Below are 447010 nucleotides of genomic sequence, written 5' to 3'. Positions count from 1 at the left end.
CGGCAACGACACCGAGTACGGGCTGGCCGGTTACGTCTCCGGCGCCGATCTGGAAAAGGCCCGCGGGGTGGCCCGCCGGATCCGCGCCGGGTCGGTCGCGATCAACCACGGTTTCGACCTGGCCGCACCGTTCGGCGGCTACAAGCGCAGCGGTAACGGCCGCGAGTGGGGCCGGTTCGGGTTCGACGAGTACCTGGAGACTAAGGCTGCCATCGGCTACGCGGCGGGGTGACCGCCGCTCGGGTGCGCACCGCGACGCCGCGGGTGCGCCGGTGCGTCCGACCATGTGGTTTGAAATTCCGCGAGGTCACGGCTATGCAGGTATTCGAAGCGGCATCGGCTCTTGGTGGAATAAAGCGCGAGACTGCGGGGTAATTCCGCGAAAGAAATTGTGAGGCACGGGGGAACCATGACCAAGTTTCCGGATGTGGTGGTCACCGGGATCGCCATGACGACGGCACTCGGCACCGACGTCGAGTCCACCTGGCAGGGTCTGCTGGAGGGCCGCAGCGGAATCCGCCGGCTCGAGGACTCGTTCATCGACGAATTCGATCTGCCGGTCCGCATCGGCGGGCATCTCCTGGAGACCTTCGACGAGCACCTGACGCCGGAGGAGAACTACAGCCTTTCCTACGTGCAGCGGATGGCGGTCGTCCTCGGCCGCCGGGTGTGGGAGAACGCCGGGTCACCCGAGGTCGATCCGAATCGACTGACGGTGTCGATCGGCACCGGCATGGGCGGGATCGAGGAGTTGGCCTTCGCCTACGACCACCTGCGGGAGCATCGGCTCGACGAGGTCAACCCGACCGTCGTCCAGCAGTACGCACCGAGCGGACCGTCGGCGGCCGTCGCGCTGGAACGCCACGCGCGCGCCGGCGTCCTGGCCCCGGTCTCGGCGTGTGCCTCCGGGTCTGAAGGCGTGGCCCAGGCGTGGCGCCACATTGTCTTCGGCGAGGCCGACATCGCGATCTGCGGTGGGGTGGAGGCCCGGATTGAGGCAGTGCCGATCGCGGGGTTCGCGCAGATGCGGATCGTGATGTCGACCAACAACGACGACCCCGCAGGAGCATGTCGTCCGTTCGACAAGGACCGCGACGGTTTCGTCTTCGGTGAGGGCGGGGCGCTGCTGGTGATCGAGACCGAGGAACACGCCAAGGCCCGCGGCGCCACCGTCATGGGCCGACTGATGGGCGCGAGCATCACCTCCGACGGCTTCCACATGGTGGCCCCCGACCCGAATGGCAAACGCGCCGGCTATGCGATGTCGCACGCCGTCGAGTTGGCCGGACTGTCGGCCACCGATATCGACCACGTCAACGCCCACGCCACCGGCACCAGCGTCGGCGACGTCGCCGAGGGGGTGGCCATCAACAATGCCCTGGGCGGACACCGTCCCGCCGTATACGCCCCCAAGGGTGCCCTCGGGCATTCGGTCGGCGCGGTCGGCGCGGTGGAGTCCATCCTGACGCTGCTGGCGCTCCGCGACGGTGTCATCCCGGCAACACGTAATCTGGTGAACCTCGACCCGGAGATCGACCTCGACGTGGTCGCCGGAGAGCCGCGGCGCGGACGCTACGAGTACGCGATCAACAACTCGTTCGGGTTCGGCGGGCACAACGTTTCGCTGGTATTCGGCCGGGCCTGAAACCTTTCAGGCCTGAAACCTCTCAGGGCTGACTGTCAGGGCTGACTGTCAGGCCTTGACGAGCGTGAACTGGCCGAGTTCGCTGATGCCGCGGTTGAAGAAGTCGCTGCACCCGGTCAGGTACTTCATATATCGCTGGTAGACCTCTTCCGACGTCGCCGCCACGGCCTCGTCATGGCGCGCCTGCAGGGCCTCGGCCCAGGTGTCGAGCGTGCGCACGTAGTCCTGATTGAGGAACTGGGTCTGCTCCAGGGTGAAACCGGCATCGGCGGAGAGCGCGACGATGTTCTCCTCGCCGGGTACCGAGCCGCCCGGGAAGATCTCCTTGGCAATGAACCGCATGAACTTCAGATCGGTCATCGTGATCGGGATGCCCATCTCGGGCCACTTCTTGAGCGGGTGGCCCAGGATCGCCTGCAACAGCATCCGTCCGCCTTCGGGCAGCACGCTGCTGCACATCTTGAAGAACGGCGCATAGCGTTCCTGCGGGAAGGCTTCGATCGCCTCGATGCTGATGATGCGGTCGACCGGTTCGTCGAACTGCTCCCAGCCGCGCAGCATGATCCGGCGGGACCGGTCGGTGTCGATGCCGTCGAGCAGGTCCTGGGCGAACTTGCACTGGTTGCGGCTCAGCGTCAATCCGACGACGTTGACGTCGTACTTCTCGATCGCGCGCTGCAGCACCGAGCCCCAGCCGCAACCGATGTCGAGCAGCGTCATGCCGGGTTCGAGGTTCAGCTTGCCCAGCGCCAGATCGATCTTGGCGACCTGCGCTTCGGCCAGCGTCATGTCGTCGCGCTCGTAATAGGCACAGCTGTAGGTCCGGGACGGATCCTGAAACAGCCCGAAGAAGTCGTCGGACAGGTCGTAGTGGGCCTGAACCTCTTCGAAGTGCGGTTTCATGTCGTCGCCTGCGGGTGGCTCCACAGTGCTCCCGGTCATCCCCGACCGACCTCCATCCCAGTGCGGACTTGCGTCCCGTTCGTCGCCTTAATCAGGTGACGCGTGTGCCCAAATTACTACAGTGCCGCCTCGATGACAGTGCCCGTCTTTCGACGAGGGCGCCGTGTTCAACGAAGGCGCTGCATGTCATCGCTTCTCCAACGTGAACTGCACGACGTCGGTGTATCCCTCGCGGAACAGGTCGGCGCAGCCGGTCAGGTACTTGTAGAACCGCTCGTAGATCTCCTCCGAGGTGATCGCGACGGCCTCGTCCTTCTTGTCTTTCAGGTTCGCGGCCCAGGTGTCGAGAGTCTTGACGTAATGCGGTTGCAGGTGCTGTTCACGGGTCACGGTGTAGCCGTTGGCCTTGGCCGCATCGGTGACCTGGGCTGCCAGCGGCAGACGCCCGCCGGGGTAGATCTCGTCCATGATGAATTTGATGAACCGCACCTTGGACATGGTCAGCGGCAGCTTCTTGGCTTTGATCTCTTCATCGCTGGGGATGATGATCGTGTGCAGCATCTGCACACCGTCCTCGGGCAGCCAGCTGTAGGTCTTCTTCATGTAGTCGTCGTACTTGTTGAAGCCGAAGTGCTCGAACGCGCCGATCGACACGATCCGGTCGACCTTGGTGTTCGAACCGTCGAAGTCCTCCCAGGGCTGCAGCCGCACTTCCATGCTGCGCTGGGTGTCGATGTGCGGGAAGCGGTTTTGCTCGATGTGTTGCTTCTGGTTCTCCGACAGCGTCAGTCCGATGACGTTGACGTCGTACTTCTCGACGGCCCGCTGGATGGTCGAACCCCATCCGCAGCCGATGTCGAGCAGTGTCATCCCGGGCTGCAGGCCCAACTTGCCCAGCGACAGGTCGACCTTCGCGAGCTGCGCCTGCTCCAGGGTGTAGTCGTCCTTCTCGAAGTAGGCACAGCTGTAGGTCTGCGACGGGTCCTGCCACAACTTGAAGAAGTCGTTGGAGATGTCGTAGTGGAACTGAACCTCTTTCTTGTCCGACCCGCGCGTCTGAGAGGCGGACTTGGACAGCCAGGCTGATTCGGCGGTCGGGTTCGCTTGGTCGGTTGAGCTGTTCGGCATGAGACGTCCTGTCGACACGGAGATATCACGCCCGGCGGGGCGCTGGTTCTCTACTACCCCGCCCGGGAAACGTGAAACGGTCCGCGTCTGAATGTACGCGGTCGCTGTGGGGTGCCGAGCGCCCCACGCCCACCGCCGCCAAGATGGTGGACATGTCGCGCAGCCCCGAAATCTATGTCAAGGCGTGCATCAACGGCGCCCGTACTCCTGACCAGCATCCGAACCTGCCGGTCACTCCCGAGCAACTCGCAGCCGAGGCGGCGGCCGCGCATCGCGCGGGGGCTCGGGCGGTACACCTCCATCCCAAAAACACCGATGGCACGGACTCGTTACGTGCCGGGGAAGTCGACGCCGCGGTCGCCGCGGTGCGGCGCGCTCTACCGGGGCTGCCCCTCGGCGTGACGACGGGTTTCTGGGCGCTGCCCGATGCCGAGCAACGCCTGAATGCTGTCGAGAGCTGGAACGTGCTGCCGGACTTCGCGTCGCTGAACTGGCATGAACCCGGTTCGCCGGAGCTGGGGAGGCTCCTGCTGAGCCGTGGACTGGGGGTCGAAGTCGGCATCTTCCACACCGACGCCGCGCGGTCCTGGGCCGCGTCGGATATCGCGCCGCATTGCCTGCGGGTGATGGTCGAACTCGGCGCCGACGGCGATGAGGCTGAGGCCGACGAGATCCTGGACCTCGTTGCCGCTGCCGGCTCTCCGGCTCCGGTGCTGCTGCACGGGCTCGACGAAAGTTGTTGGCCGCTATTGAGACACGCGGGCGTCCGCGGTGTGCAGACCCGTATCGGGCTGGAGGACACCCTGCGGATGCCGGACGGCTCGATCGCCGACGGCAACGCGGCTCTGGTCTCGGCCGCAGTGGAGCTGCTCAGTCGGTAGACGCGCCGAGGGCGAAATCGGCGAAATCGAACCCGGGTACCACGATGCAGCTCACCAGGCAGGGGCGATCGTCGCGGGGACGGGCGCGTTGCCAGTGCCCCGGCGGCACCACGATCTGGGGATGCTCGCCGGCGCTGAAATCGGCACCGAGCAGATGTGTGGCGGCCGACTCCTGGCTTTTACCGACCTCGAGCAGCAACGGCCCACCGGAGTGGTAGAGCCACAGTTCGGCGCTGCGAACCGTGTGCCAGGCGGACTGCTGATCGGGCATCAGCAGGAAGAGGATCGCGGTACCCGCATTGCGGCATCCGTTGTAGTCCGGTGGGAGGGCGGACTGCGGGATGGTCAGATCGCTGCGCCACGTCTCGGTGAACCAGCCACCCTCGGGATGCGGTGCGAAGTCAAGACGACGCGCCCATTCGGGGAGATCGCTCATCGGCTCACCCTAGTAGGCTTCGCGCATGGCTCGCGCGCTTCCGGGGTGGCTGGTCGCGCTGTGCGCGCTTCTGGTCGCGGTCAGCGCCTGGTTTCCCTGGCTGACATCGGCCGAGGGTCGGGGCCGGGCCAACGCGATCGGTGGGGTCGCCGGTGTGATGCCGGTGCCTCCTCCAGCCTTCGGGGTGGGGCAGCTGGTGGTGTTGTTGGCGTCGACGTTGGTCATCGCGGGCGCGATGGCAGCACGCGGTATCTCCGGGCGTCTGGCTTCGACGGCGGCCCTGGCGATTTCGGTTGTGCTGGTGGTGCTGGCGGTGTGGTTCTACCGGCTCTACGTCTACCCGCCGGTGTCGGCAGCCTATGGCCTCTACACGGGCGGAGCCCTGGCGCTGATGGCGGCGCTGCTGTCTGTCTGGGCGATGCTGTCGACGTGGCGATCCCCTGAGCCGGACCTGCTGTGATGACCGGACTCGTCGAGCCGGTGACGCTGACCGGTGACCGCTGGGTGACGTTGGAACCGCTGGGGCGCCAACATGTTCCAGAGATCGAGGCAGCCGCCGCCGACGGTGAGTTGGGGCGGCTGTGGTTCACCGCCGCGCCGAAGCCCGCAGCTGCCGAGGACTGGGTCGCGACGCGGTTGTCGCTGCAGCGGCCGGACACCGGGCTGACCTTCGTCGTGCGTGGCCGCGACGGAGCGCTGATCGGGTCTTCGAGCTACCTCAACGTCGACGGTGCGAACCGGCGGCTGGAAATCGGCAACACCTGGTACATCGACTCGGCGCGGCGCACCGGCGTCAACAGCGAGACCAAGCTGTTGATGCTGAGGCACGCGTTCGACGATCTGGGTTGTGTCGCGGTCGAGTTCCGCACGCATTTCTTCAACACCGAAAGCCGTGCGGCGATAGAACGTCTCGGTGCCAAACTCGACGGCATCCTGCGCAGTCACCAACTGCTGTCTGACGGCTCCCGCCGCGACACCGTGATCTACTCCATCCTCGACGTCGAGTGGCCCGCCGTGCGGTCCAACCTGCGATTCAGGTTGGACCGCAACGGCTGACGCGTCGGGTTACCCGGCCTCGACCGTGGTGGTTTGGATGGATTTCTGGTTTCCGGTGTGACTGACGTCGATCTTGCGGGGTTTGGCCTTCTCGGCGACCGGGATCGTCACCGTCAGCACGCCGTTCTCATAGGTGGCCGAAATCGCCGCGGTGTCGATGCCGTCGCCGAGCGAGAGCTGCCTGCGGTAGCTGCCGAAGAAGCGTTCGTTGGCCAGCCACTGCGCGGACTCCTCGGATCTGGCGGTGCGGTGCGCCGAGATCGTGAGCGTGCCGTTGTCGACGTTCACATCGACCGATCCGGGATCCACGCCGGGCAGGTCCGCGGTCAGGACGTAGTGGTCGTCGATCTTGCAGAGATCCATCGGCATGAATCGCGGAGCGCGGTTCGATCCGGTCTGGCTGGTCAACAGCCCTCGGGTCAACGCGTCAATGTCGCTGAACGGATCAAAGCGGAGCACAGTAATCCACCTCCTATGTCACTCAGAGCCCGCCACCCCGGCGGGCAGCCAAATCACTGTGCACCTGCGAGATTAGCACTCGAGGAGGGGGAGTGCCAGTCTCATTCGGGCCAGATTTTCTGGCCACCGGCGGTGTCGTGTGGCCGGCCTGACCCTGCCGGTGTCCTCAGGAAACCGGAAGTACCTGCACTGCGCTGAGGCGGTCTCCACACTGATCGCACACCAGGACCGGGGTGAACGGTCGGTCGCAGGCGGCGTGGGTCACCAGCACGGCGGGTCCCTCGGGCGACGGGAACCACCGCTGCGCCCAGGCCAGCGCGCACACCAGCACCGGGAAAAAGGCCAGCCCCTTGTCCGTGAGCTCGTAGCGGCCGCCGCGCTGTCCGAGGATTCCCTCCTCGGTGAACACCGACAACCGGCCTGCGATGGTGGCCGGCGGCGCGCCGAGCTGCGTCTGGAAGTCGGTGAAGCGGCCGACCCCGACGAATGCGGCGACCATCAGCGCGAAGGCCCACCGGTCGCCGATGACGCTCATGGTCTGCGGAAACAGCAGCGCGGCACCGGAGCGGCGACCGCTCGACCGTCGGCGATTGGTCCCCGACGGGATGGAGCGCTCCCACGAGCCACTCGGACCCCATTGCGCAGCAACGTCTTTACCGGTCGCCGGGCGATCGCACGCCGCGCACGTCACCACCGGCCGGAACGGTCTGCCGCAACTGGTGTGGTGCATCCGCGGCAGCGGTTCGTCGCGGTCGGGTACCCAGTGCCGTTCCCATTCCCAGATCGATGTCAGCATCGGCCACAGCGCCCGGCCCTTTGCCGTCAGCAGATACTCCGAGCGCGGGGGATTGTCCCGGTACTGCCGACGGGCCAACAAGTCATCGGTGCTCAGCGAGCGCAGCCTGGCCGACAGTACGGCGTCGGACACCGGCAGCGCGGCGGCGAAATCTCCGTAGCGTCGAGCCCCCAACAGCGCGCGCTGCACGATGAGCAGCGTCCACTCGTCGCCGAGCAGGCCGAGCATCCGGGCGACGGCATTGGGCGCGCCGGTCAACTAGAGGCCGATCGCACCGGCCGCCGTGTCGGCGTCGCGCCACCGCGGCAGCTCGGCACCAGGTGCCCAGGTTGAGTGGGTGCCGCTGGAGATCCGTTCGGGCAGAAGGAGTTTGCACAGCGGACCGTCTTCGACACGGGCGGCGTCGAACACCAGGCAGTACGATGCGTCGGCGGTCATGTCGGTGGTCAGGGTGATCAGGTAGCCGTCGTCTTCGGCGGGGGCAGCGCGACCCGACGCCGGCCCGGCGGCCTGCAACCTGGGTGCCATTGCGGTCTCGCTGCCGTAGACGCCGTCGGCGAACCCGTAGCGCTGTTCGGTCCCGGTGTGCAGGTCGTGGCGAACCAGCCCGTCGAACAGAAACCAGCCCGGCTTGCCGGTGGCGGCGTAGGTGTAGCGGTGCGGGCGTCCGGCGTATCCGGGGTTGATCATGCCGAATTCGGTGAAGCTGTCCGACAGTTGCTCCTCGCGGGCCTGGCCGGTGACGAGGTTGAACCGCCAGCGGTGTAACCGGGTCTGCATTCCGTCGAGCGAGAGGCTGCGGAAGATCTGCCGCCACTTGGCGCTCATGCCGTTGTCGACGCCATCGGTGGGCTCGGGGTCACCCTGGAAGAACCCGTCGAGGACGATCTCGTCGCCGTCCTCGTAGGCGTTCGGGAAGTGCAGGACGTAGGTGGGGTCGGTCTCGAACCACCTGATCTGGGATGTGTCACCGCGGCGGGGCAGAACGGCGAACCGGGACGGCAGGTGAGGGTGGAACCGCGGCAGATGGATGTTGTGCTCCAGCAGTCCGGCGTCCCAGAACAGCGGAAAATCGTTGAGTATCACGTAGTTCTCGGTGAATGCCATGTCGTGTGGCAGCCGCGGACCGGGTAGTGGGACATCGGCACGGTGCACCACCTCGCCGGTCGCGCCGACCACGCCGTAGCGCAGATACGGCGCCTGCTTGCTGTAGGAGAAGAACAGCAGCTCACCGGTGCGGTCGTCGACCTTCGGGTGCGCCGAGACCCCCCAATCGGACGGAAAGGTGCCGCGCCAGTTCTCCTTGCCGAGGTCGGTACCCGTGCAGGGATCGATGCGGTACAGGTCACCGCACTGATAGTGGCTGGTCAGTGCTACTCCGCGGTGCACGACGACGTCGGTGGACGACGCGTCCTTCATCAGGGTGCGCGCACCCCACCCGTGGTCACGGCGGGCCAGTTCGATCGGTTCGGCGATGCCCGGCCACAACGGTCCGCCGGCCTCGCACTCTTGCGCGAGCGCGTCGGTGCGGACGAACCTGTTGCGGTAGAACGCTTTTCCATCGCGGAAGCCGACGATGTGCAGCATGCCGTCACCGTCGAAGGGGTGGTAGTACTTGAGCGCGGGATGCAGCGGATTCTCGGTGTTGCGCAGGTACACGCCGTCGAGGTCGCCGGGGATCTCGCCCTCGACCACGCGCAGATCGTCGTCGTCCCATTCGGTGGTCTGCGGGCGCCAGGCGCCGGTGCGGTACGGGTGATCGTCATCCTCGGGCAGCGTCGAGAGGAACTTGCCGACGATCTCGGGGTGGGTGTGGATTGTCATGGTGGACTCCCGACGACGAAGCTGACAGTGGTGGCGGTGCTGCCGCCGAAGTTCAAGGTGGCGAACGTCTTTGCGCCCTCGACCTGGTAGTCGCCGGCGGTGCCGCTGACCTGTCGGGCCGCGTCGAGCAGCATCCGGACCCCGGTGGCGCCGACCGGGTGGCCACCGCCGATCAGGCCGCCGCTGGGGTTGATCGGCAACCTGCCACCGATTTCGATCTCACCGTGCTCGATCGCCTTCCAGCAGTCGCCGGGCGCAGTCAGACCGATGTGGTCGATCGCCAGGTATTCGCTGGGGGTGAAGCAGTCGTGTACCTCGAAGCCCGCGACGTCGCCGAGTGTGACCTCGGCGCGGCGGAATGCGTCGAGGACAGCAGCGCGGACGTGGGGAAGCACGTAGGGATCTGAGGCGGAGCGGACCAGCTTCTGTTGCAGGCCCAGGCCGACGGTGCGGTGGCCCCAGCCCTCGATACGGGCCAGGGGTCGGGCCGTCGGGTGGTCGCGCAGCCAGTCGTCGCTGACGAGGACCAGCGCCGCGCCGCCGTCGGTGAGTTGGCTGCAGTCCAGGCGGCGCAGTCTGCCCGCCACGGTCGGGTTGTCGATGTCGTCGGGCCTGATCGGGTCGGGGATGGTCCAGGTCCTGGTCTGTGCCCGCGGATTGCTTGTGGCGTTGCGGTAATTGAGCGCGGCGATGGCCCTGAGGTGAGTCTCGTCGAGCCCGTACCGGCGGTCATATTCTGTGGCCACGGTCTCAAACATGTGCGGCCACAGGTACTTCGCGTCCAGGCCTTCGTGACCGGTCCACGCCGCGGCGCCCAGGATCGACGTCGACGTATCCCCGGGGACTGTCTTTTCCAACTCGACGCCCACTACCAGTGCGGTCGAGTACGCCCCTGAGCGCAGGTCGGCGACCGCCGCCAGGGTCGCGACGCTGCCCGACGCGCAGGCGGCTTCATGACGTGTCGCCGGTGTACCCCACAACCCTTCGACCACCGTGGCGGGCATCGCCCCGAGGTGGCCCTGGCGGGCGAACAACTCGCCGAAAGCGTTGGCCATATGGACGACACCGACATCGACGGCGTCGACGCGCGCCACCTCGAGCGTGGACTCGACGATCTCGGCGGTGAGGTTCGAGAAGTCCAGACCCTCGCGGTCGTAGTTGCGCGCGAAGTCGCTCTGATAGCCGCCTAGAACCCACACGCCGGTGGAGTGCACGTAGGCACCGTACTACAACTAACAGAGTGACAGAAAGGGGCGGGCGGTCCCGCCGGCTCTCAGGCTGAACCGACGGAACCTCGACAGCGGTGACGTCTTACCGTCGCCGGTGCCTTCGGGCTGCATTGCCCGGCGCCGTACGACGCAAACCCCCCATCCGCGTGTACGACATGAGCCGGATGGGGAATTGTGTACCCATGCCCGAATCGTCTAGCCACGCGTTGGCCCAGCGGATGGCCGAGCTGGCCCGCTCGGTGGCGTCGCCTCGCCGTGTCGAGGATGTGCTCTCCGATGTCACGAGAGAAGCCCTGCAGCTGATTCCCGGTGTAGACGCCGCGGGGATCCTGCTGGTTGGCAAGGGAGGCAACTTCGAGTCGGTGGCGGGTACCTCCGATCTCCCGCATCACCTGGACGAACTTCAGATGCACTACCGCGAAGGGCCGTGCCTGGACGCGGCATTGGACGAGCTGATCGTGCGGACCGACAACTTCCGGACCGAACGGCGCTGGCCGCAGTACTCGGCCGCCGCCGCCGAGATCGGGGTGCTCAGCGGCCTGTCGTTCAAGCTGTATACGAGTGCGCAGACGGCCGGGGCGCTGAATTTGTTCGCACTGATGCCGGACGCCTTCGACGCGGAGGCCGAGACGGTCGGCGCGATACTGGCGGCCCACGCGGCGGCCGCGATCATGGCGAGCCGGGAGAGCGAGCAACTCGAATCCGCGCTGTCGACGCGGGACCGAATCGGTCAGGCTAAAGGCATCATCATGGAGCGCTACAACGTCGACGACATCGCGGCATTCGAGATGTTGCGCCGCCTGTCCCAAGACACCAACACCAAGTTGGTCGCGGTCGCCGACAGGGTCATCGAGACGCGCGGGACCTGACCGTGGCAGGTCAGGCGTCGGCCATGTTCGCCGGCGGTAGGCCGCAGCGGGCGCGGAAATCCGTCAACGGCTGCCGGATACCCTGCAACTCCGCGGCGGTGCGGGGGCTCGTCTGCAGGTAGTCGTCGACTTTGGCGCGGCGCTCCTCCGGCGGCATGCCCCGCAGGCTGGTGAAGAACCAGTTCACGTCGGGGTGGGTGAACATGTAGGCCGACAGCGAAGCCGAGACACCGGAAAGAATGCCGGCTTGGTCGGCGATCGAGCAGTTGGCCGCCGGCGGCGGCTGGGACGCGGCGACCGCGCTGGAGCCGAGCAACGCTGCCCCGGCAATAACCACTGCACCTGCGGATCGGACGAGAACAGACATACCCACTCCTCTACGTGGTCGAGTCAACATGTCAGGGACTGTGTGGCGGTCAATTGACATCGTCGTCTTCGCTGCCAAACGCCGAGCCGCCGCCGTACTCCACATCGCGGCGTTCCCGGTACGGGTTGAGGGCGATGTCGATGTCGTCGTCGTAGCAGAACATGTCGAATTCGCACCACGGATACTGGGCCGGCAGCGGCCCGGACAGAACTGGTGCGGCGCCGGCGACCGCCGCGGACGTCACCGCGGTGGCCACGGCTCCGGCCGCCAGAAACGGAATTGCGTAGTACGACTTGCGCATCACTACCTCCCGACCCGATCACGGACGTTTCGCGGGCCGGTGACCGGCTGCGCTGATGCCCAATGTGCCGTCGCGTCACCGCCTGGGCATCCCCCAGAACGGGGGAAATGAATCTGTCGCGGATGCCGCGCCGCGCCGCGGCGTGCGCGACTACGCACCCACGGGGAGTCTGCAGAGGCGGCGGACCGCCGCGAGACCCTCGGCAGTCCCCGGCCAGTGATCGGACAGCGCCGCCGGGCCGGCCCGGCGCGTCACCGACCGCAATGCGAGGGCAACCACGATGGCGTCATCGGCGTAGCCCAGGACCGGTATGAAATCCGGGATCAGGTCGAACGGCAGCGCGAGATAGCCCAGCAACAGCACCAGACGTATGCGCACACCCCGCGGCAATGTCGGATCGGCTGCCAATCGCTTCAGCAGCCGGATCAGGTCGGGAAGCAGACGGGCCGCGTCGCGCAGACCGATGTCGTCCGGCTTCGTCGCCCAAAGCACGGCCACGAGCGCCGCCCACAACAGCGCGAGACCTGCGACCCCGCCGAGCGGGATCGACCACCACCATTCAGACGACATCAATTCACCCGAAGCGATACATCACACGAGTGCCCCCGGCAGGATTCGAACCTGCGACACCGGCTTTAGGAGAGCCTGCAAGCTCACCTAGTCATCGTCTCGAAAGCGGTTCTGAACTGGCGATATGACGCCATTCGGTACCACCCGAAACCATGGCGTGTCGCAGATTAACCGACCAGGCACCGACCACAGATCAGCGTTGACTTCCGGGCTCAGAAACGAGCGAAGCCCCTCGGCTGCAACCAAGGGGCTCCACGGAGGCAACCATGGAAACCACCGTTTGCGCGCGCAGTCGAATCGTACCGCGGGCGCTGTACTACGTCATCGGTCTTTCGGCCCTCGGCGGCGCGAAATGACGCCCGCGGGTCAGTTCCCCGGAGACCCGGGGGAGGTGGCGGGAGAAGATCCGCTGAGCCATCTACTTGCAGGGCCTTCGGATGGGGATCGCACACATCTTCGCGCCGACTTGCTGGCTCAGGCCGCACTGGTCCGCGCGAACGGCTGGGAGTTGTATCGCGGGGTCTGGTCGACCGGGGGAGTGATCGGTGTGGCGGTGGTCCTGTCTGATCACGCCGAACTCGCCACGCTCGGCGAGTCAGAACAGTCAGCGTTGGAGCGGTGGGCGTTTGACCTCTGGGGCTTGCGGCGTGGGCCGGCTGACGTCGAGAACGGCTGTCGAAGCACGCGTGAGTGGTTCCAGCACGCAGCAGTCGCGTTCACTGATGCGCGCCTATCTTCGCGGAGGAACGGTTCTCAATCGCTCGGCGGTGAGGGATGAGTAGGAGAACAGTTCCGGGCTTTTCGGTCAGCGTGCGAAGAACTCAAGTCACCTTCATAACGCCGAGGTTCTCGTCAATCGGTCGTTACGCGGTTGCGTCCAGCAGAGTGGTGTACGAGTCGGGCCTGATCAGGGTTACCGGCGTGTCGTAGCCGAATGATTGAAGGTCATCGCGTGATTCTTCGAGAGACCGACCAAAGTCACTCGAGCAAAGGAATCGACGCGATGACCACCGCCCACAATATCGACCTGCCCGCCGTGCTGGCCGAACGACTCACCACCGCCCATCCCGACGTGCTGCGCGAGCTGCTGGCCACGTTCATCCACACCCTGATGGGCGCCGAGGCCGATGCCCTGTGCGGCGCCGGGTACGGCGAACGAACGTCTGAGCGCACCAACTCGCGCAACGGGTATCGGCATCGCCAGTTCGACACCCGCGCCGGTTCGTTGGATCTGGCGATCCCCAAGCTGCGCCACGGCTCGTACTTCCCGGACTGGCTGCTGGAACGCCGTAAACGCGCCGAGCGGGCGCTGACCACGGTGGTCGCGACGTGCTATCTGCTCGGGGTGTCCACGCGGCGGATGGACAAACTCGTCGAGACCCTCGGCATCACCAGCCTGTCGAAGTCGCAGGTCAGCGTGATGGCCAAAGAACTCGACGCCGCGGTCGAGGCGTTTCGCACCCGGCCGCTGGACGCCGGCCCATACACATTCATGGCCGCTGACGCCCTGGTCCTCAAGGCCCGTGAAGGTGGCCGCGTGGTCAACGTGCACGCCCTGATCGCGGTCGGGGTCAACGCCGACGGGTATCGGGAGATCCTGGGCGTCGAGGTCAGTACCGCCGAAGACGGGGCCGGCTGGTTGACGTTTATGCGGTCGCTGACCGCGCGTGGGCTGTCCGGGGTCAAGCTGGTCACCAGCGACGCGCACGCCGGGCTGGTCGCCGCGATCGGCGCCACTCTGCCTGGCGCGGCCTGGCAGCGCTGCCGAACCCACTACACGACCAACTTGATGGCCGTCACCCCGAAGGCGTCCTGGCCGTGGGTCAAGACGCTACTGCACTCGGTGTTCGACCAACCTGACTCTGAATCCGTTGCAGCCCAATATGACCGGATCATCGACGCCCTCGCCGACAAACTGCCCAAGACCACTGAACACCTCGAAGCGGCGCGGCCGGACCTGCTGGCCTTCACCGCGTTCCCCAAACAGATCTGGCGCCAAATCTGGTCCAACAATCCCCAGGAGCGTCTCAACAAGGAGATCCGCCGGCGCACCGACGTCGTCGGGATCTTCCCCGACCGCGACGCGCTGATCCGCCTCGTGGGCGCCGTCCTGGCCGAACAACACGACGAATGGGCCGAGTCGCGGCGCTACCTGGGACTTGACGTCCTGAGCAAATCACGCACCGTCAACGGCACCCCAACCGAACAGGAGGACACCCCCGCGGCACTAACCGCCTGAACCATCACGACGAAGAATCACACGACGACGTCGTACACCACGTCCCTGGACTTGACCCGTTACGCGCTGAGTGCCGATGAGGCTGACGCCCTGGCCAACAAGTTGCGGTCGGCGGCGTTCCTTGCTGGTCTTGCGGAGGGCCGGAGATCGCTGCTGCAGGCGTTTGTGCGGGGAAACTATGAGCTCGCCACGGAGTTAGATGGCGATGAATGGTGCGAAGCTGTTGGGGCCGCCGGTGGACTATCGGACAGAGTGCTGAATGAAGGCCCAATTCACCTGTCACAGGCGCGTCGTGATGCGGCGCTTGTTCGGGTTCTCAACGAGACCTCACGTGTTCTGGCGCGTCTGGCTCAGCTGGTTTCTGGTGACTCGGGTAGAGAACGATGATCGGCAGAGTCCCGGACGAGGAGGGCGGCGCGGCGGCCCGGAGCGCTTGCGCGGAGGGCCAGAGCGTCGACGGCGCGAGCGGAGCGAGCGCTCTTGGTAGTACTCAGAATTACTGCTTCACAACCGGTCTGGACGCTGGTGTCGTCGCGTCTGCAGAGAAGCGCCGAGACCGATGGAGCGCGAGAGCGATGCTGTGGCAGGCGTCGTCGCTGAAAGCTGTTCGCTGCTGCGGCCGGATGTTGCACAACGATGCGGTTGGCGACCCCGATGATGGTCAGGCGGTGGCCATCAAGAGGCGAGAAGTGAACGGACAGTCGATTGCGAGTTATCAAGGTCTGATGACGTGCGGCTCGGTGTGGTCATGTCCCCGGTGTTCGGCAGTGATCGCACATACCAGAGCTTCGGAAATTGCTGCGGCGGTTCGCGAATGCCACCGGCAAGGAGGAAGCGTGTACTTGTTGACGCTCACGATGCGTCACACTTCGAAAGATCGCCTCGCCCAGCTGTGGGATGGACTGAGCGCGGGCTGGAGATCAGCGTTCGGTACACGCAAGTGGACTGGGCAGCGTGCTCGGACCGTGGAGCGAGCGGGCAAGACGACCTATGTTAGGGCGCATGTCGGCGATGCAGAGCTCTTTGATGTCGCAGGCATGACTAGAGTCGTCGAAGCGACGTACGGCGCTCCGACTCGCGGAGGCAACGGGTGGCATCTCCACATCCATGCGCTCGTGTTCACTGCGTCAGGGATGGAGTCTGCGCTTCGGTCTGAGCTGCCAAGATGGTTCAATGGTCTCGACCGAGAGTGGTTTGCGCGCAACGCGTTTGCTGCAAGAATTCACGAACGATGGTCGAATGGTCTGAACAAGGCTGGGTTTCGGTCCCCTGGCTCAGTTGCAGTCGACGTACGCGATGTTGCGTCGGACGGGGCTGACTACGTTGGCCGTTACTTGTCCAAGGCAACATACGATGCTGCGACCAAGATGGGATTCGAGATCGTAGGCGGACAAATGGAAAAGTCTGCTCGGACAGAGCGAAATCGCACACCCTTCGAGATTCTCGCCGATCTGGCGTCTTCTGTAGACGCAAGAGGTTTCGGTGTCCGCACACCACGCCACTGGTCGGTCGTGGAGGCGGGTCAGGGCGACTGGGCGGTGATCGACTCGGACTCGGGAGAAGTGGTTTCGGTGACACCGCCAGGCGAGTGGGCCGTGTGGCACGAGTGGGAGCAGGCTTCGAAGGGACGTCGACAATTGCTCTGGTCTCGGAAGCGGAAGGAGCCTTCGTCGAAGCGAGAGGTGCTTTGGAACACATTGCTGTCGGCGCGTGGCTGCACCGCCGAGCAATCGGACGAAGCAGTGGCGGCCACTGACGCGGGCGGGGAAACGGTAGGGGAGATTAGCCGAGCGGATTGGTACAAGGTGGTCGTCTGGCGGCCGGAGTTGATGGCAGATCTGCTGCAGATGGCGGAGCGGGGGGACGTATCTGAACTGGCAGAAGCTCTAGAAGCTGTAGGAGCGACATTGAATCGACCGCCGCCCCCGAAAACCGCTTTGCGGCAACGTCTTTGTCTTCCCTAGGCCTGAGGTGCTCTGTTGCCGTGTCCCATGGGGCAGGGTTCGACGGCGTATGAAAGGAGGCGATTGGTCATGGCCACGTTTCGTGCAAGTGACATCGCGCGGTGGTTCATTGCGTGGGCGGAGAACGTCGATGCCGAGGTGTCGAACCTGAAGTTGCAACAGCTGCTCTACTACGCCCAGGGCCATCGGCTCGGTGAGAAAGAGCATCCGCTATTTGGCGACGCGATCAGGCTTGGGCTCAGGGCCCGGTGGTCGCTGAGGTGTACCGCTCGTATAAGGACTTCGGGAAGAATCCGATCGACCCCGACGTGGCGCTGGGTGAAGATTTCGATTGGGATGACTTCGCTGAGGTTTCGGATTTTGTCGTGGATGTGTGGGACCGCTATGGGTCGTTGGCGGCGTGGGCGCTGCGTGAGCGCACTCATCGTGAGGCTCCGTGGAGGGACGCGTTCGGCGGCGACGCGTCCCAAATCCGGATCTCTGAGGAGGCGCTGCTGTCCTACTTCAAGCCGCGGCCTCTCTGAGGTGCCACGGATTCCCTGCAACGTGGCAGGTTCGCTACGCCGGGCAACAGCATTCAAACCCGGCACTCCTACAAATGGGTTGCGTGTAGCTCTACATTCGTACGGGTGAGCTGGAATGAAGCGGCCGGTGTGGTGAGCCATGCCTTCGATGACTGGAAACAGACGGACGCAGAAATCAGGGCTTATCTGGAGACCTCACGCGTGTGGGTGGAGTCTGCGTACGCGGCGGCGGAGAAGGACGCCGACGAAGAGTTCTCGGCGTCCTTCGATCCCGATGTAGACGATCCTGGCTGGGGCCCTGTCGGGTTATACCTCGGGAAAGCGGGCGGGCTTTGGCCGAGTGAGTTCTTCTGGATGCTCCGGTCGGGCGTGCTGCGTGATGCGGTTACGGCCTACGAGGTCTACCTGGAGAAAGCGGCGGAGGAGGTGTTGAAGGGTAAGCGCTATGAGGCCAAAGGCGGTGAAACGCTTAGGCCGGTGGCGAAAGTGTCTCGTAACCACTTATCGCCATCGTGGACCACCTTGAAGCGGATTCACGAAGCCTTTGGCAGTACGGTTGATCCGGCCCCCGTCGAGTACGTGCGCGAATTGCGACATTTCCTGTCGCATCAGCGAGGCGAACTGCGCAGCCGTGAGTTGCGTGACCGGTACTCACACGAGGGGGATGCCGATGATTGGCACGTGGGAGAGGCTTCGGTCTACGGTGACGTTCCGCTCAGTCACAACCGATTACTGGCGATGATGGATGACCTCGGCGACGCGGTTCGGTCTGCAGATCCACCTATCTGGAGATACACATGGGGAAGACAGCCGCTCCCTCATGACTTCGCCAAACTGTGGACGGATAAGCCGAAAGCCATTGCATTCGTTCCCGCCGTGAGCCGATGAACACTGTAGTTGGGAGCACGATGAGCACTGGCATTGGCCTGCATGTTGGGCTTTAGGTCCGTAGTCGCCTTGGTCGCGGTCGGTCGGGGCAGTGCATCCCGGCTCGTGGAGCTACTGTCTGAGCTGACTCTGACGGCTTAGGACATCGGTGACACGAAAGCGGTCTACTGCAGCGGCTGACGGGCTGGCGCTCTGCTGCAAATCCGATGTCATTTGGGAGCGGAGTGGGACAAGATCCGTGATCTATCGCATTGCGCTTGGCGACGGTCGATTTCCCCGGACGATGGCAACAACAGCGCTGGATGTGATGGTTCCCGCGGCGTTGCGCCGATGCGTAACCCAAATCGACTCATTGATGTGCGGAGTGCCCGCTGTGTGGTCAGTCAAGTCAAGGACGAGGAGTTGCCCTAGGGGCTGATTGGTGGACTGATATTCAAGCGCTTGGGCAAGGTACGAATTCTCGACGTTCGATCTGGATGCGTCGGATAGTTCTCGCTTCACCTCAGTGACGAACCGTTGCGCCCCGTCAAACGTGGTAATGACGTCAGCTCTTCCGCCCGCGATGCTGGAATGTTCCATGCCTACGCGACCAGCCAGCTCACTTGCGCTGAGGAACTGGTGGAAATGCTTCTGGAGATCAGCTTCTGGCGGTGGGGTGGCTCCCGGCGCGATCGGTTCAGTATAGGTCTGCTTGGTGTCGCCGACGAAAGTCAAGAAGCGGACCGTGTTCAACACCAGTAATGAGAAGTTGGATTTCGCATTTCCCGTGAAAGTGGCATTGTCTCCAAGTTCCCTGATTAATTGAGCCGTTAGCCGGGATATAAGGTCATTGGTCGGCCGGTCTCCCGCGAAAGTGCCGATAAAAGTTTGCCGTGCAGATTCCTCGAGCGCGATTCGATCATCTCCCGAGAGATCCGCGAGTAGGGACACCGCTGGGCCGAGGAGCGCGCCGAGGTAGGTGGTTTCATGAGAAGGCTCCTGGGAGTCGGACGTGCGTTCACGCCCTGCCGACCGTGCACGGTGTACCAGGTCCAGCAGCGCGTAGACACCATGTGGTAGCTCCGGACTGCTTCGCCTTCGGTCGATCTCGACGGCGCGTTCCAGTTGGTGCGCCATCGCTTCCCGTTGAGCGATCTCATTCACGATTCGCGGTCGGATGAGTGAAGTGATCGTGCCGAGGTTCGCCAACTGACGGTCAGCTTCGTACACGTCGATAATCGCATCGACTGCTACCCATGTATCCAGAAAGGCGTCCTGTTCGAGCTCAACCGACGCGGTTTCCAGCCGCCACGCCAGTGAGGTCCAGGCGAGCTCAGCGACAACGCCAGCCGTGTCCCGTTCTCGGCTATGCATACCGTGAACCAGCAGTGCCCTCTGCTTAGCGATGTCGCGGGCTTCCGTTGCCGCAGTCGCCAGCGCCACCTTGTTGGCACTATGAAATGCAACGATGGCGTCGCACGTGCGTGCGAAAGCCTGAGCATCATCTCGACCGTCTGTTTGCTGAGCCAGGGCGGTAAACCGGTCGCGAGCAGTTTGAACTTGGGCGACCAGTTCATCCTTATCTCCGGAAGCAAGGGCGATGCGGAAATCGAGAACTGCACTCTCGTACCCTGCGTCTTCGCATCCACGGGCGGTCAATACGTCAAGCGACGTAGCGAACCGTTGTTGCTCCGCGGGGTTCGTCCATAAATCTGCTGCCACTCCAATCGCTCGCGCGAGAGGGTCGTTGAAATCCTCGGGAAAATCGCCCATCGGTCCAGTAAGCAGGTCGAGCACCTTGTATGGGGGAACCGTTGTACGGACGACAATTTCAAGAACGACGTCCAATCGAAGTCCAGCCAGCAACGGGGCTTCAGCGATTACATCAAGTCGCGGGAGCAACGCATCGTGCAACGCTGGCGCAACAAGGTCGAGGGCCTGTTGATCGGTCAGCAGGGGATCAACCGTCTCCCTTAACGATAGGTAGCTTCGTTGGAGGTCCAAGCCTTCGATAAAGGCCATGAGGGCTGATTGATATGCCGAGTCCCACGCGCCCTGCTTGATTTGGGCGCAGTACGGGTTGCGTCCAGCAGCGTGGTGTACGAGTCGGACCTGATCAGCGGTACCGGCGTGTCGTAGCCGAATGATTGAGGGTCATCGCGTGATTCTTCGAGGGACCGTCCAAAGTCACTCGAGCAAAGGAATCAACGCGATGACCACTGCCCACAATATCGACCTGCCTGCCGTGCTGGCCGAACGACTCACCACCGCCCATCCCGACGTGCTGCGTGAGCTGCTGGCCACGTTCATCCACACCCTGATGGGTGCCGAAGCCGACGCACTGTGCGGTGCCGGCTACGGCCAGCGCAGCTCCGACCGGACGAACTCGCGCAACGGGTATCGTCACCGCGAGTTCGACACCCGTGCAGGCACATTGGATCTGGCGATTCCCAAGCTTCGGCAGGGCTCGTACTTCCCGGATTGGCTGCTGGAACGCCGTAAACGCGCCGAGCGGGCCCTGACCACGGTGGTGGCGACGTGTTACTTGCTCGGGGTCTCGACGCGGCGGATGGACAAGCTGGTGGAGACCCTGGGCATCACCAGCTTGTCGAAGTCGCAGGTGTCGGTGATGGCCAAGGAACTCGACACCGCCGTCGAGGCCTTCCGGACCCGCCCGCTCGATGCCGGCCCGTACACGTTCGTCGCCGCTGACGCGCTGGTCCTCAAGGTCCGAGAAGGCGGCCGAGTGGTCAACGTGCACGCCCTGATCGCGACCGGCGTCAACGCCGAGGGCCACCGCGAGATCCTGGGCATCGACGTCACCACCGCCGAGGACGGGGCCGGCTGGCTGACGTTCTGGCGGTCGCTGACCGCCCGAGGCCTCTCCGGGGTCAAACTGGTCACCAGCGACGCTCATGCCGGGCTGGTGGCCGCGATCGGCGCCACGCTGCCCGGGGCAGCCTGGCAGCGCTGCCGCACCCACTACACGACGAACCTGATGGCGATCACCCCGAAATCGTCGTGGCCGTGGGTCCGCACCTTGTTGCACTCGGTGTTCGACCAGCCCGATGCGGAATCAGTTGCGGCGCAATATGATCGGATCGTCGATGCACTTTCCGATAAGCTACCCACGGTCGCCGATCACCTGGAGGAGGCGCGGCCAGATCTGTTGGCGTTCACCGCGTTCCCCAAGCAGATCTGGCGCCAAATCTGGTCGAACAACCCCCAGGAACGGCTCAATCGGGAAATCCGCCGCCGGACCGACGTCGTGGGCATCTTCCCCGACCGCAACGCCCTCATTCGCCTCGTCGGGGCCGTGCTGGCCGAACAACACGACGAATGGGCCGAATCCCGCCGCTACCTCGGCCTCGACGTTCTCAGCAAATCACGTACCGTCAACGACACCCCAAAAGAACAGGAGGCCAACCCGGCGGCACTGACCGCCTGAACCATCACCTCGAAGAATCACACGACGACGTCGTACACCACGTCCGTGGACTTGACCGCAGTACGCGGCTGCCACTGCGGGCGAGTACGGGCTGGAAGCAAGTTCAACTGCTTCGTCTTTGAGCTCGACTGGCGACCCTAGACGGTCCAAAGTCACGGGCTCTGATGCCGCCATAGTCGCAGCGAGCCGTTCGGCTACGGAAGTCGATGTTTCGTTGCTGTGAGGCACGCGTGTCCGCCTAAAAGAGTGTGCTCCGCCCGGGCTTCGGGGTGATTGTTGCAGCCACCCCGGACACTTCGGCCAATGTCTGGTCGGCTGTCGTGACGAGGATCTGAAGTCCGGGTTCGTCGACTGCCGCGGTTACGAGGCCATCAAGGAGGGTCTTTGCATGATCATCTTGGACTTCTTCGGCTTTCAAACTGTCCAGAAGGAGGAGTCCCGGATGACCGGCTATGCCGCGGACTCTGGCGGTGCGTAGAAGCGCAACTACCAGCGCATAACGGAGCCGCAGCCGCTCCCCAGGACTTTGATCACCAAAACCGGACTTGGCGCCGCCACCTTTGGTGATGTCCATGTGACCATTCGCCTTGACCTTGACGCCCTCCAACTCGCCGATGCCGAACGAGACCGCCAAATCGCGAACCGATTCGCTGAGATCTTGGTACATCTGGCGACTGGCCTGCACGATCTCCTCGCGCAAGATCTGCTCCAAGGCCGATAAGACCTCAAATGCAGCCGGCGGATTCGGATCCCCGGGGTCCATCGCCTCCAACGCCTGCACGACGGCGATGGCTGCAGCAAATTCCCTCTCAGCATCAGCTCGGTCGGCCAACTGCCGGGCGGCCTGTGCCTGCTCAATTCTCGAATCGACGTCTTCCAATTCCGATTGTGCCTGCGTCAGTTCGTCCTTCGCACTGGTCCAGGCGGCATCCAAAGACTTCTCGGCCGCCTTGCTGGCCGCAAGCGCATCGACCGCCTGTTGCTCACGCTCTTGGTAGTCGTCATCGGGCCTTGCCCCCGTGTAGTGGACACGGGATTTGTGGTTACGCGGCTTGTGGCAGCGTAGTGGATGTGTGGGTGTTTTCGTAGCTGGCCGGGCTGGAATAGGCGCAGCGGGAGTGCCTCCGTTTCAGGTTGTAGCGGACCAGCCAGCAGAACACTTCGCGGCGGCAGGTGGGCGCGTCGGGCCAGTTGCTGCGGTCCTGCAGGATCTCGCGTTTGAGGGAGGCGTTGAACGACTCAGCGAGTGCGTTGTCGGCACTTGACCCCACCCCGCCCATAGACTGGACGACGCCCAGATCTGCGCAGAGTTCGGCGAAATCGGTTGAGGTGTACTGACTTCCGTGATCGGAATGGAACACTGCACCGGCCAGCGAGCCGCGCAGCGCCTCGGCGGCTTTGAGTGCATCTTCGACCAGTTCGGTGCGCATATGCTCAGCGATCGCCCACCCGGCGACTCGGCCGGAGAAGCAGTCGATCACCGTCGCCAGATACAGATTCGACCCGGTCGCCAACGGTAGGTAGGTGATGTCTCCGACATACTTTTCATTCGGTGTCGCTGCGGTGAAATCCCGGCCGAGCAGGTCCGGAACCTTCTGGTTCGCCGGATCCGGCGTCGTGGTCTTCACCCGTCGTCGGCGGCGGTAGCCGGCAATCCCGGCGGTGCGCATCACCCGTGCCACCCGCTTGTGGTTGACCCGCTCCTGGTCGGGGACACCGTCGTTGAGCTCAGCGGTGATCCGCGGCGCACCATAGGTGCTATCCGCATCGTGCACAGTGCGGATACGCGCCTCGAGTGCCTCGTCCGCGGCCTGACGCGCAGCACGGCCGCCAGCGCCGGCCAACCAGGCATAAAACGAGGAACGCGCGACCTCGACGACCGCGCACAGCCACTTCACCGGATAGGCGTCGAGGTGGTCGGCGACGAACTGAAAGCGGCTCACCAGTTCGTCTCCCCGGCGAAATATTTGGCCGCCGACCGCAGAATGTCACGCTCGGTCGACAACCGAGTCTGTGTGGCACGCAGCTGCTGCACCTCGGCTCGGAGCCGGGCCAGCTCCTGATCAGGGGTTTCCGCACCCGGCGCCGGCTGTCCTGCCGGAGTCAGGTTGCGGTGCCGGATCGGCACCCCGGCCGCTTTGCACCACGCCGATAACGTCACCCCACTGATACCGAGCTCGGCGGCAATCTCGGTGACCGTCGCGCCCTCGGTATCCCGGTACAGCGCTACCGCGTCTCGTTTGAACTCTTCGGGATAATTTTTCCTTGCCATCGGTGTCGATCATCTCGCTTCCCCCGCCAATCTTGCGGGATTCAGCGTGTCCAACACCTGGGGTCAGGGCCCATCTTCGGACAACGCCACCGCCGTATCGCAGACCGCGCAGTGATGCGTTTCGTTCTCATGGAGCTTGCGTTCTGCTGCAATAGCCGTTTCGCACCGGGGGCAGTACCCAGGGTCAAATCCGTGGAAAAACGCACTTGCCACTGTGGATTCCCGCAGAGCGGTGAGTGCTCTCTCGTCCGCGATTCTTGCGGTTTGCGCTTCAGCCAGCAGCATTGCGGAAGCCTCCGCCGCTTGTCGTGCTCGGGTTAATCGAGTCCCCGCGGTGGCAGCTAGCTGAGCAAGCTCCTGCAAGCTTTCCGCCGGTGCCTCATGATCGAGGTGGCTCAGGTGCTCCTCCGCCGCCAGTCTGCGCGCCTCGGCAGCTTCAAGTTGTTTTGTTAGAGGGGCGTTGGTCGCTCCTCCGCGGCGCCGCAGTTCAGCCTTGAACTCGCTGTCTAATCGCTTCGTCAACGCCGAGATTCGCATTGACCGAGTTGCGTCTGGCATATCGAGAAACACCTGCATCAATCTGACCGGAAGGAAGTCGCCGGCCGTGCTTCCGAGCAAGACCCGATCAGCGGCTGCGGGTGGATAGATCACGCTGTAGTACGCAGGCCAGCCGTGCGACTTGATTGTTCCCGCTTCCTCGTCGGACCGGCTGCGGTTGAACACCTGGATCTCGTCTAGGCCGAGCTGGGTCATCATGTACGCACCAACTTGCGCCGCCCAATCGTCGCTGCTTTCCGCGTGATGCAGCGTTGCGGTTCCCTCAGCCGGCGCGTCGTCGCTCAGCGCAAGATCTGCAAGCGACCCAGCCAGAATCCTTCCTTGCGTAATCTCGGATTGTTGCAGCGAGATTCGGAACCCGATCGGCTGACCATTGATGTGGACGTCAAGCGAGACGTTGGTCAGCCAAGACAGAACGTCCGCCTGGAGGTCGCGGCGTTCTCCTCTGAGAACGAGCGTGACAAGTTCCAGAATCGAAGTCTTGCCCTTGAGGTTGTCCGCGGCGATAACGGTGACCCCTGTCTTGAATGCAAAGGTCTCGTCGAACTCGCCCGGTTCGATGTTGCCTGCTTTATGGCCGCGCACCCGCAGCCGGTCCAAACGGAGGCTTCGATGTCGACGCGCGGGGGCAAGAAGGTTCAACCCGTAGTCGTTCATTGTCTGCTCGACTACTTCGACCGTGCAGTTAGCCGTCTCGGCTACACGCTGTAGCAGCCCCGTGTCATCAACCATCCTGGCCCCCAATTTCTTGATGGTTCGCAAGCGCATCTCTAAGACGCTGACGTGCGCGGTCTGCAATGCCAGAGATGCGCGTACCGATCTCCGCGCCTGCGTACTCAGGCTGCAGATACTGGATATCTCGCAGGGCACTACCGCGGCGGCCGGCCGCTAGGTCAGTAACGAGCCTTGCCCGATCGACGTAATAACCCAGTTCAGGAACAGTTTCGATGATTGTTTGGACCGCTAGGCGTCCCGCTACAGTCAGGTAGTAATTGTGTTGGGTGGTGTGTCCAGGCCCGCCCTGTTTGCGCCGTACTACGAGGCCCGGCGTCCGGAGCACGGACAGGGCCTCATCCAAGGGCTCATAGGCTCCGAAAAGGTAGCGGAGCATCTGGTAAGTCCTAACCTCTGGCTCGTCACTGTCTAATATTTGACGGGCAAGATCGAGGTCCCCTTGGTTGCCTTCGGCCTCGTATCTCGAGATGAGCTCGTCAGCCAGGTAGTCCGGGTTGCGGAGCCAAAAATCCAGTTTCTGGAGCAAAACCTGCGAACGAAGGACAGCGACAGCGTCGGGTGGAGCCGTGTCCGGTAGTGGAGTCGGCAGTGGCTCGGCTGCCTCGGCGATGAGCAGCAGTAACCGGATAGCGTCTTGATAGACGCTGGTCGTACGTCCTTCCCCGACCCCACCCAGGAACGTCATAGGCAGAGGCTATCGGCGAACAAGCTCGACGAGGTGAAGACTCGTCGGTCTGAGCCGGTTGTACGAGTGAATCGGGGCGACGAAATGTCGACGTCGGTGGCCGGTCGTACGCTCGTTGTCCATGACGGCCGATGACCCCTACCTACCTTTGGCTTTCTCGCTAGCGTCTAGTCCCGGTGCGTACGCAGTCCTGGCCGGAGCAGGCGTCTCGAAGGGCGCAGGCCTGCCTTCTGCCTGGGATATTGAGGTGGATCTAGTCCGCCAGATCGCACAACGCGACAATTTTCCGATCCTCATCAATAACAGCAATGCCGAAGCGTGGTACTCGGATAACTACGGCAAGGCGCTCACCTACAGCAGTGTCATTGAGGAGCTCGCCCGCACGCCGCATGAACGGCAGGCGCTGCTGCGAGGCTACTTCGAACCTGACGACCCAGAAACTCGGGCGACCATCCCCCCGCCCTCCGCAGCCCATCGCGCGATAGCCCAACTCGTCGAGCAGGGCATCATCAACGTAATCGTGACGATGAACTTCGATCGGCTCTTCGAACAGGCGCTCGCCGAGCGGGGCATCCAACCAACCATCGTCGCCACTGAAGCCGACGCAGAAGGGCTCGGGCCTCTGCGGCTCATCAAGGCATGCGTTATCCATCTGCATGGCGACTACCTGAACGCGACATCGATGCTCAATACCGAGGCAGAGCTCGGGGGCTACTCCACACATATGGGGCAGCTGCTCACACACGTTCTGAGGGACTACGGGCTGCTCGTCGCAGGCTGGTCAGTCACCCACGACACGGCACTGCGAGAGGCCGCCACAGCCAACTGCACGAAACGCTTCAGTCTCGGCTGGATTGAGCCGGGACAAATCACGGGCGCCGCCGGCCAACTCATTGACATGCATTCGGCGATTGTCCTCAACACCACGGCAGACGATGCCTTCGCGCACCTCGTCGATCAGATCATCGCAATCCGAGAAAGGCAGGCCCGACATCCGTTGACCGTCCACGTCGCCGCCAACCGGATCAAACGTCAACTCGGCGGTCACCGACCCGCGATCAGTGCGCACGACATGTTGGCCGACGAATTGACGCGGCTCCGCGAGCTTCCGGCGTTTGCGCTGAGCAACTACAACGACAGCGACCGCGATCGTTTTTCGCAACTGCTCAGTCAGGTCGTCGAGGCCAGTCGAGTATCGGCTGCGGCCATCGCGGTGCTGGCCTATTGGGGCGAGGCGGAGACCGATCGGTGGTGGACGCCCGACTTGCAACGCCTAGCTCGCCCCGCCCCGCAGAGCGGGAGTCTGTGGCTGATCAACCTTTCGCTCGTCGCCGCGTCGATACTGTTCTACTCAGCTGGCGTGGCCAGCACCGCGGCGCAGGACTATACGCGCGTTGCGAGGTTGTTTGGCCTCGACGGCGAGCCCATCAGCAGCGTGGGTGGACCTGCGCCCATAAGAACAATGCTGGCTCCTGATCCCGGCGCGACGGGTTTGAGCACACAGCATCACCATGCAACGGTGACCGCGATACTGATCGAAGCGTTGGGAGTCGGGACCGACGTCATCGACGACGCGTGGCAACAGTTTGAGATCTTGCGACTGGCAACACAACTAATGGCTGAAGGTGAAGTGGCGACCGCTGCGGCGGCCGTAGTATCTGCAGACCGGCGCGCCGACGCGACGCGGGCACACGACCCTACTGCGGACGGCACCGCCGCGAAGGACAAGCGGGAAGTTGTCGACAACCTCGCGAAACGATGCCATCCTGCTGGCCTCCACTTACTCGCCGTTGATAAGTCCTACGCCGCGGGAACTGGCCGGCGGTGGGGATCTCCCGCTGCCGAACGACTCGCCGCCGAAATCATCCGCGAGGGGCGACTACACCCGGTGGTGAATGCGTTCGACACCGACGCCGTAAATATCGAAATCGCATTGCGCGCTGTAAGCCGCGCCGTAGGGCATGCAGCCGACAAGCATCCGGCCAACTGGGTCGGCGGCGTTCTTCCCAATGAGATCTGGCTCGACCGCCATCAGTGACGCGAGACTGCGATCCTCCGTCGTAGGGGCGGCGCTTCTTTTCAGGGCTGCGAGGTGGTCGGATAAAGATGCTGAGTCGAGGTTTGCTATTAATGTTTCGAGCTTGGTTGGGCCTCGCGTGGTGGCGGCCGATATCTGCTTCAGCGATCGCGATTCCCAGCGGGTTTGTGAGTCCAGTGACTTCATCTGCGCGGTAAGCGATCTCGGTGAGAATCATAGCCAGCTTCGGCGACGTGTAGTCTATCGAAAACCGCCCAATCGTGGCGCGGCAATCTGTCGGTACCAGTGCGGATAATTCAACCGTGAGTACGACCGCGAGGATCGACCAGTACACCTCCCGCATTCCCGAGAATCCCTCAGGGATTGGAGATCTGAATGAATCGCGACAAAAGTGGTGGATGTGGCGATACCTGTCGCGTTGGAGTCGGCAACATATCAGTGAGTACGTGGTGCACCTGGCGCAGTGCGACTCTCAGTGCCACTCAATGTGGTCGAATGAGGCCCGAAATCCGCTGCCGCGTAGGGGTATTCCGCTGTCGAGACTAGGTGACGACGGTCTTTACCACCTTGTGTCCGAAGCCGGGTTGTGGTGCGGTTGTCGGGAATCGACTAGGCCAGTTGTGCCAGAGCTAGACCACGATCTCGCACAGCACGAGTGCGTTCCGGCCTGGTGGGGGGACGGGCGCTCGGGACGATGGAATGTCACCTTGCTAGAAGAAACCCTGAGCCCAGAGATTGTCCCGTACGCGAAGAGGTGCCCGTTGCCTCCACGAATCGGAGCTTGGACTTCGTACTGCGGTCAACGATCGCCGGAGTCACGAATTCGTCGGGTGCTGATCGACTCGTTTGGTCGTGCGTGTGCGATCTGTGGAGTCGCACCGGGAACAGTCGTCGACCACGACCACTTCAGCGGCCTGGTCCGCGGGCTGATCTGTATCGATTGCAACGGCCGGGTCGACTGGTGTCCGCACGTGCAGAACTGCATGTTCGCCGATTACTTGAACAATCCTCCGGCCGCGGATCTGCAACTTAAGTACAAGGGAAAGCTCCGTGACTACGAGGACCTCGCTACTGCTGCGGCTATTGGAGTTAGAAGTATCCTTAAGACGCCGCCGGTTTCGGGCTGGCAGTGGCAACCGCCTGAGACTCCTTGCTCGCTCGTTGAGTGTCGGACAAGCGAAGGATGCTGCAAATAGATTGCAGGAGAACCTAGTTCGAGGATTCGTAGTTAAGAGTCCCAGCACACGAGCTGCATAGAGTCCTCACGTGTAGGCCATTTGCCTGATGGCAGAGTGAGGACTCTGCGCCACCGCAGCGTTCACATGTCACGGCAGACACTCGTTCAGCCTGTTCCGTGATCGATTCGAATGCATCCAGAGTGCTACGGGAAGGCTCGTCACCGCTCGGCCAGCAGTAGTAGCGGAGAGTGCCGAACTTCTGCTTGACCTGGTGAACGATGTAGTCGGGATCAAGGTTGCGCAGCTGGCGATCGACTTCGGTGATGAGCGGGTACCAGCCCGAGTCGACATCGATGTGGCGACCCCATCTCGGAGGAATGCGGGCGAGGATTTCAGCCAAGGCCTGCGTGTAAACGCCGGCATCGTCTGGAACGTCGGTCCTCATGTCGTTGGTTGGCGGCATTAGATGTCCGTGAGTCCGGCCTTCTGACGAAGTGTCTTGCGATCAGCGTCGATTGAACGCCGGAGCTCTGACATCGCTTCGTGGCATGCGCGAAACTTGGGCAGTAACTCCAAGAGCGTCGGACTGAACTTGAAGTCGAAATCCGTCTGTTTGGAAGCGGTTTCGTGTCGATGCACGCGGTAGACCGTGCTCTGGCTTCGCGTCACACCACCGAGCTCGATTACTTGCCTGACGGTGAGGCCGGTTCGAAGGAGGCCTCGGTCGCATAGATGAGTGCCGTCGACGAAGATTGCTGGGAAGTTGCCGAGGATTGAAACCATCTCGTCGTAGATGCTGCCGATCTCTGCAACTAGCTGGTCGTGCTGAGCGATGAACCGAGTCCGATTACCAATGCCTGCTCGTTCGATCTCGCGAATATGGCGATTGACTGACCGAAGCTCAGTGGCGAGCACCATGCGGCGGTCTTTAAGGGGCACCAGCTGGTCGAGATAAGTTTGCATTCTGCGACCGACGCGATCAGTTGCCTTGGCGATAGGGGCTTCCAGTTCGGAGCACCGAATGCGTTTGAGCTCGACAACCTGCTCGCTCGGGTCGAGTGTCGGGTCAACCTTCGTCGACGATCGGAGTTGTCGGAGACGCGGCGCAGTGCGTGCTCTTCCTTCGTTGGATAGGCACAGAGCGTCGAGCACATGCTGTAGCGGCGCGCCTGCACGGAAGCACTCGGCGGCAGCGTCCCAGCACTGGTTGGTCACGTCTGCTTTCGCGTGGATGCGCCTGGTTCGCATGCACAGAGGCTAGCGCGGGTGGACGACAGAGCGCGTTAAAACACTCTGAACTGCGGTTTTGTCAATATCCGGCATAGCATTGTCGGTTCTCGTCGCCGCTATCAACATTGCTAGTGACGTGGCAACCGATGTTGCGAGATAGCCAGAGCGAAAGGAACCGAACATGCCTGAACTGAGCAAGATGACTTTGGCCGTAGACCCCACGACGGTGTTGCTCATTGGAACCGGTGGGACAGCGCGGACCCGTGCACAATACGAGAACGGCGTCAAGACGGACACCAATGTGCAGCGTGGAGGGGTTGACGTTCACCGGCTGACGGGCGTCGCGGTGTCGGTCGGCGGAACCGGCCTGGATGGCGCCACTGTCGAGACTGCGACCCCTCTCGAAAATGTCCAGGCCGGAAGCATTTTCAAGGCCGAGGGCCTAACGGAGGTGTCGGTGCGAGCGGAGGGACGAGCAGGGTTTGGTAGCGGTTCACCGCGCGGCGTCCTGGCGGTGACTGTCTTCATTGAGCGCCTGGTCCCCGTTGGAAACGCGAACGATGTTATCCGGGCAGGAGCGCCCGCGCGCCGGTCGGCGAGTGGGGAGTGATTATGTCCCATGCGACTTGGATGATTCCGGCTGTGGTCTTGGTATGTGCAGCGCTGCTTGCGGCGAAGCCAGGACTGAATCGGCCTCACAGAATCTGGGTGGCTCTAGTCGCAATCACATTGATTGTGTTCGTGCTTGGAGTCCCTTGGTCGGGCAGCGGCCTGGTGGCTCTGTCTGCCTATGCCGCGGCCGGCTACTTCATCTTCAGGCGGCGGCAAGACAGCAGGCCGGTTTCACATCCGTCACCGTACCTCGCGGATGTGCAGTACGCGGTGAAGGTTCTTTCCGATGGGAAGAGGTGCGTTGAGTTACTTGACGTAGTGGGTCTGTACGTGCGGGGCAAGGACAAGCACGGCAGACCTAAACGCTACGTGCCCTCGCTGCAGTCCCTGGAGTCAACGGTGTTTGGCGCCAGGGCCCAGTTCCTAGCTATCGATGGTCAGGAGCTTTCCGACTGGCAGCGGGTTACTGGACGCCTGGCGACTGCATTGATGGTCCCGAGTGTGGTGGTGTCAGAACCTGAGCCGGGTGTATTCCAGCTCGACCTCAGGGTGCGGGATCCACTTGGCTCTCCCGTGACGCTCGACTCCGTAAAGCCACTGGCGGCTTGGGTATTGCAGCTGGGGACTGATGAACATGGCGACTCGAAGTCAATTCCGATCTCGAATGTCTCGGGCGTGGTGGTTGGCGGGTTGCCGGGTTCGGGCAAGACTGCCTGGCTCACACAGACCTTGGCTTCGTTCTCGGGGTGCGACTCGGCGCAGATGGTCGTGATCGACGGCAAGGGCGGAATGGACCTTTCGGCCCTGAAGCCTCGCAGCTACCGATTCGTTGACGACGACATGGATCTCGACGCCGTGATCGGTACGCTCCACGAGGTCAAGGAACTGGTCCGCGAGCGATCGCAAAATCTCCATGACCTTCTCGGTACATCGAACTTTTGGAATCATGGCCCGACGCCGGAGGTGCCGGTCGTCCTGGTCCTCATCGACGAGTGTCAGACCTTTCTGGACCCGCGGCAGCTCGTAGGCAAGGAGAGCAAGGCCAAGGGCACGGAGATCCACGCGCTCGTAAGCTTCCTTGTTCGAAAGGGGCGTTCGGCCGGAGTGGTGACGATTCTGACGACTCAAAAGCCAACGGCTGACTCCCTGCCGACCGATATCCGCGACAACTCCTCTGTCAGAGTATGTTTCGGTGTGCAGTCCCGGTACGCGGCAGAAGCGGTGCTTGGTGACGATTGGTCAGCGGACAGCGCTGCCAGTCCACTTGGCGCTCCTGTCGGTGTAGGCGTCGCCTCGGTCAACAGCGCGTTCGTGCGTTTCCGCGCGCCTTACATTCGAGAGGCGGCGGTTGCGGACTGGGTGAATCGCTTCGCTGGCTTGACCCGAGACCCATCACAACTTCTTCACAACCGACTAGCGCAGCTGTCATGACTCATCCATATGAGCGCGATACCGAACGTGCTGCGAATCTAATCTTCGCGACGCTCACGATTGCGGCCAGCGTCATCTGGTCGGTAGCCGACTACTCCGCGGGTCGTCAGGTAGATGCGGGGATTACGCGTCCGCCGGCGTCCTCGGGAGCATCCGGTCCAGCAGCTACTGCAGGTGCACTGTGCTCGCCTCCCGGCCCCAGTGCTCAGGCACAAGCCGCCGGAACGGCGGCGCGTGAGCCGCTCTTGCTCGTATCTCTGATGGAGGGGCCAGGTGGGAAGTCAGGCGGCTAGGCGGGCTGGAACGCAAACCGAGTATTTGACGATCCAGCAGTTGGCCGAGAAGTTCCAGGTCAGTGTTGGGTGTATCCGCTCGTGGCGTCTGCGTGGTGAAGGGCCGCCCGCAATAAAGCTGGGAAATTCGCTCCGCTGGGATTCAACGGAGGTGGACCGCTGGGTTGACGCGCAGCGGGAATCGCGCTGGGAAGAAGGGTGATTCAGATGAAGAAGGGTAGATTCGCTAACGGCCCGGCCGAGCCGCGGGGTTTCGATGGTCCTTGGGTAGATGTCCCCGATGGGCTTCTTATTGAACTTGAAGCCCGGTACGCGTCATTGTCGGACTTCGATATGTCGGAGGATGCTGTAGAGGTCGACGAGGGCGCTCGTGGCGAGATGCACACCGAGTGCGTGGGTGAGTGAATGATCGAAGGCCGTGAGGGTCCCGGGGGCTCGCGGGTGTACAGAGCCCGTGTCTACTACCGCGGTCGCTATGTCGCTTCGCGTACTTTCCCGCGTAAGCGGGATGCCCAGGAGTGGGAGCGTAAGCAGGTCGATGCGCTCAAGACCGGCGTGTGGGCGGACCCGAAGGCGGGGGAGAAGCCGGTACGAGAGTGGTGCGAGATCTGGTTCGCCGCTCAACCGCCCCGGCAACCCGCTACTGAGCGCAAGATTCGCGGTGTCATCAACAAGCAGATTTCTCGTGCGTTCGGACGCCAACCCTTGGTTTCTGTTCGCCCGTCAGAGGTTGAGGTCTGGGCGGCCGGGATCTCCCGACAACAGTCGCCGGCCACAGCCCGGCACGCGCTTGGTGTGTTGCGCAGGGTGTTCGACTACGCACTGAGGGACGGCGCAATCCATCGCAATCCTGCAGTCGGTATCAAGCTGCCGAAGGGTCAAGTCCAGGGACGTGGTGTACGACGTCGTCGTGTGATTCTTCGTCGTGATGGTTCAGGCGGTTAGTGCCGCGGGGGTGTCCTCCTGTTCGGTTGGGGTGCCGTTGACGGTGCGTGATTTGCTCAGGACGTCAAGTCCCAGGTAGCGCCGCGACTCGGCCCATTCGTCGTGTTGTTCGGCCAGGACGGCGCCCACGAGGCGGATCAGCGCGTCGCGGTCGGGGAAGATCCCGACGACGTCGGTGCGCCGGCGGATCTCCTTGTTGAGACGCTCCTGGGGATTGTTGGACCAGATTTGGCGCCAGATCTGTTTGGGGAACGCGGTGAAGGCCAGCAGGTCCGGCCGCGCCGCTTCGAGGTGTTCAGTGGTCTTGGGCAGTTTGTCGGCGAGGGCGTCGATGATCCGGTCATATTGGGCTGCAACGGATTCAGAGTCAGGTTGGTCGAACACCGAGTGCAGTAGCGTCTTGACCCACGGCCAGGACGCCTTCGGGGTGACGGCCATCAAGTTGGTCGTGTAGTGGGTTCGGCAGCGCTGCCAGGCCGCGCCAGGCAGAGTGGCGCCGATCGCGGCGACCAGCCCGGCGTGCGCGTCGCTGGTGACCAGCTTGACCCCGGACAGCCCACGCGCGGTCAGCGACCGCATAAACGTCAACCAGCCGGCCCCGTCTTCGGCGGTACTGACCTCGACGCCCAGGATCTCCCGATACCCGTCGGCGTTGACCCCGACCGCGATCAGGGCGTGCACGTTGACCACGCGGCCACCTTCACGGGCCTTGAGGACCAGGGCGTCAGCGGCCATGAATGTGTATGGGCCGGCGTCCAGCGGCCGGGTGCGAAACGCCTCGACCGCGGCGTCGAGTTCTTTGGCCATCACGCTGACCTGCGACTTCGACAGGCTGGTGATGCCGAGGGTCTCGACGAGTTTGTCCATCCGCCGCGTGGACACCCCGAGCAGATAGCACGTCGCGACCACCGTGGTCAGCGCCCGCTCGGCGCGTTTACGGCGTTCCAGCAGCCAGTCCGGGAAGTACGAGCCGTGGCGCAGCTTGGGGATCGCCAGATCCAACGAACCGGCGCGGGTGTCGAACTGGCGATGCCGATACCCGTTGCGCGAGTTGGTGCGCTCAGACGTTCGTTCGCCGTACCCGGCGCCGCACAGGGCATCGGCCTCGGCGCCCATCAGGGTGTGGATGAACGTGGCCAGCAGCTCGCGCAGCACGTCGGGATGGGCGGTGGTGAGTCGTTCGGCCAGCACGGCGGGCAGGTCGATATTGTGGGCGGTGGTCATCGCGTCGATTCCTTTGCTCGAGTGACTTTGGTCGGTCTCTCGAAGAATCACGCGATGACCTTCAATCATTCGGCTACGACACGCCGGTAACCCTGATCAGGCCCGACTCGTACACCACTCTGCTGGACGCAACCTGCCGAAGGTCCAGGGAAACGATCCACGCCCGCTGACGCATGATCAACTTTGGGCCCTGGTTGACCATCTGCCGTCACAGCGCGACCGCCTCATCGTCCTCGTTGGCGGGTATTGCGGCCTCAGGTGGGGTGAGCTGGCCGCGTTGCAGTGGTCCGATGTGGATTTCGTGTCCCGTAGGCTCCGCGTCCGTCGTGCGTATTCCGAGGAGGCTCCGCGCGGCGAGATGGCGCCGGTGAAAGATCATCAGGCTCGGACGGTGCCGATCCCTGCGACGGTCTCCAACATGCTCGCTGGCTTTGGCGTTGATCGTCGCCCTGGCGAACTGGTGTTTCCGTCAGCAAGCGGGACGCCCCTCCGAAACCGAAACTTCCGCCGGGACGTCTTTGACGATGCCGTGAGCTCCGCGCAGCTCGACATCACGCCACACAACCTCCGCGACACCGCGGCATCTCTCGCGATCCAGGCTGGTGCCTCGGTAGTCGCCGTTGCGCGTCTGCTCGGCCACGAATCCGCTGCTACCACCCTCAACCACTACGCCGGCCTCTTCCCGTCTGATCTCGACGACGTTGCGCAGCGGCTCGATGCTGCCGCTCGGCGCGTGCAACACGCGGACAACCAGGCGGACGATATGCCTGTGGATCAGAAGCGCCGCTGGATTCCGGCGGATGAGGTCGCCGAAATTCTGAATAGCTCGCCGGTCGACGACGGGCTCCATGAGGACATCTACGGTCCAGCGGAGCCGGGGGACGACGGTGAGCAGTCGGGCGAGACCAACTACCTGCTGCGGGCACCCGAGAATGCGCGACGCCTGCTGGAGGCCGTGGCGCGTGACAAAGCCAGTCAGCCAGCACCAACTGAAACCAGCGAAGCACCGACCAAGCACCGACCAGAGGGGAGCGACCAGCAGTAGGGCAACCGCCCGGAAACATGCGTTGATCTGCAAAAACACGTTGTGCCCCCGGCAGGATTCGAACCTGCGACACCGGCTTTAGGAGAGCCGTGCTCTATCCCCTGAGCTACGGGGGCAGCTACTGGGAAACGCCGGTGGGAGCTTACCCGCTCGACGCGACGAGCCCGCAAATGCGAAACTTGTTATGGCAAAAATGACAAAACTTGGTTCGGGTGGCGGTAGCCTCCCAGCGTGGAGCTGACACTGCAACGCATCGGCGCCTGGTCAGGCAGCATCATGATCCTTCTCTACGGCGCCAGCTTCTCCGGTATCGCCCAACTCTTTCCGCCGCTGTCACCGGCCGCCTCCGCCGACGAGATCGCCGCGTTCTTCGTCGACCACAAGCTTTGGATCCGCTTCGGCGTCTCCGGCGCGCTGCTCAGCGCTGTCCTCGCACTGCCGTTCCTGGCCGCCATCATCCTGCGTATCCGCCGGGTCGAGGGCCGCTTCGGCATGCTGTCGATGACACAGCTGATGGCGGCCACGGTGTTCGTGCCCGCGCTGCTGTTCCCGCAGTTCTTCCTCGGTGTGGCCGCCTACCGCCCCGAGGAGCGATCCGCCGAACTCACCCAGGCGCTCAACGACGTCTTCTGGCTGTGGTTCATCGGCATCGTGGGCACCATCATCGTGCAGAACATCACCCTGGCCGTCGCGGCGTTCATGGACAAAACCCAGCCCCCGACGTTCCCGCGCTGGTACGGCTACCTCAACCTGTGGGTGGCGACGCTGTCACTGCCCGGGTGCGTGGTCGTCGTCTTCAACGACGGACCGCTGGCCTGGAACGGTGTGTTCGCGTTCTACATCCCGGGGCTGGTGCTGGTGGTCTGGCTGTTCTCCACCACCGCGGTGATGCTGAAGTCCATCAAGGCCGAACAGCAGGCCGAGGCGGCGACGGTCCAGGTTCAACCCGCGTGACCGACACCGTGTCGCCGCCGCGCCCGGCGCGGCGGATTCCCGGTGAGAGCGGCACCTGGGTGTTCCTGTTCGGTGACATGCTCGTCTTCGGCGCGTTCTTCGCCACCTTCCTGGTGGAACGCGCCGGAGCGCCTGAGGTTTTCGACGCGGCCCGCACCACGCTGCACATCGGCGTCGGCGTGGTCAACACGTTGGTGTTGCTGACCAGCTCGCTGCTGGTGGTGCTGACCCTCAACGCGCTGCGCGCCGGGGCCGGGCCGATCGCCACCCGTGCGGTGGCCGCCGCCATGCTCTGTGGTCTGGTCTTCATCGCGTTGAAGGTGTTCGAGTATGTCGCGCTGGCCACGGCCGGCCACGGACCGGGCGCCAACGATTTCTACCTGTACTACTTCATCCTCACCGGGCTGCACCTGTTCCATGTGTGCCTGGGTCTGGGGGCACTGGCGTTCGTGTTCACCCAGACCCGGCGTGCCGAGCTCAGCGCGACGCGCACCGCGATGGTCGAAGGCGCCGCCTGCTTCTGGCATCTGGTCGACCTGCTGTGGATCGTCCTGTTCGCGCTGCTGTACCTGGTGAGCTGATGACCGCCCTGAACCTGCTGAAGAACCGGGCCGGCGCCAGCTGGCTGTTCCTGGTCGCCGCGACCGTGCTGTCGTGGGCGGTGGGTGCCGAGCACGGCACCGGTTCCCTGGTGGCTGTCCTCGTCCTCGGTATCGCCGCGGTCAAGATCAGGTTGGTCGGACTGGACTTCATGGAGTTGAGGCACGCTCCGTTCCCACTGCGGGTGGCTTTCGAGGCGTATTGCGTCGGCCTTTGGGCGCTGCTGTCCGGTCTGTACCTGTGGTTGTAGTTACGCCAGCAGTTCGATCACCGCGGCGAACGCCTCGGCGTGGCGCATCTGCACGATGACGTAGCCGATCCCGTAGACGTCCCGATATCCACGGATCCGCTCGGCGATCTCGTCGACCGAGCCCGACAACACCCCCGGGTGGCGCAGCAACTCCTCGTCGGACAATCCCGGCAGCGAGATTCGGGGGATGGTCAGGTCGGGGCGCCCGGAGCCATCGACCGGCATCGCCGTGATGGCGATGTTGAGCTCCAGGTCCTCGAACCGGTCCCCGGCGGCCTCCCGGACGAATTCGATGCGATCGGCCAGCGGATCCTCCTCGGCGCTGGCCGCGCGATCCCCTCCGGTGAGGCCGATGATGTCGGCCGAGCGTGCCGCGATCCGCAACACCCGGTCCCCGTTGCCGGCGATCATGATCGGCACGTCGGGGAGATGTTCGGCCATGTACTCAGTGGTCAACTTCAGATGGTCGACGCGCTCACCGGCACTGGGATAGGCAATCCCGGCCGCCTCGAACTCCTCTTTCACATACCCGGTACCCAACCCGAGCTCGAAGCGTCCCTCACTCACGTCGTGCAATGCCGCCACGTCACGCGCCAGCAGCGCGGGCCGGTAGAAGGCCGAGTTGATCACGAAGGTGCCCACCCGCAGCGTCGAGGTCGCCATCGCGACCGCCGTCAGCACCGGGAACGGCGCGGGCCCACCCAGGTGATCGGGCACGTGCAGCACGTCGAATCCGAGGTCCTCGGCACGGCGTGCGCTCTGCTCAAGCTTGATCCGTGAGTTGGCCCGCGTCACGCCGACACCGAACCGCAATCCCGTTGCCACATCGTGATGGTAGGCACAGGTTTGAATCCGAATCACTACGGGCATATACGCAATCGACTTTCATCACCCCGATCCGGCCCGTCGTCGAATAATCCGACGGGCCGGATCAAAATCTCGGGGTGCCGCAACCGGTGGAGCCATGGCTGACATTCCCAGTCTCGGGGTCGAGGAGGAGTTCCTCCTCGTCGACCCGGATTCCGGCGCGCCGGTGGCCCGCAACCGCGAGGTCGCCGATGCCGCCGCGGACAAGGGCGTCGACCTGCAGCTCGAACTCACCAGCTGCCAGGTGGAGACCGCCACCGGCGTGGTCGACAGCCCCGCCGATCTGCGCGACCAACTGATCCGGCTGCGCCACACCGCCGCCGATGCCGCCGGGCATTGCGGCGCGCGGCTGCTCGCGGTCGGCTTGCCGCCCACCCTGCCGCACGACTTCCCGGTCACCGACACGCCGCGCTACCGCGACATCGGCGACCGCTACGGCATGATCGCCCACGAACAGGGCATCTGCGGCTGCCACGTCCATGTCGCCGTTCCCGACCGCGACGCCGCCATCGCCGTCAGCAACCGGTTGCGGCCGTGGTTGCCGCTGCTGCTGGCGCTCACCGCGAACTCGGCGATCTACCGCAACGCCGACACCGGGCACGCCAGCTGGCGCAGCGTGCTGTGGGCACGCTGGCCCAGCGCCGGACCGCCGCCACACTTCGGCTCTGCCGACGAGTTCGACGCCGCGGTCCAGATGTTGTGTCACACCGGGGTGATCCGCGACGACGGCATGGTCTATTGGGATGTGCGGCCGTCGGCGAACTTTCCGACCGTGGAGGTGCGGGTGGCCGATGTCCCGGCCACCGTGGCCGAGACGGTGCTGTTCGCCGCGCTGGTGCGGGGCTGCGTGATGACCGCGCTGGCCGACGAACGCCGTGGCGAGCCGCTGCTGCCGCTGACGCCCTATGTGCTCAAGGCCGCGTACTGGAAGGCCGCCCGGGAAGGGCTCGACGGCGACGGCGTCGACCTGGAGCACCACACACCCTCACCGATGCCCGCACTGCTGGCCGGCCTCGTCGAACGGGTCCGGCCGGCGCTGCAGGCCGCAGGCGATCACGAGCTGGTGGTCGACGGACTGGCCCGGCTGAGTGAGTTGGGCAACGGCGCGGCGCGGCAGCGGCGCGCCTGGCACCGCAACCACGACGTCGGTGACGTGCTCACCGAGGCGGCCGCGGCCACGCTGGAGACCGATTAGCGACGTCGGGGGCGATCTCGGAGGTGCTGCGACCGATCAGACCAGTGGCAGCTGCGCGAACACCGGGCTGGTCGGGCGGGTCGAACCACCAGGGGGTTCGACGCTGAACGCCAGCGCCTGCGACGACCCGAGGTCGGGCAGCACCGCCGTGGTCGAAGGTGCCACCGCCTGGGCGTCCATCGTGCCCGCCGAATGCGGACCCTCGGCGTCGACCAGCCACATCTGGTACACGGTCCCCGGCTGCGGGGGCGGCACATTGTTCATCACCAGCACCCCGGAGTTCTGCTCACGGGAGAACACCACGGTGGCCGTGCCGCCGCCGGGGATCTCACCGGACACCGTGCGCACGTCCGGCGCCGCGAACACCTGCTCGGCGGTCGACGGTGCCGGCGCCGGGCGCAGTGCGTACCCGACGCCGAGGGCGCCCAGGCCGATGACGACCGCCGCGGCGGCGGTCAGCACCGCTGCGGCCCGACGGCTTGAACGCTGCTTGTGCGGCAGCACCCGCACCGGATCCTCGGCGATCTGGCGGAGCACGGCATCACGCAGCTGGGCAGGGGGTTCGACGGCCGTGGCGCTGGCCAGAACCGCCATCGTCTCGCGCACCTCCCGCACCTCGGCGAGGAAGGCTTCGGCGACGTCGGGCTCGGCCTCGGTCAGTCGCCGGTCGATGTCTGCCATGTCCGCGGCGCCGAGCGCGTGCAGCGCGTAGGGCGTCGCGAGCGAGAGCAGGTTGTCACCGGCCGGGCCGGCGGAGCTGGTCATGCCACCCCCAAACATCTGCGGAGACCCCGAATCGCGTCACGCATCCGGGACTTGATTGTCGCGAGGTTCGCCGCCAAGCGCTCGGACACCTGCACATAGGTCAGACCGTCGTAATACGCGAGCTGGATGCACTCCCGCTGGGTGTCGGTCAGCGAGTCCAGGCAGGCCGCCACCCGGCGGCGTTCGTCGTCGAGGATCACCTCATCGGCGACGTGGTCCAGCGGTGGATCGACGCTGGCCGCACCGTAACGGGACTCCCGGGTGCTGGCCGCCTGCTCGGAGCGCACCCGGTCCACCGCGCGCCGGTGAGCCAGGGTCAGCAGCCAGGCCAGCGGCGAGCCCACCGACGGATCGTAGCTCGCAGCATTACGCCATACCTGCAGGTAGATGTCCTGCGTGGTTTCTTCGCTGTATCCGGGATCGCGCAGCACCCGGGTGACCAGGCCGTAGACCCGGGCCCGTGTCTGGTCGTAGAACGCGGCGAAAGCGTCGGCGTCCCGGCGGGCCACCTGGCGCAGAAGTGCGTCGAGTTCGGCGGTCACGAGCGGTAGCCTAGCCGGACCTACCAGGACCGATGTCGTCATGGTGACCGTGTCTCCTGCCGATCCCTTTTCAAGATCGGCGCGGCCGGGCACTCGTGCGCCGCGTCGACCCGGCGCAGTGGTGCCGCACCGGCGGCGGCCGGCGCGTCCTGATCCGCCTCGGGGCGGGGACAGCCCCTGGGCACCCGGCGCAGCCACAGCAGGGTGCCCTGCACCCTCATGCTCAGCACGTTCATCAGCGGGGCCAGCGGTGCGACGAACTGCATGGTGACCACCTGCCGGATGCCGGCGGGCCGTCGGGAGCCGCGCATCGTCGCGACGAAGGCCGGTTGGTGGTCGCGGTGCAACGACACGGTCACGTCGAGGGCGTCGTCGGGCCGCGGTGCCCGAACCAGGTAGTGCCCGTCGAGGCCGTTGAACGGGGAGGCGTGAAACTTCTTGTCCACCATCACCGGTTGATCGTCGGACGGTGGAAGCAGGTAGGCGTGCCGCCTACCGGACATGTTGTGGACCTCCGCGATGACGCATCGCAGGACCCCCCGGCGGTCATGGCACCAGTACAGGGTCAACGGGTTGAATACCTGACCCAGCACTTTGGCGTGCAGCAACGCGGTGACCGTGCCCCCCGACAGGTCGATTCCCTTGCCGGCCAGGAATGCGTCCACCCGGCCGCGCAGGGTGTCCGCGGTCGTCTCCCACAGATGGTCACGTGCGTCGAACCGGGCGAACGGCCGTAGCCACCACGGCAGGCGGGGCAGTGCGTCGAGGTCCACATACCAGCTGTAGCTGCGATGCTCGAAGTAGTGGTGCACGGGTGCACGCCGCAGGTGGGTGATGCGCGTGCGGTACAGGGCCGCACTCGAACGGTCCCCGCCTCGGAAGTCGGGTTTCACATCTTGTATTCGGAGCAGCGCAATCGGCGGATGGGTGTTGCCGGGCGCGGGCCCGCCGGAGCCGTCAGTGTCGCGGCGGCGACGGAGCTGTCAGTGTCGCGGCGATGGAGCGCACGGCTACGACGGTGACGGCCACGTGCGTGCGGCCCGCGCCAACCCTTGGACCAGTGCGGAGGTCGCCGGCGTCAGGCCGTCGTCGCCGGGCAACGCGCTGCGAGGACTGGTGCCACGCACCCGGGCGGGCAGTTCCAGTTGCGCTCCGCCACCCCGGGCCCGGTTGACCGGATTGTCTGGATGCAGACCGCGGAGCTCGCGGGGGATGGCGTCCAGCTCGGTGACGATGCGGTAGCCCGGGACGGTCACGTGGTGGGCGAGGTGCTCGACCAGTCCGCGGTTCCGGCCACCGGCGAGCAGCTGGGTGCTGCGGCCCATCCGGCCATAGCCGTGCAGCGACACCACCACGTCGACGTGATCGAGGAACTCCGCCAGCCGAGTCGACTGCGCCGGGTCGTAGCGCGCCGACGGGAGATGATGCGGGTAGTGGTCGGGATGGCGCACCACGTACAGCGAGGCGTGCGCGGCGTCCGCCGCGCGTTCGGCGATGACATCGGTCATCTGTTCCAGCCCGCCGCCGTGGATCGCCAGGAACCCGAACCGGGAACGCAGCGTGCACTCCTCGATGATGGCCGGATCGCTGATGAGCTCCGAAAGGGACTGCGGTGCGCGCGAATCGGCGTGCTGTGGGCGCTGCGGCCACCGGGCGGGGTCCCACCGCTCGAGGAACTGGATCCAGGGTCGGGGCAGACCGTGGTGGTGGGCTCCGTCGAGGATGCGCTCCAGGTACCCGGGGCGCGGCGGGCCTGCTTCGACCCGATGGTCGATGTACACCCAGGCCGGCGACGGACCGTTGTCGGTCATCACCGTGAGCTCGTCGCGCCGGTAACGCACCGGCACGCCCTCGGCGCTGTCCAGGGTGGCCAGATCGCGGTCGGACACCTGCCACACCACGCCGTGCACCTCGCTGCCGGCGAACGGCTCGACCGTCGCGACGCCGCGCTCGTTGATCAGCCAATCGTGGTCGGCCAGCCTGGCACGGCGCGGATCGCACGCGTCAGGGCAGCGCTGCGCCATCTGTCGCACGCACAGGTTGGATCCGTACGCGAAGTAGAAGTGCCGGCCGGTCATTCAGCCGGTCGGCCTCGGATAGCTCAGCACCACGGTTCGTAGCGTAATCAGCCCGGCGACGACCCTGCCGGTTCGGGCCGGGATCGTCAGGGTCGGTCAGTCACCAGGGGCCGAGGCCGTAAGCACCGACCAGCGGCCACACCCCGACGCCCATCCAGCCGCCGTAGTTCCACGGCGGCGGGGTGGTGGTGATCTGGGTGCTCCCGTTCGTCTCGCAGAATGTCACCGTCTTGCCGACGTCTGTGCAGTCGGGGGCGGCGGCAGCGGTGGGCGCGGCGAGCACGGCCACGGCGCCGAGAGTCACGAAAAGCCCTGCGCCCCAACGTGACACGATGCTCACCGGGTCAGAAGACGTAGGGGCCGTAGCCCTCCCACGGGAACATGCCGCCGCCGTACCAGGGCTGCGCATACATTCCGGGGGTGGAGCTGATCTGGGCGTTACCGGGCGACTGGCACACCTCGGTACGGCCTCCGGCGCCCGCGGACGTCGTCGAGCAGTTCGGCTGGGCGAGCGCCGCGGGGGCTGCCGCGAGGGCCACGGCCACGGAAGCACCGCCGGCGACGAGGAGGGCAGCGAGGGTGCTCAGGCGAGCCTTCATTTTCAGCATCCTTCCAGGGAGGGTCATCGCTTAGCGTACAGACCTTTGCCAGTTATGGGAGGCAACTCCCGCGCCGTCACGATTCCCGGCGCCGCGTCGAGCACCGCGGGGATCGCATTGACGACGCGGGCCGCGGTGGCCACCAGTCCGGCATGGTTGTGGTCGCCGTTGGGGCTGCTCAGGCAGAGGTCGAGCGCATACGACGGTTCCCCGGTGATCTCGATCCGATAGGACCCGCCGTGTTGGGCCGGCTGCGGCCAATCCGGGCACAGATCGTCACGCAGCCGGGTGACGTGTTCGAGGACCACGGCGACCTCTCCGTCCTTGATTCCGCGGACCTCGAACCGGATTGCTGCAGTGGTGCCTTTTTCGATCCGGCCGGCCGCGATGTCGAACGCCTCGGGGGCCGGTACCCGTTCATGCGTTTCGGTGACCTCGTCGAGTTCGATGCCGAGTCCGGCGGCCAGCTGACGCACCACCGAACCCCAGGCCAGGCCTAGTACCCCGGGCTGCAGGAGCATGGGTGTCTCGTCGAGACTGCCGCCGAACCCCATGACGTCGAACATCACCGTGGCGCTGTCGTAGGTGTCGTAGTTGATGATCTCCATGCATCGGATCTGCTGGACGTTCTGGCAGGTGCCTGCCAGCGCCATGGGGAGCAGGTCGTTGGCGAAACCCGGGTCGATCCCGTTGACGAAAATGGTCGACGACCCCTTCGCCGCGGCGTCCTGGAGCGGGGTGATCATCTCGTCGGGGATCACCTGCCACGGGTGCTGCAGGAACACCGCACTGCTGCCCACGACGTTGACGCCTGCTTCCAGGAGCCGCCGGTAGTCTTCGAGCGCCTCGGTCAGCCGGTTGTCGGCCATCGCGGTGTAGACCGCGCATTGCGGTCCGGTCGCAAGGACCGAGTCGAGGTCGGTCGTGGCGCGGATCCCGGTCGAAACATCCAGTCCGGCAAGCTCACCGGCGTCCTTGCCGGCCTTGGACTCCGAAGACACCCAGACTGCGGTCAGTTCGAAGCGGGGATCGTTGATCAGCTGCGTCAGCGCATGTCTGCCGACGTTTCCGGTACCGATGGCAGCGACTTTGATGGCCATGCGCACTCCTCTACAGGTCAGGGATGGGAAGGTCGAGGTTCGGGAAGGTGATGCCGCCGTCGACTTCCAGGGTCTTGCCGGTCAGGTAACTGCCCGCCGGGGAGGCGAGATAGACCGCGGCGGCTGCGATGTCGAGCGGGTCGCCGAGTCGCTTGAGGGGCGTCGCCTTCTCCATCGGGTCGCGCAGCTCGTCGTTCTCGGCGACGATCTCCAGTGCGGAGGTCAGGATCGAACCCGGTGCGATGGCGTTCACCCGGATACGGGGTGCCAGATCGAGCGCCGACAGCCGGGTGTAATGCGCCAGTGCCGCTTTGGCGGTGCCGTAGGCGGCGAACCCCCGACCGGCGAGGCGCCCCATGGTGGACGTGATGTTGATGATGCTGCCGCCGCCGGAGCCGTCCAGCATCAGGGGAACAGCGGCGGTGGTCAGTGCATGTGCGGTGGCCACGTTGAACGCGAACGCGTCGCGCATGTCCTTGGCCGAGGTGTTCAGAAGGGCGTTGGGCATGCTGCCGCCGACGTTGTTGACGACGATGTCTAGTCTGCCGAACGCCTCGACTGCGTGTGCGGCGAGAGCCGCTGTGTCCTCGGATCGGGCGAGATCGGCGACGACGATGTGGGCGCGTCGCCCGGTGGCGGTGATCTGCGCGGCGACGTCCTCGAGCTGTGAGCGCGTCCGCGCCGCAATGAGCACGTCAGCACCGGCTTCGGCGAACGCCACCGCCATCGCCGCGCCGAGACCGCGGCCTGCGCCGGTCACCACCGCCACCTGATCGTCGAGTCGGAACCGGTCCAGAATCACGCGCGCCTCCCATTGTTCATCGGGCGTCACGCTAGCAAGGACATCGGGACTGCGGGTGCAGTTTCTGGAACACGTTCTAATTCATGGTGCGGGGGTGGCACCCGCCCTCGTCCCGGGCTTCGCCCGGACGAGGTGGGGCGTCCTAGCTCTTTTTCGCGGCGGCCTTCTTGGCCGCCTTCTTCGCCGGTGCCTTCTTGGCGGCGGTCTTCTTCGCCGACGCTTTCTTGGCGGCGGTCTTTTTCGCCGGCGCCTTCTTGGTCGGCGACGTCTCCGCGGACCCATCGTCGTCCTGGTCGGCCTCGTCGTCCTGGTCGGCCTCGTCGGCAGACTTGGTGGACGAGCCACCCTTGGAGCTCTGCTCCTTGCGCGCCTTCACGCTGGCTTCGAGCTTGGCCAACAGATCGGAGACGTCCTCGGTTTCGTCGAGTTCCTGCGGCTGCTCCTCGGTCGTGAAGGCCTCTCCACCTTCGAGTTTCGCCTGGATCAGCTCGTGCAGATGTTCCTGGTAATCGTCGTGATACCGATCCGGGTTGAAGTCGTCGGTCATGGAGTCGACCACCTGGCTGGCCATCTTGAGCTCAGCGGGTTTGACGTCGACCTCCTTGTCGAGCACCGGGAAGTCCGGGTCGCGGATCTCGTCGGGCCACAGCAGCGTGTGAATCATCATCACGTCACGCTTGCTGAAGTCCTTGACGCGCAGCGCGGCCAGCCGGGTCTTGTTGCGTAGCGCGAAGTTCACGATCGCGACGCGATCGCTTTCCATCAGAGTTCTGGCCAACAGCACGTACGACTTCGAGGACTTACCGTCCGGTTCCAGGAAGTACGAGCGGTCGTACATCAGCGGATCGAGATCGCCGGCGGGGACGAACTCCAGCACGTCGATCTCACGGCTGCGTTCCTCGGGCAACGTCGAGATGTCGTCGTCGGTGATGATCACCGTCTGGCCGTCATCGGACTCGTAGGCCTTGGCGATGTCGCGGTACTCGACCACCTCGCCGCAGACCTCGCAGACTCGCTTGTAGCGGATGCGGCCGTTGTCCTTCTCGTGCACCTGATGGAACTTGATGTCGTGGTCCTCGGTGGCGCTGTACACCTTGACCGGGACGTTCACCAGTCCGAACGCGATGGAGCCCTTCCAGATGGACCGCATCAGCCCAGTATGTCCGATGCGGCGGCCCGGTCGAGGGCGACACGATCGGGCAGATCGGCACCGGCGCGCGCTGCGGTCAACGCCGCCGCCACGGTCGCTCCGCGCACCGCGTCGGTCAGCGCGTCGGTTCCGATCGCGGCGAGCTGCGGGCGTCGGGCGGCGCCGAGCAGATCCATCGACCACAACGCATCGATCAGCCCGGTCATGAACGCGTCACCGGCGCCCACGGTGTCCACCACCTCGACATGTCCGGCAGGTACCCGCACGGTGCCGTCGGCACACATGGCCACCGCGCCTTCTCCGCCGAAGGTCACCACGATCACCGAGGGACCCAGCGCCATCCACGCCGACGCGGTCTGCTCCGGGCTGCGGGTGGGGTCGATCCACTGCAGATCCTCGTTGCTGGCCTTGACCACGTCCGCACGCTCGAGCAAGCGGTCGATGCGCGACCGAGCCGCGTCGGGGTCGGTGATCAGCGCTGCACGTACGTTGGGGTCGAAGGTGACCGTGGCCGACAGGCGGTAGGTGTCGACGAGCGCTTTCGTGGCCAGACACCCTGGCTCCAGTACCGCTGCGATGGAGCCGGTGTGCAGCACCAGCGGCGGTGCCACCTCGGGGGTTCCGGTCAGTTGCCAGTCGATGTCGAACGAGTATGACGCCGATCCCGATTCGTCGAGCAGCGCGTGCGCGGTGGCGGTCCGCTGCGCGCTCTGACTTCCGGAAACCAGCTGCACACCTGAGGATTCGAGATACTCGGTGATGCGCCGCCCGCGATCGTCGGTGCCGATGTGGGTCAGGAAATCGACGTCTCGCCCCAGTCGTGCCAGCCCGACGGCGACGTTGAGCGGGCTGCCACCGACGTGCTCACCGGTGATGCGCCCGTCGCGCTCCACGACGTCGATCAGCGCCTCACCGATGACCAATGCCCTCACCGTTGTGACGCTACCGTCTCCGCAGCGGGTAATACCGTGATGTGGTGGACCGATATGACCGGGTGAAGCTGACCAACCCGGACAAGGTGCTGTATCCGGCGACCGGGGATGGCGCGGAGGCTGTCACGAAAGCGGAGGTATTCGACTACTACGTCAACGTGGCCGCGGCGATGCTGCCGCATATTGCGGGCCGAGCCGTCACCCGGAAACGCTGGCCCAACGGCGTCAACGAAGAGTCGTTCTTCGAAAAGCAGCTGGCGTCCTCGGCGCCGGACTGGCTGAGTCGCGGCACCATCGTCCACAAGTCGGGTACCACCACCTATCCGGTCATCGACACCGTGGAGGGGTTGGCCTGGATCGCGCAGCAGGCGGCGTTGGAGGTGCACGTGCCGCAGTGGCGCTTCACGGGCGGGAGCAGCGGGGCGGGCCACGACGCGGAATTCACCCATGTCGGTCCGGCGACACGCATCGTGTTCGATCTGGACCCCGGGGAAGGCGTGACGTTCCGTCAGCTGTGCGAGGTCGCCCACGAGGTTCGCGATCTGATTGCCGACATCGGGCTGCGGACTTTCCCGCTGACCAGCGGTAGCAAGGGCCTGCACCTCTACGTCCCACTGGACGAACCCATCAGCTCACAGGGCGCCTCGGTGCTGGCCAAGCGAGTGGCGCAGCAGCTGGAACGGGCGATGCCCAAGCAGGTCACCGCCACCATGACCAAGAGGCTGCGTGCGGGCAAGGTTTTCGTCGACTGGAGCCAGAACAACGCCAACAAGACCACGATCGCGCCGTATTCGCTTCGCGGCCGGCCGCACCCTACCGTCGCGGCGCCGCGCACCTGGGACGAGATCGCCGATCCGGACCTGAGACACCTCAGGTTCGACGAGGTGCTCGACCGGCTCGACCGGGACGGGGATCTGCTCGCCGACCTCGATCCGCCGGTTCCGGTACCGGACCGGCTGACTCGGTACCGCAGCATGCGCGACACGACCAAGACGCCCGAACCGATTCCGGCCGAGGCCCCGGCCACCGGCAACAACGACAAGTTCGTCATCCAGGAGCACCATGCCCGGCGGCTGCACTACGACTTCCGGCTGGAACGAGACGGTGTGCTGGTGAGCTGGGCGGTACCGAAGAATCTCCCCGACACGCCGTCGGTGAATCACCTGGCCGTGCACACCGAAGACCATCCGATGGAGTACCTGACCTTCGCCGGGGAAATCCCCAAGGGCGAGTACGGCGGTGGCGAGGTCTACCTCTGGGACACCGGCACGTACGAGACCGAGAAGTTCCGCGACAATCCGCCGGATGGCCCGGCCAGGGGCGGCGAGGTCATCGTGACGTTGCACGGCGCGAAGATCGAAGGCCGATACGCGCTGATCCAGACCGACGGCAAGAACTGGCTCGCGCACCGGATGAAAGACCAGCAGCGGCCGACGGCGGCCGACCTGGCCCCGATGCTGACCACCGAGGGATCGGTCGAGCGATTCACCAAGAGCCAGTGGGCTTTCGAAGGAAAATGGGACGGGTACCGAATCATCGTCGAAGCCGATCACGGAAGGTTGGCGGTTCGGTCCCGCAACGGTCGCGACGTCACGGCCGAGTACCCGCTGCTGAAGTCGCTGGCCGCCGACCTTGCCGACCACCACGTCATCCTCGATGGCGAGGCGGTGGCGCTCGACGACTCGGGGGTGCCCAGTTTCCGCGAGATGCAGAACCGGGCGCGCTCGACGCGCGTGGAGTTCTGGGCGTTCGACATCTTGTTTCTCGACGGCAGATTGTTGACGCGTGCCAAGTACACCGACCGCCGCCGACTGCTCGAGGCACTTGCCGACGGGGAAAATCTCATCGTGCCGCCGCCGATCGACGCCGACGACGGACCTGCAGCGCTCGACGTAGCGAGATCACGGCGCTGGGAGGGTGTCATCGCCAAGAAGCGGGACTCCACCTATCAGCCGGGCAGGCGGTCCTCGTCGTGGATCAAGGCCAAGCTCTGGAACACCCAGGAGGTGGTGATCGGCGGGTGGCGACAGGGCGAAGGTGGACGCACCAGCGGGATCGGCGCGTTGGTGCTCGGAGTTCCCGGTCCAGGCGGTGTCGACGACGGCCTGCAGTTCGTCGGACGGGTCGGTACCGGTTTCACCGACAAGGAGTTGGCGTCGTTGAAGGAGACGCTGCAGCCTTTACGCACCGACGAATCACCTTTTGCGGCAGAACTTCCCAAGCCGGACGCGAAGGGGGTGACTTTCGTGCGTCCCGAACTCGTGGGCGAGGTGCGCTACAGCGAACGCACCTCTGACAATCGGCTACGGCAGCCGAGCTGGCGCGGTCTGCGCCCGGACAAGACGCCCGAGGAGGTTGTCTGGGAATAGCGTGAAGCCAAAGTCACTGTGGACGTTCACTTCTCAATTCGCGGCACGTGCCCCGTGCTGCGACTTCAGCTGTTGGGACTTGAGCTGTTGCGACTTCAGCCACGGATTTGCGGTGCCGAGCGCACGTGTCAGGGTTGCCGGGGTGGCCGATCGGTGACTGTCCGCAACGAGTGCACGATGTAGCGGTGCATCTCCTGCTCGGGCAGATAGGGGACTTTCCGCAGGGTCACCGTCCGTTCCTGGAAACGCTCGTCGGAGTCATCCAGCGCCCGCACGCCGTGAGTCGAATCGCTGACGCCGAACCCGCTCACCGAGATGGCGAGGTGGTCGAACGCCGCTTCGGTGTCCGCGTAGCGTCCGGGGCTTCGGTTGAGCCGCTCCAGCAAGTCCAGCGGTTCGAGACCGCGCAGCGCGAAGACATCCCTGCCGTCGAGGAACAGCGGATGTCGTGGGCCGGCGGGCATGATCTCGCAGAGGCGGTCGGCTTCGTACCGCAGCACGAGGTCGCCGCGGGTTTCGGTCACGCTGCCCGCGGGTGGGCCGTCGTCCGCGTACGCGGCGATGAGGGCCTGCTTCTCGTCGTTGCTCATCGCGTCGCCGAACATCTCCAGCGTCTCGCGCAGAAGGTCGTCGGGGATGCGATCAGCACCGCGACCGGTGACGGTGCCGTACGGCGCCGACAGCGAATTCACCTGTGCCGCGCACATGCCGAATTCGAGCCGACCTAAACCCTCGCGGGGACGTATGGTCCAGTCTGCGTCTGCCATCGTGGCTCCCAGGATGCCACGGCTCACTCTCTGTCGAGGCAGTCCGTGACGTCCAGCACGTCGGAAACGGATGGCTGCGCGGTGTCGACCCGCGCGATATTCTGCAGCCCTGCTCGTGTCGCTCTTACGGCGAGATTTTCCGGGGCCGGTCATCGAGAACGAGGTTCAAGGGTCGGATGGTCGCGGTGCGCTGCGCCTCCACCAGTTGTCTCGGAGTGGTTCAGCGCGAGAGGGAGTTCGCCATCTCCGCGAGTCCGTCGGCCAGGTTGACAAATGGAGCGTATCCGAGTTCGTTTCTCGCAGAACTGATGTCGTAACTGCGGTCACGGCCCATGAAGGTGGTGATCCAGTTTGTCAGCATCGGCGGTTCGGGCCGGCGCAACAGACGTGCCCCTGCTTCGAGGACCGCCCCGAGGGGGGCCGCCACCGCGAACGGCACACTGCGGGCCGCGCTCACGTCGACGCCTTGGGTGGCCAGTAGCGGAGTGAAGAAATCGCGGGTAGGCATCGGTGTGCCGTCGGTGACGTAGTACGCGCGACCGGCAGCGCCACGGGTGAGTGCGAGCCGGACTGCCTCGGCGAGGTTGTCCACGTGGACGAAGTCGACTGTGTGCGAACCGTTGTCGATCCAGCTGAACCGGCCGGCTTTCACCGTGCTGACGAATTCGTCCAGGGTGGACATTCCCGCACCCCAGATGAACGGAGGTCGAAGGGCCACCGTCGTCATCGTCGGAGTGACCGCGCTGAGCAGGGTGCGCTCGGTTTCGAGCTTGATGCGGCTGTAGGCGATGTTGGGCCGGCCTTCGTCGGTACGCTCGTCGACGATCGGCGCGCGCTGGGTACCGCTGGCCACGCTGGCGGCGCTGATCGCGACGAACCTCGACACTCCAGCAGACACGGCAACCTGGTGCAGGGCGACGCTGGGCGCCAGGTTGGCCCGACGGAAGACGTCGTCGGGACCCCAGAACGCCATATAGGCGGCACCGTGCACGACGGCATCGGCGCCGTGCAGTGCCGACGTCCATTGCGGCGGCGGGCCACTTGTGACCAGTTCCGCCAGATCGCCGAGAACCGGCTGCGCCCCGGCCAGGCTGACGAGGTCGGCGGCGCGGTCCGTGCGCGCGAGCGCGCGCACTTCGTGCCCAGCGCCGACCAGTCGCCTGATGACGTGCTGCCCGACGAATCCGCTGCCGCCTGTGACGAAGATCTTCATCTCACTCCCATTCATTCTGTGTCAAATCATTTGATACCAAACTATATGGGTGCTGATAGTATCTCGTCAACGTGAAAGAGGCGACGGGTGGACGCGCTGCGTCAGGTGCATCGGCGCAGCGCGCAGGGCGCCTGGCCGATGTGTTCGGCCGCGCAGCCAAATCGGTGGTGCGGGCCTTCGACGACCGCCTGGGGGAGCACGGCGTGTCGACCCCGAGATCCAAACTGCTCACCGAAGTGGCCCGGATGCAGCCGGTGCGGCTCGCGGATCTGGCCCGGGAAGTGGGGATCAGCCAGGGCACTGCGTCGACACTGGTGGAGGCACTTGTTCGCGATGGACTGGTCTCCCGCGGCGTCGATGACAACGACCGCCGCGCGATACGCCTGACGACCACCTCCGAAGGTGAGGCGCAGGCGCGTAACTGGCTCCGCGACTACGTCGTGGTCGCCGAGGAGATTTTCAGTTGCCTCAGCGCCGAGGAGCAGCGTCAGCTGACCCGGCTGCTCGATCGCATCGCCGAGTCCCTGAACCCGCCGGCGTAGCCGAGGGGGCCGAACTTGTCGGTGGTCGAATGTATGTTCGAACCATGTCGGGGAGCGCTGTGCAGGTCGCGGTGAGGGCGTTGTGTGCGGCCTTCGATGAGGTGGCCGCCGGTGAGGTCGACCTGTTGACCCGAGACGAGTTGGTCGATGTGCTCGATGATCTCGAAACGTTGGGATGTCGGCTGCCCGCGGTGGGTCACCGGTTGTTGGCCCGCCTGCAGGTCGAGGCGACCCCGCAGCAGATGGGCGCCAAATCGTGGAAAGAGGTGCTGTCGGTCCGGTGGCGGATCTCGACCCGCGAGGCCCACCGCCGGCTCACCGAGGCCGCGGTGTTGGCGCCGCGCCCCGCGGTGACCGGACCCGCGCTGCCACCACTGTTGCCCGCCACCGCCGCCGCCCAGGCCCACGGGTTGATCAACGCCGAACATGTCGAGGTGATCAGCAAAGCCCTGGCCAAGGTGCCCGGGTTCATCGACACCGCCACCCGCGACCAGTTCGAGGTCGACCTGGTCCGCACCGCGGTCGGGATCGGCCCCAAAGAACTCAAAGACGCCGCCGAGCGCACCCTGTTCCTGCTTGATCAGGACGGACCCGAACCCGATGACACCGAACGCGCCCGCAAACGCGCGCTCACCAAGCACAAACAGCGCACCGACGGCATGGTCGACCTGTCGGCGACGCTGACCCCACAAGCGTGGGCGGTGTGGGAAGCGATCTTCGCCAAATACGCCGCCCCCGGCATGTGCAATGCCGATGATGACCAGCCCTGCACCTCGGGCACACCGTCACAGGCCCAGATCGACAACGACCACCGCAGCCTGGCCCAACGTCAACACGACGCACTCCTGGCCATCGGGCGGATCGCGTTGATGAGCGGGCAACTCGGACACCTCAACGGGTTACCGGTCTCGGTCATCATCCGCACCACCCTCCAAGACCTGCAGTCGCGGGCCGGGATCGGTGTCACCGGCGGAGGCACCATGGTGCCGATCGCCGAGGTGATCCAGATGGCCCGCCACGCCCACCACTACCTGGCAGTGTTCGACCGCGCCACCGGATCAGCGCTGGACCTGCTCCGCACCAAACGCATCGCATCGCCGGCCCAGCGGATCATGCTGATCGCCCGCGACGGCGGCTGCACCAAACCCGGCTGCACCATCGGCGCCTACGGCTGCCAGGTCCACCACGCCACCGCCGACTGGACCGACGGCGGCAACACCAACATCGACGAACTCGGCCTGGCCTGCGGCCCCGACAACCGCAGCGTCACCACCCACAGCGGCTGGACCACCACCATCAACGACCGCTGCGAAGTCGAATGGACCCCACCCCCACAGCTGGACACCGGCCAACACCGCATCAACTACCACCACCAACCCGAACGACTCCTCCACCCACCCGAACCCCACCACAACGACACCGAACACGACGACACCGAACACGACGACACCGAACACGACGACACCGAACACGACGACACCAAACAGGACAACACCGAACCGGACGACACCAACAGCGACAACACCAGCACAGCCGACCCGGACACCCCCACCCCCGCCGACACCACCGACCAACCCGGCGGCCCCGCACCACCCGACCACCAAGCCGCCTGAGGGCCGAGCGGCCTGACGCTCATCTTCAAGATCGGCGTCAAGACCTCACCCGGCGCGATGTGAACCGCCCGCGGCCCGGAATCAGTGCGGTGGGGGTGGATCTCCGCGGAAGAAGGCGATCGAGTTGTCGGCTGCCCGACGGGCGGCGGCGGTGTCCTCACCGGACGCGACCTGAGCCGCATACCAGCCGTCGCCGGCGGCGCGGATGTAGTTTCTGCCGTCGCCGGTGGTCGCCCACTCTTCTTCCCTGAACTCGGCCGGTACGGCCTGCCCGGTGTCGAGATGGAGAGCCAGGCCCAGTAGCGCCAGATCCCACCCGATACCCACGGCGCCGGGGCCGTACTGCGGCCACATGGGGTCGTCCACCAGCGCGATGTGGTCGAGTTGCATGCGGGCCCGCTCCGGAGCCTCGTCGATGATGGTCAGCTCGATCCAGCTGACTAACCCGCCGAATTCCCAAGTGGCGGTGAAGGTCCGCGGGGGATCACAGCTGAGTACGGTTCCGGACGCATTGCCCTCGACCTGGTACTTGCCGTCCAGCCGCAGGTCGCCGTGCACCGGCGCGAACCACCGGGGCAGGCGTTCGGCGTTGGTGCAGGCATCCCACAGATCGGCCGCATCGGTGGGGTACGTGCGGCTCAATGTCACGACGCGGGCCTTCCCGGCCTCGATGGTCCGGCTCCCGACCGTTCGCTGCACGGCGTTGACGTGTTCGCTGACATCCATCAGTGCTGTCTCCTTTCATCGGTTCCCTGCGGGCGGAGCCGGCGTTGCCGCTTTCCGCGTGCGATCTCGGTGGACAGTGCATCCAGGCGTGGGGCCCAGAACTGGCGGAAATTGTTCAGCCAGTCGTCGACCTCGCGTAGTGCGGCGCCGTCCACGGCGTAGAGCCGCCGCTGCCCTACTGCGCGGACTACGGTGAAACCGCTGTCGCGCAGCACTTTCAGATGCTGTGATACTGCCGGCTGGGTGATCGAGAACTCGTCGCGGATCACTGCGGTGATGTCGCCTGCCGACTGCTCACCGGGCACGAGCAATTCGAGGATGCGGCGCCGCACCGGGTCGCCCAGAACGTCGAAAGCGTGCACCACCCGAAGATAAAGTAGCAACTTATATAAGTCAAAACTGATTTTTTGTCGAGCGGGTGCGGCGCGGGTGCCGCAGTGCTGTCTCGGCGCCGACCGGGGACGCCACCGGCGCCCACGACTCGAGCGGCTACAGCCAGTCGTGCTCCCGCGCATAGCGTGCGGCCTCGTGACGGGTGCGGGTCTGGGTCTTCTGCATGGCACTGGAAAGGTAGTTGCGCACGGTGCCCTGTGCCAGGTGCAATCGGGACGCGATCTCGGCGGCCGAATATCCCTGGGAGGTCACCCGCAGTACGTCGATCTCACGGTCGGTCAACGGGCAATCGTCGACGATGGCCGCGGCGGAGACCTCCTGGTCGATCCACCGCCGTCCCTGGTGCAGCGCGTCGATGACGGTGGCGATATGCGCCGGTTCGGCGGCCTTGCTGGCGAAGCCCTGCACGCCGAGTTTCAGTGCGCTGCGCAGCACGCCCGGGCGCGCATGCCGGGTGAGCATCAAGATCACCTGATCGGGGAGTGCGCGGCGGATCTCGGCGACGGCCTCGAGTCCGTCGACGCCGGGCATCTCCAGGTCGATCACCAGCACGTCGGGACGGTGGGTCAGCGTGGCACTGACAGCTTCGGTACCGTCGACCGCCTCGGCGACCACCGCGATATCGCCCTCCAACGGGAGAAGCGACGCCAGCGCCTTGCGCAGGAGCACCTCGTCGTCGGCGAGCACGATGGTGATCATTGCTGTGCCGCCGCGGTTTCCGGGGTCACGCGATCCGAGGAACGATCTGGAAACGTTGCAGCAGTGCGGAATCGGCCGTCCTCCAGCGTCACGGTGAGTTCGCCGTTCTGGTCGGACACCCGCGACGCCAGTGTGGCCAGCCCGCGCAGTTCCGGCATGACGCTGTCGGTCACGCCGTCGTTGGTCACCGAGATGCTGTTCGCGGTGAGCGAGATCTGCACGGACCGGGCGCGGGAATGCCGCAGGATGTTGGTCGTTGTTTCCCGAAGCACCTGTGCCAGCAATTCGTTGGCGCACACGGCGACACCGTCGCGGCGCGCGATACCGACCCGGATGCCCGCGGCCTCCAGAAGATTTCGGGCGTTCTCCAGCTCTGCGGTGAGGTTCAGCTTTCGCTGCCCGTAGACGAGTTCCCTGGTTTGGGCGATGGTGTCGCCGACCAGGTCGTGCACCTCACGGAGTTCCTGTTCGGCGCGATCGGGGTCGCTGTGCATCAGCTTCTGCGCCAGCGCGACTTTCAGCTTCACCACGTGCAGGGTGTGTCCCTGGATGTCGTGCAGATCGCCGGCGAAGCGGATCCGCTCACGGACCACCGCGAGCTCGGCGTCGCGGTCCCGGGATTCCTCCAGTTCGGCGACGACGTCATAGAACGTCTTGTTCGGGAACATCAACCCGATGACGACAGCGGTGAACCCGGTGGGCACGATGACATCGGCGATCAGGTCACCGACGTCGGGTGCGGGGATCGTGAGCACACCGGCGACGCCCACCGCCGCCACGAAGAGCACCACACCTGCCGCCGCGATCAGGCGGTGCCGCGGCAGTTGGGGAACAACCAAGCTGCCGACGATCGCGATCGAGTAGAAGGCGCCCTGGGACTGGCTGTCGAATGCGAACACCCCGTAGCACCAGATCGCCCCCGCGACCACCAGGCACGGTGCCGCCACCGCTGCCAGCCGGCCGGCGGACCAGCGCACGAACGCGACGAGTGCGGCGGCCAGCCCCAGCCCCAAGATGAGGCCCTGCGGCCAGGTCTGGGCCTGCCGGGCGATGAGGTAGGCGCCCACCGCGGTGAGCAACGGCAGAAACAGCGTCAGGTTGAGGTGACGGAAGCGACGCCGTGACACCTGTGGCACATCCTCGGGCCGCGGGGCCGCCGCCATGGAGTCACCGGCTGGAGTTACGCGCATGCCTGGCTTCATGAGAACGAGGGGCTGACTTATTCCTTGATTATCGGCGCCGACCGGATGTCGGCGACAGTGACACAGTGTCACCAGAGTAGGTCCGCAATGTCATGCCGGCACGTGACGCCGGCGCGCTGGTGGGATCCAGCGGGCGGCGCTGTGATGGACATATGTCAACGCCCCCGGTGATCGATGTCGACAGCCTGACCGTCAGCTACGGCGATCACACGGCCGTGGACGACCTTTCGTTCCAGGTGGAGCGCGGGGAACTCTACGCGCTGCTGGGTACCAACGGTGCCGGTAAGACGACGACGCTGGAGGTCGTCGAGGGACACCGGCGACCCACCTCGGGCGCGGTGCGGGTGTTCGGGAACAGCCCGACGGACCGGCGCTCGGTGCGACCCAGGATGGGCATCATGCTTCAGGACAGTGGATTCTCCGCCGACCTCACCGTCGCCGAGTCAGTCCGGCTGATCGGCCGCCTCACCGGGCGTTCCGACAGCGTCGAACGAGTCCTGGGCCTGGTCGACCTGGTCGGCAAGGCCGGGGCGAAGGTCTCGCAGCTGTCCGGAGGCCAGAAGCGTCGACTCGACTTCGCGACCGCCGTCTACGGTCGCCCGGAGCTGATCTTCCTCGACGAGCCCACGACCGGGCTGGACATCCAATCCCGCGACGCACTCTGGGAGGCGGTGACCCAACTGCGGACCGACGGCTCGACCGTGGTGCTGACCACCCACTACCTGGAAGAAGCTCAACAGCACGCCGACCGCATCGGTCTGATGCACCGCGGTGTCTTCCGGCACCAGGGTACGGTGTCGGAGCTGACGCGCACGCTGCCCGCAGCAATCCACTTCGGGCTGCCGCCGGACGCTCCGGCGCCTCCGCTGCCCGCGGCACCCGGCGCCGACGGCGGCTATGTGATCGAGACCTTCGAGCTGCAGCCCGACCTCAAGCGACTGCTCGACTGGGCCGACGTGCATGCCGTCGAACTTCGCGGATTGTCAGCCGCGCCGACCCGTCTGGACGACGTCTTCCGCGCGATCCGCACCGAGGCCCCCACGGGGTGACGATCCCCGAGCTCCCCGATCGTCCCGGCAACCTCCGCCCGCCCACTCCACCGCGAAGGATTTCCATGCTCACCATCGCGCGTTCCGAGCTGTTGCAGCTCGTTCGCAACCGCTCGGTACTGGTCACCAGCCTGCTCATGCCCGTCGCGGCGTGTGTGTTCTTCATCCGCTTTCGCGACGTGTTCGCCGAGATCGGCAGCTTGGGCTATGTCGCGGCCGTGATCGTGTTCACCATCGGGGCGTTCAGCCTCTACGCCACGACCGTGACGACGCTGGCCGCCCGCCGGCAGAGCCTGTTCCTCAAGCGGCTGCGATGCACCGCGGCCGGCGACGGCGCCATCCTGTCCGGACTGGTGCTTCCCATCAGCGTCATCGCCCTGCTCCAGGTGGTGGCGATTCTCGCAGTGCTCGCGGTGGTGAGCGATGCGCCCGGTGACCTTGCGATGCTGGCATTGGCGATCGTCGCGACGTTGGTCATGATGCTCGCGCTGGGAACGGCGACGGCGGGGGTGACCCGGTCTCCCGAGCACGCCCAGATCACTACACTGCCGGTCAGCCTGGGTGTGGTCGCGGTGGCGAGTTGGGTCGGTATCACCGGCACCGACACCATGACCGTGGTGAAGCGATTGGTTCCGGGGGGTTCGGCCGCCGAACTCGTCGTGGCCGCCTGGAACGGCGGGATTGCACTCGGTGACTCGTTGTTGCTGCTGGGTGCCACGATCGCTTGGGTGGTCATCGCAATCGTCTTGGCTGCCAACTCGTTTCGATGGGAGCCGAATCGGTGACGGGCCGCAGCGAGAACCGGGCTGCGCGCACCGCGCGGTTGCCGGCAGTCCTCACCGCGGCGGTGGCGCTGCTCGCCGGGTGCGTCGGCGCCGGCGCACCGACGGCGGGCACCGGACTTGAGCGGTTCTACACCCAGCACATCGTGTTCGGATCCTGCGACGACTACGGCAGCACGGCGACCGAGGCCGAGGTGCTCGCCGGTGACGAGGCACTGGAGTGCGCGTATATGGACGCGCCGTTGGATTACTCCGATCCGGGCGCAGAGACCGTGCAGATCGCGCTGCTGCGCGCACCGGCACGCGGCGACGATCCGATCGGGTCGCTGGTGTTGAACCCCGGCGGGCCGGGCGGCTCCGGTGTGATGGCCGCCGCTCTGACCAGCCGGGCCCTGGCCGGCAGCCGCATCACCGAGCGTTTCGATCTGGTCGGCTTCGACCCCCGCGGCGTGGGAGCCTCCCGGCCTGCGGTCGACTGCTTCACCGATGCCGAGGCCGACACCGGCGCGGTGCCGACTTCGGCGATCGGCACCGTCGCCGCGATCACCGAAGAGCACGCCCGCGCACTGCTCGACCGCTGTGCTGCGGGAAGCGGTGGAGCACATGTGCTGGAACACTTGGGAACTCGCGACGCCGCCCGGGACATGGACATCCTGCGTGCCGTGCTCGGCGACGAGCGGTTGAGCTATCTCGGTCAGAGCTACGGCACCAGGTTGGGCGCGGTCTACGCCGAGACCTTCCCGGACAAGGTGCGGGCCATGGTGCTCGACGGCGCCATCGACCCGCAGCAGGGCACCTTCGAACGCCGGGTCTACGCATTCAGCGGCTTCCAGCGATCATTCGATCAGCTGGCGGCGTTCTGTGCCGAACAGGCCGACTGCCCGCTGGGTCCCGACCCGGATCTGGCGACCCAGGTCCTGCACCAGACCCTGCGCCCGTTGCTTGACGAGCCACTGCCGGCGCTGGACGGTTTCGAGCTCACCTACGACGCCGCCACCGGGGGAATCATCTCCGGGCTGTACCACTTTGCGGCCTGGCCCGCCATCATCGACGGCATCGCCGAGGTTCAGCGCGGTCGCGGCGACACCCTCGTCGCGCTGGGTCACGCATTCGTCGGCCGTGGCCGCGACGGGCGGTGGCCCAACCTGGGTGAGGCCCTCTATGCCGTCAACTGCATGGACGAGCAGCGAATGACGCCCACCGAGACCGCCCAGCTGCGTGCCGCCGTCCTGGAGGCTGCCCCGTTCCTCGATCCCGGTATCGACCTGAGTCACGGCGCCCGCGACACGTGCGAGGCGTGGCCCGCGCCGCCGACCCTGGAGATCCCCTACGCCCAGAACGTCGACGACGGCCTGCCACCGCCGCTGGTCGTCTCGATCACCGGCGACCCCACCACCCCGTATGGCGGCGGCATGAGCCTCGCCGCCGCGCTCGGCGGCACCGTACTGAGGGTCGAAGGCGAACAGCACACCATCGTGACGGCCGGAACGGATCCCTGTGTCGATGAGATCGTCGCCGATTACCTGATCGAGCAGCGACTGCCGCCCGAGGGCGCCACATGCACGCTGTGAGCCGACGGCGGCGATGGGTGTGGACCACGACCGGCATGCTCGGGGTTCTGATCGCGTTCGCTGCCGTCGTGACCGCCGCACTGCAGTTCGGTCTGCCGTGGTGGATGGCCAGTGGGGACCGCAACCACGTCTACCGTGCGGGCGGCGCTGCTCAGTACTACCAGGTGCACCTGCCACCGCAGCACGACGGCCGCACTGCACTCCCGGTGCTGCTGGCCATCCACGGCTGCGCAATGACCGGATTCGGGTGGAATTCGATGAAGGCCACCACCGCTTTGAACGCCCTCGCGGACCGGGAAGGCTTCATCGTGGTCTACCCGACGCAGCGGATCGTTCGGAACGCGTACAACTGCTGGAACCCGGCAGATCCCAGGGAGCAGCATCGCCACACCGGAGAGCCGGCGCTGCTGGCCGGCGTGGCCAGATCGGTGGTCGCGCACTACAACGCCGACCCGACCCAGGTCCACACCGTCGGCGCCTCGTCCGGCGCGGGAACCGCGATCGTGCTCGCCGCCACGTATCCCGACGTCTTCGCGACGGCCACATCGGTGGCGGGCGGCGAATACGGGCTCAACCAGGTCGACCCGGACCGGCCCGACGCTACACCGCCGGAATTCACCGCGCGCCAGGCGTGGTCGCAGATGGGGGACCGGGCCCGACCGGTCCCGCTGTTGGTATCCAGGGCAGTTCGGACGACGTGGTTCCACCCTTGGTGGCGAAAAGACTTGTGGACCAATGGATCGCGGTCCACGATCTGGTCGACGACGGACTGCTCAACGACAGCGTCGAACGTGAGACCGCAATCGTCGGCGTGGCAGCGCGGCCGGGATCGCGCGGGTACACCCACACCGCCATCACCGGCCCGGACGGACGGTCACTGACCGAGTCGTACCTGATCTCGGGGATGGGCCACTCCTGGCCGGGACCACACGGACGGGGCCTGTTCAGCGACGGCGCCGGCCCGGACGCCGGCCCGATCATCTGGGAATTCGCCCGTCGGCACCCGATGCCGGGCCGGTGACCCGGAATCTCGGGGGCTGCGCTGCGTTGCACAGGGGAACACAATCTGTGCCGACAGGCGCAGCAGGACCACGTGAGGAGCGCACCTGTGCACCTGATGACCGTCTTTTCCCACCCTTTCGACGACAAGTACCCGGCCGCGGTGATGGATGCGTTTCACGAACCCTTCCGGCAAGCGGGGCATTCGATCGACGTACTCGATTTGCACGCCGAGGATTTCGATCCGCGCTTCACCCGGGAGGACCATGCCCATTTCTGGGGAGCCGGCCCGGTACCGGAAGGGATCGCGGCGATGCACCGCAGAGTGGAGCGTGCCGACCGGCTCGCCTTCGTCTTTCCGGTGTACTGGTGGGGCATGCCGGCCATGATGAAGGGCTGGATCGAGCGGGTCTTCACCGTCGGCTGGGCCTATCAGTACGGCAAGGGAGTCCAGGACCGGGGAAAGCGGCCGCTGAACTCGCTGCTGCGCAACACCCCGACAACTCTGATCGGTATCGGCGGATCGAGTCGACCCACCTATGACAGATACGGCTACGCAGAGGCCATGAAGACCCAACTCGACGTCGGAACCTTCGCCTACTGCGGGGTCACCGATGTGGAAAGCCACCTCATCGTCGACGTCGAAGGTGACCACAATGCGCCGCTGCGCGACGACGGATTGCGACTGGCCGGTGAGATCGGGCGGGCATTCGTCTCACCGGATCGAATCATCCGTGATGCCAGGGAGATACACCTGCGGAGCAGGAACGGCTGACGGACCGCGGCAGCGGTGCTTCAGCCGGCGGCGGTCGCGGCGATGGCCTGTTGCAGACCGCGGGTGGCCAACTGGTCGGCCAGCTCGTTGTCGGCCACACCCGAGTGGCCGCGCACCCAGAACCACTCGACCCGGTGCGGCGCGCAGGCAATCTGCAGCCGCTGCCACAGGTCGACGTTCTTGACCGGTTGCTTGGCGGCGGTCAGCCAGCCGTTGCGTTCCCAGCCGGCCACCCACGTGGTGATGCCGTTCCGCACGTAGGTGCTGTCGGTGTAGAGATGCACCGCCACGGGTCTGGTGAGTGCCTCCAGAGCCATGATCGGTGCGGTCAACTCCATCCGGTTGTTGCTCGTCGCCCCCGGCTCGCCACCGCACATCTCACGGACGTGGTCACGGTGGCGCAGCACCGCGCCCCAGCCGCCGGGGCCCGGGTTGGGCCGGCACCCGCCGTCGGTGTGGATGACAACTGTGTCCGGGGTGGACTCGCGCATGACGCCGAGAATAAGCAGTGCGCCGTCCCGCCGGCTCAGCGACGCGCGGGAGCCGAGATCATCGCCGTCGGGACCGACATGCCGAGGTCGCGATGGCGCAGCGTCGTGATCCGGCGGCCGGGCTGCACCGCATCCTTGACCGGTGCCGCGCGGTCACCGAAGTAGGCGGCGGTCGCGTCGATGTCTGCGACGACGTACGTGATGCCCCACAGCGTGGACGGACCGTGTCCGGTCGCCTCGGGGGAGCCGACCACCTCGACGACCACCTCTCCCATCCGGAAGAAGACCTGCCGGACCGGCCGGCCGCCGAGCTCGGTATCTCGCTCGCGGCGCGGTCGCACCCCGACCGCGTTCATTGCCTCGACCGTCCGGGACAGGTCCGGCGACAGCAGCACGACATGGTCGATCGCGGTGACACCGTTGGCGTGGCAGGCCGGTGATACCGCGGGTCGGGGATCAGCGCGATTGTCATCAGCGCGACGGTGAACAGACGGTGTCGCCGGGATACCGTCGATGTCTGCGTGCCCGGGCGCCAGATCGCGCAGCGACCATCCGAGGATGCCGGAGCCGCGGCCGTCGGGCCCGGTCAGTCGAATACACACCCCGCCCACCCGGCAGTTGCCGTCGGCATCGAGGGTGAACCCCGCCGCCGACCATGCGTGGGCCGGATCGGCGACGTCGAATCCGTCGATGTGCACCGCCATGTCAACGGACACGGGCAATCGGACGGGCGCAACAGGGTCTACTCATGAGAATGGCCTACTCGTTCAGAATGCAGAATACTCACCGACGAGGGGGCGAGATGACGGTGTCGAGAAGAAGTTTCGGCGGTATCGCGGCGGCGGCGGCCGGCGTCGCCACCGGCGCGCTCGTGCCGACCGCGTGGGCGCAGACCCCGTCGGCGGACCTCCCGGTCGCCGGGACGCGGGCCGCCGGCGTGGTCTTGGTGCACGGTCTGTACGCCGACGGTTCATCCTGGCTCGACGTGGTGCCGCGGCTGCAGCGGGCGGGTTTGACTGTCGCGGTCGTGCAGAACCCGTTGACGACACTCGCTGACGCCGCTGCGGAGACGCGGCGGGTTCTCGCCCTGCAACCGGGCCCCACGGTGCTCGCCGGTCATTCGTGGTCGGGGACCGTGGTCAGCGAGGTCGGCGGTGATCCGTCGGTCAGCTCACTGGTGTACGTCGCGGCGCGGGCTCCCGACGCCGGTGAGGACTTCCCTGCGCTGGCCAAGCGTTTCCCGACGCCTCCGGCGGCGGCGGGCGTGATCGTCGCCGCGGACGGTTATGCGCAGCTCAGTGAGTCCGCGTTCCTGGACGACTTCGCCGTAGGGGTGCCGTGGGATCGGGCCCGTGCGCTGTATGCGGTGCAGGGGCGCAATCTGGCGACCCTGCCCGCCGAGCGCACGACGATGGCTGCCTGGCGGGACAAGCCGTCCTGGTATCAGGTGTCGACCCAGGACCGCACCATCAACCCCGACCTGCAGCGCTTCCTGGCCCACCGAATGGGTGCACACACAGTCGAACTCGACACCTCGCACGTTTCATTGCTCACCAGGCCGCAGGAGGTGGCGGCGTTGATCCTGGCTGCCGCCGGATTCGGTTCCGGTTAGCGGTCTTTGGAGCCGGAGCCAGAATCCCCGTCGTCGTCGGAGTCGGAGTCCCTGTCTTTGGGGTCCCTGTCTTTGGGGTCCCTGTCTTTGGAGTCCCTGTCTTCGGGGTCCCCGCCATCGGACTTTTCGTCGGTCGAGTCACGTGCGCCGTCGACAAGTTCGATGACGGCCCAGTGGCTCGGCGACAACAGCACCGACCAGTGCCCCTTCTTGCGCCCCAGCTTCAGGACGCCATCGTCGATCTCCCACACGGTGTCGTCATCGTGTTGGGACTCTTGACCATCGGAGTATGTGAGTTTGAACGCCATGGTCCGGGATGCCCGAAAGTGTTCGGCGTTAATCGCTGTTTTGTGACGTGGCCCACGTTCCTGGTCCCGGCGGTGGGTGCCGTCGCCGCCGCTCACCGAGGGGAGGGGTGCCTCGGGTGTCAGTCCCGCTTCTGCAGCAGTACCGACACCGTCAGCACCGCGAGACCGGCGAGCGCCAGTAGCGCGCCCGCAGCGGCCGGGGCGGTGTAGCCGTAGCCGGCCGCGATGACCACGCCGCCGACCCAGGCCCCCGTGGCGTTGCCGATGTTGAGCGCCGAATGATTGAGTGCCGCAGCGAGAGTCTGGGCGTCGTGGGCGACGTCCATCAGCCGGGTCTGCAGGGCCGGGCCGACCGCCGAACCCGTGAGCCCGATACCGAACAGCACCAGCAGCGCCGTCCAGGGATTGTGCGACGCCACCACGAAAAGTGCGAGGACGACGGACAGCGCGCCCATCGACAGATAGAGCGCGCGGACCACCGATCCATCGGCCAGCCGGCCGCCGACGAGGTTGCCCAGCACCATGCCCAGACCGAATGTCATCAACGCCAGCGGGACCAGGCCGCGCGGCATCCCGGCGACATCGGTCATGGTGGTGGTGATGTAGGTGTAGACGGCGAACATGCCGCCGAATCCGATCATTCCGACCAGGAGCGCCAACCACACCTGGGGACGGCGCAGCGCGCCGAGCTCGGTGAGCGGGCTGGTCGCCTGCATGAATTTCAGTTGGAACGGCAGCCAGAACCACAGCGCGGTCACGGTGACGATCCCGACGGCGACCACCAGGCCGAAAGCCGCTCGCCAGCCCAGGGATTGGCCGAGCCAGGACGCGATCGGAACACCCAACACCGTCGCGACGGTCAGGCCGGTCAGCACGTGGGCGACCGCCTTGGCCCGATTCCGGGGGCCCATCAGGTGCGCGGCGACCAGGACGGCCACGCCGAAGTACGCCCCGTGTGGCAGACCGGCGAGGAACCGGGCCGCGATCAGCGTCCCGTACGTGGGCGCCAGCATGCTGGCCAGGTTCCCGATCGTGAACAGTGCCATCAGCGCCAGCAGCAGCCGGCGGCGCGACATCCGCGCCGTCACGGCCGCGATCACCGGGGCGCCGACCACGACGCCGAGTGCGTAGGCCGAGATGATATGCCCGGCAGTGGGCTCCGAGACGCCCATGCCCTGTGCGATGTCGGGGAGCAAGCCCATCGCCACAAACTCGGTGGTACCGATGCCGAAGCCGCCCAGCGCGAGTGCGATCACGGCAAGCCAGCGCACCACCGGATCGGGGGCGACCACCGATACGGGGCCGGACGGGCGGTCGAGGGTGGCGGTCACAGCGCACGCACCGCGGCGACGGTCGGCGTGCTCAGCTTCAGCGCGGCATCGGCGAGACGACGGATCCGGTCCCAGTCGCGCCGACGAACCGCATCGGCGGGGGCCAACCAGTCTGCGCCCACACATCCGACGTTGCGGGCCGCGAGGTAGCCGGTGAGGTCGGTGGCCGAGATGCCGCCGGACACCAGGAATCGTGCGTCGGGCACGAAGGACGCCAGCGCCCTGAGGAGGCGCAACCCGCCGGTGCCGGCCGCGAGAGGGAGCGCCAGGTCGGTATAGCCATCGTCGAGCAGCGCCGCTGCCTGCGCGGCAGAGGTGGCGCCCGGCAGATGGGGGAGTTCGGTGTCGCGCATCGCGGTGCACAGGTCCGCGCGCGCGGCGGTGGCGACGAGGAACTCGGCCCCGGCCGCGCGGGCCTGAGCGGGCTCGTCAGGGCGTGAGACCGCGCCGGCACCGACGATCACGTGGGGTGCCTCGTCGGCGATGTGGGCGATGGCATCCAATGCGGCCGGCGCGTCGAGGGCCACCTGGACAAGAGGTAGGCCGGCCGCGGCGACCGCACGCGCCACGGGGGCGGCGTCGGCAGCGCGGCGCACCCTGATGACAGGCATCACCGGCGCGACATCCAGCAGGGATCTCGGCTCTTTCACCGGACCTACGGTAATGGTGGATTATGGAGCATTCAACTTAACTTAAGTATTTGGAATACATAAGTAAGGCAGGTTAGGCTCGCTGTATGGCCTTGTTCAGGACCTCCTCAGCGACGTCGGTGGGTGATGTCTTCGCTTTGATCAGGGATAAGCGGGAGCTGACGCGGACCGAGATCGGCAGATTCACAGGTTTGTCGAGGACGGCGGTCAACGCGCGGGTGAGCGAACTCACGTCCCGCGCACTGGTCGTCGAACGGGAACAGGCGCCCTCGACCGGGGGCCGCCCGGCCGCGCTGTTGAGCCTCAACGTCGAGGCCGGGGTGGTGCTCACCGCTGCCGTCGGGGGCAGTCGCACCCGGCTGGCGGTGTGCAACCTGGCCGGGGAGGTGCTCACGGCCGCCGACATCGACTCCGAGCCGGGACTGGCTCCCCACGACCTCATGCCCAATGTGGTCGAACGCCTGGATCTGCTGCTGGCCGAGGCGGGTCGGCCCGCCACCGTGTTCGGCGTAGGGCTGAGCCTGCCGGGGACGGTCGACCCGCTGCGGGGAAGCAGCGTGGACACCCCGGTGCTGAGCGGTTGGGACGGTGCGCCGCTCACGCCGTACTTCCGAGAACTCACCGATGCGCCGGTGGTGCTGGGTAACGACGCCAACGTCATCGCCCTTGCGGAGTGGCGCGCCGGGGCCGGTCGAGGCATCGACGACCTGCTCGTCATCAAGGCCTCCACCGGGCTGGGAGCCGGCATCGTCGCAGGCGGGGCATTGCAGCGCGGAGCGACCCGGGCTGCCGGGGAGTTCGGTCACAACAAGACCCCGGCCGCAGGCGGGCGGGCCTGCCGCTGTGGTGACATCGGGTGCCTGGAGGCCGTCGCCGCGGGGTGGGCACTGGTGGCGGCACTGCGACAGGAGGGCAGGCCGGTGCGGAACCTACGCGACGTCATCGAGGCGGCACTCGCAGGAGATGCTCTGGCCCGCAGGCTGATCCGTGACAGTGGGCGCCACGTCGGAGAGGTCCTCGCGGCTGCGGTGAACCTGCTCAATCCGGCGGCGCTGGTGGTGGCCGGCGACGTGGCGGGAGCCTACGACATCTTCGTGGCAGGTCTGCGGGAAACCCTCTACGGCAACGCCACCGCGCTGGCCACCCGCGTCCTGGAGATCCTGCCCGCAGGCTGCGGCGACCGCGGCGGCAGCATCGGCAGCGCCCTGATGGTGCTCGACCAGGTGCTGGGCCCGGCAGCCGTGGATGTGCTGGTCGCGGCGTGACCGGCAGCTGAGCTGCCCGGGTTACCGGGGCGCCCAGCCGAGAAAGGTGTGCACGATGTTGTGCTGCCAACCGGGCACGCTCATACTCTGAACATCGACAAAACCGTTGCGCCGGAGGCGATCACGGAACGCCTCGGCGCCGTCGAACTCGTTGACGCTGCGGCGCAGGTAGCGGTAGAGCGCCGCGTCGCCCGAGCGGAATCTACCGGCCGGGATGATGATCGCGGTGCTGACCGCATTCCAGATGGCGGCGGCCACCCGCGAGTCACGCACCGAATACTCGTGGGCGGCTAACACCCCACCGGCTCGCAGCAGCGACCGCAGTGTGGTCAGCACAGCGTCCGGATCGTCGACGTTGCGGATCAGATACGCGGCCAGAATGCCGTCGAACTCCCCGATCACCCCGGCCTCGCGGAGTGTCTCGGCGCGACTGTGCACAAACGTCACCGAGGTGGGCCACGGTTTGGCTTGAGCCTGCGCCAGCATCCCGGCCGATCCGTCCACTGCCACGATTTCGGCGCGCGGGGCCGCGGCCAACAGCGCCGCAGTCGATATGCCTGTGCCGCAACCGATGTCGAGTAGCCGTAGGCCGCGTCCCTGATCGGGCAACTGCATGCGCTGCGCCGAGAGACGCAGATGCTCGTGATAGCCGGGGTTCGCGCCGACCAGGCCGTCATAGGCTGCCGCGCCCGCGTCGAATGCGTCGGGTACGTCGTAGTTCTTGGCGGTCATATCGGTCGACGCTAACCCCTTCGGGCCTGCTGCGGCGACAACCGGCCAGAAATGGTGCTCACCGCGCGCCGGGCGATCGTCACACCGCCTGACGCCGGGCACGTAGCGCCTGCGCCCAGCCGACGGAGGCCACCCGTAACCGGCGGGAGTTCGACACCGTCGCCCGTTGCGAGAACACGGCGAAGTCGATCGCCTCGATGCAGTCCAGGATCTCCGAGTACAGCGTCAGTGCGGCACGGACACAGGGCCGCGATCGCGGGTGCAGCATCGCGATTCCCTGCTCGGCGTGCCGATAGATCCGGCGGGTCAGGGCATGCTGTTCGACCAGCGCGGTACGCAGCCGCGGGTCGGTGCTGCGTTGTCGCTGACACCAGCTCAGCAGCTGGCGGTCCACGCCATGTGCGGCCAGTTCGTCGGCGGGGAGGTAGACCCGGCCACGGGTGAGATCCTCGTCGATGTCGCGCAGGAAGTTGGTCAGCTGAAACGCTTTTCCCAGCGCCGCCGCGTACGGCGCGGCCTCGGCTGTGGTGGTGACCGTGCCCAGCACCGGGAGCATCTGCAGACCGATCACCTCTGCCGATCCGTACATGTAGCGATCGAGCGCCGCCCGGTCGGGGTAGTCGGTGACGGTCAGGTCCATCCGCATGGAGGCCAGGAAACCGTCGAACAAATTCCAGTCCAGGCCGTAGGTGCGCGCCGTGTGCACCACGGCGTCGAGCACCGGATCGTCGCCGCCTGGCTGGTTTTCCACCAGACGGCGAAACAGCGCCGTGGACAGCTGGTGCAATTCCTCGGTTCGCCGGGCGGTGCTGCGGTCGTCGAAACCGTCGAGCACGTCGTCGGCGCGACGCGCAAAGCCGTACAGCGCGTGCACGGCAGGACGCTGGGCCGGCGACAACAGCCGGGTTGCCAGAAAGAAGGTCCGACCGTGCGCGGCGTTGATGGCGCGGCACCGCCGATAGGCCTGCCTCAGCGCCTGGTCGTGCACACCGGCTGCGTCCAGTTCCGACCCGATCACTGTTCCGACCCGATCACTGTTCCGACCCGATCATTGTGGCGCCCCGATCATTGCGTCACGGTCCGACGTTGCCCGCGCTCGACCGTTCCGGTGATCCGGTCGGCGGCGAGTCGACCGGACACGATCGCGGTGGGGATGCCGACGCCCGGAACGGTCGACGAACCGGCGAGCACCGCGTTGTCGATACCGCGGATGGTGTTACCCGGCCGGAACGGGCCGGTCTGGGCGAAGGTGTGCGACAGCGCGAACGGTGTGCCTGCGGCCATCCCCTGGCGGGCCCAGTCCTGGGGCGTGACGACATGCAGCAGTTCCATGTCCTGGCCCAACCAGGGCAGGCGCGCTGTCACGGTGTCGAGCATGTGGGTGGTGTAGCCGGGTCCTTCGGCCTCCCAATCGATCGTCCCCACTGCGATATTGGGGGCCGGGGCGAGAATGTAGAGCAGGTCGCGGTGCCGCGGCGCCAGTGTCGGGTCGCCGACCGTCGGTCGGGTCACCAGCAGCGACGGGTCGGTCATCGGACTGCCCCGGTCGATGATCTCGTCGAACGTGCGGTCCCACGCATCCCCGAACAGGATGGTGTGGTGGGCCCCGTCCCCTCGGACAGCGGCCTGACACCCCACATGTGCCACCACGGCCGACGGCGCGGGCCGCAGCGCCAGCAACCGGCGCGGCCTACGCCCGAGCAGCCGGTAGGTGTCCGGGAGCTCGGTGGTGAGCACCACCGCGTCAGCGGCAAACCGTGCGCCGTTTTCGGTGCACACCGCTGTCACCCGATCGCCGGAGCGTTCCAGCGCGCACACCGCCGAGTTGTAGGAGAACTCGACTCCGGCGTCACTGGCGGCGGCAGCCAGCGCGTCGGGCAGCGCCCGCATCCCGCCGCGCGGGAAGTAGACGCCCGACACCGTGTCCATATAGGCGATGACGGCGTAGGCGGCCAGCGCCTGCCTCGGTGGGACACCGACGTAGAGCGCCTGGAACGTGAACACCCGCAACAGTCGCTCGTCGGTGAGGAACCGGCGAATCATCGGTTCCCACCGGCGGAAACCGCCGACCGCGGCCAGCCGTGCCAGCTGTGGGGTGAGCAGCGCCAGCGGTGAGTCGAAATTGGCGTTGATGAATCCGTCGAACTCGAGCTGGTAGAGCCGGGTGAGCCAGCGGCGCAACCGCTCATAGCCTTCGGCTTCGCGTGACCCCGCGAATCGCTCGATCTCCGCCGCCATCGCCACGGCGTCGCCGTGAACGTCGAGACTGCTTCCGTCGGCGAATGAGGCGCGGTAGGCCGGTGACACCGGTGTCAGGGTCAGTCGGGCGGCGGTGGACTCACCGACCGCGGCGAAGGTCTCGTCGAGAATGTCGGGCATCGTCAACACCGTGGGGCCGGTGTCGATGCGGTAGCCGGACAGATCCGCCCGGCCCACCCGGCCGCCCGGGTGCGGACCTCGTTCGACGACGGTGACCTGGCGGCCCCGCCCGGCCAGATGCAGTGCAGCGGACAGACCGGCCAGACCGGCACCGACGACGACGACGCGGTCGGTGCGGCCGGTCACGGTGCGCATCAGGCCTTCCGATCGGCGCAGCTGGATGCCATACCGGCCAGGATGGTGCGCACGTCGCCGGTCAGCGGTGCGCCGTCGAGACGATCCAGAGCCCACGCGAGGCGACGGTCGATCAACTCCTCGACCCACTCCACGGTGCCGATGTCGGCGATCATGGCCTGCCAGGCGCTGATGTGATCGGCGGTCAGCTCTCGGGCCGTCATGAAACCGGTCAGCCGGCGACGCTGCGCGCCGTCGGCCAACTGGTGGGCGGCCACCACGACGGTCGTCGCCTTGCGCGCGGCGAGGTCGGCGGCCACCGGTTTGCCGGTGATCTCGGGAGCGCCGAACACGCCCAGCAGGTCATCGCGCAGCTGGAAGGCCTCGCCGACGGCGCCGCCGTAGTCCCCGAGGGCGCCGAGCAGTCCGTCATCGCAGCCGGCCAGCGCCGCGCCGATCTCCAACGGCCGGCGCACGGTGTAGTTGCCGGACTTGCGTCGCGCGACGTCGAGCACATCCTCCAACGACGGGAGCGCTGCGGCGTCGTTGACCAGATCGGCGAACTGCCCGACCGCGAGTTCGGTGCGCATCACGTCATACCGTGGCCACGCCCGGGCCAGCGCAGCCCCGGGCAACCCGCTCTCGCGCAGCATCTGCTCGGACCACACCAGGCACAGGTCGCCGAGCAGGACCGCGGCGGATTCGCCGAACCGGGCCGCAGAGCCCGGCAGCCGGCGATGACGATGCCATTCACCGAAGGCACGGTGGGCGCTCGGGTGGCCGCGGCGCATCGGCGATTGATCCATCACATCGTCCTGCATCAGCGCGAAAGCGTGCAGGAACTCCAGGCTGGCGGCGGCCCGGACCGCCGCACCGCCGGCGTCGGCGCCACACAGCCAGCCCAGGTACAGATACGTCGAGCGCAGGCACTTACCGTCGGTGACCAGCGTGCGTAACACGGGATCAGCGATATCCACGCCAGTGTCGGCGAGTGCGCGCGCACACCGGGCGTCGAGGAACTCGGCAACCGCCTCCAACACCGATCCGCGAACCGCCGCATGCCAGTGCGATGCGGGCCGCGACGCGTCCGCGGCGAGCTGGGTGGACGAACCGGTGGGATCGGCGTCGTAAGCGCCCCCGGTGTCATTCATCGCCACCGCCCCGAAGTGGTCGAATTTCTGCGCCGCATGTCATCGGCGCACTTCATACCCAGCTTTGTGGTGCTTATGCAGTCACGCCTGCCCGGTCTTCGCCCGGTCGTGCCACGCGCCGCCGACCGCGCATCGTGCCGCTTCGCGCAGTCTACGGGTGGGCGCCAGTCCCGCCCGGCCACATAGATATTCGAAGGACATTCGACGGACGATCGAGAGCAGTCCGAACAGTGCCCGCAGCGTCTTCGGTGGTGCGGGACGAAACGGGTAGCGTTGCTGCGCAGCAGGCCGGTGCTGCCGCCGCCCAGCGAACCGGCGACGGCCAGTAATGTCGCTGGACAAGAGCGTCGTGGGTGCCGTCGTCCCGGCCGGCCACGACAGGAGCTGCGGCTCCTCGACAACGAAGGATTCCGGCTTGGCCCACTATCTGCTCGCCGCCACCCCGCTGAGGGGACACGTGATGCCGATGATCGACGTCGGCGTCGGCCTGCAGATGCTCGGGCACGACGTCTCGGTGCTGACCGGTGTGGAGTTCGCCGAAGCGGCGCGCAGCGCCGGTTTGTCGACCATCACCCTGCCCGACACGGTCCGCATCGAACCTCCCGCGGCGGCGCCGCCGGTGTTGCGCAGAGTGCCGGCCGCCGCGCGGCGGTTCTGGCTGGGGCGAGCCGAGCTGGCTTCGGTGTTCACCGAACCGCTTGTCGCAGAAGCACAGTCGCTCGGTACGGTGCTGCGTGCGAGTCGCGTGGATGCCATCCTGGCCGATGTGACGTTCACCGGGGTGCTGCCGATGCTGTTGCGGGACTCGCCGCGGCCCCCGGTGATCGTGTGCGGAGTGAGTCCGGTGACGATCTCGAGCCGGGACACCCCGCCGTTCGGTATGGCCTGGCAGCCTGAACCCGATGCCGACTATCGGCGGATGACGGCCGTCGCGCATCGGGTCATCATGCGGTCGAGTCAGAGAAAGTTCAATCACGCTCTGCAGCGGGCGAATTCCCCTGCCTCTCCGGTCTTCATCAGTGATTGGTCCCGGCTGGCCGACGGTTTTGTGCAGCTGTCGGTGCCCGAGTTCGAGTATCCGCGCAGCGACCTGCCGGCCACGTTCGAGTTTGTCGGCCCGGTGCTGCAGGACTGCCCGGAGGATTTCACCCCGCCGCACTGGTGGGGGGACTTGGCCGGCGCCGAGGCGGTCGTGCACGTCACCCAGGGCACGTTCGACAACGCCGACCTGGATCAGCTGATCGCGCCCACCCTGCAGGCCCTGGCCGACCGCCCCGACACGGTCGTGGTCGCCACCACCGGAGGACGGCAGGGCCAGCGCTTCCACGGCTCGATCCCGGACAACGCGCGCGTCGCCGACTGGATCCCTTATTCGGCGCTGTTGCCGCACGTCGACGTGATGATCACCAACGGTGGCTACGGAGGAGTCCAGTACGCGCTCAGCCACGGTGTTCCGGTCGTCGTCGCGGGCGAGACCTCGGACAAAGCCGAGGTGGGTGCGCGGGTCGACTACACCGGGGTGGGCATCGATCTCAAGACACCCACCCCCTCACCCGAGGAGATCCGCGCCGCCGTGGACGCCATCCGGCGCGAGGGCCGCTACCGCGCCGCGGCGCAGCGGCTGCGCGGCGTCATCGAATCGTCGACACCGGTGGACGCGATCGCCAACACGCTCAAACGCTGTTGCGACGCCTGACCGGTCCTCACACCCCCCGGCACCTCACACCCGGGCGATGACGTTCTCGGCAAACATCTCCAGGTTCCGGATCTTGTCCTCCAGCGGCTCGGGGTCGGGCCCGTCGATGTAGGGGATCCGGAAGCCCACGATGACGTCGGTGACGCCCTTGTCCTCGAGCCGTTTGATCCCGTCGGGGGTGTACGCGTCGATGGAGATCACGTGGACCTGGTAATCGTCGGCGGATTCGGTGCCCGCTTCGGCGCGGAACCGGTTGAGCTTGGCGATGAGCACGTCCAGTTCCTCGGGCTCACCGCCGCCGTGCATCCAGCCGTCATTGCGGGCCGCCCGGCGCAGCGCGGCATCGGCATGTCCGCCGATCAGGATCGGAACCGGTTTCGACGGCGCCGGAGTCATCTTCGTCTTGGGGATGTCGTAGAACTCGCCGTGATACTCGAAATAGTCACCCGATGTCAGGCCCCTGATGATGTCGATGCACTCGTCCATCCGCTTCCCGCGCTTGCCGAAAGGGACGTTCATCAGCTCGTAGTCCTCGGGCCACGGACTGGTACCGACGCCGAGGCCGAGCCGGTTGTCGAACAGCGCCGCCAGGGAGCCGGCCTGCTTGGCGACCAGCGCCGGCGGGCGGATCGGCAGCTTGAGCACGAAGTGATTGAAGTGCAGCGTGGTCGTCACCGCGCACAACGCCGCAGTCAGGACGAACGACTCGATGAAGGATTTGCCGTCGAGGAACTCCCGGTTCCCGTCAGGGGTGTACGGGTACTTCGAATCCGATTCGAACGGGTAGGCGACGCTGTCCGGAATCGTCATCGCGTGATAGCCGGCGGCTTCGGCGGCCCGCGCCAGCGGGATGTAGAAGGTGGGGTCGGTCATCGCTTCGGCATAGGTGAAACGCACATCGCCTCCTGCTGGTCGGTGCATCGGCATGCTAGAACACGTTCTAGTATGCCGATGCCCGAATCGCTTACCGAAGCGGAACCTCGACCTCGACGTCGTCGAGCGCGAACGGTGGAGCGCCGACCCCGGTGACGGTGAACGTCGACCACGGGGTCCGCTCGGTCAGCCGCCCCAGGGCGGTGCGATCACCGACTCTCACCGTCACCTCCCGCGGCAGCCGGACGTCGAATCCGGGATCGAGAACCGTTCCCTGCCAGTGGTAGTGGCCGTCTATCGGATCGAGATGACCGGCCAGTCGCACCTGCACCCGGTGCAGCCGGTCATCGACCGCGAGCGTCGCGGGCCCGTCGTAGACGGTGTCCTCCGGTCCGTCCTCACCCCGCAGTGAACGGACATCGAAGGCGGACGGGATCCGCCTGCCGACCCGGCGCCAGTAGCGGCCGCCCCGGTGCGTCCTGCCGGACGAACGGTCGTTGTAGTACCGCTGGGCGCTGAGGCGCACCTCGATGCGGGTGGCGCCGGACCGGGCCATCAGGTCGAGACACCTGGCGATATAGCCCTTCTGGGCCGCGACGTCGGGTCCGGTGATCAGAAAGTAGTTCGGCACCCCGTGCACGGCGACGCCGAGGTAGGGCAGCCCAGCGTCGCCGGCGCTCGAGGCTGCCGGGAGGGTGCCGTCGGTCGAGACGATCACTCGGGCGCGGGCTCCGCCCATCGTCCAGGTGTGAGTTGTCTCGTCGAACTCGGCACCGGCGGTCGCGTCGGCGTCGAGATAGGCGACCGTGTCGGCATCGAGATAGGCGACCGCACCGGCACCGCTATCGGCATCGGCGCCGATCCCCGGCCAGGTGCCGGTCACAGAAAGCCACCGCGCTTCCACAGCCGCCGCGCGACGGGGCCCAGCAGGCCGACGTCCTCGAGAAAGGCAGCCAACGGTGCGAAGCCGCTCACCTGGACCTCCCGGCGGTGTGTGCTTGCCCGCGCCATACGACGGGCTTGTCGCGAATCCAGCCCGACCCGGGCGTACTGGACGCGGTTGGTGAACAGGTGCCGAAAGAACAACCCGCCCACCCCGTTGATGTTGCCCACCAGCATCCGTGGAATGCGGCCCAGGTGCGGCGCCCGCTTACGCAGACCGTCACGGGCGAATTGGATGTGCCGGGCCTCCTCGGTGACGTGGATGCGCATCAGACGCTGAACCATGGGCTGCAGCTCGGGGTCGTCCATCATCTGCCGCTGCAGCGAATCGAATATCTCCTCGCCGATCAGCGCTGCCATCCACAGCATTGAACCCTGGAACGCGAACGGCAGCGTGTTGATGATGACGCGTTGATATCGCTTGGGCCGCACCGGCTTCGCGCCGATCCGGTCGATGGCCTTGCCGAACATCACCATGTGACGGGTCTCGTCGCCGAGTTCGGTGAGTTCGTAGTGGGTGGCCCGCGCAGTCGGGTCCTGGTGCATAATTTTGCGCAACAGCGCCTGATTGAGAATGTTCTCGAACCAGATCCCCGCAGACAGCGTGTTGGCCAGTTCCTGGCGGGACAGCTCGATCTGCTGCTCGCGCGTCATCGCGTCCCACAGAGCGGTGCCGTACAACGAGACGGTTCTCGGCGGCAGAAAGAACTTGTCCGGATCCAGCGGTGCGTCCCAGTCGATGTCGACCACCGGCGCGTATGACTTCTTCACCGACCCTTTGAGCAGGCGCTCGGCGAACTCCTCGCGACTCGTCACCCGTGAACCCGCCGGAGCCGTCATCGCGATGTCCCTTCTTCGACGTGAGCGTGCCTCGACGGTAGGGAGTACCGGAACGGAAAGTCAATACCTCAGGTACCGGGTACTCGCGGTATCGCCATCGGACCGGTCCGGGCAGAGGATCATGAGCGGCATGGGTTTGTTTGTACTTCGGGCCGGCCTGACCGGGCTCGCGCTGTGGGTGGTTACGCTGCTGGTGCCCGGAATCGAATTCGTCGGCGGTGACACCACCGCGGCGCGGGTGGGCGTCATCTTCGTCGTCGCCGTCATCTTCGGACTGGTCAACGCGGTCATCAAACCGATCGTGCAGATCGTCTCGATCCCGCTGTACATCCTGACGCTGGGATTGATCCACGTGGTGATCAACGCCCTGATGTTGTGGATCACGTCGTGGATCACCGAACACACCACCCACTGGGGGCTCGCGATCGACCAGTTCTGGTGGACGGCGATCTGGGCGGCGATCGTGTTGTCGGTGGTGAGCTGGCTGCTCTCGCTGGTCGTCAGGGCAGACTGAAGGCATGCCTGAGCTCCCCGAGGTCGAAGCGCTCGCCGATCATCTTCGTAGGCACGCGGTGGGGCTGACCGTCGGCCGGGTGGATGTCGCGGCGCTGTCGGTGCTCAAGACGTTCGCCCCGCCGATCAGCGCGCTGCACGGACGAGAGGTGACCGGGGCCGAGCGGTGGGGCAAGTATCTCGGGCTGCGGGCCGGTGACCTGTACCTGATCACCCATCTGTCGCGCGCCGGCTGGTTGCGGTGGTCGGACAGGCTGGCCGCCGCGCCTCTGAAGCCGGGCAAGGGACCGATCGCGCTGCGGGTGCACCTGGGCACACCGGGCGAGGCGGCCGGTTTCGATCTCACCGAGGCCGGCACGCAGAAGCGGCTCGCGGTGTGGCTGGTCGACGATCCGATGGCCGTCCCGCAGCTCGCCGCGCTCGGGCCCGATGCGCTGTCGCTCAGCCCGCAGCGGCTGACCGAGGTGCTCAGCGGGCAGTCGGGACGGATCAAGACCGTCATCACCGACCAGAAGGTGATCGCCGGGATCGGTAACGCCTACAGCGACGAGATCCTGCACGTCGCCAAGCTCTCACCGTTCGCCACGGCCAACAAGCTGACCGAAGCCCAGCTGGCCGCGTTGCACGATGCCATGAGCACGGTGCTCACCGACGCGGTGACGCGGTCGGTGGGCCAGCAGGCGGCGACCCTCAAAGGGGAGAAGCGTTCCGGCCTGCGGGTGCATGCCCGCACCGGTCTTCCCTGTCCGGTGTGCGGGGACACGGTGCGTGAGGTTTCGTTCGCGGACAAGTCGTTCCAGTACTGCCCGACCTGTCAGACCGGCGGCAAGGTGCTGGCCGACCGGCGGATGTCCCGCCTGCTGAAGTAGTTCAGGCGATGCCCGCGATTATCCGCGACTTGTCTAACTCGGTTATCCTCCCGCCATGACGCGGCAGAAGATCTTGATCACCGGCGCAAGCTCGGGACTGGGGGCCGGCATGGCCCGGCAGTTCGCAGCCAAGGGGCGCGACCTCGCGCTGTGCGCGCGGCGCCTGGACAACCTCGATGAGCTCAGGTCCGAACTGCTGCAGCGGTATCCCGGCATCAAGGTCGCAGTGGCTGCCCTCGACGTCAACGACCACGAGCAGGTGCCGAAGATCTTCCATGAGCTCAGCGACGAGCTGGGCGGAATCGACTGTGTCATCGTGAACGCCGGCATCGGTAAGGGCTACCCGCTCGGCGGTGGCAAGCTGTGGGCGAACAAGGCCACCATCGAAACGAATCTCGTTGCTGCGCTGGTACAGATCGAGACCGCGCTGGAGATGTTCAAGGCCGCGGGCAGGGGTCATCTGGTGCTGGTGTCTTCGGTGCTGGGCAATGTGGGTGTGCCAGGATTCAAAGCCGCCTACGCCGCGAGCAAGGCCGGTGTCATCTCGCTCGGAGAGTCGTTGCGTGCCGAGTACCCGTCCGGGCCCATCAAGATCACCGTGCTCGAGCCCGGCTACATCGAGTCGGAGATGACCGCCAAGTCGAAAACCACGCTGCTCATGGTCGACAACGAGACCGGCGTTGGGGCCATGGTCGACGCGATCGAGAAGGAGAAGGGGCGCGCCGTCGTTCCGAGCTGGCCATGGTGGCCGCTGGTGGAGGTCATGAAGCTGCTGCCGCCGCGGATGACCAAGTACTTCGCGTAGGGACCGCGCTGTAGTCGGTCGAGCCGGCGTCGTCGAGGCGCTCCGCAAATGGCGGATCGTGTTTGCTCTGCCGCTCATGACGCTTTTCCGTCCGAAATCCCATACGGCGATGTTGCGGAACGGAAACGGTGCGTAACTGCGCGGCAACACTGGTCTTATAACTTACAACTGACCAGTTCCTCGATCTGACGGTTGAGGCTTCCGACGTAGAACGGGTGAAAGATGGCATTGCAGGGCAGAAAGCGGATGATCCGCGCGCTGGCAGTGACGACAGCGATCAGCGCGGTCGGAGCCACGCTGGTGGCCTGTTCTTCGAGCGGTGGCGGCGAGACGGTCGCAACAGAGGGCGGCACCGTCAAAGTCGACATGCTGCTGCCGGCCACCCTTGGTATCGACTGGGCGGCGTTCCTCGTCGCGTCCGACAAGTTCTGGCCGGAAATGGGCCTCGACGTCAGCGGAATCGGCACCGACGGATCGTCCAACGTAGTCCAGCAGATCGTCGCAGGCAACGGCGAATACGGTGCCGCCAGTGCGCAAGCGGTTTATGGTGGCGCGCTTGAGGGAGCCCCGGTCACCGCGATCGCCATGCTTACCCACGGCGACGTCGCGATGCTCAGTGTCCCCGAGGGCAGTGACATCGCCAGTGCAGCGGATCTACAAGGTAAGGCGATCGGCGTCACCTCGGCGACCGACGGCGCGATTCCGATCGTCGGGGCTGTGATGAAGTCTGTGGGCGTCACCGACTGGCAGGAGCCAATCGTCGGCGCAGGCGGGGCCGCCGTGGTGAATGCGTTCCAGACCAACCAAATTCAAGCATTCGCACACGGTGGCGGAGACATGGCCGCGATGGAGATGGGCGCCGGAATGCAACTGCGCTCGATCATGCCCGAAGACTTCGCGAATCTTCCCGGCAACATGATGATAGTGCCGGACGCGCTGCTCGAAGACCCCGCGAAGACAGAGATCGCGGTCAAACTCGCCAGCGGTTGGCTGCAAGCCGCAGACTGGATCATGACCAACAAGGCCGAAGCGGTGGAGATCGTCTGCAAGCTCGCGCCCGAAGGCTGCACCGACTCCGAAACGGCCTCGTACTCAGTAGATCTTGCTGCAGAGGGCACCGTTCCCCTCGGGGACAAATGGGGATACATCGACGAAAAATCCACGGAAACCTTGTTGAATGCCGTCTACGGACAAATGGATGTACCCTTCGGCGAGGTCTTCACCAACGATTACATCGACCAGATCGACAGCACGAAATAGTGCGGTCTTCGACACAGATGCCCGAGGCGCAGAGGCCTATCGAGTCGCCGGTGATAGTCAACGTGGCAGCGGCGTCGCAAACCTATCCGGCTCGCCACGGTGGTGATGTCATCGCCCTCGAGGAGGTCGATCTCGAGATCAGGCAAGGCGAGGTGGTGTCCCTGGTCGGGCCGAGCGGATGCGGAAAGTCAACCCTGTTGAAGATGATCGCCGGTCTGATCGAGCCCACCACCGGTGCCATCACCATCAACGGAATCCCGGCCAGGGCTGGACGTTCCGATTGCGGCATCATGCTGCAGTCCGCCGTATTGCTGCCGTGGCGCAGCACCCTGGACAACATCATGCTGCCGATCGAGGTGTTGGGGCTGAACCGGTCTGCGGCGCGAGCTCGCGCCCATGAACTCATCGACATCGTCGGATTGGGCGGTTTCGAAGACAGGAGGCCCTGGGAGCTCAGCGGAGGCATGCAACAGCGTGCCAGCCTGGCCCGACTGTTGATCTTCGAGCCCGACGTGCTGCTGATGGACGAGCCGTTCGCCGCGCTCGACGAATTTACCCGCGAGCGACTGGATCACGAAGTCGCTTCCCTGCAGCGCAGACTCAACCGCACTGTCATCTACGTCACACACAACATCGCGGAGGCCGTTGCTCTTTCTGATGAGGTGATGGTGATGACACCCCGCCCGGGACGCATCATCGACCGTGTCCGCATCGACCTACCCAAACCGCGAACCCCGGATGTGATGGAAACTCCGCGGGCGGTGAGCTTTATTTCACGGATCCGGAAGTCCTTGGCACGAAGCACATGCGGGGAGGTGCTGTGACCACACATGTGCCGGTCGGATCGCCGGCCATGCCAGCGGCGCCAGCCGGGACCAAGCGCGACTACGCCGCCTGGGCGTGGCCGTTGTTGACCCTGCTGGCGTTGCTGGTGCTCCTTGAGATTGCCGTTCGCGGTGGTGCGGTGAATCCGCTGATCATGCCCGCCCCGACGCGGGTCGGCGAAGCGCTCGTGTCCTTGATGCAGCAACAGTTCTTCTGGCGCAACTTTTACTGGACGGCGTTCGAGGCCACGGTAGGTTTCGCGCTCGGTGTGACACTCGGATTCACTTCGGGATTGGTCATCGGTATTAGCAAGTTCGCCAAGAAGTCAGTGTATCCGCTGGCGGTTGCAATCCAGAGCACGCCGCAAGTCGCTATAGCGCCGCTGTTTCTGATTTGGTTCGGATTCGGCATTGCGCCAAGGGTTTTCTTCGCCGCATTGTCCTGCTTCTTCCCGGTGCTGGTGGCGGTGGTGGTCGGTTTGAATGCCGCCGACCAGGATGCTCGCACGCTGCTACGTTCCCTCGGTGCCTCGCGCTGGACGATGTTCCGCAAGCTGCTGTTTCCTGCCTCCCTGCCCACGCTCTTCGCGGGTCTGCGGCTCGCGGTCCCAGCCGCGCTCGTCGGAGCGATCGTGGGCGAGTTCGTCGGTGGAAACGTTGGGTTGGGCGTGATGGTGACAACATTCAACTCTCAGCTGCGGATTGCGGAGTCGTTCGCGGTGATCGTCGTCTTGGCGGTGATGGGCTACAGCTCATACCTGACTATCGAGTGGCTGGACCGGCGTGTGGTCAGTTGGGGGCATCGTGACAGTTGATGAGGTCGAACCCGCCGCGGCTTCGGCCGAAACCGTGGAGAAACTGGCGATGCTTGTTCGTCGGCGCGGTCTCGACGGAGTGGTTCTGCTTTCTCCACAGGGCTTCACCTACGCGACCGGATTGCGGATCGTCTCCCATCCCTTGATGCGGTGGCGGCATGCCGCCGCGTTGATCGGGCCGGACCGCCTGGCCGGGGTTCTCGCAATAGACATGGAACGCAGCTTCGTCGCGGATGCGTTGCCGACGGTGCCGCTGAGGGTGTGGAGAGAATTCGTCGAAGAACCGATGGACGCTCTGGCCTCGCTGCTCGAAGAGTGCTGGGGGAGCGAACTCCTTACCATCGGCATCGAGACAGACTTCATACCAGCAGCCCGTCTTGACCGGTTGCGCGCGCGAATGCCCCACGTCACCTGGGTCAGTATCGATCACGATTTCGATAACGTGAGGTCGAGCAAGACTGCGGCAGAACTCGACACGCTGCGCGAACTGTCGTTGGCGGCCGACGCGGCTCTGCGGGTGGGGCTCGAGGGCGCGAAGGTCGGTCATAGTGAAGCCGAGCTCGGCGAGCGGATCGTCTCCGCGCTGTACGCGGGAGGGGTCACCGAGCATCGCTTCCTGATCGCTGCCACTGGGACCGGTAGTCAGTATCCCAATGCGGGCCCGACATCCCGCACCGTCGCATACGGCGATGTCGTGCGGGTGGAGATCTTCGGCGGACGCAACGGATATCAGGCTGGCGTGGCCAGGACGGCAGTCGTTGGTGCACCCACCGACGAGGTCAGCTGGCACTGGAATCTCGTGAGCAGGGCCAGGCAGGCCGGCCTGGAGTTGCTGCGTCCGGGCGCTGACCCGCGGGCGATCTACCGCGCCTATGTCGACGCGCTCGGTCCTCTCGGTAGACATGCTATCGCCTTCTTCGGTCACGGAATGGGTCTGGACATGCATGAGCTCCCCTACATCAGTGCGACGTCCTCCGACGTGATAGAGGCGGGGGCGATCATCGGCATCGAACCTTTCGCAATGATCCCCGGCCGGTTCGGCTTTCAAGTCAAAGACGTCGTTGCGGTGACCACCGACGGCTACGAGGTCATCTCCGATCTACTCGACGGAGGTGAACTGTTTGTCATCGACGCCTGAGCGCACCTACTTCACCCACCTCGACTGGGTGGTGACCGTGGACGCCCACAACACGGTGCTGCGCGACGCCACGATGATTGTCAGCGATGACCGGATCATCGCGATCGGCGCGCATGACGACATGCTTGAGCGGCACCCGATGACCGCCCACGATACGGTCCGAAACGGTCGCTCGTTCGGCCTGAGCCCTGGATTCGTCGACTCACACGTGCACTTATCCGAAACCCTCGCGCGTGGAGTCTTTCCCGACAATCTATCCACTCGGGCGTGGGTATTCCACTGGGCGAAGCCGTTCTACGCCCATGTCGGTGAAGATGACGAGAGAGTCAGCGTCAGTCTTGGGATAGCCGAAATGTTGCGCAGTGGCACGACGTGCTTCCTGGATATGGGCGCTCAGAATGATCCTGGCATCACGGCCAGGGCAGCGGCCGCGATGGGAATCAGAGGCATCGTCGGACGGCACGCGGCGGATCGGCCCCCGCGGGAGACCCCCCGCGGGTGGTCACAGGCCATGGTCAATCATCATTTCTTCGGAGACCACGTGGAAGCGCTCGACGTGCTCGGCGAAGCAGTACGCACCTGGAATGGATTCGCCGAAGGCCGGATTCGCTGCTGGGTCAACATCGAGGGCAAGGAGCCATGCTCACTGGAGTTGCACGTGGGCGCACGTGCACTCGCCGAAGACCTCGGCGTCGGCAGCACTTACCACCTGGCCAGCAGTGTTCAGGAAGCCGAAGTCAGTATGCACAAGTATGGACGTTGGCCCATCTCGCGAATCGGGGACCACGGCGGTCTCGGACCCAACCTGGTGCTTGCTCATGCGGTCGCCGTCGCCGACGACGAAGTCGGACTTCTGGCCAGAACCGGTACCAAGGTGGCGTTCTGTCCCTACTCGTCGATGAAACTGGGCAAGGGGGCCACTTCGCCGGTCGGACGCTATCCCGAGATGTTAGCCGCAGGCGTTACCGTCGGGCTCGGCACCGATGGTGTCGCGGCGTCGGGCAACATGAACCTTATGCGCCAAATTTCCTTAGTAGCAGGACTTTTCAAGGATGCACGGCTCGACACATCTCTGATTGGAGCGCAACAGGCATTGCGGATGGCGACGATCGACGGTGCCAGGGCGCTGAACTGGGATAACGAGATCGGATCGATCGAGGCGGGTAAGAAGGCCGATTTCGTCCTATGGGACCTCAACCATCCAGACTGGGTTCCGTTCGACGACCCGGTGCTGGCGATGGTGTGGTCGGCCAGTAGCGCCAGCATCAGTCAGACCTGGGTTGACGGGGTGCCGGTGTTCGCAGATGGACTGGTTTCGGCCATCGACGAGCAGACGCTCCGGGCAGAAGCTCGTGATCGTGCCCGCTCGATTGTGGCCCGCGCCGGACTGGGTTCGGACACACCGATCACCACGCGGCTGTATGACTGAACATATCGCCATGTGGCCAATCGCGACTCACCAAAGGAGAGCACATGCCATTCGTCACTGTTCACATGTGGGAGGGACGCACGGTCGAGCAGAAGCGACGACTCACTCGGGCGATCACCGAGGCGATGGTGGAACATGCCGGGGCCAACCCGGAACATCTCCATGTCGCCGTTAGTGATTATCCGACCGAATCCTGGTCACGTGCGGGAATATTGGGCATCGACACCGAACAGCACGGCATGCTAGGCAGTGAAAAGCCGCCGGTTGTCTACGGACTGGGTCATCTTCTGCTCCAGACCGCCGACCTGGCTGCGGCTGAGGAGTTCTACCTGAACTTTCTGGGACTCACCGTGCGGAAGCGGGAGGACTTCCGAGATGGAAGGCCGTTGATCGTCACCGACCAGGGGCTGGGCCTGACCACCGGGCGGCCCGCAGGTGAGGGACCGGTAGAGCACATCGCGTTTCGGGCACGCAACCTCTCAGAGATTGCCCGGCGTGCGAAGGAGCGTGGGGTGCCGATCCTCGACGGGCCGATACCCAGCGGATACGGTTTCAGCCTTTACATGCTGGACCCGGATGGAAACAAGATCGAGATGATCGGGGACGCGCCCGGCACCTGAGCGGGCGGGTACATCAAATCCTGGAAGGCGCAATGCATATCACCGGCGGTCAGATCTACCTCGTCACGCTGCCCCTTCGGCGCGTGCACTCATGGGCCGGGAACACGCATCGACGCATCGGCCATCACGCCATCATTCGCCTCGATACAGACCAGGGGATCAGCGGCTGGGGCGAAGCCCCCGCAATCCCCACCTGGGGCGGATCGCAGATGCGGTACGGCGGAGAGTCTCCCGAGACGGTGCTCGCATTGATCCGCGACTGTCTGATGGAAGCCATTCGAGGGCTCGACCCTAGGGAGATCGGGGTGCTGCACGCCGGGATGGACCGCGTCGCGAAGGGAGCATCGTACGCCAAGTCGGCCATTGACATCGCCTGCCACGATATCGCGGGCAAGGCCCTTGGAGTTCCAGTGAGCACACTGCTCGGCGGCAGACGTCGCGAGGGTGTGCGCGTTACACACTCCTTGGGGCTGATGCCGATCGAGGACGCTCTGACTGAAGCTGAGAATGCGGTGTCCGAAGGCATTACCGTCTTCAAGCTGAAGACCGGGATCGACGGGGACCGCGACGTCGAGCTGATGCGCAGGATGCGGCAGGTGGTGGGTCCGGGTATCGAACTTCGGGTGGACGCCAACGAAGGGTACGCCACCGTTGGGGAGGCTGTCCGGATCACGCTGCGCCAGCAGGAGTTCGACCTTTACCTTTGTGAGCAGCCGGTGGCAGGCGCCCACGGCCTGGCCCAGGTTGCTCAACGGATCGGGGTACCGGTGATGGCCGACGAGTCCGCGTGGACGACCCACGACATCCTTGAGTTACATCAGTACAGCGCCGCAGAGTGCTTCAGTTGCTATGTCACCAAACCTGGTGGGTTGTGGCGCGCGCGCCAACAGGCCGATATCGCAGCAGCGCTCGGCATGTACCACGACATCGGTGGGTCGATCGAGTTCGGCATCGGCACGGCGGCCAACCTGCATCTCGGCGTCGCGCTGGAGCGAGCGATCTTGCCCAGCGTATGTCCGGTGACCACCTTGGCAGGCGCGGGAGGCCCGCAGGTCGCCGGTGTCTATTATCTCGACGACATCACCACCGAGGCCTTCGAATTTCGGGATGGTGTCTTGATCTGTCCGGACGGACCCGGTCTGGGGATCGAGGTCGACGAGGCGAAATTGGTCAAGTACTGCGACGAAACGATAGTGGTGTGACGACTGTCGCGGTTCTCGGTGCCGGTGCGGGAGGTCTATCCGCCGCGGTCGAATTGACCGCGGCAGGGCACTGCGTCCGGTTGTGGAATCGTCGGGAAGCAACGTTAGCTCCCTACTGCGCTGCCGGAGGAGTGTATGTCAACGGTGTGCTGGGCGACGGCTTCACGCCGTTACCAGTGCTGACCACATCGCTGTCGGAGGCTCTCTCTGGCACGGACGTCGCAGTGGTGTGCTTGCCGGCGCTGGCTCATCGAGCGCTGGCCGACGACCTGGCCGATCTGGGCTGTCGTACCCCTTTGGTCCTCAACCCGGGGCACATGCTGGGCGCGGTGCACATGGCCTCCCGATTCGCTCGGCGGCGCATCGCCCGTCCGCCGATAGCCGAATTGTCGACTTTGACCTATGTTGCCCGGACCGGACCTAAAGCCTCGGTGGGTATCACCGGCACTGCGCGCCGGGTGCGGGCCTCCGCACTCGGGATCGATTCCGCGGCACTGGAAATAGCTGCGGATCTCTGGCCCGCCTGTCAGTTGGAAAAAGATGTCCTCGCGACGGGCTTGGCAAACGTCAATCTCGTGCTGCACCCGCCCACGGCGGTTATGGCGGCAGCCTGGGTGGAGGCGACCGGCGGGGAATTCGCCTACTACGCCGATGCCACGACACCGGCCGTAGCTGCCGTGATGTCAGCGCTGGACAACGAACGGCTCTGCCTCGCGGAGGCTTTTGGGCATCGACTGGATCCGCTGATCGAGGAGATGCTGGCCATCGGAACAGTTGACGAGATTCCCGCGGTGGGCGGTCCTGAGGAACGGCTTCGGCATGCTGTGTCCACCGGCAGCGTGAACGCCACGATTATGGCCCCCGATTCGCTTGAACATCGTTACTACCGCGAAGATTTCGCGTTTGCAGTGGTGCCGTTTCTCGAGCTGGCGCACGTGGCAGGAACGGCAGCTCCCGTTGCAGAATCCCTGCTGCGGTTGATCGACTGTGCACTACACGGGACCCCAACACGGGACGGTTTGAGGCTGCGCGAGCTGGGGCTTGATGTGGCAGATCCAAACACTCTGGTTGAACTGGTGACGAATGGAGCGATATGAGCTGGGCAGACCTGACCATCGCTGTGGTGGGAGGCGATGAGCGGGAGCAGGAAATAGCCCGGCTGGCCGCGCAGACGGGTGCAGCGGTGCGTGCATACGGGTTCATCGGTGCGGACGCGCCGATCGACGGAGTCTCGGCCGCCAGCAGTGTGGGGGAAGCGCTCGCCGCTGCAGATGTGTTGTTGCTGCCGATACCGGGCATCGCGGCCGACGGCTCCATCTTCGCACCAGGCCATGCGACGCCCATCGTCATCACACCTCAGCTGCTCGAGCTGATGTCCGCACCCGCGCATATCATCTTGGGCCAGGCGGATACTGGTTTGACTGCCGCGGCCGCTGCCGTGGGGGCAATGTTGGATGAGTACGAGGCTGACCAGGAACTGATGCTGTTGCGGGCTCCTGCCATTGTTGAGGGAGTGCTGAAAGTGGTTATCGAGAACACGAGGGTCACGATCAACGACGCGCACGTCGTTGTCGTGGGCTACGGCAACATCGGTGCCAGGCTGGCGGCGACGTTGCGGGCGCTCGGCGCGCAGGTGACCGTCGCCGCACGCAATCCCTTGCAGCGCGCTGCGGCGTACGCGGCGCACCTCCGTACCGTGCCGCTCACCGGTCTGGACGCAGAAATTGCACGCTTCGCGATGGTGTTCTCCACAGTGCCCGCGCCGGTGGTGACCCGCTCCCTGCTGGAACGACTGAGGCCGGGCGCGCTCGTGGTCGATATCGCCGCGCCGCCGGGTGGTGTCGATCTGCAGGCGGCGGCGGAACTCGGTCATCGTGCAGTGTGGGCGCGAGGTATGGGCCGACGGGCACCGGTGACCGTCGGGGCGAGTCAATGGCGCGGGGTCCGTGCCAGGATCGAACAGGCGGGGCTGGTGATGTCGAGGTGAGTTCGGAACACTTCACCCGGCTGCCGCCTGCGCGGTCCCGCGCCGATCATGTCCGCGACCAATTGGCCGAAGCTATTAAGAACGGTCTGTATCCGGTCGGCGCGAAGCTTCCGTCAGAGCGCGAGTTGACTGAGGCCCTCGGCGTCAGCAGAGTCAGCATCAGGGAAGGCCTGCGGTCGCTGGAGGCAGTGGGCCTGATCGAAGTCCGGCATGGAAACGGTTATTTCGTCACAGCCACGGTGCGGCCCAGCGTAGACGTGATCAAGTGGTTTGGTCAGCACCGTGCAGAGGTGATGGACATGATGCTAGTTCGCGGTGCACTCGACGAACTCGCTGCAGCGGAGGCTGCTGCGCGTGCCGACAATGATCATCGGGAGTCGATCCGCACTGCCCACGAGGCGTTTGTGGCCGCGGTCGCCGCCGACCGGTGGGAACTCGATGTGCTGGCCAGTTTGGACATCGCTTTTCACCTGGCCATCGCAGAGGCCAGCAAGAGTTCCCTGCTGATCGATCTGCTGGGTGAGCTGCACCAGCATCTGCGGGAAGCACGATCGGTGGGGTTCACGCCGGATGGCCGGCTGAATCAGTCCGTGGCCGAGCATCAGGCGATCTTCGACGCCATCGCAGCCGGCGACGTGCCGGCGGCACGCGCCGCGGCAGGAGTACACATCACCCATGTGCGCGAGCTGCTGAGTTCGATGGAGTCGGGGCCGCCCTGACGCCAGCAAGCCCACGCTCGAACTCCTTGACAGATTATTGGGTTTTCCCAACAATCAGTTAGGTGAGCCCGGTAAGGCGAGGGGAAACTCATCCCATCCACAACCGCATCGGCGTGCTGCGCGCCGAGCGGCGACTGACCCGAGCGCAGCTCGCCGAGCTGATCGACGTCAACCCCCAGACCGTCGGCGCGTTGGAACGAGGTGACCACTACCCGAGCCTCGACCTGGCCTTCCGTATCTGCGAGGTCTTCGATCTGCCTGTCGAAGCAGTGTTCGCCCGCGAGCCCTTCGCGCCGCTGTCGACCGAGCTCTACCGCAGAGACAGCCGACCGCAAAGAGGAGACGCCCATGCCTGAGGCAAACCTGATCGAGCGGTACCAGACGTATCGCACCCGGCAGTTCCTGAAAAATGAGCGCACATATTCGCATTCGCTGCCGAAATGGCGCAGCCGCCGGCGGCGTCGCGCGCTGGTCATCGCACTGGGCTTCACCTTCGCGTTCATGGCCGCGGTGAGCCTGTTGTGCGCGTTCGGGATTCAGTGGGCGCCACTGCTGTGGCTGCCGGCCTGCGCGGTCTTCTTCCCGGTGTGGGTGGTGCTGCAGATCGTGTCCGGCCGGCAGGGCGACGCACCCCATGCCACGCTCGACGAATACGAACTCGCCCAGCGCAACAGCGCCAGATCTATCGGACTGACCATCACCCAGTACCTGATGCTGCTCCCGGTCGGCTATCTCATCTTCGGCGCCGTCATCACCGGTGGCGCCGACGTCGACATGGCCTATGCAGGCGGGCTGATGGCCCTCACCGCGCTGCTCATCGGTGGCTGCGCGCCTGCGATGATCCTCGGCTGGACCCGCCCCGACCCCGACGCCTAGCGCCGTCGGCGCACAGTCCCGATGTCAGGCTCCGATACCGTTGCCCGGCAACGGCGTTACGCGGTGCGTCCGCGCTCGGTCCGGTAGCGCCGCACCAGCGCGTCGGTCGAAGAGTCGGACTGCGCCGCGGGGGCGTCGTCACCGGTGAGCACCGGCAGCAGTGCCATGGCCTGGGTCTTGCCCAGCTCGACACCCCACTGGTCGAACGAGTCGATGCCCCAGATGACGCCCTCGACGAACACCTGATGCTCGTAGAGCGCGATCAGCTGGCCCACCACCGACGGGGTCAGCTTGGTGGCGAGGATCGACGTAGTGGGCCGGTTTCCGGGCATCACCTTGTGCGGCACCACATCTGACGGCGTGCCCTCTGCTGAGATCTCGTCGGCGGTTTTGCCGAACGCCAACACCTGGGTCTGGGCGAAGAAGTTGCTCATCAGCAGATCGTGCATGCTGCCGGTGCCGTCAGCGGTGGGCAGGTCGTCGGTCGGCTCGCTGAACCCGATGAAATCCGCCGGAACCAACCGGGTGCCCTGGTGCAGCAGCTGATAGAACGCGTGCTGGCCGTTGGTGCCCGGCTCGCCCCAGAAGATCTCACCGGTGCTCGCGGTGACCGGGGTGCCGTCGGCCTGCACCGATTTTCCGTTCGACTCCATCGTCAGTTGCTGCAGGTAGGCGGCGAAACGGGCAAGGTCGTTGGAGTAGGGCAGCACAGCACGGGTTTCCGCGCCGAAGAAGTTGCTGTACCAGAGCCCGATCAGGCCGAGCAGCACCGGCGCGTTGGCTTCCAGTGGAGCGGTGCGGAAGTGCTCGTCGACCAGGTGGAAGCCGGCCAGGAACTCGGCGAAGCGCTCGCGGCCGATCACCGCCATCACCGAGAGCCCGATCGCCGAGTCCACCGAGTATCGTCCGCCGACCCAGTCCCAGAAGCCGAACATGTTGGCGGTGTCGATGCCGAACTCGGCGACGCGCTCCGCGTTGGTCGACACCGCGACGAAATGCCGAGACACCGCTGCGCCCCCGAGGGTCTCGGTGAGCCAACGGCGTGCCGCGGTGGCGTTGGTCAGCGTCTCCAACGTCGAGAAGGTCTTGGACGCGACGATGAAAAGCGTTGTGGCCGGGTCTAATCCGTTGAGCTTGGCAACCAGGTCGGCGGGGTCGACGTTGGACACGAAACGCGCGCTGATGCCGGCGTCGGCGTAGTGCCGCAGCGCCTGGTCCACCATCACCGGCCCCAGATCCGACCCGCCGATGCCGATGTTGACCACGGTGGCGATGCGTTCACCCGTCGCACCGCGCCACTCGCCGCTGCGCACCCGGTCGGTGAACTCACCCATCCGGTCCAGCACCTCGTGCACATCGGCGACCACATCCTGGCCGTCCACGCTCAGTGCCGCATCCCTGGGCAGTCGCAGCGCGGTGTGCAGCACCGCACGGTCCTCGGAGGTGTTGATGTGTTCACCGGAGAACATCGCGTCCCGCCTGGCCGGCAGGTCGGCGGCCCGGGCCAGATCGAGCAGCAGACCGATCGTCTCGCGGCTGACACGGTGCTTGCTGTAGTCGATGTAGAGGTCTCCCACCGTCAGCGCCAACTCGGTGCCGCGGTCGGGATCCTGGGCGAAGAGTTCACGCAGATCCGTCTTGCCGATGTCGTGGTGGTGTCGGGACAGAGCCTGCCAGGCGGGTGTGGCGGTGATGTCAGAACCCATGTGGAGAACCCTAGTGCGGGTGGGCGCAGGAAGGGGTAAATGATGGGGGTATGGATACCTCCGCGCTGCTGGCATCTGTTCCGACCGGACTGTGGATCGGTGGTGAGGAACGTGCGGGCACCTCGACGTTCAACGTGCTCGACCCCAGTGACGACGAAGTCCTGACCGCGGTGGCCGATGCCACTGCCGACGACGCGCGCGACGCGCTGAATGCCGCGTGCGCGGTACAGGCCGAGTGGGCCGCGACACCGCCGCGGCAGCGCGGCGAGATCCTGCGGTCGGTCTTCGAGACGATCACCGCGCGCGCCGACGACATCGCCGCGCTGATGACCCTCGAGATGGGCAAGGTGGTCGCCGAGAGCAAGGGCGAGGTCACCTACGGTGCCGAGTTCTTCCGTTGGTTCGCCGAGGAAGCCGTACGCATCGACGGCCGGTACACGCCGAGCCCGGCGGGTACCGGGCGCATCCTGGTGACCAAACAGGCCGTCGGGCCTTGCTATGCGATCACCCCCTGGAACTTCCCGCTGGCCATGGGAACTCGCAAGATGGGCCCGGCCTTCGCGGCCGGCTGCACGATGATCGTCAAGCCGGCGCAGGAGACGCCGCTGACCATGCTGCTGCTGGCCAAGCTGATGGCCGAGGCGGGGCTGCCCAAGGGCGTGTTGTCGGTGCTGCCGACCAGTAACCCGGGCGCGGTCACCGAGGCACTGATCAACGACGGTCGGCTGCGCAAGCTCACCTTCACCGGATCCACGGGCGTGGGTAAGGCGCTGGTGAAACAGTCCGCCGACAAACTGCTGCGCACCTCGATGGAGCTGGGCGGCAACGCACCGTTCATCGTGTTCGACGACGCCGACGTCGACGCCGCCGTCGACGGTGCCGTGCTGGCCAAGATGCGCAACGGCGGAGAGGCCTGCACCGCGGCCAACCGGTTCCACGTGGCCAACGCGGTGCGTGCGGAGTTCACCGACAAGTTCGTCAAGCGGATGAGCGAGTTCACCCTGGGCAAGGGCCTCGACGAGAAGTCCACCCTGGGTCCGCTGATCAACGCCAAGCAGGTCGCCACTGTCACCGAGCTGGTGTCCGATGCAGTATCGCGGGGTGCTGCCGTTGCCGTCGGCGGTGTCGCCCCGGGCGGTCCCGGCAATTTCTACCCGGCCACCGTGCTGACCGATGTCCCGGCCGATGCCCGCATCCTCAAGGAGGAGGTGTTCGGCCCGGTGGCGCCGATCGCCGGCTTCGACACCGAGGACGAGGGCATCGCTGCGGCCAACAACACCGAGTACGGCCTGGCCGCCTACGTGTACACCCGGTCGCTGGACCGGGCGCTGCGGGTGGCCGAGGGCATCGAGTCCGGCATGGTCGGTGTCAACCGCGGCGTGATCTCCGATGCGGCCGCGCCGTTCGGCGGAATCAAGGAGTCGGGCTTCGGCCGCGAGGGCGGGACCGAGGGTATCGAGGAATACCTCGACACCAAGTACATCGCTTTGACTCGCTAGTTAGCTGCTGACGACAGCGCGAACCCGCGCTGCGCACAGCCGCGGATGTTCGGTGGCTCGCCGAGTGCAGTCCGGGATGCGACGGGGGCACTTCGCGGCGCGGTGCCGGCCAACGTGGGGCCAATGCCAGGTGTAAATACTGTTGACCACGTTAATTATCTGGCGCCGATGTGCGAAACCTAGGTGAACTACCCATTTTTCTCGCTGTTTGCAAGCCTTTTCGGAACTAATCTTCGTTCCGCGCTGGCTTTCTTGGCCGGCGACATGCGGACCAGCCGGGCGGGGAGCAAACATGAACAGTGCGAGATATGTCGGTCGGATAGGCGGGCTGGCGGTAGCCCTCGGCATCGGTGCCGCGGTTGCCGGCTCCCCGACGGCGTGGGCGGACGACCCAGCGCGGGAGTCGGCGGGGTCGTCCGAATCCTCGGAAGCGCGTTCGCTGAGCCGGAATGAGCCCTCGGCCGACGGCGGGGGCGAGGCGGCGTCGGGCACGAACCGCGGTGGAGACCATGTCACCTCCGATGGTGCCGCCTCCGATGATGCCGCCTCCGACGATGCCGCCTCCGTTGATGGCGCCTCCGATGATGGCGCCTCGGATGCTGACGAGGACGCCGACGGGGATGCCGACGAGGTTGACGAGGGTGCCGCCGGGGAAGGCGGGGACGCACCGGTCTTGGAAGCGCCGGGCGGCCCGGTCGACGCAGTCGAGCCGGTCGACGCAGCTGAGCCGAACGTCGAGGCCGACCCGAGCGTTGCAGCCGAGCCGAAGGTCGAGGCCGACCCGGGTGTCGCCGACACGGCCTCCGGTGAGGGTCGTCCCAGCCGTCCGCCCGCCGACACGTCGTCTGAGGCCGTCGCCGAGGGCAACACGGTGTCCGAGCGCGAAGAGACCGCCGAGCAGGTGGACCTGACGGCGCCGGTGTCCGCGGAGGCCCCGGCCGACGAGGACGCCCCGGCAGTCGAGGACAGCGCCGCGGCGCCGCAGCCCGAGGCGGTGCTCCCTGCGCCTGTCACGACAGCCAAGTCTGCCGGCGGACTCGCCCACGCGGTCGGGCAGCTGTGGAAGATCGCCGACAACATCATCCAGGCCGTATTCCGTCCGTTCCTGACGCCGATCCCGACCTCGCCGGACTCTTCGCCGCTGCTGCTGATGCTGGAGTGGTGGCGGCGCACGACGGTCGGGGTGTTCTACAACCGCGCCCCGGACGCTTCCCCGCTGCAGATCGGCGAGGCCGCCGACGGCACGGTGGTGGGCACCGTCGGCGCGATCGATCCCGACGGTGATCCGTTGACCTACACCCTCGCTCAGGGACCCCGGTTCGGAACCGTCAAGCTCAACGCCGACGGCACCTATGTCTACACCCCAGGCACGCTGATGGTCAGTGGCGGTGGACAGGACACGTTCACTGTGACCGTGCGGGACAAGGGCTTCCGCCTGCTGAGCCCCGCCGCCGTCCGGACCGTTTCGGTTGCGGTCACGGTGGGCGCCGGCGACGCGCTCGGCATCGGCGGTATGCCCTACGGGGTGGCGATGAGCCCAGACCGTCGGCGCGCCTACGTCACCGACGTGGACAACCGGCGAGTGGTGGTGATCGACGTCGCCAGCGGGTCGGTCGTCGATTCCATCCGGGTCGGCGCTGCGCCTTATGGAATCACGGTCGCCAACGACGGGCGTGCCTACGTGGTCAACTCCGACGACGGCACGCTCTCCGTCATCGACACCGCGACCAATACGGTGCTGCCTCGCAAGCTCTACGTGGGCAACTCGCCGACCAGCGTCGCGGCCAACGCCGACGGGTCACGGGTGGTGGTGACCGCCGGCAACGACGACGCGGTATCCATCATCGACACAGCTACGTGGACCATCACCCGAGTTTCGGTGGGCGACGGCGCATTCGGCGTCGCGATCAGTCAGAACCGGGCGTTTGTCACCAACGAGTTCGACGACACCGTATCGGTGATCGACCTCGACATCGCCGAGGTCATCACGACGATCGCGGTCGGCAACGCTCCCACCGGCATCGCCGTGGGCGGGAACCGGTTGGTGGTCACGAACTCCGGCTCGCTGCGGGAAACCGGCGATGGCAGCGTGACGATCATCGATCTCGACACACTCACCACCATCGGCTCGCCGGTGCCGCTGGGAGAGATGCCGACCTCGGTGGTGGTCGATGCCGATGGCCGCCACGCCTATGTGACCGACGCCGGGTACGGCACCGTGACCGTCATCGACCTCACGACGGGGGCCATCGTCGGATCGGTGATGCACACCGTCAGTGGCGCCACCGGGGTCGACATCGGGTTCGACGGACGCCTCTACGTCGCGGGCAGTCATGCCGGAATCATCGACGTGATCACTCCCGCCACACCGGCCGTGGGAGCCGTTGTACCGGCGTGGGAGCCGGTCACCGAGACGCCGGTGACGGTGGCCGCCGCGCACGCCACGATGATGGCGGCCGCGACAGCACCCGTTTCGGGTGCGAGGTGGACGCGCGGGTTCGACATCTACAACCTGACCACGCAGACGGTGACGTTGATCGGCTATGAAGGGGACGCACGACCGGACGGCACCGTGGCGCTGGGCATGCCCATCCCGCCGGGCGGCATGGTGCACTTCGAGGTCCCGATGTACTTCTGGAGCTCGACCTCGGTGCGGCCGATCTTCAAGGGCACCGTCACCGAGGACACCTGGACGGTCCGGATGAACGCGTGGGTCGACGGGTTCGTGCCGACGAGCGCGATCTCGGTGCGCCACTCCGGTGGCGACGGGACAGCCTCACCCTCGCCGGACGACTGGATCTCGACGCGTGATGACCAGGCTTCCCTGCTGGACGCCCGGGACAAGACGATCACGCTGGACCCCTCAGATCCCAGGAGCAGCGATCTGGTCAACAAGCTGTGCAACGGGGGCGGGCGGACCACCTGCTATGCCGCCAACATCACGAAGGTCGAAAGGGGATGGTCGGCATATCAGTTGGGGGGTACGGCCACCGGCAGCCCCGCCGTGGACAACAACTTCACCAGCACACCGCGCGAGTACAGCAGCGAGATCACCGCGACCTGGACCAGCAAGGCGTCGTTCGAGGGCAGCGTGAAGCTCAGCCTGTCGCTGCAGAAGATCTTGGGAGCCGATGTGACCGCCAAGCTCGGTCAGGAGTTCACCAACAGCGCCAGCTACAAGGGGACCGTCAAGTTCACGACACCGGCGTGGAAGAAGATCACGGTGATGGTCCGGATGCCCATCGTCCGGGTGACCAGCGATCTCTACATGACCGTGGGGAACAGCACGGTGATCATCAGGGGTCTGACCTATGAGCTGCCCGACACCGTCGGCGGTATGGAGACCAACACCCTCGAGTCCGATGCCACGAACCCGCTGGCGGTTGCCTGACACCGCTGCGGACGACCCAGGAATCCGGCCGGGGTGGGCACGATGCCGCCCCGGCCGGTTCCTTGTCGTGCGGCGTTGCCCGCCGTCGATGAACAGGACCCTGGACCGCGCGCGCCTTCGCCGCGCAGCGACCTGCGGCTCATAGACTTCCTTGCTCGGACAGCGACGAGGAGGGCCCTGGAGTTGACTGCCGTGAGTGCGGCGCCCGTCCGGGTGGGCCCGCGTCGGTACGTCGGCCCGGGCCAGGCCATACCCGCTCTCGACGGGGTCAGGGCGATCGCTGTGGCGCTGGTGCTCGCCGACCACGGTGGGGTCCCGGGCCTCTCGGGCGGATTCCTCGGCGTCGACGTGTTCTTCGTTCTCAGCGGATTCCTGATCACCTCGCTGCTGCTCGACGAGGTGGGCCGTACCGGTCGGATCGGCTTGAGAGCCTTCTGGATTCGGCGCGCCCGCAGGCTGCTGCCGGCGCTGTTGGTGATGGTGCTTGCGGTGGTGGCCATGCGGGAGCTGTTCTCCACCGAATCCACGGCGAATCTGCGCGCCGATGCGGTCGCCGCGCTGTTCTGGATGTCCAACTGGGTGTTCGTCGCTCAGGACACCGACTACTTCTCCCAGGGTGCTCCGCCGTCACCGCTGCAGCACACCTGGTCGTTGGCGGTCGAGGAGCAGTATTACGTCGGCTGGCCGGTGCTGATCGCCGCGGTCATCGCTGTCCTGGGCGCCTTCGCCTACCGCCGCGGCGCGGCGTTGTCGCAGCGCGCGGTGCGCACCGCGGTGTTTGTCCTGGCCGCCGGGGGTGTCCTCGCGTCTGCGGGGGTGACGGCCATGGTCAGCTCGGAGGCGAACCTCAATCGCGTCTACTTCGGCACCGACACCCGTGTGCAGGCGCTGCTGGTAGGCGCGGCGGCTGCGGCGTTGGTGGTGCGGGACTGGCGCGGCCTGACAGCCGGCCTGGTGATCTTGCGGTCGCGCTGGACGCGCTGGGTGGCCTGGGCGCTTCCCGCGATCGGATTGGTGGTACTGATCAGCGCGGCCCGCATCGCCACCGGAAGTGCCGAGGAGTTCCGCGGCGGGCTGCTGATCATCGTCGCGGTGGCCGCGGTTCTCGTCATCGCGCCGGTGGCGCTCGCCCAGGACGGTCCGGTGGCGCGGCTGCTGTCGGCCGGCCCGCTGGTCGGACTCGGTGCGATCTCCTACGGGGTGTACCTGTGGCACTGGCCGATCTTCTTGGTGCTGAACGGGGAACGCACGGGTATTGACGGCTGGGAGTTGTTCGCGCTGCGCTGCGCGGCGACGCTCGCCGTGGCGTCGGTGTCCTGGTTGTTGATCGAACAGCCGATCCGGGAGTGGCGGCCGGCATTCGTGCCGATGCTGCCGCTGGCGGCGGCGACGGCGGCGACGGCGGCGATGGTGACGATGACGGTGCTGCCGGTGCGGGTCGAGGCCGTGACGCCGGAACCCGGACCCGAGGTCGACATCGCCGCTCTGGTCGGGGCCGAGGTACCCGTGGAGGTCACCCGACCGCAGCGGCCCCGAGCGCCCGGTGATCTGAGGGTGGCGGTGTTCGGCGATTCGATCGCGTGGACACTGATGCGCTACCTGCCCGACACCCCCGGCGTGGACTTCACCGACCACACCACGATCGGGTGCGGGATCGCGCGCGGCGGGCCCTACGAGTACGTCGGGCAACAACTGCCGCAGAAATCCGAATGTGACGCCTGGCCGGCCCGTTGGACGCAGCGCATCGGTCACGAGAAGCCCGATGTGGCGCTGCTGATCGTGGGGCGCTGGGAGGTCGTCGACCGGATGAACGAGGGTCGGTGGACCCACATCGGCGAACCGGGCTTCGACGCGTACCTGCGCGGGGAGCTCAATCGCGCCCTCGACATCCTGGGCTCGACGGGGGCACGGCTGGTCGTGACGACCGAGCCGTACAACCGGCGTGCTGAGAAGCCGGACGGCAGCCTCTATCCCGAGGATCAGCCGAAACGCGTCGAGCGGTGGAATGCGTTGCTCCGCAGCGTCGTCGACGGGCGGCCCAACGCCACGGTGCTGGATCTGAACCGGAAGCTCAGCCCGAACGGCTACTACCAGACCCGGCTCGACGGGATCCGGCTACGCAGTGACGGTGTGCACCCCACTCCCGAGGCCGTGGAGTGGTTGACGCCCTGGCTGGTCGACGCGCTCAAACCCGAGTGACCTCGGCGCGCGATGCGACTCCTCGGCTGCGTGCGCGCGCCGGCTGCACCGGGCGTCAGTGGCCGAGGCGGCCGCGGCCCAGCCGCAGCAGCAGCATGGCGAGATTCTTGCCTTCTTCGCCCAGCACGCTGTAGCGCTCGATGACCTTCATCTCGCGGCTGTGCACGAGGCGGGTGCCGCCAGAAGCCATGCGGGCCTTGCCGATCATCTGGGACACCTCGGTGCGGCGTTGCACCGCTTCGAGGATCGCCGCGTCGAGGCGATCGATTTCGGCGCGCAGATCGTCGATTTCAGGCACTTGGGTGGGTTCCGTCGTCGTCATGTCGTTCTCCGGGTTCTCGTCGTGCGAAGGGTCCGGTCCGGTCCGGTTCGGGCCTCACACAAGAGACGAGCCCCGGATCCGGAAGCGGACCGCGGGGCTCTGGGAAGCAGCTAAACCACGGGCACCGCAGGCCGGTACCCGTGGAAAAATCGCCACTGCGCGTTGAGCACCTCACGAGTGTGCCACCACCGGCCAACCCTGCGCAAAGGAGGCCCGGACAGCGGCGCCGCGGCGGGTTTGACGACATCTGCGCCGGCTCGGCATCGGACAGGGCCCGAGGCGGCATGCGACTTCGCTCCAGTCATGCAGCTCATGGCATATGAGCGATTGAGCAGTGAAGACGGGATGAACTTTCTGTCCGAAAAGTTAGCCGTTGACGCTGGCGTTGATATAGTCGTCCCACGCGAGGCGGCCGTCGTCGCCCGCGGAAAGGGGGGCGCGCTCGCGCGAGTGATCTGTGGGACGGGAATTCATCTGGGCAAACTCCGCGGCGGAGCCGAACAAAAGCCGTACCGAAACAGCGTTTTCTTGCTGCCGCAATTATCCAACGCGATGAATGGTCCTCCGCGCAGATTGCTGGATGTCTGCCTTCAGCGTTCAGCCATGCCCGTAATTGGTTGTCCGGAACTCCTGACCGTACGCCGGGCTATTCGGATGCATGGCCTCAGTGGGTTGCCCGAGAGTGCGTCTGATCGCCCCGGAACTTAGGGCACCCCGGCTTTGAACTGGTAGCTCTCGGCGACTGTAGTGACGGTCCGCGGATGCACTCGATGTGTCGGCGGTGCCGGCCGAGTGTGAATAGTCCATAGACCCGAGGTGTGAATTGGGCAGCGGGCGGCGAAGCATAAATTTTGATAGCGAGTCTTGACATGTTGCTGGGCTCGCTTTAATTTATTTCCGTCCGCATACATCATGGCTTTTGAGCAGGGGCAGTCGGGGATCGGGGCGCGCCGCCTGCAGGGGGGTCCGCAAAGTGGCTAAGCAGGTAGATGCTGGTTCGATCCGTCGCCGGATCGCAGTCGGGGTGCTCGGATCCGCCGCGGTAGGTGTCGGCGTGGCCTGGGGCGCGACATTGGAGGCGCCGGACTCGGCAGTGACCGAAGTGCGGTTGGTGTCCACGGAGTCGATGCTCCCGTTGGCCCCGCCGGACTGTCTCAACACCGACTCCGGTACGAGCGGCTGCGGAATCAACCTGCGTGCCGGCGGAGCGCCGACCCCGCCGGCGCTGGCGGCGGCTAATGCGCAGTGGTACCGACCGATGTTCGGCAACGGAGGTTGGCTGATCGGCAACGGTCTCACCGCCGCCGAGGATTGCGAGGCCGCAGCGTGCCGCGGTGGTAATGGCGGCCTGCTGTGGGGCAATGGTGGAGACGGCCGGTACGGCTGGGACGGTGGTGACGCCGGATTCCTGTTTGGTAACGGCGGACGAGGTGGCAACGGTCTCGACGCGGAGTATGACCTGATCGCCCAAGAGCGGACGAGTGAAGCAACCATCGGCGGCAACGGTGGCCGCGGCGGACTGCTCTTCGGCCGCGGCGGCGACGGCGGCGACGGTGGCCGCGACGAGAACAGGTTGGATACCGCGGGCGAGAACGACGCCAAGGGTGCGCAGGGCGGAAACGGCGGCCAGGGCGGCAGGTTGGGCGGAGACGGCGGCAGCGGCGGATGGGGTGGTGATGCCTTCTCTGCCAACGGCAACGCCGAAGCCGGAGGCGGCGGTGCCGGCGGTACCTCGACCGGGGGAAGTGGTGGAACGGGTGGCGACGGCGGCAATGCGGAGGCGCCGCTCGGCAATGCGACCGCCGGATCGGGCGGCGTAGGCGGCACCTCGGTTCGCGGCGACGGCGGTGCCGGGGGGGCCGGAGGGGACGCCTCGGCGTTCTTCCACCTCAACGGATTCGGGGTGGCCATCGGCGGGGACGGCGGGGATGGCGGCGCCAGTGTCTACGGCAACGGCGGGGACGGCGGCGCGGGCGGAAATGCGCTGCCGGCCGGAGAGGCAAACGCGGTCGGCGGCAACGGCGGCAACGGCGGTGACACGCGGATCGGCGACGGCGGGTCCGGGGGTGATGGCGGATGGGGCCGTGCCGTCAACGGTGCGGCCACCGGCGGAAACGGCGGCAGCGGTGGCAACGTCGAGCGGCGCGGCAGCGGCGGTAGTGGCGGCGCGGGAGGTGACGGCACCGTTCTCGGTGACGAGGACGGTGATTCGTCGCCGGACTCCAACGCCAGGGGTGGCCGTGGCGGTGTGGGCGGCGACGGCGGATCGAGGTCCGGTGATGGCGGTGACGGGGGTGACGGCGGCGACGCGGCGATTCCACCCACGCAGAGGAACGGGCAGGGTGGCCGCGGGACATTCACGGCGGGCTCGGGCGCCGAAGGTGGAAGCGCCCGCGGATCGGGTGACGACGGTGCGGACGGTAAGGACGGCTGGGCGGGGCGGACCAACTCGCCCGACAATCCTGCCAACCAGCCGCAGAATGACCGTCCCCGTCACCCGGGTGGATCCGAGCGGACCTCTGACGCGGCCTAGCGCCGAGCCGGTGGTGTCCGTGGCCCCACCGCACATGCGGGAACGTGCCCGAGACTGCGGGTGTCAGAAGTTTGCCATGCTCCGACGTGTGTCCCTGCTGGAGTTGCCGGGCGCGGCCACGATGCGATGCGCCTGAGCTGTCTGGGTGCGTGCTGAAAGTGTTGATTCAGAACGGTATAGATCAGCAGTTGTCGATATGCCGCGCCGTCAGCGTGAGTGGAATCGCCGCTGGTGCGCATTGCGGCAATCTTAGCGAAACTGTTTGCTATTCGCGGTATGCCGGGTAGTGTGTCGATTGAATGCAATGCTGGCGTGTCGTCGGGTTGGGGGTTTCGCGATGGGGTCGGATCGAGTCAGATCACGAACGGGCGTAGGCGTTTTCGTCCTCGGTATGGGATTGTTGGTCGCTGCCGGCCCCGGTGCCGCTGTGGCGGTGGCCTCGACGGGTGACGGCAGCGGATCCTCGTCGAACTCGTCGGGGTCGAACTCGTCGACTTCGAGTTCGTCTGGCAGGGACAAGGATCGGACATCGACGAGTCGTGACCGCGACCGCTCGTCGTCCTCGTCCTCGTCGCGCGAATCGGCCTCCGGGCCGCGCGATCGGTCGTCCGAGTCCTCCGGTGGTTCTTCGGACAAACCGTCCGACAAGCCTTCCGGCAAACCCTCGGACAATCCCTCCGGCAAGCCCGCGCGCGAGCCGAAGGCGAATGACCGTGACAGGACCCGTGACGGCCGCGGCGACGATGCGCAGCCGGTACGCTCCTCCCGGCCTTCCGGTGGTATTCGACAATCGCCGTCACACCCGGACGCGCCGGAAACCACCTCTCAAGAGTCAACGTCCCAGGTTGTCGGCGGGTCGGGCGGCGAGCCCGGCGCATCGGCGCCGGCTGCCGGGCCCGACTCGGCGGAATCGTCGGTGCCGGCTACGCCCGTCGCTGCGGTCGAACCCGACCTGGCTCAGGTCACCCAGGTACCGGCGTTCCGCCGTACCTCGGCGGCTGCAGACCGGAGCCGGTTGTTGCGGCTGCGTACGGTGACCGTGCAACCGACGGTGGTGCCGGTCGGTCCGGCCTCCCCGGTCGTGCCCGAGGCGGTGGGCTACGCGGGTGCGCTGACCTTGACGCGCCGAGACCTGGAACTGCAGCAGATCTACGGCGACCCGGCCAAGGCGGCGCGGTACTGGCAGCCGCAGAATTCCGGTGATTGTGTGCTCATGTCGGTGGCCGGCGTGGTCGGCTTGCTCACCGGTAGAGCGCCGACTGAAGCCCAGATCGTCTATCGCGCAATGAATCTGCTCAGCGTCCGCCAAGAGTACGCCGGCAAGGTGATGTACCGCGGGATGCGCGACAGCGCCAAAGGGGCCTACTACGAAGACGCGCGGGAATTGTTGAAGCAGTATGGAATTGACTCCAATGTGAGTTGGTACGGCACATACGGTTCGCACAACACGTACTACGAAGCCGAGGCGATGGAGAAGCTCAAATCAGCGCTCGCGGACCCGGACAAGGCGATGATCGCGGCCATCAACGCGCAGTTGCTCTGGTCGCAAGCCGTGCCGAACTATCGAGGTTCACTACCCGGGTCGAGTGACAACGCCAACCACGCTGTCATTGTCACGGGCTACAACTCCGACACCGATATGATCACGATCAATGACCATGCGCAGAGCAGGTTGGTGAACGGTAAGCCCCTCGGGCAGGCTTGGGAGATTCCGCGCACACTGTTCCTGGACGCCTGGAACAGGAGCAATTACCTGACCGTCATCGCCGTGCGTCCCACCGATCCGGTTGTTCCAGTGTCGGGGTGGAAGAATCTGCAACCGCGCCGCGACCAGGTCTCGCTGACCTCGCAGAAGAACACCAAGCAGACCCAGCACCGGGCCCGCTGAGACGCTGAACGCATTGCCCGGGTTGGTGTTTGATGGATAGCACCTTGCGCGTGGTCGGGGTGATCATCGGCAGGCTCACCGGCAAAGTGCCGCAGGACGCCCAACTCGTCTACGAGGCGATGAACACACCGAGCGTGAGCAAGCCGGGCAAGAAGATGTACCGCGGGCTCAAAAGTGATGACAGCGTGTCGGTTTCGGATGCGCTGGTCCTGCTGCAGAATCACGGCATCGGCACCGTCGTGACCAGGCACGCACCGGGTGCCGAGCAGGACGCGTACGGCGACCTACTCGCCGCGCTGACCGACCCGGCGAAGACCGCCGTCGCCGTATTGGCAAAAGGTCCGGTCGTGGTGACTGCGGTCGATACCGCCGTCTGGCTGGATGCCGGTGGGGGTGCGGCCCCGGAAGGCGCCTCCCCGTTCATCAGCAAGTGGGCGGCCGCCGGTCTCGGGTTGATCGTCGCCGAGGTCACCGGCCCGACGAAATCGCCGCCGGCCGACTGGTCCCGTCTGCGTCCGCGACGCGAGTCCGCAGGCCGGCGGGAATAGGCATCCGGGGGGAGTCCCTGACCCAAATCCTCCTTTGCTGATCGGCACGTTCACCAAATGTTTCCGTGGCGACGGGTACGGCCGATATGTCGGCGATCCCAGGGTGCACGCGCGCGGTGAATACCGTCCCCGCGGTGATCGTGGTGCTGCCGGAATGCGGTTTCTGACAAGGCATTAACCTTCGCTGGCGGTAGGGTGGACGCATTCGTCCCGCTTCGTCCGCCAGGGTTCTGCGCTACCCGAGGGTAAATCGGGGGCCAAGTCACACAGCCCGCCTACGGCAATTTGCGGAATCTGTTGACACGTTGCTGGCCGCAGCTTAGATTCAATTCGCCCGGGGGTATCGGGCGTTACGCGCATCGCCAGGGGCGGGCCGAAAATCGGAGGGGCAGCACAGTGGCCAAACATCGCAACGCGCACGTTTCACGCTCGGCGCAGAGCTCGGTCGGTCGGTATCTCGCGGCCGGCGTGTTCGGCTCGGCGATGGTCGGGGCGGGGGTCGCTTTCGCGGTCGCCACCGACGGTGAATCCCCGACGTGGGTGACCGCGGACGTGCGGCTGGCGTCGACGGAGTCCGCGGCACCGGATTGCCTCTCCGGCAGCCCGGCCGCCGACCAGTGCGCATCGTTACTGGGCGCGGGTGGAAACTCCACGCCCTTCGCGTTGTCCGCAAATCCGGTGTGGCGGCCCATGATAGGGCCCGGCGGGTGGTTGATCGGCAACGGCCTCGACGCCGCCGAGGACTGTGAGGGCAACGCGTGCCGCGGGGGCAGCGCAGGACTGCTCTGGGGTAACGGCGGAGACGGCCTCTACGGCTACGCCGGCGGCAACGCCGGTTTCCTGTTTGGTGACGGCGGTGACGGCGGCGCCGGCCTGAACGCCTTCTACGACCCGGTCACCGGCCAGAAGTACGCGGCGACCGCCGGCGGTCGGGGCGGTCGGGGCGGGTTCCTGTTCGGCAACGGCGGCAACGGCGGCGACGGGGGTGGTGACGAGAACCTGGTGGACTCCGAGGACGCGAATGCAACCCGCGCCGATGGTGCCCGCGGCGGCAACGGTGGTCGCGGTGGCTTGCTGGGCGGCGACGGTGGAGACGCCGGGTGGGGCGGGGACGCCTACTCGTTCAACGGAGACGCCGTCGCCGGGGACGGCGGCCGCGGCGGCTCGGCCACCATGGGCAGTGGTGGATGGGGCGGCGACGGCGGCAACGCGGAGTCCGAATACGGCAGCGCCTACGGCGGCACCGGGGGCACCGGCGGCGGCTCGTTCAACGGCAATGGCGGAAACGGCGGCTGGGGCGGTGATGCCGTGGCGTACGAGGACGGCACCGAAGCCGTCGGTGGAAACGGTGGCAACGGCGGCGCCACCACGATCGGCGACGGTGGTGACGGTGGTAACGGCGGTTACGGCAACCCCGACTTCGACGCCGACGCCACCGGTGGCGCCGGCGGCAACGGCGGCTACACCGTCGTGGGCAACGGCGGCGATGGCGGTGCCGGTGGTGACGCGACCCCGATGGACGGAACCGGCACTGCCGGGGCCGGCGGTAAGGGCGGCACCGCGGGCCTGGCCGGCACCGGCGGGCGTGGCGGGAACGGCGGCGAAGCCTACGTCTTCGGTGACGAAGAAGCAGAGTCTGACGGCGACGCGATCGGCGGGAACGGCGGCAGCGGCGGCCGCGGCGGATTGGTGGCCGGTCAGGGCGGTGACGGCGGCGACGGTGGCAACGCGACCGTCCCCGACGCGCCGGGCGGCACCGGGACGCCGAGCGCAGGTGTGGGCGGTGCCGGCGGCCCGGGTGGTCTGGCCGGCACGCGCGGTGACGACGGATCTGACGGTACTGCCGGACGGGCGGACGACGACTGACGCCGGACCGGTATCGCGGGCCGGCCTCCGGTGACCGGCTGATCGGCTCATCCGGCGGTCGCCGCCTCCGGGCGCGGGCGCGGTTGGGTGGGGGTGTCCGCCCGCGGCGGTAAGTTTGGGTGCGACATGAGTGTGAACGTGACCCTGAACGATGCCGCCACAGCTGCGGCCGGACCTGACGACCTGCTCGACGGGCTCAACCCCCAGCAACGCCAGGCGGTGCTGCACGAGGGCACCCCCCTGCTGATCGTCGCCGGCGCCGGATCGGGCAAGACCGCGGTGTTGACCCGTCGGATCGCCTACCTGCTGGCCGCCCGTGATGTCGGGGTCGGCCAGGTGCTTGCCATCACGTTCACCAACAAGGCCGCCGCCGAGATGCGGGAGCGGGTGGTCGGTTTAGTCGGCCCTCGGGCCAGGAACATGTGGATTTCCACCTTCCATTCCTCGTGTGTACGGATCCTGCGCAACCAGGCCTCGCTGCTCCCCGGTCTGAACTCGAACTTCTCCATCTACGACGCCGACGACTCACGACGCCTGCTGCTGATGATCGGCAAGGACATGGGTCTGGACACCAAGCGGCACTCGCCGCGGCTGCTGGCCAACGGAATCTCCAACCTCAAGAACGAGCTGATCGGTCCGGAGCAGGCCGCGGCCGAGGCGTCCGAGGCAGCCGACGACCTTGCCCGGATCATCGCCGAGGTGTACGCGGAGTACCAGCGCCGACTGCGTGCTGCCAACGCGCTGGACTTCGACGACCTGATCGGCGAGACAGTCGCTGTGTTACAGGCGTTTCCGCAGATCGCCCAGTATTATCGGCGCCGCTTCCGGCACATCCTGGTCGACGAGTACCAGGACACCAACCACGCGCAGTACGTACTGGTGCGCGAGCTCGTGGGCGGGTCCGCGACCGCATCCGACGATCCGGCCGGTGTCCCGCCCGCCGAGCTGTGCGTCGTCGGCGACGCCGACCAGTCGATCTACGCGTTCCGCGGCGCCACGATCCGCAACATCGAGGATTTCGAGCGCGACTATCCGAACGCCACCACGATTCTGCTGGAACAGAACTACCGCTCCACCCAGACCATCCTGAACGCGGCCAACTCGGTGATCGCCCGCAATGTCGGTCGCCGGGAGAAGCGGCTGTGGACCGACGCGGGTCAAGGGGAGTTGATCGTCGGCTATGTCGCCGACAACGAGCACGATGAGGCCCGCTTCGTCGCCCAGGAGATCGATGCGCTGTCGGACTCCGTCGGCGACTTCTCCTACAACGACGTCGCGGTGTTCTACCGCACCAACAACTCCTCACGCGCCATCGAAGAAGTGTTCATCCGGGCCGGCATCCCGTACAAGGTCGTCGGGGGCGTGCGCTTCTATGAACGCAAGGAGATCCGCGACATCGTCGCCTACCTGCGGGTGCTGGACAACCCGGGCGACGCGGTCAGCATGCGCCGCATCCTCAACACCCCGCGCCGGGGGATCGGCGACCGGGCCGAGGCTTGTGTGGCCGTGTACGCCGAGTCGACGGGAACCAACTTCAGCGACGCGCTGTTGGCCGCAGCCGAGGGCAACGTGCCCATGCTCAACACGCGCTCGGAGAAGGCCATCAAGGGTTTCGTGGAACTGCTCGACGAGCTGCGCGGCGGGCTCGACGGCGAGCTCGGGGATCTCGTCGAGACGGTGCTCGACCGTACCGGCTACCGCGCCGAACTGGAAGCCTCCAGCGACCCCCAGGACCTGGCCCGGCTCGACAACTTGAACGAATTGGTCAGCGTGGCACACGAATTCAGCATCGATCTGGCCAACGCCAGGGCGTTGGCCGATGAGCAGGGGGCTGAAGAGGGGCCGGGCCGGCAGGACGAGGATGTACCCGACACCGGTGTGTTGGCCGCCTTCTTGGAGCGGGTATCGCTGGTCGCCGACGCCGATGACATCCCCGAACACGGAGCCGGCGTGGTCACCATGATGACCTTGCACACCGCCAAAGGCCTGGAGTTCCCCGTGGTCTTCGTGACCGGCTGGGAGGACGGCATGTTCCCGCACATGCGGGCGCTCGGGGACCCGACCGAGCTCTCCGAGGAGCGCCGATTGGCCTACGTCGGAATCACCCGTGCCCGGCAGCGGCTCTACCTCAGCCGGGCCAAGGTGCGGTCCTCGTGGGGACAGCCGATGCTGAACCCGGAGTCGCGGTTCCTCCGGGAGATCCCGCAGGAACTCATCGACTGGCGACGCACCGAGCAGCCGGCGTCGCTCTCGGCGCCCGTCGGCAACGCGGGACGGTACGGCACCCCCCGTCCCTCGCCGACGCGTCCGGCGGCGGGAAAACGACCGTTGGTGGTGCTGGAACCCGGCGATCGCGTCACCCACGACAAGTACGGACTCGGGCGGGTCGAGGAGGTCTCCGGAGTCGGAGAGTCGGCGATGTCGTTGATCGATTTCGGCTCCGCCGGGCGGGTGAAGCTGATGCACAATCACGCACCCATCGCCAAGCTCTAGAGCTAGCCGCTCCTGCTCCATCGCGCGGTCGCGGGCAGCGCGGTCAGCACGATCGACGCCAAGGGCAGCAGCGGAATGGCGTACACCGCGGCAGGCAGCTTCGCCCCGGCCACGAACAGGCTGGCGAAGATCAGCAAGGCGATCACCGCCCCAACCACCACGAGCAGTCGCGCGGTGCGCCGGCGCAGCAGTAGGGCGATCACGCCGCTGATGGAGGCGGCGGCCGAGACCGCGGTCAGAAAGCCCATCGCGATGCAGAACAGCGGATCGGTGGCCCACCAGCCGGTGATCAGGTCGGTGGCGATGATGCCGGTGGCCCATCCGGAGACGATGCTCACCACCGCGGCGGCGATCGCCGACCGCGAGTCGACGCGCGGTGGGCGGATCGGACCGACAGCTGTCGGTTTGGCGCGCGGCACGATCTGGGTAATGGGATCTGAGACGGCGGTGGGCAGCTCTCCGGTGGGGTGACGGCGGAGGATGCCGGTTGCGGACTCAGCGGAGGACTCAGACGCAGAAAGGACGGACCGGGGGCCGGCGTATTGAGGGCTGGTGTGGCGCGGGGCACGCCGCAGGATCCGGGTTTCGGCCCCTGCATCTTCGGTCGAGTCGGCGTCTTCGGTCGAGTCGGTGTCTTGGGTGGAGTCGTCGGCCACCTGTCAAAGGTAGGCCCTCAGCCGACCTCTCAGCCGACGTAGCCGCCGGGGGACAGTCCGCGCTTGGCCAGCCATCCGACCGGGTCGACCCGGTCGGTGCCATTGAGATGGACCTCGAAGTGCAGGTGCGGGCCGGTGGAGTTACCGGTGTTGCCCATCTTGGCGATCTGATCGCCGGCCATCACCCGCTCCCCGACGTTGACCAGCAGCGAGCTGTTGTGCCCGTAGAGCGTCACCGTGCCGTCGGCGTGGCGCAACTTCACCGCGTTGCCGTAACCGCCTTCGGCCCCGGCGGCGATCACGATGCCGTCGGCGGCGGCCAGCACCGGCGTGCCGATGGCGTTGGCGATGTCGATGCCGGCGTGCAGCACGCCCCACCGATAGCCGAATCCCGATGTCCACACCCCGGTGGTGGGCATGACGAACTGGGGCTTGGTCAGCCGGGCCTCGCGCTCGGCGCGCTCCTGGGCGAACGCCGCCGCCTTGGTGATCTCTTCGGCATGGATGGCCGAGTTGACCGCGGGGGCGACCGACACGATCTGCATGCCGTCGACCGAGCCGGTGATGACGGTGCCGTCGCCGAGGGTGGTCTGGTCGGCGGCGAGGACGGTCTCGGCCGGGGCCTTGGCAGCGCCGTTGGTCATCGTGTACGCGCCGGCAGCGGTTGCTCCGACCGCCATGGCGGCGACGACGAGGCGGCCTCTGACCGGCACCTCGGTCTTACGGTGCAGGCCTTTGCGGCCGCGCATGTCGATGATGTCGGTCTTTGCTGTGCCGTCGCTGACATCGGTGTGGCTGTCGCGGTAGGCGCGGGCCGACGGCCGGCGATCGGAGCTCGGATCGGCGAGAAACTCGGTCGGCACCGCGAGGTGCAGCGGGGTGAGGTCGTCCGTGTCGTTCAGGTCGCAGAGCTCCGGAGCGTGGATGACCTGTGTGTCGCGGTCAAAAGCCGCGTGCGTCAAGAACTCCGGATTGTCCAGATCGCCGAGCTCCCCGAACTCGTTGAACGGGATGATGTCGGTGACTTCGGTGGGACCAGGTGCCGCGAGGGCCTCGGATGAGCGAGGCAGTCGATGCTGAGGCAACCTGAAATGTCCTTAATCCGTCGTGAGGCGTCGTGATCAGACCGTTATCTAGACCACAGGACGTTAACCAAAATCCAATACGAGTGGCAACCCGAGACTCTAATCCATCCAGGAATGTGACTTGAATCACGAACAGCGGTCCGGTGAGATCGACCACATGAGTGGTGGGCGATGCCAACGGTCGGCACTCGGGTCGATAAAGTTCCCCCGAGCCCGTCGGGCCCCACTTAAAGCCTCACAGACAGGGATGTTCCGGAGTCTATGGACCTCTTCGAGTATCAGGCGAAAGAGCTGTTCGCCAAGCACAACGTTCCCACCACTCCCGGCCGGGTGACCGAAACGGCCGAGGATGCCAAAGCCATCGCCGAGGAAATCGGCAAGCCGGTGATGGTCAAGGCGCAGGTCAAGGTCGGCGGCCGCGGTAAGGCGGGCGGCGTAAAGTACGCGGCCACCCCTGACGATGCGTTCACCCATGCCCAGAACATCCTGGGCCTGGACATCAAGGGCCACGTCGTCAAGAAGCTCCTGGTCGCCGAGGCCAGCGACATCGCCGAGGAGTACTACATTTCCTTCCTGCTCGACCGCGCCAACCGCACCTACCTGGCCATGTGCTCGGTCGAGGGCGGCGTCGAGATCGAAGAGGTCGCCGCCACCAAGCCCGACCGGCTGGCCAAGGTGCCCGTCGACGCGGTCAAGGGTGTCGACGAGGCGTTCGCCCGCGAGATCGCCGAGAAGGGCCACCTGCCCGCCGAGGTGCTCGACGCCGCGGCGGTCACGATCGCCAAGCTCTGGGAGGTCTTCGTCGAGGAGGACGCCACCCTGGTGGAGGTCAACCCTCTCGTCCGGACGCCGGATGATCAGATCCTGGCCCTGGACGGCAAGGTCACCCTCGACGCCAACGCCGATTTCCGGCAGCCGGGTCACGCCGAGTTCGAGGATCGCGACGCCACCGATCCGCTCGAGCTCAAGGCCAAGGAGAACGACCTCAACTACGTCAAGCTCGACGGCGCCGTGGGCATCATCGGCAACGGCGCCGGGCTGGTCATGTCCACGCTGGACGTCGTCGCCTACGCCGGTGAGAAGCACGGCGGCGTGAAGCCGGCCAACTTCCTCGACATCGGCGGCGGCGCCTCGGCCGAGGTGATGGCGGCCGGTCTGGACGTCATCCTGGGCGACAGCCAGGTCAAGAGCGTGTTCGTCAACGTGTTCGGCGGCATCACCGCCTGCGACGCGGTGGCCAACGGCATCGTCAAAGCGCTGCAGATCCTCGGCGACGAGGCCAACAAGCCGCTCGTGGTTCGTCTCGACGGCAACAATGTCGAAGAGGGCCGTCGCATCCTCGCCGAGGCCAACCATCCGCTGGTCATCCAGGCCGACACCATGGACTCCGGCGCCGACAAGGCCGCCGAGCTGGCCAACAAGTAAGGGAGCCAACGAAATATGTCCATCTTCCTGAACAAGGACAGCAAGGTCATCGTCCAGGGCATCACCGGCGGCGAGGGCACCAAGCACACCAAGCTGATGCTCAAGGCCGGCACCCAGATCGTGGGCGGGGTCAATGCGCGCAAAGCGGGCACTGAAGTAACGCACCAAGATAAGGACGGCAAGGACGTCAATCTGCCGGTGTTCGGCAGCGTCGCCGAGGCGATGAAGGAGACCGGTGCCGATGTGTCGATCGCCTTCGTGCCGCCGGCGTTCTCCAAGGACGCCATCATCGAGGCCATCGACGCCGAGATCCCCCTGCTGGTGGTCATCACCGAGGGAATCCCGGTGCAGGACACCGCCTATGCGTGGGCCTATAACGTCGACAAGGGTCAGAAGACCCGCATCATCGGCCCCAACTGCCCCGGCATCATCACCCCGGGTGAGTCGCTGGTCGGCATCACGCCCAACAACATCACCGGCAAGGGTCCGATCGGCCTGGTGTCGAAGTCGGGCACGCTGACCTACCAGATGATGTACGAGCTGCGCGATCTCGGCTTCTCCACCGCTATCGGCATCGGCGGCGACCCGGTGATCGGCACCACCCACATCGACGCCATCGAAGCGTTCGAAAAGGATCCCGAGACCAAGGTCATCGTGATGATCGGCGAGATCGGCGGCGACGCCGAGGAGCGCGCCGCCGACTACATCAAGGCCAACGTCACCAAACCGGTGGTCGGCTATGTCGCGGGCTTCACCGCCCCCGAGGGCAAGACCATGGGGCACGCCGGCGCCATCGTGTCGGGCTCGTCGGGAACCGCGGCGGCCAAGAAGGAGGCCCTGGAGGCCGCCGGAGTGAAGGTCGGCAAGACGCCGTCGGAGACCGCGAAACTGGCCCGGGAGATCTTCGAGAGCCTGTAAGACCGCGGGCGTGCGTGTCTGTACGCGACACACTGTCGCGATCCGTACAGACACGCACGCTCGCGCGGTATTTCAGCCGTCGCGGTGCTGCAGATAGCTGCGCAGCAGCGGGTCGGTGACGTCGTACCAGGACGTGCGCCGATCGCCCTCGGCCTTCGACGACGTCACCCAGCCCTCGGCGGCCAGCCGACCCAGTGCCGCCGATGCCGATTGATTCGAAACCCCTACGGTCTCGGCGAGTTCGGACACCGAACGGGGTACCGACCCCCGGGCCAGTTCGACGACCAGACGCTGTTCGCCGGCGGGTAACTGCCACAGCCGCTGCTGATACTGCGGTGCCAGACGGTCCAGCAGCGCGGCGAGGGCGGGGGTCACCGCGTCGAGGCTGGGCGTGTCGGCGCACTCGGCGAGCAGATGCCACATCCGTGGAGTCCCGCCGATGACCCTGTGCACGGCTGCGACCCGGGCCGGCCCGTCCGGGGACTGCAGGAACGTGTCGAAATCGGTATCGCCGCGTCGCTGCGCCGCACGGCGCAGCAGCTCAGCCGCGTCCTCGACCGTCAGCTCCGGCAGCGTCTCGATCATGAACGATCCGTACCACGGGTACTCCCGTGACGAGACGCCGCGAAACAGCGCCGGCGACGTCGCGAGAATCAGGACGGCCGTTGAGGTTTCGACCCACGCCCGCAGGCTGCCCTGTCCGGTCGCGCCGATGGCGTCGAACACCCGGTCCAGGTTCTCGATCGCCAGCAGGATCATCCGGCCCGCGGCCGCCGCGGCGATCACCGTCTCGATGCCCACCGGGTCCCGCGCCCGCCGCAGCGCCCGAGCCTGGTCGGCGGTCTCGGCCCCGATTGCGCGAGCCATCTCGACGAGCAGGTCGGCATAGGAGCCGATCGCCAGGGAGTCCTCGGGGATCATCACCGGAAGGACCATCTTCGCGCTCGCCGGGTCCGCGAGGGCGCGGTGCACGGCGACCAGCAGGGTGTGTGTCTTGCCTGCCCCGCGGGGCGCCACCAGCAGGGTGTGGGGCCGCGACCCGTCGCGCGCCGCGGACGTGATGCGCTGGGTCAGGGTGTCCAGCAGATCGGTGCGTCCGACGGTCAGGGCCTCCAGCGCGCCGGTGTCCGATGCCGACGGGGTGAACAGCGCCGGCCCGGTCACCGTCGCATCGCCTTCCAGGCCCGCTGCATCAGCGGCGAGGAGAACCCGTCGGCGTCGGCGCTGCGTACCAAATAGTGGTCCAGCGTGAGCCTTTCGATGAACGACACCAGCACGGCCCGGTCGCGGATCGGGCTGCCCTCGCTACGCAGACGCATCAGCACGGTGTCGACGGCCACCGGCCCTCCTGCATGGGCGTAGATGTCGAGCAGGCCGGCGATCGCGGGCGCATCGGCGCCGTAGTAGTGCGGCAGCCGGTCTCGGTAATGACGCAGATCCCAAGGGTCGTAGGGGCTCTCGATGGCATCCAGCACCAACAGGTCGATCAGTTCCGGGTACGGCGCCACCTGGGTGTCACGCCAGGACTTACCGGCGGCGGCCACCAGGTGCTGGATGTAGTAGGGCACATTCTCGGCGGCCGCCGCGATCGCCGACGCGACCTCGTGCCGGTCGGTGGTCGGGACGCCGCTGCCCAGCAGCAGGCACTCGGCGAGGTAGGTCGCATGGTCGAAGCGAATCGGCCCGACGGCGATCTTCGGGATGTCGTTGACAGTGCTGGGCGCGTCGGTCGACACGTGGTGGAAACCGATGGAGCCCGAGAGCACCGTGGCGACCCGGCCGGGGTTCTCCTGCCGGACCCTTCGCAGCAGGTGCAGGAACGTGTCCCCGGAACCGGCCGAGGCGCGCTCCAGATTGCGTGCCAACACACTGACCTCGTCGATGAACAGCGCCAGGATGCGACCGTCTGCCCGGCGGACGGCGCGGTCGAGCAGGTCGTCGAGGGTGGCCGCGGCTCGGCTGTCCCGTTCCAACCGGACGGGTCCTGCGGTCAGGGTGAGCCGGATCCTGGCGAGTTCCTGGGCCCATGCCGGGTCGAGCCGGGCCAGCTCGGAGATCAGCGCGGCGACGAACTCGGGGTAGGTCTCGCGTTCGGCACTGACCGAGACGACGACGGCGCCGCTGTCGGCCGCCATCCGCTGCACAAGCCGGGCCAGGGAGGTCTTGCCGTGTCTGCGGTCGCCGACCAGGACGGCCCCGGAGTGCGGCAGTGAGGCCAGGACCTCGTTGGATTCCCGCACCCGGCCGACCACGTCCTCGACGGGCACGACGCCGCCCACCACGAGGGACATCGGCCGCGGTTCCCAGGTCATCATCAGATTGTACGTCAGACTAGTTGTACATCGAGAGCGTTGTACGTCAGTAGCGTCGTGCGTGACCGAGTGGAAGTGCTGCAACGTGTTCTATTAGCCTCTCGAAGTATCTGAGAGGACGGACATATGGCAGTGGATCCACGGACGCCGGTCATCGTCGGCGTGGGGCAGTTCACCGAGCGCATCGACGACCCCGGATACCGCGGCATGTCGGCCGTGGATCTGGCAACGGCCGCAGTGCGGGCCGCGCTCGACGACACCGGTGGTGACGCCGCCGTGGTGGCCGCCGCGATCGACACGGTGTTCGGCCTGCGGCAGTTCGAGATCTCGGGTCCGATGCCCGCGACATTGGGCAAGTCGAACAACTATCCGCGGTCGGTGATGAAGCGGGTCGGCGGCGACCCGGCCCGGGTGGTGCTCGAGCCCGTCGGTGGTCAAAGCCCGCAGAAGCTGGTCACCGAGGCCGGCAACCTGATCGCCGCGGGCGACGCCGACGTCGTGATGATCGTGGGCTCCGAGCCCGGGTCGACAGCCAAGTACTTCGCCGGTCGAGACGACAAGCCGGACTTCACCGAGCACGTCGACGGACAGCTCGAGGACCGCGGCCACCAGATCTACAACTACATCGACGAATACACGGTGACCCACGGGCTCACCGGGGCACCGGTGCAGTACGGACTGCTGGACAACGCGAGGCGCTCCCGCCTCGGGTTCGGGGTTGCGCAGTATCGCCACCTGATGGCCGAGTTGTTCGCGCCGATGTCGAAAGTGGCCGCCAAGAACCCGTTCTCGGCTTCCCCGGTCGAGCGCTCGGTCGAAGAGGTGGAGACTGTCACCGACGAGAACCGGATGATCTGTGACCCGTACCCGCGGTTGCTGGTCGCCCGCGACACCGTCAACCAGGGTGCGGCCGCGGTTCTCACCTCCGTGGAAGCCGCACGCAGACTGGGGGTGCCCGAGGAGAAATGGGTGTATCTGCACGGGCACTCCGATCTCGCCGAGCAGGCCCTCCTGGACCGGATGGATCTCGGAGCGAGTCCTGCGGCGGTCGCGGCGGCCCACGAAGCGCTGCGGGTCGCCGGTCTCGGTGTCGACGACATCGCCACCTTCGACCTCTACAGCTGCTTCCCGTTCCCGGTGTTCGTGATCTGTGAGGCGCTCGGGTTGGCGGCTGACGACCCACGCGGTCTGACGCTGACCGGAGGGTTGCCCTATTTCGGCGGACCCGGCAACAGCTATTCACTGCACGGCATAGCCGAGACGGTCGCCCAGATGCGGGACCGGCCAGGGCAATTCGGCTTTGTCGGAGCCAACGGCGGCATCATGAGCAAGTACTCGGTCGGCATCTACTCGGCCGAGCCGGCCGAGTGGCGCAGGTCGCGCAGTGCGGAATTGACCGCGGAAGTGGCCGAGCGGCCCACGGTCGCGGTGACGAAGTCGCCCGAAGGGACGGCAACCATCGAAACCTACTCGGTGCGCCACGACTGGCCGGTGCGCACCGGGATCATCGTCGGGCGGCTGGATGCCGACGGTTCGCGATTCATGGCCACGAGCGAGGACCCCGAACTGGTGGCGCTCATGACCGAGGGAGAGCCGTTGGGCGCCGAGATCACGGTCACGCACACCGCTAACGGGAACCGGGCGGTGTTGCGCCGGCAGCACTGACCGTCGACGTTAGGTCAGGGCGCCGAGCTTTCCGGCGAGGCGTTCCACATAGGCGGCCACTTCGGCCTCGGGTTTGTCCGGCAGGCCGAAAAGCACTTCGGTGACGCCGAGCTCGCGCCAGTGTGCGAGCTTCTCGGGGTCGGGCTTGAAGTCCAGTGCCACGATCTGCGGGGCACCGTCGCGGCCCGCCGCGGCCCAGGTGTCCTGCAGCAGCTTGACCGGCTCGTCGATGGTGAAGTCGCGCGGGGTGGTGATCCAGCCGTCGGCGGAGCGGGCGATCCACGTGAAGTTCTTCTCGGTGCCGGCGGCGCCGACCAGAACGGGAATGTGGGCCTGCACCGGCTTGGGCCACGCCCAGGATGGGCCGAATTTGACGAACTCGCCGTCGAACTCGGCTTCCTCCTGGGTCCACAGCGCGCGCATGGCTTCCAGGTACTCGCGCAACATGGTGCGGCGCCGCCCCGGGGGGACGTTGTGGTCGGCCAGTTCGTCGGTGTTCCAGCCGAACCCGACGCCGACGGAGACACGACCGCCGGAGAGGTGGTCGAGGGTGGCGATGGACTTGGCCAGCGTGATCGGGTCGTGTTCCACGGGCAGCGCCACCGCGGTGGACAAGCGCACCCGCGAGGTGACGGCGGCTGCGGTCCCCAGCGAGACCCACGGATCGAGGGTGCGCATGTAGCGGTCGTCGGGCAGCGACTCGTCGCCGGTGGTGGGGTGGGCGGCCTGCCGCTTGATCGGGATGTGGGTGTGCTCGGGCACGTAAAAGGTCTCGAAACCGTGCTCATCGGCCAGTTTGGCGGCCGCCGCCGGAGTGATCCCGCGGTCCGAGGTGAACAGCACCAACCCATAGTTCATACCGAGAATTAGAACGTGTTCCAATCCGTGGCCGCAAGGGGGGCCCGGTGGAGGTGCCGGGCAGCGTCGACGTCGGCGTCCTGGTGCACGCCTCGTCCGATCGCCGGTGGCCGGACGTCAGCAGAACCGGGCGGGTGCGGGGGCGATCCGGCAGTTCGGTTCATCGCGATCCATACCGATGACCCCACCGTGTGGCGGCGGTTGCATGGCTGACCATGACGACCGAACGCATCGCCGACCATGTCAAGTTCGCCTACTGGGTGCCCAACGTCAGCGGGGGCCTGGTGACCAGCGACATCGAGCAGCGCACCGACTGGAACTACGAGTACAACCGGAAACTCGCCCGAACAGCGGAGAACAACGGCTTCGACTACGCGCTCAGCCAGGTCCGGTACGAGGCCAGCTACGGTGCCGAGTACCAGCATGAGTCGACCAGCTTCAGCCTCGCGCTGTTGCTGGCCACCGAGCGGCTCAAGGTCATCGCGGCCGTGCATCCCGGCTTGTGGCAGCCGGCCGTCCTGGCCAAGCTGGGGGCCACCGCCGATCAGCTCTCCGGCGGCCGGTTCGCCGTCAACGTGGTCAGCGGCTGGTTCAAAGACGAGTTCACCCACCTGGGCGAGCCGTGGCTCGAGCATGACGAGCGCTACCGGCGCAGCGCAGAGTTCCTGCAGGTGCTGCGCAAAATCTGGACCGAGGACGACGTGGACTTCCGCGGCGACTTCTACCGTATCCACGACTTCACTCTCAAGCCCAAGCCGGCCAACACGCCCGAGCGCCCGAACCCGGAGATCTTCCAGGGTGGCAACTCGACGGCGGCCCGCCGCAACGGCGGCTACTACTCCGACTGGTACTTCTCCAACGGCAAGGACTTCGACGGGGTCACCGAGCAGGTCGTCGAGGTCCGCGACCACGCGCGCGCCGCCGGTCGCGAGGTCAGGTTCGGACTCAACGGCTTCATCATCGCCAGGGACACCGAGAAAGAGGCGAAGGACACGCTCCGCGAGATCATCGCCAAGGCCAACGCGCCTGCGGTCGAGGGCTTCCGCGGCGCGGTCCGGCAGGCCGGCAACTCGACCAGCGACGGGAAGGGCATGTGGGCAGACTCCACGTTCGAGGATCTGGTCCAGTACAACGACGGTTTCCGTACCCAGTTGATCGGCACGCCCGAGCAGATCGCCGAACGTATCGCGGCGTACCGCGAGCGAGGCGTCGACCTGATCCTCGGCGGCTTCTTGCACTTCCAGGAGGAGATCGAATATTTCGGGGCGCGGGTGCTCCCCTTGGTCCGCGAGATCGAGGACTCCGGGCGGGTGTCGGCGGATTCGCCTGTGTCCGTGCCTGCGTAGCAGGAACCCGCTTCGGGGTTCGGGGTTCGGGGTTCGGGGCTCCCGCGGGAGTGACAGGCTCATCCCGGAGTGCGCTAGCGTGGTTCATCGAATCGCTCAGGCGGATAAATCGACGTCGACTGTCGTCATCAAGGGCGGCACCGTCGGTTCCGATGCCCGCACAGCACAGGAGAGGTCATGTCGTACCCACAAGGCGGGCCCGGGGGATACCCACCCGGCCAGCAGCCGACCACCCAGTTCACCGCGCCGACGCAGCAGTTCAGCCGAGTCCCCGACGCCGAACCCGCCGCCGAGGGGCCGAGCAGGCTGCCGGTCTACCTCAGCGCCGTCGTGGCCGGCCTCGGCTTGCTGGTCTACCTGTCGAGCTTCGGTCCGCAGTTCAGTGTCGCGGCGTCGGACTTCTCCGGCCTCGGTGAACTCACCGGGAGCTCGTTCGGCGTCCTGTTCGCGGTGATCGCCGCCCTGGTGGCCGGACTGCTCGCCGCGGTCGGGCTGCTGCCCCGGCAGCGTAATTTCATCGCCGTCACCGCCGTCGCGGCCGTGCTGGCCTTCCTGCTCGTCCTCGCCGAGGTCATCAACAAGCCCGCCGAGGCGTCGATCGACTGGGGGCTCTACCTGGTCATCGCGTTCATCCTGCTGCAGGCGGCCGTAGCCGTCGTCGTCCTGTTGTTCGATTCGGGTGTCATCACCCCACCGGTGCCGCGCCCGAAGTACGAACAACACCAGTCCTACGGGCAGTACCCGGGCTACTACGGCCAGCCGCCCAGCCAGGGCCCGCAGCACGGCGGACCGCAGCACCAGCAGGCGCCGCCGCAGCACCAGCGCCCCGGCTACCCGTCGCAGTACGGCGGTAGCGGTGCTTACCCGAGCACCGGACCGAGCACCGGCGGGTTTCCCGCCAGCTCTCCGTCAGGGGAGTCGGGGCCCCCGACCCCGCCCACCGGTTTTCCGACCTACGGCCAGCCCCCCGCGAGTAACACGCCGACCACCCAGGCGCCCGCGCCACACCAGTCGCCGTCATCCTCGCAGTCGGGTCAGTCGTCGTCGTAGTCTGAGCCGCGCGTGCGCGAACGTCCCGCGCCCGAGCGTCAACGAGGAGCGGCCCGACCTGTGAGCACCCCGCCGGTAGGTACACGCCAGGCGCGTGAACTGCTGCGGGTCGCCTTCGGGCCGTCACTGGTCGCTCTGGTGATCATCGCTGCTGTGGTGCTGCTGCAGCTGGTGATCGCCAACAGCGACATGACCGGCGCTCTCGGCGCCATTGCCAGCATGTGGCTGGGTGTGCACCTGGTTCCGGTGTCGATCGGTGGCAGTGCGCTCGGGGTGATGCCGTTGTTGCCGACCCTGGTGATGATCTACGGGACTGCCCGTACCACCGCGGCGGCGACCGGTGCATCCTGGTTCGTCACCCGCTGGGTGGTCGCGTCGGCTCTCGGCGGGCCGGTGCTGATCGCCGCGATCTGTCTGGCGGTCATCCACGACGCCGCATCGGTTCTCACCGAATTGCAGACCCCCGACGCCTTACACGCTTTCGGCTCGGTGTTCACCGTGCACATGATCGGGGCGGTGCTGGGTGTGGGGTCCCGGGTGGGCAGAAAGGTACTGATCGCCTCGCCGCTGCCCAACTGGCTGCCGGACGCGTTCCGGGCCGCCGCGGCCGGTGTGCTGGCGCTGATGGGTCTGTCCGGTGCGATCGTCGCGGGTTCGCTGGTCGTGCACTGGTCGACGATGCACGACCTGTACTCGATCACCGAGTCGATGTTCGGACAGTTCAGCCTCACCGTGCTTTCGGTGCTCTACCTGCCCAACGTGATGGTCGGCGCGGCCGCAGTCGCCGTCGGATCGAGTGCCCACGTCGGGTTGGCCACCTTCAGCGCGTTCACGGTGTTCGGCGGCGACATCCCGGCGCTGCCGGTGCTGGCTGCAGTGCCGACGCCGCCGCTGGGCCCGGTGTGGGTGGCTCTGCTGATCGTCGCGGCGGTGTCGGCGGTCGCGCTGGGCCAGCAGTGCGCCCGGCGTCCCCTGCCGGTGGGTGCCGCGCTGGCGAAGCTGGCCACCGCCGCCGCCGCTGCCGCCGCGGTGATGGCATTGCTGGCGTACGCCGGAGGGGGACCGCTGGGCAACTTCGGCAGGGTCGGGGTCGACCAGTCCACGTTCGCGCCGGCGGTGTTCCTGTGGCTGTTCGGCATCGGCGCGCTCACCGTCGTCATGTCCGGCGGCATCACGGCCCGGGTCCGCAGGCCCAAACCCACACCCGAGACCACCGACGACGAACCGGAGGCGCCGGCCGAGGACGCCGACGCGGTCACCGAGGAGTTCGTCCTCGACGAGCCGCAACCCGACCCGGCCGACGAACCCGACCCGGCCGACCCGGACCGGCCCGACTCGGCCGACCCGGACCCGGTCATCGGTCCGGAGGCCCCCGACGATCATCTCGACCCGGAGGACCACTTCGTCGTCGACGATGATGCGCCGACCGGCGCGGCCCGCGACGATGCGCGCGGTCACCGCGAATCCGGCGACCACTAGGCTCTCAGCGTGCAACCCCAGGCCCGCGGATGCGAGCAACGCGCTGTTCTCCACATCCCGCCGAGCGCTCCGGCGCGGCTGGTGGTGCTGGCTTCGGGCGCCGGTTCGCTGCTGGGGTCGCTGCTGAGATCGGCTGCCGGCGACTATCCGGCGCGGGTTGTCGCGGTCGGGACCGACCGCGACTGCGCGGCTCTGGACATCGCCGCCCAGGCGTCCGTACCGACCTTCACCGTCCCGCTGTCCGAATACCCGGACCGCCGCGCGTGGGACGCTGCGCTCACCGCCGCGACGGTGGCGCAACGGCCCGACCTGGTGGTGTCGGCCGGGTTCATGAGAATACTTGGAGCCGAGTTTCTTTCGGCCTTCCCCGGCCGGGTGCTCAACACCCACCCGGCGTTGTTGCCTGCGTTCCCCGGCGCGCACGCGGTTCGCGACGCACTGGCCTACGGCGTGCGGGTGACCGGGTGCACGGTGCATCTGGTCGACGCCGGGACCGACACCGGCCCCATCGTCGCCCAGCGGGCCGTGCCGGTGCTCGACGACGACGACGAGTCGACCCTGCACGAGCGGATCAAAGGAGTCGAACGGCAGATGCTGGCCGAGGTGGTGGCGGCGGTGGCGAACCGCGGCGTGACATGGACCGGACGAAAGGCAACCATAGGATGACTGACAACGAAGAACTGTTCCGGCGGCCGATCCGGCGCGCCCTGATCAGTGTCTACGACAAGACCGGCCTGGTCCCGTTGGCGCAGGGGCTCAATGCTGCCGGGGTCGACATCGTGTCCACCGGGTCGACGGCGAAAACCATTGCCGACGCCGGCATCCCGGTGACCCCGGTCGAGGACGTCACCGGCTTCCCCGAGGTGCTCGACGGTCGGGTCAAGACACTGCACCCCCACGTACACGCCGGTCTGCTCGCCGATCAGCGCCGTCCCGAACATGTTTCGGCGCTCACCCGGCTCGGCGTCGCGGCCTTCGAGCTGGTGGTGGTGAACCTGTACCCGTTCACCCAGACCGTCAACTCCGGTGCCGGGATCGACGAATGCGTGGAGCAGATCGACATCGGCGGACCGTCCATGGTGCGCGCCGCCGCCAAGAACCATCCCAGCGTCGCGGTGGTCGTCGACCCGCTCGGCTACGACGGGGTGCTGGCCGCGGTACGAGCCGGCGGCTTCACCTACCCCGAACGGAAGAAGCTGGCGGCGTTGGCTTTCCGGCACACCGCCGAGTACGACGTGGCGGTCGCGTCCTGGATGGAGTCGGTCCTGGCCCCCGAGAACGACGCCGCGCCCACCGAGGCCCAGTTGCCGCCCTGGCTCGGTGCGACCTTCCGGCGCGCGGATGTGCTGCGCTACGGCGAGAACCCGCATCAGCGCGCGGCGCTGTACCGCGACGACGGTGGCTGGCCGGGACTGGCACACGCAGACCAGCTGCACGGCAAAGAGATGTCCTACAACAACTACACCGACGCAGACGCGGCCTGGCGGGCCGCCTTCGACCACGAGGACATCTGCGTGGCGATCATCAAGCACGCCAACCCGTGCGGTATCGCGATCTCGGGGGTGTCGGTGGCCGACGCTCACCGCAAGGCCCATGAGTGTGACCCGCTGTCGGCGTTCGGTGGGGTGATCGCCGCCAACACCGAGGTCACCGTGGAGATGGCCGAGACCGTCTCGGGCATCTTCACCGAGGTGATCATCGCCCCGGCCTACGAGCCCGGCGCCGTCGAGGTGTTGTCGGGCAAGAAGAACATCCGCGTGCTGGTCGCCGCCGAACCTCAGCCGGGCGGCACCGAGTTCCGCCAGATCAGCGGCGGGCTGTTGCTGCAGCAGCGCGACGCCATCGACGCAGCCGGCGATGATCCGGGCATCTGGACGCTGGCCGCCGGTGCCCCCGCCGACGCCGACACCCTGGCCGATCTGGCGTTCGCGTGGCGGACCTGCCGGGCGGTCAAGTCGAACGCGATCGTGCTGGCCAAGGGTGGCGCCACGGTAGGGGTGGGGATGGGGCAGGTCAACCGGGTCGACGCGGCGCGCCTGGCCGTGGAACGAGCCGGGGAGCGCTCCCGCGGGTCGGTCGGCGCCTCCGACGCGTTCTTCCCGTTCCCCGACGGACTCGAGACGTTGACCCGGTCCGGTGTCAAGGCCGTGGTCCATCCTGGCGGCTCGGTGCGCGACGACGAGGTGACCGCGGCCGCCGAGGCCGCCGGGATCACGCTCTATCTGACCGGCGCGCGGCATTTCGCACACTAGGGGAGCAGCCGGTTGAAGAAATCACGCAGCGCGCGGCGGCTGGCCGCGATCACCATCGCGGCGGCGGCCGCCATCTCGTTGTCGGTGCCGTCGTGCACAAGGTTGGTCGACGCGCGGGCGGTGGCCGTCGATCCCGGCACGCCGTGGGGGTCGTACGCATCCGCACAGGCCTGCACGCCCGTGCAGGCCCCGCTCGCCGACGTCCCCCCGCCGCGCGGCCCCGCCTCCGATACCGAACCCGTGCTGCGCATCCCGCAGCCGGACGGCTGGAAGCGCATCACCGCGCTGGATTCCAGCATGATCCGGTTCGTCATGCGCAACGACGGCCTGGCGGCGGCCGGGATCGCCCCGACCGCGGTGGTCACGCTGGAAGCCCATCGCGGTGAGATTGCGCCGCAGGAGTTCTTCGCAGACCAACGGCGGCAGGTCAGCCAATTGGGGGTCAGCGACCTGACTCTGGACGACACCACGCTGTGCGGCCTGCCCGCGGTGCGCGGTCACTATCTGTCACCGCTGCTGCCAGGCATGCAGCCGCGCCGGGCCGATCTGCTCAGCGCCGTGATGTTCAGCGAGGGGATGACCTACGGTGTCGCGGTCACGGTGCAGAGTGCCGACGAACAGGATGCCGACTACCGGCGCGACGCCGAGCAGATCCTGGGTGGATTCCAGATGCTGCCGCCGGGCAGTCGCTGACGCCCGCTCCCGCAAGATCTTCGATCCCGATCAGGGGAGACCGGCGAGCAGTTGCTTGCGGACGGTCTGCAGATGCGAGCGCATCGCCTCCCGGCTTCTGGCGGCGTCACGGTCGAAGATCGCCTCTGCGATCTCGCGGTGCTCGCGCTGGCACACCGCGTAGTTCTCCGAGGTGTACGGGCGGCTGTCCAATGCACTGCCGGCCAGGCGACGCCTGCTCGACTCGACCATGTCGGCGAGAGCGGCAACAACAGAATTGTGTGTGGCCATGGCCAGCGCTCGGTGAAACGCGATGTCCCATTTCGCGAATTCCTCAGAGGTACGGGCGTGCTCACCACGTTGCAAGCACCGTCGGATCTCGGCGAAGTCCTCGTCGGTGGCTGCGACCGCCACCAGTGTCATCAGGTTGGGTTCCCACGCGGCGCGGGCGTCGCTGAGATCTAGCGGACTGATCGTCACCGGAGTCGCCACCGCGGAAGAGGCCGCGCCGTCGCGGGTCAGAAACGTGCCACGACCCACCTCTCGGGTGATCCGCCCCTGGCTCTCCAGGACGTCGAGCTGGCGACGCACGTCGTGACGACTACACCCGAGCAGATCGGCCAGCGCACGCTCGGTAGGGACTCGGCCGCCGGGCTTCAGTCCTCCGGCAAGGATCTGATCGTCCAGATACTGAGCGATCGAGCGTGTCTCCGCGTCGGTTCCGGTCATTGCCCTGTCACCACCGAGCGCACAAAGCGCAGGTGCTCGGTCATCGCTGCGGCGGCCCGGCGCCGGTCCCGCTGGATCAGTGCGTCGACGATTTCCTGATGCTCGCGTTCGATGGTGGCGCGGTTTTCTGGGGTGTACCCGTCACGCTTGAGTCGGCCCCACACCGGGCTGTTCCGGGTGGAGTTCAGCACGTCCACCATGGCCACGATCTGCGGATTGTGTGTGGCCACCGCGAAGGCGTGGTGCAAGGTGATGTCCCACTGCTCGAAAGATTCGTAATCGGTTGCCGCTTCACCTCGGGCAAGGCAACGACGTAACTCGGCGAAGTCCTGCTCGGTGGCAGCTAGCGCGGCCAACGCGACGACCTCGGGTTCGAACAGCAATGACGTCGTCATGATCGCCGCGGGCGCGAACGAGCCTCCGGGGGCCGAACTCTCCGAGGAATCGGCTGAGCCGCGATCAGGTGTCAGAAACGTGCCGCGCCCGACCTCGCGGACGACGCGGCCCTCCCTTTCGAGTTGGGCCATCACACGGCGTACCTGAGCACGGCTGCAACCGAGTCGATCGGCGATGTGCCGCTCGGCCGGTAACCGGCCGGCCTGCGATACATCTGTGGCCACGACCCACTCGCTGATGAGGCGTCGGATGTCGAGGTCGACGACGGGTGTGGGTCCGTCGCTCATCAGCCCCCCTTTCCGAAAGTCAGTGCGTTCACTCTAACCAATGCGGTTGAATTGGGCGAAGCCAATGACCCACACAATATAACTCGACCAATGTAGCCGATTGGTTCGAGTAACACGTGCGTAAAATATTCGCGAACTCGGCTCAGCTGAAATTGATTTAAGGAGGTGTCTCGTGGCCCCCGTGCTAGATCGACTGGCCCTGTGCGCGCTTGTCGGCGCGGTGCCTCCGGTGATGGTCGACGACGCGGTGCGGGCAGCCGGGGTGAAGGCCGAGCGGGTGCGCGCGCTGCCGCCGTGGGTCACCACCTATCACGTGCTTGGTTCAGCGATGTGCCCCCGCGCCGGATACGACGACGTCACCGACCTGCTGTGGACGGCGTTGTCGGCGGCCGCCGGGCGCGGCCTGTCGCGGCAACGGCCAACCAGGGGGGCGATCACCAGGGCCCGGTCGCGGTTGGGTGCTGCGCCCCTGAAATCGTTGCTGTCCCGGCTGGTACGGGCGGCATCGGGGCCAGCCATCCCGGAGTCGGTGTGTTTGTACCGATTTCGGGCACCGGGGACACCAGGGCTGTGGTGGATCACGAATGCGGACACTGGAATGCTGCGTGGCTGCGATGTGCGCGGTGACGGCATGGACACCGCGGTTGCGTTGCTACGCGACGCACAGGCGTCTCGCGCGGCGGTCGATCTGCCCACTGAGGTCGGCGTGGCGCTACAGCAGAGGATCGGGTCCGGCGTTCAGATCATCACTGCGCGCGCATCCGACGTCGACGACGCTCCGTGGCGCGATCTGCGGGCCCGCACCAGCGCCGGATGGCAACAGGAGGCGCTGGCACGGGCATGCGTCAACGTGGCGTTGGACAGAGCGTCGGCGCACGTTTGTGATCTCGCCTCCAGGCGTTACTAAATCAACAAACCCCTGTGGTGGCAACCGTCCAGTTTGCGTGATTGTGTTCCCGACACAACCCAACTCTTCTACCCTTATTGGGCGAGGAATGGTTGCAAATTGGTTGCCGATCCACTTGGGAGTGACATGAAGAAATCGACGAAGGCCTGGTCCGGCGTAGCGGCTGCGGCTGCTTTGCTCGCGGTGCCTGCATGCTCTGGTGGTGGCGGGACCGCTACCGGCGATCCCCTGGTGGTCGGAATGCTGATGGCCTTCAGCGGCCCCACCGCGGTGGAGGGGGCCGAGGCCGTCAACGGGTGTCTGCCGGCGGCCGCGGAGATCAACGAGGCCGGCGGTGTACTCGGGCGCGCCGTCGAATGCGAGGCGTTCGATACCAAAGGAACCGCCAGCGATTCGGTGCCCGCGGCTCGTCAGATGTTGAGCACCACCGCGAACCTGTTCACCGTGCTCGGCCCCAGCACCGCCGAGGCCGCCGCGGCGGCCCCGGTCCTGGAGGAGGCCGGTCAGGTGATGTTCTCCCCGGCCGGTGACGGTCGTTTCGACCGCACCGAACTCGACTACTACTACCGCCTGATCACCTCGGATTCGGTTGGCGCGCAGGCCATGGCGCTGCACTCGCAGCGGCAGAACTTCGACGAGGTCGCATTGGTGTTCGTCAGCGGTGCGTCGGCGCAGGCGAACATCCCCCCTCTGGAGGAGGCCTTGGGCGGTCTGGGAGTCGCTGTCACCGAAGCCATGACGATCCAGCCCGAGCAACCGTCCTACCGCACGGAAGTAGCCCGAATCCTGCAGAACACGCCCGCTGCCATTCTTCTTGAAGCCGATGCGGTCACCGCGGGCACTTTCCTCACCGAGCTCAACCAGGCCGGCGGCGGGGACATCCCGATCGTAACCAACACCCTCGCCACAACCGGTGACTGGCAGCGAGCCGCCTTGGGTGCCTACGGCGGTGACGAGGCTCTGGCCGAGTCGTTGCAAGTGGTCGTCCGGTACGCACAGGAAGGCGGCGCCGGGACTGAGACGTTCATCGAGACCCTGCAGTCGCTGGAGGGCGAGGGCGGCATCGACATCCCGTCCTTCAGGGACAGTGCATACTCTCGCGCGGCTTACGACGGTGTGATCGTCTCGGGTCTGGCCGCCACCAAGACCGACTCGGTGGAATCCGAGGATTACAACGCGGCCATCCCGGAGATCCTGGCCGCCGGTGAGGGCAAGACTGTTGTCGCCAATTACGCCGAGGGCGTGGAGGCACTCGGCAAGGGTGAAGACATCCAGTACGTGGGAGCCAACGGAGAGTACCGGCTCAACGAGTTCCACAACGTCATCGGTGCATTCGCGTTCTACGATTGGGATCCGGCGACCAAGCAGCTACGGTTGGTCAGCCAGCTTCCGGCCGAAGAGCTCGAGGCGCTGGCGAGCGGACAGCGCTGATCTCGTGAATCTCATTGCGTCTGCCTCGGTATTCGGGGTGGTAGTAGCTGCTGTGCTGGCTCTGGCCGCGGTCGGTTTCACTCTGCAGTACAGCGTCTCGAATGTCTTCAATCTCGCGTTCAGTGAAACGATGGTGGTGTCGGGGTTCGCGGCGCTGGGAGCCAGCCGTGTGGGACTGCCCATGGTCGGCGCGGCAATTGTCGGCGTCGCGACAGGCGTGCTCGTCTCATTGCTTCTGAACCACTATGTGTACCAACCGTTTGCGAGACGCGGCGTGTCGGTGTTCCAGATGCTGGTGATCAGCCTGGCGGTCAGCCTGGTGCTGGCCAACACGCTGCTGGCGCTGGTGGGTCCGATGTCGTTCCGCTACGACATCACCCCGACGGTAGTGTTCACCCTGGCCAGTGCCGCTGTCACGGATATGCAGTTGAGCGTGGTCGCGCTTGCACTCTCGGCGATGGTCGCGATGCACTTGCTGCTCAAGCGGTCCAGGTTGGGACTCGCCATGCGGGCGGCATCGGTGGACGGCGGGCTGGCGCAGTCGTGCGGTATCGCAACCCAGCGTGTGGTAGCCACCGCCTGGGCGATCTCCGGCGCGCTGTGCGGATTGGCGGGGGTGGCGCTGTTCGTAATCAGTTCGACGTTCTCGGCGACCTCGGGACGCACGTTCATCGTGCTGGTCATCGCTGCCGCTGTGCTCGGCGGTGTCGGAGACGCCTACGGTGCGATGCTCGGTGCGCTCGTCCTCGGGCTAGCGACGGAACTGACCGCCGTTTGGCTGGACCCCAGCTTCAAGATCGCCATCGCGTTGGTTGTCCTGATCGGGGTGCTCATGGCGCGGCCGCAGGGCATCCGCGCGGAATTCTCGGCAGGAAGGGCTTTGCAGGTATGAGTGCCGATCTGTCCTTCTACATCGTCACGCTCGTGGTCTACGCCGCGGTCGCCGTGATCGGCTGCTGGGGCTTGGAATTGCAGTACTCCGACACGGGTCTGCTCAACCTGAGCTACATCGTGTCGGTGGCGGTGGGCGGCTACACCGTGGCGCTGCTGTCGTTGGGGCCACCGGAAGCCGATGGTGGCACCGTCGTCCAGGAGTACTTTTGGGGCGCGTCGTTGCCGTTCCCGTTGCCGTTCGTCGGCGCGGCGCTGGCCGGCATGCTGATCTCGCTGCCGATCGGTCTGGTCGCGTTGCGACGGCTGCGGTCCGACTACCAGGCCGTCGCGATGCTGTCGGTGGCACTGATCGCCGGCGCGCTCGTGGTGGCGATGCCCGGTCTGCTCGGCGGCGGGCATGGGCTGTACCTGATCCCGGCTCCGCTCAAGAAGGAGTTGGGTCTGCGATCAGACGAATACTCATGGCTGTACGCCGGATTCGCGGTCCTGCTCACCGTCCTGGCGGCCTGGGTGGTGCTGCGGATCTCGCGGGCTCCGCTGTGGCGGGTGCTGCGTGCGGTGCGGGAGAACCCGGAGGCCGCCGACGCCCTTGGCATCAACGTGACTCCGGTGCGGTTGTCGGCGTTCGCCGTCGGCAACGGTCTCGGTGCGCTGTCCGGCGCGGTCTTGGCGGCCTTCATCGGCACCTATGCGCCGTCGGACTGGTCCTATCAGGAGACGCTGATCCTGATGGGGGCGGTGATCGTCGGTGGTGCGGGCAACCGCTTCGGGGTGCTGCTCGGTGCTTTGCTGCTGCCGGTGGGCCTGACCGAGGCGACGCGCTACCTGCCGCAGTTCGGCGCGCCCGGCACCGTCGACGCATTGCAGTACGTCGTGGTCGGACTGGTGATCATCGCGTTCCTGTGGTGGCGTCCGCAGGGTGTATTCCCCGAGCGCAAGCGCATTTTCGGCCTCGACGGGCAACCGGTGCCGTTCTGGGAGACGTTACGCCGGGGTTCGCAGAGCCGGGTCCCCATCGAAGCCGAGCAGGGAGTCGCGTGATGAGTGACGAGGAGATCCTGACCATTGAGGGACTCACGGTCACCTATGGCAGGAATCAGGTCCTAAATGATGTGTCGTTGCGTGTGCCCCGCTCGAAGATCACTGCCGTTGTAGGCCCCAACGGGGCGGGCAAGTCAACGTTGCTTCACGCGCTGGCCGGCACCGCCCCGGTGGTGGCGGGCAGGGTAGTGCATGACGCGCAGGACATCGCAAAATTACCGCCCTACAGGCGTTCTCGGCGGGGCATCGTGCGGACCTTCCAGATGCCTGCCGACTTCGGGCGCCTGACCGTGCTGGAGAACCTGCTGCTGGCCGACCGCTCCGTGGGTGGCACCGGTTTCCTGCAGGTGTTCACCCGGCCCAGGCGGAGCTGGCTGCCCGGCCAGCGGGCCGCGGTGGCGCGGGCCCGGGCGCTGCTCGCCGAATTCGGGCTCGACGCCAAGGAGAACGACTACATGCGTGACCTTTCCGGCGGTCAACGCCGGATTCTCGAACTGCTGCGTGCGGTCACCACCGAACCGGAGATGCTGCTGCTCGACGAGCCGTTCGCCGGTGTGCACGCGAGCATCATCGATCGCATCTCCGAGTTCTTAATACAGCTGCGGGACCGGGGCATCAGCATCCTGATGGTCGCCCACGAGCTCGACGCCGTGGAGCGCCTGACCGATGCCGTCGTGGTGATGGCCCGCGGTCAGGTGCTGTTCGAAGGATCCATGGCGCAGGCCCGCCGCGAACAGGAAGTGGTGGACGCATATGTCGCCGGATAACACCCGTAGCAACGCCGGCGAAGGCGTGCTCGGCGTTCACGATCTCACGGTCGGTTACAGCGGCGTACCGATCGTGCAAAACGTCAGCCTGGAACTGGTCGCCGGCAACACCGCATGTGTGGTCGGGCCCAACGGCTGCGGCAAGAGCACGCTGCTCAAGGGGTTGGCCGGACTGATCAAACCGATGGGCGGCATCGTCGATCTGGTCGGTCGCGGCGACATCACCGGCATGTCCACCGCCGAACGGGCCGCCAACGGCATGGGATACGTTCCGCAGATCGACGATGTCTTCAAGCCGCTGACGGTCGAGGAGAACATCGTCATCGGTGGGTACCGCCTGTCGCGGAACAAGGTTGCGGTTAACAAGGAGCGTGTGCTCGAGCTGTTCCCGCGGCTGAAAATTATGCTGAAACGCCACGCCGGTGTGCTCTCCGGCGGCGAGCGCAAGATGCTGGCGATGGCGCGGGTGCTGATGCTCGAACCCAAGGTGCTGCTGCTCGACGAGCCCACCGCCGGCCTGACCGAGGAGATGGCCTCCCGTCTGCTCGATGAGCAGCTCGCTGAACTCAAGGCCAGCGGCATCGCGGTGCTGCTGGTCGAACAGCGCGCCAATCTTGCCATGGCATCGGCTGATTGGGCCTACGTGCTGGCCACCGGCCGCGTGCGCCGGTCAGGGTCGGCGGCCGAGCTGCGAGCCGACCCCAGCTTCTCGCACATTTTCCTCGGCGGCACCGAAGAGGCCCTTCTGGTCGCCACCGAAACCACGAATACCGAAGGAGAAGTTCGTTGCAGTTAGTTCAATTCGTCCACCAGGGCGCCACGCGGTGCGGTTACCTCGACGGAAACGGCAACGATGCCAACGTCGTGGGAGTGGACTGGTCGCTGCGCGACGCACTGGTCCTGCTGGGGGCAGGGCAGGGTGAGCGCATCACCGAGGCCCGAGCCGGGCGGGTGAAGCTCAGCGAGGTGGTGCTGTTGCCTCCGGTGACCTCGTCGAGCCGCATCTTCTGCATCGGCATCAATTACCTGGACCATCAGCAGGAATCCATGGACGTCTTCCTGTCGACTGTGCCGAAGGCGCCGGTGGTCTTCATGAAGGATCTCTCCACGATCGCCGGTCCCTTCGATCAGCTCGACTTGCCGAGTTCGCTGTCGGTGGAATTCGACTGGGAGGCGGAACTCGGGGTGGTCATCGGTGCTCCCGCCCGCAATGTGTCCGAAGAGGTCTCCTGGGATGTGGTGGCCGGCTACACCGTCGTCAACGACGTGTCGGTGCGCGACCGTCAGCTCCGCCACGTGCAGTGGACGCTCGGCAAGAACGCGCCGGCCTCCACCCCGATCGGCCCGGGCATCGTCGACCGCGACACGATCGGTATCAAGCCCGACATCGAGGTAACCTGTCGGGTCAACGGCGTGGTCAAACAGAATGCGTTCACCCGGGACCTGATTTTCGACATTCCGCGGCTGATCGCCGAGATCTCGCAGGTGACACCGCTCTTGCCTGGAGACATCATCGTCAGCGGCACCGCCGCCGGCGTGGGCTTCAAACGTAACCCGCCGGAGTTCCTCCGTGACGGTGACCTCGTCGAGGTCGAGATCGCCGGTGTCGGGAAGATTTCCAACAGGGTCAGGACGGAGTGCTGACATGCCGGTAGTCGGAGGAATCTCTGCCTCGCACGCACCGGGGATTCTCGGCTGGCCCGACGACGTCACCGCTGAGGAGCACCAGGCGGTCTTCGCCGCTTACGAGGAGCTCAAGCGCACCGTGGCCGAAGCAAAGCCCGATGTGATCGTCGCGTTCCTAGACGATCACTTCGAGAACCACTTCCGCAACCTGATGCCTTCGGTCAGTGTCGGTGTGGCAGCACAGCACACCGGCCCCGGCGCGCACCTGCTCGAACTGCTCAAGTTCGAGCAGGTGCACACCTTCGGAGGGGAAATGGAGCTCGCCGAGCACATCTTGCGCACATTGGTGACTTCCGGCGTCGACGCGGCCCGAATGGGTCCTGCCGAGTTCGGTAACAACCTCATGGTGCCGATGAAGCTGCTCCGGCCCGAGAGCGACATCCCGATCATCCCGGTGTACATCAACGTGTTCACGCCGCCGCTGATCACGATGAAGCGTGCCTACGAGGTCGGCGCGGCCGTGCGCGCGGCGGTTCAGGACGTCGACAAGCGAATCATGTTCTGGGGCACCGGCGGTCTATCGCACTGGCCGCCGATCTGGGAACCGAGCCGCGGATCCGACGAGTTCCTGGCAAGGATGAAGACGTTTCAGAACGAAGGACGCGACTACCTGGAACGCGACCCTGACCTGTGGACGGACATCGGCCCCTACGAGATCAGGATGGCTCATGAGATGGGCGACGCATGCGTGAACCCCGAATGGGACGCGGAGTTCCTGGAACTGCTGTCCGCAGGCGACATGGAGACGCTGTTCCGCTGGAGCTACGACGACGTCGAGAAGCGCGGCGGCCATGGCGGTCACGAAATCCTCAACTGGATGGCCGTCGCCGGAGCCATGGGCGGCGGGCGCTGTGAGGTGCTCACCTACCGACCCACCTCGGCCTGGATCTGCGGTACCGGCGCGGTCCGCTACACCCTCTAGGCCACATAACTATCCGGATTCGAAACAAATAAGAGATAAAGGAATTCACGTGATCACCTACCAGGATGCGCCCCTGCCGAAGTTCGGCGACTACTCCACCCTCGCCCTCGGAACCCCCGGTGAGGTCGTCGTGGTGGCGGGGCAGATGGGTGCCGACTCCGACGGCAGGTTCCCTACATCCGACGGCGCCGAGCAGGTGAAAGCCACTTACGACAATCTCGGGGTGGCGCTGGCCGCGGCCGGACTGGGCTTTGACAACGTCATCGGGTTCCGCACCTACGTCGTCGGCCGGGAAATGATCCCGGAGTTCATGGCTGGCCGTAAGGAGAAGTTCGCCGAAATCTACCCCTCCGGCGTTTACCCGCCGAACACGCTGCTGATCATCGGCGGACTCGTCGAGGAAGCGGCCCGTGTCGAGATCGAGGCGCTGGCGGTGCGGCCGGCGGCAGCGTCGTGACGGTGCAGGAAGTCAGCGCTGGCTCCGTGGCGCAGCCGCGGCGCTACCCGTTCCACCACGGACGCGACACCGTGATCGCCTACCCGGTCACCGGGGCAGGCGTCACCACGCGGGTTGTCGAATCCGGTTCCGGTGACAACGTTCTGGTGTGCCTGCACGGTGCTGGGTCCCGGGCGGATCGCTTCGTGCCGGCGATGCCCGGTCTGGTCGCGGCCGGATACCGGGTGTTGGCCATCGACTTCCCCGGCCACGGATTTGCCGAGAAGCGGACCGACATCGAGTACAGCGCAGCAGGTTTTGCTGCTGTGGTCGCCGGTGTCCTCGACTCGCTGGGACTATCGGAGGTGACCGTCGTCGGCACCTCGCTCGGCGGTCACGTAGCCGCGCACCTGGCCGTACACCGCACCGACCTGGTGGCCGGTGTGGTGCTGATCGGTTCGGTCGGAGTCGGCGATTTCCCGCAGGAGTTTCACACCCCGCCGGAGGTGCTCTCCGACGGTAGCGCGGAGGGTGTGCGGCGCAAGCTTATGTTCCTGGTGTCGGATCCGGACATGGTGACCGACGCGTGGGTGCGTGAGGAGTCGATGATCAACTCCTCGGTCGGCGCCAAGCAGGCCCTGTTGGCGGTGTCGGAATGGTTGGACACCGAGTGCAACGACGCCAGGGTCGATGCCGAGTTGGCGAAGTTGCTGCCCGGCCTGCCCGTGCTGCTGGTGTGGGGCGCCGACGACAAGTGGACCCCGCCGTCGATGGGGGTGGAGGCCCAGCAGAACCTGGCCGGGGTGCCGCTCGAGCTGATGCCGGGGTGTGGACATGCGCCGTATTTCGAGGATCCCGACTCGTTCGTCGGGATCCTGTCCAAACACCGCGTCGGGCTCGCCTGAGATCCGACACACGAAGGAGTGAACATGGCCGACCGTTGGCTGCTGATCGAGAATGGCACTGTCGTCGACGGTGACGCCAACCCGCCCATCCCGAACTGCGCTGTGCTCGTGCACAATGCGCGGATCGTGAAGATGGGCACGGTGGATCGCAACGCCGACGTCCCGCGCGGAGCGCGGCTGGAGGTGATCGATGCCCGCGGTAAGACCGTGATGCCGGGGCTCATCGACATTCACTGCCACATGACCTATGGGCTGGCGCGCACCGAGGAAGAGATCTCGATGTACACGCCGCCGGAGATGCGGACGCTGATCGCGGCGGCGAACGTGGAAAAGGTCCTGGCGGCCGGCGTCACCAGCATCTCCCAGCCGGGCGGTTCGTACTACATCGGCGTGGGGCTGCGGGAAGGCATCAAGCGCGCCCTCGTGCACGGCCCTCGGATGACCTCGGCGGGACGGTATCTGACCACCAGCAACGGGTTGACCGATTGGTTCCCGGACGCCACCGGCAATCCCGAGTCCAGCACCGGCAAGCTGACCAACACCCCGGATGAAATGATCGCCGAGATCCGCCGTCAGAAGAAGGCCGGCGTCGACCTCATCAAGCTGGCCGACAGCCCGTTCGGTGACTACCAGGCGTTCACGAACGACGAACTGAAGCTGTGCGCGGACCTGGCCCATCAGCTCGGAATGCAGATCACCATCCATGCCCGCGGTGACGGTGAGATGAACGCGGCGGTGGAGGCAGGGTTCGACCACATCATGCACGGCAACCACATGTCGGACGCGACCATCGAGAAGCTGGCCAAGAGCGGGATTCCCCTCGCACCGACCCAGTTGCTGATGCACCACATTGTGGAGTTCGCTGAGACGCTGCGGGTGCGCCCGTCCATTTCGGAGGCCACCAAGCGGATGAATGACGCGACGATGGACAGCCTGCACCGGGCATACCAGGCCGGGGTGAAGTTCGCGATGGGCACCGACAGCGGGTTCTCATTGGTGCCGTACGGCCAGTGGCATGCCCGGGAACTGGAGATGCTGATGCTCTACACCGGTATGAGCTCTTTGGAAGCCATCCAGGCGGGTACCAAACACGGAGCCAACGCGATGGGTTTACCCGACGACCTCGGTGTGCTCACCGAGGGCAAGCTGGCTGACATCATCGTGGTCGACGGAGATCCGGTGGCCGACATCAGGGTGCTCTACCAGCCCGGCAAGGTCGAGACCGTGATCCTCAACGGCGAAGTCCAGAGGTTCCCGGAGGACATCCGGACGCGGTTCATTCGTAATGATTACCTGCCTCATGAGTACGGCTGGGATCTGCTGTCCTACGAGCGGGCCTTCGAGGGCGTCGAAACCCCGAAGACCCAGCTCGACTGGACCTCCGAGCAGCGTCTGGACGTCATCAACGACGTCAGCAAGTGCGAGAAGGCGGGCGCTGAGCCCGTTGCGGAATAGGTCGCGGGCACACCGCCGGGCCACATACCCCTCCCGGCCCGCGGTGTGCCGGTCCGATTCCCGTCGTCGGCGGACCCAGTTCTTACGCTCTCAGCAGGGAGAGCTGCCTGATGTCGGTGGCAGTCGTAGCGTGGAGTGGTGACTTCACCTAACGACCTGCCCCGGACCGTCGGCGAGCTGCGGGCCTCCGGGCATCGCGAACGCAGCGTCAAGGCCGAGATCCGGGAGAATCTGCTGGCTGCGCTCTCGGCCGGAGCGGGTGCCGACGCCATCTGGCCGGGCATCCTGGGCTTCGAGGACACGGTGATCCCGCAGCTTGAGCGGGCTCTGATCGCCGGGCACGACGTGGTGCTGCTCGGGGAACGCGGTCAGGGCAAGACCCGTCTGCTGCGCGCGCTGGCCGGCCTGCTCGACGAGTGGACACCGGTGATCGCCGGCGCGGAACTCGGTGAGCATCCGTTCAGCCCGATCACCCCGGAGTCCATCCGCCGCGCCGCCGACTCCGGCGACGACCTGCCGGTGGCGTGGCGGCACCGCAGCGAGCGGTACACCGAGAAGCTGGCCACCCCCGACACCAGTGTGGCCGACCTGGTCGGCGACATCGACCCGATCAAGGTCGCCGAGGGCCGCAGCCTCGGAGACCCCGAGACCATCGCCTACGGGTTGATCCCGCGGGCGCATCGCGGCATCGTCGCGGTCAACGAGCTGCCCGATCTGGCCGAACGCATTCAGGTCGCGATGCTCAACGTGATGGAGGAGCGCGACATCCAGGTCCGCGGTTACACCCTGCGGCTGCCGCTGGACGTGTTGGTGGTCGCCAGCGCCAACCCCGAGGACTACACCAACCGCGGGCGCATCATCACCCCGCTCAAGGACCGCTTCGGCGCCGAGATCCGCACGCACTACCCGCAGGAACTCGACGCCGAGGTCGGTGTCATCACCCAGGAGGCCCACCTGGCCGCCGAGGTGCCCGAATACCTGCTGCAGATCCTGGCCCGCTTCGCGCGCAGCCTGCGTGAGTCGAACTCGATCGACCAGCGTTCGGGCGTATCCGCCCGATTCGCGATCGCGGCCGCCGAGACCGTCGGCGCGTCGGCCCGTCACCGGGCGGCACTGCTGGGCGAGCAGGATCCGGTGGCCCGGGTGATCGATCTGCAGAACGTGATCGACGTATTGCGCGGCAAGCTGGAGTTCGAGTCCGGTGAGGAGGGGCGCGAGCAGGCAGTACTGGAGCACCTGCTGCGCCGCGCCACCGCCGAGACCGCCCAGCGACTGCTGGGTGGTATCGATGTCGGCCCGATCGTCACCGCGGTGGAGAACGGCTCACCCGTCACCACCGGAGAGCGGGTGTCGGCGCGCGAGGTGTTGGGCGCGCTACCCGAGGTCTCCGCGGTCGCGGAGATCCAGCAGCGTCTCGGTGCCTCGTCGGAGGGACAACGGGCCGCCGCGATCGAGCTGGCGCTCGAGGCGCTGTATCTGGCCAAACGCATCGACAAGGTATCCGGAGAGGGCGAAACAATCTATGGCTAAGCGGCTCTCGCGGTACTCCAGATACACCGGCGGTCCGGATCCGTTGGCGCCGCCGGTGGATCTGCGTGAGGCGCTGGAGGCGATCGGACAGGACGTCATGGAGGGCACCTCGCCGCGACGCGCGCTCTCCGAGCTGCTCCGGCGTGGCACCAGGAACATGCCCGGCGCCGACAGGCTGGCCGCCGAAGCCAACCGGCGCCGCCGGGAACTGTTGCAGCGCAACAATCTCGACGGCACCCTGGCCGACATCAAGAAGCTGCTCGACGAAGCGGTGCTGGCCGAACGCAAAGAGCTCGCGCGAGCGCTCGATGACGACGCCCGGTTCGGGGAGCTGCAACTCGATGCCCTGTCCCCGTCGCCGGCCAAGGCGGTCCAGGAGCTCTCCGAGTACGACTGGCGGTCACCGCAAGCACGCGAGAAATACGATCAGATCAAGGATCTGCTCGGCCGGGAGATGCTCGATCAACGCTTCGCGGGGATGAAGCAGGCGCTGGAGAACGCCACCGACGAAGACCGGCAGCGGGTCAACGACATGCTCGACGACCTCAACGATCTGCTCGACAAGCATGAAAAAGGGCAGGATTCGCAGCAGGATTTCGACGACTTCATGGCCAAGCACGGCGAGTTCTTCCCGGAGAACCCGAAGGACATCGACGAGCTGCTCGACTCGTTGGCCAAGCGGGCCGCGGCCGCCCAACGATTCCGCAACAGCCTCTCCGAGCAGCAGCGCGCCGAACTGGACGCGTTGGCGCAGCAGGCTTTCGGATCGCCCTCGCTGATGAACGCACTGAGCCGCCTGGACTCCCATCTGCAGTCAGCCCGGCCCGGTGAGGACTGGACAGGGTCGCAACGCTTCTCCGGTGAGGATCCGCTGGGCATGGGTGAAGGCGCCCAGGCGCTGGCCGACATCTCCGAGCTCGAGCAGCTCGCCGAACAGCTGTCCCAGAGCTACTCCGGAGCCACCATGGACGACGTCGACCTCGACATGCTGGCCCGTCAGCTCGGAGACGAGGCCGCCGTCGACGCGCGCACCCTGGCGGATCTGGAGCGCGCACTGATGAACCAGGGCTTTCTGGACCGCGGTTCCGACGGTCAGTGGCGACTTTCGCCCAAGGCGATGCGCCAACTCGGTCAGGCGGCGTTACGTGATGTGGCACAGCAACTTTCGGGACGCCACGGGGAACGCGACACCCGCCGCGCCGGTGCGGCGGGCGAACTGACCGGCGCCACCCGGCCATGGCAGTTCGGCGACACCGAACCCTGGAACGTGACCCGCACACTCACCAACACCGTGTTGCGCAGCGCGGGCACCGGCGCCATCGAGCGACCGATGAAGATCACCGTCGACGATGTGGAGATCTCCGAGACCGAGACCCGCACCCAGGCCGCGGTGGCCCTGCTGGTCGACACCTCGTTCTCGATGGTGATGGAGAACCGCTGGCTGCCGATGAAGCGGACCGCGCTGGCGCTCAACCATCTGGTCAGCACGAGGTTTCGCTCCGATGCGCTGCAGATCGTCGCGTTCGGCCGCTACGCCCGTACGGTGACCGCCGCCGAGCTGACCGGACTGGAAGGTGTGTACGAGCAGGGCACGAATCTTCACCACGCGTTGGCGCTGGCGACCCGGCATCTGCGACGCCATCCGAATGCGCAGCCGGTCGTCCTGATCGTCACGGACGGGGAGCCCACCGCCCACCTGGAGGACTTCGACGGCGACGGCCGTTCGGCGGTGTTCTTCGATTACCCGCCGCACCCGCGCACCATCGCCCACACCGTGAAGGGTTTCGACGAGGTGGCCCGGCTCGGGGCGCAGGTGACGATCTTTCGGCTGGGCAGCGACCCGGGACTGGCGCGCTTCATCGACCAGGTGGCCCGCCGGGTGGGAGGCCGGGTGGTGGAGCCCGATCTCGACGGTCTCGGCGCGGCGGTGGTCGGCGACTATCTGAGCGCCAAGCGGCGCCGCTAAGACCCGCTGGGGTCCACCGGCGGCTTGCGCTTCTTACGCTTGACGCCGACGCTGCCCCACAGCGAGAAACCCCTGATCCGCACCACCGGCGCGCCCGGGGCACCGTCGCCGTCGACGGCATGGTCGAAGCTGCCCATCACGGCCACACCGTGCACGTCGACATTGACCTCGGGCGGCACCAGGATGGTCTGTCCGCCCATGATCGAGTAGGAGCGGATCTCGACCTCCGGCGAGGTGAAATCGGCGTAGCGCATATCGACCACACCGCCACCCCAGAACGCGAACGTGGTGAGCCGGCGCGGAACATTCCAGCGCCCGCGTCGTTCGTAACCACTCAGGATCGCCAGCAGCACCGTCGACGGCGCCGGCCGGCACGGCCCGCGCCGCCCACGAGTGACCGCCCCCGGCAGGTCGGAGGCGAGCCGGTCCAGCTCGTCATAGGTCTGCGCGGCGTACGCCCGGTTCAGCCGATTCTCGTACTCCGAGAGGCCGAGCGCGCCCGACGCGGCGGCGTCGGTGAGCAGCTGCGCGACCTGAATGCGATCGGTGTCCGCTGCGCGCATCGACCCGTTCCGGGACGCAGGGGTGCTCATCGATGGCCCCTCATCGATGACTTCCGGTCCCGTGCTCGTCGCTGCGCACTGCGTACATCGCCCACGAGCCTACGACTAACCTCGGCACATGCAAGTGCCTTGACCAAACTGTAAGTTGCTCAACCCACCCAACGGGGCGGACGCTTCTCCAGGAACGCCGTCATACCTTCGCGCGCCTCATCGGAGACGAACAATTTGGCCGACTCCTGCGTCAATTTCTCTGCCCGGAGATCGAACTCGTCGATCAGGTGCGATGTCGTCAGTGCCTTCGAGGCCGCCAACCCCTGCGGGGAACCCTGCGCGATCGCCGACGCCAGGTCGGCGACCGTCGCCGGCACGTCTTCGGCGGCCATAGTGATCAGGCCCATGGCCGCGGCCTCGGCGGCGCCGAACTTCTCGCCGGTGACGAAGTAGCGGCCGGCCGCACGCGCGGTCATCTTCGGTAACAAGGTCAGCGAGATGATCGACGGCGCGACTCCGATGCGGGCCTCGGTGAGGGCGAATGTACTCGCGGTGCCGGCCACCGCGATGTCGCACGCCCCGACCAGCCCCAGACCCCCGGCGCGGACGTGTCCGTCGATCGAGGCGATCACCGGGAGACGGAGTTCGAGGATGCGCCGCAAGAGGCGCGTGAGCTCGCGGGCCCGGTCGACGGCCAGGTCGGAGGGATCGCGGCCCGCCGCCTCGCTGAGATCCGCGCCTGCGCAGAAGGTCGCACCGGTGTGCCCGATCACCACGGTGCGCACCGCGGGGTCCGAAGATGCGCGGGTCAGACCGTCGTGCAGTTGTTCGACCAGTGCGCTCGACAGCGCGTTGCGATTGGGTGGGGAGTCCAGCGTCAGCCGTGCGACCGCACCGTCGCGCTCATAGCCGACCAGCACGCCCGCCATCAGTAGGACCTGGGCAGACCCAGCGACGTCTGCGCAACGAAGTTCAGGATCATCTCGCGGCTCACCGGGGCGATGCGGGCCAACCGCGATGCGGTCAGCACCGAGGCGATCCCGTACTCCTTGGTCAGACCGTTTCCGCCCAGTGACTGCACCGCCTGGTCGACGGCCCGCACCGATGCCTCACCGGCGGCGTACTTGGCCATGTTGGCGGCTTCGGCGGCGCCCACATCATCTCCGGTGTCGTAGAGCGCCGCGGCCTTCTGCATCATCAGCTTGGCCAGTTCGATCTCGATGTGGTTCTGTGCCAACGGATGAGACAACCCCTGGTGGGCTCCGATCGGCGTCTTCCAGACCTGACGGCTCTTGACATAGTCGACGGCCTTGTCGATGGCGAAGCGGCCCATGCCGATCGCGCTCGCTGCACCCATGATCCGTTCCGGGTTCAGGCCCGCGAACAGTTGGGCGATCGCAGCGTCCTCGGAGCCGACGAGTGCGTCGGCGGGCAGGCGCACCTCGTCGAGAAAGACCTGGAACTGGAACTCGGGGCTGACGATCTCCATCGGGATCTTGGTGTAGGTGAAACCCGGTGTGTCGGTGGGCACCACGAACAGCGCGGGACGCAGGGATTCTGACTTGTGGGCCCCCTCCTTGTAGGTCCGGCCGACGACGAGCACTGCCTGCGCCTGATCCACCCCCGAGATGTACACCTTCTGCCCGGACAGGATCCAGTCGCTGCCGTCGCGACGTGCGGTGGTGGTGATCTTGTGCGAGTTCGAACCTGCGTCAGGTTCGGTGATCGCGAAAGCCATCGTCACAGAGCCGTCGGCGATGCCCGGAATCCAGCGCTGCTTCTGTTCCTCGGTGCCGAACTTGGAGATGATCGTGCCGTTGATCGCCGGTGAGACGACCATCATCAGCAGTGCCGAGCCGGCGGCTGCCATCTCCTCCATGACCAGGCTCAGCTCATACATGCCGGCCCCGCCGCCGCCGTACGCTTCGGGCAGGTTGACCCCGATGAAGCCCAAACGCCCTGCCTCGGACCACAATTCGTCGGTATGCTGGCCTGCGCGGGCCTTCTCCAGATAGTAATCCTGCCCGTAATTGGCGGCCATCGCAGCGACCGCCTTGCGTAGCGCCTGTTGTTCTTCGGTCTCGATGAATCCGGTACTCACTGTTCGCCCTCTCCTGATTCGACACGCGCCAGCACGGCGCCCACCTCCACCTGCTGTCCGGCGGTGACGTTGAGTTCGGCGAGCACGCCGTCGGCCGGTGCGGCGATGGTGTGTTCCATCTTCATGGCCTCCAACCAGATCAGCGGCTGGCCCTTGGTCACCGGGTCGCCGATGGCGGCGCCGATGCGTAGCACCGAACCGGGCATCGGTGCCAGCAGCGAGCCGTGGGCCGGTGCGGCGTCCGGGTCGGGGAAGCGGGGCAGCGCTGTGAGTCGAACCGCGCCGCCGGGGGAGTCGACGAACACCGCGTCGCCGTAGCGGGCGATGTCGAACGGCCGATCCACACCGGCGACGGTGAGCACCACCTGCCGCGGGCTCGCCGACACCAGGGCCACGTCGTCGTGGCCCACCACAGTCACGCCGTCGCGGGTGAAGCGGTACTGCACGTCGTGGCGCTCGCCGGCGTCATCGGCGAAGCCCTTGTGCTGATGACTCGAAGCCAGGTTGCGCCAGCCGCTGGGGATCGCCCCGAAGACGCCTGCGGTGTTGCGGTTGTGAGCCGCGTCGGCCAGCGCCGCCGCCACCGCCGACAGGGTGGCGGTGCGATCGTCGACCGAAGGGGCGGCCAGTTCCGGCAGCCCGTGTCGGTCGAAGAACGCGGTATCGGTGGCGCCGTCGCGGAACGCCCGGTGGCGCAGGACATTGACCAGCAGGTCCCGGTTGGTGCGCACTCCGTGGATACGGGCGCGCGCCAGCGCGTCGGCCAGCACCGCGGCCGCCTGGGTGCGGGTCGGTGCGTAGGAGATCACCTTCGCGATCATCGGATCGTAGAAGACCGACACCGCCGTACCGTCGGTGATCCCTGAGTCCAACCGCACCCCGGCTCGCTCGAGCAGATCGAATTCGGCTCGCACACCTGGGATCTGGAAATGGTGCACGGCACCTGCCTGTGGCTGCCAACCCTGGGCCGGATCCTCGGCGTAAAGTCTGGCCTCGATGGCGGCGCCCCGCGGTTCGGGGGCCGCGGGGTCCAACCGGGTGCCGTCGGCCACAGCCAGCTGCAACTCCACCAGATCCACGCCCGCGGTCAGCTCGGTGACCGGATGCTCGACCTGCAAACGGGTGTTCATCTCGAGGAAGAAGAATGATCCGGCATCCTCCGGATCGGAGGAGGCCATGAACTCGACGGTGCCCGCACCGGTGTAGCCGATGGCGGTCGCTGCCAGTCGGGCCGCCTCGAACAGCTTGTCCCGCATCCCCGTAACCTGTTCGACCAGCGGGGAAGGCGCCTCTTCGATGATCTTCTGATGGCGGCGCTGAATCGAGCACTCCCGCTCGCCGACCGCCCACACCGTGCCGTGGGCGTCGGCCATCACCTGCACCTCGATGTGCCGGCCGGCATCGAGATAGCGCTCGCAGAACACCGTCGGGTCTCCGAATGCCGATTGCGCCTCGCGCCGTGCCGCTTCCACCTGCGCGGGCAGGTCGGCCAGGTCCCGGACCACCCGCATGCCGCGCCCACCGCCACCTGCCGACGCCTTGATCAGCACCGGCAGCATGTCCGCGGTGACGGTGTCGGGGTCCAACTCGGCCAGCACGGGCACCCCGGCGGCAGCCATGATCTTCTTCGCCTCGATCTTCGACCCCATCGCGGCCACCGCCGCCACCGGCGGACCTATCCACGTCAGCTCGGCGCCCTGCACGGCGGCGGCGAAATCCGGGTTCTCGGAAAGGAATCCGTAGCCGGGGTGAATCGCGTCCGCGCCGGCGTCCTGCGCGGCGGCGATGAGTTGCGCAGAATCCAGATAGCCGCGGGTGCCGTCCAGTCGCACGCGGGCGTCGGCCTCGGCGACATGCGGGGATCCGGCATCGGGGTCGGTGTACACCGCCACGGTGCGGATACCGAGGCGACGGCAGGTGGCGAACACCCGGCGGGCGATCTCACCGCGGTTGGCGACCAGAACGTTGGTGATCATCGGATTCCTCTGCTCCTCACGCCGCCGCTCACATCCGGAAGACGCCGAAGTTCGACGTCCCCTCGATCGGCCCGCTGGCGATCGCGGACAGGCACATTCCCAGCACGGTCCGCGTGTCGCGGGGATCGATCACACCGTCGTCGTAGAGCCGGCCGGACAGGAACATCGGCAGCGACTCTGCTTCGATCTGAGCTTCGACCGCCGCCCGCAGCGCGGCATCGGCGGCCTCGTCGACCTGCTGGCCGCGCGCCTCGGTGGCGGCCCGGTTGACGATCGAGAGCACACCGGCCAGCTGGGTGCCGCCCATCACCGCGGATTTGGCGCTCGGCCAGGCGAACAGGAACCTCGGATCGTAGGCGCGTCCGCACATGCCGTAATGCCCGGCGCCGTAGGAGGCGCCGATCAGCAGCGAGAGGTGCGGCACGCTCGAATTCGAGACGGCGTTGATCATCATCGAGCCGTGCTTGATCATCCCGCCTTCCTCGTAGGCTTTGCCGACCATATAGCCGGTGGTGTTGTGCAGGAACAACAACGGCGTGTTCGACCGATTGGCGAGCTGGATGAACTGAGTGGCTTTCTGCGACTCGGCGCTGAACAGCACGCCGCGTGCGTTGGCCAGGATGCCCAACGGATAGCCGTGCAGAGTGGCCCACCCGGTCACCAGCGAGCCACCGTAGAGCGGCTTGAACTCGTCGAACTCCGAGCCGTCGACGATACGGGCGATCACCTCGCGCGGGTCGAACGGGATCCGCAGATCCGGCGGCACCAGGCCGATCAACTCGTTCTCGTCGTAGCGCGGCGCGGTGAACGGTGCCGGGGCCGGTCCTTGCTTACGCCAGTTCAGCCGGGCGACGATGCGCCGGCCGATGCGCAGCGCGTCGAGCTCGTCGACGGCGAAATAGTCCGCCAGACCCGAAGTGCGGGCGTGCATCTCAGCCCCGCCGAGGGATTCGTCGTCGGATTCCTCGCCGGTGGCCATCTTCACCAGCGGCGGACCGGCGAGGAAGACCTTCGAGCGTTCCTTGATCATCACCACGTGGTCGGACATGCCGGGGATGTAAGCTCCGCCGGCGGTCGAGTTGCCGAACACCAGTGCGATGGTCGGGATCCCGGCGGCCGAGAGCCGGGTCAGATCCCGGAACATCTGCCCACCCGGGATGAAGATCTCCTTCTGGGTGGGTAGATCGGCGCCCCCGGACTCCACCAGCGAGATCAGCGGGAGCCGGTTCTGCAGCGCGATCTGGTTGGCCCGAAGGATTTTTCGCAGAGTCCACGGATTGCTGGTGCCGCCCTTGACCGTCGGATCATTGGCGACCAGCAGACACTCGACCCCGCTGACCGCCCCGATACCCACCACGACGCTGGCCCCGACCGTGAAGTCGGTGCCCCACGCCGCCAGTGGGCTCAATTCCAGGAACGGCGCGTCGGGATCCAGCAGCGCCTCGATGCGCTCACGGGCGGTCATCTTGCCGCGGGCGTGGTGGCGGGCCACATACTTGTCTCCCCCGCCGGAGAGCGCCTTGGCGTGTTCGGCTTCGAGCTCGAGGATCTTGGCCGCCATCTCCTCGGCGGCCTCGGTGTAGGCCGGTGCCGAGACGTCGATTGCCGACTTCAGCGTCATGACTGGAAGCCCAGGGTTTTGGCGGCCAACGCGGTCAGGATCTCGGTGGTGCCGCCACCGATGCCGAGGATGCGCATGTCGCGGTACTGGCGCTCGATCTCGGACTCCGCCATGTATCCCATACCGCCGAACAGCTGCACCGCCTGGTGGGCCACCCATTCACCGGCCTCGACCGCGGTGTTCTTGGCGAAGCACACCTCGGTGATCAGATTGGTCTCGCCGTCGAGCTGACGCTCGACGACGTGGTGGGTGTAGACGCGGGCAACGTCGATCCGGCGGGCCATCTCGGCGAGCGTGTTCTGCACCGTCTGTCGGGCGATCAATGGCTTTCCGAACGTCTCCCGGTCCCGGCACCACTGCACGGTCAGGTCGAGACAGCGTTGCGCACTCGAATACGCCTGCGCGGCAAGGCCGACCCGCTCGGCGACGAAGGCCGCCGCGATCTGCAGGAAGCCGGTGTTCTCCGCGCCGATCACGTTCATGGCAGGCACTCGGACGTCGGTGTAGGACAGTTCGGCGGTGTCCGAGGACCGCCAGCCCATCTTGTCCAGCTTCCGGCTGACCTCAAATCCCGGGGTGCCCTTGTCGACGACGATCAGCGAGACACCCGCGGCACCCGCACCGCCGGTGCGGGCTGCGGTGACGACATAGTCGGCACGCACACCGGAGGTGATGTAGGTCTTGGCGCCGTTGAGCAGATAATCGGAGCCGTCCCGTACGGCGCGGGTGGTGAGGTGCCCGACATCGGAACCGCCACCGGGCTCGGTGATCGCCAGCGCGCCGATCTTCTCGCCACGCAGGGTGGGCCGCACGTAGGTCTCGATCAACCGTTCGTCGCCCGAGGAGATCATGTGCGGAACCGCGATGCCGCAGGTGAACAGCGACGCGAACACGCCTCCGGGGGCGCCGCAACGGTGCATCTCCTCGCAGATGACCACCGCATCGGCGCCGTCTCCGCCCTCGCCCCCGACCGCCTCGGGCAAGCCTGCACCCAGCAGACCCGCCGCAGCGGCTTTGCGGTGCAGTTCGCGGGGCAGCTCGCCGCGGCGCTCCCACTCGTCGACATGGGGCACCACCTCGCGTTCGACGAATGCCCGCACCGTCTTTCGCAAGTCTTCGCGCTCCGGTGTGGTCCAGATGCTCATCCCTGCCGCTCCTCAACTGTGTCGGTGCCTGATGCGACGTCTCCGTCGGTGCCCGATGCGACGTCTCCGTCGGTGAGCAGTTCGACCGGAACGTCGACATGCCTGCTGCGCAGCCACTCGCCGAGTCCCTTGGCCTGCGGATCGAACCGGGCCTGATAGGCCACACCCTCGCCGAGCAGACCCTCGATGACGAAGTTGAGGGCGCGCAGGTTGGGTAGCACGTGGCGGGTGATCGGTAGGTGGGCCGCCTCCGGCAGAAGCTCGCGCAGCCTCTCCACCGTCAACGAGTGCGCAAGCCACGACCACTGGCTGTCCGCCAGTGCCGTCGTTGGGCTGACCCACACCCCGACGTTGGCACTGCCGCCCTTGTCACCGCTGCGCGCCCCGACGACGGTGCCCAGCGGAACCCGGACCACCGGGCCGAACTCAGGGCACGCGGGCAGCGCAGGCTGGGGGAGTTCGGTCAACGCCATGGTTTCGGTGGCCGCGGGAACGTCGCTTCGGCGGCCGTCGGCGTGCACCGCGGTGTGCGCCACCTTGTCGGCGGGCACATGGGCGGCGGTGAACACCCCGTAGACCTGACCGTCTCCCGGCGGCGCGGTGCTGGTGAAACCGGGGTAGCTGGCCAGCGCCAGTTCCACCGCGGCGGCCGAGAACCGGCGTCCGACCTGCTCGGGGTCGCGATCGCGCACCACGCACGTCAGCAGGGCGCTCGCGGTCTGCTCGGTGTCGGCGTCGGGATGATCGGTGCGCGCCAGCGTCCATTCCAGTTCGGCGGGTGTGACGGTCAGGCTCGACTCGAGTTGGTGGCGCACCAGATCGGCCTTGGCGTCGATGTCGAGTCCGGTGAGGACGAACGTGACCTGATTGCGGAAACCGCCGAGACTGTTGAGCGAGACCTTCAGTGTCGGGGGCGGTGGTTCGCCCTTGGCGCCGCTGATCCGGACCCGGTCGCGCCCGTCACTCGTCAGCTGTACGTGATCGACCCTGAGGGTGGCATCGGGGTTGGCGTAGCGGGCGCCGCCGATCTCGTAGAGCAGCTGCGCGGTGACGGTGTCGACCGTGACGGCACCGCCGGTTCCGGGGTGCTTGGTGATCACCGACGAGCCGTCGGCGTGGATTTCGGCGATCGGGAAACCGGGGCGCGTCAACGCGGTCAGATCGGGGAAGTCGCGAACGAAGAACGCGTAGTTGCCGCCGGTGGCCTGGGTTCCGCATTCGATCACGTGTCCGGCCGCCACGGCCCCGGCGATGCGATCGTAATCCGTTGAGCGCCAATTGAAATGGCTTGCCGCGGGGCCGACGATGACGGAGGCGTCGGTGACCCGGCCGGTGACGACGATGTCGGCGCCGGAGTCGAGGCAGTCCACGATGCCCCAGGCGCCCAGGTAGGCGTTGGCGGTCAACGGACTGCCCAGCTCGAGCTGTTCTGCACGGTCGAGCAGGTCGTCACCCTCGACGTGGGCCACGGCCACGTCGAGGCCGAGCTTGTCGGCAAGGGCGCGTACTGCGGTCGCCAGGCCCGCCGGGTTCAGGCCGCCGGCGTTGGCGACGATGCGGACACCGTGGTCCTTCGCCAGGCCCATGCAGTCTTCGATCTGGCGCAGAAAGGTGCGCGCGTAGCCGCGGTCGGGGTGCTTGATCCGGTCGCGTCCCAAGATCAGCATGGTCAGCTCGGCGAGATAGTCCCCGGTGAGAAAGTCGAGGTCACCACCGGTGAGCATTTCGCGCATGGCGGACTGGCGGTCGCCGTAGAAACCCGAACAGTTGCCGATGCGAACGGGCGTGCCACGGCGCGCAATCGTCACGCACACACTCCTGACTGTCGTCGAGCAAGCGACCAACCAACCAACCGGTAGGTTACTGGGTACCGGCGGTATCACGTCAAGGGTCCTGTCGAAGGTCGACCCAGAATCAGTCTGCGGTGCGCGCACCCGCGGCTCACGCATTTCGGACAGAGTCGCGCCCGGGGTCTCAACCCCGGGTCGTAACCGGGGCCGCGGCCCGGGACCGGCACCGGGCCACCGGGCGCAGGTGCCGTATTTGGAGCACATCCAGCTCACCGGCTATCCTGAACCACAATTGCCGGCGTCCGGCCGGTCTGGGCCGGTGGGATTGCCGCCCTGAACCACCCCGATAGATGGAAGGCTCGATCATGGCTGTGCCGAAGCGCAGGATGTCGCGCGCGAACACCCGTAGCCGGCGCGCGCAGTGGAAGGCCACCCGCACCGAACTCGTGGGCGTGACCGTCGCGGGTCAGCAGCACAAGGTTCCGCGCCGCCTGCTCAAGGCCGCGCGGCTGGGCCTGATCGACCTCGACCGCCGCTGACGCTCAGGGAAGGCGCCCAATTGCCGGCGTACCTCTCAGCTCACTCTCAGACACTGGGTTGAGACTGTGGCAGTGCGCATTCTTGTCGTTGATGACGATCGCGCCGTGCGCGAATCCCTGCGCCGGTCGCTGTCCTTCAACGGATATTCAGTCGAACTGGCCCAGGACGGTCGTGAAGCCCTTGACCTGATCGCCAGCGATCGGCCCGACGCGCTGGTGCTGGACGTGATGATGCCGCGACTCGACGGTCTCGAGGTCTGCCGCCAACTCCGCAGCACCGGCGACGACCTGCCGATCCTGGTGTTGACCGCCCGCGATTCGGTGTCGGAACGGGTCGCCGGGCTCGATGCCGGCGCCGATGACTATCTGCCCAAGCCCTTCGCGCTCGAAGAACTGCTCGCTCGGATGCGTGCATTGCTGCGCCGCACCAACCCCGACGACGGCGACGCCGAATCGGCGGCGATGACGTTCTCGGACCTCTCGCTTGATCCCGTCACCCGGGAGGTGACCCGCGGGGACCGCCCGATCAGCCTGACCCGGACCGAGTTCTCCCTGCTGGAGATGCTGATTGCCAACCCGCGGCGGGTGTTGACCCGGAGCCGGATCCTGGAAGAGGTCTGGGGCTTCGACTTTCCGACGTCGGGCAACGCCCTGGAGGTGTACGTCGGCTATCTGCGCAGGAAAACCGAGGCCGAAGGGGAGCCCCGGCTGATCCACACCGTGCGCGGCGTGGGTTACGTGCTGCGCGAGACCCCGCCTTGATGGCGGCCGGCCGGCCGGGACCCTGGCCCGGGCAACCGCTCGTTCCTCCCCACCCGGCCAGCTCGGTCTCCCTGCGTTGGCGCGTGATGTTGCTGGCCATGTCGATGGTGGTCATCTCGGTCGTGTTGATGGCAGTGGCCGTGTACGCGGTGGTCTCGCGCGCGCTCTACGACGACATCGACGACCAATTGCGCAGCCGGGCCCAGATGCTCATCGAAAGCCGGTCGCTGGAGATCGACCCCGGCAAGGCGATCGAGGGCACCGCGTACTCGGACATGAACGCGATGTTCTACATCCCGGGCCGCAGCAAGTACACCGCCAACCAGCAGGGACAGACGCTGCCCGTCGGCCCGCCGGAACAGGACGTGATGGACGGGAAGCTGTTCCTGTCCCTGCGGACCGTCGAACATCAACGGGTCCTTGCGGTGCGTCTGGACAGCGGCAATTCGTTGTTGCTGTCCAAGAGCCTGGTGCCGACCGGGCAGGTGCTCAAACGGCTCGGCACTGTGCTGTTGATCGTCGGTGGGCTCGGGGTGGCGGTGGCGGCGATCGCCGGTGGCATGGTCGCCAGTGCGGGACTACGGCCGGTGGCCCGGCTGACCCAGGCCGCCGAGCGGGTCGCACGCACCGACGACCTGCGCCCGATCCCGGTGTCCGGCAACGACGAGCTCGCCCGGCTGACCGAGGCGTTCAACATGATGCTGCGCGCGCTGGCCGAATCGCGGGAACGGCAGGCGCGCCTGGTCGCCGATGCGGGCCACGAACTGCGCACCCCCCTGACCTCCATGCGGACCAACGTCGAGCTGCTGATGGAGTCGATGAAGCCGGGAGCACCACGCATTCCCGAAGAGGACATGGTGGAACTGCGCGCCGACGTCATCGCCCAGATCGAGGAGATGTCCACCCTGGTCGGCGATCTCGTCGACCTGACCCGCGACGATGCCGGCATTGCGGTGCACGAGACGGTCGAGATGGGCGAGGTGATCGACCGGTCTCTGGAACGCGTCCGCCGGCGCCGCAACGATATCGAATTCGAGGTGGCAGTGACGCCGTGGCAGGTCTACGGCGATGCGGCCGGGCTGGGCCGAGCGGTACTCAACCTGCTCGACAACGCCGCGAAATGGAGCCCGCCGGACGGAAAGGTCGGCATGCGGCTCGCCCAGATCGATGCGCAGCACGCCGAGCTGGTGGTGTCAGACCTCGGGCCGGGGATCCCGCCACAGGAGCGGGCGCTGGTCTTCGAGCGCTTCTTCAGGTCGACTTCGGCCAGGGCGATGCCCGGATCGGGGCTCGGCCTCGCGATCGTCAAGCAGGTGGTGCTCAAGCACGGCGGCACGTTGCGCGTCGGCGAAACGGTCCCCGGTGGGCAACCACCCGGCACCGCCATGCACGTCGTGCTGCCGGGACGGCCGTCACCGGTGAGCGTCGAACAGGAGCAGGCCGAGCCGGCCGTGCACTGACGACGCTCGACTCGGTGGCAAAGCGACACGCGGGCGCGCACCGCGGCCGATCGGAGCACTGTTGGCGATGATTGAGATCGACGTCACCGGGATCCGGCCAAATGTTGTCGGAATGGAAATCCTTCTCTAAGCCGATTCTCAGTACGTCTGGGCACGCTGAGCTAGCAACGTTCGTTGTTCTCACCGACGACACCGACTCCAGGAAGAGCACTGCGACGATATGACCAACCACCCGAGGTACTCGCCGACTCCGCAACAGGGTCGCCAGTCCGGCTATCCCGGGCAGGTACCCCCCGCCGGGCAGCGCACCGGGGCCTATGAGCAGCAGGGCACCAACGGTTGGGACTGGCGGTACGCCACCGAGCAGCAACGGCAAGCCGTCCGTGCGCAGTACGACCCGTACGCCGGCGCGCCGATGGGCACCGGGCAGTACCCCCGTCCCGGGACGCCCGGCCCGGCACCGTCGCAGCCGAAGAAGCGCTCCCGCGCGACGGCGCTGACCGCGGGTGCGGTCGCGCTCGCGCTGATGTCCGCCGGGGTGGGCGGCGGAGTCGCCATGCTGGTGCACCCCGACCACAGTGCCCCCGGGATCAACGCATCCGGTGCGGCGCCCAGCATGCCCGCCGCGAGTGTGCCGGCGGGGTCGGTGGAGGCGGTGGCTGCCAAGGTCGTGCCCAGCGTGGTGAAGCTGGAGGTCAACCAGGGCCGCTCCTCGGAGGAGGGTTCCGGGGTGATCCTGTCCACCGACGGGCTGATCCTGACCAACAACCACGTCGTCGCGGCGGCCGCGGCCGCCGCTGACGGGGCCGGCGCGGCGCCGCGGACCAAGGTCACCTTCGCCGACGGGACGAATGCGCCGTTCACGGTCGTCGGCACCGATCCCGGTAGCGACATCGCGGTCGTCCGGGCCCAGAACGTCTCGGACCTCACTCCGATCGCCATCGGCTCGTCGGCCGACCTGCGGGTAGGGCAGGACGTCGTGGCCATCGGTTCACCGCTGGGCCTGGAAGGCACCGTGACCACCGGCATCATCAGCGCGCTGAATCGTCCGGTCGCCGCTGGTGGTGATGCCCGGAACCAGAACACCGTGCTGGACGCCATCCAGACCGACGCGGCGATCAACCCCGGCAACTCGGGCGGGGCGCTGGTCAACATGAACGGCGAACTCGTCGGCGTGAACTCGGCGATCGCGACGCTGGGGGCCAATGCGGGAGGTCCGCAGGGTGGCTCCATCGGCCTGGGCTTCGCGATCCCGGTCGACCAGGCCAAGCGGATCGCCGACGAGATCATCCGGACCGGATCGGCGTCCCGTGCCTCACTGGGTGTTCAGGTAGGCAATGAGGCCGGCGTCGACGGCGCCAAGATCGTCGAGGTCACCGCGGGCGGCGCGGCGTCGGCCGCGGGGTTGCCCAGCGGTGTGCTGGTCACCAAGATCGACGACCGGGTGATCTCCAGCGCCGATGCCCTGGTGGCCGCGGTGCGCTCCAAAGCGCCGGGAGAAAAGGTCACGTTGACCTACCTGGACCCGGCGGGCAAGGCGCAGACGCTCGATGTCACCCTCGGCAAGGCCGGCCAGTGAGGCTCTCGACGGGACCGGCGCGCCCGGACCTTCGAGTGGCTGCACCCATGTCTGTGCCGAGATATACGGTTGAGCTCATGGAACAACCCCCTGCGTTGGTCGGTCGTGCGTTGGTCGTCGTCGTCGACGACCGCACCGCTCACGGAGACGAAGAGGATCACAGCGGACCGCTGGTCACCGAACTTCTCGGCGAGGCCGGATTCGTCGTCGACGGCGTCGTCGTGGTGTCCTCCGACGAGGTGGAGATCCGCAACGCGTTGAACACCGCAGTCATCGGTGGTGTTGACCTCGTCGTCTCGGTGGGCGGAACCGGGGTGACCCCGCGCGACGTCACTCCGGAGTCCACCCGAGATCTTCTCGACCGTGAACTTTTGGGGATCGCCGAAGCGCTGCGAGCTTCCGGTCTGTCGGCCGGGATCATCGACGCGGGCGTATCCCGCGGCCTGGCGGGCATCTCCGGCAGCACCCTGGTGGTGAACCTGGCCGGGTCCCGCGCAGCGGTCCGCGACGGGATGGCCACCCTCGGCCCGCTGGCCGGGCAGATCATCGCCCAGCTATCCAGTTTGGAGATCTAAGCGGGGTGTCCTCGCTGAGGTTTGTGCCATTCCGGGGCGTCGAGGCGCTGTCCGGGCGGTTGCTGCGGACGGCTGCCGGGCGTCCTCAGGAGAGCGCGCGACCTGCAGTGTTACGCGCAGGTGAACACTTGGTGCCGCAAAACTGTGATGTTAGTCACAACAAGATCAAGCGATGACCGAGTCTTCCAAGCGGCCGCGAGACCTAGTTAACAGGGTCTTCGGTGCCGACTTCTCCGAGGTATCCCCCGATGAGCGGGAACCCATCTCTCCGGACGACGCCGCCGCCCATGAGCGCTGGTTGCGCGACAACATTCCACCCCACCACGACTGACCTGTGATTTCGCAAGAGCACCAGCAGGTGTCTTGCGTAACGCCCGCCGCATCTGTGACGAATACCACGATGCGGGGTCACGATCCGCGACGTTCTCAAGGCCTCATCCCGTCGTCGCACGGGAGCGGGGCCGGTGCCGTCGGGGATCTCTCAGCAAACGGCGCGCTACGCGGCGTCCCGGACGACACCACCGGGGCTACGCGTTGCCGGTGTGATGCCTCCCCGTTATGTTCCTCGTGTCAACGATGAGCGAATCGTAAGAACGGACTGTGAGATTTTTAATTCGCCTCACATGAAAGTCTTGCGAGGTGTGTGGTGTAGCGATAGGCCAGGCACGGACACAGCAGAGCCCCGCCCCGGGGCTCTGTGCGGCAGAGCTAGGGAGAAGATGAAGGCAATCAGTCGGGTGCTGATCGCGATGGTCGCGTCCATCGCGGCGTTGTTCGTGAGCACTGGCACCTCTCACGCGGGGCTGGACAATGAGTTGAGCCTGGTCGATGGCCAGGGTCGGACGTTGACGATCCAGCAGTGGGATACGTTCCTCAACGGTGTTTTTCCGTTGGATCGCAACCGGTTGACCCGTGAGTGGTTCCATTCGGGTAAGGCGACCTACATCGTGGCCGGTGAGGGTGCCGATGATTTCGAGGGCACGCTGGAGCTGGGTTATCAGGTCGGCTTCCCGTGGTCGCTGGGTGTGGGCATCAACTTCAGCTACACCACCCCCAACATCGCGTTCGACGGCTGGGGCCTGGACGACAACCTGGCTGACAGCATCGTGACCCCGCCGCTGTTCCCGGGTGTGTCGATCTCGGCTGACCTGGGCAACGGTCCGGGTATCCAGGAAGTCGCCACCTTCTCGGTGGACGTGGCCGGCCCCGGTGGCTCGGTGGCGGTGTCCAATGCTCATGGCACGGTGACCGGTGCTGCCGGTGGCGTGCTGCTGCGTCCGTTCGCTCGGCTGATCTCGTCGACCGGTGACAGCGTCACCACCTACGGCGAGCCCTGGAACATGAACTGACCCAACGCACGACGTGATCGCCCCCGGCGCATGCCGGGGCCGGTCATCAACCAGCACTACCCATCTCGGTTTTCCAGGCGCACATCCACCACCCAACGAATCCGAAGGAAAAACATGAAGGTAATCAGTCGCGTGCTGATCGCGATGGTCGCGTCCATCGCGGCGTTGTTCGCCAGCACCGGTACGTCGCACGCGGGGCTGGACAATGAGTTGAGCCTGGTCGATGGCCAGGGTCGGACGTTGACGATCCAGCAGTGGGATACGTTCCTCAACGGTGTTTTTCCGTTGGATCGCAACCGGTTGACCCGTGAGTGGTTCCATTCGGGTAAGGCGACCTACATCGTGGCCGGTGAGGGTGCCGATGATTTCGAGGGCACGCTGGAGCTGGGTTATCAGGTCGGCTTCCCGTGGTCGCTGGGTGTGGGCATCAACTTCAGCTACACCACCCCCAACATCGCGTTCGACGGCTGGGGCCTGGACGACAACCTGGCTGACAGCATCGTGACCCCGCCGCTGTTCCCGGGTGTGTCGATCTCGGCTGACCTGGGCAACGGTCCGGGTATCCAGGAAGTCGCCACCTTCTCGGTGGACGTGGCCGGCCCCGGTGGCTCGGTGGCGGTGTCCAATGCTCATGGCACGGTGACCGGTGCTGCCGGTGGCGTGCTGCTGCGTCCGTTCGCTCGGCTGATCTCGTCGACCGGTGACAGCGTCACCACCTACGGCGAGCCCTGGAACATGAACTGACCCAACGCTCTACAGGAATGGCCCCCGGCAGTGCCGGGGGCCATTCCGCGTTCCGGGGACCGAGCCTCACTCCTCGGTGTGCGACGGGGTGCCCTTGCCGCCGTGCCTGCCTGCCGTACCGTCGGCCGCATTGTCGCGCAGCAGATCACGGATCTCGGTCAGCAGCGTCAACTCGGTCTCGGCTGCTTCCACCTTGTGGTCGCGTTCCTTGAGCTTCTTGAACGGCAGCACGATGACGAAGTAGATGACGGCCGCGACGATCAGGAAGTTGATCGCGGCCGACAACACCGCATTGAGGTCGACGAACTGATCACCGCCCAACGGAATGCGAAGGATGCCGTACTCGGTGTCGGGGCCGGCGCCGATCCGGTCGATCAGCGGCTGGATGACGTTGGACGTGAACGCGGTCACCAGTCCGGTGAAAGCGGCGCCGATGACGACCGCGACCGCGAGGTCGATGACGTTGCCTCGCGAGATGAACTCTTTGAACCCCTTCAACATGAAGGTCACACCCCTTTCTTCCTGCGCTGTGAGAGCCAGGTCATCGCGAACTTAACCCCTGTGCCGCCCCCGCGGGCGACCTCGCGGGAATGCCGGAGTCCCCGCTTTCCGGCGCCGACCCGGGTCGTCGACCAAACGCGAAGGCGCGAAAGGGATTTGGGTGTGTGCCCGGCCGCGGGCGGCGCGACACCGGCATCGCTGCGCGAAGCCCGCGGCGATGTCACAAAACCCTCCCGGACCTGCGCCGATGGCATCGATGACGAATCTCTGGCTCGGCACGCGCGAAGCGGTGACGACTGCTAATCTATGGAAGCCTGAATATGCAACGGGACACCTGTGTCCACTTATCAAAGGGGAATGCTGATGGCTAAGCACGCCAAAGCGGCCACCCGTAGTTCGATGAAGCTGGGTGTGTTAGGCCTGGGCTCGCTCGCCATGGCCACAGCTTTCGCCGGACTCGGCACCGGGACCGCCAGCGCCGACGTCGAGGAGATCGGCCCGGGTCCGACGGTCACCAGCCGGCAGGCCACCGAGTTCTCGGTGATCCGCATCAACGACTTCGGCGTGGCTCGCGGCATCTCGGAGGCCCGGGTGGCAGACGCCGGAATCGTCCATGCCTTCGGCGACGTCCGTGACAGCGTCAAAGCCGTCGTCGGAACCACCGCCTCGGCATTCGAGGGCGAGTACCCGGTCGGTCCCGGTATCGGCGACTGGTGATCTGAACTTCAAAAGCCGCCCCCGGGTTTCCCGGGGGCGGCTTTTGCGTGTGTCGGTGACCCGGCGCTAGTGCAACGTCACGGTCACCGCGTGCGCCAGCGCGGCGCCGGCAACGGTTCTCGCGGCAGTCGCGGGCAGCGCCACCAGGATCACCCGACCGTCACCGCGGCCGCCGATACCGTTGTGCGCCGGGGAGATCAGAACGACCACCGCGTCGGTGGCGATCAGGCGCGCGTCGCCGGTCTCATCGCCGGGGTCGCTGACGATGTCGACGATGTCGCCGGGGCGGATCAGATCGGTCAGCGCCGCGTCGGCCAGCGTGATCGGCACCATGCGCGCGTCGGGGCCGGCAGCGGACTCGGCGAGTCGCGGGCTCAGAAGCCGGACGTCGGTGAGGACTTCGCCGCGGCGGGCCGGACCGGCGAGGGTGGCGCCGACGACCTCATCGACGTCGGCATACGCACCGTCGGGGACGACCGGCTGCGGGCGCGTCTGAACCCGGACATCGGCGGCGGTGATCTCGCTGCCCGGGGCCAGATCGTGAACCGTCACGACCACGTCGGACTGATCGGCGCGCGGATCGCCCCGCCATGCTGCCACCGCCGCAAGAATCACCAATGCGCCGGCGACGACGCGCCGCGCGGTCGCCGTGTGCGCCCAGTCCGGACGCAGCACCCGGCTCAATCGGTCGAGCGCCGACCGGTCCAGCGGTTGCCCCATTGCCTCACGCTAGGCAGTGTGACAGTGCGAGTCAGCGGCGATTCCGGGGCCTGTGGACAACCCGGGACCACAAACCCGGACCTGTGGATCGGCCGGCCCGGAGATCGGTGGTCTAGCTCGACGCCGCTGCGGCGGGTGTCGCGGAACTGCTGCTCGACGAGGACGCGGACTTTTCCGAGGAGCCGGACTTCTCCGACTTCGACGAGGAGGACGAACCAGACGACGACGAACCAGACGACGACGACCCGGCCGACGAAGACGAGGACTCCGAACCGTTCGACGAGCTCGCCGACGCCGAGGTCTTCCCGGACTCACGGCTGTCGGTGCGGTAGAAGCCACTGCCCTTGAAGACCACGCCGACCTTGCCGAATACCTTGCGCAGCCGACCGTCGCACTGCGGGCAATCGGTCAGCGAATCGTCGCTGAACGCCTGCACCACGTCGAACTTGTTGCTGCATTCGGTGCACGCATAGGAATAGGTGGGCACACAAACCTCCGAGGTGGTCAAACTTCTTAGCACTCTACCGGCTCAAGTGCTAGAACCGCCAGCGGGCGTGGGTCATTCCCCGGCGGACCGGTCCAGCGCGATCAGCCCGTCCCGTGGTGTCAGCGCATGTGTCATCCGCACGTCGTGCGGCTCGGCCGGCAGGTGATCCACCACTTCCGCGTCGCGCACCACCGCGATCAGGGGGGTACCCGGGTGTGCCAGCGGCAGCGTCCGATCGTAGAACCCGGCGCCACGGCCCAGTCGGGTACCGCTGCGGTCCACGGCGAGTGCCGGCACCAGCACCATCGTTGCCCGAAGAATGGCCGCCGGTTCCGACCACGGGGGCGGTGGTTCGAGCAGCCCGAACGGCGCCGCCACCAGGGCGCCCGGAGTGTGACGGCCCCAGCGCAGCGGTTGCGGGACGCCGTCGGCGTCGTGGCGGGCCACCGGAAGCAGGACGGTGACCCCGCGGTTCGCCAGATCATCGACCATGGCGACCGATCCCGGCTCGGAGCCCACCGGTAGATACGCGCAGACGGTGCTGCCGCCGGTGATCAGCGCCGTCAGCCGATCGGCCAGCAATGCCGCTTCTCGGTCGCGTGTTTGCTGATTCAATGACCGCCGGGCGGTGAGGATTTGGGCTCGTACCTGTGTTTTCGTCAACGGCTCCGACTAGTCCTCGAAACGACGGGTAAGAAACGAACAACCGACTCAGAGAGGTTAGTGTGTGAACGATGAATCGGCCTGAAGTTTCCATTCCGCGGACCGCGGTCGTCCCCGCAGCGGGGTTGGGAACACGTTTTCTTCCCGCCACCAAGACGGTGCCCAAGGAGCTGCTGCCCGTCGTCGACACCCCGGGTATCGAACTGGTCGCCGCGGAAGCCGCCGAAGCCGGCGCCGAGCGGCTGATCATCATCACCTCCGAGGGCAAAGACGGTGTGGTCGCGCACTTCGTGGAGGACCTGGTGCTCGAAGGCACGCTGGAGGCGCGCGGCAAGAAGTCCATGCTGGAGAAAGTCCGGCGCGCCCCCGCCCTGATTAAGGTGGAGTCCGTCGTGCAGGCCGAACCGCTCGGTCTGGGACACGCGGTCGGCTGCGTCGAGGCCAGCCTGTCACCGGACGAGGACGCCGTCGCGGTGCTGCTGCCCGACGATCTGGTGTTGCCGACCGGTGTGCTGGAGACGATGTCGAAGGTCCGCGCCAAGCGCGGCGGCACCGTGCTGTGTGCGATCGAGGTGGACCGCGAGGACATCAGCGCCTACGGCGTCTTCGACGTCGAGGAGGTCCCCGACGCCACCAACCCGAATGTGCTCAAGGTCAAGGGCATGGTCGAGAAGCCCAAGGCCGAGGACGCGCCGTCGCTGTACGCCGCGGCCGGTCGTTACGTCCTGGACCGTGCGATCTTCGACGCGCTGCGCCGGATCCCGCGCGGAGCCGGTGGCGAACTGCAGCTCACCGATGCGATCGCGCTGCTCATCGAGGAGGGTCACCCGGTACACGTCGTCGTGCATCGCGGATCTCGACACGACCTGGGAAATCCCGGGGGCTACCTGAAGGCTGCGGTTGACTTTGCGTTGGAGCGGGACGACTACGGGCCTGAACTGCGCCGGTGGTTGGTCGAGCGGCTGGGCCTCGCTCCCGCGTCGTCTGACCAGTAGCGGCTACAGCCTGAGCGCAGCCGCGGTGGTTGGTCGGACGGCGCCAGCCCGTGCGAAGAAGAAAGGCGTGCCGTGCGTTCGGTTGAGGAGCAGCAAGCCCGGGTAGCCGCCGCCGCGGTGGCGCCGCGGCCGGTGCGGGTGGCGATCGCCGAGGCCCAGGGCTTGATGTGTGCCGAAGAGGTGGTCACCGAACGTCCGCTGCCCGGGTTCGACCAGGCCGCCATCGACGGGTACGCGGTGCGCAGCGTGGACGTTCTCGGTATCGGCACCTCTACCGACGATGAGGCCGACGACGTGGCCCGCGACGGTGGAGCCGAACGCGACGAAAGCCGGCCGCGGGAGATCAGCCTGCCGGTGATGGGCCTGATCGAGGCCGGCACCCGCACCCCGAGCCGGTTGCAGCCCCGGCAGGCCGCGCGGGTCCAGACCGGTGCGCCGATGCCGACCCTCGCCGACGCGGTGTTACCGCTGCGCTGGACCGACGGCGGGAACTCGCGGGTCCGGGTACTGCGGGGAGTGCGGTCGGGAGCCTATGTGCGTCGCACCGGTGACGACGTTCAGCCGGGCGACGTCGCGGTGCGCGCAGGCACCATCATCGGTGCCGCGCAGGTCGGGCTGCTGGCCGCGGTCGGTCGGGAGCGGGTGTTGGTTCATCCTCGCCCCCGGCTGTCGGTGCTGTCGGTCGGTGGCGAACTCGTCGACATCTCCCGCACGCCGGGCAACGGCCAGGTTTACGACGTCAACTCGTACGCGCTGGCCGCGGCCGGCCGCGACGCCGGTGCCGAGGTCAACCGTGTCGGCATCGTGTCCACCGATCCCAAACAGCTGCGCGAAGTCGTCGAAGGTCAGCTCGGCCGTGCCGAGGCCGTCGTGATCGCCGGGGCTGTCGGCGGGGCCGCGGCCGAGGGGGTGCGCTCGGTGCTGGCCGAACTCGGGGATATGGAGGTCACCCGGATCGCGATGCACCCCGGATCGGTCCAGGGCTTCGGACAACTCGGTGCCGACCGGGTCCCGGTCTTCCTGCTGCCGGCCAATCCGGTCAGCGCGCTCGTGGTGTTCGAGGTGATGGTGCGTCCGCTCATCCGCCTCTCACTCGGCAAGCGGCAGGCGATGCGGCGCATCGTGCCGGCCCGCACCCTGGCACCGATCGAATCCGTCGCCGGCCGCAAAGGCTTCCTGCGCGGTCAGTTGATGCGCGACCAGGACACCGGCGAGTATCTGGTGCAGGCACTCGGCGGCGGTCCGGGAGCGTCCTCGCATCTGCTTGCCACGCTGGCCGAGGCAAACTGTCTGGTGATCGTCCCCAGCGATGCCGAACAGGTCCGCACCGGGGAGATCGTCGATGTCGCCTTCCTGGCGCAACGCGGTTGACGACGAGATGGCGCCCGTGATGAACCTGTTGAGTTCGCGCTCGCAGCATCCGGGTTGGCCGTTGGCGGCCGGTCCGCTGCGGGTACCCGCCGGGTTGGTGCGGTTGCGTCCGGTCAGATTGCGCGATGCCGCGCAATGGAGCCGGATCCGGTTGGCCGACCGAAGTCACCTGGAGCCATGGGAGCCCTCGACCGATATGAATTGGGAACTGCGGCACTCGGTTTCGGCGTGGCCGTCGGTGTGCTCGGGGCTGCGGTCGGAGGCCCGCAAGGGGCGCATGCTGCCCTATGTGATCGAACTCGACGGCCAGCTCGCCGGGCAGCTGACGATCGGGAACGTGACCCATGGCGCGTTGCGATCGGCCTGGATCGGGTACTGGGTGGCCAGCGGTTCGACCGGGGGAGGTGTCGCGACCGCCGCGCTGGCGCTGGGTCTCGACCACTGCTTCGGGCCGGTCATGCTGCATCGGGTGGAGGCCACGGTGCGGCCCGAGAACGGCGCCAGCCGTGCGGTGCTGGCAAAGGCGGGATTCCGGGAGGAGGGCCTGTTGAAGCGCTACCTCGACGTCGACGGAGCCTGGCGGGATCATCTTCTGGTCGCGATCACGGTCGAGGAACTCAACGGAACGGTGGCCTCGGCCCTGGTGCGGGCCGGCCGAGCGTCCTGGGCCTGACCGATCGCCTCGCCTGGTGGTCCGCACGCGTCGGGAGAGTGCCCGCGCTGTTACTGATGTGACACGTGTGACTTGCGGTGCTTGTATCCAGCGAATTACAGGTGTGTAATTGGGTCGGCGCGCCGCCCATGGATGCGCTGGTCACAGACCTAGCCTGATGGGGAAAGGAGCAGGCGCCATGCCAAGCATCCCCCAATCTCTCCTCTGGATCTCGCTCGTCGTGCTCTGGCTGTTCGTGCTCGTCCCGATGCTGATCAGCAAGCGTGACGCGGTGCGGCGGACCAGCGACGTCGCGCTGGCCACCCGGGTGCTCAACAGCGGGGCGGGTGCCCGGCTGCGTCGGCGAGGCCCCGCGGCGGGACATCGCAGCGATCCGGATTGGCAACCCCCGGCCGACGACCACGACGATCTCGACGAGGCCGACGCGAAGGCCCCGGCTCGCACCGTGGTGATGGTGGCCAACGACGACGAGGACGACGAGCCCGACTACCTCGACGTGGACGTCGTCGAGGATTCCGGGGCGCTGACGGAAGGCGCGCGGGAGCAGGCAGAGCCGGTGTCCGAGCCGGTGGCGGTCGCCGAAGCCGATGAACTGCCCCTCGATTACGGCGACGACGACAGCGAGTCGCGCGGAGATCTGGACGAACCGGAGCAGGACCGGCGGGTCACCGCGTCTGCCGAGGACACCGGCGTCTACTCGGTGATCGACGACGAATACGAATACTACGACTCCACCGACTGGGAGGACGACTCCACGGACGCAGACGAGGCTGCAGATCCGGCCGAGTCCGAAAGAGATCTGCGCGTTGCGGATTCGATCAGCGAGTCGCGGCGGCGCCGCCGCGAGTCGACCACCGCGGCGGCGGTCTCGGCGCGCAAGTACCGGTTCCGTGCCCGCACCATCGCCGTGATGGCGGTGCTGCTGCTCACCAGTGCGGTCGCGGCGTTCACCTGGTCATCGTCGATGTGGTACGTGTGCGGTGCGGTCGGTGTGGTCACCGCCCTGTATCTGGCCTACCTGCGCCGCCAGACCCGCATCGAGGAACAACTGCGCCGCCGGCGTGCGCAGCGGCTGGCCAGGTCCCGTCTCGGGGTCGAGAACACCAGCGATGTGGAGTTCGACGTCACGCCGTCACGGCTGCGCCGGCCCGGTGCCGCGGTGCTGGAGATCGACGACGAAGACCCCGCCTTCGAACACCTCGACTATGTCCCGTTCTCGCGGCACTACGACCTCCCGCGAGCGGCGGGGCAGTAGCGAGCCGGCTACCCGCGGCGCTCGCAGGCGGGGTGGAGGACCGATTTCTGCCGGTGGCCGGTGGCTGATAGCCTGTACCGGCACCAGGGGCTATGGCGCAGTTGGTAGCGCGACTCGTTCGCATCGAGTAGGTCAGGGGTTCGATTCCCCTTAGCTCCACATCACCAGGGAAGCCCCGGCCGTCGGCCGGGGTTTTTGCTGTCTGTCGGGACTCTGAAACCGTTGCGGCCGCGGCATATTCGCGCGCAGCTCGGATGGGCGGCGGCCGCCCAGGCCGGTGCTGTGATCTCAACCGCGGTGGTCACCCCGGGCGACCGCCTCGCAGAGGACGCCCGGCGTAACCAAACCTCGTGATGGACCTCTGCTTGCGTCCAGGTACCCGGGTCTGTCCGGCACAAACCGGCACCGGGTCAGAACGGGCTGCTGTTGGACTGCGACTTGGAGTCCTCGGGGCGCGGCCCGTACTTGCGGATGTACTCATCGTGCATGTGAGCGTCCTTCTTGCGCTTGATCACGTCCACCAGGTTCGGGTCGAGACCGTGGCGCGCCAGCCGGTGCCGGCGCCACACCTTGTTCAGGGCCAGTGCCATCAGCAACGCCCAGATGTAGATGGGCGCCGTCATCTCCAGGCGCATGTAGATGGGGGCCGGCAGCAGCCACAGCGGCGCCAGGATCAGCAACGGCGGAATCGCGTAGCGGATCATGTGCCTGCGCACCGCGCCCTGTCCGGCGAGGTCCTCGGCGACCCAGCGGTTCATCGACGCCGGCAGCCGCCGCCCGTAGCAGTAGGTGAGGTACTGCCAGAAGCCGGGTGTGGCGGTGCCGGTTGGTTCGGCGCTGGTCATCGGCGCTCCTTCGGATGAGCGGGTTGTCAGGACTGTAGTGCCCCGGCCGCAAGGGCGGCCGTGTTGATTCGGGTCAGGACGTCATGCAGGTGTTCGAGTTCGGTCAGGTCGACACCGAGGCGTGCGATCACCGCCGGCGGAATGTCCAGCGCGCGCTGCCGCAACGCCTCACCGGCCTCGGTGAGGCGGACGTCGGTCGAACGCTCGTCGGCGGTGTTGCGGGTTCGGGTGATCATGCCGATCGATTCCAGCCGCTTCAACATCGGCGACAGCGTGGCCGAGTCCATCTGCAGGGTGCCGGCGATCTGTTTGACCGACATCGGCACGGGGCGTCCCGCGCAGCGCTTGTGGTGATCCCACAGCGCCAACATGACGAGGTACTGCGGGTGGGTCAGTCCGAGCGGCTCCAGCAAGGGCCGGTACACAGCCAGGACAGCCCGGTTGGTGACGGCCAGCGCAAAACACACCTGCCGCTCCAGAGCGAGCGGGTCGGGCGCAGGGGTGGTCTGCGTAGCCATGATTTCCATCGTTCCCTAACTATTAGGGTGCAAGCAATATCGCGTGCGTCACCACCGTGCGTCACCACGACGCCCGGGTCACCGCCGTCGCGACGCGCCTCACATCGGGCCTTTGCTGACGGACCCGCCGCATCCTTGCCCGACGTTCCCGCACGCCCGTAGCCTCGAGACTGTGTCCGGGCTGATCGCGGTGCGCGCCGACGAACTCGCGGCGCTGACCGTGTTTGACGGGATCAGCGTGCAGGCGCTGGTGCCGCTGGCAGCCCAGCTGCGTCCACTGACCGCCGCCGTCGGGCAGGTGCTGATGCAGCAGGACGAGCTGGCGGTGTCCTTCCTGTTGATCGGTACCGGCCGCGCCGAGGTCACCCACACCGGCCTGGACGGACATGACACCGTCGTGGAACTCACCCCTGGCCTCATCGTCGGCGAGATCGCCCTGCTGCGTGACGCTCCCAGGACCGCAACCGTGGTGGCCACCGAACCGCTGACCGGCTGGGTGGGCGGCCGGGAAGCCTTCGCCACCATGCTCGAAGTCCCGGGAATGATGGACCGCCTGGTGCGGACCGCACGGCAGCGCCTCGCCGCGTTCATCACCCCGATCCCGGTCCAGATGCGCGACGGCTCGGTGCTCTACCTGCGGCCGGTGCTGCCCGGCGATGTCGAGCGCACCGCCAACGGCCCCGTCGAGTTCTCCAACGAGACCCTCTACCGGCGCTTCCAATCGGTACGGACACCGTCGAAGTCGTTGTTGGCCTATTTGTTCGAGGTGGACTACCTGGACCACTTCGTTTTCGTGATGACCGAAGGGCCGGACGGGCCGGTGGTCGCCGACGTCCGGTTCGTCCGCGATATGAACAACCCGCAGGAGGCCGAGATCGCGTTCATCGTCGGAGACGCCTACCAGGGCCGGGGTATCGGCACGTTCATGATGAGCGCGATCTCGGTCGCCGCGGGATACGACGGCGTGCAGCGCTTCACCGCGAGGGTGCTCAGCGACAACTACGCCATGCGGTCGATCCTGGACCGCTACGGCGCGGCCTGGCATCGCGACGACCTCGGGGTGGTCGTCACCGACATCGCGGTGCCCAAGGCCGACGACCTGCCGCTGAGCGCTGAACTCGTCGCCCGCATCCGCGCAGTGGCACGCCAGGTGATCCGGGCTGCCGGATGACGCGGCCGCCGCTGAACAAGGACACCACGGTGTGCATCTCGCTGGCAGGACGGCCGAGCAACATCGGCACCCGATTCCACAACCACCTCTACGAGCTGCTCGGGCTCGACTTCATCTACAAGGCGTTCACCACCACCGACATCGTCGCGGCCATCGGCGGAGTGCGCGCCCTGGGCATCCGGGGCTGCTCGATCTCGATGCCGTTCAAAGAGGACGTGCTCGGTCTCGTCGACATCGTCGAACCGTCGGCGCAGGCCATCGAATCGGTCAACACCATCGTCAACGACGTGTCGGTGCCCGGCGGCCGGCTCACCGCGTCCAACACCGATTACCTGGCGGTGCAACAGCTCATCGCAGCGCACGGGCTCAAGCCGGGCCTGCCGGTGGCGATCCGCGGCAGCGGAGGTATGGCCAAGGCGGTCGGTGCCGCGTTCGTCGGAGCGGGCTTCGGCACCGGTGTCGTGGTGGCCCGCAACCCCGAAGCCGGTGGCGCGCTGGCCGAGCGACTCGGCTACACCTACACCGCCGACATCGACACCGTCGCGGCGCCGATCATCGTCAACGTCACGCCGATCGGCATGGCCGGCGGCGCCGAAGAGCACGACCTGTCGTTCGGTCCGACCGCGATCGCCGCGGCGGACACCGTCTTCGACGTGGTGGCGCTACCGTCGGAGACCCCGTTGGTCAAGGCGGCGCGGCAGGCCGGCACCCGGGTGATCACCGGCGCCGAGGTGATCGCACTGCAGGCCGCCGAACAGTTCGAGCGCTACACCGGGGTGCGCCCCAGCCCCGAGCAGATCGCCGAGGCCTCAGCGCTCTCACGCGCCTGAGCGCGGTGCTCAGGGTGTGATGGTGGTCTGCTCGTCGATGGCCGCCGTGGCCTCCATCAGCGGGTACGCGAGATCCTCGGTGCCGTCGGCGGTGAGCTTGAGCACGAACAGTCCGTCCTGTCCGGGTATCACCACGGTCTTCTGCGCCACCATGTGATTGAGGCCGTCCTTGGTGTAGAAGCCGCCGATCTGCGTGGCGTCGAAGCCGCCGAGGCTGCTGGGCTCACCGGAGTCCGGACCTTGGAAGCCGGGCAGGTTGCGCGTCTCGTTGGGGGCGTACTCGATGACCTTCGCCGGGTCCACGTCCCCGGTCAGCTTCGTGACGAAGGCCACGATGGTCGGCGGGGTCTGCGCCGCCGGGTCGGCGGTGAAGATCAGCGCGTCGTAGGCACCCTCGGGTCCGCGCGGTCCGGCGGCCTCCCACCCCTGGGGGAACGGCAGATTGATCGTCGGGGCGCCCGGATCGCCACGCAGCACCGGGGTTTCGGTGATGCCGTTCTCCTCGACGTACTGGGCGAGGGTGATTCCGGGGCCGGCAGCGGGTGTCGGGGAGGGGGCCGCGCCGGGGGTGTCGGCAGGCGCGTTCTGCGCGGTCGTCTCGGGCGAGGCGGCGTCGGCATCCTCACCCGAGTTGCCCGAACTGCAGGCGGACAATCCGATTCCGAGAGCGACGGCGGCGATGGCGGCGACGCCGGCCCGCATGGCGATGGTCATGTCGTCTCCTGTTCGCCGGCCCCCGGGTGCGACACGGTCTGTGAGCGGTGAAGGCCGATCGCAGCGCAGCATATCGAGCCGGAAGGGGGTTTTCAGGCACCAGGCTAGCGAATTTGCTGGATCGGGTGCGGTCGAGTTTGCCGAAATCGTCCGCCCGGATCGGGCGACGGTAGGTGTTGCCTGGACCGGCCCGACGATCGGGAGTCCGAACACCGCCGGTGTTCGTTCGCCGGTGCGCAGCGACCTTTTCCGGACTTCTCGCGTGGCGACGTCCCCGGTGTCGCGCAACCGTCACGGCGCATGGACACCGCCGTGCCCGATCCGAGCGTCGCGCATCGGCGCCGGTTCATCCGTGGTATCAACGGCGCGTGAGGCTGATCGCCCTCTGCGCGCTGGCCCTGACGGGCGCGGCGTGCGCCACGCCGCCGGAACCGCAGCCGACCCCGGTGACTCCGGACGTGGTCGCCCTCGCAATCGATCCCGCACGCATCGACCGGGCCCGGGACCAACTTCCGGACGGATACGAGGTGACGCCGTACGCGGGTGCACCGTCGCCGTTCGCAGCGTGGGGTTTCGGTGATCTGCCGGCCGCCGATCCGCCGCCGTGCGCGGCGCTGGGAGCGCCCGCGGTCGATCCGGCGAGTGCGCGGGGCTGGTCGGCCTCGGGGCCAGGCGGGATCGTCTACGCGGTGGTGGCAGCCGCAGCGGATCCGGTCGCGCCGGCACCCGAACTCGGCGCCGAATGTGTGCACTGGACGGTCGTGTCGGGGCACTCGACCGCCGCGGTCACCGCACTTCCCGGGCCGGACATACCCGCCGCCCAGACCGCCGGGATGAGCAGCGCGGCCACCACCGTCGTGGAAGGCGGCACCGAAACACATTCGCATTCCGAGACTTTCGTCGCCTACCTGGGTGACTACATCTGTTTCGTCGCGGTGGTCACCGACCCCGGGGCGCCGCACCCCGCGCTCGGGCCGGGTTTCGGATCCGATCTGCTCGCCACGACGGTGTCGACGCTGCGCGGATGAGCGGGCCGGCGCAGGTACATTGGCGGCGATGTCGAACCGAGCGAAACACCTGGCCGTCGCGGCGGCGATCTGCGCCGGGTTGACGGCGGCCTGTGGTTCCGGCCAGTCCGAGGACGTCGCGCGGGCCGACATCGCCAGGGTCGCCGACCTCAAGTCCAGCTTCCCTGCGCCGTTCACGGTGAATTCCGTCGGGCCGACCGGTATCGACCCGCGGTACCTCACGGCGCAGCAGCTGCCTCCCGGTCTGACCTTCGACCCTGCCGACTGCGCGGAGTCGGCAGGCCGGCAGACCCTTTCCGAAGGTGTCAAAGGGAATATGGCGGCGACCACCGCCGAGGGCGAGGGCGTGCGCTACATCGTCATCGCCGTCGAGACGTCCGAGCCGGTGCCCGTCAACTCGCCCACCGAGCAATGCGACAAGGTCACCTTCACCGGCGCGGGGATCCGGGGTCTGGTCGAGGTGGTGGAAGCCCCGCAGATCGACGGGGTACAGACCGTGGGCACCCACCGGGTGCTGCAGACGGTGACCGCGGAGGGCCCGCGCACCGGCGAGCTGTACAACTACGTCGCCCACTTCGGCACCTTCATCGTGATCGTCACCGCCAACCCGCTCGTCGTCCCCGACAAGCCGGTCGCCCACGTCGACACCCAACGCGCCCGTGACCTGGTCGCGCAGACGGTCGGACTGATCAAAGGCTAGAACCCCCGGGTCCCGGGGTCACCGCACGTCGTGGGGGCGGAACTGGATGCTGATCCGGGGCCCGGTCGGGCGGGCGGTCTTGGGCACCGCGTGTTCCCAGGTGCGCTGACAGGATCCGCCCATCACCAACAGATCACCGTGGCAGTGCCGCAGCCGCAGCGACGGCCCGCCGCCCCGGGGTCGCAACGCGAAAACCCTTGTGGCTCCCAGTCCCACGATCGCCACCATGGTGTCCTCGGTGCTGCTGCGGCCGATGTTGTCGCCGTGCCAGGCCACACTGTCGTTGCCGTCGCGGTACAGGCACAGGCCCGCCGAGACGAACGGTTCGCCGAGTTCCCCGGCGTACGCATCGTTGAGCCGGCGGCGCAATTGCTTGAGTCGGGGGTGCGGCGCGGATCCGTCGAGCAGATTGTGGAAGCTGACCAGGCGCGGCACATCCAGCACCCGGTCGTACATCTGCCGCCGCTCGGCGCGCCACGGAATCTGATCGCGCAGTTCCCGGAAGAGTGCGTCGTCGGCACAACCGTCCTGCCCCAACCACCCGGAACGCACCTCCAGCCACGCGCCGTGGCCGAGGTCACGACGCTCGGAGTGGTCGAACAGAGAGCTTTGCAGAGCCGGCTCCATGTCCGGAAGTCTATCGCACACGCGTTCGAAAGCCGCGCGGACGCGTGTCCCGAACTGTCAGAGCCGTACCGCGCCCGGTCCCTCGTCGGCGAGTACGTCCCCGGGGTTGGCCAGCGCGCACACCTTCAAACTCAGACAGCCGCAGCCGATGCACCCGGCGAGGTTGTCGCGCAGCCGCTGCAGGTGCAGGATGCGCTGGTCGAGGTCCTCCCGCCAGCCTTCGGACAGCTTGGCCCAGTCCTTGCTGGTGGGCACCCGATCGGACGGCAGGGTGGCCAGCGCCTCGCGGATCCGGGCCAGCGGGATGCCGAGACGCTGCGACATCCGGATGAACGCCACCCGGCGCAACGTGTCGCGGGGGTAGCGCCGCTGGTTGCCGCCGGTGCGCCTGCTGGCGATCAGGCCTTCGCGTTCATAGAAGTGCAGTGCCGACACCGCGACCCCGCTGCGCACCGACAGCTCACCTGGGGTGAGTTCGTGGGGCGACTCCATGACCTCAACCCTAGTTGAGGTGCTTTTCGGGTTACGGTGCTAACCGTGACTGATGCGGCACTCGGGTGTAATTCGGAGGTCGGCAGGCTGCGGGTCGTCATCCTGCACCGGCCGGGCCCAGAACTGCAGCGCCTGACACCACGCAACAACGACACCCTGCTCTTCGACGGGCTGCCCTGGGTGGCCAGGGCTCAGCAGGAGCACGACGCATTCGCCGACCTGTTGCGTTCCCGCGGGGTCGAGGTGCTGCTGCTCGGCGACCTGCTGACCGAGGCGCTGGCCAAGAGCGGGGCGGCCCGGATGCACGGTATCTCGGCGGCGGTCGATGCCCGCCGCCTCGGTGTGCCGCTGGCCCAGGAACTCTCGGCGTACCTGCGCACACTCGACGCGCCGGCGCTGGCGCGGATCCTGATGGCCGGGATGACCTTCGACGAGTTGCCGTTCGGCGAGAACGAGCTGTCGCTGGTGCGCCGCATGCATCACGGCGGTGACTTCGTCATCGACCCGCTGCCCAACCTGCTGTTCACCCGGGACTCGTCGTTCTGGATCGGGCCGCGGGTGGCCATCACCTCGCTGTCGATGCATGCTCGGGTGCGGGAAACATCGCTGACCGACTTGATCTACGCCCACCATCCCCGCTTCCTCGGTGCGCGACGGGCCTACGAATCACGGTCGGCGCCGATCGAGGGCGGCGACGTGTTGCTGCTGGCCCCCGGCGTGGTCGCGGTCGGAGTGGGGGAGCGCACCACGCCGGCCGGTGCAGAAGCGTTGGCGCGCAGCCTGTTCGACGACGACCTGGCCCACACCGTGCTGGCGGTGCCGATCGCTCAGGAGCGGGCCCAGATGCATCTGGACACGGTGTGCACGATGGTCGACACCGACGCCGTGGTGATGTATCCGAACATCCAGGACTCGCTGACGGCGTTCACGATCCGGCGCGAATCGGGCGGGGTGAAGATCGGCCGTGCCGCGCCGTTCGTCGACGCCGCGGCCGACGCGATGGGTATCGGCAAGTTGCGGGTGATCGACACCGGCCTCGACCCGGTCACCGCTGAGCGTGAACAGTGGGACGACGGCAACAACACGCTGGCACTTGCACCGGGTGTGGTGGTGGCCTACGAGCGCAACACCGAAACCAATGCCCGGCTGGTGGATTCGGGTATCGAGGTGCTGCCGATCGCGGCCTCGGAGCTGGGCACCGGGCGCGGCGGCCCGCGGTGCATGTCCTGTCCGGCCGGCCGCGAGCCACTCTGACACGCCCGCCGCGCTGCGGCCCGCTGCGCCGCGAGAGTGCACCCCCTGTAGCGAACCGGGCGTGGGCGCTACCGTGACTGCACCCTCGCGAGCGAGTCGCACCCTCGCGAGCGAGTCGCACCCTGCGCTAGCGCCAGGACGGTAGCCAGATCTGCATGTTCCACGTCTGCTGCGAGATCGGCAGACCGGTCAGGATCGGGTAGAGCCAGGCGAAGTTGGTGATGACCACCGCGACGTAGATGCACACCACCAACAGCCCCAGCGTCCTCCGCTCGGCGTTCTGCCCGGGTTTGTAGAGGATGTCGCCCAGGATCATCGCGATGATCATCACCAGGAACGGCGCCATGGTCGCGGCGTAGAAGAAATACATCTGCCGGTCGATGTCGGCGAACCACGGCAGGAACCCCGCGGTGTAGCCGGCCAGCAGCACCGCGTAGCGCCAGTCCCGCTTGACGAACGTGCGCCACACCGCCCAAGCCAGCACCGGCACCGCCAGGAACCACATCGCCGGGGTGCCCACCAGCATGACGACCTTCACGCACGATTGCGCGCCACACCCGGGGACGTTCTCGGTGTCGATCGCGTACAACACCGGTCGCAGCGACATCGGCCACGTCCACGGTTTCGACTCCCACGGGTGGTAATTGCCGTCGGCGTTGGTCAGCCCGGAATGGAAACGGTAGGCCGCGTAGGTGTAGTGCCACAGCGATCGGAGGGCATCCGGGACCGGAAGCACGCTGTCCGGGCCGATCGAGCGACCCACTTCGTGGCGGTTCACGCCGGTCTCCGACGCGAACCACGGCGTATAGGACGCCAGGTACACCCCGAACGGGATCAGCACCAAGGCGTACAGCGACGGGCCGACATCGCGGCGAATGGTTCCCAGCCAGGGGCGCGGCACGTGGTATTGCTTGCGCACCGCGACGTCGAAGGCCACCGTCATGACGCCGAAGAACAGCACGAAGTACAGCCCCGACCACTTCGTGGCGCAGGCCAGGCCCAGCAGCACCCCGGCCCCGAACCGCCACCACCGCACGCCCAGGCGCGGCCCCCATGCCGTCTCGGCGATCCGGCCTGCCAGGTACGCCAGGTGCATGCGTTCGCGCATCTGGTCGCGGTCGACGATCAGGCAGCCGAACGCGGCCACCACGAACACGGTGAGGAACCCGTCGAGCAGCGCCGTGCGGGCGGTCACGAAGCTGACTCCGTCGGCGATCAGCAACAGGCCGGCGATCCCGCCCACCAGGGTGGACCGGCTGATCCGCCGCGCGATGCGGGCCACCAGCAGGACCAGCACCACGCCACACACCGCGATCGAGAAGCGCCAGCCCACACCGTTGTAGCCGAAGATCGCTTCACCGATCGCGATCAACTGTTTGCCCACCGGCGGATGCACCACCAGCCCGTAGCCGGGATTGTCCTCGACCCCGCCGTTGTGCACCATCTGCCAGGCCTGCGGGGCGTAGTGCTTCTCATCGAAGATCGGGGTGCCGGCATCGGTGGGGGAGCCGAGGTTCAGGAACCGGCTCAGCGCGGCGAGCGCGGTGATGACCGCGGTCATCATCCAGCCCTGCAGCCGGTCCAGCGGTCCGAAGTCGGCGACGGGCACCAGTGGGCCGGGGCTGATCAGCGGGACCGAGCGGCCGTCTCGGTCGACCTGCTCCGCGCCGGTGTTCGTGCTCCTCGAGCCCTCGGCGGCGTTCTCGCTCCTCACGTCGGCGGCGGCGCTCACGGTTGCGATCGTAGGCTGTGGGGCATGACGGCCGGACGACTGCTGGTGGGCGCGACGCCGCTGGGACAGCCGTCGGACGCGTCGACGCGCCTGGTACGCGCGCTGCGCAGCGCCGATGTCATCGCCGCCGAGGACACCCGTCGGATTCGCACCCTGGCACAGGCCCTCGAGGTCAAACCGTCAGGCCGAATCGTCAGCCTCTACGACCAGAACGAGGCGTCCCGGGTGCCCGCGCTGCTCGATGACATCAAGGGCGGGGCGACCGTGCTGCTGGTCAGTGACGCCGGCATGCCGCTGATCAGCGACCCCGGCTACCGGTTGGTGGCCGCCTGCGTCGACAACGACCTCACCGTCGCCTGTCTGCCCGGCCCGTCCGCGGTGACCACCGCGCTCGCCGTCGCCGGCCTGCCGTCCGAGCGGTTCTGTTTCGAGGGGTTCGCCCCGCGCCGACAGGCGGCGCGACGCAACTGGCTGCAGAGCCTGGCCGCCGAACCGCGCACCTGTGTGTTCTTCGAGTCACCGCGCCGGCTGGCCGAACTGCTCGGCGACGCCGTGGAGGTCCTCGGCCCCGGGCGCCGGGCGGTGGTGTGCCGGGAACTGACCAAGACCCACGAGGAGATCGTGCGCGGACCGCTGGGTGAACTGGCCGACTGGGCCGCCGACGGGGTGCTCGGCGAGATCACCGTGGTGCTGGCGGGGGCGACGCCGTCGGTGGACCCCGACGAGCTGGTGGCGCAGGTGAACCGACTGGTCGACGACGGCATGCGGGTCAAGGACGCGTGCGCGCAGGTGGTCACCGCGAACCCCGGGTCGCCGTCCAAGCGCGAGCTCTACGACGCGGTGCTACGAGCGCGTCAGTGACCCGGCGCCGCGACGAACGATCGAGGCCGCCTTGTCCAGGCACTCCTGCCACTCGCGGTCCGGATCCGAATCGGCGGTGATGCCGCCGCCCACCCCGAGCACCGCGCCCCCGTCTGCGGCGAACTCCACGGTCCGGATCGCCACGTTGAGTTCGCACCCGGCCGCCGGCGAGGCCAGACCGACTGTGCCGCAATAGACACCGCGGCGCGCGGGTTCCCACCCGATCAGCAGTTCGCGTGCCCGGCCCTTCGGCGTGCCGGTCACCGAGGCCGGCGGAAACGTCGCGTCCAGCAACGCGGCCATCGGCAGTTGGGCAGGCACCTGCGCGGCCACCGTCGACACCAGATGCCACACTCCCGGTGCGGGACGGATCGTCAGCAGCTCGGGCACCGACACCGAACCGGTGCGGGCAACCCGGCCCAGGTCGTTGCGCACCAGGTCCACGATCATGATGTTCTCGGCGACGTCCTTGACCGATGCGCGCAATGCGGCCGGGTCGGCATGGTCGGGCAGGGTTCCCTTGATGGGACTGGAGATGACGTCCTCGCCGCGACGGCGCAGGAACAGTTCCGGAGACAGCGACGCCACCGCACCCCAGGTGCCGGCCACGAAGGCGGCGCGGGCCGGCACCGTGCGCGCGGCGGCCTCGACGAAGAAGTCCACCGGTTCTCCGTCCAGCACCCCGGCGAACTGGGTGCACACACACGCCTGGTACACCTCGCCGGCCGCGATCGCCGCCAGGCACGCCTGGACCCCACGGCGGTGGGCGTGCCGGTCGGCCTCACCCCAGCGGATGACGGCGGTTCCCGGGGTTGGACGCATGCTCAAGGCATCCGTCACCCAATCGGAAAGTGCTGCACCGCTCAGGCTTTCATGCCACCAGTGGCCGTGGCGATCGCATCGGAGCACCGAATCCGACCATCCGCCCGCGGCCTGCGGGATACGGGATGGCCGGCCGTCGGCGCCACCGTCGGGATAGGACAGGTACCCGAACCAGCCGCCGCCCACCGGCCCGTCGCACCGGCTGCCGGGGCTGACGTCGAAGACGTCCCGAGGGTCGGCCGGGGTGGCGTCGACGGTCGGTGCGATCACCGCCCGCGATCCGAACCAGTCTCCGATCAGCGCGGCCGGTGGTGGCAGGGCCAGCCGTGCCGCGGCCGCGGCCAGCGTGCTGAGCACCGCCGGGGCACTGCCCAGATCGCCGAGCCGCTCGATGCGCACCGGCCCATTATCGGCTGATCTGTCGCGGCACCAGCACGCCCGCCAGCTTCTCGGGATTGCGCATCGCATAGAAATTGGTGATCCGGCCGTCGGCCACCTCGAAGGTCACCACCCCCTCGAGGTGCTCGCCCAGGTAGAGCACCAGCGCAGGGGCGCTGTTGTAGACCGCCGGTTCGACCCGCCCGTCGACCCCGCCGAGCCGGACGAAACCCAGGATCAGCCGGGCCACCCGGTCGGCACCGGCCACCGGCCGTCTGGCCGCGCTGACCTTGCCGTCGCTGTCGGCCGTCCACACCACGTCGGGGGCCAGCATGGCCATCAGCCCGTCCAGGTCGCCGGTGGCGGCGGCGGCGAAGAACTTCGTGGTGATCTCGGTGGACAGCTTCGCATCGACCGGCTCGAAGCGCCTGCGCCGGGCCTGGACGTGCGCGCGGGCGCGGTGCGCCAGCTGGCGCACCGACGCGGCGGATTTGTCCAGCGCCGCGGCGATCTCGTCGTGGCCGAAGCCGAACACCTCCCGCAGCACGAACACCGCCCGCTCGTCGGGGCTCAGGGTCTCCAGCACCACCAGCATGGCCATCGACACCGACTCCGCGAGCACCACATCGGCGGATGGATCCGGGGCGGTCAGCAGCGGTTCGGGCAGCCAGGGCCCCACGTAGTCCTCGCGGCGGCGGGACTGCGACCGCAGCGAGTTGAGCGCCTGACGGGTGACCAGCCGGGCCAGGTAGGCCTTGGTGTCGCTCACCGCGTCCAGGTCCACCTCGGCCCAGCGTAGGTAACTCTCCTGCAGGACGTCGTCGGATTCCGTTGCGCTGCCCAGGATTTCGTAGGCGATGGTGAACAGCAACGGTCGCAGATGGGTGAACCGTTCGGCGTGTTCGGCGCCGGCGGCCGTGCTCATCGCAGGGGCACCGCCGCCGCGGCGATTGCCGCCGACCGGTCCGGGCCTTTGAAGGACGTGTAGGAGCCGGGTTCGGCGGCCTCCGAGCCGAGCCACTTCAGGGTGAAGCGGCATACCTGTTCCTTGACGAAAGCGCCTGTGCGCCCGCCGATGTAGAGGTTCACCGGGGTGTCGTCCCGGCGCTGCAACTGCACGGTGCCCGCACCCCGGCCCAGGCTGATGCACTGACCGGTCATCGGCACCCTCGCGTCCGCGGGAGCGGTGCCGGCGATGCGGGCCAGCACGGTGTCGGCGGCCTGCGCGCCCAACGGCAGACCGGCCTGACAGCTCATCCGGTAGGGCAGCCCGGACGGGGCGGCGCAGTCCCCGGCAGCCACGATGCGGTCGTCGTCGATGCTGGTCAGGGTCTCGTCGGTGCAGACCCTGCCCAGACCGTCGGTGCGCAGGCCGCTGGCCGCCGCCAGCCCGGGGACCCCGAAGCCGGCAGTCCACACCGTCACCGCGCTGGGCCGGGATCGGCCATCGGCCAGCGTGACCCGGTCGGCGGTCACACCGGCGACCACCGCGCCCGGACCGTCGACGATGGTGACGCCGAGCTTGCGCAGCCGTTTGATCACCGAGCGGCGTCCGGGTGCGCTCAGTGACGGGCCGACGACGGGGCTGACCACCGCCACGCTGCGTCCGGCCTCGGCGAACTCCGATGCCGCCTCGATCCCGGTCAGACCGCCGCCCACCACCACCACCGGTGCCGGCGTGGCGAGATCGTTCAGCCGCTCGCGCAGCCGCCTCGCCTGTTCCAGTTCACTCAGCGGGTAAGCGAATTCGGCCGCGCCGGGGACTGCTGCCGGCACGTCGCCGGTGCTGCCGACGGCATAGACGAGGTAGTCGTAGTCCAGCGCGGCGCCGGTGGCCAGCGCCACCCGGCGGGCGGTGGCGTCGATGCGTTCGGCGGTGTCGACGACCAACCGCACACCGGCGTTGAGGACGCGGGCGTAGTCCTCGACCGCGTCGTCGTTGTCGGCCGCGAGCTGGTGCAGCCGGATGCGTTCGACGAACTCGGGTCGGGGGTTGACCAGGGTGACCCGCACCCCGGTGCGCGACATCAACCGGTTGGCCGCCATCACGCCGGCGTAGCCGCCGCCGATCACGACGACGTGGGTGTCCGGTGTGGTCTCGGGTGTGGTCTCCGGTGTGGTCATGGTGTCTCCTCTCGAAGGGTTGTGCCCTCAAGACACCGCGCGCCGTCGCAGTGTGACAGCAGGGGCGCGACTGTGGCTCAGATCACCCATGAGCCTGTCACACCAGCCCGGTCACACCAGCCCTGTCACACCAGACCGAGCGCGAGCATCGCGTCGGCGACCCGGATGAAACCGGCGATGTTGGCTCCCGCCACGTAACTGCCGGGTTGGCCGTACTCGTCGGCCGTCGTCAGGCAGCGGTCGTGCACCCGGCGCATGATGCCGGCCAGCCGGGCCTCGGTGTCCTCGAACGTCCACGAGTCGCGAGAGGCGTTCTGCTGCATCTCCAGTGCGCTGGTGGCCACGCCACCGGCATTGACCGCCTTACCGGGGGCGAAGGTGACACCGGCGGCGTCGAAACGCTTGACGGCTTCCGGGGTGCAGGGCATGTTGGCGCCCTCGGCGACGATGCGGCACCCGGAGTCGATCAGTAGCGCGGCGTGCTCGCCGGAGAGCTCGTTCTGGGTGGCGCACGGGAGCGCGATCTCGCACGGCACCTCCCACACGCTGCCGGCCGTCACCAACTGTGCCGCTCCGGCCCGCGCCTCGACGTAGTCGGCGATGCGGCCGCGCTTGCGTTCCTTGATCTCCTTGAGCAGGTCGAGGTCGATGCCTTTCTCGTCGCGGACATAGCCGGTCGAATCCGAGCACGCCACCACGGTGCCGCCCAGCGCGGCCACTTTCTCGATGGCATAGATCGCGACGTTGCCGGACCCCGAGACCACGACCTGCTTGCCGTCGAAGGACTCACCCCGCGAGCGCAGAATCTCGTCGACGAAGAACACCGTTCCGTATCCGGTGGCCTCGGTGCGTACCTGGGATCCACCCCAGGTCAGACCCTTGCCGGTGAACACGCCGGATTCGTAGCGGTTGGTGATCCGCTTGTACTGCCCGAACAGGTAGCCGATCTCGCGCATACCGACACCGATGTCGCCGGCCGGCACGTCGGTGTATTCGCCGATGTGCCGGTACAACTCGGTCATGAAGGACTGGCAGAACCGCATCACCTCGTTATCGGAGCGGCCCTTCGGGTCGAAGTCCGAACCGCCTTTCCCGCCTCCGATCGGCATTCCGGTGAGCGAGTTCTTGAAGATCTGCTCGAAGCCGAGAAACTTCACGATGCCGAGATAGACCGAGGGATGGAACCGCAGGCCACCTTTGAAAGGCCCGAGCGCGGAGTTGAACTCGACCCGGAAGCCGCGGTTGATCTGCACCGTGCCGGCGTCATCGAGCCAGGGCACCCGGAAGATGATCTGCCGCTCGGGTTCGCAGAGACGCCGGATCACCGCGGTGTCGACGTAGTCGGGGTGTTTGTCGACGACCGGGCCCAGGCTGTTGAGCACCTCGTAGACGGCCTGATGGAACTCGTCCTCGCCGGGGTTACGCCGGGCGACCTCGTCGTAGATGTCGTGCAGTTCGGCGTGTAACGCGGCCATGTCAGTCCGCCTGGTAGCGGGGGAAGACCCCGGTCGGCGCGGGCAGCGGGGTGCCCGGCGCCAGGCGGGTGGCGATGGCGTCGAAACCGCGCCGCTCGGCCGGCTGGCCGAGCAGGTCGAGCAGCGTGGCCATCGAGCCGGGCATCACCGGCTGGCTGAGCAGCGCGGCGATCCGGACCACCTCCAGCGTCGTGTAGAGCACGGTGGCGAAGCGCTGCGCGTCGGTTTTGCGCAACACCCATGGCTCCTGGGCCGAGAAGTACCGGTTGGCCGCGCCGAGCACGCCCCAGATCGCTTCCAGCGCAAGGTGCATCGCCGTCGCGTCATAGTGGGCGCGCACCCGGTCCAGCAGGCCGTCGGCGGCGGCGAGCAGCTGCGAATCGTCGGCGGTGAACTCACCGGGCGCGGGGACCTCGCCGTCGAGGTTCTTGGCGACCATCGACAGCGAGCGCTGGGCGAGATTGCCGAACTCATTGGCCAGGTCGGCGTTGATGCGCGCGACGATCCCCTCCGCGCTGTAGCTGCCGTCCTGGCCGAACGGGATCTCCCGCAGCAGGAAGAACCGCACCGGGTCGACACCGAATTCGTCGACGAGCGCCAACGGGTCGATCACGTTGCCCACCGACTTGCTCATCTTCTCGCCCTTGACGTTGATGAAGCCGTGGGCGAAGACCTGCCTGGGCAGGTCGATGCCGGCCGACATCAGGAACGCCGGCCAGTACACCGTGTGGAACCGGATGATGTCCTTGCCGATCATGTGCAGGTCGGCCGGCCAGTAGCGGGTGAACAGCTCGGAGTCGGTGTCCGGGAAGCCGACGCCGGTCAGGTAGTTGGTCAGCGCGTCCACCCAGACGTACATGACGTGGTCGGGGTGCCCGGGGACGGGGACACCCCAGTCGAATGTGGTCCGAGAGATCGACAGGTCACGCAGCCCGCCCGAGACGAAGCTGACCACCTCGTTGCGCCGCACGTCGGGGGCGATGAATTCGGGATGGTTCCGGTAGTGGTCCAGCAACCTGTCGGCGTAGGCCGACAGCCGGAAGAAGTAGGTCTGCTCCTCGGTCCACGTCACCGGGGTGCCGGTCTCGATCGCGACGCGACTGCCGTCGTCGCGTTCTTCGATCTCGTCCTCGGCGAAGAAGCGTTCGTCGCGCACCGAGTACCAACCCGCGTAGGTGCCCAGATAGATGTCGCCAGCGTCGTTCATGCGCCGCCAGATGTCCTCGGAGGCGCGGAAGTGGTCGGCGTCGCTGGTGCGGATGAACCGGTCGAAGGAGACGTCGAGACGTTCCTGCATGCGCTGGAACACCTCGGAGTTGGTGCGGGCCAGCTCGGCGGTGGGCACACCCAGTTTGGCGGCGGTTTCGGACATCTTGAGACCGTGCACGTCCGTCCCGGTCAGGAACCGCACGTCGAAACCGTCGAGGCGCTTGAACCGGGCGATGGCGTCGGTGGCGATCTTCTCGTAGGCGTGGCCGATGTGCGGCGCTCCGTTGGGATAGTCGATCGCCGTCGTGATGTAGTAGGGCTGACTCATTTGAGCTTCACCCTAGAGTGTGGGCCGTGAGTGCAAAGCGCGAGGCGCCGCCGGTCCCGGAGTCGCTCGGCCCGCTGATCGACGCGCACACCCACCTCGACGCCTGTGGTGCCCGTGACGCCGACGACGTACGCGAAATCCTCGACCGCGCCGCCGGCGCGGGGGTGCAGGCCGTCGTCACGATCGCCGACGACCTGGACTCCGCGCGCTGGGCGGCCAGCGCCGCCGACTGGGACGCGCGGGTGTATGCGGCCGTGGCGCTGCACCCGACCCGTGCCGGCGCCCTCACCCCGGAGGCGCAGACCGTGATCGAGCGGCTCGCCGCGCACCCCCGCGTGGTCGCGGTCGGTGAGACCGGGTTGGATCTGTACTGGCCGGGCCGGTTGGAGGGCTGCGCCGAGCCGGCGGTGCAGCGGGACGCGTTCGCGTGGCACATCGACCTGGCCAAACGCACCGGCAAGCCGCTGATGATCCACAACCGCGACGCCGACGCCGCGGTTCTGGACGTGCTGCGCGCGGAGGGGGCCCCCGAGACTGTGATCTTCCACTGTTTCTCCTCCGGGACGCAGATGGCGCGGGCGTGCGTCGCCGAGGGCTGGGTCCTGAGCCTGTCCGGCACGGTGAGCTTCAAGAATGCCCGCGACCTGCGTGAAGCCGCGCCTCTGATCCCCGAAGAGCAGCTGCTGGTGGAGACCGACGCACCCTTTCTGACCCCGCACCCGTTCCGCGGTGCGCCCAATGAGCCCTACTGCCTGCCCTACACTGTGCGGGCGCTGGCCGACGTTCTCGGCCGGCCTGCAGAGGCGGTCGCGGAGCAGACTTTCGCGACAGCGAAGCGGGTGTACGGGTTGGCGAGTTGCTGGACCTAGACCTTTTCGTTACCGTCTTGTGACAAACGCGGGGTGGCCGAAGGTGTCACCCGTTATGCCAAAGTCGGGGATAGACGACATTTTGAATGCATTGACCACACTTCATCGGACCCGCTCGCCGTTGCTGCGGTTGCTCGTCGCCGCGACTTTGCTGGCTCTGATCTTCGCTGGAGCGACGGCGGTGTCTTCGCACAAGACGGTGACGTTGACCGTCGACGGCGTCTCGATGTCGGTGCCGACGATGAAGTCGCGGGTGATCGACATCGTCACCGAGAACGGTTTCGAGGTCGGCGAGCGTGACGACCTCTATCCCGCCGCGGAGAGCACCGTCGGCCAGTCCGACACCATCGTGCTGCGCCGCAGCCGCCCGCTGGACATCTCCACCGACGGCGGCGGCACCGAGCAGGTATGGACGACGGCGTCGACGGTGGATGAGGCGCTGGCTCAGCTGCAGATGACCGACAAGGCGCCGGTGGCGGCCTCGCGTGGCAGCCGACTTCCCCTCGACGGCATGGCACTTCCGGTCGTGAGCCCGAAGAACGTGCAAATTGACGACGGCGGCGAGCTGCGCTCGGTGCGCCTCGCGGCGCCGAATGTCGCGGGCCTGCTGGACGCCGCCGGTGCGCCGCTCCAGCAAAGGGACACCGTCGTTCCGGCACCGTCGGCTCCCGTCACCGATGGCATGGTCGTCAAGGTCACCCGCGTCCGCGTCGCCAAGCTCACCGAGCGTCTGCCGCTGGAGCCGAACAACCAGCGCATCGAGGATGTGACGCTGAACATGAGCCGGCAGATCGTCGAGGATCCGGGGAATCCCGGTGTCCAGGACGTGACTTTCGCCGTCGCCACCGTGAACGGTGTCGAAACGGGCAGGTTGCCAGTAGCCAATGTCGTGATTGCTCCGGCCCGCGATGGTGTGCTGAGAGTGGGTGCCAAACCGGGCACCGAGGTCCCTCCGGTCTCCAACGGAGGCACCTGGGACGCGCTGGCGCGCTGCGAAGCTGGAGGTAATTGGGCCATCAATACCGGCAATGGCTATTTTGGTGGCGTTCAATTTGATCAAAACACCTGGGAGCGCAGTGGTGGTCTGAGGTATGCTCAGCGAGCGGATCTGGCAACAAGAGAAGAGCAGATCGCGATTGCTGAGGTAACTCGGGCGCGCCAGGGTTGGGGGGCGTGGCCGACCTGTAGTGGGAGGATCGGTGCGTCGTGACCATACGGCTGCTCGGGCGAACTGAGATTCGGCATCTGGCTAAGTCGATTGACTTCCGGCCACGGAAATCATTCGGTCAGAACTTCGTGCACGACGCCAACACCGTGCGCAGAATCGTGTCCGCGTCCAGTGTGAACCGGTCCGACCACGTGCTCGAGGTCGGGCCCGGGCTGGGCTCGCTGACGCTCGCCCTGCTCGACCGCGGCGCCAAGGTGACTGCCGTGGAGATCGACCCCGTGCTCGCCGAGCAGCTTCCGACGACGGTCGCGGCGCACTCGCACAGCGAGGCGAGCCGGCTGACCGTGCTGAACCGGGACATCCTCACGTTCAAGCAGTCGGATATGACCGAGATGCCGACCGCGCTGGTGGCCAACCTGCCGTACAACGTCGCGGTGCCGGCGCTGCTGCACCTGCTGGCCGAGTTCCCGTCGATCCGCACGGTGATGGTGATGGTCCAGGCCGAGGTCGCCGAGCGGTTGGCCGCCGAGCCGGGCGGCAAGGAATACGGCGTCCCCAGCGCCAAGGTGCGGTTCTTCGGAAACGTCCGGCGATACGGAATGGTGTCGCCGACGGTGTTCTGGCCGATCCCGCGGGTGTACTCGGGTCTGGTGCGCATCGACCGCTACGAGACGTCGCCATGGCCGACCGATGCCAAGTTCCGCGAGCAGGTCTTCGAGCTCATCGATGTGGCGTTCGCGCAGCGCCGCAAGACCTCGCGCAACGCGTTCGCCGAATGGGCGGGCTCGGGTAACGAGTCGGCCAGTCGGCTGCTCGCCGCCAGTATCGACCCCTCGCGCCGGGGCGAGACGTTGAGCATCAACGACTTCGTCCGGCTGCTGCAGCGCTCGGCGGACTGGCACGTCGTTCCCAAGACGGCACCGGCGGACGTCAGCGAGACCGCCGACGCCGCGGTCGCCACCGACGATCAGGTTCCCACGAGCTGACGTCGTCGGCACTTCGTTCCGAGCCGTCACCGGCGCGCCCGAACCGTACCCGACGCGATATCGGCATCCTTCGAGCCGACCGACGACCCCGGCTGTGCGCCGGGGTCGTTCCTTTTGGTTAGTGTCGTGCGGTGTCCGCGCGCGACGGTAATACGGCATCCGAGTGGGTCCCCACGGGCTCGGTCACGGTTCGGGTGCCGGGAAAAGTCAACCTGTACCTCGATGTGGGCGATCGCCGCGACGATGGCTACCACGAGTTGACCACCGTGTTCCATGCGGTGTCCCTGCTCGACGAGGTGACCGTGCGCACCGCCGACGTGTTGTCGCTGGAGGTGGCCGGCGAAGGTGCCGATTCGCTGCCGACCGACGACCGGAACCTGGCGTGGCGGGCGGCCGAGCTGATGGCCGCTCATGTGGGTCGCGCCCCGGACGTCGCGATCTCGATCGAGAAGACCATCCCGGTGGCCGGCGGTATGGCCGGAGGCAGCGCCGACGCCGCCGCGGTGCTGGTGGCGATGAACGAGCTGTGGGAGCTCGGCGTGCCCCGGCGCGATCTGCACGTCCTGGCCGCGCAACTCGGCAGCGACGTCCCCTTCGCGCTGCACGGCGGCACCGCGCTGGGCACCGGCCGCGGTGAGGAACTGGCGACGGTGCTGACGCGCAACACATTTCACTGGGTGCTGGCATTCGCGCCGCGCGGGTTGTCGACCGCGGACGTGTTCGCCGAGATCGACCGGCTGCGGGTGGAGGAGGGCCGCGCCCTGCCGCCCCGGCTGGAGTCGCCCGAGCCGGTGGTCGCCGCGCTGGCGTCCGGCGATCCGGCCCAGCTGGCTCCGCTGCTCGGCAACGACCTGCAGCCGGCCGCCCTCAGCCTGGACTCGACACTGCGCCGCACCCTGCGCGTCGGCGTGGAGGCCGGCGCGTTGGCGGGGGTGGTGTCCGGTTCCGGTCCGACCTGTGCCTTTCTGTGCACGTCGGCGGGCGCCGCGGTGGATGTCGGCACCGAACTGGCCGGCGCGGGGGTGTGCCGCACCGTGCGGGTGGCCAGCGGCCCGGTGCAGGGCGCGCGGGTGGTCCCCAGCTCGTCGACCACGGGCTGACCGCCGGATGAGGACATCAACGAGTGGTCACGATCCGGTGTGACACATGCCTCAATACGCGCGCTCGTTTGGCAGTTACTTAAGAGTTGCTTAAGATGATCGACGGTGAGAGCTAGCGGTCGAGCAGTGGACGCGTCGAGTTCCCCCACCGGTATGACCGGCGGGTCGCGGACTGGTACCCGGACCTGCATCGGCGGTGCTCGCGCAACATCACCGATTCGAGACACAACCGCTCCTCAAATGTTTGCGCGCCTCCGTCACAACGGCGCTCATCAGGCGGAGCATGGCAAACGGGCATGTGCACCGGGGCAGATGTCGGCGAGGAGGTCGTCGTGAGCAGATTCACCGAGAAGATGTACCGCAGTGCCCATACCACCGGCAGGGGCATGGTCACCGGGGAACCCTACGAACCGGTCCGGCACACCTGGGGTGAGGTGCACGAGCGGGCCAAACGCATCGCCGGTGGTCTGGCCGCGGCCGGAGTGGGGCGCGGCGACGCCGTCGGGGTGCTCGCGGGTTTCCCGGTCGAGATCGCGCCCACCGCACAGGGCCTGTGGATGCGCGGCGCCAGCCTGACGATGCTGCACCAGCCGACGCCCCGGACCGATCTGGTGGTGTGGGCCGAGGACACCATGAACGTGATCGGCATGATCGAGGCGAAGGCGGTCATCGTCTCCGAACCGTTCATGGTCGCGATCCCGGTGCTCGAGGAAAAGGGCATCAAGGTCCTCACCGTGACCGAGCTGCTGGCCTCCGAACCCGTCGAACCGATCGAGGTCGGCGAGGACGATCTGGCGCTGATGCAGCTGACCTCCGGATCGACCGGATCGCCCAAGGCGGTCCAGATCACCCACCGCAACATCTACTCCAACGCCGAGGCGATGTTCATCGGCGCACAGTACGACGTCGACAAAGACGTGATGGTCAGCTGGCTGCCCTGCTTCCACGACATGGGCATGGTCGGATTCCTGACCATCCCGATGTATTTCGGCGCCGAACTGGTCAAGGTCACGCCGATGGACTTCATGCGCGACACCCTGCTGTGGGCCAAGTTGATCGACAAGTACAAGGGCACCATGACCGCCGCGCCGAACTTCGCCTACGCGCTGTTTGCCAAGCGGCTGCGCCGGCAGGCCAAGCCGGGCGAGTTCGACCTGTCCACGCTGCGGTTCGCCCTGTCGGGTGCCGAGCCGGTGGAGCCCGCCGACGTCGAGGACCTGCTCGACGCGGGTAAGCCGTTCGGGCTGGACCCGGGTGCGATCCTGCCCGCTTACGGGATGGCCGAGACGACGCTGGCGGTGTCGTTCTCGCCGTGCGGCGCCGGTCTGGTCGTCGACGAGGTCGACGCCGACCTGCTCGCGGCGCTGCGCCGCGCGGTCCCGGCGGCCAAGGGACACACCAAGCGCCTGGCCGAACTCGGCCCGCTGTTGACCGATCTCGAAGCCCGCGTGATCGACGATCACGGCAATGTGATGCCGCCGCGCGGGGTGGGCGTGATCGAGCTGCGCGGCGAGTGTGTGACGCCGGGCTACATGACCATGGGCGGCTTCATCCCGGCCCAGGACGAGCAGGGCTGGTATGACACCGGCGACCTGGGTTACCTCACCGAGGACGGCAACGTCGTGGTCTGCGGCCGCGTCAAGGACGTCATCATCATGGCCGGGCGCAACATCTATCCGACCGACATCGAGCGGGCCGCGGGCCGGGTCGAGGGAGTGCGCCCGGGTTGTGCGGTGGCGGTGCGCCTGGACGCGGGTCACTCCCGTGAGACGTTCGCCGTCGCCGTCGAGTCCAACAACTGGCAGGACCCGGCCGAGGTGCGTCGCATCGAGCATCAGGTGGCCCACGAGGTGGTCGCCGAGGTCGATGTCCGGCCGCGCAACGTCGTGGTTCTGGGCCCGGGCAGCATTCCCAAGACCTCGTCGGGCAAGCTGCGCCGCTCGAACTCCGTCTCGCTGGTCACCTAACCTCCCGCACCCCCCGCAAACGGCGCGAGCGCGCGTGTCTAAGACCGACACGCCGTGCCGAGGCGCTACTTTGCGCACGCTCACCATCGGGGGAGCGGCACGCGGGAACCCTCGGGGGCCGGCGAACCCGCGGTCGGCGTTAATGGTTGGCTCGATGTCGGTCCACGCCTATACCGTCGGGGTCATGGAATCGGCGATCGAGGCCATCAACCTGGTCAAGCGGTTCGGCACCGAGACGGCCGTGGCCGGTGTCAGCTTCTCGGTGCCGCCCGGTACGGTGCTGGGGCTGCTGGGCCCCAACGGCGCGGGTAAGACCACCACCGTGCGGATGATGACGACGCTGACCGAGCCGACCAGCGGCACCGCGCGGGTGGCCGGGTACGACGTGCGCACCCACCCCGACGACGTCCGCCGCAACATGGGTCTCACCGGCCAGGTGGCCACCGTCGACGAGTTGCTCACCGGCCGGGAGAACATCCGGATGATCGGCGGCCTCTACGGCATCCGGCGCAGGGATCTCGACAGGCTCGGTGATCAACTGCTGCATCAGTTCTCGCTGACCGATGCGGCCAACAGAGTGGTGAAGTCCTATTCCGGAGGGATGCGGCGCCGGTTGGACCTCGCGGTCAGCCTGCTCGCCTCACCGCCGGTACTCTTCCTCGACGAACCGACTACCGGCTTGGACCCACGCAGCCGTAGCGAACTGTGGGATGTGCTGCGCGGCCTGGTCGCCCACGGCACCACACTGTTGCTGACCACCCAGTACCTCGAAGAGGCCGATCAGCTTGCGGACAACATCGTGGTCATCGATCGCGGCCATGTCATCGCCGAGGGTTCACCGTGGGAACTCAAGCAGCGCGCCGGTCAGGCCAGCCTGGTGGTGACCGTCGCCGACGGGACCGATCTGGAGCGCGCCCGCACCATGTTGGCCCAGACCGGGGCCGAGGTGTTCGTCGACGCCGGTGCCCGCCGGGTGACCGCCTCGGCGGACGGACTCGACGACATGATCCGGGTGGCAGGGTGGTTGCGTGACGGTGGCATCACCGTCGACGACATCGGACTCACCCGGCCCAGCCTCGACGATGTGTTCCTGAAGCTCACCGGTCACCGCACCGAAGAGGAGGAGATCGACGCATGACGGCGCTCGACATCGAGGCGAAGGCGCCGGTCCGGCCGGACCCGGTGCCGATCCGCCCCACCAACCTGGCGCAGCAGTCATGGATCATGGTGAAACGCAACATGATCCACACCAAACGGATGCCCGAGATGCTCAGCGACGTCACCGCGCAGCCGATCATGTTCGTGCTGTTGTTCGCGTTCGTGTTCGGCGCATCGATCACCAACACCGGCGGGGCGTCCTACCGCGAGTTCCTGTTACCCGGTATCCAGGCCCAGACGATCGTCTTCTCGGCGTTCGTGGTGGCCGCCGGGATCACCGCCGACGTGGAGAAAGGAATCATCGACCGCTTCCGGTCGCTGCCGATCTCGCGGTCGTCGGTGTTGATCGGTCGCAGCATCGCCAGCGTCATCCACTCCTCGCTGGGCGTTCTGGTGATGGCGCTGACCGGGCTGGCGATCGGCTGGCGGATCCGTAACAGCTTCGGCGAGGCGGTGCTGGCGTTTGCGTTGCTGCTGTTGTTCGGCTTCGCGATCATCTGGTTCGGCATCCTCATCGGTTCGCTGATGCGCACCGTAGAAGCCGTCAACGGGGTGATGTTCACCGCGCTGTTCCCGATGACGTTCCTGGCCAACACGTTCGTGCCGACCGAGCCCATGCCACGTTGGCTGCGGGTGATCGCCGAATGGAATCCGGTCTCGTCGCTGGCTCAGGCCATGCGCGAGCTGTGGGGCAATGGCGGGCCGGCGCCCGCGAGCGCACAGTTGCCGCTGCACCATCCGGTGCTGGCGACGATCTTGTGGTCACTGGCGTTGACCGCCGTCTTCGCCCCGTTCGCGTTGTACGCCTATAAGCGCCGCACCGCAGCCTGATGCGATAGCGCACGCACCGCCGGACCGGCCGGGTCGACCAGATCTTTCTGACCGATTCCGCGGTCCGGCCGCCCCACCACCCGGGCTGACCTATGCTCCAATCCTCTGGCAGTCCCCGGGTTGGAGGAAACATGCCGATTCTTCGCGCAGCCGCGGCTGTGGTGGTCCCGCTGGCCGGCCTCATCACCGCGACGGTCTGCTCTGCACCCGCGTGGGCCGGCGGCCCCGGCGGTGTGGTGGAGACCGGCGTCGTGTCGAGGGCTGTCGGTTCCGGAGTGCGGGACGGCACGCTGATGGGGTTCTCGGCGACAGGTCCCACCAACGAAGCCGCGTCGGCGGCCGTGATTTCGGTCTGCCAGAACGCCGGCGCCGAGCAGTGCAGCAGCGACGAGGTGACCAACGACGTCTTCTGCGTGGTATCGGTCGGCGCCGACGACGGCAGCGGCATCGTGTCCGGTGGTGCCGGACCCACCGTCGAAGCGGCCCGTGCGGATGCGTTCGGCAACGTCGGACGGGCCAACCTCACGCTGGATCCGGGTGCCCGAGTCCTCGCTTCGTCCTGCCCGTGACCGGTTCCAGCGGGGTCCAGCAAGGAAGGTGACCATGACCAGTCGCGCGAACTATCCGACCGTGGTGCTGATGACGAGTGTGCTTGCGGCGCTGGTTGTCTCGGCTCCGCCAGCTTCGGCGCAGGCGACCTGCCAGGAAGCCGGCAGCCTGGTCAGGTGTGAGACCAACGGCAGCGTGTCGATCAAGGCGGTACCGGGAACGCGCGCGCCCAACGTGGCCGACACCATTCCCCGCAACAATCGGACCGGAGTCATCCTGTCCTGGTAGTCGGGTTTGGGCGGCCGGTGACGGACCGGTCACGATCCTGACCTGACGAGATCGTTGCGGGGACGGTGTCCGCCCAGCTGGGTATGGTGTACTGTACTCAGCATGACGGAGAAGCTGCCGCCCCGATTGGCCCAGCATCCGACGGTGCGTGCGGTGCGGTCACGCACTCGCACCGAGTCCGGGGTCATCGACGCCGACTGGCTGCGCCAGGCCTGCCTGGACGCCGGGGTCGACGACGTCGCCTTTGTCGGCGTCGACAACCCCGATCTGGTCTCCGAACGCGAGTATGTGGAGGCGGCGCTACCCGGCGCGCACAGCTACATCTCGCTGGTGGTGAAGATGAACCGCGACAATGTGCGCTCGACCGCGCGCAGCGTGGCCAATCAGGAATTCCACCGAGGTGGCGAGCTGATGAACGAAGCCGCCCACCGCATCACCCGCGTGCTGCAGGACTCCGGATACCGGGCGATCAACCCGGCGATGGCGTTCCCGATGGAGATGGACCGGTTCCCGGGCCGGATCTGGGTGGTCGCGCACAAACCCGTCGCGGTGGCCGGCGGACTCGGCGTCATGGGCATCCACCGCAACGTCATCCATCCCAAGTTCGGCAACTTCATCCTGCTGGGCACCGTCATCGTCGCGGCGCCGATCAGCAGTTACGGTCGGCCGCTTGATTATTCGCCGTGCCTGGAGTGCAAACTCTGTGTCGCAGCCTGCCCCGTCGGGGCGATCAAGAAGACCGGCGACTTCGACTTCTTCGCCTGCTCCACGCACAACTACCGCGAGTTCATGGGGGGTTTCACCGATTGGGTGCAGACCGTCGCCGACAGTTCCGACGCTGCCGAGTTCCGTTCCCGGGTCAGCGATTCGGAGAACGCGTCGATGTGGCAGAGCTTGTCGTACAAGGCGAACTACAAGGCGGCCTACTGCCTTGCGGTGTGCCCGGCGGGGGAGGAGGTCATCGAGCCCTACCTCGATGACCGCAAAGGCTTCATGGACCTGGTCCTCAAGCCGCTCCAGGACAAGCGGGAGACCCTGTACGTGCTGCCCGGCTCGGATGCCGAGGCGTACGCCACCAAGCGCTACCCGCACAAGCCGGTGAAGCGGGTCGGCAGCGGCATCACCGGCATCTGAAGCCGGCGCCGGTCAACTCCAGGCGTGGACGGTGTTCTGCGCGGGCTCCAGGCCGTTCGCGATCAACAACTCGGTCGCATCGGCGGCCTGTTCGACGATGGTGGGAACCTCTTTGCGCTCGACGCTGTTGAAGTTCTCCAGCACGAAGGCGGCACCGGACTTGTGGCCGGGAGGCCGACCGATACCCACCCGGACACGGTGAAAATCGTTGCTGCCCAACGCCGAAGACACCGAACGAAGCCCGTTGTGGCCGGCCACCCCGCCGCCACCCTTGAGGCGGATGCGGCCGAAATCGATGTCGAGTTCGTCGTGGACGACCACCACGTCTGCCGGTGCGACCGAGTAGAACTTGGCCAATGGACCCACCTGGCGCCCGGATTCGTTCATGTACACCCGCGGTTTTGCCAGCACCACCGAGCGGCTGGCAAGCCGCCCGGTGGCCACTTCGGCACCGGACTTCTTGTGCACCTTAAACGACTCGCCCATCCGGTCGGCCAGGACATCGACGACCATGAAGCCGAGATTGTGCCGGGTCGTCGCATAGTTCGGTCCCGGGTTGCCCAGGCCGACCACGAGCACCGGTTCGGCCATGAAGCGGTCTGCCTACTCGGACTCGGACTCGGAGGTGCCTTCGCCCTCGGCGGGCTCCGCCTCGGCCTCGGCCGTGGCACCGCCACCCTCGGACTCCAACTCCTCAGCCGACGGGGCCTCGACGACGTTGACGACCAGGGTCTCCGGATCGGAGATCAGCGTCACACCGGAGGGCAGCTCGACATCGCGGGCCAGGATCTGGGTGCCTTCCCCGGCGCCCTCCACCGAGACGGTGAACTGCTCGGGGATGGACTGGACGTCGGCCTCGATCTCGAGGGTGTTGGCGTCCTGGGTGACCAGCGTGCCGGGAGCGGCGTCACCCTCGACGACGATGGTGACATCCACGGTCACCTTCTCGCCGCGGCGCACCACGAGCAGATCGGCATGCTGGATGTTCCGGCGGATCGGGTGGATCTCGATGGCCTTGGTCAGCGCCAGCGCTTCGGTGCCGTCGATGTCGAGGGTCAGCACGGCGTTGGTGCCGACATTGCGCAGCACCGCGGCGAAATCGTGGCCGTTGAGCTCCAGGTGCTGCGGGTCGGTCCCGTGGCCGTAGAGCACGACGGGCACCAAGCCTTCACGGCGTGCGCGCCGCGACGCGCCCTTGCCGGTGGCGGTGCGGACCTGCGCGACGAGGTTGTTGGGGGCGTTCTTGGCCATGATGTGTGCTCCTGTGCCGGTGGTCGGTGTCGGGCACGGCCAGGGTCGCAACCATTCGAATGCGGGTTCCCGTCGATAACGGCGGCCCTGCGCACTATGCGCAATACGGGCCACCCTCGCCGTGACGCGACACCGAGGGTAGCGCAAGCCATGGTCAGAGCGGAAATTCGGTCCCGGTGAGCTGTTCGGACAGCGTCCACAGCCCGGCGGCCTTCGCCTGGTTGCGGGCCAGCGGGCTGCGCCAGTGCTGCGTGGTCGGCCCCCACATCGAGAACTTGGGCCCGATGAAACTGTCACCGGGCAGATCCTGCGACGCCGCGTACAGCGTCTGGCGGGCGCCGAAGTCCGAGTCGGAGGCCACCAGGCGGTTGCCGGTGTCCCAGATCCGGGTGCCGACGCGGTTGCCGGTGTTGCCCTGCAGATTGGTGGCGGAGTACCCGGGGTGCGCCGCCAGTGCCCGCACCGGTGATCCGGCGGCCCGCAGCTTGACCTGCAGTGCGCTGGTGAACAGCAGATTCGCCAGTTTGGACTGACCGTAGGCGGGCCACGCCAGGTACGGACGGGACTTCCAGTTCAGGTCTTTGAGGCTGACGTACCCGAGCAGGTGCATCATCGACGACACGGTGACCACCCGGTCGGTCAGTTTGGGCAGCAGCAGGTTCGTCAGCGCGAAGTGACCGAGGTGGTTGGTGCCGATCTGACTTTCGAACCCGTCGACGGTCAGCGCATAGGGCACCGCCATGATCCCCGCGTTGTTCACCAGTACGTCGACACGGTCGATACCGTCGGCGAACGCCCGCACCGAGGCGAGGTCCTGCAGGTCGAGCCGGCGCACCTGCACGTCACCGGCCATGTCCGCCGCCGCAGCGGTGCCTTTGCCCAGATCGCGCACGGCGAGGATGGTGGTGGCGCCCACCCGGGCCAGTTCACGTGCGGTCACCAGACCCAAGCCGCTGTTGGCGCCGGTCACGATGACGGTGCGCCCGGCGAAGGAGGGCAGGTCGGCAGCGGTCCAGTCACTCATGGCTCCCCACCCTAGTTTCGGTGGGTTTGCCGACCGCTCAGCGGGGCAGCGCGACCGTCAGACCCCGGATGACCGCTTCCACATCGGGTCCGTCCTGGGCGGCCTGGTCGGCGAAACCGGTGACGGTGAACTGCACCAGGTAGCGCTGTCGAGCCGGCGCCGCTCCGGTGGCGATGACGATGCGGTTGTAGCTGTGCATCCGGGTCCCGTTGAGGTCGTAGCTGCCTTCGATCATCGACGACGGGAAATTGTTGAAGTTCTCGGTCGAGGAGTTGAGTTCCCGGAATCCCTCCGACATCCGGGCGTCCACATCGGCGTGCGTGAGGGCCTGGGCGACGTCGAAGTCTCCCTCGAGTTCGAACACCATCAGCATCGCGGTCGGATAGGTGTCGCCCTTGGCGATCATCCGGGTGCCCGGCGCCAGGTTCGAGTTCTGGTAGGGCTGCCAGCCGGGAGGTGTCGGCATCGAGACCGTCAGGTCGGTCAACATGTCGGGGGCCACGGGCTGCCCGACCACACCGGACTGTTCGAGGTATGCCGCGATCGTCATCGGTGCGGTGTCCGGTTCGGCGGTGGGTGCCGCCGAGGTGGCGCTGGTCGTCGACCAGATCGCCTGATAGTCAGGGGTTTCGGTGGCACACCCGGCTACCGTCAGCGCAGTCACGGCCGCCAGAGCCGGAGCTGCCCGTCGGCGCCGGACCCTCACAGAATCTCTCGGACGGCGTCGATCGGCCGTGCCAGCCGGGTGCCCTTCGCGGTGACGACGAACGGGCGCTCGATCAGAATCGGATGCTCGGCCATCGCGTCGAGCAGCTCGTCGTCGGATGCCGAGGCCAGCCCGAGCTCGGCGTAGAGCGACTCACGCTTGCGCACGGCCGCGCGGACGTCGATCCCCGCGTCGTGGATCATCTCGACCAGTTCAGCCCGCGACGGCGGGTTTTTGAGGTAGAGCACGACCTCTGGCTCGGCGCCGTTGTCGCGCAACAGTTCCAGCGTCTTGCGCGACGTCGTGCATCTCGGGTTGTGATAGATCCGCGCCACTGTCTGCTCTCCTCGCTCAAGGGCCGGACGGCGTCAGGCAGATCCGTCGAACAGTCCTGTCACGGAACCGTTCTCGAACACCGCGCGAATGGTGTTGGCCAGCAGCGGGGCGATCGAGAGCACGGTCAGCTGCGGGAACATCTTGTCCTCGCCGATCGGCAGCGTGTTGGTGACGATGACCTCGCGGGCTCCGGAATCGGCCAACCTCTCGCGAGCCGGGTCGGAGAGCACGCCGTGGGTCGCGGCGATGACGACGTCGGCGGCACCGTCCTCTTTGAGCAGCCGGACTGCCCCGGCGATGGTGCCACCGGTGTCGATCATGTCGTCGGTCAGGATGCAGGTCCTGCCCTTGACGTCACCGACGACACGGTTCGACTTGACCTGGTTGGGCACCAGCGGATCACGCGTCTTGTGGATGAAGGCCAGCGGCACACCGCCGAGGGAGTCGGCCCACTTCTCGGCGACGCGCACCCGGCCCGAGTCGGGGGAGACGACCACCATGTCGTGGTCGGCATAGTTGTCGGCGATGTAACCGGTCAGCAGTTTCTGCGCCCGCATATGGTCGACCGGGCCGTCGAAGAAGCCCTGGATCTGATCGGTGTGCAGGTCGACGGTCACGATCCGGTCGGCGCCCGCGGTCTTGAGCAGGTCGGCGACCAGGCGGGCGGAGATCGGTTCGCGGCCGCGGTGCTTCTTGTCCTGGCGGGCGTAGGGGTAGAACGGCACGATCGCGGTGATCCGCTTGGCGCTGCCGCGCTTGAGCGCATCGATCATGAGCAGCTGCTCCATCAGCCATTTGTTCAGCGGCCACGGATGGCTCTGCAGCACGAATGCATCGCAACCCCGCACGGATTCGTCGAAGCGGACGAAGATCTCTCCGTTGGCGAAGTCCCTGGCGGTCTGCGCGGTGACCGCGACGTCGAGTTCCTTGGCGACCTGTTCGGCCAATTCAGGATGCGCGCGACCCGAGAAGAGCATCAGGTTCTTGCGGTTGTCGGTCCAGTCGTGGCTCACGGGGCTGCCCTCGGCGTCGGCGGTCGATACGGGGCCATCGTACGGAGCGCAAAAGCGCCTGCGCTGGCGGGTTACCAGAATGCCAACAAACGGCGACCGGACGCTACCGGTCGGTAGCTTCGGTGCCGTGGGGTCCCGAGCGCTCGGCGGCGGCCTCGGCGGCTTTGGCGGCCGCGCTACCCGGCCGCTTGCGTGCCACCCATCCTTCGATGTTGCGCTGCGGGCCGGCCGAGACGGCCAGCGCGCCGGGCGGGACGTCGTCACGCACGACGGTGCCCGCGCCGGTGTAGGCGCCGTCCCCGACGGTCACCGGTGCAACGAACATGGTGTCCGACCCGGTGCGCACATGTGAGCCGATCGTGGTGCGGCTCTTGGTTTCTCCGTCGTAGTTCACGAACACACTGGAGGCGCCGATGTTGCTGTGCGCACCGATGTCGGCGTCGCCGACATACGTCAGGTGGGGCACCTTGGTGCCGGCGCCGATGGTGGCGTTCTTGGTCTCGACGAACGCGCCGAGTTTGCCGACCGCACCGAGCACGGTGCCGGGACGCAGGTAGGTGAACGGGCCGACGACGGCGTCGTCGCCGATCACCGACGAAGAGCCGTGGGTGCGCACCACTTGAGCGCCGTCGCCGACGGTGACCGAGGTGAGCGTGGTGTCCGGGCCGACGTCGCAGCGGGTGCCGATGGCGGTCGTCCCGAGCAGTTGGGTTCCGGGCCGGATGACGGTGTCGCGGCCGATGGTGACGTCGAGGTCGATCCACGTCGATGCGGGGTCGACGATCGTGACGCCGTTGCGCTGGTGTGCAGCCACGATGCGCCGGTTGAGCACCGCCGCCAGTTCGGCGAGCTGGACCCGGTCATTGATGCCCGCGACCAGCGCGGTGTCTTCGACGTGGGCGGCACGCACCCGTGCGCCGCCGGAGCGCGCGATGGCGATGACGTCGGTCAGGTACAGCTCGCCCTGGGCGTTGTCGGTCGAGAGTCGGCTCAGCGCCGCGCGCAGCGTCGTGGCGTCGAACGCGTAGACGCCGGCGTTCACCTCGGTGATGGCGTGCTGCTGCGGGCTGGCGTCGGCCTGCTCGACGATCCCCGTCACCTCCCCGGTCTCCGAGCGCAGAATCCGCCCGTATCCGGTGGGGTCGGCCGGCGTGGTGGTCAACACGGTGGCCGCTGCCGCCCCGGCGGTGTGGACGGCAATGAGCTCGGCCAGCGTGGCGCCGTCCAGCAGCGGCACGTCCCCCGCGGTCACCACCACGACACCGTCGAAGTCCTCGGGCAGTGCGGTCAACCCGCAGACCACGGCATCGCCGGTCCCGCGCTGCTCCTCCTGGACGGCGATGAGGATGTCGCGGTCGAGCGCCTTTCCGATCTCCAGCGCCGCCGGCGCCACCCGGTCGCGGTCGCTGCCCACCACGACCACCAGATGTCGGGGTTCGATGGCCGATACCGAGCGCACCGCGTGCGCCAGCATGCTGCGGCCGGCCAAGGTGTGCAGCACCTTCGGGGTGTCGGACTTCATCCGGGTACCGGCACCTGCCGCCAGGATCAGGACCGCGGCGTCACGCATGGATGTCCTTCCGCTCGCTGCGCGAAGAGCGTCGCGCTGCCCGGTCTGGTGCGGGCCGTTCCGAGCGCCCGATCGGCAAGCCTCGTGTGCTGCCCCGACGGTGCTGCCCCGACTGTGCTGCCCCGACTGTGCTGCTCCGTCGCCAGGACTCGAACCTGAACTATCTGAACCAAAATCAGAGGTGCTGCCGATTACACCACGACGGACCGATCACCCAGAGACTCTAGTGCACCCACCGGGGCGGGTTCACTGGCGCGCGAGCCTGCCGGACCGGTGCGTACCGAACGGTGTGGCCGCCAGCAACGTCACCTGCTGGGAGCTGCCGTCGGGCAACCGGAAGCTGCGCCGATCACCGGGCACGGCGCCCAGCAGCGCGCTGCCCAGCGGCGAGTGCACGGTGTAGACCTGCAGCTCCTCGTCGGCGGTGCCACGGGTGCCCAGCAGGAATGTCTCGGTGTCATCGTCATTGTCGAAGTCATCGTCGAACCGCACGGTGAGCACCATGCCCGGCTCGGCGATCCCGTCGTCGGCGGGGTTGGCCGAGAGATCTGCTCTGCTGAGCAGTTCGTGGATCTGCCGGATGCGTTCCTTGCGTGCCACCCAGGCGTCCACCACCTGGTCGGCACGTTCGGTGTCGTCGGCGCCCGCGGGGGGTGGGAGGGCCAGCAGCGCTGCCAGCTCCTGCTCCAGGCCTGCGCGCGTCTGCGGGGTCATCCAGATGTGTTCGGCGGTGTACATGGTCGGTTCCTTACTGATGGCGGCGATCACCCGGAGTTCGGGGTCCACCGGTGTGCGGTGATCGTCGTCAGGGGCGGGACACATCGCGCCGCCCCTGACGACCGGGGAACCCTCGTCAGAGGGGAAGGGTCAGCTGCTCGGAGCGCGCTGCGCGTCCTCGCCCGCGCAACGGGTCGAATGGCCGGCTGGCTTCGGGCTGCTTGCCGGTGACGATCTGTTCGGCGAGCAGGCGACCCGTCGCGGGGCCGTGCGCCAGGCCCCACATGCCGTGTCCGCCGGCGGCGTACACACCGGCGGCGAGCTGACCGATCAGGGGCATCCCGTCGTCGGTGACCGGCCGCGGACCGACCCAGGCATCGGTGCGTTGCTCCCAGCGCACGGCGTCCAGCAGCGGGGTGGCCGATGCGACGATCGCCTCGACTCGGCGCTCGGCCAGGGGCTCGGAGGGGCGGCGGAACTCCATGGTGCCGGCCACCCGCAGGCCATTCCGGTACGGCGTGCACGCGACCCGGGCTTCCGGCAGGTAGATCGGGCCCGGCACCGGACGATCGACCGGCACGGTGAACGAGTACCCGCGCCCGGCCTGCAGGCCGACCCGGACCCTGCCGCCGGTGAGTGCCGGCAGCCAGGCCCCGGTGGCCAGTACCACGGCCCCGGCGCGGACAGCTTCTCCGGTCCGCAGCTCGACCGTCGCATCCGCGCCGGTGCCCGACACCGTGCACACCTTGCCGGTGCGCAGGGTGGCGCCGCGTTCGGTGACCGACTGCGCCAACGCATGGGTGAAACGTCCGGGATCGACGAAGCGCTGATCAGAGACATTGACGATCGCTGCCACCTGCGCCGACGCCAGCGGCACCTGCAGGCGCAACGCCCGGCCGGTGAGTACTTCGACATGGGGCGGCCGACTTCCCGGCGGCAGCTGGTCGAGTTCGGTGCGGAACCGGTCGGCCCGGCCGCCGTCGCGGAAGGCGACGGCCAGCGAGGTGTCGGTCACCGGGGCGTCGACGCCGTTGGCGACCAGCACGTCGAACGTTTCGATGGCCTCCTCGTTGAGTGCCGCGTTCGCCTGGACCGCTTGTCGCCACGCGCCCGGGCGGCAGTGCGCGGCGAAGCGCAGCAGAAACCGGGCCAGCGCGGCGTCGGCGCGGACCGGGATGTGCAGCGGCGCCGCGGGGTCGGCCATCGCGCGCAACCCCTCGCGCAGCACCGATGGTGAGTTCAGCGGGGCGGTCAGAGCCGGCGACACCCAGCCGGCATTACCCCACGAGGCACCCGCCGCGACGCCGCTGCGGTCGATGACGGTGACGTCGACACCGCGTTCCTGCAGGAACCAGGCGGTGGACAGACCGACGATGCCGGCGCCGACGACGATGACAGACCGGGGACCGCCGTCCATCCCTGAGCCGCCGGACATCGCATGACCTCCCGTTTCGGTGCTGACGACTCCATGGTCGGGCACCGGCGCACCGGAGGCGTTGTTGTCGCCCGACAACTCGCGCGGGGCTGATTGTCGGGAAAACACAAGGTTGGGGCGTGTGTGGGCGAGGTTCAGTCGAGGACGGCGAGTTCGATCATCAGCGCGAAACGCTTACGGGCGTCGTCGAGGTCCAGCTCGGTGAGCTCGGCCATCCGCCGCATCCGGTACCGCACGGTGTTCTCGTGCACGCCGAGTCGCGCGGCGGTGCGGCCCGGATCGCCGTGTTCCTGGAGCCACGCCTGCAGCGTCGGCACGTATGCGCTGCGGTGGATGGCGTCGTGGTCGCGCAGCGCGGCGACGGCACCGCGGTGCGGGGTACGGCCGGAGGCGGCGGCAGTCTTCAGCCGCCGCAACAGCAGGTCGTCCCACGACTCGTCATAGGCCGGCGGGGTGGCGACCGCGGTGCCCTCCTGCAGTGCCAGACACTCGTCGGCTTCCGCGCGGGCCGCGGCGAGCTCGGTCGCGGCGGCGGGTGCGCTGATGCCGGCCTGCACCGCAAGCTGTGCGGGCAGTGCGGCGATCAGCGCGTCGACCCAGTCCCGCGCGACGGCCGCCGCCTCGGCCGCCAGCACCGTGTAGACGGTGGTGTCGGCCAGCGCGCTGCGCGACGGACGGGACCAGCCGAAGCCGGCCGTCGCGCGTTCGAACATCTGCAGCAGCGCCGAATGCCTGCCGCCCCCACTGCTGGTGACACCGCTGGTGACATTGCTGGTGACACCGCCGGTGACATTGCCGGCGCCGGCACGGGCGCGCAGTGCGATGACCCGCAGCGCGGCGGGCGGAAGTCCGAGCCGGCTGGCCACGGTCGCCGCGTCGGCCGGACTCTCCAGCAGCCGGATCACCAGCTCGGACTCCACTTGCCGTTCCAGGTCGGCGCTGGCCCGCGAGCGCAACAGGTGCAGGGCGACGGTGTGCGCCCCGTCGGCCAGCGCCCGGCGGCGGTCGCCGGTCAACGGATCGGACACCGCGACCCACACCGATCCCAGCAGTTCCCGGCCGGCGCGGGCCGCCACCACCATGCGGCCGGTGAGACCGATGTCCGGGTCGCCCGGCACGAAGACCGGATCGTCGGACACCGCCAGGTGGGCGAACACCCCGTGCTCCTGGAACGCCGCCCGTAGTTGCGGTGGTGCCTGGCGGGCCAGGATCGTCGCCGCTCGCCCCGGGTCGGCGTCCTGTTGTCCGCGGGAGAATGCCAATACCTGCGACGCCCGGTCCTCGATGACCACCGCGCCGCCCACCGCCCCGGACAGGCTGTCGGCGAGCGCGAACAGATCGGTGGGGCCGCGACCCGACTCGGTTTCGCGCCCCTCCATGACCAGGCCGTAGACGATGGCGGCGAACTCGCTCCACGGCATCGCCGAATCGATGACGACAACGGCGACCCCGTCGGTATCCGGCTCGGCGGTCGTGCCGTCACCGCGGGTGAGCACGACGACGGCGTGTGCGGCACGTGCCCATTGCACGGCCTGGCCCTGGGAGGTGGCGCCCACGGCGAGCAGCACGTCGCCCGACACCGTGCGGCCGTCGACGACCTCGGGCAGCACGACGCTGCGCAGTTCGGTCCGCCGCTCCGCCGAACCGCCGAGCCAGCGCGCGCCGTAGCCGCCGAGGACGTTGATCAGCCGATCCAGCGTGATCACGACGTCGACGCTACGCCGGGAGCGGGGCCGGGCACGGTCTACCCTGAGACCGTGGCTGTGCCCGACAAGCTCGCCGGTGCCGATGTGCACGCGCGGGCCCCGCGCGCGCGGATGACCGGCACCGAGCGGCGTCAGCAACTGATCGAGATCGCCAAGTCGCTGTTCGCCGAGCGGGGTTTCGACGGGACCTCGATCGAGGAGATCGCGCTGCGCGCCAATGTGTCCAAACCCGTCGTCTACGAACACTTCGGCGGTAAGGAAGGGTTGTACGCGGTTGTCGTCGACCGGGAGATGTCGGCGCTGCTGGACGGCATCACGTCGTCGCTGGCCGTCAACCGGTCCCGGGTGCGGGTGGAACGGGTCGCGCTGGCTCTGCTGACCTATGTCGAGGAGCACACCGACGGCTTCCGCATCCTGATCCGCGACTCACCGGCCAGCATCACCTCGGGCACCTACTCGACGTTGCTCAACGACGCCGTCAGTCAGGTCGCCTCCATCCTCGCCGGTGATTTCTCCCGCCGCGGGCTCGACCCCGATCTGGCGCCGCTGTATGCCCAGGCGCTGGTCGGGTCGGTCTCGATGGCGGCGCAGTGGTGGCTCGACGTGCGCGAGCCCAAGAAGGAAGTGGTCGCCGCGCATCTGGTGAACCTGTGCTGGAACGGCCTGACGCACCTGGAATCGGACCCGGTGCTGCACGAAGAATAGCTGCCCGTACTTCGGCGGCAGGTTGCCGGGAATGCGCGGCACCGTGGTGGGGGTTCGTTTCGCGGCGCCGCTTAGGATGGAGCGATCATGACCGTATCGGGGACCCTCCATGTCCACACCCCGATCGCGGGCCTCGTCGACCTCGCGTTGCGTGATCCTTCGTTGCAGGAGATTGCGCGCCGCGCCGGTGACCGGTCCGCTGATCTCCAGCTCGTCGGCCCGGCCAGCGCCCGGGTCTTCGTGGCGTCCGCGCTGGCGCAGACCGGTCAGCTGCTGGTGGTCACCGCCACCGGCCGGGAGGCCGATGATCTGACCGCCGAGCTCCAGGGTGTCTTCGGCGCTGCGGTGGCTCTGTTCCCGTCCTGGGAGACGTTGCCGCACGAGCGGCTCTCGCCCGGCGTCGACACCGTCGGGGCGCGCATGATGCTGCTCCGTCGGCTCGCCCACCCCGATGACGCCCGCCTGGGTCCGCCGCTGCGGATCGTGGTGACGACCGCACGCTCGCTGTTGCAGCCGATGGCTCCGGATCTGGCCGAGGTGGAACCGCTGACGCTGACGGTGGGCGGCGAGGCGGATTTCGATTCGGTGATCGCGCGGTTGGTCGACCTGGCGTACACCCGGGTGGACATGGTCGGCAAGCGCGGTGAATTCGCGGTCCGCGGAGGCATTCTCGATGTCTTCCCGCCGACCGCCGAGCACCCGGTGCGTGTCGAGTTCTGGGGTGACGAGGTCTCCGAGATGCGGATGTTCTCGGTGGCCGATCAGCGCTCGATCCCCGAGATCGATATCGACACGCTGATCGCGGTGCCGTGCCGTGAGCTGCTGCTGACCGACGAGGTGCGCGAGCGTGCCGCTGCGCTGTCGGCCGAGCATCCCGTCAAGGAGAACAGCGTGCCGGGCAGCGTGCCCGACATGCTGGCCCGGCTCGCCGAAGGAATCCCGGTCGACGGCATGGAGGCACTGCTGCCGCTGCTCAAACCCGAGGGCGGGCCCGGGGCTTTCGCCACCCTGCCCGACCATCTGCCCCCGGGTATGTCGATCCTGTTGTGCGATCCGGAGAAGATCCGCACCCGGGCGGCGGATCTGATCAAGACCGGTCGCGAGTTCCTGGAGGCGTCGTGGTCGACGGCGGCGGTCGGCGGGGACGTGCCCATCGACATCGAGGCGCTGGGCGCCTCCGGTTACGTGGGCTTCGACGATGCGCACGCCGCGGCCCGCGATTCAGACCACCCGTGGTGGACGTTGAGTCAGCTCGACAGCGGTTCGGGCGAATCCACCGCCCTCGACATCCGCCCCGCCCCGTCGGCGCGTAGGGCGCAGCCCAACCCGGACTTCCACGACGAGATCTTCGCGATGCTGCGCGCCCACGTCGCCACCGGCGGCTTCGGTGTGGTGGTCACCCCCGGATCGGGCACCTGTAAGCGCGTTGTCGAGCAGCTCTCCGAATCAGACACGCCGGCAACGGTTCTCGAGCCCGGTGAGGTGCCCGGCGCGGGGGTGGTCGGGGTCATCAAGGGTCCGCTGCACGACGGCGTGGTGATCGCGGGCGCCAACCTGGTGGTGATCACCGAGACCGATCTGACCGGTAACCGCGCCGCCGCCACCGAAGGCAAGCGGCTGGCGGCCAAGCGCCGCAACGTCGTCGACCCGCTGGCGCTGACCGCAGGCGATCTGGTGGTCCACGATCAGCACGGCATCGGCCGTTTCGTCGAGATGACCGAGCGGGTGGTCGGCGGTGCCCGCCGGGAGTACCTGGTGCTCGAGTACGCCTCAAGCAAGCGTGGGCAAGCGTCAGACCGCCTCTATGTGCCGATGGACTCACTGGATCAGCTGTCGCGCTACGTCGGCGGGGAGGCGCCGACGCTGAGCCGGCTCGGTGGCAGCGACTGGGCGAACACGAAAACCAAGGCGCGCAGGGCCGTTCGCGAGATCGCCGCCGAACTCGTCACGTTGTACGCCAAAAGACAGGCCTCGCCCGGTCATGCGTTCGGCCCGGACACCCCGTGGCAGACCGAGATGGAGGACGCGTTCGGTTTCACCGAGACCGTCGATCAGCTGACGGCGATCACCGAGGTCAAATCCGATATGGAGAAGCCCGTGCCGATGGACCGGGTCATCTGTGGCGACGTCGGGTACGGCAAGACCGAGATCGCGGTGCGGGCGGCGTTCAAGGCGGTCCAGGACGGCAAGCAGGTCGCGGTGCTGGTGCCCACGACGCTGCTGGCCGATCAGCACCTGCAGACGTTCACCGCGCGGATGACGGGCTTCCCGGTCACGGTCAAGGGGTTGTCCCGGTTCACCGATCCGGCCGAATCCAGGGCCACGCTGGAGGGGATGAAGGACGGCTCGGTCGACATCGTGATCGGCACCCACCGCCTCATCCAGACCGGGGTGACCTGGAAGGACCTGGGGCTGGTCATCGTCGACGAGGAGCAGCGGTTCGGTGTCGAACACAAGGAGCACATCAAGTCGATGCGCACCCACGTCGACGTGCTCACGATGAGTGCCACCCCGATTCCGCGCACCCTGGAGATGAGCCTGGCCGGCATCCGCGAGATGTCGACGATCCTGACCCCGCCCGAAGAGCGTTATCCGGTCCTGACCTATGTCGGACCCCACGACGACAAGCAGGTCGCCGCCGCGCTGCGCCGCGAGATGCTGCGCGACGGGCAGGCGTTCTACATCCACAACCGGGTGCGCACCATCGACTCCGCCGCGGCCAAGGTGCGGCAGCTGGTGCCCGAGGCCCGGGTGGTGGTCGCGCACGGGCAGATGCCCGAAGAGCAGCTGGAGAAGACCGTCGAGGGCTTCTGGAACCGGGAATACGACATCCTGGTCTGCACCACGATCGTCGAAACCGGCCTGGACATCTCGAACGCCAACACGCTGATCGTGGAGCGTGCCGACACCTTCGGACTGTCGCAGCTGCACCAGCTGCGCGGCCGGGTGGGCCGGTCCCGGGAGCGGGGCTACGCCTACTTCCTGTACCCCCCCGAGATTCCGCTGACCGAGACGGCCTACGACCGGCTGGCGACCATCGCGCAGAACAACGAACTCGGCGCGGGCATGGCGGTGGCGATGAAGGACCTGGAGATCCGCGGCGCCGGAAACGTTCTGGGCGCCGAGCAGTCCGGACACGTCGCCGGCGTCGGCTTCGACCTGTACGTGCGGCTGGTGGGCGAGGCGGTGGAGGCCTATCGTGCCGCCGCCGACGGCAAGACCGTCGCGACCGCCGAGGAGCCCAAGGATGTGCGCATCGACCTGCCCGTCGACGCGCATCTGCCACCGGATTACATCGGCAGCGACCGGCTCCGGCTGGAGGCCTACCGCCGCTTGGCCGCCGCCCCCGACGACGCCGCCGTCGATGCGGTGATCGATGAGCTCGTCGACCGGTACGGGCCGCTGCCCGAGCCGGCGCAGCGACTGGTCGCGGTCGCACGGTTGCGGCTGCTGGCACGCGCCCACGGCATCACCGAGATCGGTGCCACCTCCGCGACCACGCTGCGGGTGTCGCCGCTGACCCTGCCGGATTCGGCGCAGCTGCGGCTCAAGCGGCTCTACTCGGGGGCGAATTACCGGGCCACCACCTCCACCGTGCAGGTTCCGGTCCCGCGGGCGGGCAGCGGTGTGGGCGCCCCGAGGATCCGCGACCTGGAGCTAGTCGCGTTCGTGGCGGGATTGTTGCTGGCCATCGTCGGGAATCCGGGCGAGGAAGTTGATATAACCAAGTTCGGAGGTGGCTCATGACGGTCGTCCTGGTCGACCCGCGCCGCCCCTCGCTGGTCCCCGTCGAGGCGATCAGATTGCTGACCGGTGACGTGCAGTACACCGAGGAGATGCCGATCAAGGTGCCGTGGTCGCTGCCGGCGGCGCGGCCGGTCCACAACGGCGAGCAGGCCGAGGTCCTGCTGTCCTCCGATCCCGCGCATCCCGCCGTGGCTGCGCGGATTGCCGCGGGGGAGCGAGTCATCGCCGCGCCCGCCGCACAGTCCGGCGAACGTCTGGTCGACGCGGTCGCGATGATGGACAAGCTGCGCACGGCGGGGCCGTGGGAGAGCCAGCAGACGCACGATTCATTGCGGCGTTACCTGCTGGAGGAGACCTACGAGCTGTTCGATGCCGTACACGGTGGTGATCTGACCGAGCTGCGCGACGAACTCGGCGATGTGCTGCTGCAGGTGCTGTTCCACGCCCGCATCGCCGAAGATGCGCCGGAGAACGCGTTCGACATCGACGACGTCGCCGATGCGCTGGTCCGCAAGCTCGGTAACCGGGTGCCGGCAGTGCTTGCGGGGGAGTCGATCTCGTTGGAGGACCAGCTCGAGCAGTGGGAGCAGCGCAAGGCGCTGGAGCGAACGGCCCGGGAGTCGATCATGGACGACATTCCGACCGCACAGCCCGCACTGGCGCTGGCGCAGAAGGTGCTGGCTCGGGCCGAGGCCGGCGGGGTGCCGCCGGATCTGGTCCCGGACTCGATCACCACCGTGGTGGTGTCAGCCGACGTCGACGCCGAGAATGCCCTGCGCACAGCGGTGCTGGAGTTCATGGACGAGGTGCGGGTCGCCGAGCGGGCCGTGACCGCCGCGCGTCGCAGCGCCGACGTGGCCGAGGAGCTCGACGACCGACCGCACGGGGTGATCCCGCCCGAGGAGTGGCGCGGGCACTGGCCCGGCCCCTGACGCCGAACGGCAGCGGGCGCTGCTCAGTCGAACAGTGTCGAACCCCAGAAGCTCGAGGTGTCGCCTTCCGGAATTCCCGGTGGGCAGGCGAATACCGCCGAACTGGTGGGCATGACGTATTCGTTCATCGCGTCCTGGCGGGAGATCGCGTTCTGCATCGGCACGAACTGCGTGACCGGGTTGCGCACGAACGCGATGAAGAACAGGCCCGCGTCGAGGTGGCCGAAGCCGTCCGAGCCGTCGGTGAAGTTGTATCCGCGCCGCAGGATCTCGATGCCGCCGAGATTCTCCGGGGAGGCCAGCCGGACGTGGGCCACCGGATCGATCAGCGGCTCGCCTTTGTCGTCGGTCAGATCGAAGTCGAGTTCGTCGAACTCGTCGGTCAGGCCCATCGGGGCGCCACTGCCCTTCTGCCTGCCGGTGACCCGTTCCTGCTCCAGCAGCGTGGTGCGATCCCACTGCTCGATGAGCATGCGGATCCGCCGGGCCACCAGATACGTGCCGCCGGTCATCCAGTCGGGGCCGTCACCGTCGCCGACCCAGACGAACTTGTCGAGTTTCTCGGTCTCGTCGGAGCGCATGTTGGCCGTTCCGTCCTTGAACCCGAACAGGTTTCGCGGCGTGGCCTGGTCCCGGGTGGTCGACGAGGTGCGGCCGAACCCGAGCTGGGAATAGCGCACCGCGACGGTGCCGAACCCGATGCGTGCCAGGTTACGGATCGCGTGGACGGCCACCTGGGGGTCGTTCGCGCAGGCCTGCACCACGATGTCGCCGCCGCTGCGGGCCGGGTCGATCTTCTCGTTGGGGAACTTGGGCAGGTCGACGAGCTCGGCCGGCGACTTGTCGGCGATGCCGAACCGGTCCACCCCGTCCTTGCGGAAGAACGACGGTCCGAACCCGATGGTCAGCGTCAACTGGGAGGGCGGCAGGCCCAGGGCCTCCCCGGTATCCGACGGTGGCGAGTACGGGTTCTGTCCGGTGGCGCCGTTGGGGAACGCCTCCTTGCCCTGCGTCATCCGTTCGGCCATCTCGGTCCAGTCGGCCAACATCGTGACGACGTCGTCGCGGCTTTTGGTGGTCACGTCGAACGTGGCGAAGTGCATCCGGTCCTGCGCCTCGGTGACGATGCCGGCCTGATGCTCGCCGCGAAACGGCACCGCGGTCTGTAGGTGGTCGGGAACCTTGGCTGCCGACGCGCGGCCGGCGAACGCACCCGCGCCGGCCGCGCCCACCACCGCCGCGGTCACCCCGGCGGCGCCGAACAGCTTGCGCCGGCTCAGCCCGGGTCGCTCCTGTTCGGCGTCACTGTTGGGCGATGACACCTTGCACCTGGCTGACCTCTTTGCTCAGCGCGTCGATCGCGCGTGAGAGTTCTTGCCGCTCCGGTTCGGTCACCGTGTCGTAGCTGACGAAACCGTCGCCCTCCCGGTACTTTTCGAGCAGCGCCTCGACCTCTTCGAAGCGCTGATCGACCCGGGTGCCGAGATCGGGGTTGCGCTCGTCGAGGATCGGGCGCACCGATGCGACCGCGGTCTGGGATCCCTGCAGGTTGGCGTTGAAGTCCCACAGGTCGGTGTGGCTGAAGATGTCCTCTTCGCCGGTGATCTTGCTGGTGGCGATCTCGTCGAGCAGACCCTGTGCGCCGCCGGCGATCTGGGTGGAGTCCACGGTGAAGTCCGGTGCGCTCACCCCGGCCTGCAGCTCCTTGACGTCGGCGACCAGCTGGTCGGCGATCTCGTTGGTGTCGGGCTGCAGACCGCTTACCCACAGGTCTTTCTCCAGCCGGTGGAAGCCGGTCCACTTCTGGCCGGGCTCCAGGTCGGCCTCCCGCAGGTCGATGCGCGGATCGAGATCGTCGGGGAACGACTCGGCGACGGGCTCGATGCGCTCGTAGTAGACGCGTGAGGTCGGGTACTGGGCCTTGGCGGCCTCGACGTCGCCGGACTTGATGGCGGCGGCGAACGCTTCGACGGCCGGAACGAGGGCTTCGACCTGGCTGTTGACGTAGCGCTTGTAGTTGTCGGCGGCTTCCTTGAACTTGCCCTCGGTGTCGATCTGCACTTCCTCGCCGGTGACGGTGTATTCACCGCGGATTCCGTCGCCGATCATCCCGGGCTTGCATGCGGTCTGGTAGGTGCCGGGCTGGCTGAGCTGCACGATCAGTTTTCGCTGCAGCCCGGGGGAGATGTTCTCGACCTCGCCCATCACGCGCTCGCCCTCGCCGTAGACGTAGAACTCGGTCACCTTGGTGCCGTTGTTGGTGATGACGAAGGTGTTCGCCCCGGTGCTGCCCTCGGTGCCCGACAGCGTGCAGGAGGTGTCGGAGGCCTCGACGGTGATCTCGGAGGCGGCGGTGCTCCCGCCGTCCTCGGAGGCTGCGGGCGCCTCTTCCTTGGCTTGGCAGCTGGTCAGCGCGAACGCTGCCAGTGCCGCTGTCAGCACTGCCGCGCTGGATTGAACCTTCACGTGGTGGACCTTTCGGGGGAGGGATCGGGTTGTGTCGAGGTTTTGGCCGCCGGCGTCGGGGTGGGGCGCAGGAACAGCGCCAGCACCACGACGAGGTAGGTCAGATAGCCACCGAGCTGAAGCACGGTGGGGGTCGGGGTGACATTGAAGATCCCCTGGACGATCTCGCCGTACCAGGACGACCAGTTGAACCAGGTGCTGATGTCGAACGCGCGGTCGGCCAGGCCGGGCAGCCAGCCGACGGTCTGTAGCGCTCCCACGCCGTAGGACAGGATGCCTGCGGCGATGAAGATGAGGAACACGCCGGTGTAGGTGAAGAACTTGCCGAGGTTGAGGCTCAGCGCGCCGCGATAGATCGCGTAGGCGATGGCGCCGGCGATCGCCACCCCGGTGATCAGGCCGATCAGTGGCCAGGGAGTCTGCGCCTCGGCGTAGCCGACCATGAACAGCGCGGTCTCCACCCCTTCGCGGCCCACCGCCAGGAAAGCCAGCAGGGCGACCGCCAGCGGGCCGGTCTCCAGTGCGCGCGCCATCTCGTTGCGCAGTTCACCGGACATGGTTGCGGCGGCCTTTTTCATCCACAGCACCATGGTGGTGACGATCGCCACGGCGATCAGCGACGCGACACCGGCGATCGCCTCGGCGGCCAGGCCGGTGATGGTGTTCTCTCCGAACTGGATGGTCAGGAACACCGCGATGGTCATCGCGATCGCGGCGCCGACGCCGAGCCACACCCATTTGAGGGCGTCGCGGCGGTCGGATTTGGTGAGGAACGCCACCAGGACGGAGATCACGATGGCCGCTTCCAGCCCCTCGCGCAAACCTATGAGTCCGCTGCCGAAAAGCTGTGAACCGGTGTTCGGAGCCGCGTAGTAGGTGGTGACCAATGGGTCGAGACCAGCAACCATCGAATAGTCCTCGCTACGCCGTGCGCCATCAGCTCAGCCTTGCCAAAGCAAGGTGTGGCTCACCTCAGTTTCAGGGGCGCAGAGAGAATGTACACCCGGGTCCGTCGGCCCGGGATGGGTCGTCAGTACCACATCGCGTGGGAACATGGGCTACGAACCAGAGCGGGTTGAGGAGTCCGGTGACGCGGGTGCGTTGGCTACAGGCGGTGGCCGTGATGGGCGCGACAGCGCTGTTGCTGGCTGCCAGCTGCTCGTGGCAGATCGGTACCCCGATTCCCGAGGGCGTGCCGCCACCGGCCGGCGACCCGGTCCCGCAGATCGACACCTACGTCCAGGGGCGACCGGCCGACCAGTTGCACGAATGGGCCGCCGAGCGGGCGCCGGCGCTGGGCATCCCGGTGACGGCACTGGAGGCCTACGCCTACGCCGCGCGGGTCGCCGAGGTGGAGAACCCCGGCTGCAACCTGAAATGGACGACGCTGGCCGGCATCGGTCAGGTGGAAAGCCACCATGGCACCTACCGGGGCGCGACCGTATCCGCCGACGGTGAGGTGCGGCCGCCGATCCGCGGGGTGCTGCTCGACGGGACCGCGGGTAACCTGGCGATCCTGGACCACGACGCGGTCAGCCACGACCCGGCCATCGAGAACAAGGGTGACGAGCCGTACGCCCGGGCGATGGGGCCGATGCAGTTCATCCCGGAGACGTGGCGGCTCTACGGGGTCGACGCCAACAACGACGGCGTGATCAGCGTCGACAACATCGACGACGCGGCGCTGTCGGCCGCCGGCTACCTGTGCTGGCGCGGCAAGGATCTGTCCAGGCCGCGGGGCTGGATGGAAGCCCTGCGCGCCTACAACTATTCCGATCAGTACGCCCGCACGGTCCGGGACTGGGCGACCGCCTATGCGGCGGGACATCCGCTCTGAGGGCGCCCCCGACCCGGCCACGCTCTAGGCTCAACGTGCAGACATGTCCGTGCAGAGACCAGGAGGCAAGAAAGTGCCCATCATCGAGCAGGTCGGTGCCCGCGAGATCCTCGATTCCCGGGGGAATCCGACAATCGAGGTCGAGGTGGGGCTTCTGGACGGCACGGTGTCGCGTGCCGCAGTGCCCTCGGGCGCCTCGACCGGCGAACACGAGGCCGTCGAGCTGCGCGACGGTGGGTCCCGCTACCTGGGTAAGGGCGTCGAGAAAGCGGTCGAAGCGGTGCTCGACGAGATCGCGCCCGCGGTGATCGGCCTGGGCGCCGACGAGCAGCGGCTGGTCGATCAGGCGCTGGTCGACCTGGACGGCACCCCCGACAAGTCGCGGCTGGGCGCCAACGCGATCCTCGGAGTGTCGCTGGCGGTGGCCAAGGCCGCGGCGCAGTCGGCGGAGCTGCCGCTGTTCCGCTACCTGGGCGGACCCAACGCACACATCCTTCCGGTGCCGATGATGAACATCATCAACGGCGGCGCGCACGCCGACACCGGCGTCGACGTCCAGGAGTTCATGATCGCCCCGATCGGCGCCCCGTCGTTCAAGGAAGCGCTGCGGTGGGGGGCGGAGGTGTACCACTCGCTGAAGTCCGTGCTCAAGAAGCAGGGCCTGGGCACCGGGCTCGGCGACGAGGGCGGCTTCGCGCCCGACCTGCCGGGCACGAAGGCGGCGCTGGACCTGATCGGCACCGCGATCGAAGCCGCCGGCCTGAAGGTCGGCAGCGATGTGGCGCTTGCCCTCGATGTCGCCGCGACCGAGTTCCACACCGACGGCGCCGGCTATGCCTTCGAGAAGCAGACCCGCAGCGCCGATGAGATGGCCACCTTCTACGCCGAACTCCTCGGCGCCTACCCGCTGGTGTCGATCGAGGATCCGCTGTCCGAGGACGACTGGGACGGCTGGGTGGCTCTGACCACGGCGATCGGGGACAAGGTGCAGATCGTCGGCGACGACCTGTTCGTCACCAACCCCGAGCGGCTGGAGGACGGCATCGAGCGGGGTGCGGCGAACGCGCTGCTGGTGAAGGTGAATCAGATCGGCACGCTGACCGAGACCCTCGATGCGGTGTCGCTGGCGCACAACGCCGGCTACAAGACGATGATGAGCCACCGCAGCGGCGAGACCGAGGACACCACCATCGCCGATCTCGCGGTGGCGGTCGGCAGCGGACAGATCAAGACCGGCGCACCGGCCCGCAGCGAGCGGGTGGCCAAGTACAACCAGCTGCTGCGCATCGAGGAGGAACTCGGCGACGCGGCCCGCTATGCCGGCGACCTGGCCTTCCCGCGATTCAGTGTGGAGACCAAATAACCCGTGCCCGACGCGAATCGGCCAGATCCTCGCCGGCGGTCCGCTGCGGACGGCAGGGGCAAGAAGGCCCCTGCGTCCCGGCCGGGCAAGTCCGGTGACGCGGCGCGGGGAAAGCCTCGCGGCGCCGGGGGGCGCCGCGACGCGACCCGCGCGCCCAAGGCGATCACCGGCGCCCGCGCCGAACCCGAGTCCGTCGACGACGCCGAGGGCGACGGTCCGGGTTCGATCCGGCAGTCGATCATCGCGTCCGCCGAACAGGCCGCCGAGCAGCGGTTCGGCTCGGCCGCGCGCCGGGCGGCGATTCTGGCCGCGGTGGTGTGCGTGTTGACGCTGACGATCGCCGGGCCGGTGCGGACATACTTCTCGCAGCGCACCGAGATGAAACAACTGCAGGCCAGTGAGGCGCAGCTGCGTGAGCAGATCGCCGAACTCGAAGAGCAGAAGGCCAAGTACGCCGATCCGGTGTTCATCGCCGCGCAGGCCAGGGAACGGCTCGGTTTCGTCATGCCCGGCGAGATCCCCTACCAGGTGCAGCTGCCCCCTGGCGCGGCGGAGCCGGAGGCCTCACCGGAGGAACTCGCCGAGGCCAAGAGCAACGATCCCTGGTACACCGCGCTGTGGGGCACCATCGCCGACACTCCGCACGGCGCGTTGCCGACGGCGCCGCCCACCCCGCCCGGGGCGCCGGGAGCGCCCGAACCGGTCGCCCCCGATGCGCCGCCGCCCGGTGGTTGAGCCCTCGGATCTCGAAGCAGTCGCGCGGCAGTTGGGCCGGGAACCGCGCGGCGTGCTCGAGGTCGCCTACCGCTGTCCCAACGGGGAGCCCGGGGTGGTGAAGACCGCGCCGAAACTGCCTGACGGCACTCCGTTTCCGACGCTGTTCTACCTGACCCACCCCGCCCTGACCGCCGCCGCCAGCAGGCTGGAGTCCTCGGGCATGATGCGGGACATGACGCAACGGCTGGCCGAGGATCCCGATCTGGCCGCGGCGTACCGGCGGGCGCACGAATCGTATCTGGCAGAACGGGATGCGATCGAACCTCTGGGCACCACGTTCTCCGGTGGCGGTATGCCCGACCGGGTCAAGTGCCTGCACGTGGTGATCGCTCATTCTCTGGCGAAAGGACCGGGTGTGAACCCGTTCGGTGACCAAGCGCTGGCGGTGCTCGCCGCCGAACCCGGCATGGCCGGGATCCTGGACCGCGAGGTGTGGACGCCGTGACCCGGGTCGGGGCGGTCGACTGCGGGACGAACTCGATTCGGCTCCTGATCGCCGACGTCGCCGACGGCGTGGTGCGCGACGTGCACCGGGAGATGCGGATCGTGCGGCTGGGCCAGGGTGTCGACGCGACCGGGCAGTTCGCACCGGACGCATTGGCCCGCACCCATGTCGCGCTGTCCGATTACACCGAGTTGATGCGGCGCAGCGAGGTCGCGGCGGTGCGGATGGTGGCGACGTCGGCGGCGCGCGATGCGTCCAATCGCGATGAGTTCTTCGCGATGACCTCGCAACTGCTGGGCGCCGTGGTGCCCGGTGCTTCGGCCGAGGTGATCACCGGCACCGAGGAGGCAGCGCTGTCGTTCCGCGGTGCGGTTGGTGAACTCGACACCACCACAGCACCTTTCGTGGTTGTCGACCTCGGCGGCGGTTCGACCGAGGTGGTCCTCGGGACCGGTGACGTGGACGCCGCCTACTCCGCCGACATCGGCTGTGTGCGGCTGACCGAACGCTGTCTGCGGTCGGATCCGCCGACGGCCGAGGAGATCGAGGCGGCGCGTGCGGTGGTGCGCGACGCTCTGGCCGAGGTGATGCAGGTGGTTCCGGTCGAGCGGGCCCGCACCTGGGTGGGCGTGGCCGGGACGATGACGACGCTGGCCGCCCTGGCGCGCCGGCTGAGCACCTATGACTCCGACGCCATCCATTTGTCCCGCGTCGGTTTCGACGAGTTGCTGCCGGTGTGCGACGAGCTGCTGGCGATGACGCGACAACAGCGGGCCGCGCTGGGGCCCATGCACGAGGGTCGCGTCGACGTCATCGGCGGCGGGGCGCTGATCGTGCAGGAATTGGCGGCGGTGCTGGGGGAGCGGGCCGGCATCGCCGAACTGGTGGTCAGCGAACACGACATCCTCGACGGTATCGCGCTCTCGATCGCCTGATCTAGTGCGATGGGGCCCGCCGAATCCGGGGGCGCCGCTTCGTCGGATCGTGCTGGCCGGCCAACGTGACCGCGAGCAGAACCATCACCCCGCCGAGCCCCAGATGCAGCAGATTGGTGGCGGTGTTGAGCGGGATGACGTGTGCCTCGCTGCCGAATTCGATGAGCGCGCCGTACAGCCACAGCCCGAGATAGAGCACACCACCGCCCAACAGGTAGGCTCGCGAGCCGGCATAGCTGCGCGCGAAACGGAATCCGGCCACGCCCAACAGGATATGGACGATGTTGACCACAGCGCAGACCGCGAAGGTGCCGAAGAGGCTGGCGCCGGAATGCCTGCCGACCCAACCGAGCTGATCGAGGTCGGCGGTGACACCGGGGATGAAACCCAGGATGCCGACCGCTGTCAGCACGATCGCCATCAGCACCGCCGCGCCCTGCACCGCCATGTATTTCGGCTTCGACGCCACGGCCCGCCTCCCTCCCGAACGCATATTGACGTGCGTGCTGGGGAGATACCCATGTTGGCCGGTGCGTAACACCGCGGTGCGTCGGCCGTGGTGCGTCGGCCGTGTGCGTCGGCCGGCGTGCGTCAGCCGCGCAGGATCGGCGCGAGCGCGTCGAGCACGCCCGGATCCTCGATGGTCGACGGCACCGGCTCGTCGCGGCCGGCGGCGATACCGCGCATGGTTTTGCGCAGGATCTTGCCCGACCGGGTCTTGGGCAGCGCCGGGACGACGTCGACGAGCTTGAACGCCGCGACCGCGCCGATCTCGTCGCGCACCAGCTGGACCAGCTCGTCGGCCAGACCGTCGGTCGACGCTCCGGCCTTGACGACGACCAGCCCGCGTGGCGCCTGCCCCTTGATCTCGTCGGCCACCCCGATCACGGCGCACTCGGCGACCGCGGGATGGGTCGCAAGCACCTCTTCGATCGCGCCGGTCGACAACCGGTGTCCGGCCACGTTGATGACGTCGTCGATGCGGCCCATCACGAACAGGTAGCCGTCCTCGTCGAACCGGCCACCGTCGCCGGTCAGGTAGTAGCCGGGATGCTCGGTCAGATAGGACGCCTGGTAGCGGTCGTCGGCGTTCCACAGCGTGGGGAGCGTGCCGGGCGGCAGGGGCAGCCGGATGCAGATCGCCCCGTCCTGGCCCCGCTCGCACTCGTGCCCGTGGTCATGCAGGATGCGCACGTCGTAGCCCGGCATCGGCACCGTGGGTGAGCCCGCTTTGATCGGAAGTGCTTCTGTGCCCATCGGATTGGCCGCGATGGCCCACCCGGTCTCGGTCTGCCACCAGTGGTCGACGACGGGGATGCCGAGTTTGTCTGTCGCCCAGTGATAGGTGTCGGGGTCGAGACGTTCACCGGCCAGGAACAGGTATTTCAGGCCCGACAGGTCGTAGTCGCCGACATACTTGCCCTCCGGGTCCTCCTTGCGGATCGCGCGGATCGCCGTCGGCGCGGTGAACAGCGCCTTGACGCCGTGCTCGGCGGCCACCCGCCAGAACGCGCCGGGGTTGGGGGTGCCGACCGGCTTGCCCTCGTAGAGCACGGTGGTGGCACCGACCAGCAGCGGCGCGTAGACGATGTAGGAGTGGCCCACCACCCAGCCGACGTCGGAGGCCGCCCAGAAGACGTCGCCGGGTGCGATGTCGTAGATGTGGCGCATGCTCCACGACAGCGCCACCGCATGGCCGCCGTTGTCGCGGACGATGCCCTTGGGTTTGCCCGTGGTGCCGGAGGTGTAGAGCACGTACAGCGGGTCGGTGGCGGCGACGGGAACCGGGTCGACGGGCTCGGCATCCGCCATCACATCGGCCCAGGCCAGGTCGCGGCCTTCGACGAGGTCGCAACGATGCCGATCTCGTTGCACCACTACGCAATGCCGCGGGGGATAGCGGGTCATGCCGATCGCCGCGTCGAGCATCGGCTTGTACTCCACGATCCGGCCGGGTTCGATTCCGCACGACGCCGAGACCACCACGGTCGGGCGGACGTCGTCGATGCGGACCGCGAGTTCGTGCGGTGCGAAGCCGCCGAACACCACCGAGTGCACGGCCCCCAGGCGGGCGCAGGCCAGCATCGCGATGACCGCCTCGGGGATCATCGGCATGTAGATCACCACGCGGTCGCCCTTGCCGACGCCGAGCGTGCGCAGCGCGCCGGCGAAGCGGGCGGTCTGATCGAGCAGTTCGGCGTAGGTGTAGGTGCGCTTGGTGTCGGTGACGGCCGAGTCGTAGATCAGGGCCGGCCGGCCGGCCTGCCCGCCGTCGACATGCCGGTCCAGCGCGTTGGCGCAGGTGTTCAGCTCGGCGTCGGGGAACCACCGGTAGAAGGGCGGGTTGTCGTCGTCGAGGATCCGCTGCGGGGCTCGTGTCCAGGTCACAGCCTCGGCGGCGGCGCCCCAGAAGGCGACGGGGTCGTTGATGCTGGCGTCGAAGAGGTCTCGGTACCCGGGCATATCAGCACCGTAGACCCTTCCGATTACTCTCAGGGTCATGACGAACCAACCCCCGCCGATCGGAGGGGTGCGCCGCCACCGCGTCACCGTCCGAGGGGTCGATTTCCACGTGACCGAGGCCGGACCCGAGGACGGCAGGCCGGTGCTGGCGCTGCACGGCTGGCCGCAGCACCACTGGGTGTACCGGGATCTGCTCGCCGATCCGCCGGCCGGCCTGCGCATCATCGCCCCGGATCTGCCCGGCTACGGATGGTCCGGGCCGCCGCCGCACCGGTGGGCCAAGGAGGACGTGGTCACCGATCTGGTGGCGCTGATGGATGCCATGGGCCTGGAGCGGGTACTGCTGGTGGGCCACGATTGGGGTGGCTTCCTGGGACATCTGCTGACACTGCGGGTGCCCGAGCGCATCGACGGCTATCTGGCGCTCAACATCGCCCATCCCTGGGTGCCGCCCAAGGTCATGGCGCGACACGCGTGGCGGTTCCTGATGTATCAGCCGCTGATCGCGATCGCCGGGGTGCCGGTGCAGCGGCACACCGGCTTCCTGGACCGCGCCTACCGGCAGGTCTCCGAGGTGGACGCACAGACGGCGCGGGTGTACACCGAGCGGTTCCGCGACCCGGTGGTGGCCCGCACCGCCCGCGACACGTACCGCACGTTCCTGGTCCGGGAGATCCCGCGATTGACCCGCTCCGGTGAGCGGCGACGCTCCACGGTGCCGACCCGGGTGTTGTTCGGCCGCAACGACGCCGCGATCGCCCCGGAGCTGGCCGCGGCGGAGACCGCGCGAGCCGACGACTACACCCTGGAGTTGATCGACGGCGGGCACTTCATCGTCGACGAACGCCCGGACCTGGTGCGTGACCGGTTGATCACGCTGGCCGCCGAGGTCCCGGCCGGACCTCGCGCGGAATAGCGGCTCACTGCTGGAAGCGGTAGCCCATACCCGCCTCGGTGAGCAGGTGCACCGGATGCGCCGGGTCGTCTTCGAGCTTGCGCCGCAACTGCGCCAGATAGACCCGCAGATAGTGGGTTTCCTTGGCGTAGGCGGGGCCCCACACCTCCTTGAGCAGTTCCTCGCGCCCGACCAGTTTGCCGCGGTGTCGGACCAGCATCTCCAGCATGCCCCACTCGGTGGGTGTCAGATGTACTTCGGCGCCGTTCTTGGTCACCCGCTTCGCGCCGAGGTCGACGGTGAACGACGGCGTCTCGACGACCGGCTCGTCGGTGTCCGCCGCGGTGGCGCCGCGCCGTACGGCCGCCCGTAACCGGGCCAGGAACTCGTCCATACCAAAGGGTTTGGTGACGTAGTCATCGGCGCCGGCATCGAGTGCCTCGACCTTGTCCGAGGAGTCGCTGCGAGCGGAGAGCACGATGACCGGGGCCGACAGCCAGCCGCGCAAGCCGCCCAGCACCTCGATTCCCGACATGTCGGGCAGGCCGAGGTCGAGGATCACCACATCCGGTTTGTGGTCGGCTGCGGTGGTCAGCGCCTCGGCGCCGGTGGCCGCGGTGCGCACGTCGTAGCCGCGCACCGACAGGTTGATCCGCAGCGCCCGCAGGATCTGCGGTTCGTCGTCGACGACGAGCACCCTGGTCTTGGCCGGGGTCATCGTGGAGCCGCCAGCTCGATCTCGACGGTAAGCCCCCCACCCGGGGTGTCGGTGGCCCAGATCGTGCCTCCCATCGCCTCGACGAAGCCCCGGGCCACCGAGAGACCCAGGCCGACACCGCTGCTGGTGTCCTGATCTCCGAGCCGCTGAAACGGTGCGAACAGCCGGGTCTCGGCGCCGCGGGCGATCCCGGGGCCCTCGTCGGCGATCGCGACCAGTATCCGATCGCCGACGCGACCGGCCGACACACGGACCGGGCTGTCGGGGGCGTAGCGCAGGGCGTTGTCGATCAGGTTGGCCAGCACCCGCTCCAGCAGGCCGCTGTCGGCCAGTGCGACGGTGCCGCCGACCTCCACCTTCACCCGGTCCAGTGGGGTCCGCAATCCGGTACTGCCGCGGCTGATTCCGAGCAGTGCCCGTGGTACCGCCTCCTCCAGGTACACCGGTCGCAGATCGGGCCGCACCACGCCTGCGGCCAGCCGCGACGAGTCCAGCAGGTTGCCGACCAGACCCGAAAGCGCATCGATGGACTCCTCGACGGTCGCCAGGAGTTCGGCGGTGTCCTCCGGCGAGAAGCCGACGTCCTCGCTGCGCAGGCTCGATACGGCGGCCTTGGCCGCGGCCAGCGGGGTGCGCAGGTCATGGCTGACCGCCGACAGCAGCGAGCGGCGCAGTTCGTCGGCGCGCGCGATGGCCTCCGCTTTGCCTGCCTCTGCCGCGAGCTCGCGCTGCCTGGCCAGTCCTGCGGCCTGGTTGGCCACCGCGCTGAGCACCCGGCGATCGCGGGCGTCGAGACGTCGCCCGGCCATCAGCAGCCAGAACTCCTCGGGTTCGTCCTTGGATCCGACTTCGAGCGCGGTGTCTGCGTCCTCCACCGTCACGCACGGTTCGCGGCCGGCACAACCGACCACCCCGCCGCCGTGCGCCTGCCCGCGCAGCAGGCTCACCGATCGCTGGGAGTACACCTCGCGGACCCGCTCGAGCAAGGCGTTCAGGTCGGCTCCGCGCAGCACCGCGCCGGCGAACAACGCGAGCAGTTCGGCGTCCTGCGCGGCTCGGCGGGACTCGCGCGCCCGGTTCGCGGCGCCGTCGACGAGCGCGGCGACCGCGACGGCGACGACCAACAGCACCACGATCGTGATCGCGCTGTCGGGCTCGGAGATGGTGAAGGTGTATCTGGGCTCGGTGAGGAAGTAGTTGAGCAGCATGCCCGACAGCACGGCCGAAAGTGCCGCGGGCGCAACGCCGCCGAGGAGGGCGACAACCAGAACCCCGATGAAGAAGATTGCGCTTTCCCCGCCGATGCCCAGGAAGCGGTCCAGCACCAGGGCGGTGGCCGCGCAGATGGCGCCCGGCACTGCCAGGGCGGCCAGCCACGAGACGGCATGACGTTGCCGCGGAGACACCCGGGCCCAGAGTGATTCCCCGCCCGCCTGCTCGTGGGTCACCATGTGGACGTCGATCCGACCCGACTTCTGCACCACGGTGGCGCCGATGCCCTCGTCAAAGATTCGCGCCCATCGGGACCGCCGGGATGTTCCGAGCACCAACTGGGTGGCGTTCATCTCTCGCGCGAAATCGAGCAGCGCCGCCGGCACGTCGTCGCCGACGACGGTGTGCAGGGTGGCGCCGAGGCTGGCGGTGAGTTCGCGAACCCGGCCCATCTGGGGAGCGGAGATTCCGGACAAGCCGTCGCCCCGCGCCACGTGGAGGACCATCAGCTCGGCGCTGGATTTCGACGCGATGCGAGAAGCCCTGCGCACCAGGGTTTCGGACTCCGGCCCGCCGGTGACCGCGACGACCACGCGTTCGCGCGCCTCCCAGGTGTCGGTGATGCGGTTGTCGGCGCGGTACTTCTCCAGCGCCGCATCGACCTGGTCGGCCAGCCACAACAATGCCAGCTCGCGCAACGCGGTGAGGTTGCCGCGGCGAAAGTAGTTCGACAGCGCTGCGTCGACCCGCTCGGGCGCATAGACATTTCCGTGGGCGAGCCTGCGCCGCAACGCTTCCGGGGTGATGTCCACCAGCTCGACCTGATCGGCGGCACGCACCACTTCGTCGGGCACCGTCTCCTGCTGCTCGATCCCGGTGATCTGGGTGACGACGTCATTGAGGCTCTCCAGGTGCTGCACGTTGACGGTGGTGATCACCGTGATACCGGCGGCGAGCAGTTCCTCGATGTCCTGCCAGCGTTTGGCGTTGCGGCTTCCAGGGGTGTTGGTGTGGGCGAGCTCGTCGACGAGCACCACCGCGGGGTTGCGGCGCTTTACCGCCTCGACGTCGAGTTCGGCGAACTCGCGCCCGCGGTAGGGGATCATCGCGGCGGGGACGGTCTCGATGCCTGCGAACAGTTCGGCGGTCTTCTTGCGGCCGTGGGTTTCGACAACGGCGGCGACCACGTCGGTGCCGCGCTCGAGGCGTCGGTGTGCCTCGCCGAGCATGGCGTAGGTCTTGCCGACCCCGGGTGCCGCACCCAGGTAGATGCGCAGCTCTCCGCGTTTGGGCTGCTGCGATGGTGGTTCCGCCACGGGTTCATCATCCACTGTGTGATCAGCCCCCGTCCGGGATCGTCCCGTCCAGGGCAAGGTTGAGCTCAAGCACATTGACCCGGGGCTCGCCGAGGAATCCGAGGGTGCGTCCGTCGGTGTGCCGGTCGACGAGCGCACGCACCAGTTCGGGGTCCAGGCCGCGGGCTCGGGCCACGCGGTCTACCTGGAGGGCGGCGTAGCCGGGGGAGATGTGCGGGTCCAATCCGCTGCCACTGGCGGTGACGGCGTCGGCGGGCACCGCCGGGTGGGCCGATGCGGAACCCCGGATCGGCACCAGCTGTCCGAGGCGGTGATCCTCGCCGGGGGTCGCGCATTCCACCCGAACACCCAGGTACGTCTCGACGAACGGCGTCGGCGTGTCGCTGCACGGCTCGTTGACGCTGACGACGCGGGTCGGGTGTGCAACGCCGCCCCCGGCGTCGCGCGGTCCGAGCACCGACAGCACCGCCCCCACCCCGGTCTCGGTGCAGAACGGCCGCGCACCGTCCACCTCGTCGAGTTCGCCGACCGCGCGGCTGCGGGCACACACCTGCGTCAGCAGGCTCGGCTGCCCGGGCCGGTCGACGATGTCTTCCGGTCCGAGGTTGCTCGCGCCGGTCGAGAGTGGATCGTATCCGTCCCCGGCCTGTGAGGGTCGGCCCTGGAAGTACTGCGGCAGCGGGACGCCGTCGGCATCGGTGTACAGCTGGCCGATGAGGCGGCTGCCGACTGGTGCCCCGGCGGCGTCGAGGACCGAGCCGTCGGCCTTGTCGGACAGCACAGGAAGCTGGGCGATGACCCAGATCAGCAGCGGATAGGCCAGTCCGAGCATGACCGTGAAGAGCAGCAGCGCGCGAAGTGCCGCCCAGTGCCGGCGGACGATGGTGGAGGTTCTCATGCTCACATTCCCGGGAAGAGTGCGACGAACAGGTCGATGACTTTGATGCCGAGGAACGGCGCGACGAGCCCGCCGAGCCCGAATACGGCGAGGTTGCGGCTCAGCAGCTTCGATGCGCTGCCGGGGGTGTAGCGAACACCGCGCAGCGACAACGGGATCAGCGCGACGATGACGATGGCGTTGAAGATGACCGCAGACAGGATGGCCGACTGCGGGCTGTGCAGCCGCATGACGTTGAGCAGATCCAGGCCGGGGAACAGCCCGACGAACAGCGCGGGGATGATCGCGAAGTACTTCGCGATGTCGTTGGCGATGGAGAAGGTGGTCAACGCGCCCCGGGTGATCAGCAGCTGCTTGCCGATCTCGACGATCTCGATCAGCTTGGTCGGGTCCGAATCGAGGTCGACCATGTTGCCGGCCTCTTTGGCCGCCGACGTGCCGCTGTTCATCGCGACACCGACGTCGGCCTGGGCGAGTGCGGGGGCATCGTTGGTGCCGTCCCCGGTCATCGCGACGAGTCGGCCGTCGGCCTGCTCCTTCTTGATCAGGGCCATCTTGTCTTCGGGGGTGGCTTCGGCGAGGAAGTCGTCCACCCCGGCCTCCTCGGCGATCGCCTTGGCGGTCAACGGGTTGTCACCGGTGATCATCACGGTGCGGATGCCCATCCGGCGCATCTCGTCGAAGCGCTCCCGCATGCCCTGTTTGACGACGTCCTTGAGATGGATCACACCGAGCGCGCGAGCCCGGCCGTCCTTGATCTCACCGACCGCCAGCGGCGTCCCGCCCGATGCCGAGACGCGGTCCACGATGTCGGCGAGTTCCGTTGGCACGGTGCCGCCTTCGGACCGGACCCAGTCGGCTACCGCGGTTGCCGCGCCTTTGCGCAGTTGGTGGTCGTCGAGATCGACGCCCGACATCCTGGTGGTCGCCGAGAACTCGATCCAGGTGGCGTGGGTGAGCTCACCGGCTGTGCGGGCCCGCAAGCCGAACTCTTGTTTGGCGAAGACGACGATGGAACGTCCCTCCGGTGTTTCGTCGGCGAGGCTGGACAACTGCGCGGCGTCGGCGAGCGCATCAGCGGCGACCGTGGTGAGCGGGATGAATTCGGCGGCTTGCCGGTTGCCGAGCGTGATGGTTCCGGTCTTGTCCAGCAAGAGGGTGTTGACGTCTCCGGCGGCTTCTACGGCGCGACCCGACATGGCGAGCACGTTGCGCTGGACGAGTCGGTCCATGCCGGCGATGCCGATGGCGCTCAACAGGGCGCCGATGGTGGTGGGTATCAGGCAGATGAGCAGCGCCACCAGGACGATGCCGGTGACACCGTTTTCGTTGAGCGCCAGGCTGTCCGGCACGCCGGGGTTGTTGGTCTGCGAGTAGATCGCCGGCGGTTGCAGGGTCACCACGGCGAACACGAAGATGATGGTCAGCGAGGCGAGCAGGATGTTCAGCGCGATCTCGTTCGGGGTCTTCTGCCGTTCGGCGCCTTCGACGAGCGCGATCATCCGGTCGATGAAGCTGTCCCCGGGCTTCTGCGTGATCTTCACGACGATGCGGTCGGACAGCACGGTGGTGCCGCCGGTGACGGCCGAGCGGTCACCGCCGGATTCCCGGATGACGGGCGCCGACTCGCCCGTGATCGCCGATTCATCCACCGACGCAATGCCTTCCACCACGTCGCCGTCACCGGGGATGGTCTGTCCAGCCTCGACGACCACGATGTCGCCCTGCTGGAGCAGAGCTGCCGCGATCTGTTCCTCGGTCACGTCCGGCGGGGTCGTCCCGGTGTTGCCGGGCGACCAGCCGGTGAGCCGGCGCGCCATCGTCGCGGTCTGGGTCTTGCGTAGGGTTTCGGCCTGGGCCTTCCCGCGGCCTTCGGCGACGGCCTCGGCGAGGTTGGCGAAGAGTACGGTGAGCCAGAGCCAACCGACGATCAGCCACGCGAACAAGCTCGGGTCGCCGAGGGCCAGCACCGTGCTCCACAGCGCCCCGATCTCGACGATGAACATCACCGGGTTACGCCACAGTGTGCGCGGGTCGAGTTTGCGCACCGCGTCCGGCATCGACCTCAACACCAGCGTCGGATTCAGCAGTCCGCCGCGGGTCTTGGTGCGTCCGCGGGTGACGGTGGCTTCACGCTCGGTCTCGAAGGCGCCGCCACCTTCACGCTCGTGCGAGTGCGGGGAATCGGTGACGGTCATACGTGGATCCCTTCGGCGAGTGGCCCGAGTGCGAGCATGGGCAGGAAGGTCAGGGCGACCAGGATCAGCGTCACGCCGGTGACCATGCCGACGAACTGCGGACGGTGGGTGGGCAACGTGCCCACCGACTCCGGGGTCCTGCCCTGCCTGGCCAGGGCGCCGGCGAGGGCGAGGGCGACGATGATGGGCAGGAACCGGCCGACCAGCATGGCCAGCCCGAGCGCGATGTTGTACCAGGTGGTGTCCACGCTCAGCCCGGCGAACGCCGACCCATTGTTGTTCGCCGCGGAGGTGAACGCATACAGCACCTCGGACAGGCCGTGCGGGCCGGTGTTGAGCATCGCGTCGCGTTGGCCGGGCATCGCCGACGCCACCGCGGTCCCGGTCAGCACGATCAGCGGGGTGATCAGGAAATATGTTGCAGCCAGCTTGATCTCGCGCGGGGTGATCTTCTTACCGAGGTATTCCGGGGTTCGCCCGACCATCAGGCCGGCGACGAACACCGTGATGATCGCCAGGATCAGCATGCCGTACAGACCGGATCCGACACCGCCGGGCGCCACTTCGCCGAGTTGCATGTTGAACAGCAACATCAGCCCGCCGAGGCTGGTGTAGGAGTCGTGGAACGAGTTCACCGCACCTGTCGAGGTCAGCGTGGTGCTCGCGGCGAACACCGCCGAATTGGCCACGCCGAAGCGCTGTTCCACGCCTTCGAGGGAACCGCCGGCCGCCGTCGGGACGGTGCCGTGGTGTTGCAGTTGGAAGAACATGGTCAGGCCGACGCTGATGACCGCGATGACCGACATCACGGCCACGATTGCCAGTCCCTGCCGGGTGCTGCCCACCATCCGGCCGAACATCCGTGGCATCGAGAAGGCGATGACCAGCAGCAGGAAGTTCTCGATCCAGTTGGTCCACGGGGTGGGGTTTTCGAACGGATGCGAGGAGTTGGCGTTGAAGAAGCCACCGCCGTTGGTGCCGAGTTCCTTGATGACCTCCTGGCTGGCGACCGGACCGCCGGGGATGGTCTGTTGCGCACCGGCCAGCGTCGTGACGATCTGGTCGTGCGGTGCGAAGTTCTGGATGACACCGCCGGCGATCAGGATGATCGCCCCGACGATCGAGATCGGCAGCAGGATCCGGCACGCTCCCCGCACCAGGTCGACCCAGAAGTTGCCGAGGTCGGCGGTGCTGCGGCGGGCCAGACCACGCACGAACGCCACCGCCACGGCCATGCCGACGGCGGCCGAGACGAAGTTCTGCACCGACAGCCCGGCCATCTGCACCAGATGGCTCTGGGTGGACTCGCCGGAGTACGCCTGCCAGTTGGTGTTGGTGACGAAGCTGACCGCGGTGTTCCACGCCAGGGCGGGGGTCATCTCGGTGGCCGGATCGAGGGCGAGCGGAAGTCTGCCCTGCACCAGCTGGAGCGCGAACAGCAGCAGCACACCGACTGCGGAGAACGCGAGCACGCTGCGCGCGTAGGCGCCCCAGGTCTGCTCGGCGTCCGGGTCCGCGCCGATGAGGCGGTAGATGAGACGTTCTGCGCGGGAGTCCGCGGTGGTGTTGTAGACGCGGTACATGTAGTCGCCCAGCGGTACGTGCACCGCAGCGAGCGCCATCAGCAGCGAGACCGGGAACAGGATTCCCGCGAGGGTGCCGCTCATCAGAACCGCTCCGGGAACAGCAGCGCCGCGAACAGGTACACCACGAGGAGCGCGGCGATGGCCAGGCCGACCAGGTTCTGGGTCACAGGGTTTCGACCCACTTCTGGATCAGGCCGAGCGCGGTGAAGACCGCGACGGTCAGCAGCACGTAGACGAGGACGGACAGCACGGGTATCGGCACTCCTGCACTTGTTGAGCAACCCCCGCCGGTGGTGGCGGGAAACGGAGACCAACGTATGCCCGACAGCTGCCCGCTGAGCTGGGCATTGACGGTTTCTTGACGGTGCGGTGCGGCGCTTTTACGGAGTTTTTGCGGGCGTCAAGAGGGCGTCAAATTCTGGGAATGCGCCGTCAGGGATCTGCATGGATCAGGGCGGACTGCCAGGTTGTGGGCGTACACCGAATTCATGACTGTTCTCGGCGCGCGCTCGGTTCCGCATCGGTTGCCCACCGCCATCCGCACCGCGCGGCGGGCGCTGCCGCTGGTCGGGTGCGGGCTGCCGGCCTCGGCACTGGGGAATCCGGCGGTGGCCGGCTGGGTGCGTGGGCACGGGCTGGTGGTCACCGTGGCTGACGGCGGCGACCTGGACCTGGTGCGGGCCAGTGGGGTGTGTCCGACGCACGTGGTGCTGCGTTGCGGGGACGCCGGCACGATCCGGCGTGCGGCGGCATCGGGGGTGCAGCGTTTCGTGGTGTCCGAGGACCGCCACGTCGACGTCTTGGCGGGATGCCCGGCGTCGAGCAAGCACATCTACGTAGACGACCGCGGCCCCGCCGTGATCGGAGAGCGCCGGCTCGACATCGTCGGAATGCACTGCGACGTCGCCGATTCGGATGGGAGCGCCGAGTGGGGCGCGGCGGCGGAGCGTCTGCTGTCGCGGCTGGCATTGATGAGGCGCTGCGGTATGGCGCCGGCCCGCATCAGTTTGGGCGGTGGCCCGGTGGGCATGTGGCTGGCCGGGGGAGGGCGCCAACTGGTCGCGATCGCGTCGGCGGTCGACGACGCCCTCGAAGAGGGGTGTGCGCGCTGGCGGCTACCGCGGCCGGCGGTGACGCTGATGCCGCTGGGGCGGTGAGTCGGTCAGTTCCCGACCAGCCCGGCCGCCCGGGCACTCACCAGCATCCGGTCCCAGGCGTGCCCGCCGGCGACGAAAACCACCAGCGCAGTCGTCAGCGCGATCGACGACACCGCCCAGTAGGCGACCGGGGAGACCGCCCCGGGCGTCGCGAGCAACATCACACCGAGGCTCGCGGCGAGGGCGAACAGGGCGGTGAGCCAGGTGCGCCGTGTCTCGTCGGCCAGAGAGCGTCGTGCGTGCGGACCTTCGATGATGGCAGCCATGGTTCCACGGTGAGGCCGCTGGCTAAGAAGCTGCTCACCGATAACTGTGAAACAGCTATGAACTCGGCGCCGCAGCTACGCTGGCGGAGCCTCGTGGGTCACAGCGTGGTAACCGTGGGCGCTGGCCCGCTGAATCGAGGCCCGGACCAAGCCCATGATCAGACCCTGGATCGCGGCGGCGACCATGACGGTGGCGGTCGAGTGGCTGAGATCTTTCGGATCGGGCGGTTCGGGATCGTTGTCACCGATCCGCTTCCAGACCTGACCGAAGATCGACCCGGCCAGCAATCCGCCGCCGACTCCGGCGGCCACCGACAGCGGCGTGTACAGCGATCTCGCGATTCTGCTCATCGTCACTCCAATGTGTATGCGGCACAAGGACACCTGCACGCAGCACCAGGGCGATGCGCGTGCAGAACTGTCATACGTCCCTGACCGTCTACCCCGGCAGTGGCCGTCCAAACTCGGTGCGTCACGCCGCCGAAAATGGAAGGATCGGTCGAATGGAGGTAGACGGCGCGGACCGCGATGCGGATTGGGATCCCAGTCGGCGCAGCGAGACCGAGACCGAGCGGCTGGACCGGAACTGGGCCAGTCTGCTGCAGGAGCTGCGCGTGGTGCAGACCGGTGTCCAGCTGCTGACGGGATTCCTGTTGACGCTGCCGTTCCAGCAGCGGTTCGACATCTTGGACGGTCCGATGCAGCTGGTGTTCCTGGCCACCGTGTGTGCCGCGGTCGCCTCGACCGCGCTGCTGATCGCCCCGGTGGGCATGCACCGATTGCTGTTTCGTCGGCACCGTCTCGACTCGCTGGTGCGCGCGGCGCACCGGTGCGCGTACGCAGGGCTGGTGCTGCTGGCCCTCGCGGTGACCGGGGTCACCGTCATCATCTTCGACGCCGTCGCGGGACTGACCCCGGCCCTGGTGTCCGGGGCCTGCGCGCTGGCGTTGTTCACGGTGTTCTGGTTGGTGCTGCCGCTGATCATGCGCGACGGCCGCCGTGAACCCCGGACGCCGTAGATTCACCCGGCGGGTTTGTTTCGCCCGGCCGGCGCCGGGTACGCCTCCGCCGTGACCGACGATGTGACTCCCGATGCAGTGATTCCCTACCCCGGCGAAACCGCCGACATGGCACCCCGGCCCCGCGACGAGATGCGCGACTACACCGGTACCGGGCTGCTTGCCGGCAAACGCGCGCTGATCACCGGAGGAGATTCCGGCATCGGCAGAGCGGTGGCGATCGCGTTCGCCAAAGAGGGCGCCGATGTGGCCATCGCATACCTGGAGGAGGACGCCGACGCCAAACACACGGTGTCGTTGATCGAAGCGGCCGGACAGCGCGGGGTGCCCCTGCCCGGTGACCTCGCCGATGCCGCGCACTGCCGCGCCGTGGTCGAAGACACGGTCAAACAGCTTGGCGGACTGGACATCGTCGTCAACAACGTCGCCTTTCAGTCTCCGATGGACGATCTTGCCGAGATCAGCGACGAGCAGTGGCGGCGTACCTTCGCGGTGAACATCGACAGCTTCTTCCACGTCACCAAGGCGGCGCTGCAGCATCTGCCGGACGGGTCGGCGATCATCAACACCAGCTCGATCAACGGGCTGCGCGGCAACAAGTCCCTGATCGACTACTCGGCGACCAAGGGCGCGGTGATCGCGTTGACGTACTCGCTGGCACAGTCGCTGGCAGAGCGCAACATCCGCGTCAACTGTGTCGCACCGGGGCCGGTGTGGACGCCGTTGATCCCGGCGACCATGGACGCCGAGAAGACCGAGTCGTTCGGCGAGCAGGTGCCGATGGGCCGGGCCGCCCAACCGGACGAGATCGCGCCGTCCTACGTGTTCTTCGCGGCATCGCGGATGTCGTCGTACTACAGCGGTGAGGTGCTCGCCCCGATCGGTGGCGAAACCCTGCCGGGCTGAGCCGGTTTCACTGACGCTGGTACCGCAGATAGAGATAGTCGTCCGCGCCGACCAGCAGGTGCCCGAGCCGTAACCCCCTCGGCGCGGGCAAACCCGCCGGTGCGCCGCGGCCGATCTGCTGGTGCCCCGCCAGCCGTGGTGCCAGCGTCACGCACAGTTCGTCGACGAGGTCGGCAACCACCAGTTCGTCGAGCAGCGTGGGCCCGCCCTCGCACAGAATCCGGTGCATCCCCCGGTCGCGGAGCTGGCCGACGGCGTGGCTTATGTCCACGGTCTCATCCCCGGAGACGATGACGTCGAGATCGCGGCGGGCGTCGCGCGCCCCACGGGCGCAGGTCACCAGGATCGGCCGCGCGGTCAACAGTTTCTCGGGGAGCCGCCCGCTCGCCGACACCACGGCGATGGGGGGCGGATCGGCGCTGAGCCCCAACTGCTTTCGCTGGGCGGCGTGGTCGGCACGAAGCCGGACCGGTCCGTAATCCTCTGCGCGGGCGGTGCCGGCCCCGACCAGCACCACATCGGCGTAGGCGCGCAAGGCCAGTAGCAGCTGGTAGTCCGTCGGGCAGGAGAGCGGGCCTGCGCGGCCCGCAAAGCCTGCGGCGCCGTCGGCACTGAAGATCATGTTCGCGCGCAGACCCGGCGGCGCCGGTCGGTAACCGTGGTCCTCGGCGGCGCCGCCGGGGGCGAGCGTGTCGACGAGGGTCATGCCTGGTGCCCGGGCTCGATGTCGCGGACGTCGGAGAACGAGATCAGTTCGCCGAGTTCGTCCGGGGCGCAGCCGTCCACGGGCTCCAGCAGGTGCCCGACATGGTCGCCGAGATCGAAGCGCCGGAGCACCCGTCCGACGAACCACGCCGACGCCGCGTCGAGCACCGGCACACCGTGGGGGCCGTGATGCCAGGCGCACTGCGCGAATTTGTCGGTGGTGTCGCCGGTGGTGCCGCCGAACAGTTCGGCGACCTTGCGCTGCTCGCGGGGCAACAGGTGCACGGCGAGGTGTTCGGCGTCGCGGGCTACGGTGAACGTGTGGTTCTTCCGGGACAGCCCGACCAGGAACCGTGGCGGGTTGATGCTGGTCTGCGAGGTGAAGCCGACCAGGCAGCCGGATAGGCGGTCACCGGCTGCGGTGGTCACGACGAACATCGGATAGTCGAGCAGCGACACCATGCTGTTGAAGGCGGCGTCGGGGCTCTGATCAGTCACGATGGCGGTCAGGTGCGGCTGGTGCCGAACACCGGGCCCAGCGCGTCGCGGGCGCGGTCGAGCACCGAGGCGAACGGGCCGACGGCGAAGTTGGCCGCCGCGGATTCCACACCCGGGTGCGGGTGGGTGGGGGCGATGCGCTCGGCCACCGCGACGGCATCGGCGAGCTTGGCCAGCTCGTCGTCGCTCACGGCTGCCTCCAGCGCGGTGAACTCGAGTTCCTCTTCGTGCTTGGCGTGTTCGAGCACGGCAGCCTGCAGATGGATCAATGCCTTACTGAACTCGGCGCCGTCGATCGGCAGTGCCTCGATGTCGCGCAGCAACACCTTGGCCTCGTGCTCTTCGGCGAGCCGGTCGTCGACGATCTGGCGGCCGTCCTCTGCCTTGCGGCGCACTCGGGGGTGCACCACCATTTCCTCGGCCGTCTCGTGCACCGCGAGCATGGTCCGGAGCCGGGTGAACGCCTCCTGGCGAGTCGCCGCATCGGCGGCGTCGAGAGTTTCGACGAACAGCGCCCTGATGGACTCGTGTTGGGCTTTCAGGTAGTCGACAACGTCGCGGGCCGATCCGATTGTGGGTGCGGTCACTGTGGAACTCCTTGCTGCGGTGAACCTTTGGGCTGGCTGTCGCGGACGTCTGGGTGCGACGTCGCTCAGCGCTGCGATACCCGGGACGGCCGCGCGGAAAACCCGCCGCTCGGTGGCGACGCGGCCGCGGAAGCGTTTGGATCGGGTGTCACCGGGTAGTGACGGGCCCATGAAAGCAGTCACCTGGCACGGCAAGCGGGACGTCCGAGTCGACACCGTCCCGGATCCCACAATCGAAGAACCCACCGACGCGATCATCGAGGTGACGTCGACCAACATCTGTGGCTCTGATCTGCACCTTTATGAGGTGCTGGGCGCGTTCATGAACGAGGGCGACATCCTCGGCCACGAGCCGATGGGGGTGGTGCGCGAGGTGGGCACCGCGGTGTCCAATCTGTCGGTGGGGGACCGGGTGGTCATCCCGTTCCAGATCTCCTGCGGCCACTGCTTCATGTGTGATCAGAGCCTTTACACCCAGTGCGAGACCACCCAGGTGCGAGACCAGGGCATGGGCGCGGCGCTGTTCGGCTACTCCGAACTCTACGGATCGGTGCCCGGCGGCCAGGCCGAGTACCTGCGCGTGCCGCAGGCGCAGTTCACCCACATCAAGGTGCCCGACGGTCCACCCGATTCCCGGTTCGTGTACCTGTCCGACGTGCTGCCCACCGCCTGGCAGGCAGTGGCCTACGCCGGGGTGCCCGACGGCGGGACCGTGACGGTTCTCGGACTGGGCCCGATCGGCGACATGGCGGCGCGGATCGCCCAGCACCTGGGCTATCAGGTGTTCGCGGTGGACCTGGTGCCCGAGCGGCTGGCGCGCGCCACCGCGCGGGGCATCCAGGCCATCGACGCGTCCAACGTGGACGGATCCGTCGGTGATGAGGTGCGCCGGCTCACCGCCGGGCGCGGCAGCGACGCGGTGATCGACGCGGTCGGGATGGAGGCGCACGGTTCGCCGGTGGCCAAGGCCGCCCAGCAGGCGACCGCCCTGCTGCCTGACGCGATCGCCAAGCCGATGATGGAGAACGCCGGGGTGGACCGCCTGGACGCGCTCTACACCGCGATCGACTGTGTGCGACGCGGTGGGACCCTGTCGCTGATCGGCGTGTACGGCGGAATGGCCGACCCGTTGCCGATGCTGACGCTGTTCGACAAGCAGCTTCAGGTGCGGATGGGCCAGGCCAACGTCAAGAAGTGGGTCGACGACATCATGCCGCTTCTCACCGACGCCGATCCGCTGGGTGTGGATTCCTTTGCCACGCATGTGCTTCCGCTGGATCAAGCGCCGCACGCCTACGAGATCTTCCAGCAGAAGCAGGACGGCGCGGTGAAGGTGATCCTGCAGCCGTGAGCCGGCGGGGTTTATCGGTGGGGCGCCCGGGAAACCCGTGACGAAGCACTCGTTGAGGAGTAGGAGGCCGAGATCATGCCGAACTCATCGATCAAGAACGAGAAGATGTACGAGGAACTGCGCGACGAAGGCAACTCCAAAGAGAAGGCCGCGCGGATCGCCAATGCCGCTGCCGCACGCGGTAAATCCGACGTGGGGCGCAAAGGCGGCCAGTCCGGGTCCTATGACGACTGGACCGTCGGCGACCTCAAGAAGCGAGCCAAGGAGCTTGGTATCTCCGGGTATTCACACCTGACCAAGGACAAACTGATCTCGACGCTGCGCAATCACTGATCGGACCGTGTGGGCCGGCAGCGACACCGGACATCAGGTGTCGCTGCTGCGGGCCTCGGCCCCGGATTCGCCGGCGTCGAAGTCGTCGTCAGAACCCGAGCGCCCCACATAGGGACCGCTCGGAGTGTCCTGCTCGCCTTCATCGTCGGACGCCCGCGAACCGGCCACCTTGGGATCCGGCTCGATGTCAGATTCGGCTTTGTCGCCACGGGGGTTGCTCATGGGCTCTCCATGCCCGCGTGCAGGGGGTTCGAAACGTCTGACGCAACCGGTGACGTGAACCCTGGAACCGTTTCGGGCCGGGGGCGCCGGGTATGCCACTGACATGGCCGACACCGCGACACCCATTCGCGCGTTGGGACTGATCTGCAGCCTGAAGCCCAGTCCCGCGCAGTCCAGTAGCGCGCTGATCGCCGAGCACGTCTTTGCGACGCTGCGCGAACAGGGTGCGCACTGTGAGGCGGTGCGGTGCGTGGACTTCAACATCGCCCCCGGGGTCGAAGCCGATATGGGCGACAGCGATCAGTGGCCGCAGATCCGCCGGCAGGTGCTCGCCGCCGACATCCTGCTGATCAGCACGCCGGTGTGGCTGGGGCATCCGTCGTCGGTGACCCAGCGGGTGCTGGAGCGGCTGGATGCCGAGCTGTCCAACGAGGACGAGGACGGACGACCCGCGATGGCCGGAAAGGTCGGCATCGTCAGTGTTGTTGGCAACGAGGACGGCGCGCACAAGGTGGTGGCGGACGTCTTTCAGGGGCTCAACGACATTGGCTACAGCATTCCGGCGCAAGGCTGCACCTACTGGAACGGACCGGCGATGGAGTCCGGTGATTGCACGGACCTCGATGAGGTGCCCGAACAGGTCGCCTCCACGACTGCGGCTGCGGCTCGCAACGCCGTCCATTTGGCGCGTGTGTTGAAGCAGTCGCGATATCCGGCCTACCAGTGATCGACACAGAAGCAACGAAGGGAGCGGTCAAGTCCACGGACGTGGTGTACGACGTCGTCGTGTGATTCTTCGAGGTGATGGTTCAGGCGGTCAGTGCCGCCGGGTTGGCCTCCTGTTCTTTTGGGGTGTCGTTGACGGTACGTGATTTGCTGAGAACGTCGAGGCCGAGGTAGCGGCGGGATTCGGCCCATTCGTCGTGTTGTTCGGCCAGCACGGCCCCGACGAGGCGAATGAGGGCGTTGCGGTCGGGGAAGATGCCCACGACGTCGGTCCGGCGGCGGATTTCCCGATTGAGCCGTTCCTGGGGGTTGTTCGACCAGATTTGGCGCCAGATCTGCTTGGGGAACGCGGTGAACGCCAACAGATCTGGCCGCGCCTCCTCCAGGTGATCGGCGACCGTGGGTAGCTTATCGGAAAGTGCATCGACGATCCGATCATATTGCGCCGCAACTGATTCCGCATCGGGCTGGTCGAACACCGAGTGCAACAAGGTGCGGACCCACGGCCACGACGATTTCGGGGTGATCGCCATCAGGTTCGTCGTGTAGTGGGTGCGGCAGCGCTGCCAGGCTGCCCCGGGCAGCGTGGCGCCGATCGCGGCCACCAGCCCGGCATGAGCGTCGCTGGTGACCAGTTTGACCCCGGAGAGGCCTCGGGCGGTCAGCGACCGCCAGAACGTCAGCCAGCCGGCCCCGTCCTCGGCGGTGGTGACGTCGATGCCCAGGATCTCGCGGTGGCCCTCGGCGTTGACGCCGGTCGCGATCAGGGCGTGCACGTTGACCACTCGGCCGCCTTCTCGGACCTTGAGGACCAGCGCGTCAGCGGCGACGAACGTGTACGGGCCGGCATCGAGCGGGCGGGTCCGGAAGGCCTCGACGGCGGTGTCGAGTTCCTTGGCCATCACCGACACCTGCGACTTCGACAAGCTGGTGATGCCCAGGGTCTCCACCAGCTTGTCCATCCGCCGCGTCGAGACCCCGAGCAAGTAACACGTCGCCACCACCGTGGTCAGGGCCCGCTCGGCGCGTTTACGGCGTTCCAGCAGCCAATCCGGGAAGTACGAGCCCTGCCGAAGCTTGGGAATCGCCAGATCCAATGTGCCTGCACGGGTGTCGAACTCGCGGTGACGATACCCGTTGCGCGAGTTCGTCCGGTCGGAGCTGCGCTGGCCGTAGCCGGCACCGCACAGTGCGTCGGCTTCGGCACCCATCAGGGTGTGGATGAACGTGGCCAGCAGCTCACGCAGCACGTCGGGATGGGCGGTGGTGAGTCGTTCGGCCAGCACGGCAGGCAGGTCGATATTGTGGGCAGTGGTCATCGCGTTGATTCCTTTGCTCGAGTGACTTTGGACGGTCCCTCGAAGAATCACGCGATGACCCTCAATCATTCGGCTACGACACGCCGGTACCGCTGATCAGGTCCGACTCGTACACCACGCTGCTGGACGCAACCAAGGGAGCGTCATGCCCGATACCTCGCACGACCCCGTAGACCACGCCCGGACCTACCGACAGCACGCCGGCGAGACGATGAAGGCCGGGGTCAACGCCCCCGGTCTGGTCGCCGTCGGCATCGGTGTTCTGAGCATGGTGATCGGCCTGTTCTCATTCGCCAACGGCAGCCCCACCGCGGGCACCGTCGGCGTGGTGCTGGCCGTGCTGTTCATCGCGGGCGGCCTGGCCTGGCTGGCCCGCACCCACCACCAGGTGCAGAAGAAGCAGCAGGATTGGCACCGCGACAATCCTGAGGCGCCCTACGAGCCGCCGACAAGCTAGACGGGACACCTCACAAGGCGGCGACGGACACTTCCGTCGCCGCCTTTTCGTGTGCGCGTGGATCGATCCCCTTCCGCCTGCGACGGAACCGCGCCGGTGCGCAGATCCCAACGGCCGGCGTCCGCCACGGTGACATGGGCGTCGTCGCGTGTCGGCTCTGGTATGTGGTCTGAAGGGGCCTTCGGCGGCAACACCGCGGATCACCATTGCCGATTTCTGCGGTAGCGTCGAAGCGTGATCACCCGGCACGAACGGGCGGGTATCGACGACCCGGTCATGTCCGAGGCTTCCTTCGCTCCTATCAGTTCCATTTGATTCCTCCTCAATCAAGGTCGGTTGGGTTGAGCCAACAGTGACGGCGGACAGGCCGATGTGTCCACCACGACAGCCACATTGGCTAGAAACTCGTGCCTTCTCGGTGCGATACGGAGGGCCTACTTGCTTCGAGGAACCGTGGGAAGCGTCAGTGCTGCGTCCCCGATAAGCACGCTCGGTCGCACGGCGCAAGGTCGACGGGGCGAGCTTGGTTTTGCCGCATTGGGGTGCCGAATGCTGCTGTAGCCTCAATTGGTTACGGGGGTGACATGGGAAAAGACTTGGATGTCGATGCCGGCGGGTTGACGTCGGCTGCAGCTGACAGCGTCGCTGTCGCCGCTGGTGTGCTCGTTGATGGCTTTGACGGCCCGGTGAGTGATCGCCCGAGTGGTGCGGGAATCGCCGCATTCGAAGCGGCAAGTGCCACGGCACGCACGCGTGTTTCTGTCCGCATCGCAGGTCAGGCCGGTGATGTCGCTGCGGCAGGCGATCGCTATGACGCGACGGACGGGGGCAATGCCGACGCTATCGCGGTGACCATGTGAGCCCTGCGGCCGCACCGATGGGTCTACCCGGCAGGTCGGACGTCGAGGCCTGGGACACTTCAGAGCTCGATGCTGCCGCTACCCGCTGGCGGACGGTAGCAGGTGCACTGGAATCCGCGTTCGAGCAGCACAGGCGGAACATCCTGGCCCCGGTGGCACCTCATGGGAAGGTGACGCCAAGGATGCCGCTCTGGACCGTGTAACCGCGGATACTGCGGTCGTACGGCGTCAGGGCGATATGCATCGTGAGGTTGCCGATATCGCCACGCGCGGCAGCGAGGACATCCGGGGTGCTCGCAGCCGAGTGCTCGAAGCAATCGCCGAAGCCGAACAGGACGCCTTCACTGTAGGTGAGGACCTCTCGGTCACCGACAACCGTGGCTACGACGTGGAGACTGCTGCCGCCCGCATGAGGGCTGCAATCGAGCACGCTGAGTTCATCCGATGGCGCGCTGAGCAGCTCGTCGCCACCGATGCCCTTATCGGGCAGCAGCTTCAAGCGAACGCCGCTGAACTGGAGGGAATTCGGTTCGAGGGTGATCGAGATGGTAGTGAGACCGATCCGACGATCCGACTCGTGGACAACAAGACTGAGGACCCGGGTTCTCAAGCCGAGTCGTCAGGGCATGAGGGCGCGGGTTCGCTGCCGACGGAATCTGCGGGCAGCTGGCAGGACACGCTCGTGCCCGAAGGGACGGCTGAAAAATCTGCAAACCCCGATGCCGCCTCTCGGTCACCGTTGGAAGCGATGCTTGGCGAGGGCAAGTCCGCAGAGGACCAAAAGCCGTCCAGCCTGGACGAGGCGTTGACCGAAGTCGCAGGGAAACCCGTCGAAGCACCGCCCACGGCGCTGGAGCGCATCGTCAATCAGCACGCCGGAAATGGCAAGGGCGAGGAACGCCGGTACACACAGCATCCGTTGGAGGCCCCCGTCGTTGGTGCCGATCCATCGGTGATCGGCGATCAGCAGGCCCGGGTGGACGCTGCACATGAGAGCGTGGCGTCGGCTCAAGCCGCACTCGATGATGCGTTAGCTCAGTCGACGGTCGCTGGTGCGGGAGCCGGCCCGACCCGAGACCAGCTCGACGCCCTGGGGCATGCCTTGTTCGATGCGCGCGGTGAGGTAACGAGCCAGACCGAGATCCTGGAGAATCTCAATGCGGCGGCCGGTGAGGTCGGGCAGGGGCGGGTGCCGATCCCTTCACTTCCCGAGAATGCCGATGTACAAGCTTTTCCTGCGGAGCCTTCGGCATTTGCCGAAGGCAGCCGAGCTTTGAGTGAGGGCAGTTTTGGTTTGATCCCCGATGTCGCCCACGACATCGACGTCTTTCAGAATTGGAGCGAAGCCTCAGTCGAGGATCGGGTGGGTGCCGTGCTCGACGTGGCTGGGGCGGCACCCATCCCCGGTGGCAAGTTCGTCACAGAGGGCCTCGAACACGCTGTTGACGCCTTCAACGCTGGCCGTCACGTCGATGACGCCCTGGATGCCGGCAGTGCGGCGACGCATCATTTGCCCTATGTGCCATCGGCTCCACATATTGACGTAGGGGCCAACCAGGGAGTGGATGTGCCACTCGGCTCATCGCATTTCTCGGATGTCTTTGCTCCTGTCGAACTGGACATAGCCCATGCCGCACAAGACGTTTACTCATCGCCGGTGATGGATGACATTCGCCAAGCTGCGCAGAACGGAGTGGCGGCGGAAGTCGAGATCGACGGGTACAAGGTTCTCTATGAACCAGATATTCCGGGAAGCGGATTCAGTTTGGCTTCCTTCGGCGAGCGTGGCTTCGCTATCGGCCCTGAGGCGATGGCGTCGGAGGCGGAACTTGCACGTACGGTCGCACATGAGCTGTACCGAGTAAGCATGACCGAAATACCCGAACTGGGCATCGATGCGACGCGTGCTGCGAGCGAGACCGAGGCGGCATTTGATTTCGCTCAACGGTTCGGGAACGCGATTCAGGGTGGAGGCTGACAGCATGTCCGAATACGCAGGACTCGCGAAGAAGTGGGTCGAGGTTACTAAGAGGGTCGCCGCAGGTACGTGGGATGGCATCGTTTGCCCCAAAAACGCTGATGCCGATGTGTTGATCGAGGTCCGTGAACAGGGAAGTGGCACCGGCGATGCACGGTTTGAGTACTGGATCCACTGCCCGCGATGCGGTGCTGAGATCTACTTCCACAGCAAGGATCATTACAGCCCGGTTCCGCATTCAGACGGTTGAAATTCGCCATGTTCTAGCAGGCCTCCGACGGTGCAGATAGCGCCCGGGCTAATCCTCCAAAGTTCCGGAGAGCCAAGTGAAGCCAAGGCGGATGAATGCCACGGATTACTGCGGTATGTTCGAGACGTGACCACCCGGAACGAGCGGGTATTGACGACCGATGGCACAAGCGCGTCAAAGATCCGGACGGACCGATGCGCACCGAGAGATCCGCGGTGTACGGCAAGGTTTCGCGCTGGCGCGTCAGGTGGGTTGACGCCACCGGAGCCGAGCGCACCCAAGAGTTTCCAGCGCAAGCCGGATGCGCAGGCATACCTGAACGGACTCACTGCGGACGTTCAGCGTGGTGAGTATGTCGATCCCCGCAAGAGTGCCGAGACGTTCGGCTCGGTTTCCGAGCAGTGGTGCACCACCAATTAGCAGCGGAAGCCGAAAACCGTTGCAGGGTATCGATCATTACTCGACACGGTGGTGTTGCCCAAGTGGGAACACGTCCCGCCGAAACGGCTCGACTACGAGTCCTACTCGACCTGGCTGGGCGCTCTGTCTGTCGCGACCAGCTGATGGGCCTGGGTGATCCGGCTCGCCGACAGACCCGCGCCTCGTTGCCCACCGTGCCGGTACCCGAACCTGCGTGGAAGCGGCTTCACGCTGCCTCTCGGCGAATACCGCTGGGCATTCGACAACGCGTGCGCAGACGTCGGCATCGAGGGGCTGGTGCCTCACGGCCTGAGACACACCACGGCGTCACTGGCGATCAGTGCAAGCGCTAACGTCAAGGTCGTGCAGAGACTCCTGGAGCATGCCACGCCGGCGATGACGCTCGACCGCTACGGTCACTTGCTGAACGATGATCTGAGCGGAGTGGCCGATGCGCTGGGCAAGGCCATCGACAGCACTGCGGTATCACTGCGGTATTCAGGCCGTCGCGACAAGGCGGAGACGGCCTAAAGTACCCTCTGACCCGCAGAGCCCCCATAGCCCAATTGGCAGAGGCAGCGGACTTAAAATCCGCACAGTGTCGGTTCGAGTCCGACTGGGGGCACTCTGGCGTGCCCACTGCGTCGTCGAGGAACGACAACCGGCACTTAGACTTCGACCATGCGCGTGCCGCGCCGAGTCGCACAGTTCAACAAGCGCGTTACCAATCCGGTGGCTCGTACGATTACTCCGTGGCTTCCGTACCTCGGGACGCTCGAGCACGTCGGTCGGAAGTCGGGCAGGCGATATCGCACGCCCCTCCTGGTATTCGCGACCCGTGATGGCTACGCCATCCTCATCGGCTACGGCCCACAGTCGGACTGGTTGAAGAACGTGCTGGCCGGTGGACCGACGGTGCTGCACAAGCGTGGACGGTCTGTCACGCTCGTCAACCCACGGGTCATGAGCAAGGCCGAGGCCGCCTCCCTCGTCATACGGCCTGCTCGGCTGCTGTTTCGAGCGTTTCCCTACAACGAGGCCGCCGTGCTCCTGACGAATTCGGGCTCGGCGGGTTGACCTGTGATGCCGCCGTGGACTCACGGCCACGAAAGTAACGATCCGCCAAGTGTCGGTTCAGTCGACTGAGGGCACACGAGATCGTCGCCGCCCGCCGAACCGGTCTCCGAATCAGTCGATGACGGCGGTGGCTTCCACTTCCACCAGCATGTCCGCTTCGGCGAGGGCTGCGACGCCGATTCCCGTCAGCGGGGGCGGTGCGGTGATGCCGAGCGCGGCGACGGCGCGGGCGACGCCGTCAGCGAACGCTGCCATCTTGTCGGGAGTCCAATCCACCAGGTAGACGGTCAGCTTGGCGACGTCATCGAAGGTGGCGCCCGCGGCTGCCAGCGCCACGCCGACGTTGCGGTAGCACTGCTCGACCTGGGCGGCCAGGTCACCGGTGCCGACCACGGCGCCGTCGGCGTCGCGGGCGACCTGGCCGGCGATGAAGACGAGCTTGGACCCGGTGGCCACGGAGACCTGGCGGTAGAGGTCCACAGCGGGAAGACCGTCGGGGTTGAGCAGCGTGATCGGCATGTGCACTCCAGTGCGGGTTGAGTCCTACGATGGCGCCGAGGGGCGACGCCGTAACCCCATCGTGCCAACTGTGTCTGACGCAGGCGCCCACGACCGATCCAGACATGACATTCGGGCCCGCGGTTGCGGTCAGCCTCGATGGTCGGCGTCGTCGATGAGGGCCAGTAGATTGTCGGTGAGTTCTTCGGGCGTGGTTTGCCACTTGTCGGTGCGCAGAAGGCCACTCATCTCCAGGCCTACGGCACCGTGCACGCCGGTCAGCAGTGTGGCGGCGTAGCGCTCCGCGCGATCGTTGCCGGCGACGCCGGCGACGATGGCGAGGAACTCGTCGCACATGCGTTGCGCGACGCGGACCACTGCTGCCGGGTCTCCCGCTGGGGGGCTGAACATAAGCCGGTACAGGTGGGGCTGTTGTCGACTCACCGTGATGACGTGGATCAGCGCCGCGCGCAGCTTGCCGGCCGACGAAACCCCCGCTTCGCCCCGTAACTCATGCATGTGATCACCCAGGCGCTCCCAGCCCTCCGCGGCCACGGCGGTCAGGAGACCCTCTTTGTCCGCGAAGTGCCGGTACGGGGCACCGCGAGTCACGCCCGCGCGCGCACCGACTTCGCGCAAGGTCACCGCGTCGGGGCCGCCGGCGTCCAGCAGCAGGGCGGCCTGCTCGAGCAGGCTGCGGCGGGTGGCGGCCGCTGATTCCTCGCGACTCATAGCGGGACATCGTAGTTGACACCGTCATCTGGCTCCGGAAGACTGCATGAGATGACGATGTCAACTGAAAATGGGTTGGTGGTGATCACCGGTGCCTCCACCGGTATCGGGGCGGCCACGGCCCACGAGATGGCCCGCCGCGGGTTCCATGTGCTCGCTGGTGTTCGGCGTGAACGCGATGCAGATTCCATCCGGGCGGCGAACATCGAGCCGCTGATTCTGGACATCACCAAACCCGACCACATCCGGGCGCTTGCTCGTCGGGTAGGTGAGGACCCGCAGCGCCGGCCACTGCGGGCATTGGTGAACAACGCCGCGGTGCAGGCCAACGTTCCGATCGAGGTCTTCGGGATCGATCAGTGGCGAGACATGTTCGAGGTCAACCTGTTCGGGCACGTTGCGGTGATCCAGGCGCTGCTGCCCGCGCTGATCGACAGCGGCGGTCGGGTGGTCAACATCAGTTCGGTGGGAGGCAGAGTTGCGATGGCCACCTACGGTCCGTACGCGGGTACGAAGTTCGCTCTCGAAGCGGTGAGCGACTCGCTGCGACGTGAGGTCGCCCCCCATGGGGTCCGGGTGATCGTGATCGAACCGGGCGCTGTACGTACCGAGATGCTGGGCAGAGCGGTCGTCGGCGCCCGCGATCTACTCACCGCGATGACGCCGGAGCAGCGCCACCGATACGGCGGGCTGGTGCACGCGATCAACGCCCAGGCTGAGGCATCGACCGAAAAGGGTCTGCCGGCCGCGGCCGCTGCCGCCGTGATTGCCAAGGCCATCACCACGCGCCGGCCACGCACGCGGTACACCGTCGGTCGCGAGGCCGCACTGCTGCCGGTGCTGCGGCTACTGCCCGACCGCCTGCTCGATCGCATCCTCGTCGCCGCGCTGCGGCCTCACCAACCCAAGGGCAATGCCCAACTCGACGCCACCGTCACTCACCGCTGAGCCTGCCCCAGATATCTCCGACCGCTGATCCGAAGAGGAAATCGCATGCGAGTCAATGCCTTCGCCGCCCTCGCCCCAGGTGCCGACCTCACGCTCTACGAGTACGAGGCCGGCGAACTGGGACCGCTGGAAGTCGATGTGGACGTTACCCACTGCGGGATATGCCACACCGATCTGATGGTGATCGACAACGACTGGGGCGCAGGGGTTCCTGTTGTCGCGGGCCATGAGGTGGCGGGCATCGTCAGTGCCGTCGGGGCGCTGGTCGACACCGGGCGCCTCGCGGTCGGCCAACGCGTCGTCGTCGGCGGGCCGGGTGCGCTCGGGAGACGTCCGTTATCGGGCTGTCGTCGTGACACCGTAGAGCGACCCCGGCGTCGGCGTTGGGCACCGGTGATGGCGCTCGGCGGTCGTGTAATGGTCCAATAGCGGGGCCCGCGGTCGTCGTCCGCGGCACCGGTGCCGAGTGACGGAGGCCAATCCCATGGACGTCGTTGAGTTGTGGCGCTTCCCGGTGAAGTCGATGGGGGGCACTCGGGTCGACCGATTGCGGATCGATCGCCGCGGCGTGCACGCAGACCGGCTGTGGGCGGTACGCGACGTGGAGAAGGGCGTTACCGCCTCGGCCCGCAGAGTCCCTGTGCTGCTCCAGTGTTCGGCGCGCTACCGCTGCGAGCCCGGCCCGGACGCCGGTCCCGGGAACGCGCCCGCCGTCGTCATCACCCTGCCCGACGGCCGCGAGTTCGACGGTGACGACCCCGCGGTCAGCGCCGCGCTCAGCGATCTGGTGGGACGCGAGGTGCGCCTGGTGGCTCTGCCGCCGTCCAAGGACACCAGGGAGCACCGGATGTCGCTGCAGACCTCGTTGTCCAACTTCTCCGCCGATCAGGTCCGCCGCGACTTCGGCCTTGGCGGCACCGAGGAACTACCCGACACCTCGGTCTTCTCGACGCGTCAAATGGTCACGCTGGCACGGTATTCCACCCCGCCCGGCACCTTCGTCGACCTCAGCCCGGTCCATCTGCTGAGCACTGCGAGTCTGCGTAACCTGTCCACCGACGGGACACCGTACGACGTGCGGCGGTTTCGGCCCAATGTGTTGGTCGACATCGACGGCGCCGGTTTCCCCGAGTCCGACTGGGTCGGTGGCGAGGTCCGCGTGGGCACGGTCGTGCTGGCGGTGACCAATCCGACTATCCGATGCGTGGTACCCACCCGTGCGCAACCGGATATCGAGCGTGACACCTCGCTCACCCGTGCGCTGGCCCAACGGACCAACCGCTTCCTGGGCATCTACGCCGACGTCGCAACCCCGGGCACGGTGCAGGTGGGTGACCAGGTGAGCGCCCGCCCGCCCTCGCCCCCCGGCGCCGTCGAGCGGGCTGTCGCCGCCCTCGGCACGTCGGCCACCCGCGGTGTGCAGCGATTGCTGGAGGCGACCGTGCTGAGAAACAAGAGCTGAGGCCGCGAACGTCGCGTGCGTGAGCTGCCGGGGTGCATACGGGCGAGGCGCGCTACAACAGCCAGGGCGGTATCGGTGCCGGCAACTGGATCGGCGGGACGTCAGCGGGCAAGGGCACCGTCGGAACTTCGGCCGGCAGCGGCACCGGCGGTACCGCATCGGGGAATTCGACGGTGGGGATGTCGGCGGGCAGCTGCACGACGGGGACGTCGGCGGGGTAGGGGAACGGCGGCAACCCGGCCGGAATCGGCAGCACCGGCAGCGGTAGCGCGGGAAAAGCGGGCGGCGCAAAACGCGGTGGCGCCTGGTTGGTCTGGTCGGGCTGGTCGGCCCCTGCCACGGCCGACCCGGCGCCGAGAGCCGGGAGACACAACCCCAGAACGGCGACGCCCGTTGCGGCCAGACGGCGGAGAAACGCCATCTGCCAACCGTAGCCCGTTTGCGGGCAGTGAGGCGATCCTCAGGCGACCGTGAGCACGATCTTGCCGCGGATGTGCCCGCGTTCGGCGCGTTCGTGGGCGGCGCGGGCGTGGGGGAGCGGGAAGGAACTGTCGATCTCGACGCGCACGGTACCGTCGTCGAGCAGCCGTCCCACCTTCGCCAGCTGTGCTCCGTCCGAGCGAACTTGGGTCATCGAGACTGTCACCTCACGGCGTGCGGCCTCCTCGGGGTCGGAGAATCCGGGGAATACCGGGAACAGCGCACCACCGCGCGTGATCGTGCGCAGAAAGCGCCCCGTGCTCGGGCCGCCGAGCGTGTCGAGGACCAGATCGACGTCGCGCGCGACCTCTTCGGGGCGACTGGCCGTGTAGTCGATGACATCGTCGGCGCCGATACCCCGCAGAAACTCCTGGTGCCGACCGGATGCCACCGCGATCACTTGTGCGCCTTGCTGTTTCGCCAGCTGTAGGGCCAGGTGGCCGACGCCGCCGGCGGCCCCGTTGACCAACACCGTCGCGCCGTGCAGCGGTACCGGTCGGTGTGCGCGCGGTTGCAGCGGGTTCGGGTGGTCGTGACCTACGTCGATCAGGAATTGCCATGCGGTCAGTGCGGACATCGGTGCGCCGGCGGCGTGGACATGATCGACACCGATCGGCTTGTGCGCAAGATCGGCTGCAGGCGCCGTCACGTACTCGGCGTAGGCGGCGCTGTCGCCGAAGCTGGGAAATCGGATCATGCCGAAGACCTCGTCGCCGACGGAGAAGTCGGCCACCTCAGGCCCGACGGCCTCGACGACACCGGAGATGTCCGAACCCGGAATCGCGGGCAGCGGTATCGACGGCGCCATCCCGGCCGGCAGTCGTTGCTGCCGGTAACCGTCGCGCAGGTACCAGTCCGGGGGGTTGACCCCCACCGCGTGCACACGCACCAGCACCTCGTCGGGGGCCGGGATCGGGACCGGCACCGGCTCGTAATGCAGCGCCTCCGGGCCACCGAATTCGTGCACGCGGACCGCGTTCATCGTTGTCGGCATGTCGGTCCTCATTCCCGTCGGCCACGACTCACCGCGTGCGTTATCGCCGCAGCGAGTTGCTTTAAGCTCAGCCTGCACGGATCGACCAATAAAAGCAACTTCATGGGGCGATAAATGGAGAATCGGCAGGCCACGCAGGGCGTCAGGACAGGTGGGCGCAGCGCCCGGGTCCGCCGTGCGATCCTCGATGCCGCGTTCGCCGAACTGACCGGCAGCGGCTACCCATCGCTGAACGTGGAAGCGGTGGCCGCCCGGGCCGGGGTGAACAAGACGACCGTCTACCGCCGGTGGCCGACGCTCGACGATCTGCTGGTCGACGCACTCACCCAATGGTCGACGCAGGTGTTGCCGGCACCCGACACCGGTGCCATTGACACCGATCTGCGGGCGCTCGGCAGCGAACTGGCCGACGTCCTCAACGGTGGCGTCGGACGCCAGGTCGCCGCCATGGTCCTGACCGCGGGCCTGCGGTCACCTCAGCTGGGCGAAGCGACCCGCCGGTACTTCGACCATCAGGCGCAGCGTGCGCTACCCATCGTCGAGCGCGCAATCGGTCGCGGCGAACTCCCGGCGGACTGCGATGCCAACGCATTGCTGGCCACCTTCCGCGCCCCGCTGTTCTACCGGATGGTCACCACCGGTGACGCCATCGACGACGAGCTGGTCACCCTGGCCGCCGGGGTCGCCCTCACCGCGGCACGCGCCGGACTGCTGTCAGCCTGAGTCAGCCGTGCCGGCGCCGGTATTCGGCGGCGGCTCCAGGATGCAGTGCGACCGGGCCGGTCTGGATCAGCGATTGCGCATCGAGGAACTGGCTTCCGATCGCCTGCGCCGGCACCAGCGACGCCGGGTCGTCGAGAAGCAGATCGACGATGCCGGCGACGGTGTCGTCGGCGACATCGCGGCGGGCCAGCAGCAGGTTGGCGACCCCCACCGTGGTCACCGCGGGATGGCGACCGTACACGTCGGCCGGTACCGACACCGGTTCGTAGGTGGACCCATACCGCTGCCGCAGGGCGGCCACCACCGACGTCAGGTCGAGCAGCCGGATCCCGGCCGTCACCTCCCCGAACGCCGGAGTGGGCAGTCCGCCGGCCCACATCACCGCGTCCACCTCGCCGGCGGTCAATGCGGCTGCTGCTGCGCGCATCGATTGGCGCACTTGACGAACCGCGCCCGGGTCGGACAGCCCGGCGGCGTCGAGCACCCGCTCCGACAGTGACGTCGCCCCCGAACCGGGCGCCCCCACGCAGACCACGTGGCCGCGCAGATCCGCCGGGGACGCGATGGGGGAGTCTTCGCGCACCGCGACCTGGAAGTAGTTCTCGTACACCCGGCCGACCGCGCTCAGCGCCCCGGAGTCGGGACTGTCCTGCGCGGTGTCGAGCAGGCTCATCGCCAACTCGGCCCGCCCGGAGCGCAGCGCCGCGACGTTGTCGGCCGAGCCGCCGGTCTGCAGCGGTTCGATCCGCGCCGCTGCGGCTCGGCCGGCGGCCGCGGCGAGCAGGCCGGAGAACTCCCAGAAGAAGCCGCCCGGTTCACCCGCAGCCAGCCGCACCGCGGGACCTTCTGCGGTGCGGCAGGACGCGATGGGGAGTCCGGCCGACAGCGCCGCGATGCTTCGCAGGACGGACCTTCGGCTGACCGCCGGCGACATCGACGACACAGTCGGCCAGCTTAGTGGCGATCCGCGCGGGGGGTGACGAGAAGGTCGAGCCGAACGAGGCGGCGCACGAGCAGGCTCGGCAGCCACCGACCGACGTCGGCGGCAGTGATCGCCGAACTGCGTTCGAGAAGTGCCGTCAGGACGACCTTGGCCTCCATCCGAGCGAGGGCTGCGCCTACACAGAAATGCGCGCCCTTCCCAAAACTCAGATGAGACTTCGTGTTGCGGCCCAGTATGAAGTCGTTCGGTTCGGCGAAGTGGGAGGCATCGCGATTGGCAGCCCCCCAAAGCAGCAGCAGTCGCGAATGCGCAGGCAAGTCCACGCCGGCCAGGGTGGTGTCCCGTAGCACGTGTCGGTAGTGCCCCCGGAAGGGTGGTTCGTACCGCAGTACCTCTTCGAGAAATGCGTTGAGCAGCCCAGGATCAGCGCGAAGCGCGCTCTGAACGTCGGGCTTGGTCGCCAGAATGTAGGCGGCGGAACCGATGAGCGACGCCGTCGATTCACCGCCCGCGCTGAACAACGTGATCATGATGACGCGCGCTGGGATCTCGCCGACCTCACCGTGGGCGCACGCTTGCGCCAAGTCGCCCAAGAGAGTGTCCCTCGGGTGCTCGGCGGCATCGATGAAATGCTCGTCGATGTACTTGCTCAGCTCCATGACAGCGACACCGGCGGCGTCGAGTTGCGCCGGGCTCCCGATACCCTCGAGCAATTGGGTGCTCGAGTATCCCCACCTCATGAGCTGATCGATGTCGTCGTCAGGTACCCCGATGAGTCGACCCACGATCATCATCGGAAGTCGGTTGGCGACCACACTCATCCACTCGACGCGACCCTTGTCGGCGAACCCGCCCCACAGCCGGTGGGTGGTCTCATCGATGAACGCTTCCAACTGCCGAACGCGGCGTGCTGCCAGCTGCGGAAGCAGCAGCTTCCGGTGGGCAGCGTGAAACGGTTCATCAGCGGTGGCGAGGGCGTGGGTCTGGCCACCGAGGGCCTCCAGCTCGAACGGCGTGACCGTGCCATCGGCGTCGAGCGTCATCGTCGCGGTGAGGTTGGAGGAAAAGTCCTCGGGACGCGAGACGGCGTCGATGACGGCGTCTCGGCCGCACACGGCGAAGAAGCCGGACTCGCCGATGGCGTGGACCGGTCCCGTGTTCAGCATCCGGGCATACAGCGGATAGGGATCCTGAATGAACTCGTCGGCGAACAACTCCATGCCGAGCTGGCCGTCCTTGACCGTCATCTCTCTAATGTGGTGCCTGGCTTGAGATATCGTCAATGAAACGGACCAAGTCGAGATGGAGAGCAACTCATCACAGGGTGCTGGTGTCTCACTTCTGACGCCTGACGTGCACGAACCCACGGCGTCAGCGTCCCGCCTGTCTCAACCTGAGACTGATGCGGCATACCTGAGACTGATGCGGCATACCTGAGACGATGCGGCACAACGGAAGGAAGCCGATCTGATGTCCAGCGATGATTGGCTTGTCGGCGACCGACACTCGGCGGCGCGCGCACGCATTCTCGACGCTGCGTCGGTGCTCATCGCCCGGCACGGTTGGCATGGACTTGACCTCGACGTCCTCGCTGCCGAGGCGCATTGCTCGCGGGCGACGATCTACCGCCACGTCGGCGGGAAAACCGAAATCCGCAACGGTGTGCTCACAGCTGCAATCGACCGCGTCGCTGACGCCGTTCGGCTCCGTGTGGACGGCTTGACCGGTGGCGAGCGCGCGGTAGAGGCGGTACTGACCGCCCTTGACGAAGTCCGCGCCGATCTCGTGGGGGACCTGGCCATCAGAGCCTTGGCGCGGCCCAGCGTAGCGACATGGCTGATCGGATCGCCACTACTGGCCACGTATGCCAGCGAGTTCACTGGATCCAGTCCAGACGATGCTGAAGCGGCCCAGTGGACGGTACGGGTGTTCCTCTCCTTGCTCACCGTGCCCGTCGGGACGGCCGCCGGCGAACGTGCCCTGGTCAAACGATTCCTGAGGCCGGCGTATGACGGCTGACCACAATGGCCGGCGCTGCGTACAGGACGGCGTCGGACCACTCCACGAAAGGCAATGTGATGGCGCAAGCGGTACTCGTCACCGGTGGCTTCGGTCTCGTCGGTTCTGCCACCGTCGAACGGTTGATCCAGCTTGGCAGAACAGTGGTGATCGCCGACCTCGAAACTCCTGCCAACAGAGCTGCCGCAGCTGGACTCCCCGCCGAGGTGAGCGTTCGGTGGACCGACTTGACCGACGAAAATCAATGCGCCCGGCTCATTTTCGAGGTCTCACCGGCAGTGATCATCCACCTCGCCGCAATCATCCCGCCCGGGATCTACCAGAACCGCGCGGCGGCCAGGCGTGTCAATGTCGACGCGACTGCGAACCTCGTCCGGATTGCCGAAAGTCAACCGGTGCCACCCCGATGGGTCCAGGCATCAAGCAATGCAGTGTTCGGCCCGCGGAACCCGCACAACAACGACGGCCCGGTCACGGCTGACATGCCGATGCGGCCCACGGATCTGTACAGTGCGCATAAGGCCGAGGCCGAGACGATTGTGCGGGAGTCCTCCCTGGAATGGGTGGTACTGCGCCTCGGCGGGGTGCTGAGCGTGGACCCGAAAGCCATACCTTTCAGCGCCGACGCGCTCTTCTTCGGGAGCGCTCTACCCACTGACGGTCGACTGCACAGTGTCGACGTCCGCGACGCAGCATGGGCGTTCGCCGCGGCAACGACGGCCGATGTCGCCCACGAGATCCTGCTGATTGCCGGCGACGACTCCCACCGCCAACTCCAAGGCGACGTCGGCGAGGCGTTGGCGGAGTGTCGGGGCCTGGCCGGAGGCGTCATCACAGGCCGCAAGGGCGATCCGCGTAGTGACGAAAACTGGTTTGTCACAGATTGGATGGACACGGCGCGGGCTCAAGAAGCTCTCCAATTCCAACACCACTCGTGGCCCGACATGCTGGCCGAAGCACGTCGGCGTGCGGGTGGCTCTCGTCATCTACTCCGAGTGGCGGCACCACTGATCAGAGCGGCACTGAAGCGGCGCTCGGCCTACTGGAAGCAACCAGGCCACTACGCGGACCCGTGGGGCGCAATCACCCGGAAGTTCGGGGATTGGTCGCCCGATCGTTAGGGTGCAGGTCCATTTCTCGGCGCATCACACGAATGCACGGCCCTGTTCGCGGTCGAGTGCGGTCTCGGACTTGTTCTTCAGGATGAACAGGTACACGAACAGCGACACCGCGATCACGACGGTGACGTAGCCGATGAACAAGGGCACATGACCGCCGCCCTTGGCGGCCTGGTAGATCAGCGGTGCGGTGCCGCCGAAGGCCGAATTGGCCAGCGCGTAGCCCAGACCCACGCCGAGTGCGCGCACGTGCGACGGGAACAGCTCGGCCTTCACGATCGCGTTGATCGACGTGTACCCGGTCAGGATCACGTAGCCGACGCAGACCAGTGTCAGAGAGGCTGCCACCGAGGTAGTTTGGGGCAGGAAGGTGATCAGCACCCAGGTGTAGATCAGCGCGCCGAACCCGAAGAACACCAGCACGGGTTTGCGGCCCACCTTGTCGCTGATCAGCCCGCCGATCGGCTGGATGACCATCAGGAAGGTCAACCCGATGAGGTTGATCCAGGTCGCCGTCATGCCGTGGTCCTCGTAGGTCGTCTTGACGATGGCCGGCGCGTTGACGCTGTAGGTGTAGAACGCGATGGTGCCACCGATGGTGACGGCGAAGCAGATGAGCAGCGCCCGCCAGTGCCGGGTCACCAGCTCGCGGATGGATCCCGACCCGTGGTCCTCACCGCGGCGCACCGCATCGAGTTGTTCTGCGGTCAACGATTCGTCCATGCTGCGCCGCAGCCAGAACACCACCACCGCGGCCACGCCGCCGATCAAAAAGGCGATGCGCCAACCGAACTCCTGAATCTGCTCACGGTCGAGGAACACCTGCATCACCAGCAGGGTCAACTGTGCCAGCACATGGCCGCCGACGAGGGTCACGTACTGGAAGGACGAGAAGAATCCGCGTCGTTCACGGGTGGCGGCCTCGGACATGTACGTCGCCGAGGCCCCGTACTCGCCGCCGGTGGCGAAACCTTGAACCAGGCGGCACAGCACCAGGATGACCGCCGCCCATACGCCGATGCTCTCCCGGCCCGGCGTCAAGGCGATCACCAGTGAGCAGGCGGCCATCATCGACACGCTGAACGTCAGTGCCGCACGCCGTCCCCGCCGGTCGGCGAAACGGCCGAAGAACCAGGACCCCACCGGTCGCATCAGGAAGGTGACCGCGAAGATCGCGTAGACGTAGATGGTCGAGTTCTTGTCCGCCGAATCGAAGAACTGGCTTTCGAAATAGGTGGCGAACACTGTGTAGACGTAGACGTCGTACCACTCGACGAGATTGCCCGATGATCCGCGCAACGTGTTGAACACGGCGCGGCGGGTGGCTGCCGGCGAGGAGACGGCCGTCGCGGAACCGCTTCCGCCGCCTACCGGTTCCCGGATGGCCGAACTGGTCATGATTGTTCCCTCCTTGTCCGCGGCGGGCCCGGGTGGGACCTGGCGGGACCAGGGTCACCGACGTCGCCGTCGCCCACCCACTGTGAAGGCAGTCACACGGTCTTCGGAAGGCGCGGGCGCGATCCCTAACACTCCCTTAGGACGAATCCTGTTCTGCGCGGTCGGCAGCGGGCAGGCGGAGGCTGACGCGCAGTCCGCCGCTGCTGCTCGCGCCCACGTCGAACGCCCCGCCGGAGCGTTCGGCCAGGGCCCGCGCGATGGACAGTCCCAGGCCGGTGCCCTGGCCGACGGTGTTGGCGGCGCGGAAGAACCGGGTGGCGATCATCGGTAGGTCCGCATCGGAAACCCCGCGGCCGTCGTCCTGCACCCACACCGCGACGTCCGGACCGCTGCGTCGCGCACCGAGGTCGACCCGGCTGCCGGCGCCGGCATAGTGCAGCGCGTTGCTCAACACGATGTCGAGAATCTGGGTGAGGTCGCTTTCCGGGATCGCCGCGCAGAGCGCACCGTCGTGGCTGGTCTGGTTACCGGATGCGATTCCTGCCTCGGTCAATGCGGCCGCCCAGAACTCGTGCCGATCGGCGATCACCGCGCCCACATCGGTGACCGGGCTCTCGCTGTCACGGTCGGGCCTGGTCTCGGCGGTGGCCAACGCGAGCAGGTCGGCGACGATGCCCTCAAGTCGATCGACCTCCACGGTCGCTTTGTGGTGCGCGGCCGCCGACGACTCCGGCAGTGCCATGCCCAGGGTGTCGAGGCGAATCCGCAATGCCGCAAGCGGATTTCGGAGCGCATGGGCGGAATCGGCGACCAGCCGCCGCTGCGCGACCGCGGCGGTCTCTACGTCACGGGCCATGGCGTCGAACACCGCGGAGAGCCTGCGCACCTCTTGCGGCCCCGCGTATCGACCGCCGGTGCCGGTGCTTCTGTCGGCGTCGGCAGCGCCTGCGGGGGTGTGGTCGAGAACGCGGTGGCCCAGCGAGGACACCCGGGCAGACAGTTCGGTCAGTGGGCGAACTGTCCAGCGCGACAGCGTGAATGCGATCGACGACGCCACGGCCAGCAGGGCGACCGCACCGGCCACGATCAACAGCCACGCTCGGGTGACGTCGCCTTTGGCGGCTGCGGTGGACGCGGCCAGCACCACGGCGCCGTCCACCTGCGTGCCGGTCCCGACAGGAACGGCGATCAGCACCTGTGCCGGTGACCACGGCGTCAGAGTGTCCGGGACGCGGCTACGCTGATTGCGCAACGCTTCGGAGACGGCGTTGTCGACATCGTCAGAGCTCATGCCGGCCCCCGCCGATGCCCGTGGTGCGCCGGTCCGATCGACGATGACGACGGGTTCGCCGTAGAGGGCGTAGTAGCGGTCGAGTGCCTGTTGCAGATCGGTGTCGTGGAAGTAGTCCTGGCGCGCGGCCAGACTCGCGAAATGCGATGCCGCGGCGAACCTGTTCTCGCCGAACCGCTGCAGCCGCTCGCGGCTCAACGTGACCGCGAGAGGCACCGCCAAACCGATGACGGCAATCGTGGAGTAGATGACCAGGACCAGCAGGACGCGCCGCCACATGTCAGGAACTCCACCGGTAGCCGTATCCGCGGATGGTCGCGATGGCTTCCGGTCGGCCCAGCTTGGCGCGCAACGAGGTCATGTGCACATCGAGACTGCGCGAGATCGCCACGTAGGCGTCACCCCAGATGGCGTCCATCAACTCCTGGCGGCTGACCGCCTCGCCGCGGCGGGCCACCAGATAGGCGAGGACCTCGAACTCTTTGGGAGCCAGCGGGATCTCCTCGCCGGCGACCTCGACCCGGCGGGCGTTGAGTTCGACCACGATGTCGCCGGACTCGACGGTGTCGGGTTCGGCGTCGGCTGCCGCGCCGCGCCGGCGGGCGGCGACCTCGATACGGGCCCGCAGCTCACCGAGGCGTGCGGGCTTGACCACGTAGTCATCGGCACCGCCACGCAGGGCGCGCACCACCGAACGCTCGTCGTCGCGGGCGGTCAGCACCACGACGGGGATCTGGCTGACCACCCGCAGCTGGCGCAGCACGGTCATCCCGTCGGTGTCGGGCAGGCCGAGGTCGAGCAGCACCAGGTCCACGTCGCGGTGTCCGAGCAGCAGATCAGCGCCGCGGCGCATCCGTACCGGGGAATGGCCGACTTCGGCCAGGGCATCGACCAATGCCTCACCGACGCCGTCGTCGTCCTCCACCACCGCGATACGCATCGGGACAAAGGTAGCCCCCGGTTACCCCCGCGAACATGGCATCACCACGCGTTGCTGCCCTCGGGGCGGGACTCGCGGGCGCGGCCTGCACCCCGGCGAACAGCGTCAGGCCCCTCACCACCGGTAATCGAGGAACTTCCCGTCGAAGGTCACCACCACCCGGTCCCCGTCGGGATGCGCCCGCCGCGCGATGTCGACCTTGAAGTTGATCGCGCTCATGATGCCGTCACCGAACTCCTCGTGGATGAGCTCCTTGAGCGCCGGCCCGTACACCGCCAGCGCCTCCTGGAAGCGGTAGATGGTGGGATCAGACAGCAGTGCCGGGTCGATACCGCGCGCCGGCTGCAGCTGCAGGCTCTCGGCGACAGCGGAGTCCAGGTCCAGCATGGCGCACACCGCATCGGCCTGGACCGCCGTCATCGGATGCTGGCCGAGGAGTGCGGCGACACACCACACCAGCGGGGCGTCGACCGTGTCGGCGATGTCGGCCCAGGTGAGTTCCTTACGGATGCGGGCCGCGGTGATCAGTTGGGCGGCTTCGGATTTGGACATGATCGGGGTCATACGTTGGCTCCTTCACGCTTCGGGGTGGCATCCAGGCCATCAGGCACAGCCAGCCGGGACGCGCCGGTGCGGGCGTGGGTGGCGAACAACGTCAAACCCACAAAGGCCAGGCCACCGACGAGATTTCCTATCACAGTCGGTATTTCGTTCCAGATCAGGTAGTCGCCGATGGAGAAGTCACCGCCGAGCATCAAACCCGACGGGAACAGGAACATGTTGACGATCGAGTGCTCGAAGCCCATGTAGAAGAACAACATGATCGGCATCCACATCGCGATCACCTTGCCCGACACGCTGGTCGACATCATCGCCGCGACCACTCCGGTGGACACCATCCAGTTGCACAACACGCCGCGGATGAACAGGGTCAGCATGCCGGCGGCACCGTGCTCGGCGTAACCGACGGTGCGGCTGTGCCCGATCTCGCCCAACCGCACGCCGACTTCGTTGGGATCGACGCTGAACCCGTAGGTGAAGACGATCGCCATCATCACCGCGACGGTGATCGCGCCGGCGAAGTTGCCGAGGAACACCCAGCCCCAGTTGCGCAGCATCGACCGGACTGTCACACCGCGGCGCTTGTCCAGCAGCGCCAGGGGCACCAGGGTGAACACGCCGGTCAGCAGGTCGAAACCGAGCAGATACAGCAGGCAGAAGCCCACCGGGAACAGCACCGCGCCGAGCAACGCATTACCGGTCTGCACCGTGACCGTGACCGCGAACGCCGCGGCCAGCGCGAGGATCGCGCCGGCCATGAAAGCGCGGATCAGCGTGTCGCGGGTGGACATCGTGGCTTTGGCCGCGCCGGCGTCGATCATCTTGCCGACGAAGTCCGTGGGACTCACATAGGACATCAGGGCACCTTCCGGAAGTGTGGTCTTCCCAGGTATCCCTGGCCAATATTGCCGATCGGCGACGACGCCTATGCATCGGTGTTGCCTGGTTATCACCGCGGCCACACTCCGGCTGTGAGGTTGTACGTTTTTCTGTGAACTTCCTGGGTACGGGTGTGTCGTCCGCCGGAAACCGGCGCGGCGACGGCCGCCGCGCGCTCGATACCCCAGGGGAACGTCCTGCATGCAGCCCGATCACCGCGTTCGTGAGGACACCACGCTGCGTCTGGACGGTTATGTCGCGCTGCGCTCCTATGCCGCCATCGGCGATGGCCGGTCGGTGGCGTTGGTGGCGCGGGACGGCTCAATCGACTGGTATCCGGTGCCGCGGATCGACTCGCCGCCGGTGTTCGCCCGTCTGCTGGATGCGCAGCACGGTGGAGCCGTCGAGCTGTGCCCGACCGACCCGTTCACGGTGTCGCGCGCGTACCTGCCCGGCACCAACATCTTGACCAGCACCTACACCACCTCGTCGGGTCGGGTTCGGATCACCGATTCGCTGAACACCGGCGTCGGCGGCCGGCTGCCCTGGGGTGAGCTCGCTCGCCGTGTCGAGGGTCTGGAGGGCTCGGTGCCGATGTGCTGGCGGGTGGCGCCCGGCGACCGGTTCGGATCGGCATCTCCGTGGATACAGCAGACTCCGTTCGGGCCGGTGATCCGGGTGGGCGAGGTGACCCTGGGTCTGCGATTGATCGACGCCGGTGACTGTGTGGTCGCCGATCGCGACATCTCCGGTAGCTTCACCGCGCGGCCCGGCGCGGCACAGCTGATTGCGGTGCTGTCGAGCGAGGGGGAGCCGCTGCCGCTGCCGGACCCCGACGACGTCAACCGCGGTATCGACCGGACCGCGGAGTACTGGCGGACCTGGACCGACGAGCTGGACTACACGGGACCGTGGGCGGACGCGGTGTTCCGCAGCGCTCTGACGCTGCGGCTGCTGACCCATGTCGACACCGGTGCGATCAGCGCCGCCGCCACCACGTCGCTGCCGGAGAGCCGAAGCGGCAACAAGAACTGGGATTACCGGTTCGCCTGGATCCGCGATGCCGCCTACACGCTGCACACCTTGATCCGCTTCGGCGAGAGCGAAGAGGTGCACGGCGCCGTCAGCTGGTTGCTGCGGACCATTTCGGCACAGGGTCCCGACCCGGAGGTGTTCACCCATCTCGACGGTCGCCGGCCCAGCGAGGAACGGCGTGTCGACGCTCTCGGCTGGTGCGGCATCGGCCCGGTCGTCGTCGGTAACGATGCCGCGGGCCAGTTGCAGCTCGGGGTGTTCGGGGACCTGTTCGACATGGTCGCTCTGTACGTCGAAGGCGGCAACGTGCTCGACGTCCCCACCGCTCGGGTGCTCGCCGCGATCGCCGACCACACCTGCGACGTGTGGCGGTCCCGCGACGCCGGAATCTGGGAGCTGCCCACCGAACGTCACTACACCAGCTCGAAGATGGGCTGTGGGCATGCGCTGGACTGCGCGGTGAAACTGGCTGAGGGCGGACACATCAAGGGTGAGGACGACCGGTGGCGCAGCGAAGCCCAGCTGATCCGTCGCTGGGTGGCGGAGAACTGCTGGTCCGACGAAAAGCAAAGCTACGTATGGTATCCCGGCACCGAGAAACTGGATGCGTCGGTGATCCTGCATGCCGTCGGCGGTTTCGATCGGGGGCCGCGGATGTCCGCGACGATCGACGCGGTGCGCCGGGAACTCGGCGCGGGCGACCTTCTGTACCGCTACAGCGGCGCGGAGAAGGAGGAGGGCACCTTCGTCGCGTGCGCGTTCTGGGCAGCGGCCGCCCTCGCCGAGGTGGGCCGCCGTGACGAAGCGTGGGAACTGATGGACCGACTGGTGCCGCTGTCCAACGACGTCGGGCTGTTCACCGAGATGATCGACGCCGACGACATGTCGTTTCTCGGTAACGCACCCCAGGCGCTCAGTCATCTGGCCCTGATGACCGCCGCCCTGTCGATCATCGGCAAGTACTGAGTGCAGAGAGGAAACACAGTGACGGTCATCGGATTTCACGCCTCCCACGAGCAGATCGACCCGCGGCGACTGCTCTTGGACGTCCAGCACGCCGAGCAGGCCGGGTTCGACGCGGCGATGTGCTCGGACCACATCGAGCCGTGGTCACATGCCCAGGGTCACTCCGGGTTCGCGTGGTCGTGGCTCGGGGCGGCACTGGCCACCACGCGGCTGCGGTTCGGTCTGGTGACCAGCGCCGGATATCGCTACCACCCGGCCGTCATCGCGCAGGCGTTGGGGACGCTGGGTGTCATGTTTCCCGACCGGGTGTGGGCCGCGCTCGGCAGCGGTGAGCACGTCAACGAACGCATCACCGGAAAGCCCTGGCCGGACAAGGAGACTCGCCAGCAGATTCTGGCCGAGAGCTTCGACATGGTCGCCGAGATGCTCGACGGAGGTGTCGTGACCCGGGACGGGCCGGTACCGGCGGACAAGGCCAGGGTCTGGGACCGGCCGCCGCAACGGCCGCCGCTGTACCTACCGGCGCTCACCCCCGAAACGGCCGGGCGGTTCGCCGGCCGCTACGACGGGCTCATCACCATCAACCAGCCCATCGGCGAGACCCGTGCGGTGCTTCAGGCATACCGGGACAACGGCGGCCGCGGTCCGGCGATGTTGCAGGTGCACCTGAGCTGGGCGCCGAACCGCGACGAGGCGGCGGCCCTGGCTCGAGAACAATGGGGGACCAACGTTTTCGATCCTCCCGTGATGGGCGGGTTGGGCGCACCGGAGGACTTCGAGGACCGCGCCGCATCTCTGGGTGACGACCTGGCGGCCGCCGTGGAGGACGCGGTGCTGATCTCCTCGGACACCGGGTCCCACGCCGAGAGACTGCACAATTACATCGACCTCGGGTTCGACGAGGTGTATCTGCATCACGTCGGTACCGAACAGGGTCGGTTCATCGACACCTTCGGTGCGCAGGTACTTCCCCAACTGCGAACGGCAGCGACCAATGCGCGCTGAACAGCTCACCGACCCGTTGGCCTATCACGCCGAGGGCCCGGTGTGGTCGCCCCGGTGGGGTGGTCTGCGCTGGCTGGACATGCTGGCCGGCGACATCCTTTCCCTGGACGGTCAATCCCAGGTGGGCCGCACGCACGTCGGCGACATCGTCGCCGCGGTTCGGCCGCGCCGGGACGGCGGCGCGGTGATCGGCGTCGAGCGTGGGTTCGTCCTGGAGGGGCCCGAAGGCGAGTTGACCCGTCTGCCGCCGCTCTGGCAATCCGGCGACACACGGATGAACGAGGGGTCCTGTGACCCGGACGGCCGCTTCTACTGCGGGTCGATGTCCTACGACCAGGAAACGCCGCTCGGGAGACTGTTCCGGCTCGACCCGGACGGGTCGAGCAGCGAAGTCCTCGACGGCATCACGGTTTCCAACGGACTGGACTGGAGCCCCGACGGCAGCCGTGCCTACTACAACGACACGCCCAACCGGCGCATCGACGTGTTCGACTATGACCCGGATACCGGGCTGCACAACCGGCGATGCTTCGCGCGGATCCCCGATGGGGGGATGCCGGACGGGCTGACCGTGGACGCCGACGGGGGTGTGTGGAGCGCGGTCTTCAATCACGGTGTGGTGCAGCGCTTCAGTGCTGACGGTGAGTTGGACGACATCGTCGAGGTGCCGGTGCGGCAGGTGACGGCCTGCTGTTTCGGCGGGCACGACCTCGGCGAGCTGTACATCACCACGTCCCGGGAAGGGCTCGGCGACGGGGAGGATCCGCCGGCGGGATCGGTGTTCGTGGCCAGGCCCGGGGTGGCCGGTCTGCCGGCGCGCGAGTTCGCCGGATAGCGGACACCGACCGGCGCTCTTCTACGCTCGAAGTAATGCCACCGCAACCCGAGGACCCCACACCGCGGGCGCGGCTGGCGACATTCGCGGCGGAGATCCGCGCCTCGTCACAGCGGCAGCTCGAGGAGAAGTTCCGCCGCCTGCCGACGCCCGCCCAGCAGGGCGGCCGTCTGATCTACCGGACCGGGCGCGCGACATACCAGGACCGGGTGCCGGGCCTGGCCGCCGAAGCCGCGCTGTTCACCCTGATCTCGCTGCCGGCCCTGTTGCTGGCGATCGTCGGGTCCCTCGGTTTCGTCGCGGCCCGGCTCAGCCCCGAGGGCACCGATCGGCTCCGTACGCTGATCCTCGAGATTCCGAGGTCGTTCCTCGCCGATCCGACCTACGCGTCCTACGAGCAGACTGTGGACACCGTGCTGGCGACCAGCCGGGGAGGAGTGGTGTCCGCGGGCATCGTCGTGGCCATCTGGACCGGATCGCGGGCGGTGAACCGGTACCTGGAGACGATCACCATCGCCTACGGGCTCCGACCGCGGCCGGGCTGGCGGCAGCGACTGATGGCGCTGGGCCTGACCCTCGGCTTGCTCGTCGGTGCGGTGTCGGTGCTGCCTCCTCTGGTGTTCGGTCCCCAGATCCTGGATTGGCTGTTGCCCGATACGCTCGCCGACGCGACGCTGCACATCGTCGAGCTGATGTTCTGGCCCGGTGTCGTCGTGGTGGTGTTCGTCGGCCTGGCCACCCTCTACCACCTCGGTGTCCCGTGGCGGACGCCGTGGCGACGTGACGTCCCGGGGGCGCTGTTGGCGATGGCGCTGTGGCTTGTCGCCTCGGCAGCCCTGCGGGCCTATCTGGCGCTGAGCATCCAGAACGACGCGGTCTTCGCACAGTTTGCGGTGCCGATCGCGGTCGTCCTCTGGCTTTACCTCACGGCGTTCGCGGTGCTGCTGGGCGCGGAGTTCAACGCCGAGATCGAGAAGATGTGGCCGCATCAGGACCATCCCTGGCGCCTCGGTCGACGTCGGCGTAGGCGCGGAGGGACGCCTCCTGACTCGTCGTGACTCGGCGGGGTGGGCATCGGCGCGCCAGGGTGACCATCCGCGGTCAGTGCGCGATGATACGAAAGTGACTGCTGATGCGAATGTGACTAATGAGGCCACGCCGCTGTCGCCGGCGGCTCCCGCAACCGGGTCCGCCCCGGCGCCGCAGCAGCGGGTGTGGTCGATGCCCACGTCGCCGGTCACCCGCAAACATGTCGACGACCTGGGCCGGACCGCGGTCAAGGTGGCCGCGTCCGTCGGCGCTTTCGTGGCGCGTTCCGCGCGCTACGGTGCGGGCGTCGTCCGCAGGATGTGGCGTCAAGCCCAAGCGGTGCCCCCGGCGGTCAGGTTGTTCTCCGGGGCCGGTCTGTTGATGCTGCTCGGGATCGCAGGTGCCATAGCGCTCGACAATTCGCTCGGCCTGCTGTGCACGGTCGTCGTCGTGCCGGTGTGCTCGGCCGTTCTCGGCGCGCTCGGGTACCGCTGGTACAGCGGACTCGGCATCGAGCAGTCGGAGCAGTCGGAGCAGTCGGAGCGGGCGGAGCCCGGGCGCGATTCCGGGCGCGATTCCGGGCGCACGGACTCCCGCCCGGTGCGGCCGGCCGACTCGGACCTGCAGCGATCGGTGCAGTACGTGGACCGCAAGCTCGCGGTGGCCCTCACGTCCTTCGGAACCGAACACCACCAACAGGCGGTGATAGCGCTGTTCCAGGCCAAGACCGCCGTCGAACTCACGCTCGGGACCGAACAGGATCTGGCGAGCTACGCCGACATGACGCTCCGGCCGGACGACTACGGTCTGCGACCGCGAATCCGCTCCGGCAGTGGATCGGGATCGGCCCCGCGGGAAGGTAATTCACTGGCAGCATCATGACCGCGCGACCAGCCGCCCTGAGATGTCGGACGGGCGGGGTAGCGTCCATCTCATGTTCGAAAGTGTGTTCGATATCGACTTCGATGTCAGTGTCGACGCGTCGGAGAGTGAGCTGCGCGCCGCGGTAGAGCGCTGTGAACTGCTGAAATCGGCGGCAGCGGCCACCCAGGCCCGCGCGACCGCCCTGTGGGCGGCCAGGCGTCACGCGGCCGAACAGGCGGCCGGGGTGCCGAAAGCCCGACGCGGAAAAGGGTTGAGCACCGAGGTCGCGCTGGCCCGCCACGACGCCCCCGTTCTCGGCGGCCGCCATCTCGGGCTGGCCACGGCGCTGGTCCACGAGATGCCCCACACCTTGGCTGCACTGCAAGCCGGAGTGCTCTCGGAATGGCGGGCGACCCTGATCGTGCAGGCCTCGGCCTGTCTGTCCGTCGAGCACCGCCGCGAACTGGACGCCGAACTGTGTGCCGATCAAACCCGGCTGCGCGGGTGGGGTAACAACCGCGTCGCCGCCGAGGCCAAGCAGATCACCGCTCGCCTGGACGCCGCCGCGGTGGTCGAGCGGGCGCGCGCCGCGGTCGCCGACAGTGCCGTGAGCGTGCGACCGGCCTCGGACACCATGGTGTACCTGACCGTGCGGCTACCGCTGCACAAGGGCGTGGCTGTCTACGCCGCGTGTAAGCGGGCGGCCGACACTCACGGAGGCGGTGACGGGCGATCGCGCGGCCAGGTCATGGCCGACACCGTCTACGAACGGGTGACCGGCCGGGCGGCGGATGCCCCGGTGCCGGTGGCGCTGAACCTCGTCATGTCCGACACCACGCTGGCCGGTGACGATGACGAGTTGGGCTGGCTCGACGGTTACGGTCCGGTTCCGGCCGGCTTTTGCCGGGCGCTGACCGCCGACGAGGCCTCCCACGCTGACGGGGCAGAAGTCCGGTCCACCCTGCGCCGGCTGTACCGGCACCCGAGCAGTGGGCAACTGGTGGCGATGGAATCGAAAGCCCGGATCTTCCCGAAGGGGCTGGCGGTCCTCATCGAACGTCGCGACCGCACGTGTCGCACCCCGTTCTGCAACGCTCGGATCCGTCATCACGATCACGCCAACCCCGACCGGCGGGGCGGGCCTACCAACGCGGTCAACGGTCTTGGGCTCTGCGAAGCCTGCAACTACGCCAAGGAAGCGTCCGGCTGGACTGTCACCACCGGCGAGGCCGGCGGTGAACACCATGCCGAGTTTCACACCCCGACCGGCGCGGTGTACCGGTCGGTGGCACCGCCCCTGCCGGGGCCGCCGGTGCGCCGAAAACTCAGCCTGTTGGAGGGGCGACTCAGCGTCGACCTCATCACCTTCGACGCAGCCTGAGAGTTCAGTACATCGCTGCCGATCCGATGTCGGGATGCGCCTGCATGAAAGCGACCAGCCGGTCGACGTAGCTCGGAAACGACGGCGGCTCGATCCCGCTGCCGGCGAGATCGGTGAGCAGATGCTGCGTCGAGTAGAAGGTGGGATGGGCGAAGTAGTCCACCGCTTCGGCGGGCATGCGCAGCAGTCGGTAGACGCCGGGCACGTGGCGGATCGACGCCTTGGCCAGTCGGCGGGGCAACGGTATCGAGACCACGTCGCGTCCGGTGGCCTCGGCGAGAACCGCGACGAGTTCGGCGACGGTCAGCGGCCGTGGATCAGCCACCTGGTATGTCCGGCCCTCCGAGATCGGCAAACCGCTCAGATGAGCGACGGCATCGATGACGAAGTCGCGGGGGACCAGGTTGACCCGGATGGTTGTCGGATCGCCCACGACCGGCAGAACTGCCTTCAGCCTTTGGCGCAACAGCCATTGCATCACGAAGTAAGGTCCGTCGAACTTCTGCGTCTCGCCCGTGCGACTGTCGCCGACCACGATCGACGGCCGATAGATGGTGGCCGGCATGCCGGACGACATCCGTTGTCTCACTTCCACTTCGGCAAGATGTTTGGTCTCCTCGTAGAAGTTGTTGAACGGCGCGCCCACTTCCAGGTCGTCCTCGCTGAACGGCCCGGCGTAGCGACCGCTGACATAGCAGGTGCTGAAATAGTGCAAACGGCGCAAGGCGGGGCAACTGTTCAGCGCATCGAGAACGTTGACCGTGCCGGTGACGTTCACCCGGTACGCGACATCGCGATCGATCGTCAGGTCGTACACCGCGGCGAGGTGCCATGCCTCGGTCACCCCGGTGAGAATCTGCGGATCGATACCGAGCCCCGGTGTGGTGATATCACCTTCGATGACCCGAACTCGCTCCCGCAGCCCAGGATCCCCGGCCAACCGCCGATTCGCGGCTTCGACGAAGCGCTGCTGGACGACGCAGATCGCCGGATGTTCGGTGCGCTGCAGAATGCGCGGCAGCAACGAGGTGCCCAGAAACCCGGGAAACCCGGTCATCAATACAGACATATGTGCTCACCTTCCGCTGGGGTGTTGATGTTCGACCCTCCGGCCCGGCTTGGACAGGGCCGAAGGAAACCCGTCCGTCGACCTTTGGCACTGGCGGCGCGCCCGCGGGTTGCGCGTCGCCGGGCGTCAAGTCTTTTGGTCCGCGAATCCATGGACTTTCGTCCATAGCCGCATTTCCTCCCAGGCCATAGCGTCGGTGCTGTCGATAGAAACTCTCGAAAGGACCTGACATGTCAGATGTGGTCGAGAAGCAGGCGGAATCATCTCCGGCCGCCGAACTGCTGGATGAAGTGCGTGACTCGGCCAAGGTGGGGCAGCACGCCGCCGCCGAGGCGCTGCGGGTCTTCCGGCACACGGTCAACGAAGCTGTACCGGAGGCGATGCAGCCCCTGCGCAGCAAGCTGGTCGACGCGGCGATCGAACTGGCCGACAAGCTGGTCGCGGCCCAATATCAGTTCAACCGCAACCTGATTCGGACCGCCGACCGCGCACTGAGCAAGTCCGAGGAAGGCTGAATCGCTGATCCGCTGCGATGTGAGGCGAGTGATGCGACGAAGCGTGCGGTCGTCGGTGTCGGCGGTCGTCGTCGCTGTGCTGGCGGCCGTGCTGGCACTCGCCTCCGCAGCGGTCGGCCACGCTGCGAGCGCGCTACTGATGGGCGGCACGTCACATCCGCTCAGCGTTCCACAGGACACCCCGGGATTCATCGGCCACTATGTCGGCAGCGCCGATTCCGACTACATCGCCCCGAGTGGGCTGTGCAGCGACCCGTGCCCGCTGATCGCGGTGTACACCCCCGAGCAGTTCCGGTTCGTCACCGGACTTTTCGACATGACGTTCGACAAATCGGTCGCAGTCGGCCGGGCCAACCTCAACGACTGCGTCCGCGGTGCAGCGTGCACGGTGACTGACTTCCCCTACACCGTGACGGCGTCGCGGGTAGTGGCCGATGCGCAGTACCTGATCTACGCGTACTCCGAAAGCGCGACGATTGCGTCGCAGCAGAAACTGGACCTGATCGCCCACCCGGTCGACGCCGCCGTGAACTTCATGTTGCTGGCCAACCCGAACCGGCCCAACGGCGGAATTCTGGAACGCTTTGTCGGCGCCTATATTCCGGTGCTTGGGGTCACCTTCAGCGGCGCCACCGCGACGTACTCGCCGATGCCGAAGCCGCTGACCACCGTCGACATCGCCCGCCAGTACGACGGATGGTCCGACTTCCCGACCAATCCGTTGAACCTGCTCTCCGTCGCCAACGCAATGCTCGGCACGATTCTGGTGCACGGCAACTACTTCGGTGTCGGTACCCCGCGGCTGCAGGGCCAGTACCAGGACACCACGTATTACCTGATCCCGACTCCGATCGCGCCGCTGCTGACCCCGTTGACGTGGATACCCGTGGTCGGTCGGCCGCTGGCCATCGCGCTCGACGCACCACTGCGGGTGCTCGTCGAGACCGGCTACGACCGCACCACCAACCCCGGGCAGCCCACCCCGGCCAGGTACCTGTATCTGCCGGATCTGATCTGCGCGGCGATTGCGTTCGCCGTCGCGATCCCGACCGGTTGGGATGACGCGATCAGCTACCTCGCCGGCAATCCCGCTCTCCGACCGTTCCACACCGTGAAACCAACCAGTCCTTACGGGGTCGGCGGGCCGCCGGTCTATGCAGGAGCCATCGACCCTTACGGTCCGCCGACGCCGTCAGCCATACCGCCGGTGGACGCAGGCCACGATGCCACCGCTTCGGCCGTCTTGGTGGAGACTGCCGCAGCGCCGGAGGAGACGCTGCCGGTGTTGGATGAGACTGCCGCAGCGCCGGAGGAGACTGCCGCAGCGCCGGAGGAGACCCTGCCGGTGCTGGAGGAGACTGCCGCGGTGCTGGAGGAGACTGCCGCGGCGCCGGAAGAGACCGCCGAACCGGCGGAGGAGACCGCCGAAGCGGCGGAGGAGACCGCGCTGGAATCGGAGGTCACACCCACCGGCGATCAGGGAGAGGCGGAGTCTGATCCGGCTCCTGCCGATGCTGAATCGGGAACCCCGACAGCGGCCGAGAACGCAACCGGCTGACAGTCACCGGGGTCAGCTCGGATCATCCGCATCGTCGCGGTTGGTGACGGCCGACTCCGAGTCCCCGGTGCCCCCGGATTCGTGCGTGTGGTCGGCCTCGACGGAGGCTTCCTCATCGGATTCCGTTCCGTTGCTGCCGATCTCGGCGTCATCCGATGGCGCAGGGTCCGCGTCACTGTCCTCGCCGGCAGTGCTGTCCTCGCCGGCATCCTCACCGCGGTCGCTGTCGGCCGGCGGCGCAGGGCTGTCCTCGGTCCCGGTCGTGGCCGAATCCGTGGCCGAAGGTGTCACCGAATCCGACGGATCGGGTTCCGGATCGATCGCCGGTGTGTCTGGCGGGTCGGAGCGTGCAGGCTCGACGAGATCTGCGACGCTCGACGTCGGTGTCACATCGGAATCGGCCATCGCCACCGTGGTGGCTGCAGTTCTCCTCCAGAACCGCCAGTACCCGGAGTCGACCATCGGCCGCAGGATGCTGTCGAGGAACTCGATCATCTTCGGGGACACTCCGTGATCGGCCATCGGCCGGAGCAGCGGCAGTATCGGTGTCGGGATCAGGATGGACGTGGTGGTGCCGCCCAGCGAGTTCGTCGTCTTGGTGATGTACTGCGGCGGGATCTCGGAGATGTCGAAGAACGCACTCGCCACGTGCAACTGCTGGGCTCCCATGAGGGCATTCACCACCGCCAGCGGATTGAACCAGTTGTCCGGCCAGTCGGCGATGCCGTCGTATTCGGCTCTGACGGTGATCACGTCGTACACCGTCTCAGGAATCTCCTGGCGCTTGACTCCGCTGAACATGTACCAGATCGGGCTCATGGCCCCGTGCATGGCGGCGTTGAGCTCTCCGGCGGCCGGCGCGTTCGGATCGTCTTTCAACCGACGCAGCACCTCGATGACCACCGGCGCACCCAGCGAGACGCCTCCGATGGTCTTCGGGCCGGGAGTGGAGTACACGGCGGCGTAGAGATTGTCCGCGCCGACCTGCAGGGTGTACTCGAACTCGTCGGGCAGGCCGGGAAACGGCACGTTGACCCGGGTGTAGTCCTTGAAGTAGCCGCCGAGTGCGGTGGCCATCTGTTCGTCGGTCAGCACCGCGTACTCCCCGGCGCCGCCGACGAGCAAAGCCGTGGTCGCGTGCGCGAAGCCGGCCGACATCGCCACCACACATAAAACGAACACCGCGAACACACGACGTATCCGGCCTGCGAAGCGCACCGCTGCGCTCGACAACTGAGCACGCATGAATACAGCCTGACGCAGGCAAACGGGCTCGTTTAGAGTCCAAGGTCCTTTCGGTCAGCTCTCGGCGAGTTCCAGTACTTCGTCGAAGCCGGCGCGCAAACAGTCCAGGAACAGTCCGGAGTCCGGGATGGCCCCGCTGTCGACATCGACGCCGAGCGCGCAGGTGCCGACGTAGGTCAGCAATGTCACGTTGACGGCCGAACCGATCGTCGGCCCGAATGCGTACTGCATCCGAACGTGCGCACCGCCAAGTGACACCGGGACCGGAATGCCCGGCACGTCGCTTGCGACGAAATCGACGTGCCGCAGGATCGATCCGATGTACCAACGCGGCATCCGATTGAGGAATCCCGCGATCAGTTGGGTGTGCGGCAGTGACTTCTCGTGGCGCACCCGCTCGGTGCGCTCGTGGATCAGCCGAATACGCTCTGCCGGATCGGCAACCCCGGCCGGAATGTCGAATCGCATCAACGTGATTCGGTTCCCGCCGGGAGCGTCCCCGCTGGTCCGCAGACTGATCGGCATCGACAGATGCAGCGCTCCGACATCAGCGTCGTGCTTCTCGTGATAGCGGCGCAGGCCGCCGGCCACACCGGCGACGAAGGCATCGTTGAGGGCGCCACCACTGCGATGTGCCGCCTCGCGCAACCGCGGCATCGGCACTTCCAATACGTCGAGTCGGCGAATCAGGGTGCGCTTGGTCATCAGCGGGGAGCCTGTCGAGTTCACCGGACGCACCGTGCGGTACACCGAGGCCGCCAGCCCGGCCGCCGAGCCCAATGCCCGCACCGGGCTTCGCGCACTGTCGACGACCAGGCGGGGAACCGTCGACAGTGCGCCGGTGACGGCGGCGCCGACCAGGCCGGCACTGTAACGTGCCGCATCCAGGTAGCCGCCCCACGAGGACGGTGGCGACGCCTGCGTCGTCTGGCCTTCTGTCGGCGGCGGTTCCGGTGCGAGCCCGAACAGAGTCATTGCGATCTGAACCCCGCCCACACCGTCGGACAACGCGTGGTGGAATGTGCACAGCACCGCGGCCTCACCGTCCGGCAACCCCTCGACCAGGGTCATCTTCCACAGCGGCCGGGCCCGGTCGAAGTCCTCCATCTGCGCCAGCCGGGCCAGCTCGAGCACACTGTCGAAGCCGCCGCCGGACGGGGCGGCCACCCTGCGCATGTGAAAGTCGAGATCGAAATCACGGCACTCCTGCCACCGGGGCGGTGCCGGGGGCGGCGAGTCGACGACGGTCTGCCGCAGCATCGGCAGCTCGAGGCTGAGCCGGTCTATCCGCTCGCGGACCTCATCCCAGTTCGGTGTCCGGTCCAACATCATCACCGTCACGACCGTCGACCTCAGTCGCGGATCGCTTTCCATCGACCAGGTAAATGCGTCGCTGCTGCGCATGAATTCGTTCATCGTGTGCTCCCGCTCTCACGGTAGGGGTGCGAGGTGCGACGCCACACCGTGCCACGATGGTTCGGGGACTTTGTGCCCTAAGAATGGCGACCGAGGTCCCACCCCGTTGAGCTTGAGCCGCGATGTCCGCGGCGAGATGGCCGGTGCCGGTGCTCCGGGAGGGGACGCGAACGGTGCAGCCGACACCGGCCATCAGACCCGGCGATCGAGGGTGCCGCGGGGCCGTCCTGACCCGCTCGAAACCTAGCACAGCAAAGGCGCACTGAAGACGGGTAGAAACATGACATTCTGAATTAGTTTTCGCCGCAATTATATTCGTTGACGTGGCAAGATGTTCGGCGAGTTGCGGCCGGCCGCAGGAAACGTCTGCGAGCGTAGCTGCGATGTGGGTCCCCGGGCACGCGGGCCTGATCCGGGGCCGGAAACTAAGGTGGTCGTATGAGCTCCGAGACGCCGCCCGACCGCACCGGCGCACCCACCACCGTCACCCGCCAGAGCGGACGTTTCGTGATCGAGATCGACGGGCGGGCGGTCGGGCTCGCCGACTACCGCGACCGCGACGGCCGACGGGTGTTCCCGCACACCGAGGTGTTACCCGATTATCAAGGACGGGGTCTGGCAACCATTCTCGTTGCCGAGGCGCTGAGTCAGACGCGTGCCGAAGGCCTGCGGATCGTGCCGACGTGCTGGATGGTCGCCGAATACATCGACAAACATCCCGAGTACGCCGACATCACCGACCGTGGCTGACCCCCCGAACACCGCCTTGCCGCCGCCGGGGAGCTGTCGCGCGTGAGCAGAACCGGGGACCCGCCCGCAGGACTTCACCGGATCGCCGCGCTCAGCGCGGCGGCGATTGCCGGAGGACTGATCATCGGTCTGGCCGGCGGGGCGTTCCGCTGGTGCCTGCAGACGGCAGAAACTCTTCGGGTCGATCTGATCGAGTGGGCGCAGCGTCTGCCCGGACCGGGGTGGCTCATCCCGATCGCCGTCGTGGCGGCGTGCGCGGCGGGCGCTGCGCTGATGGTCCGCTGGGAACCCTTGGCGATCGGCAGCGGGATACCCCATGTCGAGGCGGTCTTTCTGGGGCAGGCCACGCTGCCCAGACTTCGGGTGCTGCCCGCGAGGTTCGTCGGGGGCGTGCTGGCCATCGGATCGGGCCTCGTGCTGGGCAGGGAAGGGCCCACCGTGCACATGGGGGCCGCGGTGGGAGCCGAAGCCGCCCGACGCATCCGCCTGTCCGACCCGGAGGCGAGGACGATGCAGGCGGCGATGGGCGGCGCCGGCCTGGCCGTCGCGTTCAACGCTCCACTGGCCGGGGTGCTGTTCACCCTCGAAGAAGTGACGAAATCGTGGCGCGCACAGGCCGTGCTGGTGTCGGTGCTCGCGGCCGCGACGGCTATCGGCAGTTCCCGGTTGTTGCTGGGCGACCAACCCGACTTCCAGGTGGGGCCGGTCGCGGCGCCCGAGGTTGGATGGCTACCGCTTTTCCTCGTATTCGGCGCCTGCACAGGTGTTCTCGGCGCTGCCTACAACGCCGCCGTGTTGTGGGCGCTCGACCATGTCGGCAGGATTCGCCGCATGCCCACAGTGGCGACTGCCGGCGCGATCGGCGCCGGCGTGGGGCTGCTGCTGTGGGTGGCGCCACTGACGGTCGGCGACGGCGACACCGTTACCCAGATGCTCTTGGATGGCCACGAACTCTTCCTGCTCGCTGCGGCCGGACTGCTCGCCGCGAGGTTTGTCACCGGGCCGCTGTGCTATTCGGCGGCGGTGCCCGGCGGGTTGTTCGCACCGCTGTTGGCCGTCGGGGCGCTCTGGGGAACCCTGTTCCTCGGCGGCTTCGCCGCAATCTGGCCGAATGACACCGCTTTCCTTGCACTTCCGATGGTGCTGGCCGGTATGACAGCCTTCTTCGGCGCGAGTGTGCGAGCGCCGTTGACCGGCATCGTCATCGTCATCGAGATGACCGCAACCACCACAGCGGCGGTGCCGATGCTCATCGCCACCGCCGCCGCCGTGGTCACCGCCAACGCCGTCGGGTCTCGTCCGATCTACGACAGTCTGCGCGATCGCATGTCTGCGGCGCCCGGTCCGGCGCAGCCGTGAACACTGTTGTCCGTGTGGCTGGTTGGGATCAAAACCGCGCTGATTTGCCGCTCCAGATCTGATCTTGTCGGCTACTCTTAGCAGGCTTTTCTGAGCTAGTTCCTGGCCTTTCGAGGAGTCGACATGACGCAACCACCGCCCGGCAACTATCCGCCCCCACCGCCTGCGGGCGGCGCGGCCTTTCCGCCTCAACAACCGCAGGGGACGCCCCCGAGTTCGAACTTGGTGTGGGGGATTCTCACCACACTGTTCTGCTGCCTGCCATTCGGCATCGTGTCGATCGTCAAGGCCAGTCAGGTCAATGGTCTTTGGGCACAAGGCCGTTTCGCCGAGGCGCAGGCTTCGTCGGACGCCGCCAAGAAGTGGGCGATATGGGCCGCGCTGGGCGCGGTGGCGGTCTGGGTCATCTACGCGATCCTGATCGCCGTCGGCGCTGTCAGCATGGACTTCGACACCTCCTCGACCTACTGACGGGTGCCTGCGGCGAATTCGACACCTGTGCGCCTCGGCGGCCCGCTGCTGGCGGTCGCCGGGGCGGCGGGGGTCTGCGCCCTGGTCTGGGTCGGTGACCCGACCACGCCCGGTGGGTTCCTGCCGGTGTGTCCGACCAAAGCCCTGTTCGGCGTCGACTGCCCCGGATGTGGCAGCCTGCGGATGATCTATGCGCTGCTGCACGGGGACCTGGCAGACGCGGTCAGGTTCAACGCCGTCGCCGTACTGGCGCTGGCGTTCCTGACGGTCGCCTTCGGCGGGTGGACTTACGGGCGCATCGTCAATCGTCGCATCGTGTCGTGGCACCACCACCGGTGGGCCGCCCCGGTGACGCTCGTCGTGGTCGGAACATGGTTTGTGTTGCGAATACTTCCGTTCGCTCCTTTCACCGCGCTGCGCCCTGGTTAGGACGGGCAATAGGACTGCGTGGCCGCCCCGACGAAGAATCCGCTCTGTTCTGCCGTCCAGCCGGCGGGCTCCATGATTTCCAGCGCGATCTGGGTGGGATCCTGGCCCGCCGCGGCGTACTCGCACACCGCGCCGGCGAGCTGGATCGCGTTGTCGGCGGTCGAGAACGGGATGCCCTGACTTTCCAGAGCGGAAATGAAGATGTCGTCGGTCTCGTCCGCCACAGCCGGCGCCGCCAGCGCGACGGTGAGCCCGGTGGCGGCCGCCGCGGCGAACAACAATCTGCCGTGCATGCGCGTCCCTCCTTACTGGGTTTGCTGATGGGGTCACGCTACGCCGCGGTGGGCGCGGATGACGTTCTTTTGAAAGACGTCGGTTCTGCTATTTCGCTGCGGAAACGAATATCGTTGCTTTCCGACAGCTGAACTGGTGTTATCGGCTCCCGAAATGGAAGAGTTCAGTCCGTCCGGCGAATGCCGATCGAGAAAAGCGAGCCCGCTTCTCAGGTAGTTGCTTTAACAAACTCAGGCAGCGGCGTGCACACGCCGAGAAATTTGCTGCTCGGCGCGTAGGTCAGTTTTCGTCGGGAATCTGACGGTGGCTCTGGGTGCGGGCCGGTGCCTCGGGGTCGTCGTCCTGGTGATCGAGCTTCTGTTGCAGCACACGCTGCTCCTCGGTGGCCTCGGTGGCGTCCTTCGGGGTCGGGGCATCATGTGGGACACCGTGCCGTTCCACGTCATTCCTCCAAGCGTCGGCGGGTCTGTCCCCGACGGTGTTCTCCGATCTGCGGGTGCTGAAACACCGATCTCCCCGGTCACTCGGCGACGACGGCGCAGAACAGCCACGCCGTGAGCCACACCGCGGCGCCGGCGACCGCCAGCGACCCCGGAATGTGCAGGGCGAGGGTCGTTCCCTCGCCGAGATAGGCCTGCACGAAGGTGTAGGCGAAGAGCAGGCCGGCCAGGGCGGCCGACCACCAACCGCGGCCCCGACTGTGCGCCAGGCCGGCGAGCGTGGTGGCGAGCGCGCCGGTGACGACGTGCAGCACGATCGCCGCGGCACCGTGCACATCCTCAAGGGCGTGATTCTGCACCAGTTCACCCGCGGTGACGAAGAGGACGAGGACAACGCCGACGCTCGTCACCGCGGCGGCCCGGGCGGCGAGCAGCCACGGGCGTGATGAGTGACCCAACTCGGCAGTCGGCATCGGGTGACCTCCGGGGTTGTCTCACACAGGCTGCCTCAGCGTAGCTCCGGGATGCGGCCGAAACGAGGTCAGCGGCAACACGGACTTAGCACGGATTTTTCCACGCGGAAATACCGTGCGGGAACCCGTCGGGGGTCGATTTTCCATCCGCCGAGCGCTCGAAAGGTGCCGCCCATGACCGAATTCGCACGACACGCTGCCGAGACGCTGTGGACCGGTCTGGGTAGGCGAGAGTTCCTCCGCGTGGTCGCTGCGGTGGGCGCGGGCGCGGGGGTGGCGGGTGTGGCGGGCGCATGCTCGCCGGGATCGTCGGCCCCGCAGGACAGTTCTGCCCCGGCGGGTGCCGCGTTCACCATCTTGCAACCGGGCCAGGGCGATCCGTCCGGCGATCACTATCTGCAGTCCGTCCCGGACGAGGTGTTGTGGGGATATGTACCCACCGTGCACGCCGAGCCGGTCACGCGGATGGCATCGGGTCAGACCGTGACGATCGACGCGGTCAGCCATGAGGGCATCCTCGAGGATCAGGGGCGTGACCCGGTGGAGTACTTCGGCGCGCAGGGCGTTGCCGAATCAGATGTCCTGCAGGATGCGATCGACATCGCCGCGGAGTACGCCCGCACCCCTAGGGACTTCGACAAGGACGGTCCGCATGTGGTCACCGGCCCGGTGTTCGTCGACGGTGCACAACCCGGAGATGTGCTGAAGATCGAGATCCTGCAAGCGATCCCGCGGGTGCCGTACGGGGTCGTGTCCAGCCGCCACGGCAAGGGTGCGCTGGGGCGCACTGCCGACGCGCAAGCACCGGCCGGCATCACGCTGGCAGAGGTGATGCCGCCGGTCGGCACCGACGGCAGGCCCAGCCCCGACCCCGCACGCTACGGCAACGTCTCGACGTTCACCGCGGTCGAGGACGGCCAGGGTGTGATGACCTACGGTGCCGCGCAGGTGCGATTTCCGCTGCGGCCGTTCATGGGAATGATGGGGGTCGCCTACTCGCAGGACACCGACCCGACCGCCGCATCGGCCAATTCCATTCCCCCGACGCTGGGTGGCGGGAACATCGACATCCGGTTGCTCGGCGAGGGCGCGACGTTCTATCTGCCGGTGTTCGCCGAAGGTGCGCTGTTCTATGTCGGTGATCCCCATATGGCGATGGGGGACGGTGAGGTCGCGCTGACGGCGATGGAGGGCTCGCTACGCGGCACCTACCGGCTGTCGGTGTGCAAACCGGGGTCCGGTGACGCCCCGTCGGTCGCCTACCGTTATCCGTTCGCCGAGACCGCCGACGCGTGGGTGCCGATCGGTCTGTCGGATCCCGACGGTTCGGTCGGTGGTCAGAACAGCGATCTCGACATCGCGATGCGGCGCGCGGTCGTCAATGCGCTTGACTTCCTGGAAACCGACCTCGGCATGGACCGCGCCACCGCCTATGCGTATCTGTCTGCGGCGTCTGACTTTTCGATATCACAGGTGGTCGATCGGACCGTCGGTGTGCACGGTCAGGTTTACAAGTCGCACTTCCCGGAAGGCTGACGCGCCGGTTCGAGGACGTCGCCGTCCCGCACGGCGGAGAGGGTGATCCGGGTGATCAGCCCACCCTGGACCTGAATGTCGATGGTGGCCAACGGATGGCCGCCGGGCGCGATGACGTGAACGTTGCGGCCGTTCACCCGCATCGGTGTGCTGCACCGGATGCGCTCGACGAACAGCCGTGTCTCCTGCGCGACCGCGGTGGCGCCGGTGACCAGCGCCGGCGTCGCGGCGGGGAGCAGTTCGGGATCGGCGGCGCGGACACACCCCGGCGCCAGCATCGCGATCATGCGGTGCATGTCGCCGCCGGCGGCTGCGCGCAGAAACGCGTCGACGAGGTCATCCTCGGCGGGGTCGGCGGAGCCGACGGGACTGGTGCGGTCGGCGGGCCGAAGTCGTGCCCTGGCCCGACTCGCCAGTTTCTTCGCGCTTGTCGGGGTCACGTCCAGGACGACGGCGACCTGGTCGAACGGCACGGCGAACAAGTCGTGCAGCACATAGGCCACCCGTTGGGTCGGGGACAGTCGGCTCAGCAGCACCATCAATGCGCGGCCGACGTCCTCGCGGCGCAGGAAGTCCTCGTCGGCGGCGCGTTCGACGAACTGGGCCGGGTCGGCCCGGTGGTCGAGCAGGTGGCGGCGTTGGCGTTGCCGCAGCTGGTCCAGGCACACGCTGGTCACCGCGGTCGTCAGCCACGCCGGGTAGCTGACGATGTCGTCGCCGGCATGCGACGACACTCGAATCCAGGTGTTCTGGACCGCGTCCTCGGCGTCGTGCAGCGAACCGAGGAGCCGGTGCGCCAGGGACAGCAATCGGGGGCGGGCCTCGACGAAGGCTGTGTGCAGTTCTGCGGACGGGGCGGGACAGGAATTCACCACCGGTCACCTTTCGGATGTGCGGATCGTCATCAGAAGTGAATAGGCAATCTGATCCGACCCAGGAGGCGACATGGCGAGCATACCGAGGGAACCGCGGACGCGAGCGGCCCGACAGTGACGATCTTGGCTGTCACGACGCTGCTGTGCGCCGTCGCCAACGGTGCGATCGCCGTGGCGGACCTGTTCCGCGCGCCGTTCGTGCTGGCCAACTCTGCCGAGGTCGGGGTGGCGACGAGATGGATTCCGTACCTGGCCGGCCTGAAGCTGGCGGGTGCGCTCGGTCTTGTTCTCGGCTTCGTGGCCGCGCCCTGGTTTGGGTTGGCCGCGGCGCTGGGTCTCGTCGGCTTCTTCGTCGGTGCGGTGGGTGTGCACGTCCACACCAGGGTGTTCCACAACATCGCGTTCCCGGCTGTCTTTCTGCTGCTGGCAACGGGGTCGACACTGTACTTCGCCGATGCGGTGGTGTGAATCAGGGGGCACCCTCCGCCGGGATGCGGGACCCCGAACTTTTTCAGTGGAGTGATCCAAACTTATTGTGCGAGAGATGAATTGGAGACCGCCGAGTTGCGTGCTGTGGCGCCGGGCGGGTATCGTCGGGACAGCGAAGGGGAGTAGCCCCCAAATCGGCAATCGACATACTGGTATCGCGAGTACTCTGCGCTACCCGGTTGTCCGGACCGGTCCTGCACCGGTGGGCGAGACCTTCGGCCGTACAGACCTTTCGGGTTGTCGGCCGGAGGCATTGTCTGTCCGGGCGGCACACCCCGACACCGAGGAGTAGTCGTGCTCGCCGCCCTGCTGTTGAGCTTCGCCGTCATCTTCATCGCCGAGTTGGGCGACAAGACCCAGCTGGTCGCCATGATGTTCGCCTTGCGCTACCGGTGGTGGGTGGTGCTGTCGGCCATCACTGTCGCCACCACCGCCGTGCACGTGCTCTCGGTCGCTATCGGTCACTATCTCGGCGCCGCGCTGCCCACCCACCTACTGGGGCTCATCGCCGGGGCGATGTTCATCTTCTTCGGCCTGTGGACTTTGCGCGGAGACTCCCTCACCGACGAGGAGACCTCCCGCGCCGCCAAGGCCACCGCGCCGGCGTTCTTCGTGGTCACCTCGGCGTTCGTGCTGGCCGAACTCGGCGACAAGACGATGCTCGCGACCGTCACCCTCGCCGCCGACAACGACTGGCTGGGGGTGTGGATCGGTTCCACTCTGGGCATGGTCGCCGCGGACGGGCTGGCGATCCTGGTCGGCGCTGTCGCGGGAAAGCACCTGCCGGAGAGGTTGATTCAGATCACTGCGGCGGCGCTGTTCCTGCTGTTCGGCTTCTACATGGTGTTCGAGAATCTGTTGCCGACGCTACCGATGGCGGTCGTCGCCGGCGCTGCACTGGCCCTCGTGTTGGTCCTCGGCGGGATTCTGAGGGCACTTCCCGAGCGGTTGCGCCCGACCGTGTTGCGTCCGACCGTGTTACGTCCGGCCGGACCGGCAATGCTCGACCGGCCCGCCGAGGCGACCGACACCCCGATCGGTGCCGCGACACCGGGCTCAGATGGGCGAGACTGAGCGGATCGCGATCTGGTCGGTCTCGCACAACCGGCAGGTCAGCGCACGCACTTTCAAGCGCAGATTGGCGATCCGCAGTGCGCGCTGACACATCGGGTACGGGCAACCGCACGACAACGTGACCCACCACTGGGCCGGGTGAGCGAGCGGGCCGCAGAATTTTCGGCAGGTGCACAGGATCTCGGGGTCGAAATCCAGGTCTGCCAGCGACGGCTCGAGCAGTGTGGTCACGGCCACCAAGGCTAAAGTGATGGTCGAGACTTTCGTGGGAGGCGCGCGCGAAGCGCCGATCGGGTCCGGTCAGCGCGCGTCGCTGACGTGCCTGCCCGCGTCCCCGGGCAGTCGCAGCGTCTCGATGAGCGTGACCGCGAGCAGCGCGCCGAGCGTGACGAAGGTCCAGGCGAACGAGGTCAGCACTGTCAGCAGCAGCGCGGCGACGGCGATTCCGACGCCCGCGGCCAACTCCTGCACCGTCGCATTGAGCGTGTTGGCGTGGGTGAGTTCGTCACCGTCGACGTCGGCGAACGCCAGGCTGTTGTAGGCGGTGAAGCCGACCGACCGCAGGGCGCCACTGATATAGAGCGCCACCGCGATGAGCACGATCGGTGTCTCGGGCTGCAGCGCGGCCAGCACGCCGAACCAGGCCACCGACGCGACACCATTGACCAGCAGCACGCGCTTGATGCCGAACCGGCGCATCAGTGGTGTCGTGATCGGTTTGATCGTCAGGTTCCCGACGAACAACGCCGCGACCATCAGGCCGGCGGTGAACGCCGACCAGCCGAAGTCGATCTGGAACAGCAGCGGCAGCAGAAACGGAACGGCCGTGATCACCAGGCGGTACAGCGAACCGCCGGAAACCGTGATGCGCAGCGTGCGCACCCGCAGCACCGACAACCGCATCAGCGGCGCCGGCGCGCGGTACAGGTGCCATCCGGCGGCGGCCAGCAAGACGATCGCGACCGCGCCGCCCGCACCGACCAGCGTCCAGGAGGTGCCGCTGATCCTGATGTGTTCCAACGCGATCAGACCGATGGCGATGCCGGCGCCCAGTAACAGCAGCCCGCACCAATCGAACGGTCTGACGACCGCTGCGGGCTTGCCCCGGACCAAGCGAAACGCCAGTGCCAAGCCGATGATCCCGATCGGGATGTTGACGAAGAAGATCCAGCGCCATGACCCGAAAGTCACCATCGCGCCGCCCAGGACGGGCGCCACCACGGGCGCGACGAGCGCCGGCCAGGTCAATACGGCGATGGCCCGCACCAGATCCGACTTCGCGCTCGAACGCAGCACAGCGAGCCTTCCGACCGGAACCATCATCGCGCCGCCGACGCCCTGCAGCACCCGCATCCCCACCAGCATCGGAAGCGAGGTGCTCACCGCGCAGCCCACCGACGCCAGCGTGAACATCGCGATCGCGGCCAGGAACACCGGCCGGATACCGAACCTGTCGGCAACCCAGCCACTGGCCGGGATCAGGATCGCCACGGTCAGCAGATAGGCCGAGATGGCCACGTTGACGTCGATCGCGTCGACATCGAACGACGCCGCGATGGCCGGGATCGCCGGCGCGATGATCGTCGCGTCGAGGATTTCCATGAACAGTGCGCCGGCCACCAGCAGCGCCATACCGCGGGGGAAGGACGGCGACGACCCCGATGCGGGGCCGTCGGTCCGGGACGTGGACTCCAGAGATCAGCCCGCGCAGTTCAGCGTCACGTTGACTTTCTGCTTGGGCTTCACGGTGAACACATTGGTGTCATCGTCGTCGATACCCGGGAAATTCTGGGACACCACCGGCAGGCTGCGCACACTGGCGACGGTGCACTCGGTCAGCGGCGCGCTGCCGACCCGGCTGATCCGCACGTCGTAACCTTGGGCCCGCAACTGGTTGATGGTGGATGCGGCGTTATCGGCCTGGGCCGGGGCTGCGACGGCCAGCGCGGCCGCCAGGGGCAGCAGACCGGCGGCGAGAAATTTCAACATGGTGCATCTCCTTGGGTAAGTGCGTCACTGGCCTGACCAGTAAGGCGAGTGACACCATCGTCGCGACGTGCCAGCTGCAACGCTTGGAGCTTGCCTGGAGATTCCATGGAGATCCCGGGGTGATCGCGGGTGCTTCTCCGAGCACCTTCGCCTACCACGCTAACGCCGGTGGACGCTCCCCGTCGGGTATCGCCGAAGCTGGACGATCAGCCGGCGACGACACCGTTGTAGACGGGGCAGTACGCGTTGACCGCCCCCAGCATCAACTGGGTCGCCCGGTACTCGTCGAGTCCTTCGCCGGCCAGTGATCTGAGCACGCTGCCGCGGATCTCGGCGGGGGTATCGGGCACGCATCAGCCTCCTGAGGGACGTCTGTGCGGGATGGTAGCGCCCGCCGCCGATCACGCCCGGGATCTGCCAGAGTCGGCCGACACGCGTTGCCGCCGGGCCTACCTGCTTACCCCCGAACTCCATCCGTCCCTGTTGACATGACCGCGTCATGCCGCCACCGGGCGGGGTTCGATAATCTAGTGCAGAGGTGTCGCGCTCCGGACACCGCACCGGGTTCAGACTGCAGCCTCCCGACATCATCGGCGACCCCCAGAGCGGTCGCTCCGTGAAAGACGAGGCTCAAGACGTGCAGCAATTCAGCGAACACCAGGTTGACGATGTGGTCGTCGTCGCCGCGCTCGGCGCCGTCGACATGCTCACCGCGCCCGCGCTGCAGGATGTCATCACCGCCGCGCTGGATCGCAAACCCTCCGGACTGATCGTCGACCTGACCGAGGTGGACTTCCTCGGCTCGGCGGGGATGCAGGTCCTGATGACCACCCGCAAGCAGCTCGACGGGTCGGTGCAGTTCGCCGTCGTCGCCGACGGCCCGGCGACCAGTCGACCCCTCAAGATCACCGGGGTGGCCGACTACATCGATCTGTTCTCGACGCTGGAGGTCGCGTTGCGGAATCTGGCCGGGTGACCGGCCCGGTTCGGTCGATGACCTCCAGGTTTGGTAAATCGACGGGCGGGGAACAGACGCTTCGCCAAGCGGTATCCCCGCAGAAAAGGAGCGTCTCGTGAGCGACAACAATTCGGGTCCCGAAGAAGCCGTCAAGGGTGTCGTCGAGGGTGTCAAGGGTAAGGCCAAAGAGGTCGTCGGGGTCGTGACCGGCCGTGACGACCTGCAGCGTGAAGGCGAGGCCCAACAGGACAAGGCCGATGCCCAGCGCGAGGCCGCCAAGAAGGAAGCCGAGGCCGAGAGCGCACGGGCCGCGGCCAAGGCGAACGAGGAGCGGCAAAAAGCCGAACAGGCTTGACCGTTGCGCAGGTATGTTGTCCTGCAATGACCGTCACATCCATTCGCAGTAGGTCGGCCGACAATCGGAGCTTCTCGATAGCGTCGACAGCGCTGGCCTTCACCTGCCGCATGGAAGGCACCGGGACCGCGGCGCGCGCCACGGTCTCGGTGCGTGGCGAGGTCGACGCCGGCAACGCCAAACATTTCGCACACACCGTGCGTGAGGCCTGCGTGGGTTGTTCCGCGCTGGTCCTCGACCTCACCCAGGTGAATTTTCTGGCTTTCGACGGCGCCTCGGCGCTGTATGCGATCAGTGCCCACCTTGCCCGTGAGGACGTGACCTGGTGCGTCGTCGCCAGTCCGGCGGTGGCCAGGGTGCTGGAACTCTGTGACCCCGAAGGTCTGATCCCGGCAGCGACGATCACGTCCGTATGCCGCGCCAAACCCGCCTGACCCTCACCGCCATGCCCGGTTGTACAGCCCGGTTGTGCAGCTCGGCTGTGCGGTGGCGGTCCATTCCAGCGAAGCAGATATCTGGGACCGTCCCAGGCCGTGGGGGCGGGTCTGCTGCCTGGGGTGGACGGACTCCGACGCAGTGGTGCGTTTGCTGCCGTGTCGCGCTGTGATCTAGCGCTCATTTCGAACAACAAAGCTAAGAAATCGTTACGAACTTGTTTTGGTCACACGCGCAACACGACATTGCCGGCATCGGCACACTCCCAGTTCAGGGGTTGTTCAGCTAATTGCCATGTGAACATAACAAAGGCATAACGATGCGCTTCTTAAGTGTGCGCTGAGAGCATTCGCCGCGCAGCTCCGGTTCGGGGAATTCCTCGGTCCGGCCGTCGAATTTCCGTCGCTACACTCGGTTCAGGCGACGTCCGGACGGGCGTCAGGAAATCGGAATCTAGAGCCGGGCAGAGGTTCGTGCCGGCGGAGGTACCAGGCGCATGGCTAACTTTTCGGTGCCCAAGGGGCGCATGTTCCGCAATGGCAGCAGTGACACCGCTGAGACGCAGGTGGCCGGCGAGTCGTCTGTGGACCGGGTGGCGAGCGATCCCGCCGGCGGTGTTGCGCTGGAACGTCGTCTCACCGTGGGCCGCGGGGCGATCGGCGACATCGCCGCGGGCGCGACGGCTGTGGTGATGGCCAATGCCGGCGACGACAGTGTCTCGATCGTCGACAACACCACGCTGACGGTCGTCGCAACCGTCGCCGTCGGTGGTCAACCAACCGCGGTGACCGTGTCCGACGACCGCGCCTACGTCAGCGTCGCAGCGGAGAACGTCGACGCTGTGACGGTCATCGACCTCGATACCCGCGCAGTCATCACGACCTATCCGGTTGCTGTCGGCGTCAGCGCGCTGGCCGTCGGCCCGGCCGGCAAGCGGGTGTACGCCGGACGCGCCACCCACGACCGCGTCGACATCACCGTCATCGACGTCACCGCCGAACGGGTCGGCACCATCGGAATCGGATCTGGTCCGGCAGCCAATGTCGACGCGCTCAGCGCCGACCCGAGCGGCAAGCGGCTGTACGCGGCTATCACCGACGCGGTGGGCAGCCGACTGGTCATCGTGGACACCGAGACGGCACAGGTCCAGCGGGTGGTGCCGGTCGGCTCGCCGATCCGCGACATCGCCTACGCCGGCGGGGCGGTGTATGTGCTGACCTCGGACCGCGCCGACGGTGGTGCCGTGCTCGTCGTCGACCTGACCACGATGCGGGTCACCGACCGGGTCACCGTCGGAGGCGCACCCACCCAGCTGACCATGAGCGCCGACCAGACGCGCGCCTACATCGTCGACTACGACCGGGTGGCGGTGCTGTGCACGCTGAGCCTCGACATCGTCGACTCGCTGACCGTGGATGCGCGGCCGTCGTGCGTCACCCAGGGCGCCGACAGCGCGCGGCTGTACCTCGCCGACTACGCAGGCACCGTCACCGTGTTCTCGGTCGAATCGTCGATCGAGGCGCTGTACTCGGAGTTCATCGCGACCGATCCGATCGCCATGGGCGTCCCGCGCAGGCTGCAGCCGACCCCGGCCTGACCGCGTGTGCGGTCAGCGCCAGCGATAGCGGGTCTTGGGCCGTCCGGCCTTGCCGTAGTCGGTGTGCCGGCGAACAGTGCCCTCGTCGGCCAGGCGCTCCAGGTAGCGCCACGCCGTCACCCTGGAGACCCCCACCTGCTTGGCCACCTCATCGGCAGTGACGCCGTCCGGGTTGTCCGTGAAATCGCGCACCACCCGGGCGATCTCGTCATTGGTGCCGGGAGCCGATCCTTTCGGGGTGGCCGCCCGGTCCGGGCCGATGCGGAGCTCGGCCAGTGCCCGGTCGACCTCGGCCTGACTGGCGGCGTCGGTCCCGGCGGGGAGCGCCTGGCGGTAACGCCGGTAGCGTTCCAGCCGTTCGCGAAAAGCGGCGAAAGTGAAGGGCTTCAACAGATATGCCAGCGCTCCGTGCCCTACCGCGGCGCGCACCATCTCCAGATCGCGCTCGGAGGTGATGGCGATGATGTCGGGCGCCGGCCGCAGTCCCGACAGCGCCGACGCCAGCCCGATCCCGCTGGCATCGGGTAATCCGATATCGAGCAGTACCAGGTCGACGGGTGCGCCGTCGGCCGCGGACTCGGAGGCGATCCGCATCGCGTCGCGGGCCGTGTGCGCCACCGCTGCCACCGAAAAGCCGTCGATGCGTTGCAGATACGTCTGATGCGCGTCGGCGATGAGCATCTCGTCCTCGACGATCAACACGCTGATCATGGGCGCGCCACCGTCACCGTCACCACCGAACCATAGGTCACGTCGGCGCTGAGCCGTCCTCCGTGCCGCTTCACCACCTGCGCTACCAGGGCCAGCCCGAGCCCGTGCCCTTCGGCGCCGTGCGCGGACTTCGTCGAGTAGCCCCGCCGCATGGCCTTTTCGAAGGTGCCGGGATCCATCCCTTCACCGCTGTCGGCGACCCTGATCAACAGCCGACCGTCATGCTGATTCACCGTCACCTCCACCCACGGGTTCTCCGGGTCGCAGGCCTCCATCGCGTTGTCGATCAGATTCCCCACCACCGTGACCAGTTCCTGTCCGGTCAGCAGCAGATCGTCGGTGCCGACCGGAAGCTCGGTGTCCTCGGTGACGGTCAGTTCGATACCGCGTTCGTCGGCCTGCGCGGTCTTACCCAGCAGCAGCGCAGCCAGTGCCGGCTCGCCGACCGCGGTGGAGAGCCTGTCGACGAGTTGTTGGGACAGTTCGAGTTCGGCCGTGGCGAACCTGACCGCCTCCTCGGCACGACCCATCTCCACCATCGTCACGATGGTATGCAGCTTGTTGGCCGCCTCGTGTGCCTGGGCCCGCAGCGAATCGGTCAGTACCTTGAGCGAATTGAGTTCACCCATCGCACCCTGTAATTCGGTGCGGTCGCGGATGGTGACCACTTCCGAACCGTTGTCGTCCTGGCCGGCAGGGTTCCCGACCCTCGACCGGTTGACCACCAGCACGCGGTCGTCGGTCACGTGCAGTTCGTCGCGCGCGCCGGGGTTGTAGGTGCGCAGGAACTCCGGCAGATCCGACGGCGCGACCTCGCCCGCCGGCAGTGACAGCAACCGGCGGGCCTCGTCGTTGACCAGCGCGACGCCGTTGCGGTCCAGCACGATCAACCCCTCGGACACCGAATGCAGGATCGCGTCGTGGTGGTCATACATGACGCGGAGTTCGTCGGGACGCAGCCCATGGGTCTGACGCAGCAGCCGGCGCCGGATGCCCCATACGCCGAGTAGCGAAATAGCAAGAGCGCCAACGCCTACCGCGGCGATGATGGGCCACTGCGCGCGCCAGCGGTCGGCCAGGCTCTGCTGCAGGATTCCTGCGGCGACCAGTCCGATGACACGCCGGTCGGAGTCGTACACCGGTGCCACCGCGCGGATCGAGGGTCCCAGCGTTCCGGTGTAGAACTCGCTGAACGATTCCCCGCGCAGCGCGGGTTCGATGGTGCCGAGATAGTCGCCACCGATCTGGGAGGGGTCGGTGTGGGTGAACCGGGTGCGGTCCGGGGCCATGATCGTGATGAAGGCGATGTCAGTCTGCCTGCGCACCAGCTCGGTGACGGGCTGCAGAACCTCGGTGGCCCGGCCGGATTCGATCGCCTGGGCGGTGGACGGCGAGTCTGCCAGCGCGGTCGCGATGCCCAGCACCTGAGCCTCGGCTGCCGCGTCACCGTCCTGCCGGGCGTCGACGAGCGCCAACACGCTACCGGCCACCACGATCACCGCGATCACCGCGATCTGCAGCGCGATCGCCTGACCGGCCAATGACTGCGGCCACGGGCGGCGGCCCCGTCCCGCCGACGCGACACCGTCCGGGGCGGCCGTCATGCGCGCACTAATTCGTCCATCTCGGAGAACTCGCGTTGGACATCCTCGTCGTGGCGGGCGGTGATCAGCGAGACGGCAACGGCGACAACGGCACAGGCGAAGAAGGCCGGGACGATCTCGTACAGTGTGCTCGCCAACGCGTCGTTGAGACCCCAGACCCCGACGACCGCGGCACCGGTGATCATTCCGGCGATCGCCCCGGCCGAAGTGAGTTTGCGCCAGAACAGCGACAAGATGATCAGTGGCCCGAACGCGGCCCCGAAGCCGGCCCAGGCGAAGCCGACGAGATCGAGGATGGTGCCCCGCGGGTTCAGGGCGAGCAGGATCGCCACCACGGCGACCGTCAGCACCCCGAGACGGCCGTAGGTGACCAGCTTCGTCGGGCTGGACTCTTTGCCGAACGCGCGGTAGATGTCCTCGACCAGCGCCGACGAGCAGACGATGAGCTGCGATGAGATCGTCGACATGACGGCAGCCAGCACGGCGGCGAGCACGATCCCGGCCACAAAGGGGTGGAACATGACCTGCGCAAGCTGCAGGAAGACGGTCTCGGCGTTGTCCAGGGTCTCCCCGCGGCCGTAGAAGTACGCCAAACCGGCGAACCCGGTCGCGATCGCACCCGCGGAGGTGAGCACCATCCAGCTGATCCCGATGCGGCGACCGGCTTTCGCGTCGGCAGCAGAGCGCAGCGCCATGAACCGGATGATGATGTGCGGCTGGCCGAAGTAGCCCAGGCCCCAGGCGGCCGCGGAAACGATGGCCAACACGCTTCCTCCGAACAGCAGTGAGGTGCGGTGGATTTCGTCGGTGGCATTGGCGGCGTTGTGCGCAGCATCGGCCGCCTGGACCAGGTTCACCACTTCGCCCGGCCCGCCCGTGGCGATGACCGCGGCCACGGGAACCGCGATGAGGGCCGCGAGCATCAACAGCCCTTGTGCGACATCGGTGAGGGTCGCGCCGAGGAACCCGCCGAACAGGGTGTAGCTGAGCGTGATCCCGGCGACCAGCAGCATCCCCGTCAGGTAGGACGCGCCGAACGTGGCTTCGAAGAACACGCCACCGGCGACCATTCCCGAGGACACGTAGAAGGTGAAGAACACCAGCACGATGGTGCCCGCGGAGATCCGCAGCACGTGCGACCGGTCGCGCAACCTGTTCTCGAAGAAGCTCGGTACCGTGATCGAGTTGTTCGCGATCTCGGTGTAGACCCGCAGCCGGGGCGCCACGAACCGCCAGTTCAGGTAGGCGCCCACGACCAAGCCGATCACGATCCACGCCTCCACCAGGCCCGACGCATAGATGGCGCCCGGCAACCCGAGGATCAGCCAACCGGACATGTCGGAAGCACCCGCTGACAGCGCCGCGACGCCCGGCCTGAGTCTGCGACCGCCGAGCATGTAGTCGTCGAGATCGCTGGTCTGACGGTAGGCGTAATAGCCGATGGCCAGCATCAGCGCGAAGTACAGCCCGATCGCCAGCGTCTGCGCCGTGGGGCCGGTCATTTCGGAGTCCTCATCGCGCAACCGCCTCTCGTCTGAACGTAATGAACTAAAACGTGACCTGGCTCACGATGTCCAACAGCATCTTCTCAGACCCCAACACCGAGCTGAGTCTGAAGGAGAGCACGATGACCGCCACGATGGACAGGCCGGCCGCAGAGCCGGCGCCCGAGGAGCCGAAGAAGAAGCGCGACCGCACGCACTGGTTGTTCATCGCCGTCATCATCTCGGTCATCGCCGGCATCGGTGTCGGCATCTTCGCGCCGGAGGTGGGAAAGAGCGTCGGCGTGCTGGGCACCATGTTCGTCGCGTTGATCAAGATGATGATCGCACCGGTGATCTTCTGCACGATCGTGCTCGGCATCGGGTCCGTCCGCAAAGCCGCCACCATCGGCAAGGTCGGCGGCCTGGCTTTCGTGTACTTCCTCGCCATGTCGACGTTCGCGCTGGGCATCGGCCTGCTCGTGGGCAACATCCTGCACCCGGGCAGTGGTCTGCGGCTCACCGACAGCGCCGCGGGCAAGGGCGCCGAACTCGCCGAGAAGGCCCACGAGTCCGGCGGCCTGCTCGAATTCGTGCAGGGCATCATCCCGACCTCGTTGTTCTCCGCGCTGACCGAGGGCAGCGTGCTGCAGGCACTGTTCATCGCGCTGCTGGTCGGCTTCGCGCTGCAAGGTCTCGGCACCGCGGGCGAGCCGATCCTGCGCGGTATCGAGCATCTGCAGAAGCTGGTCTTCAAGGTGCTCGTGATGATCCTCTGGCTGGCCCCGATCGGGGCCTTCGGTGCGATCGCCAACGTCGTTGGTCAGACCGGCTGGGCCGCGGTCGGACAACTCGCGGCGCTGATGCTCGGCTTCTACCTGACCTGCGTGATCTTCGTCTTCGGCGTGCTGGGCACGCTGCTGCGCGCGGTCTCGGGTGTGTCGATCTTCAAGCTGGTGCGCTACCTGGCCCGCGAGTACCTGCTGATCGTGTCGACCTCCTCGTCGGAATCGGCGCTGCCGCGCCTGATCGCCAAGATGGAGCACCTCGGTGTCGAACGCTCCACCGTCGGCGTCGTCGTGCCGACCGGCTACTCGTTCAACCTCGACGGCACCGCGATCTACCTGACGATGGCGTCGCTGTTCATCGCCAGCGCCCTGGGTGACCCGCTGACCGTCGCCGAGCAGATCGGTCTGCTGGTGTTCATGATCGTCGCGTCCAAGGGCGCCGCGGGGGTCACCGGTGCGGGCCTGGCCACGCTGGCCGGCGGCCTGCAGGCGCACCGCCCCGACCTGCTCGACGGCGTCGGCCTGATCGTCGGAATCGACCGGTTCATGTCCGAGGCGCGGGCGTTGACCAACTTCTCGGGCAACGCGGTCGCCACCCTGCTGGTTGGTTCGTGGACGCGCACCATCGACAAGGACAAGGTGAATGCCGTTCTCGCCGGCAAGGATCCGTTCGACGAGCTCACCATGCTCGACGCCGATCATGGTTCACGTGCCGACGAGCCGGCGCGGGAGAAAGTCCCCGCCTCGGTGTAGGGCACGGTCAGGGAAGGCCCGGTCGGTCCCCTCCGGCCGGGCCTTTCCGCGTGCGGCGGAGTTACCGCTCGGCGCGTTGGTAGGCCGTGACGACCGCCGCGCCACCGAGCCCGATGTTGTGCTGCAGCGCCGCGGTGACACCGTCGACCTGACGCTTGTCGGCGGTTCCGCGCAACTGCCAGGTCAATTCGCTGCACTGTGCCAGACCCGTCGCGCCCAGCGGGTGCCCCTTGGAGATCAGGCCGCCGGAGGGGTTGACCACCCAGCGGCCTCCGTAGGTGGTGTCGTCATCGTCGATCAGCTTGGGTGCTTCGCCGGGTCCGCACAGGCCGAGGGCTTCGTAGAGCAGCAACTCGTTGGCCGAGAAGCAGTCGTGCAGTTCGATGACCTGGAAGTCCTCGGGCCCCAATCCGGACTGCTGGTAAACCTGTTGGGCGGCTTTGACATTCATGTCATATCCGATGATATTGGCGGCGCTGCCGTCGAACGTGGAGGCGAAATCGGTGGTCATCGCCTGGCCGACGATCTCGACCGCCTGGCCGGCCAGGTCGTGCTTGGCGACGTAGTCCTCGCTGGCGAGGACCACCGCGGCCGACCCGTCGGAGGTCGGTGAGCACTGCAGCTTGGTCAACGGGTCGGAGATCATCTTCGCCGCCAGGATGTCCTCCAGCGAGTACTCCTGCTGGAACTGCGCGTAGGGATTGTTCACCGAGTGCTTGTGGTTCTTGTAGCCGATCTTGGCGAAATGCTCGGCGGTGCTGCCGTACTTCTTCATGTGTTCGCGGCCGGCTGCGCCGAACATCCACGGCGCGACCGGGAACTGCATGGCGTCGATGTCGTTGAGCGCCAGAATATGCCTCTTGAGCGGTGATTCGCGATCCTCAGCGCCGCCACCGAGCGAACCGGGCTGCATCTTCTCGAAGCCGAGGGCGAGCACACAGTCGGCCAAACCGCCGCGGATCGACTGAGCGCCCAGATACAGCGCGGTCGACCCGGTGGAACAGTTGTTGTTGACGTTGACGATCGGGATGCCCGTCATGCCCAGTTCGTAGAGCGCCCGCTGACCGGACGTGGAGTCACCCGAGCAGTAGCCGACGAAACCTTGCTGAACCTCGGCGTAGGCGATCCCGGCGTCGGCGAGGGCGTTGGTCCCTGCTTCGTCGGCCATCGCGGGATAATCCCACCCTTCGCGCCGGCCCGGCTTCTCGAACTTCGTCATACCGACACCGATGACAAAAACCCGGCTCATATCCGTCGTCCCTTCGCTTCGTTGCGTCCTGTGAGCACGTTAGCGCGGGCTATCCGAACTCCAGCCACCAGTTGTGCAGATCCTCCAGGTCGGGTCCCTGGGCATCGGCGAGCAGCAGGTCCGCATCCTTGGTCCACACCACGTCGGCATTGTCGTTATAGGTGCCGCACGCAATCTGGCCGGCTTCGTCGTCGGGTGTCTCGGTGTAGTGCCAGGTGGACGGCGAGTCGACACCGCTGCCCGGGCACTGCAGTAGCTCCGAGTTCACCTCGACCGCCGCGTCGAATGCGGCGTCGAGCGACTGGCTGTCCTCGAACAACGAGTAGCGGGTGAACGCCGGACCGCCCGGGGTGATCGCCTGCGTGCAGTCCACCGTCGCCACCGCCGTGGCGGCCGGCGGACTGACCGGCCGGCAGTTCGAGGCGTCGTGGCCTCCGGAGAGCAGGGCCATCAGCTGCTGGTCGTAGGACTGAGCCGGCGGCGGCGCAGTGGTGGTTCGGCTGCGCCGCGTGGGTTCCCGCGCGGGTGTGGTCTGCGCGGCGGACGTGCCGGTGGGCGAGGCCGTCGGTCCGGGAGTCGGATCGGGCCGGACCACCAGCCAGATGCCAAGCCCGGCCAGCACCAGGACGATCGCCGCCGAGCCGGCGAGCAGCGCGATCATCGGTCCCTTCGAACCGCCGGCCAACGACCGGGGCTGCTGAGGCGACCACCCCGGCGGCGGGCCGTTGGGCGGGGGAGGGATCGGGCCGCCGGGCGGCGGCGGCATGGGCGGCGGCGGCATGGACGGAGGCGACATGGACGGGGGCGGCGACATGGGCGGGGGCGACATGGGCGGGGGCGGCGGAAGCGGCGCCGGCATGGTCGCGGCCTGGCTGCGGTGCACTATCGAATCCGCCTGATCCTGTTGTGCACCGGTCAGAGCCGCGGTGGCGGCTCGGGCCAACTCCCCGGCCGAGGCATAGCGATCCTCGGGGCGCTTGGCCATACCGACGGCGATGACCTCGTCGAGGCCGGCCGGAATGTCCGGACGCGCCCGGCTCGGGCGGGGCGCCGGTTCGTTGAGGTGCGCGGCGATCACCACACTGACGCTGTCGCCTTGAAACGGTGGTGCGCCGGTGAGGCATTCGTGCAGCACGCAGGCCAGCGCGTAGACGTCAGCCCGGGCGGTGACCTCACCATTGCCGAAGCGCTCCGGGGCCATGTAGGCGTAGGTCCCGACCGCGGTGCCGAGCTCGGTGAGCGCTTCGTCGGTGGTGGCGTTGGCGATACCGAAGTCGACCAGGTAGGCGAAGTCGTCGCGGTTGATCAGGATGTTCTCGGGCTTCACATCTCGGTGCAGGATGCCGCTGCGGTGCGCCGCGTCCAGCGCCGAGGCGATCTGACGCACGATGGCGGTTGCGCGGGCGGGCGGCATCGGCCCCTGCTCCCGGAGAATCCTGCGCAGGTCGATGCCGTCGATCAACCGCATGTCGACGAACAACAGCCCGTCGATCTCGCCGTAGTCGTGGATGGGCACGACGTGCGGCTCCTGCAGCCGACCTGCGGCGTTCGCCTCGCGCTGCAACCGTTGCCGGAACACCGGATCGTGGGACACCGCCTCGGGCAACAACTTCAACGCGACGACGCGACCCTTACCGGTGTCCTCGGCCTCGTACACCTCGCCCATGCCGCCCTTACCGATCAGGCGGCGCAGCCGGTACGGGCCGATCTGAGTACCGACGCGGGAACCCTGCTGCGGATCGGTCATCGTGGCTCCTCAGCTCGTTCGTCCGGCGAACACACCCTAATGCGGTCGAGACCGCCGCAGCATGCCAACGGCGGGTTCTCGATTTCCGGTGCGTGTGCCCGGGCATCTGGTGTAGTTGTCGATAGAACGTGTTCTAGTTTTTGGTGCCGGAGGAGGCGACATGGCGTTGCGGGTCGTGCAGTGGGCAACAGGTGGTGTGGGCGTCGCCGCGATCAAAGGGGTGCTCGAGCATCCCGACCTGGAGCTGGTCGGCTGCTGGGTGCACTCGCCGGACAAAGCCGGCCGCGACGTCGGAGACATCGTCGGAACCGACCCGCTCGGCGTGACAGCCACCGGCAGTCTCGAGGAGATCCTGGCGCTGGACGCGGACGCCGTCATCTACTCGCCGCTGATCGCCAACCCCGACGAGGTCGCGGCGCTGCTGGGGTCGGGAAAGAACGTCGTCACCCCCGTCGGGTGGCTGTATCCCAGCGAGCGCAGCGGGGCGTCGATGCGCGCGGCCGCCGTCGCCGGTGGTGTGACCCTGCACGGCACCGGTATCGCCCCGGGCGGCATCAGCGAGAAATTCCCCTTGATGCTCTCGGCCATGTCGACAGGGGTGACATTTGTCCGGGCCGAGGAATTCTCGGATCTGCGCACCTACGAGGCGCCCGACGTGTTACGCCACGTGATGGGCTTCGGCGAAACGCCGGACAAAGCGCTGACCGGGCCGATGCAGAAGATGCTCGACACCGGGTTCATCCAGGCCGTCCGCATGTGCGTCGACCAGCTCGGATTCGCTGCCGACCCGAAAGTGCGTGCGACACAGGAGATCGCGGTGGCCACCGCGCCTATCGACTCGCCGATGGGAATCATCGAACCCGGTCAGGTCGCGGCCCGCAAGTTCCACTGGGAAGCCCTCGTCGACGGTGAGCCGGTCGTGCGGGTGACGGTGAATTGGCTGATGGGCGAGGACAATCTCGACCCGGCCTGGTCGTTCGGGCCAGAGGGGCAGCGCTACGAGATGGAGGTGCGGGGCAACCCCGATTTCACGGTGTCGGTCAAGGGTTTCCAGTCCGAGGTCGGCGGAGAGGGCCCGGAATACGGGGTGGTCGGGACCGCTGCGCACTGTGTGAACTCGGTGCCCGCGGTGTGTGCGGCGCCGCCTGGCATCGCCACGTATCTCGACCTGCCGCTGATCAGTGGCAAGGCGGGCCCGGGCAGGGCCCGCGTGGCGGCGGCGCACTGATCAGTCCGGCCGCGGCGAGGTCGAGGTAGCCGCGGAAGGTGGGACATTCCCTGTGATTTGGCGCTGGACACGCTGCAGCGTGCTTGAGTTCCCATGCCGCCCGGAAGCGCGCGCGTGAGAGGAATCTGCCGGTCGAGTTCATTCTCGGTGACGCTCAGTCGTTCGCCTCGCCGCCACACACGTTCGACGTCCAGGTATCCCGCTTCGGGGTGATGTTCTTCGACGACCCCACGACGGCGTTTGCAAACTTGCATCGCGCGATACGGCCAGGTGGCCGACTCACGTTCGTGTGTTGGCGTGACCCCAAGGAGAACCCGTTCATGAGCACCGCAGAACAAGCTGCGGCGCGGTTGCTCACCGACCTCACACCCGGAACCGTGGGCAGCCCTGGGCCGTTCGCATTCGCCGATGCGCGTCGGACGAAATCCGTTCTGTGCGCCGGCGGGTGCTGGATGGTTACCGCCCGGTCCTGAGGTTGTTCCCCGGACAGCCGGCGGCACAGCTCGCCACGGTGCCACCGGCGTCGTGGCCTCCTCCATCTAGCATTCGGGATATGCCGAAAGCCCATCCGATGGAGCAGTCGCGGGCAGTTCCCGTCGACGCCGAGACCGACGTCAACCGGGCGCTCGTGCTCGCCGGCGGCGGACTGGCCGGTATCGCCTGGGAAACCGGTGTCCTGCTGGGAATCTGTGACGAACACCCTGACGCCGGGCGCGCACTGCTCGACGCCGACGTGCTGCTGGGCACCTCGGCCGGTTCGACCGTCGCCGCACAGATCGCCGGCGGCCTGCCTCTGGAGGAGCTGTTCGCCCGGCAGGTGTCCGGGCAGCACGGCGTCCACGAGATCCATCCGGGCGTCTCGATCGACGCGATCGCAGGCCTGTTCCTCGACGCGATGCTGACCCCGGGGGCGACCAGGGCACAGAAACTGCAGCGCATCGGCGCCATCGCCCTGGAGACCGATACCGTCACACAAGCAGTGCGGCGCCGCGTGATCGAGCATCGGCTGCCCTCGCACAGCTGGCCGTCCCGGGTGCTGCGGGTGACGGCGATCGACATCGCAACCGGGGACCTGACAGTATTCGACGGCGCGTCGGGGGTGGGGCTGGTGGACGCGGTGGCCGCGAGCTGCGCGGTGCCCGGGGTCTGGCCGCCGGTCACGATCGGCGGTCGCCGGTGCATCGACGGCGGGGTCGCGAGCACGGTGAACATGTCCGCGGTCGGCGACTGCGGTACCGCCGTCGTGCTCGTGCCGTCCGGTGCGGACAGCCCGCCACCCTGGGGTGTGAGCGCCGCGGCCGAGATCGAGGGCTTCCCGGGGTCCACGCTGGCGGTCTTCGCCGATGCCCGCTCACTCGCCGCGTTCGGCGCCAATCCGCTCGACCCGGTCTGCCGGGAGCCCGCTGCGCGGGCAGGTCGGGAACAGGGCCGGCGTGAGGCGCACCGGGTCGCCGAGTTCCTAGGTCCCTGAGGTCTTTTCGTCCAGGGTGTCCAGCGCCGCGACGGCGAGCTCCTGGCCGATCTCGATCACCTCGGTGGCTCGGTGGAAGTCCAGGCTGCGGCACACGGTGCGGGGCACCTCGATCAGCAGATCAGGCGGATAGGCGGCCAGCGTGTGGCGGGCCAGGGCCGCTTGGGCGATGTCGATGACACGGTTCATCACCTCGAACCCGCCGAGCCGGGGCAGCTCCGGGGCCTCGGGAGCGGTGATCTTCTCGTCGGCAACCTCCAGAGGTTCGTCGTCGCCGGCCACGAAGCGGCCCAGCACCGCGCGCCCGGTCGGGGTCTCCAGCAGCGAGCGTGCGGCCTTGGTGTCCAGCAGGGACGACGAGCTGCGCCACATCCGGTTCAGCCAGTCGGCCGACGGCGTGCGCGGGTCCCGTTGCCGCCGTTTGGCGTCCGGGTCGTCACCGGAGAGGCTGACCGCGATCGTCACGTCCGCGTTCACCGCGGCCACCGGTGCCATCGGCAGGGGATCGAGGATTCCGCCGTCGGCGAGTAGGCGTCCGTCGAGCACATGCGGGGTGATCACGCCCGGGATCGCGATCGACGCCCGGATGGCGTCGTCGACCGGGCCGCGCTGCATCCACACCGACTTCCCGGTGATCAGATCGGTGGCGACCGAGGTATACGGGATCGGTAGTTCCTCGATCGTCACATCGCCCAGGATCTCCCGGACGGCATCGAGGATCTTCTCGGCGCGCAGCACACCGGCCGCGGTGATCGACGGGTCCAGCAACCGCAGCACCGCACGCTGTGTCAACGAACTCGCCCACTCTGCGAACTCGTCGAGCTCTCCGGCGGCCTGCAGGCCCCCGACCAGGGCGCCCATCGACGAGCCGGCGATTCCGACGATCTCGTGGCCCCGCTCGCTCAGCTCGTTGATGACGCCGATATGGGCGTAGCCGCGCGCGCCGCCGCTGCCCAGAGCCAGTGCGACTCGCATGCAGACATTCTGCGCCGGAAGGGAACCGAATGCGCAACCTTGACATGCAGCCATATGGCTGCATATCCTCGCAAAGGTAGCCGCAAGGCTGCATATTGTGGGAGAACTGATTCATGGATGAGGTGTTCCGGGCGCTCGCCGACCCCAATCGGCGGCGTCTGCTCGACAGCCTGAACGCCCGCAACGGGCAGAGTCTGACCGAGCTGTGCGGCGGGCTGGACATGGCCCGGCAATCGGTGAGCAAGCACCTCAAGGTGCTTGAGGACGCCAATCTGGTCAGCACCGTCTGGCGGGGCAGGCAGAAGTTGCACTACCTCAACGCCGAACCGATCAACGCGATCGCCGATCGATGGATCACCCACTACGACCGACTGCGGGCACAGACGCTCGCAGACCTGAAAACAGCATTGGAGCGGGATTCCATGGAGCATGGCAACAGAGGCAAGGGTGGCAATGACAAGGGTGGCGACGACAAGGGTGGCAACGACAAGGGTGGCAATGACTTCGTCTACACCACCTACATCAGGACCACACCGGAACGGCTGTGGCAGGCCGTCACCGACCCGGCCTTCTCCGAGCGTTACATGGGGCACGGGTTGGTCACGGACTGGAAGGTCGGGTCGAACTTCGACTGGCGCGACGGCGATCTGAACATCAGCAGCCCCGAACAGGTGATCCTGGAGGCGGACCCGTACCGGCGGCTGGCGTTCACCTTCCACACATTCACGTCGCAACTGACGGCGGTGGGACTGTCCACCGACGTCATCGAGCGGGCCGCCACCGAACCGCGGTCCACGGTGACGTTCGACATCGAGGAGGTCGGCGACGGTCGCGTCAAGCTGACCGTCATCCAGACCGGTTTCCCGCAGGGGAGCATCGTGCGGGAACTCGTTTCAGGTGGCTGGCCCTCGAAGCTCTCCGACCTCAAGAGCAACCTGGAGCTGGAGTCGGTCGCCGCGGGCGCGTGAGCGCTTCGCGGGCAGTTAAAGACACCCGTGATTCGAAATCGACGGCGGCCGTCAACCGCACAGCGCGTCGGCGGCCGCCTCGACTGCGACGATCACGGCGGACTGCTGTCCCGGTGTGAGCTCCGACCACCGTTTGTCGAATGTCGCAGGCCCCGCTGACTGCGACTGCTGCACGGTCTGGAGGAACGGCTCGATCTGCGCTTGCGGATCGCCACCCTGCTGCTCCATCCACGTTCGCGCAGCTCGGCAGGCATGGAAGTAGTCGTCCTCGGTGGATTCTGCCGGGGCCCCGACTGCGGTCGTCACCCCGCCGGGGGACACCCCCACCGCCCCGGGCGGCACCGGCGCGGCAGGCGCTGACGGATCGGCCGCGGCTGTCGCAGCCGACGTCGCGTCAGGCGGGCCGGGGGATTCGGTGCCGGCCGAACAACCCGGCAGGAGTGCGCAAGCGCACAGAGCGGCGCCGGTGGCGCGGAGAGGGTACCTGCGCATGCGGCCAATCTATGCAACACTGGCCGCCGTGATGGACGTGACCCGGGTTCAGGAGTGTTGTCAGGCCTAGCTGCCTGCCCCAACCTGTCCGTCCTTCCCGGAGTTCCCTGATGATCCTGGCACCCACCCGGCTGCGCCTTGCCGACCTTCTGCACGTCACCGACCGCTTCGCCGACGACGTTCTCGGCGGCGACTACGACCATCTACTGCCTGCCGGCGGGCCGCCGGCCACCGATCGCTGGTTCACCCGCCTGCACGGCACCGACGAGCTCGACGTCTGGCTGATCAGCTGGGTTCCCGACCGCTCCACCGAACTGCACGATCATGGCGGCTCGCTCGGCGCTCTCACCGTGGTGTCGGGAGCGCTTCGCGAAACCCGTTGGGATGGAGCGGCATTACGCGACCGCCGGCTGGTCGCCGGTGACCAGGCGGCATTCCCGCTGGGGTGGGTGCACGACGTCGAATGGGCGCGAGAGACCGTGACCGGCGGCGGGGGCACACCGACGTTGAGCGTGCATGCCTACTCGCCACCGTTGACCGCGATGTCGTACTACGACGTCACCGAACGCAACACGTTGCGCCGCAACCGTACCGAACTGACCGACAAACCGGAGAACGACTGATGCCGAGCCGGATCGAGGCGATCCTCGACAACGCGCGCGCCACCCTCACCAGGCTGCCCGCCGAGGAGGTGCCCGCCGCCCTGGCCAGAGGTGCCGTGCTGGTCGACATCCGACCGGCCGCGCAGCGGGCCGCCGAAGGCGAGGTCGCGCAGGCACTCGTCATCGAACGCAACGTGCTGGAATGGCGGTGCGACCCCACCAGTGACGCGCGGATTCCCGAGGCCGTCGACGACGACGTCGAATGGGTGGTGCTGTGCTCGCAGGGTTACACCTCCAGCCTCGCCGCGGCGGCGCTCAAAGATCTCGGCCTGCACCGCGCCACCGACGTCATCGGCGGCTACCAGGCGTTGAAACAGGTGCTGGCACCCGAACAGCCTGCGGACTAAGTGTTCTCGTCGCTGCGCAACAGCCCGCGCAGCTTCTCGGTCTTGGCCTGGGTCCAGCCCGGGGGCAGCATGATCGAGGCCCAAGCGTCGGCGACGTTGCGGACGTAGACGTGGCCGTGCCCGTCGGGGACGTTGACCGCAACCGCCATGTCGGCGCTCACCTGAAGAAACGTCACCACGGGAATCCACTCCATGTCCGGCGATACGTCGTATCCGCGAGCCTCGTGTAGCCAGTCCGGTCGGGAGAACAACAGTTCGGGATTCCACCACGCGATCGGATCCGACGCGTGCTGCAGATACACCACCCGGGGCTGATCCCACGGGTCGTGCGGGCGCTGCAGATCGCGCGCTTCCGCGACGAAGCGGACGTTGGCGCCCTTGTCGTAGATCGGCAGCCACTCCGGGGAGCCGGCGTCGCGGTTGCGGGTCAGGTCGGTCCAGATCGTGTTGTTGAAGGTCGGTCCGCTGAACAGCGCGCCGTCAGTGCGCGCGATCAGGTTGTTCAACGCCAGAAACGGTGCCTCGCCGCCGAAGGAACCCAGGCTCTCGCCGAACACCACGAGCTTGGGTCGCTGCGCCTCCGGCATCTCGCGGATCAGCTCGTCGACCGCCTCGAACAGGGCCTGCCCGGCCTGGCGGGCGTTCTCCTTGTCCACCAGGAAGGACAGCCAACTCGGCAGGAACGAGTACTGCATCGACACGATCGCGGTGTCACCGTTGTACATGTACTCCAGCGCCGAGGCCTCGGCCTCGTTGATCCAGCCGGTGCCCGTCGTGGTCGCGACCGCGACCACGGCGCGATCCAGGCCGCCGGTCCGCTGCAACTCGCGAGCGGCCAACTGCGCGGTCTCCCTGATGCCCTCGGCGGAGTTGAGCCCGGCGTACGCGCGGATGGGTTCGGTCGCGGCGCTGCCGTTGAACTCGGTCAGTTCGTCCACCGACGGGCCGCCCGAGATGAAGATCCGACCCTGATGGCCCAGTGATTCCCAGCTCACCAGCGACTGCGGCCCGCCCGATCGCAGAACCGATTCCGGCGCAGCGAAATCGGGGTCGGTCTCGTCGTTGACCGCCGCGAAGGTCTTGTTGATGGTGCTCATCGCAAACCGGACGACCACACCGTTGAGCAGCGCGATCGTCAACGCCAACAGCAACGCCACCACGACGACGGCAGCCACCCGCGGCGGCGCCACCCGCCCGGCCTGGCGCACCAGAAAGCGCACGAGCCGGCCCACGAACTGGCCGACCTCCACGAGCACGAACATCGTCACCACCGAGATGGCCGCCGCCAGCGGGTAATCCCAGAACACCAGGCGCGGCACACCCATCAAGTCCCGCACATCGTCCTGCCAATCGTGGAACTGCACGACCATGATGGCCATGCCGATCACACCGATCACGACGAGTGCCGGCCAGGCGAATCGCGGTGGCGGCGGACTGCTTTGCCGGGACCGCATGAAGCGCACCAGCCAGACCGCGAAAACGCCGATGCTGTAACCGATCGCCGCGGCGCCGCCACTGACCAGACCCTGGAACAGCGGACCGCGCGGCAGCAGCGACGGCGTCAGCGACAACCACAGGAACACGAAACCGACCGCGGTTCCGGTGAACGTGTAGTGCCGGACCCACCATGCGCGCCTGGGTGTGGACGTATCTGCGCGCGCCGGCGTCTTCTCGGCTACCGCGGCGGGGGCTTCACCGGTATCGGTCACGCATGAACTTTAGCGATGTGTGAAGTTCGGCGACCGCTTCTCGGTGAACGCGTTCATACCCTCGGTCTGATCGTCGGTGGCGAACGCGGAATGGAACAATCTGCGCTCGTAGAGCAGACCTTCGGTCAGCGTCGTCTCGAAGGCGCGGTTGACGGCCTCCTTGGCCATCCGCGATGCGGACAGCGACATACCGGCGACGGTGACGGCGACCGACCTGGCTTCCTGCAGCAGATCGTCGGCCGGGACCACCCGCGAGACCAATCCGGCGCGTTCGGCTTCCTCGGCGCCCATGTTGCGACCGGTCAGGATCAGGTCCATCGCCTTGGCCTTGCCGATCGCGCGGGTCAGGCGCTGCGAGCCCCCCATGCCCGGCAGCACGCCGAGCTTGATCTCGGGTTGCCCGAATTTCGCCGAGTCGGCCGCGATCAGGATGTCGCACATCATCGCCAGTTCGCAGCCGCCGCCCAGCGCGTAACCGGCTACCGCGGCGATGGTGGGGGTGCGGGTTGCGGCGAACTTCCCCCAGGCGGCGAAGAAGTCGGACGAGAACACCTCGGCGAACGACAGGCCGGCCATCTCCTTGATGTCTGCACCCGCGGCGAAGGCCTTCTCGTTGCCGGTCACGATGATCGCCCCGACGCCGGGGTCGGCGTCGAGTTCGGCTGCGGCGGTGGTCACTTCGTGCATCACCTGGCTGTTGAGCGCATTGAGTGCCTTGGGCCGGTTCAGCGTGATCGTCGCGACGCGGTCGTCACGATCGACGATGATCGTCTCGAATGTCGGTGAGCTCATGATTACTCCTCGTCGAATTGCAGGTCGGGATCCGCGGCGGCGAAGTAGGCCTCGACGTCTGCGGGTGTCACCGCGGCCAGCGACGCCGGCTTCCATTGCGGGTTCTTGTCCTTGTCGATGAGCAACGCCCGGATGCCCTCGACGAGGTCGTGCGACTGCAGCGCTGCGCAGGAGGTCCGGAACTCTTGGCGCAGCACGTCTTCCAGTGTGGCGAGCTTCGCCGCGCGGCGCACCGCCTCCAGCGTGACGCTGGCCGCCAAGGGGGAACGCGAGGCGATCAGGTCAGCGGCATCTCCGGCGGGTCCGGTGCCGTGACCACGCAGCGCGGCGACGATGCCGGCAACCGTCCCGGCGGCATAGCAGTCGTCGATCCAGTCACGCTGGGCGAGCAGCCCGCTGTCCGGCGGTTCCTCGCTGTGAGCGGCCAGGGCTGCGTCGAGCCCGTCGGCGGTGATCGCGTCGACGAATGCGGCCAGTCGCGCCTGCGGGACGAAATGGTCGGCGAAACCCATCGCGATGGCGTCGGGGCCGGAGAACGGCGCACCGGTCAGCGCCGCGTGGATGCCGAGCAGTCCGGGGGTGCGGGCCAGCAGGTAGGTGCCACCGACGTCGGGGATGAACCCGATGCCCACCTCGGGCATGGCCATCTTCGTCGTCTCGCTGACCACGCGGACGCTGCCGTGCGCGCTGATCCCGACGCCGCCGCCCATCGTGATGCCGTTCATGATGGCGACGTAAGGCTTCGGGTAGCGGCCGATGTAGGCGTTGAGCCCATATTCGTCATGCCAGAACCGGCGGGACGCGGTTCCCCCGGCCCGGGCGTCGTGATAGATCGCGACCACGTCACCGCCGGCGCACAGGCCACGGTCCCCGGCGCCGGACACCACGACGGCGTCGACGGCGTCGTCGGTCTCCCAGGTCTTCAGGGTGCGCGTGATGGTGTCGACCATCGGATGGGTCAGCGAGTTGATCGCCTTGGGCCGATTGAGTGTGATGCGACCGATCCCGCGCTCGGCGGTCACCCCGTCGTCTCCGGTTGCTCCCTTGTCAACAGTCACCTTGTCAACAGTTACTAGGACATCCTCGTTTTCGACCACGGAATGCAATCTAGATCGTCTCCCTCGTCGAAGTAAGCCCGGGTAAGGTTTCCTGTGAACGACCTGGGAGGGTGTCGGCCGATCATGTGGGATCTCGGCCGGGAACTGCCCGGGAACCTCGAACGTTGACCATGTGATCGTCACAGGTCGAACCATTGTGGACATCGAAAACAGGAAGGATCCGACGGTGCGCGAGAGCAGCAACCCGGTATTCCGCACACTGCCCAAGGGGCAGCAGGGCGGCTATGCCCAATTCGGTACCGGAGCCGCCGGCTACGGCGCCCAGGCGGTACACGCCGACCCGTACACCACCCAGCAGTACCCGGATCAGCAGCAGCGTGGGGTGTCCCGCGCGCTGACGATCGACGACGTCGTGATGAAGACCGGTATGACGCTGGCGGTGCTCTCTGCCGTCGCGGTGGTCTCCTACTTCCTGGTGGCGGGCAACCCGGGCCTGGCGATGCCGTTCACCCTCGTCGGCGCACTGGGCGGCCTCGGGCTCGTGCTGGTCGCGACGTTCGGTCGCAAGCAGGACAACCCGGCCATCGTGCTCAGCTACGGTGCCCTCGAAGGTCTGTTCCTCGGCGCGATCTCGTTCGTCTTCGCCAACCTGGTGTCCACCGGCGGCGCCTCGATGATCTTCCAGGCCATCGTCGGCACCCTGGGTGTGTTCTTCGGCATGCTGGTCGTCTACAAGACCGGCGCCATCCGCGTCACCCCGAAGTTCACCCGGATGATCATCGCCGGCCTGTTCGGTGTCGTCGCGTTGATGCTGCTCAACCTGGTACTGGCGCTGTTCGGTGTCGGCGGCGGAGCCGGCCTCGGCCTGCGTGACGGTGGCGCTCTCGCCATCGGCTTCTCGCTGCTGTGCATCGGCTTGGCCGCGTTCAGCTTCCTGATCGACTTCGACGCCGCCGACCAGATGGTTCGTGCCGGCGCGCCGGAGAAGGCGGCCTGGGGCATCGCGCTCGGCCTGACCGTGACCCTGGTCTGGCTGTACCTGGAGATCCTGCGTCTGCTGAGTTACTTCAACAACGACTAGCAGCCTCGCCTCGAAGAACGACAAAGGCGTCCGCCCCCGGCGGGCGCCTTTTTCGTGCCCCGTGCGCCCCGCTTGTGCCCGCGCGGTGCGCCGGCGAGAGGGCGCTCAGCGCGGAATCTGCTACTGGATCGCGGTCTGAGCGCACTGCCGGTGCAGGTCCACCGCCGGTCTACGGGACCCGCGCGGTGACGCGGCCGGCAGCCTCGACGGCGTTGCGGCGTGCGGTGTCGACGTCGTCGGCGTAAGCCAGCGCCACGCCCATCCGGCGCCTGGCGAAGCTCTCGGGTTTCCCGAAGAGCCGAATGTCGGTGCGCGGCACCCGCAATGCGGCATCGACGCCGTCGAACACGACGCCTTCGGCGTCCACCCCGCCGTAGATCACCGCGCTGGCGCCGGGGGATTTCAGTGTCGTGTCGACCGGCAGGCCGAGGATTGCCCGAGCGTGCAGCTCGAACTCGTTCTGCCACTGCGTCACCATCGTCACCATGCCGGTGTCGTGCGGGCGCGGGCTGACCTCGCTGAACCAGACGTCGTCCCCCTTGACGAACAGCTCGACACCGAAGATGCCCTGCCCGCCGAGGTCCGTGGTGACCGCACCCGCGATCTCGCGGGCCCGCTCCAGCGCGGCCGCCGACATCGGATGCGGCTGCCAGCTCTCGACATAGTCGCCGCTGACCTGCCGGTGCCCGATGGGTTCGCAGAACTGGGTGTGGACCTCGCCCGAGGCGCCGCGGGCCCGCACGGTCAGCAGCGTGATCTCGTAATCGAAATCGATGAAGCCCTCGACGATGATGCGGGTGTTGGTCACCCGGCTGCCCGACATCGCGTACTGCCAGGCCGCTTCGACGTCGTCAGGCCCGTCGATCTTCGACTGACCTTTCCCGGAGCTGCTCATCACCGGCTTGACCACGCACGGGTAGCCGATGTCGTCGACGGCGGACTGCAGCTCCTCCAGCGAGTCGCAGAATCGGTACGGGCTGGTCTGCAGCCCAAGGGTTTCGGCCGCCAGCCGGCGGATCCCCTCGCGGTCCATCGTCAGCCGCGCAGCCCGGGCAGTGGGGATCACCCGCACGACTCCCTCGGCTTCGAGCGCTTCGAGAGCCGGGGTCGCGATGGCCTCGATCTCGGGCACCACCAGATCGGGCCGTTCGGCCTCGATCAGCGCACGCAGCTGATCGGGATCGGTCATCGTGATGGTGCGCGCGTGGTGAGCCACCTGTTGACCCGGAGCGTTCGGGTAGCGGTCGACCGCGATGGTCTCGACGCCGAGGCGCTGCAGCGCGATCAGCACTTCGCGGCCGAGCTCACCAGAGCCGAGCAGCATCACCCGTGTGGCGTTCGGGGACAGGGGCGTTCCGATGGTGGTCATCGGGACGCGATTCTAGGGCTCAGCTGAGCCGCTCCACGACCATCGCCATGCCCTGACCGCCGCCGACGCACATCGTCTCGATGCCGAACGTCTTGTCCTGGGTGGCCAGATTGTTCAGCAGCGTGGCGGTGATCCGGGCGCCGGTCATGCCGAACGGATGTCCGAGCGCGATCGCACCGCCGGACACGTTGAGCTTGTCCTCGTCCATGCCGAGCTCGCGCGCAGATCCCAGGACCTGAACCGCGAATGCCTCGTTGATCTCGTACAGGTCGATGTCGCCGATCGTCATTTTGGCGTTGGCCAGCGCCTTCTTGACCGCCTCGATCGGGCCCAGGCCCATGATCTCCGGGGAAAGACCCGACACCCCGGTCGACACGATCCGGGCCAGTGGCGTGAGCCCCAGCTCCTTGGCCTTCGTGTCGCTCATGATCACCACCGCGGCGGCGCCGTCGTTGAGCGGGCACGCATTGCCCGCAGTGATCGTGCCGTTGGGCCGGAACACCGGCTTGAGCTGGCTGATCTTCTCGTAGGTGGTGCCGGCGCGTGGTCCGTCGTCGGTCGAGACGACCGTTCCGTCGGGCAGCGTCACCGGCGAGATCTCCCGGGCGAAGAACCCGCTCTTGATCGCCTCCTCGGCCCGGTTCTGCGAGCGCACCCCCCAGTGGTCCTGATCCTCGCGGCTGATGCCGGTGAACGCCGCGACGTTCTCGGCGGTCTGACCCATCGCGATGTACACGTCGGGCAGCAGTCCGTCCTCGCGGGGGTCGTGCCACTCGGTCGCCCCGGCGGCGGCGTCCTCCGAACGGGCCTGCGCGTCGGCGAAAACGGGATTCTTCGAATCCGGGTAGCCGTCCGGTGTGCCCTTGCCGAAGCGCGACACCGTCTCCACGCCCGCGGAGATGAACGCGTCACCCTCACCGGCCTTGATCGCGTGGAACGCCATCCGGGTGGTCTGCAGAGACGACGAACAGTAGCGGTTGACCGTGGTTCCGGGCAGGAAGTCGTATCCCAGCTCGACGGCGACGGCGCGGCCGATGTTGAAGCCGGCCTCCCCGCCGGGCTGCCCGCAGCCCATCATCAGGTCATCGATATCGCGCGGATCCAAAGCCGGCACCTTGTCCAGCGCGGCCCGCACCATCTGGGCGGCGAGATCATCGGGTCGCATCGAGACCAGCGAACCCTTGCCGGCGCGGCCGATCGGAGAACGGGCGGTGGCGACGATGACGGCTTCGGGCATGAGGACTCCTCAGGTTCAGAACGTGTTGCAAGAAACGTGTTGCAAGAAACCTAGCCCGCCGACACCACGATCGGCGCGGGCACCCCGGTGGAGCGCCGCCACAGCCGGCTGAGCCCGCCGAGCCGCGACAACACCGAACCGTCGTCGCCGGCGCGGGACTCCAGAGCGTCGTCGGGGTGTGCGTCGGTGGCGAACTCGCCCAACGCGTGGCACAGCGCGGGCAGCAGCTGTTTGGCAGCAAGCTCGTAGCCGGCCGCCGAGGGATGGAACATGTCGGGGGAGAACAACAACTCCGGAGCCTGGTAGAAGTGCGGCGCGAGCAGGTCCGAGAACGGCACCGGCACGCCCCCGGCGGCGCGCACCGCCGCGGCCTGCGCGCGTGCCAGCCGTAGCCCGCGGCTGCGTGTCACCCACCGCAGGGGCTGCGGGATGGCGGTGATGACGCCGAAATCAGGGCACGTGCCGACGACCACGACCGCCTCACTACCGCGCAGCCGGGCCACCGCACGGCCCAACCGGCGCGCCGACGGGCCGATGCCGTTGGGTTTGGTGATGTCGTTGGCGCCGATCATGATCACCGCGGCGTCGGGCGGCGGCCCCGCGACATACATGGCGTCGATCTGCCCGGACAGCCCCTTGGAGGTGGCGCCGACGATGGCCTTGGTGCTGAGCCGGATCCGTTTGCCCGACTCGGCGGCCAAACCGCGCGCCAACAGCACCCCGGGCACCTCGTCGGCGACGGTGCAGCCGTAACCGGTGGCTGTCGAGTCACCGAAGATCATCAGGTGCAGGTCGAACGGAACGCCGCGGTGGTACCGCTCGACCGGCCCGCCGCCCGGCGGGTAGACGCCATCGGCACGCGGAGGCACATCCCAGGACTTGGGGATCACGCGGCGAGCCCGATCCGCCTGTCCGGTGAGCAGGTTGCGGGCGCCGATGTAAGCGGTGCCGGTGGAGGCAAGCGTGGCCGCAGCCGCCACGGCAACTGTCGTTTTGCTCGGGGCGCTGATCTGCACCCGTGGAGTGCCCACGACGAAAAGTTTAGTGGGCATTTCGGCGGCCACGCGGGTCGTAGCGCCGAACAGCGATCACAGTGCGGTATCAACTCCGGTACCAAAAGCGTTTAACCAATTGTGATAATGGTTACAAGTGCGAAGCTAAGTTACGAGGTTGTCTGACTAACTCGGCTTATCCCGGCTCTACATCGGCGTAGGAAGTGGTGGCGATGACGGCACCCAGCAAGGCCCCGACGACTCCTCGTGCGGCAATAATTGCAGGTCGAGCGCGGAAACACCGGCGGTTCCCGGTCAGTGACGGGGCTCCCGTCGAGGTGGTCGAAGACGGCCCCAGCATTGCCGGCCGGCTCATGGGCCTCGCGGCCATGGCGACCATCCGCCCGTTCCTGACGGTCGGCAGCTACGCCCCCAAGCTCCCGTGGCCCTGGGGATTGGTCGACTTCGCCGCTCGGGTCCTGCGGCCCGCCCCCGGCACCGTGCGGGCGACCATCGGATTGCCACACTGCAACGCCCAACTGGTCCGGGCCGCGGGCGTCCTGCCCGCCGACGGTAACCGTAGCGTGGTGCTCTACCTGCACGGCGGAGCCTTTCTGACCTGCGGGGTCAACACCCACGGCCGGCTGGTCACCGCCTTGTCGAAGTTCGCCGACGCGCCCGTGCTCGTCGTGAACTACCGGATGATCCCCAAACACTCCGTCGGTACCGCGCTCGACGACTGCTACGACGGCTACACATGGCTGCGCGAGCTCGGCTACGAGCCCGATCAGATCGTGCTGGCCGGCGACTCTGCCGGCGGCTACCTGGCCCTCTCGCTGGCCGAGCGGCTGCACGCCGAGGGCACCAACGGCTACGTCGGCGAGACCCCGGCCGCCGTGGTGACGATGTCACCGCTGTTCGAGATCGACAACGAGGCCCGTGCCGACCATCCGAATGCCCGTACCGACGCGATGTTCCCGCCCAAGGCGTTCCATGCGCTCGTCGAGCTCATCGAATCGGCGGCGGCACGTCGCATGGTCGACGGTCGGCCCGAGGAGATCTACGAGCCGCTCGACCACATCGACAGCGGACTGCCGCGCACCCTCATCCATGTGTCCGGGTCCGAGGTTCTGCTCAGCGACGCGCGTAAAGCGGCGCGTCTGCTCGCGGCGGCAGGAGTGCCGGTAGAGGTGCGCGTCTGGCCTGGTCAGATGCATGTTTTCCAGCTCGGCGCCCCCGCGGTGCCGGAGGCCACCCGATCGATCAAGCAGATCGGCGAATACATTCGAGAGGCGACCTGGTAGGCGTTCGCCGGGCCTGAGACCATGGACTCATGCGGATCGCCCGGCACGTCAGTGAGCTCATCGGCAACACCCCTTTGGTGCAGTTGAATTCGGTGGTTCCGCCCGGGGCCGGGACCGTGGCCGCCAAGCTCGAATACCTCAACCCCGGCGGCAGTTCCAAGGACCGCATCGCGGTCAAGATGATCGACGCGGCCGAGGCCAGCGGCGAGCTCAAGCCCGGTGGCACCATCGTGGAGCCGACCTCGGGCAACACCGGCGTCGGACTGGCCCTGGTCGCCCAGCAGCGCGGCTACAAGTGCGTCTTCGTCTGCCCCGACAAGGTCAGCGAGGACAAGCGCAACGTCCTGCGCGCCTACGGCGCCGACGTGGTGGTGTGCCCGACCGCGGTCGCCCCCGACGATCCGACCAGCTACTACAGCGTCTCCAACCGGCTCGTGGAGGAGATCGAGGGCGCGTGGAAACCCGACCAGTACTCCAATCCGATGGGTCCGGAAAGCCACTACGAGACCACCGGCCCGGAGATCTGGACCGACACCGACGGCAAGATCACCCACTTCGTCGCAGGTGTGGGCACCGGCGGCACGATCACCGGCGCCGGCCGCTACCTCAAGGAGGTGTCCGGCGGCCGCGTCAAGGTGATCGGGGTGGACCCCGAAGGATCGGTGTACTCCGGCGGCACCGGGCGTCCCTACCTGGTGGAAGGTGTGGGTGAGGATTTCTGGCCGTCGGCCTACGACCCCTCGGTCCCCGACGAGATCATCGCGGTCTCCGATGCGGACTCCTTCGACATGACCAGGAGGCTGGCTCGGGAGGAGGCGCTGCTGGTCGGCGGCTCCTGCGGCATGGCCGCCGTCGCGGCGATCAAGATCGCCGAGCGGGAGGGCCCCGACGCACTGGTCGTGGTGCTGTTGCCCGACGGTGGCCGCGGCTACCTGTCGAAGATCTTCAACGACGACTGGATGTCGTCCTACGGATTCCTGCGCAGCAGGCTCGACGGTTCGGTCGAGGAATCCACCGTGGGGGAGGTGCTGCGCGGAAAGTCCGGAGCCCTGCCCGATCTCGTCCACACCCACCCGTCCGAGACGGTGCGCGACGCCATCGGCATCCTGCGTGAATACGGGGTCTCCCAGATGCCGGTGGTCGGCGCCGAACCGCCGGTGATGGCCGGTGAGGTGGCGGGCAGTGTGTCCGAGCGGGAGCTGTTGTCCGCCGTGTTCGAGGGTCGTGCCAAGCTCGCCGACGCCGTCGCCGAGCACATGAGCCCGGCCCTGCCGTTGATCGGCACCGGAGAGCTGGTCAGCACCGCGGCGAAGACACTGCGGGAGTGCGACGCCGTGATGGTGGTCGAAGAGGGCAAGCCGGTGGGAGTGCTGACCCGCCACGACCTGCTCGGCTATCTCTCGGAGGGCAATACCCATCGCTGACCCATCGCTGACCCGCCGCTGACCCATCGCTGCCGGGTTCCGGGCGCCCGCCGAGGGGAGAATCGGGCCGCGCGAATGCGTTGCCCGAAGCGCTGCCTCGGGTAGTGTGAGCAGGCTTGTCGAGGCGGTGCGAGCGGAGGGGCGTCCATGATCGTTCGAAGGTCCGGAAGCCACGGTGACCGCCCTCGCGTGTGTACACCCGCGGTACGGCGGCCTGGCTGACAGGTCGGCGCCGCCGCTGTCGGACACCCAGCGGCAGGCCATCGCACACAAGATAATGGGGACGGTTCGCGCACCGCTTCGATCGCAACCGAGATCAGGAGAAACCGATGACAGATAATCCGCCGCCTGGCGGTTACCCGCCTCCGCCGCCGGGAGGCTATCCGCCGCCACCTCCGCCCGGGGGTTACCAGCCACCCCCACCGCCGCCAGGTGGCGGTTACGGACCCCCCAGTGGCGGCTTTCCTCCTCCTCAGGACGCAGGCGGGTACCCGCCGCCCCCACCGCCGGGGATGCCGGCCGGCGGGTTCGGACCGCCCCAGGGTGGATTTCCGCCACCCCCGTCGGGTTACCCGCCCGTCGGTGGCCCACCGGCGTTCAGCGTCGGCACCGCGTTCGGTTGGGCGTGGAACAAGTTCAGCAAGAACGCCGTACCCCTGATCGTGGCGTCGCTGGTGTTCGGCATCGTCATCATCGCCCTGCAGGCCATCGTCAACATCGTGCAGGCGCTGGTCTCGCCCGGTGACACCAGCTACATCGCTGACGACAGCGGCTTCTCCTTCACGTACTCGGCCACCGGTGTCGCGGGCACCATCGTCGCGATCGTCGGCTGGTTCCTGTCGCTTCTCGTCAGCGCCGCGATCCAATCGGCGTTCCTCGGCGGCATCTTCGACATCGCCAACGGTCAGCAGGTCAGCGTCGGTTCGTTCTTCCGGCCCCGTAACGTCGGCAACGTGGTCATCGCCGGTCTGATCGTCGGCGTGATCACCACCATCGGTTTCATCCTGTGCATCGTTCCGGGTCTGATCGCCAGCATCCTGCTGATGTTCACCACGATCGCGGTGCTCGACCGCAATCTGTCGCCGATCGACGCCATCAAGTCCAGCTTCGAGACGGCCAAGAACAACATCGGCCCGGTGCTGCTGGTGTGGCTCGTCAGTGTCGCGGTCGTGCTCGTCGGCGCGCTGCTGTGCGGCGTCGGCCTGCTGGTGGCCATCCCGGTGGCGGCGTTGCTGCTGGTGTTCACCTACCGGACCCTCAACGGCGGGTTCGTCGCACCCGCCGTCCCGTAGCGTTCCGATCCCATCGATGTCGGCGTGCCCGGACACCGGGCACGCCGACATCGCTGTGTGGGGCAGCATCACGGCAGGGGAGGGAACGTGACAGGGCAACCGCCGTCCCACAACCCGGTGCCGCCGAGGCGGGTGTACGCGTCGTGGTGGGTGCGGGTGGCGGCAGGTTCGGTCGACGCGGTCCCGCTGGTCGTGGGGTGGGGGATATGGGAAGCCTGGGCGATCAGCAGCGCCTCGCTGCACTGCACCACCCACGACAACGGCGGCGTGTCATGCAGTGCCCTCCCGTCGCCGGTCGCAGACCTGACGTTCGCGCTGATGGTGACACTGACCTGTGGCTATGTGCTGTGGAATCACGGATACCGCCAAGGCGTCCGGGGCAGCAGCATCGGGAAGTCTTTGCTGCGCGTGCGAGTTGTCGACGAACGTCACTGGCAGCCCTTGGGTTTCAGTGCATCGGTACTGCGTCAGGTCCTGCATCTGATCGACGTCGTGGTCTGTTTCGTCGGGTTCCTGTTCCCGCTGTGGGACACCCGGCGCCAGACACTGGCCGACAAGCTCATGGGGACCGTCTGCGTCCCGCAGGTGCACAGCTAGCCTTGGTGATCATGAGTGAGCAGCGCAGCGCCTCGGATCACTACCGCGCCTACGGTCCCGCGACCAGGGCGATCCACGCCGGGTACCGGCCCGATCCGGCCACCGGCGTCGTCAACCCGCCGATCTACGCCAGCTCGACGTTCGCCCAGGACGGCGTCGGCGGGCTGCGCGGTGGATTCGAGTACGCGCGTACCGGCAACCCCACCCGATCGGTGCTGGAGGGGGCGCTGGCGGCGATGGAGGGCGCGACCCACGGACGCGCGTTCAGCTCCGGCATGGCCGCCACCGACTGCGCGTTGCGGGCTGTGCTGCGCCCCGGCGACCACCTCGTGATCCCCGACGACGCCTACGGCGGCACCTTCCGGTTGATCGACAGGGTGTTCAGCCTGTGGGGAATCAGCTACACCGCAGTGGCGCTCTCGGATCTCGACAAGGTCCGTGCTGCCGTCACCGACCGGACCAGGCTGATCTGGGTGGAGACCCCGACCAACCCGCTGTTGTCGATCGCCGACATCGCGGCCATCGCCGAGCTGGTATCGGGGACAGCAGCGAAAGTTCTGGTGGACAACACCTTCGCGTCACCGGCGCTGCAGCAACCGCTGGCGCTGGGTGCCGATATCGTGCTGCATTCGACCACCAAGTACATCGGCGGGCACTCCGACGTCGTCGGGGGAGCGCTGCTGACCGACGACGAAGAACTCGACGCCGCTTTCGGATTCCTGCAGAACGGCGCCGGCGCGGTGCCCGGTCCGTTCGACGCGTATCTGACGATCCGCGGACTCAAGACGCTGCCGCTGCGGATGCAGCGGCACAGCGAGAATGCGGCCGCAATCGCCGAGTTCCTGGACGGGCATCCGGCGATCGGGGCCGTGCTCTACCCGGGTCTGCCTTCGCATCCGGGCCACGACGTCGCCGCCCGTCAGATGAGCGGCTTCGGTGGCATGGTGTCGGTCCGGCTGCGTGGTGGGCCGCAGGCTGCCCGCGAATTTTGTGCCGGCACAGAGATTTTCATTCTCGCTGAATCGCTGGGCGGGGTGGAGTCGCTGATCGAGTATCCGGGTGCGATGACCCACGCCTCGACCGCGGGTTCGCAACTGGAGGTGCCCGACGATCTGGTGCGGCTGTCGGTGGGCATCGAGGATGTCGCCGACCTGCTCGGTGATGTCGAGCAGGCACTGGGCGCGGTCGGCGACTAGGACAGCTGCGTCAGTGCTCGGCGCACCGCCGATGCGGTGACCGCGAGATTCACCTCGGCCAGACCCGTCGGTGACTCGTCGACCCAACTGCCGCTTGTGATTTCACCCGCGCGGGCGTGAACCCAGCGCCAGCCGCGGTCGTTGAGGCTGAGCAGCGCCCCCAGTCCGTCGACCGCGTGCAGCACGGTGATCACCGCTGCCGTCGACGGGGCGGGCGGTTTGCGGTCGAACAGAGCCGCCATCAACGCCGCGCGCGCCGGATCCACCCGGTCCCGGTTGGTCAGGGGGTAGGTCCGGGCGCGGCCGAACAGCTTGCCGGGTCGCGTCATTCGTCGTATCTGGCCCGTCCGTTCCAGGTGGTCGGTGAGCAGTGCCCCGATATCCTTACCCAGCTTCTTGATCGCCGTCTCCGGGCTCATCGGGCGGGACCGCAGCAACTGGAAGGCGTGGTTCACCACCGGATCCATCGGAACCAGCGCGTCGAGTGCCATCAGCCGGCCCACTGGTACCGGGTCGCCGACCACGGCCGGTCGGACACCACAGACGTACGCCAGGTCGAGCAGGGTGGCGGCCGCCAGTGCACGGTCACGGCGTGGGCTGTCCAGTCCGGGTTGGGCGGACGCGTTGTCGACGAGCAGCAGCAACAGGTCCTCCGCGATCTGCGCCATGCGTCGCAGACTAGTGGGGACGCTGAAGCAGGCCGAGCCGGTCCCGGCCGGTCGGTCGCCGGGCGCCGCCGGTCAGCCGTGGTAGGGCTCGGCGCTGACCAAGGTCACCTTGACGGTGTTGCCGCTGGGCACGGTGTACGAGCGCGACTCGCCGACCTTGGCGTCGATCAGTGCGCCACCCAACGGTGAGTTCGGGGAGTACACCTCGAGCTTGCCGTCGCTGACGCCCTGCTCCCGCGTACCGATCAGGAAGGTCTCGGTGTCGTTCTGGTCGTCGTCGTAGTACACCTTGACCACCGAGCCGGGCAGCGCGATACCGGACTGCTTGGGCGCCTCGCCGACCTTGGCGTTGTTCAGCAGCTCCTGCAGTTGGCGGATGCGCGCCTCTTCCTGGCCCTGCTGCTCCCGTGCGGCGTGGTAACCGCCGTTCTCGCGCAGGTCGCCTTCCTCCCGGCGATCGTTGATCTCGGCGGCGATGACGGGGCGGTTGGCGATCAGCTGATCGAGTTCGGCCTTGAGCCGGTCATAGGACTCTTCGGTCAGCCAGGTGACCTGCGTGTCGGTCATGTCGCGCTCCTGTCGTAGTTGCTTCCGCGCTTTCGGCTGTGGAAGGTGGTAATAGTCTCGACACGTCCTGCGTGTATTGCCGCCATCGTGAGCACTGGTCTGAGGCTCAAAATGCAGCAATACACGGCCCCAGCAGGAACCGTGTATCAGACCAGCATAGCACCGCCGGGCAACCGGGATTTCACGATTTCGCAGGCGAGCGTTGGTTGCGCCGGGATGGTTCAGGTGCCGACGAGGTAGTCGGGGACGTCGGTCCCGCAGCCGTAGACGTCGCCGACGGCTGCCTGTCGGCTTGACCTGACGGTGGTGGTGACCTGCACCGTCACCTCTGAGGACGGCGGTACCAGCACCTCGCGCCGACCCGTCTCGTCCCCGTCGTACGAGCGAGCCCGCACGATGCAGACCACCGGGCGCGACGGGTCGTCCCGGGTGACGCTGATGGTGACGTCCACCGTGCTGGGGTCCACCACCCGGTAGCCGGCCAGTTCACCCTTGACGTCGCCGGAGCCGAAGCGGTTGAAGGCCACGGTGGCGACGACCACGCCGATGACCACCACCAACGCCGTCAGGCCGGCGGCCAGCCAGCGGCGCGTGCCCCGGCTGAGTCGCCGCTCTCCGTAGCGTGCGGTGGGACGTTCGATCATCGTTTTGCATGCCCGTCGGTCGGATGGGTCTACTAGACCTGGAACTATAGGGCCACTCGCGTGGTTGAACTGATGCGTGAGTGTGCGAGCAGGAAACCAGCTACGAGGGACCAGGTTGAGCGAACTGCGGTTGATGGCGGTGCACGCGCACCCGGACGATGAGTCCAGCAAGGGTGCGGCGACCATGGCGCGCTACGTCGACGAGGGCGTTCGCGTCATGGTGGTGACGCTGACGGGTGGGGAACGCGGGGACATTCTCAACCCGGCGATGGACCTGCCCGAGGTACACGGCCGGATGCCCGACATCCGCCGTGACGAGATGGCCAGGGCCGCGGAGATCCTCGGTGTCGAGCACCACTGGCTGGGGTTCGTCGACTCCGGGCTGCCCGAGGGCGACCCGCCACCGCCCCTGCCCGAGGGGTGTTTCGCGCTGGAGCCGCTCCATGTGCCCACCGAGTCACTGGTCCGGGTCATCCGTGACTTCAAACCGCACGTGATCACCACCTACGACGAAAACGGCGGATATCCGCACCCCGACCACATCAAATGCCACCAGGTGTCGGTGGCGGCCTACGAGGCCGCGGCCGATCATCGGCTCTACCCGGACGCCGGGGAACCCTGGAGCGCGCTGAAGCTGTACTACAACCACGGCTTCCTGCGGCAGCGGATGCAGGTGCTCCAGGATGAATTCGCCAAACACGGCAAAGAGGGCCCGTTCGCCAAGTGGCTGGAAACCTGGGATCCCGACGAAGACCTGCTGGCCAAGCGGGTGACCACCCGGATCGAGTGCTCGAAGTACTTCCATCTGCGCGATGAGGCGCTGTTGGCGCACGCGACACAGATCGATCCCAACAGCTTCTTCTTCACCACACCGATGGAATGGCAACAGCGGTTGTGGCCGACCGAAGAGTTCGAGTTGGCCAGGTCTCGCGTGCCGGTGGCACTGCCCGAGACCGACCTGTTCACCGGGATCGAGGGACGCGAGTGACTGATGCGCTGATGGCGGGCCTGCAATGGGTGACACTCGCCCAGGACGGTCCGCGCCAGACCGGGCCGGATTTCGGTAAGGCCAGCCCGTTCGGGCTGATCGTGGTCGTGTTGTTGCTGATCGCGGTATTCCTGCTGGTGTGGTCGATGAACAAGCACCTGCGCCGCCTGCCGAAATCCTTCGACGAACCCGCCGACGGGTCGGGATTCGACGTGCAGCCCTCCGATCCGGGTCTGTCCGGCCGAGACGTCGTCGACGGTCCTGCCGACGGGACGAAACGTGAGCCCGGCTGACGCGAGGGCCAACACACTGGCGCAGTCGACGAGCCCTTACCTGAGGCAGCACGCCGACAATCCGGTGCACTGGCAGCAGTGGACGCCCGACGCGCTCGCTTGGGCAGCCGAACGCGATGTGCCCATCCTGCTGTCCATCGGGTACGCGGCCTGCCACTGGTGCCACGTCATGGCCCACGAGTCCTTCGCCGACGACGAGGTCGCCGCCGCGATGAACGCCGACTTCGTCTGCATCAAGGTAGACCGTGAGGAACGTCCCGACCTCGACGCCGTGTACATGAACGCCACCGTCGCGCTCACCGGTCAGGGCGGGTGGCCGATGACCTGCTTCCTGACCCCGGACGGCAGACCGTTCTTCTGCGGCACCTACTACCCGAAGGCCGGGTTCCTTCAACTGCTGGCCGCGGTCACCGAAACATGGCGCACCCGGCGCTCCGATGTCGAGGAGACGTCGGACAAGATCGCCGGCGAGTTGCGGGCGATGGCCGCCGGCCTCCCCGGTGGTGGGCCGCCGGTGACCGCCGAATTGTGCGACGACGCGGTCGCGGCGGTGATGCACGACGAGGACAGCCTGAACGGAGGATTCGGTGCGGCGCCGAAGTTTCCGCCGTCGGCCTTACTGGAGGCGCTGCTGCGCAATCACGAGCGGACCGGATCGCCGGCCCCGCTCGCGGTGGTCACGCGGGCGGGTGAGGCGATGGCGCGCGGCGGTATCTACGATCAGCTCGACGGCGGATTCGCGCGCTACAGCGTTGACGCCGGGTGGGTGGTGCCCCACTTCGAGAAGATGCTCTACGACAACGCCCAGCTGCTACGCCTGTACGCGCACTGGGCTCGTAGAACGGCAAACCCATTGGCGCGCAGGGTTGTCGACGAGACGGCCCGATTCCTCCTCGAAGACCTGCGCAGCGACGGAATGTTCGTGTCGTCGTTGGACGCCGATGCCGCAGGGGTCGAGGGGCGGACTTATGTGTGGACCCCGGCGGAGCTGCGCGCGGTGCTCGGTGAGAGCGACGGTTATTGGGCTGCAGAGCTTTTCGCAGTCACCGCGACCGGAACCTTCGAGGGCGGGGCGTCGGTGCTGCAGTTGCGCGCCGACCCTGACGATGCCGGGAGGTTCGACCGGGTCCGTACTGTCCTGCGTGCCGCGCGGCGCACCAGACCGCAACCGGCCCGCGACGACAAGGTGGTGGCGGCGTGGAACGGGCTGGCGATCGCCGCGCTGGTCGAAGCGTCCTCGGCCGTTGACCGTCCCGAATTCCTGAACGCCGCAATCGAATGCGCCGACAAACTGCTCTCGGTCCATGTTGTCGACGGCCGGCTGCGACGCTCGAGCCTGGGCGGTGTCGTCGGCGAGAGTATGGCGGTGTTGGAGGATCACGCGGCGCCGGCCACCGGTCTGCTGGCACTCCACCAGGCGACGGGCGAGCGGCGGTGGCTCGATGAGGCGGTCCGACTTCTGGATCTGGCGTTGGAGCATTTTGCCGACCCGAGCGCCGCGGGTCGATGGTTCGACATCGCCGACGACGCCGAACAATTGGTGTTGCGCCCGTCGGACCCGGCTGACGGCGCCACCCCCTCGGGTGCGTCACTGCTGGCCGAAGCGCTGCAGTGGGCCGCGCATCTGGCCCCCGAGACCCGCCGCCGCCCGGTACGCCGCGGCAGCGGATGCGACGCTGGCGGCGGCGACGGTGCTGCTGGCGCGGGCGCCCCGGGCGGCAGGCCATTGGTTGGCGGTCGCCGAGGCCGCCGTGCGTGGTCCGTTGCAGATCGCGGTTTCCGGCGACGCGGATTCGGAGCTGCTCGCTGCGGCACGCACGCTGGCACCCGGCGGTGCCGTCGTGATCGGCGGCGAGGCGGATTCTTCGGAGCTGTTGCGTGACCGTCGGCGAATCGCGGGTGCCCCGGCTGCCTACGTGTGTCGCGGTCGGGTGTGCGACCTGCCGGTCACCACGGTCGAGGATCTGGCGACTGCATTGGGATCGTCCGTGTAGCCTGCCGCACATGAGCTTCGAGCCCGATGTCCTCCAAGGTTTCGTCCAGCGCTATCTCGACACGGTCGCCGGCGGCGGCGCCGATGCCGTCGCCGCGCTCTACGCCGAGGACGCCACGCTGGAAGACCCGGTCGGCGGCGGCGAGGTGCACATCGGGCGCCAGGCGATCGCCGGGTTCTACAAGTCCATCGAGGGCGGCGAGATCACAACCGAGCTGTTGTCGTTCCGCGCCGGCGGGCATGAAGCGGCGTTCGTGTTCGCCATCACGGTCGGCGGCGCCATGCGCATCGAACCCATCGAGGTGATGAGCTTCGACGGTGAAGGTCAGATCACGTCGATGAAGGCCTACTGGGGTCCCCAGAACGTCACCCAGCTCTAGACCCATTGGCGCGAGCGTGCGTGTCTGCGGGCGACACGCCGCGCGATTTCCGAAGTTCGCGCACCCTCGCTGCGACAGCGCCGTCGCCGCGACAGCGCCGTCGGGGCTCGTGGCTTAGGGCACGCGGCACGCGGTCGGAGTGCGGGGGAGGCCTGTGGGTTCCGCGCAGCCCAAACGCGCCTCGGCGCCTCGGTGGCTGCGGTTTGGCGTGCCCCGTGAGTGTGCGTGACGTCGCTGTTGGTGCCCCGTGAGTGTGCGTGTTGTCGCTGGTTTCTGCGGCGTGTCGCCCGCAGACACGCACGCTCGCGCCGGAAAACGAGGATGGGCTCGGGGTCAGAAGACGGCGAACCACATCGCGATGTAGTGGCAGATCGCTGCGACCGCCGTGCAGGCGTGGAAGAACTCGTGGTGGCCGAACGTCGTCGGCCACGGGTTCGGCCACTTCAGCGCGTACAGCACTCCGCCGACGCTGTAGAGCGCGCCGCCCACGATCAACAAGACCACCGCGGCCACTCCGGCGCCGTGGGTGATCGGGCCGATGAACCACGCCGCGACCCAGCCGAGCAGGATGTACAGCGGCACCCCGAGCCAGCGCGGCGACGACGGCCACAACATCTTCAGCGCCACCCCGGCCAGCGCGCCACACCACACGATCCACAGCAGGACCATTCCGTCCCGCTCGGGCAATGCCAGCAGCCCGAACGGTGTGTAGCTGCCGGCGATGAACAGGAAGATCATCGAATGGTCGGCCCGCTTCATCCACTTGCGCGCGGTGACCGACGTCCAGTTCACCCTGTGGTAGACCCCGCTGACGGTGAACATCGCCACGATCGTCAGCGTGTAGATCAGTGTTGCGATCCCGGCCCGGGTGGACTCCACCGACCACGACACCGCGACGAGCGTGGCACCGCAGATGACCGCGATGACCGCCGAATAGACATGGATCCAGCCCCGCAGCCGCGGCTTGCCCAGAAACTGCGCGACGCCACCGGCGACCGCTTCCGGAAGATCCTCGGGTTCCCAGGGCTCCCGCGGTGAATCGGCGGTGTACCACGGTTCGAGAGAGGTCGGCATCTCACCTCCGTTGAGTGGCAATCGGCTTCCTCGCGTCACAGTAGTCTGGATGATCGTGGACCTCATTCCGCGGCGCCTCAAGGAGCCGATGTACCGGCTCTACGAGCTGCGTCTGCGTCAGGGGCTCACGGCGTCGCGCTCGGAGTTGCCCCGACATATCGCGGTGTTGTGTGACGGCAACCGGCGCTGGGCCCGGGAGTTGGGCCACGACGATGTCAGCTACGGCTACCGCGCGGGGGCGAGCAAGATCGCCGAGATGCTGCGCTGGTGCCAGGAGGCCGGCATCGAGTTGGCCACGGTGTATCTGCTGTCGACGGAGAACCTGCAGCGCGACGACGAGGAACTGTCGGCGCTGATCGAGATCATCACCGAAGTCGTCGAAGAGATCTGCGCACCGGCCAACCGCTGGAGTGTGCGGACCGTCGGTGACCTGGAGCTCATCGGCGAGGAACCCGCCCGACGCCTACGCGAGGCGGTGGCCTCCACCGGTGGCAACGGCGGTGCCTTCCATGTCAACGTCGCCGTCGGCTACGGCGGCCGACAGGAGATCGTCGACGCCGTGCGGGCGCTGCTGAGCAAGGAACTGGCCAACGGCGCCACCGGCGAGCAACTGGTCGAGGCCGTGACCGCCGACGCCATCTCGGAGAATCTGTACACCTCCGGCCAGCCGGATCCCGACCTGGTGATCCGCACCTCCGGCGAACAGCGGCTGTCCGGTTTTCTGTTGTGGCAGAGCGCGTATTCGGAGATGTGGTTCACCGAGGCGTACTGGCCGGAGTTCCGGCGGGTGGACTTTCTGCGCGCCCTGCGCGACTACAGCGCCCGGCACCGCCGCTACGGGAGGTAGCCATGCTGGCGCTGTCGGCAGTGGTGTTCGCGCTGAGCTGGTGGCTGGGGCTCTATCTGCTGGCGCGCGACCCCCGCAAGCTGGTGCTGGTGTTGGCCGCGGTCGGCCTGTCCAGCTTCGCGCTCGTGGTCGCACTGGACGCGGTCCGGGTGATCACCGGCTCGGAGGCGTTGAGCCGGGTGGAGATCTATCTCGTCGCGGTGCCGGGCATCGCGTGGTTCGCGGTGCTGCTCGAGCTGTCACGTCCCCGTGACACCTGGCGTGGCCGAGCCGGTGACGGCGGATTGGTCGCCGGTGTGGCCGCGGTTGCGTTCCTGGGCGCGGCGATGGCAGGTGACGTCGAGGGGCCACTGCGCTGGGGGCACTGGGTGATGTTCGCGGCGGTGTCGGTGCCGGCGATCGCCGCGATGATCCACGCGGTGATCCGGCGCACGCAACCGGGCCCGGTGGTGGTCTTCGTCGTCATCGCAACGCTGTTCTTCGCGCTGGGCAACGCGATCCTCGTGATCCCGCTCGGTCTGGTGCCCAGCTGGCTGGCCTTGGCGTCCACCGGATTCGACGTCGCACTGCTCGGCGTCGCGGTGGCGATCGGTGACGCGTTCGACGAAGGTCATGCGCTGCGCAAGGACATGCTGCGCTCGTTCGCCGGCACCGCCGTCGTCGCCGTGCTGTTCGGCGGGCAACTGCTCATCGCCCTGGCGGTGTCCGGAGTGCACACCACCTTGACGGTGCTGCTGTTCACCAGTCTGGGCGTCGCCATCGCGATCAACGTGCTGGCCGATCCGCTGGCCGGGCTGCTGGACCGGTTGGCGTTCTCCCGTTCCCCGGATCTGCTGGCCGACCGCGCCGCGCTGCGCGACACCGAGGCCGCGCTGCCGTTGCGCTCGACGAGTCCGCTCGACGGGATGGACGAGCCCACATTCGTGCGCGTCACCCGGCGTGCGCTCGGTCACTACGGTGATCTGTCAAAGCTCGTCGCCAGCCCACTGACCGCGCTGCCGGCGATCGACGAGCGTCTGGCCCGGCGCGGTGCGCCCGATCAACCGCTGGAGCGCGCCAACGAGCTACGGGCACTGCTGGCCGAGCGGATCGCCGCGCTCAAACCGCGCGACGGCAACGACTTCGGGACCACCGAGCAGTGGCGGCACTACAACGCCCTCTACTTCCCCTACGTCGTCGGCGTCCGCGCCTACGCCCAAAGCGCCACGGCCGCGGGCCTGGACCCGGTGGCCCGGCAGGCCTGGCAGTGGTTGGTCACCGAAGTGCCCCAACGCTCGCTGCACAACTGGCAGAACGCCGCCGCCCGCGTCATCGCCACCGACCTGCGCAGCAACCTCGTCTCGACCCGCTGACCCCGGTTGACCTGCGGTTGGCAGGACTTGGCAGCGGACGGTGTCGAGTTGGCAGCGGCCCCGGCGAACCATCGGTGACATGACCGCGTTGACCACCGGCGCCGACCCGGTCGTTCGCAATCCCCGTCCCGAAAGGAACCCGTCATGACCGTCACCACCAGCACTCGGCTGTCCACCGACTCGCTGCTGCGCTTCGCCATGCGTGCCGACGCCGTCATCAGTGGCGTGACCGGTATCGCGCTGCTGGCGCTCGCCCCACAGGTCGCCGAATGGTCGGGCACCACACCGACCGTCGAGTACGCGACCGGTGCATTCTTCGTCCTGTTCGGCATCGGTGTGCTGGTGCTCGCGGCCCGCCCGGCCATCCGCACCTCAGGGCTGGTGCTGGCGGTCGGCAACGCGCTGTTCAGCGTGCTGACGGTGGTCGTCGTGGTGGCCGGTGTCTGGCCGCTGACCACCACCGGGGTGGTGCTGGTGCTCGGCACCGGGGTGTACACGCTGGTGATGGCCGAGCTGCAGTACCAGGGCGTACGCCGGATCACCAAGAACCAGTAATGCGCTACTGAGGCCGTCGCCGACAGCGGCGCGCACGGTGACCTGATGGGTGACACGTGCGACGTCTGCATCGTCGGCGCCGGCCTCGCCGGCATGAACGCGCTGTTCGTCGCGAGCCGATATCTGGCCCGCGGCCAGAAGGTGATCCTGATCGACCGCAGGCCCGGGCCCGGCGGCATGTGGCTGGACGCGTACCGCTACGTCCGCCTGCACCAACCCCATCCGATGTTCACCGCCGGCAACATCGGATGGACGCTCGGCCGGGAGCGGGCCCACCTGGCGGACCGTCGCGAGATCCTCGAACACTTCCAGCACTGCGTCGCCGACATCGAGAGGCGCGTGACGGTCGACGAGCGGTACGGCTGGGCGCTGGAATCCGACGAGGAGACGTTCGACGGTGTGCGGGTCGTGTGCCGCGACCCCGCCGGCGAGACCCGCGTCATCCATGCCGGGAAGCTGATCAAGGCATATGGTTTCTCGATCCAGCCCAACGAGCCGCTCGCCCTCAGCAGTGAACGGGTGAGCTCGGTCTCGCCGGACTTCTGCGACATTCGCGACGGCGAGATCGGCCGCAGCGACGCGCCGGTGTGGGTGATCGGCGGCGGCAAGACCGCGATGGACACCGCTCATGCGCTGATCACCAACAGTGCGGGCCGTGAGGTGAACCTGCTGGCCGGGTCGGGAATGATCTTCACCAACCGGGACCGCTTCTTCCCCGCCGGCGCCCAGCGCTGGTGGGGCGGGACGTCATTGAACGGTCTGGCGCTGGCGCTGACCCGGCGCTTCGACGGGACCAATGAGGACGACGTCCGTGACTGGTTCCTGGCCCGGTACGGCCTCACCGTGACCCCGCAGGCGCGGCACCTGATGCTCGGCGTGCTCTCCGAGCGGGAACGGCAGACCATCGCCGACGGCCTCAACGACGTCCTCACCGATCACCTCGTCGACGTCGTCGATCGCAACGGCGCCACCGATCTGCTGCTGCGCAGCGGCGCCACCAAGTCGATCGAGCCGGGAAGCTGGATCGTCAACTGCACCGGTTACCTCGGCCGGCACGAGCGGCCTTACGAGCCCTACGTCTCGCCGTCGGGCGCGGTGCTGTCGGTCAACATGCGCTCGGCCGCCCTCCATTTCTCGTCCTACAGCGCCTATTTCCTAACCCACCTGTTGTTCCTGGACAAGCTGGGCGACATTCCGATCTACGCCCTCGACCTGCAGGACCTGATGATCAAAGCCAAACAGGTGTTGCCGTTCGCGATGTTCACGCTGGCCCAGCACAACCTGGGCCTGATCGCCGACGCGGTGCCGGGCAAGGTGTTCAGCGAATGCGGTCTTGACTTCAACCTGTGGTACCCGTGGCACCGCCGGACGGCGAGCAACGTGCAGTTCCTGTTGACCCATCGCCGGGAACGCGCGCACCTGCAGCGGACGCTGGACACCGTCGCCGAGCGGTTCGGGGTGCGCTGCGCGCCGCTAGAGCTTGCGCAGGCGTAACCGGTTGATCGAGTGGTCGGCGTCCTTGCGCAGCACCAGGGTTGCGCGGGGCCGCGTCGGCAGGATGTTCTCGATCAGGTTCGGCCGGTTGATCGAATGCCAGATGTCACGTGCGGCGAAGACGGCCTGTTCGTCGGTGAGCGTGGAGTAGTGATGGAAGTGCGAGGCGGGGTCGGCGAATGCGCCGTCGCGCATGGACAGGAAGCGCGAGATGTACCAGTTCTCGATGTCCTCGATGCGGGCGTCCACGTAGACCGAGAAGTCGAACAGGTCCGACACCATCAGCGCCGGTCCGGTCTGCAGCACGTTGAGACCTTCCAGGATCAGGATGTCGGGGTGCTCGATGATCTGCTTCTCCCCGGGCACGATGTCGTAGAGCAGATGCGAGTACACCGGGGCGCACGCCGCATCCGAGCCTGACTTGACCGTGGTGACGAACCGCATCAGCCCCCTGCGGTCGTAGCTCTCCGGGAATCCCTTGCGATGCATCAAGTTTCGGCGACCCAGTTCGGCGTTCGGATACAGGAAGCCGTCGGTGGTCACCAGGTCCACCCGGGGGTGATGCTCCCAACGCGCGAGCAACGCCTGCAGGACACGGGCTGTCGTCGACTTGCCCACCGCGACACTGCCCGCCACCCCGATGACGAACGGAACCGGCCGGTCCGGGTTCTGTTGCGGCTCACCGAGGAATTGGGCGGTGGTGGCGAACAGCGCCTGCCGGGCCGCCACCTGTAGATGGATCAGCCGCGCCAACGGCAGGTAGACCTCCTCGACTTCGAGCAGGTCGATCTTCTCGCCGAGGCCCCGCAGCCGGACCAACTCGTCCTCGGTGAGTTTGAGTGGCGTCGACATGCGAAGCGCACGCCACTGCGCTCGGTCGAACTCCACGTAGGGGCTGGGTTCGCTCAGCCGCGCCATGGGGTCAGTCTTGCAGTTAGGTTATTCAGACATGGACGTAGGTAGCGAATACGCGGCTTCGGCCTCCTCCGGTGACCGGTATGTCGACGAATACCTGATGCTGGGTCTGCGCTTCGACAGGGTCGAGGAAGGTTACGTCGATTCCTTCACCGGGAACCCCGCGCTGCGGCGCGCGGTGGATTCCGAGCCCCGGCCCGATCCTGCCGACCTGGCCCGTCAGGCCGAGCGTCTGATGGCCGAACTGCCCGCCGGGTTGGACGACGCGCGGGCGGCGTTCATCGGCTCCCATCTTCGGGCGCTGGCCTGCGCGGGACGCAAGTTCGCCGGCGAGCAGGTCGGGTTCGTCGACGAGGTGGAGGCGTATTTCGACGTTCGGATCAGCAAGGGCGATCCGGACAGGTACCGGCAGGCGCACGCCCGACTCGACGAGGTGCTGGAGGGCGCCGGTCCGCTCGCCGAGCGTATCCAGGCCCATCGGGCCGCAGAGGAGATTCCGCCGGACCGCCTCGAGGAAGCCATCCACGCGTTCTCCAGCGCGCTGCGCGACCGGGTCCGGTCCACGTTCCCGCTACCGGCTGGCGAGACCATCACCTACGAGGTCGTCACCGACAAGCCGTGGTCGGGCTTCAACTACTACAAGGGCAACTACCAGTCGACCGTCGCGGTCAACGCCGACCTCAAACAACAGATGTCCAATCTGCCCCGGCTGGTGGCCCACGAGTCCTATCCGGGTCATCACACCGAGCACTGCCGCAAGGAGGCGGGCCTGGTGGAGGCCAAGGGCCAGGCCGAGCAGACGATCTTCCTGGTCAACACACCGCAGTGTCTGATGGCCGAGGGGCTGGCCGATCTCGCGCTCTACGCCGCGGTTGGGCCGGACGGGGCGGGCGCAGCGACGGGGAACAAAGCCGGGTGGGGGAGTTGGGCCGCGGAGATCTACGCCGACCTCGGGCTGCGCTTCGACGGTGAACGGGCGGAGACGATCGCCGAGGCGACGGCCGCTCTGGCCGACGTCCGGCAGGACGCGGCGCTGATGCTGCACGACGAGCACCGCGACGTCGACGACGTGGTCGCCTTCCTGAAGCGGTGGCTGTTGGTCAACGACGAGCGGGCCCGCCAGATGCTGCGATTTCTGTCCTCGCCGCTGTGGCGCGCCTACACCAGCACCTACGTCGAGGGATACCGGCTGCTGCGGGGTTGGCTGGACGCCCGGCCGGACGGCGTCACGCTGACCGAACGGTTCGGCACTCTGCTCGACGAGCCGCTGATCCCGTCGTCGTTGCGGGCCGCCTGACCGCGGGCCCTGCCCGCGAACGTGCACTGCCGGTAGCGCCTCGGCCGGAACCAGTACCACCACAGCACTCTCGCGGTATGTACGCGGACTAGGCTCTCTGCCATGACTTCTTCGTCCCCGTCAGGTCAGGGTGCCGAGTACGCCGACACCGCCAGCGAGGCCTATCGCGCCGCGCTGCGGGTGATCGAATCCGTCGAGCCGCGAATCGCCGACGCGACCCGCAAAGAGCTTGCGGATCAGAGGGATTCGCTCAAGTTGATCGCCAGCGAGAACTACGCCTCGCCGGCGGTGCTGTTGACGATGGGCACCTGGTTCTCCGACAAGTATGCCGAGGGGACGATCGGGCACCGCTTCTACGCGGCTTGCCAGAACGTCGACACCGTCGAGGCGCTGGCCGCCGAGCATGCCCGTGAGTTGTTCGGGGCGCCGTACGCCTACGCCCAGCCACACTCGGGGATCGACGCCAACCTGGTCGCGTTCTGGGCCATCCTGGCGACCCGCGTCGAGGCTCCCGGACTGGCCGAGCTCGGCGCCAAGCACGTCAACGACCTGTCCGAAGCCGACTGGGAGAGCCTGCGGGCCGCAATGGGCAACCAGCGTCTGCTGGGTATGTCGCTGGACACCGGCGGTCACCTGACCCACGGCTTCCGGCCGAACATCTCCGGGAAGATGTTCCACCAGCGCCAGTACGGGACGGACCCGACCACCGGATTCATCGACTACGACGCCGTCGCCGCGGCGGCCCGGGAGTTCAAGCCGCTGATCCTGGTCGCCGGTTACTCGGCCTACCCGCGCCGGATCGACTTCGCCAAGATGCGCGAGATCGCCGACGAGGTCGGTGCGACGCTGATGGTGGACATGGCGCACTTCGCGGGCCTGGTCGCGGGCAAGGTGTTCACCGGCGACGAGGATCCGGTGCCGCACGCCCACGTGGTGACCACCACCACGCACAAGTCTCTGCGCGGCCCGCGCGGGGGTCTGGTGCTGGCCACCGAGGAATTCGCCCCGGCGGTCGACAAGGGTTGTCCGATGGTGCTCGGCGGCCCGCTCTCGCACGTGATGGCCGCCAAGGCCGTCGCGCTGGCCGAGGCGCGGCAGCCCGCGTTCCGGCAGTATGCGCAGGCCGTCGCGGACAACGCGCAGGCACTGGCGGACGGCTTCGTCAAACGGGACGCCGGGCTGGTCACCGGCGGCACCGACAACCATCTGGTGCTGCTCGACGTGACATCGTTCGGGCTGACCGGACGCCAGGCCGAGTCCGCACTGCTGGACGCCGGGATCGTCACCAACCGCAACGCCATCCCGGCGGACCCGAACGGCGCGTGGTACACCAGCGGCATCCGGTTCGGGTCTCCGGCGCTGACCACCCGTGGCTTCGGCGCCGACGAGTTCGACCGGGTGGCCGACCTGGTGGTGGAGGTGTTGAGCAACACCCAGCCCGCCGCCGGGCCCAGCGGCCCCTCGAAGGCCAAGTACACGATCGCCGATGGGGTTGCCGACCGCGTGCACTCCGCGGCCTCGGAACTGCTCGACGCCAACCCGCTCTATCCGGGCCTGACGCTCTGACCCGCGGTGAAGCCCGGAGTGTCGGGGTCTGAAATTTTACGATCCCCTCAGAATTGGGTTAATGTAACCGCATGGCACAGAAACCTGTCGCTAATGCGCTGACCCTCGAACTTGAGCCTGTGGTTCTTGCGGAGCTGCGGCGTCACCTCGACACCGAGGACATCTGGTTCGCCCACGACTACGTGCCGTTCGACCAGGGGGAGAACTTCGCGTTCCTCGGCGGCCGCGACTGGGAACCGTCGCAGGTGACGTTGCCGAAGTCGGTGACCGACGCGCTGGAGATCCTGCTGATCACCAAGGACAACCTCGCCGGATACCACCGTGAGCTCGTCGAGCACTTCATCCTCGAAGACAAGTGGGGCCGTTGGATGGGCCGCTGGACGGCCGAGGAGCATCTGCACGCCATCGCGCTGCGCAACTACCTCGTCGTCACCCGCGAGGTCGATCCGTCGGCCAACGAAGACGTCCGAGTCGAGCACGTGATGAAGGGCTACCGGGCCGACACCTACAGCCAGGTGGAGACGCTGGCGTTCATGGCGCTGTGGGAACGGGCGCACGCGGTGTTCTGTCGCAACCTCGAAGCCCAGATCGCCGAGCCGGTGCTCAAGGCGCTCGTCGGGCGGATCGCCAAGGACGAGGAACGCCACGAGGAGTTCTTCGCCAATCTGGTCGCCCACTGCCTGGGTTACACGCGAGCCGAGACCGTCGCCGCGATTGCGCGGCGCGCCGCCGGTCTCGACGTCGTCGGCGGCGACATCGAGGCCTACCAGGACAAGGTTGCCACGGTCGCCGAGGCGGGCATCTTCGACCGCGACCAGCTGCGCGCTGTCATCGCCGATCGGATCACCGCATGGGGATTGGCCGACGAGCCCGAACTCAAGCAGTTCATCAGCTCGTAACTCGCGCGACGCTCAGCCACGGCGCGCCTGCAGGGCGCGATCGCTTCTGCGGGAGTAGCGTCGATTCCGATGGCTAGCGACATGCTCTGCTGTCCGGGCGGTCCAGATTCGAAAGGACCGGCCCCGGTCCTGAGACCGCGTGTGTGTCCACCGAGAAGTTCGTGTGGGGCCGCAGGAACTCGCGCAGCCTCGAGGAGCGCTACGTGACTCAATCCCAGAGCCGGCAATCCGAGTTGATCCGGACCTACGTGCTCGACACCTCCGTGTTGCTGTCCGATCCCTGGGCCATCACGCGGTTCGCCGAACACGAAGTGGTGGTTCCGCTGGTTGTCATCAGCGAGTTGGAAGCCAAACGCCACCACCACGAGCTGGGTTGGTTCGCCCGACAGGCGTTGCGCTTGTTCGACGATCTGAGGCTCGAACACGGTCGGCTCGATCAACCGATTCCCGTTGGCGCAGACGGCGGTACGCTGCACGTCGAGCTCAATCACAGCGACCCCTCGGTGCTGCCTGCCGGTTTCCGCAACGACAGCAACGATGCGCGCATCCTGACGGTCGCGGCCAACCTCGCCGCGGAGGGAAAGCACGTCACCCTGGTCAGCAAGGACATCCCGCTGCGCGTCAAGGCCGGCGCCGTCGGTCTGCTCGCCGACGAGTACCACGCCCAGGACGTCATCACCTCCGGGTGGACCGGCATGGCCGAGCTGGAAGCCACCGCCGAGGACGTCGGCACGCTGTTCGCCGAGGGTGAGGTCGACCTGGAGGCCGCGCGTGACCTGCCGTGCCACACCGGTATCCGGTTGCTGGGCAGCAACTCTCATGCGCTCGGCCGGGTGAACGCCGACAAGCGGGTACAGCTGGTGCGAGGTGATCGCGAAGTGTTCGGCCTCCGGGGAAGGTCCGCCGAACAACGCGTCGCCCTCGACCTGCTGCTCGACGAATCGGTCGGCATCGTCTCGCTCGGCGGCAAGGCCGGCACCGGCAAATCGGCGCTGGCGTTGTGCGCCGGGCTGGAGGCGGTGCTGGAGCGACGCACCCAACGCAAGGTGGTGGTGTTCCGTCCGCTCTACGCGGTCGGCGGTCAGGACCTGGGGTATCTGCCAGGCAGCGAGAGCGAGAAGATGGGGCCCTGGGCCCAGGCGGTGTTCGACACCCTCGAGGGTCTGGCCAGCCCGGCGGTGCTGGAGGAGGTGCTCTCGCGCGGAATGCTCGAGGTGTTGCCGCTGACCCACATCCGGGGCCGCTCCCTGCACGACTCGTTCGTGATCGTCGACGAGGCGCAGTCGCTGGAGCGCAACGTGTTGCTGACCGTGCTGTCCCGCTTGGGCTCGGGTTCGCGGGTGGTCCTGACCCACGATGTGGCACAACGGGACAACCTGCGGGTCGGCCGGCACGACGGTGTCGCCGCGGTGATCGAGAAGCTCAAGGGGCACCCACTGTTCGCCCACATCACGCTGCTGCGCAGCGAGCGCTCCCCGATCGCGGCGCTGGTCACCGAGATGCTCGAAGAGATCAGCCCCGGCGCGCTGCCCTGATCCGCCTGTTCGCGGCGGTGCTCAGCGGCCTACTGCTGGGTCTCGTCGGTGTCGGCGCCCCGGCGGGCGCCGACACCGTGGACTGTGCGCGGGTCAAGTGTGTGGCGTTGACGTTCGACGACGGGCCGGGCCCGCACACCGACCGGTTGCTCCAGATCCTGCGGGCCAACCACGCCGTGGCCACGTTCTTCCTGATCGGGGACAAGGTGGCCGCCGATCCCGCCGCGGCCCGGCGGATCGCCGACGCCGGTATGGAGATCGGCAACCACACCTGGCAGCACCGGGACATGACGATGTTGTCACCGCCGGAGATCGCCACCGAGTTCAGCAGGGCGGGGGACGCGATCGAGGCGGCGACGGGCCGGCGGCCGACACTGACCCGTACCGGTTTCGGCGCCATCGACGACGTCGTACTGGCAGAGGCCGGGCGTCAGGGCCTGGCCGCCGTCAACTGGGATGTCATCGCCTTCGACTGGCAGCACGACGCGAACGCCGCCGCGACCCGCGATGTGCTGATGTCCCAGGTCAGGCCGAATGCGGTGGTGCTGTTGCACGACACCTTCGCCTCGACGGTCGAGCTGATGGAGCGGTTCATCCCGGTGCTGACCGCCAACGGCTACCACCTGGTGAGCGTGTCGCAGCTGATCGGTCCGCGGGTGCCCGGCACCCTGTATGGCGGGCGTGACAACGGACCACCCGCCTACGATCTGGTCGACCCGCCCGGATGACCCGGATCAGCGGCGCCGGCGCCCTTCCACCAGGAACCACCCCGCCGCGGCGGCCCCGGAGACCGCCAGCATCCGATCCGCGGCCCAACCGCGTCTGGCCTTCGACAGGTCCACCAGCGACGCGAGCCCCAGCACGACGGCGCCGGTGCGCAGCGCGGGCGCGCTGGCGGCCGTCGTCACCAGCGCCTGCGAGGTGGACGTGATCGTGGGATCGGGGTAAGCGGACACCGCACCTCCTGATTCGTGCCTGGGGAGCGAACCGCCGTCGTCCGGCGGGTCGGATGCCCTCTAATCTTGTGCCCGGCTTGACGATTCGTCAGCGGTTTGGGCGATCTCCCAGGGGCGAATCTGGACTGCTAGTCCCCGTCGCGCACTTTCGCCATGGCCAGCACGTCGAGGCGCCTGTCCAGCTCTTCCTCGGAGAGCTTGTCGCCGATCAAGCCGCGGTCGACGACCGTCTGCCGGATCGTCTTCTTCTCCGCCAGCGCTTGTTTGGCGACCTTGGCGGCCTCCTCGTAGCCGATGGCCGAGTTCAGTGGTGTCACGATCGACGGCGAGGATTCCGCCATCTCCAGCAGATGCGCGTCGTTGGCGACCAGGCCGTCGATGCATTTGGTCGCGAACAGCTTCGAGGCGTTGGACAGCAGCGTGAACGATTCCAGCACGTTGCGGGCCATCATCGGGATGTAGACGTTGAGCTCGAAGGCACCGGACAGGCCGCCGACGGTGACGGCGGCGTCGTTGCCGATGACCTGGGCGGCGACCTGGGTCACCGCCTCGGGGATCACCGGGTTGACCTTGCCCGGCATGATCGAGCTGCCCGGCTGCAGATCGGGCAGCTGCAACTCGCCGAGACCGGTCAGCGGGCCCGAACCCATCCAGCGGATGTCGTTGGCGATCTTGGTCAGCGACACCGCGATCGTCTTGAGCGCACCGGAGGCCTCCACCAGCCCGTCGCGGGCGGCCTGGGCCTCGAAAGAATCCACCGCGGTGCGTAATTCGGCGATGCCGGTCTGGTCGACCAGCACCTCGACGACCTTGGCGCCGAAGCCCTCGGGTGCGTTCAGGCCGGTGCCGACGGCGGTGCCGCCGATCGCCAGCTCACCGAGGCGGGGCAGACACGCACGCACGCGTTCCATCCCGGCCTGGATCTGGCGGGCGTAGCCGCCGAACTCCTGTCCGAGCGTGACCGGCACCGCGTCCATCAGGTGGGTGCGGCCCGACTTCACCGTGGTCCGCCACTGGCGGGCCTTGCCCTCCAGGGACTCGTGCAGCACTTCGAGCGCCGGAATGAGATGGCGCACCGCGGCTTCGGTGGCCGCGATGTGCGTCGCGGTGGGGAAGGTGTCGTTGGAGCTCTGCGACATGTTGACGTCGTCGTTGGGGTGCACGGTGACCCCGTTGGCGGCCGCGATCGAGGCGATGACCTCGTTGGTGTTCATGTTGGAGCTGGTACCCGACCCGGTCTGGAAAACGTCGATCGGGAACTGCTCGTCATGTCGGCCGTCGGCGATCTCGGCGGCCGCGGCGATGATCGCGTCGGCCTTCTCCGCGGCCAGCAGGCCCAGGTCCTTGTTGACCTGGGCGCAGGCGCCCTTGAGCAGCCCGAGCGCGCGGATCTGGGTGCGTTCCAGCGGTCGGAACGAGATCGGAAAGTTCTCCACGGCCCGCTGGGTCTGAGCGCGCCACAGGGCGTTGACCGGCACCCGGACCTCGCCCATGGTGTCGTGCTCGATGCGGTATTCCGTGTTGTCGACCGCGTTGTCGGCCATGTGGCTCCCTATCGTCTTTCGGTGTGGGAAAACAGGTCAGGGCACTTCGAGTTCGGGGGGATCAGGGCAGCGGGTAGGCGGCGAACTTGTCGCCGGTGAAGTTCACCGCGGAGTACTCGTTCAATTTGGACAGCCGGTGGTAGGCGTCGATCATCCGGACGGTGCCCGACTTCGAGCGCATCACGATCGACTGCGTGGTGCACCCGCCGCCGAAGAACCGCACCCCTTTGAGCAGGTCGCCGTCGGTGACGCCGGTGGCGCAGAAGAAGACGTTTTCCCCGGACACCAGATCGGTGGTCGTGAGCACCCGATCCAGGTCGTAGCCGCGGTCGATCGCCTTCTGCCGCTCTTCGTCGTCGGTGGGAGCCAGGGTGGCCTGGATCTCACCGCCCATACAGCGGATCGCCGCCGCGGTGATGATGCCCTCGGGGGTACCGCCGATACCGACGAGCAGATCGGTGCCCGAATCGGGCCGGCAGGCCGAGATGGCACCCGCGACGTCACCGTCGGAGATCAGGCGGATGCGCGCACCGGCCTCCCGGACGTCGGCCATCAGCTTGGCGTGCCGCGGCCGGTCCAGGATGCACACCGTGATGTCGGAGACCGAGGCTTTGCGGACCTTGGCGATCCGCTGGATGTTCGCCGCGATCGGCGAGGTGATGTCGATGAAGTCGGCGACGTCGGGCCCACCGGCGATCTTGTTCATGTAGAACACCGCCGAGGGGTCGAACATCGCGCCGCGTTCGGCCACCGCGAGCACCGAGATCGCGTTCGGCATACCCTTGCTCATCAACGTGGTGCCGTCGACCGGGTCGACCGCGAAGTCGCATTCGGGCCCGTCGCCGTTGCCGACCTCCTCGCCGTTGTAGAGCATCGGCGCGTTGTCCTTCTCACCCTCGCCGATGACCACCACACCGCGCATCGACACGGAGTTGACCAGCTGGCGCATCGCGTCGACGGCCGCCCCGTCGCCGCCCTCCTTGTCGCCGCGCCCGACCCAGCGTCCCGCCGCCATCGCGCCCGCCTCGGTTACTCGCACCAGCTCGAGGGCCAGGTTGCGGTCCGGTGATTCACGTCTCGATGGCGTCATGGGCAGATTCTCCCATTACCGGGTGCACAATCGGGAGCTGGGATACTGGCTCTCATGACGACGCCGCCCGAGCCGGGCCACGAGGTCGCCGGGGACCCCGGGCGCGGACCCGACGCTGCAGGCCAGCGCCCTGTCGAGTATGTCGTGACGCCGGTCGCGCCGCCCGCCAAGTCGCGCCTGCTGCAGGACGGCCGCGATATGTTCTGGTCGATGGCCCCGCTGGTGCTGGCCTGCGTGGTGCTGGCCGGGCTGCTCGGGATGTGCTCGTTCGCGCCCACCGGCCCAGGGCCGGGGCCGACGCCCGAGTACGACGCTCCCGCCGCGCTGCAGGCCGACGCCGATGCGCTCAAGATCCCGATCCGGCTGCCTGCGCTCCCCGACAGCTGGCAGGCGAACTCCGGTAGCCGCAAGGGCATCGAGGGCGGACGTACCGATCCGGTGACCGGGCAGCCGGTACGTGCGATCGGCAGCGTCGTCGGGTACCTGACCCCGAGCGGGATGTATCTGAGCGTCACCCAGAGCAACGCCGATGAGGAGAAGCTGGTCTCGTCTTTCAGCCCGGAGCTGGTGCCGACCGGAGTGCAGGACGTCGACGGGGTCCGGTGGGTGGTGTACGAAGGCGGCGAGCGCGACGGCAGGGCCAACGAGCCGGTGTGGACCGCCCAGGTCCGGGGGCCGACCGGCCCCGCCCAGCTTGCCGTGACCGGCGCCGCGGGTACGGACGAGTACCGTACGCTGGCGGCGGCGACGCAATCCCAGCCGCCGCTGCCGGTCACGTAACCCAGGAGACGCCATGAGCGGGCCCACAGCAGATCTGCACGGATGGACCGCCGAGCCGTTCACCGCCGCCGGTTTCACCCACGACGTGTACCGCAAGGGCCAAGGCCCCGGCGTGGTCCTCATCCCGGAGATGCCCGGCCTGCACCCCGGTGTACTCGCACTCGGTAATCACCTGGTGGACAACGGGTTCACCGTGTGGGCTCCGTCGTTGTTCGGGACGCCGGGGGCGCCCGCCCTCGGCGCCGGCGCCCTGCCCGCGCTCGTGAAGGGGTGTATCGCCAAGGAGTTCGCGGCCTTCGCGACCAACGCCGATCGGCCGGTGGCGCACTATCTGCGGGCGCTCGCCCGCGCGCTCAACGCCGCCACGCCGGGTAAGGGTGTCGGTGTGATCGGGCAGTGCTTCACCGGCGGTTTCGCGCTGGCCGCCGCCGTCGACGACAGCGTGCTGGCGCCTGTGATGAGCCAGCCGTCGTTGCCGCTGCCGCTGACACCGCGGCAACGCCGCGACCCGGGACTGTCCGAGGCCGAACTGAAGGTCATCGAGCGCCGTGCCGCCGACGAAGGACTGTGCGCGATGGGATTGCGCTTCAGCGAAGACCCGATGGCTCCGCGGGCCCGGTTCACCACGCTCAAGGCCCGGCTCGGCGACGCGTTCGAGGTGATCGAGATCGACTCGAAGCCGGGAAACGTCGCCGGCATCGGTCGGGCTGCGCATTCGGTGCTGACCGACCAGGTCGTCGAGCGTGACGGACATCCCGCCTACGAGGCGCGCAAGCGGGTCGTCGAATTCCTCACGGCCCGGCTGGCTTAGCCTGCGCCGGCTCCTCGTCGCGGCCCGGGTCGGGCTGCGGTGTGGGTTTCGCCCGGCCCGGCAGCAGCCGCCGCCACCACGGGACCTTCCGCTCGGCGGCGTCCTCGTCGGGGTCGGCTCTGCTACCGGTGATCGACTCCAGCGGCGCGTCCTTGTACACCACCAGATACACGCTGACCGTCGTCACGATCACGATCATCAGCACCGGGCCCAGCACGATGCCGATGAATCCGAACATGTGCAGTCCGGCGAACACCGCCAGCAGCATCAACGCGGGATGCAGGTGCGCACTCTTGGGGACCAGGAACGGCCGCAGCACATTGTCGATGTTGGTGACCACGATGACGTGGAAGGCGATGACGAAGATGCCGCCGACCGGATTGCCGAACACGGCCATCCCGATACCCAGCGGGATGGTCACGATCCCGCTGCCCAGCGGGATGAACGACAACGCGGTCAGGAAGATCACGAACATGAAGAACGCATCGTGGATGCCGCCGACGTACACCGAGATCGCGCCGGCCACACCCTGGCAGACCGCGATGATGAACTGTCCCTTGACAGTTGCCGAGACCATCGCGCCGATCTTCGCCAGGTAGATGTCGGACACCTGCTCGCCCAACGGATTCAGGTCACGGAACAGGTCGAGCACCTTGTTCCCGTTGGTCAGCAGCGCCAGGAACACGTAGAGGAAGATGATCAGCCCGGTCACCGTCGAGATGATCCCGCCGACCGAATCGCGGGCGACGCCGAGCGCGAACTCGCCCGCGCGCTGGCCGATGCCGGCGAGCGTGTCACGCACCGATTCGGGTGTCAGCGTGGTGTCGATGAACGGAATCCGGGCCAGCACCTCGTTGGCCGAGTCCAGCAACCGTTGACCGAGCGCGGTGAAATCCGTCTGGTCGACCCAGGTGCTGATGCCGTCGACCAGCTGGCTGATCTGCAGAAACGCCAGGAAAATCACCCCGGACAGCGGCAGCGCGACCGTCGCGATGGCGGCCAGCAGCGTCAGGGTCGCCGCGCCGCCCGGGCCCATCTTGGTTCGCAGCCGCCCGAACAGCGGGCTGAACAGGTACGCCAGCACCGCGGCGACGGCGATCAGCAGCAGGTAGTTGCGCAGGAAGTAGGCGCCGAAACCGAGTGCGATGATTGTCAGCACCGCCAGCGCGCGCTTCTGGTTGAGGGTGAAATCGTCTCTCATGCGCACCCTTCCGGCCCCGCCCGTTCGGATGCCGTGGGCAACCTTATCCGGTGTCGGCGGTGCCGGACGGGTAAGTCAGGACGACTGCTCCACCAGTTTCATCACATGGCCGATGATGTCCGGGTAGCGCTTCAGATGGGCACCGCCGTTGATGTCGAGGACCTCGCCGGTCAGCCAGGACGATCCGTCAGCGCACAGGTACACGACGGCCTCGGCGATGTCCTCGGGGGTGCCGGCGCGTCCGAGCGCGGTGTTGTCGAGGTAGTCCTCGACCACGCCGGGCACCGCGGCGGCCGCTGCTGTCAGCGGGGTGTCGACGAAGCCCGGGGCGACCGCGTTGACCCGGATGCCGCGCGGCCCCAGCTCGAGCGCCGCGACCTGGGTGAGCATCGAGAGCCCGGCCTTGGCCGCGCAGTAGGCGCTCATACCGGCCGCGGGCTGTCTGCCGTTCAGTGAGCTGATCTGCACCAACGAACCGCCCACCCGCAGGTGCCGGCCCGCGTGTTTGGTGACGATGAAAGCGCCGTTGAGACAGACGTCGACCACGGCACGGAAATCTTCGGCGGGCATCTCGGTGATCAGACCGACGTTGCTGAATCCGGCGCAGTTGACCGCGATGTCGATCGGGCCGGTGCCGTCGAACAGGTGTCGCACCGAGTCCTCGTCGGTGACGTCGACATGGGCCGCGGCGTGCCCGGGACCCAGCTCGGCGGCCCGTTCGCCGGCGGCGTCGGTGTTCACATCGGCGATCGTGACCCGACAACCCTGCGCGGCCAGTGCTGTGGCGGTGGCCCACCCGATCCCGGAAGCCCCGCCGACGATGACGGCGACGCGTTCGTCGCGATGGTTCATGGTGTGGACCCTCCGGTGGGGAAACGACAATGGAACGAGAACGTGTTCCAACGTCACATCCGGAACCAGAAAGCGCAATAGTCGCCGCACCCCTCGGGCTGGCAGACTCGTCCCGGTGACCGAGCTGCAGATGTCCGAATCGATCGTCGTCGCCGTGCCGGCCGACCAGCTGTACGCGCTGGTCACCGACATCACCCGCACCGGTGAATGGAGCCCGATCTGCAAGGCCTGCTGGTGGGATGAGGGCGCCGGGCCCCGGGTCGGGGCGTGGTTCACCGGCCGGAACGAGACCCCGGAGCGAACCTGGGAAACCCGGTGCCAGGTCGTCGTGGCCGACCCCGGCCGTCGCTTCGCTTGGGAGGTCAACGACGGTTGGGTGTACTGGGGCTACGAGTTCACCGCGCAGCGCGACGGGACCCGCCTCACCGAATCCTGGGAGCTGCGGCCCAAGGGGGTTGCCGGATTCCGCGAACGCTACGGCGCGGCCGCCGACAGCGAGATCGCCGCACGCAGCGCGGCCGCGCGCAGCGGCATCCCGGCCACCCTGGCCGCCATCAAGAGGGTCGCCGAGGCGGGCTGACCGCGCGCGGCAACCCGTCGGGTCGACGGGGTCGCGCCGGGGACGCGATATTTGCAGCCGAGGTGTTCAGCAAACGCCGTGCGGTGCGCTTTTTTTGCGTTAGCGTCAGCGCCATCGGACGTTGCAGGGCATGGGGGTGCCGTGGGTGGTGAACGACTCCGGGCGGTAGGGCCATGGATGGCGGTGCCGATCGGGCTGACCGTCGCACTTGCCGGGTTGCTTGCTGTCGGCGACGGTGAGCCGGTGGCGGTCATCGACGATCTGATCGTGTTGGGGTTGTCCTCGTACGCCGCCTGGTGCGCGGTGCTGGCGGCCCGTGCGACCGAGGACCGGCTACGCCGGGCCTGGACGGTGATGGCGACCGCGCTGGTGTGCTGGGCGCTCGCCGACCTGATCTGGTTCCTGTGCGAGTACGTGCTGCGTATGGACCCGTTCCCGTCGCCGGCCGACTTCTTCTACCTGGCCTTCTGTGTGCTGGCGATCCCCGCCGTGCTGACCATGGCGCCGTTCGACGTCTGGTCCCGGAAACGGGCCGGTCTGCGGATCACGCTCGACGGTGTGACGATCGCCCTGTCGTCGTTTCTGCTGGCGTGGATCCTCGCCTTGCACAACGTCTACGACACCTACCGCGAGGACCTGCTCGAGGTGGGGCTCGCGCTGGTGTATCCGGTGATCGACGTCGTGATCCTGGCGGTGGCGGTCACGGTGCTGGCCCGGGTCGAGGTGCATCAGCGGGCGGTGCTCGGGCTGCTGGTGTTCGGGTTCGCGGTGATGGCGGTAACCGACAGTGCGTTCGCCTACGCCGTGGCGGTGGGCAGTTATGCGACCGGCAGCCTGATCGACACGGGCTGGGCGGTGACGCTGGTCGCGATCTGCGCCGCAGCCTTGATGAGCAGGGGGAGCCCGCCGCTGCGCACCCCGACGGTGTCGGTGCCGTCCAACACTGCGCTGTGGGCGCCCTACGTGCCGCTGCTGCTGGCCGGCACGGTGGGGCCGCCGCTGGTCATGACCGGCTTGGAGCGGTTCGTCGTTCCGGCGATCGTCGTCGCGGTGTGTCTGAGGCAGTCGGTGGCGGCATGGGAGAACCGGCAGTGGCTGCGCGCCGCGGCCGATCAGGCGCTGCAGGATCCGCTGACCGGACTGGCCAATCGGAAACTGTTCTGCGATCGGCTGACCCACGCGTTGACGCTGCGGTCGCGCGATGGCCGCGCGGTCACGGTGGTGGCACTCGATCTCCACGACTTCTCGTTCGTCAACGAGAGTCTGGGCCATCCGGCCGCCGACCGTCTGCTGGTCAGCGCCGGACAACGGATCGCCGACTGTGTGCGGCCGGGGGACACCGTCGGCCGCTTCGCCGGTGACGAGTTCTTCCTGCTGCTGGAAGGGGATCCCGAAGATTCTCGTGAGGTGCTGCAGCGCGTGGTGAAGACCTTCGACGAGCCGTTCAGTGTGGGCGGTCAGCCGGTGACCATCCGCTCCAGCGTCGGGGTCGCGGTGGCGTCCCCGGACGAGTCGCAGGTCGCTCCCGCGACCATGATGAAACGCGCCGATATCGCCGTCCGCGCCGCGAAGCGGTCCGGTTCGTCGCGGGTGCACACCTTCGATATGGCCACGGCGCCAACGGCTTCCGATGCCGATCTGTCCGACACCGATCGGGCGGCGGCCGCGGCGAAGGTCCGCCTGCTGGCCGAACTGCGCGACGCCGTGGACAACGGTGAGCTGAGTGTGGTGTATCAGGCCAAGGTCGATCTGCGCGCCGGCGGCGTCATCGGGGTGGAGGGGCTGCTGCGGTGGCCGCACCCCGAGTTGGGGCTGCTGCGTCCTGCGACGTTCATGCCGCTGGTGCGCGAGCACGGTCTGATGCAGCCCGTCACCGATCTGGTGGTCGAAAAGGTCCTCGACGACGCCGCGGGCTGGCTGGCCGCCGGTGTGCGAATGCCGGTGGCGGTGAACGTATTCGCCCCGTCGTTGCGCGACGAGCGGTTGCCCGCGGCGCTGCTGGCTGCGCTGCAGAGCCGCGGTCTGCCGGGGAACTTCCTGACCGTCGAGATCACCGAGGATCTGGTGATCAACGACCTCGAGCTGGCCGCCGAAACTCTCGGTCAACTCCGAGAGCGTGGAATCCGGGTATCCATCGACGATTTCGGCAGCGGCTACTCCGCGCTGTCGTATCTGCGGGACCTGCTCATCGACGAGATCAAACTCGACCGCCGATTCATCGCGTCGGTCACCTGCGACTCGCGGGCTGCGGCGGTGGTCCGCGCGGTCATCGACCTGACCCACGATCTGGGGATGACGGTCGTCGCCGAGGGTGTCGAGGATGCCGCGACGGCGGATTGGCTGCGCGACCGCGGCTGCGATGTCGGCCAGGGTTACCTCTTCGGGCGGCCGATCTGCGCCTCCGAGGTTCCCGACCTGGTTCGCCTGGTCAGTCACCCGCTGTGACCGGGGCGGGTCAGCGCGCCACGCAGCGGAATCCGATGTGGCTCATGCCGGTGTCGACCGGTTGCGGCCTCCTGGCTGCGGGGCGGTAGCGCAGGCAATAGTCGTCGGCGCAGAGATACGACCCGCCTTTGACCACTCGGCGCGGCACTGCGAATTGTGGTTGGCGCGGGTCCCGGCTCGCTGCCTCACCGCAGGGTGCGCCGGCGGGGTGATCGGAGTACCAGTCGGTCGTCCACTCCCACACGTTGCCGGCCATGTCGTACAACCCGTAGCCGTTCGGCGGGAAGCTGCCGACCGGGCGGGTGCGGCCGTAGCCGGTCTCGGGTCGCCACGGGAAGTCGCCGTGCCAGTAGTTCGCCAGTTGCTGACCGGACGCCTCGGGTTCGTCACCCCAGGTGTACGTCGCGCCGGCGAGCCCGCCCCGGGCCGCGGTCTCCCACTGGGCTTCGGTGGGCAGCGCCAGGCCTGCCCAGTCGGCGTAGGCGGCGGCGTCCTCGAAGGCGATGTGCACCACCGGGTGATCGGCCCGCCGGTCGATCGACGACGCCGGACCGGCCGGTCTGCGCCAGTGCGCACCGGGAGTCCATGCCCACCACAGGCTGAGGTGGCGCAGGTCCACCGGACCGGCGGTCCTGGTGAACACCATCGAGCCGGGCGCCAGGTTCTCCGCCGGCGCCCCGGGATAGGCGGCGGGGTCCAGCGGACGCTCAGCGACGGTGACATACCCTGTCGCAGCGACGAACTCGGCGAACTGCAGGTTCGTGACCTGCCGCGGTTGAATCCAGAATCCGTCCACGGTGACGGTGCGGGTGGGGGCTTCCTCGGGGTAGTGCGTGTCGGATCCGAGCACGGCGCTCTGACCCGGGATCCACACCATGTCCCAGTCGGTGCCGATACCGGCTCGATCAGGCACTGAACACCGTGGTCCAGTCGTCACGCATGCTGGTCACCCTCCAACCGCTGCGGCCGGCGAGATCGACGGCCTTCTCGGCGCCCGCGGTGTAGTCGAATTCGCGCTCGGCGTCGTCGTGGCGGACCAGCATGGCCATCGTCGGCCCGGTACCCGCCGCGGTGAACTGCAGCATCTCGATGTCCCCGTTGGAGTTCCCGGCGGCGAAGATCGGCCGCCGACCCGTTCTGCCCCAGATGCGGACCGGTTTGACCGGTCCGTCGTCGAAGAACTCCGGCGTCGAGGTGGTGTGCAGGTGACCGTCGGCGAACGTCAACCCCACCGAGCTGCCGATCACCCGTTCCGGCGCGATTCCGTACAACGCTTCGGCGACCGGCCGCATGAAGTCCCGGCCACCCCCTGAGGCGATGTAATTGGTGAAGCCGTGGGCCTCCAGGTATCGCAGCAGCTCGATCATCGGGTGGTAGCCGCATGCGGTGTAGGGGCGGTTGAGGGTGGGGTGGCGCGCTTCGGCGAAGAACGCCTGCACCCGTTCGGCGTGCTCCTCGACCGTCAGGCCCGCGTACGCGGACAGGATGCCGCCGACCAGGACTCGCAACTGCGTGTCGTCGCCGTTGTAGTGCATGGTGACCGCATCGCCGAACCACGCCAGGTCGTTGTCGACCGCGGCGCGGTACGGCTGGGTCCGGGCCAGCGACGGGTCGGCGGCTGCTTGTTCGGCCAGCCGGCGGACCAGGAAGTCGAGCTGGATGTACGCCGGTTTCTCGCACCACAGGGTGCCGTCGTTGTCGAACACCGCCACCCGCTCGTCGGGCGAGACTGTCTCGGCGGCGGCCTCGACGAACGCGATGATCGCCGCCTTGGTGGGACCGTCGGTCCAGGAATCCAGCACGCGATCGACCCTAGGACGGACCTCCGTCGCGGGCGGTCGTATCAGAAGATCGAGTCCTCGGTGTCAGCCTTTCGGTGGGACCGGGGCGGCGGCGTGCACCACAGGTTGGGCGGCCTCGGCTTTCATCCGGTGGAACAGCTCGACGTAGTAGGGCGTGCACTGTTGCAGCGCCTGTTCGGTGGTGAACAGGGGCCGGTAGCCCAGGTCGCGCTCGGCCTTGCCGATCGAGAAGTAGTTGTCCAGGTAGAGCCGCTCCACCGCCAAGGGTTCGAGCAGCGGTTTGGGCAGGCCGAAACGGAAGTGCAGGAACTGCCACATCGTCATGGCCAACCACACCAGCCGGCCCGGCACCCGCAGCCTCGGCCAGGGTTCGCCGCAGGCCTCGACCACCGGCCGGGAGAACTCGAACATGTTGATCGGTTCGCCGTCGTTGATGAAGTACGCCTGACCGGGGGCGGTGCCGCCTTCGACCAGATGTTGCGCGGCGAGGATGAAGCCGTGCACCAGGTTGTGTACGTAGGAGTTGTCGAGCTTGACGTTCTTGCTGCCGACGAGCACCTTGACGTGGCCGGCGAGCACACTCTCGAACACCTTGCGGAACATCGTCTGATCGCCGCGGCCCCAGATACCGCTGGGCCTGATCGAGCAGGTGAGCAGGCCCGACACCCCGTTCTGGGACAGTACGAACTTCTCGGCGGCCACCTTGGTCTCGGTGTAGAGATCGTTGAACCGCTCGGTGTAGGGCAGGGTTTCGTCGCCGCCGGCGATGCGCCGCCCCCCCATCACCACGCTGTTGGACGCCGTGTAGACGAAGCGTTGGACACCGGATTTCTGCGCGGCGTGTACGAGGTGCCGGGTACCGGTGACGTTCACCGCGAAACTGCGCTGCCGGTACTCCTCGGTCACCGATGCCCCACCCATCAGATCGATGATGGCGGCGGTGTGGATGACGGTGTCGATGCCGTCCACCGCGGCGGCGACATCGTCGACGGCGGTGATGTCGCCGCGGAGCACCTCGAGGCGTGGATGGTGTGGAAGCGGCGAGTCGACCCGGTCGAACGAGCGCACCTGGTGGCCGCGGTCGAGCAGTTCGGTGACCAGGTTGGCCCCGACGAAGCCGGACCCCCCGGTCACCAGCACCCGGCCGAGCTCAGTCTGCAGCGATGCATCACCCATGCGGGCAGAATAACTGAAACATGTTCCAATTTCGAGATCCCGGACGGTGGACCCCGGTCTGGTCAGTCTTCGCTCTGGTCCTGGGCGGCCAGTGCCCGCTCCACCCGATTCCGTGCGCCAGCTAAGTGCTCTTCGCACCGTTTAGCGAGCTGTTCGCCTCTTTCCCAGAGCTGCAGCGATGCATCCAGATCCAGGCCACCGTGCTCGAGACGCTCCACCACCGCGATCAGCTCATCGCGGGCCTCCTCGTACCCGAGCTCACTAATAGGCTTCATAACTGCTCTCCCTCGCTGATCGCGGTCACCGCCCCGTCGGCCACCCGGATCCGCAGCCGCGCACCGGCTGGGGCGTCGGCGACCGAGTGCAGCACATGAGCGGCGCCGTCCTCGGGTACTGCCTGGACGACCGCGTAGCCGCGGGCCAGGGTGGCTGCGGGGCCGAGGGTCGCCAACCGGGCCGCCAGGTGGCCGATCCGATCGGCTTCGGCGTTCAGGAGCCGCGTCACATCGCGCCGGGCGGTGGCCCGGGCACGGTGAATCTCCTCGGCGCGCGCGTCGATCGCGGCCAGCGGACGACACAGCACCGGCCTGCTGCGCAGCTGGGCGACGGTATGGGCCTCCCGGTTCACCCAGTTGCGCAGGGCGCGCGCACTGCGCCGGCGCAGGTCGGTGACCAGCGCGTGTTCGGCCGCGGTATCGGGGACGATCCGCTTGGCGGCATCGGTCGGCGTGGCCGCGCGCAGGTCGGCGACCAGGTCGCACAGCGGGGTGTCGGGCTCGTGGCCGATCGCGCTGACCACCGGTGTGGTGCATCGGGCGATCTCCCGGCACAGGGTCTCGTCGGAGAACGGCAACAGATCCTCGACGCTGCCGCCGCCACGGGCCAGCACGATGACCTCGACGGCGGGGTCGGCGTCGAGGGCGCGTAGCGCCTCGACGATCTGGGGGACCGCGTTGGGTCCCTGAACCACGGTGTTGCGCACCGCGAACCGCACCGCAGGCCAGCGTCCGGACGCCACGGCCATGATGTCGTGCTCGGCGGCCGACGCGCGCCCGGTGATCAATCCGATGGTGGCCGGAAGGAACGGGATCGGACGCTTCAGGTGTGGATCGAACAGGCCTTCGGCCTCGAGTAGGCGCCGCAACCGCTCGATCCGCGCCAGCAACTCGCCGATGCCCACCGCCCGAATGGCGCTGACCCGCAGCGAGAACGTGCCTCGTCCGGTGTAGAAGTTGGGTTTGCCGTAGACGATCACCTGGGTGCCGTCGGTCATCGGGACCGGCGCGTTGACCACCAGGTCACGGGGGCAGGTCAGCGACAGCGACATGTCGGCCGCCGGGTCGCGCAGCGTGATGAACGCGGTGTTGGAGTTCGGGCGCAGAGTCAACTGGGCGATCTGGCCCTCGACCCACACCGCCCCGAGTTTGTCGATCCACCCCGCCACCCGGATCGCGACGCCGCGGACGGGAAAAGGGTTGTCCGCCGACTGGCCGAGGGCGGCACCGTCTGCCCGGCTCGCCGGGGAACTAGCCGGCCCGTTCGCCGGGGTCACTTGGCCGACGCGCGGGTGATCCTGTTGGCCAGCAGCGTCTGATAGGGTGCGCGCGCCTTGGTGGACTCCTCGTAGGCGAGCAGCGCCTCGAGGTCCGGGACGCGCAGCGATGTCAGGCGGGCGCGCAGTTGGGCCAATGTCAACGACTCGTATTCGATCTCGGCCACGATCTGCGGAGTGTCGGCGGTGGACGTGCCGGTGGCGGCCTGTCCGGTCGTGGCGGCTGCGGCCTCGTCGGTCGCCGCCTTCGCGGCGGCCTCCGGATCGCCACTGAACAGCGCGAACCGGCCTTCGGTCAGCCGCTCACCGTCGCGGACCGGCACGTCGACCACATCGCCGTCCTCGGCCGGGCTCTGCAGATCTTCGTCGAAGGTCGCCCACTCGGGCTGCTCGTCCTTGGGCGGAAAGATCGACTCGATGGTCTCGTCACCCTTGATCACCAACACCGCGACGTCCTGCTGCACCTTCATGACCAACTGCGCAAGCTGACTGGCGATGGTCATCGGATACATGAGGATGGTCTGGGGGAGTTTGCGGGTTTCCTCGATGGCGGTCACCGCCGCGCCCACGAGCAGCCGGACCCCATACGGTGCAGTTGACATGGGCCCAGCCTACGGCTGGGCACGTACCGGGGAGGGTAAGTACCCTGGTGTCATGCCGCCGACCGTCAACATGGGGATTCCGGGCGCCGCCAGCTCGGTCGTCGAACCAACGGCAGGTAAACGTGTCCTGCTGGCCGAACCCCGCGGGTACTGCGCAGGTGTGGACCGGGCCGTCGAGACGGTCGAGCGGGCCCTGGAGAAACACGGCGCCCCGGTGTACGTGCGGCACGAGATCGTGCACAACCGCTACGTGGTCGACACGTTGGCCAAGGCCGGTGCGGTGTTCGTCGAGCAGACCGACGAGGTGCCCGAGGGCGCGATCGTGGTGTTCTCCGCGCACGGCGTCGCCCCGACGGTGCACGTCGAAGCCGCCGCCCGCAACCTGAAGACCATCGACGCCACCTGCCCGCTGGTGACCAAGGTGCACAACGAGGCCAAACGGTTCGCCCGCGACGACTACGACATCCTGCTGGTGGGCCACGAAGGCCACGAGGAGGTGGTCGGCACTGCCGGCGAGGCGCCCGACCACGTCCAGGTTGTGGACAATCCGGACGCGGTGGACAACGTCACCGTGCGCGATCCGGACAAGGTCATCTGGCTGTCCCAGACCACGCTGAGCGTCGACGAGACGATGGAGACGGTGCGACGGCTGCGGGAGAAGTTCCCGACACTGCAGGATCCGCCGAGCGACGACATCTGCTACGCCACGCAGAACCGCCAGGTCGCGGTCAAGGCGATGGCGCCGGAATGCGAGCTGGTGATCGTGGTCGGCTCGAAGAACTCGTCGAACTCGGTGCGCCTGGTCGAGGTGGCGCTGGGCGCCGGATCCGACGCCGCACATCTGGTCGACTACGCCGACGACATCGATCCGGCCTGGCTGGAGGGTGTGACCACAGTCGGCGTCACCTCCGGCGCGTCGGTTCCCGAGATCCTCGTCCGCGGTGTGCTGGACCGACTCGCCGAACTCGGATTCGGCACGGTGCAACCGGTGACCACAGCCAATGAGACGTTGGTGTTCGCGCTACCCCGCGAGATCCGGCCGGCCCGCACCTGACGGGTACGTTCGGCGAACGTGAAGCATCTTTACCGAAGCCTCTCGTGCGTGCTGGTGGCCGTCCTGCTGATGTTGACCGGCTGCAGCAACGCCGAGGACCGGCTGGAATCGACCGTGCGCAGCTTCGCCGAGGCGCTCAGCCGCGGTGACGCCCCGGCCGCGGCAGCACTGACCGATGACGAGGCCGCCGCCCGCGAGACCCTCGGCGCGCTGTATGCGAGCTTGGGCACCGACGTCGAGTTCGAGGTGGCATCGACGGGGCGCGACGAGAACGGGGCGACTTTCACGCTGGCGGCGGCATGGAAGTTCGGACCCGAGAAGAACAACGAGTGGACCTATACCGCCGAGGGCAGCGCCGCGGCGGACGGTGACGACTGGGCCGTCGAATGGAACCCGGCGACGGTGGCCCCCGGTCTCGACACCGGACCGCTCAGTTACGGCACGCTGGTCCCGCAGCCCGCGGCGCGCGTGCTGGACCGCACCGGCGCCGAACTGCTCACCCAACACATCGTCACCCTCGTCGACCTCGCACCCGGTGCAGATGTGAATACCGTTGCTGCGCTGCTCAATCCGATTGCATCCGGTATCACGCCGGAGTCGTTGGGCGCCGACCTCACCGCTGCTGCCGGTGCGCCGGTCACCGCCATCACCCTGCGCGACGAGGATCTGGCGCCCATCGAGGCGCAGCTGTCGGCGCTGCCGGGCGTGACCTTACGTCCGCAGACCCGGCTGCTGGCCACCGACCGGGCCCTGACCTCGCCGACGCTTTCGGGTCTGGCCGACCTCTGGCAGCAGCGCACCGACGCGGCGAGCGGATGGGCCGTCACCGCTGCCACCGCGGCGGGTGTCGACCGGGTCGGTGGCCGCGACGCCGAACCGGTCGGCGACATTGCCAGCACGCTCGACATCGGTATGCAACTCGCCGCGGAGGCCGCGCTGGAACCGCTGGCCACCCCGGCGGTGGTCGTGGCGATCCAGCCGTCCACCGGTGATCTGCTCACCGTCGCGCAGAACGCGCCGGCCGACGCGCAGGGCCCGATCGCGCTGACCGGGCTCTATCCGCCGGGATCGACATTCAAGACGGTGACGGTGTCGGCCGCCTTGCAGGCCGGGCAGGTCACCCCCGACAGTATCGTCGCCTGCCCCGGCACCGAGAACATCGAGGGCAGGCAGATCCCGAACGACGACAACTTCGCATTGGGAGATGTCCCGCTGCACACGGCCTTCGCGCGGTCCTGCAACACGACCATGGGCCGGCTCGCGGTCAACCTGCCCCCGGACGGCCTCACCACAGCCGCCGCCCAGTTGGGTCTGGGCATCGACTTCGTCGCGCCCGGGGTGACCACGGTGACCGGTTCGGTGCCGGTCGCCGACACCTCGGCGCAGCGCGTCGAGGCCGGGATCGGACAGGGGCAGGTCACCGCGTCACCGTTCGGGATGGCGCTGGTCGCCGCGACGCTGGCGCGCGGAACGGTGCCCGCGCCGGCCATCGTGTCGGGCGCACCGGGTGTGCCCGACCGTGCTCCGCAACCGCTGCCGGCCACGGTGGACGAACAGGTCCGGGCGATGATGCGCGAGACCATCACCGGGGGGACCGCCACGCAGCTACAGGACATCCCCGGCTTGCTCGGCAAGACCGGCACCGCCGAGTACATCAACGACACGCATGCCCACGGCTGGTTCGTCGGTATCCGCGGAGACCTTGCGCTGGCGGTATTCGTCAGCGACGCAGGAAGTTCGGGCCCCGCGGTGGATGCCGCGGGGCGCTTCCTACGCGCGATCCCCTGACGCGCCGCGATTCAGGAGCCGGGGATGCCTGCCTGAAGTTTGGCCATCACCTGTTCCAGGTTGAAGCTCGCCGAAGCCTGGCGCTGCGGGAACTCGACGAGGGTTTTGAGCTGCTCGGCCACGTAGGCCTGCGCCGGGGTGAAGACCCAGATCCGGTCGATCATCCAGTCGTAGTAGGTGTTCGAGGTGATGTCGGCGCGCTCGTACGGGTCGGTGCGCAGGTTGAACAGCTTGGGCGCGCGCAACACGGTGTAGGGCTCCAGCCAGATCGCCAGCGTGCCCTGCTGGCGTTGCTCCATGAAGACGATCTTCCAGTTGTCGTAGCGCAGGGCCGTCAGGTCACCGTCGTCGGAGACGTAGAAGAAATGCTGCCGCGCGCTCGTGTCGCTCGCCCCGGTGAGATAGTCCAGCTGGTTGTGGCCGTCGAGGTGCACCTTATAGCGGGTGCCGTTCAATTCGGTTCCTGCCCTGAGTCTTTCGGCGATATCCGGGTCTCCCGCGGCTGCCAGCAGGGTGACGAACCAGTCGTTGTGGGCGACGATTCCGTTCAGGACGGTGCCCGCCGGGATGCGTCCCGGCCAGCGCACCACGGCCGGTACCCGGTAGGCCCCCTCCCAGTTGGAGTTCTTCTCGTTGCGGAACGGTGTCATCCCCGCGTCGGGCCAGCTGTTCATGTGCGGACCGTTGTCGGTGGAGTACATGACGATGGTGTTCTCGGCGATGCCCAGTTCGTCGAGGGTGTTCAGCAGATCGCCGACGATGTCGTCGTGGTCGAGCATCGTGTCGTGGTACTCGGACTGCCAACGGCCCGATCGGCCGACGCTCGCCGGTTTGGGGTGGGTGCGGAAGTGCATGTGGGTGGAGTTGAACCATACGAAGAACGGGATGCCGGCGTCGTGCTGGCGTGTGATGAATTCGATTGCGGCATCCCGGAACTCGTCGTCGCAGGTTTCCATTCGCTTCCTGGTCAGCGGGCCGGTGTCCTCGATCCGCTGGGTGCCGTCACCGTTGGCCCAGGAATGGATGACGCCGCGGGGACCGAATTTCTCTCGAAACGCCGGATCCTTCGGGTAGTCGACGTTCTCGGGTTCCTCCTCGGCGTTGAGGTGGTACAGGTTGCCGAAGAACTCGTCGAAGCCGTGCATGGTCGGTAGAAACTCGTCGCGGTCGCCCAGATGGTTCTTGCCGAACTGTCCCGTGGCGTAGCCGCGCGCCTTGAGTGCGGTGGCGATCGTCGGATCCTGCGCCTGCAGGCCGATGGGCGCCCCCGGCAGACCCACTTTGGTCAATCCGGTCCGGTACGGGTTCTGCCCGGTGATGAAGGCAGCACGGCCCGCGGTGCAACTCTGCTCGCCGTAATAGTCGGTGAAACGCGCGCCTTCGGCGGCGATCCGGTCGATGTTCGTGGTGCGGTAACCCATCAGGCCGTCGCTGTAGCAACTGAGATTGCTCTGGCCGATGTCGTCGCCCCAGATGATGAGGATGTTGGGTGTGTCGCTCATTTTCCGCGCCTCTCGATGTCGAAGGCTTGCGGCGCCGTCGCGGTCGGCGCCGCCTTCTGGACGCCCACTGGCGCATAGTAATCTCGGCGCCTGACCGTGCAGTCAATATTTGTGAGGCCGTCACCGTTTCGAGGGGATGCCATGCCGAACGACCCCCTGGACGCGAACACGCGATTGGCGGCCGAGCGCACCCGCCTCGCTCAGGAGCGGACCCTGATGGCCTGGATCCGCACGGCGACGGCGCTGATCGCGTTCGGATTCACCATCTATCAGATCTTCCGGTACCTGTCGGCATCAGAGCGCCTGCGGGCACCGTTGGTCAGCCCGCAGATCGTCGGCGTGGCGATGATCGTCATCGGCCTCGTCGCGCTGATCCTGGCATGGGTCCAGCACCGTCAGGCGATGCGAGCGCTGCGCTCGGACTTCGGCCCCATGCCGGGCTCGCTGGCCGGAATCTTCGCGGCGCTGATCGCCGGCCTGGGCGTCATCGCTCTGCTCGGTGTGATGCTGAGGCTGTGACGGCATGGGCGCTGTCGACCGCGAACCTCGCCTCCGTCGGCTGACGACGCCGCGCTCGGCTGCGGTGGCCGGAGTCCTGTTCGCGGTGCTGTTCGCCACCAGCCTGGTATTGCTGCGCAGCGCCATCCCCGACGATCCGTTCGCCCAGACAGCGTGGGTCGGCAGCGGCCGGACCAGAATCGCGGCGGCGCTGGTGTTGGCGCCGATGGCCGCCGTGTCGTTCCTCTGGTTCATCGGGGTGATGCGCGATGTCCTGGGCGATCTCGAGGATCGCTTCTTCGCGTCGGTGTTCTTCGGCAGCGGGCTGCTGTTCCTGGCGATGACCGCGGTCTCGATGGCGATCGCGGGTGCGATCCTGACCATCGCAGAGGTCCCGGAATTGGCAGCCAACGGGCTGATCTACTTCGGCCGATCGCTGATGCTCCAGGTCAGCAATGTGTGGGGGGTCCGGCTGGCGGCGGTGTTCATGATCTCGTTGGCCACCATCTGGCTGCGCACCGGGCTGATGCCACGATGGACGGCAGTGGCCACCTATCTGGTCGCGGCGACGCTGATCGTCGTCGTCAGCTTGAACCTCTGGGTGACCCTGGTGTTTCCGGCGTGGGTCGGCGCGGTCAGCGTGATGGTGCTGCTCACCCGCCCCGGTCCGCGCCGCAACGGCACCGCCGTCGACAGTCGAGGCCCGAGCCGGTAGCCGGTCAGATGTCGTACTCCCACCGGTCGGCGTCGACATCTCGACCGGGACGTCGGCGCGGTCGGAACTCGCCGCCGTCGTCGGCGTCGTCACCGCGGTAGCGCACGCGCGAGATCGGATGGTGTGAGCCCGGGCCCTGGGAACCGTACGGGTCGAACGGTTCGTAATCGGCCGGTTCGTAATCGGCCGGTTCGTAATCGGCGTAGCGGGGCCGACGCTGGGAGCGCTCCTGCGGCGGGCTCGGGCGCTCACGGCGGTCGTCACGGGTGCGCCGCTCGCGGGCTTGGCGGGACGCCGGATCGCGCCGTTCCCGGGCGGCCGGGTCCCGTCGCGTTCGGGCTGCCGGATCGCGTGGCTGGCGTGTGCTGGGGTCGCGTCGCGGCCGGGAGTCGGGGTCGCGCCGCTCCCGGGAGTCGGGGTCGCGCCGGGCGGTCCGCTCGCGGGGGTCGGGGTCGCGCCGGGCGGTCCGCTCGCGGGGTTCGCGCCTGGCCGACGGGTCCGCGCGACGGCGCCGCTCGGGTGGCGCATCGTCGTCGGGTCGTGGCCGGCGGCGACGGGGCCGGTCGGAAACCGGGTCGAGGATCTCGGTCTCGGCGGCACGTGCGTGCCGGGATCGGGAGGCACTCCGCCGCCCTTCGCGCGTGGCCCGGGCTCCGGCTCTGGGTGCGGTGCGCCGGCGACCGCCGGCCGTCCCCGGCTGCGCCTCCTGCCCATCGGCGGAGACGGCGGCGCGGCCGCCCCACAACGACGCCAGCAGGGCGGACAGTCCAGCTGTCCGCGAGCCGGCGTGGATGGGCTCCTGCGATGCGACCGCTGGAGCGGACTTGGCGAAATACCATCGCGCGAGTCCGATCAACAGCACGGCCGCGGAGGTGAAGAACATCAGCGGGAACCGCTCGATCAGCGGGTAGCCGCAGTTGATCAGGACATCCTTGAGGCCCTGGATATCGCTGCGATGCATGATGAAGTAGGCCGCCGGAACTGTGACGAACAACACCAGCGGGGGCTGGATGACCGCGGTGAACAGGCCAGACTGCGCGACGGCGAGGACCGCGATCAGACATCCGGCGACATAGAGCGTGGCGAACGCGGCGGTGAGCCGGGCACCGTCGAAGGCGGCATCGAACGCGAAACCGATGAGACAGGCGATAACAGCCGTCAGAATGGCGCCCCACCACGGAATCCCGGCGATATTCGGGTGCGCGGAGCGGTGTTCGAGGGCCACCGCAGGCCGCGCGCGCTGTTCCGACACAGATCGACCGTACCGGCTTGGACTATCAGGTGCCGCCACCGTGAAGTGGCGTGGCGATCACAGCACCCACGCAGTGCCTAGACTGTGGTTCCCGTGGGCCTCAATCTGGGAATCGTCGGACTGCCGAACGTGGGTAAGTCGACTCTGTTCAACGCGCTGACTCGCAACGACGTGCTGGCGGCCAACTACCCGTTCGCGACGATCGAACCCAACGAGGGCGTGGTGGCACTCCCGGATCCCCGGCTCAACGAGCTGGCCGAGATGTTCGGCTCGGAGAAGATCGTGCCCGCTCCGGTCACCTTCGTCGACATCGCCGGCATCGTGAAGGGCGCCTCCGAGGGCGCGGGCCTGGGCAACAAGTTCCTGGCCAACATCCGCGAGAGCGACGCGATCTGTCAGGTGGTGCGCGTGTTCGCCGACGACGACGTCGTACATGTCGACGGCAGGGTCGACCCCAAGTCCGACATCGAGGTCATCGAGACCGAGCTGATCCTCGCCGACATGCAGACCTTGGAGCGGGCACTGCCCCGGCTGGAGAAAGAAGCCCGAACCCACAAGGACCGCCGGCCGGTCTACGAGGCCGCGGTCGCGGCCAACGAGGTGCTCGACAGCGGCAAGACGCTTTTCTCGGCCGGGACTGATGTCACGCTGCTGCGCGAGTTGAACCTGATGACCTCCAAGCCGTTCCTGTACGTGTTCAACGCCGACGAGTCCGTGCTCACCGACGAGAAACGGGTCGCCGAACTCCGGGAGATGGTGGCGCCGGCCGATGCGGTCTTCCTCGACGCCAAGATCGAGGCCGAACTGCAGGAACTCGACGAGGAGTCGGCAGCCGAACTCCTCGAATCCATCGGTCAGACCGAGCGCGGCCTGGATGCTTTGGCGCGAGCCGGTTTTCACACGTTGAAGCTGCAGACCTACTTGACCGCCGGACCCAAAGAGGCGCGGGCCTGGACGATCCACCAGGGCGATACCGCGCCCAAGGCAGCCGGCGTCATCCATTCGGATTTCGAAAAGGGCTTCATCAAGGCCGAGATCGTGTCTTTCGACGATCTGCGAGAGGCCGGATCGATGGCCGCGGCCAAGGCGGCCGGCAAGGTGCGTATGGAAGGCAAGGATTACGTGATGGCCGACGGCGACGTGGTGGAGTTCCGCTTCAACGTGTAGCCGGACCACTGCCCCCGTGGCATCATGGAGGGCATCAATGATGCGCATGGAGGTGTCGCCTTGAGGACCACCGTCACCATCGACGACGATCTGCTGGCCAAAGCTGCCGAGCTCACGGGAGTGCACGAAAATGTTGCGCTGCTCAAGCAAGGTCTGCAGACACTGATCCGGGTGGAAAGCGCTCGCCGTCTCGCCGCACTGGGCGGATCGGATTCCGAGGCGAAGGCCGCGCCGCGGCGACGTGGCGCGTTGGAATGATCCTGGTGGACACCGCGGTGTGGATCGATCATCTTCACGCCGGAGAGTCCAGGCTGGTCGAGCACTTGGAACTGGATGGAGTCGGCTGCCATCCACTGGTGGTCGAGGAGTTGGCGCTCGGATCCATCGCACGCCGGAACATCGTCCTTGACCTTCTTGCAAATCTGTGGCAGTTCCCAACCGCGCAGCATGAAGAGGTCCTGTATCTCGTCGAGCGACGGCAACTCTGGGGGCACGGACTGAGCGCAGTCGACGCCCATCTGATGGCGGCAGTCGCCATGGTCGAGGGTGCGCGACTATGGACTAGGGACAAACGATTGAAAGCTGCGTCGAGAGAAGTGGGCGTCGCGCTGTTCGATGAGTGACGTTGATCGGCTGCGAGATTCGGTCGAGTTCAGGTTCAACGTCTAGCCTGATTCCCGTTCAATGTCTCGATGTCATTGAGCGACGAGAGCGAGAGCGGCGTGCGGTCTGACCACATCCGTACCTGGTCGTCGTAACCGATCCACCTCCACGAACCCGGCCGCCGACAGCAACTTTGACATTTCGTCGACGGGCCACCGATAAGCGGTGGTGACCTTGTGTGCGAAGGGTTCCAAATCGTCGCCCTCGAAGAAGCCGATCACAAGAGTTCCGTTGTCGGACAATGCCGTGCGGAAATTGCGGAGAACTTCCCCGACGGCGTCAGGCTCGTAGTGGATCAGGGAGTACCAAGCGAGGATCCCACCTAGGGAACCGCCCGGCAGCTCGAGAGGGCACATCGAACCGACGGTGTACTCCACCTCGGGCCGGTTCGCTCGGGCGGTCTCGATGAACGCGGGCACTAGATCGATCCCCATTGCCTTAAGGCCGAGGTCAGTCAAATAGCCGGTCAGGTGGCCGGGTCCGCAGCCGGCATCAAGGATTGAGCCGACGCATCGCCTGAAGTTACGTTCGAGGAATCGGAGGTCCTCGGCATCGACATGGGCGACGGCACCGAACGTGCGTGTGTAGACGTCTGATACCTCGGCGTAGTGGCGCCTGATGAGGGATTGCGTCATGAAGGTGACTCTAGGCGGCCGCCGTTTCTCGATGCAGTGACGTTTATCGGCATGGGAACCCGGTGAAGTTCCGCTTCAACGTGTAGAGCGCCGATCGTCACCCCGACCAGCGGACAGGCCCCTCAAGTTCTACCATCGCGCTAGAATTCTGTACATGACTACGCTGCCGCTGGCCGAAGTCCGGGCCAACCTGTCCAAGCTGGTCGATGAAGCTGTCCGCACGCACGCGCGTATCGAGGTCACACGTCAGGGCCGTCGTGCGGCGGTGATCCTCAGCGCCGACGACTACGACTCGATCATGGAGACGCTGGCGATCCTCAGCGACCAGGAGTTGATGGGCAACATCCGCGCAGCCGAGGGGGAGGCCGAGCGGGGCGAGATCTTCACACTCGACGAGGTGACCGAGGAGATGCGCGCCGCCGGGCGGCTGCCTCGGTGACCTATCGCGTCGAGCTCACCAGCGCTGCCGCGAGGGCATTGACCGAGGTGCTTCCGGAGGCCGTGGCGGTCGCGTGTTGGGAGTTCATCCGGGGTCCATTGGCGGATAATCCGTACCGGGTGGGCAAGCCACTGCGCGACCGATTGGCAGGCCGGTACTCCGCGCGGCGCGGCGAATTTCGGGTTGTCTACCAAATTTTCGACGACCGGGTCGTCGTCCGCGTCATTCATATCGCCCACCGTCGTGATGTTTATCGATAAGGCAACAAAGAGGCAGAGTCCCGCGACGAGATATCCGGTCCGGCGGGTACTCTGCTCAGGGTGGCGACCATGTCTGCCACCCCTGCACTTCCAGGCGAATGATCGCCTGAATCATTGCGGAGAGGCCTGACCTGTTCAGGACATGTCCGGATGGGGTGCTGCACCTGAAGGTGCGCCAACTCCATTGCGCCGGTTGACGATCGCCGGCTGACGAAAGGACATCACCGTGGCTAACAAGGACGACAAGAACCTCCAGCAGGTCCTCGACAAGATCGCGGGAACCGCTGAACCCGCGCGCAGTGTCATGCGGCGCATGCACGATGTGATCGTCGCGGCGGCGCCCGAACTGAAGCCGCGGATCTGGTACGGCATGCCCGGCTACGCCAAATCTGCGAGCAGTCCCGTCCTGGTCTTCTTCCGTAACGACGAACTGATGAGCCTCGGGGTGACCGAAAAGGCGACGCTGCACCCCGCCGGAGGCAGGGACGGACTGTTGATTCCGGCGGCCTGGTACTTCCAGGACCTGGACGAGGTCACCGAGCGGCGTGTCGCCGAGATCGTCCGTGCCGCGATCGAGTGACATCCGGGTGTCCCGCGGAGTTAGGGTGGGACTGTGGTCGGTGAAGACAGCGCCGACGAGCAACGGCGCGCTGCTGAGTTGGATGACTGCGAGCGCACGCTGGTGCGACGCGAGAGCGAACTTGTGCGACGGGAACGGGTGGCCGACGAGCGTGACCGGGTCGCCGACGAGCGTGACCGGGTCGCCGACGACCGTGAGCTATCGGCAGACGAACGCGAGGTGCGCGCCGACGAGCGTGAGGGCGCGACCACACAGCGGGAGCGGGAACGACGTGGACGGCTCGCCGACCGAGCAGAACGTGAACGAGCCCACGACCGACGGGACAATGCCGAGATCGCCCGTGCGGTCGCCGAATCCCGACGGCAGGTCGACGACCGTTCGGACTGATCAGCGTCGCGTCAACCGGAAGATCGGAATCTGTCGGCCGGCGTCTGCTGTCTTCTCGCGGTAGTCCGCGTACCCGCCGTAGACCCCCTCCGCCAGTCCGTACAGCCGCCGGTACTCATCGGGATCGGTCACCAATGCCGCGGTGAACGGTTCCTGACCGAACTCGCAGTCCGGGTGAGCCTTCAGGTTGTGGTACCACTGCGGGTGCTTGGGTTGCCCGAAGTTGGAGGCCACCAGAATGACGTCGCAGCCGTCGTGAAAATAGGTGAGCTGAACTTCACGGGGTTTGCCTGATTTCGCTCCCCTGGTGCGCAGCGGTGCGTTGACGATCGGGCCCATGTTCACCCGCCCGCCGGTGAGGCGGAACAGCAGCGGATCGGTGCGCCGGGCAACGTGACGCGCCAGGAACTGCCCCACGCGGGAGCGCCCGAAGCGGACGCCTTGCTGGTACCGGCGCCCGCGTCGGCGATGCGGGTCGACGTAACGCAGTGGCATCCCCGCAACCTACCCGGCGCTGCCCGCGCTCACCCGGCAGGTGTCACCGCCCGATTAGCCAGGACACCCGCCGATGCGTCATCCGCCGCCGCACCTGACGCTCGAGCCGGCCGGCGGCCAGCAACACCAGCATCCCGGCCGCCTGCCGGCCCAGCGACAGTCGGCTGGTGCGTTGTCTCCAAGTCGGCTTGCGCGGCCCGGCTCGCCGTCCGAGCACGTACCCGATGCTCAGGGCCGCCGTCGACGATGCCGCCAGCAACGTCGCCGTGAGCGCGAGCGCAGTCATGGCGTCAAGCCTGCCCGGTCAGTGTCGCGACCGGGTCACGAGCCTGCGTCTGTTGGTCTCGACGGTCCGCCGCCGGCAGCACAAGGGCGCCGACCAGCTGTCCAGTCCGATTTGCGAAAAGCTGGGGGCCCGCTCGGCGAACACAATCGGTGCACGTTAACGTGCATGTAGTGCTACATCCGTGACCGAATGAATCCAAAAATCCGAGGTGGCGTGGGATGACAGAGGTTCTGGGCGATCCTGACGACGACTCCGTCGGCCGGGAGATACCCGGGGTTCGTTATCTTCATCGGCCGTCCAGGTTGTCCGGGTCGTACCAGTTCAATGCGCTGTTGTCCCGACTCGTCGGCTACCACCTGCAGACCGTCCAGTTCGTCGGCGGCTATGTCCAGTTGGGCTTCGATTCGCCTGATTCTGCGGACCTGCCGGTGCTCACCTGCGAGGTGATGCCCGTCGTCGAAACCCCCGCCGGTCCGATCGGAGACCGCCAACCCGGCTATGCCGACGCGCTACGGTCGCTGATCGGCGAGCATGTCGTCGGCACCGACGAAGCCCCGCACCAGGGGTTGCGTGTCGCCTTCGCGTTGTCTGCGGTCGTGCTTCGTCCCACCCCCTCTGAGCTACGCGGGCCGGCGATCGCGATGCTGTCCGATTTCGCCGACGGCAGCTCGGTAAGCTGGCGTCCCGGAGGTGCCGGCTTCGAGTACCTGGGCTGATCAGCCTGCGCGGTACTCCACGATCGCGTCGCGGCTCTGCAAGGACTCACCGGAGATCACCACGAGCTCGGTGGGGGAGAGTCGGTAGGTGGTGTCGCGGTTGCGGGCCTCGAAGCCGACCGCGAGCGGCCGCACGTCGTCGAGCTGCAGAGCCGCACCGTCCCGCAGGCGCATTCCCTGGTACTCATAGGAGCCGTCGGAGTCCTGGCAGACCACCACCGCCGCGTGTTCGGTGTGGGCGATCGCCGCGGCGCGCTGGTCGGCGGCGCAACGGGCCGCGGTGTTGACGAACCCCCGGGCATCCATGGTCAACTCGGAAGTCTGCGCCGCCTGCTGCGTCGGCTGCGCCTGCTGCGCCGGCTGCGCCTGCTGCGTCGGAGGTGCCGCTGGCGGTGCCGGCGGTACGGTTCTCGCCGGCTCGGCGACCCAGTTCGGCGTGCCGGCGGGTTCGGCCGGAATCGACTGCACCCGCAGCGGTTCGTCGGCGCCACCGACGAGCATCATGACGACGACCCCGAGCGTCGCCAGGGACGCCACGACGACCGCGACAGCCGGCATCCGCCCGCCGCGTGTCGGGGTCTGATTTTCTGACGAGGCCGGCATGCCTGCGCTCCCTTGTTGGGTGCCGAAAGGTGTCCGACATCAGCAAAGCACCGCCGGCGGTGCAAACGCGTGATCCGCCTCGGCGTTTCGCCGCCAGGGTCGGTCCGGCCGGCGGGCGGGGGTTCGTCGTATCTGTCAGACCGCTACCGAGATCTCGTCGCCGAGGCGGTATCCGTCTGCCAGCGGCAGCGCGTCCCCGCTCCAGAAAGACCCCGGGTCGAACCAGTTGAAGTGTTTCTCGGTGCGCAGCAGGCCCATCTCCTCGTAGGTGATGGCGACGGTCTCGGCGCAGTACGCGGTCTCCAGTCCCGCCTGGGATCGGGTGGACTTGCGGCGCTCGGCAGACTCCCGAACCTTCTTGTGCACGAACGGTATTCCGCGGGTGAAGTCACTCATGACCGGGATCCGTCCCCGCATCCAGCGGCCCGTCAACCGCGCCGTCGACGGGAACGGGGTGCCGTCCATGCGGGCGATCACGCGCAGCATGCGGTTCTCCTGCTCACCGGTGGCGCAGGGGATGAGTTGACGAAGCCAGCAGCGTTGGTCGTAGGTGTTCGACCAACGTTCGACCGCCTGCCGCAGATCGTTGAGCTGGACGCCCCGATGATGGGTGCCGGTCCACAGATCGAGCAGCTTGTCGCCCAGCTCGGCATGCCAGATCAGCGGCGGTAGGTCATCGACGGCGACGGTCATCCCCACGTGGTTGACGGGGCTGTTGGTCATCGACTGGATCGCCCGGTCCGGGCCCGACCGGCCCCGGAACAACCAGATGTCACCGGTGCGGGTCTCTTCCAGCGCGCGCTCCAATGACACCGTGCTTGGATTCACCCCCGGAGTTTATGCAGACTGAACGGCATGCGTGGGATCTGGAAGTGGGTCGGGCTCGCCGGTGTCGCCGGTGTCGTCGCAGGTGGAGTCCTGGTCGCGCGCGACCAGCGGCGCCGCCGTGCCTACACACCCGAGGACATCCGCGCCCGGCTGCATCAGCGACTCGCCGAGGCCGACCGCACCGCGTAGAGGGTGTGCGACCCGGAAAAACCCTTCAGCTCGGCGTCCCGCTCATCGTCGACGACGATGTCATCGCAGTCGAGAACGGCCTCCCGCACCGCGCCGCTGACCAGGACCTCCCCACCCTCGGCCTGGGCGGCTACCCGGGCGGCCATGGCCACGTTGCGACCGAACACATCGTCGCCGCGAAGCACCGATTTGCCGGTGTGGATGCCGATTCGGACACGGATGTCGCTGTGCCGTGGGTTATCGCGGCGCCGCTTGGCAAGAGAGTGCTGGATGTCCAGACCGCAGCGCACCGCCTGCTCGGGTCGGGCGAAGGCCACCATGAACCCGTCGCCCTGGCTCTTGACGACATAACCGTCGTGCGCCTCCACATGGCGGCGCACCGATGTGTCGTGTCGGCCGAGCAGCCGCACGAAAGCGCGGTCCCCGATCCGTTCGTTGAGCGCCGTCGACTCCTCGATATCGGAGAACATGATCGCCAGCCGGCCGCTGGGGGCCAGCCGCGCCAGATCCGGACGTTCCACCTCCGCCCAGTCGGCGAGTTCCTCGATGGACGACCGCACCGCGGCGCCCCAGCCGTCCCGGCGCAGGATGCCGGCAGTTTGCCATACCGTCTTGACGGCCTTGGTTCCACCGGAAACGAGCAGCTGACGGGTGTCGAGGCGGCGGCGCAGTTCGGCCGCCTCCTGCCGGGTCTGCCGGAGCCGCCGCGACTGCACCGTCAGCGCGACTGCCAACGCCGCGGCCACCACCGCGAGCACGCACAGCGCGATCACCGTCCCGGTCACCGGTCCAGTATTGGATGCTTGGTGATGTGACGACGGCGGAGGCCCCCTATTACGAGAGTCGCTTCATCCGCGCGAACGACCCCGACACGGCCCGCGCGCTGTGGCTGCGCGAGACGTTGCTGCACTCCACCGAGGGGGAACCGGTCGCCGATGTGTGGGTGATGGTGTTCGATGGGTCGGGGCACCGCGCGGTCAAGCAGCAATTTCCGATCACCCAGGCCGCTTTCGACGATGAGACGTGGACGGCGCGGATCGCCGCCACCGAACTCGACGACCGAGCCGCCTCCGGCGCCATCACCGACGCCAGATGGGACCTGCGGATCACCCCCAGTGGCTGCGAACCGGTCAGGGTGCTGTCCGACCGCGCCTATCGGTCGCGCGTGCCCACCGCCAAGACGATGGTCCGTGATCCGATGGCGCGGTTCGACGGCCACCTCGAGGTCGCGGACCTTCGTGTCGACGTCGACGGCTGGATCGGAAGTGTGAACCACAACTGGGGCAGCAGACACACCCCGGCCTATGCGTATGGACAGGTGTGCGGATTCGACAACGCTCCCGAATCGACGCTGGAAATCGTCACCGCGCGGGCCGCCCTCGGTCCGCTGCTGCTTCCCGGCGTGACGTTGTTCGTCTTCCGCCACCAGGGGCAGCAGTTCGCGGTGCGCTCGATCGCGGGCAGCCTGCAATCCCACGGACGCTACAGGCCGTTTTCGTGGACATTCGGGGCCCGGGTGGGGGAGCAGATGATCGAAGGACAGATCAGCGCGGCGCCCGATGAAGTGATCGGGCTGACCTATGCCGACACCCACGGCGGCGTGAAGTACTGCTACAACTGCGCGATCGCCGACTGCCGAATCCAGGTGGCGGGCAAAGCCTTCGACCGGGCAGAGTTGGTCAGCGGCCGGGCGATGTTCGAGATCCTCACCGATGACCGGCTCGACACCGTGCCACTGCTGGTCTAGGGCCGCCGGATTCCGGTCCGTTCGGCTACCAGCCTTCGGTGAGCACCCGGTCGAGGGTGTCGACGTAGAAGTCCGCCGCCTCGACGTCGATGCACAGCGGCGGCTTGGTCTTGAGAATGTTCTGGTGGTCGCCGGTCGGTTGGATGATCACTCCGAGCTCGAGCATGCGATCGCAGATGGCCGCGGTCTCCTCCGATGCCGGAGCCAGGGTCTGCGCATCGCGGATCATCTCGACGCCGAGATAGAGCCCGAATCCGTGCACGGTGCCGACGATCGGGTGGCGGTCCCGCAACGCCTCCAGCCGGGATTTCAGGTGTCTACCGACCTGGAGCGCATTGTCCTGCAGCTCTTCGTCGCGCAACACGTCGAGGACCGTCATCCCGATCGCGCAGGACAACGGGCTGCCCCCGGTGGAGGAGAAGAAGTAGCCCTGGCTGGAGAACGCGTCGGCGACGGCACGGCTGGTGATCACCGCTCCCACCGGGTACCCGTTGCCGACCGACTTCGCCACCGACACGATGTCGGGGACCGCGCCCTGCTGCTGGAATCCCCAGAACCATTCGCCGAGTCGTCCGTAGCCGACCTGTACCTCGTCGGAGATCGCCAGCCCGCCGCCGGCCCGAACCGCGGAATAGACCCCGTCGAGGTAGCCGTCCGGGAGGGCCATGCCGCCGGCATTGCCATAGACGCTCTCGCAGATGAAGGCCGCCGGCGGACGGCCCGCGGCGATCAGTGCCTCGATCTGGGCCACCGCCTCCTGGGTGTACCGGAACGCCTGCGCTCCACGGAACTTGCCGCGGAAGCTGTTCGGTGACTCCACGGTGTGCACCCAATCCGGTCTGGTGGCAAGCGCATTGGGGTTGTCTGCGGTCGATGTCGACACCGCGTCGGTGCCGTACGTCCAGCCGTGATAGGCCTCCCGGACGGCGACCACGTCGCGGCGGCCGGTCGCGGCGGTCGCCAGTCGAATCGCCAGATCGCTGGCTTCTGAACCCGAATTCACCAGGAACACCGTGTCGAGCGGGTCGGGCAGCAGCGCGGCCAGCCGCTCGCTGAACTCGACGACCGCCGCATAGTTGAATCGGGAGTTGGTGTTGAGCTTGCGCAGCTGACGATCGGCGGCGTCGGCGATCCGCGGATGGGCGTGACCGAGGACGGTGACGTTGTTGATCATGTCGAGATAGCTGCGGGCCGTGGTCGACATCAGGAAATGCCGTCGGCCGCGCTCGATCTGAGGTGGTGTGCGGTAGTAGAACTCCTGCACCGGAGCGAAACTCGCGTCCCGGCGGGAGAGCAGATCGGCGGTGTGGTGCCGGTCCTGCGGGACCAGGCCCAGCAGCGGCCGCGGGTCGCGTACCTGGGCGAGCCACCCTGCCGCGAGCTCCGCGCGGACGAACGGAGGCGCCACCGCGGCGTCGACAGGACGCACGCTCAGCTCGATCCGCTCGCCGGGCCCGGCGCCGGCCAGTACCTGACCGGCCGTCACCCGACCCTGAGCCGTCGGCGTCACGCCCCTCAGCGTGATCTCGAAGTCGCTGCCGCGCAGGGTGATCGAATTAGACGCCGGCTCGATGACCTCACCGTCCCACGGGGCGGCGAGTTCGGCGCCGGCAGCTGCCCACATGTCGATACCGGTGGCGACGACGTCGGGACTGTGCTGGCTCAGTCGCGGCGCCCGGTCCAGCCGCGCCTCCCCGAACCGGGTGACGACCACCTCGGCACCCTGTTGCAGCGCGGCAGAGGCGGCGCGGTCCTCGATATCGGAGGGCAACACGGCACAGGCATCGAACGCGTCGTCGTAGACATCGGAGGTGACCGACAGGTCCAGCGTCGTTGCCGCGGAGCGGTCCACCGCCACCAGTTGTGCCTGGGCGCGCATCGGCGACGGCTGCTGCGCCAAACCCAGATCGGAGCGGATGAGCGCACTCATCACGTCCATGGGAATCGACGTGGCCAGGTCGAACATCTGCCGTTCGGCGTCGGACTGCTCGGTGAGGTAGTCGTTGTCGGGATCCAGCACGGCCTGCTGAGCCCCACTGACGATCAGCACCGCGGTCCGCAGTACCAGCAGCGGCCAGATCGCGTCGGCTTCCGCGCCGGACAGCGGTCGCAGCGCATGGAAGGCCCGGATGGCCGGCAGCACCGACGCCACGTCCGCACCGACGTGTCCGAGCACCGACGAGGCGGTGACGGCCAACTCCGAGACCGCCCAGGTGTAGGAGAGATCGCCGAAATCGATGACTCCGTCCGGGTGCAGGTTGCTGCCGTCCCGGCGGACCACGACGTTGGCATCGGTCAGGTCGATGTGCGCGGCCTGTCTGGGCAACGCGGCGTCGAGTGGCAGTACCCGCCTCCAGGCGTCCCGCGCCGCGGTCTGCACCCGGTGCCGCATCTCCGGGTCGGCGACGTGGGGGCTCAAGGTGTCTACCACGTCCACACCGAAACGCAAGTCCCACTGCAGGACCCGGTCCAATCCGGGGTGGGTGAAATCAGCGAGTGCCCGGCTGACCCGGCCGGCGACCTCGCCCAGGCCGGCGACGGCCTGCGCACTCAGATAGCCGGTCTCGGAGAGCGTTCCGCCGGGCAGATACCGCAACAACCGGGCGTAGGCGGTTCCGTCGACCACACCGCTGACCGCGGTGCACGCCTCGCCGGCGGTGTTCGGTAACGGAACCGACACCCGTAACCCCGGTTCGGCGTCGGCGATCAGCTGCGCGGCGGCATCCTGCGCGGCCAGCTCCACAGGTGTGAACACCGGGTTGGCGATCTTGAGTACGCCGACGACAGCGCCGGTCTCGTCCTCGACGATGAAGTTGCGGTCCTGCTGACTGCCCAGGGACGTGACCCGCGATGCCATGCCGTAATGGGTGGACAGGATCTCGCGGGCCTGTTCCCCGCTGACCTGGGGCGCCGGGAGTTCGGGCTGCTCCAGGAAGTTGAAGCTCATCGCAGCACGAACTGGGTGACGACGTCGGAGAACGCGTCATTGTCGTCACCGGCGGCGGTGTGCCCGGCGTCGGACAACTCGACGAACTCGGTGTTGGGCACCTTGGCCAGGAAATCCCGTACCGCTTCCTCACTCACCACGTCGGACAGTCTGCCCCGGATCAACAGGATCGGGATGGTCAACTCGACGGCCGCCTGTTCCAGCATTTCCACCCTGACGAACGGATCCTCGTTCGGCTTGGTCAGAAAGGCCGGATCCCAGTGCCAGTACCAGCGGCCGTGCCGGTGGCGGAGGTTCTTCTTGAGCCCCTCTGGGCTACGCGGCCGCGACCGGTGCGGCAGGTAGGCCGCGACCGCGTCGGCGGCCTCCTCCAGGGTGTCGAAACCATGCACGTGGCTGAACATGAAGTCGCGGATGCGGGCGCTGCCGTCCTTCTCGAAGCGGGGCACCACATCGACGAGCACCAGCCGGGTGACCACCCCGGCGCCTGCTTGGCGGGCGGCCAGGATTCCGGTCAGACCACCCATGCTGGCCCCGATCAGCACGGTCGGACGGCCGATCTGATCCAGCACCTCGCAGGCGTCGGCGCACAAGGATTCGACGGTGTAGTTGGCGTCGGGGGAGCGGTCGCTGTCGCCGTGCCCGCGGCTGTCGAGCGCGACCACATGCAATCCCTGATCGGCCAGGATCTGCCCGGTCTTCTTCCACGAGTACCGGTTCTGGCCTCCGCCGTGCAGCATGAGCACCGACGGCCGGGTCGCGTCGAGATCGGGGATCAGGTCGGGGTGGTTCCACTCGTCGGCGACGAGGGTCAGGTCCTCGCTTCCGCGCAGGCGCACTGTTCTCGGTTCGCTGTGTGGGGTACTCAAAACGGCGTCCTCTCGGCTGTGTGCGGAAGGCTACTGCGCGACATCGGGCGCGGCGCGGGGGGCAGGCGCGGGGCAGGGTGAGGGCTGGTGCGGGGGCATTTGTGGCGATCTCGGGTCCGGGACCACACGCCTGACCCTAATATTTTCGTTCGTGACAGAAAGGGCGGCCCGCGTCGACGATCGCCAGACGATCATCGAAGCCGCATACCGCTGCCTGGCCGAACCGCACAGCGGTCCGATCCCGATGTCGGTGATCCTGCGCAGCGCCGGCCTGTCCAGTCGTGCGTTTTATCGCCACTTTCTATCCAAGGACGACCTGTTCCTGGCCCTACTCGAACACGAGTGCAAGGAAGTGGTCGACCAGGTGGACAGGATCGCCGAGACCGGGGCCGGCAATCCGACCGATCAACTCTCCGACTGGGTGGGCGCGATGTTCGACCTGGTGGTGGACCCGCGGCAACGGCTCCAGTTGACCGTGATCGATTCCGAGGAGGTTCGTGCAGCGAAGGGGTACCGGCAGATGCGGGAGCGATTCCACGCCGAGCGTGAACGATCGTTGGCCGAGATCCTGCGCCGCGGCAAGCAGGACGGTTCGTTCCCGCTGGCCGAACCCGAGACCGATGCTGTCGCGATCAATGCGATCGTCAGCCGGGTGCTCGCCGCCCAGACCACCGACGACGCGCTGATCCGCAAGCAGGCCAAAGTGGCAGTTCTGGACTTCGCGTTGCGCGCGGTCGGTGCCGCTCCGCAGAAATGAGTACAGCCCCACGGCGACGCCGATCCGGTTCGACCGATCTAGCTCGGCCGACGGGTCTCATGTTGCCCGGCCGGAATTTGTTGATATACGGTTCTCCGCGTCCTCACCTGTGTAACCTCAGCCACACCCAATCGGGGCCAGGCCGGTTGTCGGAGGATTCATGGCTGCGGTGAGGTGCACACGAGGAGGGACCCGTTAAATTGGTCGCTTCTGGCGTGATAGCCAAACCTGTGCGCGCGGTCGGCGGGTTCTTCTCGATGGCCCTCGACACCTTCGTGGTGATGTTCAAGCCGCCCTTCGCGTGGCGTGAATTCATCAGTCAGTCCTGGTTTGTCGCGCGGGTCTCCATCGTTCCGACACTGATGCTGACCATCCCCTACACGGTGCTGCTGACCTTCACGTTCAACATCCTGCTGCGTGAGTTCGGGGCGGCCGACTTCTCCGGCACCGGTGCTGCGCTGGGCACCGTGCGCCAGATCGGGCCCATCGTGACCGTGCTGGTGGTCGCCGGCGCCGGCGCCACCGCCATGTGCGCCGACCTTGGGGCGCGCACCATCCGCGAGGAGCTCGACGCGCTACGGGTGATGGGCGTCAATCCGATTCAGGCGCTGGTCGTTCCGCGGGTGCTGGCGGCGACGCTCGTATCGTTGGCGCTCTCGGCGACGGTGATCCTGGTGGGCTTGGCCGGTGCTTACTTCTTCACGGTGTACATCCAGAACGTCTCCCCGGGTGCATTCGCCGCCGGGCTGACGCTGATCATCGGCACCACCGATGTCGTGATCGCGCTGATCAAAGCGGCGCTGTTCGGGCTGTCGGCCGGCATGATCGCCTGCTACAAGGGCATTTCGGTAGGTGGCGGTCCGGCCGGTGTCGGCAATGCGGTCAACGAGACCGTGGTGTTCACCTTCATGGCGCTGTTCGCGATCAACATCGTGGCCACTGCCGTCGCGGTGAAGGTGACGATGTGACGGTATCGCGGCCCCACTCTCAGTTCCCGTGGCTCAAAGCCCGGTACCGGTCCGTGGCCGGGCCGTGGAACCAGATCGGCGTGCAGACCAAGTTCTACGGGCGCACGCTGCGCTCGGTGGTGGTCGCGGTCACCCGGTACCGCATCGAACTGATCCGCCAGATCGCCCAGATGGGCTTGGGCGCAGGTGCATTGATCGTCATCGGCGGCACCGTCGCCATCGTGGGATTCCTGACGGTGACGACCGGCGCGCTGGTCGCGGTCCAGGGCTACACCGACTTCTCCGAGATCGGCGTCGAGGCGCTGACCGGCTTCGCGTCGGCCTTCTTCAACGTCCGGTTGATCGCCCCGGCGACGACCGCGGTGGCACTGGCGGCGACCATCGGCGCGGGCGCGACCGCGCAGCTGGGTGCGATGCGGATCAACGAAGAGATCGACGCGCTCGAGGTGATGGGCATCCGCAGCATCGCCTACCTGGCGTCGACCCGCGTCATCGCCGGTCTGCTGGTGGTGATCCCGCTGTATTGCGTGGGTGTGCTGGCCTCGTTCTGGGCGGCGCGGTTCGGGACCACGGTGATCTACGGTCAGTCCACCGGCGTCTACGACCACTACTTCCGCACGTTCCTGAACCCGATAGACCTGGTCTGGTCGTTCATGCAGTGCGTGGCGCTGGCGGTGGTGATCATGTTGGTGCACACCTATTACGGCTTCAGCGCCCGCGGTGGGCCCGCCGGTGTCGGTGAGGCCGTGGGACGGGCCGTGCGCACGTCGTTGATCCTGTCCGCATTCGTGCTCGTCATGATCTCGCTTGCGGTGTACGGACAATCCGGCAACTTCAACCTGGCGGGCTGAGGTATGGACGACGACGGACTGAAACCGGGGTGGTGGACGCTGATCCTGGCCGTGTTCTTCGTGGCGGCCATCTGGCTGACCTATGTGCTGTTCACCGGATCATTGAAATCGACTGTGCCGGTGACGCTGACGTCGGACCGGGCCGGTCTGGTGATGGAGACCAACGCGAAGGTGAAGCTGCGCGGTGTGCAGGTGGGCCGCGTCGCCGATATCGGTGTCACCGGTCGGCAGGAACCCACCGTCGCGCTGAAGCTGGAGATCGATCCGGATCAGCTGCAATACATCCCGGCTAACGTCGAGGCGCAGATCCGCGCCACCACGATATTCGGTGCCAAGTTCGTCGACCTGGTCTATCCCGACGACCCCAGCAGCCAGCGGCTGGAAGCCGGACAGGTGCTGATGTCGCGCAACGTCACCACCGAGGTCAACACGGTGTTCCAGAACCTCGTCGCCGTGCTCGACCAGGTGGACGCGGCCAAACTCAACAGCACGCTCTCGGCGCTGGCCGACGGCGTGCGCGGTCAGGGTGAGCGGATCGGGCAGGCCACCACCGACGCCAACCAGGTTCTGCTGGCCCTCAACCCGCGCAACGAGACCATCACCGAGGACCTGCGGGCGCTGGACCAGTTCAACCAGACCTACAGCGCTGCGGCGCAAGACATCCTGACGACGTTGGACGCCGCATCGACCACCAGTACCACCGTGGTCAATCAGGCCGATGAACTGGACGCGCTGTTGTTGTCCACGATCGGGTTGTCCAACAGCGGGATCAACCTGCTGGCGCCCAACCAGGCCAACCTGATCAAGGCCATCAACACGCTGGCCCCGACCACCAACCTGCTCTACAAGTACAGTCCGTCCTACACCTGCCTGTTGCTGGGTGCCAAACACCTGCTCGACGAGGGCGGCTACGAAGCGCCGGGCGGCAACGGCCGCACCCTGGTGCTCGACACCGGGCTGTCGTTCGGCGACGACCCCTACAAGTACCCGCAGCATCTGCCGATCGTCGGCGCCAAGGGCGGCCCGGGCGGCAAGCCCGGGTGCGGCTCGCTGCCCGTGGTCGCCGACAACTGGCCGGTGCGCAACCTGGTCACCAACACCGGCTTCGGCAGCGGTCTGGACTGGCGCCCCAACCCGGGCATCGCGTTCCCGATGTATGCGAATTACCTGCCCACCACCCGTGCGGTGCCGGAGCCGCCCAGCGTCCGCAACATGTTCGGTGGACCGGCGATCGGGCCGATCCCGTATCCGGGCGCCCCGGCCTACGGTGCGCAGCTGTACGCACCCGACGGCACCCCGTTGTGGCCCGGCCTGCCGCCCGCACCGCCGCCGGGCGCACCGCGTGACCCCGGTCCGCGGCCGGGATCGGAGCCTTTCGTGGTGCCGCACCCCGCGCAGATGCAGCCCACCGCCGTGCCGTATCCGTTCGTTCCGCCCCCGGTCCCGGCCGCACCCGGACCGCCGAGCTGACGGCGCCGATCACCGTCCACCCGATGACCCGAAACGCACAGACCCGATACGCACAGAGAGGTAACCGATGTCAGTCAGTATCCGGCGAGACGCGACGCGCCTCGGGGTGTTCCTGGCTGTATGCCTGCTCGGCGTCTTCGGGCTGTTCGCGGTCTTCGGTCAGATGCGGTTCGGTGAGAAGACCCAGCAGTACCGTGCCGAGTTCATCAACGTGACCGGCCTGGAAACCAACGATTTCGTCCGCATCGCCGGTGTCGAGGTCGGCAAGGTCAGCCGGGTCGAGATCCAGCCGGACACCACCGCACTGGTCGAGTTCACCGCCGACGACTCGGTGGTGCTCACGCAGGGTAACCGGGCCGTGATCCGCTACGACGATCTGATCGGTGGGCGTTACCTGGCGCTCGAGGAGGGTGCCGGCGGCACCGAGAGGTTACAGCCCGGTGAGACGATCCCACTGGCCCGAACCTCGCCGGCACTGGATCTGGACGCGCTGATCGGGGGCTTCCGGCCGTTGTTCCGGGCGTTGGACCCCGACCAGATCAACGCGCTGTCAGGGCAGCTCATCTCCGCGCTGCAGGGCCAAGGCGGAACCATCAACTCGTTCCTGTCGCAGACGGCGGCGCTGACCAGCACGCTGGCCGACCGCGATCAGCTCATCGGCGAGGTCATCATCAACCTCAACACGGTGTTGGGCTCGCTGGGCGACCAGAGCGATCAGTTCGCCAAGGCCGTCGACGCGCTCAGCCAGCTCGTGGCGGGACTGCAGACGCGTGGGCAGGAGATCGCCGACGGATTGGCCTACACCAACGCCGCGGCAGGCAGCATCGCCGACATGCTCTCCGAGGCCCGTCCCCCGCTGAAGAAGACGATCGACGAGACCGATCGTGCAGCCGGCATCGTGGTGGCCGACCACGAGTACTTCGACAACCTGATCAACACCCTTCCCGACGCCTATCAGGCGTTGGCCCGCCAGGGCATCTACGGTGACTTCTTCAGCTTCTATCTGTGCGACATCGTGCTCAAGCTCAACGGCAAGGGCGGACAACCGGTGTACGTCAAGGTCGCCGGACAGTCCAGCGGGAGGTGCGCGCCGCGATGAAACCGTTCAGTGAGCGCAACCAATTCGTCGTCGGTGCCGTCGGCCTCGGCGTCACAGCGGCCGTCGTGCTGGGCGCGGTGAACTACGACAAGCTGCCGTTCGTCGATCCCGGACGCGAGTACACCGCGCACTTCGCCGAAGCCGGCGGACTGACCACCGATGCGGCGGTTCAGGTTTCGGGTTTCAGGGTGGGCCAGGTCAAGTCCATCGAACTGGACGGTCCGCAGGTGCTCGTCACGTTCACCGTCGACAAGAACATCCGCCTGGGCGACCGCACCGAGGCGGCTATCAAGACCAAAGGTCTGCTCGGAACCAAGATTTTGGAGGTCACCGCGCGCGGTGACGGTCAGCAGGACAACACCATCCCGTTGGATCGGACGACGTCGCCGTATCAGCTGCCCGACGCTCTCGGTGAGTTGTCCGCGACCATCAGCGGTCTGGACACCGATCAGCTCTCGGAGTCGCTGCGGGTGCTCTCGGCGACCTTTGCCGACACACCGCCGGAGCTCAGAATCGCCGTGGAGGGTGTCGCACGGTTCTCCGACACCCTCAACCAGCGCGACGCGGAGCTGCGAAGCCTGCTGGGCAATGCCAACCGGGCCACCACAGTGCTGGCCGAGCGCAGCGAGCAGGTGGTCAGCCTGGTCTCGAACACCAACGCACTTTTGGCCGAACTGCAAAGTCAGCGTGCGGCGCTCGATGAGATCTCGGGCAACATCTCGGCGTTGAGTGCGCAGCTGCAGGGCTTCATCGGTGAGAACCGCGCCACCATGAGGCCGGCGCTGGACAAGCTCAACGGCGTGCTGACGATCCTCGACAATCGCAAAGAGCGGTTGCAGAAGTCGCTGAACCTGCTCAACGCGTACTCGATGTCGCTGGGCGAATCGGTGTCGGCGGGCCCGTTCTTCAAGACCTATGTCGCCAACCTGCTGCCCGGGCAGTTCCTGCAGCCGTTCATCGACGTCGCATTCTCCGATCTGGGTCTGGACCCCAACGTCCTGCTGCCCTCGCAGCGCAACGACCCGCAGATCGGGCAGCCCGGCACCCCGGCGATGCCGGTGCCGTTCCCGCGGACCGGGCAGGGCGGCGAGCCGCGGATGACGATTCCCGACGCCATCACCGGCAATCCCGGCGACCAGGGATGCGGGCCACCGGGGATTCCGCTGCCCGGACCCACCGGTTGCTACCCGTACCGGGAACCGCTGCCCGCGCCACCGCCCGGCGGTCCGCCGCCCGGCCCGCCCGCGCCGGCGCCGCACGGTATCGCGTCGGTTCCGAGCCCGAACCCGGGTGCGCTGTTCGTCCCGGCGCCCGGCGAGGCACCTCCGCTCGTTCCCGTGGAGGGCACACCATGAAGAATCCCAGAACCTGGGTGGGCATCGTCCTCGTGCTGCTGCTGGTGGCGGGGGTGGCGATCCTGGTGCGCACCACCGACAAGGTCAACCGGGTCAACGTCGTGGCGTACTTCGAGAACAGCAACGGCATCTACGAGGGCGACGACGTGCGCATTCTCGGCGTGCCGGTCGGCAGCATCACCTCCATCGAACCGCAGCCGGAACGGGTGAAGATCTCCTTCTGGTACGACGACCGCTATGACGTGCCGGCCGACGCGAACGCCGCGATCCTGTCGCCGGCCCTGGTGACGGCCCGCGCGATCCAGCTCACCCCCGCCTACACCGGCGGACCGGTGATGGAGGACAACGCGGTGATCCCGCAGGAGCGCACCGTGGTTCCGGTCGAGTGGGATCAGGTGCGTGCCCAGCTGCAACGTCTCAGCGAGACCCTGCAGCCGACCGAGCCGGGGGGCGTCAGCCCGCTGGGTTCGGTCATCAACACCACCGCGGACAACCTGCGCGGTCAGGGTGCCAACATCCGCGAGACCGTCATCAAGCTGTCGCAGGCATTCTCGGCGCTCGGTGACCGCAGCACCGACATCTTCTCCACGATCAAGAACCTGGCCATCCTGGTCTCGGCGCTTCAGGACAGCACCAACCTGATGCGGCAACTCAATCAGAACCTGGCCTCGGTCACCGGGGTGTTGGCCGACGGCCCCGACGAAGTGGCCAACGCGGTGCGTGACCTCAACGACGCGGTCGGCGAGGTGCAGAGTTTCGTCGCCGAGAACCGGGAAGCGCTGGGCACCACCTCCGACAAGCTCGCCGGTGTCAGCACCGCGCTCAACGAGAGCCTGGAAGACATCAAGCAGTTCCTGCACGTGGCACCCACCACGTTCCAGAACTACATCAACATCTGGCAGCCCGCGCAGGGTGCGGTCAGCAGCGTTCCGCAGATCAACAACTTCGCCAACCCGATCCAGTTCCTGTGCGGCGCAGTGCAGGCGGCGTCCCGGCTGGGGGCCGAAGAGTCGGCCAAGCTGTGTGTGCAGTACCTGGCGCCGATCATCAAGAACCGCCAGTACAACTTCCCGCCGCTGGGCCTCAACCAGCTTGTCGGAGCCACCACGCGCCCCAATGAGCTGACCTACAGCGAGGATTGGCTGCGCCCGGACTACATCCCGCCCGCCGGTCCGCCGCCACCCGGGTTGCCTGCCCCGGTCGGCGCCGATCCGGCGACCTTGCCGCCCGGCCAGGGGCCGCTGCTGCTGGACTCCCCGCCGCTGGCGGCCGAGGCGCCGATGCCGACCAACCCGAATGACGGTCTGATGGGCATGATGATGCCGGGAGGTGGATCGTGACCGCGTTGCGTGTCCGTGCCGGCGTCCGGATATGCGTCGCGCTGCTCGCCACGGCTTTGGTGGCCACCGGATGTGGTTGGCGGGGCCTCAATTCCATCCCGCTGCCGGGTGTGCAAGGGGTGGGGCCGGGTTCGTTCACCGTGCAGGCGCAGATGCCGGACGTGGACAACATCGAGCAGAACTCCCGGGTCCGGGTCGGCGACGTCAACGTCGGTACGGTGCGCAGGATCGAGCGCCAGGGCTGGAACGCACTGCTGACGCTGGAGCTCAACGGCGATGTGGTGCTTCCGGCCAACGCCACCGCCAAACTCGGCCAGACCAGCCTGCTGGGCTCACCACACATCGAGCTGGCCGCGCCGACCGATGCCGCGCCCGAAGGCCGGCTGCAGGAGGGGTCGGTGATCCCGCTGGCGTCCTCCGGCGCCTATCCGACCACCGAGCGGGCGCTGGCGGCGGTTGCGTTGCTGCTCAACGGCGGTGGGCTGGGCAACATCCAGGACATCACCGAGGCGCTGTCGACGGCGTTCGCGGGCCGCGAAGGCGACCTGCGCAGCCTGATCGAGCAGCTCGACATCGCAGTGGGGCATCTCAACAACCAGACCGACGACATCATCGCCACGTCGGAGAGCCTCAACAATCTGGTCGGTCAGGTCGCCGAGCAGAAGCCGGTGGTGGACCGGGCGTTGCGCACCATCCCGGACGCGCTGGCGGTGCTGCGCGACCAGCGCGACAGCCTCTCCGAGGCGTTGGTGCAGCTCGGTAGGTTCAGCGCGCTCGCCGCGGACTCGGTGAACCAGACCAGAGAAGCGCTCGTGCAGGAGCTCAAGGACCTCGGGCCGGTGCTGCAGTCGTTGGCCGACGCCGGACCGGCGCTGACCCGTGCGCTCAGCTTCCTGCCCACCTTCCCGTTCCCCAAAGAGACACTGACCAATTGGATGCGCGGCGATTACGCCAACCTGACGCTGGTGGTGGACCTCACGTTGAGCCGTATCGACTCCGGCTTCTTCACCGGCACGCGCTGGGAATGCAACCTCACGTGGTTGGAACTGCAGTGGGGTCGCACGATCGGCCAGATGCCGAGCCCGTGCAACCACAACGTTCCACCGCCCGGCGGCAACCCGCTGGTCGCGCCGTATCGCTGGGATCAGGGGCGCTGACATGCGGTTGACACGACAGATCCTGATCCAGTTGACGATCTTCGCGCTGCTGGCCGCGGTGGCCCTGGGCATCATGGTCTTCGGCTACATGCGGCTGCCGGCGATGCTGGGCGTGGGCCAGTACAAGGTGACCCTGGAGCTGCCCGAAACCGGCGGACTCTACGAACGCAGCAACGTCACCTATCGCGGTTCGCAGGTCGGCATCGTCGAACGGGTCGGGTTGACCGACAGCGGGGTGGCCGCCGAACTGTCCCTGGATTCCGGTGTGCAGATCCCGGCCGATCTGATCGCCTCGGTGCGCAGCCAGTCGGCGGTCGGTGAGCAGTTCATCGAACTCGTGCCGCAGAGCGCGGAAGGACCCGAGCTGCGCAACGGAGATGTGATCCCGCGTGACCGGGCCCGGGTCCCCGCCGACGTCAACACCGTGTTGGAGCTGACCAACGAAGGCCTGCAAGCCATTCCGCAGGACAACCTCCGAACGGTGGTCGACGAGGCCTACGAGGCGGTCGGTGGTCTCGGGCCCGAACTACGCAGGCTCGTCAACGGGTCTTCCCAGCTGGCGATCGATGCCAGACAGAACCTGGATTCGCTGACCACGGTCATCGACGACTCCCGTCCCATCCTGGACTCGCAGATCGACACGTCGGACTCGATCCGGTCGTGGGCGTCCAATCTCGCGAACATCACCGGTCAGCTGCAGCGCGAGGACGGTTCGGTCTCGGGCCTGTTGAGCAGGGGGCCGGGCGCGGCAGAGGAGACCCGGGCGCTGTTCGACCGGCTGCAGCCGACGCTGCCGATCGTGCTGGCGAACCTGGTCAGCGTCGGCGAGGTGGCGGTGGCCTATCAGCCCAGCCTCGAACAACTGCTGGTCCTGCTGCCGCAGGGCACCGCGGTGACCCAGGCGGTGGGCGTCTCCAAGCACGGCACCAAGCAGGACTACATGGGCGACTACCTGGTGTTCAACCTGAACCTGAATGTGCCCCCTCCGTGCACCACCGGCTTCCTGCCGGCCCAGCAACAGCGGGCGCCGACCTTCGAGGATTACCCCGATCGCCCCCAGGGTGACATCTACTGCCGGGTGCCCCAGGACGGCGCGTTCAACGTGCGCGGTGCCCGCAACCTGCCGTGTATCACGGTGCCGGGCAAACGGGCTCCCAGCGCGGCGATGTGCGAGAGTGACGAGGTCTACGTGCCCTTGAACGAGGGGTACAACTGGAAGGGCGATCCGAACGCCACGTTGTCCGGGCAGTCGGTGCCTCAACTGCGGCCGGGTCAACAGCCTGTTGCGCCTACCGAAGACGCTCCACCGCCGGGCCCGGCTCCGCCTTCGATGGCGGCCGCCGAATATGATCCGGCGGACGGCACGTACGTTGGACCGGACGGACGTGTGCACACACAGTCCAACCTGGCCCAAGGTGCCGCAGAGGAGCGAACATGGCAGACGATGCTGCTGCCCCCGACGGGGAACTGAAGAAGTCGGCTGCGCCGACCGAGGACGCCTCGGACCCGGACGAGTCCGAAGTCGCGGCAGCGGAATCCGATGACGTTACTGAGCCCGCTGTGGAGGCCGAGCCCGAGGCCGGTGCCGACGACGCCGCCGAGGACACGGTGTCCGACGACGCCGCCGAGGACACGGTGTCGGACGACGCCGCCGAGGACGCGGCCCGCCAGCCTGTTTCGCATCTCACCGTCGCTCTGATCGCGGGCATCGTCGGAGTGGTCGCGCTGGCGGCGCTGACCGGCTGGCTCGGATTCCGCACCTATGAATCCCATCAGGCCGAGGAACAGCGGAATGTGTTTCTTCAGGTCGGTCGGCAGGGTGCGCTGAACCTGACCACGATCGACTGGGAGAACGCCGACGCCGACGTCCAGCGCATCCTCGACTCCGCGACCGGAACGTTCTACGACGACTTCCAGCAGCGGGCCGAACCGTTCGTCCAGGTGGTCAAGCAGGCCCAGTCGAAATCGGTCGGGACCATCGCCGAAGCGGGTCTGGAGTCGGCGAGCGAGGACCAGGCGCAGGTCCTGGTGGCGGTGACCGTGCAGACGACGAATGCCGGTGCACCCGAGCAGCAGCCGCGGGCGTGGCGGATGCGGATATCGGTGCAGGAGATCGACGGTGAGGCCAAGGTGTCGAAGGTGGAGTTCGTTCCGTGAGTGATGACGCGAAAGACGATGAGGCAAAGAAGATCGCCGACACCGACACTGCCGAAACCGACACCGCCGGAACCGACACCGCCGAAACCGACACTGCCGCCGACGTGAGCGTCCAAGCCGGCGCGGTCGAGGGCACTGACGCGGTCGAGGGCACTGACGCGGACGAGGACACCGACGCGACGGCGGCCAAGGCCGGGGTGGCGTGGAAGCGTCTGGTCGCTTTCGCGCTGCTGCCGGCATTGGCACTCGTTCTGGCGCTGGGCGCCGGCTTCTTGAAATGGCGCGACAACTCGGTGCGTAACAACGAACTCGCCGCGGTCACTTCGGTGCAGGCGGCGCGGGACAGCACGATCGCATTGCTGTCCTACCGGCCCGACACCGTCGAGGAGCAGCTCGGTGCCGCACGCGAGCTGCTGACCGGTGAGTTCCGGGACGCCTACACATCGCTGACCAACGATGTGGTGATTCCGGGTGCCAAGGAGAAGCAGATCTCGGCGGTCGCTTCGGTGCCTGCGGCGGCGTCGGTGTCGGCCACACCGAACGAGGCGGTGGTGCTGCTGTTCGTGAATCAGACGGTGTCGGTGGGAGCAGATGTGCCCACAGACACGGCGTCGAGTGTGCGGGTGACGTTGCAGAAGGACGGCGACCGCTGGCTGATCTCCCAGTTCGACCCGGTGTAGCGGCTCAGCGGTGCGCGCGGCCGGGGTGGCTGCGCGCCAGCACCGGCAGCAGAAGCCACCGGGGTGCCAGCCGGTTCACCACCGCTGCAACGCGGTTCGGGACGCCGGGTACGACGACACGGCGGCCTTGAGCCAGGCCGTCGACCGCGGTCCTGGCGACGGTGTCGGGCTGCTCCCAGAGGAACTTCGGTAGCAGTTTCTCCGCCTCTTCGTCAGGAATGCCCGCCGCCGCGCCGAAGCCGGTGCGCACCGGGCCGGGACACACCACGGTCGCGGTGACCCCGGTGCCCTTGAGTTCTTCGCTCATCGCCTCGGTGTAGGACAGCACAAACGCTTTCGCCGCACCGTAGGACGCCTGCCACGGCACCGGTCCGAACGCGCCGACCGACGCCACGTTGAGGACAGCGCCGCTGCCACGCGCCACCATGCCCGGCACGAACCGCGTGCACAGGTCGACGACCGCGGCGACGTCGACCTCGATCAGTCGAAGTTCGGCCGCCACGTCGACGCGCGCGACCGAGCCGAGATTGGACAATCCCGCGTTGTTGACCAGTATGTCCACCGTCAGTCCGAGGTCGGCGACCCGCGTGGGCAGCGCCGCCCGGTCTGCCGGCTGTGACAGGTCTGCGGAGAGCACATGGGCTTGCGGGCCGAGGGCGTCAGCGAGGTCGCGCAGACGCTCGCCGCGGCGAGCCACCAGAATTACCTGGTGACCACGGCGCACGAGCTCACGGGCGATGTGCTCGCCGATACCGGAGGACGCGCCGGTGACGATCGCCGCCCCGGTGTCGGAGGGGCCCGGCAGCATCGGCATGCCGGTCAGCCTAGCCTGGGGTCCATGACAGCGCGCCGGCTCACGGCGGTCGATGCCCAGATGTACTGGATGTCGGCGTCGATCCCCAACGACCAGTTCCTGCTGTACGCATTCGACGGAAGCCCCGAGCACCTCGGGCGTGCGCTGGACGAGGTCTGGACCCGAGCGCAGCGACGCCCGGAGTTCGGACTGCGCATCGCCGACAGCGGGGTGTGGACCTATCCGGTCTGGGAGCCGCGTGCGGTCGACGACGAGCAGTTCGTGGTGCACGAGTTGACCGACGCCACCTGGCAAGGATGCCTGGACGCGGTCGCGCGGTTGACCGACAGTCAGCTCGACGCCCGCCAGATCACCTGGCGACTGCACGTCTTCCCGGGCCTGGACGGGGTACCCGGCGCCGCCGAGGCCGCGGTGACGGTGCTGCAGCTCTCTCATGCGCTCGGCGACGGTGTCCGGGCTTCGGCGTTGGCGGCGTACCTGTTCGGCCGCGACGCCGGCATCCCCACGGTGTGCGCCGAACCGGCGGCCGCGACGATGCTGCCGGTGCTGGCCTGCCGCGCCGCGCGCGCACATCGTCGACTCGAACGTGATGTCCGTGCGGGACTGACTCCGCCCCAAGCGGTTTCGGTGCCCGCGCTGCGCAGCAACAGCCGGCCCGCCGGCACTCGTCACCTGCGCACCGTGGTGTGCGGACGCGATCAGTTCGGTGCCGCCACGGTCACGGCCGCGGCGCTGGCCGCAGTGTCGGCGGCGCTGGCCGGTCAGCTCCGTGAACTCGGCGACGACCCGGCCCGGTTGGGCGCCGAGGTACCCATGGCCAAAGCGGGAAACCGGCAGGCGTTCAACCATTTCGGCAACGTCGGCGTCGGCCTGTATCCCGGACTGGACCGATCTCGGCGGGTCGACTTCATCGCCGCTGATCTGCGGCAGCGACGGCGTCGGGCCGCCCACCCCGCGGCGCACGCCGAAGCTGCAGCGTTCGCTGCCGTTCCGGCGTCGTTGTTGCGTTGGGGCGTCGGTCAATTCGATCCCGAGGTGCGCTCTGCGACAGTCACGGGCAACACCGTCGTCTCCAGCGTCAACCGCGGTGCGAAGGACCTGAGGTTCGGCGCGGCCCCCGTGGCGCTCACCGCTGGATTTCCGGCGCTGTCACCGATGATGGCGGTGACGCACGGCGTACACGGTATCGGCGACACGGTGGTGGTCAGCGTGCACGCCGCCGACTCGGGGATCGGCGATATCGACACCTATGCCGCCAGGCTGGCGCGGGAGCTCCGCGGGTCCGCCGATGAGGTGCCGGTCGGGCGGGGTCCAAAATAGCCCTGCAGGTGCTATACAGGGCGTAGTGATCACGGTTGGGGATCACGCGGGCATAGGGAATCTGCCATGACCAATGAGTACCTCGAAGGCGCGTTCGCCCCGTTGTCGCGGGAGTACACCCTCACCGACCTTGAGGTGACCGGTGCCATCCCAGCCCATCTGGACGGACGTTATCTGCGCAACGGTCCCAATCCGGTGCAGCAGGTCGACCCGCAGGCGTATCACTGGTTCACCGGAGACGGCATGGTGCACGGCATCCGCCTCCGGGACGGAAAAGCCGAGTGGTACCGCAACCGATGGGTGCGCAGTCCGGTGGTGGCCGAGGCCTTGGGGCAGCCGGTGCCGCAGGGCAATTTCGGACTGACGCCGGTCGGTGCCAACACCAACGTGATCGGTCACGCGGGCAAGACGCTGGCGCTGATCGAGTCCGGGGTCGCCCAGTACGAGTTGACCGACGAACTGGACACCGTCGGTCTCTTCGATTTCGACGGCACGCTGGCCGGCGGGTACACCGCCCATCCCAAACGTGACCCGGCCACCGGCGAACTGCATGCCGTGTCCTACTGCCTGCTCAACGCGAACACCGTGCAGTACTCGGTGATCGGCGTCGACGGTCGGGCCCGGCGCTGCGTGGACATCGAGGTCACGGGCAGCCCGATGATGCACGACTTCTCGCTGACCGAACGGCATGTGGTGTTCTACGACCTGCCGGTCACCTTCGACGCGCGCCAGGCCGCCACCGTCGGTGTGCCCCGCTGGCTGCGCCTGCCTGCCCGGCTGGTGTTGTCCGCGCTGATCGGCCGGATCCGCATCCCCGATCCGATCGCGGCCCGCCGCCCGGGGCGGGATTCGGCCGGCAGCGCCTTCCCGTACTCGTGGAATCCGCGATACCCGGCGCGCGTCGGCGTCATGCCGCGCGAGGGCGGCAACCGCGACGTGCGCTGGTTCGAGGTCGAGCCGTGCTACGTCTTCCACCCGATGAACGCGTTCGACGACGGTGACACCGTCGTGCTCGACGTGGTCCGGCACGAGAAGATGTTCGCCACCGATCGTCTCGGACCCAACGAGGGGCCGCCGACGCTGGACCGATGGACCGTCGACCTCGCCGACGCCAAGGTGCGGGAAACCCGCATCGACGACCGGGGCCAGGAGTTTCCCCGCGTCGACGAACGTGTCGTCGGTAGGCGGCATCGGTACGGCTACGCGCCGGCCGTCACCGGCGGCGGTTCCTGCGCGGACACCCTGCTCAAACACGACTTCGTCGGGCAAGGATCCGGCGCGCGATCATTTGGTGCAGGGAAAACTTTGGGCGAGTTCGTATTTCATCCGCGGACGGCTGATGCCGCGGAGGACGACGGAGTGTTGATGGGTTATGTGTACGACCGCGCGACTGATCGCAGCGAACTGGCGATCCTGGATGCGGGCACCCTCGACGATGTCGCGGCCATCAAACTGCCGCACCGCGTGCCCGCGGGATTTCACGGGAACTGGGTCCCGGCAGGTTAGGGCAGGGCGAGTGGGCGCCCGACGGATGTTCTAAGTTCGCTCTCATGAGTGCCTACGATGTCGGCGTCCTGATCCTGCGGGTCGTCCTCGGACTGACCATGGCCGCGCACGGTTACAACAAGTTTTTCGGCAAAGGCGGACTCAAGGGCACCGCGGGCTGGTTCGACAGCATGGGCATGCGGCCCGGCATGTTCCACGCCCGGGTCGCCGCCGGCACCGAGATGGCTGCCGGACTCGGTCTGGCGGCCGGCCTGCTCACTCCGGTCCCGGCGGCCGGCTTCGTCGCGCTGATGCTGGTCGCCGCCTGGACGGTACACAAGGACAACGGGTTCTTCATCGTCAAGGAGGGCTGGGAGTACAACCTCGTGCTGGCCGCATCGGCGGTGGCTGTCGCGACCATCGGGGCGGGCACGCTGAGCCTGGACCACCTGTTGTTCGCCGGCAGTGGATTCTACGACTACCTGCGCGGCTGGTGGGGGCTCGCGATAGCGACCGTGCTGGGCCTGGCCGGCGGAATCGGCCAGGTGGTCATCTTCTACCGTCCCCCCGCCCAGCAGAGCCCGTAGTTCTCCATCGTCGTTCTCCACTGCGGCTCTCGGCGTCCCGAACGCGCACGGTCACGCCCCGCCGACCGCGATTTGTGACTGTTCGCCACAGCTGAACTGGAACACGTTCTAGTCTGACCGTCATGGGTTTTCTCAAGCAGGACGCGCCCGTCGTCGACTACGCGGAATGGAGCAAGGGCACCCGGGCGCAACGCATCGTCCCGATGGCGCGGCACTGGGCCGAGGTGGGCTTCGGCACCCCCGTGGTGCTGCACCTGTTCTACGTGGTGAAGATCCTGCTCTACGCGCTGGTGGCGTGGCTGATCGTGCTGAGCACCTCGGGGATCGACGGGTTCACCGACGTCGCTGCCTGGTATCACGAGCCGATCGTGTACCAGAAGGTCGTCTTCTACACGATGCTCTTCGAGATCGTCGGTTTCGGCTGCGGCTTCGGACCGCTCAACAACCGGTTCTTCCCGCCGATGGGGTCGATCCTGTACTGGTTGCGCCCCAAGACCATCCGGCTTCCGCCATGGCCGTCCCGGATCCCGCTGACCTCGGGTGACTCCCGCACGCCGTTCGACGTGCTCGTCTACGCGGCGCTGCTGGTGATGCTGGTGATCGCACTGTTCTCCGACGGCACCGGCCCGATCCCCGAGATCGGGTCCGAGGTCGGGGTGCTGCCGGTCTGGCAGACCGCCACGATCATCGCGCTGCTCGCCGTGGCAGGTCTACGCGACAAGGTGCTCTTCCTGGCCGCCCGCGGTGAGGTGTACGGATCGCTGGCGGTGTGTTTCCTGTTCAGCGGGGCCGACATCATCATCGCCGCGAAGCTGGTGTGCCTGGTGATCTGGATCGGTGCGGCCACATCGAAACTCAACAAGCACTTCCCGTTCGTCATCTCCACGATGATGAGCAACAACCCGGTGATGCGGCCGCGGTGGATCAAGCGCAAGTTCTTCGAGAGCTTCCCGGATGACCTGCGGCCCGGGCGGGCGTCGCGGTGGCTGGCCCACTTCTCCACCGCGATCGAGATGCTGGTGCCGCTGGTGCTGTTCTTCTCTCACGGCGGGTGGGCCACCGCCATCGCGGCGTTCGTGATGCTGGTCTTCCACTTCGGGATCCTGTCGGCGATCCCGATGGGGGTGCCGTTGGAGTGGAACGTGTTCATGATGTTCAGCGTGCTGGCGCTGTTCGTCGGCAATGCCGGGGTGGGACTGGCAGACCTGCAGAGTCCGTGGCCGATCGTGTTGTTCCTCGCGGTCGCGGGCACCGTGGTGATCGGAAACCTGTTTCCGCGCAAGGTGTCGTTCCTGCCCGGCATGCGGTATTACGCAGGCAACTGGGACACCTCGCTGTGGTGCGTGAAACCCTCGGCGTCGGAGAAGATCACCAACGGCATCGTCGCGATCGCCAGCATGCCGGCCGCGCAGATGGAGAAGTTCTACGGCAGCAAGGAAACCGCGGAGATGTACCTCTACATGGGATACGCCTTCCGGTCCTTCAACACCCACGGGCGGGCCATGTTCACGCTGGCGCACCGTGCGATGGCCGGGCAGGACGAGTCCGAGTACGTGCTGACCGACGGGGAACGCATCTGCAGCACCGCGATCGGCTGGAACTTCGGCGACGGGCACATGCACAACGAACAGCTGATCGCGGCCCTGCAGAAGCGGTGTCACTTCGAACCGGGCGAGGTGCGGGTCTTGCTGCTCGACGCACAGCCGATTCACCGGCAGCGCCAGCAATACCGCCTCGTCGATGCCGCGACCGGCGAGTTCGAACGCGGCTACGTCATGGTGGCGGACATGGTCACCCGCCAGCCGTGGGACGACACCGTGCCGGTGCACGTGACATGGCAGCGCGACGGGGTGGACGCGTCCTGACGAGGTGGGCGCGGTACCGTCAGCCCATCACGTCGCGGACGGCCACGCTCTCCAAGCCCGCCAGCAGCAACTCCCGCGACTTGTCGAGATGCTTGCGCCAGTGCGCCTCGGCCCCGGCCGCATCGCCGGACCGGAGGAACTGCATCAGCTTGCGGTAGGACCGGATCAGCGTCTCGTAGTCGGCCTTGGATATCGGGCGACGCTCCTTGAACACGAATGCCGTGTGCCGGACCGTGATCTCGTGCAGCATGCCGGCGATGATGCTCAGTGTCGCATTGCCGCTGAGCTGGACCACCCGCAGATGGAACGCGCCGGTGGCCTCGGCCAACTGTGGCGTTTGATAGCCGGCGGCGACGAGCTCCTCCAGCAGCCGATCGAGTTCGTCGAAAGCGTCGTCGGTGCCGAATTCGGCGAGCAGCCGCGCGGCCATCGGTTCGATTCCCGACTTCGCGGTCAGCAGATCGGCGATCGTTGCGCCGGACAGTTCCAGCAGCAGTCCGGCCGGGCGAGCGACCACCTCGGGGCCGGGCACCCGTACGCGCGCCCCAGTGCGCGAGCCGCGCCGAACCTCGACGAGGCGCTCGGACTCCAGTACCCGCACGGCTTCCCGCAGCGTGGGCCGGCTGACACCGAAGTGGGCCATCAGTTCGGCCTCGTTGGGCAGAAAGTCGCCGTCCTTGAGCTGGCCCTCGACGACCATCCGGCGCAGGGTTCCCGCGACGAGTTCGGCTGTCTTGGGGGAGCGCACCGCGGCACGCGAGGCGACGGCATCCGCCCCGATCATCGGAGCGAGGGGAGTGCTGCGGGTCACGGCACCTCCTCGACGGGTCGACTGCAGACAGCTGTGCAACTCAGTAAACCATGTGGGGACGTGGTACCCCGGTTTACCGGCTGCTGATCAGCCTGCCACGCCCACCTACCAACCAGTAGGTTGACCTAGTAAACCTTGTTCGTTACTTTCGTGATAACCGCTGTCTCACCGAGCCAATCCACTGAAGGAGTATCTCCATGGCTGAAGCCGTCATCGTCGAGGCTGTCCGATCGCCGGTCGGCAAGCGCAACGGCGGCCTGTCCGGTGTGCACCCCGCCGAGTTGTCGGCCCAGGTGCTCAATGGTCTGGTTGAGCGGGCCGGAGTCGACCCCGCGCTCGTCGACGATGTGATCTGGGGCTGCGTCATGCAGGCGGGCGAACAGGCCCTCGACATCGCACGCACCGCGGTCCTCAGCGCCGGCTGGCCCGAGACCGTGCCGGGCGTGACCGTGGACCGCCAGTGCGGCTCCAGCCAGCAGTCGCTGCACTTCGCCGTGGCGGGCGTGGTGGCCGGTCATTACGACGTCGTCGTGGCCGGCGGCGTCGAGTCGATGTCGCGCACCCCGATGGGCTCCTCACTTGCCAACGGCGGCAACCCCTACGGCGAGTCGTTCAAGGCCCGCTACGACCAGACCCCCAACCAGGGCATCGGCGCCGAGATGATCGCCGAGCAGTGGGGCCTGTCCCGCACCCAGCTCGACGAGTTCTCGCTGCGCTCGCACGAGAAGGCCGCTGCTGCCCAGGATTCCGGCGCCTTCAAGGACCAGATCCTCGGCATCAAGACCAAGGACGCCGACGGCAACGACACCGTCGTGCTCGAGGACGGGGGCATCCGCCGCGGGGGCACCGTCGAGTCGATGGCCAACATCAAGCCCGCCTTCAAGGAGGACGGCGTGATCCACGCCGGCAACTCCAGCCAGATCTCCGACGGTTCGGCTGCGCTGTTGCTGATGTCGGCGGAGAAGGCGAAAGAACTCGGGCTCAAGCCACTTGCCAAGGTGCACACCGCGGTGCTCGCCGGCGCCGATCCGGTGATCATGCTGACCGCCCCTATTCCGGCCACCCAGAAGGCGCTCAAGAAGTCGGGGCTGAGCCTCGACCAGATCGGCGCCTTCGAGGTCAACGAGGCATTCGCGCCGGTGCCGATGGCATGGCTGAAGGACATCGGCGCCGACGAGGCCAAGCTCAACCCCAACGGCGGCGCCATCGCGCTCGGGCATCCGCTCGGAGGCTCCGGTGCGCGCATCCTGACCACCCTGCTTCACCACATGCGGGACAACAACATTCAGTACGGGCTGCAGACGATGTGCGAGGGTGGCGGCCAGGCCAACGCGACCATTCTGGAACTGCTGTGAGTGAAACCCAGGCCCCGGGTGCGGTGGCGGAACGCCGGGGCAGAAACGGTGACGTCCTGCTCATCACCATCAACCGGCCGGAGGCGCGTAACGCCGTCAACGCCGCGGTGTCCATCGGCGTCGGCGACGCGCTGCAGAGCGCGCAGGACGATCCCGAGATCCGCGCCGTCATCCTGACCGGTGCCGGGGACAAATCCTTCTGTGCCGGCGCGGATCTGAAGGCGATCTCACGCGGCGAGAACCTGTTCCACCCCGAGCACTCGGAATGGGGCTTCGCCGGGTACGTGCGGCACTTCATCGACAAGCCGACCATTGCGGCGGTCAACGGCACCGCGCTGGGCGGTGGCACCGAGCTGGCCTTGGCCAGCGATCTGGTGGTTGCCGAGGAACGCGCGAAATTCGGTCTGCCCGAAGTGAAGCGCGGCCTGATCGCCGGAGCCGGTGGGGTGTTCCGCATCGTCGAACAGCTGCCGCGCAAGGTGGCGCTTGAGCTGATCTACACCGGCGAACCGATCAGTTCGGCCGACGCGCTGCGCTGGGGACTGATCAACCAGGTCGTCCCCGACGGGACCGTCGTCGACGCGGCGCTGGCGCTGGCCGAGCGGATCACTTGCAACGCACCGTTGGCCGTGCAGGCCAGCAAGCGGGTGTCCCACGGCGCCATCGACGGGGTGGTGGGCAGCGACGAACCGTTCTGGAAGCAGACGTTCGCCGAGTTCACGACGCTGCTCAAGACCGAAGATGCGATGGAAGGCCCGCTGGCCTTTGCGCAGAAGCGCGAACCTGTCTGGAAAGCCAAGTAAGGAAACCGAACCCATGAAGCGCACCATCTACGACGCTGAGCACGAGGCGTTCCGCGAGACCGTCAAGGAGTACATCGAGCGTGAGCTCGTGCCGTACCACGAGAAGTGGGAGACCGAACGCCTCGTTGACCGCTCGGCCTACACCGCCGCGGGCAAGTACGGCCTCATCGGGTTCAACATGCCCGAGGAATACGGCGGCGGCGGCACCGACGACTTCCGGTTCAACGCGATCATCGACGAGGAGATCGCCCGGGCCGGGGTGCACGGCCCCGCGTTGAGCCTGCACAACGACGTCGTCGCGCCGTATTTCAAGGACCTGACCAACGACGAGCAGAAGAAGCGGTGGCTGCCGGGCATCACCAGCGGCGAGACGATCATCGCGGTGGCGATGACCGAACCCGGCGCCGGCAGCGATCTGGCCGGCATCCGCACCTCCGCGGTGCGCGACGGCGACGACTGGATCATCAACGGCTCCAAGACGTTCATCTCGTCGGGCATCAACTGCGACCTCGTCGTCGTGGTGGCCCGCACCGATCCGGAGGCCGGGCACAAGGGTTTCACGCTGTTCGTGGTGGAGCGCGACATGGAGGGGTTCACCCGGGGGCGCAAGCTCGACAAGATGGGCCTGCACAGCCAGGACACCTCCGAACTGCACTTCGAGAACGTCCGGGTACCCAATGCCAACCTGCTGGGCAAGGAAGGCCGCGGCTTCTACCACCTGATGACGAATCTGCCCTCGGAACGGCTTTCGATCGCCATCTCGGCGATCGCGGGCGCGCGGGCGGTGTTCGACGAGACCCTGCAGTACTGCAAGGACCGGAAGGCGTTCGGCCAGCCGATCGGCAGCTTCCAGCACAACCGATTCCTGCTCGCCGAAATGGAGACCGAACTCGAGGTCACCGAGAACTACATCGACCGCTGCCTGCAGGGCGTGGTCGACGGGGAGCTGACCGCGGTCGAGGCGGCCAAGGCCAAGTGGTGGGCCACCGAGGTCGCCAAGAAGGTCGTCGACCAGTGCGTGCAGCTGCACGGCGGGTACGGCTACATGCTGGAATACCGCGTCGCACGGGCGTACGTCGACGGGCGCATCCAGACGATCTTCGGGGGCACCACCGAGATCATGAAGGAGATCATCGGCCGCGAGCTGGGCGTTTGAGTCGGCTCGCCGACGTGGCGTTTGAGTCGGCTCGCCGACGTGGCGTTTGAGTCGGCTCGCCGACGTGCGCCGAGATTGCGGTGAGGGCTGTGACCCGCGTCTTGGATTCAAGCGGTGGCTGCAACGAATGTGGACGGGTCTGAGAGTAGTCGGTCGAGTTCTTCGGCGGGGGTGCGCCAGTTGTGGCGTTTGCGGGGTCGGGCGTTGAGTTCGGCGGCGACCTGGTCGAGCCATCCGGGACCGTAGAACGACAGGTCGGTGCCTTTGGGGAAGTACTGACGGAGCAAGCCGTTGGTGTTCTCGTTGGTGCCGCGTTGCCAGGGGCTGTGCGGGTCGCAGAAGTAGATCGGCAGCCCGGTGGCCTCGGTGATCTTGGTGTGCAGCGCCATTTCGCTGCCTTGGTCCCAGGTCAGGGAGCGGCGCAGGATCTCAGGTATCTCGGGGATCTTGGTGCTGATCGCCTCGGCCAGGGTGGCGGCGGTGTGGTCGCCGGGCAGGTGTAGCAGGACCACAAAACCGGTGGTGCGTTCGACCAAGGTGCCGATCGCCGAGGCCGAAGCGGTGCTGCCCAGGATCAGATCTCCTTCCCAATGGCCGGGGATCGCGCGGTCATCAGCTTCGGCGGGCCGCTCACTGATGTTGATCATGCCTTTGAGCTTTCCTGGCCCAGTTTCGTTGCGGCCCTGATGTTTCCGCCGGGTTCGGCCGGTACGCAGCGCGGCCTTGACCACTTTCGCCAGCTCGCCGCGGGGCTGGACATACAGCGCTTGGTAGATCGTCTCGTGTGACACCCACATCTCCGGTTTCTTGGGGAAATCCTCGCGCAGCCGGCCCGCGATCTGCTCGGGACTATGCCGCTTCTCCAAGCGTGCCACCACCTCGGCCAACAGCGCCGGGTTGTCCTCGAGCTTGCGCGGTTTGGGCCGTTTACGGCTGGCCTCGGCCACGTCCTGGCCGAGGCGGGCTCGATACCCCGACTCGGTCATTCCCTTGCCGATCTCACGGCTGATGGTGGCGGGGTGGCGACCCAGCACCTCGGCGGCCCGCCGCGGAGCGCATCCGGTCTCGAGCAGCTCTTCGAGACGGTAACGCTCGGTGAACGTCAACGGCGCTCGCGGCCGAGGCGCTCGCGCGGTTGACTCCTCGACAGGGACAGCTGTTCTGGGCACATAACCAGCCTGTTTGACCCAGATCGCGCCGGCGTTCTCCGACACGCCGGCCACCAGTGCGGCCTCGGTGATCGACGATCCGGCATTCATCGCTGACCAGAAAGCCTCCCGAGCGGCCACCGAATACCGGGTTCCGCGGTGTTTGAGATTGGCCGGGATACCGGCCGCCTTCGCCCACTTCGACCCCTGCTGGTGGGCCACCCCGGCGACCGTCGCGGCCGCCGACTGCGACAAACCCGACCTCAACGCCTCAAAGAACACCTCACGCGCCGACTCATGAACCTCGTTGCTGCCATGCCCGCCAAAACCCATCGAACAACACCTCCGGACAAATCAGGTGTTGCAGCGACCACTTGAGTCTGAGCGTGGATCAACGACCCTGCGCGCAATCTCGACGCCTGACGCCTGACGCCTGACGCCTGACGCCTGACGCCTGACGCCTGACGCCTGACGCTCGACGCCGGACGCGTCGGGTCAGCCGATGGGCGCCTCGGCGGCCGGGGACGGCGGCGCTTCGGCCGGGGCAGGTGCCGGCTCGGTGGTCTCGGCCGGCGCAGTGGTCGGCTCGGTGGTCGCGGCCGGCGCAGTCGGCGAGGTGGTGCCCGTCGTGGTGGGCGCGATCGGGGCCGGCGCGTCAGCAGGGTCGAGAACCTGATCGATGAGGTAGATCCGCGCGTTCTGCGCCGTGATGCCGCCACACACCACCTTGGCCGTCTCGTTGACCTGGATGTCGCCGCCCGAGCCGGTTACCTCGACCTCGGTGCCTTCCTGGGTGGGGCGTTGCCCCTTGACGTCGTCGGGGCCGAGCAGCCCGAGGAATGCGTGGTAGTACAGCAGACTGGTCAACGCCGCCGGGTCGGTGCGCAGCAGTTCCTGCTGCTCGGGGGGCAGTGCCGCGAATGCCTCGTTGGTCGGTGCGAACACGACGTAAGGCCCGTTGTCGAGCACGCCGGCGATGTTGACGGCCGGGTTCAGTTGCCCGGACACCGCGGAGCTGAAGGTTGTGATCTCCGGGATCGAGGACAGCGCAGTGCTGACCGGAAGATCGGCCAAGCCCTTCCAGTTCGGCAGCGACTCCTTGAACGCTCCGCAGTCAGGTCCCTGCGGATCGGGGATCTCGGTCACCGTGGTGGTCGGCTGGGCCTGGGCGTTGACGGCCAGCGGAACCGACAGGGCGACGGCCGCGGCACTGACAGCGACGCCGATGGCCTTGCTGGTGCGGGTCTTCACGTGGTCTCCTTACGCTTGTCAAGTCGCCTGGCATGGTATGTGCCCGTATTGGCAACGGCCAAGTCGAATGGGCGCCGCACCACCGGCGGCCAACCGGCAATCGGCGGGCTGAGCTGCGGTTTCGTCATCGGGACCGGTCGGGCGACAACGCCGCGACCCCCCCGGCCCGATCTCCCGGCGATGCCGGCAAAAACGGCGTTCGCAGTACGGCTCACGCGGTGGAGCCCAAAGGTGCCGCGCCGGGCGTGCAGAGTCGCTCGGAGAGGTCCCACAACGCCAGCGCCCGGGTCTCGTCGAGGGCGTAGGGTGCGGCCTCGCCCACCTGGCAGTCGGACAGATAGACCCCGCCTTTGCCGTCGAGCTCGTCGCTCACCGCGGCCCACACCTGGGTGCTCGCGCCGTGCTCGGGCGTCGTGAACTGGGTCCGGAAATCGGTGGGCGGCTTGTTCCGGTTCCGCGCGGCGCTCGCCCGGTTCAAGGTCGTGAAATCCTCGGCGCTCATATGTCGTGCCAGCGAGGTGGCCACGATGCCCGGGTGGACGGCGAACGCACGCACGTTGCTGTCGTGCAGACGACGGTCCAGTTCCACGGCGTGCAACAGGTTGGCCGTCTTGGAGGCGCCGTAGGCCGCGAACTTGTCGTAGTCGCGGTGCTCCCAGTTCGGATCCTCGAAGTCCACGTCGCTGATGCGGTGTCCTTCCGAGGAGAGGTTGACCACCCGCGCCCCGTCGGCGGCGACCAGTGCCGGGAACATCAGCCGGGTCAACTCGAAATGTCCCAGATGGTTTGTGCCGAACTGCATTTCGAAGCCCTCGGCGGTGCGGCCGAAGGGGGTGAACATCACCCCTGCGTTGTTCATCAGAATATGCACCGCGGGGGTGAGTTCACTGATCGCCGCCGCTGCGGCCGCGATGCTCGCCAGCGATGTGAGGTCCAACTCCACCGTGGTCAGCCCCGCCCCGGGCACGTGTTCGCGCACCCACCGCGCAGTCTCGGCGAGGGCTTCTGCGTTGCGTGCCGCCAGGATCACCTGTGCGCCGGTGCTTGCCAGCGCGCGGGCGGATTCACGGCCCAGCCCCGATGAAGCGCCGGTGATGACGCAGGTCTTGCCGGTGAGGTCGACCCCCTCGACGATGTCGCGGGCGGTCGGCGCTGACGTCGTTGTCACGTCGTGAGGATCGCACGCGGCGTCGCGACCGCCCGCACCCGGCCCCGTCCCGGTGCCCATACGATGGCGCCCATGCCTGAGCCGCTGATCCTGTCCGTCGCCGGATTCTCACCCGAACTGCATCCCGACAGCTGGTTGGCGCCCAACGCCACCGTGGTCGGGCGGGTCAGTCTGGCCGCGGGTGCCAGCGCCTGGTACGGCGCGATCCTGCGCGCCGAGGCCGAGGACATCGAGATCGGCGCCGGCACCAATCTTCAGGACGGGGTGACCATCCACGTCGACCCGGGCTTCCCGGCCCGCGTCGGCGCCGGTGTGAGCGTGGGGCACAACGCGGTGCTGCACGGTTGCACGATCGAAGACAACTCGTTGGTCGGCATGGGGGCGGTGGTGCTCAACGGCGCCGTCGTCGGTGCCGGTTCGCTGATCGCTGCCGGCGCGGTGGTCCCGCAGGGCGCGGTGATCCCGGCCGGTTCCATGGTCGCCGGCGTGCCCGGAAAGGTACGGCGCGAACTCGGCGAGGACGAGATCGCCGGTATCCGCCACAACGCGGTGCTCTACCAGGAGTTGGTCAAGCTGCACCGTAACCCGGCGTGACAGACCTAACGGCAGTCGGCGGGTTCTGATTCCGATGGTCGGGGTACAAGCCCTACCGTGAATTCCGTGCGCACACTGGTCACCGGCGCCACCGGCTACATCGGCTCGCGGCTGGTCAGCGCGCTGCTCGACGAAGGCCACCAGGTTGTCGCAGCCAGCCGAAACCCCGGTCGCCTGGCGGATTTCGGCTGGTATGAGGATGTTTCGACGGTCAGCCTGGACGCGCATGACGAGATATCGACCCAGCAGGCGTTCACCGACGCCGGACCGGTCGACGTCGTCTACTACCTGGTGCACGGCATCGGTCAACCCGGATTCCGGGAGGCCGACAATCGCGCTGCGGCCAACGTCGCCACCGCAGCCAAGGCCGCCGGCGTGCGTCGCATCGTCTACCTGGGCGGGTTCGTGCCGAACGGCAACACCCTCTCAGAGCATCTGACCAGCCGGGCCGAGGTGGCGGCCGCGCTGACCATCGAGGGCGGGCCCGACGTGGTGTGGCTCGGTGCCGCGATCATCATCGGCGCCGGTTCCACCTCGTTCGAGATGCTGCGCTATGTCGCGGACCGATTTCTGGTGCTGCCCATGCCGGAATGGTCGGCCAATCCCATCGACCCGATCTCGATCAGCGACGCGCTGCACTATCTCGTCGCGGCAGCCGACGCCGACGCGGTGCCCGTGGGCGCCTACGACATCTGTGGACCGGAGACCACCACCTACGGCGACCTGCTGCGGACCTACGCGCGTACGGCCGGGATCTGGCGGGCGCCGGTTGCGGTCTACGGTGTCGACACTGCGCTGGTATCGAAGCTGACCGGTGTGGTCCTGCCAGTTCCCGGTGGCCTCGCGGCCGATCTCGTTGAATCCCTTGACTATCCGATGATGGCATCGGCGCGGGGGCTGGCCGCCCTGGTGCCCGATCCGGCGGACGGGCTGGTCTCGGTCGGCGATGCGATCCGACGCGCCGTGACCAGCCCCGCGCGTCGACCCGTCAACGAGCTGACCGATCCGCACCACCTCGCCGACACCGATCCGGACTGGGCCGGTGGTGACGCCCGGCGGTTGCGGCAGTTGGCCAGTGTCGTCACGCCCCCGTTCGTGCGACCGTTTCTCGGACTGATCGGTTTCGTCCCCCGGCCTCTTGCGGCCGCGGTACGGACCGGGTTGGACACCGTGATCGGATTGGTGCCGAGGGTGATACCGGCGTGAGCACGCGCACGAGTTGGGCGGGAGAACTGCGCAATATCGTGCGCAGGAAAGCCCCGCCGTACAACGAACCGCCCGCAGTGATCGGTCGGCGCAAGTTCGTCGTCGGCGCGGTGCTGTTGGTCGGCGCGGCCTTGCTGGGCTACTCGCTGAGTCGGCCGCCGGGGGATGAGACGTTCGTCTGGCTCACGCTGGCACTGGCCGGGGTGTGGGCGGCCGGCGCGTTCGCCTCCGGTCCCTTGCACATGGGCCATGTCTGCTTTCGTGGCCGCAACCAGCGACCGGTCATCACCGGAACGGCGATCGGACTGGCGCTCGGCGCGGTCTTCATCGTCGGCGGTTTGGTGGTCCGCGAGATCCCCGGAGTCAGCGACTACATCCGTGAGGTGCTGCAGTACTCGACCGCCGGCCCGCTGTATCTGATCGTGTTCATCACGGTGATCAACGGCCTGGCCGAAGAGATGTTCTTCCGGGGGGCGCTGTACACGGCACTGCTGAAGTACCACCCGGTGATCGTCTCGACCGTGCTGTACGTCATCGCCACGGCGGCGACCACCGGCAACCCGATGCTGGGGTTCGCCGCCATCATTCTTGGTACGGTGTGCGCGTTGTTGCGTCGCGCCACCGGGGGAGTGCTCGCGCCGATGTTGACCCACTTCTTCTGGGGGCTGGCCATGGTGCTCGCGCTACCGCCGATGTTCGGTGTCTGACCGCCCGAGCCGTTCAGATCGCGATCTGTTGGTCGCCGTGGTCGTCGCCTGGTCTGCTGTCGCGCCCCTGCCAGACCTGCACCGCCGTCTGCAGCGGCAGCGAGAGGGCCTCACACAGACTCACCACGGTCCCGAAGCTGGGGCTGGGCATCCTGCCGACCTCGATCTTGCGCAGGGTTTCCGGTGAGATTCCCGCCTCCTGCGCGACGTCCTCGGGCGCGCGCCCGGCTCGTGCGGATCTGATCAGCGCGCCCAGACGCTGTCCGGCGCGGATCTGCTCGGGGCTCAGTGGCAGGCGGACCATGCGCCACAGCATAGCCGGTATTCAAATACCGCTGCTGGTACCGTGGCCGGTATAAAAATACCGATGCTGCGACGATGTCGCCGCGATGTACCGCCCACCGCGAGGGAGCCGCTGCCCATGATCGACCTCAAGACCCCCCGGGAAATCGACAAGATGGCCGTCACCGGCGACTTCGTCGCGCGCACGCTCGACACGCTGACTCGCGACGCGCGGCCGGGAGTGAACCTGATGGAGCTCGAGCTCCGCGCCAGGGCACTGATCGCCGACCGGGGCGCCGTCTCGTGCTACTGGGACTACGCGCCGTCCTTCGGGCGCGGCCCGTTCCGCAACGTCATCTGCCTGTCGGTCAACGATGCGGTGCTGCACGGCCTTCCGCACGACTATGTGCTGCAGGACGGTGATGTGCTCACCATGGACCTGGCGGTCTCCATCGACGGCTGGGTGGCCGACTCCGCCGTGACGATCGGCGTCGGCGAGACGGTGAGTGCGGTCGACAGCGCGCTCATCGACTCCACCCGTCGGGCGCTACGCGCGGGTATCGCTGCCGCGCTGCCCGGCGGGCACCTCGGGGACATCTCGGCGGCGATCGGTGCGGTCGCGGCCGCAGCGGGTCACGCCGTCAACACCGACTTCGGTGGTCACGGACTGGGGCGCACCATGCACGAGGATCCCCACGTGTCCAACCGCGGCACCCGGGGGCGCGGGCTGAAACTGCGACCGGGGATGACGCTGGCGCTGGAGCCCTGGTGGGCGCTGGGGACACCCCGTCTGACCGTCGATGCCGACGGCTGGACGCTGCGCTCGGCGGACGGTTCCCGCACCGCGCATTCCGAGCACACCATCGCCATCACCGAACAGGGTCCGCGAGTGCTCACCACGATGTCCTAGCGCAACGGGTGGGCCAGTTCGTCACTGCGCATCCGGGCAGCCACCACCGCGACCGCGGCCAGCAACACCGGCAGCGCGCCGGCCGCCATGAAGATCGTCTCCATCGACACCACCTTCGACAGCGGGCCGGCGATCGCGAACGAGACCGGCATGAATGCCAGCGAAACGAAGAAGTCCAGGCTTGAGACCCGGCCCAGCATCGCCGACGGGACCCGGCGCTGCAGCAGCGTGCCCCAGATGACCATGCCCGCACCGTCGGTGACGCCGACGATGAACGTGGCCGCGGCCATCAACGGGAACGACGACGTGATTCCCACGATCACCAAAGGGACCGAACCGAGGCCCCACATCGACATCATGACGCTCAGATAGCGGCGTGGCAGTCGGCGCGACGCCACCGCCAGGGCGCCCAGCGCGCTACCCATTCCGAAGAACGCCAGGATGAAGCCGTAGGTCTGGGCCCCGTGGGTGAACCGGTCGGCCACGATGAACGGCAGCAGCACCTCGATCGGTCCGAGGACCACGAGCACGAACAGGCTGGCGAACAGCAGAGTCCACAGCAGCCACGGTGTGCGCAGTACGAACACCCAACCGTCGCGCAGGTCCCGAAGCAGGTTCGGGCGCGGAACACCCTCAGCAGCAGGGTCTCTCGGCGCTGGTGCGCGGGTCATCAGGAGTAGCGCCAGTCCGAGGGCGAACAGTGTTGCGACCACGACGGCACCGGTGGCCGGTAGCGTCGCGCCCACCACCAGTCCGGCGGCCGCGGGACCCGCGGCGCGTTGGAACACCGGCCGCACCACACCCTCGACGCCGTTGGCTGCCAGTAACTGCTCCGCCGGCAGGATGCGCGGCAGGATCGCGCTGTAAGCCGGAAAGAAGAACGCGGCCGCGATGCCGAGCGCGGCGGCTGCCACCGCCATATGCCAGATTCGCAGTGCGCCAACGAGTCCGAGGGCGGCAACGGCCGTCACGACGGCAGTGTTGACAGCCTCGACGACGATGATGATCGCCCGCTGGCTGATCCGGTCGGCGGCCAGACCTCCCACCAGCACGAACGCCACCAGGCCGACGCCCATGCAGGTGGCGACGAGCGACAGCGACGTCGGATCGTTGTCGAGTGCGATGACCTGCAGTGCCATCACCACGGCCCACATGCCCTCGGCGAAGATGGACAGCGACACCGCGGCGATCAGCAGGCTGTACTCACGGGAGCGGAACGGCGCGAGCACCCGCCAGCCGGCGACGGGCTCCGGCTGCTCGGTCGTGCACTGGGTGTTCACCGCTCGATGGTCGCCGATGCGCCGGTGTCCGGTCGAGCGATTTTTCGGGGCCGACTGCGGTGTTGAGACTGCGGTGGCGGTGTGCGCTACTCGCACGAATGTGACGTCAGCGCAGTCTCAATCGTCGGTCCGGCACCGAGCTTCCTAAGAGTCGGTGAAGTTCGCTGCGCGGCGCTGCTGGAAGGCCCGGGTCCCCTCGCGGAAGTCGTGCGAGTCGAGCAGGTTCAACTGCCCCCGCTTCTCCAGTTCGAGCGCACCCTCGAGCTCGGTCAGGGTGGCGGCGTTGATCGCCTGCTTGGTCTTGCTCAGCGCCACTGCCGGGCCGCTGACCAGGGTGGCCACGATGCGGTCGACCTCGGCGTCGAACTCGTCGGCGCCGAACACCCCGCTTACCAGGCCCCAATCAAACGCCTCGGCCGCCGGGATCCGCTCGGCGAGCAAAGCCATTCGCAGTGCGCGGATCCGGCCCACCGCGGCGGCGATGAGCGCCGAGGCTCCACCGTCGGGCATCAGCCCGATCTTGGTGAATGCCAGCATGAAAAAGGCCTTCTCCGAAGCGAGTACGACATCGCAGGCCAGTGCCAACGAGACACCCACGCCGGCGGCGGCTCCCCCCACGACGGCGACCGCCGGCTGGGGTAGTGCGGCGATTGCGCGGATGCTGCGGTTGGCGGCGTCGAGCACGTCAGCGGGGGTGCCGGCCGCGCCCGGGTTTGCGTGGTCCTCTTCGCTGATGCCGGCACCTGAGCAGAATCCGCGTCCGGAACCGCCGATGCGCACCACGCGGACACGGGAATCGCCGGCGGCGTGTTCCAGCGTGGAGGCAAGGGTCTGCAGCATCGGCGCGGTCAATGAGTTGAGACTGTCCGGCCGGTTCAGCGTGATGGCCAATACCCCGTCCTGTAGGCGGACGAGCAGATCGTCGATGCCCTCGTAGACGTCGGTGCGCGGGTCGGTGGTGCTCATGTGCGTCCCCTCGATCGGGGGGCCTTCTCGACTGCTGAAGCCCCGTGGCCGGTGCGACTTGGTTATACAAGTAAGCTATGTCGCGGTCAACCGAGGCACTCTCACGAAGGGCGGTTACGCATGGCTGGACCACTGCAGGGACTACGCGTCGTGGAGCTGGCCGGAATCGGCCCCGGGCCGCACGCCGCGATGATCCTCGGCGACCTGGGCGCCGACGTCGTCCGCATCGAGCGGCCAGGAAAGGGCGCGGGACCGGCCACCGAACCGGGACGCGACTATCTGCTGCGTAACCGTCGTTCGGTCGCGGCGAACCTGAAGAGCGACGAGGACCGCGACATGGTGCTGCGGCTGATCGCCAAGGCCGATGTGCTCATCGAGGGCTTCCGGCCCGGCGTCACCGAGCGCCTGGGTTTGGGGCCGCAGGACTGTGCCCGGGTGAACGAGAAGTTGATCTATGCGCGCATGACCGGGTGGGGTCAGGACGGGCCGCGTGCCCAGCAGGCCGGCCACGACATCAACTACATCTCTCTCAACGGAACCCTGCACGCGATCGGCCGCGCGGGGGAGCGGCCGGTCCCGCCGCTGAACCTCGTCGGCGATTTCGGCGGCGGATCGATGTTCTTGCTGGTCGGCGTCCTCTCAGCACTCTACGAGCGGGAACGATCCGGTAAGGGGCAGGTCGTCGACGCCGCGATGGTCGACGGTTCCAGCGTGCTGTCGATGATGATGTGGGCGTTTCGCGGGATGGGGATGTGGAGCGACGAGCGCGGCGTCAACATGCTCGACACCGGCGCGCCCTACTACGACACTTACACCTGCGCCGACGGGCGTCACGTCGCGGTCGGTGCGATCGAGCCGCAGTTCTATGCCGAGATGCTCAAAGGCCTCGGACTCGACGGGGCCGACCTGCCCGACCAGAACGACATGAGCCGGTGGCCGGAGTTGCGCGCGCGGCTGACCGAGGCGTTCGCCGCGCACGATCGCGACCATTGGGCCGCCGTTTTCGCCGGCACGGATGCCTGCGTCACCCCGGTGTTGTCGTTCGCCGAGGTGGAGTCCGAGCCGCACAACACCGATCGGGACACCTTCTACCGCGAGAACGGATATCTCTATCCGGCGCCCGCGCCGCGGTTCTCGCGCACGTCGCCGTCAGCGCCGAAGGCTCCCGGGGTGCCCGGGTCCGACACCGAAGCTGTTCTGCGCGAATGGGTTTGATCCCACTCGGACTTTGTCCCGCTGTGAGTTCACAACAGAAAGGAACCGATCTGTGGAGATCAAGGACGCCGTAGCCATCGTGACCGGAGGAGCCTCCGGGTTGGGTCTGGCGACCACCAAGCGACTGCTCGACCGGGGAGCCTCGGTCGTCGTCATCGACCTCAAGGGCGCCGAGGCGGTGGCCGAACTCGGCCCGCGCGCCAAGTTCGTCGAAGCCGATGTGACCGACCCCGAGCAGGTGACCGCCGCGCTGGACGCCGCCGAGGAGATGGGCCCGGTCCGCATCGACGTCAACTGTGCCGGTATCGGCAACGCGATCAAGACTCTCGGCAAGGAGGGGCCGTTCCCGCTCGACGGGTTCCGAAAGGTGGTCGAGGTCAATCTGATCGGCACGTTCAACGTGATCCGGCTGGCGGCGGAACGGATCGCCAGGACCGAGCCGATCAACGGCGAGCGCGGCGTCATCATCAACACCGCGTCGGTGGCGGCGTTCGAGGGCCAGATCGGCCAGGCGGCTTATTCGGCGTCCAAGGGCGGTGTCGTCGGGATGACCCTGCCGATCGCGCGGGACCTGTCGCGCGAGTTCATCCGGGTGTGCACGATCGCGCCGGGTCTGTTCAAGACCCCGCTTCTGGGTTCGTTGCCCGAGGAGGCGCAGGCCTCGCTGGGCAAGCAGGTGCCGCACCCGGCCCGCCTGGGTGATCCCGACGAGTACGGCGCGCTGGCGGTGCACATCGTGGAGAACCCGATGCTCAACGGAGAGACGATCCGCCTCGACGGCGCGATCCGGATGGCACCCAGGTAGGACATCGGCATGGCTATCAACACGAAGTTCACCGAGACGTTCGGTGTCGAACATCCGATCGCCCAGGGCGGCATGCAGTGGGTGGGGCGCGCCGAACTCGTTGCCGCGGTGGCGAATGCGGGCTGCCTTGGTTTTATCACCGCGCTCACCCAGCCGACCCCGGCGGATCTGGCCAATGAGATCGCCAAGACTCGTGACCTGACCGACAAGCCGTTCGGGGTGAATCTGACGATCCTGCCGTCGATCAACCCGCCGCCGTATGACGAGTACCGCCAGGTGATCGTCGATGCCGGAATCAAGATCGTGGAGACGGCCGGTTCCAATCCGGCGCCGCACCTGCCGATGTTCCACGACAACGGGATCAAGGTGTTGCACAAGTGCACCTCGGTCCGGCACGCGGTCAAGGCTCAGTCGCTGGGTGTGGACGGCATCAGCATCGACGGTTTCGAGTGTGCCGGGCATCCGGGTGAGGACGACGTTCCGGGGCTGGTGCTGATCCCAGCCGCGGCGGACAAGATCGAGATCCCGATGATCGCTTCCGGTGGCTTCGCCGATGCGCGTGGTCTGGTCGCTGCGTTGGCGCTCGGTGCCGACGGCATCAACATGGGTTCGCGGTTCATGTGCACCGTGGAGTCGTGCATCCACCAGAACGTCAAGGAAGCGATCGTGGCCGGTGACGAGCGGGGCACGGAACTGATCTTCCGCTCATTGCGCAACACGGCGCGGGTGGCATCGAATGTGGTGTCGCGTGAGGTGGTCGACATCCTCAAGGGCGGCGGTCAGTTCGAGGACGTCAAGGATCTGGTCGCCGGCGTCCGGGGCCGCAAGGTGTTCGATGACGGTGACATCGACGCCGGTATCTGGACCGTGGGGACGGCCATGGGGCTGATCAACGATATTCCGACGGTGGCAGAGCTGGTCGCACGGATCGTCGATGAGGCCGAAGAGTTGATCGGGGCTCGGCTGGCGGGGATGGTCACGCCGGCCGCGCAGCGGGTCTGACAAAGGCGCGTCTGAAGAGGGCGGGTCTAAGACTAGGTCGAGAGGTATCCGAGAAGTGTCGGACGCCGGCGGGCGCACACGTGCCCGCCGGGTCGGACGAGCCGAACAGACGAACGCGCGCCCGATGGGCGCGCGTTCTTTCACACTGCCGTAGGCAGAATCTGCTCGTCGTCGAGCTGCTCGGAGGTCAGGCCCTCCACCAGGACATCGCCGTGGTAGAGCGCGTCGAAATCAACCTTGATGACATCAGCGTTGGTGTCGTCGATCCACATGTACTGAACAGTAACCATCACCTTTAAGAGTTCTTTGAGTCTCGTTTCGGAAAACTGTGGCAATCATTACTGTCGGGTAGGTTCATTCGCTACCGGCGAGTAGCGCTCACGGTCCCGACGGCGCGGTGAAGTGGATCGGGTTCACACCGTAGAGCGCCATCCAGGTGATCACCGCCACGGCGAAGGCCACGACGATCAGGCTCATCCGGACCCGTCCCGACCAGGTGATCCGGCGCAGTATGCGCCCGTCGACGGAGTGCTTTCCCGCGCCGGTGAACACCAGCGTGGCGGCGCCGAGGCCGAGCAGGAACGCGACGTTGAACGGTTCGGACCAGAAAGCGGTGCCGGACACGTTCACCGCCCACGCGCACAGCATCGCTCCCAGCGCGGCGCATCCCGCCAGTGGGGTCAGCACCCCGAGGAGTAGTGCGACCCCGCTCAGCGTCTCGGTCGCGGTGACCATGAACGCTGCCAGCGCAGGCAGGCGCCAGCCGGCGTCGCTCATGAACTGGACTGTCGTCGAGAAGTCGACGACCTTCATCAGCCCGGCCTGCAGGATCGCGGCGCCGATGCCCAGGCGCAGGACCAGGAGGCCGATGTCGGAACACGAGCCGGCGGGCGGATTCGGGCCGGTGGAGCCGGCGGTTGGATTCTGGCCGGCGGAATGGCTGTCGGTCATCGTGGCCGATGGTAGGCGACCGGCCTCGGGTGCGGAGTCGTTCATATCCGGACGGACCTCCGGCGGCCGCAGAACTCATCGCAGACACCGTTGACCCGCTCAACTTATCGCTGATAACTTAGCGGCGATATCTCAGGAGGTTCAGGTGCTGCACCGCATCGCTTGGCTGGCCATCGCAGCACCCCGCCGCGTCCTCGCCGTCGCCTTGTTGACGATGGTGGCCTGCGGGATCTTCGGAGCTCCGGTGGCGCAGCACCTGTCGGCGGGCGGGTTTCAGGATCCGAGCTCGGAGTCCGCGCGCGCCACCGCGCTGCTGGTCGACAAGTTCGATCAGGGCGACATGGAGTTGCTCCTCAGCATCACCGCGCAGGACGGCGTCGACAGCCCGTCCGCACGGGCAGTCGGAACCGATATCGCAGACCGGCTCAGCGCATCACCGCATGTGGCGTCCGTGACGTCGGCATGGACTGCCCCGGCCTCGGCCGCGCCGGCGTTGATCAGCGAAGACGGTAGGACCGGGCTGATCGTCGCAGGCATCACCGGTGGAGAGAACGAAGCGCAGAAACACACCAAAGCACTCACCGACGAGTTGGTGCGCGATCACGACGGTGTGACCGTGCGTGCCGGCGGGATGGCGATGACCTATGTCCAGATCGCCGCCCAGAGCGAAAAAGACCTACTGACGATGGAATCGATCGCGGTCCCGTTGAGCTTCGCGGTGCTGGTATGGGTCTTCGGTGGATTGGTCGCTGCGGCGCTGCCGCTGGCGGTGGGGGTGTTCGCCATCCTCGGGTCGATGGCGGTATTACGTGCTGTCACGGTGGTCACCGATGTATCGATCTTCGCGCTGAACCTCTCGATAGCGTTGGGTCTGGCCCTGGCCATCGACTACACGCTGCTCATCGTCAGCCGTTACCGCGACGAACTGGCCGATGGTCATGACCGCGAGAGCGCGTTGGTGCGGACCATGATGACCGCGGGCCGCACGGTGCTGTTCTCGGCCATGACGGTGGCGCTGTCGATGGTCGCGATGGTGCTGTTCCCGATGTACTACCTGAAATCCTTCGCCTACGCGGGCATCGCGGTCGTCGGCTTCGCCGCGGCGGCCGCGATCGTGGTCGCGCCCGCGGCGATAGCGCTGGCGGGCGACAGGCTCGACTCCCTGGACGTCCGGCGCCTGATCCGCAGGGTGCTGCGTCGACCCGAGCCGGTGGCCACACCGGTCGAGCGGATGTTCTGGTACCGGTCGACGAAATTCGTGATGCGCCGGTCGATTCCGATCGGGGCTGTCGTCGTCACATTGCTGCTGGTGCTGGGTGCGCCCTTCCTCGGTGCCACGTGGGGTTTCCCCGACGACCGGGTGCTTCCGCAGAGCGCCTCGGCGCGCCAGGTCGGTGACGAACTGCGAACGAACTTCGCCGTCGACAGCACCACCAACGTCGTGGTGGTGCTGCCCGACGCCGACTCCGTCAGCCCGGACGCGCTCGACGACTACGCCGCCGCACTGTCCCGCGTCGACGACGTGTCCGCGGTGTCCGCGCCCGGAGGCGCTTTCGTCGCCGGTGTGAACACCGGACCGCCGGCGGCCGCCACCGGGATCGCCGACGGCAGCGCCTTCATCACCGTCGAGAGCGCGGCGCCGCTGTTCAGCGACGCATCGCATGCCCAGCTCGACCGATTACGCGCCGTCGCACCTCCGCCCGGACAGGATGTTCTGCTGACCGGACTCGCGCAGATCAACCGGGACAGCGCCGAGGCGATCACCTCGCGGCTACCCGTCGTCCTGGCCGTGATCGCCGCCATCACCTTCGTGCTGCTGTTCCTGCTGACGGGCAGCGTGGTGTTGCCGCTCAAGGCGCTGGTCCTCAACGTGTTGTCACTGACTGCGGCCTTCGGCGCCCTGGTCTGGATCTTTCAGGACGGTCACCTGGGGGCGTTGGGCACCACGCCGACCGGGACGCTGGTCGCCAACATCCCGGTGCTGCTGTTCTGCATCGCCTTCGGGTTGTCGATGGACTACGAGGTCTTCCTCATCTCACGCATCCGCGAATACTGGCTCGCGTCCGGGCAGGCCGCCGAGGGCGCCGGCGCACCGACCCCGGGCGAGCGCAGCGACGAGAGCGTGGCGTTGGGCCTGGCCAGGACCGGCCGCGTGATCACGGCTGCGGCGCTGGTGATGTCGATCTCCTTCGCCGCGCTGATCGCGGCGAAGGTGGCGTTCATGCGCATGTTCGGGGTGGGCCTCACCATGGCGATCCTGGCCGACGCCACACTGGTGCGCATGCTGTTGGTACCCGCTTTCATGCATGTGCTGGGGCGCTGGAACTGGTGGGCGCCGGCCCCGCTGGTGAGGCTGCACGAACGCTTCGGTGTGAGCGAGACGCCCGCCGCCGCGCCCCCCGGTGGCGTCGCACCCTTGCGAGCAGAAGGTCGCCATCGGAAAAAGGCACCCGTAGCGTGAGCGGTCCGCGGCGGAGACGACACCGAGCCCCCCGCGGTGCCGGGGAGCTGCTGCGTGCGGAAATCCTCGACGCGGCAACCGATCTGCTGCTGGAAACCGGCGACGAGAAAGAGGTGTCGATCAGGTCCGTGGCGCACCGGGTCGGGGTGACCCCGCCATCGATCTATCTGCATTTCGCCGACAAGACCGCGTTACTGGACGCGGTGTGCGGGCACTACTTCGAAAAACTGGACGAGGAAATGCAGGCGGTCGCGAGCGCCTACACCTCGGCAATCGACGTCCTGCGCGCGCAGGGGATGGCCTACCTGCGGTTCGCGTTGAAGACGCCCGTTTTGTACCGCATCGCGATGCTCGGCCACGGCAGCCCGGGCAGCGATGTCGACGTCGCGTTGAACAGTTCGGCGTTCGGACATTTGCGCGCGACGGTCCAGGCGTTGATCGCCGACGGGACGTATCCGTCGGGAGATCCGACGCTACTGGCGCTGGAGCTGTGGACGGCGATGCACGGTATCGCCGCGATGCTGATCTCGCGCCCCTATCTGCCCTGGGGTGACGCCGAGCAGTTCGCCGATCGCTTGATGCGGGCCGTCTGTTGCGGTCAGATGGTAGCCGGGGCACTGCGGCCCGGTGATTCGCCGCAGCAGGTCATGACCTGGTTGAAGGAGGTCGTCGATGAGCAACAGCGTGGATAACCCGATCTTTTCGCGCCTGTGGAAGGTGATGTCGTCCCGTGAACCGGAATCGCTGCGCAGACTGCGTCGGGAAAACCTGGCCGGCCTGACCGGGCGGGTGCTGGAGGTCGGTGCGGGCACCGGAACCAACTTCGAGTTCTATCCCGACTCGGTCACCGAGGTGGTGGCCGTCGAGCCCGAACACCGCTTGGCCGACGTGGCGCAGGCGCAAGCGGCGCGCGCACGGGTGCCGATCACGGTGAGCACCGAAACCATCGAAGACTTCGCCGACGTCGAGCCGTTCGACGCCGTGGTCTGCTCTTTGGTGCTGTGCTCCGTCGAAGACCCCGAATCTGTTCTGTCCGAGTTGCTTTCGGCGCTCAGGCCGGGCGGCGAGCTGCGCTACCTGGAGCACGTTGCGGGCACGGGTGCCCGGGCCCGGCTGCAACGGTTCGCCGATGCCACCGTCTGGCCACGGCTGTTGGGGAACTGTCACACCCACCGGGACACCGAGCAGACCATCGTCGGCGCCGGATACCGGGTGACCGGCGCGCGCCGCGAGTGGGCATTGCCGGCCTGGGTCCCGCTGCCGGTCGCCGAGTTCGCGATCGGTGTGGCGGTCAAACCCTAGTTCAACAGTTCGGGCAAGCGCTGCAGCAGACCGGGCAGGGCGGTGGCCGCGGTTTCGCGCAGGCTGACCGTCGCGCTGGCCGACAGTGGCGTCGGCTCGGGATTGACCTCGATGACCGGTGTGCCGTTGGCAACCGCCAGTTCCGGCAGTCCGGCCGCGGGATACACGACCGATGACGTCCCGACCACGATGACCAGGTCGGCGCGCACGACGGCATCGACCGACTGCTGCCACGCGTCATCAGGCAGCGCCTCCCCGAACCACACCACGTTGGGGCGGATCAGCCCGCCGCACCCGCTGCAGATCGGTGGCTCGACGGACTCGACCGGCTCCGGCATGGTGGGCACAGCGTCTCGAAAGACCGATCGGCACCGGTCGCAGTGGAACTCGAACAGGCTGCCGTGCACGTGGTACACCTGGCTGCTTCCCGCGCGCTCATGCAGGTTGTCGACGTTCTGGGTGACCACATGGACGTCGGCGTAGTCCTCCCACGCCGCCACGGCCCGGTGTGCGTTGTTGGGTGCGACGGCGCTCATCATGTGGTGCCGCCACAGGTACCAAGCCCAAACCCGGTCCGGATGGGCGCGCCAGCCCTCAGCGCTGGAGATCTCGTACGGGTCGACCTTCGCCCACAAGCCGGTCTCGACGTCACGGAACGTCGGAACACCGCTCTCGGCGGAAATCCCCGCACCGCTGAATACCGTCACCTGCACTCCACCAAATTAGCGGCTGTGGGTGATACTGGGCACGTGGCCGAGTTGGGGGATTGGGTACGCGTAGATCCGCACGCGGCCAGGCCGCTGTTCGATCAGCTCAGAACACAGATCATCGCAGGCATCCGGGACGGCGAGCTCACCCCCGGTACCAGACTCCCGACGGTGCGTGAACTGGCCGGTCAGGTCAACCTGGCGGTGAACACCGTCGCGCGGGCGTACCGGGAGCTGGAAGCGGCCGGCATTCTCGAAACCAGGGGACGATTCGGCACCTACGTGGCCCGCTCCGATCCCGCCGACGTCGCGATGGCCTCCGCAGCCCACACGTATGTGTCGGCGGCGCGTGCGCTCGGCGTCGACAAGGCCGAGGCGTTGCGCTATGTGGAGATCGCCTTCGGCTGAGCCGGACGGACGACACCGTCGGCTGAGCCGGACGAGACGACGCGCTCTGCGGTGGCTCAGCCGAACTCGAGCAGCGTCAACGTCGGCCTGACCGGATCGAGCAGCGGCACCCGCTGCGCGGTCCATAGCAGCGCGTTGAGCAGCCGCCCGCGGGCGTGTTCGGCGGGTACGTCGTGCACCGCGCGGACGCCCGGCACCGTGTTGACCAGATCGGCGGCCTCGGCGACCGATAGCGTGAACGGCATCGGCGGAACCCGGTAGCGCCGGGACGCGCGAAATCCGCGACGCATCAACGGGGCAAACCCGGACGGCGGCAGATCGAACATCATCTGACCGCCCGGAAAGCGCGCGGCGCACTTGGAGATCAGCGACATCGCTTCGGCTGGTTGCAGGTACATGAGCAGCCCTTCGGCGGTGATGAACACCCCGTCGTCGGTCTTCACCCGGTCCATCCAGCTGAAGTCGAGCGCCGACTGCGCGAGCATCTGCACCCGCTCGGAGCCCGGAAGCAGCGTGCGGCGAAGCTCGACGATCGGGGGCAGATCGACGGTCAACCAGCGAAACTCGTGTCCGACGTCCGGGCCCTGGGCGTCGAGACGAAAGAAGCTGGTCTGCAACCCCTCGGCGAGAGCGACCACCGTCGCTTTCGGATGGTCGAGCAGATAGCGTCGCGTCCACGTGTCGAAAACCTTGGCGCGCAGCGCCATATCCTGGCGTCGCACGTAGCCGAACTTGGCGAAGTCGTAGTCGATCGAATCGACCAGGTGGATCGCCATCGGATCGTCGATGAGCGAGTCGGGGCGCCGGGCCTCGGTTGCGCGCACGAGTAGCGTCAGCAATGCCGTTTCCGAGACCCCGGTCAGGTCTGCGGGGTGCTTGCCGGTTTCGGTCATGGTTGTCCGTCCCGCCCGCGCTGACCGCGCAGGACCTTGTCGATCGTGCGCAGATTGCGCGTGGTGGTCGAGGATTTGTACCGCTTCTTACCCATCGTCTTGCCCATGGTGCTGGTGAGGGTGGCCGACCGGGGCACCTGCCAGTAGACCACTCCGGGACCCGCCTGGATCTTCTCTCCGGGACCGGGCTCGGCCCCCGTGGTCAACTGTGCCAGCACGTCGACGTCGCTGACGAAGGTCACATACGAGTGCTGGTCGTCGACCTCACGTTCGAACGGATACTGCCTGGAGATTGCGGCCAGGGTGTCCAGGTCGTAGACGAGAACCCAAGCGTCGTAATTGAATTCGGCACGTAAGGTTTCTTCGGTGCGTCGTCGCACGGTTTGGGCGTCGGCCGTGCTGTCCAGCAGCACGTTGCCGCTGGCCAGGATCGTCTGCACGGCGGTGAACCCGGCATCCTCCAGGGCCTGTGCGACGGCGGCCATCTTGAGGTTGACCCCGCCCACGTTCACGCCGCGAAGAAAGACGGCATAGCGCGTCATGACGCGAATCCTGTCGGTCGGCCCATCTGTTCGATCATCCCAGACCGCTGAGCGTCGTAGGCTCGGGTGATGACGCGCGACGTGTTCGACGACAAGCTGCTGGCACTGATCTCCGGCAACTCGCTGGGCGTGCTGGCCACCCTCAAACGCGACGGCCGGCCGCAGCTGTCGAACGTCGCCTACCATTTCGATCCCCGCGCGCTGACGATCTCGGTGTCGATCACCGAGCCGAGGGCCAAGACCCGCAACCTGCGCCGTGATCCGCGTGCGGCGATCCATGTCAGCTCCGACGACGGCTGGGCGTACGCGGTTGCCGAGGGAGACGCGCTGCTCAGCCCGCCGGCCGCCAACCCCGGGGACGAGACGGTGGACGGTCTGGTCGACCTGTACCGCCATATCTCGGGTGAACACCCGGATTGGGACGACTATCGGCGGGCCATGGTCGACGACCGCAGGGTGCTGATGCGGCTGCCGATTTCACATGTCTACGGCATGCCGCCGGGCCGACGCTGAACGACTACGCTGCTGGCATGGCAGCCAAGGAGTCTTCCGGGTCCTCCAGTACTCCCGAGGACGACAACAAGCGTAAGTTCCGCGAGGCGCTGGAGCGCAAGAAGGCGCAATCTGCCGGCGGTTCGGCGCACAAGGATGCCGGCTCCAAGCAGCCGCGTACCCACGGCCCGGTGGAGAACCGCCGTGAGTTCCGCCGCAAGAGCGGCTGATGTGCGCACCTGACACTGCGGCGGTCACGCATGCTCAGCGGGGGACTGATCGGCCAGAGCGCGGGCCGCGACCAGTGCCCCCAGCATGACGGCGATGAAGTACAGCCCCTGATCCTTCAGGCCCCAGCCCACTGACGCCAGCGTCGCCGCGCCGGCGACGCACAGCAGTATGCCCACGGCGGCGCTGCGAGGACCCGGTCCGGCGACGTATCCGCCGTCCCACAACGGAAGTGGGTCGTTCTCCAGCGGTCTCAGGAGGACGAAGGCCACCCCGACCGCCAGCACCATCACGATCGTCTGCAGCACGGACAGCGCGACGAAGTCCGGCGCGCCCGGATCGAACCGCGGGCGGCCGAGGTAGTCGAACACCAGGTGCACCGCCAGCAGCGGCGGGATGTGCCACAGGTACAGCGTCATCGCACCGCTGTTGCCGATCGCGGTGAGCCACCACACGCGGGGTCGTCGTGCCCACCGGGTGATCGCCGGAGCCGCCGCAATGGCCAACGCGCACAGCATGATTGCATGGCCGGCAAGCAACAGGGTGGGCGGGAACATGTTCGTCAGTTGTTGGCCCTCGATACCGACCAGGCTCAATTCGTACGGGCCGAGGGCGACCAGCGCGACGTTGACGGTCAGCGCCCCGACACCGACGAACAGTGCTGTTCGGGGCCTGAGCAGGCCGCGACGGTAGGCGATGCCGAACACGCCGGGGATGAGCCACATCGCCAGGTTCAGAAAGCCGACCACCGGCCACCCGTCGGCGTTGAGTCGGGCCACGTCGACGACGGCGACGAGCCCGTACAGCGCGGCGACGGCGGCGACGAACCTTGCCGTCGTCGTGATCCGTGTCAGCACCGGGACCGCGGCCAGCACCAGCACATACGCGCCCAGAAACCACAACAACTGCGTGGAGATGCCCGCGACCGGCTCATAGACGTGCACCGGTAGCAGCATCCGCAGCACGACCAGTGCCACCGCCCAGAACGCCAGGTAGTAGAACACCGGCCGGTACAGACGGGTGCACCGGCGCAGCACCCAGTTACCCCAGCTGTGCCCGGCCTGCCAGGACTGCGCCGATGCGGCGACCCCGACGAAGAAGAACAGCGGCATGATCTGGAACACCCAGGTCAGAGCCTGGAACAGCGGTGACGCGGTGAGCAGATTGCTCCAGATGAAGACCTCGTCGCGAATGATGCTGGTGGCCATCACGGTATGGCCGATGATCACGCCGACCAGCGCGGTGATCCGGATGACGTCGATGGCGCGGTCCCGGTCGGGAGGGGTCGCGGCTTCCACCTCTGCCGGTCCCGGAAACGACAAGACCTTGGTCATGCCACGAATCTATGCGCAGTGGCGGTGGGGTCGGTTGAGTGGAACCACTCAGACGGTCGGCGGCGCGACGCGACACCGGCGCCGAGCGGGCACGCCGTGGCCTGGCACTGAACGCCGAAAGTGCATCCCCTACGGTCTTCTCGCGAAGCCCGCGTGGAGATGCACTCTCGGCGGTGCAGGGTGCAGCGGTCTGCTTAGTGTGCGACCGCCTTCTCGGCGCCGATACCGGTCAGCGACCGGACCTCCATCTCGGCGGCAACCTTGGGATCCTCGTCGTCCGGCGAGGTCAGGGTTCCGACGATGCCGAGGACGAATGCCAGCGGAATCGACACGATGCCCGGATTGGCCAGTGGGAACCAGGCGAAGTCCGCGCCGGGGATCATCGAGGTCGGCGAACCCGAGACCGCCGGGGAGAACACGATCAGCACGATGGTCGAGATCAGACCGCCGTACATGCTCCACAGCGCGCCGCGGGTGTTGAATCGCTTCCAGTACAACGAGTAGATGATCGTCGGCAGGTTCGCCGCGGCCGCGACCGCGAACGCCAGAGCCACCAGGAACGCGATGTTCTGGCCGTTGGCCAGGATGCCCAGGCCGATCGCCAGCAGGCCCAGCACCACCGCGGTGATGCGCGACACCCGCACCTGTTCGGACTCGGTCACCTTGTGCGACTTCATCACGCTGGCGTAGATGTCATGGGCGAACGACGCCGACGCGGTGATCGTCAAGCCGGCCACCACGGCCAGGATCGTCGCGAAGGCCACCGCGGAGATGATCCCCAACAGGATCACACCGCCCAGTTCGAACGCCAGCAACGGGGCCGCAGAGTTGACGCCGCCGGCCGCGCCGAGGATGCGGTCCGGCCCGACCAGCGCCGCCGCGCCGTAGCCGAGCACCAGGGTGAACAGGTAGAAGGCGCCGATCAGCGCGATCGCCCACACGACGCTGCGTCGTGCCTCTTTGGCGGTCGGCACGGTGTAGAAGCGCATCAGCACGTGCGGCAGGCCCGCGGTACCGAGCACCAGCGCGATCGCCAGCGAGATGAAGTTGATCTGCGAGGTCAGCGAGCCGCCGTACTGCGCACCGGGAGCCAGCACGTCACGGTCGGCGACACCCGCGGTGGTGGCACCGCTGATCGCCGACTGGGCCGAGCCCAGGATCTCGGAGAAGTTCAGCCCGAATTTCGCAAGCACCATGACCGTCATGAACCCCGCGCCGGCGATCAGCAGCACGGCTTTGATGATCTGCACCCAGGTGGTGCCTTTCATGCCGCCCACCAGTACGTAGAGGATCATCAGCACGCCCACGACCGCGATGACGACCGACTGCCCGGCGCGGCTGTTGATGTCGAGTAGCAGCGCCACCAGGCCACCGGCACCGGCCATTTGCGCCAGCAGGTAGAACAGCGACACCGTCAAGGTGTTGGTGGCCGCCGCCAACCGCACCGGCCGTTGTTTGAGCCGGAAGCTCAGCACGTCGGCCATGGTGAACTTGCCGGTGTTGCGCAGCAGTTCGGCCACCAGCAGCAGCGCCACCAGCCACGCGACCAGGAAGCCGATCGAGTACAGGAATCCGTCGTACCCGTAGACGGCGATGGCGCCCGCGATGCCGAGGAAGCTCGCCGCCGACAGGTAGTCGCCGGCGATCGCGATCCCGTTCTGGGTGCCGGAGAATCCGCGCCCGCCGGTGAAGAACTCCGCCGCGGTCGCGTTCCTCTTGCTCGCGCGGATGACCACCACCATGGTGACGATCACGAAGAGACTGAAGATCCCGATGTTGGCCAGCGGGTTACCGACCGTCTCGGTCTGGGCCAGCAGTGTGGTCATTTGATCTCGCCCTCCAGTTCGGCGCGGATGGCGCTGGCGCGCGGGTCGAGTTCACGGTTGGCGAACACGACGTAGAGCCCGGTGATGAGGAACGTGGACAGGAACTGACCCAGGCCGATGATCAGCCCGACGTTGATGTCACCCCACACCTTGGTCGCCATGAAGTCGTGCGCGAATGCGCCCAACAGAACGTAGGTGGTGTACCAGATGAGGAACACCGCGGTCATCGGAAACACGAAGCGGCGCAGTCTGCTGCGCAGCTCCTGGAACTCGGGGCTGGCTTGAACTTGTAGATAGCGTTCGCCGCTGATGGCTTCCGGGCGAATTGGAAGATCTGTCTCGGACACCTTGTCTCACTCCTGACTGCTGTGAACCGGCTCTCGGGTGAACGTAGTTGAGATGTGAGTCACATACCCAGGGCGAAAGGAGGTCATACGCTGAGGTCGGGGGACCCTGCGGTGAACGGTCGATGCGCGGCGACGAGCGGTGGGCTCCCGTCCGCGTCATCCCGCGTCAGCTCGCTTCAGCGTGCGTCAGCGGTCTTCGCGCGGCACCCGTTCGATGCCCAACCCGAGATTCTCCGGAACGTGCATCCGCGCGAACGTCTGGGCAACATCGGCGGGCACTGTCGTGCGGGTGAGACGGCTAACGACGAGCATGGTCGCGAACGCCAACGGGACGCTCACCGCGGCCGGATAGCCGATCAGCACCGCGGGCCAGCCGCCGAGCGCGTTCTCGTCGATTCCGCCCGCGACCGCGACCGTGACTGCCCCGCCGGACAGCAGTCCGCCGACCGCCAGCCCCCACATCGCCCCGGCCGCGGTCAAACCCCGCCACCAGATGCCGAGCACCAACAGCGGGCACAGCGTCGACGCCGCGACGGCGAACGCCAGCCCGACGCTGCGCGACAGCTCCATCTCGCCGGAAGCCGCCAGCGCCAACGGGATCGGGATCAGCCCGCCCACCACCGCGGCGACCCGGAAGTCGCGCACCCGTCCCGGCAGCACGTCGGTCGCCAAGGCCCCGGCGACGCTGACGAGCAGACCCGATGAGGTCGCGAGGAATGCGGCGATCGCTCCGGCGGCCACCAGCGCCGCGAGCAACTGTCCGGCGGCCCCGGCGATCGCGGACCCCGGTGCCAGCAGTACCGCCGCGTCGGCGGTTCCGGTGATCAGTAGCTGCGGCACGTACAGTCGCGAGAACACTCCGAGCAGTGTCGGAAACAGGTAGAACAGCGACAGCAGCGCGATCACCGCCAGTGCGGTTCGGCGGGCCGCGCGACCGTCGGGGTTGGTGTAGAAGCGGACCAGCACGTGTGGCAGGCCCATGGTGCCCAGGAATGTCGCCACCATGATCGACACCACCTGGAAGAGCGGGTGATGACCGCCGAGCCCTCCACCGGAGGCGATCCAGTCCGCGCCCGCACTGGGTGTGCCCGCGACGACCGGTGTCGCCGCACCGGCGGCCAGGTTCAGCGTGGTGCCCGCCCCGAGTGTGTGCTCGCCCGCTGTCGGGATCGTCGCTGCGTCGACCTGCCGGCCGTCCAGCGCTCCGGTCACCGTGATCCCCGCGGGTTGGGCGACCTGCACGACGACGTCGGTTTCGATCTCGACGGTGGTGTTCTGTTGCACGGTCGGTGGTAGCGGCCCGCCGAGCTCGCCGCCGCGGTCGGTGAGGAAGAGCCCCGCCAGGGCCAGCGCAGGAATCGCCACCGCCGTCAGCTTGAGCCAGTACTGAAAGGCCTGAACGAACGTGATCGAGCGCATGCCGCCCGCGACGACGTTGGTGATCACGATGGCGCCCACGGTCAGCGGTCCGAGCCACACCGGTACGCCCAGCAGCGTCTTGAGCGCGAGGCCGGCGCCCTGATACTGCGGTACCAGATAGAAGACGCAGATGACGACGACCACCAGCATGGCCACCTTGCGCAAGCGGACCGAGCCGAGGCGGAACTCGGCGAAATCGGGGACGGTGTAGGCCCCGGAACGCCGCAGCGGCGCCGCCACGAACAACAGCAACCCGAGATAGCCGGCGGTGAAACCGACGGGGTACCACAGGGCGTCGGCTCCGTACTTGGCGATCAGCCCCGCGACTCCGAGAAACGAAGCTGCAGAAAGATACTCACCGGAGATCGCGGCGGCGTTCCATTGAGAGCCGACGGTGCGTGAGGCGACCAGGAAATCGGAGGTGGTGCGCGAGAACCGCACACCGTAGGCGCCGATCGCGACGGTTGCCACGGCCGCGGCCAACAACGCGGCCGCCGTCAGCGGCGACCCGGTCATGGTTCGGAGTCGACGACGCCGACGAAATCACGCTCGCCCTGTTCGGCCAACCGGACGTAGAACCAGCCGATCCCGTACATCAGCGGATACACCAGGCCGGCCAGGACGAGCCAGTTCAATCGGATCCCGAAGACGGTGATCTCGCCGAGGGCCGGAAAGAGCGTGTTGAGTAGCGGGATCGCGCCGATGAGGACGACCACGACAGCGGCCAGCCGCAGCGCCAGGCCCAGCTGGGCTCGCATCAGGCCACGCACCAGCGCGTCGCCGACCTGGGTCTGTTCCTGGACTTCCACCCGCGTGCGCACCATGCGGGCTCCGCGCCGGTGAGCGAGTACGACCCGCTGACGCTGCGGGCGTTCGCCGCTAGTCATCGGCGCTTCCGGCCGGTCGCAGACTGCGCATCGGGTTACGCACCAGCCGGTCCCGTAGTTCGCGGGCCTGTCGGCGGCTCACCGGCAGTTCGACGGCCGGCGACGCGCCGTTGGCCCGTAACCGCACCAGGACCGCGCCGTCGGTGGTCCGCAACCCCGTGACCAACCGCAGCGCCACCAGGTAGGACCGGTGCACGCGTTGGAATCCGTATTCACGCCAACGCGTTTCGAGCGTGCTCAACGGTATCCGGACCAGGTGCGAGCCCGATGCGGAGTGCAGCCGGGCGTAATCGCCTTCGGCTTCGACCCAGCCGATGCTGTCGCGGGGGACGAGGTGGGTGACGCCGGCGAGCTCGGCCGGGATGACGTCGGGTTCCGGTTCGGCGCCCTCTGTTTCGTCCCGGGGTGCGTTGCCGGGTGTGGGGTGCGCTGCGGTGACTCGGCGGACCGCCTCGTCGAGTCGGTCCTGGCGGATCGGCTTGAGCAGATAGTCGACGGCCCCGACGTCGAAAGCAGCCACGGCCTTGTCGTCGTGTGCGGTGACGAACACGATCGCCGGACGCTGGCTGTAATTCGCCAGCACGCCGGCCAGTTCGATACCCGAGAGCCCGGGCATGTTGATGTCGAGAAACACCGCATCGATGTTGCGCACGTTCAGTTCCCGCAGCGCCGACGTCGCGTCACCAGCTCGCCAGACCTCGCCGACGCACGGATGCCGGTCGAGCAGATAGGCCAGTTCGTCGAGGGCGGGCGCCTCGTCGTCCACGGCGAGCACGGTGAGTGGTCTGCTCACGTACTACTCACCCCGAATCCACCTCCGCTGGCCCGCACGCCGGACCGGAACTTCGGCACTCGCATGACGACCCTGGTGCCCGCGCCGATCGCGGTTTCGACCACCAGACCGTAGTCGTTGCCGAAGGCTGCCCGCAGCCGATGGTCCACATTGGTCAGCCCGACGTGCGCGCCGGTGCCTTCGGTGGCCACAGCGCCGTCGGAGAGCGCGTCGCTCGGACCGGAACGCAGATCGTCGGGGTCCATACCGACGCCGTCGTCCTCGACGGTGATGACGCAGTCCGAGCCTTCGTCGCGGGCCACCAGCTCGATCGATCCGCTGCCCCGGCCCGCGAATCCGTGCCGCACCGCGTTCTCCACCAAAGGTTGCAGCGCCAGGAACGGCACCACGACGTTGAGCACCTCGGGAGCGACCTGAAGGGTGACCTTCAGCGCCGTCCCGAACCTGGCCCGTTCCAGGGTGAGGTAACGGTCGATATTGCGCAGTTCCTCGGCCAGCGTGGTGAATTGGCCTGCGGCGCGGAACGAATAGCGGGTGAAGTCGGCGAACTCGAGGATCAGGTCGCGGGCCCGGTCGGGGTCGGTACGCACGAACGAGGCGATGGTGTTGAGCGCGTTGTAGATGAAATGCGGGCTGATCTGCGCGCGCAGCGCCAGCACCTCCGCGCGGGCGAGCCGGGCCCGGGATGCGTCCAGTTCGGCCAGCTCGACCTGGCTGGCCGCATAGCGGGCGACCTCTCCCACGGCGCCCAGCAGGCCGGGTCCGGGGGAGCGGGTCGTCACCACGACCAGCACGCCGAGGATGTCGCCGGATTCGGCGAGCAGCGGCTGGGCGATGACGGCCGAGACCTTCGCGTGTGTCATCACCCGCCGACCCCCCGAGATCGACTGGCGGGCGGCGCCTGCGCACGCGTTGCGCACGTCCTCGTCCCACAGCGCGTCGTCCGGCGCGTCTTCGGCAAGCAGCCGGCCGTCGCCGTCGAAAAGCGCCAGTCCTTCGGTGCCGGTGAGCCCGCGCAAGAACGGCGCTGCGGTCGCTGCCGAATCGGTGTCGAGTCCCTGGCGCAGCGCGCGGGCGGCCAGTGAGGCGGTGTGCAGCGCCGCATGCACGGCACGCTCGGTGGGGGTGGCCACCACCCGCCTGGTCCGCACGGCGAGCACCACGGCGGCGACGGCGAGCAGGATGAGTGCGGCCGTCAAGGCGATGGCGAGCTCGCCGGACATGTGTTCTTCGCTCCTCGCGTGCGGGGTGGATCAACCCTAGACCGGCCGAATCGCGCGCGACGGCAAGATCGGCACCCGCCGGCTGCCGGGTGCGCCGCGGGGCGTCACCGCCGGCGTCGCCCGGGCCGCTTCTGGCCTGGAGGGTGTTGTCGGTGGTCTCTGTCAGGATGTTGTCATGTGTTCGGCCGCAGCGTCTTTGGCACCTGGTGTGTCGTGTGGTGATCGGCTGGAGGTGTTGTTCGACGAGTTGGCGGAGTTGACCGGTCAGCGCAATGCGATCGATGGGCAGATCGTGCAGATCGCCGCTCAGATCGATCGGGAGGGGCTCTGGGGAGCGACCGGTGCACGCTCGCTGGCGGGGTTGATGGCCTGGAAAACCGGATCCGCCCCACGCCACGGTAAGACCATCGCAGCGATCGCGGCGCGGCTCGCGGAGTTCCCGCGCTGCACCGAAGAACTGGCGGCGGGCCGGTTGTCCCTCGATCAGGTCGGCGTGATCGCCGAAGGCGCGGGGGCCGGCTCCGATGAGCACTACGCCGAGCTGGCCAGCGTGGCCACCGTCGGGCAACTGCGCACCGCGATCAAACTCGAACCCCGCCCCGACACCCGGGAAGACCCCGACCCCGACCCCGACCTCGATGACGACCCGCGGCCAGCCCCGACACCGCCACCGAGACCCTCGATCAGCAAAACCTGCACCGGTGAATTCACCTGCTGGAAGATCACCCTCCCGACGATCGAAGCCGCACTGTTCGAGGCCGCGCTGCGCTCCCACCACGACGCCCTGATCACCCAATGGCGCCACGACCACCCCACCGAAGACCACCCCACCACCGACAGTCCCGACCCCGACAGTCCCGATCTGTACAGCCAAGAACCCACCGGCCACGGCGATGCCGGCGAAGACGGGCGGCGCCCCCCGATGCCCGACGCAGCCGCGGCGTTTATGGAACTGGTCACCGCCGGCTGGGACGCCGAGGCCACCCGCCGCCCGCACGGACACCACACCACCGTGGTCGTCCACGTCGACATCGCCGAGCGGGTCGCCGCGCTGCACCTGGGGCCCACCCTGACCACCGCCCAACGGCAATACCTGAGCTGCGACGCCACCTGCGAGGTGTGGTTCAACCGCGACGGACAACCACTGGGCGCCGCACGCACCACCCGCACCATCAGCCGCCGGCTGCGCCGCGCGCTCGAACACCGCGACCGCACCTGCGTGATCCCCGGCTGCGCAGCCACCCGCGGCCTACACGCCCACCACATCACCCACTGGGAAGACGGCGGCCCCACCGAACTGGACAACCTCGTACTGGTCTGCCCCTACCACCACCGATGCCACCACCGCGGCCTGATCACCATCACCGGCCCCGCCCCCACCCTCACCATCACCGACGCCACCGGCCGAGAAATCACCCCCCGATCACTGGCCCGACCACCCACCACCACACCACCAACCGCCGCGCCCTACCCCGGACCCACCGGCGAACGCGCCCACTGGTGGTGGTACCAACCCTTCCAACCCCCACCGGCAACCACCGGATGACCAACCCGCCCCGGGAACAGCTTTTGGGGCAGTGTCGCGGGGACTGTCGCGTCCTAGACTGGCCGCGTGGCGAAACTGCAGTTGGTTCAGGAACCCGCGGCCGATGCACTGCTGGAGGCCGATCCGTTCGCTCTGCTGGTTGGGATGCTGCTCGATCAGCAGATCCCGATGGAGGTGGCGTTCGGAGGCCCGAAGAAGATCGCCGATCGGATCGGCAGCTTCGATGCGCAGGTGATCGCTGACTACGACCCCGAGAAGTTCGTCGCGCTGTGCGCCCAAACTCCTGCGGTGCACCGCTTTCCGGGTTCGATGGCCAAGCGGGTGCAGGCGCTGGCGCAGGTGATCGTCGACGAGTACGGGGGCGATGCTGCGGCACTGTGGTCGGACGGAGCCAGTGGCGCCGACGTGCTGCGGCGGCTCAAGGCGCTGCCGGGCTTCGGTGAGCAGAAAGCGAAGATCTTCCTCGCCCTGCTGGGTAAGCAGTACGGCGTCACGCCCGTGGGCTGGCGGTCGGCGGCCGGCGACTACGGCAAGGCCGGTACGCACATGTCGGTGGCCGACGTCAGAGATCCCGGATCGCTGCAGAAGGTGCGTGCCTACAAGAAGGAAGCCAAAGCCAAGAGCCGGGAGGCCAAGAGCTCGGCCAAGACCTAACGGCCGGCCCTGCCGGGACCCACCGCGTCGAGTGCCGCCAGGCCGGTCAGCACCTCGGCGACGACCCGCCCCGTCGACGTGGCGGTGTCCAGGCCGTCGCGTAAGCAGCGCAGCGTGATTCCGCGCTCGGTGAGGTCGGCGACGGTTCGCGTCACCTCGGCTACCGATCGTCCCAGCCGTTCGAGCGCGACCACCACGACGACGTCGCCGGTGCGGGCGTAGCTGAGCAGGGCCAGCAGGCCGGACCTCATCTTGTCGGCGGGCCCTGCTGTCCTGTCGGTGAAGATGCGGCGCGGATCCACGCCTGCCGCGGCTAGCGCGGACAGCTGCTCGTCGAGATCGGCGCAGCCCGTGGCGGCCGCGGCATAACCCAACGTGGCGGTCACCTTTCCAAGGTCTCACGAGACCGGCGCGGCGTCACAGCGACTCGCCGTCGAAACGCTCCCGGGTGGCGAACTCCGACACCGGTCTCCGGGTCAGTCTGGTGACCTGACGTTGCGGCTTCCCCAGCGGCAGCACAGCGGCGACGGCGTGGTCGTCCGGGATGCCCAGCAGCGCCTTCACCCGCGGTTCCTCGGCGACGACCATCGTGGTGAGCACCCCACCGAATCCCTCGTTGCGGGCGGCGAGCAACACATTCCACACGAACGGATACACCGAAGCGCCGGCGATCAGTCCCACCCGATCGAGATCCTGATCGAAGGCCGCGACGACGGCGAGATCGACACACACCACCAGCACGACTGCCGCCGTGAGCAGCGGCGTCGACAGTTCGGCCGGCACCTCGGTCGCCTCGAGTTGTTCCTGACTCACCTGGCTGGGCCGCAACGGGTTCCACGGCCCCTCGCCGTTGCGGATCTGAGCGATGTAGCGGCGCGCACCGGGCTGGCTGAGTGCGCCGAGTGCGGCTCGGGTGTCGTGGTCGCGCACCGCGATCACCCGGACGCCCTGCCGGTTACCCCCGCTCGGCGCAAACCGCGCGTTGTCGAGGATGCGGTGCAGGGTGTCGTCGGGGAGTGGGTCGTCGGTGAACCGCCGGACTGCTGCGGTGGTGCGCATGACGTCGTACAGATCCATGTTGACGATCTTGTCTCATGGCCCGCCCAGGCTTGTGCCATTGTGAAGTCATGAAGACTCATCTCAACTGCCCCTGCGGCGAGGCCATCACCGGTAAGGACGAGGACGATCTGGTGGAGAAGGCTCAGACGCATCTGTCCGAGGTGCACCCGGGCCGGGACTACGACCGTGACGCGATCCTGTTCATGGCCTACTGATTCATCACGCGCTGATCAGCTCCGAACCCCCGCCCGCGAACGTGCCTTCCGGGTAGTCAAGTCTCGACTCTGACTACCCGGAAGGCACGTTCGCGGTTTTGCCGGCCCGGTCAGGGGACTGGCGAGCCCGGTCAGGGGACGACGGTGGAGCCGATCGTCGGCATGAACTGGCACTGCTTCTCGGTCGTGGTGACCTGACCGAAGATTGTCGACATGATGCTGCCGGAGCCGGTGTCGGCGATGGCCGTCAGCGTCGTCGGGCCTTCGGGGTTCATGTCCGGGCGCGGCTTGAGCGTGACACTTCCCGACTTGCCGGTGGTGAGATTCACCCAGGTCGCGTTGAGCGGCAGCTTCTGTTCGGCAGCGGGGCCCGGCGTGCCAATCGCGGTGAACACGTATGCGGTCTGGCCCGGGCCGGGTCCGGGCAGCGGGATCGTCGCCGGGCCTGCCACCGAGATGGCGGTCGCGAGCACGTTGCCGCCGTCGGCCAGGCAGCCGTTGCTGATCGAGGGATACAAGAAGTCCTGGGTCACCGGCGCGTTCGGGCCCAACCCGGGCGCGCCGCCCGGGGCCGCGGCGACGGGCGTCGCGGCCTCCGAACCCGGCGCAGGGGCCGGTTCGGGCGCCGGACCCGGTGCGGGAGCCGGGCCGGGCGGCGCCGGAACCGCGGCCGGGGCGTGCGCCACCTCAGGTAGCGCCTGGGGCAGCGCCTCCGGCGCGGGACCGACGACGTGCGCCGGGTTGACGCCGGCGGGCAGGTGCGCCTCGGTGCCGGGAACCGCGCCGGTCGCCGGGACGTGCGCGACGGGCTGTGCGACGAACTGGTTGACCGCCGACGCGACGTCACGGGAGGGCTGAGGTGCCGCCATGTCCCCGGCGAACACGGCGGCAGCGGCCATCAGCATCGATGCCGCATTGGTCGGATCTGAGGCGGCCTGCTGGATCACCGGGCCGATGCTCTCCACGGCGGGCAGGCCGGGAGCCTGGAGTCCGTCGATGGGTAGCGGCGCCGCCGGCTCGGCATGCGCGACCCCGGTCACGCCGACGGTCAGCAACACGGAAGACGAGCACACCGCAAGCGTGGTGGTGAGCGTCGCCCTCGAAGACTTGAGCCGGGTCGTTGACATGATCTCCCAATACGTCGGTAGTTGCGGGCGGTGGGGGTGTGTTCAGGCGGTCACGGCAGGGCCGCGAGCGGGGTAAACAGCGGCGGTACCGGGCCCGGCGCCGGAGCACCCGCCGGTGCGGCGGTCACCGGCGCCGGCGCGCCGGTCGGCAGCAAGCCGGCCAGCGGAGCCCCGGACGGAAGCAGCGAGGCCAGGCCGCCGGGCACACCCAGCGCATCGGTCAGACCCGACAGTGGCGAGGCCGGGGCCGCGGGCGCGGTGGCCGGCGCCGTCGTCGTGTTCCCGGCAGGCACGGTGGTGACGTTGCCGCCCGGCAGCGCGGTCGCACCCGGCAGCGCGGTCGCACCCGGCAGCACGGTCGCCGGCTGCGGCAGGTTGATCGACGCGGTCGCGCCGGGGCCCGAGACGGGGGTGGCCGGCGTCGTGGTCGCCGTCGCGGCCGGAGAGGTGCCCATCAGGTTGGCGAAGCCCTGCATGAGCTGCGTGGCTGCCTCCGGATTGGCCGCGAGCTGCTGCAGCAACGGCAGGCCGGGCACTTCCGGTGCCGGTGCCGGCGGCGGCGCAGGTTGAGCGGCCGCCGGGCTGCTCAACGCCAGTGCGGCGGTCACCGCTCCTGCCGCGGCGATCATCGTTGTTGCGAACAGTTTCCGGGTGCGGTGCATGAGAAGTCTCCCGTTTCGTCGGTGGCGCTGATGGGCCGTAAATGACATCGATGGCACGCCTGTTCCCCGAAGCTAGTCCGTTACTAGAGTTACTCAAGTGACATGTGTGGCATTTATGCAACCGTTACGGAGGTGAAGGCGGATGGTGACCGCTCGATAGAGTCGGCCCATCAACGCCACCGAATCCCTTCACCCGGCACCCCGGCGCAGCGCGGCACGTCTGACAGCGGCCGCGCCACTGCTGTTGATGCTCAGCGTTGCAGCGCGGTTTGCCTGGACCTACCTGGTGCCCAACGGTGCCAACTTCGTGGACCTGCACGTCTACGTCGGTGGAGCTGCCGAACTGGACGGGCCCGGCACCCTCTACAGCTACGTCTACGGAGAGCAGACTCCGGACTTTCCGCTGCCCTTCACCTATCCACCTTTTGCGGCGGTGGTGTTCTTCCCGCTGCATCTGCTGCCGTTCGGGTTGCTCGCCTTCTTCTGGCAGGTCGGGATCATCGTTGCGCTCTACGGCGTGGTGCGGTTGAGCCAGCGGCTGCTGTCGAGAGCCTCGGAGGACGGTGGGGCGAGCCCCGGCGATCGGCGGGTCGCGATGCTGTGGACGGCTGTCGGGATCTGGACCGAGCCGCTGCGCAGCACCTTCGACTATGGCCAGGTCAACGTGCTTCTCGTGCTGGTCGTCCTCTATGCGGTGTACTCGTCGAGGTGGTGGCTGTCGGGGCTGCTGGTCGGGTTGGCGGCAGGGGTCAAGCTCACGCCCGCGGTGGCCGGACTGTATTTCGTCGGGGCGCGCCGATGGGCGACGGTGGGGTTCTCGGCGGCCGTTTTCCTGCTCACCATCGGCGTATCGGCGCTGATCGTCAGCGGCCAGACCCGCTACTACTTCACCGAACTGCTCGGTGACGCCGACCGTGTCGGCCCGGTGGGTACGTCGTTCAACCAGTCCTGGCGGGGTGGAATTTCCAGAATACTGGGTCACGACGCGGGCTACGGTCCGGTTGTGCTGGCCGCTATCGCGGTGACGGCGCTGCTGGCGCTGCTGGCGTGGCGCGCCATCGGCGGCGCCGACGACCGGCTGGGAGCCATCGTCATCGTCGAGCTGTTCGGACTGCTGCTGTCCCCGATCTCCTGGACACACCACTGGGTGTGGCTGATACCGCTGATGATCTGGCTGCTGCACGGGCCGATGCGGGCAGAGCTGGGCGCCCGAGTGCTCGGCTGGGGGTGGCTCGGTCTCACGCTGGTCGGCGTGCCGTGGGTGCTGAGCTTCGCCCAGCCCACCATCTGGGTGATCTCCCGGCCCTGGTATCTGGCCTGGGCAGGATTGATCTACGTCGTCGCCACCGTGGCGACGTTGGCGTGGATCGCTATCCGAGGATCCCGTCGATGTCTCGTGCCATCTGCAGGTCCTTGTCCGTGATACCACCCTCGGAGTGTGTGACCAGTGCGAAAGTCACGGTCCGCCAACGAATATCGATATCGGGATGGTGATCTGCAGCCTCCGCGTGCTCGGCGACGCGCCGCACCGCCTCGATCCCGTCCAGAAATGCGCCGAACGTGACCGCTCGGCGCAGGGTGCCCTCGGCGCGTTCCCAGCCGGCGAGTTCGGGCAGTGCGGCGTCGACCTGTTCGTCCGTTAACACAGCCATGCGCTCGACGGTATACCGTCTGCCGCGATGCCGAACGTGATCGTGGTCGCCGGTGCGCTGATCGAGGACGGGGTACTGCTCGTTGCGCAGCGCAACCGCCCACCGGAGCTGGCCGGGCTGTGGGAGCTGCCCGGCGGCAAGGTCGGGCCGGGTGAGAGCGAACGAAGCGCACTCGCCCGGGAACTGCACGAGGAGCTCGGCGTACATGTGGCGGTGGGTGACCGGATCGGCGGCGAGGTCGCGCTGAGTCCGATGATCAGCCTGCGCGCCTACGTCGTCACCCGCACCGGCGGTGAGTTGATCGCCCACGACCACCGTGCATTGCGGTGGGTGCGGGCCGTCGAGCTGGACGGTCTGGACTGGGTGCCCGCCGACCGGACCTGGCTGCCCGACCTGGCGCGGGCGCTGGGTGCGGCGGGACATCGTGACGCTGCGACGAATTCGGACGGTATGACACCGCCGGCGCAGGGATAGGCATACCGCCACGAAGGGAACGACTTTCGTGCGTGGCCGATGAGGCTGATCAGCCCTCGGCCGTGGCGGTCGCCAGTCGGGTTCAACGTCTAGCGCAAACTATCAAGGCAGACTATTGTTGTGCACGCAAATTAATCTGTGTGTGCCCCACCGTCTGGGCCACGCATCGTGGGGGGACGGTGAACTTCATCGTGTACAGACGATTCCTGCCAATTCTGCTCGTGCCACTCATGATAACGGCGTGCGGTTCCGGGCAGCGTTCGCCTTCGGGCGCGGCCGGAGGTGATGCTGCGACGGCGCCGACCACTTCTCAGTCGGTGATGGAGGGACAATCCGGCGGGGCGGGGCAAATGATCTTCCGGTACGACGACGCGGCCAGCCCCGAGGCTGTCAGCGGCAAGCGGATCTATCAAGACCACCAGATGCTCGAAGACATGGCCGACGGGATCAATTACCTGTTCGACCTGCCCTATGACATTCCGGTGGTCGGTCTGCAATGCGATGAGTCCAACGCGTACTGGAACAGGACCGACCAGCAGATGGAGCTGTGCTACGAGTTCGTCGACGATCTGCAGTCGTTGTTCGGCGCAGCCGGCGAACCGGATCCGCTGGCCATGGCGATGGACGCGACCTATGCGACCTTCTTCCATGAGATGGGGCATATGGTCATCGACATCTACGATCTGCCGATCACGGGCCGGGAAGAGGATGTCGCCGATCAGGTCGCGGCGTTCATGCTGCTGCAGCCTGGCGAGGACGAGCAGCTCGACGGCGAGTCGGTCGATGTGATGTTGGCGATGGCCGAGCTGTTTGAGTTGTTCGCAGCCGAAGACGGTGAACCTGACGAGTCCGCCTTCGCCGACGAACACTCTCCCGACAAGGTTCGGGTGTACAACCTGCTCTGTTGGACCTTCGGCGCTGATCCGGACGGCAACAGCGGAATCGTCGACAACGGGCTGTTACCCGAGGAGCGGGCGGTCCAGTGTGAGGACGAGTTCGAGCAGATCAACAGATCCTGGATCACGTTGCTTGCACCGCACATGAAGGACTGAGGCGCGGCCGTCGGCATGGGCGTTTGCCGAGGGTTCACAGTGAGTTAAAGCCACGAAAATCGCGACTTTCGCAAATCCGTTTACCATCGCAGATTCGCTAATTTTATATTTGCTATCGATAGGGGTAGCTCGGTTGCGTCGTGCGGTCCAGATCTGCGGGTGGCGCTCGCCGCAGCACTATACTGTCCTTCTTGCTGCGAGGATCCCGCTTCTAGCGAAGACACTTGAGTGAACTTGTATGCAGCATCAAGATCAGGTGCTTTACTAACGCTCATGAAAATAAGTAGCTGGGCAGCTACCGCTCTTGCCACTCCGGCAATCGCCGCTGGGGTGTGTATGTGGACGGCCGGCGTCGCGCAGGCCGCACCTGATGACACCAGCGCGGGCACCACTGTCGGTGCGGCCGATAACCGGGACGCCAGCACTGTGGCCGACACTGGGTCGTCCCGCAGTGAATCCACGCTCACGCCGAAACGCACACGCGCACAGATGGATCCGGACGAATCCGTGGCGGACGACGAATCCGGCGATGGTGACGAAGTCGTCGGCGGGGACGAATCCATGGCGGACGATGAGTCCGTCGTTGGTGATGAAGTGATCGGCGGGGACGGCTGGGGCGGGACTGACCTCGACGTCACCGCGGAAGACGGCAACGACGACGCTGGTGGCCGCAGCGTCAAGGGGGCCGCGACCACCTTGATCGCCGAGCAGCCCGTCGCCGAGGAGCCCGGCGCCGATGACGGGCCCGGCGCCGACACCGTCGATCTGGCGATAGGGCAGATTGCGGATGCCCGCGAGGACCTCAACGGCGCCACCTGGGACAGCGGCAATGTCCTGGCCGGGCTGGCGGCGCTGCTGCCCCAGATGTGGCTGGGCGGCGCTCAGGTCTCGCTGGAGCGTTGGCAGGAGAACCACCTCCGCCTCCAGGAGCGCTTCGCCGCCACGGTCGGCAATCCGTTCGCGCACTGGATCGCCGGGCAGCGCATCGAGGCCAGCATCCAGCGGACGGTCCGCGTCCAGGAACAGTTGGAATCGGCGGCAAAGTTCCTTGACGTCGTCGGGTGGTTCGGTCCGCGCGACGCGATGCCCCAGATCGCAGAACTGATCCGTCAGGCCGCGACAAACGGCCTGGTCTACCAGATCATCGAACTCGACGTGGAAGTCTTCGACGGGGACCGAGCCAATCCCATCATGATGCTGTCGATCAACGGTGGAGCCCCCGTCCGCGTCCTCATCGACACCGGATCATTCGGCTTGGTGATCAACCCACAGGTCATCGGCCTCAAGGATCTCGGCTCGCCGGTCGGCGCAGGCAGCGGTTGCTACGCCAGTTGCACCGTCGTCTATGACTACAACATCTACAACATCCCCATTGCCACCGACGACAACATCATCAGTGCGCGCACCGAAATCAACGTGGTGACGCTGGAAACCTGGAACAACGTCGCCGAGAACAACACCGACTACCAAGGAATTCTCGGCATCGGTCCGAAAGCAGGCCCGGGAGACAGTAACCCGCTGACCGCACTGCCCGGTCTGCTGGGCCGTGGGATGCTGCTCCAGGAGCGTCGGGGCCGGGCGATTCTGGGCCCCAATCCCTATGCGGCACGGGTGACCATCGACGGCACCCCGAACGCCGAGCTGACGGTGAAGGTCGGCGACAACGACGCCCAGGTCATCGACACGTGGATCGATTCGGGCGGAATAATGGGGACTGTCCCGAAGTCCCTCATCGGTGGCGCCGAGAACGTCGCACCCGGAACGTTGATTTCGGTCTACACCAAAGACGGTCAGACTCTTCTGTTCTCGTACCGGACAACAAAGTCCAACTCGCCGCTGGTCACCGACGGTGATCGGGTGATCATGGGATTTCCGGCATTCGCCGGGGCCTCGGTCTACACCGACTTCAGCGGTGAGGGGAAGACCGTCTTCAACTACGTCTGAGCGTAACGGCCTGTGGCTCAGCGCTGTCCGGGCACGTCCGGTTTCCGGGGCCTCGGGTATGGACGTAGGGGGATGTCGGGACAGCGACCGATCAACCGACGCACGACGATCGAGAGCACCTGCAGCGCAAAAGCTGAGAAGCTAACACTGAGAAGGTGAGGAAATGAGGACAACAATCCACGGCTCGGTGATGCCGATTCTGGAGCTCACCCTCGACTCGGGCGAGGCGGTCGTCACCGAAGGTGGGGATGTGTCGTGGTATTCGCCAGGATTCGACATCGAGACGGCCACCCGCTTCGGCAGTGGTGGAAAGCGGGGGCTGCTCAGTGGTCTCAAGCGCATGTTCGGTGGCGGCAACCTGTTCCTGAGTCAGTACACGGCACGAAGTGACGGTCGATTGCTGGCCCTCACCGCGAACCTGCCCGGAGTGATCAAAGAGGTTCGGATCGATTCCGCCGATTCCTACCTGGTGCAGTCCGGCGCCTACCTGGCGAGCACGCCGAATGTCGAGGTGTCTGTGGGTCTCCAGCAGAAATTGGGCGCCGGTGTCTTCGGCGGCGCCGGGTTGATCTTCCAGAAGCTCAGTGGCAGCGGTACGGCCTGGACACAGATCGCGGGAGAGGTCAGAGAATACGAGCTGGCGCAGGGCCAGTCATTCCTCGTTCATCCCGGCCACCTGGCCATGTACCGGGCCGATATGCGGTTGACGTTTGCCAGCGTCAAAGGGGTCAAGAACAAGTTCTTCGGCGACTCGCTGTTCATGGCCGAACTCCACGGGCCCGGGCGTTTCTGGCTGCAGTCCATGACCGTCGCCAAGCTGGCCGCCGCGATCGCACCCCATTTGCCCGACCGGCCCGAGGACGACGACTGACGTCACCGCGCACGGGGGACGAACGAACCGACCACCGGTCTCCGGTTCAGTAGCGCAGCCGGTCCCCGGCCACGCGCACGTCGGTGCGACTGCCCGGGTGCGCCAGCGCGTGGATCGGGTGGGTCAGCACTGGGTGGCGGCACTGCGGGCAGGACGCCTGATTGCGGTTGGCCGAGCTGAATGTCAAGTGCCGACACTGGCTACATCGCACGACGTAGAACGCGCCGACCCAGTTGGCCAGGCCGAGAAAGATCGCCAGTGTCGTGAGCGTGGCGAGCACCGTGATGAGTGCAACGGTGAGAACCGCGTAAACCGTCATAGTCGACCTCCAGAAGACACCGTGACGGGTGCCTTCCACGGTACGCCCGACCGCGGTGACCCGGGGTGAAAAGGAGCCGGTGGCCGCACCCGTTCCCGCGGCCCGGGACCCATCACGCCTTGCGGGCGCGTTTGTAGACCTTCTCCAGCTCCTTGCCACGCAGACCGTTGAGTTCGGCCTTGCGCACCTTGTGCACCACCAGCGGACAGCGTTTACATCGGGGTTTGCTACGGCAGCACTTCTTCTTGGGTTTGATACCGGCGAGCTTGGTGTCTTTCACGTGACGGGAGTCTCTCGTTTTCGCGATCGGTGCACTGCACTGCGACAATCACCGGCGTGAATTCTCGTCCGGACTTTCGCAACGTCGCCATTGTGGCCCACGTCGACCACGGCAAGACCACGCTGGTCGACGCGATGCTGCGTCAGTCGGGCGCGTTGAGCCACCGCGGAGACGACGCGATCGAACGCCTGATGGACTCCGGTGACCTCGAAAAAGAAAAAGGCATCACCATCCTGGCGAAGAACACTGCGGTGCACCGCCGGCACGCCGACGGCGGAATGACCGTCATCAACGTGATCGACACCCCAGGCCACGCGGACTTCGGTGGTGAGGTCGAGCGCGGCCTTTCCATGGTCGACGGGGTGCTGCTGCTGGTGGACGCGTCAGAGGGGCCGCTGCCGCAGACCCGCTTCGTGCTGCGCAAAGCCCTCGCCGCGCACCTGCCCGTCATCCTCGTCGTCAACAAGACCGACCGGCCTGACGCCCGCATCGCCGAGGTTGTCGAAGAAAGCCACGACCTGCTGCTCGACGTCGCCTCCGATCTCGACGAGGAGGCCCAGGCGGCGGCCGAGAAGGCGCTGGACCTGCCGACGTTGTACGCCTCGGGACGCGCCGGTATCGCCAGTACCACCGCACCCGCCAACGGCGAAAACCCGGACGGGGAGAACCTCGACCCGCTGTTCGACGTGCTGCTCGAGCACATTCCGCCGCCGCAGGGTGACCCGGAGGCGCCGCTGCAGGCGCTGGTCACCAACCTCGACGCGTCGGCGTTCCTGGGCCGGCTCGCGCTGGTCCGGATTTACAAGGGCCGCATCAAAAAGGGGCAGCAGGTCGCGTGGATGCGCGACGTCGACGGTCACCCGGTGATCACCAACGCCAAGATCACCGAGCTGCTGGTCACCGAGGGCATCGAAAGGACTGCGGCGGACACCGCATACGCCGGTGACATCGTCGCGATCGCCGGTATCCCGGAGATCATGATCGGCGACACCCTGGCCGACCCCGACCACGCGCACGCCCTGCCCCGCATCACCGTCGACGAACCGGCGATCTCGGTGACCATCGGCACCAACACCTCGCCGTTGGCGGGCAAGGTGTCCGGGCACAAGCTGACCGCGCGGATGGTCAAGTCGCGCTTGGATTCCGAACTCATCGGCAACGTGTCCATCAAGGTCGTCGACATCGGCAGGCCCGACGCGTGGGAAGTCCAGGGTCGCGGCGAGCTCGCGCTGGCGGTGCTGGTCGAGCAGATGCGCCGCGAGGGCTTCGAACTGACGGTGGGCAAACCGCAGGTGGTCACCCGGACGGTCGACGGCAAATTGCACGAACCGTTCGAGGCGATGACGATCGACTGCCCCGAGGAGTTCGTCGGCGCCATCACCCAGCTGATGGCCGCCCGCAAGGGCCGCATGGAGGAAATGACCAACCACGCCGCCGGATGGGTGCGGATGGATTTCATCGTGCCCAGCCGCGGCCTCATCGGGTTCCGCACCGACTTCCTCACACTGACCCGCGGCACCGGCATCGCCAACGCGGTCTTCGACGGCTACCGGCCGTGGGCGGGGGAGATTCGGGCCCGCCACACCGGATCGCTGGTGTCGGACCGCAGCGGTCAGATCACACCGTTCGCGATGATCCAGCTGGCCGACCGCGGCCAGTTCTTCGTCGAGCCCGGCCAGGAGACCTACGAAGGCCAGGTGGTGGGGATCAACCCGCGTGCCGAGGACCTCGACATCAACATCACCCGGGAGAAGAAGCTCACCAACATGCGGTCCTCGACGGCCGATGTGATCGAGACGCTGGCGAGGCCGCTGGAGCTCGATCTGGAGAAGGCGATGGAGTTCTGCGCCGCCGACGAGTGTGTGGAGGTCACCCCCGAGATCGTGCGGGTGCGCAAGGTGGAACTGGCTGCCTCGCTGCGCGCCCGGGCCAAGTCACGCGCCAAACAACAGGCCAACAGCTGACCGGGGTCGGGGCCCGGGCCCTGGTTACCCTGTAGAGCGTGCCGACGACTCACCGCGGCGTCAGCGCCGGCCGCGGGTCGGCTCTCGCCGCCTTCGCGATGACGCTGGCCCTGCTCACCGGGTGCACCGTCAGCCCGCCGCCGGCGCCGCAGAGCACCGACACCACCGAGACGACCCCGCCGCCGCCGATGAAGGCCACGCAGATCATCGTGGCGATCGATTCGATCGGACCCGGATTCAACTCGCACCTGCTCAGCGACCAGTCACCGGTCAACGCGGCGATCAGCTCGCTGGTCCTGCCCAGCTCGTTCCGTCCGATCCCGGACTCCCGGACGCCGACCGGATCCCGCTGGGAACTCGACACGTCGCTACTGGTGTCGGCCGAGGTGACCAACGAGAACCCGTTCACCGTCACCTATCACATCCGGCCCGAGGCACAGTGGACCGACAACGCGCCGATCGGCGCCGACGATTACTGGTATCTGTGGCGGCAGATGGTGAGCCAGCCCGGAGCCGTCGACCCGGCCGGTTACGACCTCATCACCGGAGTGCAGTCGGTCGAGGGTGGCAAGACGGCGGTGGTGACCTTCGCGCAGCCCTACCCGGCGTGGCGGGAGTTGTTCAACGACATCCTGCCGGCGCACATCGTCAAGGACGTCCCGGGCGGATTCGCCGCGGGCCTGGCGCAGGCATTACCGGTGACCGGCGGTCAATTCCGGGTGGACACCATCGACCCGCAGCGCGACGAGATCCTGCTGGCCCGCAATGACCGGTATTGGGGGACACCCGCCACCCCCGATCTGGTGTTGTTCCGCCGCGGCGGGAGTCCTGCGGCGCTGGCCGACTCCATCCGCAACGGCGACACCCAGGTAGCCCAGGTGCACGGGGGCTCGGCGGTTTTCGCCCAGCTGTCCGCCATTCCCGACGTCCGGACCGCGCGCATCGTCACACCGCGCGTCATGCACCTGACGTTGCGCGCGCAACAGCCGACGCTGGCCGATCCGCTGGTCCGCAAGGCGGTCCTCGGCCTGCTCGACGTCGATCTGCTCGCCGCGGTCGGTGCCGGCGACGACAACACCGTCACCCTGGCCCAGGCTCAGGTACGTTCACCGTCGGACCCCGGATACGTCCCGACCGCCCCGGCCGCGATGACCCGCGAAGACGCGATGACGCTGCTGGGTGAGGCCGGATACCAGGTCGAGCCGGCGCCCACGCCGACCCCGCCGGCAGCGGGCTCACCCGAGAACAACCGCGGTCAGCTGACCAAGGACGGGGAACCGCTGCGGTTCGTCATCGGTGTCGCCAACAACGACCCGACATCGGTCGCGGTCGCCAACACCGCCGCCGACCAGTTGCGCACCGTGGGGATCGCCGCGTCGGTGGCGGCGCTCGACCCGGTGACGCTGTACGGCGAGGCGCTGACCAACAACCAGGTGGACGCGGTGGTCGGCTGGCATCAGGCCGGCGGCGATCTGGCGACGTCGCTGGCGTCCCGATACGGTTGCCCGGCACTTGAGGCCACCGCGGTCGAGACCACCCCGGCACCGTCACCGGACGGGGCCACCCCGTCACCGGACGGGGCGAGCCCCACCCAGACCCCGACGGCAACCCCGGCCCCGACAACAACCCCGTCCCCGACGACAACCCAGACCCCGTCCCCGACCCCGTCCCCGACCTCGCCGACCCAGCCCCCGAGCTCGCCGGCCCCGGAGGCCGGTCAGCTCGTGCAGGCACCGAGCAACCTCACCGGCACCTGCGATCACGCCATCCAGCCCCGCATCGACGCCGCGCTGAGCGGGACCGCGGATATCGCGGAGGTGATCAACGAGGTAGAACCCCGGTTGTGGGACATGGCCACGGTGCTTCCGATCCTGCAGGACACCACGATCGTGGCGGCCGGTCCGAGCGTGCAGAACGTCAGCCTGACCGGTGCGGTGCCGGTCGGCATCGTCGGCGATGCCGGCAGCTGGGTCAAACTTCCGCAGTGACCTCCGGGCCGCCCTGCTGCCGGAGCCGCCGGCGCAGCTGCGCGAGTCCGTAGGCGGCGTAGGCGCCGACGGCGAACACGATCAGCAGCCACAGCGGCGGTCGGGCGAGTTCCCAGACGAACAGCGCCGCGAACAACGGTGAACGCTGGGTGATCGCCAGCACGCCGGCCGCGCAACTGAGCGACACCGCAGCCACGTGCAGCTGTGTCCCGGCGAAGTGGTTGAGGGCCAGCGCGGCCAGCGATCCGGCCGCGGCGCCGGTGGCCAGGGCCGGGGTCAGCAAGCCGCCCGTCGCGCCGGCCCGCAGGAACAGCATCGTCAGCAGCGGTTTGAGCAGCAGGATCATCGCCGCCGACGTCAGCGTCAGCCCGCTGTTCATGCTGACCTGCAGGATGCTGCGGCCGTTGCCGGGCAGCTCCGGAAGCCAGATCGAGCAGACCCCGGTCAGCAGGCCGGCCGCCGCGATCCCCGGAATCACCATCCACGACCGCAACGTCAGCCGCGGCGCAGCGTGCATGATCCGATCGAACGCCAGACCCGTCGCGGCCGCCACCGGAGCAAGGGCCAGGGCCAGGAACACAAGCAGACCGGACAGCTGCAGGTCCGGCCAGGACAGCGAATGCTCGAGATGGGTGACCGGTGCCGCGACCATCACGGCGATGCTCGACGTGATCAGCGCGGTGCCCAACGCCCTGGGCTGCCAGGTGTCGAGCAGGATGCGAGTGGCGAACAGCGCTCCGCCCAACGGCACGCTGTACACCGCTCCCAGTCCGGCGCCGGCGGCGCAGGCCAGTAGGAGGCGGCGATCGGCTGCGGTCAACGCCAACCGCGAGACACCGACGTCGCCCCACGCCGCGGCGAGTTGTCGCGGAGCACCCTCCCGGCCCAGCGAGGCGCCCGCCCCGACCAGCAGCACCTGCAACCCGGCGTCGGCGGACGCGGTCAGCGGCGGTCGGTCCCGACGGCGCCGCAGCGCCCACCATCCCCAGCCGGCCAGCGCGCCACCGAGCATCGGACCCACCGCTCGTCGGACCGGATTGCTTGCCTCGACACCGCTGAGCAGCGTGCCGAATCGGTAATGGAAGGTCAGATGCTCGATGGCGTGCAGAAGCAGCGTGGTGGCCGCACCGGCGACACCGGCGAGCAGGCCGATGACGACGATGGCGCACCCGTACTGCACGGCGCGGCGTCTCACGTCGCGAATCTATGCCAGCCCGGACCCCGGCGCGCCGCAACCACCGGGCAAGCTGAGCGGTATGGAAACCCCGCGCCTGCTCTTCGTCCACGCCCACCCCGACGACGAGACCCTGACCACGGGTGCGACCATCGCGCATTACGCCTCCCGAGGAGCACAGGTGCAGGTCATCACCTGCACCCTGGGCGAGGAGGGCGAGGTGATCGGCGACCGCTGGGCGCAGCTGGCCGTCGACGGTGCCGATCAGCTCGGCGGTTACCGGATCGCCGAGTTGACCGCCGCGCTGGCCGAACTGGGGGTGGACGGTCCCCGCTTCCTCGGCGGTGCGGGCCGTTGGCGGGACTCCGGTATGGACGGCACGCCGGCCCGGCACCGGGAACGGTTCGTCGACGGCGACTTCGCCGAGCAGACCGCCGCACTGGCGGCCGCGATCGACGACCTGCGTCCGCATGTCGTGGTCACCTACGACCCCGACGGGGGTTACGGGCATCCCGACCACATCCACACCCACCGGGTCACCACCGCCGCCGTGGCGTCCGCGGCCTGGTCCGTGCCGAAGCTCTACTGGACGGTGACCTCGGCTTCGGCCTTGAGCGCCGGCCTGGCCGAGATGACCGAGGTGCCCGACGGGTGGATTCGGGTCTCCGCCGAGGATCTGCCGCTGTTCGGTTACGCCGACGACGCAATCGACGCGGCGCTGGAGTTGTCCGCACATCGCGCGGCCCGGGTGGCGGCGCTGCGGGCCCACCAGACCCAGGTCAGTGTTGCACCCGACGGGCGCACCTTCGCGCTGTCGAACAACATTGCGTTGCCGGTCGATTCGACCGAGTACTACGTGCTCGCCGGTGGGGCCGCCGGGGAACGCGACCACCGGGGCTGGGAAACCGATCTGCTGTCCGGGCTGTCTCTGGGGTGACCGCCTGTCGCGGAGGGTAAGCTGCCGGCAACCCACTGCGCACGGAAGGGAAACGCATGGACCCGGACCTGGATCCCAACCTGCAGCATTGGCAGGATCGCCTGGACAGTTACCAATGGGTGATCGGATCCCTGGTGTCGGTGCTCGACAGCATCCCGACCTGACGGCGACGGCTCCGCCGGCGTCGGACCGGCTGCGGTTCTTCCTGCTCGCCCTGCTCGCCGTCGACGGTGTGCTCTCGGCGGTGGCGGCCATCTTCTTCCTGCCGTTGCGTGTCGGCGCGGTCCCGCTGCCGATCAGCGCACTGCTCAGTGGTCTGCTCAACGCGGCGCTGGTCTGGGCGGGGCTGCAGTGCACCTCGATACCCCGTCTGGCGGCGTTACCGCTGTGGACCTGGCTGGCCACCGTGGTGCTGTTCTCGGTGATCGGTCCGGGCGAGGACATCGTCTTCGGCGGTGCCGGGATCATGGAGTTCGGCCCGGTGCTGCTGGTTGCTCTGGGTGCGCTACCCGCCGCGTGGCTGCTGACGCGCCACTCGCCGGCGGGGGGAGGCACCCGGCCCGGGCCCAGGTGACTACTGTGGCCTCTATGTCCCCCGGATCGCAGGCGCACTCCGTTTCAGATAGTGAGACGCGCGGATGATCCGCGACGACGCCGGGGTTACAGGGAAGTGGCTCTGAACACCCAACGCGGCGCTGATCTGCCCAGTCCGGTGGTTCCTCCGAAGTCCGCCGCCCCCAGTCCGGCCGCGCTGCGGCGGGTGCTGCGCCGGGCGCGTGACGGTGTCGCCCTCAATGTGGACGAGGCCGCGATCGCGATGACCGCACGCGGCGACGATCTGGCCGACCTGTGCGCGTCGGCGTCGCGGGTGCGTGACGCCGGGCTGGAGGCGGCCGGCCGCCGGGGTGGCACCGGCCGGTTGCCGGTCAGCTATTCGCGCAAGGTGTTCATCCCGGTGACACACCTGTGCCGCGACACCTGCCACTACTGCACGTTCGTCACGGTGCCGGGCAGATTGCGCGCCGAGGGCAAGGGCATGTTCATGGAGCCCGACGAGATCCTTGATGTCGCCCGGCGCGGGGCCGAGATGGGTTGCAAGGAGGCGCTTTTCACTCTCGGTGACCGTCCGGAAAGCCGTTGGGACGAGGCGCGGCAGTGGCTCGACGAGCGGGGTTATGACTCCACGCTGGACTATGTGCGTGCGATGGCGATCCGGGTGCTCGAGGAGACCGGTCTGCTGCCCCACCTCAACCCCGGTGTGATGTCCTGGTCGGAGCTGTCCCGGCTCAAGCCGGTGGCCCCGTCGATGGGCATGATGCTGGAGACCACCTCACGGCGGCTGTTCGAGACCAAGGGCCTGGCCCATTACGGCAGCCCCGACAAGGATCCCGCGGTGCGGCTGCGCACCCTCGACGACGCGGGTCGACTGTCGATCCCGTTCACCACCGGTCTGCTGGTGGGAATCGGGGAGACGCTGACCGAGCGGGCCGAGACCGTGCACGCGATCCGGCGTTCGCACAAGGAGTTCGGCCACGTCCAGGAAGTGATCGTGCAGAACTTCCGGGCCAAGGACCACACCGCGATGGCCGCAACGCCGGACGCCGGGATGGAAGACTTCTTGGCCACCATCGCGGTCACCCGGCTGGTGATGGGGCCCAAGGTGCGTATCCAGGCACCGCCGAACCTGGTGTCGCGTCAGGAATGTCTGGCGTTGATCGGCGCCGGCGTGGACGACTGGGGCGGGGTGTCACCGCTGACCCCTGATCATGTCAACCCGGAGCGGCCGTGGCCCGCGCTGGACGAATTGGCCGCCGTCACCGCCGAAGCCGGTTACGACCTGGTGCAGCGACTGACCGCGCAGCCGCAGTATGTGCAGGCCGGCGCGGCGTGGATCGACCCCCGCGTGCACGGGCACGTCGCGGCACTGGCCGACCCGGACACCGGGTACGCGCTGGACGTCAATCCGGTGGGCCGCCCGTGGCAGGAGCCCGACGAGGCGGCCGAATCGCTGGGCCGCACCGATCTGCACACCGCGATCGACACCGAGGGCCGGCGCACCGAGACCCGTAGCGATCTGGGTAGCGCGTTCGGCGACTGGGAGTCGATCCGGGCCAAGGTCGGGGAGCTCGCGGCCCGCGCACCGGAGCGGGTGGACACCGATGTGTTGGCCGCGCTGCGCTCGGCCGAACGGGATCCGGCCGGCTGCTCCGACGACGAGTACCTGGCGCTGGCCACCGCCGACGGGCCGGCGCTCGACGCGGTGACCGCACTTGCGGATGCGCTGCGCCGTGACGTCGTCGGCGACGACGTCACGTTCGTGGTGAACCGCAACATCAACTTCACCAACATCTGCTACACCGGTTGCCGGTTCTGCGCCTTCGCCCAGCGCAAGGGGGACGCCGACGCGTACTCGCTGTCGACCGACGAGGTCGCCGACCGCGCCTGGGAGGCGCACGTCGCCGGCGCCACCGAGGTGTGCATGCAGGGCGGCATCGATCCCGAACTCCCGGTCACCGGCTACGCCGATCTGGTGCGGGCGGTCAAGGCGCGGGTGCCGTCGATGCACGTACACGCGTTCTCTCCGATGGAGATCGCCAACGGGGCGACCCGCAGCGGCACCTCGATCCGGGAATGGCTGACCGCCCTGCGCGAGGCCGGGCTCGACACCATTCCGGGCACGGCCGCCGAGATCCTCGACGACGAGGTGCGCTGGGTGCTGACCAAGGGCAAGCTGCCGACGTCGATGTGGATCGAGGTCGTGACCACCGCCCACGAGGTCGGGTTGCGGTCGAGCTCGACGATGATGTACGGGCATGTCGACACCCCGCGGCACTGGGTCGGGCACCTCAACGTGCTGCGCGGAATCCAGGACAAGACAGGCGGATTCACCGAGTTCGTGCCGCTGCCGTTCGTGCACCAGTCCTCGCCGCTCTACCTGGCCGGTGGCGCCCGGCCCGGGCCGACGCACCGCGACAACCGTGCGGTGCACGCGCTGGCGCGGATCATGCTGCACGGCAGGATCCCCAGCATCCAGACCAGTTGGGTCAAACTCGGAACCGAGCGCACGCAGGTGATGCTGCGCGGCGGTGCCAACGATCTGGGCGGCACGCTGATGGAGGAGACCATCTCGCGGATGGCGGGCTCGGAGAACGGCTCGGCCAAGACCGTCGCCGATCTGGTCGCCATCGCCGAGGGGATCGGCAGGCCCGCCCGTCAACGCACCACCGACTACACCCCGCTCGCCGCCTGAAACCCGCGAGCGTCCCCCCACCCACCTGCCGCGAGCGTCCCCCCACCTGGCGCGAGCGTGCGTGTCTGCGGCCGACACGCCGCGAAAAAACCTGACATCACGCACGCTCGCGAACGTCGGTGCGGGGGTCGGGCGCGACCGGCGGAACCCCGACTGGCGGGACCCCCGACGGGTAGGGCCCCCGACGGGCAGGCCCCCGACTGGTAGGACGGAGGCATGAAACTGCGACGGATGATCGAGGACGGCAGGCTCGAAGTGCAGTCGCTGGGGGCCGACAGTTCCTGGGGTCGCGCCGAGGACCCGTCGCCGCTCGGCGGACGCGTGTTCGACGCCGAATGGGAGATGGCCGTCGCGCAGCGCCACCATGCGTCGGCCGGCTACGTCCTGCCCTTCGCGCCGGCCTCCTTCCGGGACTTCATGCTCTACGAAGATCACGCGACCGACGCCGCCCGCGGACTGGTGCGTCGCTTCCATCCGGGGCAGTCGCGCGCAGCCGAGACGATCGAGAAGCTGACCCGCACGCCGTTCCCGCTGTTCAAGCCCAAGCGGTTGTTCTACCGCCAGCCGATCTACTACATGTCCAACCATCTGAGCTTCGTGCCGACCGGTACCCCGGTGGCGTTTCCGTCCTACTCGACGGCGCTGGACTACGAACTCGAGCTCGGATTCGTCCTCAAGGCACCGCTCTACAACGCCACCGCCGAGGAGGCGCTGGCCGCGATCGGCGCCTTCGTCGTGGTCAACGACTTCAGTGCCCGCGATGTCCAGCGTGCCGAGATGGCCACCGGTCTGGGACCACAGAAGGCGAAGCACTTCCTGTCGTCGATGTCGGCTGTCGCGGTGACTGCCGACGAGATCCTGCCGCGCATCGATGCACTCACCGGCACGGTCGCCGTCAACGGAATCACGGTGAGCAGGGTCTGCAGTCGAGGTATGCGGTGGTCGGTCGGCGATGTGCTTGCCCATGCATCACGCGACGAACAGCTTTATCCCGGTGAGCTTTTCGCGACCGGGACCCTTCCAGGAGGATCGGGTATGGAGACCGGCAACTGGCTGCGTCCCGGGGATGACCTGACGTTGACCCTCGACCAGATCGGGGACATCACCCACACGATCACGCAGTGAAGCCGCTGCGGCGTCGGCCGCAGCGGCGCCACCCTTCTCTTGGGTCAGGCCTGCTTGAGGGCCTCGATCTCGAGGGTGATGGTCACCTTGTCTCCGACGACTGCGCCGCCGGTCTCCAGTGGTGCGTCGAAGTTGATGCCGAAGTCTTTGCGGTTCAACACCACCGAGGCCTCGAAGCCGGCGACCTCGCCGTGCCCCATGCCGGGGTTGACGCCGTTGAACTCCAGTGTCAGTGAGATCGCACGGGTGATGCCCTTGAGCGTGAAGTCACCGTCGACGACGTAGTTCTCGCCGTCGGGGCGGACGGCTGTCGAGACGAACGTGGCAACCGGGTACTGCTCGGTGTCGAAGAAGTCCGCCGACTTCAGGTGCCCGTCGCGCTGCTCGTTGCGGGTGTTGACCGAATCGACGGCGATCTGCGCGCGTACCGAAGGCACACCGTCGGCGCCCACGCCGATCTCACCGCTGAACGTGTCGAACACCCCCCGGACCTTGCTCACGACCAGGTGGCGCACGGTGAAACCGACAGACGAATGCACCGGGTCGATGGTCCAGGTTCCGGTGGGCAGGGCGGTGGTGGCGGTGGACATGGATGTCTCTTTTCTTCGATGTGGGAGTCGGCGGGTCCGACAGATACCCCAATCTAAACGGACTGTGGTCCGAATTCATTCCCGCTAGTCTCCGGACATGACGACGGACGGTTTCGACGAGCGGTTCACCGCACTGGACCCCACCATCTGGACGGCGTCCTACCTGCCCGCGTGGAGCTCGCGCGCGGCGGCTGCCGCGACCTTCGACACCGGTCCCCACGGCCTCGACCTGTCCATCCCGCCTGGACAACCGTTGTGGTGCCCGGACCTGCACGACGGGCCGCTGCGGGTGTCGGCGGTGCAGAGCGCGAACTGGTCGGGACCGGTGGGTTCGAGTGCTGCACCCCAACCCTTCCGCGACGGACTGGTCGTCGCCGAGCAACAGCCCACGGTCCTGGGCCGCACCCCGCATTTCGGCACCATCACCGTCACCTGTTCGGCACGTCTGAGCCCCCGTTCGATGTTCTCGGCATGGATGGTCGGGCTGGAGGACGATCCGAACCGGTGCGGTGAGATCTGCCTGATGGAGGTATTCGGTGACACGGTGTCGGGCGGACACGCCGCGATCGGACAGGGCATTCACCGGTTCCGTGACCCCGCGCTGCGGGAGGACTTCACGGTCGATCATCACGCCATCGACATCGAGAAGCCGCATACCTACGCCGCGCGATGGCAGCCGGGATCGGTCGAGTTTCTGATCGACGGCATCGTCACCCGGGTCCTGGATCAGGCTCCCGACTATCCGATGTTTCTGATTCTCGGGGTGTTCGACTTCCCGTCCCGTCCGGGTCCGGAGCGGCACACCCCGCACCTGCTCGTCAGCCGGGTGACGTATCAACCGCTGCCGCAGGGCCTCTGACCGGCGGCGCCTCGATTCGGCCGGTCACTCCCCGCGGCCGGCTACAGCCGCGCAGCCAGCTCGGTGCCGGCCCGGATCGCGCGTTTGGCGTCCAGCTCGGCGGCCAGCGAGGCGCCGCCGATGAGGTGCGGGGTGATGCCGCGCCCGGTCAGCGCACCCTCCAGATCTCGAACCGAGAGCTGTCCCGCGCAGATCACCACGTTGTCCACGGCCAGCACCCGTGCGTCGGCGTGGCCCGACCCGACGCTGATGTGCAGCCCCGCGTCGTCGATGCGCTCGTAGTTCACCCCACTGAGCTGCTGAACGCCCTTGGCGCGCAGCGACTTGCGGTGCACCCAACCGGTGGTCTTGCCCAACGAACGGCCCTGCGGCCCTTTGGTGCGCTGCAACAGGTAGACCTCGCGAACGGCGGGCGCCGGTCGCGGTGTGGCCAGCGCGCCCCGCACCCCGGGTGCCTGGTGGGGCGCCAGCGCCCCCCATTCGGCCTGCCAAACCTTGACGTCGAGCGTCGGGGAGTGCTCGGTGGTGAGAAATGCACTGACGTCGAAGCCGATTCCGCCCGCGCCGATCACCGCGACCCTGCGGCCGACAGGTGCGCCCGACAACACCTCGGCATAGGTCAGCACCATCGGATGCTCGATACCGGGGATGTCGGGTATCCGTGGAGTCACTCCGGTGGCCAGCACCACCTCGTCGAAGGCGGCGAGCTCGGCCGCCCCGGCCCGGATGCCGAGCCGGACGTCGACGCCGTGCTTGTCGAGCATGCGGGTGAAATACCGGATGGTCTCCCCGAACTCCTCCTTACCGGGAACCCGCCGGGCCAGCTCGAATTGACCGCCGATGTGGTCGTCGGACTCGAAGAGCGTCACCCGATGGCCGCGCTGCGCGGCGGTGACGGCGGCCGACAGGCCGGCCGGTCCCGCGCCGACGACGGCCACCCGCCGGGAATGCCGCGTCGGGGCCAGCGTCAACGTGGTCTCACGTCCGGCCCGCGGATTCAGCAGGCACGAGACCGTCTTGTGGACGAACACGTGGTCCAGGCACGCCTGATTGCACGCGATGCAGGTGTTGATCTCGTCGGCGGCGTCCGCGGTCGCCTTGGCGACCCAGTCCGAATCGGCCAGCAGCGGACGAGCCATCGAGATCAGGCCGATCTCCGTCTCGGCGAGGATCTGTTCCGCGGCTTCCGGCATGTTGATCCGATTCGACGCGATCACCGGAATGTCGACGTGCTGCGCGACGGAGGCGGCGATGTCGACGAACGCGCTGTTGGGTACCGAGGTCACGATCGTCGGAACCCGGGCCTCGTGCCACCCGATGCCGGTGTTGATCAATGTGGCCCCGGCGGCTTCGACTTCGGTTGCCAGCGCCAGTATTTCGTCCCACGTCTGGCCGTCCTCGACGTAGTCGGCCATGGACAACCGATAGCAGATCACGAAATCGGAGCCGACCGCGGCGCGCGTGCGCCGCACGATCTCGACGGGCATCCGGCGCCGCCGCTCGGCGCTGCCGCCCCAGCGGTCGGTGCGGTCGTTGGTGCGTGGGGCCAGAAACTGATTGAGCAGGTAACCTTCGCTGCCCATGATCTCGACGCCGTCGTATCCCGCGTCGCGGGCCAGCATCGCGCAGCGCACGAAGTCGTCGATCGTGCCATCGACATCCCGCAGGGCTCGTGGCCGAAAAGGATTGTTGGGGGCCTTGACCGACGATGCGCTGACCGAGAACGGATGGTACGCATAGCGGCCCGCATGCAGGATCTGGAGCAGGATCTTGGCGCCGGCCTGCTGCACCGGACCGGTGATGCGCCGGTGCCGGCGGGCCTGCGCCGACGATGTCAGCTGGGCGGCCAACGGCAGCAACCAGCCGGTGCGGTTGGGTGCGTATCCGCCGGTGATGATCAGACCAACGCCACCGCGGGCCCGTTCGGTGAAGTAGTCGGCCAGCCGGCCGGTGTCGCGGGCGCGATCTTCCAGGCCGGTGTGCATCGACCCCATCACGACCCGGTTGCGCAGTGTCGTGAACCCGAGATCCAACGGCGACAACAGGTGTGGATAGCTCACGGATCTCTCCCCAGGGTGGCGCTCACCTCGTCGAGCCAGTCGATCGCGCCCTCTTCGGCCCGGATACCGCCGCGCAGCACCAGGTACTGGTGCCGTGCGGTGCCGGTCAGACCGGCCGGATCGGGGAACTGGGTCTTCTCGAACCCGCGGTAGGTGTCCAACAACGCGGCGCGTTCGGCACGAAAGGCGGTGACCTGATCGAGCAGCGCGGCACGGTCGCCATGCTCGGCTCCGCGGATCTTGACCGCGAGATCGCGGGTCCGGTTGTCGGCCACCGTGGGACTCCTGCCGCCCTGTCCCGCCAGCGGCTCGGCAATCCAGCGTGCCAGCTCGGCCCGCCCGGCATCGGAGACCGTATAGACCTTCTTGTCCGGCCGCCCGCGCTGCGCCACCGGCGTCACGTGTACCCAGCCGGCGTCGCTCATCGTGCGCAGCGTGCGGTAGATCTGCTGGTGCGTCGCGGCCCAGAAGAACCCGATCGACCGGTCGAACCGGTGCGCGAGGTCGTACCCCGAGCTCGGCTGTTCGCAGAGCGAGACCAGCATGGCGTGTGGAAGGCCCACGTCCCGGAGCGTAGGACGGTGACGATCGCTATGCAACTAGTTGCACATCGGTCCCGCCGCACCCGGGCCACTAGGCGAGGGGTATGTGCGACGTTTAGTATCAGTAACCGCGCGGAACCCCTTGCAGGGTTTGGCGCGCAAGTTAGGGCACACTGAGACGCGCGTCCAAGTACCGGCAGGGATACTTGCTGGAACCGGACGCGCCGATCGCTGCGCCGACCCGGGAACAGCCCACCGGACAGGTAGTTCGAGAGGACTTAGGAGAAGTTCGTGACGTACACGATTGCCGAGCCCTGCGTCGACGTCAAAGACAAGGCATGCATCGAGGAATGCCCTGTCGACTGCATCTATGAGGGCGCCCGCATGCTGTACATCCACCCCGACGAGTGCGTCGACTGCGGCGCGTGCGAGCCGGTGTGCCCGGTCGAGGCGATCTACTACGAGGACGACGTTCCCGACCAGTGGAGCGCCTACACGCAGATCAACGCGGACTTCTTCGCTGAGCTTGGCTCTCCGGGTGGAGCGTCGAAGGTCGGACAGACCGACAACGACCCGCAGCCCGTCAAGGATCTGCCGCCCCAGGGTGAGGACTGAGCGACGTCTGAGTCCGCATCTCGGCCGCTGAAGTCGGCGTCACTTCCGGTCTTCCCGTGGGACACCCTCGCCGTCGTGACCGCGGTGGCGCGCGCCCACCCGGACGGCATCGTGGACCTGTCCGTCGGGACACCGGTCGACCCGGTGGCACCGCTCATCCAGGAGGCGTTGGCCGCGGCCGGTTCGGCGCCGGGATATCCGACCACCCACGGCACCTCGGTCCTGCGCGAAGCCGCCGTGGCGGCGCTGAGCCGTAGGTACGGGGTCACCGGGGTGACCCCGGCGGCGGTGCTGCCGGTGATCGGTACCAAAGAACTCATTGCGTGGTTGCCCACCCTGCTCGGCCTTGGCGCGGCGGACACCGTCGTGGTGCCCGAGTTGGCCTATCCCACCTACGAAGTCGGGGCTTTGCTGGCCGGTTCGGCGACAGTGCGCGCCGATTCCTTGACCCAGCTCGGTCCCGCGGTGCCGGCGCTGGTCTACCTCAATTCGCCCAGCAACCCGACCGGCCGGGTGCTCGGGGTCGACCATCTGCGCAAGGTCGTCGGCTGGGCCCGCGACCGCGGCGTGCTGATCGCCTCCGACGAGTGCTACCTCGGCCTCGGCTGGGACGCCGCGCCGGTGTCGGTGTTGCATCCCGATGTCTGCGACGGTGACCACACCGGCTTGCTGGCCGTGCATTCGCTGTCGAAGACGTCGTCGCTGGCCGGCTACCGGGCGGGCCTGGTCGCCGGTGACCCGGCGGTGGTCGCCGAGCTGCTGGCGGTCCGCAAACACGCAGGCATGATGGTGCCCACCCCGGTACAGTCCGCGATGGCCGCGGCCCTGGACGACGACGCCCACGAGCAGGAGCAGCGCGCGCGCTATGCGCGTCGGCGCGACGCATTGCTGCCCGCGCTCAAGGCCGCCGGGTTCACCATCGACGATTCCGAGGCCGGACTGTATCTGTGGGCGACACGCGACGAGCCCGGCCGGGACACCGTCGCCTGGCTGGCCGACCGCGGCATTCTGGTCGCGCCCGGTGAGTTCTACGGGCCGCGCGGCGCCCGGCACGTCCGGGTGGCGCTGACGGCCACCGATGAACGCATAGCGGCCGCCGTCGACCGCCTCGCGGCGTAGTCGGGATCAGGATCGATCCTCGCTCAGGGGCACCGTGAGGTCCCCGGGCACCACCGAGGCCAGCGCATCCCGGCAGGCGCGGATGGCCGGGGTCGCCCGCAACGCCGATCGGGTCGCGGTGAACACCGACCGGCGTCTCGGGTCGACATCGACGACACGCAGCGCCGGACGCCGACGCACCCGCATCAGATCCGGCAGGATCGCGACGGCGTTGCCGCTCTCGATGAGCGCGATCTGTGCCTCCAGATCGTCGGTCTCGAACCGGACATCGGGTTCGAAACCTGCCTGCCGACAGAGCTGTTCGGCCCAGTGCCGGGACGCGGTCCCGGCTGGTTCCATCGTCCAGGGCAGGTCGGCGGCGTCCCGGACCGAGGTGACGCGATCCCACCGGCCGCCTTGCGGGGGGACGGCCAACCGGAGCAGATCGGAGGTCAGCGGCTCCCGGTCCAGGTCGGGATAGGCGCGGGCAGCATGGCCTGGGTATTCCTCGGCGATCACCAGGTCGAACTCACGCATCCAGGTTTCGTAGAGCGCCTGCTCGGGTTCGCGCTGAGACATGGTCACCCGCAGCCGCGGGTGGCGTGCCGCCAACGCCGTGAGCATCTGTGGCATGAACGCCGAAGCAGCGGACTGGAAAACGGCCAGCCGCACGGTGCCCGACGCCTCGCCCGACGACTGCGTGCGCTCGGCGGCGACCTGCGCGGCGGCCAACTCGAGCCGCTCCAGAATTGCGGCGGTGTGTTCGACGAGCACCTCGGCCGCCGGGGTCAGACGCACCCGGCGTCCGACCTTCTCCAGCAGCGTGACGCCCACCTCGCGTTCCAGCTGACTCAGGGCTTGTGACACCGAGGACGGGCTCTGGTGTAGCGCCTCGGCCACCTCGGCCAGGGTGCCGCGCAGGCTCAGTTCGTGGAGCAACCGCAGGCGACGGATGTCGAGCAGGTCAGGCCGCTTATTCATCGATTCTGCTTATGTGTTTTCATCAGAATTCATCGCTTTATTCTAGGGTTCACCCGGGTCGATCATGGACAGATGACGGTGACGACCGGCGACTTCACCAACGACTTCATGAACGACGACGTACTGACCGAAGTCGAATCCCTGGTGCGGAGTTGGCTCGACGACGCCGCGGGCCGGCCTGTCGCGCCTGCGGCCCGGCGGCTCGCCGGCGTGCTGCGAGACCCCGCCGGGCTGGATTTCACCGTCGGATTCGTCGACCGGGTGATCAGACCCGAGGACAATCGCGTCGCCGCCGCCAACCTTCGCGACCTTGCCCGGCACACTCCCGGCTTCCTGCCCTGGCACCTACGCCTGATGATCACACTCGGAGCTGCGCTGTCGCTTGTCGCGCCCCATGTGGTCATCCCCATCGCCGCGCGGGCACTGCGCGAGATGGTCGGTCACCTCCTGGTCGACGCGACCGACGCCCGGCTCGGACGATCCGTGGCCCGCATTCGCCGCCGCGGTGTCGGGCTCAACATCAACCTGCTCGGCGAGGCGGTGCTGGGGCGGGGTGAAGCGCAGCGACGGCTGACCGGAACCGAGCGGCTACTCGCGCGTCCCGACGTCGACTATGTGTCCATCAAGGTGTCCGCCACCGTGCCGCCGCACTCGCCGTGGGCGTTCGACGAGGCGGTCGAGCACGTCGAAAGCAGCCTGTTGCCGCTGTTCCGGCAGGCGGCGACAGCGCCGACGAAGAAGTTCATCAACCTCGATATGGAGGAGTACCGCGATCTGGAACTGACGATCGCGGTGTTCACCCGGCTGCTCGATCGTCCCGAACTGCACGATTTCGAGGCCGGCATCGTGCTCCAGGCCTATCTGCCCGACGCGCTGGGCGCGATGATCCGGCTTCAGGACTGGGCCCGGGCCCGCAGGCAGCGTGGCGGGGCCGCGATCAAGGTCCGGCTGGTCAAGGGCGCCAACCTGCCCATGGAGCAGGTGGAGGCGGCGCTGCACGGTTGGCCCCTGGCGACCTGGCCGACCAAACAGGACACCGACACCAACTACAAGCGTGTGCTGGACTACGCGCTGCGCCCCGGCCGCACCGAGAACGTGCGGATCGGCGTCGCCGGTCACAACCTGTTCGACATCGCCTACGCGTGGATACTGGCCGGCCAGCGCGGCGTCCGCGACCGGGTCGACGTCGAGATGCTGTTGGGTATGGCCGAGGCGCAGGCCGAGGCGGTCCGCGCGACAGTGGGTGGCCTGCTGCTGTATGTGCCTGTGGTGCATCCCAAGGACTTCGACGCCGCCATCGCCTACCTGGTGCGCAGGCTGGAAGAAGGCGCCAGCCAGGACAACTTCATGTCCGCGGTGTTCGAATTACACAGCGACCATCGGCTTTTCCATCGCGAGAAACAACGGTTCGCCGCCTCACTGGCCGCCCTCGGCGGCGCCGCGGAAACCGATGTGCCGCAGCCCAATCGCCGGCAGGACCGGCGCACCGACGATCCGGCGGCGTCGGTGCGTGAGCCCTTCGCCAACGTTGCCGACACCGACCCGGCACTGCCGGGGAACCGGGCCTGGGGCCGGATGGTCACCGAGCGCATCCCCGTCTCGACGGCCGGGCGCGCGTTGGTCGGCGAGTGCACGGTGACCGGGGAAGCCGAGCTGGAATCGGTGATCGCCAAGGGTGTTTCGGCGGCCCGGAGCTGGTCGGCCCGGTCCGGCGCCGATCGCGCCGGCATTCTGCGTCGTGCCGCCGCGGCGTTGGAGGGCGCGCGTGCGGTACTGCTCGAGGTGATGGCCGCCGAGACCGGAAAGACCCTCGACCAGGGTGATCCCGAGGTCTCTGAGGCCATCGATTTCGCCAATTACTATGCCGCACTTGCCGAGGCGCTCGACGACGTGGACGGGGCCACCGCGGTCGCGGTGGGACTCACCGTGGTCACGCCCCCGTGGAACTTCCCGGTCGCCATCCCTGCCGGCTCGACGTTGGCTGCGTTGGCGGCGGGCAGTGCGGTCATCGTCAAACCCGCGACGCAGGCCCGGCGGTGCGGATCGGTGATGGTGCAGGCGCTGTGGGATGCCGGGGTGCCCCGCGACGTGCTGCAGCTGGTGCATCTCGACGAAGGCGACCTGGGGACGCAGTTGGTCTCCGATCCACGGGTGGGCCGGTTGATTCTCACCGGCGCATTCGACACCGCGGCACTGTTCCGCCGCTTCCGGCCGGACCTTGCGCTGCTGGCCGAGACCAGCGGGAAGAACGCCATGGTGATCACCCCGCACGCGGACATCGACCTCGCGGTCAAAGACCTGGTCTACTCGGCGTTCGGGCACGCCGGCCAGAAGTGCTCGGCGGCCTCGCTGGGGATCCTGGTCGGCTCCGTGGCCCGGTCCCGGCGGTTCCGCGATCAGCTCGTCGACGCCGTCACGTCGCTCATCGTCGGTTACCCGGCCGACCCCACCGCTCAGATGGGGCCGGTCATCGAACCGGCAGCGGGAAAGCTGCTGCGCGCGCTGACCGTACTGGATCCCGGTGAGCAGTGGCTGGTGCAACCGCGCAAGCTCGACGACACCGGCCGGCTCTGGTCCCCGGGGGTGAAGGTCGGTGTCCGGCGCGGATCGGAGTTTCACCTCACCGAGTATTTCGGCCCGGTGCTCGGGCTCATCGAGGCCGGCGACCTCGACGAGGCGATCGCGATTCAGAACCAGGTCGACTACGGCCTCACCGCAGGACTGCACACCCTCGACCGCGACGAGATGAGGCGGTGGATCGACCGGGTCGAGGCCGGCAACGCCTACGTCAACCGATCGACCGTCGGTGCGATCGTGGCCCGCCAGCCGTTCGGTGGCTGGAAGAAGTCCGCCGTCGGTGCCGGCACCAAGGCCGGCGGACCGAATTACCTGGTCGGCCTCAGTGACTGGCGCGCCGCTCCCGCGACCAGGGCGGGCCGGCTCACCCGGGCCCAGAGCCGATATCTCGATGCCACCGCGGCTTTGCCGCTGGAGCCCGCCGAGCGCGAGTTTCTGCGGCGCTCGCTGGGGTCCGACGCGCTTGCCTGGGAGCAGGAGTTCGGTCAGGTCCGCGACGTGTCGGCACTGACGGCCGAGAAGAATGTGCTGCGCTACCGGCCGGTGCCGGTGACCGTGCGCATCGAGGACGGCGACCTCGCCGCGCTGCTACGGGTGGTCGGCGCGGGCATCCTGGCCGGCTCGCAGGTGACCGTCTCGGCCCCGACGCCACCGGACCCCGCGATCGCCGACCTGCTGAGGTCATCGCGCGTGTCCTGGCGCACCGAGGATGCGGACTCCTGGCGGACCGTCCTGCGCGGGGACGCCCCCGCCCGGGTCCGGCTGCTGGGCGGCAGCCGCGCAGCGTTCGCCGAAGCCAGCGACGGCCGAGTCGACGTGGCGCTCTACGCACAACCGGTGGTCGAGGCCGGACGTATCGAACTGCTCACGTTCCTGCGCGAACAGGCGGTGTCGGTCACCGCACACCGATTCGGTTCGCCGACCGCACTCGTCGAAGGGCTGTGGTCGCGGGACTACGCAGGGTAGGCGGCGACCGGCATCACGACGGTGCCTCGGCAGACACCTTCAAGGATCTCGGTGCGCCACGTCCCGTACATCGAGCCGTCCACCGTCGGGGCGTAGAACACCAGGGACCGGGCGGCGGCGTACTCGCGCGGCACATCGTCGCCGCGGAAGCACTCCCATTGCCAGTTGTAGTTGAAGACCCACTGCCTGCCGTCCCAGGTGTACCTGGCGGGCTGTGGCACGGTCGGGTTCGACGGTGCCGGACCGTCGGAGGCGGTGGCCACGCAGGTGCCCGCACACGTCGTGCTGAAGGTGTACTGGCCACTGAAGTCCGGTTCTGGCTGCCGGGCGGCGACGCTGGTACCGAGTTTGTCGGAGGCGAACGTCACGACCGTGTAGCGCCCGCTCCAGTCCGGCAGCGCCGCCTGCGCGGTGCCTTCGGCGCACAGGCACGCGGCCGCAACGAAAGTCACGGATGCTAGTGCGCTACGCGCGCGTCGCGCCGGCATGATTCCCTCGCAGTTTCTCGGTGTGGCATGAACCTAATTGCCCTACCCGTCAAACTCCCTGATCGACACGGCCCGCCGGGGCACGGTTGGGTCACGGGTTGATATCGGCACGCGGGTGCCAATGATGTTCGTGCAGCCCGGGATTCGGGTGCTCAGTGCCCGGCCAGCAACATCAGGGTCCACGCCGCCAGCGTCTGCGCGTCGGTGATCGCCCCGTGCCGCATCATCTGCTCCACCTCGGCGCGGGTGAACCAGGAACTGCGCATGTCCTGTTCCTCGTGTTCGCGGTCGTGCGGTCCCTCGGTGATGCCGGTGGCGACAAACACCCGCCCGCGCTGGCTGCTCATCCCGGGCGCCACATCGAGCACGCCGATCTCGGTCATCATCGCGGCGATCAGGCCGGTCTCCTCCCGCAGCTCGCGGGCCGCGAGCTCATCGGCGTCCAGTTCGGCCCGATCGGGCGCGGTACCCTGCGGGAACTCCCAGCGCCGCATGCCGATCGGATAGCGGAACTGTTCGACCAGATGGAATCGCTCGCCGTCGCGCGGGATCACCAGCGCGTAGGTCGGTTTGTCCACGACCGCGTAGATCCCGGCACTGCCGTCAGGTCTGCGGATGTCGTCCTCGCGGACAGTGAGCCAGTTGTTGCGGTACACCTCGCGCGTGCCGACGGCCCGGATGGAATCCACCGCACCAGTATGGCCGGGCGTGGGGAGTAGCCTCATCTTCTGTGTTGCTGGCGTCCTTGAACCCCGCGGCCGTGGCGGCGGGGGCAGACCTGGGCGATGCGGTGCGCATCGACGGGGTGTCCCTGAGTCGAAGTGATCTCGTCGGGGCGGCGACGTCGGTCGCCGAACGCGTCGGCGGCGCGTCGCGGGTTGCGGTGCTGGCCACGCCGACGGCAGCCACCGTGCTCGCCGTGACCGGGTGCCTGATCGCCGGCGTGCCCGTCGTCCCGGTGCCCGCCGACGTCGGCGCCGCCGAGCGGCGTCACATCGTCGGCGACTCCGGCGCGCAGGCCTGGCTGGGTGAGGCGCCCGCGGAGACCGAGGGATTGCCGCACATCCCGGTCCGGTTGCACGCCCGCTCCTGGCACCGCTATGCCGAACCGGCGCCGGACTCTGCCGCGCTGATCATCTACACCTCGGGCACCACCGGGCTGCCCAAAGGCGTGGTGGTCAGTCGTCGCGCGATCGCCGCCGACATCGACATGCTGGCCCAGGCGTGGCAGTGGACCGCACAGGACACGCTCGCCCACGGCCTGCCGATGTACCACGTCCACGGCCTGGTCCTCGGGCTGTTGGGGTCGCTGCGGATCGGAAACCGGCTCGTACACACGGGTAAACCCGCGCCCGCGGCCTACGCCCGGGCGGTGGACCAACACGGCGCCACCCTGCTCTTCGGTGTCCCGACGGTGTGGTCGCGGATCGTCGAGGACGGTGACGCGGCGCGGGCACTGGCGCCGGCGCGGCTGCTGGTGTCGGGAAGCGCAGCGCTGCCGGTTCCGGTGTTCGAGGGGCTGACCGGTCTGAGCGGACACCGGCCGGTCGAGCGCTACGGCAGCACCGAGACGCTGATCACGCTCAGCACGCAGGTTGCCGGCGAGCGCCGACCGGGTTGGGTAGGGCTGCCACTGCAGGGGGTGACGACGCGGCTGGTGGCCGACGACGGCACGGCCGTGCCGCACGACGGCCAGTCCATCGGTCACCTGCACGTGCAGAGCCCGACCCTGTTCGACGGGTACCTCAACCGGGCCGACGCGACTGCCGAGGTGCTCGGCGAGGACGGTTGGTACCGCACCGGCGACGTCGCGGTGATCGACCCCGACGGGATGCACCGCATCGTCGGCCGCGAGTCGGTCGACCTGATCAAGAGCGGGGGCTTCCGCATCGGCGCCGGGGAGATCGAGACGGTCCTGCTGCAACATCGCGGTGTGCGGGAGGCAGCGGTGATCGGTGCGCCGGACCGGGATCTCGGGCAGCGCATCATCGCTTTCGTTGTCGGCGATGCGGCACCAGATGACCTGATCGAGCATGTCGCCCAACAGCTTTCGGTGCACAAGCGACCGTGTGAGGTCCGGGTGGTCGCAAGCCTGCCGCGCAATGCCATGGGCAAGGTGTTGAAGAAGGAACTGGCGCAATGGGTCTGAGGTTCAGCGAGATCTGCGTCGACGCCGGTGACATCCAGGCTTTGGCGGCTTGGTGGGCCCAGGTGCTGGGGTGGCCGGCCGAGGACACTGACGACGGCGACGTCGCGTTGCGGGCGCCGGCCGGGGCGGGTCCGGACTGGTTGTTTCTCGCGGTTCCCGAGGGTAAGGCGGTGAAGAACCGCATCCATTTCGACTTCACCCCCGATGACCAGGACGCCGAGGTGGCGCGGTTGATCGGCCTGGGCGCCCGCCGGGTCGACATCGGTCAGGGCGAGCAGAGCTGGGTGGTGCTGGCCGATCCGGAAGGCAATGAGTTCTGCGTCCTGGCGGCACAGGGGTGATGCATCGCCTGTCCCGGCGAGCGTGCGTGTCTGCGGGCAACACGCCGGCAAGATCTGCGATTACACGCACGCTCGCCGGGATCGGCGGCGTGCTGGGTGCCTCGCTGCTGTCCGCCTGCGGTCAGTCGGCCGAGGTGATGCTTGTCCAAACCAGCATCGTCGTGCCGCCGGCGCCGATGCCCGCACCTCCGCCCGGGGACGCTCTGGTCATCGGCTCGGCGGCTGTCGACACCACCGGCGGCTGGCTGCCCGACGGCACCATGCTCTCACCGTTCGACACCGCCAATCCGATACTGTCCCAACTTGATCCCGCACTGCTCACGGCGGTGCAGGACGCGGCCAGGGCGGCCGAAGCCGACGGTGTGCAGCTGTGGGTGACCTCGGGCTGGCGGTCGAAGGGTTTCCAACAGCGGCTGTTCGACGACGCGGTGCGCACCTACGGAAGTGTGCCGCAGGCCGCCGAATTCGTCGCCACCCCAGAGGTTTCCCAGCATGTCAGCGGTCAGGCCATCGACATCGGGCCGGCCGAGGCCGACCACTGGCTGATCGCCAACGGTTCCAGATTCGGTCTGTGCCAGATCTATGCCAACGAGATCTGGCATTTCGAACTGGCCACCGACGC

The 447010-nt window shown here is 67.3% G+C and carries 452 protein-coding genes, 4 tRNA genes and 3 pseudogenes (2 of these 459 running past the window's edge); 254 read left to right on the top strand and 205 right to left on the bottom strand.

Going from position 1 to position 447010, the window contains the following annotated elements; genetic code table 11:
- Positions 1-232 carry the final stretch of an aldehyde dehydrogenase family protein gene (locus tag ACNUDN_RS22485; protein WP_419123952.1) on the top strand. It extends 1193 nt beyond the left edge of the window, so only the last 232 of its 1425 coding nucleotides appear in the window; its start codon lies beyond the left edge, outside the window; its stop codon occupies positions 230-232.
- A gap of 177 nt (positions 233-409) precedes the next feature.
- Complete coding sequence (locus tag ACNUDN_RS22480) at positions 410-1645, top strand: KasA/KasB family beta-ketoacyl-ACP synthase (RefSeq protein WP_419123951.1); 1236 nt, start codon at positions 410-412, stop codon at positions 1643-1645.
- Positions 1646-1693: 48 nt separating this feature from the next.
- Here the strand turns inward: ACNUDN_RS22480 and ACNUDN_RS22475 are convergent, their stop codons facing one another.
- A complete protein-coding gene (locus tag ACNUDN_RS22475) occupies positions 1694-2587 on the bottom strand; it encodes a cyclopropane mycolic acid synthase family methyltransferase (protein WP_419123950.1) in 894 nt (297 codons plus the stop codon).
- A gap of 147 nt (positions 2588-2734) precedes the next feature.
- Positions 2735-3676: a cyclopropane mycolic acid synthase family methyltransferase gene (locus ACNUDN_RS22470; protein WP_419123949.1), complete on the bottom strand. Its 942-nt coding sequence runs from the start codon at positions 3674-3676 to the stop codon at positions 2735-2737.
- Between the two features lie 152 nt (positions 3677-3828).
- Between ACNUDN_RS22470 and ACNUDN_RS22465 the strand changes: the two genes are divergently transcribed.
- Positions 3829-4557: a 3-keto-5-aminohexanoate cleavage protein gene (locus tag ACNUDN_RS22465; protein ID WP_419123948.1), complete on the top strand. Its 729-nt coding sequence runs from the start codon at positions 3829-3831 to the stop codon at positions 4555-4557.
- On the opposite strand, the gene ACNUDN_RS22460 is transcribed toward ACNUDN_RS22465, so the two are convergent.
- Positions 4547-4993, bottom strand: coding sequence for a cupin domain-containing protein (locus tag ACNUDN_RS22460; protein WP_419123947.1), 447 nt, complete (start codon positions 4991-4993; stop codon positions 4547-4549). The genes ACNUDN_RS22465 and ACNUDN_RS22460 overlap by 11 nt on opposite strands.
- Positions 4994-5018: 25 nt before the next feature.
- On the opposite strand from ACNUDN_RS22460, the gene ACNUDN_RS22455 reads away from it, so the two are divergent.
- Together ACNUDN_RS22455 and ACNUDN_RS22450 are read left to right on the top strand one after the other, a co-directional pair.
- Entirely contained in the window at positions 5019-5453 is a 435-nt protein-coding gene (locus tag ACNUDN_RS22455) for a hypothetical protein (RefSeq protein ID WP_419123946.1), read from the top strand.
- Entirely contained in the window at positions 5453-6049 is a 597-nt protein-coding gene (locus tag ACNUDN_RS22450; protein WP_419123945.1) for a GNAT family N-acetyltransferase, read from the top strand. Before ACNUDN_RS22455 ends, ACNUDN_RS22450 begins: the two co-directional genes overlap by 1 nt.
- Positions 6050-6058: 9 nt before the next feature.
- On the opposite strand, the gene ACNUDN_RS22445 is transcribed toward ACNUDN_RS22450, so the two are convergent.
- The 4 genes from ACNUDN_RS22445 to ACNUDN_RS22430 all read right to left on the bottom strand — a co-directional run bounded on the left by ACNUDN_RS22445 (position 6059) and on the right by ACNUDN_RS22430 (position 10342).
- The gene (locus tag ACNUDN_RS22445; protein ID WP_419123944.1) at positions 6059-6508 is read right to left on the bottom strand and encodes an Hsp20/alpha crystallin family protein; all 450 of its coding nucleotides are present in this window, start codon (positions 6506-6508) and stop codon (positions 6059-6061) included.
- 166 nt (positions 6509-6674) lie between these two features.
- Positions 6675-7532 (bottom strand): winged helix-turn-helix transcriptional regulator, encoded by an 858-nt coding sequence (locus ACNUDN_RS22440; RefSeq protein WP_419125269.1) that lies wholly within the window; start codon positions 7530-7532, stop codon positions 6675-6677.
- 30 nt (positions 7533-7562) lie between these two features.
- Positions 7563-9128 (bottom strand): carotenoid oxygenase family protein, encoded by a 1566-nt coding sequence (locus ACNUDN_RS22435; RefSeq protein WP_419123943.1) that lies wholly within the window; start codon positions 9126-9128, stop codon positions 7563-7565.
- Positions 9125-10342 carry an acetyl-CoA acetyltransferase gene (locus ACNUDN_RS22430; RefSeq protein WP_419123942.1) on the bottom strand — a complete coding sequence of 406 codons (1218 nt, stop codon included), beginning with the start codon at positions 10340-10342 and terminating at the stop codon, positions 9125-9127. Before ACNUDN_RS22430 ends, ACNUDN_RS22435 begins: the two co-directional genes overlap by 4 nt.
- Before the next feature lie 197 nt (positions 10343-10539).
- Between ACNUDN_RS22430 and ACNUDN_RS22425 the strand changes: the two genes are divergently transcribed.
- A complete protein-coding gene (locus ACNUDN_RS22425; protein ID WP_419123941.1) occupies positions 10540-11226 on the top strand; it encodes a GAF and ANTAR domain-containing protein in 687 nt (228 codons plus the stop codon).
- Between the two features lie 10 nt (positions 11227-11236).
- Here ACNUDN_RS22425 and ACNUDN_RS22420 read toward each other — a convergent pair whose 3' ends face one another.
- The 3 genes from ACNUDN_RS22420 to ACNUDN_RS22410 form a co-directional block, all read right to left on the bottom strand.
- Positions 11237-11593, bottom strand: coding sequence for a heme-binding protein (locus ACNUDN_RS22420; RefSeq protein WP_419123940.1), 357 nt, complete (start codon positions 11591-11593; stop codon positions 11237-11239).
- A 49-nt stretch (positions 11594-11642) separates the two neighbouring features.
- Positions 11643-11894, bottom strand: coding sequence for a hypothetical protein (locus tag ACNUDN_RS22415; protein WP_419123939.1), 252 nt, complete (start codon positions 11892-11894; stop codon positions 11643-11645).
- A gap of 150 nt (positions 11895-12044) precedes the next feature.
- A complete protein-coding gene (locus ACNUDN_RS22410) occupies positions 12045-12464 on the bottom strand; it encodes a YkvA family protein (protein ID WP_419123938.1) in 420 nt (139 codons plus the stop codon).
- A gap of 1003 nt (positions 12465-13467) precedes the next feature.
- Between ACNUDN_RS22410 and ACNUDN_RS22405 the strand changes: the two genes are divergently transcribed.
- The 4 genes from ACNUDN_RS22405 (at position 13468) to ACNUDN_RS22390 (ending at position 18079) form a co-directional block, all read left to right on the top strand.
- Positions 13468-14703 (top strand): IS256 family transposase, encoded by a 1236-nt coding sequence (locus tag ACNUDN_RS22405; RefSeq protein WP_419120839.1) that lies wholly within the window; start codon positions 13468-13470, stop codon positions 14701-14703.
- A gap of 1367 nt (positions 14704-16070) precedes the next feature.
- The gene (locus ACNUDN_RS22400; protein WP_419123937.1) at positions 16071-16667 is read left to right on the top strand and encodes a hypothetical protein; all 597 of its coding nucleotides are present in this window, start codon (positions 16071-16073) and stop codon (positions 16665-16667) included.
- A gap of 260 nt (positions 16668-16927) precedes the next feature.
- A complete protein-coding gene (locus tag ACNUDN_RS22395; protein ID WP_419123936.1) occupies positions 16928-17191 on the top strand; it encodes a Panacea domain-containing protein in 264 nt (87 codons plus the stop codon).
- Between the two features lie 105 nt (positions 17192-17296).
- Positions 17297-18079 (top strand): hypothetical protein, encoded by a 783-nt coding sequence (locus ACNUDN_RS22390; RefSeq protein ID WP_419123935.1) that lies wholly within the window; start codon positions 17297-17299, stop codon positions 18077-18079.
- A 243-nt stretch (positions 18080-18322) separates the two neighbouring features.
- On the opposite strand, the gene ACNUDN_RS22385 is transcribed toward ACNUDN_RS22390, so the two are convergent.
- Positions 18323-20080, bottom strand: a complete 1758-nt coding sequence (locus ACNUDN_RS22385; RefSeq protein WP_419123934.1) for a hypothetical protein — start codon at positions 20078-20080, stop codon at positions 18323-18325.
- Between the two features lie 190 nt (positions 20081-20270).
- Between ACNUDN_RS22385 and ACNUDN_RS22380 the strand changes: the two genes are divergently transcribed.
- Complete coding sequence (locus tag ACNUDN_RS22380; RefSeq protein ID WP_419122949.1) at positions 20271-21506, top strand: IS256 family transposase; 1236 nt, start codon at positions 20271-20273, stop codon at positions 21504-21506.
- A gap of 238 nt (positions 21507-21744) precedes the next feature.
- Here ACNUDN_RS22380 and ACNUDN_RS22375 read toward each other — a convergent pair whose 3' ends face one another.
- The 4 genes from ACNUDN_RS22375 to ACNUDN_RS22360 all read right to left on the bottom strand — a co-directional run bounded on the left by ACNUDN_RS22375 (position 21745) and on the right by ACNUDN_RS22360 (position 25756).
- Positions 21745-22440 carry a hypothetical protein gene (locus ACNUDN_RS22375; protein WP_419123933.1) on the bottom strand — a complete coding sequence of 232 codons (696 nt, stop codon included), beginning with the start codon at positions 22438-22440 and terminating at the stop codon, positions 21745-21747.
- Between the two features lie 109 nt (positions 22441-22549).
- A protein-coding gene (locus ACNUDN_RS22370; RefSeq protein WP_419120833.1) for an IS3 family transposase occupies positions 22550-23778 on the bottom strand; the annotation gives its coding sequence in 2 pieces (ribosomal slippage) (positions 22550-23466 and positions 23466-23778; 1230 coding nt in all).
- Between the two features lie 63 nt (positions 23779-23841).
- A complete protein-coding gene (locus tag ACNUDN_RS22365; protein WP_419123932.1) occupies positions 23842-25104 on the bottom strand; it encodes a hypothetical protein in 1263 nt (420 codons plus the stop codon).
- Entirely contained in the window at positions 25061-25756 is a 696-nt protein-coding gene (locus tag ACNUDN_RS22360; RefSeq protein WP_419123931.1) for a hypothetical protein, read from the bottom strand. The genes ACNUDN_RS22365 and ACNUDN_RS22360 overlap by 44 nt, the downstream gene beginning before the upstream one ends.
- A gap of 121 nt (positions 25757-25877) precedes the next feature.
- On the opposite strand from ACNUDN_RS22360, the gene ACNUDN_RS22355 reads away from it, so the two are divergent.
- The 3 genes from ACNUDN_RS22355 to ACNUDN_RS22345 all read left to right on the top strand — a co-directional run bounded on the left by ACNUDN_RS22355 (position 25878) and on the right by ACNUDN_RS22345 (position 29438).
- On the top strand, positions 25878-27794 hold the full coding sequence (locus ACNUDN_RS22355; RefSeq protein WP_419123930.1) for an SIR2 family protein: 1917 nt from the start codon (positions 25878-25880) through the stop codon (positions 27792-27794).
- 398 nt (positions 27795-28192) lie between these two features.
- Positions 28193-28990: an endonuclease domain-containing protein gene (locus ACNUDN_RS22350; RefSeq protein ID WP_419125268.1), complete on the top strand. Its 798-nt coding sequence runs from the start codon at positions 28193-28195 to the stop codon at positions 28988-28990.
- A 253-nt stretch (positions 28991-29243) separates the two neighbouring features.
- A complete protein-coding gene (locus tag ACNUDN_RS22345) occupies positions 29244-29438 on the top strand; it encodes a hypothetical protein (RefSeq protein ID WP_419123929.1) in 195 nt (64 codons plus the stop codon).
- On the opposite strand, the gene ACNUDN_RS22340 is transcribed toward ACNUDN_RS22345, so the two are convergent.
- Positions 29435-30220, bottom strand: coding sequence for a hypothetical protein (locus ACNUDN_RS22340; RefSeq protein ID WP_419123928.1), 786 nt, complete (start codon positions 30218-30220; stop codon positions 29435-29437). The genes ACNUDN_RS22345 and ACNUDN_RS22340 overlap by 4 nt on opposite strands.
- Positions 30221-30383: 163 nt before the next feature.
- Here ACNUDN_RS22340 and ACNUDN_RS22335 point away from each other — a divergent pair, with 163 nt between their 5' ends.
- The 4 genes from ACNUDN_RS22335 to ACNUDN_RS22320 all read left to right on the top strand — a co-directional run bounded on the left by ACNUDN_RS22335 (position 30384) and on the right by ACNUDN_RS22320 (position 33483).
- Positions 30384-30812: a hypothetical protein gene (locus ACNUDN_RS22335; protein ID WP_208673988.1), complete on the top strand. Its 429-nt coding sequence runs from the start codon at positions 30384-30386 to the stop codon at positions 30810-30812.
- A 98-nt stretch (positions 30813-30910) separates the two neighbouring features.
- Positions 30911-32245: a cell division protein FtsK gene (locus ACNUDN_RS22330; protein ID WP_419123927.1), complete on the top strand. Its 1335-nt coding sequence runs from the start codon at positions 30911-30913 to the stop codon at positions 32243-32245.
- Positions 32246-32518: 273 nt separating this feature from the next.
- A complete protein-coding gene (locus ACNUDN_RS22325) occupies positions 32519-32740 on the top strand; it encodes a helix-turn-helix transcriptional regulator (RefSeq protein ID WP_419123926.1) in 222 nt (73 codons plus the stop codon).
- Between the two features lie 203 nt (positions 32741-32943).
- Positions 32944-33483: a phage integrase central domain-containing protein gene (locus ACNUDN_RS22320; protein WP_419123925.1), complete on the top strand. Its 540-nt coding sequence runs from the start codon at positions 32944-32946 to the stop codon at positions 33481-33483.
- On the opposite strand, the gene ACNUDN_RS22315 is transcribed toward ACNUDN_RS22320, so the two are convergent.
- On the bottom strand, positions 33472-34707 hold the full coding sequence (locus ACNUDN_RS22315; RefSeq protein ID WP_419120839.1) for an IS256 family transposase: 1236 nt from the start codon (positions 34705-34707) through the stop codon (positions 33472-33474). The two genes, ACNUDN_RS22320 and ACNUDN_RS22315, sit on opposite strands and share 12 nt — an antisense overlap.
- Positions 34708-34771: 64 nt before the next feature.
- On the opposite strand from ACNUDN_RS22315, the gene ACNUDN_RS22310 reads away from it, so the two are divergent.
- Positions 34772-35752, top strand: a complete 981-nt coding sequence (locus tag ACNUDN_RS22310) for a tyrosine-type recombinase/integrase (RefSeq protein ID WP_419125267.1) — start codon at positions 34772-34774, stop codon at positions 35750-35752.
- A gap of 43 nt (positions 35753-35795) precedes the next feature.
- On the opposite strand, the gene ACNUDN_RS22305 is transcribed toward ACNUDN_RS22310, so the two are convergent.
- Positions 35796-35868: transfer RNA gene (locus tag ACNUDN_RS22305), tRNA-Arg, on the bottom strand.
- A 160-nt stretch (positions 35869-36028) separates the two neighbouring features.
- On the opposite strand from ACNUDN_RS22305, the gene ACNUDN_RS22300 reads away from it, so the two are divergent.
- Genes ACNUDN_RS22300 through ACNUDN_RS22290 form a run of 3 tightly spaced genes read left to right on the top strand, consistent with a single transcriptional unit; the run spans position 36029 to position 37556 of the window.
- Positions 36029-36706: a hypothetical protein gene (locus tag ACNUDN_RS22300; protein WP_419125266.1), complete on the top strand. Its 678-nt coding sequence runs from the start codon at positions 36029-36031 to the stop codon at positions 36704-36706.
- Positions 36703-37287, top strand: coding sequence for a cytochrome c oxidase subunit 3 (locus tag ACNUDN_RS22295; RefSeq protein ID WP_419123924.1), 585 nt, complete (start codon positions 36703-36705; stop codon positions 37285-37287). The genes ACNUDN_RS22300 and ACNUDN_RS22295 overlap by 4 nt, the downstream gene beginning before the upstream one ends.
- Entirely contained in the window at positions 37287-37556 is a 270-nt protein-coding gene (locus tag ACNUDN_RS22290) for a cytochrome C oxidase subunit IV family protein (RefSeq protein WP_419123923.1), read from the top strand. Before ACNUDN_RS22295 ends, ACNUDN_RS22290 begins: the two co-directional genes overlap by 1 nt.
- Here the strand turns inward: ACNUDN_RS22290 and ACNUDN_RS22285 are convergent, their stop codons facing one another.
- A complete protein-coding gene (locus tag ACNUDN_RS22285) occupies positions 37557-38381 on the bottom strand; it encodes an LLM class F420-dependent oxidoreductase (protein ID WP_419123922.1) in 825 nt (274 codons plus the stop codon).
- Between the two features lie 139 nt (positions 38382-38520).
- Here ACNUDN_RS22285 and ACNUDN_RS22280 point away from each other — a divergent pair, with 139 nt between their 5' ends.
- Positions 38521-39618 carry a glutamate--cysteine ligase 2 gene (locus tag ACNUDN_RS22280; protein ID WP_419123921.1) on the top strand — a complete coding sequence of 366 codons (1098 nt, stop codon included), beginning with the start codon at positions 38521-38523 and terminating at the stop codon, positions 39616-39618.
- Positions 39619-39654: 36 nt separating this feature from the next.
- Here ACNUDN_RS22280 and ACNUDN_RS22275 read toward each other — a convergent pair whose 3' ends face one another.
- The 10 genes and pseudogenes from ACNUDN_RS22275 to ACNUDN_RS22230 all read right to left on the bottom strand — a co-directional run bounded on the left by ACNUDN_RS22275 (position 39655) and on the right by ACNUDN_RS22230 (position 47586).
- Positions 39655-40383 (bottom strand): anti-sigma factor, encoded by a 729-nt coding sequence (locus tag ACNUDN_RS22275; RefSeq protein ID WP_419123920.1) that lies wholly within the window; start codon positions 40381-40383, stop codon positions 39655-39657.
- Entirely contained in the window at positions 40380-40967 is a 588-nt protein-coding gene (locus ACNUDN_RS22270; protein WP_419123919.1) for a sigma-70 family RNA polymerase sigma factor, read from the bottom strand. Before ACNUDN_RS22270 ends, ACNUDN_RS22275 begins: the two co-directional genes overlap by 4 nt.
- Positions 40964-41827 (bottom strand): DUF1365 domain-containing protein, encoded by an 864-nt coding sequence (locus ACNUDN_RS22265; RefSeq protein WP_419125265.1) that lies wholly within the window; start codon positions 41825-41827, stop codon positions 40964-40966. The genes ACNUDN_RS22270 and ACNUDN_RS22265 overlap by 4 nt, the downstream gene beginning before the upstream one ends.
- Positions 41828-41935: 108 nt before the next feature.
- A complete protein-coding gene (locus ACNUDN_RS22260; RefSeq protein WP_419123918.1) occupies positions 41936-43003 on the bottom strand; it encodes a poly-gamma-glutamate hydrolase family protein in 1068 nt (355 codons plus the stop codon).
- A gap of 100 nt (positions 43004-43103) precedes the next feature.
- A complete protein-coding gene (locus ACNUDN_RS22255; protein WP_419123917.1) occupies positions 43104-43343 on the bottom strand; it encodes a hypothetical protein in 240 nt (79 codons plus the stop codon).
- Between the two features lie 4 nt (positions 43344-43347).
- The gene (locus ACNUDN_RS22250; protein ID WP_419123916.1) at positions 43348-43602 is read right to left on the bottom strand and encodes a hypothetical protein; all 255 of its coding nucleotides are present in this window, start codon (positions 43600-43602) and stop codon (positions 43348-43350) included.
- Between the two features lie 23 nt (positions 43603-43625).
- Positions 43626-44702, bottom strand: coding sequence for an NAD(P)H-dependent amine dehydrogenase family protein (locus tag ACNUDN_RS22245; RefSeq protein ID WP_419123915.1), 1077 nt, complete (start codon positions 44700-44702; stop codon positions 43626-43628).
- 10 nt (positions 44703-44712) lie between these two features.
- Positions 44713-45504 (bottom strand): SDR family oxidoreductase, encoded by a 792-nt coding sequence (locus ACNUDN_RS22240; RefSeq protein WP_419125264.1) that lies wholly within the window; start codon positions 45502-45504, stop codon positions 44713-44715.
- Between the two features lie 349 nt (positions 45505-45853).
- Positions 45854-46654 (bottom strand): annotated as a pseudogene (ku, locus tag ACNUDN_RS22235) (non-homologous end joining protein Ku); the annotation flags it as partial.
- On the bottom strand, positions 46654-47586 hold the full coding sequence (locus ACNUDN_RS22230) for a carbohydrate kinase family protein (protein ID WP_419123914.1): 933 nt from the start codon (positions 47584-47586) through the stop codon (positions 46654-46656). The pseudogene ku and the gene ACNUDN_RS22230, both read right to left, overlap by 1 nt.
- Before the next feature lie 41 nt (positions 47587-47627).
- Between ACNUDN_RS22230 and ACNUDN_RS22225 the strand changes: the two genes are divergently transcribed.
- The gene (locus tag ACNUDN_RS22225) at positions 47628-49955 is read left to right on the top strand and encodes an ATP-dependent DNA ligase (RefSeq protein WP_419123913.1); all 2328 of its coding nucleotides are present in this window, start codon (positions 47628-47630) and stop codon (positions 49953-49955) included.
- 128 nt (positions 49956-50083) lie between these two features.
- Here ACNUDN_RS22225 and ACNUDN_RS22220 read toward each other — a convergent pair whose 3' ends face one another.
- Positions 50084-50722 (bottom strand): hypothetical protein, encoded by a 639-nt coding sequence (locus ACNUDN_RS22220; RefSeq protein WP_419123912.1) that lies wholly within the window; start codon positions 50720-50722, stop codon positions 50084-50086.
- A gap of 220 nt (positions 50723-50942) precedes the next feature.
- A complete protein-coding gene (locus ACNUDN_RS22215; protein WP_419123911.1) occupies positions 50943-51935 on the bottom strand; it encodes an NAD-dependent epimerase/dehydratase family protein in 993 nt (330 codons plus the stop codon).
- Between the two features lie 71 nt (positions 51936-52006).
- On the opposite strand from ACNUDN_RS22215, the gene ACNUDN_RS22210 reads away from it, so the two are divergent.
- Complete coding sequence (locus ACNUDN_RS22210; RefSeq protein WP_419123910.1) at positions 52007-52477, top strand: MarR family winged helix-turn-helix transcriptional regulator; 471 nt, start codon at positions 52007-52009, stop codon at positions 52475-52477.
- Positions 52478-52506: 29 nt separating this feature from the next.
- The gene (locus ACNUDN_RS22205; RefSeq protein ID WP_419123909.1) at positions 52507-54090 is read left to right on the top strand and encodes an HNH endonuclease signature motif containing protein; all 1584 of its coding nucleotides are present in this window, start codon (positions 52507-52509) and stop codon (positions 54088-54090) included.
- Between the two features lie 81 nt (positions 54091-54171).
- Here the strand turns inward: ACNUDN_RS22205 and ACNUDN_RS22200 are convergent, their stop codons facing one another.
- The 4 genes from ACNUDN_RS22200 to ACNUDN_RS22185 all read right to left on the bottom strand — a co-directional run bounded on the left by ACNUDN_RS22200 (position 54172) and on the right by ACNUDN_RS22185 (position 57098).
- Positions 54172-54819, bottom strand: coding sequence for an SRPBCC family protein (locus ACNUDN_RS22200; RefSeq protein ID WP_419125263.1), 648 nt, complete (start codon positions 54817-54819; stop codon positions 54172-54174).
- Complete coding sequence (locus ACNUDN_RS22195; protein WP_419123908.1) at positions 54816-55178, bottom strand: ArsR/SmtB family transcription factor; 363 nt, start codon at positions 55176-55178, stop codon at positions 54816-54818. The genes ACNUDN_RS22200 and ACNUDN_RS22195 overlap by 4 nt, the downstream gene beginning before the upstream one ends.
- A gap of 127 nt (positions 55179-55305) precedes the next feature.
- Complete coding sequence (locus ACNUDN_RS22190; RefSeq protein WP_419123907.1) at positions 55306-55908, bottom strand: response regulator transcription factor; 603 nt, start codon at positions 55906-55908, stop codon at positions 55306-55308.
- Positions 55905-57098, bottom strand: coding sequence for a sensor histidine kinase (locus ACNUDN_RS22185; protein WP_419123906.1), 1194 nt, complete (start codon positions 57096-57098; stop codon positions 55905-55907). The genes ACNUDN_RS22190 and ACNUDN_RS22185 overlap by 4 nt, the downstream gene beginning before the upstream one ends.
- Before the next feature lie 164 nt (positions 57099-57262).
- Between ACNUDN_RS22185 and ACNUDN_RS22180 the strand changes: the two genes are divergently transcribed.
- The 5 genes from ACNUDN_RS22180 (at position 57263) to ACNUDN_RS22160 (ending at position 62286) form a co-directional block, all read left to right on the top strand.
- Entirely contained in the window at positions 57263-58159 is an 897-nt protein-coding gene (locus tag ACNUDN_RS22180; protein WP_419123905.1) for an ABC transporter ATP-binding protein, read from the top strand.
- Positions 58160-58224: 65 nt separating this feature from the next.
- On the top strand, positions 58225-58944 hold the full coding sequence (locus ACNUDN_RS22175; RefSeq protein WP_419123904.1) for an ABC transporter permease: 720 nt from the start codon (positions 58225-58227) through the stop codon (positions 58942-58944).
- A complete protein-coding gene (locus ACNUDN_RS22170; RefSeq protein WP_419123903.1) occupies positions 58941-60512 on the top strand; it encodes an alpha/beta hydrolase in 1572 nt (523 codons plus the stop codon). The genes ACNUDN_RS22175 and ACNUDN_RS22170 overlap by 4 nt, the downstream gene beginning before the upstream one ends.
- A 17-nt stretch (positions 60513-60529) precedes the next feature.
- The gene (locus ACNUDN_RS22165) at positions 60530-61393 is read left to right on the top strand and encodes a CE1 family esterase (protein WP_431960627.1); all 864 of its coding nucleotides are present in this window, start codon (positions 60530-60532) and stop codon (positions 61391-61393) included.
- 236 nt (positions 61394-61629) lie between these two features.
- Positions 61630-62286: an NAD(P)H-dependent oxidoreductase gene (locus ACNUDN_RS22160; protein WP_419123901.1), complete on the top strand. Its 657-nt coding sequence runs from the start codon at positions 61630-61632 to the stop codon at positions 62284-62286.
- A 20-nt stretch (positions 62287-62306) separates the two neighbouring features.
- Here ACNUDN_RS22160 and rnhA read toward each other — a convergent pair whose 3' ends face one another.
- Both rnhA and ACNUDN_RS22150 read right to left on the bottom strand, forming a co-directional pair.
- Complete coding sequence (rnhA, locus tag ACNUDN_RS22155) at positions 62307-62777, bottom strand: ribonuclease HI (protein ID WP_419123900.1); 471 nt, start codon at positions 62775-62777, stop codon at positions 62307-62309.
- A gap of 35 nt (positions 62778-62812) precedes the next feature.
- Positions 62813-63481 (bottom strand): VOC family protein, encoded by a 669-nt coding sequence (locus tag ACNUDN_RS22150; protein ID WP_419125262.1) that lies wholly within the window; start codon positions 63479-63481, stop codon positions 62813-62815.
- A 98-nt stretch (positions 63482-63579) separates the two neighbouring features.
- Here ACNUDN_RS22150 and ACNUDN_RS22145 point away from each other — a divergent pair, with 98 nt between their 5' ends.
- The gene (locus ACNUDN_RS22145; protein WP_419123899.1) at positions 63580-64389 is read left to right on the top strand and encodes an alpha/beta fold hydrolase; all 810 of its coding nucleotides are present in this window, start codon (positions 63580-63582) and stop codon (positions 64387-64389) included.
- On the opposite strand, the gene ACNUDN_RS22140 is transcribed toward ACNUDN_RS22145, so the two are convergent.
- The 3 genes from ACNUDN_RS22140 to eda form a co-directional block, all read right to left on the bottom strand.
- Complete coding sequence (locus tag ACNUDN_RS22140) at positions 64386-64697, bottom strand: hypothetical protein (protein ID WP_419123898.1); 312 nt, start codon at positions 64695-64697, stop codon at positions 64386-64388. The genes ACNUDN_RS22145 and ACNUDN_RS22140 overlap by 4 nt on opposite strands.
- Before the next feature lie 119 nt (positions 64698-64816).
- Positions 64817-66028, bottom strand: a complete 1212-nt coding sequence (locus tag ACNUDN_RS22135; RefSeq protein WP_419123897.1) for an MFS transporter — start codon at positions 66026-66028, stop codon at positions 64817-64819.
- Complete coding sequence (gene eda / locus ACNUDN_RS22130) at positions 66025-66678, bottom strand: bifunctional 4-hydroxy-2-oxoglutarate aldolase/2-dehydro-3-deoxy-phosphogluconate aldolase (protein WP_419123896.1); 654 nt, start codon at positions 66676-66678, stop codon at positions 66025-66027. Before eda ends, ACNUDN_RS22135 begins: the two co-directional genes overlap by 4 nt.
- Positions 66679-66764: 86 nt before the next feature.
- Here eda and ACNUDN_RS22125 point away from each other — a divergent pair, with 86 nt between their 5' ends.
- Entirely contained in the window at positions 66765-67943 is a 1179-nt protein-coding gene (locus tag ACNUDN_RS22125; RefSeq protein ID WP_419123895.1) for an ROK family protein, read from the top strand.
- Between the two features lie 21 nt (positions 67944-67964).
- Here ACNUDN_RS22125 and ACNUDN_RS22120 read toward each other — a convergent pair whose 3' ends face one another.
- The 4 genes from ACNUDN_RS22120 to ACNUDN_RS22105 all read right to left on the bottom strand — a co-directional run bounded on the left by ACNUDN_RS22120 (position 67965) and on the right by ACNUDN_RS22105 (position 72379).
- Positions 67965-68675 carry a class I SAM-dependent methyltransferase gene (locus tag ACNUDN_RS22120; RefSeq protein WP_419123894.1) on the bottom strand — a complete coding sequence of 237 codons (711 nt, stop codon included), beginning with the start codon at positions 68673-68675 and terminating at the stop codon, positions 67965-67967.
- A 79-nt stretch (positions 68676-68754) separates the two neighbouring features.
- Complete coding sequence (locus ACNUDN_RS22115) at positions 68755-69693, bottom strand: phytoene/squalene synthase family protein (protein WP_419123893.1); 939 nt, start codon at positions 69691-69693, stop codon at positions 68755-68757.
- 47 nt (positions 69694-69740) lie between these two features.
- Positions 69741-71249 carry a phytoene desaturase family protein gene (gene crtI, locus ACNUDN_RS22110; RefSeq protein WP_419123892.1) on the bottom strand — a complete coding sequence of 503 codons (1509 nt, stop codon included), beginning with the start codon at positions 71247-71249 and terminating at the stop codon, positions 69741-69743.
- On the bottom strand, positions 71249-72379 hold the full coding sequence (locus ACNUDN_RS22105) for a polyprenyl synthetase family protein (RefSeq protein WP_419123891.1): 1131 nt from the start codon (positions 72377-72379) through the stop codon (positions 71249-71251). The genes crtI and ACNUDN_RS22105 overlap by 1 nt, the downstream gene beginning before the upstream one ends.
- A gap of 328 nt (positions 72380-72707) precedes the next feature.
- Between ACNUDN_RS22105 and ACNUDN_RS22100 the strand changes: the two genes are divergently transcribed.
- Positions 72708-74075: a nucleotide disphospho-sugar-binding domain-containing protein gene (locus tag ACNUDN_RS22100; RefSeq protein ID WP_419123890.1), complete on the top strand. Its 1368-nt coding sequence runs from the start codon at positions 72708-72710 to the stop codon at positions 74073-74075.
- A gap of 24 nt (positions 74076-74099) precedes the next feature.
- Here ACNUDN_RS22100 and ACNUDN_RS22095 read toward each other — a convergent pair whose 3' ends face one another.
- The 3 genes from ACNUDN_RS22095 to ACNUDN_RS22085 form a co-directional block, all read right to left on the bottom strand.
- Positions 74100-74972, bottom strand: a complete 873-nt coding sequence (locus ACNUDN_RS22095; RefSeq protein WP_419123889.1) for an LLM class flavin-dependent oxidoreductase — start codon at positions 74970-74972, stop codon at positions 74100-74102.
- 67 nt (positions 74973-75039) lie between these two features.
- Complete coding sequence (locus tag ACNUDN_RS22090; RefSeq protein WP_419123888.1) at positions 75040-75831, bottom strand: DUF4873 domain-containing protein; 792 nt, start codon at positions 75829-75831, stop codon at positions 75040-75042.
- Positions 75828-76730, bottom strand: a complete 903-nt coding sequence (locus tag ACNUDN_RS22085) for an AurF N-oxygenase family protein (RefSeq protein WP_419123887.1) — start codon at positions 76728-76730, stop codon at positions 75828-75830. The genes ACNUDN_RS22090 and ACNUDN_RS22085 overlap by 4 nt, the downstream gene beginning before the upstream one ends.
- A 130-nt stretch (positions 76731-76860) precedes the next feature.
- Here ACNUDN_RS22085 and ACNUDN_RS22080 point away from each other — a divergent pair, with 130 nt between their 5' ends.
- From ACNUDN_RS22080 to ACNUDN_RS22005, 16 genes and pseudogenes are all read left to right on the top strand, one after another.
- Entirely contained in the window at positions 76861-77244 is a 384-nt protein-coding gene (locus ACNUDN_RS22080) for a phage holin family protein (RefSeq protein ID WP_419123886.1), read from the top strand.
- A 4-nt stretch (positions 77245-77248) separates the two neighbouring features.
- Positions 77249-77497, top strand: a pseudogene (locus tag ACNUDN_RS22075) (DNA-formamidopyrimidine glycosylase family protein); the annotation flags it as partial.
- Positions 77498-77638: 141 nt separating this feature from the next.
- On the top strand, positions 77639-78112 hold the full coding sequence (locus ACNUDN_RS22070; protein ID WP_419125261.1) for a zinc finger domain-containing protein: 474 nt from the start codon (positions 77639-77641) through the stop codon (positions 78110-78112).
- A gap of 55 nt (positions 78113-78167) precedes the next feature.
- Positions 78168-78917: an SDR family oxidoreductase gene (locus ACNUDN_RS22065; protein ID WP_431960620.1), complete on the top strand. Its 750-nt coding sequence runs from the start codon at positions 78168-78170 to the stop codon at positions 78915-78917.
- Positions 78918-79139: 222 nt separating this feature from the next.
- Entirely contained in the window at positions 79140-80177 is a 1038-nt protein-coding gene (locus ACNUDN_RS22060) for an ABC transporter substrate-binding protein (RefSeq protein ID WP_419123884.1), read from the top strand.
- Between the two features lie 50 nt (positions 80178-80227).
- Positions 80228-81001 (top strand): ABC transporter ATP-binding protein, encoded by a 774-nt coding sequence (locus ACNUDN_RS22055; protein ID WP_419123883.1) that lies wholly within the window; start codon positions 80228-80230, stop codon positions 80999-81001.
- Positions 80998-81816 carry an ABC transporter permease gene (locus tag ACNUDN_RS22050; RefSeq protein ID WP_419123882.1) on the top strand — a complete coding sequence of 273 codons (819 nt, stop codon included), beginning with the start codon at positions 80998-81000 and terminating at the stop codon, positions 81814-81816. Before ACNUDN_RS22055 ends, ACNUDN_RS22050 begins: the two co-directional genes overlap by 4 nt.
- On the top strand, positions 81806-82954 hold the full coding sequence (locus ACNUDN_RS22045) for a M24 family metallopeptidase (RefSeq protein WP_419123881.1): 1149 nt from the start codon (positions 81806-81808) through the stop codon (positions 82952-82954). The genes ACNUDN_RS22050 and ACNUDN_RS22045 overlap by 11 nt, the downstream gene beginning before the upstream one ends.
- A 31-nt stretch (positions 82955-82985) precedes the next feature.
- Positions 82986-84383: an amidohydrolase family protein gene (locus tag ACNUDN_RS22040; RefSeq protein ID WP_498450164.1), complete on the top strand. Its 1398-nt coding sequence runs from the start codon at positions 82986-82988 to the stop codon at positions 84381-84383.
- Positions 84380-85003, top strand: coding sequence for a tautomerase family protein (locus tag ACNUDN_RS22035; protein ID WP_419125260.1), 624 nt, complete (start codon positions 84380-84382; stop codon positions 85001-85003). The genes ACNUDN_RS22040 and ACNUDN_RS22035 overlap by 4 nt, the downstream gene beginning before the upstream one ends.
- A 32-nt stretch (positions 85004-85035) precedes the next feature.
- Entirely contained in the window at positions 85036-86205 is a 1170-nt protein-coding gene (locus ACNUDN_RS22030; protein WP_419123879.1) for a mandelate racemase/muconate lactonizing enzyme family protein, read from the top strand.
- Positions 86202-87302 (top strand): NAD/NADP octopine/nopaline dehydrogenase family protein, encoded by a 1101-nt coding sequence (locus ACNUDN_RS22025; protein ID WP_431960615.1) that lies wholly within the window; start codon positions 86202-86204, stop codon positions 87300-87302. Before ACNUDN_RS22030 ends, ACNUDN_RS22025 begins: the two co-directional genes overlap by 4 nt.
- Positions 87299-88192 (top strand): dipicolinate synthase subunit DpsA, encoded by an 894-nt coding sequence (locus tag ACNUDN_RS22020; protein ID WP_419123876.1) that lies wholly within the window; start codon positions 87299-87301, stop codon positions 88190-88192. Before ACNUDN_RS22025 ends, ACNUDN_RS22020 begins: the two co-directional genes overlap by 4 nt.
- Positions 88189-88911: a FadR/GntR family transcriptional regulator gene (locus ACNUDN_RS22015; RefSeq protein ID WP_419123875.1), complete on the top strand. Its 723-nt coding sequence runs from the start codon at positions 88189-88191 to the stop codon at positions 88909-88911. The genes ACNUDN_RS22020 and ACNUDN_RS22015 overlap by 4 nt, the downstream gene beginning before the upstream one ends.
- A gap of 62 nt (positions 88912-88973) precedes the next feature.
- A complete protein-coding gene (locus ACNUDN_RS22010) occupies positions 88974-89267 on the top strand; it encodes a helix-turn-helix transcriptional regulator (RefSeq protein ID WP_419123874.1) in 294 nt (97 codons plus the stop codon).
- Positions 89260-89787, top strand: coding sequence for a hypothetical protein (locus ACNUDN_RS22005; protein WP_419123873.1), 528 nt, complete (start codon positions 89260-89262; stop codon positions 89785-89787). The genes ACNUDN_RS22010 and ACNUDN_RS22005 overlap by 8 nt, the downstream gene beginning before the upstream one ends.
- A gap of 56 nt (positions 89788-89843) precedes the next feature.
- On the opposite strand, the gene pgi is transcribed toward ACNUDN_RS22005, so the two are convergent.
- Positions 89844-91493, bottom strand: a complete 1650-nt coding sequence (gene pgi, locus ACNUDN_RS22000; protein ID WP_419123872.1) for a glucose-6-phosphate isomerase — start codon at positions 91491-91493, stop codon at positions 89844-89846.
- A gap of 50 nt (positions 91494-91543) precedes the next feature.
- Here pgi and ACNUDN_RS21995 point away from each other — a divergent pair, with 50 nt between their 5' ends.
- From ACNUDN_RS21995 to ACNUDN_RS21985, 3 genes are all read left to right on the top strand, one after another.
- On the top strand, positions 91544-92992 hold the full coding sequence (locus ACNUDN_RS21995) for an NAD-dependent succinate-semialdehyde dehydrogenase (protein ID WP_419123871.1): 1449 nt from the start codon (positions 91544-91546) through the stop codon (positions 92990-92992).
- 292 nt (positions 92993-93284) lie between these two features.
- Positions 93285-96383: a cadherin-like domain-containing protein gene (locus ACNUDN_RS21990; protein ID WP_419123870.1), complete on the top strand. Its 3099-nt coding sequence runs from the start codon at positions 93285-93287 to the stop codon at positions 96381-96383.
- A gap of 183 nt (positions 96384-96566) precedes the next feature.
- A complete protein-coding gene (locus ACNUDN_RS21985) occupies positions 96567-98582 on the top strand; it encodes an acyltransferase family protein (protein ID WP_419123869.1) in 2016 nt (671 codons plus the stop codon).
- 55 nt (positions 98583-98637) lie between these two features.
- Here the strand turns inward: ACNUDN_RS21985 and ACNUDN_RS21980 are convergent, their stop codons facing one another.
- Positions 98638-98904 (bottom strand): chorismate mutase, encoded by a 267-nt coding sequence (locus ACNUDN_RS21980; protein WP_419123868.1) that lies wholly within the window; start codon positions 98902-98904, stop codon positions 98638-98640.
- Positions 98905-99877: 973 nt separating this feature from the next.
- Here ACNUDN_RS21980 and ACNUDN_RS21975 point away from each other — a divergent pair.
- The 5 genes from ACNUDN_RS21975 to ACNUDN_RS21955 all read left to right on the top strand — a co-directional run bounded on the left by ACNUDN_RS21975 (position 99878) and on the right by ACNUDN_RS21955 (position 108232).
- The gene (locus ACNUDN_RS21975) at positions 99878-101437 is read left to right on the top strand and encodes a hypothetical protein (RefSeq protein WP_419123867.1); all 1560 of its coding nucleotides are present in this window, start codon (positions 99878-99880) and stop codon (positions 101435-101437) included.
- A gap of 916 nt (positions 101438-102353) precedes the next feature.
- On the top strand, positions 102354-103325 hold the full coding sequence (locus ACNUDN_RS21970) for a hypothetical protein (protein WP_419123866.1): 972 nt from the start codon (positions 102354-102356) through the stop codon (positions 103323-103325).
- Positions 103326-103357: 32 nt separating this feature from the next.
- Positions 103358-103873: a hypothetical protein gene (locus ACNUDN_RS21965; RefSeq protein WP_419123865.1), complete on the top strand. Its 516-nt coding sequence runs from the start codon at positions 103358-103360 to the stop codon at positions 103871-103873.
- Positions 103874-104269: 396 nt separating this feature from the next.
- On the top strand, positions 104270-105739 hold the full coding sequence (locus tag ACNUDN_RS21960) for a hypothetical protein (protein WP_419123864.1): 1470 nt from the start codon (positions 104270-104272) through the stop codon (positions 105737-105739).
- Between the two features lie 126 nt (positions 105740-105865).
- On the top strand, positions 105866-108232 hold the full coding sequence (locus tag ACNUDN_RS21955) for a UvrD-helicase domain-containing protein (protein ID WP_419123863.1): 2367 nt from the start codon (positions 105866-105868) through the stop codon (positions 108230-108232).
- A 2-nt stretch (positions 108233-108234) separates the two neighbouring features.
- Here ACNUDN_RS21955 and ACNUDN_RS21950 read toward each other — a convergent pair whose 3' ends face one another.
- Together ACNUDN_RS21950 and ACNUDN_RS21945 are read right to left on the bottom strand one after the other, a co-directional pair.
- On the bottom strand, positions 108235-108888 hold the full coding sequence (locus ACNUDN_RS21950) for a hypothetical protein (protein ID WP_419123862.1): 654 nt from the start codon (positions 108886-108888) through the stop codon (positions 108235-108237).
- Between the two features lie 29 nt (positions 108889-108917).
- Positions 108918-109973, bottom strand: a complete 1056-nt coding sequence (locus ACNUDN_RS21945) for a M23 family metallopeptidase (protein WP_419123861.1) — start codon at positions 109971-109973, stop codon at positions 108918-108920.
- Between the two features lie 261 nt (positions 109974-110234).
- Between ACNUDN_RS21945 and sucC the strand changes: the two genes are divergently transcribed.
- Together sucC and sucD are read left to right on the top strand one after the other, a co-directional pair.
- Positions 110235-111398, top strand: a complete 1164-nt coding sequence (gene sucC / locus ACNUDN_RS21940; protein ID WP_419123860.1) for an ADP-forming succinate--CoA ligase subunit beta — start codon at positions 110235-110237, stop codon at positions 111396-111398.
- A 15-nt stretch (positions 111399-111413) separates the two neighbouring features.
- Positions 111414-112316, top strand: a complete 903-nt coding sequence (gene sucD, locus ACNUDN_RS21935; RefSeq protein WP_419123859.1) for a succinate--CoA ligase subunit alpha — start codon at positions 111414-111416, stop codon at positions 112314-112316.
- A gap of 72 nt (positions 112317-112388) precedes the next feature.
- Here sucD and ACNUDN_RS21930 read toward each other — a convergent pair whose 3' ends face one another.
- Both ACNUDN_RS21930 and ACNUDN_RS21925 read right to left on the bottom strand, forming a co-directional pair.
- Entirely contained in the window at positions 112389-113480 is a 1092-nt protein-coding gene (locus tag ACNUDN_RS21930; protein WP_419123858.1) for a MarR family transcriptional regulator, read from the bottom strand.
- The gene (locus ACNUDN_RS21925; RefSeq protein WP_419125259.1) at positions 113477-114607 is read right to left on the bottom strand and encodes an ATP-binding protein; all 1131 of its coding nucleotides are present in this window, start codon (positions 114605-114607) and stop codon (positions 113477-113479) included. The genes ACNUDN_RS21930 and ACNUDN_RS21925 overlap by 4 nt, the downstream gene beginning before the upstream one ends.
- 147 nt (positions 114608-114754) lie before the next feature.
- On the opposite strand from ACNUDN_RS21925, the gene ACNUDN_RS21920 reads away from it, so the two are divergent.
- Positions 114755-116293: an acetyl-CoA acetyltransferase gene (locus ACNUDN_RS21920; RefSeq protein WP_419123857.1), complete on the top strand. Its 1539-nt coding sequence runs from the start codon at positions 114755-114757 to the stop codon at positions 116291-116293.
- Positions 116294-116302: 9 nt separating this feature from the next.
- Here the strand turns inward: ACNUDN_RS21920 and ACNUDN_RS21915 are convergent, their stop codons facing one another.
- Complete coding sequence (locus ACNUDN_RS21915) at positions 116303-117151, bottom strand: LLM class F420-dependent oxidoreductase (RefSeq protein ID WP_419123856.1); 849 nt, start codon at positions 117149-117151, stop codon at positions 116303-116305.
- 215 nt (positions 117152-117366) lie between these two features.
- On the opposite strand from ACNUDN_RS21915, the gene sfnG reads away from it, so the two are divergent.
- From sfnG to ACNUDN_RS21885, 6 genes are all read left to right on the top strand, one after another.
- A complete protein-coding gene (gene sfnG / locus ACNUDN_RS21910; protein WP_419123855.1) occupies positions 117367-118497 on the top strand; it encodes a dimethylsulfone monooxygenase SfnG in 1131 nt (376 codons plus the stop codon).
- A gap of 177 nt (positions 118498-118674) precedes the next feature.
- Positions 118675-119547 carry a DUF5336 domain-containing protein gene (locus tag ACNUDN_RS21905; protein ID WP_431960607.1) on the top strand — a complete coding sequence of 291 codons (873 nt, stop codon included), beginning with the start codon at positions 118675-118677 and terminating at the stop codon, positions 119545-119547.
- 60 nt (positions 119548-119607) lie between these two features.
- Positions 119608-121026 (top strand): cell division protein PerM, encoded by a 1419-nt coding sequence (locus ACNUDN_RS21900; RefSeq protein WP_419123853.1) that lies wholly within the window; start codon positions 119608-119610, stop codon positions 121024-121026.
- A 9-nt stretch (positions 121027-121035) separates the two neighbouring features.
- The gene (gene purN / locus ACNUDN_RS21895) at positions 121036-121692 is read left to right on the top strand and encodes a phosphoribosylglycinamide formyltransferase (protein ID WP_419123852.1); all 657 of its coding nucleotides are present in this window, start codon (positions 121036-121038) and stop codon (positions 121690-121692) included.
- Complete coding sequence (gene purH, locus ACNUDN_RS21890; RefSeq protein WP_419123851.1) at positions 121689-123278, top strand: bifunctional phosphoribosylaminoimidazolecarboxamide formyltransferase/IMP cyclohydrolase; 1590 nt, start codon at positions 121689-121691, stop codon at positions 123276-123278. Before purN ends, purH begins: the two co-directional genes overlap by 4 nt.
- A gap of 12 nt (positions 123279-123290) precedes the next feature.
- A complete protein-coding gene (locus tag ACNUDN_RS21885) occupies positions 123291-123971 on the top strand; it encodes a hypothetical protein (protein WP_419123850.1) in 681 nt (226 codons plus the stop codon).
- A gap of 30 nt (positions 123972-124001) precedes the next feature.
- Here the strand turns inward: ACNUDN_RS21885 and ACNUDN_RS21880 are convergent, their stop codons facing one another.
- Together ACNUDN_RS21880 and ACNUDN_RS21875 are read right to left on the bottom strand one after the other, a co-directional pair.
- Positions 124002-124679 carry a FadR/GntR family transcriptional regulator gene (locus ACNUDN_RS21880; RefSeq protein ID WP_419123849.1) on the bottom strand — a complete coding sequence of 226 codons (678 nt, stop codon included), beginning with the start codon at positions 124677-124679 and terminating at the stop codon, positions 124002-124004.
- Positions 124676-125362, bottom strand: a complete 687-nt coding sequence (locus ACNUDN_RS21875) for a FadR/GntR family transcriptional regulator (protein WP_419123848.1) — start codon at positions 125360-125362, stop codon at positions 124676-124678. The genes ACNUDN_RS21880 and ACNUDN_RS21875 overlap by 4 nt, the downstream gene beginning before the upstream one ends.
- Before the next feature lie 172 nt (positions 125363-125534).
- Between ACNUDN_RS21875 and ACNUDN_RS21870 the strand changes: the two genes are divergently transcribed.
- From ACNUDN_RS21870 to ACNUDN_RS21810, 13 genes are all read left to right on the top strand, one after another.
- Positions 125535-126269 (top strand): transposase domain-containing protein, encoded by a 735-nt coding sequence (locus ACNUDN_RS21870; protein WP_419123847.1) that lies wholly within the window; start codon positions 125535-125537, stop codon positions 126267-126269.
- A 126-nt stretch (positions 126270-126395) separates the two neighbouring features.
- The gene (locus ACNUDN_RS21865; protein ID WP_419123846.1) at positions 126396-127700 is read left to right on the top strand and encodes an ABC transporter substrate-binding protein; all 1305 of its coding nucleotides are present in this window, start codon (positions 126396-126398) and stop codon (positions 127698-127700) included.
- A gap of 4 nt (positions 127701-127704) precedes the next feature.
- The gene (locus tag ACNUDN_RS21860) at positions 127705-128592 is read left to right on the top strand and encodes a branched-chain amino acid ABC transporter permease (protein ID WP_419123845.1); all 888 of its coding nucleotides are present in this window, start codon (positions 127705-127707) and stop codon (positions 128590-128592) included.
- Positions 128589-129635 (top strand): branched-chain amino acid ABC transporter permease, encoded by a 1047-nt coding sequence (locus ACNUDN_RS21855; RefSeq protein ID WP_419123844.1) that lies wholly within the window; start codon positions 128589-128591, stop codon positions 129633-129635. Before ACNUDN_RS21860 ends, ACNUDN_RS21855 begins: the two co-directional genes overlap by 4 nt.
- A complete protein-coding gene (locus tag ACNUDN_RS21850; RefSeq protein ID WP_419123843.1) occupies positions 129635-130402 on the top strand; it encodes an ABC transporter ATP-binding protein in 768 nt (255 codons plus the stop codon). The genes ACNUDN_RS21855 and ACNUDN_RS21850 overlap by 1 nt, the downstream gene beginning before the upstream one ends.
- Complete coding sequence (locus ACNUDN_RS21845) at positions 130389-131198, top strand: ABC transporter ATP-binding protein (RefSeq protein WP_419123842.1); 810 nt, start codon at positions 130389-130391, stop codon at positions 131196-131198. The genes ACNUDN_RS21850 and ACNUDN_RS21845 overlap by 14 nt, the downstream gene beginning before the upstream one ends.
- Positions 131189-132046: a fumarylacetoacetate hydrolase family protein gene (locus ACNUDN_RS21840; protein ID WP_419123841.1), complete on the top strand. Its 858-nt coding sequence runs from the start codon at positions 131189-131191 to the stop codon at positions 132044-132046. Before ACNUDN_RS21845 ends, ACNUDN_RS21840 begins: the two co-directional genes overlap by 10 nt.
- 1 nt (position 132047) lies before the next feature.
- Positions 132048-133010, top strand: coding sequence for a DODA-type extradiol aromatic ring-opening family dioxygenase (locus ACNUDN_RS21835; protein ID WP_419123840.1), 963 nt, complete (start codon positions 132048-132050; stop codon positions 133008-133010).
- 49 nt (positions 133011-133059) lie between these two features.
- A complete protein-coding gene (locus ACNUDN_RS21830) occupies positions 133060-133467 on the top strand; it encodes a RidA family protein (protein ID WP_419123839.1) in 408 nt (135 codons plus the stop codon).
- 2 nt (positions 133468-133469) lie between these two features.
- Positions 133470-134351, top strand: coding sequence for an alpha/beta fold hydrolase (locus tag ACNUDN_RS21825; protein WP_419123838.1), 882 nt, complete (start codon positions 133470-133472; stop codon positions 134349-134351).
- A 24-nt stretch (positions 134352-134375) separates the two neighbouring features.
- Positions 134376-135806, top strand: coding sequence for an amidohydrolase family protein (locus ACNUDN_RS21820; RefSeq protein WP_419123837.1), 1431 nt, complete (start codon positions 134376-134378; stop codon positions 135804-135806).
- Between the two features lie 138 nt (positions 135807-135944).
- Positions 135945-137336, top strand: a complete 1392-nt coding sequence (locus ACNUDN_RS21815) for a sigma 54-interacting transcriptional regulator (RefSeq protein WP_419123836.1) — start codon at positions 135945-135947, stop codon at positions 137334-137336.
- Entirely contained in the window at positions 137329-139302 is a 1974-nt protein-coding gene (locus ACNUDN_RS21810; RefSeq protein WP_419123835.1) for a vWA domain-containing protein, read from the top strand. The genes ACNUDN_RS21815 and ACNUDN_RS21810 overlap by 8 nt, the downstream gene beginning before the upstream one ends.
- Here the strand turns inward: ACNUDN_RS21810 and ACNUDN_RS21805 are convergent.
- The 7 genes from ACNUDN_RS21805 to ACNUDN_RS21775 all read right to left on the bottom strand — a co-directional run bounded on the left by ACNUDN_RS21805 (position 139299) and on the right by ACNUDN_RS21775 (position 148501).
- Positions 139299-139895, bottom strand: a complete 597-nt coding sequence (locus ACNUDN_RS21805; protein WP_419123834.1) for a DUF1707 SHOCT-like domain-containing protein — start codon at positions 139893-139895, stop codon at positions 139299-139301. The genes ACNUDN_RS21810 and ACNUDN_RS21805 overlap by 4 nt on opposite strands.
- Positions 139896-140014: 119 nt before the next feature.
- Positions 140015-140785 carry an enoyl-CoA hydratase family protein gene (locus ACNUDN_RS21800; RefSeq protein ID WP_419123833.1) on the bottom strand — a complete coding sequence of 257 codons (771 nt, stop codon included), beginning with the start codon at positions 140783-140785 and terminating at the stop codon, positions 140015-140017.
- Positions 140785-141957, bottom strand: coding sequence for an acyl-CoA dehydrogenase family protein (locus ACNUDN_RS21795; protein WP_419123832.1), 1173 nt, complete (start codon positions 141955-141957; stop codon positions 140785-140787). Before ACNUDN_RS21795 ends, ACNUDN_RS21800 begins: the two co-directional genes overlap by 1 nt.
- Complete coding sequence (locus ACNUDN_RS21790; protein WP_419123831.1) at positions 141954-143933, bottom strand: acetyl/propionyl/methylcrotonyl-CoA carboxylase subunit alpha; 1980 nt, start codon at positions 143931-143933, stop codon at positions 141954-141956. Before ACNUDN_RS21790 ends, ACNUDN_RS21795 begins: the two co-directional genes overlap by 4 nt.
- A 28-nt stretch (positions 143934-143961) precedes the next feature.
- The gene (locus ACNUDN_RS21785; protein WP_419123830.1) at positions 143962-145554 is read right to left on the bottom strand and encodes an acyl-CoA carboxylase subunit beta; all 1593 of its coding nucleotides are present in this window, start codon (positions 145552-145554) and stop codon (positions 143962-143964) included.
- Positions 145551-146699 carry an acyl-CoA dehydrogenase family protein gene (locus ACNUDN_RS21780; RefSeq protein ID WP_419123829.1) on the bottom strand — a complete coding sequence of 383 codons (1149 nt, stop codon included), beginning with the start codon at positions 146697-146699 and terminating at the stop codon, positions 145551-145553. The genes ACNUDN_RS21785 and ACNUDN_RS21780 overlap by 4 nt, the downstream gene beginning before the upstream one ends.
- Positions 146696-148501: an acyclic terpene utilization AtuA family protein gene (locus ACNUDN_RS21775; RefSeq protein ID WP_419125258.1), complete on the bottom strand. Its 1806-nt coding sequence runs from the start codon at positions 148499-148501 to the stop codon at positions 146696-146698. The genes ACNUDN_RS21780 and ACNUDN_RS21775 overlap by 4 nt, the downstream gene beginning before the upstream one ends.
- A gap of 353 nt (positions 148502-148854) precedes the next feature.
- On the opposite strand from ACNUDN_RS21775, the gene rpmF reads away from it, so the two are divergent.
- From rpmF to mspA (ACNUDN_RS21735), 8 genes are all read left to right on the top strand, one after another.
- Positions 148855-149028: a 50S ribosomal protein L32 gene (rpmF, locus tag ACNUDN_RS21770; RefSeq protein ID WP_048420022.1), complete on the top strand. Its 174-nt coding sequence runs from the start codon at positions 148855-148857 to the stop codon at positions 149026-149028.
- A 72-nt stretch (positions 149029-149100) separates the two neighbouring features.
- The gene (locus ACNUDN_RS21765; protein ID WP_419123828.1) at positions 149101-149790 is read left to right on the top strand and encodes a response regulator transcription factor; all 690 of its coding nucleotides are present in this window, start codon (positions 149101-149103) and stop codon (positions 149788-149790) included.
- Complete coding sequence (locus ACNUDN_RS21760; RefSeq protein WP_419123827.1) at positions 149790-151250, top strand: HAMP domain-containing sensor histidine kinase; 1461 nt, start codon at positions 149790-149792, stop codon at positions 151248-151250. Before ACNUDN_RS21765 ends, ACNUDN_RS21760 begins: the two co-directional genes overlap by 1 nt.
- 220 nt (positions 151251-151470) lie before the next feature.
- Positions 151471-152829, top strand: a complete 1359-nt coding sequence (locus ACNUDN_RS21755; RefSeq protein ID WP_419123826.1) for a S1C family serine protease — start codon at positions 151471-151473, stop codon at positions 152827-152829.
- Between the two features lie 47 nt (positions 152830-152876).
- Complete coding sequence (locus ACNUDN_RS21750) at positions 152877-153404, top strand: MogA/MoaB family molybdenum cofactor biosynthesis protein (RefSeq protein WP_419123825.1); 528 nt, start codon at positions 152877-152879, stop codon at positions 153402-153404.
- A 172-nt stretch (positions 153405-153576) separates the two neighbouring features.
- Complete coding sequence (locus ACNUDN_RS21745; protein WP_419123824.1) at positions 153577-153735, top strand: hypothetical protein; 159 nt, start codon at positions 153577-153579, stop codon at positions 153733-153735.
- Between the two features lie 388 nt (positions 153736-154123).
- Positions 154124-154753 carry a porin MspA gene (gene mspA, locus ACNUDN_RS21740; protein ID WP_419123823.1) on the top strand — a complete coding sequence of 210 codons (630 nt, stop codon included), beginning with the start codon at positions 154124-154126 and terminating at the stop codon, positions 154751-154753.
- A 114-nt stretch (positions 154754-154867) separates the two neighbouring features.
- The gene (gene mspA, locus ACNUDN_RS21735) at positions 154868-155497 is read left to right on the top strand and encodes a porin MspA (protein ID WP_431960595.1); all 630 of its coding nucleotides are present in this window, start codon (positions 154868-154870) and stop codon (positions 155495-155497) included.
- A gap of 66 nt (positions 155498-155563) precedes the next feature.
- On the opposite strand, the gene mscL is transcribed toward mspA (ACNUDN_RS21735), so the two are convergent.
- The gene (gene mscL, locus ACNUDN_RS21730; RefSeq protein WP_419125257.1) at positions 155564-155998 is read right to left on the bottom strand and encodes a large-conductance mechanosensitive channel protein MscL; all 435 of its coding nucleotides are present in this window, start codon (positions 155996-155998) and stop codon (positions 155564-155566) included.
- A gap of 363 nt (positions 155999-156361) precedes the next feature.
- Here mscL and ACNUDN_RS21725 point away from each other — a divergent pair, with 363 nt between their 5' ends.
- Entirely contained in the window at positions 156362-156715 is a 354-nt protein-coding gene (locus tag ACNUDN_RS21725) for a hypothetical protein (protein ID WP_419123821.1), read from the top strand.
- 66 nt (positions 156716-156781) lie between these two features.
- Here the strand turns inward: ACNUDN_RS21725 and ACNUDN_RS21720 are convergent, their stop codons facing one another.
- The 3 genes from ACNUDN_RS21720 to ACNUDN_RS21710 all read right to left on the bottom strand — a co-directional run bounded on the left by ACNUDN_RS21720 (position 156782) and on the right by ACNUDN_RS21710 (position 158585).
- Entirely contained in the window at positions 156782-157435 is a 654-nt protein-coding gene (locus ACNUDN_RS21720) for an SAF domain-containing protein (RefSeq protein ID WP_419123820.1), read from the bottom strand.
- Between the two features lie 112 nt (positions 157436-157547).
- Positions 157548-157922 (bottom strand): FmdB family zinc ribbon protein, encoded by a 375-nt coding sequence (locus ACNUDN_RS21715; RefSeq protein ID WP_419123819.1) that lies wholly within the window; start codon positions 157920-157922, stop codon positions 157548-157550.
- A gap of 72 nt (positions 157923-157994) precedes the next feature.
- Positions 157995-158585 carry a 5-formyltetrahydrofolate cyclo-ligase gene (locus ACNUDN_RS21710; RefSeq protein ID WP_419123818.1) on the bottom strand — a complete coding sequence of 197 codons (591 nt, stop codon included), beginning with the start codon at positions 158583-158585 and terminating at the stop codon, positions 157995-157997.
- 71 nt (positions 158586-158656) lie between these two features.
- On the opposite strand from ACNUDN_RS21710, the gene ACNUDN_RS21705 reads away from it, so the two are divergent.
- The 5 genes from ACNUDN_RS21705 (at position 158657) to ACNUDN_RS21685 (ending at position 163038) form a co-directional block, all read left to right on the top strand.
- Positions 158657-159580, top strand: a complete 924-nt coding sequence (locus tag ACNUDN_RS21705) for a UTP--glucose-1-phosphate uridylyltransferase (protein ID WP_419123817.1) — start codon at positions 158657-158659, stop codon at positions 159578-159580.
- Positions 159581-159652: 72 nt separating this feature from the next.
- Positions 159653-160951 carry a molybdotransferase-like divisome protein Glp gene (gene glp / locus ACNUDN_RS21700; RefSeq protein WP_419123816.1) on the top strand — a complete coding sequence of 433 codons (1299 nt, stop codon included), beginning with the start codon at positions 159653-159655 and terminating at the stop codon, positions 160949-160951.
- A gap of 19 nt (positions 160952-160970) precedes the next feature.
- Positions 160971-161624 carry a GNAT family N-acetyltransferase gene (locus ACNUDN_RS21695; protein WP_419125256.1) on the top strand — a complete coding sequence of 218 codons (654 nt, stop codon included), beginning with the start codon at positions 160971-160973 and terminating at the stop codon, positions 161622-161624.
- 178 nt (positions 161625-161802) lie between these two features.
- Positions 161803-162879: a divisome protein SepX/GlpR gene (gene sepX, locus ACNUDN_RS21690; protein WP_419123815.1), complete on the top strand. Its 1077-nt coding sequence runs from the start codon at positions 161803-161805 to the stop codon at positions 162877-162879.
- Positions 162880-162965: 86 nt separating this feature from the next.
- Positions 162966-163038: transfer RNA gene (locus ACNUDN_RS21685), tRNA-Ala, on the top strand.
- Positions 163039-163289: 251 nt separating this feature from the next.
- Here ACNUDN_RS21685 and ACNUDN_RS21680 read toward each other — a convergent pair.
- Positions 163290-163724, bottom strand: coding sequence for a DUF5313 domain-containing protein (locus ACNUDN_RS21680; RefSeq protein WP_419123814.1), 435 nt, complete (start codon positions 163722-163724; stop codon positions 163290-163292).
- A 26-nt stretch (positions 163725-163750) separates the two neighbouring features.
- Positions 163751-164242 carry a MarR family winged helix-turn-helix transcriptional regulator gene (locus ACNUDN_RS21675; protein WP_419123813.1) on the bottom strand — a complete coding sequence of 164 codons (492 nt, stop codon included), beginning with the start codon at positions 164240-164242 and terminating at the stop codon, positions 163751-163753.
- A 172-nt stretch (positions 164243-164414) separates the two neighbouring features.
- Between ACNUDN_RS21675 and pat the strand changes: the two genes are divergently transcribed.
- Together pat and ACNUDN_RS21665 are read left to right on the top strand one after the other, a co-directional pair.
- Positions 164415-165413 (top strand): acetyltransferase Pat, encoded by a 999-nt coding sequence (pat, locus tag ACNUDN_RS21670; protein ID WP_419123812.1) that lies wholly within the window; start codon positions 164415-164417, stop codon positions 165411-165413.
- The gene (locus ACNUDN_RS21665) at positions 165410-166243 is read left to right on the top strand and encodes a shikimate 5-dehydrogenase (RefSeq protein WP_419123811.1); all 834 of its coding nucleotides are present in this window, start codon (positions 165410-165412) and stop codon (positions 166241-166243) included. Before pat ends, ACNUDN_RS21665 begins: the two co-directional genes overlap by 4 nt.
- Positions 166244-166252: 9 nt before the next feature.
- Here ACNUDN_RS21665 and lpqN read toward each other — a convergent pair whose 3' ends face one another.
- Positions 166253-166957: an envelope biogenesis lipoprotein LpqN gene (gene lpqN, locus ACNUDN_RS21660; RefSeq protein WP_419123810.1), complete on the bottom strand. Its 705-nt coding sequence runs from the start codon at positions 166955-166957 to the stop codon at positions 166253-166255.
- Between the two features lie 368 nt (positions 166958-167325).
- On the opposite strand from lpqN, the gene ACNUDN_RS21655 reads away from it, so the two are divergent.
- Together ACNUDN_RS21655 and ACNUDN_RS21650 are read left to right on the top strand one after the other, a co-directional pair.
- The gene (locus tag ACNUDN_RS21655; protein WP_419123809.1) at positions 167326-167985 is read left to right on the top strand and encodes a DUF5642 family protein; all 660 of its coding nucleotides are present in this window, start codon (positions 167326-167328) and stop codon (positions 167983-167985) included.
- 28 nt (positions 167986-168013) lie between these two features.
- The gene (locus ACNUDN_RS21650) at positions 168014-168685 is read left to right on the top strand and encodes a DUF5642 family protein (RefSeq protein WP_419123808.1); all 672 of its coding nucleotides are present in this window, start codon (positions 168014-168016) and stop codon (positions 168683-168685) included.
- Positions 168686-168703: 18 nt separating this feature from the next.
- On the opposite strand, the gene ACNUDN_RS21645 is transcribed toward ACNUDN_RS21650, so the two are convergent.
- Both ACNUDN_RS21645 and soxR read right to left on the bottom strand, forming a co-directional pair.
- Positions 168704-169312 carry an alpha-ketoglutarate-dependent dioxygenase AlkB gene (locus ACNUDN_RS21645; RefSeq protein WP_419123807.1) on the bottom strand — a complete coding sequence of 203 codons (609 nt, stop codon included), beginning with the start codon at positions 169310-169312 and terminating at the stop codon, positions 168704-168706.
- Positions 169313-169369: 57 nt separating this feature from the next.
- A complete protein-coding gene (soxR, locus tag ACNUDN_RS21640) occupies positions 169370-169804 on the bottom strand; it encodes a redox-sensitive transcriptional activator SoxR (protein WP_419123806.1) in 435 nt (144 codons plus the stop codon).
- A gap of 45 nt (positions 169805-169849) precedes the next feature.
- On the opposite strand from soxR, the gene arcA reads away from it, so the two are divergent.
- Positions 169850-171058, top strand: coding sequence for an arginine deiminase (gene arcA / locus ACNUDN_RS21635; protein ID WP_419123805.1), 1209 nt, complete (start codon positions 169850-169852; stop codon positions 171056-171058).
- 127 nt (positions 171059-171185) lie between these two features.
- On the opposite strand, the gene ACNUDN_RS21630 is transcribed toward arcA, so the two are convergent.
- Entirely contained in the window at positions 171186-172688 is a 1503-nt protein-coding gene (locus ACNUDN_RS21630) for a dolichyl-phosphate-mannose--protein mannosyltransferase (RefSeq protein WP_419125255.1), read from the bottom strand.
- Between the two features lie 126 nt (positions 172689-172814).
- On the opposite strand from ACNUDN_RS21630, the gene rsmI reads away from it, so the two are divergent.
- Positions 172815-173651 (top strand): 16S rRNA (cytidine(1402)-2'-O)-methyltransferase, encoded by an 837-nt coding sequence (gene rsmI, locus ACNUDN_RS21625; protein WP_419123804.1) that lies wholly within the window; start codon positions 172815-172817, stop codon positions 173649-173651.
- On the opposite strand, the gene ACNUDN_RS21620 is transcribed toward rsmI, so the two are convergent.
- The 5 genes from ACNUDN_RS21620 to metG form a co-directional block, all read right to left on the bottom strand.
- Positions 173634-174872: an aminodeoxychorismate synthase component I gene (locus ACNUDN_RS21620; RefSeq protein WP_419123803.1), complete on the bottom strand. Its 1239-nt coding sequence runs from the start codon at positions 174870-174872 to the stop codon at positions 173634-173636. The genes rsmI and ACNUDN_RS21620 overlap by 18 nt on opposite strands.
- Positions 174873-174879: 7 nt before the next feature.
- Positions 174880-175776 carry an RNA polymerase sigma-70 factor gene (locus ACNUDN_RS21615; protein WP_419123802.1) on the bottom strand — a complete coding sequence of 299 codons (897 nt, stop codon included), beginning with the start codon at positions 175774-175776 and terminating at the stop codon, positions 174880-174882.
- Positions 175773-176975 carry an NAD(P)/FAD-dependent oxidoreductase gene (locus tag ACNUDN_RS21610; protein ID WP_419123801.1) on the bottom strand — a complete coding sequence of 401 codons (1203 nt, stop codon included), beginning with the start codon at positions 176973-176975 and terminating at the stop codon, positions 175773-175775. The genes ACNUDN_RS21615 and ACNUDN_RS21610 overlap by 4 nt, the downstream gene beginning before the upstream one ends.
- A 125-nt stretch (positions 176976-177100) precedes the next feature.
- Positions 177101-178450 carry an NADP-specific glutamate dehydrogenase gene (gene gdhA / locus ACNUDN_RS21605; protein WP_419123800.1) on the bottom strand — a complete coding sequence of 450 codons (1350 nt, stop codon included), beginning with the start codon at positions 178448-178450 and terminating at the stop codon, positions 177101-177103.
- Position 178451: 1 nt separating this feature from the next.
- Positions 178452-179987, bottom strand: a complete 1536-nt coding sequence (metG, locus tag ACNUDN_RS21600; protein WP_419123799.1) for a methionine--tRNA ligase — start codon at positions 179985-179987, stop codon at positions 178452-178454.
- 17 nt (positions 179988-180004) lie between these two features.
- On the opposite strand from metG, the gene ACNUDN_RS21595 reads away from it, so the two are divergent.
- Positions 180005-180856 (top strand): TatD family hydrolase, encoded by an 852-nt coding sequence (locus ACNUDN_RS21595; protein ID WP_419123798.1) that lies wholly within the window; start codon positions 180005-180007, stop codon positions 180854-180856.
- Between the two features lie 102 nt (positions 180857-180958).
- Here the strand turns inward: ACNUDN_RS21595 and ACNUDN_RS21590 are convergent, their stop codons facing one another.
- Entirely contained in the window at positions 180959-181120 is a 162-nt protein-coding gene (locus tag ACNUDN_RS21590; RefSeq protein WP_419123797.1) for a hypothetical protein, read from the bottom strand.
- Between ACNUDN_RS21590 and ACNUDN_RS21585 the strand changes: the two genes are divergently transcribed.
- The 9 genes from ACNUDN_RS21585 (at position 181110) to ACNUDN_RS21545 (ending at position 190037) form a co-directional block, all read left to right on the top strand.
- The gene (locus tag ACNUDN_RS21585; RefSeq protein WP_419123796.1) at positions 181110-182066 is read left to right on the top strand and encodes a resuscitation-promoting factor; all 957 of its coding nucleotides are present in this window, start codon (positions 181110-181112) and stop codon (positions 182064-182066) included. The two genes, ACNUDN_RS21590 and ACNUDN_RS21585, sit on opposite strands and share 11 nt — an antisense overlap.
- Positions 182063-183010, top strand: a complete 948-nt coding sequence (rsmA, locus tag ACNUDN_RS21580) for a 16S rRNA (adenine(1518)-N(6)/adenine(1519)-N(6))-dimethyltransferase RsmA (RefSeq protein ID WP_419123795.1) — start codon at positions 182063-182065, stop codon at positions 183008-183010. Before ACNUDN_RS21585 ends, rsmA begins: the two co-directional genes overlap by 4 nt.
- Before the next feature lie 131 nt (positions 183011-183141).
- Positions 183142-184110, top strand: a complete 969-nt coding sequence (locus ACNUDN_RS21575) for a 4-(cytidine 5'-diphospho)-2-C-methyl-D-erythritol kinase (protein WP_419123794.1) — start codon at positions 183142-183144, stop codon at positions 184108-184110.
- Positions 184111-184442: 332 nt separating this feature from the next.
- Positions 184443-186077 carry a fatty acyl-AMP ligase gene (locus tag ACNUDN_RS21570; protein ID WP_419123793.1) on the top strand — a complete coding sequence of 545 codons (1635 nt, stop codon included), beginning with the start codon at positions 184443-184445 and terminating at the stop codon, positions 186075-186077.
- Positions 186078-186261: 184 nt separating this feature from the next.
- Complete coding sequence (locus tag ACNUDN_RS21565; RefSeq protein WP_419123792.1) at positions 186262-187215, top strand: ATP-binding cassette domain-containing protein; 954 nt, start codon at positions 186262-186264, stop codon at positions 187213-187215.
- On the top strand, positions 187212-188066 hold the full coding sequence (locus ACNUDN_RS21560; protein WP_419123791.1) for an ABC transporter permease: 855 nt from the start codon (positions 187212-187214) through the stop codon (positions 188064-188066). The genes ACNUDN_RS21565 and ACNUDN_RS21560 overlap by 4 nt, the downstream gene beginning before the upstream one ends.
- Positions 188067-188197: 131 nt before the next feature.
- Positions 188198-188635: a hypothetical protein gene (locus tag ACNUDN_RS21555; protein WP_419123790.1), complete on the top strand. Its 438-nt coding sequence runs from the start codon at positions 188198-188200 to the stop codon at positions 188633-188635.
- 34 nt (positions 188636-188669) lie between these two features.
- Complete coding sequence (locus ACNUDN_RS21550; protein WP_419123789.1) at positions 188670-188903, top strand: hypothetical protein; 234 nt, start codon at positions 188670-188672, stop codon at positions 188901-188903.
- A gap of 102 nt (positions 188904-189005) precedes the next feature.
- Complete coding sequence (locus ACNUDN_RS21545; protein WP_419123788.1) at positions 189006-190037, top strand: 4Fe-4S binding protein; 1032 nt, start codon at positions 189006-189008, stop codon at positions 190035-190037.
- A 12-nt stretch (positions 190038-190049) separates the two neighbouring features.
- Here the strand turns inward: ACNUDN_RS21545 and pth are convergent, their stop codons facing one another.
- The 11 genes from pth to ACNUDN_RS21490 all read right to left on the bottom strand — a co-directional run bounded on the left by pth (position 190050) and on the right by ACNUDN_RS21490 (position 199795).
- Positions 190050-190628: an aminoacyl-tRNA hydrolase gene (gene pth / locus ACNUDN_RS21540; protein WP_419123787.1), complete on the bottom strand. Its 579-nt coding sequence runs from the start codon at positions 190626-190628 to the stop codon at positions 190050-190052.
- Between the two features lie 12 nt (positions 190629-190640).
- Entirely contained in the window at positions 190641-191288 is a 648-nt protein-coding gene (locus tag ACNUDN_RS21535) for a 50S ribosomal protein L25/general stress protein Ctc (RefSeq protein ID WP_419123786.1), read from the bottom strand.
- A 154-nt stretch (positions 191289-191442) separates the two neighbouring features.
- Complete coding sequence (locus ACNUDN_RS21530; RefSeq protein ID WP_419123785.1) at positions 191443-192312, bottom strand: oxidoreductase; 870 nt, start codon at positions 192310-192312, stop codon at positions 191443-191445.
- 37 nt (positions 192313-192349) lie between these two features.
- Entirely contained in the window at positions 192350-192976 is a 627-nt protein-coding gene (locus ACNUDN_RS21525; protein WP_419123784.1) for an LpqN/LpqT family lipoprotein, read from the bottom strand.
- 38 nt (positions 192977-193014) lie between these two features.
- On the bottom strand, positions 193015-193353 hold the full coding sequence (arsC, locus tag ACNUDN_RS21520) for an arsenate reductase (glutaredoxin) (protein ID WP_419123783.1): 339 nt from the start codon (positions 193351-193353) through the stop codon (positions 193015-193017).
- 33 nt (positions 193354-193386) lie between these two features.
- Positions 193387-194367: a ribose-phosphate diphosphokinase gene (locus tag ACNUDN_RS21515; RefSeq protein ID WP_419123782.1), complete on the bottom strand. Its 981-nt coding sequence runs from the start codon at positions 194365-194367 to the stop codon at positions 193387-193389.
- Positions 194368-194470: 103 nt separating this feature from the next.
- Complete coding sequence (gene glmU / locus ACNUDN_RS21510) at positions 194471-195937, bottom strand: bifunctional UDP-N-acetylglucosamine diphosphorylase/glucosamine-1-phosphate N-acetyltransferase GlmU (RefSeq protein ID WP_419123781.1); 1467 nt, start codon at positions 195935-195937, stop codon at positions 194471-194473.
- A gap of 134 nt (positions 195938-196071) precedes the next feature.
- Positions 196072-196143, bottom strand: a tRNA-Gln gene (locus tag ACNUDN_RS21505).
- 40 nt (positions 196144-196183) lie between these two features.
- Positions 196184-196759 carry a GreA/GreB family elongation factor gene (locus ACNUDN_RS21500; protein WP_419123780.1) on the bottom strand — a complete coding sequence of 192 codons (576 nt, stop codon included), beginning with the start codon at positions 196757-196759 and terminating at the stop codon, positions 196184-196186.
- A 31-nt stretch (positions 196760-196790) separates the two neighbouring features.
- Positions 196791-198089: an NAD(P)/FAD-dependent oxidoreductase gene (locus tag ACNUDN_RS21495; protein ID WP_419123779.1), complete on the bottom strand. Its 1299-nt coding sequence runs from the start codon at positions 198087-198089 to the stop codon at positions 196791-196793.
- 134 nt (positions 198090-198223) lie between these two features.
- Positions 198224-199795 (bottom strand): PucR family transcriptional regulator, encoded by a 1572-nt coding sequence (locus ACNUDN_RS21490; RefSeq protein ID WP_419123778.1) that lies wholly within the window; start codon positions 199793-199795, stop codon positions 198224-198226.
- Positions 199796-199906: 111 nt separating this feature from the next.
- Between ACNUDN_RS21490 and ACNUDN_RS21485 the strand changes: the two genes are divergently transcribed.
- The 3 genes from ACNUDN_RS21485 to ACNUDN_RS21475 all read left to right on the top strand — a co-directional run bounded on the left by ACNUDN_RS21485 (position 199907) and on the right by ACNUDN_RS21475 (position 205179).
- Positions 199907-200500 (top strand): TetR/AcrR family transcriptional regulator, encoded by a 594-nt coding sequence (locus ACNUDN_RS21485; RefSeq protein ID WP_419125254.1) that lies wholly within the window; start codon positions 199907-199909, stop codon positions 200498-200500.
- 87 nt (positions 200501-200587) lie between these two features.
- Positions 200588-204247, top strand: a complete 3660-nt coding sequence (gene mfd, locus ACNUDN_RS21480) for a transcription-repair coupling factor (protein WP_419123777.1) — start codon at positions 200588-200590, stop codon at positions 204245-204247.
- Positions 204244-205179, top strand: a complete 936-nt coding sequence (locus ACNUDN_RS21475) for a nucleoside triphosphate pyrophosphohydrolase (protein WP_419123776.1) — start codon at positions 204244-204246, stop codon at positions 205177-205179. Before mfd ends, ACNUDN_RS21475 begins: the two co-directional genes overlap by 4 nt.
- A gap of 23 nt (positions 205180-205202) precedes the next feature.
- Here ACNUDN_RS21475 and efeB read toward each other — a convergent pair whose 3' ends face one another.
- The 3 genes from efeB to efeU are packed head-to-tail and all read right to left on the bottom strand — an operon-like array spanning position 205203 to position 208553.
- On the bottom strand, positions 205203-206501 hold the full coding sequence (gene efeB / locus ACNUDN_RS21470) for an iron uptake transporter deferrochelatase/peroxidase subunit (RefSeq protein WP_419123775.1): 1299 nt from the start codon (positions 206499-206501) through the stop codon (positions 205203-205205).
- Complete coding sequence (gene efeO, locus ACNUDN_RS21465; protein WP_419123774.1) at positions 206482-207645, bottom strand: iron uptake system protein EfeO; 1164 nt, start codon at positions 207643-207645, stop codon at positions 206482-206484. Before efeO ends, efeB begins: the two co-directional genes overlap by 20 nt.
- Positions 207642-208553, bottom strand: coding sequence for an iron uptake transporter permease EfeU (efeU, locus tag ACNUDN_RS21460; protein WP_419123773.1), 912 nt, complete (start codon positions 208551-208553; stop codon positions 207642-207644). Before efeU ends, efeO begins: the two co-directional genes overlap by 4 nt.
- Before the next feature lie 179 nt (positions 208554-208732).
- Here efeU and ACNUDN_RS21455 point away from each other — a divergent pair, with 179 nt between their 5' ends.
- The 5 genes from ACNUDN_RS21455 (at position 208733) to ACNUDN_RS21435 (ending at position 213002) form a co-directional block, all read left to right on the top strand.
- Complete coding sequence (locus ACNUDN_RS21455; protein ID WP_419123772.1) at positions 208733-209482, top strand: lytic transglycosylase domain-containing protein; 750 nt, start codon at positions 208733-208735, stop codon at positions 209480-209482.
- Positions 209483-209555: 73 nt separating this feature from the next.
- A complete protein-coding gene (eno, locus tag ACNUDN_RS21450) occupies positions 209556-210845 on the top strand; it encodes a phosphopyruvate hydratase (RefSeq protein ID WP_419125253.1) in 1290 nt (429 codons plus the stop codon).
- Between the two features lie 3 nt (positions 210846-210848).
- On the top strand, positions 210849-211580 hold the full coding sequence (locus ACNUDN_RS21445; RefSeq protein ID WP_419123771.1) for an FtsB family cell division protein: 732 nt from the start codon (positions 210849-210851) through the stop codon (positions 211578-211580).
- A complete protein-coding gene (locus ACNUDN_RS21440) occupies positions 211573-212067 on the top strand; it encodes a DUF501 domain-containing protein (RefSeq protein WP_419125252.1) in 495 nt (164 codons plus the stop codon). The genes ACNUDN_RS21445 and ACNUDN_RS21440 overlap by 8 nt, the downstream gene beginning before the upstream one ends.
- Positions 212064-213002: a Ppx/GppA phosphatase family protein gene (locus ACNUDN_RS21435; protein ID WP_419123770.1), complete on the top strand. Its 939-nt coding sequence runs from the start codon at positions 212064-212066 to the stop codon at positions 213000-213002. Before ACNUDN_RS21440 ends, ACNUDN_RS21435 begins: the two co-directional genes overlap by 4 nt.
- Before the next feature lies 1 nt (position 213003).
- Here ACNUDN_RS21435 and ACNUDN_RS21430 read toward each other — a convergent pair whose 3' ends face one another.
- Together ACNUDN_RS21430 and ACNUDN_RS21425 are read right to left on the bottom strand one after the other, a co-directional pair.
- Positions 213004-213471, bottom strand: coding sequence for a DUF4383 domain-containing protein (locus ACNUDN_RS21430; protein ID WP_419123769.1), 468 nt, complete (start codon positions 213469-213471; stop codon positions 213004-213006).
- A 122-nt stretch (positions 213472-213593) separates the two neighbouring features.
- Positions 213594-215465, bottom strand: coding sequence for a propionyl-CoA synthetase (locus tag ACNUDN_RS21425; protein WP_419123768.1), 1872 nt, complete (start codon positions 215463-215465; stop codon positions 213594-213596).
- Between the two features lie 37 nt (positions 215466-215502).
- Here ACNUDN_RS21425 and ACNUDN_RS21420 point away from each other — a divergent pair, with 37 nt between their 5' ends.
- Positions 215503-216381, top strand: a complete 879-nt coding sequence (locus tag ACNUDN_RS21420; RefSeq protein ID WP_419123767.1) for an alpha/beta fold hydrolase — start codon at positions 215503-215505, stop codon at positions 216379-216381.
- A 4-nt stretch (positions 216382-216385) separates the two neighbouring features.
- Here ACNUDN_RS21420 and ACNUDN_RS21415 read toward each other — a convergent pair whose 3' ends face one another.
- The 7 genes from ACNUDN_RS21415 to ACNUDN_RS21385 all read right to left on the bottom strand — a co-directional run bounded on the left by ACNUDN_RS21415 (position 216386) and on the right by ACNUDN_RS21385 (position 224550).
- Positions 216386-217078 (bottom strand): response regulator, encoded by a 693-nt coding sequence (locus ACNUDN_RS21415; RefSeq protein ID WP_419123766.1) that lies wholly within the window; start codon positions 217076-217078, stop codon positions 216386-216388.
- Positions 217075-219681, bottom strand: a complete 2607-nt coding sequence (locus ACNUDN_RS21410; RefSeq protein ID WP_419123765.1) for a DUF4118 domain-containing protein — start codon at positions 219679-219681, stop codon at positions 217075-217077. Before ACNUDN_RS21410 ends, ACNUDN_RS21415 begins: the two co-directional genes overlap by 4 nt.
- On the bottom strand, positions 219629-220504 hold the full coding sequence (locus ACNUDN_RS21405; RefSeq protein WP_419123764.1) for a potassium-transporting ATPase subunit C: 876 nt from the start codon (positions 220502-220504) through the stop codon (positions 219629-219631). The genes ACNUDN_RS21410 and ACNUDN_RS21405 overlap by 53 nt, the downstream gene beginning before the upstream one ends.
- A gap of 2 nt (positions 220505-220506) precedes the next feature.
- On the bottom strand, positions 220507-222564 hold the full coding sequence (kdpB, locus tag ACNUDN_RS21400; protein ID WP_419125251.1) for a potassium-transporting ATPase subunit KdpB: 2058 nt from the start codon (positions 222562-222564) through the stop codon (positions 220507-220509).
- Positions 222565-222698: 134 nt separating this feature from the next.
- A complete protein-coding gene (gene kdpA / locus ACNUDN_RS21395; protein ID WP_419123763.1) occupies positions 222699-224369 on the bottom strand; it encodes a potassium-transporting ATPase subunit KdpA in 1671 nt (556 codons plus the stop codon).
- Positions 224369-224470 (bottom strand): K(+)-transporting ATPase subunit F, encoded by a 102-nt coding sequence (gene kdpF, locus ACNUDN_RS21390; RefSeq protein WP_419123762.1) that lies wholly within the window; start codon positions 224468-224470, stop codon positions 224369-224371. Before kdpF ends, kdpA begins: the two co-directional genes overlap by 1 nt.
- The gene (locus ACNUDN_RS21385) at positions 224452-224550 is read right to left on the bottom strand and encodes a potassium-transporting ATPase (protein ID WP_419123761.1); all 99 of its coding nucleotides are present in this window, start codon (positions 224548-224550) and stop codon (positions 224452-224454) included. The genes kdpF and ACNUDN_RS21385 overlap by 19 nt, the downstream gene beginning before the upstream one ends.
- A gap of 226 nt (positions 224551-224776) precedes the next feature.
- Between ACNUDN_RS21385 and ACNUDN_RS21380 the strand changes: the two genes are divergently transcribed.
- Positions 224777-225445, top strand: coding sequence for a type III PLP-dependent enzyme domain-containing protein (locus ACNUDN_RS21380; protein WP_419123760.1), 669 nt, complete (start codon positions 224777-224779; stop codon positions 225443-225445).
- Between the two features lie 5 nt (positions 225446-225450).
- Here ACNUDN_RS21380 and ACNUDN_RS21375 read toward each other — a convergent pair whose 3' ends face one another.
- Together ACNUDN_RS21375 and ACNUDN_RS21370 are read right to left on the bottom strand one after the other, a co-directional pair.
- The gene (locus ACNUDN_RS21375) at positions 225451-225711 is read right to left on the bottom strand and encodes a hypothetical protein (protein ID WP_419123759.1); all 261 of its coding nucleotides are present in this window, start codon (positions 225709-225711) and stop codon (positions 225451-225453) included.
- Between the two features lie 75 nt (positions 225712-225786).
- Positions 225787-226062 (bottom strand): DUF4235 domain-containing protein, encoded by a 276-nt coding sequence (locus ACNUDN_RS21370; RefSeq protein WP_419123758.1) that lies wholly within the window; start codon positions 226060-226062, stop codon positions 225787-225789.
- Between the two features lie 152 nt (positions 226063-226214).
- Between ACNUDN_RS21370 and ACNUDN_RS21365 the strand changes: the two genes are divergently transcribed.
- Both ACNUDN_RS21365 and ACNUDN_RS21360 read left to right on the top strand, forming a co-directional pair.
- Entirely contained in the window at positions 226215-226730 is a 516-nt protein-coding gene (locus tag ACNUDN_RS21365) for a DUF6328 family protein (RefSeq protein ID WP_419123757.1), read from the top strand.
- 108 nt (positions 226731-226838) lie between these two features.
- Positions 226839-227636, top strand: a complete 798-nt coding sequence (locus tag ACNUDN_RS21360; protein WP_419125250.1) for an SDR family oxidoreductase — start codon at positions 226839-226841, stop codon at positions 227634-227636.
- A 7-nt stretch (positions 227637-227643) separates the two neighbouring features.
- On the opposite strand, the gene ACNUDN_RS21355 is transcribed toward ACNUDN_RS21360, so the two are convergent.
- The 3 genes from ACNUDN_RS21355 to ACNUDN_RS21345 are packed head-to-tail and all read right to left on the bottom strand — an operon-like array spanning position 227644 to position 229426.
- Entirely contained in the window at positions 227644-228342 is a 699-nt protein-coding gene (locus ACNUDN_RS21355) for a pyrimidine reductase family protein (protein ID WP_419123756.1), read from the bottom strand.
- Positions 228339-228803, bottom strand: coding sequence for a flavin reductase family protein (locus ACNUDN_RS21350; protein ID WP_419125249.1), 465 nt, complete (start codon positions 228801-228803; stop codon positions 228339-228341). The genes ACNUDN_RS21355 and ACNUDN_RS21350 overlap by 4 nt, the downstream gene beginning before the upstream one ends.
- A gap of 44 nt (positions 228804-228847) precedes the next feature.
- The gene (locus tag ACNUDN_RS21345; RefSeq protein WP_419123755.1) at positions 228848-229426 is read right to left on the bottom strand and encodes a hemerythrin domain-containing protein; all 579 of its coding nucleotides are present in this window, start codon (positions 229424-229426) and stop codon (positions 228848-228850) included.
- A gap of 169 nt (positions 229427-229595) precedes the next feature.
- Here ACNUDN_RS21345 and ACNUDN_RS21340 point away from each other — a divergent pair, with 169 nt between their 5' ends.
- Together ACNUDN_RS21340 and ACNUDN_RS21335 are read left to right on the top strand one after the other, a co-directional pair.
- On the top strand, positions 229596-230777 hold the full coding sequence (locus ACNUDN_RS21340; protein WP_419123754.1) for a zinc-dependent alcohol dehydrogenase: 1182 nt from the start codon (positions 229596-229598) through the stop codon (positions 230775-230777).
- A 75-nt stretch (positions 230778-230852) separates the two neighbouring features.
- A complete protein-coding gene (locus ACNUDN_RS21335) occupies positions 230853-231110 on the top strand; it encodes a DUF7218 family protein (protein ID WP_419123753.1) in 258 nt (85 codons plus the stop codon).
- 33 nt (positions 231111-231143) lie between these two features.
- Here the strand turns inward: ACNUDN_RS21335 and ACNUDN_RS21330 are convergent, their stop codons facing one another.
- The gene (locus tag ACNUDN_RS21330) at positions 231144-231332 is read right to left on the bottom strand and encodes a hypothetical protein (protein WP_419123752.1); all 189 of its coding nucleotides are present in this window, start codon (positions 231330-231332) and stop codon (positions 231144-231146) included.
- A gap of 103 nt (positions 231333-231435) precedes the next feature.
- Here ACNUDN_RS21330 and ACNUDN_RS21325 point away from each other — a divergent pair, with 103 nt between their 5' ends.
- Positions 231436-232059, top strand: coding sequence for a flavodoxin family protein (locus ACNUDN_RS21325; RefSeq protein WP_419123751.1), 624 nt, complete (start codon positions 231436-231438; stop codon positions 232057-232059).
- An 82-nt stretch (positions 232060-232141) separates the two neighbouring features.
- Here the strand turns inward: ACNUDN_RS21325 and ACNUDN_RS21320 are convergent, their stop codons facing one another.
- Positions 232142-233377 (bottom strand): IS256 family transposase, encoded by a 1236-nt coding sequence (locus tag ACNUDN_RS21320; protein ID WP_419122949.1) that lies wholly within the window; start codon positions 233375-233377, stop codon positions 232142-232144.
- 145 nt (positions 233378-233522) lie between these two features.
- On the opposite strand from ACNUDN_RS21320, the gene ACNUDN_RS21315 reads away from it, so the two are divergent.
- Positions 233523-233834: a hypothetical protein gene (locus ACNUDN_RS21315; RefSeq protein ID WP_419123750.1), complete on the top strand. Its 312-nt coding sequence runs from the start codon at positions 233523-233525 to the stop codon at positions 233832-233834.
- A gap of 596 nt (positions 233835-234430) precedes the next feature.
- Positions 234431-234694, top strand: coding sequence for a hypothetical protein (locus ACNUDN_RS21310; protein ID WP_419123749.1), 264 nt, complete (start codon positions 234431-234433; stop codon positions 234692-234694).
- A gap of 160 nt (positions 234695-234854) precedes the next feature.
- Here ACNUDN_RS21310 and ACNUDN_RS21305 read toward each other — a convergent pair whose 3' ends face one another.
- Positions 234855-235193 carry a hypothetical protein gene (locus ACNUDN_RS21305; RefSeq protein ID WP_419123748.1) on the bottom strand — a complete coding sequence of 113 codons (339 nt, stop codon included), beginning with the start codon at positions 235191-235193 and terminating at the stop codon, positions 234855-234857.
- 78 nt (positions 235194-235271) lie between these two features.
- Between ACNUDN_RS21305 and ACNUDN_RS21300 the strand changes: the two genes are divergently transcribed.
- The 6 genes from ACNUDN_RS21300 (at position 235272) to ACNUDN_RS21275 (ending at position 238419) form a co-directional block, all read left to right on the top strand.
- Positions 235272-236672 (top strand): hypothetical protein, encoded by a 1401-nt coding sequence (locus tag ACNUDN_RS21300; protein WP_419123747.1) that lies wholly within the window; start codon positions 235272-235274, stop codon positions 236670-236672.
- 4 nt (positions 236673-236676) lie between these two features.
- Positions 236677-236922 carry a hypothetical protein gene (locus ACNUDN_RS21295; RefSeq protein ID WP_419123746.1) on the top strand — a complete coding sequence of 82 codons (246 nt, stop codon included), beginning with the start codon at positions 236677-236679 and terminating at the stop codon, positions 236920-236922.
- A 252-nt stretch (positions 236923-237174) separates the two neighbouring features.
- Positions 237175-237342 carry a hypothetical protein gene (locus ACNUDN_RS21290; RefSeq protein ID WP_419123745.1) on the top strand — a complete coding sequence of 56 codons (168 nt, stop codon included), beginning with the start codon at positions 237175-237177 and terminating at the stop codon, positions 237340-237342.
- 153 nt (positions 237343-237495) lie between these two features.
- The gene (locus ACNUDN_RS21285) at positions 237496-237873 is read left to right on the top strand and encodes a tyrosine-type recombinase/integrase (protein ID WP_419123744.1); all 378 of its coding nucleotides are present in this window, start codon (positions 237496-237498) and stop codon (positions 237871-237873) included.
- 20 nt (positions 237874-237893) lie between these two features.
- Positions 237894-237967 (top strand) — tRNA-Leu (locus ACNUDN_RS21280).
- Positions 237968-238023: 56 nt separating this feature from the next.
- Positions 238024-238419, top strand: coding sequence for a nitroreductase family deazaflavin-dependent oxidoreductase (locus ACNUDN_RS21275; protein ID WP_419123743.1), 396 nt, complete (start codon positions 238024-238026; stop codon positions 238417-238419).
- Between the two features lie 111 nt (positions 238420-238530).
- On the opposite strand, the gene ACNUDN_RS21270 is transcribed toward ACNUDN_RS21275, so the two are convergent.
- Together ACNUDN_RS21270 and ACNUDN_RS21265 are read right to left on the bottom strand one after the other, a co-directional pair.
- Positions 238531-238938 carry a RidA family protein gene (locus ACNUDN_RS21270; protein WP_419123742.1) on the bottom strand — a complete coding sequence of 136 codons (408 nt, stop codon included), beginning with the start codon at positions 238936-238938 and terminating at the stop codon, positions 238531-238533.
- 129 nt (positions 238939-239067) lie between these two features.
- Positions 239068-239649: a TetR/AcrR family transcriptional regulator gene (locus ACNUDN_RS21265; protein WP_419123741.1), complete on the bottom strand. Its 582-nt coding sequence runs from the start codon at positions 239647-239649 to the stop codon at positions 239068-239070.
- Positions 239650-239706: 57 nt separating this feature from the next.
- Between ACNUDN_RS21265 and ACNUDN_RS21260 the strand changes: the two genes are divergently transcribed.
- The 3 genes from ACNUDN_RS21260 to ACNUDN_RS21250 are packed head-to-tail and all read left to right on the top strand — an operon-like array spanning position 239707 to position 242059.
- Positions 239707-240597: an SDR family NAD(P)-dependent oxidoreductase gene (locus tag ACNUDN_RS21260; protein WP_419123740.1), complete on the top strand. Its 891-nt coding sequence runs from the start codon at positions 239707-239709 to the stop codon at positions 240595-240597.
- Between the two features lie 45 nt (positions 240598-240642).
- Positions 240643-241026: an alcohol dehydrogenase catalytic domain-containing protein gene (locus ACNUDN_RS21255; protein ID WP_419123739.1), complete on the top strand. Its 384-nt coding sequence runs from the start codon at positions 240643-240645 to the stop codon at positions 241024-241026.
- Positions 241027-241081: 55 nt separating this feature from the next.
- Positions 241082-242059 carry an MOSC domain-containing protein gene (locus tag ACNUDN_RS21250; protein ID WP_419123738.1) on the top strand — a complete coding sequence of 326 codons (978 nt, stop codon included), beginning with the start codon at positions 241082-241084 and terminating at the stop codon, positions 242057-242059.
- Between the two features lie 52 nt (positions 242060-242111).
- On the opposite strand, the gene ACNUDN_RS21245 is transcribed toward ACNUDN_RS21250, so the two are convergent.
- Positions 242112-242480, bottom strand: coding sequence for a hypothetical protein (locus tag ACNUDN_RS21245; protein ID WP_419123737.1), 369 nt, complete (start codon positions 242478-242480; stop codon positions 242112-242114).
- Between the two features lie 39 nt (positions 242481-242519).
- Positions 242520-243533 (bottom strand): NADP-dependent oxidoreductase, encoded by a 1014-nt coding sequence (locus ACNUDN_RS21240; protein ID WP_419123736.1) that lies wholly within the window; start codon positions 243531-243533, stop codon positions 242520-242522.
- 114 nt (positions 243534-243647) lie between these two features.
- Between ACNUDN_RS21240 and ACNUDN_RS21235 the strand changes: the two genes are divergently transcribed.
- Positions 243648-244256: a TetR/AcrR family transcriptional regulator gene (locus ACNUDN_RS21235; protein WP_419123735.1), complete on the top strand. Its 609-nt coding sequence runs from the start codon at positions 243648-243650 to the stop codon at positions 244254-244256.
- 1 nt (position 244257) lies between these two features.
- Here the strand turns inward: ACNUDN_RS21235 and ACNUDN_RS21230 are convergent, their stop codons facing one another.
- Both ACNUDN_RS21230 and ACNUDN_RS21225 read right to left on the bottom strand, forming a co-directional pair.
- On the bottom strand, positions 244258-245190 hold the full coding sequence (locus ACNUDN_RS21230) for a TAXI family TRAP transporter solute-binding subunit (protein WP_419123734.1): 933 nt from the start codon (positions 245188-245190) through the stop codon (positions 244258-244260).
- A 20-nt stretch (positions 245191-245210) separates the two neighbouring features.
- The gene (locus ACNUDN_RS21225; protein WP_419123733.1) at positions 245211-246446 is read right to left on the bottom strand and encodes a cytochrome P450; all 1236 of its coding nucleotides are present in this window, start codon (positions 246444-246446) and stop codon (positions 245211-245213) included.
- Positions 246447-246669: 223 nt separating this feature from the next.
- Between ACNUDN_RS21225 and ACNUDN_RS21220 the strand changes: the two genes are divergently transcribed.
- Positions 246670-247218 carry a TetR/AcrR family transcriptional regulator gene (locus ACNUDN_RS21220; protein ID WP_419123732.1) on the top strand — a complete coding sequence of 183 codons (549 nt, stop codon included), beginning with the start codon at positions 246670-246672 and terminating at the stop codon, positions 247216-247218.
- 59 nt (positions 247219-247277) lie between these two features.
- Positions 247278-248339, top strand: a complete 1062-nt coding sequence (locus tag ACNUDN_RS21215) for an NAD-dependent epimerase/dehydratase family protein (protein WP_419123731.1) — start codon at positions 247278-247280, stop codon at positions 248337-248339.
- A gap of 24 nt (positions 248340-248363) precedes the next feature.
- On the opposite strand, the gene ACNUDN_RS21210 is transcribed toward ACNUDN_RS21215, so the two are convergent.
- From ACNUDN_RS21210 to ACNUDN_RS21190, 5 genes are all read right to left on the bottom strand, one after another.
- Positions 248364-249734 (bottom strand): MFS transporter, encoded by a 1371-nt coding sequence (locus ACNUDN_RS21210; RefSeq protein WP_419123730.1) that lies wholly within the window; start codon positions 249732-249734, stop codon positions 248364-248366.
- Between the two features lie 136 nt (positions 249735-249870).
- Complete coding sequence (locus ACNUDN_RS21205) at positions 249871-251304, bottom strand: sensor histidine kinase (protein ID WP_419123729.1); 1434 nt, start codon at positions 251302-251304, stop codon at positions 249871-249873.
- Between the two features lies 1 nt (position 251305).
- Entirely contained in the window at positions 251306-251965 is a 660-nt protein-coding gene (locus tag ACNUDN_RS21200) for a response regulator transcription factor (RefSeq protein WP_419123728.1), read from the bottom strand.
- A 114-nt stretch (positions 251966-252079) separates the two neighbouring features.
- On the bottom strand, positions 252080-252529 hold the full coding sequence (gene cynS, locus ACNUDN_RS21195) for a cyanase (protein WP_419123727.1): 450 nt from the start codon (positions 252527-252529) through the stop codon (positions 252080-252082).
- Positions 252526-253383, bottom strand: coding sequence for a formate/nitrite transporter family protein (locus tag ACNUDN_RS21190; protein ID WP_419123726.1), 858 nt, complete (start codon positions 253381-253383; stop codon positions 252526-252528). Before ACNUDN_RS21190 ends, cynS begins: the two co-directional genes overlap by 4 nt.
- A 223-nt stretch (positions 253384-253606) precedes the next feature.
- Between ACNUDN_RS21190 and ACNUDN_RS21185 the strand changes: the two genes are divergently transcribed.
- From ACNUDN_RS21185 to ACNUDN_RS21160, 6 genes are all read left to right on the top strand, one after another.
- Complete coding sequence (locus tag ACNUDN_RS21185; RefSeq protein ID WP_419123725.1) at positions 253607-255406, top strand: glycoside hydrolase family 15 protein; 1800 nt, start codon at positions 253607-253609, stop codon at positions 255404-255406.
- Positions 255407-255424: 18 nt separating this feature from the next.
- Entirely contained in the window at positions 255425-256411 is a 987-nt protein-coding gene (locus tag ACNUDN_RS21180; protein WP_419123724.1) for a TIGR03885 family FMN-dependent LLM class oxidoreductase, read from the top strand.
- A complete protein-coding gene (locus ACNUDN_RS21175; RefSeq protein WP_419123723.1) occupies positions 256401-257246 on the top strand; it encodes an SMP-30/gluconolactonase/LRE family protein in 846 nt (281 codons plus the stop codon). Before ACNUDN_RS21180 ends, ACNUDN_RS21175 begins: the two co-directional genes overlap by 11 nt.
- Before the next feature lie 35 nt (positions 257247-257281).
- Positions 257282-258304: a YihY/virulence factor BrkB family protein gene (locus ACNUDN_RS21170; protein ID WP_419123722.1), complete on the top strand. Its 1023-nt coding sequence runs from the start codon at positions 257282-257284 to the stop codon at positions 258302-258304.
- A 64-nt stretch (positions 258305-258368) separates the two neighbouring features.
- Entirely contained in the window at positions 258369-259157 is a 789-nt protein-coding gene (locus tag ACNUDN_RS21165) for a hypothetical protein (protein WP_419123721.1), read from the top strand.
- 52 nt (positions 259158-259209) lie between these two features.
- Positions 259210-260520 carry an HNH endonuclease signature motif containing protein gene (locus ACNUDN_RS21160; protein ID WP_419123720.1) on the top strand — a complete coding sequence of 437 codons (1311 nt, stop codon included), beginning with the start codon at positions 259210-259212 and terminating at the stop codon, positions 260518-260520.
- A 4-nt stretch (positions 260521-260524) separates the two neighbouring features.
- On the opposite strand, the gene ACNUDN_RS21155 is transcribed toward ACNUDN_RS21160, so the two are convergent.
- Positions 260525-261589, bottom strand: coding sequence for an SDR family oxidoreductase (locus tag ACNUDN_RS21155; protein WP_419123719.1), 1065 nt, complete (start codon positions 261587-261589; stop codon positions 260525-260527).
- Positions 261590-261819: 230 nt separating this feature from the next.
- Between ACNUDN_RS21155 and ACNUDN_RS21150 the strand changes: the two genes are divergently transcribed.
- Together ACNUDN_RS21150 and ACNUDN_RS21145 are read left to right on the top strand one after the other, a co-directional pair.
- Positions 261820-262104 (top strand): hypothetical protein, encoded by a 285-nt coding sequence (locus tag ACNUDN_RS21150; RefSeq protein ID WP_419123718.1) that lies wholly within the window; start codon positions 261820-261822, stop codon positions 262102-262104.
- 31 nt (positions 262105-262135) lie between these two features.
- On the top strand, positions 262136-263662 hold the full coding sequence (locus ACNUDN_RS21145; protein ID WP_419125248.1) for a PE-PPE domain-containing protein: 1527 nt from the start codon (positions 262136-262138) through the stop codon (positions 263660-263662).
- A 12-nt stretch (positions 263663-263674) separates the two neighbouring features.
- Here ACNUDN_RS21145 and ACNUDN_RS21140 read toward each other — a convergent pair whose 3' ends face one another.
- Together ACNUDN_RS21140 and ACNUDN_RS21135 are read right to left on the bottom strand one after the other, a co-directional pair.
- Complete coding sequence (locus tag ACNUDN_RS21140) at positions 263675-264907, bottom strand: PE-PPE domain-containing protein (protein WP_419123717.1); 1233 nt, start codon at positions 264905-264907, stop codon at positions 263675-263677.
- Positions 264908-264961: 54 nt separating this feature from the next.
- Positions 264962-266323 (bottom strand): wax ester/triacylglycerol synthase domain-containing protein, encoded by a 1362-nt coding sequence (locus ACNUDN_RS21135; protein ID WP_419123716.1) that lies wholly within the window; start codon positions 266321-266323, stop codon positions 264962-264964.
- 438 nt (positions 266324-266761) lie between these two features.
- Here ACNUDN_RS21135 and ACNUDN_RS21130 point away from each other — a divergent pair, with 438 nt between their 5' ends.
- The 4 genes from ACNUDN_RS21130 (at position 266762) to ACNUDN_RS21115 (ending at position 269332) form a co-directional block, all read left to right on the top strand.
- Positions 266762-267073, top strand: coding sequence for a GNAT family N-acetyltransferase (locus tag ACNUDN_RS21130; RefSeq protein WP_419123715.1), 312 nt, complete (start codon positions 266762-266764; stop codon positions 267071-267073).
- 42 nt (positions 267074-267115) lie between these two features.
- The gene (locus tag ACNUDN_RS21125; RefSeq protein WP_419123714.1) at positions 267116-268432 is read left to right on the top strand and encodes a ClC family H(+)/Cl(-) exchange transporter; all 1317 of its coding nucleotides are present in this window, start codon (positions 267116-267118) and stop codon (positions 268430-268432) included.
- A 123-nt stretch (positions 268433-268555) separates the two neighbouring features.
- Positions 268556-268903 carry a CD225/dispanin family protein gene (locus ACNUDN_RS21120; protein WP_419123713.1) on the top strand — a complete coding sequence of 116 codons (348 nt, stop codon included), beginning with the start codon at positions 268556-268558 and terminating at the stop codon, positions 268901-268903.
- Positions 268904-268906: 3 nt separating this feature from the next.
- Positions 268907-269332: a DUF2752 domain-containing protein gene (locus ACNUDN_RS21115; protein WP_419123712.1), complete on the top strand. Its 426-nt coding sequence runs from the start codon at positions 268907-268909 to the stop codon at positions 269330-269332.
- Here ACNUDN_RS21115 and ACNUDN_RS21110 read toward each other — a convergent pair.
- The 3 genes from ACNUDN_RS21110 to ACNUDN_RS21100 form a co-directional block, all read right to left on the bottom strand.
- The gene (locus tag ACNUDN_RS21110; protein ID WP_419123711.1) at positions 269329-269625 is read right to left on the bottom strand and encodes a DUF732 domain-containing protein; all 297 of its coding nucleotides are present in this window, start codon (positions 269623-269625) and stop codon (positions 269329-269331) included. The genes ACNUDN_RS21115 and ACNUDN_RS21110 overlap by 4 nt on opposite strands.
- 280 nt (positions 269626-269905) lie before the next feature.
- Entirely contained in the window at positions 269906-270067 is a 162-nt protein-coding gene (locus ACNUDN_RS21105; protein WP_419123710.1) for a hypothetical protein, read from the bottom strand.
- Positions 270068-270146: 79 nt separating this feature from the next.
- Positions 270147-270539, bottom strand: coding sequence for a hypothetical protein (locus ACNUDN_RS21100; protein ID WP_419123709.1), 393 nt, complete (start codon positions 270537-270539; stop codon positions 270147-270149).
- 174 nt (positions 270540-270713) lie between these two features.
- On the opposite strand from ACNUDN_RS21100, the gene ACNUDN_RS21095 reads away from it, so the two are divergent.
- On the top strand, positions 270714-272075 hold the full coding sequence (locus ACNUDN_RS21095) for an acetamidase/formamidase family protein (RefSeq protein WP_419123708.1): 1362 nt from the start codon (positions 270714-270716) through the stop codon (positions 272073-272075).
- Here the strand turns inward: ACNUDN_RS21095 and ACNUDN_RS21090 are convergent.
- The gene (locus tag ACNUDN_RS21090; RefSeq protein WP_419123707.1) at positions 272048-272947 is read right to left on the bottom strand and encodes a sigma-70 family RNA polymerase sigma factor; all 900 of its coding nucleotides are present in this window, start codon (positions 272945-272947) and stop codon (positions 272048-272050) included. The two genes, ACNUDN_RS21095 and ACNUDN_RS21090, sit on opposite strands and share 28 nt — an antisense overlap.
- Before the next feature lie 117 nt (positions 272948-273064).
- Between ACNUDN_RS21090 and ACNUDN_RS21085 the strand changes: the two genes are divergently transcribed.
- Entirely contained in the window at positions 273065-273418 is a 354-nt protein-coding gene (locus tag ACNUDN_RS21085) for a DoxX family protein (protein ID WP_419123706.1), read from the top strand.
- A 315-nt stretch (positions 273419-273733) separates the two neighbouring features.
- The gene (locus tag ACNUDN_RS21080; RefSeq protein WP_419123705.1) at positions 273734-274513 is read left to right on the top strand and encodes a TMEM165/GDT1 family protein; all 780 of its coding nucleotides are present in this window, start codon (positions 273734-273736) and stop codon (positions 274511-274513) included.
- Here ACNUDN_RS21080 and ACNUDN_RS21075 read toward each other — a convergent pair.
- The 4 genes from ACNUDN_RS21075 to ACNUDN_RS21060 form a co-directional block, all read right to left on the bottom strand.
- Positions 274496-274744: a hypothetical protein gene (locus ACNUDN_RS21075; RefSeq protein ID WP_419123704.1), complete on the bottom strand. Its 249-nt coding sequence runs from the start codon at positions 274742-274744 to the stop codon at positions 274496-274498. The two genes, ACNUDN_RS21080 and ACNUDN_RS21075, sit on opposite strands and share 18 nt — an antisense overlap.
- Positions 274745-274813: 69 nt before the next feature.
- On the bottom strand, positions 274814-276145 hold the full coding sequence (locus tag ACNUDN_RS21070) for an MFS transporter (RefSeq protein ID WP_419123703.1): 1332 nt from the start codon (positions 276143-276145) through the stop codon (positions 274814-274816).
- 66 nt (positions 276146-276211) lie between these two features.
- Positions 276212-276502, bottom strand: coding sequence for a hypothetical protein (locus ACNUDN_RS21065; RefSeq protein WP_419123702.1), 291 nt, complete (start codon positions 276500-276502; stop codon positions 276212-276214).
- A gap of 206 nt (positions 276503-276708) precedes the next feature.
- Positions 276709-276852 (bottom strand): hypothetical protein, encoded by a 144-nt coding sequence (locus ACNUDN_RS21060; RefSeq protein WP_419123701.1) that lies wholly within the window; start codon positions 276850-276852, stop codon positions 276709-276711.
- 287 nt (positions 276853-277139) lie between these two features.
- Between ACNUDN_RS21060 and ACNUDN_RS21055 the strand changes: the two genes are divergently transcribed.
- The 4 genes from ACNUDN_RS21055 to ACNUDN_RS21040 all read left to right on the top strand — a co-directional run bounded on the left by ACNUDN_RS21055 (position 277140) and on the right by ACNUDN_RS21040 (position 279847).
- Positions 277140-277478 carry an STAS domain-containing protein gene (locus ACNUDN_RS21055; RefSeq protein WP_419123700.1) on the top strand — a complete coding sequence of 113 codons (339 nt, stop codon included), beginning with the start codon at positions 277140-277142 and terminating at the stop codon, positions 277476-277478.
- Positions 277479-277575: 97 nt separating this feature from the next.
- A complete protein-coding gene (gene mbp1 / locus ACNUDN_RS21050) occupies positions 277576-277815 on the top strand; it encodes a microaggregate-binding protein 1 (RefSeq protein ID WP_419123699.1) in 240 nt (79 codons plus the stop codon).
- Positions 277816-277841: 26 nt separating this feature from the next.
- On the top strand, positions 277842-278249 hold the full coding sequence (locus tag ACNUDN_RS21045) for an STAS domain-containing protein (RefSeq protein WP_419123698.1): 408 nt from the start codon (positions 277842-277844) through the stop codon (positions 278247-278249).
- A 497-nt stretch (positions 278250-278746) separates the two neighbouring features.
- Positions 278747-279847, top strand: coding sequence for an MmpL3/TtfA transport complex stabilizer (locus tag ACNUDN_RS21040; RefSeq protein WP_419123697.1), 1101 nt, complete (start codon positions 278747-278749; stop codon positions 279845-279847).
- Between the two features lie 12 nt (positions 279848-279859).
- Here the strand turns inward: ACNUDN_RS21040 and ACNUDN_RS21035 are convergent, their stop codons facing one another.
- From ACNUDN_RS21035 to putP, 3 genes are read right to left on the bottom strand one after another with little or no spacing between them, the layout of a single operon-like run.
- The gene (locus ACNUDN_RS21035) at positions 279860-280558 is read right to left on the bottom strand and encodes a response regulator (protein ID WP_419123696.1); all 699 of its coding nucleotides are present in this window, start codon (positions 280556-280558) and stop codon (positions 279860-279862) included.
- Positions 280555-282162: a sensor histidine kinase gene (locus ACNUDN_RS21030; RefSeq protein ID WP_419123695.1), complete on the bottom strand. Its 1608-nt coding sequence runs from the start codon at positions 282160-282162 to the stop codon at positions 280555-280557. The genes ACNUDN_RS21035 and ACNUDN_RS21030 overlap by 4 nt, the downstream gene beginning before the upstream one ends.
- Complete coding sequence (gene putP, locus ACNUDN_RS21025; protein WP_419123694.1) at positions 282159-283664, bottom strand: sodium/proline symporter PutP; 1506 nt, start codon at positions 283662-283664, stop codon at positions 282159-282161. The genes ACNUDN_RS21030 and putP overlap by 4 nt, the downstream gene beginning before the upstream one ends.
- Positions 283665-283789: 125 nt before the next feature.
- On the opposite strand from putP, the gene ACNUDN_RS21020 reads away from it, so the two are divergent.
- Positions 283790-285184 (top strand): cation:dicarboxylate symporter family transporter, encoded by a 1395-nt coding sequence (locus ACNUDN_RS21020; protein WP_419125247.1) that lies wholly within the window; start codon positions 283790-283792, stop codon positions 285182-285184.
- 61 nt (positions 285185-285245) lie between these two features.
- Here ACNUDN_RS21020 and ACNUDN_RS21015 read toward each other — a convergent pair whose 3' ends face one another.
- A complete protein-coding gene (locus tag ACNUDN_RS21015) occupies positions 285246-286433 on the bottom strand; it encodes a lipid-transfer protein (protein WP_419123693.1) in 1188 nt (395 codons plus the stop codon).
- Between the two features lie 49 nt (positions 286434-286482).
- The gene (locus tag ACNUDN_RS21010) at positions 286483-288180 is read right to left on the bottom strand and encodes a serine/threonine-protein kinase (RefSeq protein ID WP_419123692.1); all 1698 of its coding nucleotides are present in this window, start codon (positions 288178-288180) and stop codon (positions 286483-286485) included.
- A 160-nt stretch (positions 288181-288340) separates the two neighbouring features.
- Here ACNUDN_RS21010 and ACNUDN_RS21005 point away from each other — a divergent pair, with 160 nt between their 5' ends.
- The 3 genes from ACNUDN_RS21005 to ACNUDN_RS20995 all read left to right on the top strand — a co-directional run bounded on the left by ACNUDN_RS21005 (position 288341) and on the right by ACNUDN_RS20995 (position 290879).
- The gene (locus ACNUDN_RS21005; RefSeq protein WP_419123691.1) at positions 288341-289408 is read left to right on the top strand and encodes an NAD(P)H-dependent amine dehydrogenase family protein; all 1068 of its coding nucleotides are present in this window, start codon (positions 288341-288343) and stop codon (positions 289406-289408) included.
- A gap of 83 nt (positions 289409-289491) precedes the next feature.
- Entirely contained in the window at positions 289492-289881 is a 390-nt protein-coding gene (locus ACNUDN_RS21000) for a class I SAM-dependent methyltransferase (RefSeq protein ID WP_419123690.1), read from the top strand.
- 98 nt (positions 289882-289979) lie between these two features.
- Complete coding sequence (locus ACNUDN_RS20995) at positions 289980-290879, top strand: patatin-like phospholipase family protein (protein ID WP_419125246.1); 900 nt, start codon at positions 289980-289982, stop codon at positions 290877-290879.
- On the opposite strand, the gene ACNUDN_RS20990 is transcribed toward ACNUDN_RS20995, so the two are convergent.
- A complete protein-coding gene (locus tag ACNUDN_RS20990) occupies positions 290868-291854 on the bottom strand; it encodes a patatin-like phospholipase family protein (RefSeq protein WP_419123689.1) in 987 nt (328 codons plus the stop codon). The two genes, ACNUDN_RS20995 and ACNUDN_RS20990, sit on opposite strands and share 12 nt — an antisense overlap.
- Positions 291855-291967: 113 nt before the next feature.
- Between ACNUDN_RS20990 and ACNUDN_RS20985 the strand changes: the two genes are divergently transcribed.
- Positions 291968-292822, top strand: coding sequence for an ArsR/SmtB family transcription factor (locus tag ACNUDN_RS20985; protein ID WP_419123688.1), 855 nt, complete (start codon positions 291968-291970; stop codon positions 292820-292822).
- A gap of 51 nt (positions 292823-292873) precedes the next feature.
- On the opposite strand, the gene lpqV is transcribed toward ACNUDN_RS20985, so the two are convergent.
- Positions 292874-293314, bottom strand: coding sequence for a lipoprotein LpqV (gene lpqV / locus ACNUDN_RS20980; protein ID WP_419123687.1), 441 nt, complete (start codon positions 293312-293314; stop codon positions 292874-292876).
- A gap of 110 nt (positions 293315-293424) precedes the next feature.
- Here lpqV and ACNUDN_RS20975 point away from each other — a divergent pair, with 110 nt between their 5' ends.
- Together ACNUDN_RS20975 and ACNUDN_RS20970 are read left to right on the top strand one after the other, a co-directional pair.
- Complete coding sequence (locus ACNUDN_RS20975; RefSeq protein ID WP_419123686.1) at positions 293425-293937, top strand: cysteine dioxygenase; 513 nt, start codon at positions 293425-293427, stop codon at positions 293935-293937.
- On the top strand, positions 293937-294323 hold the full coding sequence (locus tag ACNUDN_RS20970; RefSeq protein WP_419123685.1) for a rhodanese-like domain-containing protein: 387 nt from the start codon (positions 293937-293939) through the stop codon (positions 294321-294323). Before ACNUDN_RS20975 ends, ACNUDN_RS20970 begins: the two co-directional genes overlap by 1 nt.
- Here the strand turns inward: ACNUDN_RS20970 and ACNUDN_RS20965 are convergent.
- Genes ACNUDN_RS20965 through ACNUDN_RS20955 form a run of 3 tightly spaced genes read right to left on the bottom strand, consistent with a single transcriptional unit; the run spans position 294320 to position 297921 of the window.
- On the bottom strand, positions 294320-296032 hold the full coding sequence (locus tag ACNUDN_RS20965; protein WP_431960543.1) for an alpha/beta hydrolase: 1713 nt from the start codon (positions 296030-296032) through the stop codon (positions 294320-294322). The genes ACNUDN_RS20970 and ACNUDN_RS20965 overlap by 4 nt on opposite strands.
- A 9-nt stretch (positions 296033-296041) precedes the next feature.
- Positions 296042-296824, bottom strand: a complete 783-nt coding sequence (locus tag ACNUDN_RS20960; protein WP_419123684.1) for an enoyl-CoA hydratase — start codon at positions 296822-296824, stop codon at positions 296042-296044.
- Between the two features lie 2 nt (positions 296825-296826).
- Positions 296827-297921, bottom strand: coding sequence for an enoyl-CoA hydratase/isomerase family protein (locus ACNUDN_RS20955; RefSeq protein ID WP_419123683.1), 1095 nt, complete (start codon positions 297919-297921; stop codon positions 296827-296829).
- Between the two features lie 187 nt (positions 297922-298108).
- Between ACNUDN_RS20955 and ACNUDN_RS20950 the strand changes: the two genes are divergently transcribed.
- Positions 298109-298963: a Bax inhibitor-1/YccA family protein gene (locus tag ACNUDN_RS20950; RefSeq protein ID WP_419123682.1), complete on the top strand. Its 855-nt coding sequence runs from the start codon at positions 298109-298111 to the stop codon at positions 298961-298963.
- A 169-nt stretch (positions 298964-299132) separates the two neighbouring features.
- On the opposite strand, the gene purT is transcribed toward ACNUDN_RS20950, so the two are convergent.
- Genes purT through ACNUDN_RS20935 form a run of 3 tightly spaced genes read right to left on the bottom strand, consistent with a single transcriptional unit; the run spans position 299133 to position 302600 of the window.
- Complete coding sequence (gene purT / locus ACNUDN_RS20945) at positions 299133-300332, bottom strand: formate-dependent phosphoribosylglycinamide formyltransferase (RefSeq protein WP_419123681.1); 1200 nt, start codon at positions 300330-300332, stop codon at positions 299133-299135.
- A 19-nt stretch (positions 300333-300351) separates the two neighbouring features.
- Positions 300352-301569: an acetyl-CoA C-acetyltransferase gene (locus ACNUDN_RS20940; RefSeq protein ID WP_419123680.1), complete on the bottom strand. Its 1218-nt coding sequence runs from the start codon at positions 301567-301569 to the stop codon at positions 300352-300354.
- Positions 301570-301619: 50 nt separating this feature from the next.
- Positions 301620-302600 (bottom strand): SGNH/GDSL hydrolase family protein, encoded by a 981-nt coding sequence (locus ACNUDN_RS20935; protein ID WP_419123679.1) that lies wholly within the window; start codon positions 302598-302600, stop codon positions 301620-301622.
- Between the two features lie 194 nt (positions 302601-302794).
- Between ACNUDN_RS20935 and ACNUDN_RS20930 the strand changes: the two genes are divergently transcribed.
- From ACNUDN_RS20930 to ACNUDN_RS20910, 5 genes are all read left to right on the top strand, one after another.
- Positions 302795-303865, top strand: a complete 1071-nt coding sequence (locus ACNUDN_RS20930) for an alpha/beta hydrolase fold domain-containing protein (protein ID WP_419123678.1) — start codon at positions 302795-302797, stop codon at positions 303863-303865.
- Between the two features lie 29 nt (positions 303866-303894).
- Positions 303895-305289: a cystathionine beta-synthase gene (locus tag ACNUDN_RS20925; protein ID WP_419123677.1), complete on the top strand. Its 1395-nt coding sequence runs from the start codon at positions 303895-303897 to the stop codon at positions 305287-305289.
- A 329-nt stretch (positions 305290-305618) separates the two neighbouring features.
- A complete protein-coding gene (locus ACNUDN_RS20920; protein WP_419123676.1) occupies positions 305619-306581 on the top strand; it encodes a DUF2189 domain-containing protein in 963 nt (320 codons plus the stop codon).
- An 87-nt stretch (positions 306582-306668) separates the two neighbouring features.
- A complete protein-coding gene (locus tag ACNUDN_RS20915) occupies positions 306669-307178 on the top strand; it encodes an RDD family protein (RefSeq protein WP_419123675.1) in 510 nt (169 codons plus the stop codon).
- A gap of 11 nt (positions 307179-307189) precedes the next feature.
- Positions 307190-308374 (top strand): cystathionine gamma-synthase, encoded by a 1185-nt coding sequence (locus ACNUDN_RS20910; RefSeq protein WP_419123674.1) that lies wholly within the window; start codon positions 307190-307192, stop codon positions 308372-308374.
- Here ACNUDN_RS20910 and ACNUDN_RS20905 read toward each other — a convergent pair.
- The 3 genes from ACNUDN_RS20905 to ACNUDN_RS20895 all read right to left on the bottom strand — a co-directional run bounded on the left by ACNUDN_RS20905 (position 308371) and on the right by ACNUDN_RS20895 (position 310253).
- The gene (locus tag ACNUDN_RS20905) at positions 308371-309042 is read right to left on the bottom strand and encodes a GOLPH3/VPS74 family protein (protein WP_419123673.1); all 672 of its coding nucleotides are present in this window, start codon (positions 309040-309042) and stop codon (positions 308371-308373) included. The two genes, ACNUDN_RS20910 and ACNUDN_RS20905, sit on opposite strands and share 4 nt — an antisense overlap.
- Before the next feature lie 72 nt (positions 309043-309114).
- Positions 309115-309609 (bottom strand): transcription elongation factor GreA, encoded by a 495-nt coding sequence (gene greA, locus ACNUDN_RS20900; RefSeq protein ID WP_419123672.1) that lies wholly within the window; start codon positions 309607-309609, stop codon positions 309115-309117.
- A gap of 221 nt (positions 309610-309830) precedes the next feature.
- The gene (locus tag ACNUDN_RS20895) at positions 309831-310253 is read right to left on the bottom strand and encodes a DUF4307 domain-containing protein (RefSeq protein WP_419123671.1); all 423 of its coding nucleotides are present in this window, start codon (positions 310251-310253) and stop codon (positions 309831-309833) included.
- Between the two features lie 115 nt (positions 310254-310368).
- On the opposite strand from ACNUDN_RS20895, the gene mca reads away from it, so the two are divergent.
- The 4 genes and pseudogenes from mca to ACNUDN_RS20875 all read left to right on the top strand — a co-directional run bounded on the left by mca (position 310369) and on the right by ACNUDN_RS20875 (position 313907).
- The gene (gene mca / locus ACNUDN_RS20890; RefSeq protein ID WP_419123670.1) at positions 310369-311241 is read left to right on the top strand and encodes a mycothiol conjugate amidase Mca; all 873 of its coding nucleotides are present in this window, start codon (positions 310369-310371) and stop codon (positions 311239-311241) included.
- Positions 311238-311534, top strand: a complete 297-nt coding sequence (locus tag ACNUDN_RS20885) for a hypothetical protein (protein WP_419123669.1) — start codon at positions 311238-311240, stop codon at positions 311532-311534. Before mca ends, ACNUDN_RS20885 begins: the two co-directional genes overlap by 4 nt.
- Positions 311521-313528 (top strand): annotated as a pseudogene (locus ACNUDN_RS20880) (thioredoxin domain-containing protein). The gene ACNUDN_RS20885 and the pseudogene ACNUDN_RS20880 overlap by 14 nt, the downstream one beginning before the upstream one ends.
- A gap of 10 nt (positions 313529-313538) precedes the next feature.
- Complete coding sequence (locus tag ACNUDN_RS20875; protein ID WP_419123668.1) at positions 313539-313907, top strand: nuclear transport factor 2 family protein; 369 nt, start codon at positions 313539-313541, stop codon at positions 313905-313907.
- Between the two features lie 333 nt (positions 313908-314240).
- On the opposite strand, the gene trhA is transcribed toward ACNUDN_RS20875, so the two are convergent.
- Positions 314241-314981 carry a PAQR family membrane homeostasis protein TrhA gene (gene trhA, locus ACNUDN_RS20870; RefSeq protein WP_419123667.1) on the bottom strand — a complete coding sequence of 247 codons (741 nt, stop codon included), beginning with the start codon at positions 314979-314981 and terminating at the stop codon, positions 314241-314243.
- 55 nt (positions 314982-315036) lie between these two features.
- Between trhA and ACNUDN_RS20865 the strand changes: the two genes are divergently transcribed.
- The 4 genes from ACNUDN_RS20865 (at position 315037) to ACNUDN_RS20850 (ending at position 319229) form a co-directional block, all read left to right on the top strand.
- Positions 315037-315828, top strand: a complete 792-nt coding sequence (locus tag ACNUDN_RS20865; protein ID WP_419125245.1) for a (2Z,6E)-farnesyl diphosphate synthase — start codon at positions 315037-315039, stop codon at positions 315826-315828.
- A gap of 2 nt (positions 315829-315830) precedes the next feature.
- Complete coding sequence (locus ACNUDN_RS20860) at positions 315831-317180, top strand: hypothetical protein (protein ID WP_419123666.1); 1350 nt, start codon at positions 315831-315833, stop codon at positions 317178-317180.
- A gap of 144 nt (positions 317181-317324) precedes the next feature.
- Positions 317325-317735, top strand: coding sequence for a hypothetical protein (locus ACNUDN_RS20855; protein ID WP_419123665.1), 411 nt, complete (start codon positions 317325-317327; stop codon positions 317733-317735).
- 45 nt (positions 317736-317780) lie between these two features.
- Entirely contained in the window at positions 317781-319229 is a 1449-nt protein-coding gene (locus ACNUDN_RS20850; RefSeq protein ID WP_419123664.1) for an FAD-dependent oxidoreductase, read from the top strand.
- Here the strand turns inward: ACNUDN_RS20850 and coaA are convergent.
- On the bottom strand, positions 319209-320147 hold the full coding sequence (gene coaA, locus ACNUDN_RS20845) for a type I pantothenate kinase (RefSeq protein WP_419123663.1): 939 nt from the start codon (positions 320145-320147) through the stop codon (positions 319209-319211). The two genes, ACNUDN_RS20850 and coaA, sit on opposite strands and share 21 nt — an antisense overlap.
- A 31-nt stretch (positions 320148-320178) precedes the next feature.
- Here coaA and ACNUDN_RS20840 point away from each other — a divergent pair, with 31 nt between their 5' ends.
- The 5 genes from ACNUDN_RS20840 to ACNUDN_RS20820 all read left to right on the top strand — a co-directional run bounded on the left by ACNUDN_RS20840 (position 320179) and on the right by ACNUDN_RS20820 (position 326169).
- A complete protein-coding gene (locus ACNUDN_RS20840) occupies positions 320179-321441 on the top strand; it encodes a DUF885 domain-containing protein (protein ID WP_419123662.1) in 1263 nt (420 codons plus the stop codon).
- 102 nt (positions 321442-321543) lie between these two features.
- A complete protein-coding gene (locus ACNUDN_RS20835; protein ID WP_419123661.1) occupies positions 321544-323007 on the top strand; it encodes a glycine hydroxymethyltransferase in 1464 nt (487 codons plus the stop codon).
- Positions 323008-323078: 71 nt separating this feature from the next.
- The gene (locus ACNUDN_RS20830) at positions 323079-323906 is read left to right on the top strand and encodes an acyl-ACP desaturase (protein WP_419123660.1); all 828 of its coding nucleotides are present in this window, start codon (positions 323079-323081) and stop codon (positions 323904-323906) included.
- Between the two features lie 233 nt (positions 323907-324139).
- Positions 324140-325441 (top strand): RNA 5'-3' helicase PhoH2, encoded by a 1302-nt coding sequence (gene phoH2, locus ACNUDN_RS20825; protein ID WP_419125244.1) that lies wholly within the window; start codon positions 324140-324142, stop codon positions 325439-325441.
- 17 nt (positions 325442-325458) lie between these two features.
- On the top strand, positions 325459-326169 hold the full coding sequence (locus ACNUDN_RS20820; protein ID WP_419123659.1) for a polysaccharide deacetylase family protein: 711 nt from the start codon (positions 325459-325461) through the stop codon (positions 326167-326169).
- Positions 326170-326175: 6 nt separating this feature from the next.
- On the opposite strand, the gene ACNUDN_RS20815 is transcribed toward ACNUDN_RS20820, so the two are convergent.
- The 3 genes from ACNUDN_RS20815 to glpX all read right to left on the bottom strand — a co-directional run bounded on the left by ACNUDN_RS20815 (position 326176) and on the right by glpX (position 329031).
- Positions 326176-326397 (bottom strand): hypothetical protein, encoded by a 222-nt coding sequence (locus ACNUDN_RS20815; RefSeq protein WP_419123658.1) that lies wholly within the window; start codon positions 326395-326397, stop codon positions 326176-326178.
- 128 nt (positions 326398-326525) lie between these two features.
- Positions 326526-327941, bottom strand: a complete 1416-nt coding sequence (locus ACNUDN_RS20810; protein WP_419123657.1) for a class II fumarate hydratase — start codon at positions 327939-327941, stop codon at positions 326526-326528.
- Positions 327942-328002: 61 nt separating this feature from the next.
- Positions 328003-329031 (bottom strand): class II fructose-bisphosphatase, encoded by a 1029-nt coding sequence (gene glpX, locus ACNUDN_RS20805; RefSeq protein ID WP_419123656.1) that lies wholly within the window; start codon positions 329029-329031, stop codon positions 328003-328005.
- Between the two features lie 54 nt (positions 329032-329085).
- Between glpX and ACNUDN_RS20800 the strand changes: the two genes are divergently transcribed.
- Together ACNUDN_RS20800 and ACNUDN_RS20795 are read left to right on the top strand one after the other, a co-directional pair.
- Complete coding sequence (locus ACNUDN_RS20800) at positions 329086-329811, top strand: DUF4245 domain-containing protein (protein WP_419123655.1); 726 nt, start codon at positions 329086-329088, stop codon at positions 329809-329811.
- A 13-nt stretch (positions 329812-329824) separates the two neighbouring features.
- Entirely contained in the window at positions 329825-330622 is a 798-nt protein-coding gene (locus ACNUDN_RS20795) for a dienelactone hydrolase family protein (protein WP_419123654.1), read from the top strand.
- On the opposite strand, the gene ACNUDN_RS20790 is transcribed toward ACNUDN_RS20795, so the two are convergent.
- Positions 330603-331823: an AI-2E family transporter gene (locus ACNUDN_RS20790; protein ID WP_419123653.1), complete on the bottom strand. Its 1221-nt coding sequence runs from the start codon at positions 331821-331823 to the stop codon at positions 330603-330605. The two genes, ACNUDN_RS20795 and ACNUDN_RS20790, sit on opposite strands and share 20 nt — an antisense overlap.
- 75 nt (positions 331824-331898) lie before the next feature.
- Positions 331899-332675: an SDR family NAD(P)-dependent oxidoreductase gene (locus ACNUDN_RS20785; RefSeq protein ID WP_419123652.1), complete on the bottom strand. Its 777-nt coding sequence runs from the start codon at positions 332673-332675 to the stop codon at positions 331899-331901.
- A gap of 115 nt (positions 332676-332790) precedes the next feature.
- Here ACNUDN_RS20785 and ACNUDN_RS20780 point away from each other — a divergent pair, with 115 nt between their 5' ends.
- Together ACNUDN_RS20780 and ACNUDN_RS20775 are read left to right on the top strand one after the other, a co-directional pair.
- Positions 332791-333255, top strand: coding sequence for an SRPBCC family protein (locus ACNUDN_RS20780; protein WP_419123651.1), 465 nt, complete (start codon positions 332791-332793; stop codon positions 333253-333255).
- A 177-nt stretch (positions 333256-333432) separates the two neighbouring features.
- The gene (locus tag ACNUDN_RS20775) at positions 333433-335700 is read left to right on the top strand and encodes a putative bifunctional diguanylate cyclase/phosphodiesterase (protein ID WP_419123650.1); all 2268 of its coding nucleotides are present in this window, start codon (positions 333433-333435) and stop codon (positions 335698-335700) included.
- Positions 335701-335710: 10 nt separating this feature from the next.
- Here ACNUDN_RS20775 and ACNUDN_RS20770 read toward each other — a convergent pair whose 3' ends face one another.
- The 6 genes from ACNUDN_RS20770 to ACNUDN_RS20745 all read right to left on the bottom strand — a co-directional run bounded on the left by ACNUDN_RS20770 (position 335711) and on the right by ACNUDN_RS20745 (position 340832).
- Positions 335711-336577: a formylglycine-generating enzyme family protein gene (locus tag ACNUDN_RS20770; RefSeq protein ID WP_419125243.1), complete on the bottom strand. Its 867-nt coding sequence runs from the start codon at positions 336575-336577 to the stop codon at positions 335711-335713.
- A 28-nt stretch (positions 336578-336605) separates the two neighbouring features.
- Complete coding sequence (locus ACNUDN_RS20765) at positions 336606-337502, bottom strand: HAD family hydrolase (RefSeq protein ID WP_419123649.1); 897 nt, start codon at positions 337500-337502, stop codon at positions 336606-336608.
- 63 nt (positions 337503-337565) lie between these two features.
- On the bottom strand, positions 337566-338678 hold the full coding sequence (locus ACNUDN_RS20760; RefSeq protein ID WP_419123648.1) for a 3-beta-hydroxysteroid dehydrogenase: 1113 nt from the start codon (positions 338676-338678) through the stop codon (positions 337566-337568).
- 62 nt (positions 338679-338740) lie between these two features.
- Positions 338741-338953: an exodeoxyribonuclease VII small subunit gene (locus ACNUDN_RS20755; RefSeq protein WP_419123647.1), complete on the bottom strand. Its 213-nt coding sequence runs from the start codon at positions 338951-338953 to the stop codon at positions 338741-338743.
- Positions 338950-340128: an exodeoxyribonuclease VII large subunit gene (xseA, locus tag ACNUDN_RS20750; protein ID WP_419125242.1), complete on the bottom strand. Its 1179-nt coding sequence runs from the start codon at positions 340126-340128 to the stop codon at positions 338950-338952. Before xseA ends, ACNUDN_RS20755 begins: the two co-directional genes overlap by 4 nt.
- Positions 340129-340226: 98 nt before the next feature.
- Positions 340227-340832 (bottom strand): lipid droplet-associated protein, encoded by a 606-nt coding sequence (locus ACNUDN_RS20745; protein ID WP_419123646.1) that lies wholly within the window; start codon positions 340830-340832, stop codon positions 340227-340229.
- A gap of 52 nt (positions 340833-340884) precedes the next feature.
- On the opposite strand from ACNUDN_RS20745, the gene ACNUDN_RS20740 reads away from it, so the two are divergent.
- Together ACNUDN_RS20740 and ACNUDN_RS20735 are read left to right on the top strand one after the other, a co-directional pair.
- Positions 340885-341886: a 4-hydroxy-3-methylbut-2-enyl diphosphate reductase gene (locus ACNUDN_RS20740; RefSeq protein WP_419123645.1), complete on the top strand. Its 1002-nt coding sequence runs from the start codon at positions 340885-340887 to the stop codon at positions 341884-341886.
- A 69-nt stretch (positions 341887-341955) separates the two neighbouring features.
- Positions 341956-343674, top strand: a complete 1719-nt coding sequence (locus ACNUDN_RS20735; RefSeq protein ID WP_419125241.1) for a penicillin-binding transpeptidase domain-containing protein — start codon at positions 341956-341958, stop codon at positions 343672-343674.
- Positions 343675-343685: 11 nt separating this feature from the next.
- Here ACNUDN_RS20735 and ACNUDN_RS20730 read toward each other — a convergent pair whose 3' ends face one another.
- On the bottom strand, positions 343686-345176 hold the full coding sequence (locus ACNUDN_RS20730) for an arylsulfatase (protein WP_419123644.1): 1491 nt from the start codon (positions 345174-345176) through the stop codon (positions 343686-343688).
- A 141-nt stretch (positions 345177-345317) separates the two neighbouring features.
- On the opposite strand from ACNUDN_RS20730, the gene ACNUDN_RS20725 reads away from it, so the two are divergent.
- Positions 345318-345695, top strand: a complete 378-nt coding sequence (locus ACNUDN_RS20725) for a YidH family protein (RefSeq protein ID WP_419123643.1) — start codon at positions 345318-345320, stop codon at positions 345693-345695.
- Positions 345696-345699: 4 nt separating this feature from the next.
- Positions 345700-346389, top strand: a complete 690-nt coding sequence (locus ACNUDN_RS20720; RefSeq protein WP_419123642.1) for a hypothetical protein — start codon at positions 345700-345702, stop codon at positions 346387-346389.
- A 4-nt stretch (positions 346390-346393) separates the two neighbouring features.
- Here the strand turns inward: ACNUDN_RS20720 and ACNUDN_RS20715 are convergent, their stop codons facing one another.
- Positions 346394-347641, bottom strand: coding sequence for a DUF6542 domain-containing protein (locus ACNUDN_RS20715; RefSeq protein WP_419123641.1), 1248 nt, complete (start codon positions 347639-347641; stop codon positions 346394-346396).
- 93 nt (positions 347642-347734) lie between these two features.
- Between ACNUDN_RS20715 and ychF the strand changes: the two genes are divergently transcribed.
- Genes ychF through ACNUDN_RS20700 form a run of 3 tightly spaced genes read left to right on the top strand, consistent with a single transcriptional unit; the run spans position 347735 to position 349431 of the window.
- Positions 347735-348808, top strand: coding sequence for a redox-regulated ATPase YchF (gene ychF, locus ACNUDN_RS20710; RefSeq protein WP_419123640.1), 1074 nt, complete (start codon positions 347735-347737; stop codon positions 348806-348808).
- A gap of 60 nt (positions 348809-348868) precedes the next feature.
- Positions 348869-349066, top strand: a complete 198-nt coding sequence (locus tag ACNUDN_RS20705; protein ID WP_419123639.1) for a type II toxin-antitoxin system VapB family antitoxin — start codon at positions 348869-348871, stop codon at positions 349064-349066.
- Positions 349063-349431 carry a type II toxin-antitoxin system VapC family toxin gene (locus ACNUDN_RS20700; protein WP_419123638.1) on the top strand — a complete coding sequence of 123 codons (369 nt, stop codon included), beginning with the start codon at positions 349063-349065 and terminating at the stop codon, positions 349429-349431. The genes ACNUDN_RS20705 and ACNUDN_RS20700 overlap by 4 nt, the downstream gene beginning before the upstream one ends.
- A 72-nt stretch (positions 349432-349503) precedes the next feature.
- Here the strand turns inward: ACNUDN_RS20700 and ACNUDN_RS20695 are convergent, their stop codons facing one another.
- Positions 349504-350106 carry a class I SAM-dependent methyltransferase gene (locus tag ACNUDN_RS20695; RefSeq protein WP_419123637.1) on the bottom strand — a complete coding sequence of 201 codons (603 nt, stop codon included), beginning with the start codon at positions 350104-350106 and terminating at the stop codon, positions 349504-349506.
- Positions 350107-350260: 154 nt separating this feature from the next.
- On the opposite strand from ACNUDN_RS20695, the gene ACNUDN_RS20690 reads away from it, so the two are divergent.
- The 4 genes from ACNUDN_RS20690 to ACNUDN_RS20675 all read left to right on the top strand — a co-directional run bounded on the left by ACNUDN_RS20690 (position 350261) and on the right by ACNUDN_RS20675 (position 351772).
- Positions 350261-350545 carry a type II toxin-antitoxin system Phd/YefM family antitoxin gene (locus ACNUDN_RS20690; RefSeq protein ID WP_419123636.1) on the top strand — a complete coding sequence of 95 codons (285 nt, stop codon included), beginning with the start codon at positions 350261-350263 and terminating at the stop codon, positions 350543-350545.
- Positions 350542-350805 carry a type II toxin-antitoxin system RelE family toxin gene (locus ACNUDN_RS20685; protein ID WP_419123635.1) on the top strand — a complete coding sequence of 88 codons (264 nt, stop codon included), beginning with the start codon at positions 350542-350544 and terminating at the stop codon, positions 350803-350805. Before ACNUDN_RS20690 ends, ACNUDN_RS20685 begins: the two co-directional genes overlap by 4 nt.
- A gap of 226 nt (positions 350806-351031) precedes the next feature.
- Positions 351032-351385, top strand: a complete 354-nt coding sequence (locus tag ACNUDN_RS20680) for a DUF1801 domain-containing protein (protein ID WP_419123634.1) — start codon at positions 351032-351034, stop codon at positions 351383-351385.
- A gap of 33 nt (positions 351386-351418) precedes the next feature.
- Entirely contained in the window at positions 351419-351772 is a 354-nt protein-coding gene (locus ACNUDN_RS20675; protein WP_419123633.1) for a hypothetical protein, read from the top strand.
- Here the strand turns inward: ACNUDN_RS20675 and ACNUDN_RS20670 are convergent, their stop codons facing one another.
- Both ACNUDN_RS20670 and ACNUDN_RS20665 read right to left on the bottom strand, forming a co-directional pair.
- On the bottom strand, positions 351773-352267 hold the full coding sequence (locus ACNUDN_RS20670; RefSeq protein ID WP_419123632.1) for a nitroreductase/quinone reductase family protein: 495 nt from the start codon (positions 352265-352267) through the stop codon (positions 351773-351775).
- Positions 352268-352310: 43 nt separating this feature from the next.
- Complete coding sequence (locus tag ACNUDN_RS20665) at positions 352311-352553, bottom strand: hypothetical protein (RefSeq protein ID WP_419123631.1); 243 nt, start codon at positions 352551-352553, stop codon at positions 352311-352313.
- 218 nt (positions 352554-352771) lie between these two features.
- On the opposite strand from ACNUDN_RS20665, the gene ACNUDN_RS20660 reads away from it, so the two are divergent.
- A complete protein-coding gene (locus ACNUDN_RS20660) occupies positions 352772-353269 on the top strand; it encodes a hypothetical protein (protein ID WP_419123630.1) in 498 nt (165 codons plus the stop codon).
- Here ACNUDN_RS20660 and ACNUDN_RS20655 read toward each other — a convergent pair whose 3' ends face one another.
- Both ACNUDN_RS20655 and ACNUDN_RS20650 read right to left on the bottom strand, forming a co-directional pair.
- Entirely contained in the window at positions 353270-353872 is a 603-nt protein-coding gene (locus tag ACNUDN_RS20655) for a hypothetical protein (protein WP_419123629.1), read from the bottom strand.
- 135 nt (positions 353873-354007) lie between these two features.
- On the bottom strand, positions 354008-354685 hold the full coding sequence (locus tag ACNUDN_RS20650) for a guanylate cyclase (protein WP_419125240.1): 678 nt from the start codon (positions 354683-354685) through the stop codon (positions 354008-354010).
- Between the two features lie 42 nt (positions 354686-354727).
- Between ACNUDN_RS20650 and ACNUDN_RS20645 the strand changes: the two genes are divergently transcribed.
- Positions 354728-354889, top strand: a complete 162-nt coding sequence (locus ACNUDN_RS20645; protein WP_419123628.1) for a hypothetical protein — start codon at positions 354728-354730, stop codon at positions 354887-354889.
- Here ACNUDN_RS20645 and ACNUDN_RS20640 read toward each other — a convergent pair.
- A complete protein-coding gene (locus tag ACNUDN_RS20640; protein WP_419123627.1) occupies positions 354856-355674 on the bottom strand; it encodes an adenylate/guanylate cyclase domain-containing protein in 819 nt (272 codons plus the stop codon). The genes ACNUDN_RS20645 and ACNUDN_RS20640 overlap by 34 nt on opposite strands.
- Positions 355675-355700: 26 nt before the next feature.
- On the opposite strand from ACNUDN_RS20640, the gene ACNUDN_RS20635 reads away from it, so the two are divergent.
- A complete protein-coding gene (locus tag ACNUDN_RS20635) occupies positions 355701-356636 on the top strand; it encodes a hypothetical protein (protein ID WP_419123626.1) in 936 nt (311 codons plus the stop codon).
- Positions 356637-356661: 25 nt separating this feature from the next.
- On the opposite strand, the gene ACNUDN_RS20630 is transcribed toward ACNUDN_RS20635, so the two are convergent.
- Together ACNUDN_RS20630 and ACNUDN_RS20625 are read right to left on the bottom strand one after the other, a co-directional pair.
- Positions 356662-359583, bottom strand: coding sequence for an aminotransferase (locus tag ACNUDN_RS20630; protein WP_419123625.1), 2922 nt, complete (start codon positions 359581-359583; stop codon positions 356662-356664).
- Positions 359580-360452: an alpha/beta fold hydrolase gene (locus ACNUDN_RS20625; protein ID WP_419123624.1), complete on the bottom strand. Its 873-nt coding sequence runs from the start codon at positions 360450-360452 to the stop codon at positions 359580-359582. Before ACNUDN_RS20625 ends, ACNUDN_RS20630 begins: the two co-directional genes overlap by 4 nt.
- Before the next feature lie 151 nt (positions 360453-360603).
- Here ACNUDN_RS20625 and ACNUDN_RS20620 point away from each other — a divergent pair, with 151 nt between their 5' ends.
- The 11 genes from ACNUDN_RS20620 to ACNUDN_RS20570 all read left to right on the top strand — a co-directional run bounded on the left by ACNUDN_RS20620 (position 360604) and on the right by ACNUDN_RS20570 (position 372286).
- A complete protein-coding gene (locus ACNUDN_RS20620; protein ID WP_419123623.1) occupies positions 360604-361209 on the top strand; it encodes a TetR/AcrR family transcriptional regulator in 606 nt (201 codons plus the stop codon).
- 200 nt (positions 361210-361409) lie between these two features.
- Positions 361410-362177 (top strand): MlaE family ABC transporter permease, encoded by a 768-nt coding sequence (locus ACNUDN_RS20615; protein WP_419123622.1) that lies wholly within the window; start codon positions 361410-361412, stop codon positions 362175-362177.
- On the top strand, positions 362174-363028 hold the full coding sequence (locus ACNUDN_RS20610; protein ID WP_419123621.1) for an ABC transporter permease: 855 nt from the start codon (positions 362174-362176) through the stop codon (positions 363026-363028). The genes ACNUDN_RS20615 and ACNUDN_RS20610 overlap by 4 nt, the downstream gene beginning before the upstream one ends.
- 3 nt (positions 363029-363031) lie before the next feature.
- Positions 363032-364498 (top strand): MCE family protein, encoded by a 1467-nt coding sequence (locus ACNUDN_RS20605; protein ID WP_419123620.1) that lies wholly within the window; start codon positions 363032-363034, stop codon positions 364496-364498.
- A gap of 67 nt (positions 364499-364565) precedes the next feature.
- Positions 364566-365597 carry a virulence factor Mce family protein gene (locus ACNUDN_RS20600; RefSeq protein WP_419123619.1) on the top strand — a complete coding sequence of 344 codons (1032 nt, stop codon included), beginning with the start codon at positions 364566-364568 and terminating at the stop codon, positions 365595-365597.
- On the top strand, positions 365594-366952 hold the full coding sequence (locus ACNUDN_RS20595) for an MCE family protein (RefSeq protein WP_419123618.1): 1359 nt from the start codon (positions 365594-365596) through the stop codon (positions 366950-366952). Before ACNUDN_RS20600 ends, ACNUDN_RS20595 begins: the two co-directional genes overlap by 4 nt.
- Entirely contained in the window at positions 366949-368292 is a 1344-nt protein-coding gene (locus tag ACNUDN_RS20590; RefSeq protein ID WP_419123617.1) for an MCE family protein, read from the top strand. Before ACNUDN_RS20595 ends, ACNUDN_RS20590 begins: the two co-directional genes overlap by 4 nt.
- Positions 368289-369449 (top strand): MCE family protein, encoded by a 1161-nt coding sequence (locus ACNUDN_RS20585; protein WP_419123616.1) that lies wholly within the window; start codon positions 368289-368291, stop codon positions 369447-369449. The genes ACNUDN_RS20590 and ACNUDN_RS20585 overlap by 4 nt, the downstream gene beginning before the upstream one ends.
- Position 369450: 1 nt before the next feature.
- Positions 369451-370920 carry an MCE family protein gene (locus ACNUDN_RS20580; RefSeq protein ID WP_419123615.1) on the top strand — a complete coding sequence of 490 codons (1470 nt, stop codon included), beginning with the start codon at positions 369451-369453 and terminating at the stop codon, positions 370918-370920.
- Positions 370884-371606, top strand: a complete 723-nt coding sequence (locus ACNUDN_RS20575; protein ID WP_419123614.1) for an Rv1363c family protein — start codon at positions 370884-370886, stop codon at positions 371604-371606. Before ACNUDN_RS20580 ends, ACNUDN_RS20575 begins: the two co-directional genes overlap by 37 nt.
- On the top strand, positions 371603-372286 hold the full coding sequence (locus ACNUDN_RS20570; protein ID WP_419123613.1) for an Rv1363c family protein: 684 nt from the start codon (positions 371603-371605) through the stop codon (positions 372284-372286). The genes ACNUDN_RS20575 and ACNUDN_RS20570 overlap by 4 nt, the downstream gene beginning before the upstream one ends.
- A 4-nt stretch (positions 372287-372290) precedes the next feature.
- Here the strand turns inward: ACNUDN_RS20570 and ACNUDN_RS20565 are convergent, their stop codons facing one another.
- Complete coding sequence (locus ACNUDN_RS20565) at positions 372291-373094, bottom strand: SDR family NAD(P)-dependent oxidoreductase (RefSeq protein ID WP_419125239.1); 804 nt, start codon at positions 373092-373094, stop codon at positions 372291-372293.
- 30 nt (positions 373095-373124) lie between these two features.
- On the opposite strand from ACNUDN_RS20565, the gene ACNUDN_RS20560 reads away from it, so the two are divergent.
- The 4 genes from ACNUDN_RS20560 to ACNUDN_RS20545 all read left to right on the top strand — a co-directional run bounded on the left by ACNUDN_RS20560 (position 373125) and on the right by ACNUDN_RS20545 (position 378357).
- Positions 373125-374420, top strand: coding sequence for a WS/DGAT/MGAT family O-acyltransferase (locus tag ACNUDN_RS20560; RefSeq protein WP_419123612.1), 1296 nt, complete (start codon positions 373125-373127; stop codon positions 374418-374420).
- 66 nt (positions 374421-374486) lie between these two features.
- The gene (locus ACNUDN_RS20555) at positions 374487-375926 is read left to right on the top strand and encodes a carotenoid oxygenase family protein (protein WP_419123611.1); all 1440 of its coding nucleotides are present in this window, start codon (positions 374487-374489) and stop codon (positions 375924-375926) included.
- A 44-nt stretch (positions 375927-375970) separates the two neighbouring features.
- Positions 375971-376492 carry a DoxX family protein gene (locus ACNUDN_RS20550; RefSeq protein ID WP_419123610.1) on the top strand — a complete coding sequence of 174 codons (522 nt, stop codon included), beginning with the start codon at positions 375971-375973 and terminating at the stop codon, positions 376490-376492.
- A 122-nt stretch (positions 376493-376614) separates the two neighbouring features.
- Positions 376615-378357 (top strand): DUF3556 domain-containing protein, encoded by a 1743-nt coding sequence (locus ACNUDN_RS20545; RefSeq protein ID WP_419123609.1) that lies wholly within the window; start codon positions 376615-376617, stop codon positions 378355-378357.
- A gap of 19 nt (positions 378358-378376) precedes the next feature.
- On the opposite strand, the gene ACNUDN_RS20540 is transcribed toward ACNUDN_RS20545, so the two are convergent.
- Positions 378377-379168, bottom strand: coding sequence for a FadR/GntR family transcriptional regulator (locus ACNUDN_RS20540; protein ID WP_419123608.1), 792 nt, complete (start codon positions 379166-379168; stop codon positions 378377-378379).
- A gap of 197 nt (positions 379169-379365) precedes the next feature.
- Between ACNUDN_RS20540 and ACNUDN_RS20535 the strand changes: the two genes are divergently transcribed.
- Genes ACNUDN_RS20535 through ACNUDN_RS20525 form a run of 3 tightly spaced genes read left to right on the top strand, consistent with a single transcriptional unit; the run spans position 379366 to position 382482 of the window.
- Positions 379366-380523, top strand: a complete 1158-nt coding sequence (locus tag ACNUDN_RS20535) for a thiolase family protein (RefSeq protein WP_419123607.1) — start codon at positions 379366-379368, stop codon at positions 380521-380523.
- Positions 380520-381326, top strand: a complete 807-nt coding sequence (locus ACNUDN_RS20530; protein ID WP_419123606.1) for an enoyl-CoA hydratase-related protein — start codon at positions 380520-380522, stop codon at positions 381324-381326. Before ACNUDN_RS20535 ends, ACNUDN_RS20530 begins: the two co-directional genes overlap by 4 nt.
- Before the next feature lie 13 nt (positions 381327-381339).
- A complete protein-coding gene (locus ACNUDN_RS20525; protein ID WP_431960515.1) occupies positions 381340-382482 on the top strand; it encodes an acyl-CoA dehydrogenase family protein in 1143 nt (380 codons plus the stop codon).
- 107 nt (positions 382483-382589) lie between these two features.
- On the opposite strand, the gene ACNUDN_RS20520 is transcribed toward ACNUDN_RS20525, so the two are convergent.
- The 3 genes from ACNUDN_RS20520 to ACNUDN_RS20510 all read right to left on the bottom strand — a co-directional run bounded on the left by ACNUDN_RS20520 (position 382590) and on the right by ACNUDN_RS20510 (position 386049).
- On the bottom strand, positions 382590-383741 hold the full coding sequence (locus tag ACNUDN_RS20520) for an IS30 family transposase (protein WP_431961158.1): 1152 nt from the start codon (positions 383739-383741) through the stop codon (positions 382590-382592).
- Between the two features lie 384 nt (positions 383742-384125).
- Complete coding sequence (locus tag ACNUDN_RS20515) at positions 384126-384881, bottom strand: fasciclin domain-containing protein (protein ID WP_419123604.1); 756 nt, start codon at positions 384879-384881, stop codon at positions 384126-384128.
- Positions 384882-385092: 211 nt separating this feature from the next.
- A complete protein-coding gene (locus ACNUDN_RS20510; RefSeq protein WP_419123603.1) occupies positions 385093-386049 on the bottom strand; it encodes an SDR family NAD(P)-dependent oxidoreductase in 957 nt (318 codons plus the stop codon).
- A gap of 72 nt (positions 386050-386121) precedes the next feature.
- Between ACNUDN_RS20510 and ACNUDN_RS20505 the strand changes: the two genes are divergently transcribed.
- The 3 genes from ACNUDN_RS20505 to ACNUDN_RS20495 are packed head-to-tail and all read left to right on the top strand — an operon-like array spanning position 386122 to position 388556.
- Complete coding sequence (locus ACNUDN_RS20505) at positions 386122-386643, top strand: gamma carbonic anhydrase family protein (protein WP_419123602.1); 522 nt, start codon at positions 386122-386124, stop codon at positions 386641-386643.
- Between the two features lie 57 nt (positions 386644-386700).
- Entirely contained in the window at positions 386701-387849 is a 1149-nt protein-coding gene (locus ACNUDN_RS20500) for an NAD(P)H-binding protein (RefSeq protein WP_419123601.1), read from the top strand.
- Positions 387846-388556 carry a CPBP family intramembrane glutamic endopeptidase gene (locus ACNUDN_RS20495; RefSeq protein WP_419123600.1) on the top strand — a complete coding sequence of 237 codons (711 nt, stop codon included), beginning with the start codon at positions 387846-387848 and terminating at the stop codon, positions 388554-388556. The genes ACNUDN_RS20500 and ACNUDN_RS20495 overlap by 4 nt, the downstream gene beginning before the upstream one ends.
- 13 nt (positions 388557-388569) lie before the next feature.
- Here ACNUDN_RS20495 and ACNUDN_RS20490 read toward each other — a convergent pair whose 3' ends face one another.
- Positions 388570-388860 (bottom strand): helix-turn-helix domain-containing protein, encoded by a 291-nt coding sequence (locus ACNUDN_RS20490; RefSeq protein WP_419123599.1) that lies wholly within the window; start codon positions 388858-388860, stop codon positions 388570-388572.
- A 117-nt stretch (positions 388861-388977) separates the two neighbouring features.
- Between ACNUDN_RS20490 and map the strand changes: the two genes are divergently transcribed.
- A complete protein-coding gene (gene map, locus ACNUDN_RS20485; protein WP_419123598.1) occupies positions 388978-389748 on the top strand; it encodes a type I methionyl aminopeptidase in 771 nt (256 codons plus the stop codon).
- Here the strand turns inward: map and tet(V) are convergent.
- Entirely contained in the window at positions 389745-391028 is a 1284-nt protein-coding gene (gene tet(V) / locus ACNUDN_RS20480; RefSeq protein WP_419123597.1) for a tetracycline efflux MFS transporter Tet(V), read from the bottom strand. The genes map and tet(V) overlap by 4 nt on opposite strands.
- A gap of 144 nt (positions 391029-391172) precedes the next feature.
- Positions 391173-391994, bottom strand: a complete 822-nt coding sequence (locus ACNUDN_RS20475) for an enoyl-CoA hydratase (RefSeq protein WP_419123596.1) — start codon at positions 391992-391994, stop codon at positions 391173-391175.
- A gap of 120 nt (positions 391995-392114) precedes the next feature.
- Between ACNUDN_RS20475 and ACNUDN_RS20470 the strand changes: the two genes are divergently transcribed.
- Genes ACNUDN_RS20470 through ACNUDN_RS20460 form a run of 3 tightly spaced genes read left to right on the top strand, consistent with a single transcriptional unit; the run spans position 392115 to position 395016 of the window.
- The gene (locus ACNUDN_RS20470; protein ID WP_419123595.1) at positions 392115-393209 is read left to right on the top strand and encodes a CaiB/BaiF CoA transferase family protein; all 1095 of its coding nucleotides are present in this window, start codon (positions 392115-392117) and stop codon (positions 393207-393209) included.
- 52 nt (positions 393210-393261) lie between these two features.
- Positions 393262-394014 (top strand): 3-hydroxyacyl-CoA dehydrogenase, encoded by a 753-nt coding sequence (locus tag ACNUDN_RS20465; protein ID WP_419123594.1) that lies wholly within the window; start codon positions 393262-393264, stop codon positions 394012-394014.
- Positions 394015-394023: 9 nt separating this feature from the next.
- Entirely contained in the window at positions 394024-395016 is a 993-nt protein-coding gene (locus tag ACNUDN_RS20460; RefSeq protein ID WP_419123593.1) for an NAD(P)H-dependent flavin oxidoreductase, read from the top strand.
- Positions 395017-395156: 140 nt separating this feature from the next.
- On the opposite strand, the gene ACNUDN_RS20455 is transcribed toward ACNUDN_RS20460, so the two are convergent.
- Positions 395157-395288 (bottom strand): hypothetical protein, encoded by a 132-nt coding sequence (locus ACNUDN_RS20455; RefSeq protein ID WP_419123592.1) that lies wholly within the window; start codon positions 395286-395288, stop codon positions 395157-395159.
- A 106-nt stretch (positions 395289-395394) separates the two neighbouring features.
- Positions 395395-395967: a DoxX family protein gene (locus ACNUDN_RS20450; RefSeq protein WP_419123591.1), complete on the bottom strand. Its 573-nt coding sequence runs from the start codon at positions 395965-395967 to the stop codon at positions 395395-395397.
- 145 nt (positions 395968-396112) lie between these two features.
- On the opposite strand from ACNUDN_RS20450, the gene ACNUDN_RS20445 reads away from it, so the two are divergent.
- Genes ACNUDN_RS20445 through ACNUDN_RS20435 form a run of 3 tightly spaced genes read left to right on the top strand, consistent with a single transcriptional unit; the run spans position 396113 to position 399730 of the window.
- Entirely contained in the window at positions 396113-398428 is a 2316-nt protein-coding gene (locus ACNUDN_RS20445) for an MMPL family transporter (protein ID WP_419123590.1), read from the top strand.
- The gene (locus ACNUDN_RS20440; protein WP_419123589.1) at positions 398425-399120 is read left to right on the top strand and encodes a TetR/AcrR family transcriptional regulator; all 696 of its coding nucleotides are present in this window, start codon (positions 398425-398427) and stop codon (positions 399118-399120) included. Before ACNUDN_RS20445 ends, ACNUDN_RS20440 begins: the two co-directional genes overlap by 4 nt.
- A complete protein-coding gene (locus ACNUDN_RS20435; RefSeq protein ID WP_419123588.1) occupies positions 399101-399730 on the top strand; it encodes a class I SAM-dependent methyltransferase in 630 nt (209 codons plus the stop codon). The genes ACNUDN_RS20440 and ACNUDN_RS20435 overlap by 20 nt, the downstream gene beginning before the upstream one ends.
- Here ACNUDN_RS20435 and ACNUDN_RS20430 read toward each other — a convergent pair.
- A complete protein-coding gene (locus ACNUDN_RS20430; protein ID WP_419123587.1) occupies positions 399727-400443 on the bottom strand; it encodes an NAD-dependent deacylase in 717 nt (238 codons plus the stop codon). The genes ACNUDN_RS20435 and ACNUDN_RS20430 overlap by 4 nt on opposite strands.
- A gap of 36 nt (positions 400444-400479) precedes the next feature.
- Between ACNUDN_RS20430 and ACNUDN_RS20425 the strand changes: the two genes are divergently transcribed.
- A complete protein-coding gene (locus ACNUDN_RS20425) occupies positions 400480-400845 on the top strand; it encodes an Rv1152 family transcriptional regulator (protein WP_419123586.1) in 366 nt (121 codons plus the stop codon).
- Positions 400846-400901: 56 nt separating this feature from the next.
- Here the strand turns inward: ACNUDN_RS20425 and ACNUDN_RS20420 are convergent, their stop codons facing one another.
- Together ACNUDN_RS20420 and ACNUDN_RS20415 are read right to left on the bottom strand one after the other, a co-directional pair.
- The gene (locus ACNUDN_RS20420) at positions 400902-401738 is read right to left on the bottom strand and encodes a class I SAM-dependent methyltransferase (RefSeq protein WP_419123585.1); all 837 of its coding nucleotides are present in this window, start codon (positions 401736-401738) and stop codon (positions 400902-400904) included.
- Positions 401735-402280, bottom strand: a complete 546-nt coding sequence (locus ACNUDN_RS20415) for a DUF1697 domain-containing protein (protein WP_419123584.1) — start codon at positions 402278-402280, stop codon at positions 401735-401737. Before ACNUDN_RS20415 ends, ACNUDN_RS20420 begins: the two co-directional genes overlap by 4 nt.
- Before the next feature lie 69 nt (positions 402281-402349).
- Here ACNUDN_RS20415 and ACNUDN_RS20410 point away from each other — a divergent pair, with 69 nt between their 5' ends.
- Entirely contained in the window at positions 402350-402793 is a 444-nt protein-coding gene (locus ACNUDN_RS20410) for a PPOX class F420-dependent oxidoreductase (protein ID WP_419123583.1), read from the top strand.
- A gap of 17 nt (positions 402794-402810) precedes the next feature.
- Positions 402811-403002 carry a DUF5302 domain-containing protein gene (locus ACNUDN_RS20405; protein ID WP_419123582.1) on the top strand — a complete coding sequence of 64 codons (192 nt, stop codon included), beginning with the start codon at positions 402811-402813 and terminating at the stop codon, positions 403000-403002.
- A gap of 24 nt (positions 403003-403026) precedes the next feature.
- Here the strand turns inward: ACNUDN_RS20405 and ACNUDN_RS20400 are convergent, their stop codons facing one another.
- From ACNUDN_RS20400 to ACNUDN_RS20370, 7 genes are all read right to left on the bottom strand, one after another.
- Positions 403027-404334: an acyltransferase family protein gene (locus ACNUDN_RS20400; protein ID WP_419123581.1), complete on the bottom strand. Its 1308-nt coding sequence runs from the start codon at positions 404332-404334 to the stop codon at positions 403027-403029.
- Positions 404335-404528: 194 nt separating this feature from the next.
- Entirely contained in the window at positions 404529-406160 is a 1632-nt protein-coding gene (locus ACNUDN_RS20395) for a monocarboxylic acid transporter (RefSeq protein ID WP_419123580.1), read from the bottom strand.
- Positions 406157-406507 (bottom strand): DUF485 domain-containing protein, encoded by a 351-nt coding sequence (locus ACNUDN_RS20390; RefSeq protein WP_419123579.1) that lies wholly within the window; start codon positions 406505-406507, stop codon positions 406157-406159. Before ACNUDN_RS20390 ends, ACNUDN_RS20395 begins: the two co-directional genes overlap by 4 nt.
- A gap of 186 nt (positions 406508-406693) precedes the next feature.
- A complete protein-coding gene (locus ACNUDN_RS20385) occupies positions 406694-408442 on the bottom strand; it encodes a sodium/solute symporter (RefSeq protein WP_419123578.1) in 1749 nt (582 codons plus the stop codon).
- Entirely contained in the window at positions 408439-408813 is a 375-nt protein-coding gene (locus ACNUDN_RS20380; protein WP_419123577.1) for a DUF485 domain-containing protein, read from the bottom strand. The genes ACNUDN_RS20385 and ACNUDN_RS20380 overlap by 4 nt, the downstream gene beginning before the upstream one ends.
- The gene (locus ACNUDN_RS20375; protein ID WP_419123576.1) at positions 408806-409606 is read right to left on the bottom strand and encodes a LytR/AlgR family response regulator transcription factor; all 801 of its coding nucleotides are present in this window, start codon (positions 409604-409606) and stop codon (positions 408806-408808) included. Before ACNUDN_RS20375 ends, ACNUDN_RS20380 begins: the two co-directional genes overlap by 8 nt.
- The gene (locus tag ACNUDN_RS20370) at positions 409603-410829 is read right to left on the bottom strand and encodes a sensor histidine kinase (protein WP_419123575.1); all 1227 of its coding nucleotides are present in this window, start codon (positions 410827-410829) and stop codon (positions 409603-409605) included. Before ACNUDN_RS20370 ends, ACNUDN_RS20375 begins: the two co-directional genes overlap by 4 nt.
- Before the next feature lie 175 nt (positions 410830-411004).
- Here ACNUDN_RS20370 and ACNUDN_RS20365 point away from each other — a divergent pair, with 175 nt between their 5' ends.
- Together ACNUDN_RS20365 and ACNUDN_RS20360 are read left to right on the top strand one after the other, a co-directional pair.
- The gene (locus tag ACNUDN_RS20365) at positions 411005-412375 is read left to right on the top strand and encodes an HNH endonuclease signature motif containing protein (RefSeq protein ID WP_419123574.1); all 1371 of its coding nucleotides are present in this window, start codon (positions 411005-411007) and stop codon (positions 412373-412375) included.
- 66 nt (positions 412376-412441) lie between these two features.
- The gene (locus ACNUDN_RS20360) at positions 412442-413029 is read left to right on the top strand and encodes an HhH-GPD-type base excision DNA repair protein (protein ID WP_419123573.1); all 588 of its coding nucleotides are present in this window, start codon (positions 412442-412444) and stop codon (positions 413027-413029) included.
- On the opposite strand, the gene ACNUDN_RS20355 is transcribed toward ACNUDN_RS20360, so the two are convergent.
- A complete protein-coding gene (locus ACNUDN_RS20355; RefSeq protein WP_419123572.1) occupies positions 413026-413415 on the bottom strand; it encodes a recombinase family protein in 390 nt (129 codons plus the stop codon). The genes ACNUDN_RS20360 and ACNUDN_RS20355 overlap by 4 nt on opposite strands.
- A gap of 31 nt (positions 413416-413446) precedes the next feature.
- Positions 413447-414106, bottom strand: coding sequence for a nitroreductase family protein (locus ACNUDN_RS20350; protein ID WP_419123571.1), 660 nt, complete (start codon positions 414104-414106; stop codon positions 413447-413449).
- A 50-nt stretch (positions 414107-414156) separates the two neighbouring features.
- On the opposite strand from ACNUDN_RS20350, the gene ACNUDN_RS20345 reads away from it, so the two are divergent.
- Positions 414157-414303, top strand: coding sequence for a DUF1059 domain-containing protein (locus ACNUDN_RS20345; protein ID WP_370330304.1), 147 nt, complete (start codon positions 414157-414159; stop codon positions 414301-414303).
- A gap of 131 nt (positions 414304-414434) precedes the next feature.
- Here ACNUDN_RS20345 and ACNUDN_RS20340 read toward each other — a convergent pair whose 3' ends face one another.
- The gene (locus ACNUDN_RS20340; protein WP_419123570.1) at positions 414435-415430 is read right to left on the bottom strand and encodes an Rv1157c family protein; all 996 of its coding nucleotides are present in this window, start codon (positions 415428-415430) and stop codon (positions 414435-414437) included.
- Between the two features lie 50 nt (positions 415431-415480).
- Complete coding sequence (locus tag ACNUDN_RS20335) at positions 415481-416092, bottom strand: hypothetical protein (protein WP_419123569.1); 612 nt, start codon at positions 416090-416092, stop codon at positions 415481-415483.
- Positions 416093-416339: 247 nt separating this feature from the next.
- Here ACNUDN_RS20335 and ACNUDN_RS20330 point away from each other — a divergent pair, with 247 nt between their 5' ends.
- Complete coding sequence (locus ACNUDN_RS20330; protein ID WP_419123568.1) at positions 416340-417515, top strand: mannosyltransferase; 1176 nt, start codon at positions 416340-416342, stop codon at positions 417513-417515.
- Here the strand turns inward: ACNUDN_RS20330 and ACNUDN_RS20325 are convergent.
- On the bottom strand, positions 417463-417744 hold the full coding sequence (locus ACNUDN_RS20325; protein ID WP_419123567.1) for a 4a-hydroxytetrahydrobiopterin dehydratase: 282 nt from the start codon (positions 417742-417744) through the stop codon (positions 417463-417465). The genes ACNUDN_RS20330 and ACNUDN_RS20325 overlap by 53 nt on opposite strands.
- Positions 417745-417771: 27 nt before the next feature.
- Between ACNUDN_RS20325 and ACNUDN_RS20320 the strand changes: the two genes are divergently transcribed.
- The 4 genes from ACNUDN_RS20320 to ACNUDN_RS20305 all read left to right on the top strand — a co-directional run bounded on the left by ACNUDN_RS20320 (position 417772) and on the right by ACNUDN_RS20305 (position 422085).
- Positions 417772-418218, top strand: a complete 447-nt coding sequence (locus ACNUDN_RS20320; RefSeq protein ID WP_419123566.1) for a (deoxy)nucleoside triphosphate pyrophosphohydrolase — start codon at positions 417772-417774, stop codon at positions 418216-418218.
- Between the two features lie 32 nt (positions 418219-418250).
- A complete protein-coding gene (locus tag ACNUDN_RS20315; protein ID WP_419123565.1) occupies positions 418251-419270 on the top strand; it encodes a DUF4344 domain-containing metallopeptidase in 1020 nt (339 codons plus the stop codon).
- A gap of 228 nt (positions 419271-419498) precedes the next feature.
- Entirely contained in the window at positions 419499-421214 is a 1716-nt protein-coding gene (locus tag ACNUDN_RS20310) for a PecA family PE domain-processing aspartic protease (RefSeq protein WP_498450163.1), read from the top strand.
- A 163-nt stretch (positions 421215-421377) separates the two neighbouring features.
- On the top strand, positions 421378-422085 hold the full coding sequence (locus ACNUDN_RS20305; protein WP_419123563.1) for an AIM24 family protein: 708 nt from the start codon (positions 421378-421380) through the stop codon (positions 422083-422085).
- A 46-nt stretch (positions 422086-422131) separates the two neighbouring features.
- On the opposite strand, the gene ACNUDN_RS20300 is transcribed toward ACNUDN_RS20305, so the two are convergent.
- Together ACNUDN_RS20300 and ACNUDN_RS20295 are read right to left on the bottom strand one after the other, a co-directional pair.
- Positions 422132-422404: a hypothetical protein gene (locus ACNUDN_RS20300; RefSeq protein WP_419123562.1), complete on the bottom strand. Its 273-nt coding sequence runs from the start codon at positions 422402-422404 to the stop codon at positions 422132-422134.
- Positions 422405-422516: 112 nt separating this feature from the next.
- Positions 422517-422684: a hypothetical protein gene (locus ACNUDN_RS20295; protein WP_419123561.1), complete on the bottom strand. Its 168-nt coding sequence runs from the start codon at positions 422682-422684 to the stop codon at positions 422517-422519.
- A 56-nt stretch (positions 422685-422740) separates the two neighbouring features.
- Between ACNUDN_RS20295 and typA the strand changes: the two genes are divergently transcribed.
- Together typA and ACNUDN_RS20285 are read left to right on the top strand one after the other, a co-directional pair.
- The gene (typA, locus tag ACNUDN_RS20290; protein ID WP_419123560.1) at positions 422741-424648 is read left to right on the top strand and encodes a translational GTPase TypA; all 1908 of its coding nucleotides are present in this window, start codon (positions 422741-422743) and stop codon (positions 424646-424648) included.
- 98 nt (positions 424649-424746) lie between these two features.
- Positions 424747-426636 carry an ABC transporter family substrate-binding protein gene (locus ACNUDN_RS20285; protein WP_419125238.1) on the top strand — a complete coding sequence of 630 codons (1890 nt, stop codon included), beginning with the start codon at positions 424747-424749 and terminating at the stop codon, positions 426634-426636.
- Here the strand turns inward: ACNUDN_RS20285 and ACNUDN_RS20280 are convergent.
- On the bottom strand, positions 426620-427831 hold the full coding sequence (locus ACNUDN_RS20280; protein ID WP_431960497.1) for a chloride channel protein: 1212 nt from the start codon (positions 427829-427831) through the stop codon (positions 426620-426622). The genes ACNUDN_RS20285 and ACNUDN_RS20280 overlap by 17 nt on opposite strands.
- Before the next feature lie 61 nt (positions 427832-427892).
- Here ACNUDN_RS20280 and mshB point away from each other — a divergent pair, with 61 nt between their 5' ends.
- The 4 genes from mshB (at position 427893) to ACNUDN_RS20260 (ending at position 433122) form a co-directional block, all read left to right on the top strand.
- Complete coding sequence (mshB, locus tag ACNUDN_RS20275) at positions 427893-428747, top strand: N-acetyl-1-D-myo-inositol-2-amino-2-deoxy-alpha-D-glucopyranoside deacetylase (RefSeq protein ID WP_419123559.1); 855 nt, start codon at positions 427893-427895, stop codon at positions 428745-428747.
- A 115-nt stretch (positions 428748-428862) separates the two neighbouring features.
- On the top strand, positions 428863-429321 hold the full coding sequence (locus ACNUDN_RS20270) for a hypothetical protein (protein ID WP_419123558.1): 459 nt from the start codon (positions 428863-428865) through the stop codon (positions 429319-429321).
- A 96-nt stretch (positions 429322-429417) separates the two neighbouring features.
- Complete coding sequence (locus ACNUDN_RS20265) at positions 429418-431997, top strand: bifunctional FO biosynthesis protein CofGH (RefSeq protein ID WP_419123557.1); 2580 nt, start codon at positions 429418-429420, stop codon at positions 431995-431997.
- Between the two features lie 216 nt (positions 431998-432213).
- On the top strand, positions 432214-433122 hold the full coding sequence (locus ACNUDN_RS20260) for a fumarylacetoacetate hydrolase family protein (protein ID WP_419123556.1): 909 nt from the start codon (positions 432214-432216) through the stop codon (positions 433120-433122).
- A gap of 44 nt (positions 433123-433166) precedes the next feature.
- Here ACNUDN_RS20260 and ACNUDN_RS20255 read toward each other — a convergent pair whose 3' ends face one another.
- Positions 433167-433712: a YceI family protein gene (locus ACNUDN_RS20255; RefSeq protein WP_419123555.1), complete on the bottom strand. Its 546-nt coding sequence runs from the start codon at positions 433710-433712 to the stop codon at positions 433167-433169.
- A 97-nt stretch (positions 433713-433809) separates the two neighbouring features.
- On the opposite strand from ACNUDN_RS20255, the gene ACNUDN_RS20250 reads away from it, so the two are divergent.
- A complete protein-coding gene (locus ACNUDN_RS20250; protein WP_419123554.1) occupies positions 433810-434571 on the top strand; it encodes a glycoside hydrolase family 16 protein in 762 nt (253 codons plus the stop codon).
- Positions 434572-434612: 41 nt separating this feature from the next.
- On the opposite strand, the gene ACNUDN_RS20245 is transcribed toward ACNUDN_RS20250, so the two are convergent.
- Together ACNUDN_RS20245 and ACNUDN_RS20240 are read right to left on the bottom strand one after the other, a co-directional pair.
- A complete protein-coding gene (locus tag ACNUDN_RS20245) occupies positions 434613-436631 on the bottom strand; it encodes an FAD-dependent oxidoreductase (RefSeq protein ID WP_419123553.1) in 2019 nt (672 codons plus the stop codon).
- Positions 436628-437194: a PadR family transcriptional regulator gene (locus ACNUDN_RS20240; protein ID WP_419123552.1), complete on the bottom strand. Its 567-nt coding sequence runs from the start codon at positions 437192-437194 to the stop codon at positions 436628-436630. The genes ACNUDN_RS20245 and ACNUDN_RS20240 overlap by 4 nt, the downstream gene beginning before the upstream one ends.
- 270 nt (positions 437195-437464) lie before the next feature.
- On the opposite strand from ACNUDN_RS20240, the gene fdxA reads away from it, so the two are divergent.
- A complete protein-coding gene (gene fdxA, locus ACNUDN_RS20235) occupies positions 437465-437788 on the top strand; it encodes a ferredoxin (protein WP_419123551.1) in 324 nt (107 codons plus the stop codon).
- A 27-nt stretch (positions 437789-437815) separates the two neighbouring features.
- Entirely contained in the window at positions 437816-438907 is a 1092-nt protein-coding gene (dapC, locus tag ACNUDN_RS20230) for a succinyldiaminopimelate transaminase (protein ID WP_419125237.1), read from the top strand.
- A gap of 6 nt (positions 438908-438913) precedes the next feature.
- Here the strand turns inward: dapC and ACNUDN_RS20225 are convergent, their stop codons facing one another.
- A complete protein-coding gene (locus ACNUDN_RS20225) occupies positions 438914-439867 on the bottom strand; it encodes a LysR substrate-binding domain-containing protein (protein WP_419123550.1) in 954 nt (317 codons plus the stop codon).
- A 72-nt stretch (positions 439868-439939) separates the two neighbouring features.
- Between ACNUDN_RS20225 and ACNUDN_RS20220 the strand changes: the two genes are divergently transcribed.
- Positions 439940-443410: a proline dehydrogenase family protein gene (locus tag ACNUDN_RS20220; protein WP_419123549.1), complete on the top strand. Its 3471-nt coding sequence runs from the start codon at positions 439940-439942 to the stop codon at positions 443408-443410.
- Here the strand turns inward: ACNUDN_RS20220 and ACNUDN_RS20215 are convergent.
- Both ACNUDN_RS20215 and ACNUDN_RS20210 read right to left on the bottom strand, forming a co-directional pair.
- Complete coding sequence (locus ACNUDN_RS20215; RefSeq protein WP_419123548.1) at positions 443398-443898, bottom strand: Rv2253 family sensor-like surface protein; 501 nt, start codon at positions 443896-443898, stop codon at positions 443398-443400. The two genes, ACNUDN_RS20220 and ACNUDN_RS20215, sit on opposite strands and share 13 nt — an antisense overlap.
- A 152-nt stretch (positions 443899-444050) precedes the next feature.
- Positions 444051-444587 carry an NUDIX domain-containing protein gene (locus ACNUDN_RS20210; RefSeq protein ID WP_419123547.1) on the bottom strand — a complete coding sequence of 179 codons (537 nt, stop codon included), beginning with the start codon at positions 444585-444587 and terminating at the stop codon, positions 444051-444053.
- 41 nt (positions 444588-444628) lie between these two features.
- On the opposite strand from ACNUDN_RS20210, the gene ACNUDN_RS20205 reads away from it, so the two are divergent.
- The 3 genes from ACNUDN_RS20205 to ACNUDN_RS20195 all read left to right on the top strand — a co-directional run.
- Positions 444629-446047 carry an acyl-CoA synthetase gene (locus ACNUDN_RS20205; RefSeq protein ID WP_419123546.1) on the top strand — a complete coding sequence of 473 codons (1419 nt, stop codon included), beginning with the start codon at positions 444629-444631 and terminating at the stop codon, positions 446045-446047.
- A complete protein-coding gene (locus ACNUDN_RS20200; protein WP_419123545.1) occupies positions 446038-446388 on the top strand; it encodes a VOC family protein in 351 nt (116 codons plus the stop codon). The genes ACNUDN_RS20205 and ACNUDN_RS20200 overlap by 10 nt, the downstream gene beginning before the upstream one ends.
- A gap of 137 nt (positions 446389-446525) precedes the next feature.
- Positions 446526-447010 carry the 5' portion of a M15 family metallopeptidase gene (locus ACNUDN_RS20195; protein ID WP_419125236.1) on the top strand. The gene runs 43 nt beyond the window's last position, so the window shows 485 of its 528 coding nt (coding positions 1-485); the start codon lies at positions 446526-446528; its stop codon lies off the right edge, out of view.

It is taken from the genome of Mycobacterium sp. smrl_JER01 (genome assembly GCF_048513595.2).
Classification (GTDB): Bacteria; Actinomycetota; Actinomycetes; order Mycobacteriales; family Mycobacteriaceae; genus Mycobacterium.
Note: the sequence above shows the minus strand (reverse complement) of the source record. Positions and strands in the feature narration are given on the sequence as shown.

Excerpts from the sequence above, each read along its gene's own strand:
- ACNUDN_RS22465 (WP_419123948.1), top strand. The coding sequence starts at position 3,829 with ATGTCGCGCAGCCCCGAAATCTATGTCAAGGCGTGCATCAACGGCGCC.
- ACNUDN_RS21240 (WP_419123736.1), bottom strand. The coding sequence starts at position 243,533 with ATGCCGACAACGATGAACGCGGTCCGCGTGCACGAATTCGGTGGCCCG.
- ACNUDN_RS22335 (WP_208673988.1), top strand. The coding sequence starts at position 30,384 with ATGCCTGAACTGAGCAAGATGACTTTGGCCGTAGACCCCACGACGGTG.
- ACNUDN_RS20325 (WP_419123567.1), bottom strand. The coding sequence starts at position 417,744 with ATGGCTGTGTTAACGGACGAACAGGTCGACGCCGCACTGCCCGAACTC.
- ACNUDN_RS20335 (WP_419123569.1), bottom strand. The coding sequence starts at position 416,092 with ATGCACCGCACCCGGAAACTGTTCGCAACAACGATGATCGCCGCGGCA.
- ACNUDN_RS22005 (WP_419123873.1), top strand. The coding sequence starts at position 89,260 with ATGCCTGAGGCAAACCTGATCGAGCGGTACCAGACGTATCGCACCCGG.
- ACNUDN_RS21005 (WP_419123691.1), top strand. The coding sequence starts at position 288,341 with ATGGCGTTGCGGGTCGTGCAGTGGGCAACAGGTGGTGTGGGCGTCGCC.
- ACNUDN_RS20380 (WP_419123577.1), bottom strand. The coding sequence starts at position 408,813 with ATGACTAGCGGCGAACGCCCGCAGCGTCAGCGGGTCGTACTCGCTCAC.
- ACNUDN_RS22405 (WP_419120839.1), top strand. The coding sequence starts at position 13,468 with ATGACCACCGCCCACAATATCGACCTGCCCGCCGTGCTGGCCGAACGA.
- ACNUDN_RS22385 (WP_419123934.1), bottom strand. The coding sequence starts at position 20,080 with ATGGCCTTTATCGAAGGCTTGGACCTCCAACGAAGCTACCTATCGTTA.
- ACNUDN_RS21875 (WP_419123848.1), bottom strand. The coding sequence starts at position 125,362 with ATGAGCGACGGACCCACACCCGTCGTCGACCTCGACATCCGACGCCTC.
- ACNUDN_RS20460 (WP_419123593.1), top strand. The coding sequence starts at position 394,024 with ATGGCTATCAACACGAAGTTCACCGAGACGTTCGGTGTCGAACATCCG.
- ACNUDN_RS22160 (WP_419123901.1), top strand. The coding sequence starts at position 61,630 with ATGACCGTCTTTTCCCACCCTTTCGACGACAAGTACCCGGCCGCGGTG.
- ACNUDN_RS21800 (WP_419123833.1), bottom strand. The coding sequence starts at position 140,785 with ATGGCGGGCGTGCTGGTCGGCTATGAGCGCGACGGTGCGGTCGCACGG.
- ACNUDN_RS20550 (WP_419123610.1), top strand. The coding sequence starts at position 375,971 with ATGAGTGCCTACGATGTCGGCGTCCTGATCCTGCGGGTCGTCCTCGGA.
- ACNUDN_RS21850 (WP_419123843.1), top strand. The coding sequence starts at position 129,635 with ATGAGTGACGAGGAGATCCTGACCATTGAGGGACTCACGGTCACCTAT.
- ACNUDN_RS21230 (WP_419123734.1), bottom strand. The coding sequence starts at position 245,190 with ATGTCGCCGGCGGTCAGCCGAAGGTCCGTCCTGCGAAGCATCGCGGCG.
- ACNUDN_RS21265 (WP_419123741.1), bottom strand. The coding sequence starts at position 239,649 with ATGAGTCGCGAGGAATCAGCGGCCGCCACCCGCCGCAGCCTGCTCGAG.
- ACNUDN_RS21420 (WP_419123767.1), top strand. The coding sequence starts at position 215,503 with ATGACGAACCAACCCCCGCCGATCGGAGGGGTGCGCCGCCACCGCGTC.
- ACNUDN_RS20270 (WP_419123558.1), top strand. The coding sequence starts at position 428,863 with ATGGGTGATCGGATCCCTGGTGTCGGTGCTCGACAGCATCCCGACCTG.
- ACNUDN_RS20930 (WP_419123678.1), top strand. The coding sequence starts at position 302,795 with ATGACGGCACCCAGCAAGGCCCCGACGACTCCTCGTGCGGCAATAATT.
- ACNUDN_RS20850 (WP_419123664.1), top strand. The coding sequence starts at position 317,781 with ATGGGTGACACGTGCGACGTCTGCATCGTCGGCGCCGGCCTCGCCGGC.
- ACNUDN_RS21065 (WP_419123702.1), bottom strand. The coding sequence starts at position 276,502 with ATGTTGAAATTTCTCGCCGCCGGTCTGCTGCCCCTGGCGGCCGCGCTG.
- ACNUDN_RS21475 (WP_419123776.1), top strand. The coding sequence starts at position 204,244 with ATGACGGTCGTCCTGGTCGACCCGCGCCGCCCCTCGCTGGTCCCCGTC.
- gdhA (WP_419123800.1), bottom strand. The coding sequence starts at position 178,450 with ATGGCCGCGTTACACGCCGAACTGCACGACATCTACGACGAGGTCGCC.
- ACNUDN_RS20575 (WP_419123614.1), top strand. The coding sequence starts at position 370,884 with ATGGCAGACGATGCTGCTGCCCCCGACGGGGAACTGAAGAAGTCGGCT.
- ACNUDN_RS21185 (WP_419123725.1), top strand. The coding sequence starts at position 253,607 with ATGCAGCCCGATCACCGCGTTCGTGAGGACACCACGCTGCGTCTGGAC.
- ACNUDN_RS21610 (WP_419123801.1), bottom strand. The coding sequence starts at position 176,975 with ATGACCACACCGGAGACCACACCCGAGACCACACCGGACACCCACGTC.
- ACNUDN_RS20660 (WP_419123630.1), top strand. The coding sequence starts at position 352,772 with ATGACAGAGGTTCTGGGCGATCCTGACGACGACTCCGTCGGCCGGGAG.
- ACNUDN_RS20385 (WP_419123578.1), bottom strand. The coding sequence starts at position 408,442 with ATGACCGGGTCGCCGCTGACGGCGGCCGCGTTGTTGGCCGCGGCCGTG.
- ACNUDN_RS21865 (WP_419123846.1), top strand. The coding sequence starts at position 126,396 with ATGAAGAAATCGACGAAGGCCTGGTCCGGCGTAGCGGCTGCGGCTGCT.
- ACNUDN_RS22070 (WP_419125261.1), top strand. The coding sequence starts at position 77,639 with ATGGCCGTCCCGCAGCTCGCCGCGCTCGGGCCCGATGCGCTGTCGCTC.
- ACNUDN_RS22020 (WP_419123876.1), top strand. The coding sequence starts at position 87,299 with ATGAGCTGGGCAGACCTGACCATCGCTGTGGTGGGAGGCGATGAGCGG.
- ACNUDN_RS21170 (WP_419123722.1), top strand. The coding sequence starts at position 257,282 with ATGCCACCGCAACCCGAGGACCCCACACCGCGGGCGCGGCTGGCGACA.
- ACNUDN_RS21030 (WP_419123695.1), bottom strand. The coding sequence starts at position 282,162 with ATGACGGCCGCCCCGGACGGTGTCGCGTCGGCGGGACGGGGCCGCCGC.
- ACNUDN_RS22320 (WP_419123925.1), top strand. The coding sequence starts at position 32,944 with ATGATCGAAGGCCGTGAGGGTCCCGGGGGCTCGCGGGTGTACAGAGCC.
- ACNUDN_RS21215 (WP_419123731.1), top strand. The coding sequence starts at position 247,278 with ATGGCGCAAGCGGTACTCGTCACCGGTGGCTTCGGTCTCGTCGGTTCT.
- ACNUDN_RS20770 (WP_419125243.1), bottom strand. The coding sequence starts at position 336,577 with ATGGTGTGGATCCCGGGTCAGAGCGCCGTGCTCGGATCCGACACGCAC.
- ACNUDN_RS20220 (WP_419123549.1), top strand. The coding sequence starts at position 439,940 with ATGACGGTGACGACCGGCGACTTCACCAACGACTTCATGAACGACGAC.
- ACNUDN_RS20475 (WP_419123596.1), bottom strand. The coding sequence starts at position 391,994 with ATGAGCACCACCGACCCGCGCACCGACGTCTACGAGGGCATCGACGAT.
- ACNUDN_RS20505 (WP_419123602.1), top strand. The coding sequence starts at position 386,122 with ATGCCTGAGCCGCTGATCCTGTCCGTCGCCGGATTCTCACCCGAACTG.
- ACNUDN_RS21720 (WP_419123820.1), bottom strand. The coding sequence starts at position 157,435 with ATGGGGCAACCGCTGGACCGGTCGGCGCTCGACCGATTGAGCCGGGTG.
- ACNUDN_RS20580 (WP_419123615.1), top strand. The coding sequence starts at position 369,451 with ATGCGGTTGACACGACAGATCCTGATCCAGTTGACGATCTTCGCGCTG.
- ACNUDN_RS20455 (WP_419123592.1), bottom strand. The coding sequence starts at position 395,288 with ATGTGGATCGACGACACCAACGCTGATGTCATCAAGGTTGATTTCGAC.
- ACNUDN_RS21790 (WP_419123831.1), bottom strand. The coding sequence starts at position 143,933 with ATGATCACCAACGTTCTGGTCGCCAACCGCGGTGAGATCGCCCGCCGG.
- lpqN (WP_419123810.1), bottom strand. The coding sequence starts at position 166,957 with ATGACCATCGCCATGCGGGCCGGCGTCGCCGCCATCGCCGCCGTCGCT.
- rsmI (WP_419123804.1), top strand. The coding sequence starts at position 172,815 with ATGACGGCCGGACGACTGCTGGTGGGCGCGACGCCGCTGGGACAGCCG.
- ACNUDN_RS22185 (WP_419123906.1), bottom strand. The coding sequence starts at position 57,098 with ATGCGCGTAACTCCAGCCGGTGACTCCATGGCGGCGGCCCCGCGGCCC.
- ACNUDN_RS22140 (WP_419123898.1), bottom strand. The coding sequence starts at position 64,697 with ATGGCGTTCAAACTCACATACTCCGATGGTCAAGAGTCCCAACACGAT.
- ACNUDN_RS20545 (WP_419123609.1), top strand. The coding sequence starts at position 376,615 with ATGGGTTTTCTCAAGCAGGACGCGCCCGTCGTCGACTACGCGGAATGG.
- ACNUDN_RS21375 (WP_419123759.1), bottom strand. The coding sequence starts at position 225,711 with ATGGCTGCCATCATCGAAGGTCCGCACGCACGACGCTCTCTGGCCGAC.
- ACNUDN_RS20200 (WP_419123545.1), top strand. The coding sequence starts at position 446,038 with ATGGGTCTGAGGTTCAGCGAGATCTGCGTCGACGCCGGTGACATCCAG.
- ACNUDN_RS21425 (WP_419123768.1), bottom strand. The coding sequence starts at position 215,465 with ATGCCCGGGTACCGAGACCTCTTCGACGCCAGCATCAACGACCCCGTC.
- ACNUDN_RS20520 (WP_431961158.1), bottom strand. The coding sequence starts at position 383,741 with ATGAATGCCGGATCGTCGATCACCGAGGCCGCACTGGTGGCCGGCGTG.
- ACNUDN_RS20370 (WP_419123575.1), bottom strand. The coding sequence starts at position 410,829 with ATGTCCGGCGAGCTCGCCATCGCCTTGACGGCCGCACTCATCCTGCTC.
- ACNUDN_RS20790 (WP_419123653.1), bottom strand. The coding sequence starts at position 331,823 with ATGAGAGACGATTTCACCCTCAACCAGAAGCGCGCGCTGGCGGTGCTG.
- ACNUDN_RS21360 (WP_419125250.1), top strand. The coding sequence starts at position 226,839 with ATGGCACCCCGGCCCCGCGACGAGATGCGCGACTACACCGGTACCGGG.
- ACNUDN_RS21955 (WP_419123863.1), top strand. The coding sequence starts at position 105,866 with ATGAGTGTGAACGTGACCCTGAACGATGCCGCCACAGCTGCGGCCGGA.
- ACNUDN_RS22085 (WP_419123887.1), bottom strand. The coding sequence starts at position 76,730 with ATGACGGCTCCGGCGGGTTCACGGGTGACGAGTCGCGAGGAGTTCGCC.
- ACNUDN_RS20740 (WP_419123645.1), top strand. The coding sequence starts at position 340,885 with ATGCCGCCGACCGTCAACATGGGGATTCCGGGCGCCGCCAGCTCGGTC.
- ACNUDN_RS21295 (WP_419123746.1), top strand. The coding sequence starts at position 236,677 with ATGTCCGAATACGCAGGACTCGCGAAGAAGTGGGTCGAGGTTACTAAG.
- ACNUDN_RS21220 (WP_419123732.1), top strand. The coding sequence starts at position 246,670 with ATGTCCAGCGATGATTGGCTTGTCGGCGACCGACACTCGGCGGCGCGC.
- ACNUDN_RS22470 (WP_419123949.1), bottom strand. The coding sequence starts at position 3,676 with ATGCCGAACAGCTCAACCGACCAAGCGAACCCGACCGCCGAATCAGCC.
- ACNUDN_RS20795 (WP_419123654.1), top strand. The coding sequence starts at position 329,825 with ATGAGCGGGCCCACAGCAGATCTGCACGGATGGACCGCCGAGCCGTTC.
- ACNUDN_RS20925 (WP_419123677.1), top strand. The coding sequence starts at position 303,895 with ATGCGGATCGCCCGGCACGTCAGTGAGCTCATCGGCAACACCCCTTTG.
- purT (WP_419123681.1), bottom strand. The coding sequence starts at position 300,332 with ATGACCACCATCGGAACGCCCCTGTCCCCGAACGCCACACGGGTGATG.
- ACNUDN_RS22280 (WP_419123921.1), top strand. The coding sequence starts at position 38,521 with ATGGCTGACATTCCCAGTCTCGGGGTCGAGGAGGAGTTCCTCCTCGTC.
- ACNUDN_RS20975 (WP_419123686.1), top strand. The coding sequence starts at position 293,425 with ATGATCCTGGCACCCACCCGGCTGCGCCTTGCCGACCTTCTGCACGTC.
- ACNUDN_RS21590 (WP_419123797.1), bottom strand. The coding sequence starts at position 181,120 with ATGTCGATCACCCGCGACTTCATCGTCGGCACCGACATCGAGACGCCG.
- ACNUDN_RS20450 (WP_419123591.1), bottom strand. The coding sequence starts at position 395,967 with ATGACCGACAGCCATTCCGCCGGCCAGAATCCAACCGCCGGCTCCACC.
- ACNUDN_RS21340 (WP_419123754.1), top strand. The coding sequence starts at position 229,596 with ATGAAAGCAGTCACCTGGCACGGCAAGCGGGACGTCCGAGTCGACACC.
- rpmF (WP_048420022.1), top strand. The coding sequence starts at position 148,855 with ATGGCTGTGCCGAAGCGCAGGATGTCGCGCGCGAACACCCGTAGCCGG.
- ACNUDN_RS20920 (WP_419123676.1), top strand. The coding sequence starts at position 305,619 with ATGACAGATAATCCGCCGCCTGGCGGTTACCCGCCTCCGCCGCCGGGA.
- ACNUDN_RS21405 (WP_419123764.1), bottom strand. The coding sequence starts at position 220,504 with ATGAGAACCTCCACCATCGTCCGCCGGCACTGGGCGGCACTTCGCGCG.
- ACNUDN_RS21175 (WP_419123723.1), top strand. The coding sequence starts at position 256,401 with ATGCGCGCTGAACAGCTCACCGACCCGTTGGCCTATCACGCCGAGGGC.
- ACNUDN_RS21415 (WP_419123766.1), bottom strand. The coding sequence starts at position 217,078 with ATGACCCCGGCCAAGACCAGGGTGCTCGTCGTCGACGACGAACCGCAG.
- ACNUDN_RS21555 (WP_419123790.1), top strand. The coding sequence starts at position 188,198 with ATGCCGATTCTTCGCGCAGCCGCGGCTGTGGTGGTCCCGCTGGCCGGC.
- ACNUDN_RS20905 (WP_419123673.1), bottom strand. The coding sequence starts at position 309,042 with ATGGCGCAGATCGCGGAGGACCTGTTGCTGCTGCTCGTCGACAACGCG.
- ACNUDN_RS22420 (WP_419123940.1), bottom strand. The coding sequence starts at position 11,593 with ATGTCTGTTCTCGTCCGATCCGCAGGTGCAGTGGTTATTGCCGGGGCA.
- ACNUDN_RS22365 (WP_419123932.1), bottom strand. The coding sequence starts at position 25,104 with ATGCGCTTGCGAACCATCAAGAAATTGGGGGCCAGGATGGTTGATGAC.
- ACNUDN_RS20260 (WP_419123556.1), top strand. The coding sequence starts at position 432,214 with ATGAAACTGCGACGGATGATCGAGGACGGCAGGCTCGAAGTGCAGTCG.
- efeU (WP_419123773.1), bottom strand. The coding sequence starts at position 208,553 with ATGGTTGCTGGTCTCGACCCATTGGTCACCACCTACTACGCGGCTCCG.
- ACNUDN_RS21785 (WP_419123830.1), bottom strand. The coding sequence starts at position 145,554 with ATGACGCTGAAGTCGGCAATCGACGTCTCGGCACCGGCCTACACCGAG.
- ACNUDN_RS22220 (WP_419123912.1), bottom strand. The coding sequence starts at position 50,722 with ATGGCAGACGCAGACTGGACCATACGTCCCCGCGAGGGTTTAGGTCGG.
- ACNUDN_RS22300 (WP_419125266.1), top strand. The coding sequence starts at position 36,029 with ATGATCCTTCTCTACGGCGCCAGCTTCTCCGGTATCGCCCAACTCTTT.
- ACNUDN_RS21020 (WP_419125247.1), top strand. The coding sequence starts at position 283,790 with ATGACCGCCACGATGGACAGGCCGGCCGCAGAGCCGGCGCCCGAGGAG.
- ACNUDN_RS20835 (WP_419123661.1), top strand. The coding sequence starts at position 321,544 with ATGACTTCTTCGTCCCCGTCAGGTCAGGGTGCCGAGTACGCCGACACC.
- ACNUDN_RS22400 (WP_419123937.1), top strand. The coding sequence starts at position 16,071 with ATGGGATTCGAGATCGTAGGCGGACAAATGGAAAAGTCTGCTCGGACA.
- ACNUDN_RS21680 (WP_419123814.1), bottom strand. The coding sequence starts at position 163,724 with ATGACCAGCGCCGAACCAACCGGCACCGCCACACCCGGCTTCTGGCAG.
- ACNUDN_RS22415 (WP_419123939.1), bottom strand. The coding sequence starts at position 11,894 with ATGCGCAAGTCGTACTACGCAATTCCGTTTCTGGCGGCCGGAGCCGTG.
- ACNUDN_RS21990 (WP_419123870.1), top strand. The coding sequence starts at position 93,285 with ATGAACAGTGCGAGATATGTCGGTCGGATAGGCGGGCTGGCGGTAGCC.
- ACNUDN_RS20745 (WP_419123646.1), bottom strand. The coding sequence starts at position 340,832 with ATGTCAACTGCACCGTATGGGGTCCGGCTGCTCGTGGGCGCGGCGGTG.
- ACNUDN_RS20910 (WP_419123674.1), top strand. The coding sequence starts at position 307,190 with ATGAGTGAGCAGCGCAGCGCCTCGGATCACTACCGCGCCTACGGTCCC.
- ACNUDN_RS20490 (WP_419123599.1), bottom strand. The coding sequence starts at position 388,860 with ATGGTCCGCCTGCCACTGAGCCCCGAGCAGATCCGCGCCGGACAGCGT.
- ACNUDN_RS21035 (WP_419123696.1), bottom strand. The coding sequence starts at position 280,558 with ATGATCAGCGTGTTGATCGTCGAGGACGAGATGCTCATCGCCGACGCG.
- ACNUDN_RS22030 (WP_419123879.1), top strand. The coding sequence starts at position 85,036 with ATGCATATCACCGGCGGTCAGATCTACCTCGTCACGCTGCCCCTTCGG.
- metG (WP_419123799.1), bottom strand. The coding sequence starts at position 179,987 with ATGAGTCAGCCCTACTACATCACGACGGCGATCGACTATCCCAACGGA.
- ACNUDN_RS21145 (WP_419125248.1), top strand. The coding sequence starts at position 262,136 with ATGCGACGAAGCGTGCGGTCGTCGGTGTCGGCGGTCGTCGTCGCTGTG.
- ACNUDN_RS20340 (WP_419123570.1), bottom strand. The coding sequence starts at position 415,430 with ATGTCAACGACCCGGCTCAAGTCTTCGAGGGCGACGCTCACCACCACG.
- ACNUDN_RS21070 (WP_419123703.1), bottom strand. The coding sequence starts at position 276,145 with ATGGCGCTGCTGGTGGCCGGCGCACTGTTCATGGAAATCCTCGACGCG.
- ACNUDN_RS20755 (WP_419123647.1), bottom strand. The coding sequence starts at position 338,953 with ATGAAGCCTATTAGTGAGCTCGGGTACGAGGAGGCCCGCGATGAGCTG.
- ACNUDN_RS21140 (WP_419123717.1), bottom strand. The coding sequence starts at position 264,907 with ATGCGTGCTCAGTTGTCGAGCGCAGCGGTGCGCTTCGCAGGCCGGATA.
- soxR (WP_419123806.1), bottom strand. The coding sequence starts at position 169,804 with ATGGAGTCGCCCCACGAACTCACCCCAGGTGAGCTGTCGGTGCGCAGC.
- ACNUDN_RS22250 (WP_419123916.1), bottom strand. The coding sequence starts at position 43,602 with ATGAAGGCTCGCCTGAGCACCCTCGCTGCCCTCCTCGTCGCCGGCGGT.
- ACNUDN_RS21150 (WP_419123718.1), top strand. The coding sequence starts at position 261,820 with ATGTCAGATGTGGTCGAGAAGCAGGCGGAATCATCTCCGGCCGCCGAA.
- ACNUDN_RS20735 (WP_419125241.1), top strand. The coding sequence starts at position 341,956 with ATGTTGACCGGCTGCAGCAACGCCGAGGACCGGCTGGAATCGACCGTG.
- ACNUDN_RS21745 (WP_419123824.1), top strand. The coding sequence starts at position 153,577 with ATGACCGAGTCTTCCAAGCGGCCGCGAGACCTAGTTAACAGGGTCTTC.
- ACNUDN_RS22120 (WP_419123894.1), bottom strand. The coding sequence starts at position 68,675 with ATGACCGCCAAGAACTACGACGTACCCGACGCATTCGACGCGGGCGCG.
- ACNUDN_RS21560 (WP_419123791.1), top strand. The coding sequence starts at position 187,212 with ATGACGGCGCTCGACATCGAGGCGAAGGCGCCGGTCCGGCCGGACCCG.
- ACNUDN_RS20800 (WP_419123655.1), top strand. The coding sequence starts at position 329,086 with ATGACGACGCCGCCCGAGCCGGGCCACGAGGTCGCCGGGGACCCCGGG.
- ACNUDN_RS20990 (WP_419123689.1), bottom strand. The coding sequence starts at position 291,854 with ATGCGAGTCGCACTGGCTCTGGGCAGCGGCGGCGCGCGCGGCTACGCC.
- ACNUDN_RS20860 (WP_419123666.1), top strand. The coding sequence starts at position 315,831 with ATGCTGGCGCTGTCGGCAGTGGTGTTCGCGCTGAGCTGGTGGCTGGGG.
- ACNUDN_RS21190 (WP_419123726.1), bottom strand. The coding sequence starts at position 253,383 with ATGTCCTATGTGAGTCCCACGGACTTCGTCGGCAAGATGATCGACGCC.
- ACNUDN_RS20785 (WP_419123652.1), bottom strand. The coding sequence starts at position 332,675 with ATGAACCATCGCGACGAACGCGTCGCCGTCATCGTCGGCGGGGCTTCC.
- ACNUDN_RS22180 (WP_419123905.1), top strand. The coding sequence starts at position 57,263 with ATGTCAACGCCCCCGGTGATCGATGTCGACAGCCTGACCGTCAGCTAC.
- ACNUDN_RS21485 (WP_419125254.1), top strand. The coding sequence starts at position 199,907 with ATGACCGGCACCGAGCGGCGTCAGCAACTGATCGAGATCGCCAAGTCG.
- ACNUDN_RS21335 (WP_419123753.1), top strand. The coding sequence starts at position 230,853 with ATGCCGAACTCATCGATCAAGAACGAGAAGATGTACGAGGAACTGCGC.
- kdpB (WP_419125251.1), bottom strand. The coding sequence starts at position 222,564 with ATGCCGGACGCGGTGCGCAAACTCGACCCGCGCACACTGTGGCGTAAC.
- ACNUDN_RS21100 (WP_419123709.1), bottom strand. The coding sequence starts at position 270,539 with ATGCCGACTGCCGAGTTGGGTCACTCATCACGCCCGTGGCTGCTCGCC.
- ACNUDN_RS21645 (WP_419123807.1), bottom strand. The coding sequence starts at position 169,312 with ATGGAGCCGGCTCTGCAAAGCTCTCTGTTCGACCACTCCGAGCGTCGT.
- ACNUDN_RS22245 (WP_419123915.1), bottom strand. The coding sequence starts at position 44,702 with ATGGCCATCAAAGTCGCTGCCATCGGTACCGGAAACGTCGGCAGACAT.
- ACNUDN_RS20320 (WP_419123566.1), top strand. The coding sequence starts at position 417,772 with ATGCCGAACGTGATCGTGGTCGCCGGTGCGCTGATCGAGGACGGGGTA.
- ACNUDN_RS20345 (WP_370330304.1), top strand. The coding sequence starts at position 414,157 with ATGAAGACTCATCTCAACTGCCCCTGCGGCGAGGCCATCACCGGTAAG.
- ACNUDN_RS20435 (WP_419123588.1), top strand. The coding sequence starts at position 399,101 with ATGAGCAACAGCGTGGATAACCCGATCTTTTCGCGCCTGTGGAAGGTG.
- ACNUDN_RS21550 (WP_419123789.1), top strand. The coding sequence starts at position 188,670 with ATGACCAGTCGCGCGAACTATCCGACCGTGGTGCTGATGACGAGTGTG.
- ACNUDN_RS20565 (WP_419125239.1), bottom strand. The coding sequence starts at position 373,094 with ATGCTGCCGGGCCCCTCCGACACCGGGGCGGCGATCGTCACCGGCGCG.
- ACNUDN_RS21015 (WP_419123693.1), bottom strand. The coding sequence starts at position 286,433 with ATGAGCCGGGTTTTTGTCATCGGTGTCGGTATGACGAAGTTCGAGAAG.
- ACNUDN_RS20350 (WP_419123571.1), bottom strand. The coding sequence starts at position 414,106 with ATGGATCTGTACGACGTCATGCGCACCACCGCAGCAGTCCGGCGGTTC.
- ACNUDN_RS21565 (WP_419123792.1), top strand. The coding sequence starts at position 186,262 with ATGGAATCGGCGATCGAGGCCATCAACCTGGTCAAGCGGTTCGGCACC.
- ACNUDN_RS21845 (WP_419123842.1), top strand. The coding sequence starts at position 130,389 with ATGTCGCCGGATAACACCCGTAGCAACGCCGGCGAAGGCGTGCTCGGC.
- ACNUDN_RS22205 (WP_419123909.1), top strand. The coding sequence starts at position 52,507 with ATGTATGTTCGAACCATGTCGGGGAGCGCTGTGCAGGTCGCGGTGAGG.
- crtI (WP_419123892.1), bottom strand. The coding sequence starts at position 71,249 with ATGCGCACCGTGACCGGCCGCACCGACCGCGTCGTCGTCGTCGGTGCC.
- ACNUDN_RS20255 (WP_419123555.1), bottom strand. The coding sequence starts at position 433,712 with ATGTCCACCGCCACCACCGCCCTGCCCACCGGAACCTGGACCATCGAC.
- ACNUDN_RS22460 (WP_419123947.1), bottom strand. The coding sequence starts at position 4,993 with ATGAGCGATCTCCCCGAATGGGCGCGTCGTCTTGACTTCGCACCGCAT.
- sepX (WP_419123815.1), top strand. The coding sequence starts at position 161,803 with ATGCCAAGCATCCCCCAATCTCTCCTCTGGATCTCGCTCGTCGTGCTC.
- ACNUDN_RS20250 (WP_419123554.1), top strand. The coding sequence starts at position 433,810 with ATGACGACGGACGGTTTCGACGAGCGGTTCACCGCACTGGACCCCACC.
- glpX (WP_419123656.1), bottom strand. The coding sequence starts at position 329,031 with ATGACGCCATCGAGACGTGAATCACCGGACCGCAACCTGGCCCTCGAG.
- ACNUDN_RS22175 (WP_419123904.1), top strand. The coding sequence starts at position 58,225 with ATGCTCACCATCGCGCGTTCCGAGCTGTTGCAGCTCGTTCGCAACCGC.
- lpqV (WP_419123687.1), bottom strand. The coding sequence starts at position 293,314 with ATGCGCAGGTACCCTCTCCGCGCCACCGGCGCCGCTCTGTGCGCTTGC.
- ACNUDN_RS20960 (WP_419123684.1), bottom strand. The coding sequence starts at position 296,824 with ATGAGCTCACCGACATTCGAGACGATCATCGTCGATCGTGACGACCGC.
- ACNUDN_RS21355 (WP_419123756.1), bottom strand. The coding sequence starts at position 228,342 with ATGACCCTCGTCGACACGCTCGCCCCCGGCGGCGCCGCCGAGGACCAC.
- ACNUDN_RS21095 (WP_419123708.1), top strand. The coding sequence starts at position 270,714 with ATGACCGAATTCGCACGACACGCTGCCGAGACGCTGTGGACCGGTCTG.
- ACNUDN_RS22455 (WP_419123946.1), top strand. The coding sequence starts at position 5,019 with ATGGCTCGCGCGCTTCCGGGGTGGCTGGTCGCGCTGTGCGCGCTTCTG.
- sucC (WP_419123860.1), top strand. The coding sequence starts at position 110,235 with ATGGACCTCTTCGAGTATCAGGCGAAAGAGCTGTTCGCCAAGCACAAC.
- ACNUDN_RS21500 (WP_419123780.1), bottom strand. The coding sequence starts at position 196,759 with ATGTGTCCCGCCCCTGACGACGATCACCGCACACCGGTGGACCCCGAA.
- ACNUDN_RS22105 (WP_419123891.1), bottom strand. The coding sequence starts at position 72,379 with ATGAATGACACCGGGGGCGCTTACGACGCCGATCCCACCGGTTCGTCC.
- ACNUDN_RS21350 (WP_419125249.1), bottom strand. The coding sequence starts at position 228,803 with ATGGTGTCGCTGCTCGACTATCCGATGTTCGTCGTGACCACCGCAGCC.
- ACNUDN_RS21905 (WP_431960607.1), top strand. The coding sequence starts at position 118,675 with ATGTCGTACCCACAAGGCGGGCCCGGGGGATACCCACCCGGCCAGCAG.
- ACNUDN_RS20410 (WP_419123583.1), top strand. The coding sequence starts at position 402,350 with ATGACGCGCGACGTGTTCGACGACAAGCTGCTGGCACTGATCTCCGGC.
- ACNUDN_RS20415 (WP_419123584.1), bottom strand. The coding sequence starts at position 402,280 with ATGACGCGCTATGCCGTCTTTCTTCGCGGCGTGAACGTGGGCGGGGTC.
- ACNUDN_RS21130 (WP_419123715.1), top strand. The coding sequence starts at position 266,762 with ATGAGCTCCGAGACGCCGCCCGACCGCACCGGCGCACCCACCACCGTC.
- ACNUDN_RS21995 (WP_419123871.1), top strand. The coding sequence starts at position 91,544 with ATGGATACCTCCGCGCTGCTGGCATCTGTTCCGACCGGACTGTGGATC.
- ACNUDN_RS22060 (WP_419123884.1), top strand. The coding sequence starts at position 79,140 with ATGGCATTGCAGGGCAGAAAGCGGATGATCCGCGCGCTGGCAGTGACG.
- ACNUDN_RS20470 (WP_419123595.1), top strand. The coding sequence starts at position 392,115 with ATGGCTGGACCACTGCAGGGACTACGCGTCGTGGAGCTGGCCGGAATC.
- ACNUDN_RS22425 (WP_419123941.1), top strand. The coding sequence starts at position 10,540 with ATGCCCGAATCGTCTAGCCACGCGTTGGCCCAGCGGATGGCCGAGCTG.
- ACNUDN_RS21260 (WP_419123740.1), top strand. The coding sequence starts at position 239,707 with ATGTCAACTGAAAATGGGTTGGTGGTGATCACCGGTGCCTCCACCGGT.
- ACNUDN_RS21920 (WP_419123857.1), top strand. The coding sequence starts at position 114,755 with ATGGCAGTGGATCCACGGACGCCGGTCATCGTCGGCGTGGGGCAGTTC.
- ACNUDN_RS21245 (WP_419123737.1), bottom strand. The coding sequence starts at position 242,480 with ATGGCGTTTCTCCGCCGTCTGGCCGCAACGGGCGTCGCCGTTCTGGGG.
- ACNUDN_RS20395 (WP_419123580.1), bottom strand. The coding sequence starts at position 406,160 with ATGACCACACTGCTGGCCCAGACCGAGACGGTCGGTAACCCGCTGGCC.
- ACNUDN_RS21545 (WP_419123788.1), top strand. The coding sequence starts at position 189,006 with ATGACGGAGAAGCTGCCGCCCCGATTGGCCCAGCATCCGACGGTGCGT.
- cynS (WP_419123727.1), bottom strand. The coding sequence starts at position 252,529 with ATGACCCCGATCATGTCCAAATCCGAAGCCGCCCAACTGATCACCGCG.
- mfd (WP_419123777.1), top strand. The coding sequence starts at position 200,588 with ATGACCGTATCGGGGACCCTCCATGTCCACACCCCGATCGCGGGCCTC.
- ACNUDN_RS21410 (WP_419123765.1), bottom strand. The coding sequence starts at position 219,681 with ATGTGCTTGAGCTCAACCTTGCCCTGGACGGGACGATCCCGGACGGGG.
- ACNUDN_RS21810 (WP_419123835.1), top strand. The coding sequence starts at position 137,329 with ATGGCTAAGCGGCTCTCGCGGTACTCCAGATACACCGGCGGTCCGGAT.
- ACNUDN_RS20285 (WP_419125238.1), top strand. The coding sequence starts at position 424,747 with ATGACGCTGGCCCTGCTCACCGGGTGCACCGTCAGCCCGCCGCCGGCG.
- ACNUDN_RS21780 (WP_419123829.1), bottom strand. The coding sequence starts at position 146,699 with ATGAGCATCTGGACCACACCGGAGCGCGAAGACTTGCGAAAGACGGTG.
- ACNUDN_RS20690 (WP_419123636.1), top strand. The coding sequence starts at position 350,261 with ATGACTACGCTGCCGCTGGCCGAAGTCCGGGCCAACCTGTCCAAGCTG.
- ACNUDN_RS21365 (WP_419123757.1), top strand. The coding sequence starts at position 226,215 with ATGGAGGTAGACGGCGCGGACCGCGATGCGGATTGGGATCCCAGTCGG.
- ACNUDN_RS20305 (WP_419123563.1), top strand. The coding sequence starts at position 421,378 with ATGAGGACAACAATCCACGGCTCGGTGATGCCGATTCTGGAGCTCACC.
- ACNUDN_RS21665 (WP_419123811.1), top strand. The coding sequence starts at position 165,410 with ATGACGCGGCCGCCGCTGAACAAGGACACCACGGTGTGCATCTCGCTG.
- ACNUDN_RS21750 (WP_419123825.1), top strand. The coding sequence starts at position 152,877 with ATGTCTGTGCCGAGATATACGGTTGAGCTCATGGAACAACCCCCTGCG.
- ACNUDN_RS22290 (WP_419123923.1), top strand. The coding sequence starts at position 37,287 with ATGACCGCCCTGAACCTGCTGAAGAACCGGGCCGGCGCCAGCTGGCTG.
- ACNUDN_RS21270 (WP_419123742.1), bottom strand. The coding sequence starts at position 238,938 with ATGCCGATCACGCTGCTCAACCCCGACGGTCTTCCCGCTGTGGACCTC.
- ACNUDN_RS22350 (WP_419125268.1), top strand. The coding sequence starts at position 28,193 with ATGTGGCGATACCTGTCGCGTTGGAGTCGGCAACATATCAGTGAGTAC.
- ACNUDN_RS20775 (WP_419123650.1), top strand. The coding sequence starts at position 333,433 with ATGGCGGTGCCGATCGGGCTGACCGTCGCACTTGCCGGGTTGCTTGCT.
- ACNUDN_RS22360 (WP_419123931.1), bottom strand. The coding sequence starts at position 25,756 with ATGACGTTCCTGGGTGGGGTCGGGGAAGGACGTACGACCAGCGTCTAT.
- ACNUDN_RS21275 (WP_419123743.1), top strand. The coding sequence starts at position 238,024 with ATGCGCGTGCCGCGCCGAGTCGCACAGTTCAACAAGCGCGTTACCAAT.
- ACNUDN_RS21880 (WP_419123849.1), bottom strand. The coding sequence starts at position 124,679 with ATGACCGGAACCGACGCGGAGACACGCTCGATCGCTCAGTATCTGGAC.
- ACNUDN_RS21320 (WP_419122949.1), bottom strand. The coding sequence starts at position 233,377 with ATGACCACTGCCCACAATATCGACCTGCCTGCCGTGCTGGCCGAACGA.
- ACNUDN_RS20760 (WP_419123648.1), bottom strand. The coding sequence starts at position 338,678 with ATGGGTGATGCATCGCTGCAGACTGAGCTCGGCCGGGTGCTGGTGACC.
- ACNUDN_RS21535 (WP_419123786.1), bottom strand. The coding sequence starts at position 191,288 with ATGGCCAAGAACGCCCCCAACAACCTCGTCGCGCAGGTCCGCACCGCC.
- ACNUDN_RS21160 (WP_419123720.1), top strand. The coding sequence starts at position 259,210 with ATGTTCGAAAGTGTGTTCGATATCGACTTCGATGTCAGTGTCGACGCG.
- ACNUDN_RS20630 (WP_419123625.1), bottom strand. The coding sequence starts at position 359,583 with ATGAGCTTCAACTTCCTGGAGCAGCCCGAACTCCCGGCGCCCCAGGTC.
- ACNUDN_RS21650 (WP_419123808.1), top strand. The coding sequence starts at position 168,014 with ATGTCGAACCGAGCGAAACACCTGGCCGTCGCGGCGGCGATCTGCGCC.
- ACNUDN_RS21725 (WP_419123821.1), top strand. The coding sequence starts at position 156,362 with ATGGCTAAGCACGCCAAAGCGGCCACCCGTAGTTCGATGAAGCTGGGT.
- ACNUDN_RS21805 (WP_419123834.1), bottom strand. The coding sequence starts at position 139,895 with ATGAGCACCCCTGCGTCCCGGAACGGGTCGATGCGCGCAGCGGACACC.
- ACNUDN_RS21225 (WP_419123733.1), bottom strand. The coding sequence starts at position 246,446 with ATGACGGTCAAGGACGGCCAGCTCGGCATGGAGTTGTTCGCCGACGAG.
- ACNUDN_RS21200 (WP_419123728.1), bottom strand. The coding sequence starts at position 251,965 with ATGCGTATCGCGGTGGTGGAGGACGACGACGGCGTCGGTGAGGCATTG.
- ACNUDN_RS20720 (WP_419123642.1), top strand. The coding sequence starts at position 345,700 with ATGGGCGCTGTCGACCGCGAACCTCGCCTCCGTCGGCTGACGACGCCG.
- ACNUDN_RS22065 (WP_431960620.1), top strand. The coding sequence starts at position 78,168 with ATGACGCGGCAGAAGATCTTGATCACCGGCGCAAGCTCGGGACTGGGG.
- sfnG (WP_419123855.1), top strand. The coding sequence starts at position 117,367 with ATGACGACCGAACGCATCGCCGACCATGTCAAGTTCGCCTACTGGGTG.
- ACNUDN_RS22125 (WP_419123895.1), top strand. The coding sequence starts at position 66,765 with ATGGCCTTGTTCAGGACCTCCTCAGCGACGTCGGTGGGTGATGTCTTC.
- ACNUDN_RS22410 (WP_419123938.1), bottom strand. The coding sequence starts at position 12,464 with ATGTCGTCTGAATGGTGGTGGTCGATCCCGCTCGGCGGGGTCGCAGGT.
- pth (WP_419123787.1), bottom strand. The coding sequence starts at position 190,628 with ATGGCCGAACCGGTGCTCGTGGTCGGCCTGGGCAACCCGGGACCGAAC.
- ACNUDN_RS20605 (WP_419123620.1), top strand. The coding sequence starts at position 363,032 with ATGGACGACGACGGACTGAAACCGGGGTGGTGGACGCTGATCCTGGCC.
- ACNUDN_RS22190 (WP_419123907.1), bottom strand. The coding sequence starts at position 55,908 with ATGATCACCATCGTGCTCGCCGACGACGAGGTGCTCCTGCGCAAGGCG.
- ACNUDN_RS22270 (WP_419123919.1), bottom strand. The coding sequence starts at position 40,967 with ATGACGACATCGGTCCTGGTAGGTCCGGCTAGGCTACCGCTCGTGACC.
- ACNUDN_RS21370 (WP_419123758.1), bottom strand. The coding sequence starts at position 226,062 with ATGAGCAGAATCGCGAGATCGCTGTACACGCCGCTGTCGGTGGCCGCC.
- ACNUDN_RS20855 (WP_419123665.1), top strand. The coding sequence starts at position 317,325 with ATGACCGTCACCACCAGCACTCGGCTGTCCACCGACTCGCTGCTGCGC.
- glmU (WP_419123781.1), bottom strand. The coding sequence starts at position 195,937 with ATGCGTGACGCCGCGGTCCTGATCCTGGCGGCAGGTGCCGGTACCCGG.
- ACNUDN_RS22450 (WP_419123945.1), top strand. The coding sequence starts at position 5,453 with ATGACCGGACTCGTCGAGCCGGTGACGCTGACCGGTGACCGCTGGGTG.
- map (WP_419123598.1), top strand. The coding sequence starts at position 388,978 with ATGATCGACCTCAAGACCCCCCGGGAAATCGACAAGATGGCCGTCACC.
- ACNUDN_RS21855 (WP_419123844.1), top strand. The coding sequence starts at position 128,589 with ATGAGTGCCGATCTGTCCTTCTACATCGTCACGCTCGTGGTCTACGCC.
- ACNUDN_RS21155 (WP_419123719.1), bottom strand. The coding sequence starts at position 261,589 with ATGTCTGTATTGATGACCGGGTTTCCCGGGTTTCTGGGCACCTCGTTG.
- ACNUDN_RS21760 (WP_419123827.1), top strand. The coding sequence starts at position 149,790 with ATGGCGGCCGGCCGGCCGGGACCCTGGCCCGGGCAACCGCTCGTTCCT.
- ACNUDN_RS22475 (WP_419123950.1), bottom strand. The coding sequence starts at position 2,587 with ATGACCGGGAGCACTGTGGAGCCACCCGCAGGCGACGACATGAAACCG.
- ACNUDN_RS20895 (WP_419123671.1), bottom strand. The coding sequence starts at position 310,253 with ATGATCGAACGTCCCACCGCACGCTACGGAGAGCGGCGACTCAGCCGG.
- ACNUDN_RS20365 (WP_419123574.1), top strand. The coding sequence starts at position 411,005 with ATGTGTTCGGCCGCAGCGTCTTTGGCACCTGGTGTGTCGTGTGGTGAT.
- ACNUDN_RS20655 (WP_419123629.1), bottom strand. The coding sequence starts at position 353,872 with ATGCCGGCCTCGTCAGAAAATCAGACCCCGACACGCGGCGGGCGGATG.
- ACNUDN_RS21210 (WP_419123730.1), bottom strand. The coding sequence starts at position 249,734 with ATGACCAGTTCGGCCATCCGGGAACCGGTAGGCGGCGGAAGCGGTTCC.
- ACNUDN_RS21835 (WP_419123840.1), top strand. The coding sequence starts at position 132,048 with ATGCCGGTAGTCGGAGGAATCTCTGCCTCGCACGCACCGGGGATTCTC.
- mspA (WP_419123823.1), top strand. The coding sequence starts at position 154,124 with ATGAAGGCAATCAGTCGGGTGCTGATCGCGATGGTCGCGTCCATCGCG.
- ACNUDN_RS20590 (WP_419123617.1), top strand. The coding sequence starts at position 366,949 with ATGAAGAATCCCAGAACCTGGGTGGGCATCGTCCTCGTGCTGCTGCTG.
- ACNUDN_RS20840 (WP_419123662.1), top strand. The coding sequence starts at position 320,179 with ATGGACGTAGGTAGCGAATACGCGGCTTCGGCCTCCTCCGGTGACCGG.
- mshB (WP_419123559.1), top strand. The coding sequence starts at position 427,893 with ATGGAAACCCCGCGCCTGCTCTTCGTCCACGCCCACCCCGACGACGAG.
- ACNUDN_RS21965 (WP_419123865.1), top strand. The coding sequence starts at position 103,358 with ATGGATAGCACCTTGCGCGTGGTCGGGGTGATCATCGGCAGGCTCACC.
- greA (WP_419123672.1), bottom strand. The coding sequence starts at position 309,609 with ATGACCGACACGCAGGTCACCTGGCTGACCGAAGAGTCCTATGACCGG.
- ACNUDN_RS21530 (WP_419123785.1), bottom strand. The coding sequence starts at position 192,312 with ATGAGTGACTGGACCGCTGCCGACCTGCCCTCCTTCGCCGGGCGCACC.
- ACNUDN_RS21120 (WP_419123713.1), top strand. The coding sequence starts at position 268,556 with ATGACGCAACCACCGCCCGGCAACTATCCGCCCCCACCGCCTGCGGGC.
- ACNUDN_RS21695 (WP_419125256.1), top strand. The coding sequence starts at position 160,971 with ATGAACCTGTTGAGTTCGCGCTCGCAGCATCCGGGTTGGCCGTTGGCG.
- ACNUDN_RS20215 (WP_419123548.1), bottom strand. The coding sequence starts at position 443,898 with ATGCCGGCGCGACGCGCGCGTAGCGCACTAGCATCCGTGACTTTCGTT.
- ACNUDN_RS20985 (WP_419123688.1), top strand. The coding sequence starts at position 291,968 with ATGGATGAGGTGTTCCGGGCGCTCGCCGACCCCAATCGGCGGCGTCTG.
- ACNUDN_RS22260 (WP_419123918.1), bottom strand. The coding sequence starts at position 43,003 with ATGACCGGCCGGCACTTCTACTTCGCGTACGGATCCAACCTGTGCGTG.
- ACNUDN_RS22145 (WP_419123899.1), top strand. The coding sequence starts at position 63,580 with ATGACGGTGTCGAGAAGAAGTTTCGGCGGTATCGCGGCGGCGGCGGCC.
- ACNUDN_RS22215 (WP_419123911.1), bottom strand. The coding sequence starts at position 51,935 with ATGAAGATCTTCGTCACAGGCGGCAGCGGATTCGTCGGGCAGCACGTC.
- ACNUDN_RS22150 (WP_419125262.1), bottom strand. The coding sequence starts at position 63,481 with ATGGCGGTGCACATCGACGGATTCGACGTCGCCGATCCGGCCCACGCA.
- ACNUDN_RS21330 (WP_419123752.1), bottom strand. The coding sequence starts at position 231,332 with ATGAGCAACCCCCGTGGCGACAAAGCCGAATCTGACATCGAGCCGGAT.
- ACNUDN_RS20875 (WP_419123668.1), top strand. The coding sequence starts at position 313,539 with ATGAGCTTCGAGCCCGATGTCCTCCAAGGTTTCGTCCAGCGCTATCTC.
- coaA (WP_419123663.1), bottom strand. The coding sequence starts at position 320,147 with ATGGCGCGGCTGAGCGAACCCAGCCCCTACGTGGAGTTCGACCGAGCG.
- ACNUDN_RS21615 (WP_419123802.1), bottom strand. The coding sequence starts at position 175,776 with ATGAGCACGGCCGCCGGCGCCGAACACGCCGAACGGTTCACCCATCTG.
- ACNUDN_RS20560 (WP_419123612.1), top strand. The coding sequence starts at position 373,125 with ATGACAGCGCGCCGGCTCACGGCGGTCGATGCCCAGATGTACTGGATG.
- ACNUDN_RS20225 (WP_419123550.1), bottom strand. The coding sequence starts at position 439,867 with ATGAATAAGCGGCCTGACCTGCTCGACATCCGTCGCCTGCGGTTGCTC.
- ACNUDN_RS20420 (WP_419123585.1), bottom strand. The coding sequence starts at position 401,738 with ATGACCGAAACCGGCAAGCACCCCGCAGACCTGACCGGGGTCTCGGAA.
- ACNUDN_RS21135 (WP_419123716.1), bottom strand. The coding sequence starts at position 266,323 with ATGAACGAATTCATGCGCAGCAGCGACGCATTTACCTGGTCGATGGAA.
- ACNUDN_RS21110 (WP_419123711.1), bottom strand. The coding sequence starts at position 269,625 with ATGCACGGCAGATTGTTGTTCGCCGCGGCGGCCGCCACCGGGCTCACC.
- ACNUDN_RS21040 (WP_419123697.1), top strand. The coding sequence starts at position 278,747 with ATGGCTAACTTTTCGGTGCCCAAGGGGCGCATGTTCCGCAATGGCAGC.
- purH (WP_419123851.1), top strand. The coding sequence starts at position 121,689 with ATGACTGACAACGAAGAACTGTTCCGGCGGCCGATCCGGCGCGCCCTG.
- ACNUDN_RS21705 (WP_419123817.1), top strand. The coding sequence starts at position 158,657 with ATGAATCGGCCTGAAGTTTCCATTCCGCGGACCGCGGTCGTCCCCGCA.
- ACNUDN_RS20300 (WP_419123562.1), bottom strand. The coding sequence starts at position 422,404 with ATGACGGTTTACGCGGTTCTCACCGTTGCACTCATCACGGTGCTCGCC.
- ACNUDN_RS20330 (WP_419123568.1), top strand. The coding sequence starts at position 416,340 with ATGCTCAGCGTTGCAGCGCGGTTTGCCTGGACCTACCTGGTGCCCAAC.
- ACNUDN_RS22275 (WP_419123920.1), bottom strand. The coding sequence starts at position 40,383 with ATGACCAGCTCCGCCGGCCCGGCCGGTGACAACCTGCTCTCGCTCGCG.
- ACNUDN_RS21495 (WP_419123779.1), bottom strand. The coding sequence starts at position 198,089 with ATGTCCGGCGGCTCAGGGATGGACGGCGGTCCCCGGTCTGTCATCGTC.
- kdpA (WP_419123763.1), bottom strand. The coding sequence starts at position 224,369 with ATGAGCGGCACCCTCGCGGGAATCCTGTTCCCGGTCTCGCTGCTGATG.
- ACNUDN_RS21925 (WP_419125259.1), bottom strand. The coding sequence starts at position 114,607 with ATGTCCCTCGTGGTGGGCGGCGTCGTGCCCGTCGAGGACGTGGTCGGC.
- ACNUDN_RS20670 (WP_419123632.1), bottom strand. The coding sequence starts at position 352,267 with ATGCCACTGCGTTACGTCGACCCGCATCGCCGACGCGGGCGCCGGTAC.
- ACNUDN_RS21915 (WP_419123856.1), bottom strand. The coding sequence starts at position 117,151 with ATGAACTATGGGTTGGTGCTGTTCACCTCGGACCGCGGGATCACTCCG.
- ACNUDN_RS22480 (WP_419123951.1), top strand. The coding sequence starts at position 410 with ATGACCAAGTTTCCGGATGTGGTGGTCACCGGGATCGCCATGACGACG.
- ACNUDN_RS20700 (WP_419123638.1), top strand. The coding sequence starts at position 349,063 with ATGATCCTGGTGGACACCGCGGTGTGGATCGATCATCTTCACGCCGGA.
- ACNUDN_RS20970 (WP_419123685.1), top strand. The coding sequence starts at position 293,937 with ATGCCGAGCCGGATCGAGGCGATCCTCGACAACGCGCGCGCCACCCTC.
- ACNUDN_RS20600 (WP_419123619.1), top strand. The coding sequence starts at position 364,566 with ATGTCAGTCAGTATCCGGCGAGACGCGACGCGCCTCGGGGTGTTCCTG.
- pgi (WP_419123872.1), bottom strand. The coding sequence starts at position 91,493 with ATGGGTTCTGACATCACCGCCACACCCGCCTGGCAGGCTCTGTCCCGA.
- ACNUDN_RS21010 (WP_419123692.1), bottom strand. The coding sequence starts at position 288,180 with ATGACCGATCCGCAGCAGGGTTCCCGCGTCGGTACTCAGATCGGCCCG.
- ACNUDN_RS20995 (WP_419125246.1), top strand. The coding sequence starts at position 289,980 with ATGGAGCAGTCGCGGGCAGTTCCCGTCGACGCCGAGACCGACGTCAAC.
- ACNUDN_RS20730 (WP_419123644.1), bottom strand. The coding sequence starts at position 345,176 with ATGAGCGACACACCCAACATCCTCATCATCTGGGGCGACGACATCGGC.
- ACNUDN_RS21380 (WP_419123760.1), top strand. The coding sequence starts at position 224,777 with ATGACTGTTCTCGGCGCGCGCTCGGTTCCGCATCGGTTGCCCACCGCC.
- ACNUDN_RS20400 (WP_419123581.1), bottom strand. The coding sequence starts at position 404,334 with ATGACCAAGGTCTTGTCGTTTCCGGGACCGGCAGAGGTGGAAGCCGCG.
- ACNUDN_RS20555 (WP_419123611.1), top strand. The coding sequence starts at position 374,487 with ATGACCAATGAGTACCTCGAAGGCGCGTTCGCCCCGTTGTCGCGGGAG.
- sucD (WP_419123859.1), top strand. The coding sequence starts at position 111,414 with ATGTCCATCTTCCTGAACAAGGACAGCAAGGTCATCGTCCAGGGCATC.
- ACNUDN_RS22315 (WP_419120839.1), bottom strand. The coding sequence starts at position 34,707 with ATGACCACCGCCCACAATATCGACCTGCCCGCCGTGCTGGCCGAACGA.
- ACNUDN_RS20405 (WP_419123582.1), top strand. The coding sequence starts at position 402,811 with ATGGCAGCCAAGGAGTCTTCCGGGTCCTCCAGTACTCCCGAGGACGAC.
- ACNUDN_RS22340 (WP_419123928.1), bottom strand. The coding sequence starts at position 30,220 with ATGCGAACCAGGCGCATCCACGCGAAAGCAGACGTGACCAACCAGTGC.
- ACNUDN_RS20830 (WP_419123660.1), top strand. The coding sequence starts at position 323,079 with ATGGCACAGAAACCTGTCGCTAATGCGCTGACCCTCGAACTTGAGCCT.
- ACNUDN_RS20645 (WP_419123628.1), top strand. The coding sequence starts at position 354,728 with ATGCGTGGGATCTGGAAGTGGGTCGGGCTCGCCGGTGTCGCCGGTGTC.
- ACNUDN_RS20535 (WP_419123607.1), top strand. The coding sequence starts at position 379,366 with ATGGCTGAAGCCGTCATCGTCGAGGCTGTCCGATCGCCGGTCGGCAAG.
- ACNUDN_RS20725 (WP_419123643.1), top strand. The coding sequence starts at position 345,318 with ATGCCGAACGACCCCCTGGACGCGAACACGCGATTGGCGGCCGAGCGC.
- ACNUDN_RS21675 (WP_419123813.1), bottom strand. The coding sequence starts at position 164,242 with ATGGCTACGCAGACCACCCCTGCGCCCGACCCGCTCGCTCTGGAGCGG.
- ACNUDN_RS22435 (WP_419123943.1), bottom strand. The coding sequence starts at position 9,128 with ATGACAATCCACACCCACCCCGAGATCGTCGGCAAGTTCCTCTCGACG.
- ACNUDN_RS22080 (WP_419123886.1), top strand. The coding sequence starts at position 76,861 with ATGGGTTTGTTTGTACTTCGGGCCGGCCTGACCGGGCTCGCGCTGTGG.
- ACNUDN_RS21755 (WP_419123826.1), top strand. The coding sequence starts at position 151,471 with ATGACCAACCACCCGAGGTACTCGCCGACTCCGCAACAGGGTCGCCAG.
- ACNUDN_RS20695 (WP_419123637.1), bottom strand. The coding sequence starts at position 350,106 with ATGACGCAATCCCTCATCAGGCGCCACTACGCCGAGGTATCAGACGTC.
- ACNUDN_RS21255 (WP_419123739.1), top strand. The coding sequence starts at position 240,643 with ATGCGAGTCAATGCCTTCGCCGCCCTCGCCCCAGGTGCCGACCTCACG.
- ACNUDN_RS21325 (WP_419123751.1), top strand. The coding sequence starts at position 231,436 with ATGGCCGACACCGCGACACCCATTCGCGCGTTGGGACTGATCTGCAGC.
- ACNUDN_RS21205 (WP_419123729.1), bottom strand. The coding sequence starts at position 251,304 with ATGTGGCGGCGCGTCCTGCTGGTCCTGGTCATCTACTCCACGATTGCC.
- ACNUDN_RS20810 (WP_419123657.1), bottom strand. The coding sequence starts at position 327,941 with ATGGCCGACAACGCGGTCGACAACACGGAATACCGCATCGAGCACGAC.
- ACNUDN_RS22100 (WP_419123890.1), top strand. The coding sequence starts at position 72,708 with ATGTCGCTGGACAAGAGCGTCGTGGGTGCCGTCGTCCCGGCCGGCCAC.
- ACNUDN_RS21820 (WP_419123837.1), top strand. The coding sequence starts at position 134,376 with ATGGCCGACCGTTGGCTGCTGATCGAGAATGGCACTGTCGTCGACGGT.
- ACNUDN_RS20665 (WP_419123631.1), bottom strand. The coding sequence starts at position 352,553 with ATGACTGCGCTCGCGCTCACGGCGACGTTGCTGGCGGCATCGTCGACG.
- ACNUDN_RS21045 (WP_419123698.1), top strand. The coding sequence starts at position 277,842 with ATGACCGTCACATCCATTCGCAGTAGGTCGGCCGACAATCGGAGCTTC.
- ACNUDN_RS20595 (WP_419123618.1), top strand. The coding sequence starts at position 365,594 with ATGAAACCGTTCAGTGAGCGCAACCAATTCGTCGTCGGTGCCGTCGGC.
- trhA (WP_419123667.1), bottom strand. The coding sequence starts at position 314,981 with ATGCCGACCTCTCTCGAACCGTGGTACACCGCCGATTCACCGCGGGAG.
- ACNUDN_RS22440 (WP_419125269.1), bottom strand. The coding sequence starts at position 7,532 with ATGCTCGGCCTGCTCGGCGACGAGTGGACGCTGCTCATCGTGCAGCGC.
- ACNUDN_RS21980 (WP_419123868.1), bottom strand. The coding sequence starts at position 98,904 with ATGACGACGACGGAACCCACCCAAGTGCCTGAAATCGACGATCTGCGC.
- putP (WP_419123694.1), bottom strand. The coding sequence starts at position 283,664 with ATGACCGGCCCCACGGCGCAGACGCTGGCGATCGGGCTGTACTTCGCG.
- ACNUDN_RS21235 (WP_419123735.1), top strand. The coding sequence starts at position 243,648 with ATGGAGAATCGGCAGGCCACGCAGGGCGTCAGGACAGGTGGGCGCAGC.
- mspA (WP_431960595.1), top strand. The coding sequence starts at position 154,868 with ATGAAGGTAATCAGTCGCGTGCTGATCGCGATGGTCGCGTCCATCGCG.
- ACNUDN_RS22355 (WP_419123930.1), top strand. The coding sequence starts at position 25,878 with ATGACGGCCGATGACCCCTACCTACCTTTGGCTTTCTCGCTAGCGTCT.
- ACNUDN_RS21250 (WP_419123738.1), top strand. The coding sequence starts at position 241,082 with ATGGACGTCGTTGAGTTGTGGCGCTTCCCGGTGAAGTCGATGGGGGGC.
- ACNUDN_RS20525 (WP_431960515.1), top strand. The coding sequence starts at position 381,340 with ATGAAGCGCACCATCTACGACGCTGAGCACGAGGCGTTCCGCGAGACC.
- ACNUDN_RS22380 (WP_419122949.1), top strand. The coding sequence starts at position 20,271 with ATGACCACTGCCCACAATATCGACCTGCCTGCCGTGCTGGCCGAACGA.
- ACNUDN_RS21315 (WP_419123750.1), top strand. The coding sequence starts at position 233,523 with ATGCCCGATACCTCGCACGACCCCGTAGACCACGCCCGGACCTACCGA.
- ACNUDN_RS20940 (WP_419123680.1), bottom strand. The coding sequence starts at position 301,569 with ATGCCCGAAGCCGTCATCGTCGCCACCGCCCGTTCTCCGATCGGCCGC.
- rnhA (WP_419123900.1), bottom strand. The coding sequence starts at position 62,777 with ATGCGCGAGTCCACCCCGGACACAGTTGTCATCCACACCGACGGCGGG.
- mscL (WP_419125257.1), bottom strand. The coding sequence starts at position 155,998 with ATGTTGAAGGGGTTCAAAGAGTTCATCTCGCGAGGCAACGTCATCGAC.